The sequence below is a fragment of the Martinezella dioscoreae genome, assembly GCF_009176305.1.
Classification (GTDB): Bacteria; Pseudomonadota; Alphaproteobacteria; order Rhizobiales; family Rhizobiaceae; genus Rhizobium; species Rhizobium dioscoreae.
The window spans coordinates 55,962-505,131 of the sequence record NZ_BLAJ01000003.1; the positions used below are offsets into that span (position 1 = coordinate 55,962).

At 59.9% G+C, this 449,170-nt stretch carries 443 protein-coding genes, 3 tRNA genes, 1 pseudogene and 1 riboswitch (2 of these 448 only partly in view); of the genes and pseudogenes, 220 read left to right on the forward strand and 227 right to left on the reverse strand.

The annotated features are described in order from the left end of the window. A protein-coding gene (locus GDN47_RS12110) for an aq_1923 C-terminal domain (protein ID WP_145320494.1) crosses the window boundary here: on the forward strand, window positions 1-708 show its 3' portion. It extends 477 nt beyond the left edge of the window; the window shows 708 of its 1,185 coding nt (coding positions 478-1,185); its start codon lies beyond the left edge, outside the window; it ends in the stop codon at window positions 706-708. A 77-nt stretch (window positions 709-785) separates the two neighbouring features. Here GDN47_RS12110 and aspS read toward each other — a convergent pair whose 3' ends face one another. Continuing rightward, complete coding sequence (gene aspS, locus GDN47_RS12115; protein WP_113354703.1) at window positions 786-2,576, reverse strand: aspartate--tRNA ligase; 1,791 nt, start codon at window positions 2,574-2,576, stop codon at window positions 786-788. A 407-nt stretch (window positions 2,577-2,983) separates the two neighbouring features. Further along, the gene (locus tag GDN47_RS12120; protein WP_113329045.1) at window positions 2,984-3,340 is read right to left on the reverse strand and encodes an endonuclease domain-containing protein; all 357 of its coding nucleotides are present in this window, start codon (window positions 3,338-3,340) and stop codon (window positions 2,984-2,986) included. Between the two features lie 184 nt (window positions 3,341-3,524). Between GDN47_RS12120 and GDN47_RS12125 the strand changes: the two genes are divergently transcribed. From GDN47_RS12125 to GDN47_RS12140, 4 genes are all read left to right on the forward strand, one after another. Then, window positions 3,525-4,916, forward strand: coding sequence for a multicopper oxidase family protein (locus GDN47_RS12125; protein WP_113501532.1), 1,392 nt, complete (start codon window positions 3,525-3,527; stop codon window positions 4,914-4,916). A 170-nt stretch (window positions 4,917-5,086) separates the two neighbouring features. Next, the gene (gene rnd, locus GDN47_RS12130; protein ID WP_113329047.1) at window positions 5,087-6,232 is read left to right on the forward strand and encodes a ribonuclease D; all 1,146 of its coding nucleotides are present in this window, start codon (window positions 5,087-5,089) and stop codon (window positions 6,230-6,232) included. 191 nt (window positions 6,233-6,423) lie between these two features. After that, complete coding sequence (locus tag GDN47_RS12135; RefSeq protein ID WP_145631638.1) at window positions 6,424-7,476, forward strand: adenylate/guanylate cyclase domain-containing protein; 1,053 nt, start codon at window positions 6,424-6,426, stop codon at window positions 7,474-7,476. Between the two features lie 164 nt (window positions 7,477-7,640). Continuing rightward, on the forward strand, window positions 7,641-8,999 hold the full coding sequence (locus tag GDN47_RS12140; protein WP_152093466.1) for an esterase-like activity of phytase family protein: 1,359 nt from the start codon (window positions 7,641-7,643) through the stop codon (window positions 8,997-8,999). Window positions 9,000-9,050: 51 nt separating this feature from the next. Here the strand turns inward: GDN47_RS12140 and ppx are convergent, their stop codons facing one another. The 4 genes from ppx to GDN47_RS12160 form a co-directional block, all read right to left on the reverse strand. Beyond that, the gene (gene ppx / locus GDN47_RS12145) at window positions 9,051-10,571 is read right to left on the reverse strand and encodes an exopolyphosphatase (protein WP_113329049.1); all 1,521 of its coding nucleotides are present in this window, start codon (window positions 10,569-10,571) and stop codon (window positions 9,051-9,053) included. 11 nt (window positions 10,572-10,582) lie between these two features. Further along, window positions 10,583-12,784, reverse strand: a complete 2,202-nt coding sequence (locus GDN47_RS12150; protein ID WP_145320502.1) for an RNA degradosome polyphosphate kinase — start codon at window positions 12,782-12,784, stop codon at window positions 10,583-10,585. A gap of 75 nt (window positions 12,785-12,859) precedes the next feature. Beyond that, window positions 12,860-13,573 carry a DnaA regulatory inactivator HdaA gene (hdaA, locus tag GDN47_RS12155; protein WP_113329051.1) on the reverse strand — a complete coding sequence of 238 codons (714 nt, stop codon included), beginning with the start codon at window positions 13,571-13,573 and terminating at the stop codon, window positions 12,860-12,862. Window positions 13,574-13,575: 2 nt separating this feature from the next. Beyond that, a complete protein-coding gene (locus GDN47_RS12160) occupies window positions 13,576-14,706 on the reverse strand; it encodes an AI-2E family transporter (protein WP_113329052.1) in 1,131 nt (376 codons plus the stop codon). A gap of 222 nt (window positions 14,707-14,928) precedes the next feature. Between GDN47_RS12160 and purM the strand changes: the two genes are divergently transcribed. Beyond that, entirely contained in the window at window positions 14,929-16,002 is a 1,074-nt protein-coding gene (gene purM / locus GDN47_RS12165) for a phosphoribosylformylglycinamidine cyclo-ligase (protein WP_145631643.1), read from the forward strand. Continuing rightward, window positions 15,999-16,670 carry a phosphoribosylglycinamide formyltransferase gene (gene purN / locus GDN47_RS12170; RefSeq protein WP_113354697.1) on the forward strand — a complete coding sequence of 224 codons (672 nt, stop codon included), beginning with the start codon at window positions 15,999-16,001 and terminating at the stop codon, window positions 16,668-16,670. The genes purM and purN (GDN47_RS12170) overlap by 4 nt, the downstream gene beginning before the upstream one ends. 262 nt (window positions 16,671-16,932) lie before the next feature. Here purN (GDN47_RS12170) and GDN47_RS12175 read toward each other — a convergent pair whose 3' ends face one another. The 3 genes from GDN47_RS12175 to GDN47_RS12185 all read right to left on the reverse strand — a co-directional run bounded on the left by GDN47_RS12175 (window position 16,933) and on the right by GDN47_RS12185 (window position 20,963). Next, on the reverse strand, window positions 16,933-18,102 hold the full coding sequence (locus GDN47_RS12175; protein ID WP_145631645.1) for an alpha-D-ribose 1-methylphosphonate 5-triphosphate diphosphatase: 1,170 nt from the start codon (window positions 18,100-18,102) through the stop codon (window positions 16,933-16,935). A 147-nt stretch (window positions 18,103-18,249) separates the two neighbouring features. Continuing rightward, entirely contained in the window at window positions 18,250-18,843 is a 594-nt protein-coding gene (locus tag GDN47_RS12180; RefSeq protein ID WP_145631647.1) for an NUDIX domain-containing protein, read from the reverse strand. Further along, complete coding sequence (locus GDN47_RS12185; protein ID WP_233789900.1) at window positions 18,840-20,963, reverse strand: molybdopterin-containing oxidoreductase family protein; 2,124 nt, start codon at window positions 20,961-20,963, stop codon at window positions 18,840-18,842. The genes GDN47_RS12180 and GDN47_RS12185 overlap by 4 nt, the downstream gene beginning before the upstream one ends. A gap of 81 nt (window positions 20,964-21,044) precedes the next feature. On the opposite strand from GDN47_RS12185, the gene GDN47_RS12190 reads away from it, so the two are divergent. Continuing rightward, window positions 21,045-21,896, forward strand: coding sequence for a 23S rRNA (adenine(2030)-N(6))-methyltransferase RlmJ (locus tag GDN47_RS12190; protein ID WP_145631652.1), 852 nt, complete (start codon window positions 21,045-21,047; stop codon window positions 21,894-21,896). A gap of 33 nt (window positions 21,897-21,929) precedes the next feature. Continuing rightward, window positions 21,930-22,523 (forward strand): glutathione S-transferase, encoded by a 594-nt coding sequence (locus GDN47_RS12195; RefSeq protein WP_145631654.1) that lies wholly within the window; start codon window positions 21,930-21,932, stop codon window positions 22,521-22,523. Window positions 22,524-22,534: 11 nt separating this feature from the next. Here the strand turns inward: GDN47_RS12195 and GDN47_RS12200 are convergent, their stop codons facing one another. After that, entirely contained in the window at window positions 22,535-23,437 is a 903-nt protein-coding gene (locus GDN47_RS12200; RefSeq protein WP_113329060.1) for a LysR family transcriptional regulator, read from the reverse strand. A 123-nt stretch (window positions 23,438-23,560) separates the two neighbouring features. Between GDN47_RS12200 and GDN47_RS12205 the strand changes: the two genes are divergently transcribed. Continuing rightward, on the forward strand, window positions 23,561-24,403 hold the full coding sequence (locus GDN47_RS12205) for an oxidoreductase (protein WP_113329061.1): 843 nt from the start codon (window positions 23,561-23,563) through the stop codon (window positions 24,401-24,403). Window positions 24,404-24,476: 73 nt separating this feature from the next. On the opposite strand, the gene GDN47_RS12210 is transcribed toward GDN47_RS12205, so the two are convergent. Next, window positions 24,477-25,109 carry an outer membrane protein gene (locus GDN47_RS12210; RefSeq protein WP_113329062.1) on the reverse strand — a complete coding sequence of 211 codons (633 nt, stop codon included), beginning with the start codon at window positions 25,107-25,109 and terminating at the stop codon, window positions 24,477-24,479. Between the two features lie 364 nt (window positions 25,110-25,473). On the opposite strand from GDN47_RS12210, the gene GDN47_RS12215 reads away from it, so the two are divergent. The 5 genes from GDN47_RS12215 (at window position 25,474) to GDN47_RS12235 (ending at window position 29,918) form a co-directional block, all read left to right on the forward strand. Continuing rightward, window positions 25,474-26,241, forward strand: coding sequence for an SDR family oxidoreductase (locus tag GDN47_RS12215; protein WP_113329063.1), 768 nt, complete (start codon window positions 25,474-25,476; stop codon window positions 26,239-26,241). After that, entirely contained in the window at window positions 26,238-28,277 is a 2,040-nt protein-coding gene (gene uvrC, locus GDN47_RS12220) for an excinuclease ABC subunit UvrC (protein ID WP_152093467.1), read from the forward strand. Before GDN47_RS12215 ends, uvrC begins: the two co-directional genes overlap by 4 nt. Before the next feature lie 206 nt (window positions 28,278-28,483). Continuing rightward, on the forward strand, window positions 28,484-29,071 hold the full coding sequence (pgsA, locus tag GDN47_RS12225) for a CDP-diacylglycerol--glycerol-3-phosphate 3-phosphatidyltransferase (RefSeq protein WP_069616214.1): 588 nt from the start codon (window positions 28,484-28,486) through the stop codon (window positions 29,069-29,071). Beyond that, window positions 29,071-29,325: a molybdopterin converting factor subunit 1 gene (moaD, locus tag GDN47_RS12230; protein WP_069616328.1), complete on the forward strand. Its 255-nt coding sequence runs from the start codon at window positions 29,071-29,073 to the stop codon at window positions 29,323-29,325. The genes pgsA and moaD overlap by 1 nt, the downstream gene beginning before the upstream one ends. A 125-nt stretch (window positions 29,326-29,450) precedes the next feature. After that, complete coding sequence (locus GDN47_RS12235) at window positions 29,451-29,918, forward strand: molybdenum cofactor biosynthesis protein MoaE (RefSeq protein WP_113329138.1); 468 nt, start codon at window positions 29,451-29,453, stop codon at window positions 29,916-29,918. 3 nt (window positions 29,919-29,921) lie between these two features. On the opposite strand, the gene GDN47_RS12240 is transcribed toward GDN47_RS12235, so the two are convergent. Next, on the reverse strand, window positions 29,922-30,818 hold the full coding sequence (locus tag GDN47_RS12240) for a branched-chain amino acid ABC transporter permease (RefSeq protein WP_113329065.1): 897 nt from the start codon (window positions 30,816-30,818) through the stop codon (window positions 29,922-29,924). A 67-nt stretch (window positions 30,819-30,885) separates the two neighbouring features. Between GDN47_RS12240 and GDN47_RS12245 the strand changes: the two genes are divergently transcribed. After that, entirely contained in the window at window positions 30,886-31,434 is a 549-nt protein-coding gene (locus GDN47_RS12245) for a CGNR zinc finger domain-containing protein (protein WP_113329066.1), read from the forward strand. Next, window positions 31,431-31,952, forward strand: coding sequence for a hypothetical protein (locus GDN47_RS12250; RefSeq protein WP_113329067.1), 522 nt, complete (start codon window positions 31,431-31,433; stop codon window positions 31,950-31,952). The genes GDN47_RS12245 and GDN47_RS12250 overlap by 4 nt, the downstream gene beginning before the upstream one ends. 358 nt (window positions 31,953-32,310) lie before the next feature. Here GDN47_RS12250 and ndk read toward each other — a convergent pair whose 3' ends face one another. Continuing rightward, complete coding sequence (gene ndk / locus GDN47_RS12255; protein ID WP_152093468.1) at window positions 32,311-32,733, reverse strand: nucleoside-diphosphate kinase; 423 nt, start codon at window positions 32,731-32,733, stop codon at window positions 32,311-32,313. Window positions 32,734-32,925: 192 nt separating this feature from the next. Between ndk and GDN47_RS12260 the strand changes: the two genes are divergently transcribed. From GDN47_RS12260 to GDN47_RS12290, 7 genes are all read left to right on the forward strand, one after another. Further along, window positions 32,926-33,435, forward strand: coding sequence for a DinB family protein (locus tag GDN47_RS12260; RefSeq protein WP_152093469.1), 510 nt, complete (start codon window positions 32,926-32,928; stop codon window positions 33,433-33,435). A gap of 157 nt (window positions 33,436-33,592) precedes the next feature. Continuing rightward, window positions 33,593-34,093 carry a hypothetical protein gene (locus tag GDN47_RS12265; RefSeq protein ID WP_113351709.1) on the forward strand — a complete coding sequence of 167 codons (501 nt, stop codon included), beginning with the start codon at window positions 33,593-33,595 and terminating at the stop codon, window positions 34,091-34,093. 49 nt (window positions 34,094-34,142) lie between these two features. After that, window positions 34,143-36,032: an ABC-F family ATP-binding cassette domain-containing protein gene (locus GDN47_RS12270; RefSeq protein WP_152093470.1), complete on the forward strand. Its 1,890-nt coding sequence runs from the start codon at window positions 34,143-34,145 to the stop codon at window positions 36,030-36,032. A gap of 103 nt (window positions 36,033-36,135) precedes the next feature. Further along, on the forward strand, window positions 36,136-37,029 hold the full coding sequence (locus GDN47_RS12275; RefSeq protein ID WP_152093471.1) for a polysaccharide deacetylase family protein: 894 nt from the start codon (window positions 36,136-36,138) through the stop codon (window positions 37,027-37,029). Window positions 37,030-37,145: 116 nt separating this feature from the next. Next, window positions 37,146-39,206: a prolyl oligopeptidase family serine peptidase gene (locus GDN47_RS12280; RefSeq protein WP_152093472.1), complete on the forward strand. Its 2,061-nt coding sequence runs from the start codon at window positions 37,146-37,148 to the stop codon at window positions 39,204-39,206. A 143-nt stretch (window positions 39,207-39,349) separates the two neighbouring features. Then, a complete protein-coding gene (locus tag GDN47_RS12285) occupies window positions 39,350-40,459 on the forward strand; it encodes a TRAP transporter substrate-binding protein (RefSeq protein WP_069616205.1) in 1,110 nt (369 codons plus the stop codon). A 190-nt stretch (window positions 40,460-40,649) separates the two neighbouring features. Then, window positions 40,650-40,982 (forward strand): hypothetical protein, encoded by a 333-nt coding sequence (locus tag GDN47_RS12290; RefSeq protein WP_152093864.1) that lies wholly within the window; start codon window positions 40,650-40,652, stop codon window positions 40,980-40,982. Between the two features lie 92 nt (window positions 40,983-41,074). Here GDN47_RS12290 and GDN47_RS12295 read toward each other — a convergent pair whose 3' ends face one another. Continuing rightward, window positions 41,075-42,841 (reverse strand): TRAP transporter large permease, encoded by a 1,767-nt coding sequence (locus GDN47_RS12295; RefSeq protein WP_113329074.1) that lies wholly within the window; start codon window positions 42,839-42,841, stop codon window positions 41,075-41,077. Continuing rightward, window positions 42,841-43,416, reverse strand: a complete 576-nt coding sequence (locus tag GDN47_RS12300) for a TRAP transporter small permease subunit (protein WP_113329140.1) — start codon at window positions 43,414-43,416, stop codon at window positions 42,841-42,843. The genes GDN47_RS12295 and GDN47_RS12300 overlap by 1 nt, the downstream gene beginning before the upstream one ends. 227 nt (window positions 43,417-43,643) lie before the next feature. Here GDN47_RS12300 and GDN47_RS12305 point away from each other — a divergent pair, with 227 nt between their 5' ends. Then, the gene (locus GDN47_RS12305; protein WP_113329075.1) at window positions 43,644-44,567 is read left to right on the forward strand and encodes a Gfo/Idh/MocA family protein; all 924 of its coding nucleotides are present in this window, start codon (window positions 43,644-43,646) and stop codon (window positions 44,565-44,567) included. 75 nt (window positions 44,568-44,642) lie between these two features. Continuing rightward, window positions 44,643-45,188 (forward strand): GrpB family protein, encoded by a 546-nt coding sequence (locus tag GDN47_RS12310; RefSeq protein WP_152093473.1) that lies wholly within the window; start codon window positions 44,643-44,645, stop codon window positions 45,186-45,188. Between the two features lie 21 nt (window positions 45,189-45,209). On the opposite strand, the gene GDN47_RS12315 is transcribed toward GDN47_RS12310, so the two are convergent. Beyond that, on the reverse strand, window positions 45,210-45,659 hold the full coding sequence (locus GDN47_RS12315) for a DNA polymerase III subunit chi (RefSeq protein WP_095434413.1): 450 nt from the start codon (window positions 45,657-45,659) through the stop codon (window positions 45,210-45,212). 133 nt (window positions 45,660-45,792) lie between these two features. Continuing rightward, window positions 45,793-47,289, reverse strand: a complete 1,497-nt coding sequence (locus GDN47_RS12320) for a leucyl aminopeptidase (protein WP_152093474.1) — start codon at window positions 47,287-47,289, stop codon at window positions 45,793-45,795. Window positions 47,290-47,491: 202 nt separating this feature from the next. Between GDN47_RS12320 and GDN47_RS12325 the strand changes: the two genes are divergently transcribed. The 7 genes from GDN47_RS12325 to rsmA all read left to right on the forward strand — a co-directional run bounded on the left by GDN47_RS12325 (window position 47,492) and on the right by rsmA (window position 56,145). Continuing rightward, entirely contained in the window at window positions 47,492-48,274 is a 783-nt protein-coding gene (locus tag GDN47_RS12325; protein ID WP_113351703.1) for a phosphatase PAP2 family protein, read from the forward strand. Window positions 48,275-48,376: 102 nt separating this feature from the next. Continuing rightward, window positions 48,377-49,555 carry an LPS export ABC transporter permease LptF gene (lptF, locus tag GDN47_RS12330; RefSeq protein WP_113329079.1) on the forward strand — a complete coding sequence of 393 codons (1,179 nt, stop codon included), beginning with the start codon at window positions 48,377-48,379 and terminating at the stop codon, window positions 49,553-49,555. Then, window positions 49,552-50,637: an LPS export ABC transporter permease LptG gene (lptG, locus tag GDN47_RS12335; protein ID WP_113329080.1), complete on the forward strand. Its 1,086-nt coding sequence runs from the start codon at window positions 49,552-49,554 to the stop codon at window positions 50,635-50,637. Before lptF ends, lptG begins: the two co-directional genes overlap by 4 nt. Then, window positions 50,638-53,031, forward strand: coding sequence for an LPS-assembly protein LptD (locus tag GDN47_RS12340; RefSeq protein WP_113329081.1), 2,394 nt, complete (start codon window positions 50,638-50,640; stop codon window positions 53,029-53,031). A gap of 310 nt (window positions 53,032-53,341) precedes the next feature. Then, window positions 53,342-54,286 (forward strand): SurA N-terminal domain-containing protein, encoded by a 945-nt coding sequence (locus GDN47_RS12345; RefSeq protein WP_069616195.1) that lies wholly within the window; start codon window positions 53,342-53,344, stop codon window positions 54,284-54,286. 6 nt (window positions 54,287-54,292) lie between these two features. Beyond that, window positions 54,293-55,318, forward strand: coding sequence for a 4-hydroxythreonine-4-phosphate dehydrogenase PdxA (gene pdxA, locus GDN47_RS12350; protein ID WP_113329141.1), 1,026 nt, complete (start codon window positions 54,293-54,295; stop codon window positions 55,316-55,318). Next, window positions 55,318-56,145: a 16S rRNA (adenine(1518)-N(6)/adenine(1519)-N(6))-dimethyltransferase RsmA gene (gene rsmA / locus GDN47_RS12355; protein WP_152093475.1), complete on the forward strand. Its 828-nt coding sequence runs from the start codon at window positions 55,318-55,320 to the stop codon at window positions 56,143-56,145. The genes pdxA and rsmA overlap by 1 nt, the downstream gene beginning before the upstream one ends. 6 nt (window positions 56,146-56,151) lie before the next feature. Here the strand turns inward: rsmA and gmk are convergent, their stop codons facing one another. The 7 genes from gmk to fabD form a co-directional block, all read right to left on the reverse strand. Next, window positions 56,152-56,814 carry a guanylate kinase gene (gmk, locus tag GDN47_RS12360; protein WP_069616193.1) on the reverse strand — a complete coding sequence of 221 codons (663 nt, stop codon included), beginning with the start codon at window positions 56,812-56,814 and terminating at the stop codon, window positions 56,152-56,154. Window positions 56,815-56,817: 3 nt separating this feature from the next. Beyond that, window positions 56,818-57,705, reverse strand: a complete 888-nt coding sequence (locus GDN47_RS12365) for a YicC/YloC family endoribonuclease (protein WP_113329083.1) — start codon at window positions 57,703-57,705, stop codon at window positions 56,818-56,820. Window positions 57,706-57,815: 110 nt separating this feature from the next. Continuing rightward, a complete protein-coding gene (gene mltG, locus GDN47_RS12370; RefSeq protein WP_113329084.1) occupies window positions 57,816-59,030 on the reverse strand; it encodes an endolytic transglycosylase MltG in 1,215 nt (404 codons plus the stop codon). 213 nt (window positions 59,031-59,243) lie between these two features. Further along, window positions 59,244-60,506, reverse strand: coding sequence for a beta-ketoacyl-ACP synthase II (gene fabF, locus GDN47_RS12375; protein WP_152093476.1), 1,263 nt, complete (start codon window positions 60,504-60,506; stop codon window positions 59,244-59,246). A 114-nt stretch (window positions 60,507-60,620) separates the two neighbouring features. Then, complete coding sequence (locus GDN47_RS12380) at window positions 60,621-60,857, reverse strand: acyl carrier protein (RefSeq protein ID WP_004122114.1); 237 nt, start codon at window positions 60,855-60,857, stop codon at window positions 60,621-60,623. A 286-nt stretch (window positions 60,858-61,143) separates the two neighbouring features. After that, complete coding sequence (fabG, locus tag GDN47_RS12385) at window positions 61,144-61,881, reverse strand: 3-oxoacyl-[acyl-carrier-protein] reductase (protein WP_092710547.1); 738 nt, start codon at window positions 61,879-61,881, stop codon at window positions 61,144-61,146. 25 nt (window positions 61,882-61,906) lie between these two features. After that, window positions 61,907-62,851, reverse strand: coding sequence for an ACP S-malonyltransferase (fabD, locus tag GDN47_RS12390; RefSeq protein WP_113329086.1), 945 nt, complete (start codon window positions 62,849-62,851; stop codon window positions 61,907-61,909). Window positions 62,852-63,045: 194 nt separating this feature from the next. On the opposite strand from fabD, the gene GDN47_RS12395 reads away from it, so the two are divergent. After that, window positions 63,046-64,089, forward strand: coding sequence for an aldo/keto reductase (locus tag GDN47_RS12395; protein ID WP_113329087.1), 1,044 nt, complete (start codon window positions 63,046-63,048; stop codon window positions 64,087-64,089). Window positions 64,090-64,137: 48 nt separating this feature from the next. Here the strand turns inward: GDN47_RS12395 and GDN47_RS12400 are convergent, their stop codons facing one another. Both GDN47_RS12400 and GDN47_RS12405 read right to left on the reverse strand, forming a co-directional pair. After that, window positions 64,138-65,343, reverse strand: a complete 1,206-nt coding sequence (locus GDN47_RS12400) for a hypothetical protein (protein WP_152093477.1) — start codon at window positions 65,341-65,343, stop codon at window positions 64,138-64,140. Between the two features lie 132 nt (window positions 65,344-65,475). Next, window positions 65,476-66,222 (reverse strand): histidine phosphatase family protein, encoded by a 747-nt coding sequence (locus tag GDN47_RS12405; protein WP_152093478.1) that lies wholly within the window; start codon window positions 66,220-66,222, stop codon window positions 65,476-65,478. 392 nt (window positions 66,223-66,614) lie between these two features. On the opposite strand from GDN47_RS12405, the gene rpsF reads away from it, so the two are divergent. From rpsF to rplI, 4 genes are all read left to right on the forward strand, one after another. Further along, window positions 66,615-67,061: a 30S ribosomal protein S6 gene (rpsF, locus tag GDN47_RS12410; RefSeq protein ID WP_112797117.1), complete on the forward strand. Its 447-nt coding sequence runs from the start codon at window positions 66,615-66,617 to the stop codon at window positions 67,059-67,061. A gap of 13 nt (window positions 67,062-67,074) precedes the next feature. Next, the gene (rpsR, locus tag GDN47_RS12415) at window positions 67,075-67,323 is read left to right on the forward strand and encodes a 30S ribosomal protein S18 (RefSeq protein ID WP_004122103.1); all 249 of its coding nucleotides are present in this window, start codon (window positions 67,075-67,077) and stop codon (window positions 67,321-67,323) included. A gap of 165 nt (window positions 67,324-67,488) precedes the next feature. After that, window positions 67,489-68,466 carry a DUF2232 domain-containing protein gene (locus tag GDN47_RS12420; RefSeq protein WP_152093479.1) on the forward strand — a complete coding sequence of 326 codons (978 nt, stop codon included), beginning with the start codon at window positions 67,489-67,491 and terminating at the stop codon, window positions 68,464-68,466. Between the two features lie 19 nt (window positions 68,467-68,485). Further along, window positions 68,486-69,064: a 50S ribosomal protein L9 gene (gene rplI / locus GDN47_RS12425; RefSeq protein ID WP_152093480.1), complete on the forward strand. Its 579-nt coding sequence runs from the start codon at window positions 68,486-68,488 to the stop codon at window positions 69,062-69,064. A gap of 97 nt (window positions 69,065-69,161) precedes the next feature. On the opposite strand, the gene GDN47_RS12430 is transcribed toward rplI, so the two are convergent. From GDN47_RS12430 to GDN47_RS12440, 3 genes are read right to left on the reverse strand one after another with little or no spacing between them, the layout of a single operon-like run. After that, window positions 69,162-70,229 carry an HlyD family secretion protein gene (locus GDN47_RS12430; protein ID WP_113329090.1) on the reverse strand — a complete coding sequence of 356 codons (1,068 nt, stop codon included), beginning with the start codon at window positions 70,227-70,229 and terminating at the stop codon, window positions 69,162-69,164. A gap of 17 nt (window positions 70,230-70,246) precedes the next feature. Beyond that, a complete protein-coding gene (locus GDN47_RS12435; RefSeq protein WP_113329091.1) occupies window positions 70,247-71,893 on the reverse strand; it encodes an MFS transporter in 1,647 nt (548 codons plus the stop codon). Window positions 71,894-71,901: 8 nt separating this feature from the next. Then, window positions 71,902-72,345 carry a MarR family winged helix-turn-helix transcriptional regulator gene (locus GDN47_RS12440; protein WP_069616181.1) on the reverse strand — a complete coding sequence of 148 codons (444 nt, stop codon included), beginning with the start codon at window positions 72,343-72,345 and terminating at the stop codon, window positions 71,902-71,904. Between the two features lie 329 nt (window positions 72,346-72,674). On the opposite strand from GDN47_RS12440, the gene GDN47_RS12445 reads away from it, so the two are divergent. Beyond that, window positions 72,675-74,171, forward strand: coding sequence for a replicative DNA helicase (locus tag GDN47_RS12445; protein ID WP_069616180.1), 1,497 nt, complete (start codon window positions 72,675-72,677; stop codon window positions 74,169-74,171). 60 nt (window positions 74,172-74,231) lie between these two features. Here the strand turns inward: GDN47_RS12445 and GDN47_RS12450 are convergent, their stop codons facing one another. The 4 genes from GDN47_RS12450 to GDN47_RS12465 form a co-directional block, all read right to left on the reverse strand. Then, on the reverse strand, window positions 74,232-74,534 hold the full coding sequence (locus GDN47_RS12450; protein ID WP_113351690.1) for an AzlD family protein: 303 nt from the start codon (window positions 74,532-74,534) through the stop codon (window positions 74,232-74,234). Further along, a complete protein-coding gene (locus GDN47_RS12455) occupies window positions 74,531-75,235 on the reverse strand; it encodes an AzlC family ABC transporter permease (protein ID WP_145631683.1) in 705 nt (234 codons plus the stop codon). Before GDN47_RS12455 ends, GDN47_RS12450 begins: the two co-directional genes overlap by 4 nt. Before the next feature lie 137 nt (window positions 75,236-75,372). Beyond that, window positions 75,373-76,133 (reverse strand): IS5 family transposase gene (locus GDN47_RS12460; protein WP_152093481.1). Its coding sequence is split into 2 segments (ribosomal slippage): window positions 75,373-75,806 and window positions 75,806-76,133, totalling 762 coding nucleotides; the frame shifts between segments, so codons are not numbered across the junction. Between the two features lie 78 nt (window positions 76,134-76,211). Further along, window positions 76,212-77,033 carry an AraC family transcriptional regulator gene (locus tag GDN47_RS12465; protein WP_113352017.1) on the reverse strand — a complete coding sequence of 274 codons (822 nt, stop codon included), beginning with the start codon at window positions 77,031-77,033 and terminating at the stop codon, window positions 76,212-76,214. Between the two features lie 226 nt (window positions 77,034-77,259). Here GDN47_RS12465 and GDN47_RS12470 point away from each other — a divergent pair, with 226 nt between their 5' ends. Then, complete coding sequence (locus GDN47_RS12470; RefSeq protein ID WP_069616177.1) at window positions 77,260-77,760, forward strand: GFA family protein; 501 nt, start codon at window positions 77,260-77,262, stop codon at window positions 77,758-77,760. A 314-nt stretch (window positions 77,761-78,074) separates the two neighbouring features. Continuing rightward, window positions 78,075-79,238 (forward strand): alanine racemase, encoded by a 1,164-nt coding sequence (gene alr, locus GDN47_RS12475; protein ID WP_113390083.1) that lies wholly within the window; start codon window positions 78,075-78,077, stop codon window positions 79,236-79,238. A gap of 21 nt (window positions 79,239-79,259) precedes the next feature. Here alr and GDN47_RS12480 read toward each other — a convergent pair whose 3' ends face one another. Then, entirely contained in the window at window positions 79,260-79,895 is a 636-nt protein-coding gene (locus tag GDN47_RS12480; protein WP_145320577.1) for a LysE family translocator, read from the reverse strand. Between the two features lie 151 nt (window positions 79,896-80,046). Here GDN47_RS12480 and radA point away from each other — a divergent pair, with 151 nt between their 5' ends. The 12 genes from radA to rarD all read left to right on the forward strand — a co-directional run bounded on the left by radA (window position 80,047) and on the right by rarD (window position 92,027). Next, window positions 80,047-81,450, forward strand: coding sequence for a DNA repair protein RadA (radA, locus tag GDN47_RS12485; RefSeq protein ID WP_113351685.1), 1,404 nt, complete (start codon window positions 80,047-80,049; stop codon window positions 81,448-81,450). Between the two features lie 92 nt (window positions 81,451-81,542). After that, a complete protein-coding gene (locus GDN47_RS12490; RefSeq protein ID WP_069616173.1) occupies window positions 81,543-82,163 on the forward strand; it encodes a CvpA family protein in 621 nt (206 codons plus the stop codon). Between the two features lie 164 nt (window positions 82,164-82,327). After that, window positions 82,328-83,812, forward strand: a complete 1,485-nt coding sequence (purF, locus tag GDN47_RS12495) for an amidophosphoribosyltransferase (protein WP_113351684.1) — start codon at window positions 82,328-82,330, stop codon at window positions 83,810-83,812. A 69-nt stretch (window positions 83,813-83,881) separates the two neighbouring features. Continuing rightward, the gene (locus GDN47_RS12500) at window positions 83,882-84,622 is read left to right on the forward strand and encodes an SDR family NAD(P)-dependent oxidoreductase (protein WP_113351683.1); all 741 of its coding nucleotides are present in this window, start codon (window positions 83,882-83,884) and stop codon (window positions 84,620-84,622) included. A gap of 221 nt (window positions 84,623-84,843) precedes the next feature. Further along, complete coding sequence (gene cysS / locus GDN47_RS12505; RefSeq protein ID WP_152093482.1) at window positions 84,844-86,235, forward strand: cysteine--tRNA ligase; 1,392 nt, start codon at window positions 84,844-84,846, stop codon at window positions 86,233-86,235. Between the two features lie 212 nt (window positions 86,236-86,447). Further along, window positions 86,448-86,816: an endonuclease domain-containing protein gene (locus GDN47_RS12510; RefSeq protein WP_152093483.1), complete on the forward strand. Its 369-nt coding sequence runs from the start codon at window positions 86,448-86,450 to the stop codon at window positions 86,814-86,816. Continuing rightward, complete coding sequence (locus tag GDN47_RS12515) at window positions 86,813-87,295, forward strand: GFA family protein (RefSeq protein ID WP_113329102.1); 483 nt, start codon at window positions 86,813-86,815, stop codon at window positions 87,293-87,295. The genes GDN47_RS12510 and GDN47_RS12515 overlap by 4 nt, the downstream gene beginning before the upstream one ends. Continuing rightward, window positions 87,292-87,759 (forward strand): GFA family protein, encoded by a 468-nt coding sequence (locus GDN47_RS12520; RefSeq protein ID WP_113329103.1) that lies wholly within the window; start codon window positions 87,292-87,294, stop codon window positions 87,757-87,759. Before GDN47_RS12515 ends, GDN47_RS12520 begins: the two co-directional genes overlap by 4 nt. Before the next feature lie 16 nt (window positions 87,760-87,775). After that, window positions 87,776-88,252: a GFA family protein gene (locus GDN47_RS12525; RefSeq protein ID WP_069616166.1), complete on the forward strand. Its 477-nt coding sequence runs from the start codon at window positions 87,776-87,778 to the stop codon at window positions 88,250-88,252. Next, entirely contained in the window at window positions 88,249-89,208 is a 960-nt protein-coding gene (pip, locus tag GDN47_RS12530) for a prolyl aminopeptidase (RefSeq protein WP_152093484.1), read from the forward strand. The genes GDN47_RS12525 and pip overlap by 4 nt, the downstream gene beginning before the upstream one ends. A gap of 182 nt (window positions 89,209-89,390) precedes the next feature. Then, a complete protein-coding gene (cimA, locus tag GDN47_RS12535; RefSeq protein ID WP_152093485.1) occupies window positions 89,391-91,007 on the forward strand; it encodes a citramalate synthase in 1,617 nt (538 codons plus the stop codon). A gap of 108 nt (window positions 91,008-91,115) precedes the next feature. Continuing rightward, window positions 91,116-92,027, forward strand: a complete 912-nt coding sequence (gene rarD / locus GDN47_RS12540; protein ID WP_113329106.1) for an EamA family transporter RarD — start codon at window positions 91,116-91,118, stop codon at window positions 92,025-92,027. Window positions 92,028-92,153: 126 nt separating this feature from the next. Here the strand turns inward: rarD and GDN47_RS12545 are convergent, their stop codons facing one another. Further along, entirely contained in the window at window positions 92,154-92,777 is a 624-nt protein-coding gene (locus tag GDN47_RS12545; RefSeq protein WP_113329107.1) for an LOG family protein, read from the reverse strand. Window positions 92,778-92,932: 155 nt separating this feature from the next. Between GDN47_RS12545 and GDN47_RS12550 the strand changes: the two genes are divergently transcribed. The 6 genes from GDN47_RS12550 (at window position 92,933) to GDN47_RS31985 (ending at window position 100,260) form a co-directional block, all read left to right on the forward strand. Beyond that, complete coding sequence (locus GDN47_RS12550; RefSeq protein ID WP_113329144.1) at window positions 92,933-94,984, forward strand: LysM peptidoglycan-binding domain-containing protein; 2,052 nt, start codon at window positions 92,933-92,935, stop codon at window positions 94,982-94,984. 203 nt (window positions 94,985-95,187) lie between these two features. Continuing rightward, entirely contained in the window at window positions 95,188-97,074 is a 1,887-nt protein-coding gene (locus GDN47_RS12555; RefSeq protein WP_113351674.1) for an ABCB family ABC transporter ATP-binding protein/permease, read from the forward strand. A gap of 133 nt (window positions 97,075-97,207) precedes the next feature. Continuing rightward, entirely contained in the window at window positions 97,208-97,906 is a 699-nt protein-coding gene (locus GDN47_RS12560; protein WP_152093486.1) for an acid phosphatase, read from the forward strand. 306 nt (window positions 97,907-98,212) lie between these two features. Beyond that, a complete protein-coding gene (locus GDN47_RS12565) occupies window positions 98,213-98,911 on the forward strand; it encodes a phosphatidylserine decarboxylase (RefSeq protein ID WP_113329110.1) in 699 nt (232 codons plus the stop codon). A 20-nt stretch (window positions 98,912-98,931) separates the two neighbouring features. After that, complete coding sequence (gene pssA, locus GDN47_RS12570; RefSeq protein ID WP_015339321.1) at window positions 98,932-99,792, forward strand: CDP-diacylglycerol--serine O-phosphatidyltransferase; 861 nt, start codon at window positions 98,932-98,934, stop codon at window positions 99,790-99,792. 327 nt (window positions 99,793-100,119) lie between these two features. Next, complete coding sequence (locus GDN47_RS31985; protein WP_015339320.1) at window positions 100,120-100,260, forward strand: hypothetical protein; 141 nt, start codon at window positions 100,120-100,122, stop codon at window positions 100,258-100,260. Between the two features lie 76 nt (window positions 100,261-100,336). Here GDN47_RS31985 and GDN47_RS12575 read toward each other — a convergent pair whose 3' ends face one another. Together GDN47_RS12575 and GDN47_RS12580 are read right to left on the reverse strand one after the other, a co-directional pair. Continuing rightward, window positions 100,337-101,101, reverse strand: coding sequence for an SOS response-associated peptidase (locus GDN47_RS12575; RefSeq protein ID WP_152093487.1), 765 nt, complete (start codon window positions 101,099-101,101; stop codon window positions 100,337-100,339). A gap of 43 nt (window positions 101,102-101,144) precedes the next feature. Continuing rightward, a complete protein-coding gene (locus tag GDN47_RS12580; RefSeq protein WP_069616157.1) occupies window positions 101,145-101,465 on the reverse strand; it encodes a YnfA family protein in 321 nt (106 codons plus the stop codon). Window positions 101,466-101,627: 162 nt separating this feature from the next. Here GDN47_RS12580 and GDN47_RS12585 point away from each other — a divergent pair, with 162 nt between their 5' ends. The 7 genes from GDN47_RS12585 (at window position 101,628) to GDN47_RS12615 (ending at window position 105,873) form a co-directional block, all read left to right on the forward strand. Beyond that, complete coding sequence (locus GDN47_RS12585) at window positions 101,628-102,047, forward strand: NUDIX hydrolase (protein WP_069616156.1); 420 nt, start codon at window positions 101,628-101,630, stop codon at window positions 102,045-102,047. 94 nt (window positions 102,048-102,141) lie between these two features. Continuing rightward, window positions 102,142-102,576, forward strand: a complete 435-nt coding sequence (locus GDN47_RS12590; RefSeq protein WP_113329145.1) for a TIGR02301 family protein — start codon at window positions 102,142-102,144, stop codon at window positions 102,574-102,576. Between the two features lie 104 nt (window positions 102,577-102,680). Beyond that, window positions 102,681-102,938, forward strand: coding sequence for a hypothetical protein (locus GDN47_RS12595; protein WP_068385602.1), 258 nt, complete (start codon window positions 102,681-102,683; stop codon window positions 102,936-102,938). Between the two features lie 16 nt (window positions 102,939-102,954). Further along, window positions 102,955-103,713, forward strand: a complete 759-nt coding sequence (locus tag GDN47_RS12600; protein ID WP_113329112.1) for a hypothetical protein — start codon at window positions 102,955-102,957, stop codon at window positions 103,711-103,713. 176 nt (window positions 103,714-103,889) lie between these two features. Next, entirely contained in the window at window positions 103,890-104,729 is an 840-nt protein-coding gene (ygfZ, locus tag GDN47_RS12605) for a CAF17-like 4Fe-4S cluster assembly/insertion protein YgfZ (protein WP_152093488.1), read from the forward strand. After that, a complete protein-coding gene (locus GDN47_RS12610; RefSeq protein WP_145631699.1) occupies window positions 104,726-105,343 on the forward strand; it encodes a YfbR-like 5'-deoxynucleotidase in 618 nt (205 codons plus the stop codon). The genes ygfZ and GDN47_RS12610 overlap by 4 nt, the downstream gene beginning before the upstream one ends. After that, window positions 105,340-105,873: a tyrosine phosphatase family protein gene (locus GDN47_RS12615; RefSeq protein WP_145631700.1), complete on the forward strand. Its 534-nt coding sequence runs from the start codon at window positions 105,340-105,342 to the stop codon at window positions 105,871-105,873. The genes GDN47_RS12610 and GDN47_RS12615 overlap by 4 nt, the downstream gene beginning before the upstream one ends. 57 nt (window positions 105,874-105,930) lie before the next feature. Here GDN47_RS12615 and GDN47_RS12620 read toward each other — a convergent pair whose 3' ends face one another. The 3 genes from GDN47_RS12620 to GDN47_RS12630 form a co-directional block, all read right to left on the reverse strand. After that, window positions 105,931-106,563 carry an EF-hand domain-containing protein gene (locus GDN47_RS12620; protein WP_233789902.1) on the reverse strand — a complete coding sequence of 211 codons (633 nt, stop codon included), beginning with the start codon at window positions 106,561-106,563 and terminating at the stop codon, window positions 105,931-105,933. Window positions 106,564-106,834: 271 nt separating this feature from the next. Continuing rightward, a complete protein-coding gene (locus tag GDN47_RS12625; RefSeq protein WP_113329117.1) occupies window positions 106,835-107,347 on the reverse strand; it encodes a superoxide dismutase family protein in 513 nt (170 codons plus the stop codon). Window positions 107,348-107,495: 148 nt separating this feature from the next. Beyond that, window positions 107,496-107,834 (reverse strand): hypothetical protein, encoded by a 339-nt coding sequence (locus tag GDN47_RS12630; protein WP_113329118.1) that lies wholly within the window; start codon window positions 107,832-107,834, stop codon window positions 107,496-107,498. Between the two features lie 294 nt (window positions 107,835-108,128). Between GDN47_RS12630 and GDN47_RS12635 the strand changes: the two genes are divergently transcribed. From GDN47_RS12635 to GDN47_RS12645, 3 genes are all read left to right on the forward strand, one after another. Continuing rightward, window positions 108,129-110,888 (forward strand): DUF2339 domain-containing protein, encoded by a 2,760-nt coding sequence (locus GDN47_RS12635; RefSeq protein WP_152093865.1) that lies wholly within the window; start codon window positions 108,129-108,131, stop codon window positions 110,886-110,888. A gap of 70 nt (window positions 110,889-110,958) precedes the next feature. Continuing rightward, window positions 110,959-111,612: an HD domain-containing protein gene (locus tag GDN47_RS12640; protein ID WP_371865499.1), complete on the forward strand. Its 654-nt coding sequence runs from the start codon at window positions 110,959-110,961 to the stop codon at window positions 111,610-111,612. Between the two features lie 9 nt (window positions 111,613-111,621). Further along, complete coding sequence (locus GDN47_RS12645) at window positions 111,622-112,470, forward strand: MOSC domain-containing protein (RefSeq protein ID WP_152093490.1); 849 nt, start codon at window positions 111,622-111,624, stop codon at window positions 112,468-112,470. Between the two features lie 30 nt (window positions 112,471-112,500). Here the strand turns inward: GDN47_RS12645 and recO are convergent, their stop codons facing one another. The 11 genes from recO to rpoZ form a co-directional block, all read right to left on the reverse strand. After that, window positions 112,501-113,280 (reverse strand): DNA repair protein RecO, encoded by a 780-nt coding sequence (gene recO, locus GDN47_RS12650; RefSeq protein ID WP_152093491.1) that lies wholly within the window; start codon window positions 113,278-113,280, stop codon window positions 112,501-112,503. A gap of 58 nt (window positions 113,281-113,338) precedes the next feature. After that, window positions 113,339-113,821: a response regulator gene (locus tag GDN47_RS12655; RefSeq protein ID WP_229002074.1), complete on the reverse strand. Its 483-nt coding sequence runs from the start codon at window positions 113,819-113,821 to the stop codon at window positions 113,339-113,341. A 219-nt stretch (window positions 113,822-114,040) separates the two neighbouring features. Continuing rightward, window positions 114,041-114,796, reverse strand: a complete 756-nt coding sequence (locus GDN47_RS12660; protein WP_113329121.1) for a Crp/Fnr family transcriptional regulator — start codon at window positions 114,794-114,796, stop codon at window positions 114,041-114,043. 84 nt (window positions 114,797-114,880) lie between these two features. After that, complete coding sequence (gene era / locus GDN47_RS12665; RefSeq protein ID WP_113329122.1) at window positions 114,881-115,825, reverse strand: GTPase Era; 945 nt, start codon at window positions 115,823-115,825, stop codon at window positions 114,881-114,883. A 19-nt stretch (window positions 115,826-115,844) separates the two neighbouring features. Beyond that, window positions 115,845-116,564, reverse strand: a complete 720-nt coding sequence (gene rnc, locus GDN47_RS12670; RefSeq protein WP_113351662.1) for a ribonuclease III — start codon at window positions 116,562-116,564, stop codon at window positions 115,845-115,847. Then, complete coding sequence (gene lepB, locus GDN47_RS12675; protein WP_113329124.1) at window positions 116,561-117,307, reverse strand: signal peptidase I; 747 nt, start codon at window positions 117,305-117,307, stop codon at window positions 116,561-116,563. The genes rnc and lepB overlap by 4 nt, the downstream gene beginning before the upstream one ends. A gap of 114 nt (window positions 117,308-117,421) precedes the next feature. After that, complete coding sequence (acpS, locus tag GDN47_RS12680) at window positions 117,422-117,826, reverse strand: holo-ACP synthase (RefSeq protein ID WP_015339297.1); 405 nt, start codon at window positions 117,824-117,826, stop codon at window positions 117,422-117,424. Between the two features lie 39 nt (window positions 117,827-117,865). After that, window positions 117,866-118,453, reverse strand: a complete 588-nt coding sequence (locus GDN47_RS12685) for a DUF2062 domain-containing protein (RefSeq protein WP_069616144.1) — start codon at window positions 118,451-118,453, stop codon at window positions 117,866-117,868. Between the two features lie 221 nt (window positions 118,454-118,674). After that, on the reverse strand, window positions 118,675-118,824 hold the full coding sequence (locus GDN47_RS12690; RefSeq protein ID WP_015339295.1) for a DUF3563 family protein: 150 nt from the start codon (window positions 118,822-118,824) through the stop codon (window positions 118,675-118,677). 192 nt (window positions 118,825-119,016) lie between these two features. Then, window positions 119,017-121,239 (reverse strand): RelA/SpoT family protein, encoded by a 2,223-nt coding sequence (locus tag GDN47_RS12695; RefSeq protein WP_152093492.1) that lies wholly within the window; start codon window positions 121,237-121,239, stop codon window positions 119,017-119,019. A gap of 100 nt (window positions 121,240-121,339) precedes the next feature. Continuing rightward, window positions 121,340-121,738 carry a DNA-directed RNA polymerase subunit omega gene (rpoZ, locus tag GDN47_RS12700; RefSeq protein ID WP_069616142.1) on the reverse strand — a complete coding sequence of 133 codons (399 nt, stop codon included), beginning with the start codon at window positions 121,736-121,738 and terminating at the stop codon, window positions 121,340-121,342. A gap of 311 nt (window positions 121,739-122,049) precedes the next feature. Here rpoZ and GDN47_RS12705 point away from each other — a divergent pair, with 311 nt between their 5' ends. Then, window positions 122,050-122,634, forward strand: a complete 585-nt coding sequence (locus tag GDN47_RS12705; RefSeq protein WP_069616141.1) for a LabA-like NYN domain-containing protein — start codon at window positions 122,050-122,052, stop codon at window positions 122,632-122,634. Window positions 122,635-122,933: 299 nt separating this feature from the next. Here the strand turns inward: GDN47_RS12705 and smpB are convergent, their stop codons facing one another. Together smpB and dapA are read right to left on the reverse strand one after the other, a co-directional pair. After that, entirely contained in the window at window positions 122,934-123,413 is a 480-nt protein-coding gene (smpB, locus tag GDN47_RS12710) for an SsrA-binding protein SmpB (RefSeq protein ID WP_069616140.1), read from the reverse strand. Between the two features lie 128 nt (window positions 123,414-123,541). After that, window positions 123,542-124,426, reverse strand: coding sequence for a 4-hydroxy-tetrahydrodipicolinate synthase (gene dapA / locus GDN47_RS12715; RefSeq protein WP_113333821.1), 885 nt, complete (start codon window positions 124,424-124,426; stop codon window positions 123,542-123,544). 217 nt (window positions 124,427-124,643) lie between these two features. Between dapA and GDN47_RS12720 the strand changes: the two genes are divergently transcribed. Next, window positions 124,644-126,695 carry a lytic transglycosylase domain-containing protein gene (locus tag GDN47_RS12720; protein ID WP_113333820.1) on the forward strand — a complete coding sequence of 684 codons (2,052 nt, stop codon included), beginning with the start codon at window positions 124,644-124,646 and terminating at the stop codon, window positions 126,693-126,695. A gap of 126 nt (window positions 126,696-126,821) precedes the next feature. Next, window positions 126,822-127,715 (forward strand): alpha/beta fold hydrolase, encoded by an 894-nt coding sequence (locus tag GDN47_RS12725; RefSeq protein WP_152093493.1) that lies wholly within the window; start codon window positions 126,822-126,824, stop codon window positions 127,713-127,715. Between the two features lie 125 nt (window positions 127,716-127,840). On the opposite strand, the gene GDN47_RS12730 is transcribed toward GDN47_RS12725, so the two are convergent. From GDN47_RS12730 to GDN47_RS12745, 4 genes are all read right to left on the reverse strand, one after another. After that, on the reverse strand, window positions 127,841-128,908 hold the full coding sequence (locus tag GDN47_RS12730; RefSeq protein ID WP_112723018.1) for a porin: 1,068 nt from the start codon (window positions 128,906-128,908) through the stop codon (window positions 127,841-127,843). Between the two features lie 447 nt (window positions 128,909-129,355). Next, complete coding sequence (locus GDN47_RS12735; protein WP_113333818.1) at window positions 129,356-130,417, reverse strand: porin; 1,062 nt, start codon at window positions 130,415-130,417, stop codon at window positions 129,356-129,358. Window positions 130,418-130,958: 541 nt separating this feature from the next. Beyond that, the gene (locus GDN47_RS12740) at window positions 130,959-131,243 is read right to left on the reverse strand and encodes an Atu4866 domain-containing protein (protein WP_233788696.1); all 285 of its coding nucleotides are present in this window, start codon (window positions 131,241-131,243) and stop codon (window positions 130,959-130,961) included. A gap of 35 nt (window positions 131,244-131,278) precedes the next feature. Next, a complete protein-coding gene (locus GDN47_RS12745) occupies window positions 131,279-132,007 on the reverse strand; it encodes an SDR family oxidoreductase (protein WP_152093494.1) in 729 nt (242 codons plus the stop codon). A gap of 118 nt (window positions 132,008-132,125) precedes the next feature. On the opposite strand from GDN47_RS12745, the gene GDN47_RS12750 reads away from it, so the two are divergent. Both GDN47_RS12750 and GDN47_RS12755 read left to right on the forward strand, forming a co-directional pair. Continuing rightward, on the forward strand, window positions 132,126-133,040 hold the full coding sequence (locus tag GDN47_RS12750) for a LysR family transcriptional regulator (protein WP_145631713.1): 915 nt from the start codon (window positions 132,126-132,128) through the stop codon (window positions 133,038-133,040). A 1,164-nt stretch (window positions 133,041-134,204) separates the two neighbouring features. Beyond that, window positions 134,205-136,076, forward strand: a complete 1,872-nt coding sequence (locus tag GDN47_RS12755) for an AAA family ATPase (protein WP_173002489.1) — start codon at window positions 134,205-134,207, stop codon at window positions 136,074-136,076. Window positions 136,077-136,083: 7 nt separating this feature from the next. On the opposite strand, the gene GDN47_RS12760 is transcribed toward GDN47_RS12755, so the two are convergent. From GDN47_RS12760 to GDN47_RS12805, 10 genes are all read right to left on the reverse strand, one after another. Next, a complete protein-coding gene (locus GDN47_RS12760; protein ID WP_233789907.1) occupies window positions 136,084-136,314 on the reverse strand; it encodes a helix-turn-helix transcriptional regulator in 231 nt (76 codons plus the stop codon). A 276-nt stretch (window positions 136,315-136,590) separates the two neighbouring features. Continuing rightward, window positions 136,591-137,082 carry a hypothetical protein gene (locus tag GDN47_RS12765; protein ID WP_152093497.1) on the reverse strand — a complete coding sequence of 164 codons (492 nt, stop codon included), beginning with the start codon at window positions 137,080-137,082 and terminating at the stop codon, window positions 136,591-136,593. Then, window positions 137,073-137,537 carry a very short patch repair endonuclease gene (locus GDN47_RS12770; protein ID WP_267904821.1) on the reverse strand — a complete coding sequence of 155 codons (465 nt, stop codon included), beginning with the start codon at window positions 137,535-137,537 and terminating at the stop codon, window positions 137,073-137,075. Before GDN47_RS12770 ends, GDN47_RS12765 begins: the two co-directional genes overlap by 10 nt. Continuing rightward, window positions 137,534-138,094, reverse strand: a complete 561-nt coding sequence (locus GDN47_RS12775) for a hypothetical protein (protein WP_233789908.1) — start codon at window positions 138,092-138,094, stop codon at window positions 137,534-137,536. Before GDN47_RS12775 ends, GDN47_RS12770 begins: the two co-directional genes overlap by 4 nt. Next, the gene (locus GDN47_RS12780; protein WP_152093499.1) at window positions 138,091-139,599 is read right to left on the reverse strand and encodes a DNA cytosine methyltransferase; all 1,509 of its coding nucleotides are present in this window, start codon (window positions 139,597-139,599) and stop codon (window positions 138,091-138,093) included. Before GDN47_RS12780 ends, GDN47_RS12775 begins: the two co-directional genes overlap by 4 nt. A gap of 82 nt (window positions 139,600-139,681) precedes the next feature. Next, window positions 139,682-141,421, reverse strand: a complete 1,740-nt coding sequence (locus tag GDN47_RS12785; RefSeq protein ID WP_152093500.1) for a nuclease-related domain-containing DEAD/DEAH box helicase — start codon at window positions 141,419-141,421, stop codon at window positions 139,682-139,684. Then, window positions 141,409-143,304, reverse strand: coding sequence for an MrfA Zn-binding domain-containing protein (gene drmB / locus GDN47_RS12790; RefSeq protein ID WP_152093501.1), 1,896 nt, complete (start codon window positions 143,302-143,304; stop codon window positions 141,409-141,411). Before drmB ends, GDN47_RS12785 begins: the two co-directional genes overlap by 13 nt. A 1-nt stretch (window position 143,305) precedes the next feature. Further along, window positions 143,306-146,503 (reverse strand): helicase-related protein, encoded by a 3,198-nt coding sequence (locus GDN47_RS12795; protein WP_152093502.1) that lies wholly within the window; start codon window positions 146,501-146,503, stop codon window positions 143,306-143,308. Continuing rightward, the gene (locus GDN47_RS12800; RefSeq protein ID WP_210386766.1) at window positions 146,503-148,512 is read right to left on the reverse strand and encodes a UvrD-helicase domain-containing protein; all 2,010 of its coding nucleotides are present in this window, start codon (window positions 148,510-148,512) and stop codon (window positions 146,503-146,505) included. Before GDN47_RS12800 ends, GDN47_RS12795 begins: the two co-directional genes overlap by 1 nt. Before the next feature lie 632 nt (window positions 148,513-149,144). Continuing rightward, window positions 149,145-149,609 carry a hypothetical protein gene (locus tag GDN47_RS12805; RefSeq protein ID WP_152093504.1) on the reverse strand — a complete coding sequence of 155 codons (465 nt, stop codon included), beginning with the start codon at window positions 149,607-149,609 and terminating at the stop codon, window positions 149,145-149,147. Between GDN47_RS12805 and GDN47_RS12810 the strand changes: the two genes are divergently transcribed. Then, window positions 149,608-149,997 (forward strand): hypothetical protein, encoded by a 390-nt coding sequence (locus tag GDN47_RS12810; protein WP_152093505.1) that lies wholly within the window; start codon window positions 149,608-149,610, stop codon window positions 149,995-149,997. The genes GDN47_RS12805 and GDN47_RS12810 overlap by 2 nt on opposite strands. Window positions 149,998-150,338: 341 nt before the next feature. Here the strand turns inward: GDN47_RS12810 and GDN47_RS12815 are convergent, their stop codons facing one another. Further along, window positions 150,339-150,545 (reverse strand): hypothetical protein, encoded by a 207-nt coding sequence (locus tag GDN47_RS12815; protein ID WP_152093506.1) that lies wholly within the window; start codon window positions 150,543-150,545, stop codon window positions 150,339-150,341. Between the two features lie 442 nt (window positions 150,546-150,987). Between GDN47_RS12815 and GDN47_RS12820 the strand changes: the two genes are divergently transcribed. Next, window positions 150,988-151,188, forward strand: coding sequence for a hypothetical protein (locus tag GDN47_RS12820; RefSeq protein ID WP_152093507.1), 201 nt, complete (start codon window positions 150,988-150,990; stop codon window positions 151,186-151,188). Between the two features lie 71 nt (window positions 151,189-151,259). Here GDN47_RS12820 and GDN47_RS12825 read toward each other — a convergent pair whose 3' ends face one another. From GDN47_RS12825 to GDN47_RS31990, 4 genes are all read right to left on the reverse strand, one after another. Beyond that, window positions 151,260-152,096 (reverse strand): hypothetical protein, encoded by an 837-nt coding sequence (locus GDN47_RS12825; RefSeq protein ID WP_152093508.1) that lies wholly within the window; start codon window positions 152,094-152,096, stop codon window positions 151,260-151,262. A 5-nt stretch (window positions 152,097-152,101) separates the two neighbouring features. After that, window positions 152,102-152,818, reverse strand: a complete 717-nt coding sequence (locus GDN47_RS32325) for a hypothetical protein (RefSeq protein ID WP_233789910.1) — start codon at window positions 152,816-152,818, stop codon at window positions 152,102-152,104. Continuing rightward, a complete protein-coding gene (locus tag GDN47_RS12835) occupies window positions 152,818-153,618 on the reverse strand; it encodes a TIGR04255 family protein (RefSeq protein ID WP_152093509.1) in 801 nt (266 codons plus the stop codon). Before GDN47_RS12835 ends, GDN47_RS32325 begins: the two co-directional genes overlap by 1 nt. A 106-nt stretch (window positions 153,619-153,724) precedes the next feature. Beyond that, window positions 153,725-153,901 carry a hypothetical protein gene (locus GDN47_RS31990; RefSeq protein ID WP_173002490.1) on the reverse strand — a complete coding sequence of 59 codons (177 nt, stop codon included), beginning with the start codon at window positions 153,899-153,901 and terminating at the stop codon, window positions 153,725-153,727. Between the two features lie 1,927 nt (window positions 153,902-155,828). On the opposite strand from GDN47_RS31990, the gene GDN47_RS12840 reads away from it, so the two are divergent. After that, on the forward strand, window positions 155,829-156,119 hold the full coding sequence (locus tag GDN47_RS12840; protein WP_152093510.1) for a hypothetical protein: 291 nt from the start codon (window positions 155,829-155,831) through the stop codon (window positions 156,117-156,119). 213 nt (window positions 156,120-156,332) lie between these two features. After that, window positions 156,333-157,460, forward strand: a pseudogene (locus GDN47_RS32725) (recombinase family protein); the annotation flags it as partial. A gap of 528 nt (window positions 157,461-157,988) precedes the next feature. Here the strand turns inward: GDN47_RS32725 and GDN47_RS12855 are convergent. The 3 genes from GDN47_RS12855 to GDN47_RS12865 all read right to left on the reverse strand — a co-directional run bounded on the left by GDN47_RS12855 (window position 157,989) and on the right by GDN47_RS12865 (window position 160,680). Continuing rightward, window positions 157,989-158,078 (reverse strand) — tRNA-Ser (locus GDN47_RS12855). A 129-nt stretch (window positions 158,079-158,207) separates the two neighbouring features. Then, window positions 158,208-159,425, reverse strand: coding sequence for an NAD(P)/FAD-dependent oxidoreductase (locus GDN47_RS12860; RefSeq protein ID WP_113354064.1), 1,218 nt, complete (start codon window positions 159,423-159,425; stop codon window positions 158,208-158,210). 136 nt (window positions 159,426-159,561) lie between these two features. Beyond that, window positions 159,562-160,680 carry a Gfo/Idh/MocA family protein gene (locus tag GDN47_RS12865; protein WP_152093511.1) on the reverse strand — a complete coding sequence of 373 codons (1,119 nt, stop codon included), beginning with the start codon at window positions 160,678-160,680 and terminating at the stop codon, window positions 159,562-159,564. 233 nt (window positions 160,681-160,913) lie between these two features. On the opposite strand from GDN47_RS12865, the gene GDN47_RS12870 reads away from it, so the two are divergent. The 5 genes from GDN47_RS12870 (at window position 160,914) to iolB (ending at window position 167,729) form a co-directional block, all read left to right on the forward strand. Beyond that, window positions 160,914-161,786 (forward strand): MurR/RpiR family transcriptional regulator, encoded by an 873-nt coding sequence (locus GDN47_RS12870; protein WP_152093512.1) that lies wholly within the window; start codon window positions 160,914-160,916, stop codon window positions 161,784-161,786. Window positions 161,787-161,965: 179 nt separating this feature from the next. After that, a complete protein-coding gene (locus GDN47_RS12875; protein WP_113333812.1) occupies window positions 161,966-163,900 on the forward strand; it encodes a bifunctional 5-dehydro-2-deoxygluconokinase/5-dehydro-2-deoxyphosphogluconate aldolase in 1,935 nt (644 codons plus the stop codon). Window positions 163,901-163,925: 25 nt separating this feature from the next. Continuing rightward, window positions 163,926-165,776, forward strand: coding sequence for a 3D-(3,5/4)-trihydroxycyclohexane-1,2-dione acylhydrolase (decyclizing) (gene iolD / locus GDN47_RS12880; RefSeq protein WP_152093513.1), 1,851 nt, complete (start codon window positions 163,926-163,928; stop codon window positions 165,774-165,776). A 63-nt stretch (window positions 165,777-165,839) separates the two neighbouring features. Beyond that, window positions 165,840-166,757: a myo-inosose-2 dehydratase gene (gene iolE / locus GDN47_RS12885; RefSeq protein ID WP_113390069.1), complete on the forward strand. Its 918-nt coding sequence runs from the start codon at window positions 165,840-165,842 to the stop codon at window positions 166,755-166,757. A gap of 174 nt (window positions 166,758-166,931) precedes the next feature. Then, entirely contained in the window at window positions 166,932-167,729 is a 798-nt protein-coding gene (iolB, locus tag GDN47_RS12895) for a 5-deoxy-glucuronate isomerase (protein ID WP_152093515.1), read from the forward strand. 275 nt (window positions 167,730-168,004) lie between these two features. Here iolB and tnpA read toward each other — a convergent pair whose 3' ends face one another. The 3 genes from tnpA to GDN47_RS12910 form a co-directional block, all read right to left on the reverse strand. Beyond that, window positions 168,005-168,439 (reverse strand): IS200/IS605 family transposase, encoded by a 435-nt coding sequence (gene tnpA / locus GDN47_RS12900; protein WP_152093868.1) that lies wholly within the window; start codon window positions 168,437-168,439, stop codon window positions 168,005-168,007. A 152-nt stretch (window positions 168,440-168,591) separates the two neighbouring features. Continuing rightward, window positions 168,592-169,959 (reverse strand): MATE family efflux transporter, encoded by a 1,368-nt coding sequence (locus GDN47_RS12905; protein ID WP_113390317.1) that lies wholly within the window; start codon window positions 169,957-169,959, stop codon window positions 168,592-168,594. Between the two features lie 64 nt (window positions 169,960-170,023). Continuing rightward, a complete protein-coding gene (locus GDN47_RS12910; RefSeq protein WP_113354057.1) occupies window positions 170,024-170,458 on the reverse strand; it encodes a glyoxalase superfamily protein in 435 nt (144 codons plus the stop codon). Window positions 170,459-170,768: 310 nt separating this feature from the next. Between GDN47_RS12910 and GDN47_RS12915 the strand changes: the two genes are divergently transcribed. Further along, window positions 170,769-171,167, forward strand: coding sequence for a PilZ domain-containing protein (locus GDN47_RS12915; protein ID WP_173002491.1), 399 nt, complete (start codon window positions 170,769-170,771; stop codon window positions 171,165-171,167). 16 nt (window positions 171,168-171,183) lie between these two features. Here the strand turns inward: GDN47_RS12915 and GDN47_RS12920 are convergent, their stop codons facing one another. Then, entirely contained in the window at window positions 171,184-172,092 is a 909-nt protein-coding gene (locus tag GDN47_RS12920) for an AraC family transcriptional regulator (protein ID WP_152093516.1), read from the reverse strand. Window positions 172,093-172,189: 97 nt separating this feature from the next. Between GDN47_RS12920 and GDN47_RS12925 the strand changes: the two genes are divergently transcribed. After that, complete coding sequence (locus GDN47_RS12925) at window positions 172,190-172,942, forward strand: SDR family oxidoreductase (protein ID WP_145320640.1); 753 nt, start codon at window positions 172,190-172,192, stop codon at window positions 172,940-172,942. A gap of 121 nt (window positions 172,943-173,063) precedes the next feature. Here GDN47_RS12925 and purN (GDN47_RS12930) read toward each other — a convergent pair whose 3' ends face one another. Next, complete coding sequence (gene purN, locus GDN47_RS12930; protein ID WP_113330839.1) at window positions 173,064-173,663, reverse strand: phosphoribosylglycinamide formyltransferase; 600 nt, start codon at window positions 173,661-173,663, stop codon at window positions 173,064-173,066. A 179-nt stretch (window positions 173,664-173,842) separates the two neighbouring features. On the opposite strand from purN (GDN47_RS12930), the gene GDN47_RS12935 reads away from it, so the two are divergent. Next, entirely contained in the window at window positions 173,843-174,955 is a 1,113-nt protein-coding gene (locus GDN47_RS12935) for a pyridoxal phosphate-dependent aminotransferase (RefSeq protein ID WP_113330838.1), read from the forward strand. A gap of 130 nt (window positions 174,956-175,085) precedes the next feature. Here GDN47_RS12935 and GDN47_RS12940 read toward each other — a convergent pair whose 3' ends face one another. Further along, a complete protein-coding gene (locus tag GDN47_RS12940) occupies window positions 175,086-175,349 on the reverse strand; it encodes a sel1 repeat family protein (RefSeq protein ID WP_015339268.1) in 264 nt (87 codons plus the stop codon). 462 nt (window positions 175,350-175,811) lie between these two features. Here GDN47_RS12940 and GDN47_RS12945 point away from each other — a divergent pair, with 462 nt between their 5' ends. The 3 genes from GDN47_RS12945 (at window position 175,812) to GDN47_RS12950 (ending at window position 178,151) form a co-directional block, all read left to right on the forward strand. Continuing rightward, window positions 175,812-176,150 (forward strand): DUF2147 domain-containing protein, encoded by a 339-nt coding sequence (locus tag GDN47_RS12945; RefSeq protein ID WP_113330837.1) that lies wholly within the window; start codon window positions 175,812-175,814, stop codon window positions 176,148-176,150. Between the two features lie 202 nt (window positions 176,151-176,352). After that, window positions 176,353-176,529, forward strand: a complete 177-nt coding sequence (locus GDN47_RS31995) for a hypothetical protein (RefSeq protein ID WP_173002492.1) — start codon at window positions 176,353-176,355, stop codon at window positions 176,527-176,529. A gap of 119 nt (window positions 176,530-176,648) precedes the next feature. Continuing rightward, window positions 176,649-178,151, forward strand: coding sequence for an AMP nucleosidase (locus GDN47_RS12950; protein WP_152093517.1), 1,503 nt, complete (start codon window positions 176,649-176,651; stop codon window positions 178,149-178,151). A gap of 17 nt (window positions 178,152-178,168) precedes the next feature. Here GDN47_RS12950 and GDN47_RS12955 read toward each other — a convergent pair whose 3' ends face one another. Then, window positions 178,169-178,399 (reverse strand): hypothetical protein, encoded by a 231-nt coding sequence (locus GDN47_RS12955; RefSeq protein ID WP_152093518.1) that lies wholly within the window; start codon window positions 178,397-178,399, stop codon window positions 178,169-178,171. Between the two features lie 156 nt (window positions 178,400-178,555). Between GDN47_RS12955 and GDN47_RS12960 the strand changes: the two genes are divergently transcribed. Genes GDN47_RS12960 through GDN47_RS12975 form a run of 4 tightly spaced genes read left to right on the forward strand, consistent with a single transcriptional unit; the run spans window position 178,556 to window position 180,939 of the window. After that, window positions 178,556-178,915 (forward strand): YciI family protein, encoded by a 360-nt coding sequence (locus tag GDN47_RS12960; RefSeq protein ID WP_113354050.1) that lies wholly within the window; start codon window positions 178,556-178,558, stop codon window positions 178,913-178,915. 10 nt (window positions 178,916-178,925) lie between these two features. Next, window positions 178,926-179,288, forward strand: coding sequence for a YciI family protein (locus GDN47_RS12965; RefSeq protein ID WP_113330852.1), 363 nt, complete (start codon window positions 178,926-178,928; stop codon window positions 179,286-179,288). 17 nt (window positions 179,289-179,305) lie between these two features. Next, window positions 179,306-179,683, forward strand: a complete 378-nt coding sequence (locus tag GDN47_RS12970; protein WP_113330833.1) for a YciI family protein — start codon at window positions 179,306-179,308, stop codon at window positions 179,681-179,683. A gap of 11 nt (window positions 179,684-179,694) precedes the next feature. Continuing rightward, window positions 179,695-180,939, forward strand: a complete 1,245-nt coding sequence (locus GDN47_RS12975; protein ID WP_173002504.1) for an RNA polymerase sigma factor — start codon at window positions 179,695-179,697, stop codon at window positions 180,937-180,939. Between the two features lie 16 nt (window positions 180,940-180,955). On the opposite strand, the gene GDN47_RS12980 is transcribed toward GDN47_RS12975, so the two are convergent. Beyond that, the gene (locus GDN47_RS12980) at window positions 180,956-181,924 is read right to left on the reverse strand and encodes a lysylphosphatidylglycerol synthase domain-containing protein (protein ID WP_113330831.1); all 969 of its coding nucleotides are present in this window, start codon (window positions 181,922-181,924) and stop codon (window positions 180,956-180,958) included. A gap of 95 nt (window positions 181,925-182,019) precedes the next feature. Between GDN47_RS12980 and GDN47_RS12985 the strand changes: the two genes are divergently transcribed. Both GDN47_RS12985 and GDN47_RS12990 read left to right on the forward strand, forming a co-directional pair. Then, window positions 182,020-183,039: a glycosyltransferase family 2 protein gene (locus tag GDN47_RS12985; protein ID WP_173002505.1), complete on the forward strand. Its 1,020-nt coding sequence runs from the start codon at window positions 182,020-182,022 to the stop codon at window positions 183,037-183,039. 50 nt (window positions 183,040-183,089) lie between these two features. Further along, window positions 183,090-183,710, forward strand: coding sequence for an NUDIX hydrolase (locus GDN47_RS12990; RefSeq protein ID WP_233789912.1), 621 nt, complete (start codon window positions 183,090-183,092; stop codon window positions 183,708-183,710). On the opposite strand, the gene GDN47_RS12995 is transcribed toward GDN47_RS12990, so the two are convergent. Then, window positions 183,711-185,078, reverse strand: a complete 1,368-nt coding sequence (locus GDN47_RS12995; protein ID WP_152093520.1) for an aspartate aminotransferase family protein — start codon at window positions 185,076-185,078, stop codon at window positions 183,711-183,713. 285 nt (window positions 185,079-185,363) lie between these two features. Between GDN47_RS12995 and GDN47_RS13000 the strand changes: the two genes are divergently transcribed. Beyond that, window positions 185,364-186,704, forward strand: a complete 1,341-nt coding sequence (locus GDN47_RS13000) for a glutamine synthetase family protein (protein WP_113330827.1) — start codon at window positions 185,364-185,366, stop codon at window positions 186,702-186,704. A gap of 5 nt (window positions 186,705-186,709) precedes the next feature. Here the strand turns inward: GDN47_RS13000 and GDN47_RS13005 are convergent, their stop codons facing one another. After that, window positions 186,710-187,657 (reverse strand): diacylglycerol/lipid kinase family protein, encoded by a 948-nt coding sequence (locus tag GDN47_RS13005; RefSeq protein ID WP_152093521.1) that lies wholly within the window; start codon window positions 187,655-187,657, stop codon window positions 186,710-186,712. A 320-nt stretch (window positions 187,658-187,977) separates the two neighbouring features. On the opposite strand from GDN47_RS13005, the gene GDN47_RS13010 reads away from it, so the two are divergent. After that, window positions 187,978-189,195, forward strand: a complete 1,218-nt coding sequence (locus GDN47_RS13010; protein WP_152093522.1) for an MFS transporter — start codon at window positions 187,978-187,980, stop codon at window positions 189,193-189,195. On the opposite strand, the gene GDN47_RS13015 is transcribed toward GDN47_RS13010, so the two are convergent. After that, the gene (locus GDN47_RS13015; protein WP_069616108.1) at window positions 189,160-189,564 is read right to left on the reverse strand and encodes a winged helix-turn-helix transcriptional regulator; all 405 of its coding nucleotides are present in this window, start codon (window positions 189,562-189,564) and stop codon (window positions 189,160-189,162) included. The two genes, GDN47_RS13010 and GDN47_RS13015, sit on opposite strands and share 36 nt — an antisense overlap. Before the next feature lie 105 nt (window positions 189,565-189,669). Between GDN47_RS13015 and GDN47_RS13020 the strand changes: the two genes are divergently transcribed. Beyond that, window positions 189,670-190,683 carry a zinc-binding alcohol dehydrogenase family protein gene (locus GDN47_RS13020; RefSeq protein WP_113330824.1) on the forward strand — a complete coding sequence of 338 codons (1,014 nt, stop codon included), beginning with the start codon at window positions 189,670-189,672 and terminating at the stop codon, window positions 190,681-190,683. A gap of 354 nt (window positions 190,684-191,037) precedes the next feature. Continuing rightward, the gene (gene mgtE, locus GDN47_RS13025) at window positions 191,038-192,411 is read left to right on the forward strand and encodes a magnesium transporter (RefSeq protein ID WP_113330823.1); all 1,374 of its coding nucleotides are present in this window, start codon (window positions 191,038-191,040) and stop codon (window positions 192,409-192,411) included. 65 nt (window positions 192,412-192,476) lie between these two features. Here mgtE and GDN47_RS13030 read toward each other — a convergent pair whose 3' ends face one another. After that, window positions 192,477-192,950, reverse strand: a complete 474-nt coding sequence (locus tag GDN47_RS13030; protein WP_112724385.1) for an Lrp/AsnC family transcriptional regulator — start codon at window positions 192,948-192,950, stop codon at window positions 192,477-192,479. Between the two features lie 144 nt (window positions 192,951-193,094). Between GDN47_RS13030 and GDN47_RS13035 the strand changes: the two genes are divergently transcribed. The 3 genes from GDN47_RS13035 to GDN47_RS13045 all read left to right on the forward strand — a co-directional run bounded on the left by GDN47_RS13035 (window position 193,095) and on the right by GDN47_RS13045 (window position 194,659). Continuing rightward, window positions 193,095-193,997: a DMT family transporter gene (locus GDN47_RS13035; protein WP_152093523.1), complete on the forward strand. Its 903-nt coding sequence runs from the start codon at window positions 193,095-193,097 to the stop codon at window positions 193,995-193,997. Window positions 193,998-194,099: 102 nt separating this feature from the next. Continuing rightward, window positions 194,100-194,297, forward strand: a complete 198-nt coding sequence (locus tag GDN47_RS13040; RefSeq protein ID WP_069616104.1) for a type II toxin-antitoxin system VapB family antitoxin — start codon at window positions 194,100-194,102, stop codon at window positions 194,295-194,297. Continuing rightward, window positions 194,294-194,659: a type II toxin-antitoxin system VapC family toxin gene (locus GDN47_RS13045; protein ID WP_113354039.1), complete on the forward strand. Its 366-nt coding sequence runs from the start codon at window positions 194,294-194,296 to the stop codon at window positions 194,657-194,659. The genes GDN47_RS13040 and GDN47_RS13045 overlap by 4 nt, the downstream gene beginning before the upstream one ends. A 1-nt stretch (window position 194,660) precedes the next feature. Here the strand turns inward: GDN47_RS13045 and GDN47_RS13050 are convergent, their stop codons facing one another. Both GDN47_RS13050 and GDN47_RS13055 read right to left on the reverse strand, forming a co-directional pair. Further along, window positions 194,661-195,188 carry a GNAT family N-acetyltransferase gene (locus GDN47_RS13050; protein WP_152093524.1) on the reverse strand — a complete coding sequence of 176 codons (528 nt, stop codon included), beginning with the start codon at window positions 195,186-195,188 and terminating at the stop codon, window positions 194,661-194,663. 6 nt (window positions 195,189-195,194) lie between these two features. Then, window positions 195,195-196,859 (reverse strand): electron transfer flavoprotein-ubiquinone oxidoreductase, encoded by a 1,665-nt coding sequence (locus GDN47_RS13055; protein ID WP_152093525.1) that lies wholly within the window; start codon window positions 196,857-196,859, stop codon window positions 195,195-195,197. Between the two features lie 292 nt (window positions 196,860-197,151). Here GDN47_RS13055 and GDN47_RS13060 point away from each other — a divergent pair, with 292 nt between their 5' ends. From GDN47_RS13060 to GDN47_RS32000, 7 genes are all read left to right on the forward strand, one after another. Beyond that, window positions 197,152-197,940, forward strand: coding sequence for an SDR family oxidoreductase (locus tag GDN47_RS13060; RefSeq protein ID WP_145320665.1), 789 nt, complete (start codon window positions 197,152-197,154; stop codon window positions 197,938-197,940). Window positions 197,941-198,367: 427 nt separating this feature from the next. Continuing rightward, window positions 198,368-199,600, forward strand: a complete 1,233-nt coding sequence (locus GDN47_RS13065) for an efflux RND transporter periplasmic adaptor subunit (protein WP_152093526.1) — start codon at window positions 198,368-198,370, stop codon at window positions 199,598-199,600. Next, the gene (locus GDN47_RS13070; RefSeq protein ID WP_069616100.1) at window positions 199,597-202,716 is read left to right on the forward strand and encodes an efflux RND transporter permease subunit; all 3,120 of its coding nucleotides are present in this window, start codon (window positions 199,597-199,599) and stop codon (window positions 202,714-202,716) included. Before GDN47_RS13065 ends, GDN47_RS13070 begins: the two co-directional genes overlap by 4 nt. Before the next feature lie 228 nt (window positions 202,717-202,944). Further along, window positions 202,945-204,234 carry an Hsp70 family protein gene (locus tag GDN47_RS13075; protein WP_152093527.1) on the forward strand — a complete coding sequence of 430 codons (1,290 nt, stop codon included), beginning with the start codon at window positions 202,945-202,947 and terminating at the stop codon, window positions 204,232-204,234. Between the two features lie 55 nt (window positions 204,235-204,289). Next, the gene (locus GDN47_RS13080; protein ID WP_152093528.1) at window positions 204,290-205,183 is read left to right on the forward strand and encodes a uracil-DNA glycosylase; all 894 of its coding nucleotides are present in this window, start codon (window positions 204,290-204,292) and stop codon (window positions 205,181-205,183) included. Window positions 205,184-205,321: 138 nt separating this feature from the next. Continuing rightward, on the forward strand, window positions 205,322-205,513 hold the full coding sequence (locus GDN47_RS13085) for a hypothetical protein (protein ID WP_092710297.1): 192 nt from the start codon (window positions 205,322-205,324) through the stop codon (window positions 205,511-205,513). Window positions 205,514-205,572: 59 nt separating this feature from the next. Then, window positions 205,573-205,737 carry a hypothetical protein gene (locus GDN47_RS32000; protein ID WP_168192546.1) on the forward strand — a complete coding sequence of 55 codons (165 nt, stop codon included), beginning with the start codon at window positions 205,573-205,575 and terminating at the stop codon, window positions 205,735-205,737. 68 nt (window positions 205,738-205,805) lie between these two features. Here the strand turns inward: GDN47_RS32000 and GDN47_RS13090 are convergent, their stop codons facing one another. Next, entirely contained in the window at window positions 205,806-206,657 is an 852-nt protein-coding gene (locus GDN47_RS13090) for a hypothetical protein (RefSeq protein WP_113354032.1), read from the reverse strand. Between the two features lie 469 nt (window positions 206,658-207,126). Between GDN47_RS13090 and pepN the strand changes: the two genes are divergently transcribed. Beyond that, window positions 207,127-209,775 carry an aminopeptidase N gene (pepN, locus tag GDN47_RS13095; protein WP_152093529.1) on the forward strand — a complete coding sequence of 883 codons (2,649 nt, stop codon included), beginning with the start codon at window positions 207,127-207,129 and terminating at the stop codon, window positions 209,773-209,775. A 229-nt stretch (window positions 209,776-210,004) separates the two neighbouring features. Beyond that, entirely contained in the window at window positions 210,005-212,320 is a 2,316-nt protein-coding gene (locus GDN47_RS13100) for a PAS domain-containing sensor histidine kinase (RefSeq protein ID WP_113330813.1), read from the forward strand. Here the strand turns inward: GDN47_RS13100 and GDN47_RS13105 are convergent, their stop codons facing one another. From GDN47_RS13105 to GDN47_RS13165, 13 genes are all read right to left on the reverse strand, one after another. Next, a complete protein-coding gene (locus tag GDN47_RS13105) occupies window positions 212,321-215,278 on the reverse strand; it encodes a bifunctional [glutamine synthetase] adenylyltransferase/[glutamine synthetase]-adenylyl-L-tyrosine phosphorylase (RefSeq protein ID WP_152093530.1) in 2,958 nt (985 codons plus the stop codon). 153 nt (window positions 215,279-215,431) lie between these two features. Next, window positions 215,432-216,847: a sensor histidine kinase gene (locus GDN47_RS13110; RefSeq protein WP_113330811.1), complete on the reverse strand. Its 1,416-nt coding sequence runs from the start codon at window positions 216,845-216,847 to the stop codon at window positions 215,432-215,434. After that, window positions 216,844-217,602 (reverse strand): response regulator transcription factor, encoded by a 759-nt coding sequence (locus GDN47_RS13115; protein ID WP_069616091.1) that lies wholly within the window; start codon window positions 217,600-217,602, stop codon window positions 216,844-216,846. The genes GDN47_RS13110 and GDN47_RS13115 overlap by 4 nt, the downstream gene beginning before the upstream one ends. Window positions 217,603-217,705: 103 nt before the next feature. After that, entirely contained in the window at window positions 217,706-219,262 is a 1,557-nt protein-coding gene (locus GDN47_RS13120; RefSeq protein ID WP_113330810.1) for a Do family serine endopeptidase, read from the reverse strand. Between the two features lie 167 nt (window positions 219,263-219,429). Then, on the reverse strand, window positions 219,430-219,885 hold the full coding sequence (locus tag GDN47_RS13125) for a cytochrome c-type biogenesis protein (protein WP_152093531.1): 456 nt from the start codon (window positions 219,883-219,885) through the stop codon (window positions 219,430-219,432). Between the two features lie 212 nt (window positions 219,886-220,097). Then, a complete protein-coding gene (locus tag GDN47_RS13130; RefSeq protein WP_152093532.1) occupies window positions 220,098-222,086 on the reverse strand; it encodes a heme lyase CcmF/NrfE family subunit in 1,989 nt (662 codons plus the stop codon). Next, the gene (gene ccmE / locus GDN47_RS13135; RefSeq protein ID WP_095434308.1) at window positions 222,083-222,532 is read right to left on the reverse strand and encodes a cytochrome c maturation protein CcmE; all 450 of its coding nucleotides are present in this window, start codon (window positions 222,530-222,532) and stop codon (window positions 222,083-222,085) included. The genes GDN47_RS13130 and ccmE overlap by 4 nt, the downstream gene beginning before the upstream one ends. Continuing rightward, the gene (gene ccmI / locus GDN47_RS13140; RefSeq protein WP_152093533.1) at window positions 222,529-223,671 is read right to left on the reverse strand and encodes a c-type cytochrome biogenesis protein CcmI; all 1,143 of its coding nucleotides are present in this window, start codon (window positions 223,669-223,671) and stop codon (window positions 222,529-222,531) included. The genes ccmE and ccmI overlap by 4 nt, the downstream gene beginning before the upstream one ends. 95 nt (window positions 223,672-223,766) lie before the next feature. After that, the gene (locus tag GDN47_RS13145) at window positions 223,767-224,198 is read right to left on the reverse strand and encodes an RT0821/Lpp0805 family surface protein (protein ID WP_113330804.1); all 432 of its coding nucleotides are present in this window, start codon (window positions 224,196-224,198) and stop codon (window positions 223,767-223,769) included. A gap of 91 nt (window positions 224,199-224,289) precedes the next feature. Next, window positions 224,290-225,684, reverse strand: coding sequence for an ATP-binding protein (locus tag GDN47_RS13150; RefSeq protein ID WP_113330803.1), 1,395 nt, complete (start codon window positions 225,682-225,684; stop codon window positions 224,290-224,292). Beyond that, window positions 225,674-226,345 carry a response regulator transcription factor gene (locus tag GDN47_RS13155; RefSeq protein ID WP_113330802.1) on the reverse strand — a complete coding sequence of 224 codons (672 nt, stop codon included), beginning with the start codon at window positions 226,343-226,345 and terminating at the stop codon, window positions 225,674-225,676. The genes GDN47_RS13150 and GDN47_RS13155 overlap by 11 nt, the downstream gene beginning before the upstream one ends. A gap of 123 nt (window positions 226,346-226,468) precedes the next feature. Further along, window positions 226,469-226,723 (reverse strand): hypothetical protein, encoded by a 255-nt coding sequence (locus tag GDN47_RS13160; protein ID WP_075852053.1) that lies wholly within the window; start codon window positions 226,721-226,723, stop codon window positions 226,469-226,471. A 566-nt stretch (window positions 226,724-227,289) separates the two neighbouring features. Next, window positions 227,290-227,598, reverse strand: a complete 309-nt coding sequence (locus GDN47_RS13165) for a Dabb family protein (RefSeq protein WP_113330801.1) — start codon at window positions 227,596-227,598, stop codon at window positions 227,290-227,292. Window positions 227,599-227,750: 152 nt separating this feature from the next. Here GDN47_RS13165 and GDN47_RS13170 point away from each other — a divergent pair, with 152 nt between their 5' ends. Continuing rightward, a complete protein-coding gene (locus GDN47_RS13170) occupies window positions 227,751-228,080 on the forward strand; it encodes an MmcQ/YjbR family DNA-binding protein (RefSeq protein ID WP_113330800.1) in 330 nt (109 codons plus the stop codon). Here GDN47_RS13170 and GDN47_RS13175 read toward each other — a convergent pair. After that, window positions 228,058-228,546: a YcgN family cysteine cluster protein gene (locus tag GDN47_RS13175; RefSeq protein ID WP_113330850.1), complete on the reverse strand. Its 489-nt coding sequence runs from the start codon at window positions 228,544-228,546 to the stop codon at window positions 228,058-228,060. The two genes, GDN47_RS13170 and GDN47_RS13175, sit on opposite strands and share 23 nt — an antisense overlap. Window positions 228,547-228,712: 166 nt before the next feature. Between GDN47_RS13175 and GDN47_RS13180 the strand changes: the two genes are divergently transcribed. The 3 genes from GDN47_RS13180 (at window position 228,713) to GDN47_RS13190 (ending at window position 232,276) form a co-directional block, all read left to right on the forward strand. Further along, complete coding sequence (locus GDN47_RS13180; protein WP_113330799.1) at window positions 228,713-230,932, forward strand: transglycosylase domain-containing protein; 2,220 nt, start codon at window positions 228,713-228,715, stop codon at window positions 230,930-230,932. A gap of 215 nt (window positions 230,933-231,147) precedes the next feature. Further along, a complete protein-coding gene (locus tag GDN47_RS13185; protein ID WP_113330798.1) occupies window positions 231,148-231,735 on the forward strand; it encodes a DUF1214 domain-containing protein in 588 nt (195 codons plus the stop codon). Further along, window positions 231,728-232,276: a DUF1254 domain-containing protein gene (locus tag GDN47_RS13190; RefSeq protein ID WP_152093534.1), complete on the forward strand. Its 549-nt coding sequence runs from the start codon at window positions 231,728-231,730 to the stop codon at window positions 232,274-232,276. Before GDN47_RS13185 ends, GDN47_RS13190 begins: the two co-directional genes overlap by 8 nt. A 180-nt stretch (window positions 232,277-232,456) precedes the next feature. On the opposite strand, the gene GDN47_RS32005 is transcribed toward GDN47_RS13190, so the two are convergent. Beyond that, on the reverse strand, window positions 232,457-232,624 hold the full coding sequence (locus tag GDN47_RS32005; RefSeq protein WP_173002493.1) for a hypothetical protein: 168 nt from the start codon (window positions 232,622-232,624) through the stop codon (window positions 232,457-232,459). Window positions 232,625-233,129: 505 nt separating this feature from the next. Between GDN47_RS32005 and GDN47_RS13195 the strand changes: the two genes are divergently transcribed. Together GDN47_RS13195 and GDN47_RS13200 are read left to right on the forward strand one after the other, a co-directional pair. Then, window positions 233,130-233,336 (forward strand): hypothetical protein, encoded by a 207-nt coding sequence (locus tag GDN47_RS13195; protein ID WP_113330796.1) that lies wholly within the window; start codon window positions 233,130-233,132, stop codon window positions 233,334-233,336. Window positions 233,337-233,778: 442 nt separating this feature from the next. Beyond that, window positions 233,779-234,783 carry a DUF2336 domain-containing protein gene (locus GDN47_RS13200; protein ID WP_173002494.1) on the forward strand — a complete coding sequence of 335 codons (1,005 nt, stop codon included), beginning with the start codon at window positions 233,779-233,781 and terminating at the stop codon, window positions 234,781-234,783. A gap of 7 nt (window positions 234,784-234,790) precedes the next feature. Here GDN47_RS13200 and GDN47_RS13205 read toward each other — a convergent pair whose 3' ends face one another. The 3 genes from GDN47_RS13205 to GDN47_RS13215 form a co-directional block, all read right to left on the reverse strand. Next, window positions 234,791-235,150, reverse strand: a complete 360-nt coding sequence (locus GDN47_RS13205) for a DUF1491 family protein (protein ID WP_113330848.1) — start codon at window positions 235,148-235,150, stop codon at window positions 234,791-234,793. Window positions 235,151-235,247: 97 nt separating this feature from the next. Continuing rightward, a complete protein-coding gene (locus tag GDN47_RS13210) occupies window positions 235,248-236,261 on the reverse strand; it encodes a peptidoglycan-binding domain-containing protein (RefSeq protein WP_152093535.1) in 1,014 nt (337 codons plus the stop codon). Next, entirely contained in the window at window positions 236,233-237,786 is a 1,554-nt protein-coding gene (locus GDN47_RS13215) for a sensor histidine kinase (RefSeq protein WP_152093536.1), read from the reverse strand. Before GDN47_RS13215 ends, GDN47_RS13210 begins: the two co-directional genes overlap by 29 nt. Before the next feature lie 453 nt (window positions 237,787-238,239). Here GDN47_RS13215 and GDN47_RS13220 point away from each other — a divergent pair, with 453 nt between their 5' ends. Continuing rightward, the gene (locus GDN47_RS13220; RefSeq protein ID WP_113330793.1) at window positions 238,240-238,704 is read left to right on the forward strand and encodes a DUF5330 domain-containing protein; all 465 of its coding nucleotides are present in this window, start codon (window positions 238,240-238,242) and stop codon (window positions 238,702-238,704) included. A gap of 129 nt (window positions 238,705-238,833) precedes the next feature. After that, window positions 238,834-239,256 carry a SufE family protein gene (locus GDN47_RS13225; RefSeq protein WP_113330792.1) on the forward strand — a complete coding sequence of 141 codons (423 nt, stop codon included), beginning with the start codon at window positions 238,834-238,836 and terminating at the stop codon, window positions 239,254-239,256. Window positions 239,257-239,328: 72 nt separating this feature from the next. On the opposite strand, the gene GDN47_RS13230 is transcribed toward GDN47_RS13225, so the two are convergent. The 8 genes from GDN47_RS13230 to GDN47_RS13265 all read right to left on the reverse strand — a co-directional run bounded on the left by GDN47_RS13230 (window position 239,329) and on the right by GDN47_RS13265 (window position 246,254). Then, window positions 239,329-239,757 carry a Ros/MucR family transcriptional regulator gene (locus tag GDN47_RS13230; protein ID WP_069616071.1) on the reverse strand — a complete coding sequence of 143 codons (429 nt, stop codon included), beginning with the start codon at window positions 239,755-239,757 and terminating at the stop codon, window positions 239,329-239,331. Window positions 239,758-240,288: 531 nt separating this feature from the next. After that, window positions 240,289-240,654: a monovalent cation/H(+) antiporter subunit G gene (mnhG, locus tag GDN47_RS13235; RefSeq protein ID WP_113330791.1), complete on the reverse strand. Its 366-nt coding sequence runs from the start codon at window positions 240,652-240,654 to the stop codon at window positions 240,289-240,291. Next, complete coding sequence (locus GDN47_RS13240; RefSeq protein WP_113330790.1) at window positions 240,654-241,031, reverse strand: cation:proton antiporter; 378 nt, start codon at window positions 241,029-241,031, stop codon at window positions 240,654-240,656. Before GDN47_RS13240 ends, mnhG begins: the two co-directional genes overlap by 1 nt. Then, complete coding sequence (locus GDN47_RS13245) at window positions 241,028-241,501, reverse strand: Na+/H+ antiporter subunit E (RefSeq protein ID WP_113330789.1); 474 nt, start codon at window positions 241,499-241,501, stop codon at window positions 241,028-241,030. Before GDN47_RS13245 ends, GDN47_RS13240 begins: the two co-directional genes overlap by 4 nt. Continuing rightward, window positions 241,498-243,060 (reverse strand): Na+/H+ antiporter subunit D, encoded by a 1,563-nt coding sequence (locus tag GDN47_RS13250; protein ID WP_152093537.1) that lies wholly within the window; start codon window positions 243,058-243,060, stop codon window positions 241,498-241,500. Before GDN47_RS13250 ends, GDN47_RS13245 begins: the two co-directional genes overlap by 4 nt. 4 nt (window positions 243,061-243,064) lie before the next feature. Continuing rightward, complete coding sequence (locus GDN47_RS13255; protein ID WP_069616066.1) at window positions 243,065-243,442, reverse strand: Na+/H+ antiporter subunit C; 378 nt, start codon at window positions 243,440-243,442, stop codon at window positions 243,065-243,067. Then, window positions 243,442-243,861, reverse strand: coding sequence for a Na+/H+ antiporter subunit B (locus GDN47_RS13260; protein WP_069616065.1), 420 nt, complete (start codon window positions 243,859-243,861; stop codon window positions 243,442-243,444). Before GDN47_RS13260 ends, GDN47_RS13255 begins: the two co-directional genes overlap by 1 nt. Then, the gene (locus GDN47_RS13265; protein ID WP_152093538.1) at window positions 243,858-246,254 is read right to left on the reverse strand and encodes a putative monovalent cation/H+ antiporter subunit A; all 2,397 of its coding nucleotides are present in this window, start codon (window positions 246,252-246,254) and stop codon (window positions 243,858-243,860) included. The genes GDN47_RS13260 and GDN47_RS13265 overlap by 4 nt, the downstream gene beginning before the upstream one ends. 359 nt (window positions 246,255-246,613) lie before the next feature. Here GDN47_RS13265 and GDN47_RS13270 point away from each other — a divergent pair, with 359 nt between their 5' ends. Beyond that, window positions 246,614-247,129: a hypothetical protein gene (locus GDN47_RS13270; protein ID WP_113330786.1), complete on the forward strand. Its 516-nt coding sequence runs from the start codon at window positions 246,614-246,616 to the stop codon at window positions 247,127-247,129. Here GDN47_RS13270 and trhA read toward each other — a convergent pair. Next, window positions 247,104-247,772: a PAQR family membrane homeostasis protein TrhA gene (gene trhA / locus GDN47_RS13275; protein ID WP_069616062.1), complete on the reverse strand. Its 669-nt coding sequence runs from the start codon at window positions 247,770-247,772 to the stop codon at window positions 247,104-247,106. The two genes, GDN47_RS13270 and trhA, sit on opposite strands and share 26 nt — an antisense overlap. Before the next feature lie 326 nt (window positions 247,773-248,098). Here trhA and GDN47_RS13280 point away from each other — a divergent pair, with 326 nt between their 5' ends. Together GDN47_RS13280 and GDN47_RS13285 are read left to right on the forward strand one after the other, a co-directional pair. Further along, on the forward strand, window positions 248,099-248,965 hold the full coding sequence (locus GDN47_RS13280; RefSeq protein ID WP_113330785.1) for a VOC family protein: 867 nt from the start codon (window positions 248,099-248,101) through the stop codon (window positions 248,963-248,965). A 103-nt stretch (window positions 248,966-249,068) separates the two neighbouring features. Next, entirely contained in the window at window positions 249,069-250,241 is a 1,173-nt protein-coding gene (locus GDN47_RS13285; protein ID WP_113330784.1) for an AI-2E family transporter, read from the forward strand. 11 nt (window positions 250,242-250,252) lie between these two features. Here the strand turns inward: GDN47_RS13285 and GDN47_RS13290 are convergent, their stop codons facing one another. After that, complete coding sequence (locus GDN47_RS13290) at window positions 250,253-251,044, reverse strand: polysaccharide deacetylase family protein (RefSeq protein ID WP_113330783.1); 792 nt, start codon at window positions 251,042-251,044, stop codon at window positions 250,253-250,255. Between the two features lie 260 nt (window positions 251,045-251,304). Between GDN47_RS13290 and GDN47_RS13295 the strand changes: the two genes are divergently transcribed. Together GDN47_RS13295 and GDN47_RS13300 are read left to right on the forward strand one after the other, a co-directional pair. After that, complete coding sequence (locus GDN47_RS13295) at window positions 251,305-252,216, forward strand: DnaJ C-terminal domain-containing protein (protein WP_069616058.1); 912 nt, start codon at window positions 251,305-251,307, stop codon at window positions 252,214-252,216. A gap of 3 nt (window positions 252,217-252,219) precedes the next feature. Next, on the forward strand, window positions 252,220-252,552 hold the full coding sequence (locus tag GDN47_RS13300) for a chaperone modulator CbpM (protein WP_113330782.1): 333 nt from the start codon (window positions 252,220-252,222) through the stop codon (window positions 252,550-252,552). Between the two features lie 79 nt (window positions 252,553-252,631). On the opposite strand, the gene GDN47_RS13305 is transcribed toward GDN47_RS13300, so the two are convergent. Together GDN47_RS13305 and GDN47_RS32010 are read right to left on the reverse strand one after the other, a co-directional pair. Next, a complete protein-coding gene (locus GDN47_RS13305) occupies window positions 252,632-253,021 on the reverse strand; it encodes a DUF930 domain-containing protein (protein WP_069616056.1) in 390 nt (129 codons plus the stop codon). Continuing rightward, a complete protein-coding gene (locus GDN47_RS32010) occupies window positions 252,984-253,322 on the reverse strand; it encodes a hypothetical protein (RefSeq protein ID WP_145651002.1) in 339 nt (112 codons plus the stop codon). Before GDN47_RS32010 ends, GDN47_RS13305 begins: the two co-directional genes overlap by 38 nt. On the opposite strand from GDN47_RS32010, the gene GDN47_RS13310 reads away from it, so the two are divergent. Beyond that, a complete protein-coding gene (locus GDN47_RS13310) occupies window positions 253,309-255,402 on the forward strand; it encodes a S9 family peptidase (RefSeq protein WP_152093539.1) in 2,094 nt (697 codons plus the stop codon). The genes GDN47_RS32010 and GDN47_RS13310 overlap by 14 nt on opposite strands. A gap of 21 nt (window positions 255,403-255,423) precedes the next feature. Beyond that, a complete protein-coding gene (locus GDN47_RS13315; protein ID WP_152093540.1) occupies window positions 255,424-255,945 on the forward strand; it encodes a DUF1697 domain-containing protein in 522 nt (173 codons plus the stop codon). Here the strand turns inward: GDN47_RS13315 and GDN47_RS13320 are convergent. Both GDN47_RS13320 and GDN47_RS13325 read right to left on the reverse strand, forming a co-directional pair. Then, entirely contained in the window at window positions 255,942-256,253 is a 312-nt protein-coding gene (locus GDN47_RS13320) for a type II toxin-antitoxin system RelE/ParE family toxin (protein ID WP_113330778.1), read from the reverse strand. The genes GDN47_RS13315 and GDN47_RS13320 overlap by 4 nt on opposite strands. A gap of 2 nt (window positions 256,254-256,255) precedes the next feature. After that, complete coding sequence (locus GDN47_RS13325) at window positions 256,256-256,516, reverse strand: type II toxin-antitoxin system ParD family antitoxin (protein ID WP_095434277.1); 261 nt, start codon at window positions 256,514-256,516, stop codon at window positions 256,256-256,258. 95 nt (window positions 256,517-256,611) lie between these two features. Here GDN47_RS13325 and GDN47_RS13330 point away from each other — a divergent pair, with 95 nt between their 5' ends. After that, window positions 256,612-258,117, forward strand: coding sequence for a protein adenylyltransferase SelO (locus GDN47_RS13330; protein WP_152093541.1), 1,506 nt, complete (start codon window positions 256,612-256,614; stop codon window positions 258,115-258,117). 70 nt (window positions 258,118-258,187) lie between these two features. Further along, complete coding sequence (locus tag GDN47_RS13335) at window positions 258,188-258,721, forward strand: hypothetical protein (protein ID WP_233789914.1); 534 nt, start codon at window positions 258,188-258,190, stop codon at window positions 258,719-258,721. Between the two features lie 83 nt (window positions 258,722-258,804). Here GDN47_RS13335 and bla read toward each other — a convergent pair whose 3' ends face one another. The 3 genes from bla to dmeR form a co-directional block, all read right to left on the reverse strand. Continuing rightward, entirely contained in the window at window positions 258,805-259,806 is a 1,002-nt protein-coding gene (gene bla, locus GDN47_RS13340) for a class A beta-lactamase (protein ID WP_152093542.1), read from the reverse strand. An 85-nt stretch (window positions 259,807-259,891) separates the two neighbouring features. Continuing rightward, window positions 259,892-260,893: a CDF family Co(II)/Ni(II) efflux transporter DmeF gene (dmeF, locus tag GDN47_RS13345; RefSeq protein ID WP_113330774.1), complete on the reverse strand. Its 1,002-nt coding sequence runs from the start codon at window positions 260,891-260,893 to the stop codon at window positions 259,892-259,894. A 31-nt stretch (window positions 260,894-260,924) separates the two neighbouring features. Beyond that, window positions 260,925-261,197: a Ni(II)/Co(II)-sensing transcriptional repressor DmeR gene (gene dmeR, locus GDN47_RS13350; protein ID WP_113330773.1), complete on the reverse strand. Its 273-nt coding sequence runs from the start codon at window positions 261,195-261,197 to the stop codon at window positions 260,925-260,927. A 192-nt stretch (window positions 261,198-261,389) separates the two neighbouring features. Here dmeR and GDN47_RS13355 point away from each other — a divergent pair, with 192 nt between their 5' ends. Together GDN47_RS13355 and GDN47_RS13360 are read left to right on the forward strand one after the other, a co-directional pair. Continuing rightward, window positions 261,390-261,803 (forward strand): MerR family transcriptional regulator, encoded by a 414-nt coding sequence (locus GDN47_RS13355; RefSeq protein ID WP_015339186.1) that lies wholly within the window; start codon window positions 261,390-261,392, stop codon window positions 261,801-261,803. 198 nt (window positions 261,804-262,001) lie between these two features. After that, window positions 262,002-262,490 (forward strand): GNAT family N-acetyltransferase, encoded by a 489-nt coding sequence (locus GDN47_RS13360; protein WP_069616046.1) that lies wholly within the window; start codon window positions 262,002-262,004, stop codon window positions 262,488-262,490. A gap of 98 nt (window positions 262,491-262,588) precedes the next feature. Here GDN47_RS13360 and GDN47_RS13365 read toward each other — a convergent pair whose 3' ends face one another. After that, window positions 262,589-263,158, reverse strand: a complete 570-nt coding sequence (locus tag GDN47_RS13365) for a cysteine peptidase family C39 domain-containing protein (RefSeq protein WP_233789954.1) — start codon at window positions 263,156-263,158, stop codon at window positions 262,589-262,591. Between the two features lie 156 nt (window positions 263,159-263,314). On the opposite strand from GDN47_RS13365, the gene GDN47_RS13370 reads away from it, so the two are divergent. Next, window positions 263,315-264,094, forward strand: a complete 780-nt coding sequence (locus GDN47_RS13370; protein ID WP_113330769.1) for a class I SAM-dependent methyltransferase — start codon at window positions 263,315-263,317, stop codon at window positions 264,092-264,094. 9 nt (window positions 264,095-264,103) lie between these two features. Here GDN47_RS13370 and GDN47_RS13375 read toward each other — a convergent pair whose 3' ends face one another. From GDN47_RS13375 to GDN47_RS13385, 3 genes are all read right to left on the reverse strand, one after another. Next, entirely contained in the window at window positions 264,104-265,018 is a 915-nt protein-coding gene (locus tag GDN47_RS13375; RefSeq protein ID WP_113330768.1) for a cytochrome c, read from the reverse strand. Between the two features lie 86 nt (window positions 265,019-265,104). Next, window positions 265,105-265,548, reverse strand: a complete 444-nt coding sequence (locus tag GDN47_RS13380) for a c-type cytochrome (protein WP_113330767.1) — start codon at window positions 265,546-265,548, stop codon at window positions 265,105-265,107. 164 nt (window positions 265,549-265,712) lie between these two features. After that, window positions 265,713-266,348, reverse strand: coding sequence for a LysE family translocator (locus GDN47_RS13385; protein WP_113330766.1), 636 nt, complete (start codon window positions 266,346-266,348; stop codon window positions 265,713-265,715). A gap of 128 nt (window positions 266,349-266,476) precedes the next feature. Between GDN47_RS13385 and GDN47_RS13390 the strand changes: the two genes are divergently transcribed. Next, window positions 266,477-267,178 (forward strand): helix-turn-helix transcriptional regulator, encoded by a 702-nt coding sequence (locus tag GDN47_RS13390; protein ID WP_113330765.1) that lies wholly within the window; start codon window positions 266,477-266,479, stop codon window positions 267,176-267,178. Between the two features lie 34 nt (window positions 267,179-267,212). Here GDN47_RS13390 and GDN47_RS13395 read toward each other — a convergent pair whose 3' ends face one another. After that, entirely contained in the window at window positions 267,213-267,995 is a 783-nt protein-coding gene (locus GDN47_RS13395; protein ID WP_152093544.1) for an SDR family NAD(P)-dependent oxidoreductase, read from the reverse strand. Between the two features lie 161 nt (window positions 267,996-268,156). On the opposite strand from GDN47_RS13395, the gene GDN47_RS13400 reads away from it, so the two are divergent. Next, on the forward strand, window positions 268,157-269,053 hold the full coding sequence (locus GDN47_RS13400) for an AraC family transcriptional regulator (RefSeq protein WP_152093545.1): 897 nt from the start codon (window positions 268,157-268,159) through the stop codon (window positions 269,051-269,053). A gap of 30 nt (window positions 269,054-269,083) precedes the next feature. On the opposite strand, the gene GDN47_RS13405 is transcribed toward GDN47_RS13400, so the two are convergent. The 3 genes from GDN47_RS13405 to GDN47_RS13415 all read right to left on the reverse strand — a co-directional run bounded on the left by GDN47_RS13405 (window position 269,084) and on the right by GDN47_RS13415 (window position 271,249). Further along, window positions 269,084-269,590 carry an anthrone oxygenase family protein gene (locus tag GDN47_RS13405; protein WP_152093546.1) on the reverse strand — a complete coding sequence of 169 codons (507 nt, stop codon included), beginning with the start codon at window positions 269,588-269,590 and terminating at the stop codon, window positions 269,084-269,086. An 82-nt stretch (window positions 269,591-269,672) separates the two neighbouring features. Then, window positions 269,673-270,521 (reverse strand): metallophosphoesterase, encoded by an 849-nt coding sequence (locus tag GDN47_RS13410; protein WP_152093547.1) that lies wholly within the window; start codon window positions 270,519-270,521, stop codon window positions 269,673-269,675. A gap of 125 nt (window positions 270,522-270,646) precedes the next feature. Next, window positions 270,647-271,249 carry a superoxide dismutase gene (locus GDN47_RS13415; protein ID WP_015339177.1) on the reverse strand — a complete coding sequence of 201 codons (603 nt, stop codon included), beginning with the start codon at window positions 271,247-271,249 and terminating at the stop codon, window positions 270,647-270,649. A gap of 265 nt (window positions 271,250-271,514) precedes the next feature. Between GDN47_RS13415 and GDN47_RS13420 the strand changes: the two genes are divergently transcribed. Continuing rightward, entirely contained in the window at window positions 271,515-272,171 is a 657-nt protein-coding gene (locus GDN47_RS13420) for an aspartate/glutamate racemase family protein (protein ID WP_233789916.1), read from the forward strand. Between the two features lie 4 nt (window positions 272,172-272,175). On the opposite strand, the gene GDN47_RS13425 is transcribed toward GDN47_RS13420, so the two are convergent. Then, window positions 272,176-272,520: a nuclear transport factor 2 family protein gene (locus GDN47_RS13425; RefSeq protein WP_113390341.1), complete on the reverse strand. Its 345-nt coding sequence runs from the start codon at window positions 272,518-272,520 to the stop codon at window positions 272,176-272,178. Between the two features lie 179 nt (window positions 272,521-272,699). On the opposite strand from GDN47_RS13425, the gene GDN47_RS13430 reads away from it, so the two are divergent. From GDN47_RS13430 to GDN47_RS13445, 4 genes are all read left to right on the forward strand, one after another. After that, window positions 272,700-273,515, forward strand: a complete 816-nt coding sequence (locus tag GDN47_RS13430; RefSeq protein WP_152093871.1) for a helix-turn-helix domain-containing protein — start codon at window positions 272,700-272,702, stop codon at window positions 273,513-273,515. A 106-nt stretch (window positions 273,516-273,621) separates the two neighbouring features. After that, window positions 273,622-274,308: a YbhB/YbcL family Raf kinase inhibitor-like protein gene (locus GDN47_RS13435; RefSeq protein ID WP_152093548.1), complete on the forward strand. Its 687-nt coding sequence runs from the start codon at window positions 273,622-273,624 to the stop codon at window positions 274,306-274,308. Beyond that, the gene (locus tag GDN47_RS13440) at window positions 274,305-275,534 is read left to right on the forward strand and encodes an MFS transporter (RefSeq protein WP_152093549.1); all 1,230 of its coding nucleotides are present in this window, start codon (window positions 274,305-274,307) and stop codon (window positions 275,532-275,534) included. Before GDN47_RS13435 ends, GDN47_RS13440 begins: the two co-directional genes overlap by 4 nt. Window positions 275,535-275,667: 133 nt before the next feature. Beyond that, window positions 275,668-276,207: a GNAT family N-acetyltransferase gene (locus GDN47_RS13445; RefSeq protein ID WP_113353992.1), complete on the forward strand. Its 540-nt coding sequence runs from the start codon at window positions 275,668-275,670 to the stop codon at window positions 276,205-276,207. Window positions 276,208-276,221: 14 nt separating this feature from the next. Here GDN47_RS13445 and GDN47_RS13450 read toward each other — a convergent pair whose 3' ends face one another. Next, window positions 276,222-276,833 carry a TetR/AcrR family transcriptional regulator gene (locus tag GDN47_RS13450; protein WP_113353991.1) on the reverse strand — a complete coding sequence of 204 codons (612 nt, stop codon included), beginning with the start codon at window positions 276,831-276,833 and terminating at the stop codon, window positions 276,222-276,224. 116 nt (window positions 276,834-276,949) lie between these two features. Here GDN47_RS13450 and GDN47_RS13455 point away from each other — a divergent pair, with 116 nt between their 5' ends. Beyond that, window positions 276,950-277,633 carry a glutathione S-transferase N-terminal domain-containing protein gene (locus tag GDN47_RS13455; RefSeq protein WP_113353990.1) on the forward strand — a complete coding sequence of 228 codons (684 nt, stop codon included), beginning with the start codon at window positions 276,950-276,952 and terminating at the stop codon, window positions 277,631-277,633. Window positions 277,634-277,676: 43 nt separating this feature from the next. Here GDN47_RS13455 and GDN47_RS13460 read toward each other — a convergent pair whose 3' ends face one another. Then, entirely contained in the window at window positions 277,677-278,564 is an 888-nt protein-coding gene (locus GDN47_RS13460) for a branched-chain amino acid aminotransferase (RefSeq protein ID WP_113330753.1), read from the reverse strand. Between the two features lie 305 nt (window positions 278,565-278,869). On the opposite strand from GDN47_RS13460, the gene GDN47_RS13465 reads away from it, so the two are divergent. The 3 genes from GDN47_RS13465 to zwf all read left to right on the forward strand — a co-directional run bounded on the left by GDN47_RS13465 (window position 278,870) and on the right by zwf (window position 282,430). Next, on the forward strand, window positions 278,870-279,910 hold the full coding sequence (locus GDN47_RS13465; protein WP_152093550.1) for a zinc-dependent alcohol dehydrogenase family protein: 1,041 nt from the start codon (window positions 278,870-278,872) through the stop codon (window positions 279,908-279,910). 56 nt (window positions 279,911-279,966) lie between these two features. Next, window positions 279,967-280,737 (forward strand): trans-aconitate 2-methyltransferase, encoded by a 771-nt coding sequence (gene tam, locus GDN47_RS13470; protein WP_152093551.1) that lies wholly within the window; start codon window positions 279,967-279,969, stop codon window positions 280,735-280,737. A 172-nt stretch (window positions 280,738-280,909) separates the two neighbouring features. Further along, entirely contained in the window at window positions 280,910-282,430 is a 1,521-nt protein-coding gene (gene zwf, locus GDN47_RS13475; RefSeq protein WP_152093552.1) for a glucose-6-phosphate dehydrogenase, read from the forward strand. A gap of 31 nt (window positions 282,431-282,461) precedes the next feature. Here the strand turns inward: zwf and GDN47_RS13480 are convergent, their stop codons facing one another. Together GDN47_RS13480 and GDN47_RS13485 are read right to left on the reverse strand one after the other, a co-directional pair. After that, on the reverse strand, window positions 282,462-283,817 hold the full coding sequence (locus tag GDN47_RS13480; protein ID WP_152093553.1) for a metallophosphoesterase family protein: 1,356 nt from the start codon (window positions 283,815-283,817) through the stop codon (window positions 282,462-282,464). A gap of 161 nt (window positions 283,818-283,978) precedes the next feature. Then, window positions 283,979-284,374, reverse strand: a complete 396-nt coding sequence (locus GDN47_RS13485; protein ID WP_015339165.1) for a hypothetical protein — start codon at window positions 284,372-284,374, stop codon at window positions 283,979-283,981. 385 nt (window positions 284,375-284,759) lie between these two features. Here GDN47_RS13485 and GDN47_RS13490 point away from each other — a divergent pair, with 385 nt between their 5' ends. After that, complete coding sequence (locus GDN47_RS13490; protein ID WP_152093554.1) at window positions 284,760-286,274, forward strand: helicase HerA-like C-terminal domain-containing protein; 1,515 nt, start codon at window positions 284,760-284,762, stop codon at window positions 286,272-286,274. 160 nt (window positions 286,275-286,434) lie between these two features. Here the strand turns inward: GDN47_RS13490 and GDN47_RS13495 are convergent, their stop codons facing one another. Both GDN47_RS13495 and GDN47_RS13500 read right to left on the reverse strand, forming a co-directional pair. After that, complete coding sequence (locus GDN47_RS13495; protein WP_113331877.1) at window positions 286,435-287,211, reverse strand: VOC family protein; 777 nt, start codon at window positions 287,209-287,211, stop codon at window positions 286,435-286,437. A 219-nt stretch (window positions 287,212-287,430) separates the two neighbouring features. After that, window positions 287,431-288,156, reverse strand: coding sequence for a DUF899 domain-containing protein (locus tag GDN47_RS13500; protein WP_152093555.1), 726 nt, complete (start codon window positions 288,154-288,156; stop codon window positions 287,431-287,433). Between the two features lie 71 nt (window positions 288,157-288,227). Between GDN47_RS13500 and GDN47_RS13505 the strand changes: the two genes are divergently transcribed. Continuing rightward, complete coding sequence (locus GDN47_RS13505) at window positions 288,228-288,674, forward strand: MarR family winged helix-turn-helix transcriptional regulator (protein WP_113353983.1); 447 nt, start codon at window positions 288,228-288,230, stop codon at window positions 288,672-288,674. Here GDN47_RS13505 and GDN47_RS13510 read toward each other — a convergent pair. The 5 genes from GDN47_RS13510 to GDN47_RS13530 form a co-directional block, all read right to left on the reverse strand. Next, the gene (locus tag GDN47_RS13510; RefSeq protein WP_113331880.1) at window positions 288,661-289,431 is read right to left on the reverse strand and encodes an RES family NAD+ phosphorylase; all 771 of its coding nucleotides are present in this window, start codon (window positions 289,429-289,431) and stop codon (window positions 288,661-288,663) included. The genes GDN47_RS13505 and GDN47_RS13510 overlap by 14 nt on opposite strands. Next, the gene (locus GDN47_RS13515) at window positions 289,391-289,774 is read right to left on the reverse strand and encodes an MbcA/ParS/Xre antitoxin family protein (RefSeq protein WP_113353982.1); all 384 of its coding nucleotides are present in this window, start codon (window positions 289,772-289,774) and stop codon (window positions 289,391-289,393) included. Before GDN47_RS13515 ends, GDN47_RS13510 begins: the two co-directional genes overlap by 41 nt. A gap of 132 nt (window positions 289,775-289,906) precedes the next feature. Beyond that, complete coding sequence (locus GDN47_RS13520; protein WP_069613858.1) at window positions 289,907-290,329, reverse strand: organic hydroperoxide resistance protein; 423 nt, start codon at window positions 290,327-290,329, stop codon at window positions 289,907-289,909. 273 nt (window positions 290,330-290,602) lie between these two features. Next, window positions 290,603-291,334 (reverse strand): L,D-transpeptidase family protein, encoded by a 732-nt coding sequence (locus GDN47_RS13525; RefSeq protein WP_113331882.1) that lies wholly within the window; start codon window positions 291,332-291,334, stop codon window positions 290,603-290,605. A gap of 161 nt (window positions 291,335-291,495) precedes the next feature. After that, window positions 291,496-292,299, reverse strand: coding sequence for a L,D-transpeptidase (locus tag GDN47_RS13530; protein ID WP_152093556.1), 804 nt, complete (start codon window positions 292,297-292,299; stop codon window positions 291,496-291,498). Window positions 292,300-292,470: 171 nt separating this feature from the next. Between GDN47_RS13530 and GDN47_RS13535 the strand changes: the two genes are divergently transcribed. Next, window positions 292,471-293,820, forward strand: a complete 1,350-nt coding sequence (locus GDN47_RS13535; RefSeq protein WP_152093557.1) for a methylmalonyl-CoA mutase family protein — start codon at window positions 292,471-292,473, stop codon at window positions 293,818-293,820. 253 nt (window positions 293,821-294,073) lie between these two features. Next, a complete protein-coding gene (gene scpA, locus GDN47_RS13540; RefSeq protein WP_152093558.1) occupies window positions 294,074-296,206 on the forward strand; it encodes a methylmalonyl-CoA mutase in 2,133 nt (710 codons plus the stop codon). A gap of 57 nt (window positions 296,207-296,263) precedes the next feature. On the opposite strand, the gene GDN47_RS13545 is transcribed toward scpA, so the two are convergent. From GDN47_RS13545 to GDN47_RS13560, 4 genes are all read right to left on the reverse strand, one after another. Then, window positions 296,264-297,244, reverse strand: coding sequence for an alpha/beta hydrolase family protein (locus GDN47_RS13545; protein ID WP_145632965.1), 981 nt, complete (start codon window positions 297,242-297,244; stop codon window positions 296,264-296,266). Window positions 297,245-297,339: 95 nt separating this feature from the next. Continuing rightward, window positions 297,340-298,977 carry a cisplatin damage response ATP-dependent DNA ligase gene (locus GDN47_RS13550; RefSeq protein ID WP_152093559.1) on the reverse strand — a complete coding sequence of 546 codons (1,638 nt, stop codon included), beginning with the start codon at window positions 298,975-298,977 and terminating at the stop codon, window positions 297,340-297,342. Further along, window positions 298,977-299,987 carry a ligase-associated DNA damage response exonuclease gene (locus GDN47_RS13555; RefSeq protein WP_152093560.1) on the reverse strand — a complete coding sequence of 337 codons (1,011 nt, stop codon included), beginning with the start codon at window positions 299,985-299,987 and terminating at the stop codon, window positions 298,977-298,979. The genes GDN47_RS13550 and GDN47_RS13555 overlap by 1 nt, the downstream gene beginning before the upstream one ends. A 29-nt stretch (window positions 299,988-300,016) precedes the next feature. Further along, the gene (locus tag GDN47_RS13560) at window positions 300,017-300,787 is read right to left on the reverse strand and encodes a carbon-nitrogen hydrolase family protein (protein ID WP_152093561.1); all 771 of its coding nucleotides are present in this window, start codon (window positions 300,785-300,787) and stop codon (window positions 300,017-300,019) included. Between the two features lie 207 nt (window positions 300,788-300,994). Between GDN47_RS13560 and GDN47_RS13565 the strand changes: the two genes are divergently transcribed. After that, window positions 300,995-302,365 carry a TIGR03808 family TAT-translocated repetitive protein gene (locus GDN47_RS13565; protein ID WP_152093562.1) on the forward strand — a complete coding sequence of 457 codons (1,371 nt, stop codon included), beginning with the start codon at window positions 300,995-300,997 and terminating at the stop codon, window positions 302,363-302,365. Here the strand turns inward: GDN47_RS13565 and GDN47_RS13570 are convergent. Genes GDN47_RS13570 through GDN47_RS13590 form a run of 5 tightly spaced genes read right to left on the reverse strand, consistent with a single transcriptional unit; the run spans window position 302,362 to window position 308,012 of the window. After that, on the reverse strand, window positions 302,362-303,150 hold the full coding sequence (locus GDN47_RS13570) for a crotonase/enoyl-CoA hydratase family protein (protein ID WP_152093563.1): 789 nt from the start codon (window positions 303,148-303,150) through the stop codon (window positions 302,362-302,364). The genes GDN47_RS13565 and GDN47_RS13570 overlap by 4 nt on opposite strands. Then, complete coding sequence (locus tag GDN47_RS13575) at window positions 303,147-304,016, reverse strand: hydroxymethylglutaryl-CoA lyase (RefSeq protein WP_113331891.1); 870 nt, start codon at window positions 304,014-304,016, stop codon at window positions 303,147-303,149. Before GDN47_RS13575 ends, GDN47_RS13570 begins: the two co-directional genes overlap by 4 nt. Next, complete coding sequence (locus GDN47_RS13580; protein ID WP_113331892.1) at window positions 304,013-306,001, reverse strand: acetyl/propionyl/methylcrotonyl-CoA carboxylase subunit alpha; 1,989 nt, start codon at window positions 305,999-306,001, stop codon at window positions 304,013-304,015. The genes GDN47_RS13575 and GDN47_RS13580 overlap by 4 nt, the downstream gene beginning before the upstream one ends. A gap of 9 nt (window positions 306,002-306,010) precedes the next feature. Further along, a complete protein-coding gene (locus tag GDN47_RS13585) occupies window positions 306,011-306,394 on the reverse strand; it encodes a RidA family protein (RefSeq protein ID WP_113331893.1) in 384 nt (127 codons plus the stop codon). A gap of 10 nt (window positions 306,395-306,404) precedes the next feature. After that, entirely contained in the window at window positions 306,405-308,012 is a 1,608-nt protein-coding gene (locus tag GDN47_RS13590; protein WP_113331894.1) for a carboxyl transferase domain-containing protein, read from the reverse strand. Window positions 308,013-308,072: 60 nt separating this feature from the next. On the opposite strand from GDN47_RS13590, the gene GDN47_RS13595 reads away from it, so the two are divergent. Both GDN47_RS13595 and GDN47_RS13600 read left to right on the forward strand, forming a co-directional pair. Beyond that, window positions 308,073-308,327 carry a type II toxin-antitoxin system HicA family toxin gene (locus GDN47_RS13595; RefSeq protein WP_152093564.1) on the forward strand — a complete coding sequence of 85 codons (255 nt, stop codon included), beginning with the start codon at window positions 308,073-308,075 and terminating at the stop codon, window positions 308,325-308,327. A 26-nt stretch (window positions 308,328-308,353) separates the two neighbouring features. Continuing rightward, complete coding sequence (locus tag GDN47_RS13600) at window positions 308,354-308,683, forward strand: type II toxin-antitoxin system HicB family antitoxin (RefSeq protein WP_233789921.1); 330 nt, start codon at window positions 308,354-308,356, stop codon at window positions 308,681-308,683. A gap of 39 nt (window positions 308,684-308,722) precedes the next feature. Here GDN47_RS13600 and GDN47_RS13605 read toward each other — a convergent pair whose 3' ends face one another. Next, a complete protein-coding gene (locus GDN47_RS13605) occupies window positions 308,723-309,886 on the reverse strand; it encodes an isovaleryl-CoA dehydrogenase (RefSeq protein ID WP_069613842.1) in 1,164 nt (387 codons plus the stop codon). 85 nt (window positions 309,887-309,971) lie between these two features. Next, window positions 309,972-313,445, reverse strand: coding sequence for an indolepyruvate ferredoxin oxidoreductase family protein (locus GDN47_RS13610; RefSeq protein WP_152093565.1), 3,474 nt, complete (start codon window positions 313,443-313,445; stop codon window positions 309,972-309,974). 304 nt (window positions 313,446-313,749) lie between these two features. Between GDN47_RS13610 and GDN47_RS13615 the strand changes: the two genes are divergently transcribed. Then, the gene (locus tag GDN47_RS13615; RefSeq protein WP_152093566.1) at window positions 313,750-314,409 is read left to right on the forward strand and encodes a glutathione S-transferase family protein; all 660 of its coding nucleotides are present in this window, start codon (window positions 313,750-313,752) and stop codon (window positions 314,407-314,409) included. Window positions 314,410-314,411: 2 nt separating this feature from the next. Here GDN47_RS13615 and GDN47_RS13620 read toward each other — a convergent pair whose 3' ends face one another. Further along, entirely contained in the window at window positions 314,412-315,308 is an 897-nt protein-coding gene (locus GDN47_RS13620) for a LysR substrate-binding domain-containing protein (RefSeq protein WP_152093567.1), read from the reverse strand. A 150-nt stretch (window positions 315,309-315,458) separates the two neighbouring features. Here GDN47_RS13620 and GDN47_RS13625 point away from each other — a divergent pair, with 150 nt between their 5' ends. Beyond that, entirely contained in the window at window positions 315,459-315,644 is a 186-nt protein-coding gene (locus GDN47_RS13625) for a hypothetical protein (RefSeq protein WP_113353964.1), read from the forward strand. 28 nt (window positions 315,645-315,672) lie between these two features. Further along, complete coding sequence (locus tag GDN47_RS13630; protein WP_113331900.1) at window positions 315,673-316,029, forward strand: MmcQ/YjbR family DNA-binding protein; 357 nt, start codon at window positions 315,673-315,675, stop codon at window positions 316,027-316,029. Window positions 316,030-316,033: 4 nt separating this feature from the next. Here GDN47_RS13630 and GDN47_RS13635 read toward each other — a convergent pair whose 3' ends face one another. Together GDN47_RS13635 and GDN47_RS13640 are read right to left on the reverse strand one after the other, a co-directional pair. Then, complete coding sequence (locus GDN47_RS13635) at window positions 316,034-316,654, reverse strand: glutathione S-transferase family protein (RefSeq protein WP_113331901.1); 621 nt, start codon at window positions 316,652-316,654, stop codon at window positions 316,034-316,036. A 153-nt stretch (window positions 316,655-316,807) separates the two neighbouring features. After that, window positions 316,808-317,164: an ADP-ribose pyrophosphatase gene (locus GDN47_RS13640; RefSeq protein ID WP_015339137.1), complete on the reverse strand. Its 357-nt coding sequence runs from the start codon at window positions 317,162-317,164 to the stop codon at window positions 316,808-316,810. Between the two features lie 126 nt (window positions 317,165-317,290). On the opposite strand from GDN47_RS13640, the gene GDN47_RS13645 reads away from it, so the two are divergent. After that, a complete protein-coding gene (locus GDN47_RS13645; protein ID WP_113331902.1) occupies window positions 317,291-318,046 on the forward strand; it encodes a DeoR/GlpR family DNA-binding transcription regulator in 756 nt (251 codons plus the stop codon). A gap of 80 nt (window positions 318,047-318,126) precedes the next feature. Further along, a complete protein-coding gene (locus GDN47_RS13650; RefSeq protein WP_113331903.1) occupies window positions 318,127-318,615 on the forward strand; it encodes a DUF2127 domain-containing protein in 489 nt (162 codons plus the stop codon). Window positions 318,616-318,628: 13 nt separating this feature from the next. Here the strand turns inward: GDN47_RS13650 and GDN47_RS13655 are convergent, their stop codons facing one another. Continuing rightward, window positions 318,629-319,636, reverse strand: coding sequence for an asparaginase (locus tag GDN47_RS13655; protein ID WP_113331904.1), 1,008 nt, complete (start codon window positions 319,634-319,636; stop codon window positions 318,629-318,631). A 102-nt stretch (window positions 319,637-319,738) separates the two neighbouring features. Further along, complete coding sequence (locus GDN47_RS13660) at window positions 319,739-320,365, reverse strand: helix-turn-helix transcriptional regulator (protein ID WP_113331905.1); 627 nt, start codon at window positions 320,363-320,365, stop codon at window positions 319,739-319,741. 101 nt (window positions 320,366-320,466) lie between these two features. On the opposite strand from GDN47_RS13660, the gene GDN47_RS13665 reads away from it, so the two are divergent. After that, complete coding sequence (locus tag GDN47_RS13665; RefSeq protein ID WP_113331906.1) at window positions 320,467-321,891, forward strand: MFS transporter; 1,425 nt, start codon at window positions 320,467-320,469, stop codon at window positions 321,889-321,891. Here the strand turns inward: GDN47_RS13665 and GDN47_RS13670 are convergent. From GDN47_RS13670 to GDN47_RS13685, 4 genes are all read right to left on the reverse strand, one after another. Continuing rightward, entirely contained in the window at window positions 321,872-322,870 is a 999-nt protein-coding gene (locus tag GDN47_RS13670) for an NAD(P)H-quinone oxidoreductase (RefSeq protein ID WP_113331907.1), read from the reverse strand. The two genes, GDN47_RS13665 and GDN47_RS13670, sit on opposite strands and share 20 nt — an antisense overlap. A 79-nt stretch (window positions 322,871-322,949) precedes the next feature. Beyond that, window positions 322,950-324,755, reverse strand: coding sequence for a GGDEF domain-containing protein (locus GDN47_RS13675; RefSeq protein ID WP_152093568.1), 1,806 nt, complete (start codon window positions 324,753-324,755; stop codon window positions 322,950-322,952). A 204-nt stretch (window positions 324,756-324,959) separates the two neighbouring features. Further along, entirely contained in the window at window positions 324,960-325,217 is a 258-nt protein-coding gene (locus tag GDN47_RS13680) for a ribbon-helix-helix domain-containing protein (protein WP_069613829.1), read from the reverse strand. 227 nt (window positions 325,218-325,444) lie between these two features. Beyond that, on the reverse strand, window positions 325,445-325,993 hold the full coding sequence (locus tag GDN47_RS13685; protein ID WP_113348275.1) for an HdeD family acid-resistance protein: 549 nt from the start codon (window positions 325,991-325,993) through the stop codon (window positions 325,445-325,447). Window positions 325,994-326,147: 154 nt separating this feature from the next. Here GDN47_RS13685 and betI point away from each other — a divergent pair, with 154 nt between their 5' ends. The 7 genes from betI to GDN47_RS13720 all read left to right on the forward strand — a co-directional run bounded on the left by betI (window position 326,148) and on the right by GDN47_RS13720 (window position 332,882). Further along, window positions 326,148-326,735 carry a transcriptional regulator BetI gene (betI, locus tag GDN47_RS13690; protein ID WP_069613827.1) on the forward strand — a complete coding sequence of 196 codons (588 nt, stop codon included), beginning with the start codon at window positions 326,148-326,150 and terminating at the stop codon, window positions 326,733-326,735. Between the two features lie 5 nt (window positions 326,736-326,740). Further along, window positions 326,741-327,382 (forward strand): glutathione S-transferase family protein, encoded by a 642-nt coding sequence (locus GDN47_RS13695; protein ID WP_152093569.1) that lies wholly within the window; start codon window positions 326,741-326,743, stop codon window positions 327,380-327,382. Next, on the forward strand, window positions 327,382-328,845 hold the full coding sequence (gene betB, locus GDN47_RS13700) for a betaine-aldehyde dehydrogenase (protein WP_152093570.1): 1,464 nt from the start codon (window positions 327,382-327,384) through the stop codon (window positions 328,843-328,845). The genes GDN47_RS13695 and betB overlap by 1 nt, the downstream gene beginning before the upstream one ends. Before the next feature lie 219 nt (window positions 328,846-329,064). Continuing rightward, window positions 329,065-330,714, forward strand: coding sequence for a choline dehydrogenase (betA, locus tag GDN47_RS13705; protein ID WP_152093571.1), 1,650 nt, complete (start codon window positions 329,065-329,067; stop codon window positions 330,712-330,714). An 85-nt stretch (window positions 330,715-330,799) separates the two neighbouring features. Continuing rightward, window positions 330,800-331,069 carry a type II toxin-antitoxin system Phd/YefM family antitoxin gene (locus GDN47_RS13710; RefSeq protein WP_113353951.1) on the forward strand — a complete coding sequence of 90 codons (270 nt, stop codon included), beginning with the start codon at window positions 330,800-330,802 and terminating at the stop codon, window positions 331,067-331,069. Further along, the gene (locus GDN47_RS13715; RefSeq protein ID WP_152093572.1) at window positions 331,056-331,487 is read left to right on the forward strand and encodes a plasmid maintenance toxin (PemK-like); all 432 of its coding nucleotides are present in this window, start codon (window positions 331,056-331,058) and stop codon (window positions 331,485-331,487) included. Before GDN47_RS13710 ends, GDN47_RS13715 begins: the two co-directional genes overlap by 14 nt. Before the next feature lie 33 nt (window positions 331,488-331,520). Further along, on the forward strand, window positions 331,521-332,882 hold the full coding sequence (locus GDN47_RS13720) for a chloride channel protein (RefSeq protein WP_145320826.1): 1,362 nt from the start codon (window positions 331,521-331,523) through the stop codon (window positions 332,880-332,882). Window positions 332,883-332,945: 63 nt separating this feature from the next. On the opposite strand, the gene GDN47_RS13725 is transcribed toward GDN47_RS13720, so the two are convergent. Then, window positions 332,946-333,392, reverse strand: a complete 447-nt coding sequence (locus GDN47_RS13725) for an RrF2 family transcriptional regulator (protein ID WP_152093573.1) — start codon at window positions 333,390-333,392, stop codon at window positions 332,946-332,948. A gap of 488 nt (window positions 333,393-333,880) precedes the next feature. Between GDN47_RS13725 and GDN47_RS13730 the strand changes: the two genes are divergently transcribed. From GDN47_RS13730 to GDN47_RS13745, 4 genes are all read left to right on the forward strand, one after another. Next, window positions 333,881-334,621, forward strand: a complete 741-nt coding sequence (locus tag GDN47_RS13730) for a phosphoadenylyl-sulfate reductase (protein WP_152093574.1) — start codon at window positions 333,881-333,883, stop codon at window positions 334,619-334,621. Window positions 334,622-334,747: 126 nt separating this feature from the next. Beyond that, the gene (cysD, locus tag GDN47_RS13735; RefSeq protein ID WP_152093575.1) at window positions 334,748-335,701 is read left to right on the forward strand and encodes a sulfate adenylyltransferase subunit CysD; all 954 of its coding nucleotides are present in this window, start codon (window positions 334,748-334,750) and stop codon (window positions 335,699-335,701) included. Between the two features lies 1 nt (window position 335,702). Beyond that, a complete protein-coding gene (cysN, locus tag GDN47_RS13740; protein ID WP_152093576.1) occupies window positions 335,703-337,205 on the forward strand; it encodes a sulfate adenylyltransferase subunit CysN in 1,503 nt (500 codons plus the stop codon). Window positions 337,206-337,367: 162 nt separating this feature from the next. Then, window positions 337,368-338,144 carry an alpha/beta fold hydrolase gene (locus tag GDN47_RS13745; protein ID WP_113331919.1) on the forward strand — a complete coding sequence of 259 codons (777 nt, stop codon included), beginning with the start codon at window positions 337,368-337,370 and terminating at the stop codon, window positions 338,142-338,144. A gap of 94 nt (window positions 338,145-338,238) precedes the next feature. Here the strand turns inward: GDN47_RS13745 and GDN47_RS13750 are convergent, their stop codons facing one another. Next, window positions 338,239-338,538, reverse strand: a complete 300-nt coding sequence (locus GDN47_RS13750) for an ArsR/SmtB family transcription factor (protein WP_113331920.1) — start codon at window positions 338,536-338,538, stop codon at window positions 338,239-338,241. 55 nt (window positions 338,539-338,593) lie between these two features. On the opposite strand from GDN47_RS13750, the gene GDN47_RS13755 reads away from it, so the two are divergent. Continuing rightward, window positions 338,594-339,538 carry a threonine/serine dehydratase gene (locus GDN47_RS13755; protein ID WP_152093577.1) on the forward strand — a complete coding sequence of 315 codons (945 nt, stop codon included), beginning with the start codon at window positions 338,594-338,596 and terminating at the stop codon, window positions 339,536-339,538. A gap of 54 nt (window positions 339,539-339,592) precedes the next feature. On the opposite strand, the gene hisC is transcribed toward GDN47_RS13755, so the two are convergent. Together hisC and GDN47_RS13765 are read right to left on the reverse strand one after the other, a co-directional pair. Then, the gene (hisC, locus tag GDN47_RS13760; protein WP_113331922.1) at window positions 339,593-340,651 is read right to left on the reverse strand and encodes a histidinol-phosphate transaminase; all 1,059 of its coding nucleotides are present in this window, start codon (window positions 340,649-340,651) and stop codon (window positions 339,593-339,595) included. A gap of 172 nt (window positions 340,652-340,823) precedes the next feature. Then, window positions 340,824-341,747, reverse strand: coding sequence for a LysR family transcriptional regulator (locus GDN47_RS13765; RefSeq protein WP_113331923.1), 924 nt, complete (start codon window positions 341,745-341,747; stop codon window positions 340,824-340,826). Between the two features lie 179 nt (window positions 341,748-341,926). On the opposite strand from GDN47_RS13765, the gene GDN47_RS13770 reads away from it, so the two are divergent. From GDN47_RS13770 to GDN47_RS13785, 4 genes are all read left to right on the forward strand, one after another. Further along, the gene (locus GDN47_RS13770) at window positions 341,927-343,489 is read left to right on the forward strand and encodes an MFS transporter (RefSeq protein WP_145320834.1); all 1,563 of its coding nucleotides are present in this window, start codon (window positions 341,927-341,929) and stop codon (window positions 343,487-343,489) included. A gap of 240 nt (window positions 343,490-343,729) precedes the next feature. Further along, window positions 343,730-344,077, forward strand: coding sequence for a hypothetical protein (locus tag GDN47_RS13775; RefSeq protein WP_113353945.1), 348 nt, complete (start codon window positions 343,730-343,732; stop codon window positions 344,075-344,077). Window positions 344,078-344,508: 431 nt separating this feature from the next. Continuing rightward, window positions 344,509-345,570 carry a porin gene (locus tag GDN47_RS13780; RefSeq protein ID WP_113331924.1) on the forward strand — a complete coding sequence of 354 codons (1,062 nt, stop codon included), beginning with the start codon at window positions 344,509-344,511 and terminating at the stop codon, window positions 345,568-345,570. Window positions 345,571-345,908: 338 nt separating this feature from the next. Beyond that, window positions 345,909-346,991 (forward strand): 3-deoxy-7-phosphoheptulonate synthase, encoded by a 1,083-nt coding sequence (locus tag GDN47_RS13785; RefSeq protein ID WP_173002495.1) that lies wholly within the window; start codon window positions 345,909-345,911, stop codon window positions 346,989-346,991. Between the two features lie 31 nt (window positions 346,992-347,022). Here the strand turns inward: GDN47_RS13785 and GDN47_RS13790 are convergent, their stop codons facing one another. The 6 genes from GDN47_RS13790 to GDN47_RS13815 form a co-directional block, all read right to left on the reverse strand. After that, complete coding sequence (locus GDN47_RS13790; RefSeq protein ID WP_152093578.1) at window positions 347,023-347,439, reverse strand: DUF6314 family protein; 417 nt, start codon at window positions 347,437-347,439, stop codon at window positions 347,023-347,025. Beyond that, window positions 347,436-347,963 (reverse strand): peptide-methionine (S)-S-oxide reductase MsrA, encoded by a 528-nt coding sequence (gene msrA, locus GDN47_RS13795; protein ID WP_113331928.1) that lies wholly within the window; start codon window positions 347,961-347,963, stop codon window positions 347,436-347,438. Before msrA ends, GDN47_RS13790 begins: the two co-directional genes overlap by 4 nt. Further along, window positions 347,960-348,409, reverse strand: a complete 450-nt coding sequence (gene msrB, locus GDN47_RS13800) for a peptide-methionine (R)-S-oxide reductase MsrB (RefSeq protein ID WP_069613810.1) — start codon at window positions 348,407-348,409, stop codon at window positions 347,960-347,962. The genes msrA and msrB overlap by 4 nt, the downstream gene beginning before the upstream one ends. A 177-nt stretch (window positions 348,410-348,586) precedes the next feature. After that, window positions 348,587-349,084 (reverse strand): free L-methionine (R)-S-oxide reductase MsrC, encoded by a 498-nt coding sequence (gene msrC / locus GDN47_RS13805; RefSeq protein ID WP_152093579.1) that lies wholly within the window; start codon window positions 349,082-349,084, stop codon window positions 348,587-348,589. Window positions 349,085-349,121: 37 nt separating this feature from the next. Further along, window positions 349,122-349,826 (reverse strand): pentapeptide repeat-containing protein, encoded by a 705-nt coding sequence (locus tag GDN47_RS13810; RefSeq protein WP_371865512.1) that lies wholly within the window; start codon window positions 349,824-349,826, stop codon window positions 349,122-349,124. 440 nt (window positions 349,827-350,266) lie between these two features. Further along, window positions 350,267-350,343 (reverse strand) — tRNA-Pro (locus GDN47_RS13815). A gap of 303 nt (window positions 350,344-350,646) precedes the next feature. Here GDN47_RS13815 and GDN47_RS13820 point away from each other — a divergent pair. From GDN47_RS13820 to GDN47_RS13835, 3 genes are all read left to right on the forward strand, one after another. Continuing rightward, window positions 350,647-351,072: a hypothetical protein gene (locus GDN47_RS13820; protein WP_152093580.1), complete on the forward strand. Its 426-nt coding sequence runs from the start codon at window positions 350,647-350,649 to the stop codon at window positions 351,070-351,072. A gap of 178 nt (window positions 351,073-351,250) precedes the next feature. Continuing rightward, window positions 351,251-351,631: a hypothetical protein gene (locus GDN47_RS13825; RefSeq protein WP_152093581.1), complete on the forward strand. Its 381-nt coding sequence runs from the start codon at window positions 351,251-351,253 to the stop codon at window positions 351,629-351,631. Between the two features lie 94 nt (window positions 351,632-351,725). Further along, on the forward strand, window positions 351,726-352,913 hold the full coding sequence (locus GDN47_RS13835) for an IS481 family transposase (RefSeq protein ID WP_443096539.1): 1,188 nt from the start codon (window positions 351,726-351,728) through the stop codon (window positions 352,911-352,913). Between the two features lie 38 nt (window positions 352,914-352,951). On the opposite strand, the gene GDN47_RS13840 is transcribed toward GDN47_RS13835, so the two are convergent. After that, window positions 352,952-353,026, reverse strand: a tRNA-Gln gene (locus tag GDN47_RS13840). 157 nt (window positions 353,027-353,183) lie between these two features. Between GDN47_RS13840 and GDN47_RS13845 the strand changes: the two genes are divergently transcribed. Together GDN47_RS13845 and GDN47_RS13850 are read left to right on the forward strand one after the other, a co-directional pair. Beyond that, window positions 353,184-353,486, forward strand: coding sequence for a cupin domain-containing protein (locus GDN47_RS13845; RefSeq protein ID WP_113331934.1), 303 nt, complete (start codon window positions 353,184-353,186; stop codon window positions 353,484-353,486). After that, complete coding sequence (locus GDN47_RS13850) at window positions 353,483-354,391, forward strand: MBL fold metallo-hydrolase (RefSeq protein WP_152093583.1); 909 nt, start codon at window positions 353,483-353,485, stop codon at window positions 354,389-354,391. Before GDN47_RS13845 ends, GDN47_RS13850 begins: the two co-directional genes overlap by 4 nt. Window positions 354,392-354,397: 6 nt before the next feature. Here GDN47_RS13850 and GDN47_RS13855 read toward each other — a convergent pair whose 3' ends face one another. Next, on the reverse strand, window positions 354,398-355,330 hold the full coding sequence (locus GDN47_RS13855; RefSeq protein WP_145633056.1) for a DUF1499 domain-containing protein: 933 nt from the start codon (window positions 355,328-355,330) through the stop codon (window positions 354,398-354,400). Window positions 355,331-355,571: 241 nt separating this feature from the next. Between GDN47_RS13855 and GDN47_RS13860 the strand changes: the two genes are divergently transcribed. Continuing rightward, the gene (locus GDN47_RS13860; protein WP_113331985.1) at window positions 355,572-355,988 is read left to right on the forward strand and encodes a hypothetical protein; all 417 of its coding nucleotides are present in this window, start codon (window positions 355,572-355,574) and stop codon (window positions 355,986-355,988) included. A 91-nt stretch (window positions 355,989-356,079) separates the two neighbouring features. Further along, window positions 356,080-356,361: a hypothetical protein gene (locus GDN47_RS13865; RefSeq protein ID WP_113353938.1), complete on the forward strand. Its 282-nt coding sequence runs from the start codon at window positions 356,080-356,082 to the stop codon at window positions 356,359-356,361. A 24-nt stretch (window positions 356,362-356,385) separates the two neighbouring features. On the opposite strand, the gene ppdK is transcribed toward GDN47_RS13865, so the two are convergent. The 7 genes from ppdK to GDN47_RS13900 all read right to left on the reverse strand — a co-directional run bounded on the left by ppdK (window position 356,386) and on the right by GDN47_RS13900 (window position 366,474). After that, entirely contained in the window at window positions 356,386-359,052 is a 2,667-nt protein-coding gene (gene ppdK, locus GDN47_RS13870; RefSeq protein ID WP_152093584.1) for a pyruvate, phosphate dikinase, read from the reverse strand. Between the two features lie 168 nt (window positions 359,053-359,220). Beyond that, window positions 359,221-360,546 (reverse strand): hemolysin family protein, encoded by a 1,326-nt coding sequence (locus tag GDN47_RS13875; RefSeq protein WP_113331939.1) that lies wholly within the window; start codon window positions 360,544-360,546, stop codon window positions 359,221-359,223. Between the two features lie 125 nt (window positions 360,547-360,671). After that, window positions 360,672-364,133, reverse strand: a complete 3,462-nt coding sequence (smc, locus tag GDN47_RS13880) for a chromosome segregation protein SMC (protein ID WP_152093585.1) — start codon at window positions 364,131-364,133, stop codon at window positions 360,672-360,674. A 408-nt stretch (window positions 364,134-364,541) separates the two neighbouring features. Beyond that, complete coding sequence (locus GDN47_RS13885; protein WP_069613791.1) at window positions 364,542-365,231, reverse strand: DsbA family protein; 690 nt, start codon at window positions 365,229-365,231, stop codon at window positions 364,542-364,544. A gap of 183 nt (window positions 365,232-365,414) precedes the next feature. Beyond that, window positions 365,415-365,687 carry a type II toxin-antitoxin system RelE family toxin gene (locus GDN47_RS13890; RefSeq protein WP_112724546.1) on the reverse strand — a complete coding sequence of 91 codons (273 nt, stop codon included), beginning with the start codon at window positions 365,685-365,687 and terminating at the stop codon, window positions 365,415-365,417. Beyond that, window positions 365,671-365,895, reverse strand: a complete 225-nt coding sequence (gene relB / locus GDN47_RS13895; RefSeq protein WP_069613789.1) for a type II toxin-antitoxin system RelB family antitoxin — start codon at window positions 365,893-365,895, stop codon at window positions 365,671-365,673. The genes GDN47_RS13890 and relB overlap by 17 nt, the downstream gene beginning before the upstream one ends. 84 nt (window positions 365,896-365,979) lie before the next feature. Beyond that, complete coding sequence (locus GDN47_RS13900) at window positions 365,980-366,474, reverse strand: DUF721 domain-containing protein (protein ID WP_095434185.1); 495 nt, start codon at window positions 366,472-366,474, stop codon at window positions 365,980-365,982. Window positions 366,475-366,569: 95 nt separating this feature from the next. On the opposite strand from GDN47_RS13900, the gene mutY reads away from it, so the two are divergent. From mutY to GDN47_RS13915, 3 genes are read left to right on the forward strand one after another with little or no spacing between them, the layout of a single operon-like run. Next, window positions 366,570-367,685: an A/G-specific adenine glycosylase gene (gene mutY, locus GDN47_RS13905; protein ID WP_152093586.1), complete on the forward strand. Its 1,116-nt coding sequence runs from the start codon at window positions 366,570-366,572 to the stop codon at window positions 367,683-367,685. Then, entirely contained in the window at window positions 367,682-368,296 is a 615-nt protein-coding gene (locus GDN47_RS13910; RefSeq protein ID WP_152093587.1) for an HAD family hydrolase, read from the forward strand. The genes mutY and GDN47_RS13910 overlap by 4 nt, the downstream gene beginning before the upstream one ends. A 4-nt stretch (window positions 368,297-368,300) precedes the next feature. Then, entirely contained in the window at window positions 368,301-368,666 is a 366-nt protein-coding gene (locus tag GDN47_RS13915) for a nuclear transport factor 2 family protein (RefSeq protein ID WP_113331945.1), read from the forward strand. Window positions 368,667-368,797: 131 nt separating this feature from the next. Here GDN47_RS13915 and GDN47_RS13920 read toward each other — a convergent pair whose 3' ends face one another. From GDN47_RS13920 to GDN47_RS13930, 3 genes are all read right to left on the reverse strand, one after another. Further along, window positions 368,798-369,928, reverse strand: coding sequence for a site-specific DNA-methyltransferase (locus GDN47_RS13920; protein WP_152093588.1), 1,131 nt, complete (start codon window positions 369,926-369,928; stop codon window positions 368,798-368,800). 157 nt (window positions 369,929-370,085) lie between these two features. Then, window positions 370,086-370,433 carry an antibiotic biosynthesis monooxygenase family protein gene (locus tag GDN47_RS13925; RefSeq protein WP_113353929.1) on the reverse strand — a complete coding sequence of 116 codons (348 nt, stop codon included), beginning with the start codon at window positions 370,431-370,433 and terminating at the stop codon, window positions 370,086-370,088. Beyond that, window positions 370,430-370,759, reverse strand: coding sequence for an NIPSNAP family protein (locus tag GDN47_RS13930; RefSeq protein ID WP_113331947.1), 330 nt, complete (start codon window positions 370,757-370,759; stop codon window positions 370,430-370,432). The genes GDN47_RS13925 and GDN47_RS13930 overlap by 4 nt, the downstream gene beginning before the upstream one ends. 72 nt (window positions 370,760-370,831) lie before the next feature. Between GDN47_RS13930 and GDN47_RS13935 the strand changes: the two genes are divergently transcribed. Continuing rightward, window positions 370,832-371,572: an ArsR/SmtB family transcription factor gene (locus tag GDN47_RS13935; RefSeq protein WP_113390357.1), complete on the forward strand. Its 741-nt coding sequence runs from the start codon at window positions 370,832-370,834 to the stop codon at window positions 371,570-371,572. On the opposite strand, the gene GDN47_RS13940 is transcribed toward GDN47_RS13935, so the two are convergent. The 3 genes from GDN47_RS13940 to GDN47_RS13950 form a co-directional block, all read right to left on the reverse strand. After that, entirely contained in the window at window positions 371,569-371,994 is a 426-nt protein-coding gene (locus GDN47_RS13940; protein ID WP_152093589.1) for a DUF1284 domain-containing protein, read from the reverse strand. The genes GDN47_RS13935 and GDN47_RS13940 overlap by 4 nt on opposite strands. After that, complete coding sequence (locus tag GDN47_RS13945) at window positions 371,991-372,581, reverse strand: biotin transporter BioY (protein ID WP_152093590.1); 591 nt, start codon at window positions 372,579-372,581, stop codon at window positions 371,991-371,993. Before GDN47_RS13945 ends, GDN47_RS13940 begins: the two co-directional genes overlap by 4 nt. A gap of 264 nt (window positions 372,582-372,845) precedes the next feature. Then, entirely contained in the window at window positions 372,846-373,514 is a 669-nt protein-coding gene (locus GDN47_RS13950; protein WP_152093591.1) for a GntR family transcriptional regulator, read from the reverse strand. 243 nt (window positions 373,515-373,757) lie between these two features. On the opposite strand from GDN47_RS13950, the gene GDN47_RS13955 reads away from it, so the two are divergent. After that, window positions 373,758-374,450: an HAD family hydrolase gene (locus GDN47_RS13955; protein ID WP_113331986.1), complete on the forward strand. Its 693-nt coding sequence runs from the start codon at window positions 373,758-373,760 to the stop codon at window positions 374,448-374,450. Window positions 374,451-374,546: 96 nt separating this feature from the next. Here GDN47_RS13955 and GDN47_RS13960 read toward each other — a convergent pair whose 3' ends face one another. Beyond that, complete coding sequence (locus GDN47_RS13960) at window positions 374,547-375,167, reverse strand: hypothetical protein (RefSeq protein ID WP_152093592.1); 621 nt, start codon at window positions 375,165-375,167, stop codon at window positions 374,547-374,549. Between the two features lie 313 nt (window positions 375,168-375,480). Between GDN47_RS13960 and thrC the strand changes: the two genes are divergently transcribed. From thrC to GDN47_RS13980, 4 genes are read left to right on the forward strand one after another with little or no spacing between them, the layout of a single operon-like run. Next, window positions 375,481-376,878, forward strand: coding sequence for a threonine synthase (thrC, locus tag GDN47_RS13965; protein ID WP_152093593.1), 1,398 nt, complete (start codon window positions 375,481-375,483; stop codon window positions 376,876-376,878). Between the two features lie 20 nt (window positions 376,879-376,898). After that, window positions 376,899-378,197 carry a M16 family metallopeptidase gene (locus GDN47_RS13970; protein ID WP_113353923.1) on the forward strand — a complete coding sequence of 433 codons (1,299 nt, stop codon included), beginning with the start codon at window positions 376,899-376,901 and terminating at the stop codon, window positions 378,195-378,197. 50 nt (window positions 378,198-378,247) lie between these two features. Continuing rightward, window positions 378,248-378,862: a GNAT family N-acetyltransferase gene (locus tag GDN47_RS13975; RefSeq protein WP_113331954.1), complete on the forward strand. Its 615-nt coding sequence runs from the start codon at window positions 378,248-378,250 to the stop codon at window positions 378,860-378,862. Continuing rightward, a complete protein-coding gene (locus GDN47_RS13980) occupies window positions 378,859-381,771 on the forward strand; it encodes an EAL domain-containing protein (protein ID WP_371865500.1) in 2,913 nt (970 codons plus the stop codon). Before GDN47_RS13975 ends, GDN47_RS13980 begins: the two co-directional genes overlap by 4 nt. A gap of 24 nt (window positions 381,772-381,795) precedes the next feature. Here GDN47_RS13980 and GDN47_RS13985 read toward each other — a convergent pair whose 3' ends face one another. The 3 genes from GDN47_RS13985 to GDN47_RS13995 all read right to left on the reverse strand — a co-directional run bounded on the left by GDN47_RS13985 (window position 381,796) and on the right by GDN47_RS13995 (window position 383,882). Next, window positions 381,796-382,851: a zinc-binding metallopeptidase family protein gene (locus tag GDN47_RS13985; RefSeq protein WP_152093594.1), complete on the reverse strand. Its 1,056-nt coding sequence runs from the start codon at window positions 382,849-382,851 to the stop codon at window positions 381,796-381,798. A gap of 138 nt (window positions 382,852-382,989) precedes the next feature. Beyond that, window positions 382,990-383,181, reverse strand: a complete 192-nt coding sequence (locus GDN47_RS13990; RefSeq protein ID WP_152093595.1) for a CsbD family protein — start codon at window positions 383,179-383,181, stop codon at window positions 382,990-382,992. A 95-nt stretch (window positions 383,182-383,276) separates the two neighbouring features. Continuing rightward, window positions 383,277-383,882, reverse strand: coding sequence for a YqgE/AlgH family protein (locus GDN47_RS13995; protein ID WP_069613770.1), 606 nt, complete (start codon window positions 383,880-383,882; stop codon window positions 383,277-383,279). 140 nt (window positions 383,883-384,022) lie between these two features. Here GDN47_RS13995 and GDN47_RS14000 point away from each other — a divergent pair, with 140 nt between their 5' ends. Both GDN47_RS14000 and GDN47_RS14005 read left to right on the forward strand, forming a co-directional pair. Continuing rightward, on the forward strand, window positions 384,023-384,850 hold the full coding sequence (locus GDN47_RS14000; protein ID WP_113331956.1) for a protein-disulfide reductase DsbD domain-containing protein: 828 nt from the start codon (window positions 384,023-384,025) through the stop codon (window positions 384,848-384,850). An 83-nt stretch (window positions 384,851-384,933) separates the two neighbouring features. Beyond that, the gene (locus tag GDN47_RS14005; protein WP_113390363.1) at window positions 384,934-385,419 is read left to right on the forward strand and encodes a peroxiredoxin; all 486 of its coding nucleotides are present in this window, start codon (window positions 384,934-384,936) and stop codon (window positions 385,417-385,419) included. Window positions 385,420-385,504: 85 nt separating this feature from the next. Here the strand turns inward: GDN47_RS14005 and GDN47_RS14010 are convergent, their stop codons facing one another. Continuing rightward, on the reverse strand, window positions 385,505-385,873 hold the full coding sequence (locus tag GDN47_RS14010; protein WP_152093596.1) for a VOC family protein: 369 nt from the start codon (window positions 385,871-385,873) through the stop codon (window positions 385,505-385,507). A gap of 94 nt (window positions 385,874-385,967) precedes the next feature. On the opposite strand from GDN47_RS14010, the gene GDN47_RS14015 reads away from it, so the two are divergent. From GDN47_RS14015 to GDN47_RS14030, 4 genes are read left to right on the forward strand one after another with little or no spacing between them, the layout of a single operon-like run. Then, window positions 385,968-386,216: a hypothetical protein gene (locus tag GDN47_RS14015; protein WP_152093597.1), complete on the forward strand. Its 249-nt coding sequence runs from the start codon at window positions 385,968-385,970 to the stop codon at window positions 386,214-386,216. Then, window positions 386,213-386,995 carry a metal ABC transporter ATP-binding protein gene (locus tag GDN47_RS14020; protein WP_152093598.1) on the forward strand — a complete coding sequence of 261 codons (783 nt, stop codon included), beginning with the start codon at window positions 386,213-386,215 and terminating at the stop codon, window positions 386,993-386,995. The genes GDN47_RS14015 and GDN47_RS14020 overlap by 4 nt, the downstream gene beginning before the upstream one ends. Further along, the gene (locus GDN47_RS14025) at window positions 386,992-387,864 is read left to right on the forward strand and encodes a metal ABC transporter permease (protein ID WP_152093599.1); all 873 of its coding nucleotides are present in this window, start codon (window positions 386,992-386,994) and stop codon (window positions 387,862-387,864) included. Before GDN47_RS14020 ends, GDN47_RS14025 begins: the two co-directional genes overlap by 4 nt. Window positions 387,865-387,883: 19 nt before the next feature. After that, the gene (locus GDN47_RS14030) at window positions 387,884-388,786 is read left to right on the forward strand and encodes a metal ABC transporter solute-binding protein, Zn/Mn family (RefSeq protein WP_113331962.1); all 903 of its coding nucleotides are present in this window, start codon (window positions 387,884-387,886) and stop codon (window positions 388,784-388,786) included. 56 nt (window positions 388,787-388,842) lie between these two features. Here GDN47_RS14030 and GDN47_RS14035 read toward each other — a convergent pair whose 3' ends face one another. Both GDN47_RS14035 and GDN47_RS14040 read right to left on the reverse strand, forming a co-directional pair. Then, entirely contained in the window at window positions 388,843-389,151 is a 309-nt protein-coding gene (locus tag GDN47_RS14035; RefSeq protein ID WP_113331963.1) for a Dabb family protein, read from the reverse strand. 120 nt (window positions 389,152-389,271) lie between these two features. Next, window positions 389,272-390,171, reverse strand: a complete 900-nt coding sequence (locus tag GDN47_RS14040) for a LysR family transcriptional regulator ArgP (protein ID WP_152093600.1) — start codon at window positions 390,169-390,171, stop codon at window positions 389,272-389,274. A 100-nt stretch (window positions 390,172-390,271) separates the two neighbouring features. Here GDN47_RS14040 and GDN47_RS14045 point away from each other — a divergent pair, with 100 nt between their 5' ends. Then, window positions 390,272-390,880 (forward strand): LysE/ArgO family amino acid transporter, encoded by a 609-nt coding sequence (locus GDN47_RS14045; protein WP_152093601.1) that lies wholly within the window; start codon window positions 390,272-390,274, stop codon window positions 390,878-390,880. A gap of 111 nt (window positions 390,881-390,991) precedes the next feature. After that, window positions 390,992-391,882, forward strand: coding sequence for a dihydrodipicolinate synthase family protein (locus tag GDN47_RS14050; protein WP_113353912.1), 891 nt, complete (start codon window positions 390,992-390,994; stop codon window positions 391,880-391,882). Window positions 391,883-391,927: 45 nt separating this feature from the next. Here GDN47_RS14050 and rnhA read toward each other — a convergent pair whose 3' ends face one another. From rnhA to GDN47_RS14075, 5 genes are all read right to left on the reverse strand, one after another. Further along, the gene (rnhA, locus tag GDN47_RS14055; protein ID WP_113353911.1) at window positions 391,928-392,368 is read right to left on the reverse strand and encodes a ribonuclease HI; all 441 of its coding nucleotides are present in this window, start codon (window positions 392,366-392,368) and stop codon (window positions 391,928-391,930) included. Then, window positions 392,365-393,330, reverse strand: a complete 966-nt coding sequence (locus GDN47_RS14060) for a homoserine kinase (protein ID WP_113353910.1) — start codon at window positions 393,328-393,330, stop codon at window positions 392,365-392,367. Before GDN47_RS14060 ends, rnhA begins: the two co-directional genes overlap by 4 nt. A 24-nt stretch (window positions 393,331-393,354) precedes the next feature. Next, window positions 393,355-394,371, reverse strand: a complete 1,017-nt coding sequence (ispH, locus tag GDN47_RS14065) for a 4-hydroxy-3-methylbut-2-enyl diphosphate reductase (RefSeq protein ID WP_152093602.1) — start codon at window positions 394,369-394,371, stop codon at window positions 393,355-393,357. Window positions 394,372-394,542: 171 nt separating this feature from the next. After that, window positions 394,543-395,304: an SURF1 family protein gene (locus tag GDN47_RS14070; protein ID WP_173002496.1), complete on the reverse strand. Its 762-nt coding sequence runs from the start codon at window positions 395,302-395,304 to the stop codon at window positions 394,543-394,545. Beyond that, the gene (locus GDN47_RS14075; protein ID WP_069613871.1) at window positions 395,297-395,716 is read right to left on the reverse strand and encodes a DUF983 domain-containing protein; all 420 of its coding nucleotides are present in this window, start codon (window positions 395,714-395,716) and stop codon (window positions 395,297-395,299) included. Before GDN47_RS14075 ends, GDN47_RS14070 begins: the two co-directional genes overlap by 8 nt. A gap of 148 nt (window positions 395,717-395,864) precedes the next feature. On the opposite strand from GDN47_RS14075, the gene GDN47_RS14080 reads away from it, so the two are divergent. Next, the gene (locus GDN47_RS14080; RefSeq protein ID WP_152093603.1) at window positions 395,865-396,515 is read left to right on the forward strand and encodes a chloramphenicol phosphotransferase CPT family protein; all 651 of its coding nucleotides are present in this window, start codon (window positions 395,865-395,867) and stop codon (window positions 396,513-396,515) included. A gap of 61 nt (window positions 396,516-396,576) precedes the next feature. Here GDN47_RS14080 and GDN47_RS14085 read toward each other — a convergent pair whose 3' ends face one another. The 6 genes from GDN47_RS14085 to coxB all read right to left on the reverse strand — a co-directional run bounded on the left by GDN47_RS14085 (window position 396,577) and on the right by coxB (window position 401,893). Next, window positions 396,577-397,455, reverse strand: coding sequence for a cytochrome c oxidase subunit 3 (locus GDN47_RS14085; RefSeq protein ID WP_113331971.1), 879 nt, complete (start codon window positions 397,453-397,455; stop codon window positions 396,577-396,579). 63 nt (window positions 397,456-397,518) lie between these two features. Continuing rightward, on the reverse strand, window positions 397,519-398,130 hold the full coding sequence (locus GDN47_RS14090; protein WP_113331972.1) for a cytochrome c oxidase assembly protein: 612 nt from the start codon (window positions 398,128-398,130) through the stop codon (window positions 397,519-397,521). 9 nt (window positions 398,131-398,139) lie between these two features. After that, on the reverse strand, window positions 398,140-398,277 hold the full coding sequence (locus GDN47_RS14095; protein ID WP_085999192.1) for a cytochrome c oxidase system small membrane protein: 138 nt from the start codon (window positions 398,275-398,277) through the stop codon (window positions 398,140-398,142). Next, window positions 398,277-399,236, reverse strand: a complete 960-nt coding sequence (locus GDN47_RS14100; protein ID WP_113353907.1) for a heme o synthase — start codon at window positions 399,234-399,236, stop codon at window positions 398,277-398,279. The genes GDN47_RS14095 and GDN47_RS14100 overlap by 1 nt, the downstream gene beginning before the upstream one ends. 58 nt (window positions 399,237-399,294) lie before the next feature. Further along, the gene (ctaD, locus tag GDN47_RS14105) at window positions 399,295-400,989 is read right to left on the reverse strand and encodes a cytochrome c oxidase subunit I (protein ID WP_113353906.1); all 1,695 of its coding nucleotides are present in this window, start codon (window positions 400,987-400,989) and stop codon (window positions 399,295-399,297) included. A 13-nt stretch (window positions 400,990-401,002) separates the two neighbouring features. Further along, complete coding sequence (coxB, locus tag GDN47_RS14110; RefSeq protein ID WP_113331975.1) at window positions 401,003-401,893, reverse strand: cytochrome c oxidase subunit II; 891 nt, start codon at window positions 401,891-401,893, stop codon at window positions 401,003-401,005. A 337-nt stretch (window positions 401,894-402,230) separates the two neighbouring features. Between coxB and GDN47_RS14115 the strand changes: the two genes are divergently transcribed. Both GDN47_RS14115 and tldD read left to right on the forward strand, forming a co-directional pair. Continuing rightward, entirely contained in the window at window positions 402,231-402,854 is a 624-nt protein-coding gene (locus tag GDN47_RS14115) for an invasion associated locus B family protein (RefSeq protein ID WP_095436197.1), read from the forward strand. Between the two features lie 63 nt (window positions 402,855-402,917). Further along, the gene (gene tldD, locus GDN47_RS14120; protein ID WP_145320917.1) at window positions 402,918-404,333 is read left to right on the forward strand and encodes a metalloprotease TldD; all 1,416 of its coding nucleotides are present in this window, start codon (window positions 402,918-402,920) and stop codon (window positions 404,331-404,333) included. A 13-nt stretch (window positions 404,334-404,346) separates the two neighbouring features. On the opposite strand, the gene GDN47_RS14125 is transcribed toward tldD, so the two are convergent. Together GDN47_RS14125 and GDN47_RS14130 are read right to left on the reverse strand one after the other, a co-directional pair. Next, a complete protein-coding gene (locus tag GDN47_RS14125) occupies window positions 404,347-404,652 on the reverse strand; it encodes a nucleoside triphosphate pyrophosphohydrolase family protein (RefSeq protein WP_113331988.1) in 306 nt (101 codons plus the stop codon). 108 nt (window positions 404,653-404,760) lie between these two features. After that, window positions 404,761-406,077 (reverse strand): D-alanyl-D-alanine carboxypeptidase family protein, encoded by a 1,317-nt coding sequence (locus GDN47_RS14130; protein WP_152093604.1) that lies wholly within the window; start codon window positions 406,075-406,077, stop codon window positions 404,761-404,763. Between the two features lie 227 nt (window positions 406,078-406,304). Here GDN47_RS14130 and GDN47_RS14135 point away from each other — a divergent pair, with 227 nt between their 5' ends. Then, window positions 406,305-407,357, forward strand: coding sequence for a polysaccharide deacetylase family protein (locus GDN47_RS14135; protein ID WP_152093605.1), 1,053 nt, complete (start codon window positions 406,305-406,307; stop codon window positions 407,355-407,357). Between the two features lie 3 nt (window positions 407,358-407,360). On the opposite strand, the gene pdxH is transcribed toward GDN47_RS14135, so the two are convergent. Beyond that, entirely contained in the window at window positions 407,361-407,981 is a 621-nt protein-coding gene (gene pdxH / locus GDN47_RS14140) for a pyridoxamine 5'-phosphate oxidase (protein WP_112605952.1), read from the reverse strand. Window positions 407,982-408,045: 64 nt separating this feature from the next. On the opposite strand from pdxH, the gene GDN47_RS14145 reads away from it, so the two are divergent. The 4 genes from GDN47_RS14145 (at window position 408,046) to GDN47_RS14160 (ending at window position 411,534) form a co-directional block, all read left to right on the forward strand. Continuing rightward, window positions 408,046-408,504: an RT0821/Lpp0805 family surface protein gene (locus GDN47_RS14145; RefSeq protein ID WP_069613743.1), complete on the forward strand. Its 459-nt coding sequence runs from the start codon at window positions 408,046-408,048 to the stop codon at window positions 408,502-408,504. A 311-nt stretch (window positions 408,505-408,815) separates the two neighbouring features. Further along, entirely contained in the window at window positions 408,816-409,979 is a 1,164-nt protein-coding gene (locus tag GDN47_RS14150) for a DnaJ domain-containing protein (protein ID WP_152093606.1), read from the forward strand. A gap of 122 nt (window positions 409,980-410,101) precedes the next feature. Then, window positions 410,102-410,920, forward strand: a complete 819-nt coding sequence (gene fabI, locus GDN47_RS14155; protein ID WP_069613741.1) for an enoyl-ACP reductase FabI — start codon at window positions 410,102-410,104, stop codon at window positions 410,918-410,920. Window positions 410,921-410,937: 17 nt separating this feature from the next. Continuing rightward, window positions 410,938-411,534, forward strand: coding sequence for a histidine phosphatase family protein (locus GDN47_RS14160; RefSeq protein WP_152093607.1), 597 nt, complete (start codon window positions 410,938-410,940; stop codon window positions 411,532-411,534). Window positions 411,535-411,749: 215 nt separating this feature from the next. Here GDN47_RS14160 and GDN47_RS14165 read toward each other — a convergent pair whose 3' ends face one another. After that, window positions 411,750-412,010 (reverse strand): DUF1344 domain-containing protein, encoded by a 261-nt coding sequence (locus GDN47_RS14165; protein ID WP_015339036.1) that lies wholly within the window; start codon window positions 412,008-412,010, stop codon window positions 411,750-411,752. A gap of 308 nt (window positions 412,011-412,318) precedes the next feature. On the opposite strand from GDN47_RS14165, the gene aroC reads away from it, so the two are divergent. After that, entirely contained in the window at window positions 412,319-413,416 is a 1,098-nt protein-coding gene (aroC, locus tag GDN47_RS14170) for a chorismate synthase (RefSeq protein ID WP_152093608.1), read from the forward strand. Between the two features lie 10 nt (window positions 413,417-413,426). After that, a complete protein-coding gene (gene ribB / locus GDN47_RS14175; protein WP_152093609.1) occupies window positions 413,427-414,530 on the forward strand; it encodes a 3,4-dihydroxy-2-butanone-4-phosphate synthase in 1,104 nt (367 codons plus the stop codon). 110 nt (window positions 414,531-414,640) lie between these two features. Here ribB and GDN47_RS14180 read toward each other — a convergent pair whose 3' ends face one another. The 3 genes from GDN47_RS14180 to GDN47_RS14190 all read right to left on the reverse strand — a co-directional run bounded on the left by GDN47_RS14180 (window position 414,641) and on the right by GDN47_RS14190 (window position 417,586). Then, window positions 414,641-415,186 (reverse strand): GNAT family N-acetyltransferase, encoded by a 546-nt coding sequence (locus GDN47_RS14180; RefSeq protein ID WP_152093610.1) that lies wholly within the window; start codon window positions 415,184-415,186, stop codon window positions 414,641-414,643. Between the two features lie 42 nt (window positions 415,187-415,228). Continuing rightward, window positions 415,229-416,320: a dipeptidase gene (locus GDN47_RS14185; protein WP_152093611.1), complete on the reverse strand. Its 1,092-nt coding sequence runs from the start codon at window positions 416,318-416,320 to the stop codon at window positions 415,229-415,231. A gap of 75 nt (window positions 416,321-416,395) precedes the next feature. Beyond that, window positions 416,396-417,586 (reverse strand): winged helix-turn-helix domain-containing protein, encoded by a 1,191-nt coding sequence (locus GDN47_RS14190; protein ID WP_152093612.1) that lies wholly within the window; start codon window positions 417,584-417,586, stop codon window positions 416,396-416,398. A 107-nt stretch (window positions 417,587-417,693) separates the two neighbouring features. Between GDN47_RS14190 and GDN47_RS14195 the strand changes: the two genes are divergently transcribed. The 3 genes from GDN47_RS14195 to GDN47_RS14205 are packed head-to-tail and all read left to right on the forward strand — an operon-like array spanning window position 417,694 to window position 419,559. Continuing rightward, window positions 417,694-418,371 (forward strand): energy-coupling factor ABC transporter ATP-binding protein, encoded by a 678-nt coding sequence (locus GDN47_RS14195; protein WP_152093613.1) that lies wholly within the window; start codon window positions 417,694-417,696, stop codon window positions 418,369-418,371. Beyond that, a complete protein-coding gene (locus GDN47_RS14200) occupies window positions 418,371-418,973 on the forward strand; it encodes an energy-coupling factor transporter transmembrane component T family protein (protein WP_152093614.1) in 603 nt (200 codons plus the stop codon). The genes GDN47_RS14195 and GDN47_RS14200 overlap by 1 nt, the downstream gene beginning before the upstream one ends. Window positions 418,974-419,001: 28 nt before the next feature. Then, complete coding sequence (locus GDN47_RS14205) at window positions 419,002-419,559, forward strand: biotin transporter BioY (protein ID WP_069613734.1); 558 nt, start codon at window positions 419,002-419,004, stop codon at window positions 419,557-419,559. Window positions 419,560-419,566: 7 nt separating this feature from the next. On the opposite strand, the gene GDN47_RS14210 is transcribed toward GDN47_RS14205, so the two are convergent. Then, window positions 419,567-419,968, reverse strand: coding sequence for an acyl-CoA thioesterase (locus GDN47_RS14210; RefSeq protein ID WP_113353896.1), 402 nt, complete (start codon window positions 419,966-419,968; stop codon window positions 419,567-419,569). A 167-nt stretch (window positions 419,969-420,135) separates the two neighbouring features. Here GDN47_RS14210 and GDN47_RS14215 point away from each other — a divergent pair, with 167 nt between their 5' ends. Together GDN47_RS14215 and GDN47_RS14220 are read left to right on the forward strand one after the other, a co-directional pair. Then, window positions 420,136-421,077: a histone deacetylase family protein gene (locus tag GDN47_RS14215; RefSeq protein ID WP_113353895.1), complete on the forward strand. Its 942-nt coding sequence runs from the start codon at window positions 420,136-420,138 to the stop codon at window positions 421,075-421,077. Window positions 421,078-421,079: 2 nt separating this feature from the next. Beyond that, complete coding sequence (locus tag GDN47_RS14220) at window positions 421,080-421,331, forward strand: exodeoxyribonuclease VII small subunit (RefSeq protein ID WP_113353894.1); 252 nt, start codon at window positions 421,080-421,082, stop codon at window positions 421,329-421,331. A gap of 75 nt (window positions 421,332-421,406) precedes the next feature. Here GDN47_RS14220 and GDN47_RS14225 read toward each other — a convergent pair whose 3' ends face one another. Continuing rightward, on the reverse strand, window positions 421,407-421,940 hold the full coding sequence (locus GDN47_RS14225; RefSeq protein WP_113353893.1) for a hypothetical protein: 534 nt from the start codon (window positions 421,938-421,940) through the stop codon (window positions 421,407-421,409). 150 nt (window positions 421,941-422,090) lie between these two features. Here GDN47_RS14225 and GDN47_RS14230 point away from each other — a divergent pair, with 150 nt between their 5' ends. Together GDN47_RS14230 and dxs are read left to right on the forward strand one after the other, a co-directional pair. Then, a complete protein-coding gene (locus GDN47_RS14230; protein WP_113333633.1) occupies window positions 422,091-423,014 on the forward strand; it encodes a pirin family protein in 924 nt (307 codons plus the stop codon). Between the two features lie 125 nt (window positions 423,015-423,139). Continuing rightward, the gene (gene dxs, locus GDN47_RS14235) at window positions 423,140-425,056 is read left to right on the forward strand and encodes a 1-deoxy-D-xylulose-5-phosphate synthase (protein ID WP_113353892.1); all 1,917 of its coding nucleotides are present in this window, start codon (window positions 423,140-423,142) and stop codon (window positions 425,054-425,056) included. 72 nt (window positions 425,057-425,128) lie between these two features. Here the strand turns inward: dxs and GDN47_RS14240 are convergent, their stop codons facing one another. Together GDN47_RS14240 and GDN47_RS14245 are read right to left on the reverse strand one after the other, a co-directional pair. Continuing rightward, window positions 425,129-427,111, reverse strand: a complete 1,983-nt coding sequence (locus GDN47_RS14240; protein WP_152093615.1) for a methyl-accepting chemotaxis protein — start codon at window positions 427,109-427,111, stop codon at window positions 425,129-425,131. 224 nt (window positions 427,112-427,335) lie between these two features. Then, complete coding sequence (locus GDN47_RS14245) at window positions 427,336-428,343, reverse strand: DUF4424 domain-containing protein (protein ID WP_152093616.1); 1,008 nt, start codon at window positions 428,341-428,343, stop codon at window positions 427,336-427,338. Between the two features lie 112 nt (window positions 428,344-428,455). On the opposite strand from GDN47_RS14245, the gene GDN47_RS14250 reads away from it, so the two are divergent. Beyond that, entirely contained in the window at window positions 428,456-429,196 is a 741-nt protein-coding gene (locus GDN47_RS14250; RefSeq protein WP_152093617.1) for a TlyA family RNA methyltransferase, read from the forward strand. Continuing rightward, window positions 429,193-430,443, forward strand: a complete 1,251-nt coding sequence (locus GDN47_RS14255) for a class I SAM-dependent RNA methyltransferase (RefSeq protein WP_152093618.1) — start codon at window positions 429,193-429,195, stop codon at window positions 430,441-430,443. The genes GDN47_RS14250 and GDN47_RS14255 overlap by 4 nt, the downstream gene beginning before the upstream one ends. 392 nt (window positions 430,444-430,835) lie before the next feature. On the opposite strand, the gene GDN47_RS14260 is transcribed toward GDN47_RS14255, so the two are convergent. Then, entirely contained in the window at window positions 430,836-431,588 is a 753-nt protein-coding gene (locus GDN47_RS14260) for a crotonase/enoyl-CoA hydratase family protein (RefSeq protein ID WP_113330487.1), read from the reverse strand. A gap of 9 nt (window positions 431,589-431,597) precedes the next feature. Then, window positions 431,598-433,376: an acyl-CoA dehydrogenase family protein gene (locus GDN47_RS14265; RefSeq protein ID WP_113330489.1), complete on the reverse strand. Its 1,779-nt coding sequence runs from the start codon at window positions 433,374-433,376 to the stop codon at window positions 431,598-431,600. Between the two features lie 289 nt (window positions 433,377-433,665). Here GDN47_RS14265 and GDN47_RS14270 point away from each other — a divergent pair, with 289 nt between their 5' ends. Next, window positions 433,666-434,667 carry a transporter gene (locus GDN47_RS14270; protein WP_113330486.1) on the forward strand — a complete coding sequence of 334 codons (1,002 nt, stop codon included), beginning with the start codon at window positions 433,666-433,668 and terminating at the stop codon, window positions 434,665-434,667. A gap of 69 nt (window positions 434,668-434,736) precedes the next feature. Here GDN47_RS14270 and GDN47_RS14275 read toward each other — a convergent pair whose 3' ends face one another. Continuing rightward, the gene (locus GDN47_RS14275; protein WP_113330485.1) at window positions 434,737-435,204 is read right to left on the reverse strand and encodes a BA14K family protein; all 468 of its coding nucleotides are present in this window, start codon (window positions 435,202-435,204) and stop codon (window positions 434,737-434,739) included. A gap of 306 nt (window positions 435,205-435,510) precedes the next feature. Between GDN47_RS14275 and GDN47_RS14280 the strand changes: the two genes are divergently transcribed. After that, window positions 435,511-436,461, forward strand: a complete 951-nt coding sequence (locus GDN47_RS14280; protein ID WP_233789924.1) for a glycoside hydrolase family 25 protein — start codon at window positions 435,511-435,513, stop codon at window positions 436,459-436,461. 94 nt (window positions 436,462-436,555) lie between these two features. Here the strand turns inward: GDN47_RS14280 and GDN47_RS14285 are convergent, their stop codons facing one another. Together GDN47_RS14285 and GDN47_RS14290 are read right to left on the reverse strand one after the other, a co-directional pair. Continuing rightward, a complete protein-coding gene (locus tag GDN47_RS14285; protein ID WP_152093619.1) occupies window positions 436,556-437,644 on the reverse strand; it encodes an FAD-binding oxidoreductase in 1,089 nt (362 codons plus the stop codon). A 2-nt stretch (window positions 437,645-437,646) separates the two neighbouring features. Further along, window positions 437,647-438,891: an aromatic ring-hydroxylating oxygenase subunit alpha gene (locus GDN47_RS14290; RefSeq protein WP_152093620.1), complete on the reverse strand. Its 1,245-nt coding sequence runs from the start codon at window positions 438,889-438,891 to the stop codon at window positions 437,647-437,649. Between the two features lie 96 nt (window positions 438,892-438,987). Beyond that, window positions 438,988-439,191, reverse strand: a riboswitch (cobalamin riboswitch). Window positions 439,192-439,540: 349 nt separating this feature from the next. On the opposite strand from GDN47_RS14290, the gene GDN47_RS14295 reads away from it, so the two are divergent. Genes GDN47_RS14295 through GDN47_RS14305 form a run of 3 tightly spaced genes read left to right on the forward strand, consistent with a single transcriptional unit; the run spans window position 439,541 to window position 442,648 of the window. Further along, window positions 439,541-440,158, forward strand: a complete 618-nt coding sequence (locus tag GDN47_RS14295; protein ID WP_069613716.1) for a DUF6656 family protein — start codon at window positions 439,541-439,543, stop codon at window positions 440,156-440,158. A gap of 59 nt (window positions 440,159-440,217) precedes the next feature. Continuing rightward, entirely contained in the window at window positions 440,218-441,192 is a 975-nt protein-coding gene (locus GDN47_RS14300; protein ID WP_152093621.1) for an L-threonylcarbamoyladenylate synthase, read from the forward strand. Between the two features lie 25 nt (window positions 441,193-441,217). Beyond that, the gene (locus GDN47_RS14305) at window positions 441,218-442,648 is read left to right on the forward strand and encodes an FAD-binding oxidoreductase (protein WP_152093622.1); all 1,431 of its coding nucleotides are present in this window, start codon (window positions 441,218-441,220) and stop codon (window positions 442,646-442,648) included. A gap of 3 nt (window positions 442,649-442,651) precedes the next feature. Here GDN47_RS14305 and phnF read toward each other — a convergent pair whose 3' ends face one another. Continuing rightward, window positions 442,652-443,386 (reverse strand): phosphonate metabolism transcriptional regulator PhnF, encoded by a 735-nt coding sequence (gene phnF / locus GDN47_RS14310; protein WP_113390221.1) that lies wholly within the window; start codon window positions 443,384-443,386, stop codon window positions 442,652-442,654. A gap of 72 nt (window positions 443,387-443,458) precedes the next feature. Here phnF and GDN47_RS14315 point away from each other — a divergent pair, with 72 nt between their 5' ends. Continuing rightward, on the forward strand, window positions 443,459-444,010 hold the full coding sequence (locus GDN47_RS14315; protein ID WP_152093623.1) for an MOSC domain-containing protein: 552 nt from the start codon (window positions 443,459-443,461) through the stop codon (window positions 444,008-444,010). 297 nt (window positions 444,011-444,307) lie between these two features. On the opposite strand, the gene GDN47_RS14325 is transcribed toward GDN47_RS14315, so the two are convergent. Beyond that, entirely contained in the window at window positions 444,308-447,001 is a 2,694-nt protein-coding gene (locus GDN47_RS14325; RefSeq protein WP_371865513.1) for a DNA translocase FtsK, read from the reverse strand. A 510-nt stretch (window positions 447,002-447,511) separates the two neighbouring features. Continuing rightward, on the reverse strand, window positions 447,512-449,170 hold the 3' portion of the coding sequence (locus tag GDN47_RS14330; RefSeq protein WP_152093626.1) for a DUF1217 domain-containing protein. 858 nt of this gene lie beyond the right edge of the window; the window shows 1,659 of its 2,517 coding nt (coding positions 859-2,517); its start codon lies off the right edge, out of view — the gene reads right to left on this strand; its stop codon occupies window positions 447,512-447,514.

The window sequence follows — 449,170 nt, forward strand, 5'->3', positions numbered from 1 at the left end:
GATTCCGTCGCAACGAAACGTCCAGACGGAAAAGGCGTCGATTCCAGTTTCACAATTGATGGAATTGTTGCCGATCTCTCCCTAGCTCAAATGCCGGTAAGCCCTGAAGCAATTCGATATTTTGGGCTGCAAAATCTGCGCGCGACATTTTCCATGAAAAGCAGCTGGGAGCTTTCGACCGGCAAGTATGATCTGACGGACTACACGATTGATCTGGAGAATATGGGGAAACTGAATGTACAGCTCAGTTTCTCGGGCATCACCCCGGGGCTCTACAGCACCACGGATGCACTTTACTCCTCCTTGACCGGCGCCGAGGACGATGAGAATACCAAGAACGCTAAATATTTGCTGCTTCTCGCGTTCGTTCAGCAGTTGACGTTGAATAGCGCGCAGATTCGCTTTGACGATGCGTCAATCACCAACCGCGCATTCGACTACGTGAGTAAATGGGACCATGTGACGCGCGCGCAATCTGCGAACCGCTTCGCTAAAGAAATGCAGGAGTTAACAGCTGCGCTTGATATTCCCGACCTCCAGCGGATGCTTTCAAGAGCGATTATTGAATACTTCAACAATCCAAGAAGCCTGATGTTTAGCGCCACCCCTGCCCAACCCATTCCGATGTCAGCCGTCCTCGAAGCAGCGAGGAACGCAAAAGAGTCGATCCCGAAGATGATCGACCTGAAAATCACATCAAACGATTAGGTTGGTCGTCTAATCAAGCGCAAAAAACCCGGCATTTCGGTCGCCGGGTTTTGCATTTTGACAAGCTCTTGAAGGACTTAGTCCTTCTTGACTGGCGGCACTGGGCGGATCGCCAATTCGCGCAGCTGCGTCGGCGTTGCGGCCGAAGGAGCGCCCATCAGCAGATCCTGTGCCTGCTGGTTCATCGGGAAGAGCGAGATCTCGCGTAGGTTCTTGGCACCGACCAGCAGCATGACGATACGGTCGATGCCGAAGGCAGCACCACCGTGCGGAGGCGCACCGTACTGGAAGGCACGATAAAGGCCGCCGAAGCGCTCTTCGACGTCCGTCTGGCTAAGGCCGACCTTTTCGAAGGCGGCGACCATGGTTTCCGGCGACTGGTTACGGATCGAGCCCGACGCGATTTCGAAGCCGTTGCAGACGGCGTCGTACTGGAACGCCTTGATCGTCAGGGGATCCTGGTTCTGCAGCGCCTCGAGACCGCCCTGCGGCATCGAGAACGGGTTGTGAGCGAAATCGATCTTCTTTTCTTCCTCGCTCCATTCGAAGAACGGGAAGTCGACGATCCAGCACAGCTCGAAGCGATCGCGATCGATCAGGTTCAGTTCGTCGGCGGCACGGTTACGGGCTTCACCGGCAAACTTATAGAACTTGGCGGGATCGCCGGCGACGAAGAAGCAGGCATCGCCATCATCGAGGCCGAGCTGGGTACGGATCGCATCCGTGCGCTCTTCGCCGATGTTCTTGGCGAGCGGGCCGGCACCTTCGAGCTTCTCGCCTTCCTTGCGCCAGAAGATGTAGCCGAGGCCCGGCTGGCCCTGGCTCTGCGCCCAGGCGTTCATGCGATCGCAGAATGCACGCGAACCACCGGTCTTGGCCGGGATTGCCCAGACTTCGACCTTCGGGTTGGAAGCGATCATATTGGCGAAGACCTTGAAGCCGGAGCCGGCAAAATGCTCGGTAACGGCTTCCATGACGATCGGGTTGCGCAGGTCCGGCTTGTCGGAGCCATACTTGCGGATGGCGACGTCATAGGGGATGCGCGGCCATTCCTTGGTGACCGGCTTGCCGTCTGCAAACTCTTCGAAGACCTGGGTCATCAGCGGACCCATCGTGTTCCAGACGTCTTCCTGCGTTACGAAGCTCATTTCGAGATCGAGCTGATAGAATTCGCCAGGCAGACGGTCGGCACGCGGGTCTTCATCGCGGAAGCACGGCGCGATCTGGAAGTAGCGGTCGAAGCCGGCAACCATCAGAAGCTGCTTGTACTGCTGCGGCGCCTGCGGCAGCGCGTAGAAGGTGCCGGGGTGGATACGGCTCGGCACCAGGAAGTCGCGCGCGCCTTCCGGCGACGATGCCGTCAGGATCGGGGTCGTATATTCGGTAAAGCCGGCATCGCCCATGTGGCGGCGCATGGAGGAGATGATCTGCGTGCGCTTGACGATGTTCTTGTGCAGCGTTTCGCGGCGAAGATCGAGGAAGCGATACTTCAGGCGAACGTCTTCCGGATAATCCGGTTCACCGAAAACGGGCAGCGGCAGCTCCTTGGCGGCGGAGAGGACTTCGATCTCCTGGGCGTAAAGCTCGATCTCGCCGGTCGGCATGTTCTTGTTGACGGTGTCTTCCGTACGGGCCTTAACGAGGCCGTCGATGCGGATGACCCACTCGCCACGAACGGTTTCGGCGAGCTTGAATGCCGGAGAATCTGGGTCAGCAACGACCTGGGTGATGCCGTAGTGATCGCGCAGATCGATGAACAGCACGCCGCCATGATCTCGGACGCGATGAACCCAGCCGGCAATACGGACGGTCGAACCGACGTCGGACTTGCGCAGGGCGGCGCATGTGTGGCTGCGATAGCGATGCATAATATATATCCTGGACTTGGCGGGCGGCGGCGAAAGGACACACAGACCCCTCGCCCGCCGACGAGAAAATCGGGCGGAAAAGCGCATGGTGCGCCCGATTTGTCAAGGCTCGAACGCATGGCTTATCTCGCCCCCGGCGGGCGAGAAAGCAAAAACTTAGACTTAGATGAGGGCTCGCCCCTCTTCTAAGTCTTAGTTTTTGCAAGAGAGGGGGTAGGTAGGGGTGCACCCAATCTTTGAATTATACGAGCGAGAAGAGGACCCCCGCTCTTGCAATTTCAATGACTTAGAAATTGCGCTGCGCTTTGGAAAGCGTCGCAGCTCCCAGTTCGCAATTCCTAAACCATTGAAATTGCTTTCTCGCCCGCCAAGGGCGAGATAGACCTGCACCAGCTTCATCCTCCTGTTCATTCTCCGCTATTTTTCAGCTCTGCCAGAATCGTCAGGCAGACTCCCTCAAGATTTGTTGTGACCTCATGGTTCCAGACTCGCATTATACGAAAGCCCTGCTTCGAGAAATGTGCGTCTCTCGCTAGATCCCCGATGCTTTCGGCGTGTTGGGCACCGTCGACCTCGACAATGAGCCGCGCCTCGAAACATACGAAATCGAGAATGTAACCATCGATCGGAACCTGTCGCTTAAATTTGAATCCCTCAAGCTGGCTTCGACGCAAGGCCTGCCAAAGCATGTTTTCAGCCTTGGTGGCATCACTGCGCATTGTTTTCGCGAATTGGCGCAGTCGAGCCGGTACGTCGCGGCGCATGCGCCCTCCTGTTTTGGCGATTGCGTCCAGGAAAGCATACGGCTCTATCGAGATCCAGCATGACGATAAACATATCGACAGCCGCAAGTAGCTGCTGCGGCAGTTTGGCTACCTCGATGCTATTGCTGAACATCACGGTCAACTTTAAACAGACATCCATATATCTTCGCCCCCGGAGCCCGACATGCCGATCCTTACCCGCCGCAATCTTTTGAAAGCTTCAGCCGTTGCGGGCGCTTACGGCGTCGGTATCGGGATCGCCGGGAAGTTTGCGGGCAAGGCGGCCGCCGCCGAGCCACTCACGCTGAAGACGGCCAAGATCGAGGCAAACCTTACCGACGGCGGCAAAACCAAGAACGTGCTCACCTATGGGGACGCCGGCATGCCGCCGGTCGTGCGCATGAAGAAGGGTGAAGCTTTCGCCGCCCGGCTCGTCAATGGCATAGACGACCCGACAACCATTCACTGGCACGGCATTCGTCTGCCCAACAATATGGACGGCGTGCCCTTCCTCACCCAGCCCTACATCTATACCGGTGATCATTTCGATTACGCCTTTACGCCGCCGGACGCCGGCACCTTCTGGTATCATCCACATTGCAATACGCTGGAGCAGATGGGCCACGGCATGACGGGCGTCATCGTGGTCGAGAACCCCAAGGATCCCGCCTTCGATTCGGAAGTAGTGCTCAATCTGCGCGATTGGCGGATCGGCAGCGACGGCCAGTTCATCGCGCAATTCAAGCCGCGGGATGCGGCCAAGTCCGGCACCTACGGCACGGTGCGAACTGCCAATTGGCAGCAGGAGCCGCAATATGACGCGCCTTCCGGCGGGCTGGTGCGGCTGCGCATTGCCATCACCGACGTTACGCGCATCTATTCCTTCCGCATGGACGGCGCCGAGGCGACTGTGATCGCGATCGATGGCAATCCCGTGCCGCAGCGCTTTCCGCTCGATCTTTTGCAGCTCGGACCGGGACAGCGGCTGGAGCTTGCGGTGCGCATGCCCGACAGCGAAGGCGCGGTCGTCAAGCTCGAGGACATCAAAGGGACCAATCCGAAGGTGCTGGCGACGCTACGCGCCGTGGGCGCATCATTGAAGCGAGACATGCGCGATCTGGCGCCGCTTGAAGACAATCCCGTGCAGAAAGTAGATCTCGGTTCCGCCACCCATATTCCGCTGATCCTGAGCTCGACGGCGGAGAATACCGCCGACAACAGCATTTGCGGCTCGCTCGGCTACAGTTTCTGGGCGATCAACAAGGTGCCGTGGCCGGGCGATACGCCCGATCCGACCGCGCCGCTTGCCGAACTCAAGCTCGGCAAGAGCTATATCATAGACATGGAAAACGTCACGCCGCACAGCCATCCGATCCACCTGCACGGAATGAGCTTTACCGTCATCTCCTCTTCGACGCGGCAGGTGCAGCCCTTCGTCTCCGATACCTATCTGATCCAGCCGGATGAAAAGGTGCAGCTTGCCTTCGTCGCCGACAATCCCGGCGACTGGCTGCTGCATTGCCATATCATCGAACACCAGAAGACGGGCATGACGAGTTACGTGCGGGTGGCCTAGCCGGTTGCAAGCCTCTTCAATTTCCAGTGGCCTTGGTCAAAGCCATCTCTGTTTCCGGCAATTTCAGCGAAAAGCGAAATGCGGCAAGGGCTTTGTCCGCGAAAGTATTGACATATCCGGCTGAAAGGAGAAGGAAGTTAAGAAAGTATTTTACCATTGAATGTGTTGATATGATCGAAACTACCGCCCAATTGGAGGCGGCCTGCCAAGAGCTGGCCAAGTCGGAATTCATCACCATCGATACGGAATTCCTGCGAGAAACGACCTTCTGGCCGGAGCTGTGTTTGATACAGATGGCAAGCCCCACCACCGAAGTGCTGGTGGATCCGCTGGCCAAGGGGCTGGATCTGGCACCCTTCTTCGAACTGATGGCCAATCCATCGGTTTTGAAGGTGTTTCATGCTGCGCGCCAGGACATCGAAATCATTTTCCATCGCGGCAATCTCATTCCGCATCCGATCTTCGATACCCAAGTTGCGGCGATGGTCTGCGGCTTCGGCGATTCGGTTTCCTACGATCAGCTCGTCAGCCGCATCAAGAATGTCCATATCGACAAATCTTCGCGCTTTACCGACTGGAGCCGGCGCCCGCTCTCGGAAAAGCAGCTCGACTATGCACTCGCCGACGTGACGCATCTGCGCGACGTCTATCTCTCGCTCAAGGAGCAATTACAGCGCGAAGGGCGCGCCTCCTGGCTGCAGGAGGAGATGGCGATCCTCGAAGCGCGAGAGACCTACGACCTGCATCCGGACGATGCATGGCAGCGGTTGAAGATGCGGCTACGCAAGCCGCAGGAGCTGGCCGTCCTCAAGTTCGTGGCCGCCTGGCGCGAACGCGAGGCGCGCGCCCGCAACGTTCCGCGCGCCCGCGTGCTGAAGGATGACGCGATCTATGAGATTGCGCAGCAGCAGCCGAAGGATACCGAAGCGCTGGCGCGTCTGCGCACCATTCCGAAGGGGTGGGAGCGCTCTGCCGCCGGCACGGCGGTGCTTGAAGCGATCAACGCGGCGCTGGCGCTGCCGAAGGCAGAAATGCCGCATCCGCCGCGCCACCAGCAGGCTCCCGAGGGCACGGCAGCGGCTTCCGAACTGTTGAAGGTCCTTTTGAAGCTGATTGCGGAAAAGCATGGCGTTGCGCCGAAGGTCATCGCCAATAGCGACGATCTCGACAAGATCGCCGCTGAGGGCGAGAAGGCCGATGTTGCGGCTCTGACCGGCTGGCGGCGCGATCTTTTCGGCGAGACTGCCCTGCAGCTGATCCAGGGCCAAGTGGCCCTGCGCTTCGTCGGCAAGCGGATCGAGACCGTCGCCCTCTAGCAGCGACATTCTCCTTTCCCGACGCCTTGCGATTGCGTATGATTCGCGCATCGAGATACCGGCTGCCATCACGATTGCGCCGCAAATCTCGTGAAATGAACGTCTTGTGTAATCGTTCTATTCGATGACGTTCCAGTTTGCCGGCGCAATCCCGCGTCGATGACAGGCGTCGCTTCTCGGCGGAAAAGTGAATGGGCATCTTCCATTCGATGCGCAACTGGATCCTGACATCGCTATTCGTCGCTTCGACGGGCGTCATCTACGGCAAGCTATTCTTCCCACAGGCGCCGATGTACATCGGTGCAGTCTTTGCGCTGTTCTGCGGCATGCCGCTGCTGGTCTTCGAACGCCGCATGATCCTGCCGCGGCTGAACGACTGGATGCATCGGCTGCCGACGCCGGCTTTCATCCTTTCGGCCCTGGTCGTCGATTTCCTGCTGATGAGCGCCGGCTACGCCATGGCGGGCAGTATCATGAAGCTTCTGGGGCTGGTCGATGGCTCCTGGGAAGATCTTACGCTGCTGAAGATAGACGTCTATCTTTATGCTGTCGTCGTCACCGCCATTGTCATTTTCATCGGCCGCGTGCGGGAATTGCTTGGGCGCGACGTCTTCTCCAGCCTGTTGACCGGCCGCTACCGCAATCCGGTGCAGGAGGAGCGCGTCTTTCTGTTCATCGATCTCGTCGGCTCGACTGCTTTTGCCGAGGAACATGGCGACCTGAAAACGCAGGAATTCCTCGGTGCGGTATTCGGTTCCATGGCCGAGCCGGTACGGCGGCATAAGGGCGCGATCGACGACTATATCGGCGATGCCGCCATCATCACCTGGCCGCTCCAACGGGGCGTCAAGAATGCCAATTGCGTGCGCTGCGTATTCAATATCCTCGACGATATCGAAAAAAACGCCGAAACATGGCTGAAATCCTATGGCAGGGTACCGCGTTTGCGGGCCGCTCTCCACGGCGGCAGCATCGTGACGGCGGAAATCGGCGTCGACCACCACAAGATCGCCTATTTCGGCGACACGGTGAACACGACCGCAAGGCTGGAGTCTCTCTGCAAAACGCTGGAGCGTCAGGTGCTGATTTCAAGCGACCTTGCCAGAAGGATGGAGCTTCCCGAAGGGGTCATCAAGGAAGAGCTCGGTGAACATGCCGTTCGCGGCCGCGATCAGCACCTTGGCGTCATCGCCCTTCACGCGCAGGACCAGCAGGCGCTGAAGACCATTCGCAATATATCGTGAGCAATACACATCGCTAGCTGCAGTCCGATATTGATGCACGCCAGGGCTTCACAGCCTATGGGTTGTCCACAGTCACCAAATCTTCACCTGAGCGTTAATTCACCGACATGGCTCCCCTGTTAAGCGGGATTGTTTTCACCACTTCTCGCCAACAAGGTGACATAATGACCCGAATCCTTTCCGCTTCCACGGCACTTTTCATTCTGCTTGCCGCCTCGGCGCAAGCAGACGAGCAGCAATTCAAGGCAAAGCTCGTCGGCCAGGCGATCCTGCCGGCCAACACCATCACTGCCGCCCCAGCCGATGCGGCAGATTTCTTGAAAACGTCAGGCAAATTCACCACGCCGGATCGCAAGCGCACCGACGCTCTCGGCACCGTGCCGGGCAAGGATGGCGCCCGCGTCACCGACCTGAAGCTGCCCTTCGCCGGCCAGCCGATTCAGGGCTTCTCCGGCATCAAGACCATGCCCGACGGCACCTTCTGGACGCTCTCCGACAATGGCTTCGGCTCCAAGCAGAACTCTTCCGACGCGATGCTTTTCCTGCATCAGCTGAAATTCGACTGGGACGGGGGCAAGGTCGAGGTCGTCAAGAATCTGTTCCTGTCCGACCCGAACAAGAAGGCCCCCTTCCCGATCGTTATGGAAGGCGCCGACAAGCGTTACCTGACAGGCGCCGACTTCGACATCGAATCGATCCAACCTGTTGCCGATGGCTTCTGGATCGGCGATGAATTCGGCCCTTACCTGCTGAAATTCGACACGAACGGCCAGCTGACCGACGTCTTCGCAACGACGCTCGACGGCAAGCCGGTCCTGTCTCCTGACAATCCGCTGATCCAGCTGCCCGGCAACCCCACGCAGAAGATGCCGGCCTTCAACCTGAAGCGCTCCGGCGGCTTCGAGGGCCTCGCCATGTCGAAGGACGGCTCCAAGCTCTACGGTCTGCTGGAAGGCCCGATCTACAAGGATGACGGCCAGATGGAGAGCGTCGACGGCAAGACGGCCATCCGTGTCATCGAATTCGATGTTGCGTCGAAGAGCTGGACCGGCCGCAGCTGGCTCTATCCCTTCGCGGACAAGGGTGTGTCGATCGGCGATTTCAACATGCTCGACGAGACGACGGCCCTGGTCATCGAACGCGACAACGGCGCCGGCACGAAGGACAAGGCCTGCGCCGATCCCAAGCAGCCGAAGCCGGATTGCTTCGAGGCTCCGGTCGAGCTGAAGCGCGTCTATAAGATCGAGTTCAGCGACGCCAATGTCGGCAAGTCCGTTCGCAAGATCGGCTATATCGATCTGCTGCGCATCGAAGATCCCGATCACAAGCGTCGCCAGGGCGGCGGCGAAGGCTTTTACGACATGCCCTTCGTCACGATCGAGAATGTCGATCGCGTCGATGCCACACATATCGTCATCGGCAATGACAATAATCTGCCCTTCTCGGCAGGCCGTGCCGTCGATAAGGCTGACGACAACGAGTTCAGCCTTCTTGAAGTGGGCGATTTCCTGAACGCGAAATAAGTCGCGGCGAAACGGCCTCTCCCTGGTTTGCGGGGAGAGGCTTCAAAAAACCTATTCGAAGCGGAAGGCCAAGCGGCGGTTCGTAAGCTTGCCGAGCTGCTGCAGGCGCCCATCCAGTCGCTCGCCCGCAAAATCGTGATACTCGGCGGGGACGACGAATTCGAGGTCTAGATCCGGATTTGTCGAACGGCGGAACGACAGGTTGCGGACAATACCGGGCATTGACGCCGAGAAGAGATAGACGACACGCAACAGGCCGCCGAGCAGCTTGGCCCGCTCGATGTAGAGCGGCGTCGCGATCGTTGCCAGCGGCTCGGTCGCTCCATCGTCGTTCAAACCCTCGAAGCGATAGTAGTTGGCAAGTGCGATGAAGGCGCGGCCGGCATGGGTGATGCCGACGAAGGAGGTGTGGGCGATGATGTTCAGCGCCTGCAGGCCGCGATAATCGGGATGGGCGCGCCAGCTGATGTCGGCAAGCAGGCAGGCTGCCTGGCGATAGCGGCTCTCTTCTTCGGTCTCGGTGATACCGAAAAAGGGCATCATCCGCCCCGTCCAATCGGCAAGCTCGCGGGCATGTTCCGGCGAACGCGCACGCAGGATGGCAAGCTCGCCGGCTGCGGTGAGCAACGGATCGCTGTTGCGCTCCGCCTCCGTCAGCAGCGAATAGAGATAACCTTCACGAACGCCCTGAGCGGAGAAGGAGATGACGGACGGCTTCATAGCGGTCAGTACTTCGCGCATGGCGACCGCGCCGAAAGGCAGCAGCGAACGACGATGCTTGGAAACCGCCTGCAGAGCGGGGTCCTTCGAATCCTTCGATTCGACGATCTGATCCAGAAAGCGGATCATCTCATCGAGCGGCACTTCATAGCCCTGCATCATGTGCAGCGGATATTTGCGGATTTCCATGTGCAGCTTGGCCACGCTTCGCCATGTGCCGCCAACTGCGTAGAATGTCCGGCCCTCGCCCTTGCTCAGGAGCTTCGCGGTCTTGACATGCTTGCGCGCGAAGCTGCGCGCCTTCTCAATCGAGCCGCCAGCATATTCGGAGAGGCGCAGGCCGCCAAGCGGCAGCGTGATGCCCTTGCCGATCTCCCGGTCCTTGATGTCGATCAGCTCCAGCGAGCCGCCACCAAGATCTCCGGCAATGCCATCGGGATGGTAAAAACCGCTGATAATGCCAAGCGCGGAAAAGCGTGCCTCTTCTTCGCCAGACAGCACGCGCACCTTGCGCTGGAGGATGGCTTCTGCCTGATGGATGAACTGCGGACCATTGCTGGCCTCACGCGCTGCGGCTGTCGCCAGCACGTAGATGGTGGATGCGCGCGCCTGATCGGAGAGCGCCTTGAAGCGATGCAGCGCGGCAAGCGCCCGCGCCACGCTTTCCTCGTCCATCTTCCCCGTCAGCGCTATGCCCTTGCCGAGGCCGCACAGCACTTTTTCGTTGAAGAGGATGGTTGGCGACCGCGAATGGCCTTCATAAACGACAAGGCGGACCGAGTTCGACCCGATATCGACAACGGAGACAGGGGCGATGCCCGGAAGACGCCCCTGGGCTTCTGATTCAACCATGCAGGTCCAATTTATTTGTTGCGGCCCGACAGCAGCCCAGCGATGAGTTTCGGTGCGCTGGATTTCAAGGCTTCACCACGGCCGGACAGGCTGGGATTGGTCATGAAATACTGCTGTGCATTGAATGGCTCTTTTCCCTGACGCACTTCCATGCGCCGTGAAGTCCCGTCCGGCAATATCTCGTAGCTTTGCTGATTGTCAATGATATTGCCCAGCATGATCTGTGAAAGCACCTGTTCATGCACGGTCTTGTTGGTGAGCGGCACGAGCGTTTCGACACGGCGGTCGAGGTTTCTCGGCATCATGTCGGCCGAGCCGATATAGACCAGCGCCTTGTCCGACGGCAGGCCGTGACCGTCGCCGAAGCAGAAGATGCGGCTGTGCTCAAGGAAGCGGCCGACGATGGATTTGACGCGGATCCTTTCCGAAAGCCCGGGAATCTGCGGACGCAGGCAGCAAATGCCGCGCACGACAAGCTCGATATCGACGCCGGCGTTGCTGGCGCGATACAGAGCGTCGATGATTTCGGGATCGACGAGCGAATTCATCTTCATCCAGATCGCCGCCGGACGGCCGTTCCTAGCATGTTCGATCTCGCCTTCGATATGCTGAAGGATGCGCGGACGCAGCGTATAGGGCGAAACGGCGATCTTCATGCCCTGTTCCGGCTCACCGTAACCGGTAATGAAGTTGAAGATGTTCGCCATGTCATGGGCGATCGTCGGATCACAGGTGAAGTAGGAAAGATCGGTGTAAATCTTGGCGGTAACCGGATGATAGTTGCCGGTGCCGAGATGGCAATAGGTCCGCAACTTGCCATCTTCGCGGCGCACGACCATGGACATCTTCGAATGCGTCTTAAGCTCGATGAAGCCGAAGACGACCTGCACGCCGGCGCGCTCCAGATCGCGCGCCCAGCGGATGTTGGCTTCTTCGTCAAATCGAGCCTTCAGTTCCACCAACGCGGTAACTGATTTGCCGAGATCGGCTGCATCGATCAGCGCACGGACGATGGGGCTGTCATTTGACGTGCGGTAAAGCGTCTGTTTTATCGCCAGAACATCAGGATCCCTAGCAGCCTGGAGAAGGAACTGGACCACCACGTCGAAGGATTCATAGGGGTGGTGGACGACCATGTCCTTTTCACGGATCGCGGCGAAGCAATCGCCGGCATGTTCGCGGACGCGCTCAGGAAATCGGGCATTGTAGGGCTCGAAACGCAGATCGTCGCGCGGCGCCTTGCAGATTTCGGAAAGCGTGTTGAGCGCGAGAAGGCCGGGCAGAACCGCGATGCGGTTTCCCGGAACGTTCAGCGACTCCACCACGAACTGGCGAAGCTCGAGCGGCATTTCGGAGTCCGTCTCGATGCGGATCACGGAACCGCGGCGGCGACGCTTCAGCGCGGTTTCGAAGAAGCGCACCAGATCTTCGGCCTCTTCCTCGACTTCGATATCGCTGTCTCGAATAATGCGGAAGGTACCGGAGCCCTGCACTTCGTAACCCGGATAAAGCCGGTGGATGAAGATGTTCACCACATCTTCGAGCGTGATGTAGCGGATGACGTTGCTGGCGTCAGGCAGGCGCACGAAACGATCGAGCGCCGGCGGCAGGCGCAACAGCGCCGTCATCGGCTCGCGGCCATTCATGCTCTTCAGCTGCAGCGCGATCGAGAAGCCGAGGTTCGGAATGAACGGGAACGGATGGGCCGGATCGATGGAGAGCGGCGTCAGGACCGGGAAGATCGCCTGTTCGAATTCGGTATGGAGCCACTGTCGGTCGGCATCGGAAAGGGCGGCCGGGCGTACGATCAGAATATCTTCCTTGGCGAGATATTGCTGCAGGACGGCGAGCGAAGCCTGCTGCTCCATCTGCAGATTGTCGATCTCGCGCAGGATATCATCGAGCTGTTCGGCCGGCGTCTTGCCATCTGGGGTGCGCACGAGAATCTTCTGGCGGACCTGGCCCTCAAGACCGGCAACGCGCACCATGAAGAACTCATCGAGGTTCGCGGCGGAAATCGAAAGGAAGCGGACGCGTTCCAGCAGCGGATGGGCGGTGTTCAGCGTCTCTTCAAGGACGCGGCGGTTGAACTGCAGCCAGGAGAACTCGCGGTTGATGAAGCGCTCGGGGCTGGTCAGCAATTCGCTGACCGCAGGTGCGGTCTCTGGATTTTCCTGGTTGGCGTCCTGATGTTCCGTGAGTGCCGAGTCCATGTTCCACCTACCCTCTTTCCAATCCTGTGCCACGTATATCAGTTTGACGACGGAACTGTGACAGTCGATGTCAGCTCAATCCGGCTGACCGGAGCCACCCAGTTCGTTCAAGACCTCGGCTGCCAACAGGCGCGTGATCCTTGTTCCTCGCGCCAATGCCAGCCGGTCCAGCCTGTCGACGATCAGCTGCGCTGCGTTCAGGGAACGCTCCATGCGATTGACGATATAGAGGACGAGTTTGTCATCGATATAAAGCTGGCGATCGGCGAATAGCTTGACGATCACCTGCGACAGCAATTCCTCGTCCGGCTCACCGATCTCGACCACCGTCGCCGCCTTCAGGCGCGAGCGCAGGTCGGGCAGCGTCACCGGCCACGACATCGGCCAGAGCCGGCTCGTCATCAGAAGACTGGTGCCGTTTTCGCGCACACTGTTGATGACATGAAAAAGCTCGGTATCGTCAAAACCGAGGCGATCCACGTCTTCGAAAATGACGGGGCCGTTCGCCGCTGCAACTGCCGCAGCGGAGCCGGCCACCGGGTGAATGTGGACTGCCCCACATCGCTCTGCCCAGATGCTGGCAAGATGCGATTTGCCCGACCCGACAGGACCGGCCAGGATCACCACCGGCGACGGCCAGTGCGGCCAGGAATCGACGATCTTCACCGCCGCGCTCAAGGGATCGGCGACGAGCAGATCGTCGCGCCCGTTTGCGGGATCATGCGTAAAGGCCAAGGGCAGCTGCTCGGCGGCCTTGCGCCTTAGATCAGCGTTCTTTGCGTCGGTCATGTCTAGCTATTCTCGGTCTTGCCGGCCTTGGCTCTGCGCGCCTTGCCCGCTTCCGAGCGTCCATAATAGAGATCGCTCTGAAGGTAGCGCGAAAGGGCGAAGCGGACAAGAACGCCGCAGGCGGCAGCGGCCGGGACCGCTATCAGCAGCCCGACAAAGCCGAAAAGCGCACCAAAGGCAAAAAGGGCGAACATCAGCCAGACCGGATGGAGGCCCACGCTTTCGCCGACAAGCTTCGGCTGCAGCACATTGCCTTCCAGAAACTGGCCGGTGAAGAAGACGACGAGCGTCAGGCCGACCCAGAGATAATCCGGCCAGAACTGAACCAGTGCGACGCCGACGGCCAGAACGAGGCCGACCATCGAGCCGACATAGGGAATGAAGCTGATCATGCCGGCGAAGAGGCCGATCAGCAGACCGAAATTCAGGCCAACCAGCGAGAGACCGACGCCGTAATAGACGCCGAGAATAATGCAGAGCGAACCCTGCCCTCGAATGAAGCCGGCGATTGCCTGGTCGATCTCGCGAGCGATCTGGCGAACGGTGGCGACATGATCGCGCGGGATCCAGTCGTCCACCTTGGCGACCATCCGATCCCAGTCGAGCAGCATATAGAAGGCGACGACGGGTGTGACGACCATCAGCGAGATGATGTTGACCAGCGCCTTGCCAGAGCTCCAGAGCTGCGCGAACAGGCCGCCGACGAAGCTCAAACCTTCGGACATGATGCTGGAGAAATTGTCCTTGATCGCGCCGAGCTGGTTGCGGATCCAATCCGGCAGCACCATCGTCTGCGCCTTGGCGATCAGCTGCTGGATCTGCTGCACATAGGTCGGAATGTGCTGAATGAAATCGTTGAACTGATTGACGATGATCGGGATGAAGATCGTCAGCGCCAGCGCGAAGATCAGTATGAAGGAGACCAGGATTACCACCGTCGCCATCAGGCGGCTGAGGCCGATCCGCTCCAGCCGGTCGGCGACCGGATCGAGAAAATAGGCTACCGCCATGCCAGCGATAAACGGCAGCAGGATCGTGCTGAAGATATAGATAAAGGCGATGAAGACGACGAGCACGATCACCCAGAAGGTGACTTGACGCTTGAGGCTCGCCCCGCTGACCTTTTGCTCCATCGTCTTCCCCGTTGTTTCGCGCCCGTTTGCCGTGTGCTTAGGACATAGGATGATGCCGCAATTATGGTCAAGCCTGCGGCCGGAAATCTGCCTTGAGCAATGGGAAGCGGGGAAAATCGAAGGGTTTGCGGCGCTTGCGCCTTGCATAAAGGCCCCTATCATGCAATGGCGAGCCGATCAAAGCCCTGTCATAATGGACGGGCGGCCATCGGAGGCGGAAGCATGAGCCAGTCTGGAAAAAACGGTCTGACCTATAGCGACGCGGGCGTCGATATCGATGCCGGCAACCTGCTGGTCGAAAAGATCAAGCCTGCCGTCCGTTCGACGCGCCGGCCGGGTGCCGATGGTGAAATCGGCGGCTTCGGCGGCCTGTTCGATCTCAAGGCCGCCGGCTTTATCGATCCGGTGCTGGTGGCTGCCAATGACGGCGTCGGAACCAAGCTGAAAATCGCGATCGATGCCAACTATCACGACACTGTCGGCATCGATCTCGTTGCCATGTGCGTGAACGATCTGGTCGTCCAGGGCGCTGAGCCGCTCTTTTTCCTAGATTACTTTGCCACCGGCAAGCTCGACCCGGATCAAGGTGCGGCGATCGTGGGCGGCATCGCGGCCGGCTGCCGTGATGCAGGCTGTGCGCTGATCGGCGGCGAGACCGCGGAAATGCCAGGCATGTATTCCCATGGCGATTACGATCTGGCGGGCTTTGCCGTCGGTGCGGCCGAGCGCGGCCAGCTGCTGCCCTCGGGCGACATTGCCGAAGGCGACATCATTCTCGGCCTCGCTTCGTCAGGCGTTCATTCCAACGGCTTCTCGCTGGTGCGCAAGATCGTCGAGCTTTCCGGTCTTGGCTGGGATGCACCGGCTCCCTTCGCCGAAGGCAAGGCGCTGGGCGAAGCGCTGCTGACACCGACGCGCATCTATGTGAAGCCGCTGCTCAACGCCATCCGCGAAACCCACGCCCTGAAGGCACTTGCACACATCACCGGCGGCGGCTTTCCGGAGAATATTCCGCGCGTACTGCCGAAGCATCTGGCTGCTGAAATCGATCTTGCCGCGGTGAAGGTGCCGCCGGTCTTCTCCTGGCTTGCCAAGACGGGCGGCGTCGAAGCGAAGGAAATGCTGCGCACCTTCAACTGCGGCATCGGCATGATCGTGGTCGTTGCTGCCGAGAACGTTGAGCCCGTGAAGGCCGTGCTTGAGGCAGAAGGCGAAGCCGTCGTTACGCTCGGCCGCATGGTCGCTCGCGAAGAAGGCGCTCCCGGCACCGTCTACAAGGGCACGCTCGCTCTATGACCACGCCGCGCAAACGCGTCGTCGTCTTCATCTCGGGCGGCGGCTCCAACATGCTGGCTCTTCTGAAGGCCACGAAGGCAGCGGACTACCCGGCAGAGATCGTCGGTGTCATCTCCGACAAGGCGGATGCCGGTGGTCTCGCGAAGGCTGCGGCGGAAGGCATTGCGACCTTCGCTTTCGTCCGCAAGGAATTTCCCAGCAAGGAAGCCCATGAAGAGGCGATCCTTTCGCAGCTGGAAGCCCTCTCGCCCGATATCATCTGCCTTGCCGGCTATATGCGGCTGCTCTCCGGCCGCTTCATCCAGGCCTACAAGGGCCGGATCATCAACATCCATCCCTCTCTGCTGCCGCTTTTCCCAGGCCTGCATACGCATCAGCGCGCCATTGACGCGGGCATGCGCATTGCCGGCTGCACCGTGCATTTCGTCACCGAAGGCATGGACGAAGGTCCTGTCGTCGGCCAGGCTGCCGTGCCCGTCTTAACCGACGATACCGCCGGCAGCCTTGCCGCCCGCGTGCTCACGGTCGAGCATCAGCTCTATCCGCAATCGCTGCGGCTGCTGGCGGAAGGCAAGGTCAGGATGGAAGATGGCAAGGCCGTGAGCTTTGGCAAGGCGACTGCTGTCGATGAGCGGCAGATTTTGTCACTGCTTGGAGACGCGGAATAATTACGCAACTCTGGCTTCGAACAGCCCCTCATCCGCCCTTCGGGCACCTTCTCCCCAAGGGGAGAAGGTGGAAGTGCTTCGGATGCTGCCTTTTCAATAACGAAGCTAATCTCGTCCGGGACTGTGTAACTCCATTAGAAGGTGGAAACGTCACCCTCTTAGCGAGATACTTTTGTCGAGCTGGTGCGTCTAGCAAAAACCCCTTCTCCCCTCGGAGAGAAGGTGCCCAAAGGGCGGATGAGGGGGATGCCAGATGCCTCCCTCAAGCCGCCATTGCCATCAGCGGATGCAGCGTGCCGTCGCTATAGACGATGCGGCCGCCGCGGAAGGTGGCGCGGATGCGGTGAACCGAGCCGGGCTCGACGGCGACCAGATCGGCAAGCTGGCCGACAGCGATTTCGCCGCGATCCGTCAGGCCGGCGGAACGGGCGGCGTTGGCGGTTGCCGTCGCAACGGCCGCCGGCAGACCGCCAGCGACAACATCAGCAATCTTGAAAATAGCCGGCACGAAGGCGGCCGGGTGATAATCGGCCGCGATGATGCCGAGTAGACCGGATCGCGCCGCATCCAGCGCGCTGAGATTGCCGGACATGGACTGGCCGCGCAGCGCGTTTGGTGCGCCCATTAGTGTCCAGAGACCGCGGCGGCAGGCTTCCTCCGCCGCCGGTCCGGTCACCGGAAATTCGCTGATCGTCACGCCGAGATCGTGCATCGCCGCCACCTTCTCGGGGCTGTCGTCATCATGCGAGGCGAGCGACAGCTTGTGCTTCAGCGCAAGGTCGACCACTTCATGGAGCTTGCGCTCGATCTCAGGATCCTCGCGCTGCGCAATGCGCTTTGCCACGACCTCCTCGGCCGCCTCACGCGACATGGACCGGCGCTCGGACATGCTGCGGATGTAGCTTTCGATGTCGTTGTACTGCCCCTGCCCCGGTGTATGGTCGGTGAGCGAAACCATATCGACGGAGCCCTCTTCCAGGAGCCGCTCCAGGGTCGGAGCCGCGCCGAGATTGGTGATTTCGTAGCGTGCGTGGACACGATGGTCGATCAGAAGCTCGTCCCGCAGGCTGCCGATGCCACGGATCACTGCCGAAGTGGTTTCGAGCGAACGGACGTGGCCGTAGACGCTTTCGGTCGCAAAGGAGAGCGCCGCGAAAGCGGTGGTGACGCCAGCGGCCGCCAGCTTCTTGTCCAGCTCGTGAATGCCGAAATCGATCGGCATCATCGCATTTGGCCGCGGCGCGATTTCGCGCTCCACCATGTCGCAATGCAGATCGACGAAGCCTGGCATCAGCAAGCGGCCGCCGCCATCAAACGTCGGCTGCTCCACCGGCTCCGAGCGGATTTCGGCAATCACGCCGTCTTCGATGCGCACGGCGCCTCTCTCGACGACTTCATTGGGAAGAACGAGCGTGAAATTGCTGAGCCACATCGGCTTTCTCCTGAAACAGCGTCCATGATCGAAGGAGGCTCGGAAACATTCGAATGTTTCCGGCCAGCACGCCCCGGTAAGCTCGATTCGTGACATTGTGATGAATGGCGAGCAGAGTTTTTACAAAGCTCCCGCTCACCCGTTAGTCTATCTCAAGCTGGCGACATTCAAAGCCGCCCATTGCAGTAGCATGATCGTCTTGGCGTCATAGATATCGCCCTTCTCGATCATCGCCATTGCATCGGACAGGCGAACTTCCAGCCCCTCGATATCCTCATGCTCCTCCGCAAGGCCGCCACCATCGGCTACACGGTCGGACGTATCGATCACCGCGGCGAAGAAATGGATAACCTCGGTCGAGGAACCGGGCGACGTCATCGATTTGAAGAGGAAGCGGACGTCGCGCACGCGAAAGCCGGTCTCTTCCATGGCTTCGCGGCGGATCGCGGCCTCCGGATCGTCACCATCGAGCAGGCCGGCGGGCACCTCGATCATCCGGTCGGGAAGACCGACAAGATGGGACGGAAGACGGTATTGCCGGACGAGTATCACCGTTTCGCGCTTTGGATCATAAAGCAGGATGCAGGCCGCCGGCGTGCGGTGATAGACCTCGCGCTTCAGGCGATGCTTTTCGCCCTGCGAATCCGTGTAGTCGACCTCAAATGTGCTCAGCCGCGTCCATTGATCCGCCAGCGTCCTTTCGCTGACGATTTCGGCTTTCGCCTTTTCGAATTCACTCATGCCATATCCTTGCGGAGCCATACCTTGTTGTCGTGGACAGCCGCGCCGCCATATGGCGCGACCGGATCGGCGCCGGTGAGCACATTGATGCCCTCACCATCGACGTGAGCCTTGTTCGGCCAGAGGCCCTCGGCGATCAGCACGCCCGGCTTCACTTCCGCTGTCACGCGCGCATGCAGGCGGATATTGCCGCGTGTATTGCCGATGCGAACCAGCTCGCCATGAACAATATCAAGCCGTTCGGCATCGGCCGGGTTGACCATCACCTCGGGACGCCCTTCCTTCTGGCGCGACGTCTTCGTTTCCGCGAAACTGGAATTCAGGAAGTTGCGCGATGGCGAGGTCGCGAGCCGGAACGGATGCTCGGGATCGGCCACCTCGATCACATCGACCTGATCCGGAAACTCCGGCAGCTCGACATGCGGCCCGAGCAATCCGACCGATGCTGGCGGACGGTTCGGCGCCGGCTGGTTGGTCCAATCGGGGCGAAAGCGGAACTTGCCGTCGGGATGGGCAAAACCCTTGATAAAATGGGCCTCCTCGAAATCCGGCTGGCGATCGAACCATTTGTGTTCGAGGAAATAATCATAGTCCGGCAGACCGCTTCTGGACAGAACCCGGTCGATCATCTCGCGAGCGGAGAAGCCGAAGCCGGGGCAATCCGCAACGCCGAGGCGTTTGGCGAGCTCCTCGATTACAAAGAGATTGCTGCGCACGGTTGGCGGCGGCTCGACAAGCTTCGGCCCGAGAAGGATGTGGTTCTGGCCACCGGCGCGATAGATGTCGTCATGCTCGACGAACATGGTGGCGGGGATGACGATATCGGCCATGTCAGCCGTATCGGTCATGAACTGCTCGTGCACAGCGACGAAGAGATCGGAACGGGCGAAGCCGCGTTTCACCAGCCGCTGCTCTGGCGCGATATTCACCGGATTGGTGTTCTGGATCAGCATGGCGGTCACGGGACCGCGATGACGCAGCGCCACGGCATCACCGGTCAAGGCGCGGCCGATCTGCGACTGGTCGATCATGCGGATATCCATATCCTTCATGGCGCGGCCGGTCAGCTCGCTCGCATCCATGCGGAAGATATCGCTGTTCGAATGGAAGGCGCCGCCGCCCTCATATTGCCAAGAGCCGAGCACCGTCGCGATCGACGCTGCCGCGTGCATGGCGATCGCGCCATTGCGCTGACGGGTAAAGCCGTAGCCGAGCCGGAAATAGGTCTTCTTCGTCGTCCCCACGAGTTTGGCGAAGGCTTCGATCTCATCGACCGAGAGGCCGGTTATGGCCGCGGCCCATGCCGGGGTTTTCGATTTCAGGTGTTCTTCCAGGCCGGCGGGATCGTCGGCATATTTGGCCATGTAATCGCGGTCGGCATAGCCGTCACGGAAGGCGATGTGCATGACGGCGCAGGCAAGCGCCGCATCCGTGCCCGGCTTGACGATCAGAGCCATGTCGGCCTGCTTCATCGTCGGATTGTCATAGATATCGACGACGACGATCTTGGCGCCGCGTTCCTTGCGGGATTTCACCGCATGGGTCATGACGTTGACTTGGGTGGCAACCGCATTGGTGCCCCAGATGACGACGCAATCAGTACGGCCCATCTCGCGCGGATCGGGGCCACGCAACACGCCCGTCGCCATGGTGAAGCCGGTCCAGGCCGGATTGGTGCAGATCGATGAGAAGAAACCGGAATAGCGCTTGGCATGGCGCAGCCGCTCGATGGAATCGCGCTGCACCCAGCCCATCGTACCGGCATAGAAATAGGGCCAGATCGCCTCGCTGCCGTCCTTCGCTTCAGCCTTGATGAAGGCTTCGGCGATTTCGTCCAGCGCATCGTCCCAGGAGAGCTCCTGCCAGCGCCCCTCACCCTTGGCGCCGGCACGGCGGAGCGGTTTCATCAGACGATCGGGGTGATAAAGCCGTTCGGCATAGCGGGCGACCTTGGCGCAGATGACGCCGGCGGTATAGGAATGATCGTTGGCGCCGCGAACCCGGCCGATTCTGCCGTCTTCAGTCAGATCGACCTCCAGCGCGCAGGTGGAGGGACAGTCATGCGGACAGGCTGTGTGCCCGATGCGCGATTTGGCTTGGATAGGGGTCGCAATGTTCATGAGGTTTGTATATTTCAAGCGGAGACCGGCCACTAGAGACAATCCGGCCCATCTCAACAATTCATGCGGACTTCACCGACAATGAACTATCGGCACATCTACCACGCGGGCAATTTTGCCGATGTCTTGAAACACGCAATCCTCGCCCGCCTCGTCCGCTACATGCAGAACAAGGACAAGGCCTTTCGCGTTCTCGATACCCATGCCGGCATCGGGCTTTACGATCTCTCCTCCGAAGAAGCGCAGAAGACCGGCGAATGGCGAGATGGTATCGGCAAGGTGCTGGAGGCGGAATTGGTGCCGCAAGTGGCGGACCTGCTGGAGCCCTATCTTGCCACCATCCGCGAGCTGAACCCCGAGGGCGGCGTCAGGCTCTATCCCGGCTCGCCGAAGCTTGCCCGCATGCTGTTTCGCCCGCAAGACCGGCTTTCGGCGATGGAACTGCATCCGGATGATTTCCAGCGGCTACACCGCCTCTTCGAAGGCGATCACCATGCCCGCGTTACCGAGCTGGACGGCTGGCTGGCGCTCGGCGCTCATCTGCCGCCAAAGGAGAAGCGCGGCATCGTGCTCGTCGACCCGCCTTTCGAAGAGGAAGGCGAATATGAGCGGCTGATCGAAGGCTTGGCCAAAGCCTGGCGCCGCTTTCCCGGCGGCACCTATTGCCTTTGGTATCCGATCAAGAAGGATGCGCCGATCAAGCCGTTTCACGAGGCACTGCAGGCGCTCGAAATTCCGAAGATGCTCTGCGCGGAGTTGATCGTCAAAAGCGATCGCAGTTTCACCGGGCTCACAGGCTCCGGTCTCATCATCGTCAATCCGCCTTTCACGCTGAAGGACGAGTTGCATGCGCTGCTGCCGGCCCTGAAGGATATTCTGGCGCAGGACCGCTTCGCCTCGCAGCGGGCCTTCTGGCTGCGTGGCGAACATTGAGACTATTCACATCCATATCCCGCAGGTGATTTCATGAGACTTCTTTGCTCGTCCACCTCCCCCTTTTCCAGCAAGGTGCGCATGGCGGCACGCCATCTCGGCATCAAGCTGGAAGAAATTCATGTCGACACAAATGCCGGGCCGACTCTGCTGATCGACAACAATCCGCTCGGCAAGATCCCGACATTGCTGACCGGCGACGGCGAGGCGATTTTCGACAGCCGCGCCATCATGCATTATTTCGATCGTCACGAGGGCGGGCTCTATCCATCGAAGAAGGGCAAGCGCACCGAAATCGAAGTTCTGGAGGCGCTGATCGACGGCACCAACGAGTGCCTGCTGTCGATCGTCTACGAGCGCCGCCTTCGCGAGCCCGAGAAGCAGCATCAGCCCTGGATCGACCGGCAGTGGACGAAGGTCAGCCGCGCCCTCACCCATCTCGACGCCGAGCCGCCGAAGATCGGCAAGAAGCTGCATGCGGGTCATTTCGCGCTTGCCTCCCTTGTCGGCTATCTGCAGCTCCGCTTCGAAGGGCAGTGGGAAGCGGACCATGCGGGATTGATAGACTGGGCGCGCAAATTCGAGAAGCATTTCCCCGATTTTCCAGCGATGAAGCCGCAGGTCTAACGCTGTTCGGCTCAGCTCTGGCGAGCAGTCTCGGCCTTTACAAAATCGATAAAGGCGCGCAAAGCCGTCGGCAGCTGCCGGCGGCTCGGATAATAGAGGAAGAAGCCGGGATAATAGGGGCACCAGTCCTCCAGCACGCGGATCAGCCGGCCATCCCGCAAAGCCGGCAGCGCGTGATCCTCGAACAAGAAGGCTAGACCGGAACCATTGATAGCGGCATCCAGCATGATGTCGAGATCGCAAAGCGTCAGCGGCCCCTGCACATCGATCTCCAGCTCGATGCCTCCTCGCTCGAACTCCCAGCGATAATAGGTGCCGCTCGCAAAACGGTAGCGGATACAGGGGTGGTCCTTCAGATCATGAGGTGTGACCGGTTTAGGGAAACGCTGAAAATATTCCGGCGAGCCGACGATCGCCGTGCGCTGACGAGGGCCAATAGGAATAGCGATCATGTCGGCCGCGATGCTTTCTCCGAACCGTATGCCGGCATCGAAACCGGCGGAAACCGTGTCCACGAGCGCATCGTCCACGACGATTTCCATTTCGATGGCCGGATAAGCCCTCAAGAACCGTGACACGATTGGCAGCAGCACCATCCTGGCGGCGGGGCGCGGGGCGTTGATGCGCAGCTTGCCGTAGGGCTGGCCGCGGAATTTATCGAGATCTTCGAGAGCATCGTCGATATCGAGGAAAGCGGGGCGGATGCGATCGAACAGGCGCTCTCCGGCCTCCGTCAACCCGACACCGCGCGTGGTGCGATTAACCAGCCGCACATCCAACCTCTCCTCGATCGCGCGCAACGAATGGCTGAGCGCTGAAGGCGTCACGCCGAGCTCCACCGCCGCCTTGCGAAAACTGCGGTGTTGGGCAATCGCCAGGAAGATAGCCAGATCGGTCGAACGGATACGCCGCATTGATGAGAATTTCTCAGCACTTTATGGAAGAGAAAGTAGATTATCTCAACGATGCCATCAAGCTACCTTTCTCCTGCAAGCGAATTCCACCCCTGGAATTGCCAACCCACGAAGGAGAAAATCATGCGTGTTTGGTTCATCACGGGCGCATCCCGCGGCTTTGGCGCCCTCATCGCCCAAGAAGCCCTCGCCGCCGGCGACGCCGTTGTCGCTACGGCCCGCAATCCCGCCGGTCTGGCAGAGAAGTTCGGCAACCATCCGAGCCTCCTGCCCGTCGCCCTCGACGTCTCGAACGAAGCGCAGGCTCATGAGGCCGCCGCGGCCGCCGTCAAGCGCTTCGGAAAGATCGATATCCTTGTCAACAATGCCGGTTACGGGCTGCTCGGCGCCGTGGAAGAAGCAACGGCCGAGGAGATCGAGAAGCTCTATGCCACCAACGTCTTTGGCCTGCTGAAGGTGACGCGCGCCATCCTGCCGCATATGCGCCGGCAGCGCTCGGGCCATGTCATCAACATGTCCTCGGTCGGAGGCTATCAGAGCCATGCCGGCTGGGGCGTCTACTGCTCGACAAAGTTCGCGGTCGAAGGCCTATCGGAGGCAATGGCGGCGGAACTCAAGCCGCTTGGCATCAAGGTCACGGTTGTCGAACCCGGCTTCTTCCGCACCGACTTCCTTGATGAGAGCTCGCTTGCCGTCAGCCCGAGCTCGATTGCCGACTACAGGGACACGCCGGCCGGCGTCATGCGCGATTTCGCCGCCGGTCACAATCACGCCCAGCCCGGCGATCCCAACCGCCTTGCAAAATCGATGATCACGCTTGCCCATTCGGCGAACCCACCGCTGCGCATGCCCTTCGGCTCGGATACAATTGGCGCGATCGAGGCCAAGAACGAGTATGTCGCCAAGGAACTGGCCGACTGGCGCGAACTGGCCGTCTCGACTGACTTCCCGACGGATGCCGCCTAAATATTCAGAGGCATAACGCAAAAAAGCCGGGGCAAAACCCCGGCTTTTTCTTCAGGCTTAAGCCTTTGGGTAATCAGAACTTGACGCCGATACCGACCTTGACGCTCTGTTCGTCGTAGCCGCGAGAGAACCGACCGGAGTCGAGGTCGAAGTTCTTCTTGCCGTAGTCCGTGTAACGGTACTCGAGGCGAGCCGTGATGTTGTTGGTGATGAAGGTTTCAGCACCTGCACCGACCGTGTAACCAACAGCCGTCTTGCTGTCAGACGAGGTGTCGTCGGAGAGCTTGTTCTGGCCGAGTGCCAGACCGGCCGTGCCGTACAGCATGAACGGGTTGAAGTCGTAACCGAGGCGACCGCGAACCGAGCCGTTGACACCGTTCTTGGCGGTCAGGCCGTTGCGGGTGCTGTCGGCGCCGGAGTAGCCGAGGTCAGCTTCGATACCATATACGATCTGGCCCTGCTGCCAGTTGTAGCCGGTGAAGGCCTGGCCGCCCCAGGCGTAAGCGTCGCCGTTGCGGTTGAAGTGACCGGCGTTCCAGTCGCCAGCGCCACCGATGTAGAAGCCGGACCAGTTGTTGACGGCCGGAGCTGCTTCCTGGGCGACGGGCGGCTGCGGAATCTGCTCAACAGCGTCAGCAGCCTGAGCTGCGGTGTAGCCGCCGAGAGCGAAAGCGGAGACCATGAGGGTCGTGATAAGAGTACGCATACTTTTCTCCTTTCAGTCCCGTGTGCCCCGCTTACTGTCCTTGACTTCGAAGCGCCACGAGCGATTAAAACATATCCCTCCCGGATCGAGGTTGAAATTGGAATGCAAATGAGGAATTGGAAGAGCCAAAATATGATATCATTGTGGCACAGACGTGGCTGAATTTCGATGTTGCTTCATCGCAACAGAGGAATTGTTAACCCTAATCATCGGTTAAACTATGTATACTTATTTTAAACTAAATATATCTCAAGTTTTACATAAGAAACCCCAAAGCGCATCATTCGCTCATGCATCTTTTCATATGGTGTATCGACGCCCTATATGAGCATCGATTGGGTAACGACGAGCAAAAGGCGATCTCTTGAGCCAGGAAAAACTACGTACGGCGCTGATAACCGGCGCTTCCAAAAGAATAGGCCTGGCAATTGCCGAGGATTTGTCGGCTAATGGCTTCGCCGTAGCGTTGCATGCCAATCAGTCCCTCGCCGAAGCCGAGGAAATTGCGGCGAAATTGCGGCAAATGGGCCGGAGAGCCATTGCGATCAAGGCGGATCTGCAGAATTTGGGCGAGACTTCAACCCTTGTCGAAAGGGTTGCGGATACCCTCGGCCCGCTCGATCTTCTGGTGAATAATGCCTCAGCCTTCCTCGGCGATTCCGCCGATCATTTTGACGAAGAAGCCTTCGAGGCACATTTCGCAATCCATGTGCGGGCGCCGTCGATTCTGGCTGCCGATTTCGTCCGGCAGCTTCCCGAACCGCATCCGGGCCTGATCGTCAACATGGTCGATCAGCGGGTCTGGGCACTCAATCCGCGCTTCTATTCCTATACACTGTCGAAAGCCGCCCTCTGGACGGCGACTCAGACGATGGCGCAGAGCTTTGCGCCGCGTATCCGCGTCAACGCGATCGGCCCAGGCCCGACGGTGCGCAGCGTGCGGCAGACCGAAGAGGACTTTCAAGCGCAGATCGACGGCCTCATATTAAAGGCGGCGCCCGGGCTCGAAGAATTCGGCCGGACCATCCGCTTTCTTTTTGACACGCCCTCGATCACGGGCCAAATGATAGCGCTCGATGGCGGCCAGCACCTTGCCTGGGAAACGCCAGACGTGTCGGAGAGTGCAGAATGAATGGAAGAAAGCTGCCTGACGGCGGCGTTCTCTATGACGAATCAGAGGATATCGAAGACGACATCGAGGTGGAAGGCGATGCCGCAGCCTCCCCTATTGCGCCTGTCGACTGGAACGAAGGCGGAAAGAACGAGACGGGACTGCGCGGCGCCGAGCTGATCGCCGAATTCGTCAAGCGGCTGCCCAACAATCCCGGCGTCTACCGCATGTTCAACGAGGCCGGCGACGTGCTTTACGTCGGCAAGGCCAGGAACCTGAAGAAGCGCGTTTCCAACTATGCCTTGGGCAAGGTGCACTCCAACCGCATCGCCCGCATGGTGCGCGAAACCGCCAATATGGAATTCGTGACCACGCGGACGGAGACGGAAGCGCTGCTGCTGGAAGCGAATCTCATCAAGCGCTTGCGTCCGCGCTTTAACGTTCTGCTGCGCGACGACAAATCCTTTCCCTATATTCTGATTACGGGCGATCATCGCGCGCCGGCGATCTTCAAGCATCGCGGCGCCCGCGCCCGCAAGGGCGACTATTTCGGCCCCTTCGCTTCGGCGGGCGCCGTCGGGCGCACCATCAATTCACTGCAGCGCGCCTTCCTGATCCGGACCTGCACCGATAGCGTCTTCGAGACGCGCACGCGGCCCTGTCTGCTCTATCAGATCAAGCGCTGTTCCGGCCCCTGCACGCATGAGATCAGCGATGCAGGCTATGCTGAACTGGTACAGGAGGCGAAGGACTTCCTTTCCGGCAAGAGCCAGAACGTCAAGGCGCATATGGCCGAGGCGATGAATGCTGCCGCCGAAGATCTGGATTTCGAACGCGCCGCCATTTTCCGCGACCGTCTGGCGGCGCTCTCGCATGTGCAGAGCCATCAGGGCATCAACCCGGCCGGCGTCGAGGAAGCCGATGTCTTCGCCATCCACCACGAGGGCGGCATTTCCTGCATCCAGGTCTTCTTCTTCCGAACCGGACAGAACTGGGGCAACCGTGCCTATTTCCCGAAGGCCGATCCATCGCTCTCGGGTGCTGAAGTGCTGAACGCTTTCCTCGCGCAATTCTATGACGACAAGCCTGTACCGCGGCAGATCCTGCTGTCGGAGACCATCGAGGAAATGGAGCTCCTGGCGGCTGCTCTCAGTGAGAAGGCCGGTCATAAGGTTACGATCCTCGTGCCGCAACGCGGCGAGAAGCGCGATCTGGTCGAACATGTCATTGCCAACGCGCGTGAGGCGCATGGCCGCAAGCTGGCGGAAACCGCCTCGCAATCGCGGCTGCTCGAAGGCTTCAAGGAAACGTTCAAGCTTCCCTACACGCCACAACGCATCGAGATTTACGACAACTCTCACATCATGGGCACGAATGCGGTCGGCGGCATGGTCGTGGCCGGGCCGGAAGGCTTCGTCAAAAACCAGTACCGCAAGTTCAACATCAAATCGACCGACATCACGCCGGGCGACGACTTCGGCATGATGCGCGAAGTCATGACCCGCCGTTTCTCTCGTCTCCTGAAGGAGGAAGGCAAGCCCGACCGCAGCGGCGAGACCGACGCCAGCGTCGATGCCGCCGATCGCGCCTTCCCCGCCTGGCCCGATGTCATCCTCATCGACGGCGGCCAAGGGCAAATGACGGCCGTGCGCGCCATTCTCGATGAGCTCGGGATCACCGACAGTGTCATCGCCATCGGCGTCGCCAAGGGCGTCGACCGCGAAGCCGGGCGTGAGCGTTTCTTCGCCCCTTCGCGCGAAAGCTTCTCGCTCCCGCCGCGCGATCCCGTGCTCTATTTCATCCAGCGCATGCGCGACGAGGCGCACCGCTTCGCAATCGGCTCGCATCGCGCCCGGCGCAAGAAGGAGATGGTGAAGAACCCGCTCGACGAGATCGGTGGCATCGGCCCTTCGCGCAAGCGCGCGCTTCTCCAGCATTTCGGCACCGCGAAGGCCGTGTCACGCGCCGCACTTTCCGACCTGATGGCAGTCGAGGGCATTTCCGAAGCGGTGGCGCGTCAGGTCTATAACCATTTCCACGAGGACGCCGCGAAATAGGGAAAGCTCGTCGCAAATTCCACGCAATAGCGGTGAAAAAACAGAAACAATATTGACGATAAACTGACCAACCCATCATCTAAGGTGTGACCACCAAAAAGTGCGGAGCGGTTTTTGGGATCACACTCCATCAGACGACTTCAGCGGGATGGGATCAACAGTGCCCAATCCGGTTCGGTCGAGACAACAGAAACGAAACGATTTCCATGGCTTCGCGCGCTTACAGCATCCCCAATCTGCTCACCTACGGCCGCATTATCTGCGTACCCCTGATCGTTCTTTGCTTCTTCATCGAGGGTAAGCTGGAGGGCTCCGATTTTGCGCGCTGGGTCGCGCTCTGGATCTTCATCATCGCCTCGATCACCGATTTCCTCGACGGCTATCTCGCGCGTATCTGGAACCAGACCTCGAATATCGGCCGGATGCTCGATCCGATCGCCGACAAACTGCTGGTCTCCGCGATCCTGCTTCTGGTTGCGGCCGACGGCACCATTGCCGGCTGGTCGCTCTGGGCCGCCATCATCATCCTTTGCCGCGAAATCCTGGTTTCGGGTCTGCGCGAATATCTGGCGGCGCTGAAAGTCAGCGTTCCCGTGACGCGCATCGCAAAATGGAAGACGACCGCCCAGCTCGTCGCCATCGCCTTCCTTCTGGCTGGGCCGGCAGGCGACAAGGTGCTACCCTACACGACAGAGATGGGCATCGTCCTGCTCTGGGTCGCAGCGCTTTTGACCATCTATACCGGCTATGACTATTTCCGGGCCGGGCTAAAGCATGTCGTGGATGAGGAATGATGACGAAACTCGTCTATTTCGCCTGGGTGCGTGAGCGGATCGGTAAGGCCGAGGAAGAGATTTCCCTGCCCGCCGATGTCGTCACCGTCGGCGATCTCCTGAGTCATTTGAAAGGCTTGGGCGAGGAATACGAGGCGGCACTTCAATTCCCCCAGGCGATCCGCGTCGCTATCAACATGGAACATGCGGAGCACGATGAGCCGATCGCCGGAGCGCGGGAGATCGGGCTCTTCCCGCCGATGACCGGGGGGTGAGGAGCGGTCGGGCGAAGCCCGAGTAATCGATCCAGTGAATCGATTGCAGCGACGAACGCCCTGAGCCTTAGCGAAGGGTCGGGAGGCACCTCAGCATGTTTGCGAAGCCGATCAAGGAAATTGCGATGATTTCACCATTCGTCAAAGTCCAGCGCGAGGATTTCGATCTCCAGGCGGAGATCGATCGGCTAGCCGCCGGGCGGCGCGATATCGGCGCTGTCGTGACCTTCTCGGGCCTCTGCCGTGACGAAGGGGGCGCGCTCGGTGCCCTCGAACTCGAACATTATCCCGGCATGGCGGAAGCGGAGATCACCCGCATCGCCAGACTAGCCATCGAGCGTTTCGAGCTTCTCGGCCTGACCGCCATCCATCGCTTTGGCAAGATCGCGCCCGGCGAGAACATCGTGCTCGTCATTGCCGCGGCACCGCATCGGCAGGCCGCCTTCGACGGCGCCAATTTCGTCATGGATTTTCTGAAGACCTCTGCTCCCTTCTGGAAGAAGGAGCACGGCAAGGATGGTACCGAAGGCGGCTGGGTTTCGGCCAAGGATGCCGACGATGCCGCGCGGGCAAAGTGGGCCGGCAACACGTAAGCTTCAAGGCACCACTCTTTCGCGCCGGCTCATAACCAGCAGCAGGACGAGCAGCGAGAAGATGACGAAGTCGCGCCACAGGAACGGACCGTAGGCACCCCACATCGTCTCCGTCAAGCCAAGGAGCGCTGCCCCGCCCGCTGACTTCAGCGGATCGGAATAGCCGCCGACGGCCGCGATCATCAGCACCTTAAGCCCGAACATCAGCCCCGCCCCGAAATCCATCGTTCCATAGTAGGAAGTAGCCAGCAGGCCGCAGATGGTTGCGACGAAGGCTGACGCGACATAGGCAAGCAGGAAGACGCGGTTGGCACTGGCGCCGCAGAGCTCGGCAGCAAGGGAATCGTCCGTCACCGCCCGCCAGATACGCCCCCAGCCGGTGCATTTCAGCACATAGGCACCCGCGAGGATGACAAGGATCATCAGGGCCGTATTGAGCAGCTGGATTTCCGTCAGCGTCACGCGGAAATCGCCGCTATCCCAGAAGACGACAGCATCGTTCAGGAAGGGTGGCAGCCAGATGCCACGCGTATTCGAGGCAAGCCGCGCCGTTTCCATCAGGATGATCATCATGCCGAGTGCCGCGACGATGACCGTATTCGGTGACTTGCGCGACAGCGGCAGCATGATTGCACGGCCGACGAGGAAGCTGGTGCCGATCGTGTAGCCGACGGCGACGACGGCACCGAAGGCAAAGGCGGCCGGCAGAACCAGATACATCTTGGTGTAGCCGACATCGGTAAAGAGCACGAGCATCTGGCCGGCAAAGGCGAACAGCGCGCCATAGGTGATATCGGCCCGCTTCATGACCCCGAAGGCAATGGAATAGCCGAAGGCCAGCGTCGCATACAGTGCAGCGAGCGGAACGGCATTCGCCAGTTGCTGCAGAAGATAAGCCATTCCATCTCTCCGAAAAACGAGTAAATAGTAACTGGCAAAATGAATTTTACCAGTTATAATTTTCGCCATGAGTTTTTCCTGGACCCCACATCGCTTCTCCGGTGGCGCGCTCGCGCTCGATGTCGCCAACAGCGTAATCCTGCGCCATGACGACGGGCGTCGGATCGACCGCTTCGAGGCAGTGGGACAGATGGATAGCTTCCCGAAGGCAGCTGCGAATTTCTGCGCGGAGCGGGCGCTCTTCGGCGATATCCTGCCGGTAAAGCGGGAAAACCGCGCCGATTTCATTGCCCTCCGCGAGTTGATCGACCGCTATTTCCGGGCACGCATTCTTGGCGAGGCTGCCGATCCGCTGCTTGCGGATCTGCTTGCGGCATTGGCGCAAGTTCTGAAACGAGCCTCATCCGGTGGGCTCGATGCCGCGACGGTGCATTCGACGCTGCGCCTCATCGCCATGCCCGATCCCGAACGAATGAAAATATGCCGCAACTGCGGCTGGCTCTTCATCGACCGTAGCAAGAACAAAAGCCGCGCCTGGTGCGACATGGCGGTTTGCGGCAACCGAGCCAAGGCTAGCCGGCACTACCGGCGCAAGAAGGAGGAGACTGCGCCATGAGATTGCGAAGGATCATGCTGACAATGATGAGCGCCGGGATCATCGCCGGCCTGGCGCTGGCCAGTTGCCAGAGGAAAGACGACGAAGGCCCGACCCAGCTCACCGGCCGCCTTTTCGTCTTCAACTATCGCGTGGCGAGCGCAAGCTACATGATCACGCTCAAGAAGATCGCCCCGATCCCGGAGGGAACAAAGGCGATCGCGGAATTCGAAAATCCCGCGGGCGGCAACCCACTCGTCGTCACCCAGAAGATCTATACATTCTGGGACAAGATCACGCTGGAAAGCCCGGACCTGCACTGCGTGCGCAAGGACCGCCCCTATGCCGTCTCGATCAAGCTGGTGGATGCCAGCGACAAGACGATCCAGACGATCAAGACCGAAGTCAAATCCGATCTCGACCAGACCGTGCTGCCGACGAAACCGCTGGTCGTCGGCCCGGTCTATACCGCCAATCCGGATGTCTTCAAGGGCGATGGCAGCGCCGATTACGGGAAGGATATGGCCTGCCCGGCTTGAGAGGCAGCAGCGGGATAGTCTCCTCTTCCCACTCGCGGTAGGACAATCACATATGGGGTGATCAGCGCCGGAAATCCCTTCTCCCCTCTGGGAGAAGGTGGCCCGAAGGGTCGGATGAGGGGGTTACGATTTGAATTCATGAATTTTGGTGGTCTTGGCGGGCACCCCCTCATCCGCCTTGCGGCACCTTCTCCCCAAGGGGAGAAGGAGGACGGCGGCGATTTCAGTTCATATGCGATACCCCCTGCCCCCCACGGGGAGAGGGAGTCTAATTTGCCTGCATGAAAAAAGCCGGGATCGAAATCCCGGCTTTCATAAGTCATTTCAAATCGTTCAGCGCTTTCGCTGAAAGGCCGATTCAGCCGACGATTTCAGTTTCGGAGAACCAGTAGGCGATTTCGACGGCAGCCGTTTCCGGAGCGTCCGAGCCGTGAACGGAGTTTTCGCCGATCGACAGAGCGAAGGTCTTGCGGATCGTGCCTTCGGCAGCGTTGGCCGGGTTGGTCGCGCCCATGATTTCGCGGTTCTTCAGGATGGCGTTTTCGCCTTCCAGAACCTGAACGACGGTCGGGCCGGAGGTCATGCCTTCGACGAGTTCGCCGAAGAACGGACGTTCCTTGTGAACGGCGTAGAAGCCTTCAGCTTCGCGCTTGCTCATCCAGACGCGCTTGGAGGCGATGACGCACAGGCCGTTGTCTTCAAAAACCTTGGTGATGGCGCCGGTCAGGTTGCGCTTCGTCGCATCCGGCTTGATCATCGAGAAAGTACGTTCAATCGCCATGGGTCCATTCCTTGTAATCAGAGAAAAGTGGGCGGTCTTTACCTGCCCCAAGGCCCGAAAACAAGGGGGATCGGCCAATTTCACGCCGCTGTCACAGTCCGAGCAGCTGATTCGCGATCTGCTGGGTGGCGAAGCGGCTGTCCGCCACCAAACTTCGCGATAAAATCACCACCACTATAAGAGGAGACCCATATGCTCAAACATTTCAAGATGCTTGCCGACTATAATCGCTGGGCCAATGTCCAGGTCTACAATGCCGCAGCAAACCTCAGCGACGCCGAATTTCACGAAGACCGCGGCGCCTTCTTCGGCTCGCTCCACGGAACGCTCAATCATCTGTTGATAGCGGACCGGCTGTGGATGCACCGTTTCAACGGCACTGGCGGCGTACCTGCGTCACTCGATACCGTCCTACATGACACCCTTGAAGGCCTTTACAGCTTACGGGAGGCGGAAGATCGAAATATCATTACTTGGTTGGAAACGCTCGATGCCGATGCACTTGCCTCCGACATCACCTATACCTCGATCCTGCGCCCGGGCGCCATCACCGTTCCCCTCCATGCGGCGGTATCCCATATGTTCAACCATCACACCCATCACCGCGGCCAGTGCCACACTATCCTCACATCCATGGGCAAGCCGTCACTGGTGCTGGACCTCCTGCATTTTCTGCGCAGCGAAGGACAGCACTGGATGTAGCCAAGGGGAGAACCGTCGTTTCCCATCTTCGCCCAGACGTTGATCACATGCCTCATTTTGTTGCGCTGCGGCGAGGATCGGCCGTCTTGTTCATGTTCCCTTAACCTGCCGACCTGCAGATTGATAAGATATATCAGCTCACGGTCCAAAGGCAGGCATGAAGAACTCGCAGACAAGCGTTTCGGCATATTCCATCGATGACGATGAAACGGAAACCGAGCTTGAGGTTATCGGCCGCTTCATGACGCGGCTGAAGGTGAAAAACCTGCCGCGCAACTATCAGCTCTTCTATGAAGCGCTCTATGGCCAGGACCGCTGTCTTGCCGAAGAGATCGAGGCGCTTGGCCCCCTTCCCCCGCAAAGCGGGCTCGACGAGATTGGCCTGAAGCATCGCCTTGTCAGCCATTGCGGGCTGGTGGCGCGCAAATCCGAGAGCGACGCGGCCGAGATGCTGCGCGAAGTCGCCGATCAGCTCGCCAAGGGGCTGATGAAAAAGCAGCATTTTGCCCGCGAGATCGACACGACTCCGCATGCCAATGCTGCACTCGACAGCCTCAATGCCTCGCTCAGCAATCTCATGCTCTATGAAACGGAGCTGACCGAGCGGCTGCGTAACTGCGCCAATCTCTCGAAATCCTCGCAGAAGGCCGGCGCCTAAGCGCCGTCCCGCTCTTGCCTTCAGCGTCGAGTTCGGCCAAAACCGCGCCATGATTTCGATTTCAGACCTTTCCGCCCGCATTGCCGGCCGCCTTCTCATCGACCATGCCAGCGTGACGCTTCCGGCGGGCACGAAGGCTGGCCTCGTCGGCAAGAACGGTGCTGGCAAATCCACGCTGTTCAGGATCATCACCGGCGATCTCGCTGCCGAGAGCGGCTCGGTCTCGATCCCCCGCAATGCCCGCATCGGCCAGGTGGCGCAGGAGGCACCCGGCACCGAGGAGCCTTTGATCGATATCGTCCTGGCAGCCGACAAGGAACGCTCCGCATTGCTTGCGGAAGCCGAGACAGCGACCGATCCGCACCGCATCGCCGATATCCAGACGCGTCTGGCCGATATCGATGCGCATTCGGCCGAAGCACGTGCCGCCAGTATCCTTGCCGGCCTCGGCTTCGACCACGAAGCGCAGAAACGCCCCGCCTCCTCCTTCTCCGGTGGCTGGCGCATGCGCGTGGCTCTCGCGGCCGTCTTGTTTTCCGAGCCGGATCTGTTGCTGCTCGACGAACCGACGAACTATCTCGACCTTGAAGGCACGCTCTGGCTGGAGGACTACATCCGCCGCTATCCGCACACGGTCATCATCATTTCGCACGACCGCGATCTGCTGAACACGGCGGTCAATTCCATCGTGCATCTCGACCAGAAGAAGCTCACCTTCTATCGCGGCTCCTACGATCAGTTCGAGCGGCAGAAGGCTGAGGCCGACGAGTTGCAGATGAAGGCGAAGGCGAAGAACGATGCAGCCCGCAAGCACCTGCAGAGCTTCATCGACCGCTTCAAGGCCAAGGCCTCGAAGGCGCGGCAGGCACAGTCGCGCATCAAGGCGCTGGAGCGGATGGGAACGGTCGCCGCCGTCATCGAAGACCATGTGATGGGCTTCAGTTTTCCGGAACCTGAAAAGCAGCCCGCCTCGCCGATCATCGCAATCAGCGGCGGCGCCGTCGGCTATGAGCCGGGCAAGCCGATCCTGAAACGGCTGAACCTGCGCATCGATGCCGACGACCGCATCGCGCTGCTCGGCTCCAACGGCAACGGCAAATCGACCTTCGCGAAGTTCATTTCGGGCCGGCTCGGCGCGGAAAGCGGCGAAGTCAGGCTCGCACCGAACCTGAAGATCGGCTTCTTCGCTCAACACCAGCTCGACGACCTCATCCCCAACCAGACGGCCGTCGAGCATGTCCGCCGCCGCATGCCCGAAACGCCGGAAGCGAAGGTGCGCGCCCGCGTCGCGCAGATGGGGCTTGCGACGGAGAAGATGGACACGCAGGTCAAGGATCTCTCCGGCGGCGAGAAGGCACGGCTTCTCATGGGCCTTGCCGCCTTCGACGCACCGAACCTGCTAATCCTCGACGAACCGACGAACCATCTCGATATCGACAGCCGCAACGCGCTGATCCAGGCGCTGAACGATTATTCCGGCGCCGTCATCCTGATCTCGCACGACCGTCACCTGATCGAAGCCACCGTCGATCGGCTGTGGCTGGTGCGCGACGGCACCGTCTCGACCTTCGACGGCGATCTTGAAGAATATCGCAGCCTCGTCGTCGCCAGCCCGAAAGCCAAGGACGACAAGGCCAAGCCGAGCATCGGTGACGATTCCGTTTCCAAAGCCGACCAGCGCAAGCTCAATGCCGATCGGCGCGCCTCGCTGGCGCCGCTCAAGAAGAAGATCAATGAAATCGAATCCTTGACCGGCAAGCTTGAGAAACTGATTCAGGCTCTTGACGCAGAACTTGCGGACCCCGCCCTCTATGAGAAGGCACCGGCCAAGGCTGCGGAAAAGGCAAAACAGCGTGCCGATGCGGCAGAAAAGCTCGCGGCGGCCGAGGAGCAGTGGCTGGAACTTTCATCGGAATATGAGAGCGGCATGGCCAGCTGAAGCTGACCGCTTGTTAAGGAATTCGCGGCCGCTCCTAACCGATCATTAACCATAACTGCAGAATATGCGCTCAACTTCATAGACATAGTGTTGAGCGATTCTGATGAACTACCGTGTGTTGCTGGCTGGCCTCGCCGTGTCCCTGGCTCTCGGAGGATGTGCCACGAAACCAGGCAATGAAGCGTCGCTCAAGAGCAGCTATGCCGCCGAAGAGCCGCGTCACAAGCCGCTGAAGGCCAACGATCCCATCGAGATGGAGCCGAAGAAATGGCTCGTCGCCGATCTCGAAACAAGGGGAGACCTGGCGGGCATGAACGGCCCGCACAATCTCGCCGGCCGGACGCTGGAGGTCTCGTCGCTCAAGGATATCAGGCTCGCCGACAAGGAGGTCATCCTGACCTTCGATGACGGCCCGGCTCCCGGCAAGACGGAACGCATTCTCGCCACGCTCGACAAATTCGGCGTCAAGGCCGCCTTCATGATGGTCGGCGAAATGGCGCAGGCACACCCGGCGACGGCACGCGAGGTGCTTGCGCATGGCGATGCGATCGGCAGCCACACCTTCCGCCATCCCGATCTCGACAAGATGACTTTCGACGCGGCGATGACCGAGATCGCCCGCGGCAAGGATGCCGTCACCAAGGCGATCGGCACGGACGTTCCCTTCTTCCGCTTCCCCTATCTTGCCGACTCCAAACGCCTGCGCACGGCGATTGCCGCTCGCGACATGATCGTCATGGATGTCGATATCGACAGCAAGGATTACTTCACTTCGACCCCAGCCTCAGTGGTCGATCGCACCATGAAGCAGCTCCATCAGCGCGGCCGCGGCATCGTTCTGATGCACGACATCCACCAGCGCACGGTTAGGATGCTGCCCGTTCTCCTCAGCCGACTGGAGAATGAGGGCTACAAGGTCGTCACGCTGAAATACAAGCGCGAACCGGCCCCGGCGAGCAATATGGTCGCACAGGCCGACACAAAGATGGTCCGCTAAGGCGGGTCGACACCGAAAAATCTATGACCGATACGGGCGCGGAAGCATAGTTGCTTCAGCGCCCGTATTTTGGTTTGCTGAGGGCGACCACCAACAACAATGGAATGGCGAGCCCCATGCACCTTCACCTTGAACGCGACGACGACCCACAAACTCTGCAGTTCGTCGCAGAGAAGGATACCGAATCCGAGCGGCTGCTGATGACGCCGGAATTCGAGGCGGATCGCAACGCGATCAAGGAGATGATCGAACGCGAGGATCGGCTGATCGCCACGACCCGGCGCGGCAGCTGGCTGTTCGATTTTCATCGCAGCGCCGATCATCCGCTCGGTTGCTGGTATCGGCTGCCGGCCGATCTTACCCCTCTGCCCGACGCTCCCTGGGAACCAATCTTCGATCTCGACGCCTTCTGCGCCAAGGAGGGCAGAAAATGGCTCTGGCGCGGTGCGCTCACCTGCCCCTGGGAGCCGATGCGCGTGCTGCTTTGCCTTTCCGATGGCGGCTCCGATCCCATTCGGATGCTCGAATTCGATTGCGAGACGAAGAGCATCGTCGAAGGCGGCTTCGACACGCCGGCCGTGCGCAGTCACGCGACCTGGCTCAGCCGCGACGAAATCGCCTATTTCGGCTCCATCGACCGCGAATCCTCGACGCGTTCAGGCTGGCCGCGTCTCGGCCGCCGCCTGAGGCGTGGCCAGGTGCCGTCCGATGCACCCGTACTCTATGCCGCCGATGACAGCGACATCTATGGCTCCTGTTCGGTCTTCGATCCGCAACTCGCCGGTCTGGCGACGGGAGATGCGGCTAGGCCGATCCGTATTTTCAGCGCGGGTCACGAAATCGGCAGCGCCAGCCATTTCATCGAGGATGGGGACGGTTCGCTGCGGCGGATCGACCTGCCGAAGGATGCCGAGTTCGGGTTCAACCACTCCCATCTGATCTGGCTTGCCAAGACAGACGAACGGATCCCGGCCGGCAGCCTGGCCCTGCAACCCCTTCCTCGGGAGCCCGGCAAGACCGGTATCGATGCAAGACGCATCCTGTTTTCGCCCAATGACCGACAATCGGTTTCGCAATTCCTTTTGATGCGCGAATGGTGCGTCTTCATCGTCTCGGACAATATGCAACCGCATCTCTTCGTTCTCGACCTGACGAGCGCCGATGCCGAAATCCGCGAAATCGCACTGCCTGATGATGTTCAGACGGTGTCGGTCGCCCCGCTCTATTCCGATCTGCATCTCGGTGACGACACGCTGCAGGTCTATGGCGCGGGCTTTCTGCAGCCGCCCTCCTCCTACCGGCTGGATCTTGGCGATCGCAAGGCCCCGCTTGAACTCAAGCACATTGCCAGTTCGCCGACCTATTTCGACAGCGAAGGCATGACGTCCCTCCTGCTGGAAGCTACCTCCGAGGACGGGACGAAGGTGCCCTATCATATCGTACTGCCGAAGGCCTGGACCAAGGGCGAACTGCCGGTGCTGCAATATGGCTACGGCGGCTTCGACGTCCCGCTCGGCCCATATTATTCCGGGGTCATCGGCCGCTGGCTGGAACAGGGTAACGCCTTTGTGACGGCCTATATTCGCGGCGGAGGCGAATTCGGGCCGAACTGGCATCGCGTCGCAAAAGGCCAGGGTCGCCACAGGGCATTCGCGGACTTTGCCGCCGTCGCCCGCGACCTCGTCGCCCGCGGCTATACCAAGCCATCGCGCATAGCCGGCAATGGCGGCAGCAATGGAGGTTTGCTGACTGGCGTCATGGCGACACGCTATCCGCAGGATTTCGGCGCGATCTGGTGCCAGGTGCCTGTCCTGGATATGACCCGCTTCCATGTCTTCCCGGCCGGAAAAGCCTGGATCGACGAATATGGCGATCCCGACAATCCGGCTGATCGCGATTACCTGGTGAGCTATTCGCCGCTGCACAATGTCAAGCCTACCTCCGAGATCACGTATCCGTCGATCTACATCGAAAGCTCGAGCAATGACGACCGGGTTCATCCTTCGCATGCCCGGCGCTTCGCCGCCCAGCTGGAAGCGCTCGGCCATCATCCGCTGTTCCACGAATTCGGCTCGGGTGGCCATGGCGGCGACGGCGCATCAATCGAGCTCGCGACGCGCACGGCTCTGGGTTACAGTTTTTTGCGGGAGACGATCGTGAAGGGCAAAAGCCTTTAGATCACGCTTACGGCTCGCAGCAAAAATCAATGGTTGCACCAGCTTCCGATACGCTTGAAACGCGCCGAGCGGCATGATTAGCTGCGGCCGTGATTACGAAGAGCGGGCGAGTCCGCCCCGCTCGTATCCGGGGGGAGTAATAGATGGATCGTCGTTCATTTCTGCGGAAAGCCGGCGTCGCCGGCGCCGGGTCGGTGGCAGCGGCTGCAACACTTGCAGCACCGGCCATTGCGCAGAGCAATCCGAAAATCAACTGGCGCCTCACATCGTCGTTTCCGAAGTCGCTCGATACGATCTATGGCGGCGGTGAAGTGCTATCGAAATATGTTTCCGAGGCTACCGACGGCAATTTCAACATCCAGGTATTTGCAGCCGGCGAAATCGTGCCTGGCCTGCAGGCTGCAGACGCAACTTCGGCCGGAACCGTCGAAGCCTGTCATTCGGTCGCCTATTATTATTGGGGCAAGGATCCGGTCTGGGCCTTGGGAGCTGCCGTTCCCTTCGCGCTCAACGCCCGCGGCATGAATGCCTGGCAATATCACGGCGGCGGCATCGATCTCTTCAATGAATTCCTGGCGACGCAGGGGCTGATCGGCTTCCCCGCCGGCAATACCGGCGTGCAGATGGGCGGCTGGTTCCGCAAGGAAATCAACACCGTTGCCGATCTCAAGGGTCTGAAGATGCGTATCGGCGGCTTTGCCGGCAAGGTGGTCGAACGCCTCGGCGTCGTGCCGCAGCAGCTCGCCGGCGGCGACATCTATCCGGCGCTCGAGAAAGGCACGATCGATGCGGCCGAATGGGTCGGCCCCTATGACGACGAGAAGCTCGGCTTCTACAAGGTGGCACCCTATTACTACTATCCCGGCTGGTGGGAAGGTGGCCCGACGGTGCATGTCATGTTCAACAAGGCCGCCTATGAAGGCCTGCCGAAGGCTTATCAATCGCTGCTGCGCACGGCCGCGCAGGCGACCGACGCCAACATGCTGCAGAAATACGACTACCTGAACCCCGCCGCCATCAAGCGGGTCGTGGCCGAAGGGGCGAAGCTCAGGCCTTTCAGCACCGAAATCTTGAATGCCTGCTTCGACAAGGCCAACGAGGTCTATGCCGAAATGGAAGCCAACAACCCGACCTTCAAAAAGATCTGGGAATCGATCAAGGGCTTCCGCGGCCAGCATTATCTCTACACTCAGGTCGCCGAATACAGCTACGACGTCTACATGATGACGCTGCAGCGCTCAGGGAAGATTTGAGTGGTGCAATTGACGGCATAGGCTTTTTCCGGGCGGAGTCTGTCCAAAGCTCCGCCCGAAGAGGGTGACGACTTAGAGCAGAAGCCTGCCGATTCTTATACGAAACAAAAATCTGTGGTTGATTGATATTTCATATGAATTCCTTCCTGCGTTGTTGCTAGCTATTACTGTCTCAACGCTGGGGAATATTATGAACCGAAAACAATTTGCAGTAATTGTCTTATTGCCACTCGCCGCTTGCGCCAAACGTCCCGATGCCATCGTGCCTACAGAAATTCCGATGGCGGCCTATTCCAACCTTGATTGCGTAGGCCTCACGCGAGAGCTCAATACAGAGCAAGGAAAACTGACGGCCCTTTCGAAAGACCAGAATAATGCCGCCAATGGCGACGCCTTTGGCGTCTTCCTAGTCGGCGTACCCATGTCCAGCGTGACCGGCGGCGATAAAGAGGGCCTTATCTCCGTTACTAAGGGTAAGGTTCTATCTATTCAAAACACGATGAAGGCTAAAGGCTGCAAATGACCGATAGTCTAGAGCGGACCGGGTAATATCCCACGCCGGTACTTTGGCACAGACAAATACCTTCTCCCCAGAGGGAGAAAGTATTTTTGCCTTTAGTTAAACGATGGCGGCTGGCTGAGATCGTTGGCCGGCGGGTTTGACGTGCCGCCACCCTTATCCGCCGGCTTGCTATCAAGCGGATTGCCGCCTGGAAGCTGCAGGCCCGGCAGGCCGAGGCCGCCGCCATTATCCTGGCCGGGTGCGCCGAAGCCGGGGACCTCGATCTTGATCGTGTTGGGATCGACGCCGGTGCCGGCTCCCTTGTAGTGCATGACCATCTGCGGGAACATGATCGTCAACGCCACCATCAGGACCTGGATGCCGACGAAGGGCACGGATCCCCAGTAGATCTGCCCGGTCGTGACGGGCGCGATCTGCTTGCCGGTCACCCTGTCGAGATAGGGCACGCGCGCGGCCACCGAGCGGAGATAGAACAGCGCGAAGCCGAAGGGCGGATGCATGAAGCTCGTCTGCATGTTGACGCCGAGCAGCACGCCAAACCAGATGAGATCGATGCCGAGCTTTTCGGCAGCAGGTGCCAACAACGGTACGATGATGAAGGCAAGCTCGAAGAAATCGAGAAAGAAGGCCAGCACGAAGACAAGGATGTTGACGGCAATCAGGAAGCCGACCTCCCCGCCGGGCAGCGATACCAGCAGATGCTCGACCCAGACATGGCCATTGACGCCATAGAAGGTCAGCGAAAAGACGCGCGAGCCGATGAGGATGAACAGCACGAAGGCCGAAAGCCGGGTGGTCGAGGTCAGTGCCGAACGGATGACCTCCATGTTCAGCCGGCCTTTCGCAGCGGCCATTATGAGCGCGCCCACTGCCCCCATTGCGCCGCCTTCCGTCGGCGTCGCGATGCCGAGAAAGATCGTGCCAAGCACGAGGAAGATCAGCGCCAGCGGTGGAATGAGGACGATGATGACCTGCTGGGCCAGCCGCGACATCACGTTGAGCTTCATCCCCTTATCGAGCACGGCGATCGCGTAGATGAAGGCGACGCCAACCGTTGCACCGAGAATATCGGCGTTTTCGCCATAGGCGGGCGTCAGGTAAACGTGTGCGGCATAGGCCACGCCTGCGCATATCAACAATGCGATCAGCAGGGACGTGACGCCGGAGCCAAGCGAGCGAGCCTCCTTCGGCAATGCCGGCATGGAGTTCGGCTTCACGATCGACATGATCAATACATAGAGCATGTAGAGACCGGTCAGCACCAGGCCGGGAATCAGGGCGCCGGCATACATGTCACCGACCGAACGGCCGAGCTGGTCGGCAAGCACGATCAGGACGAGCGACGGCGGAATGATCTGCGCCAGCGTGCCGGAAGCGGCGATGACGCCGGAGGCGACCCGCCGGTCATAGCCATAGCGCAACATGATCGGTAGCGAGATCAGACCCATGGCAATGACCGAAGCGGCAACGACACCGGTGGTGGCCGCCAGCAGCGCTCCGACGAAAATCACCGCATAGGCAAGCCCCCCGCGGATCGGCCCGAACAGCTGGCCGATCGTGTCGAGCAGGTCTTCGGCCATGCCGGATCGCTCCAGCACGATGCCCATGAAGGTGAAGAACGGGATCGCCAGCAGCGTGTCGTTCGACATCACCCCCCAGAATCGATCCGGCAACGCGTTGAGAAGCGGCCATGAGAGATTGATGGTCCCGCCCGAATAGGGTGCGAGCTCGACACCGATCCAGAAGAACAGAAGTCCGTTCGCAGCAAGCGCGAAGGCGACGGGATAGCCCAGAAGCAGGAAAATGATCAGCGAGGCGAACATGATCGGCGCCATGTTCACGGCAATGAATTCGATCATCAGCGCGCCTCCCCGGCCGGGGTTTCGACATCGAGCGGCGCATGCGTCGGCACATAGGGAGTCGGATCATCCATATCGCCGCGCATGACGGCGATCTTCTTGATGATTTCGGAGATCCCCTGCAGCGCCAGCAGAAAGAAGCCCGCCAGCAACAAGGCCTTGCCCGGCCAGATGATCAGGCCGCCGGCACTCGAGGAAACTTCCCCTGATAGGAAGGAGATGCGGACATAGGGCACGAGATCGTAGACCATCAGCAGCACGAAAGGCATCAGGAACAGGCAGTGGCCGATGAGATCGATCCAGTGCTGCACGCGGCGCGGCAGGGAGCCGTAGATGATATCGATGCGGATATGCTCGTTCTGGCGCAGCGTATAGGCGGCGGCGAGCATGAAGGCGGCGCCGAACAGATACCATTGCGCTTCCAGCCAGGCATTGGACGATGTGTTGAAGACCTTGCGGACAACGGCATTTCCGGCGCTGACCAAGACAGCGACCAGAATAAGCCATGAGACTGATTTTCCGACGATCTCAGTCACATAGTCGACGATTCGGCTGAAGCCGAGCAATGTTTTCATGATTTCCCCCCGCAGCGATTCTTCCCGGATCTTTTGGCTGCGCAGAGGAAGAGTGCCGATTTCAGGCTGTGAATCAAGAGCCGGCACTCGTTTTCCAAGCATGATGACGCCTGGGTACAATGATCCAAGATTGGACCTGACGGCTGCATTTGCGATTTGCCGCCCTTGCCCGCATGCGGCATTCTGATAAAGATCGCATCAATAATCATACTAATCGAGAGACACCCATGTCCCCCATCAACCTCGCTATCGTCGGTGTCGGCAAGATCGTCCGCGACCAGCATCTTCCATCCATTGCGAACAATGCGGATTTCAAACTGATCGCCACGGCAAGCCGTCACGGCACGGTCGAAGGCATTCCCGCCTTCACGACCATCGAAGCCATGCTCGATGCTGTGCCGGAGATCGACGCCGTTTCACTTTGCATGCCGCCGCAATACCGCTATGAAGCCGCCTACAAGGCGCTGTCGGCCGGCAAGCATGTTTTCCTGGAGAAGCCGCCGGGCGCCACGCTCAGCGAAGTGGCCGATCTTGAAAACCTTGCAAAGAACAAGGGCGTGTCGCTCTTTGCGAGCTGGCATTCGCGCTATGCTCCGGCCGTGGAGGCTGCAAAGACCTTCCTCGCCAGCACCACGATCCGCAGCGCCCATGTGATCTGGAAGGAAGACGTCCGGCATTGGCATCCGAATCAGGAATGGATCTGGCAGGCGGGTGGCCTTGGCGTCTTCGATCCCGGCATCAACGCGCTGTCGATCGTCACTCATATCCTGCCGCCGCTCTTCCTGACCGGCGCGACGCTGGAATTTCCGGAAAACCGGGATTCGCCGATTGCCGCCGACCTGCACTTCAAGAGCGGTCAGGGCCTGCCGGTTCATGCCGAATTCGACTGGCGTCAGACCGGCAAGCAGAGCTGGGATATCGTTGCCGAAACGGATGCGGGACAGATGGTTCTCGCCGAAGGCGGCTCCAAGCTTTCGGTCAACGGCGAGCTGAAGTTCTCCGCACCGGAAGCCGAATACCCTTCGCTCTATCGCCGCTTTGCCGAGATCGTCAAAGCTGGCGTCTCCGATGTCGACGTTTCGCCGCTGCGCCATGTCGCCGATGCCTTCATGCTCGGCAAGCGCAAATTCGTCGAAGCATTTTACGATTGATGAGGCTTTCCCGGTGAAGACAATGCCGCCCGCGGCGTGCTAGCGTGGCGCATCGTCTTCACTGGAGAGATGCCTATGGCATCGGAGCATGAACAATCTTTTGGCCTCGGCGTCGGCAACAAGTCCGTCAAGCTCGCCGACCCGAACCAGAGCTGGCACGAAGCCTATTTGCTGGAGGAGGCTGCCATTCGCAAGGCTCTCGGCGACATCGCCGTTGATGTCCAGCATTTCGGCAGCACGTCGATCCCAACGATAAAAGCCAAGCCGATCATCGATATCGCCGTCGGCGTACGGCGCTTCGAGGATGGGCTTGCCTGTGTCGAGCCGATGGCCTCCATCGGCTACGTCTATGCCGGCAGCAATATCGTGCCGGACGACCATATTTTCGGTCGAGACATAAAAGGGGATACCCGCACGCATCTCGTGCATGTAGTCGAATATAATGGCCCGACCTGGCGCAACTTCCTCATCTTTCGCGACCGGTTGCGCAGAGAACCGGATCTGGCGCATGCCTACGAAGCGCTGAAGATCGAGCTTGCGGCAAAATATGCCAATGATCGCGCATCCTATACGGCAGCGAAGAAGGATTTCATTCAGAAGATCCTGTCGGAAGGCGCGTAGCTCTTCACGAGCGGAAAAAGGTCAGGCCTTCTTCTCCCACCGGCCGTCCTGCGTCTGCTGCCAATAGGTAAGGTTATGCCCCTCGCCTTTCAGGCGTTTCCATTGGGCCCGCGCGCTTTCCAACTGTTCCTGATCGTAGCCGTCGAACATCAGCACGACGCGCTGATAGGCTCCGACATCCGTCACCTCAGCGCCGTCGATGAAGAAACGTACGGTGGCATCATTTATATTATCAGGCGAAATCGTCAGCAGCACGGGCTGGCGACTTGCCATCTCATCTTCATCGGTGCCATGCGGCAGAAAGCTGTCCTCCCGATAGGTCCAGAGATGGCTATCAAGGAGATCGCGCCTGGCCGGCTCGCGCATCTGCACAGCGACCTGCCAGCCGCGTTCGACACTCTTGTCGATCAGCGGCGGCAGGGCGTCTTCAAGCTTCGATTCCGTCAGATGATAGAAGAGAACGTCGGTCATGACGCCTCTTCTAAAGCAATTCCAGGAAAAGTGCGAAGCGGTTTTCCGTTCGTAATTGCGTCGGAAAAAAGGATAGAGCGTTTTCGCGATTCGAAGAAAAGCGGAAAGGCTCTATCTCACAAAATCCGGCTAGTCACGATTCGTAATTGGAACGGACCAGCTGATCGAGCAGGCGCACGCCGAAGCCCGAACCCCAGGACTGATTGATCTCGTCCTGAACCGAGCCCATCGCCGTGCCGGCGATATCGAGATGCGCCCAGGGCGTGTCGCCGACAAAGCGCTTGAGGAACTGGGCAGCGGTGATCGAACCTGCGTGGCGCCCACCGGTATTCTTCATATCGGCGAACTTGCTATCGATCATCTTGTCATAGTCCTTGCCGAGCGGCATGCGCCACAGACGCTCATCGGTCACAAGGCCTGCCGTCGTCAGCTCACCCGCCAGCTTGTCGTCGTTGCAGAACAGACCGGCCTGCAGATTGCCGAGCGCGACAAGGATCGCACCGGTCAAGGTCGCCAGGTTGATCATGAACTGCGGCTTGAAACGGTCGTTCGTGTACCAGAGCGCATCGCAGAGAACGAGCCGCCCCTCGGCATCCGTGTTGATGATCTCGATCGTCTGGCCGGACATGGAGGTAACGATATCGCCCGGGCGCTGTGCATTGCCATCGGGCATGTTTTCCACAAGACCGATGACGCCGATGGCGTTGACCTTGGCTTCGCGTGCAGCAAGCGTATGCATGAGGCCGGTAACGGCCGCAGCCCCTCCCATGTCCCCCTTCATCTCCTCCATGCCGGCAGCCGGCTTGATGGAGATACCGCCGGTGTCGAAGACGACGCCCTTGCCGATGAAGGCAACCGGCTTGTCTTTCGCCTTGCCGCCCTTCCATTGCATGACCACCAGCCGCGGCGGCCGGGCCGACCCTTGCGCGACGCCCAGCAGGGCCGCCATGCCGAGCCGGCGCATCTCACGCTCCGTCAGGATTTCGATCTCGACACCAAGCTTCTCCAATTCCTTGGCCTTGGCCGCAAACTCGACGGGACCGAGAACATTCGGCGGCTCGTTGACGAGATCACGCGCGAGAATCACGCCGCCGGCTACGGCTTCGGAGGTCGCATAGAGCTTCTTGGCCGCAGCCGCTTCCTGGGTAACGATCGTCACCTTCACCGCCTTGCGGGAGGCCCCCTTCTCGTCCTCATCGCCCTTCTTCGTCTTGTAGGTATCGAAGCTGTAGGCACGCAGAAGCATGCCCAGGGCAAAATCGGCCGCTTCCTTTGGCCCGACTTCGACGCTGGGTGCATCGAGGAAAATCGCGACCTTCTCCGTGTTGCGGATTTTTGCAGCGGCGGTGCCGCCAAGCTTCAGCCAGTCGTGCGCGGTCAGGTCCTTGGCCTTGCCGGCACCGATGACGATGATCCGGTCGACGGGCGAGGCTTCGGGCGCGATGATATCCAGACTGCTCAACGCTTTGCTCTTGAAGCCGAATACCGGCGCCGCCTTGGCGAAAACATTCGCCGGATCGGCGCTTTCGGCACCAGCCGGCAGCTCACTGTCCGTTCCTTTCAGGAGAATAGCCAGACCGCCGCTGAGACGAGCTGACTTGGCGAAGGAAATCTCGAATTTCACAGACATTTCTGCTCCGATAATATGCGTCGTAGTGAGAGAACTTTGCACAACCATCATTCAAGGTCTGGCTAAGGAATACAAGCGTTTGGCGTTGCATTCCTTATATATGGCGGTTGGCGGCTTCAAATCCCTGTCATTTAGCGAGGCTAGACTATACGCGATGGTGTTTTAGCCGCCTCGGCGGCGCAATTCTTGTCGGAAAGCCGCCTTGATCATAGATTTCAACAGCCTCAATCGCGAAGATCGCTTTCCAGAGATTCTACGGCCGCGCACGGCAGGTGATGCCTTCATCGCTCTCTTCTGTCTCTGGTGGGCTTTGCTGGGACTGTTTTCACTTTTCCCACAGATCGATCTCGGCGTCGCGACCATGTTCTTCCAACCGCAGCAATGCCTCGGAAGCACCAAGCCCGATCAGATCTGCGGCATTTTCCCTTATAGCGGCGATCAGCACATGCGCCTGCTGAGGGAAATATTCTTTCAGCTACCCTACGTCGTCGCCTTCGTGCTGCTCTGGATGCTTCTCAGATGCTGGCAGGATCACGGCGCAACCTTCAACGCGCTGAGAGCCCGCAATCTCAAGGTTGCGCTCGGCTCCCTGCTCCTGGGGCCGGTGCTGATCGTCAATCTGTGGCTGAAAGCCTTCTCCGGGCGCCCGCGCCCACGACAGACCGATCTCTTCGGCGGCACGCTCGACTTCGTGCATGCCGGATCCTTCGCCGGCAAATGTGTCAGCAACTGTTCCTTCATCTCGGGCGAAGCGGCAGCGGCAGGCTGGCTGTTCTGTCTGATCCTCATCATTCCGCAGCCGTTCCGATCGGCGGCCGCCCTGCCGATCGCGGCAGTTTCGCTGCTGATTCCGGCACTTAGAATAGCCTTTGGCGGACACTATCTTTCCGATGCCGTCCTCGGCTGGCTTTCCTCGCTTGTCATATTCGCCGCGCTGCTCGCTTTATCCGAAACGACACACGACAGAAGAATCTCGGAAAATTAACGAATTTTTTTCGAGTTGGTTGTCGCCAAAAAAACGTAAACAGCGTAGAGGAGGGTGAATCTCTGTCGGCTCGTTCGGCAGCTGTTGCGTTTAAGGGCCGGCATGAAGTTATTCGAGACATATATCGTACGGCGTGTCGGTATGATGTTCCTGGTAGCGCTGCTGCCAGTGCTCGCCATTATTTGGACCACCCAGGTCCTGCAACGCATCAATCTCGTGACCGATAGCGGCCAGTCGATGGGCTCGTTTGCGAAGCTCGCGACACTCATTCTGCCGACGATCATCCCGATCGTTCTGCCTTTCGCATTGGTCATCGGCATCACGCAGACCTTGACGGCGATGAACAGCGATTCCGAGCTGACCGTCATGGAAGCTGCCGGCGCGAAGCGCAGCATCATCATCCGCCCGATCATGATTCTCGCCATTGCGATTAGCGTCTTCTCCTTTTTCGTGGACAATGTCGTCGAGCCGAGAGCGCGTGTCGCCGCCCGCCAGATGGTGGCCGAAGCCTATGCTGATCTTCTGTCCACCGTGATCGAAGAGAAGAACTTCCGGCGCATCGAGGATGGGCTCTATGTGCAGATCTCGCAGCGCCTTTCGGGACGAATCCTGAAGGGGCTGTTCGTCGTCGATTCCCGCGACCCAGCCTTTGACCTCATCTATTATGCCAAGGAAGGCGCCGTCGATCCGAGCGGTACGTCGCTGCTGATGAAGGATGGCGAGGTGCACCGCAAAACGCCCGATGGCAGCGTCTCGGTCATCAAGTTCGATTCCTACTCCTTCGACTTGTCGGATATGACGCAAAGCCGCGGCCAGGCAAATGCGCGTGCCAGCGACCGCAGCCTCGGCTTCCTGTTCAATCCGGATACGAACGATCCGGACTACAAGCAAAGACCTGGCGATTACCGCGCGGAATTGCATCGCCGCCTCAACGACTGGGCGCTGCCGGCAATCTTTGCGCTGATATCGCTTGTTATTGCCGGTGATGCGCGATCACATCGCGAGGCGCGGCTACATCCGATGGTATCGGCGCTGACTCTATCCTTCGCGTTGCGCTGGGCGGATTTCTACGCTGCCAACCAGATCGACCATTCAGCCAAATTCATCGGCGTTCTCTACGCAATCAATATCATCGCGGCGCTTATCGCGATCATCCTCTTGCTGCGGAACCGGAAGATGACGATGCCCGTCTCGATCCGCAACCGCCTCAGCAACTGGCGGCAAAGAGTTCAGGACCGCATGCCGACCGCACCAGGCAGCTCGAACGGGGGCGGTGCATGATTTTCGGCACGCTCGGGCGCTACTTCTTCACGCGTTACATCGTGACGACGTTCTGGTTCTTCCTCGGCGTCCTCTCGATCGTTTATCTCGTCGATTTCAGCGAGACCGCTGGGCGGCTTGCCGGCCTGCCCGGATATACCGTCTCCATCGGCTTGCTGATGACGGCGGTCAGACTGCCATTCATCCTGCAGCAGACGGTGCCGTTCATCGCGCTCTTCGTGGGCATGACGGTACTGATCGCCCTCAATCGCCGCCGCGAGCTGGTTATCGCACGCGCTGCCGGCATTTCCGTCTGGCAGTTCATGACGCCCTTTCTGATGGGGGCTTTCTGCGTCGGGCTTCTGACCATGCTTGCCCTCAATCCAGTAGCAGCATGGGGCCAGCGACATGCCGAAGCGATCGAAGCCGATCTGCGCGGCGACCCGTCCTATCGCAATACACTTTCGATTCCGTGGCTGCGCCAGTCCAACGGAAAAGACGACACGATCATTGGTGCAAAGGCCATTCTGAATAACGGAACGACCCTGACGGGCGTCGTGTTTATCCACTTCGATTCACAGGGAAATATCGTCCTGCGACAGGATGCGGACTCGGCAAAGTTGGAAGATGGTTACTGGCTTCTTAACAATGTTGTCGAACGGCGGCCGGGCGAAATTCCGGATCACAAAAATTCGATACAGGTCCGTACGAATCTGAAACAGGATTTCGTCTCGCAACGTTTGGCGCAACCGGAAACCATTGCTTTTTATGATCTTTCTAATCGAATAAAGGTCGCACGCTCCTTCGGCATCTCGACCAACGCACTTGAGACACAGTTTCATTCGCTGCTGTCACAGCCATTCCTTCTCGTGGCAATGACTCTGATTGCGGCAACCGTGTCCCTAAAATTCAGTAGATTCAATCAATCGCGCTCTGTGATTCTGGGTGGAATCCTCTCCGGCTTCGTGCTTTATGTTGTCACCGTGCTTGTAAAGGCATTCGGGAGCAGCGGAGTGGTTCCACCCTACGTGGCGGCATGGATACCCGTGATCGTCGCATTGGCATTCGGGGCAACGATCCTGCTTCATCAGGAGGACGGCTAAGTGGCGGCAGGCAACCGCAAGAGTATCAGAAAGTATGTGGCTGCCCTCGTTACGGGCACGGCCGCGTGTGCATATATTTTGAGTCCGGTCGTCGCTTACGCCCAGGCCAATAATAATAATGCCAACACCAACAATGGCGGCGCCGGCGCTGCGACCTCCCCTATCAAGGTGAAGGTGCCGGAAGGCTCTAAGCTAGTCCTTTCGTCCAACGAATTGGTCTATAACAAGGATACGCAGATCGTCACGGCGACGGGTGCGGTCCAGATCAACTATGGCGGCTATAGAATGGTCGCCCAGAAGGTTGAATATAATCAGAAATCCGGGCGGATGACGGCTCTCGGCAATGTCGAGCTGATCACCCCGGACGGCAATCGCATGTACGGTGACAAAATGGACGTCACCGACAGCTTCTCCGACGGTTTCGTCAACGCTCTGCGCATCGAAATGCCCGACAACACCCGGATGGTCGCCGAAAAGGGCGAGCGGGTCGGCGGCAATCAGCTGATTCTCACAAAAGGCGTCTATACCGCTTGCATGGCCTGTTCCGAGCAAGGCCGCGCGCCACTGTGGCAGGTCAAGGCACAGCGTGTCGTCCAGAACGGCGTGACACACACGATTCGTCTCGAGCACGCCCGTTTCGAGTTGTTCGGACAGCCGATCGCCTATGTTCCGTGGGTCACGGTTCCCGACAATACGGTCAAGCGCAAGTCCGGCTTCCTGTTCCCGTCGGTGACTGTTTCCCAGCGTCTCGGCGTCGGTGTAACGGTTCCTTATTATTACGTCATCTCGCCGAGCATGGATGCGACGGTCACCGCAACGGGCTACAGCAATCAGGGTCTGCTGCTCCAAGGTGAATTCCGCCAGCGCTTCGAGAACGGCACTCACACCCTGCGTGTTGCCGGCATCAGCCAGATGAATCCGGACGCCTTCACGGCCGGTACGACCGATGCCGAGCACAAAACGCGCGGCATGATCAGCTCCAAGGCAGATTTCAGGATCAATCCTCGCTGGACTTTCGGCTGGGATGTCATGGCGCAGAGCGATAATAACTTCTCGCGCACCTATGGCCTGGATGGTCTCAACCAGAGCACCCATACGAACCAAGCCTATCTGACCGGCATCGGAAAGCGCAATTTCTTCGATATGCGCGCCTTCTACTATAACGTGCAGGACACAGACGATAACGCTACGGCGCAGAAGCAGCAGGCATATGTCTATCCGAGCGTCGATTATCACTATGTCGATCCGAACTCGGTTTACGGAGGCGAGCTGTCGGCAACGATGAATTTCACGCATCTGTCGCGTGATAAGACGTCTGTGCTCGATAATGTCGCAAATCTCGGCGACGCCAGTCTGAATGACCGCTACCTCGGTCTTTCCGGAGATTATACGCGTCTGAGCACCGAACTGCAGTGGCAGCGTACCTTCACCACGGATCAGGGTCTGGTTTTGACGCCGCTGGCAGCACTTCGCGGCGACGTCTACGGCCTGGACATGAACGGGCCGGCGGCCAACACCTACTCCGGCAATTATGACAACAGCGACTATGCCGCGCGCGGCATGGCGACCCTGGGTCTCGAAGCCAAGTATCCGTTCCTCATTACGACAAGCAATAGCACCCACGTGTTCGAGCCGATCGCACAGATCTATGTGCGCCCGGACGAGCAACTTGCCGGACGGCTGCCGAATGAAGACGCGCAGAGCTTTGTCTTCGATGCGACCAACCTGTTTGATCGTGACAAGTTCTCGGGCTTCGACCGCATTGAAGGCGGCACGCGTGCCAATGTCGGGTGGCGCTACACCGCCAGCTTCGACAGCGGTTACAAACTGCAGCATATTTTCGGACAGTCCTATCAGCTCGCGGGACGCAACTCCTTTGCGACCGACGATCTGGTCGGTGCAGGTTCGGATTCGGGGCTTGAAACCACCCGTTCTGACTATGTCACCATGTTCGGCTTGACGACACCGCAGGGCATTTCACTGTCGCAGTCCTACCGCTTCGACGAGAAGGATTTTGCCTTCCGTCGCGGGGATACGGCAGTCGGCTTCTCGAACGATGTGTTCCAGACATCCTTGATCTACACGCATATTGCGGCCCAGCCGCAATATGGTTTCACCAGCAATCAGGACGAAATCCAGTCGCGCGCGCAGATCAAGTTCAAGGAATACTGGTCCGTCTTCGGCACGGTCAGCTATGATCTCAACAGCAATGAGATCACTCGCCAGGGCGTCGGTCTTTCCTATGAGGACGAATGCACGATCTTCACCGTGTCATTCCTCGACAAGAAGGATTCGACAGCCAGCTCGGCCACCAATTGGTCGATCGGCGCTCGCCTGACCTTCCGTACGCTTGGCGACGTCAACCTCGGCAGCGTTCAGGACGCAACATTCTGATCTGAATCGAAACTGCAGAGAGCCGGCTTTATCGCCGGCTCTTTTGCATGGATGCGGTTGGCCGCTGCCTACCGCGCAATTCCTTAAATCTGGATCGATTTAAGGAATTGCGCGGCAGATTTAAAATACTACAGCGACCTTTGCGCGTCACATATGACGCGCGGCGCTGTCGTGTCATTGTTTCGCCGCAAGGATTTTGCAATTCATCGCGCTTGATGTAGACATGTGGCGCGAAGTTGCCGTATTGCGCCGACAGACGCACCAAAACGGCGCCATGCTGGCAGGAAATACCTTTGGGAAGGGGTAATTGATGTTTTCTGGAAAGACACCGATGCGCGCTCTGTTGTTCGGAGCCGCGGCCTTGGTTATGGCGAGCTTCGCCGTGCCGAGCAGCGATGTTGCTTTCGCAGCAAGCGAAGTGAAAGTCCTCGTCAATAGCCAGGTAATCACATCCGGCGACATAGCCAGGCGCGTCGCCTTCCTCAAATTGCAGCGCCAGAAAGGCGATCTGAACAAGCTTGCCAAAGAGCAGCTTGTTGACGAAACGTTGAAGCGCGCGGAGATCTCCCGCCTGCGCATGTCCGTTTCGACGACGGACGTCGATGCCGCCTTCGGCCGTTTCGCCTCCAGCAACAAGATGACACCGGCACAGCTTAGCCAGATTCTCGAAAAGGCCGGCGTGGGCGTCGATCACTTCAAATCCTATATCGCCGTTTCCATGAGCTGGCCGCGGGTCGTCAATGCACGCTTCGGCGCAAGAAGCCGCATGTCGAACGATGATCTCGTGACGCGCATGACGGAAAACAAGACGAAGCCGGTCACGACGGAATATTTCCTGAAGCAGATCGTCTTCGTCGTTCCGGCTGCGAAGCGGAACGCCATTTTGAACCAGCGCAAAGCGGAAGCCGAAGCATCGCGGTCGAAGTTCCCGGGCTGCGACCAGGCAAAGGTCTTCGCCGCGACCATGCGTGACGTCTCCGTCCAGGACCTTGGCCGCGTCCTTGCACCAGAAGTTCCGGAAATGTGGAAGCCGCTCCTGGAGAAGGCATCCGGCAACACGACCACGCCGATCGTAACCGATCGCGGCGTCGAATATGTCGCCATTTGCTCGCAACGTCAGGTGAATGATGACGTCGCCGCCGCTGCCGTGTTCCGTGCCGAGGATATCGGTAAGGACAAGGCAACGGGTGTGAGCGCCAATGACAAGAAGTATATGGATGAGCTGCGCTCCAAGGCGCAGATCGTCTATCGCTGATTGACGATGTCACCGCGCTCTTCCCTCCCCCTCGCGCTCACGCAGGGGGATCCGGCTGGCATAGGTCCCGACATCACCCTCGCCGCCTGGCTTCGCCGCGGCGAGCTGGATCTGCCGCCCTTCCTGTTTCTTGGCGATGCCGCCGTGCTTGAGGCGCGAGCTTCTCAGCTCGGCCTGACCGTACCGCTTGCGACTGCCGATCCGGCGAATGCCTGCAATATCTTTCCCGATGCGCTGCCGATCCTGCCGATCGACGCTGGCATGGATATCATCGCCGGCGAGCCGCATGTGGCGACCGCAAAAGGTACGATTGCCGCCATCGAAACGGCCGTTTCCCTCAGCATGAGCGGCCGGACATCCGCAGTCGTCACCAATCCGATCGCCAAATCGGTGCTCTATGACGCCGGTTTCGGCTTTCCCGGCCATACGGAATTCCTGGCGGATCTTGCAACGCGCGCCACTGGAAAGCCGGTCATGCCGGTCATGTTGCTTGCCGGTCCCAGGCTTCGCGCGATCCCAGTCACCATCCATATTCCGCTGAAGGAGGTGCCTGAAACGTTGACCTCCGATCTGATCGCCGAAACCTGCCGGATTACCGATCACGACCTCCGCGTCCGTTTCGGCATCTCCAAGCCGCGCCTTGCCGTTGCCGGTCTCAATCCGCATGCGGGAGAGAATGGCGCGCTCGGCAAGGAAGACGACGAAATCGTACGGCCTGCGATCGACAGGCTCCGCTCCGAGGGCATCGACGCATTCGGGCCCCTGCCCGCCGACACCATGTTCCATGACGACGCCCGTCGACGTTACGATGTAGCCATCTGCATGTATCACGATCAGGCATTGATCCCGGCCAAAGCGCTCGGCTTCGACGATTCCGTCAATGTCACGCTCGGCTTACCTTTTGTCCGCACGTCTCCGGATCACGGCACGGCTTTCGGCATCGCCGGTAAAGGTATTGCCAAGGAAGACAGCCTTGTCGCTGCGCTGAAGCTGGCCAGCGAAATCAGCAGCACGACCGGAAACAACCCCTGATGGCCGCTCTCGATGGCTTGCCGCCCCTTCGCGATGTAATCCAACGCCACGGCCTCGATGCGCGCAAGGCGCTTGGCCAGAACTTCCTTCTCGACCTCAATCTGACCCAGAAGGTCGCGCGCACAGCCGGATCACTTGAGGGCGTCACCGTTTTCGAGGTCGGGCCTGGGCCGGGCGGACTGACGCGCGCCATCCTGGCGCTCGGTGCGGCCAAGGTCATCGCCGTCGAGCGCGATGCGCGCTGTCTGCCGGCGTTGGCCGAAATTGCCGATCACTATCCGGGCCGACTAGAGGTGATCGAAGGCGATGCGCTGAAGACGGATTTTTCCTCCCTTGCCCCGCAAGGGCCGGTGAAGATCATCGCCAACCTGCCCTATAATGTCGGGACGCAGCTTTTGGTGAACTGGCTTCTGCCGGCGCAATGGCCACCCTTCTGGCAATCCCTGACCCTGATGTTCCAGAAGGAAGTCGGCCAGCGGATCGTGGCGCAGGAAGATGACGATCATTATGGCCGGCTCGGCGTGCTCTGCGGCTGGCGGACAGAGGCCCGCATGGCTTTCGACGTGCCGCCACAGGCCTTCACGCCGCCGCCCAAGGTGACCTCGACCGTGGTGCATCTGACGCCGAGGGAAAACCCTATTCCTTGCGCCGTCGACAAGCTGGAGAAGGTAACCCAGGCCGCCTTCGGCCAGCGCCGCAAGATGCTGCGACAGAGCCTCAAGCCGCTTGGCGGCGAAGCCCTGCTGCTAAAGGCCGATATCGACCCGCAGCGCCGCGCCGAAACGCTTTCGGTAGAAGAATTCTGTCGGCTGGCGAATTGCCTGTAACCAGCTTTATAGCTTCGGCGTCTCTTCCAGCAGATCGCGGACGAAATCGAACATGCCATGCCGACGGTCGCGGCGCAGGCGCTCGGCCTTGACGATCGACTGAACCGCGTCGAAAGCAATGTTCAGATCGTCATTGACGATGACATAGTCGTATTCGCGCCAGTGAGCGATCTCGGCCCGGGAATTGGCAAGACGCATGGCGATGACCTCTTCGGAATCCTCCGCGCGGCGATGCAGGCGCGACTGCAGCTCCGTCATGGTCGGCGGCAGCACGAAGATGGAGACGACGTCAGCGGGCATCTTCTCCTGCAACTGCTGGGCGCCTTGCCAGTCGATATCGAAGAGCATGTCGCGGCCTTCCGACATCGCCGTCTCGACGGGCTCGCGCGGCGTGCCATAGAAATTGCCGTGTACCTCCGCCCATTCGAGCAGGGAGTCGGAATCGCGAAGGCGCTCGAACTCGCGCTGCGAGACGAAATGGTAGTGCACGCCCTCGATTTCGCTCGGCCTGCGCTGCCGCGTCGTGACGCTGACGGAGAGGCTCACCTGCTTGTCCTTGTCGAGCAGTGTGCGCGCGATCGTCGACTTGCCGGCTCCTGAGGGAGAGGAGATGGCAAGCATCAACCCCCGGCGGGCGATCGGAATGGATGTGGATGTCGCCGGCTTCATGGCCTACTCCAAATTCTGGACCTGTTCGCGGAACTGGTCGATGACTACCTTCAGCTCGATGCCGGCGGCAGTCACGGCCGCTGCATTCGATTTCGAACAGATGGTATTCGATTCCCGGTTAAATTCCTGTGCAAGAAAATCGAGTTTGCGGCCGACAGGGCCGCCCTTGGAGATCAGATCGCGTGCCGCGGCCATGTGGGCCTTCAGGCGATCGATCTCCTCCCGCAAATCGGCCTTGGTGGCGAGAAGGGCAGCTTCGGCGTGGAGCCGGTCACGGTCAAGGCCCGACGAGCCGTCCAGAAGTATCGAAACCTGCGTCGCCAGTCTCGCGGCAATTTCCTGCGGGGAACGGGACGGATCACGCTCGACCGTTGATGTCAGCGCCTCGATCGTCGCGACATGACCGAGCAGAACCTTGCCGAGTGCATCGCCTTCCTGCCGGCGCATGTCGCGGAGATCGGCGAGTGCCGCCTCGAGGCCGGCCATGATATCTGCGTCGCGCGCGGCGACGGCGTCCTCGTCTTCCTCGGCTTCCTTGAATTCCACCAGGCCGCGCACAGCCATCAGGCTTTCCAGGCGCAGCGGAGCGGGATCCACGATGCCGGCCAGCTGATCGCGTAGTGCCAGGACCGCCGTCAGCGCATCCTGGTTCACGACGACCTCGATACGGCTTTCTTCCACCGAGAGCGACAGGCTGACCTGAAGATTGCCGCGCGAGAGCCGATCCGCGATCGACTTGCGGACATCAGTTTCGAGGCGCTCCAGGCCCGGCGGCAAGCGCAGGCGGATATCCAAGCCCTTGCCGTTCACGGAGCGTAGTTCCCATGCCCAGCGGCCACGACCACTCGTTCCCTCACGCCGGGCAAAGCCGGTCATGGACTGCAACGCCATGCAAGCCTCCGATAGTTCCTATCCCCAATCCATCGAAAATCTTCGGATTACGGGCCAATGTAAAGTGAATCCACGCCGGGCACTCTATGCAGACCACGGCGCGGCGAGGATTAGTTGGTCTTCTTCTTCTGCTGCGTGCCCGAACCGGGGGCTACGGCAGCATCGTCGGGCTGACCATCAACGGCAATGGCGCTGGGATCTTCGCCCTTCTCGGCAACCAGCTTGCGCCAGCGCCTGACATTGGCATTGTGCTCGTCCAGCGTTGCGGCGAAGACATGTCCACCGGTGCCATCCGCCACGAAATAGAGGTCCTGCGTCTTCCAGGGGTTGGCGACGGCCTCCAGAGCATCCTTGCCCGGATTTGCGATCGGCGTCGGCGGCAAGCCCTTGATGAGGTAGGTATTATAAGGCGTGTCCTTCTTCAGGTCGGACTGGTAGATGGGGCGATCGGACGGCTTTCCTTCACCACCGAAGAGGCCATAGATGACCGTCGGGTCGGACTGCAGGCGCATACCCTTGCCCAACCGGTTCAGGAAGACGGAAGCGACATGGGCGCGTTCGTCCGCCACACCGGTTTCCTTCTCCACCATGGAAGCCAGCGTGATGAAATCCTGCTTGCTCGCCAGCTGGACGCTGGAATCGCGCTTCTCCCAAATCTGATCGACCAGTTTGGCCTGTGCCGCCGCCATCTGCTGAACGATTTCGGTGCGCTTGGTACCGCGTGTGAACTTATAGGTGTCCGGTCTCAGACTGCCTTCCGGCGGCAGGGCCGACGGCAGATCGCCCTCCAGCACAACATCGGCCTGCAGCTTGTTGAACATCTGCCGCACCGTAAGCCCTTCCGGCAAAGTAACCGAATAGAGGATCGACTTGCCGGACTTCAGCAGCTCCATGATGTCCTTCATGGAAGCGCCGGCCTTGATCTCGTATTCGCCGGCGCGAAGCGTTTCACCATCATGCAGATAGGTGGCCGTCAACCAGCGGAAGATGCGCTGATCGGTGATGATGTTATTGGATTCCAGGCGGTTGGCGATCTCGCTGAGGCCAGCACCATTGCGCACGATGAAATTGGTGTTGGTCGTCAGAGGACCGGGACCCTGATAGATCGAAAACGCGTAATACGCGCCGCCGATGGCGGCAACGGCGACGAAAACCGCAAGCGTCATCAGGAAGTTCAGGAAGATGACCATCTGGCTGCGGGCCTTGCGCGAACGCTTCGGCGGATCCGGAACACGCTCCGGACGCAGGGCTTCATTCGCCGATTTCGGGATAATCGGTCCTTTCTGCCCGTTCGGAGTTCCGTTGCTCTGGTTCGTATCGCTCACCGGCAATCCCTTCCTTTTTGTGATTGCCTGCTCTTTGGCCAAGCAATGCGGCAAAAAGCAGGTTCAGAAGATAAGGCGGAGCTCGAGGCTCCGACTTCGACCGATCAGGCGTTCCCGCACCACATTCCCGAGAAAGACGAAGGCGCAGCAACAATCAAGGATGCGGGCGAGATTGCCGCAAGGCACCCTCACCCCAACAGTTACGCGTTGTTATTAAGCCTCATAACGGCGCAGGACAAGCGACGCATTCGTGCCGCCGAAGCCGAAGGAGTTCGACAGCGCGACGTTGATTTCGCGCTTGCGAGCCTTATGTGGAACGAGATCGATGGCGGTCTCGCGTTCCGGATTGTCCAGGTTGAGCGTCGGCGGGGCGATATTGTCGCGAATGGCGAGCGTGGCAAAGATCGCTTCGATGGCACCGGCAGCGCCAAGAAGATGACCGGTTGCCGACTTGGTGGACGACATGGAAATCTTCGACGCGGCATTGCCGACCAGCCGTTCGACAGCGCCGAGTTCGATCGTATCGGCCATCGTCGATGTGCCATGGGCATTGATGTAGTCGATATCGGCAGGCGTCAGGCCGGCACGCTTCAGCGCTGATGTCATGCAGCGGAAAGCGCCTTCGCCGTCCTCGGACGGAGCAGTGATATGATGGGCGTCGCCCGAGAGGCCGTAGCCGACGACTTCTGCGTAGATCTTGGCGCCGCGCGCCTTGGCGTGTTCCAGTTCTTCGAGAACGACGATGCCGGCGCCCTCGCCCATGACGAAGCCGTCACGGTCGCGGTCATAGGGGCGCGAGGCCTTTTGCGGCGTATCGTTGAAGTCTGTCGACAGCGCCTTGCAGGCAGCAAAGCCTGCAAGCGAAATGCGGCAGACCGGAGCTTCGGCACCGCCTGCTACCATCACATCGGCATCGCCGAGCATGATAAGACGGGCGGCATCGCCGATCGCGTGCGCGCCGGTCGAGCATGCGGTAACGACCGCATGGTTCGGTCCGCGCAGCTTGTGGCGGATCGAGACCTGACCGGAGACGAGATTGATGAGACGACCGGGGATGAAGAAAGGCGAAATACGGCGCGGACCTTTGTCACGCAGCGTATAGCCGGCTTCGACGATGCCCTCGAGTCCGCCGATGCCCGAGCCGATCATGACGCCGGTGGCGATCTGATCCTCATCCGTTTCCGGGTGCCAGCCAGCGTCGGCCAGCGCCATATCGGCAGCGGCCATGCCATAGATGATGAAGGGATCGACCTTGCGCTGTTCCTTCGGCTCCATCCAATCGTCAGCATTGAACGTGCCGTCGGTACCGTCGCCGACAGGAATGCGGCAGGCAATCTTTGCCGCGAGGTCATCGACCTCGAATTCAGTTACGAGGCGGGCGCCGTTGTGCCCAGCGAGCAACCGCGTCCAGGACACCTCAGTGCCACAGCCCAAAGGTGATACCATGCCGGTACCCGTGATAACGACACGTCTCATCGCCCGCAGACCCCCGTCTTTTTATGATGATATGCGTATAAGCTTGCTTCGTCCGGCGGCGCCGGACGAAATAGGGCGGACTCTTCAGCCCGCCCCGTCAAAAAGCGCAAAAGATTAGGCCTGAGCCTTCTCAATGAACTTTACCGCGTCGCCGACCGTCAGGATCGAGTCAGCAGCGTCGTCCGGAATTTCAACGCCGAATTCTTCTTCGAAGGCCATGACCAGTTCGACGGTGTCGAGCGAGTCCGCACCCAGATCGTCGATGAAGCTTGCGCTTTCAACAACCTTGTCGGCGTCAACGCCAAGATGATCAACAACAATTTTCTTTACGCGTTCTGCGATATCGCTCATGTCGGTTTCCTCGACCTTATATCCTGATGAGAATGCCTTGTGACATCCCTACCCTAATTCAAACCTGCAGCATCTGTTCCGACGCCGCTGGCAAACCCGTTCAACCCGGCATTGAGATCCGGTCCAGCGCCTTGAATGTGGCCCAGTCCGCCTGAATTTTCCGGACGACTGTTCACAGTCATGGCCCGCTTAACACGGTTTAAGTCCGTCGCAAAGCCAGAAAATAGCCGGCTCCGGGTTGCTCAACATGCTATTGGCGGGAAAGTTCCCCCCAACAGCAATTCCTTTAGATCATCGCCATGCCGCCGTTGACATGGATCGTCTGCCCCGTGACATAGCTCGCCTCCGAGGAAGCGAGATAAGCAACGGCAGAAGCGACTTCCTGACCCGTGCCCATACGCTTCATGGGGATCGCCCCCATGATGGCTTCTTTCTGCTTGTCGTTCAGCTTGCCCGTCATCGCGCTTTCGATGAAGCCGGGGGCAACGCAGTTGACCGTGACGTTTCGCGTTGCGATTTCCTGCGCCAGCGACTTGGTGAAGCCGATCATGCCCGCCTTGGAGGCGCAGTAGTTGGCCTGGCCCGGATTACCCGTCACGCCGACGACGGAGGTGATGTTGATGATGCGGCCGTAGCGGCGGCGCATCATCGGATGGGTCAACTCCCGCGTCAGGCGGAAGACGGCGGTCAGATTGACTTCCAGCACGGCGTCCCAGTCCTCGTCGCTCATGCGCACGAAGAGGCCGTCCTTGGTGATGCCGGCATTGTTGACCAGGATATCGACGCCGCCGAGCTCCTCTTCCGCCTTGGCGCCGAGTGCCTTGACTTCGTCGCGGTCCGACAGGTTGGCCGGGAAGATCTTGACGCGATCGCCGAGCTCGGAGGCCAGCGCCTCCAGCTTTTCGACGCGCGTGCCGTGCAGGCCGACGATGGCGCCCTGCTTGTGCAGGAGCCGGGCAATTTCTTCACCGATGCCGCCGGATGCGCCGGTTACCAGGGCCTTGCGGCCGGTCAAATCAAGCATATGTGTCCCTCGTTCCTTGAATATATCAGCCGAGCAATGCGGCAAGCGCCGTATCTATATCTGCAGCATTGTTGACGGCGATGCCGTTGACCGACTTGTCGATGCGGCGGGCAAGACCCGTCAGCACCTTGCCGGCGCCAATTTCATACAATGTTGTCACATTGTTGGCGGCAAACCATTCCACCGTCTCACGCCAGCGCACCTGGCCGGTAACCTGCTCGACCAGCAACCGCGCAATCTCATCAGCATCGGTAACCGGAGCCGCCTTCACATTAGCGATAACAGGCACGACCGGGTTGGCCTTGGCGACGCCGGCGAGCGCCTCGCGCATGGCGTCGGCAGCCGGAGCCATCAACGCAGAATGGAACGGTGCGGAGACGGGCAAGAGGATGGCGCGCTTAGCGCCCTTGGCGGTCGCAAGTTCCGCTGCCTTTTCGACCGGGGCTTTCTCGCCGGAGATAACGATCTGGCCGCCACCATTGTCATTGGCGATCTGGCAGGCGCCGAGTGCAGAAGCCTCCTCGCAAACGGCGACTACATCGGCATGTTCAAGGCCGATGATCGCGGCCATGGCGCCGACGCCGACGGGAACTGCCGCCTGCATGGCGTTGCCGCGGATGCGCAGCAGCCGCGCCGTATCGGCAAGCGAGAAGGTGCCGGCGGCACAGAGCGCGGAGTATTCGCCGAGCGAGTGACCGGCAACATAAGAGACCTTGCTCTTCAGATCGAGGCCGCGAGCCTGCAGCACGCGGATGACTGCGAGCGAGACGGCCATCAGCGCAGGCTGCGCATTGGCCGTCAGCGTCAGCTTGTCTTCCGGGCCGTTGAAGATGACGTCGGAAAGCTTTTCACCGAGCGCTTCATCGACTTCCTCGAAGACGGCGCGCGCCTCGGCGAAATTGTCGGCAAGATCCTTGCCCATGCCGACGGCTTGGCTGCCCTGGCCGGGAAATGTGAAAGCAACAGTCATTATAAAGCGTCCTTTTGGGGGTCGTTTTGCTTCCCAATGACATTGTTTGCAGCGGAGTCAATAGTGCAAGCCCCGCAGCCACAGGCTTTTGCACCCGCGAAGCGCAATGATTTTTTTCTTGCGCTCGCTCAGATCGGGCCTAAATTTGCGCGACCTCATTCATTTTGACCTTCTCCCATCCCCAAGGTTTTCCCATGAAATATAAGAGATTAGGCCGTACCGATATTTCCGTTTCGCAGATTTGCCTGGGCACGATGACCTGGGGCACGCAGAACAGTGAAGCCGAAGCCCATGAACAGATGGACTATGCTGTCCAGAAGGGCATCAATTTCTTCGATACCGCTGAAATGTATCCGACGACGCCTGTGGGGCCGGAGACTCAGGGCCGCACCGAGGAATATATCGGCACCTGGTTCGAGAAGACCGGCAAGCGTAGAGATGTCGTGCTCGCCACCAAAGTCGCCGGGCCGGGCCGCGAATATCTGCGCGGCGGACAGGGTCCGGATGCCGCCAATATCAACGCAGCTGTCGACGCCAGCCTGAAGCGGCTGAAGACCGATTATATCGACCTCTATCAGGTTCACTGGCCGAACCGCGGCCATTTCCATTTCCGTCAGAACTGGCGTTATAATCCCTTCAACCAGGATCGCGAGAAAGTCGTCGCCGAGATCACCGAAATCCTGGAGACGATGGGCGAGCTGGTGAAGGCCGGCAAGATCCGCGCCGTCGGCCTCTCGAACGAGACGACCTGGGGTATCCAGAAATATCTGACGATTGCCGAGCAGAAGGGCCTGCCGCGCGTCGCCACCACGCAGAACGAATACAATCTCCTCTACCGCCATTTCGACCTCGATCTGGCTGAACTGTCGCATCACGAAGATGTCGGCCTGCTCGCCTATTCGCCGCTCGCTGGCGGCATCCTCACCGGCAAGTATGTCGGCGGTGCCCGTCCGGCCGGCTCGCGCGGCTCGATCAATCTTGATATCGGGGGCCGCCTGCAGCCGCTGCAGGAGCCGCCGGTTAAGGCCTATCTCGAGATCGCCGCCAAATACGGTATTGACCCGTCGAAACTGGCGCTGGCCTACTGCCTCACCAAGCCCTTCATGACGTCCGTCATCATCGGCGCGACGACGATGGCGCAGCTTGAGACCGACGTGGCCGCCGCTTATGTGACGCTACCCGAGGAGGCACTGGCCGAGATCGAGCAGGTGCACCGGAAATATCCGATGCCTATGTGAGAAGCCTGTCGATAGGATTCAAAAGGATAAACGGGCAAGTTTGCCCGTTTATTCGGCCGTTACAGCGGAAGCACTGCAGCAGATTTCGCGAACGTAGTCGTTGCCATGAGTGATGATGGCATTGAGAGGGATTTTTTTACTCCCTATCAGGTGTCGATATACCAGCGGAGCGATATTTTTGTCGTAGACGTCCTTAATGGTAAGGGCATACCGCCCCTGCGCGGTCAAATGCACCGCCATAGGAGGGTTTGCCCCCTTGGCCAACTGTATGGCTGTCGTCAACGAGGGATCGACGAATATTTGGATATATTGTTTGCCAAAGCGATTTTCCTCGAATTCGCGCACCCACACCGACGTCTGAAGCATATAGCCGGACTTTTTGCCGATCGACACACGATACCAATCGCCGATGCTCTTTTTGATCGTCAATTCGCTCCCATTCGGGAAAGTCGCAATCGTCTTGGCGCTCATGTTCCGGCTGGTCTTGAGCAGGGCCGCTCCTGCGTCGTCTTGAACAATGCCGTTTCTCGGGATTGGAACTTGCAGAAGCGGCGACTCCTCGTTCAGTGGCTGAGTTGCCTTACGCGCTTCAGCACTCGCTGCCGGAGCATTGTTAGACGACGACTTTGCTGCGAACTCCTGAATCTCCTGGTATGACACGGTCGTCACTCGAAACTGTGTCATTTCGCTCGATGACAGATAACGAATATCGTTGCTGTCATATTTGAGCGTGAGCTGCAGCAAGCCCGGGTCAATGCCCATTTCGTTCATATAGGCAATCACGTCAGCTGTCTGCCGTTGGACGGCTGCTACGGCAGTCTCGACATCCATTCCTTTTGTATCGCTGACCGAAGACTTGTGAACGCCGATCGAGCCCGGTTCGGCAAACCGGCCCACTCCGCCAAGAAAGGACAAGGAACAAGCCGAGGAGCATTCGGCGCTTCTTACAGCGAGAGTGCTGAGCCCCAGAGATCTTATCAGCCGGCCCAGTTCCAATGCCTTGGATACATTGCCGCCGCCGCTGTCGAAGCCGACGTAGATAGCGTGGCTGGAAACAGCCTTATCGCGGAATAAGCTCAAATCATCGTCGGCTTCGAAACTGCCAATTACCGCAATGTAGGTAATTCCATCATCCGCAGTTCGAACGTCGTAGCTCAGCCGCGCCGCGGCATTTTGCGCAAGAAGCGCGAAACCCAGAGCAAAACCCAGCAAAGCAAAGCTTTTCTTCACAGCCCACCCCCAAATTGCAGCCAAGCCATGAATTCCATAGCTCCAGGCGCTTCACAAGCCATGATTGCAGCCCACATTCGAAAGATTCGGCCTTACCGATGAAATGAAAGCAGGCTCATATGGCAGCGGGAAAAAGCCATGCTTACGGCAAGCGGCCTATTGCTTTGTCTTCGGCGCAATCGCCAATTCGGAACCATAAGCCGCCTTCAATTCCTCCTGCCCCTTCACACGGTCCACGGACTTATGAAGCAGGATCGAGCGATAGCCTTCCGAACTCCGCCCCTCGATCAAGGTGACATCGGCGTTTCCTGGATTGTCCGAGCGCTCGAACCAATCGACAGGCTGATGCAGGAAATTCATCTCGAAGGCCCGGTTGGTCACGCCATGGCCGACGATGATGACATTGTTCTTTCCGTTTTCGGCGTCGCGCATGACGGTCTGCAGGAACAGACGGACACGCTGGGCGACATCGGCACGGCTCTCGCCGTCCGGCGGCCGTGCGTAGAACTTGCCGTTATTGTTGCGCAGCCTTGCCCATTTCTCGAACTCATCGGGGAATTTCCGCTTCTGTTCGGCATGATCGTATATTTCGGTGAAGAGGCCGAAGTCCTGCTCACGCAGGAGATAATCCTCTCTGATATCTCCGATGAGTTCGGCGGGCAGAACCTCCAACAGGGCATCCTTGCTCTGCCGCGTCCTCAGGAAGGGCGAATACCAGACGCTCAGCTTGCGCAGTTCGGCTGATGGCAGCCCTTTCAGATAGGCTGATACCGCCTCACCCGCCTCCAATATCTGTCGATAGCCCCATTCCGTCAGGGGCACATTATGGTCGCCGAATTGCCGATAGGCCTGGTCATCGATATTGCCAAGGGATTCGCCGTGCCGAACGAGAAAGATGCGCATGAATCGTCCCTGTTGCTGCAATTCGCATTCCATCATATGGGAGAGCGCGGCGGGTGCAACGCTGCGGCGGATGGGAGCTCGCGATTTGGCCCAAGCATCGACGGCGCTCACGGGCAAAACGGCATAATTTCGCCCCTACCCTTGCCTTTCGAAGAAAAATCCGTATAAGCCGCCCTGTTCGCAACCCGGTCTTCTGGCTGGTGGCTGAACGGAGGGCCGGTTTTCCAATAAGGGGAATCGTTCGGAACGGAAGCGTTCCAGCCTCCCGTGTCTCCGCTCTCGACCGTCTCGGAAACGCTTTTCTTGCTTGGGTTTACCCTCTCAGGAGCAGTCGTTGAGGCTTAGCCGCCGAATATCGGGTTCAGACCAACGCAAGAAAGGCAAAGCTATCCATGGCTCTTTACGAACATGTATTCCTTGCCCGGCAGGATATTTCCGCTCAGCAGGTCGACGCCCTCGTAGAACAGTACAAGGGTGTCATCGAAGCTAACGGCGGTAAAGTCGGGCGTATCGAAAACTGGGGCCTCAAGTCCCTCACCTACCGCATCAAGAAGAACCGCAAGGCTCACTACGCCCTGATGGATATCGATGCTCCGGCCGCTGCGATCCAGGAAATGGAACGCCAGATGCGCATCAGCGAAGATGTCCTGCGTTACATGACGATCGCTGTTGAAAAGCACGAAGACGGCCCGTCTGCCATGATGCAGAAGCGCGACCGTGACGACCGTCCGCGCCGCGATGGCGACCGTCCGGAGCGCAGCTTCGGCGATCGCGGTCCGCGCCCGGATCGTGGTGACCGCGAAGACCGTCCGCGCCGTCCGCGCGAAGACCGTGCATAAGGAGTTCTGAGAGATGTCTGAAGTTTCTTCCGCACCGGTCCGCCGTCCGTTCCATCGCCGCCGCAAGACCTGCCCGTTCTCGGGCGCCAATGCGCCGCGCATCGACTACAAGGACGTTCGTCTCCTGCAGCGCTACATTTCAGAGCGTGGCAAGATCGTTCCGTCCCGCATCACGGCCGTTTCCCAGAAGAAGCAGCGCGAACTCGCCCAGGCGATCAAGCGCGCCCGTTTCCTCGGCCTGCTGCCCTACGTCGTCGCCTAATAGCGCGCCTGACGCAGAATGAATTTGAGGGAAGGCAGCGATGCCTTCCCTTCTCCCTTTCGCGATGGGCGCGGATCGGAACCTTGAAACCCCATGTTGGGGACGGCTTTCAGCCTGCGTGGCGAGGGCATCCTCTAACTGCTCGATACGAAGCAGGACAGCGACGTGAAGAAGTTGAACGCAAAAGAGCTTGGCATCGGCGCACTCGCCGGTCTGACCGCCGCTTTACTATTGTATGGCGCGATGGCGCCGACATTTTTTGCGATTTTGCTGCCTGTTCTATCTCTTCTTGCGATCCTGATTGCCGGCCTTGGTTGGGGCAACGCCGCAGTTATCACCGCCGTCGTGGCCGCCGGTGTTTTCGGTACTGTTTTTCAGTCGATTAGTTTCGGGATCTCGGCAATCCTGGTGACGCTAATCCCCGCATGGATTAGTCACCTCGCCAACCTAGCACGTCCGGCGTCGGAAATTGGCGGCCCAGATCACTTGATCGCCTGGTATCCGCTCTCCGATATAATGCTATATCTCTGCAGCTTGACTGCAGCGACTATCGTCATAACGCTCACAATCAATGGCTACAATGCCGGTGACGTTGGCAAGGCGTTCGACACCTATATTGCCGCAGTGACTCAACAGTCTCCCGATCTTCAGCTTGACCCGATTGCAATCGCAAAGATGAAGTCGGCGATGTTCTACATGGTCCCGATCCTTTCGGGCATGATGTGGACATTGATGGAGTTCGCGGCATACTACATTGCGACCCGCGTCGTCTCGGCTTCTAGCCGCAATCTACGCCCCCGCGAAGATATCCCCTCGTCGCTACGCATGAATCGCAATGCGATCTTTATCTTTCTCGTGGCGATCGTCGCCGTCTTCTTTGGCGGTGTGATCGGTCTCATCGCCGCTCCTATACTTGGCGCCTTTGGAGCGGGCTTCATAGCTTCTGGTTTTGCGTCGCTGCATTATCGGACTCGCGGCAAGGACTGGCGCATACCCGCGTTGATCCTCTGCTACCTAGCGACTGTTTTCACACTGCCGCTCTTCATCATCCTTGTTCTCGGCCTCTACGATACGCGCAAGGCGATATCGCTGACCCCGAACAAGAATGTCGATACATCCAAACCAACTGACACGAAAATCTGACATCGAAAGGAACAAGAAAATGGAAGTCATTCTTCTCGAGCGTATCTCCAAGCTCGGCCAGATGGGCGAAGTGGTAAAGGTTCGCGACGGCTTTGCCCGTAACTACCTGCTGCCGCTCGGCAAGGCGCTGCGCGCCAACGCCGCCAACAAGGCCCGCTTCGAATCCGAGCGCGCAACGCTCGAAGCCCGCAACCTCGAGCGCAAGAGCGAAGCCCAGAAGGTTGCCGACGTTCTCGCCGGCAAATCCTTCATCGTCGTTCGCTCGGCCGGCGAAACCGGTCAGCTCTACGGCTCGGTCGCTGCTCGTGACGTCGTCGAAATCCTCGCTGCCGAAGGCTTCACCGTCGGCCGCAGCCAGGTTCACATGAACACGCCGATCAAGGCCATCGGCCTGCACAACGTCACGATCGGCCTTCACGCCGAAGTCGAAATCACGATCGAACTCAACGTTGCACGCTCCGCTGAAGAAGCCGAGCGTCAGGCCAAGGGCGAAACCCTCACCTCCGCCGACGCCATCTACGGCGTTGACGAAGACGCCCTGCGTCCGGAAGACTTCTTCGATCCGGAAGCTGACCGCGACGGCGACGAAGAAGCTTGATCTTCAAGCCTTTTTCGTAATTTCTAATGCAAGAAAGCCTGGGTCCTCCGACCCAGGCTTTCCTGTTTTCTGACAGAAGATGGAGCGAACGCCCAGGTCAGTCGTTATCCTTGATTTCCGGCAATGGAGCCGAATCCTTGTCGATCGAAACGACGACGGACATGCCGGGCGCCAACTGGTCCGCCAGAGGCTGCCCATCCTCGATTTTGATCCTGACACCGAGACGCTGGGCGACCTTGGTGAAATTGCCCGTGGCATTATCGGGTTTGATGACCGCAAATTCCGAGCCAGCGGCCGGGGAGAAGCGCTGGATGCGGCCCTTGATCTCGCGATGTCCTAGCGCATCCACGGAGATGGTGGCGGGCTGATCGAGCTTCATGCCATCAAGCTGGGTTTCCTTGAAATTGGCGATGACCCAGACGTCCTTCGGAACGAGGTTCATCAGCTGCGTGCCGGGCGTCACATATTGGCCAAGACGCACGCCGATCTCGCCGACGCGGCCGTCCTGCGGCGCCCTGATGGTCGTATTGTCGAGATCGATATCGGCAAGCTGCACGGCCGCTTCCGCGCCGCTGACACCGGCTTCCAGCGAAGCGCGGTTGACGATGATCGTCGTCAGGTTCTGCTGGGAGACATCGAGAGCGGCCTTTGCCTGATTGACCGATGCCTGCGCCTGCTGCAGCGTCGCCTGCGCCTGCTCGGAATCGCTTGTCGTCGAGACGCCTCTGGAGACGAGTGTCGTGACGCGATCGAAGGCAAGCTGGGCACGCTTCAGCGCTGCATTGGCGCTGTCGATCTGCGCCTGGCTGGAGACGATGCCGGCCTTGGCGGCCTGCTCCTGCTGCTGCGAATTGGCGAGTGCGGCCTTCTGTCCGTCCAGCGTCGCGTGGGCCTGCGCCACCTTCTGCTTGTAGATGCGGTTATCGATCTGGGCGAGCACATCGCCCTCCTTGACGAGCTTGTAGTCCTTGATCGGCACGTCGGTGATATAGCCGCTGACCTGCGGGCTGATGGTCGTGACATAGCCTTTGACATAGGCGTCGTCCGTGGTTTCGACCGCGGTCTTGAACGGCGGTAGATGCCAGGCGTAGAGCACCAGCATGACGCCGCCGATACCGGCGAGCACGGCGATGACTTCGATGGGGGAGCGAACGAGCCTCGACATGGAGCTATTTCATATCCTCATGGGTTGGATGTCGCGACCTCTACCCGATCGCCAGCGAAGCGAGCCCTGACGACGCGGAAGAGAACATGGATTGAGAGGCCGGCAAGTGACAGGAAGGCGATTACGGCGGCAGTGAAGAAGGCATCTCCGTAGGCAAGCATATTGGCTTCGCGGCTGACCTGCGCGCCGAGCAGCGCCAGCCCCTCCCCCTTCAGCAGCGCGCTATCCCCAATCACCTTGCCATAGGAGGATGAAAGCTGGCTGACGCGTGTGGCCACATGCGGATCCGTCAGCAGCACGCGCTCGGTCAGGACGGCCGAATGGAACTTCTCGCGAATGGTGATCAGCGTGCCGTAGAAGGCCGAGCCGACGAGGCCGCCGATGCTTTGCGTGAAGGTGAAGACGACGAAGAAGGTCACCAGATAGGGCGGGCCTTTGGATATAGCCTCCTTGAAGCCTGCCGACATGGATGGCGGCAAGAAGAGCGCCGCGCCGGCCGCCACCAGGGCCTGGCTGAGATACATCTGCTCGGGACGGGTCAGGTTCGTCACCTGCGAATCCATCAGCGAGCCCACCCCCATCAGAATAAGCGCGATGAACTGGATCTGCCACGTATAGCCATAGCTCATGAACACGGTGCAGATGAGGCCGCCGATGATCGAGAAGGCGAGGATGATCCAATAGAGCAAGGCAAGCTGGTCATAGAGCAGGCCGACCGCATTCTGATAGAAGGTCATGATGACGGAGGTCTGCTCGGCGGCAATGATGCGGAAGACCAGGAGGATCGCCGTCAGATGCAGAATTTCCGGCCGAAGGAGCCAGCGAACGTCGATCAAAGGCGTCGACCGTCTCAGTTCGACGACGATGGCAACGGTCAGGGATGCGACGGCAATAGCCAGAACGACGCCGAGCCATGGCACCTCCAGCCACCAGTAGAGGCGCCCGACCGATAGGGCGACGGCAAGACAGCCGAAACCGATCGCGACAAGAAGATAGCTGAAGATATCGCCCAGCACGATAACCTTGACGCGCGGCGGCGGCGTCAGCGGCAGCAGATAGATGATCGGCATGACGAGGAGCGCCAATGCCATTTCAAGCGTATAGAGGCCGCGCCATTCGCCATAATCGAGTAGCGAGGGCGACACGAGACGGGTGATGGGAGCGGCAAGCAGCGTGTTCATCATCGCCAGGCTGACGCCGATCGTCATCTTCTTCGCCGGCTCGAAGGCCTCCAGCATATAAAGAAAGCCAAGCGTCGACAGAGGCGCGCCGGCAATCCCGCTTAGGAAGCGGACGACGATCGCAGAATGCAGGTCGGAAACGAAAAGATTGAGCAGCGAGGCGAGCACGAAGCCGAGAATGCTGACCTCGGCGAAATTGCGCACGCCATATTGAAGGCGGATCTTCACCAGCGCGATGGCGAGGCTGACATTGGGCGCCATATAGGCAGCAGAAAGCCATGCCGACTCTGTGGTGGTCGCCGCGATGGTTCCCTGAATTTGCGTAAGGTTGGCGAAGGCGAGATTGAGACCGAGGCCCTGCGTCAGGAAGAACATGACGGACGCCGCAATATAGAGCGGCACTTTCCAGCCCGGCATAGGCGGTGGAGCGGGTGGGACGGCGTTGGCTTCCGCATTGGCGACCGGGCCCGGATCCCCGCTCATGCACTACCTCATGATTTGCCAATATTCTGAAGATTGGCAGTCATGGCACGGATAACTTTCAGCGCCATGCCGACATCCTCGTCCGAAATCCCCTCCAAGATATCCGCACGCACACTGGTGGCAAGAGCCTCAACCTCGGCGGCAACGACTTTTCCTGATTCCGTCATGAAGATCTGCTTGGCGCGGCGATCGGATACGGCGGCGCGGCGCTCAATGAAATTCTGCGCCTCCATGGCATCGAGGATGCGCACGAGCGTCGGCGTTTCCAGCTCCAGCTCGTCGGCAAGCTCCCTCTGGTTTATTCCGTCCCGGCGGGAGAGCTTGCGAAAAACCCTCGCGCGGGAAAGGGTCATGCCGTGCTCTCGAACGAGAGCGTCGAAAGCCGCCCTCAGCTTGCGATTGAACGCGGAGAGATCGTCGAAGAGTTCTTGTCTTGATGGCGCACCTGGCATTATTGCAACTTTATACTATTAGCATCCTACCCTAATTTAAGGGGAATACCCGGATTTTCCCAGTTTTTCAAGCAGGATAGCCGCAACAGTTGATGCGCGCAGCGAAAGACCGGCTAAAATGTTCCCCACAGATAGTTTGCATAAGTGATTCGTGTGTCGATCTTTGCGTTGCAAAGTGGCCACAAGGGATTTTTTACGTGGCGGAAACTTGTCCCTGTGGACGAGTGGAACAACGTTGATAGGTCGGTATGGCCATCCGTTTGCACGGTTGACCATGACATCGGAACATCGCAAACCAGACGACACCCTAAAGCATGAAGAGATGGAAAATGAACGAAGCTGCGCGCAAGCTTGCCGCCATTGCTCCCGCCGACCAGCATTATCGCGAAGCGCCCAATAACATTGAGGCGGAACAGGCTCTGCTCGGTGCCATCCTCGTCAACAACGATGCCTATTATCGCGTCTCCGATTTCCTGAAGCCGATCCATCTCTACGAGCCGCTGCACCGGAAGATCTTCGAAGTCGCCGGCGATATCATCCGCATGGGCAAGACCGCCAATCCTGTGACCATCAAGAGCTTCGTGCCGGCTGACGAGAAGGTCGGCGACATGACGGTCGCGCAATATCTCGCGCGCCTCGCCGTCGAGGCCGTGTCGATCATCAACGCTGAAGATTACGGCCGCGCCATCTATGACCTGGCGCTGCGCCGTGCGCTGATCACCATCGGCGAGGACATGGTCAACATCGCCTATGACGCGCCGCTCGACATGCCGCCGCAGACGCAGATCGAGGATACGGAGCGCCGGCTGTTCGAGCTTGCCGAGAATGGCCGCTACGACGGCGGCTTCCAGTCATTCAACGACGCCGTGGCACTGGCGATCGACATGGCGGCCGTTGCCAAGGAGCGTGACGGCGGCCTCTCCGGCATCTCCACGGGCATCCACTCGCTTGATAGCAAGATGGGCGGCCTGCAGCGCTCCGACTTGATCATCCTTGCCGGCCGTCCCGGCATGGGCAAAACCTCGCTTGCCACCAACATCGCCTATAATATCGCCGCCGCCTACGAGGGCGAAGTCCAGCCCGACGGCTCGATGAAGGCAAAGAACGGCGGCGTTGTCGGCTTCTACTCGCTGGAAATGTCATCGGAGCAGCTCGCCACCCGTATCATCTCCGAGCAGACGGAAGTCTCCTCCTCGAAGATCCGCCGCGGCGACATCAACGATGCCGATTTCGAAAAGCTGGTGGCCTGCTCGATGATGATGCAGAAGGTGCCGCTTTATATCGACCAGACCGGTGGTATTTCCATCGCCCAACTCGCCGCCCGCGCCCGCCGCCTCAAACGCCAGCGCGGCCTCGACGTTCTGGTCGTCGACTACGTGCAGCTCATGACCGGTTCGAAGAAGTCGGGCGAAAACCGCGTTCAGGAAATCACCGAGATCACCACTGGCCTGAAGGCGCTCGGCAAGGAGCTCAACGTTCCGATCGTCGCACTCTCCCAGCTCTCGCGCGCGGTCGAAAGCCGCGACGATAAGCGCCCCCAGCTTTCGGACCTTCGCGAATCCGGCTCGATCGAGCAGGACGCCGACGTGGTGCTCTTCGTGTTCCGCGAGGAATATTATGTGAAGAACCAAGAGCCCCGCGACCCGAACGACCCGAAATATGCGGAATGGGAAGCGCTGTTCGACCGCGTGAAGGGCACGGCCGATGTCATCATCGCCAAGCAGCGTCACGGACCGACGGGCACGGTGAAGCTCGCCTTCCAATCGGAATTCACCCGATTTGCCGACCTCGCCGACCCGTCTTTCACGCAGTACGAAGAACATTGACGCTTGCCGCGTCAATGTTCCGCTGGGATGAGAACCGCTTCGCACTTTGCCGGAAAGGCTTCAGAGTCCCGCAGCCCTCAGCAAAGCCACCGTCGCAACGCCGACGATAACGCTTGCCAGCAACGGCAAGCGGCGAGAGACGATTGCGGTGACCATGCAGGCCAGCGTCTCCGCCCAGCCGGTGGCAAAAGCTGTGGGGGCAATGACAGCCATCAGCACGGCCGGTGGAATGGCTTTGATTGCGGTTTGCCGACGCTCGTCAAGCTTCACGTAGCGAATCAAGACGAGACCGCCAACACGGGTGAAGATCGTTGCGGCAGCCATGGCGAGGATGGCGAGCAGAGTGTTGAAATCGAGCGTCATGCCGCTTGCTCCCGCGCTCTGCCCTTCCAGAAAGCCATTGCCAGTCCCGCCAGCGCGCCGGCTGCAATATGCCAGACACCGGGCACGAACTGGTGGACAGCAACGGCTGCAATTCCGCTTGCGGCAAGCACCGCGCCGGTTTCCGGTCCTTTCCAGAAGCCCATGACCAGCACGATGAAGACGGCCGGAAAGGCGAAGTCGAGACCGATGACGGCGGGATCGCCGAGAAAAGCGCCAAGCAGAGCACCCGCAAGCGACGAGCCGACCCAGGCCAAGTAAAATGGCGTGACGATGCCCGCATACCAAGCGGGCGTGAGCCGCATCGTGCCGGCGCGGAACTCCGCCATGGCCCAAATCTCGTCGGCGAGAAACAGCATGGCGAGATAGCGTTTGATGCCGGTGAAAGATTGCATCTTCGTGCCGATCGAAGCACTCATCAGCAAGTGCCTGACATTGACGAGCAGGGCCGCGATGCCAGCACCCATCCAGCTTGCGGGATGTGTCCAGATATCCATCGCCACGAATTGCGAGCCGCCAGCAAAGACGAGCGCGCTCATCAGTGTGGTCTCCAGCGGCGAAAGCCCCTTGGTCGCCGAAACCGCGCCGAACACGAGGCCGATCGGCAGGACGGCAACGATCAGCGGAAGAATGGCACGCATCCCGGCTTTGAATTCGCCGGCCGGCCGGCTTTGCTGCAACATTGGCAACCTCCACTTCAACAATGACGGAGGGGTAGCCGACGGCAGCCGGCGCTGTATTGAACGAAAGTGATCAGACGCATTCCGGACAGAAAGCCGTTTCGCAATTGGAAATGCGCTAGGCAGTAGTGACGATTTAACTATCGCAGCCAAATGATTATGGCAGCGATGATGACGAAGCCTCTGAAATTGGCGAGCAACTTGTCGTATCGGGTGGCAACGCGGCGGAACTGCTTGAGCTTTGCAAAGAAGCGTTCGATGAGGTTGCGCTCTTTATAGAGCCGCCAGTCGCAGCGGTGCGGGCGGCGGCGCTCCGGCCGCGGCGGAATGACGGGGGTGGCACCAGCGTCCAGAATGGTGTCGTGGAAGTGTTCGGCATCATAGGCTCTGTCTGCGATGACGTGGCCGGGGTTGAGGCCATGGAGCAATTCCCTGCCATAAATCACATCGCCACGGTGTCCCGGTGCAAGGACGAAGCGCACCGGTAGCCCCAAAGCATCGACGACGGCGTGGATCTTGGTGCCTAGCCCGCCGCGTGAGCGGCCAAGGCCCTGGGCGTCCGCTCCCCCCTTTTTCGCCGGGCGCCAGCGGCTTGAGGCTGGGCACGGATGGAGGTGGAATCGATCGAGACCCAGTCAAGGTCCGCTTCTCGCGCTAACGCCTCGAACAAACTTTCGAGGACACCCATCTCGATCCAGCGGTAATAGCGCCGCTTGACGGTCTGGTAGTCGCCATAGCGTTCGGGCAAATCACGCCAACGTCCACCAGAGCGGGCCATCCAGACCAGCGCCTCGACGAACCGTCTGTTGTTGGAGCGTGGACCCCGACGCCCCTTGCGCCCGCCTGGCACAAACGGCTCGATCCGAGACCACTGTTCCCCACTGAGCCTATCGATATCCATGACCGACCTCCAAAAGTCAGCCTTGAATCTGATTTGCTCCTAATTGGGAATCCCAAACCCTTAATTCGTCACTACAGCCTAGCCGACGCGGAACTGGCCCGGGGTGACGCCGGTGCGCGATTTGAAGTGGCGCGTGAAATGCGCCTGATCGGCAAAACCACATTCCATGGCAACATCGGCGGGCATGCGGCCCTCCCTGAGCAATCGGCGGGCAACGATGACACGCCGGTCAGTCAGAAAGGCATGGGGCGTAATATGATACTCCCTGCGGAAGGCGCGAATCAGGTGCGCGCGGCTCAGGCCTGCGATCTTGGCCAACTCCTCCAATCCGATATCGCTGTCGAAATTCTCAGTGAGATAATCGCGGGCGCGCACGACGGCGCTACGCTCCTTGGTGTCGACGGGAAGGACGATCGTGCTACCATAGCGCGCAAAGAGGGCCGCCAGCACCGAGAACATGCCTTCATCGGATTCCAGCGCACCGGCGCCGCTCTCGAGTGTGCGATGCGCCTTGTGGAAGGCGCTTGCAAGCTGCGGATCGCGCAACAACGAACTGGCGAAAGATGGCGTCGCATTGAAGGCTTTGCCCGTGACGTCTTCCAGAATATCGACGAAGAGCTTCGTGTCCGGGTAGATCATGCGGTAGCGATAGCCTTCGCCGCCCGGAGCGCCGTCATGCACTACTCCAGGATTGATCATATAGAGATCGCCCGGTCCGGCTTCCTCCCGACTGCCGAGCAGCGTGGTGATCTGGCTGCCTCTTTCAATCGTCCCGATGCTGAAGGTGTCGTGCGCATGCGGCGCATATTCATGCGTCACGAAGCTTGCGCTCAGGCATTCCATGTCACGAAAGCGACCGTCTCGCCAGAAGCGGGTCGATTCCACCTTGGCAAGCGGCATGGCGTCAGCCGCCTCTTTCTGCGAAACGTTCTGCATCCCCGAAGATTAGCGCGCCGGCTCCCGCGCGTCTTGAACAAAAGTGATCGCATGTGGGAAAGGCTGGCATCCACCCGTCCGCGCTTTTTTTGAGAAGGTGTGGTCGGATCCGTCGTTCCGCTGGACGATCCCAAGATGAAAACCTAAAAAGCATTTAGGCCCAAACTCGCCTTTTGGAGGAGAAGGAAAATTGAAACGCATTGAGATGACGGTAAGCGGCGGCTGCCAGTGCGGTGCCGTGCGCTATCACGCAACTGCCATGCATGATAATTCGCATCTCTGCCATTGCCGCATGTGCCAGAAAGCCTCCGGCAACATCTTTGCCGCGCTTGTCGCCGCGCCTGATGATGCGCTCACCTGGACGCGCGGCAAGCCGAGCATCTGGAAGAGTTCTGAGCTTGTCGAGCGCGGCTTCTGCGCCAATTGCGGCACGCCATTGTTCTTCCATCACCTCGAAAACGGCCGCACCAACCTGATGATCGGTTCGCTTGATAATCCGCATGCCTTCCCGCCGCATGCCAATACCTGCACCGAGAATATGGTGACATGGTTCGATACGATCACGGGCATAGAAAATACCGGCGTGACTGAAAATAACGGCGCCGATTGGGCTGCGGCGATCAAGACGAGCAACAACCAGCATCCTGATCGCGATACCGCCTCATGGGCGGTGAGAAGGCGTGACGACTGAGCCTATTCCGGCGATCGCCAGCGGGGCACGATGCCGCTGTTCCGAAATAGCCATCATCCCGGAAACTAAAGCCTACGACAGCCTGCCTTCAAGATGATGCGCACAGCGTGCCTGAAGGCCTGCCCTTCAGCTCATTCGTGCCGCAAGCAGCCTGTTGGTTTCCGACCTTTAGCCGGAAGCTGTCGTCAGAAATGTGGCGGCAGTTTCTGCCTAATTCCGCATACATGCATCGCAGCACTTTTTCTTTTCATCGACGGCCAGTATCCTGACCCAAGCCAAATCACTTCCGGCCACTTCCTTGTTTAGGGCGCCCCATGACAGATAATTTCAATGACGACGATGCTTTCGCTTCCGCCGGCCTGCGGCTGACGGTGGATCTCGGCGCGCTCGTCGAAAACTGGCGCGACCTCGCGCACCGCTCGGGGAAGGCGCGCACGTCAGCCGTTGTCAAGGCCGATGCCTACGGGCTCGGGATCGAGGATGTCGGCGAAACGCTTTACGCTGCCGGGGCGCGCGATTTCTTTGTCGCCACCGCCGATGAAGGCGCGACCTTGCGGCTCTACGCGCCCGAGGCGCGCATCTTCGTGCTCAGCGGCATCTGGCCGGGCATGGAGCGCCGGTTCTTCGAAAACGACCTCGTACCCGTCATTGCTTCGGAAGAACAGCTGACCTTCTGGATGTCGGTTCTGTCTGATTATGGCGATTATCCCTGCGCACTGCAGGTCGATACCGGCTTCAACAGGCTCGGCCTGCCGATGGATGATGCGATCGCGCTTGCCGATGACGTCTCGCGTCCGGCAAGCTTTGCGCCGGTTCTCGTCATGAGCCACCTCGCCTGCGGCGACGATCCTTCCAACGCGATGAACGGGCAGCAGCTCGAGGCTTTCCGCAAAGTCAGTGCCGCCTTCGAAGGCATCGAGGCGAGCCTTGCCAATTCGGCCGGCATCTTTCTTGGGGCCGACTATCATTTCGATCTCACCCGCCCCGGCATCGCCACCTATGGCGGCGAGGCAGTGCCGGGCATGGCCAATCCGATGCGCCCGGTAGCGACGGCGGAGGCTCGGATTATCCAGACCCGCTCGGTCAAGGCGGGCGAAACGGTGGGATATGGCCGCGCGCTTCAATTGACCCGCGACAGCCGACTGGCGATCGTCTCGGCAGGTTACGCCGACGGCTATATGCGCAGCCAGTCGAGTGCCGGCGTGCCATTGCGCCAGACCGGTATTGCGGGCGGTCACGGCTTCATAGCCGGCCATAAGGTGCCCGTTGCCGGCCGCATCACCATGGACCTCACCATCTTCGATGTCACCGACCTGCCGGAAAACCTGGTCAGAGCTGGTGACTACATTGAACTTTTCGGCAGCAACATCTCGGTCGACGAGGCCGCAAGGGCGGCAGGCACGATCGGCTACGAGATGCTGACCAGCATGGGGCTGCGGCACGAACGCCGGTATATCTCGGAAGAGACCGAGGAATAGCCCGGCTACGTCTCAGGATAGTTAGCGCGCACTGATCGCCAACCGAACGCCAAGCGCCACGAACAACGTGCCGAGACCGCGATCGAGCCAGAGGCCGAGACTGCGATTGCGCCGGAGAGCCTCGCTCAGGCGGCCGCCGAGCAGGATCAGCGGCGGTTCAATGAAGGCGGCGACGACAATGATCAGGCTTCCATGCAGCAAGAGCTGCGCCCAGACCGGGCCGGCGCCTTCGACGACGAATTGCGGCAGGAAGGCCAGGAAGAAGATGGCGACCTTCGGATTGAGCAGCGAGACCAGAATACCTTGGCGATAGATACGGCTAAAGGGCAAGGATTTGCCGGCTTCCTTGATCCATGCGCTCTCGCCCTTCGAGCGCAGCGCCTGGATGCCGAGCCAGATCAGATAGGCCGCACCGACCCATTTGACGGTCGAGAAGGCCAGCGCGGAGGCGGCAAGGATCGCCGACAGGCCGGCGGCCGCCATCAGTACATGCAGGCATGCGCCGCTCCAGATGCCGAACAGCGCTGCAAAGCCGGAGCGCATGCCGCTTCTGATCGTGTGACCGAGAATGAAGGCGATATCCGGCCCCGGCGACAGATTAAGGAGAATCGCAGCAGTCAGAAAGCCCATCCAGTGCGCAAGCGAATAGTCAAACATCGGTCATCATCCATAAAACCCGGCATAAAGGCTGACACGATCGCCGTTGATACGGAAATCATTAGTTTTGATAGGCCGGGAAAGACATTATCTGACTGCCCAAGCGATTCGTCGCGAAAAGCGAAGCATTTGAACTTGAGAATAGCATCCTATGGCTAAGGCCCGCACACAATTCATCTGCCAGAACTGCGGCACGGTCCACAATCGCTGGGCCGGCAAGTGCGACAGTTGCGGCGCGTGGAATACCATCGTCGAGGAAGATCCGATGGGCGGAATCGGCGGCGGACCAACGAAGACGCCGCGAAAGGGCAAGCCGGTCACGCTGACCACGCTTTCGGGTGAAATCGAGGAAGCGCCGCGCATCCATACCGGCATATCCGAACTCGACCGCGCCACCGGCGGCGGTTTTGTGCGTGGCTCGGCCGTTCTCGTCGGCGGCGATCCTGGCATCGGCAAGTCGACGCTGCTGATGCAGGCGGCAGCGGCCCTCGCCCGGCAAGGACACAAGATCGTCTACGTCTCCGGCGAAGAGGCCGTGGCGCAGGTGCGCCTGCGCGCCCAACGGCTGAAGGCGGCCGATACCGAAGTGCTGCTCGCCGCCGAAACCAATGTCGAGGATATCCTGGCAACGCTGGCGGAAGGCAAGCGGCCGGATCTTGTCATCATTGATTCCATCCAGACGCTGTGGAGCGAGCTTGCCGAATCCGCACCCGGCACGGTAACGCAGGTGCGTACTGGCGTGCAGGCGATGATCCGCTTCGCCAAGCAGACGGGAACTGCCATGGTGCTGGTCGGCCATGTCACCAAGGACGGCCAGATCGCCGGGCCGCGCGTCGTCGAGCATATGGTCGATGCCGTTCTCTACTTCGAAGGCGATCGGGGCCATCATTACCGTATCCTGCGCACGGTGAAGAACCGCTTCGGTCCGACCGACGAGATCGGCGTATTCGAAATGTCCGACGCCGGGCTTCGCGATGTGCCCAACCCATCCGAACTTTTCCTTGGTGAACGCAACGAAAAGTCGCCAGGCGCGGCCGTCTTTGCCGGCATCGAAGGCACGCGTCCGGTGCTGGTGGAGGTGCAGGCGCTCGTCGCGCCGACATCGCTCGGCACGCCGCGCCGCGCCATCGTCGGCTGGGATTCGGCGCGCCTTTCCATGATTCTCGCCGTTCTGGAAGCGCATTGCGGCGTCAGGCTCGGTCAGCACGATGTTTACCTCAATATTGCCGGCGGCTACCGCATTTCCGAGCCGGCTGCGGACCTTGCGGTCGCTTCTGCACTGGTTTCCTCCCTGGCCGGTCTTGCTCTGCCCGCCGATTGCGTCTATTTCGGCGAAGTCAGCCTGTCGGGCGCCGTCCGGCCGGTTGCGCACACCGCCCAGCGCCTCAAGGAAGCCGAGAAGCTGGGATTTTCCGCGGCCGTTCTGCCTGCCGCTTCCGCCGATCTGCCAAAGGGCAATGGCGGACGCTGGAGCGAGATCGACAGCCTACCGGATCTGGTGGCGCGCATTGCCGGATCGAAAGGTGCGCTCAAGCGCGCGGAAGACGAAGACTGAGCCTTACTTCAGCCGTTCTTGGCGAAGAAGAGGCTCATGAATTGAGGCCGATGCCGACCATGAGGTCCGGCAAGTCTTGAAGTGGATTATAGATGCCCATTACGATTTTCGACGGTATTGTTATCGGCGTTCTTCTCTTCTCCGCCATTCTGGCCATGGTTCGCGGCTTCTCACGCGAAATTCTCTCGATCGTCAGCTGGGGCGGCTCCGCAGTCGCCGCATACTATCTCTATCCGCTGCTCGTTCCCTATGCTCTGCAATACAAGGCCGACACCAAGATCGCCACGATTGCGTCAGCCGCCGTCATCTTCCTGCTGGCGCTCATCATCATTTCCTTCATCACCATCCGGATTGCCGATTTCATCATCGACAGCCGCATCGGCGCGCTCGACCGCACGCTCGGCTTCCTCTTCGGCGCGGCACGCGGCCTGCTGCTGATGGTCGTCGTCGTTGCCTTCTGGAACTGGCTGGTGGCACCGGCCGCACGTCCGGACTGGGTCAATAACGCCAAGTCGAAGCCTTTCCTCGATTCGATGGTGGAGAAGCTGACTGCGGCGCTGCCCCAAGACATTCAGGCAAGGCTGCCGGCCGAAATCCTCAACAAGATCGCGCCAAACCAGCAGCAACAGCAGCAGCAGGGAAGCGGCGACAACGCCACGCCGAACGATACCGCGCCGTCGGATGACGCACCGGCGCCGCAGACAAACAATTGACGGTGCGTTTACAGGCTTGACCTGCCGCCCGAGAATCGCCATTTGAGCGGCGTGACAATAGAAGATCCGGCCCGATATTTTTTCCGGCCGGATTTTAAGTTATTTTAACGGTCACTCGTGACGCCGCCCCGATCCGCCCACGTTGAGAGCAAAGGCCCGCAGCCATGAACCATTCCGTTTCCTTCGAGGACGATATCGACGGCGACACGCTGCATGAAGAATGCGGCGTCTTCGGCATCCTGGGGCACCCGGATGCGGCAACACTGACGGCGCTCGGCCTGCACGCCTTGCAGCATCGCGGCCAGGAAGCGGCCGGCATCGTCTCCTTCGATGGTCAGCGCTTCCACTCGGAGCGGCGGATGGGTCTGGTCGGAGACCACTACACTGACCCGGCCACCCTCGCCCGCCTCCCCGGTGACCGCTCGATCGGTCATGTACGCTACTCCACCACCGGCGAGACCATCCTTCGCAATGTCCAGCCGCTGTTTGCCGAGCTGGAAGTCGGCGGCATCGCCATTGCCCATAACGGTAATTTCACCAATGGCCTGACCATGCGCCGTCAGCTGATTGCCGATGGTGCCATCTGTCAGTCGACCTCGGATACCGAAGTCGTGCTGCATCTCATCGCCCGCTCCAAGCATCCCTCCTCCTCAGATCGTTTCATCGATGCTATCAGGCAGATGGAAGGCGGCTATTCGATGCTCGCCATGACGCGCACCAAGCTGATCGCCGCCCGCGATCCGATTGGCATCCGGCCGCTGGTCATGGGCGAACTCGACGGCAAGCCCATCTTCTGCTCGGAGACCTGTGCTCTCGACATCATCGGCGCAAAATATGTCCGCGACGTTGAAAACGGCGAGGTCATCATCTGCGAGATCCAGCCTGATGGTTCGATCACCATCGACGCCCGCAAGCCGGAAGTTTCACAACCCGAGCGTCTCTGCCTGTTCGAATATGTCTATTTCGCCCGTCCCGATTCCGTCGTCGGCGGCCGCAACGTTTATGTCGCCCGCAAGAACATGGGCATCAACCTTGCCAAGGAAGCGCCTGTCGCGGCCGACGTGGTCGTGCCGGTGCCGGATGGAGGCACACCGGCCGCCATCGGCTATGCGCAGGCAAGCGGCATTCCCTTCGAGCTCGGCATCATCCGCAACCATTATGTCGGCCGCACCTTCATCGAGCCGACGCAGCAGATCCGCGCCTTCGGCGTCAAGCTCAAGCATTCCGCCAATCGCGAAATCATCGCCGGCAAGCGCGTGGTGCTCGTCGACGATTCCATCGTGCGCGGCACGACATCGGTGAAGATCGTGCAGATGATCCGCGATGCCGGCGCCAGCGAGGTGCATATCCGCGTCGCCAGCCCGATGATCTTCCATCCGGATTTCTACGGCATCGACACACCGGACGCCGACAAGCTGTTGGCAAACCAGTACACGAGCCTGAAGGCCATGTGCGAGTATATCGGCGCGGATTCGCTGGAGTTCCTGTCCATCGATGGCCTTTACCAGGCTGTCGGCGGCGAGCCGCGCAACAATGCGCAGCCGCAGTTCACCGACCATTACTTTACCGGTGACTATCCGACGCGTCTGCTCGACAAGGAAAGCACCAGCAACGTGCGCAAGCTCTCCGTCCTCGCGAGCAACGGCTGACAAGCCCAAGTAACGGCTGACAGGGGCGCCCTGCCCCTTTCTCTTTCCACGCATTCGGATCAAGGCAGCATGAGCGTCAATCTCAAGGACAAGATCGCCCTCGTCACCGGGGCATCGCGCGGTATCGGCTATTTCACGGCACTGGAGCTGGCCAAGGCCGGCGCGCATGTGATCGCCTGCGCCCGCACGGTCGGGGGCCTTGAGGAGCTTGACGATGCCATCAAGGCTGCCGGCGGCTCGGCGACCCTTGTGCCCTTCGATCTTGCCGACATGAATGCCATCGATGCGCTCGGCGCCTCCATCTACGAGCGCTGGGGCAAGCTCGACATCCTCATCGCCAATGCCGGCGTGCTTGGCGTGATCTCGCCGATCGGCCATGTCGAAGCCAAGGTGTTCGAAAAGGTGATGACGATCAATGTCACCGCCACTTGGCGGCTGATCCGCTCCGTCGAGCCGCTGCTGATGCGCGCCGAGGCGGGCCGCGCCGTTATCCTCTCTTCGGCCGCCGCCCATCGCTGCCGGCCATTCTGGGGTCCCTACTCCGCCTCCAAGGCCGCCGTCGAGGCGCTGGCCCGCACCTGGGCCGGGGAAACGCAGAGCACGCCGCTGCGCATCACCAGCGTCGATCCGGGCGCTACCCGCACCGCCATGCGCGCCCAGGCCATGCCCGGCGAAGATCCGGATACGCTGCCGCATCCGCGAGAGGTCGCTCAGGCGATCCTGCCTCTGGTCGGCCCCGACGTCACCGAAACCGGCAAGCTTTTCGTCGTGCGCGAGAACAGGCTCGTCGACTATCGAATGCCGGAATAAAAACGTCTCAGCCTTTACGTGAGACACCTTATCCCTACTTGACCAAATTCATCCGGCGCGCGATAAAGCCGCCCATGAAAACGGTTATCTGCATTATCTGCCGGAAGATTATTCGCTAGCGTTTCGCTGGCCTGGCCGTTTTCGTCTCCCAAAATCCAAGATGACAAACGTCCGGCCGGCCGGTGACGGTATTTTTTCGGATTATGCCTTGGGAGAGTGACATGGCCGCCGAGCCGCAATTGAAGTTCTACAACACGCTGACGCGCGAAAAGGCCGATTTTCAGCCGATCGACCGCAACAACGTCGGCATGTATGTCTGCGGCCCGACGGTCTATGACTTCGCCCATATCGGCAATGCCCGCCCGGCGATCGTTTTCGACGTACTGTTCCGACTGCTGCGGCATGTCTATGGCGAGAGCCGTGTCACCTACGTCCGCAACATCACCGACGTCGACGACAAGATCAACGCGCGCGCACTGCGCGACCATCCCGGCCTGCCGCTGAACGATGCGATCCGCCTGGTGACGGAGAAGACCGAACGGCAGTACCGCGAAGACACGACGGCGCTCGGCTGCCTGGAGCCATCGGTGCAACCGCGTGCGACCGACAATATCGCACAGATGATCGCGATCATCGAAACGCTGATCACCAAGGGCCATGCCTATCGGGCCGCCGGCGAAGTGCTGTTCGATACCAAGTCGATGGCCGATTATGGACAGCTTTCGAAGCGCAATCTCGACGAGCAGCAGGCCGGCGCCCGCGTCGCCGTCGACGAGCACAAGAAGAGCCCCGGCGATTTCGTTCTGTGGAAACTTTCGGACGAGAACGAACCCGGCTGGGAAAGCCCCTGGGGCCGCGGTCGTCCGGGCTGGCATATCGAATGCTCGGCCATGAGCGGACGCTATCTCGGTGATGTCTTTGACATTCACGGCGGCGGCCTGGACCTGATCTTCCCGCACCATGAAAACGAAATTGCCCAATCGCGTTGCGCGCATGGCACGCATGCCATGGCCAATGTCTGGATGCATAACGGCTTCGTGCAGGTCGAAGGCCGCAAGATGTCGAAATCGGAGGGCAACTTCGTCACCATCTACGAGCTGCTGCAGACGGAAAAGCTCGGCGGCCGGACCTGGCCGGGCGAGGTGCTGAGGCTTGCCATGCTGATGACGCATTATCGCGAGCCGATCGATTTCTCTGTGAAGCGTCTGGAAGAGGCCGAACGGCTAATTGCAAAATGGCCGGCTGTCGACCTGAGCGGGGCGGCTCCAGATGAAGCCGTGCTTGCCCCGCTCGGCGACGATCTGAACACCGTTGCTGCCATTCAGGCGCTCCATGCCCTAGCACAGGCCGCCAATGCCGACGCCAGCCTCCTGCCGGTGTTCGCGGCCAGCGCCGATCTTCTCGGCCTGCTGCCGAAGAAGGCGGAGATGGACGAAGCTGTGGTCGCGGAGATCGATACCAAGGTACGTCAGCGACTGGAGTTGTTGAAGGCAAAGAACTTCGCCGAAGCCGACAAGCTTCGCGAGGAGCTGACGGCCATGGGTATCCAGCTCAAGGATGGTAAGGATCCAACGACGGGCGAGCGTATCACGACTTGGGAGATCAAGCGGTGAGTCTGGTTACCCCCCTCTGTCACTTCGTGACATCTCCCCCACAAGGGGGGAGATTGGGGGAGTTTGCCGACCGCTCTAGTTCCAAGCTGCCTTCTATTTCCGCAGCAATACGTTTCCGCCTGCGCGGGAAAGAAGATGGAGGGCTAACAGCTCGCCGCGAACAATCTCCCCCCTTGTGGGGGAGATGTCACGAAGTGACAGAGGGGGGTACTTTGCCGCATACTCCAGTCCCGCCGAAAGCCCGAAGCAATGCACGCCGCATGCGCAAGGTCATGACGGATACGGAACTGCGTCTATGGAACGAATTGCGTGCCCATCGCCTCATGGGCCTCGGCTTCCGCCGCCAGTTGCCCATCGCTGGATATATTGTCGATTTCGCATGCCCTGCCGAAAGGCTGATTGTCGAAGTCGACGGCTCCCAGCACGGCAATGATCGTGATCAGACCTATGACCAGATTCGCACCCGCCGCCTCGAAGCCGATGGCTGGACTATCCTGCGCTTCTGGAATGACGATGTCCTGAAGGATATCGATAACATCTGCATGCATATCCTGATCGTCAGCGGAAAGGATAAGTTATGACCGTCTCGACCTACACCGGCGGCTGTCAGTGCGGCGCGGTTCGCTTCCGGGTGCGGGGCGGACTGAAGGATGCGTCGATCTGTCATTGCCGCATGTGTCAGAAGGCTTTCGGCGCCTACTACGCGCCGCTGGTCTCGACGCGTGGTGCCGAGCTCGCATGGACACGTGGCGAGCGGAAGCTGTTCCAATCGTCCAATTATGTGAAGCGCGGCTTCTGCGGGGATTGCGGAACGCCGCTGACCTATGAAGCGCCCGATGGCATTGCAATCGCGGCTGGTGCTTTCGATAACCCCTCGCAGCTGCCGCCTGTCGTCCAATATGGCACGGAAGCCAAGATCGGCTTCGTCGATCGGCTGCATCTGCTGCCCGGACACTCGACGGAGGAGGATGCCGCGCAGGCGCCCTTCGTATTGAACATCATATCCAACCAGCATCCCGATCACGATACGGCAACGTGGCCACCGGAGAGCAGCAAATGACAATGGCAGCGGGATATAGCGGCGGATGCCAATGTGGCGCGGTTCGTTATCGCACCGCCGGCGCGCTCGGCTATCCGCATCTTTGTCATTGCCGCATGTGCCAGAAAGCATCCGGCAATTATGCCCTGCCGCTGGGAAACGCCAAACGGGCCGATTTCGAGCTGACACGCGGCGAACCCTCATGGTTTCATTCGTCCGATCTCGTGCGCCGCGGCTTTTGCGGCACCTGCGGCACGCCCCTGTTCTATGATGTGCCCGGCACGGATTCCATCAATGTGACGCTTGGTTCACTGGATGAGCCAACGCTGGTCCAACCCGTCGCGCAATCGAACCGCGCGGCAAAGATGCCCTGGTTCCATGCACTCGATGCGCTGCCGATGGAACCGGACGAGGATAGCTCGGACCGTGCGATATCGATCAAGCTGTCCAATCATCAGCATCCTGATCACGATACCTCAAGCTGACCAGAGGAGAAGAGCCATGAGTGAAGCTACCAGAAGCGGAGGATGCCAATGCGGCGCGGTACGGTTTCGCATCCGCGGCCAGCTCGGCCGCCCCTCAATCTGCCATTGCCGCATGTGCCAGAAGCAGTTCGGCAATTTCTTCTCCGCGCTTGTTACCGCCCCTGAAGACGGCGTGGAATGGACGCGCGGCGAACCGAGCTATTTCCAGTCTTCCGTCAATATCGACCGCGGCTTCTGCAAGAACTGCGGCACGCCGTTGACCTACCGTCATCCGGGCGGCCTTGAAATCGCCATCGGCGCCTTCGACGAGCGCGACGATCTCGCCCCGCAGATCCAGGTCAACCATGCCTATCGACTGCCTTGGGTAGAGACGATTTTCGAAAAGCCCATTCATCAGGATCCAGATTTCTATTCGCGGCAGGAGCAGATCATTTCCTTCCAGCATCCCGATCATGACACTGATGTCTGGCCGGCCGAGGGGCTGAAAATATGACCGAAGTCCTGCGCACATTCTATCCGGAGATCGAACCTTACGCCTCCGGCCATCTCGATGTCGGCGACGGTCATGTGATCTATTGGGAACGGGTGGGAACGCCCGGTGCCAAGCCCGCCGTCTTCCTGCATGGCGGACCCGGCGGCGGCATTTCGCCCAGCCATCGCCGCGTGTTCGATCCGGCGCTTTACGACGTGACCCTATTCGACCAGCGCGGCTGCGGGCGCTCGACGCCGCATGCCGGCCTTGAAGCCAATACGACCTGGCATCTGGTCGACGATATCGAGCGGCTGCGCAAAATGGCCGGCGTCGAGAAATGGCTTGTTTTCGGCGGCTCCTGGGGCTCGACGCTGGCGCTCGCCTACTCCGAAACACATCCGGATCGGGTTTCCGAACTGGTCGTGCGCGGCATCTATACGCTGACGAGAGCCGAACTCGACTGGTATTATCAGTTCGGCGTCTCCGAAATGTTCCCTGACAAATGGGAGCGCTTCATCGCCCCTATCCCACCGGAAGAGCGCCATGAGATGATGGCCGCCTACCATCGGCTGCTGACGCATCCCGATAAGGCTGCCCGCCTGGAAGCCGCGAAGGCATGGTCGATCTGGGAAGGCGAGACGATCACGCTCCTGCCGGAGCCGGCCGTCAGCGCCCAGTTCGAAGATGCGGAATATGCGCATGCCTTTGCCCGCATCGAGAATCATTTCTTCGTCAATGCCGGCTGGCTCGAGGAAGGCCAGCTGCTGCGCGACGCCTACAAGTTAAAAGACATTCCCGGCGTCATCGTCCATGGGCGCTACGACATGCCCTGTCCGGCGCGATATGCCTGGGCGCTGCACAAGGCTTGGCCGAAAGCGGAATTTCACCTGGTCGAGGGTGCCGGCCATGCTTCGTCGGAGCCTGGCATTCTCGATCAGCTAATCCGCGCGACGGACAGGTTTGCCGGGAAAGTGTAATGCCGAATAAGGCCACTCACCCTAGCCCTCTCCCCGCATGCGGGGAGAGGGAACAAGCTCACAAGCCCCTTCGCCCCGTGTAAACGGGGAGAAGGTGGACTCGAACGGTTTCGCAAAGCGAAACCGAGAGAGGACGGGTGAGGGGCATCCCACTATCAAACCGGTTCGCCGGAGGAAACAGTATGACACGCGAAAAAATCTATCTCTTCGACACGACGCTCCGCGATGGCCAGCAGACGCCTGGCATCGATTTTTCCGTCGAGGATAAGATTGCCATTGCGACCATGCTGGATGAGTTCGGCCTGGATTATGTCGAAGGCGGTTACCCCGGCGCCAACCCGACCGATACGGCCTTCTTCAACGAGAAGCGCACGACATCGGCCTCCTTCGTCGCCTTCGGCATGACGAAGCGCGCCGGCATCTCCGCCTCCAACGATCCGGGCCTTGCAAGCCTGCTGCAGGCAAAGGCCGACGCCATCTGCTTTGTCGCCAAGAGTTGGGACTATCACGTCAAGGTGGCGCTCGGCTGCACCAACGAGGAAAATCTCGAAAGTATCGCCGAAAGCGTCAAGGCTGCCGTCGGCGCCGGCAAGGAAGCCCTGGTCGATTGCGAGCACTTCTTCGACGGCTACAAGGCCAATCCGACCTATGCGCTTGCTTGCGCCAAGACGGCCTATGATGCCGGAGCGCGCTGGGTCGTGCTCTGTGACACCAACGGCGGCGCGCAGCCGCCGGAGATTCGCGCCATCGTCGAGGCCGTCATCGCCTGCGGCGTTCCCGGGCACTGTCTCGGCATCCATGCCCATAACGACACCGGCCAGGCGGTCGCCAATTCGCTCGCGGCGGTCGAGGCCGGCGTGCGGCAGATCCAGGGCACGCTGAACGGCATCGGCGAGCGTTGCGGCAATGCCAACCTGATCACACTGATCGCGACCCTGGCGCTGAAAAGAGCTTATAGCGAACGCTTCGAAACGACGATCGACGCCGAGCGGCTGGTGGGCTTGACCGGCCTTTCGCATGCCTTCGACGAGCTTCTGAACCGCTCACCCGACCATCAGGCGCCCTATGTCGGTGCCTCCGCCTTTGCCACCAAGGCTGGTATCCACGCCTCGGCGCTGCTGAAGGACCCGCGCACCTACGAACATGTGCCGCCGGAAAGCGTCGGCAACTTCCGCAAGGTCATGGTCTCCGACCAGGGCGGCAAGTCGAACTTCATCAATGCGCTGAAGCGGCGCGGCATCGAGGTCGGCAAGGACGATCCGAAGCTCGACCAGCTGATCCACATCGTCAAGGAACGCGAAGCGACAGGCTATGCTTACGAAGGCGCGGATGCGAGCTTCGAACTTTTGGCGCGCCGCACGCTCGGTACCATCCCGGAATTCTTTGCGATCGATGGTTTCCGCGTCATGGTGGAACGCCGCTTCGATTCCCACGGCCGGGTGAAAATCGTCTCGGAAGCCGTCGTCAAGATCATCATCGATGGCGAAACCATCATGTCGGTTGCCGAGGGAGACGGCCCGGTCAACGCACTCGACCTGGCGCTGCGCAAGAATTTCGGCGAATACCAGCACGAGATAGACGATCTGGAACTGGCCGACTTCAAGGTGCGTATCCTCAATGGCGGCACGGAGGCCATCACCCGAGTCCTAATCGAATCCACGGATAGTGACGGCGTACGCTGGTGGACAGTCGGCGTCTCCGAAAACATCATCGACGCGTCGTTCCAGGCTCTGATGGATTCCGTCATCTACAAGCTGATGAAAAACCGGCATATGGCAGGCAAGATTGCGGCGGAGTAATCCGCCGCCCATCAAAAAGCTTGACGATGCCGTCAATGAAATGAATTAGCCATGCCGCATGCATTGGAGTAATCCCGTCTCAAATGACAGAGAATGACGGGAAAATTCATGGCCACTGACGCGGTCAAACCTGAAATCAAGAACAACGACGCTATCCGCGGCTTCGGCTTTGCGATGACGGCCTATCTCTTCTGGGGCGTTCTGCCACTCTATATGAAGGCGCTGGCGCATATCCCGGCTTTCGAGGTCATCGCCCATCGCATCGTCTGGTCAGTTCCCGTCGCCGGCATCGTGCTGCTGGCGCTCGGTCGCCTGGGCGACGTGAAGGCGGCGTTTCGCAACCCGCGGACAATCGCCATGGCATCGCTGACGGCAGCGCTTGTCACCATCAACTGGGGAACCTATGTCTGGGCCATCGGCGCCGGCCATTCGCTCGATGCGGCCCTCGGTTACTTCATCAATCCGCTGTTCAGCATCGCGCTCGGCGCCATCCTACTCAAGGAAAAGCTGACGCCGACGCAGATCGTCGCGATCTGCCTTGCAGCCGCCGCCGTCATCATTTTGACGGTGAAAGCCGGCACCCTGCCCTGGGTCGCGTTGTCGCTGACCTTCTCCTGGGGCTTCTATGCCTTTTTCCGCAAAACCCTGCCTGTTGGAGCCAACCAGGGCTTTTTCATCGAGGTGCTACTGCTCTGCATCCCGGCAGCATTTTACATCCTCTATCTGGAAGCGCGCGGCGAAGGCCACTTTTACCAGACCGGCCTTTCGGATACCGGGCTCCTGCTCGGCTGCGGGCTCGTGACGGCGCTGCCGTTGATGATCTTCGCCAATGGTGCGAAGCTTTTGAGGATGTCGACCATCGGCATCATGCAATACATCGTTCCCACAATGGTCTTCCTGATCGCCGTTTTCCTGTTCAAGGAACCCTTCGGCACGACGCAGCTCGTTGCATTCTCGCTGATATGGGCCGGTCTCGTGCTCTACAGCTGGTCGATGCTGCGTCAGAGCAGAGGAGCATAACCAGGCGATATGGTTAGCAAATCGCTATTTGTGGCGGTTTGGCTTTCAAGAAAGCCGTGAACCGCCTCGTCCCTTGTCATCACGCAGCCCTAAGCGAAAACCGCTGCTCGTTTGCCGGAACAGCTTTTAGAGCTTGGAAATCACGGCCTCTTCTCCGCCGCGGTCGCCGCGCGTCTCTGCGGCATGCTTGCGGATCGCCGGAATGATATCGGCCACCTTGTCGATCACAAGCGGCTGGACACGATGGGCGGTATGGATGAAGCCCTCGTCCCGCATATGACGGACGATTTCCATCATCGAATCCCAAAAGCCGTTGATATTGGCAAAAACCATCGGCTTTTCGTGACGGCCCAGCTGGCCCCAGGTCATGATCTCGACGATCTCCTCCAGGGTGCCTATACCGCCCGGCAAGGCCACGAAAGCGTCGGCGCGCTCGAACATGCCATGTTTGCGCGTATGCATGTCCGGCGTTATGATGAGTTCGTCGAGCTGACCGAGCGAGTGGCGCGTCGCTTCCATATCGACCAGAAATTCCGGAATGATGCCGGTGACCTGACCGCCGTGCGACAGCACGCCGCTTGCGACAGCGCCCATGATGCCCTTCGTTCCGCCGCCATAGATCAGGCGCAGGCCGTTTTCGGCAATGCTTTTGCCGAGTTCGCGGCCAGCGGCCATGTAGGAAGGATCGCGTCCCGGCTGTGAGCCACAATAGACGCAAATGGTTCGAATTGGCGCGGAATCGTCGGTCATGGATGCAAAGAACTATGCTGCAGGTGCGCAGTCAAGATTTTTCAAAGGAAAACTTGTGCCGGGACATGCGAAAATGGCTGAGAAAGCTTGTAAAAGCAGGCGAAATCGCTAGCAATTTCAGGAGTTGCGATGACTTCGCCGCGTGGAGATGAATGATGATGAAGAACCGTGCCGGTTGGCTGGCTCTGTTGGTGTTGGCAATTGCGACCTTGTTGATGGTCTTCTTCGTGATGCCGCGCATCAACGGTGACAAGACCCCGATCGGCAACGTGGTCAATCAAGCCAGCAACGCGGTGAAAAATACGATCGACCAAAACGCGCAGAAGGCGGGCGAGGCCGCCGAGAACGCAACCAAGGCCACGCAGAATGCCGTGTCGACCGCCGTCAATACGGCAGACCTCGCGAAAAAGCTGACCGACCTGACGGGCGCGGCAACTGCTTCGCTGGCCGATTTGAAGGCGCTCTTCAAGGATGGCAATGCACCGGCCCAGGATGCCTTCACGGCTGCGAAGACAAAGGCGATTACTGCCCTGCAATCGATCGTCGGCTTCGCGCTTCCCGAAGGGATCGACGCAACGACAACGGGACTCGTTAAGAAAGCGCAGGACAGTGCAGGTAAGGCGCTCACCATCATCCAGTCTCTTCCCGAGAATGCTGCCGAAGCCAGTGCGGCGATCGACAAGGCTCTTGCAACGCTGACAGGGCAACAGGCGCCCGGGACCAACTCGGCTGCCAATCCTCGCGTACCATCATTCGATGTATTGCGCGTCGAACCGGATGGCTCCACTGTTATCGCAGGCTCAGCCGAGCCGAATGCCAAGCTGGAGATCGTCGACGGCGAAAAGGTCGTCACGACGACCAATGTCGGCCCGAGCGGCGACTTTGCCGCCGTACTCGACAATCCGCTGCCGCCTGGAGACCACGAATTGGTGCTGCGCGCCACCGGCAAGGACGGCAAGGCTGTCAGTTCCGAGGAAATCGCAACCGTCTCCGTGCCGAAGGACAATTCCACCCAGGTCCTCGCGATGGTGTCGAAGCCAGGCGCAGCAAGTCGCATCATCACTGCGCCTTCCGCCAAGCAGGGCCGCGTGACCGCCGGCGAACAGGACGCGTCCGCAGCCGGCACTCAGGCCAAAACGACCACGACAGATGCCAAGCCGCAACAGGATGGTACGGCGGTCGCATCCGCCAATCCTGCGGCAGGCACGGCAACACCGCCAGCAGCGAAGGTAGAGGCGAATCCAGACGTCATGGTCAATGCGGTGGAGATCGAAAACGATCATATCTTCGTTGCCGGCACCACGAAGCCGAATGCCAAGGTCCGCGCCTATGCCGACGACAAGCTCATCGGCGAGAACGTCGCGGGTGCGGACGGTCACTTTGTCGTGGACGGACCCATGCCTCTTGCCGTCGGTGATCACAAGATCCGCGTCGACGTACTCGATGGCGCCGGCAAAGTCGTCGTGCGGACCAGCGTCAACTTCACGCGCCCCGAGGGCAATCAGGTGACGGTCGCGGCGCAGACACCCGCCGCCGCAAATGGTCAAGGGCAGACGGCCACGGCAAACATGGTGCCGCTCGACGAGGGCGAGCTTGCCAAGCTCAAGGAAGGCGCGGGCAAGGCTTTTGCGCTGCTCAAGGGCCTCTTTACCGACGGCAAGCAGCCTAATACGGAGCAGCTCGCAGCCGCCCGCTCCGGCACGGAAATCGCGCTCAAGTCGCTGTCTGAATTCCGGCCGACCATCAACGCCAGTGCTGCGTTGAAGAAGGCTGCTGCCGACGCTTCGAGCGCGGCCTCCAAGGCGCTTGCCACCTTGCTGGCTTTGCCGAAAGATCCGAAATCGGTCGGCGCGGCGCTGCCTGGGCTCGAACAGATGATCGCTGTTATCACGCAGCCTGCTCAGACGGCACCGGCGCAGCCGAACACAGAGGTCTCATCCAACGACAGTGGCCCGAAGACGCTCGAACAGGCACCGCTGTCGCAGGACACCAATGCCGTCATCATCCGTCGCGGCGATACGCTGTGGCAGATATCGCGCCGCATCTACGGTGCGGGCGTGCGCTACACGACGATCTATCTGGCCAACGAGGACAAGATCAACAATCCGGACCGCATCCTGCCGGGTCAGGTCTTCGGTCTGCCGAAGGATGCATTGCCGAATGCCGAGGAGCTTCACCGCAAGCGGCTTTCGGGCGAGCACCTCTAGCGCAACGACCGCCCATCGTGAACATTGGCAGCGGCCAGGCTCATCCACGCCTGGCCGCTGCTTTTATACCGCATGAAAATAGTATAAGCGTCGCCCGACCCCATAGCCTTCCCACAACGGCCATGTCTTGGCCATGAAGGCTTGCCAGTCGGCTGTGCAAACGCTGCCACATCCGGCTGCCCAATCATTCGCCGGAGACGGACATGGCAGGCCAGAAGAAAACCATATCGGCGGATTCCAGCAATCCATTGAACACGATCGTCAATCTCTGGCCCTATATGTGGCCGAGCGGGCGCATGGATCTGAAAATGCGGGTGGTCTGGGCAACCGTCTTCCTGCTGGTCTCGAAATTTTTCCTGCTGCTGGTCCCCTACTTCTTCAAATGGTCCGTCGATGCGCTGAACGGCAAGCTCGACATGCAAGGCATTCTGCCTGCTTTCCTGGTCGGCGCCATCGCTTTGATCATCGCCACGAACGCGACGCGTCTGATCCAGCTCGGCCTCAACCAGCTGCGCGATGCCCTGTTTGCGAGCGTCGGCCAATATGCGGTGCGCCAGCTCGCCTACAGAACCTTCGTGCACATGCACGAGCTCTCGCTGCGTTTCCATCTGGAGCGCAAGACCGGAGGCCTCTCGCGCATCATCGAGCGCGGCACCAAGGGCATCGAAACGATCGTCCGCTTCACGATCCTCAACACGTTTCCGACCTTCATCGAATTCCTGCTAACCGCCATCATCTTCTGGCGCGGCTATGGCTTTTCCTATCTCGCGGTCACGGCCGTCACGGTCTGGCTCTACATCTGGTTCACGGTTAAGGCGAGCGACTGGCGCATCTCCATCCGCCGGACAATGAACAACAGCGACACCGACGCCAACACCAAGGCGATCGATTCGTTGCTGAACTTCGAGACGGTCAAATATTTCGGCAACGAGGAGATGGAAGCCAAACGCTTCGATCAATCGATGGAGCGATATGAAAAGGCAGCCACCAGCGTCTGGACGTCGCTCGGCTGGCTTAACTTCGGCCAAGGCTTGATCTTCGGCCTTGGCACGACGGTGATGATGGTCATGTCGGGCTGGTCCGTCTTGAACGGCCATCACACGGTCGGCGACTTCGTGTTCATCAACGCCATGCTGCTGCAGCTCTCCGTACCGCTCAACTTCATCGGCTTCGTCTATCGCGAAATACGTCAGGGCCTGACCGATATCGAGGAGATGTTCGACCTGCTCGAGGTCAAGCCCGAGGTGGTCGATGCGCCTGACGCCAAGGAGCTCGTCATCGGTAATGGCGCAATCGCATTCAAGGACGTGCATTTCGCCTATGATCCGGCGCGGCCGATCCTGAAGGGCATCTCCTTTGAGGTGCCGGCTGGCAAGACGGTTGCCGTGGTCGGGCCTTCGGGCGCCGGTAAATCGACGCTGTCGCGCTTGCTCTATCGTTTCTACGACGTGCAGGACGGCACGATCACCATCGACGGCCAGGATCTGCGAACCGTCACGCAGAAAAGCCTGCGCAAGGTCATCGGCATGGTGCCGCAGGATACCGTGCTCTTCAACGATACCATCGCCTACAACATCCGCTATGGCCGTCCGAGCGCCAGCGAAGGGGAAGTTACCGCGGCCGCGGAGATCGCGCAGATCGGCGAGTTCATCCGCAATCTGCCGGAAGGCTTCGAGACCAAGGTCGGCGAGCGTGGCCTCAAATTGTCTGGCGGCGAGAAGCAGCGTGTGGCGATCGCGCGCACCATTCTCAAGGCGCCGCCGGTCCTGATCCTCGACGAGGCGACCTCGGCACTCGACACGACGACCGAGCGCGAAATACAGGCTGCCCTCGATGTCGTTTCGAAGAACCGTACAACTTTGGTCATCGCGCATCGCCTGTCGACCGTCATCGGAGCAGATGAGATCATCGTGCTGAAAAGCGGCGTGATCGCCGAGCGCGGCACGCATGCCGAGCTTCTGGCGCGGAACGGGCTTTATGCGTCCATGTGGAGCCGCCAGCGCGAGGCAACGCAGGCGGAGGAGCATCTGAAACAGGTACGCGAAAACGACGATCTCGGCGTTGTCGACCGACTGGCGCCGGCAAGCTGAGAAAACCCGTAGAAGCATGGAATTCCGCCGCCCATGACAGCATCGGGTGCGCAGCGGTTATGCACCGAGTGTTGTCACGAGACTGAGATGACAGCTTGCTAGGTACGAGGGTCTTTTCAACGGAGCCCCTCAAATGCGTAGTTTTGCCAAAGCTTTCAGCCTGTTGCTCATCGTCGGCCTCGCCTCGCCGGTTTTCGCCGAAGATGCCAAGCCTTTCACCGATGCCAAGGAGATCAACCTCCTCGATCTGCTGCCGCCTCCGCCCGCCAATGATTCCACACAGATGAAGGCTGAGCTCGGCGAAATCCTGACGATCCAGGTGACCCGCACGCCGGAAATGGCGGCTCGCGCCGTGGCCGATGCCGAAGAGAACGTCTGGCGCTTCTCCGACGTCATCGACAATCCGAAATTCACCAAGGAAAACCTGCCGAAGTTTTCGGCCTTCTTCGATCGCGTCGTCGAGACCGAAGGCGCCGTCGTCGATCCCGCCAAGGATGTCTGGAAGCGTCCGCGTCCGCATCTCTACAGCGACCTCGTCAAGCCGATCGTGCCGCTCTCCAAGTCCGGCTCCTATCCGTCCGGCCACACCACGGTCGGCACGCTGATGGGCATTGTGCTTGCCAACATGGTGCCGGAAAAGCGCGCCGCCATCATGGCTCGCGCCTGGGAATACGGCCATAACCGTATCGTCGGCGGCATCCACTATGCTTCCGATATCGAAGCCGGCCGCATTGCAGGCACCGTCATCGCCGAAACCATCATGATGCATGAGGACTACAAGACCGAGTATGAGGGCGCCAAGGCTGAACTGCGCGCCGCTCTCGGCCTCTGATTTCCGATCGGCCGACGCGGGACACAGGAGGCCGCCGCCATCGGCGGCCTTTTCATTGCGTCCCGCACGGGTTTCCACAGGCTGCACTTTTCAAGTCACGGGAACGTTGGCATCTTGCTCGACGCGGATTGCGTTGAGGACGAGCGCGCGAAAGCATTGCCCATGACAGAGTTTGCCTGTAGTCACGCTCGACTGGTATTCAGAGCAAGACCGCTTATCTTGTTCTCATTCTTTTGACTGGCATGATCTTGCCGAAGAACCGGAGCCCGGTTCCTGGTGAGCATGCCCTAACGGAGTAGGCCATAGATGAGCTTGATGAACAGCGTACGCAACGTCATCGTTCCCATACACAAGGAGGGCTATCCCTTCGTTGCAGGCTTCTTCGTCGCGTCGCTGGTGCTCGGTTGGATCTTCAAGCCGCTCTTCTGGATCGGCCTGATCCTGACGCTGTGGTGCGCCTATTTCTTCCGCGATCCCGAACGTATGACGCCTCAGGACGATGATCTGGCGATATCGCCTGCCGACGGCAAAGTTTCGAGCGTGCAGATGGTGACGCCGCCGGCCGAGCTCAATCTCGGCAGCCAGCCGATGCTGCGTATCTCGATCTTCATGAATGTCTTCGATTGCCATGTGAACCGTTCGCCGATGCGCGGTCGCATCACCAACGTCGCCTATCGCCAGGGCAGCTTCCTCAATGCCGAACTCGACAAGGCCAGCGAACAGAATGAACGCAACGGCCTCGTGATCGAAACGAAGCATGGCGAAATCGGCGTCGTGCAGATTGCCGGCCTCGTTGCCCGCCGCATTCTTTGCTTCGTCCATCCGAACGAGCCGCTGGATGCCGGCGAACGCATCGGCCTCATCCGCTTCGGCTCGCGCCTCGATGTCTTCCTGCCGGAAGGCGCTGCGCCGCGCGTTGCCGTCGGTCAGCGGGCGATCGCCGGCGAAACCGTCATTGCCGAATTCGGCTCGGCCAAGGGCGCAACCCTTAGCCGCCGCAGCTGAAGTGTAGGAACACGAGCGAGATGAAGACGCCTTTTCCGCCTTTCGAGCCGCACGGGCCCAATGACGAAGCGCGTGGACCGCGTCTCCGGGAAATTCCGTTGCGACTGATCGTGCCGAACATGATCACCGTGCTGGCGATCTGCTCGGGCCTGACAGGCATTCGCCTCGCTTTCGAAAACCGTTACGAGCTCGCCGTCGTGGCGGTGCTGGTCGCCGCCTTCCTCGACGGCATCGACGGGCGCGTCGCGCGGCTGATGAAGGCCACCTCGAAATTCGGCGCGCAGATGGATTCGCTCGCCGACATCGTCAATTTCGGCGTTGCGCCGGCCCTTGTCGTCTACGTGTTCCTGCTCGACCAAGCCCGCTCGCTCGGCTGGATCGCGGCGCTGATCTATACGATCGCCGCCGGACTGCGGCTCGCCCGCTTCAATGTCATGGCTGAACGCGAGCATAAAGCCTCGTGGCAATCCGAATATTTTGTCGGCGTACCGGCGCCTGCCGGCGCCATGCTGGTGCTGCTGCCTGTTTATCTCGGCTTTCTCGGCCTTACGCCGGACCGCACCTTCGCCTTATGGGGCGCAGCCTACACGGTTCTCATCGGCTTCCTGCTGGTCAGCCGTCTGCCCGTATGGTCCGGCAAATCGGAAGGCAACGGCGTAAGGCGCGATCTGGTGCTGCCGATCATGCTCGGCCTCGTCGTCTATGTCGCGCTGCTGATGAGCTATACGTGGCATGTCATGGTCGTGACCGTCGTCATCTATTTGCTGTCCCTACCCTTCGGCGCACGCTCCTGGGCAAAGAAATACGGCACCTACACCATCAATGGCCCCGCCGATCCCAATGTCGACGATTCCAACGACGACATCGGCCGACATATCTAGCGCCGGCATATCAAACCGCTGCACAACAGTCCTCTGGCGGCATCGCCGGGCTGCAACCGCTAGTCTGTAAGTCTCCCTTATCAATCAGAGACATGACGGTCGCTCATCGGCGCAACGGAAGGCCAGCTCGGCGCGACATTTCCGCAGATTCAAACATTGCGGCAGTGCGGATTCTACACGAGGTTTCGGCGCTAATCTCTCGAAATATGGTCGTTGTTTACAAAAGCTGATTGGAAAACGCCTTCGATTTGTCATGATTTACGACAAAAAGCACTACTCGACTGTGAATCGAAAAATGCTCCGTGGGAGCATGGTGAGGAGTGAAACATGACGCAGAAAAAGGACCAGCCGGCACAACCGCAGGCAAAGATCGATCCCAGCAAGCATTATCGTCCGCTGGGGCTGAAAGCCGTTCTTGCAGCCCATCTGATGCTGAAGACAAAGCCTCTCAAGAAGAAGATCGCCTGAGAATATAGTTCTGCCCACCGCCGACCAATGCCGGCAGGCAGCATTTCCGCTCACTGGCCGCTAAAATGGCGGCCGCTCAGAGAAGGCTTAGTTGGCCATCGTCCGGATCCGTTTTCTTCGGCGGTTTCCTGACCGGATCGAGCACCACAGGTGTCTGCACATCCGGCCCCATATTGGCAACTTTGTTGACGCGATCCGAAACCGGGATCGCCTCGAAAAAATCTTCCTGGACCGGCTTCATCAGACCAAGCACCTCGCGAGGCTCCTGCGTCTTGCAATCGAGCCAGCGGGCGAAATCCTCCGGCTTGATGACGACGGGCATGCGGTCATGGATGGATCGAATGGCGCTGTTTGCCGCCGTCGTCAGGATCGCACCCGTATCAACTTCCGAACCGTCGGCCGACGACCAGGTTTCCATCAGCCCGGCAAAAGCGATGACGCCGCCGCTACGGGGGCGGATCCAGTAGGCTTGCGGCTTCTCGCCGCTTTCCTTCGGCGGCCGATTCCATTCGTAGAAGCCGGATGCCGGGATGAGGATGCGGCGATGGCGCATGGCCGCGCGGAAGGAGGCCTTGGCTATTGCCGTTTCCGCCCGCGCATTGATCAGAAGCGGGAAATCCTTGGGGTCCTTCACCCAGTCGGGCATAAAGCCCCAGCGCACGAGCAAGGCGCGACGATCCGGCAGATTGCTTCCCGGTCGCTGCCGATCGCCCGATATCACGACAAGGATCGGCTGCGTCGGCGCGATATTGTAGCGCGCGGGAAAAGCCTCGTTCAGCAGGACGCCGAGCGCTTCCCCCACGTGATCTGCCGTCGATGTCAAAGCGAAACGTCCGCACATCAGGCCTGTGTTGCACCCGAAAAGCGGCTGGTCAAGCCTAACGTCAGCCGCGCGGACCGAGCAGAATGACCGCCGCCCCGACGAGGCAGATGACGGCGCCCGAAATATCCCATCGGTCCGGTAGCCGCCCTTCGGCGAACCAGAGCCAGAGAATGGAGGCAACAATATAGACGCCGCCATAGGCAGCAAAAGTGCGGCCGGCCGCCTCGCTCGGCACCAGCGCCAGCAGCCATGCAAAGAGCACTAGCGAGACAAGGCCGGGTGCAAGCCACCAGACGGGCTTCGACAGACGCAGCCACGCCCAGAAGGCAAAGCAGCCCGCAATTTCGGCAAGAGCCGCCAAAGCATATAGCCCGTAAATCATTCCCGATCGTCCCCGTATTCGGCGCATTCAGAATCGCGGCTTCCGCCGGCAGCGAGTTAAGGGGCTTTCCCATGGGACAGCAAGCGCCGTTTCCTGTAGAAATGGGCCGCAGATGGCTCCTTGCCATCGCGCATCGATCTTCATCCGAATGCAAAGTGATCCATGACTTCCAACCCTCGCCCTGCCTCCTCCGCCATTCTCGAACGCAACGGTCGCTTCCTGCTTGTCTTGCGCAGCAATCCGCCGTCCGCCGATATGTATGCCTTTCCGGGAGGGCGGGCCGAAGACGGAGAGACACCGGCCGACGCGGCGCTGCGCGAGTTCAAGGAGGAGACAGGCATATCTGCGCGCAATCCCCGCCTGTTCGAGACTTACGACCTGCGCTCCCACGCGGCGGACGGAACGCTGACGAGCCACTTCCTGCTCTCGGTCTTTCTTGTGGATGCCGATGAGGATGCGGTCGCCGAAGCAGCCGACGATGCGGCCGCCATTGGCTGGTACACGCTGGAGGAGGTGCGCACCCTGCCCGTTCCCGCCAGTGTGCTCGAATGCGTGGAACGACTTGCTGCAGAAAACGCATAGCTCGGCGCCGAAATTAACGATGCTGAGCAATATCGGCGTGGAAACCGCCCCTCGCGCCTTGTTCCCGTCATGCTTGTCCGGTCAACATGGTTACATGATTCATAACAGCCTTGGCCGACCGCTTCTGATCTGCATCGCGCTTGCCGCAGCCCTTCCCGCTGCCGCACAGCCAGCAGCAAGCGCGCCACCGGCACAGGCTGCCGATAATGCGAATGCCGAGCAGCCTGCGCCATATGACGAGCAGCTTTCCCGGCTCTCCGAAATTCTCGGTTCGATCGACTATCTGCGCAATCTATGTAGCCCGACGCAGGAAGACGGATGGCGCGGCGACATGCAGCACTTGCTCGACACGGAGACCAAGAGCGAGCCGAAACGAAAGGAAAGGCTCACTGCCGCTTTCAACCGTGGATATCGGTCCTTTGCATCGGTTTACACGAATTGCACGCCGCAAGCCCGCGTCGCGGAAGAGCGATACCGTAACGAAGGTGCAACACTGGCGACAGAAATCACCGCACGCTTTGGAAATTGACGATTTATTAACCTCTTTTCATAGCGAGCCGTGTCGTTTTGGGAAAAGGCTGATAGAGTTATTAAGCAAGTGGTAAGGACATGAACGTCTCGAGGAAAGAAACAATGGAAACCAGCCTGAACGAAATCGACGACATGATCGTTCATGAAAAGATGCAGGCAGCGCTGGAATACCAGAATGAAGCTTGGGCCGACGGCATGGCAGATGGCATCGAGCCCGAAATCATCGCCGACGCCGCCATCGCCCACGCGATTCGCGAGACGATCCGGAATCAAGGGGAACAGGGCGCCGAAGCCTTGCTCGAATCGCTGCGTGAACGCATGCTCGCTGGCGAGTTCTCTCCGAACCGTACCCTGCAATAACACTCAGAGATTGCTAATGCGTATCTTTCCAGGCAATGCGGTCACCTGTTCCATTGCCTCGTTCGCTGCCGTAACCCTGCTTTTGGGCAGCACCGCCTTGCCGCTACCGGCCAATGCCTTTTCCCAGCTCAACCCGCCGGCTTCCCAGGCGAAAGACGCAGCACAGTCCACTCCCAAAGAGAACGAGAAGCCGATCGAGCAGGCGCTGGAAGCGCCTGCCAATAACGCGCTGCCAATGCCCGATCCGCTGATCAACAAGCAGGCAAGCCAGAGCAGCGGCGATGCTTCGAGCACAAACAAGTCAGTCGAATTCCTCTACGATATCGACAGGGCGCCGGAGCCGGTAAAGAAGCTGCGTGCGGCGATCGTCGAGGCTGCCGCTTCCGGTGATCTCGAGCGCCTGCGCCCGCTGATGAATGTCGGCGGCGGGCTCAAGCAGACGCAGGTCACCGCCGACGACCCCGGCGAAGATCCGATCAAGACCCTGCATGATCTTTCAGGCGATCCCGACGGCATCGAGATCCTGTCCATCCTCCTCGACATCATGTCGACCGGCTTTGCCCATGTCGGCCAGGGAACCCCTGATGAGGTCTATGTCTGGCCCTATTTCGCCGAGAAGGACATCAAGACACTCTCCACGCCGGAGAAGGTCGATCTGATGCGTATCGTGACGGCCGGCGACTATGCCGACATGCAGGAATTCGGCGGCTATAATTTTTATCGCGTCGGCATCACGCCGGACGGCCGCTGGAAATTCTTCACCTCGGGCGAATGATGCGGCCGGGGAACTTGCGGTTCCCCGTCGAAGGCCCTACCTCTGCGTGATGAAGCATGTCGCGCAAAAGTGCGCAGCGGTTTTGCGACAACGACATGCGCAAGAACAAAGACCTGAAGCGCAGGAAGCGACCTGAAAGATCGCGACGTGCTTTAGGCCAAATCAGCGGAACCATCATGCCAGCCGTATTCCTCAGAGAGCGCTCCTTCATCCGCATTGCCGGCGCGGAGGCGGAGACGTTCCTGCACAATCTCATCACCACCGATCTCGTCTCGCTCGGCACCGACGAGGCGCGCCCAGGCGGGCTGCTGACGCCGCAGGGCAAGATCCTGTTCGACTTCATGATCTGGCGGGACGGCCCTGGCTTTCTGCTCGAAACGGACACGGCGCAGCGGGAGAGCCTGCTCAAGCGGCTCACCATGTATCGCCTGCGAGCCAAGGTCGATTTCGTCACGGAGGAGATGCAGGGCGTCACCGTCGCATGGGGAGATGTCACAGCTGGCGGTCCCAAGGACAGCCGCTTCGCGAGGGCGGGAATTGTGCTGACCCGGACGCCCGGCGAGCACGGCGGCGATCCCGAGACACTTTATGACGCCCTGCGTATCGACAACGGCATCGCCGTTTCCGGCCGCGATTTCGCATTGCAGGACGCGTTCCCGCATGACGTGCTGATGGATCTGAATGGCGGACTGGGCTTCCGCAAGGGCTGCTATATCGGCCAGGAAGTGGTTTCCCGCATGCACCATCGCGGAACGGCGCGCAGGCGTGTCGTCATCGTCAACGGCAGCGCCGAATTGCCGCCCTCCGGCACGGAATTGACTGTTGGCGGCAAGCCGATCGGAACGCTCGGCTCGACCGCCGGCAATATGGGCCTAGCCATCGTCCGCATAGACCGGGCTGGCGAAGCCATTGCCGAAGAGGTTCCGATAAAGGCTGGTGAGGTTGACGTCATCGTGTCACTTCCGATCTGGTCCGGCCTCTCCTTCCCCACCCGCGCCGACGAGGCGTCGGCATGACATCGGCGACGACCGCGCGCGCCTGGCAGCGCATGTTATCCGGGCGCAGGCTCGACCTTCTCGATCCCTCGCCGCTCGACGTCGAGATCAGCGACATTGCGCATGGGCTTGCCCGTGTCGCGCGTTGGAATGGACAGACCTCCGGCGACCATGCCTTTTCGGTGGCGCAACACAGCCTTGTCGTCGAGGCGATCTTTCGCCATCTCAATCCGGCAACGCCCGACGAATTGCTTGCCGCCTTGCTGCATGACGCACCGGAATATGTGATCGGCGACATGATCTCGCCGTTCAAGTCCGTCGTCGGCGGCGATTACAAGGTCGTGGAGAAGCGGCTCGAGGCGGCAATCTACCGGCGCTTCGCCCTGCCCCCGCATTGCGCGCCAAAGCTCAAGGAAAAGATCAAGAAGGCCGATACGATCTCGGCCTATTTCGAGGCGACGCTGCTTGCCGGCTTCACGCCCGATGAAGCCCGCAAATTCTTCGGCCAGCCGCGCGACATCACGCGCGAGATGCTGCCGATCGACCCCATGCCGGCAATCGAGGCACAACGGCTGTTCCTCAAGCGCTTCGAGGTGATCGAGGCGGAGCGTGCCGCCATGAGGGTCGGCGCGTGACAGCAATCATCGTATCGCCGCTTGCGCGCATCGCCGAAATGGCCGTTCGCCATGGCGCGCGCGAAATGATCAGCCTGATGGCCAAGGAGCAGAATTTTCACCGTCCCGCCGTCATCAAGGCGGATCGGCATCTGCTGCTCAATATGAACGACATCAGCTTTGCCGGAACCGGCGATCTCGTCGCCCCGCAGGAGACGCATGTTCGCGCCATCATCGATTTCGCTACCGGTTGGGATCGAGGCGCACCTTTGCTCATCCATTGCTGGATGGGTATTTCACGCTCGCCGGCGGCGGCACTGATTGCAGCTTTGGCCGTTCACCCGGAGGAGAACGACCTTGTGCTGGTCCGCCGCCTGCGCGCGAGCTCGCCATTCGTCACGCCGAATGCCCGGCTCGTTGCCATCGGCGACGACATGCTTGGACGCCGGGGGCGGCTGGTTGCTGCAGTCAAAGAGATCGGCCGTGGCGCAGATACTGACGGCAACGCACCTTTCATGCTGCCCTTGGCCGACTCGAGCACCGGCGCTTAAAAAGCGGAGACCGCGTTTCGCAATCTCCGCTCGCCTCACAGCAATGAACCACGGCGATCACGCGGCGACGACATCCGTTTGATCCGGGTCGTACTGACCATAAGTATTCTGGTAAAGCGACGACGGATCCTGCATGTCGTTCAACAAGACATCCAGCGCCTGATCCTTGGCAAGTGTCGCGTCATCCGTTGAACTGCTGCCGCTCGTATCGGGCTCCAGCGACAGCATATCGGCGGCTGAGACATCCGACGATTTCAGGGCATCGAGACCCTCGGCGAATTGATCCTTGGTCAGGGAGCCGGCGTTTTGCGTATCCAGGCTATTGAACAGGTTTTCAGCATCGCTCTCGCTCATATCCTTCGGACGGCCAGCGACGAACTCGTCCTGCGAGACTTTGCCGTCCTTGTCGGTGTCCAGGCTGGCAAACAGCTGGTCCATGGGCGATTCGCCGGAAGAGCCGTCGGCCGACGCGGAACCGCTTGACTGGCTGTTCTGCTGCATCTGTAACAGCATCGAGGCCAGATTGCCGGAAAAGACATCCGTCGCGCTGGGATCGCTGCTGCTGTTGCTGTCCTCATCGTTGAGCATGCTCGCCGACAGAAGGCCGGACTGCGCCGCCTCCTCCAGCTCCTGAGCATCCACGACGCCGTCCTGATTCTTATCCAGGGGACTGTACGAGGCAGCCGTCATGCTGCTTCCAATTGAAGAAACCCCGCTCATCCAAATCTCCTACGGCAAATGCCATCGCGTGTTTGATAGACCCCGGCACGCTTAATCATCTGCAGATAGGATAGGTCTGTTTGCCCTGCCGGTTGAAGATTGGTGTTAATTCACCATTAACCATAATTGACAGACACCGAATCATATCGCCGGTGGGCGCCTACGCAGCGGAAACAACCGCTGCTTGGCATCCGCCGCTTCAGCGGCGCGAATCATCTTCGCTTGCTTACGGACCCGCTTCCTATTGGATGACGGCACATGCCAGGCGCTTGCCGGCGCCGCCGACGGGCTGACTGCGGTAATCATCCGAATCGGCATGGATCATCAGCGTGCGGCCGCGGATGCCGTTTTTCCCGTTCAGCGATACCATGCCATTGAAGACCTGGGCACGCAGTTTGCCATCCTGATCGACATACTGGTTGGGCATATCGCCGGCATGCGGACCGTTGGCGGCCAGAAAGCCGTGTTCCGCCTTGGTTGGGTTGAAATGACCACCAGCGGACTCGAAGCCGTGCGCATGGTCGCAACGGCTATTTTCATGGATGTGGAAGGCGACCCAGCGATTGGCCGGCATGCCGGACACTTCCATCTCGATCAGCACGCCCTTTTTGCCCTCGGTCAAGGTCGCCCGACCGGCTTGTTTACCGTCGAGGCCGACGAAATCAGCAGTGGCGGTGTTTTGATTTTGGGTTTGCGCTGCCGCGGGCGCGGCTGCGGCAAGGGCAAGAATTGCAACGATCGTCATCCGCTTCATGGAACACCCTCCCTGTTCTGCGTGGCAATTGCCCAACGCGTGGCAGGCACGAGGGTTCCGGCGAATGGAAAAAAATGACCCTAATCAAAATGATAAGGCGACTTGCCGGCATTACGGCAGGTCGCCTTGCATCGGACGAAAGTGCTTGTCAGGCCGCTATGCTGTCGACGTCATACTGGCCGTATGTGCTGTTATATGCATCCATCGGCGACAGCAGATCCAGGTCGAAATCGACATTGGATTCCGGTGACTTGGCCGTGGAAGCGATATCGGCGCTCGGCAATTGCATGAGCTTGGCAATGAAGCCGCTCAGTGCACCATTCGAACCATTGGCAGTAGCGTCGGTATTACTGGCCTCGAGAATGCCGGGGCGCTCGTCCACCGCGCGTTCCTCTTGGCTCAAAAGACCATCGCCGTTCGAATCGAGGCGCGAAAGCGTGCCACGATATGGGTAGGAGCTGTTGGATACGGAAGAAACATGGGACATACAAACCTCCTAAGGTAGGAGCCGCCTCATGCGACGTCGTTTGTACGCAATACATTCAGAGTTAGACTATGAGCCGTTATTAAGCTGCTTCGCGCTGCCGGTAAAGACAAATTGTTAATGAGTATTAACCATAGTTCCCAAGCGGTAAATCTGAATTTCCTAATGTTCCCTTTGCGATCCGTTATAAGGTAGTCCGGCATAATCCACTGGAATCATAGGGGAATCTTACTATCTAATCTTACCCGGCGAGCGGTTTCGTATATGCTACGGCGGATCGCCCATGGAGAAGACATGATGGAATTGTTACCGCTCGTCATCCTGGTCGTCGGTATCCTGGTACTGCGAGGCCACAACCTAAGGATAAGACAGCTGGAAGCGCGCGTTCAGGAGCTGCAAAATGCTCTCGCGGGCAAGGTGCTGACAGCGGAAACGGGCGAATCGATTCCTGCGACGGATTCGATGGCTCTTGCTGCTGGACAGCCTGTCGAAGAAGAGCCGAAAGCGGTGATCGAAGACACCTCCGCGCCCGATACCGAGCAACCGGCCCTCGCCGCAAACAATGTCGCGGATGTGGTCGAGGAAAAGACCGCCCCTCTTGCCACCCATACATCCGTGCAGACGAAGGAAAGCCTGGAGAGCACGATCGGTGCACGCTGGGCCGTCTGGGTCGGCGGCATCGCGCTGGCGCTCGGCGGCGTCTTCATGGTCAAATATTCGATCGAGAGCGGTCTTCTCAGCCCCAGCGTCCGGCTTGTTCTTGCGGCGCTCTTCGGTCTCGTCCTGATTGCCGCCGGTGAAGTGATCCGCCGCCGCGCCGCACCGGTTCTGAACAATGCCTTCCAGAATGCGATGATCCCTGGCGTCTTGACGGCGGCTGGCGTCGTTGCCCTGTTCGGCGCGACCTATGCCGCGCATGCCATTTACGAATTCATCGGCCCCACGACCGCCTTCATTCTTCTCGCACTAATCTCGCTCGCCACGCTCGGACTATCGCTATTGCATGGGCAGGCGCTTGCCGGCCTTGGTCTGCTGGCATCAATGGCAACCCCTGCCCTGATCGCATCGACTGCGCCACGCCCTTGGACACTCTTCAGCTATCTCGTTCTGACCTGGCTTGCGACCCTATTGGCATCCCGCCTGCGCCGCTGGCTGATCGCGCCATCCCTAGCAAATGGGTTGCTGAGCCTCTGGCCTCTGCTCTACATCACCTTCAGCCCCGCCGTCGATCTGACGCCGGTTACGCTTGCTATGCTTGCGATGATCGGCGGCACCATCTTCCTCTGGCCGGGGCGCTATCCGATCTCCGAGGCAGCAAAGGAAGACAGCGCAACGGCGCCCGCCGATGATGTGCCTCAGCAATTGAGTGCCGGCATGGGATGGGCGGCGTTTCTCGCCCGTCCGCCGCTCGGCACGACGCTGACGGCAGCGATTGGCGCGCTTACGGTATCGCTCTGCATCGTCAGCTACAGCCTTCGATATGGATATCCCATTGTCGACGCCACATTCATGTTTGCGGCGATCGTTGCGGCGGTAGCGGCCTTCGGTGCCGGTCGCCTGCATGCAGCCTGGGCAACGATCCTGTCGGCGCTTGTCGCCGTCATCGGCGCGTCCGGCATTCTGGCCAATTGGATCGCCGGAATAGAGTCCACGGGCGCGGATGGAACCGCCAGCCTGCAAAGCACGGTGCTCTATGAAATGCTCGGCCTCGGCGCCCTCTTTGTACTGATCGGCGCCTTTTTCCTCAGGCGCTTCGCCCAGGCGGAGAAACCCTATGCCGCACTTTGGAGCCTCGTCATGGTCGTTACGCCGCTGGCGATCGCGACGATCAGCTTCGCCAACTTCGGCAATTGGACGCTCGACTGGCTGCATGGGCTTTACGGCATCGGACTGGCGCTGGTTCTCGTCGGGCTTGCGGAATGGCAGGATCGCCGTGACGGAGAAGCGTTGAAGCTGCCGACGAATATCCTGGCGGCCGGCTCTTTTGCCGCCGCAGTCTTCGCCCTGCATACGCTTGCGCATCATGCCACCGCGACGATCCTGCTGCCGATTCTCGGCATCGTCTATCTGCTGGCGGGACGTCTGCGCAACTGGCCCGTTCTGCCATGGACCATGGTTGCTGCGCTGGTCATCGCCATGGGGCGCATCGCCTGGCAGCCGACGATCGTCGATCCCTCGGAACTCGGCACGACGCCGGTCTTCAATATGCTGCTTGCCGGCTACGGCATTCCGGCCGCCCTTGCCGTCCTAGCTGCCTTTATCACACGTCTTTCGCCGAGCCAGCGCCTGCGCAATGCCTTACAGGCGCTCGCCTGCTTCCTCGTGCTGCTGACGATCGCTATCCTCGTGCGCCATGCCATGAATGGCGGCGTCCTGAACGATGCGGTTCCGACGCTCGGCGAACAGTCGATCTACACGCTGCTGGCGATCGGTGCCTCGGCGACGCTGATGGCGCTCGATCTCAGCGCCGCAAGCCCTGTCTTCCGCTATGGCGGCATGGCGCTCGGCGTCATTTCGGTCTTCATGATCCTGACCCTGCATCTGCTGGGGCTGAACCCGTTCATGACGGGTGAGAGCACAGGTGGCATCCCGCTCTTCAATCTGCTGCTGCTCGCCTATCTCCTGCCAGCCATCGCTTATGCCGGCCTGGCGCTCTTTGCCCGCAATCGTCGTCCCCTGCCTTATGTCGGCATGCTCGCGGTCGCGGCGGCCGTCATGGCCTTCGCATGGGCGACCCTGTCGGTGCGGCGCTTCTGGCAGGGCGAGTACATTCCCTTCTGGAACGGTTTCATCCAGGGCGAGCTCTATTCCTATTCCGTCGTCTGGCTGCTGATCGGCATCGCGCTTCTCGGGCTCGGGACCCGCCTCGAGGCCCGGAGCCTGCGCATCGCCTCGGCGGTGCTGGTCTTCATCGCCGTCGTGAAGGCCTTCCTGATCGACATGGCGAACCTTGAAGGCTTCCTCCGGGCGCTATCCTTCATCGGCCTCGGCGCTGTCTTGATCGGTATCGGCCTGTTCTACCAGAGAATCCTGACACGCAAGAAAGCGACGGAGTGATTGCGGCGAATCCATTCGCCCGGTAGGAGGAAAGAACCTGCCGACTGATCATCCCGGAGCAAGTGCGACCATGAATACCGACAAGATGGCACGGGCTTTCGCCCCGTTCGAAGCACTGGCTGCGGATCTCATCCCCCACGCCGCGGATGGCGATGACGGTTCGCACGATATTGCCCATATCCTGCGCGTCTTCCGCAATGCCATGGCCATCCAGGCCGAAGAAGGCGGCAATGCCCGTATTCTCGCCGCGGCCGTGCTGCTGCACGATTGCGTTGCAGTCGAAAAAAATTCGCCGCATCGCGCGCAAGCCTCGCGGCTCGCAGCCGAGAAAGCTTCGGGCATTTTGCGGCAGCTCGGCTGGGCGGACGACGATATTGCGGCTGCCGCGCATGCGATCACCACGCATAGTTTCTCCGCCAACCTGCAGCCGGAAACGCTCGAAGCGAAGATCCTGCAGGATGCCGACCGGCTGGATGCCATCGGCATGATCGGTGCGGCACGTTGCTTCTACATTGCAGGCCGTCTCGGTTCCGGCCTTTACGACCCGTTCGATCCGCTTGCGACAGAGCGGCCGCTTGACGACAAGCGCTTCGCCATTGACCATTTCGAGACAAAGCTGTTCAAACTTGCGGATGGATTCCAGACCGAGACGGGGGCCAGGTTTGCCGAAGCGCGGCATGACCGGCTGAAGACCGTGCTGGCAATGTTCATCGACGAAATCTGAGGGCCACCCATGCGCGTCAGCGATCTTTTCATCTATCCCCTCAAGAGCGCCCGCGGCATCGCCATTCCGTCGGCAGCCATCGATGCCTTCGGTCTCGCGGACGACCGCCGCGCCATGCTGGTCGATCCCTCGGGCAACTTCATCACCCAGCGCGAATTGCAGGCACTGGCCCGGATCGATATCCAGCCTGCGCCTTCCTATCTGCGTCTGAAGATGGAGGGCAAGGCTGACATCATCGTGCCGCCGCCACACCCCGACAACCGCATGGATATCATCGTCTGGAAATCAGCCGTCAACGCCTCCGTCGCGGATGAAGAAACCAACAAGGCCCTGTCGGCCTGGCTGGATCGCGAGGTCAGGATGGTGTTCTTCGACAGGCTCGCGAAGCGCATCGCCAACCCGGAATGGGCCGGCGAGGATACGCCTGTTACGTTTTCCGATGGCTACCAGATTCTGGTCACCACCACCGGCTCGCTGAAGGCGCTCAACGCCAATCTTGCCGCGCACGGCGAAGGCGCAGTCGGCATGGAGCGCTTCCGCCCCAACATCGTCATCGATATCGACGAGGAATGGCCGGAGGATCGCTGGGCCGCCATCGAAATCGGCGGCATCCGTCTCGATCTCGTCAAGCCCTGCTCGCGCTGCATCATGACGACGCAGGATCAGCAGACCGGTTCGCGCGACGTGCCGAATCCGATGCCCGCCATGGGCCGTATCCGCATGTCCGCCGACCGGCGCGTGCCCGGCCCGCTCTTCGGCTGGAATGCCGTGCCGCGTGGCGAAGGCGCTGTGAAGATCGGCGATACGGTGACGGTGCTCGAGGAACGGCCCGAAGGCTGGGCACTCAAGCGGCGCTAAAACTGACCCTCTGTGCAGGCCTTTTACTGCTCAGCCTTTGACGACAAGGCCCGGGGATACCATGCCCTCGTTCAGCGAAGCGACGGCAACCGCCTTCAGTGCGGCTTGCATAAAGCCGTCGCGCGCCGCGGCGATCTCTATGCCGCGCGGTTCGTAGACGTGTCGATGCAGAAAGAAGCCAGTGAGACGGAAAGCGGCGGAAAGGCTTTCCCTATCTGCGGCGATCATGGCCCCTGTCGCCAGAAACGGCGGCAATGCCAACATCTTGTCCGCCCAGGGCATGCCGGCTGCCCGGCAGACGGCACGCCCGGACTTCGGCGAAACGAAAGCCAGATCCTCACGCACGCCAGTTGCCGCGCATTCCGTCAAATCGAGGCCGAAACCAAGATCATTCAAGACGGCAAGCTCGAAGCGCACGAAGAGTTCGCCGGCGTCGGCGGGATTCTGCAGGTTTTCAAGGATGACATCGAGGGCATCGTAGAGGTGCGGGTGCGGATCGCGCTCCGGCAGCAGCCGCAGCAAAGCGGCCATCGCCTGCACGCCATAGACAGCGGTCGCTGTCTCCATCAGCCGCGCAGCCCTCAGTGTCACCGGCTCCATGCGAAATTCGCCGAGATGCTCATGCAGTCTTGCCCGCCAGGTGACTTCGACGAGATTGCCGGCCTGCAGCACCGGCTGCATGGCGCGCGAGCGGCCGGATCGTACCAATCCCATATGGCGACCGCGGGTACGCGTCATCACCTCGGCGACGACGCTGGTCTCGCCGAGACGTTTGACGCCCAGAATGATCGCATGGTCCTGCCATTGCATCGGCCGGTTGCCCCGAAAGATTTCTGCGATTCGAGTTTAGGACAAATGACTGCCGCTGTCACATGGCGAGCGGGGAACTGCCGGCCAGCGTCTCGACGAAGAGGCGCATGGATTGCTCGTCGAAAGGCTTGTTCAAAAGCGGCACATGCCGCAGATCTGCCGGAAAATCGAGCGTATCGGAATAGCCGCTGACGAAGCCGAAGGAAATGCCGCGCTCCATCAGCAATCGGGCAAAGCCGAAACTGGTCGACTCCCCAAGGTTCACGTCGAGCATTGCAAAATCATAATGTTCCGAATGAATGGCGTTGACCGCCTGCTCCAGATTCGAAGCAATCTCAATTTGTTGAATTCCGACGAGGTGAAGAATTTCCTCCGCCTCCATGGCAATGATAAGATTATCTTCTAGTATAAGGACGCGCTGAAACGTCATATCAGCGCCATCCTTGCACGTACGCGCCAATTGGCGCACCCCGTAAAAAGTCCCGCATCTATCCCTCCGGCGCCAATCATCGGCCCGTCTTGAATGGATGGCTTTGCCCATCCGTTTTGGCTCAGTCTCTTGTGACATGACTTCGCCTCCAATCCGCTTCGCACTTTTTGCACTGCGGGACTATGGGCTCGTCACCATGCTCCAATCGCTTTTGCCGCCGCGGTTAGTAAAAGGTGAAACTGGTCGAAAAGTGACGATAACAATAATCTATGCTGATACAGTTGTCGTCAGCATTTAAAAAAGACATGTCGTTTGTGCAAAAGGCTGCCCTCAAATGAAGGGGCGCCTGACCGAATCAAGGCCGTCCCAACCAGCGAGCTCAGCAAGGCCTTCGCTGTCCAAAACCTCACAGCCTCGCTCGTTCCAGAGCAGCAGCTTCCGCGCCGCCAACTTTTTCAATGTCTTGTTGGTATGAACCACCGAAAGACCAAGCGTGTCGGCGACGTGCTGCTGCCGGATGGGGATGGTCTTGCTGCCATTGAACAAGCGGAGTGCGCGGGCACGCTGATGCAGATACGCGATCAGATAGGCTGCACGCTCCAGCGCGGAGCGGCGACCTATGCTTAGAAGATGTTCATCCAGTATCCGCTCCTCTCGCGATGCGATCCAGGTCAGATCATAGGCCAGCGAAGGATGGGAATTGTAGAGCGCCATCAATTCCGTGCGCTCGAAGACGCAAAGCGATATCGGCGAAAGCGCCTCCGTCGAGTGCTGCATCTCGCCCATGATCGAACCTTGCAATCCGATGAGGTCGCCGGGCATCACATAGTTCAGAATCTGGCGGCGCCCATCCTCCAGCGTCTTGTAGCGGAAGCCCCAGCCGGAGAGGATGGTGAAAAGGTGGGCGCTATGCGCGCCTTCAAGAAAGATCGTGGCACCGGCGTCGACGAGAAGTTCGCCCTTCTTGAAACCGCTGATGAAATTCAGCTCGTCGCGCTCGAATTCTCGGAAATGCGGCAGGGATCTTAGTGGACATTGCTGGCAGGGCGTGCGTTGTCCATGCACAGTCGCAGCTGCCTTCGTCATGAAATGCTCCCCTCAGTTGCAGCGGCAAAGCGACATGCCCGATAAACCGCTGCAATATAAAGCGCTCAGGGAAGCAAAGTTCCATCAATGCGGGAAATCGAGCCCCATCTCCCGGAAACGCTCGGGATCGTCTCCCCAGTTTTCGCGGACCTTGATGAAGAGGAAGAGGTGCACGGGCTGTTCCAGAATTTCGGAGAGTTCCTTGCGCGACGCGGTCGAGATCGCCTTGATCGTCTCGCCGCCCTTGCCGAGCGCGATCTTCTTCTGGCTCTCCCGCTCGACATAGATCACCTGTTCGATGCGCACCGAGCCATCCTTGCGCTCCTCCCATTTCTCGGTCTCGACATGCGAGGAATAGGGAAGCTCCTGGTGCAGGCGCAGGAACAGCTTTTCCCGGGTAATTTCGGCGGCGAGCTGGCGCATCGGCAGGTCCGAAATCTGATCCTCGGGATAGTACCAGGGGCCTTCCGGCAAGGTCTTTGCTAGATAATCCATCACGTCGTCGCAGCCGGAGCCGTTCTCCGCCGAGATCATGAAGGTCTGCTCGAAGGCGATCTTCTCGTTGGCGGCGGCGGCAAGTGCCAGCAGATCCTCGCGGCGGACGCGGTCGATCTTGTTCAAAACCAGGATCTTCGGCTGGGAAACGTCCTTCAAGCCTTCCAGAATGGCCTCGGCATCGCCGCGCAAGCCGCGCTCGCTGTCGATCAACAGCATGATGAGGTCGGCATCCTTGGCTCCGCCCCAGGCAGACGTCACCATGGCGCGATCCAGCCGGCGGCGCGGCTTGAAGATGCCCGGCGTGTCCATGAAGACGATCTGCGCATTGTTGTGAATGGCAATGCCGCGCACGATGGCGCGCGTCGTCTGCACCTTGTGGCTGACGATCGAAACCTTGGCGCCCACAAGCCGGTTGACCAGCGTCGACTTGCCGGCATTGGTGGGGCCGATAAGGGCGACGAAGCCCGAATGCGTCGGACCGATATGTTCAGCCGCGCCGTCTTCGGCTGAGGTGTCCTGCTGATTGCTCATTTTCACTATTCCCCGGCAGTCACTTCTCAGTCAACTGAGGCTGCCATACACCTTCGCGCTCCAGGATCCGTGTCGCCGCCATCTGTTCGGCCGCACGTTTGGAGCGCTCTATTCCCGTTTCGGGCGCTGTACCCTTGACTTCCACGGTCACCGTGAAGCGCGGATCATGATCCGGTCCGCTGCGATCATCAACCCTATAGACCGGAGTGACGCCAAATTTCGCATGCGCCCATTCCTGCAATTCCGTCTTTGCATCGCGCCTTGCGCCTTCCGGCCGAATAGCCCGGCGCTCCCAGAAACGCAGGATGAACGCGCGGGCGACTTCAAGGCCGCCATCCAGATAAAGCGCGGCAATCAGGCTTTCGACGACATCGGCGCGCACGTTGAGCATGCGCTTGCCCGTGAGCTTCTTCACGTCGGCGCCGGTGCGGATGTAAAGATGCAACTCCATCTCATCGGCAACTTCGGCGCAGGTCTCTGCACTCACCAGCTGGTTGAGACGTACCGAAAGCTCGCCTTCCGTCGCCGCGCCGAAGGTCTTGAAAAGCAATTCTGCAATGCACAGGCCGAGAACACGGTCGCCGAGAAATTCCAGCCGTTCATAGTTGCCCGTCTTGTGCGTCCGCGCGCTGGCATGGGTCAGCGCGCGATCGAGACGCTCCTTTTCGGCGAATTCATGGCCTATAACGACCTCAAGCTTGGCACGATCCGCCTGGGAGAGCGTCTGCGCCTTCGTCATTCGACAACCTTGAAAATACGGTCCCAACGCATGTTGGTCGGCCATTTCCAGACTTCGCGGAACGAGGTGTCGTGGCCCAGCGAGAAGAAGATGATGCTGGCGCGGCCGATCAGGTTCTCGGCAGGGACATAGCCGACATCGAAACGGCTATCGTCGGAATTGTCGCGATTGTCGCCCATCATGAAGTAATGGCCCGGCGGAACGACATATTCCTGGGTGTTGTCGCCACGCGAATTCGGCGAAAGATCCAGCGTGTCATAGACCTTGCCGGTATCAGGCAGGCGCTCGCTGTAGACGGCGATGTGGTCGCCCGGCTCCTGGCTGTAATCCGACGAGAAAGTGCCGTGCGGCTCGCGCGGAACGGCCTGACCGTTGATGTAGAGGATATCGTTCTTCACCTGTATGCGGTCGCCCGGCAGACCGATCACGCGCTTGATGTAGTCGACATCCGGATTCGGCGGGAAACGGAAAACCACGACGTCGCCACGCTTCGGCTCGCTGGCCAGGATGCGGCCGCTGAACAGATCCGGCGAGAACGGCATCGAATACTTGGAATAGCCGTAGGCAAACTTGTTGACGAAGATGTAATCGCCGACAAGAAGCGTCGGCATCATTGAGCCTGACGGGATGGTGAATGGCTGAAAGAGAAACGTGCGGATGATCATGGCCAGGACGAGCGCCTGTACGATGACCTTGATGTTCTCCCACAGGGCGTTCTGCTGTTTTACGGCTTTCTCGGACACGCAGTCTTATTCCTTTTTCGCACCCCACCGGCGCACTTGCATTCAGGCACTGTCTACTCGCTTCACATCATCGCGGCAATGGCGCGGTTGCCAAAAGCGACATACAGTCGTGATTCAGGCATCCATCGGCAGCGCTTCGATGATCACAAAAGCCTGAGCAAGAGGAAAATCATCCGTTATAGTCAAATGAATGGCGGCGCGATGATTTGGTGGCAGCATGGCCGCCACTCTTTCGGCGGCACCGCCGGTCAATTGCATCGTCGGCTTACCGCTTGGCAGATTGACGACCCCCATGTCGCGCCAGAAAACACCCTGCGCCAACCCCGTGCCCAAAGCCTTGGAGCAGGCTTCCTTGGCAGCAAAACGCTTGGCATAGGAGGCCGCCTTGTTCTTGCGGCGCTCGGACTTGGCGCGCTCAATATCGGTAAAGCAGCGCTCGGTGAACCGGGCGCCGAAACGTTCGATCGTCTTCTCGACCCGGCGGATGTCGATAAGGTCGCTGCCTATGCCGATAATCATGGGAAGGCCCTCCTGGCGGCCCGGACACGGTCAGGCACGTCAGACGCTCGATGCGTTTTCGGCGAGCGCGAGCCGCTCGCGCGCACGTTCCATCAGACGCTCCTTGCGGCGCGTCTTGAAGGTCTTCACACCATAATAGGTAAGCGCATAGACGATCACACCCGTCACGATGGCGGGCGGAATGCCGCCGATCAGCATCGGCTTCAAAACCGGGTCCCAGATTTGCGTGAGATCGCCCTTGTGCCACAGCGCCGGCAGATCGATGCTGCCGCCCTGGCCGCCACTGTCACGCGCCAGGATCAGATGACCGATTTCCCAGGTCAAAGCCCAGATGAAGGGGTAGGTAATCGGATTGCCGGCAGCCAGACAGCCGAGCGCGGAGGCAATGACATTGCCACCGACGAGATAGGCTATGATGATCGCCATGACGAAATGCACACCGATGAACGGCGTCCAGGACACGACAATGCCCGCCGCAAAGCCGGCCGCAACCGAATGCGGCGAGGCGGCGAGGCGAACGAGGCGCTTACCGAAATATTGGAACGAACGGACGAAACCCTTGCGGGGCCAAAGGTGTTCCCGCAGTTTTTCCTTGAATGTCAGTGGTTTTCGGCGACGAAACAGCATGCGGCTTATCTAGTGCAATGGAGGCCGTCGTGACAAGAGCGGCCGAACGTATCATGCACTGATTAAGAACCGAAAGTGCGGCTCTTTTTGGGAACATCCTCTGCGCGGCGCGCAGAAAATGGACGTTCTCTTCATTTGCAGGAAGCAATCCCGCAAGATCGGGATGCTCCAAGGGCGCAACAACGACGCGCCCCTTCTGGTCTTTCAAGTATTAACAGCGATTAACGCGTGCGGAACAGACCGCGGTCGACCTGACGCTGACGATACTCAAGGTCAAAACGGTCATGCGAACCATTCAGGTAAGCCATTTCGCGTTCTTCAACACTCGGAACACGCAGGGCACGGGCGATTTTCTTGATCGGGCTAAACATTGTCTTCTCTCATCTCAGTTTCGTTTCTTCGACGATCAGAAGATAGGCCTGACAAAGGTTAATTACCACCGCTCTAAAATATACACAGCCATGCGTTCAATGCATATCTATCCAAAAAGACGCTCGAATTTGGTCATAAAATGATCACAAAATATGCAGCCTGCCTCGGATCGACAGCAATCCCGGCGGATCTCATTCGTAGAGGCGCTTTACTGTCGCGATGCAGTCGAGTTCCTTGAGCTGCACCAGAAGCTGGTTGAGCTGGCGCAGATCCCAGACTTCGACGTCGAGGGCCATTTCGGTGAAATCGGCTGCAACCCGAACGGTGTTGAGCACCCGGATATTGACGTCCACATCCGCCACGGTTTGCGCCACCTTCGCCAGGGTGCCCGGCTCATTGAGGGCATTGATCAGGATGCGGGCCGCAAAGCGGGACTTGTTGGCCTCGTCCAGATCCCAGCGCACATCGATCCAGCGCTCCGGCTCGTCATCGAACCGCTGCAGGACAGGCGACTGGATCGGATATATGGTGATGCCCTTACCTTTTTCCATGATGCCGACGATGCGGTCGCCGGGGACGGCGCCGGTTGGCGCGAAATGCACCTCAACATTCGAGGAGATGCCGCGGATCGGCGGCGCATCGAGATCGGCGCCGTCGGAAACCTCGGCCTTGTTCTTGCCGGGTATCTTGAAGATCATGCCGGAGGCGCTGCGAACGTTGAACCAGCCATCGTCGCCGGCAGGCTTCACGGTCACGCGTTCGTCCTGATGATCGGGATAGACGGCGCGCAAGACATCAAGCGAAGACATCTCCCCTCGCCCGACGGCGGCGATCGCGTCCTCGACGTCCTTCTGGCCGAGGCGGTGCAGGGCCGGCTTCAGGGCATCGCGCGAGAAGACCTTGCCGGCGCGCTCGAAGGTGCGCTCCAGAATGCGATGGCCAAGGCCGGCATATTGCTTGCGGATGGCAAGGCGGGTTGCGCGGCGAATGGCGGCGCGCGCCTTGCCGGTGACCACGATCTCTTCCCAGGCGGCCGGCGGCACCTGCACGCCCGAGCGGATGATCTCGACCTCATCGCCATTGTTCAGCCGAGTGACGAGCGGCATGATGCGGCCGTTGATCTTGGCGCCGACCGTGGTGTCACCGATATTGGTGTGGACGGCATAGGCAAAGTCGATCGGCGTCGCGCCGCGCGGCAGGGCGATCAGCTTGCCCTTGGGCGTGAAACAGAAGACCTGGTCCTGGAACAGTTCGAGCTTCGTGTGCTCTAGGAACTCTTCAGGGCTATCGCCCTCGGCCAACGCCTCGATCGTATGGCGCAGCCAGGAATAGGCGTTGCTTTCCCTCGACAGGAGCTCGCTATCGCCATTGGTGTTGGCGCCATCCTTATAAAGCGTGTGGGCGGCAATGCCGAATTCGGCGATCTCATGCATGCGCTTGGTGCGGATCTGCAGTTCGATGCGCTGGCTCGAAGGGCCGACGATCGTCGTGTGCAGCGAGCGGTAATCATTCTGCTTAGGCGTCGAGATATAATCCTTGAAGCGGCCGGGAACGACGCGCCAGCGGGTATGGACGATGCCGAGCGCCCGATAGCAGGAGGGAATATCGTCGACCAGAAGGCGGAAGCCGTAGACGTCGGAGAGCTGCTCGAAGGAGAGCGACTTCGACTGCATCTTGCGAAAGACCGAATAGGGCTTTTTCAGCCGGCCCTTGACCATGGCGTTGGCAAGGCCATTGGCGACGAGCAGATCGCGCAGCTCGGTCTCGATCTTCTTGACCAGGCCCTCGTTACGGCGCGACAGTTCCTCAAGGCGCTTGGTGACGGTATCATGCGCTTCGGGATTGATATGGCGGAAGGAAAGCTCCTCCAGCTCCTCGCGCATGTCCTGCATACCCATGCGGCCGGCAAGCGGCGCATAGATTTCCATCGTCTCCTCGGAAATGCGCGCGCGCTTTTCCGGCGACATGTGATCGAGCGTGCGCATATTGTGCAGGCGGTCGGCAAGCTTCACCAGAAGCACGCGCACATCGTCGGAAATGGCGAGCAGCAGTTTGCGCAGATTTTCGGCCTGCTTGGCCTTCTTGGTGACGAGATCCAGCTTCTTGATCTTCGTCAGACCCTCGACCAAGCGACCGATGTCTTCGCCGAACATCTCATCGATTTCGGCGCGCGTCGCCGTCGTATCCTCGATCGTGTCGTGGAGAAGAGCGACCGCGATGGTCGATTCATCCAGGCGCATATCCGTCAGGATCGCAGCAACTTCGAGAGGATGGGAAATATAGGGGTCGCCGCTGGCACGTTTCTGCTGGCCATGCTTCTGCATCGCATAAACATAGGCTTTGTTGAGGAGAGCTTCGTTGGCATCGGGCTTGTATTTCTGCACGCGCTCAACAAGCTCGTATTGCCGCATCATTCCAAAGCTACTCCAGCAAAAACAAAAGCGCGCCAGTCATATGACCGGCGCACGCATTTTCCCATCATATCGCTCCTGCCCGGAGCATCAAGATCGACGATCAGTAATCGTCGCTTTTTTCCGGCGGAACCAGACCTTCGATACCGGCCAGAAGCTCTTCTTCCGACATCTGATCGAACGTAACAGTTTCCGGCAGATCTTCCTCCTCGTCGCTGGAGGCGGAAGCGCCGGCGGCGAGCAGGCTTGCGGGATCGGGCTCAGGCTCATCCACTTCGACATGCTTCTGCAGCGAATGGATGAGATCTTCCTTGAGATCGTCCGGCGACAGCGTCTCGTCGGCGATTTCGCGCAGAGCAACAACAGGATTCTTGTCGTTGTCGCGATCGATGGTGATCGACGAGCCCTGCGAAATCAGGCGGGCGCGATGGCTGGCGAGCAGCACGAGCTCGAACCGGTTCTCTACTTTATCAATGCAATCTTCTACTGTGACACGGGCCATTGCCTGTCCTTTGCGGTCGTGATGTCGTCATCATGTCTCGGAGTAGCACGCCGATACAAGCAAACGATGGCAAATTCAAGTTTTTCCTGTTTCAGCGCCTTTGCACCCTTCCGGAAAGTGCTAAAATTCCCCCAGACAAACAACGATTTCTACCCTGGATTGCTTGGAATATCGCATTGCGTGCCCTAAATCTGGGTTATATGAATAATTCATAAAGTAATACGAATTATTCTGCAACGCCCTACAAGGCATTGTTTTAGCTTGTGTTTGAATGAAGTGATTACGTTTTTATAACAGTGGATATGTAAGAGATGTTTGACCCACGCGAAAAAATTGCACTCTTTATAGACGGCGCCAATCTCTACGCTGCATCCAAGAGCCTCGGCTTCGATATCGACTACCGGAAGCTCCTGAAAGCATTTCAGAAACGCGGCTATCTGCTGCGCGCTTATTATTACACCGCCCTCATCGAAGATCAGGAATATTCCTCCATCCGGCCGCTGATCGATTGGCTCGATTACAACGGCTACAAGGTGATTACCAAGCCGGCCAAGGAATTCACCGATTCCATGGGACGCCGAAAGATCAAGGGCAATATGGACATCGAGCTGGCGATTGACGCCATGGAGCAGTCCGAAACCGTCGATCATCTGGTGATCTTTTCCGGCGACGGCGATTTCACGACCCTCGTTGAAGCTCTCCAGCGTCGCGGACGCAAGGTATCGGTCATCTCGACCATGGCGACCCAGCCGCCGATGATCGCCGACGATCTGCGCCGCCAGGCCGATCATTTCATCGATCTCGTATCGCTGAAGGCCGAAATCGGCCGCGAGGCTTCCGAGCGTCCACAACGTCCCGCCGAACCGACACCGGCCGCTTCGGATGACGAAGAATAATTGGGACTGGCTGCATCTGACAGGTTCGCTGGCCGCCGGAGAGTAGTTGCGCGCAGCGGAAGCGTTTGTTGTTGCCGGGCAGTTGGCCCTTCGCTAGGGCATCATGATGCCTGCCGAAGGGGCGTTCGTCGCTGCAATCGACTGACGCGCAGCTGTGGTTGCGCAGGGATGGTTGTGGACGCCGGGAAGCGTTTCGTATTTGCCGCGACAGCCGGCCCTTCGCTAGGGCTCAGGGCGTTCGTCGCTGCAAACGATTCGCTGGATCGATTGCTCGGGCTTTGCCCGACCGCTCCTCACCCTCACCCATTGTCCTTGAGCAGGCGGCTCTTCTGCCTGTTCCAATCGCGCTCCTTCTCGGATTCGCGCTTGTCATGCAGCTTCTTGCCCTTGGCGAGGGCCAGTTCCAACTTGGCGCGGCCGCTGTCGTTGAAGTAGATTTTCAGCGGCACGAGCGTCATGCCTTCGCGATTGATGGCCGAGCGCAGCCGGCCGATTTCGCGGCTGGAAAGCAGCAGCTTGCGGCGGCGGCGCGGCTCGTGATTGAAGCGGTTCGCCTGCAGGTATTCCGGCAGATAGGAGTTGATCAGCCAGATCTCGCCATCCTCGTCCGAAGCGTAGGACTCTGCAATATTCGCCTTGCCTTCGCGCAGCGACTTGACCTCGGTGCCCTTCAGCACGAGCCCTGCTTCGTAAGTGTCGATGATCTCGTAGTTGAAGCGTGCCTTGCGGTTCTCCGCCACAATCTTCTTCACCACACGCTGGCTGCCTTTGGGTGCCATGATTCTTCTTCTTTTCTTGCGTCATTCCGGCAGCGGCCGAACGCGCGCCTGTCCCCTAAATAAGCGAGACCGCCCTCCTTGTGAAGAGAGCGGCCCGGCAGAGTTTCGGCAGCGCGCCTGTGACGCCGTTAGTTCAGGAGGCCGGCATGGCGCATGGCCGCGTCGATCGCTGCCTCAGTGCCCGGCTCCAGGGTCGACAGGAGCGGCGAGCGCACGTTGCGGCTCATGCGGCCAAGACGCGAAAGACCGTACTTGGCGCCGCAGAGACCGGGTTCAAGGAAGATCGCCTTGTGCAGAGGCATCAGGCGATCCTGATATTCGAGCGCCTTGGCATAGTCACCGCCAAGTGTGGCCGCCTGGAATTCGGCGCAAAGGCGCGGCGCGACATTGGCGGTGACCGAGATGCAGCCGACGCCGCCATGGGCATTGAAGCCGAGCGCCGTCGCATCCTCACCGGAAAGCTGGCGGAAATCGCGGCCGCAGCTGATGCGCTGTTCGGAGACGCGTTCGATCTTGCCGGTCGCATCCTTTACACCGACGATATTGGCGTAGGCCTTGGCGAGCGCGCCCATCGTCTCCGGCGTCATATCGACCACCGAGCGGCCGGGAATGTTGTAGATATAGATCGGCAACTTCACCGCTTCCGCGATCGCAGCGAAATGCGCGTAGAGGCCCTTCTGCGTCGGTTTGTTGTAATAGGGTGTCACGACCAGCACCGCATCGGCGCCGACCTTTTCGGCATGTTGCGCCAGCTCGATCGCCTCGCGCGTGTTGTTCGAGCCAGCGCCCGCCATCACCGGGACGCGCTTGTTGGCGATCTCGATGCAGAGCTCGACGACGCGCTTGTGTTCATCATGCGAGAGGGTGGGCGATTCACCCGTCGTTCCAACGGGCACCAGTCCCTTGCTGCCCTCTTTTATCTGCCAATCCACATGCGAGGCGAAGGATGCCTCGTCCACCTTGCCGGCGTCAGTAAAGGGCGTAACGAGAGCGGGAATGGATCCCTGGAACATGCAAGTCTCCTAGCGGCGCGGCATTCATGCTTCAGCCGCAATCCATGGTTATGAATCCGCGCACCATAAAGCGCCGGCTTGACGGCGACAAGCACGCTTTGAATGGTTAAGGGCAGTTTCCGATATCATAATTGATTGAAATTCGGACCACCGGTAAGGTTTCGTTAATATTGCATTTGGCAAATGGAAGGGGCCTGTTTGTTTTGTGAGTAGCCGGATGAAGAGACCTGTCATGATCTGGACCGCCGTGGGCTTGGCGGTCGCCTGGGGCGCGGTTGCCTCGCAACTTCCCGGCCAGCAGATACCGACGAGCGCCAACGCCTATGTCGCCATGGCGCCGGACCCCATGAGCACGGCCGCGATCCCGCGTGGCGGCACCATCGCGCCGGTGAGCGGAGACCTGAAGGCAGGCCTCGACGCCCTTTCCAACAAGAACCCGATGCAGGCGCTTGCCATCCGCAATGGCATGGGTGAAGGCACGCTCGATCGCCATATCCTGACCTGGGCAATTGCGACTTCGGGCCAACCAGGCATTCCCTCCGGCGAGATTGCCGCCGCCGCCCGCGAGCTTCAAGGCTGGCCGGGCCTCGGCAGCCTGCGCGCCAATTCCGAGCGGGCGCTCTACATAGAAAATCCGGCAACGGATCAAGTCCTTGCCGCCTTCGGCAGCTCGCAGCCGGAGACCGTGGAGGGCAGCATCATCCTCTCGCGTGCTCTTATGGCACGCGGCGCGTCGGCACAGGCCGGAAAGCTGATCCGCAAGATCTGGCGCGATGAGCCATTGGACAAGCCTCTCGAGGACAAGATCCTTGCGGAATTCCCCAGCCTGCTTTCGCCTGCCGATCACAAGGCGCGCATGGATTATCTGCTTTACCGCGACCGGACCGCGCAGGCCAAACGCTTCGGCGATCTCGGCAAAGCGCAATCGCTCTATAAGGCGTGGGCGGCGGTCAATGATCGCTCGCCGAAGGCCGATGCGCTGATCGCAGCCATCGACGCGCAATGGCGCAAGGACCCCGCCTATCTCTTCATGCGGATCGAAAACCTGCGTCGTCAGAACAAATATGACGATGCCGCCAATCTTCTGGCGCAAATGCCCAAAGACCGCAGCGTGCTTGTCAGCCCCGGCGCATGGTGGGCCGAGCAGCGCATCGTCAGCCGCGGCCTGGTGGATCAGGGTGAGTTCAAGGCCGCCTACCGCGTCGTCGATGCCAGCGTCGCAGAAAGCCCGCAGGATGTCGGCGAGGCCGAGTTCCATGCCGGCTGGTACGCTCTGCGCGGCCTGCAGGACGGTGCAAACGCGTCAGCCCATTTCCGCAAGATCCTGCAGGTCTCGAACGGCCCGATCTCGCAATCGCGCGGCTGGTATTGGCTCGGCCGTGCCGCCGAAGCGGGCGGACCGGGCAAGGCTGCCGATTTCTACGCGAAGGCCGCCTCCTATCCGAGCACCTTCTACGGCCAGCTTGCCGCCGAGAAGCTTGGCCGCCGCACCCTCAACGTCACCTATCCCTCGCCCTCGGCTACGGATCGCCAGCGCTTCCAGGGGCGTGAGGCGGTACAGGCGATTTCGCGGCTTGAGGCCGCAGGGCACGGATGGCGTGCCGATGCGCTCTATCGTGCGCTCGCGAAACAGCTGGATAGTCCCGGCGAAGTCGCCATGCTGGCTGCCCGCGCGGAGCGTTCCGGCAATCACCAGCTTTCGCTCCAGATCGGCAAGATCGCCTATGGGCGCGGCATCGACGTCGCTGCACTCGCCTTCCCGATCGGCGTCATTCCGGACAATGCGAATATTTCCGGCTCCGGCAAAGCGCTAGCCTATGCCATTGCCCGGCAGGAGAGCGCCTTCAATCCGGCCGCCGTTTCCTCTGCCAATGCCCGAGGCCTGCTGCAGCTGCTGCCGAAGACGGCAAAGGCGGTTGCCGGCCGGCACGGAATGGCCTTTTCGGCCGACAAGCTGACGCAGGATGCGGGCTACAATGCCACGCTTGGCGCTCATTACCTCGGCGAGCAGATCGACACCTTCGGCGGCTCCTACATTCTGACCTTCATCGCTTACAATGCAGGGCCGAACAAGGTGCCGGAATGGATCAGCCGCTATGGCGACCCGCGCGGCAAATCGCTCGACGATGTGATCGACTGGATCGAGCGCATCCCCTTCCCCGAGACCCGCAACTACGTGCAGCGCGTGATGGAAAACTATCAGGTCTACAAGGCCCGGCTGGGACAGAAGACCGACATCGTACACGATCTGGTTGACGGCCGCGGCTAAGCCCCATCACTATCGCAAAGCCGCCTCCCGGCCTTGCGCGATATGCTTCAGCCAGCAACCGCAGTTGTGAAGGCTACGGAAATGACGTTACATCCCTCGTAATAGCCAGAGCACGAGGAATGACGCATGCGCAGCGACGACGAAAGCGGTTTTCTTGTCAGAACGATCGCAGCGGAAGATGGCCTGAAGCTCCATGTGCGGGACTATGCCGGTCACGAGACGACCACGAAGGCCAGAACACCCGTCTTCTGTCTGCCCGGCCTGACGCGAAACTCGCGGGACTTTCATCAACTGGCGCTGCTTCTGTCACAGGACCCGATAGCCCCGCGCAGGGTGATCACGCTCGATGCCCGCGGGCGCGGGGCATCCGAATGGGATGAGGACAAATCCCACTACAATCTCATCGTGGAAGGGCAAGATGTCCTCGCGGTTTGCGCTGCGCTCGGGATTCATCAGGCCATCTTCATTGGCACCTCGCGCGGAGGCCTGGTCCTTCATATGCTAGCGGCCAGTCGGCCCGATATCCTCAAGGCGGTGATTCTCAACGATATCGGTCCAGTCCTCGAGAAGATCGGATTGGCGGATATCCGCGATTATCTCAACCGGGACAAGAAACCCGCCAATTGGGACGAGGTGATCGAGATCCTTCGGGAGAACCATGGCAGCGCCTTTGGCGCGCTTGACGAGGAGGATTGGCAGGACATGGCACGGGCGATCTATGCCTTTCGTGACGGCAAGCCGATTGCCGATTACGATCCCGCCATCGCAGCGCAGATGCAGGCACTCGACCTGAAGGCGCCGATTCCAGACCTCTGGCCGCAATTCCAAGCGTTTCAAGATATTCCGCTGATGGTGATTCGCGGGGAGAATTCGAAGCTTCTGACACAGACCACAACGGACGAGATGGCAAGCCGTCATCCGGGAACGGTCATCAAGATCGCGAGAGGACAAGGACATGCCCCGATTTTACATTTGGGCGATGTTCCGGATGCGATCCGGCATTTCATCTCGGGGTTTTAACAACAGGCACCCGCGCACTATTCGACGTCTGGCCAAAGCAAAAGGCCCGGTTGGGAGACCGGGCCTTTCCTCTTCCGATCGGAGGTCTGACCAGAAGATTTATCAAACTTGTTCGGCGAACCGAATTAGAAGGTGCGCTGGAAGCGGAGGATACCAGCCCAGGTATCCTTGTTGACGGCGTCGTAGTTGACGTAGGTCACTTCCGGCTCGATCAGCAGGTCCTTGACGGGGTTGAACTTGACGTTCGTCGTCGCAGCGAAAGTCTTCAGATCGTCGTAGGCGAGCTGCAGGTTCCACTTCAGCTTGTCGTTGATCGGAACGCCAACGCCGCCCCAGACAGCCCAGTCACCCCAACCGAGACCAGCACCGCCGGCGCCGGCATACTTGTTGAGCTTGTCGCCATCAGTGTTCCAGCCGCCCATAACGAAAGCGGTGAGAACGCCGAAGTCGGCATCGACGCGAGCCTTAACCGCGCCTTCTTCAACGATGGAGTCATAGCCGCCAACGACGCGGAACTGCCAGGCGCCGGCCTTGTAGCCAACACCGGCAACGACGTCCGGAGCGTAGTGGTCGGAGCTGTCTTCGCCGTTTGCACCGGTCGCGCCCGTGCCGGAATTGGAATCTTCCAGCGAGATCACAGCCGTGAAGCCGTTGCCGGCGTCATACTTGTAGGTGATCTGGTTCAGTTCGTCGGTGTTATTGATGCCGTATTCGATCACGTCGTCGTTGATGACGTCGCCGGCATAGCCGAGGAAGGTCGAGTAGACCGAATCGGCCTTACCGACGAGGAAACCACCCAGGCTGATATTAGCCCAAAGCAGCTTGGTCGTGGTGGCGTTGCCGTCATTCCAGTCCCAACGAACAACGGTATTGGTCTTCAGCGGGCCGTATTCGGTGTCGGTGGCAGTGTCGAGAGAGAGTTCGGCGCGGGTATGCCAGTAGGTACCACGGGCACCTGCGTCCTGGCCAGCCTTGTAGGCGTTGTACCAGCCGCCTTCGGTACGGACGCGGCCGCCGATCTTGAGGCAGGTTTCCGTGCCCGGGATGAAGAAGTAGCCAGCGCCATAGGCATCGCAGATGCGGACGTATTCCAGCGGCTCCGGCTCAGCAGCGACGATCGCGTCAGCAGCATGAGCACCGGATACTGCTGCCAGCGCAGCAGCGGAGCCGAGAAGAAGGCTCTTGATGTTCATAGTAACTCCAGTTCCAATATCGATTAGGTATGACAATTCACGCCGAGAAAATCGACGCGCCCTACCCCACCTGGTTTTAAAGTTGACCCCTGATCTGGGAGAACCAAGACGCTAAGTCTCGCTTCCGATTTGGAACCTACAGATCGTTTTTTTCAGAGCAATATCAGAGATAAACTATGAACAATTGTGACGGTGGTTTCAAACGCGTGCGTTGCACAAAAATCACGTCGCAAAACTGTCATACTGCCGACACGTTAGCAGCCGGAAACTACTTCAGATTACTTGAAAGAGATGCGCAACCACGAGTCGATCGCGCCGAAAAAGAGCATAGAGCGCTCTCAAGACTGAATTCTAATTGTCGATATTCTCAAATAAAGAAAGCCCAGCTATTCGCCGGGCTTTCCATCATCGTAGTGAACAATCTTAAATGACCGAGGTCAGATCAGATTAGAAGGTGCGCTCGAAGCGGAGGATACCAGCCCACTGGTCCTGATTGATGGAGTCCCAGTTGGTGTAGGAGACTTCCGGCTCGATGAGCAGGTTCTTGACCGGGTTCCACTTGACGTTCGTGGTAGCGGCAAAGATCTTCGAGTCGGTGTAGGCGAGCTGGAGGTTCCACTTCAGCTTTTCGTTGATCGGAACGCCAACGCCGCCCCAGACAGCCCAGTCACCCCAGCCGATACCGGCAGCATCGCCAGCGCCGTTCGAACCAGCGTACTTGTTGAGCTTGTCGCCATCGGTGTTCCAGCCGCCCATCAAGAAGGCCGAGAATGCGCCGAAGTCGGCGTCAACACGAGCCTTAACGGCGCCTTCTTCGACGATCGAGTCGTAACCGCCGACGACCTTGAAGCCCCATGCGCCAGCCTTGTAGCCAACACCTGCGACAACGTCAGGAGCGTAGTGGTCGGAGCTGTCTTCGCCGTTGGAACCGGTCGCGCCCGTGCCGGAATTGGAATCTTCCAGCGAGATCACAGCCGTGAAGCCGTTGCCGGCGTCGTAGTTGTAGGTGATCTGGTTCAGTTCGTACGGGCCGTCATAGACCACGTCGTCGTTGATGACGTCGCCGGCATAACCGGTGAAGACGTTGAACTGCGAGTCCGTCTTACCAACCGTGAAGCCGCCGAGGCTGATGTAAGCCCACAGCAGGTTGGTCTTGGTGGCGTTGCCGTCGTTCCAGTCCCAACGGATGATGGTTTCCGTCTTCAGCGGACCGTATTCGGTGTCGGTCGCGGTGTTGACGTTCAACTCAGCGCGGGTATGCCAGAGAGTACCCAGACGAGAGTTCGGGTTGTAGGCGTCGTACCACTGACCTTCGGTACGAACCTTACCGCCGATCTTGAGGCAGGTTTCCGTGCCCGGGATGAAGAAGTAACCAGCACCGAATGCATCGCAGATACGGACGTATTCGAGCGGCTCCGGCTCAGCAGCGACGATAGCGTCAGCCGCATGAGCACCGGAAACTGCTACGAGTGCAGCAGCGGAGCCGAGAAGAAGGCTCTTGATGTTCATATTGACCTCCAGTCAAAGTTTTATCTCGAGAATGAAAACTACCCGAAGGTATTCCCTGTCCCATCCTCGTGTTTCAAGAAGTGGACGATCAATCGCCCTCGCTTCCGAGAGTGAAAATACAAGACGTGCACTGTCACGCAATCGACATTTTCGCGGAACAGGGGATTTGCGTAAGCCTTCCGCAAGTCCTGTTGCCGAAAGGACACAAGTCAGCAACACGGCGGCCGCAATTATTTATACTTCATTAAGAAACTCCTTAATCTACCGGCACTTACGCGCGCAGTGAAAATGGTCCCCGCTGATTGGAAAAAGGCATTCGAATGGCCTTTCCATGGCTAACCGGCGGATTTTGCTAGGTTTGGTAAGCTCTATATGACGCTTGCCTCGCCGACCCACCCGGGATCGACAGCCACTGGCGGGTCTGGCCCTCGTCCCAAAACGACGCAAGGACAGAGTGATTCCTTGAAATGGCCGATTCGACTGCGACGTGTAGGCATTGAGCAAGGCCAAGCCGCCAATGACCAGATATCGCCCTACATCGTCATTTCCTTCGATAGAGGATCATTCCGGCGTGATGAAGCACACCATCGATGAAATCGCCATCGGCGGTGAAACCGGTATCGTCCCAATAGTCGATATGATCGCCCGTCACCACGTAGCGCCCCTGATAGGCACGCTCACGGCTTCCCCGCGCTTCGATATATCGGCCATTTGGCAGGAGTTCATGACGGATATGATTGTCGGCCGTCGTCCACATGCCGACGTAAGCATGTATCGGTGTCTTCATTTCGATTCGATCCTCGGAAAGGGCAGGCAGCGGGAACACGACGCCGGACAGGGTGAGAGCAAAGAGAGCGCGAATCAATGTGCCGCCCGCGTCGGGCGAACGACGATCTCATTGACATCGACATCATCGGGCTGCTCGACGGCGAAGCGTACCGCGCGACCGATGGCATCGGGCGTTAGCGCGACGGCCCGATAGGACTTCATCGCTTCGGCGGCCACCGGGTCGGTGATCGTCTCGGCCAGCTCGCTCTCGACGACGCCCGGATGGATGCAGGTGACCCGGATATCGCGGCATTCCTGGCGCAGCCCGTCGGAGATTGCCCGAACGGCATATTTGGTCGCGCAATAGACGGCGGCGGTCGGAGAGACCGCCAGCGCGCCGATCGAAGCGATATTGATGATGTGGCCGGTGCCGCGTGCCGCCATTTCCGGCAGCACCGCCGCAATGCCGTGAAGCACGCCCTTGATATTGACGTCGACCATTCTGTCCCATTCCTCGACTTTCATCGAAGCCATCAAGGAAAGCGGCATGATGCCGGCATTGTTGACGATCACATCGACGCGTCCCCAGGCCAGGCGTGCCGCCTCAGCAAAGGCAGCTACGTCAGCCCTGTCGGTGACGTCGAGCCGGCGGGTCATGACCGTGCCGCCCATTTCTCGAATCTCGGCCGCCAATGTTTCCAATCTATCGATGCGCCTGGCGCCCAACATGACCCTTGCGCCGGCGGAAGCGAGTTCGCGGGCGATGCCCGCACCGATGCCGCTGGAGGCACCCGTGATGAGAATGACTTTATCGATAGGCATACGATCACTCCTTGCTATGCGAACGGTTCTCTCCTGGAACCGCTACAGGGAGGATACAGAGCCTCATTGTCGTGATAAGCCATCCATTCAGTGACAGCTTGGAAAGTAATAATTACCAATGTGGCCTGATCTCAATGCTCTCTCCGTCTTCATTCTCGTCGCTCAAGAGCGCAATTTTCGCGCCGCTGCCGATAGGCTCGGCGTCACCCGGTCGGCGGTCAGCCAGACGATCCGGCGATTGGAAGAGAACATGGGCATCGCGCTGCTGCAGCGCACAACCCGCAGCGTCAGCCTGACAGAGGCTGGCGAACGGCTTTATGCGGACATAGAGCCGGCGGTATCGGACATACGCACCGCGATGGAAAAGACGGACGCATTGCGGACGCGGCCCCGCGGTCAATTACGGCTCGCCGTTTCATCGATCGCGGAGCGATTTCTCTCCGGCGATTTTCTAGCGGGCTTTGCGGCCGCCAATCCCGAGATCCAGCTCGACATCACCGTCACGGACGAGGAATTCGACATCGTCTCGGAAGGCTATGACGCCGGCGTCCGGCTTGGTGAAGTCATCGATCAGGATATGATTGCCATACCCGTCGCCGGCAACGAGCGGCAACTGGCCGTCTGTTCGCCCGCTTATCGCGATCGATTCGGCATCCCCTTGCATCCGAAAGAACTCTCCCTGCATCGATGCATAGGCTGGCGCCCTGCGCCAAAGGCTGTCCCTTACCGCTGGGAGTTTGCGGAAGAGGGCAAGGAATTCCGGGTGGAGGTCGCACCCGAGGTGACGACGAATGACATGGGCGTGATGATCAAGCTGGCTGTCGCCGGAGCGGGAATCACATTCGGGATGGAGGAAAGCTTTCATGACTTCATCGGCAGAAACGAACTGGTGCCGATCCTGGAGGAATATTGCCCCTATTTCCCTGGTTTCTATCTCTACTATCCCAATCGACGAAACATGGCTCCGAAGCTTCGAGCGCTGATAGCGTATCTGAAGCGCTATGAGGGCTTTGCGGGCCGAAATTCCCGATAGAAACTTGCTTTAGGATTTGGCAGCGCCAAGATCGTGGGCCGTCGTCTGTAGGGTAAGATAAACGGGAAAATGGCGGGTTAAGGGGGATATAAATGCGAACCTGGAAAATGTGTGGAATATCAGCATCCTACGCAGCACGTTAAAACGAGCAGGCACCGTCGAGTCGCTATCCGCACAGATTGCATCAATGCACGAGAACGGTATTGCCCAATGCCATATTGCTGCCCAGCTTGGTATTGGCCGGAGCTCAGTCTCGCGTGCCGTAGCGCGGATTAAGAGCAGTCGGCCTCTTAGCCAGACCGATGCCAATATGACAACCGGGGTAACATCAAGATCTTGACCCCATTGCGCTCATCCGGAGCAAACGAAGCACCTGCCCAAAACTAAGTTACTACCAGCTCGCTCCATCTGGTCGGCACAGGACGGCAAGGTCGCGGGCCTGACCATAGCGTTTGTCCTAAATGAGACCAACGCGGCCACTCGTCCTCCACGAGAGTCTCCATCACCTTCTTAGCGACCGACGTCACACTGTTCGATCCGAAAACCGTAATCGGTTATGCACTCGACGGCACAGGACCTCACGTTAGGCCGCTTCAACGCCACATCCTTTTGCTTGCGCGCAGCCGGCCGCAGCCCAGTCATTCAGATTCATTGTTGACAACACCATCAGGCATGAACATTCTGCTTACAACATGAGCACCGCGCTCATGAGTCTCTAATCGATGGAGCACGAAGCTATGGTACTTCTGCGATACGGCGAACCTGAAAAAAACTCTTCGCTGCGGTCCATATCCGCCCGCGCGCGCGCATTGCGATCCCTCTCATTGGACCTTCAGTCGGTCGCAGTATCGAAGACGCTACCTTTCCTTGACGACAAGGTGGTCCCTATCGTGGAGGATTGGTATGTGGACAAGCTGACGTTACCAACACTCGTCGGTCGCATTCACTATCCGGGGCGATCGGATCCGAAGGCTTGGGGTGAATTTCGATTCACCGCTCCAATCGAATTGTTGTCGCTCGCTGGCGGATGCGCGCTCGCCACCAGTCGGTGGTACCGCCTTGGGTCACCGCTCCCGATTGCCGCCGACACCCTTGCTACCTGGAGCTACTCAGATGTGTCCTAAGCGCCGTCCGAGCCACTTTTCCCGTAGCCAAAGAGTTGTGATGGCATCTCTGAACGAGGGGGCCGCGTTCTTCATGGCCTATTCATGCCTCGCAAGAACGTTGCGATCCCAGTTTCACCTGATGAATGGCGGTCCGTCTACGGTGATCTTGCTCGTCCCCGAACTAAAGTCTCTTACCGTTCATACGAAGGCTGCAACGCTCCTTCTCAACGGACGCGATCTGAAAGGCCGGACATTTTTCGAAGAGAGCCCTGTCGTTCATGGGATCGAGTCCCAAAAGAATAAAGACAGTCGCTGGCTCGTTGAGCAACTTGCGAACTGTCCGACCATCCTGATCCTTGCCCGGAGCCTCGATTTGGTGCCGGCTGAGCTGGCGGCGATAGCGGACGCCGCGCTCAATCTTGAGCGGCCGGATGCGCGGCTGATACATGCCACACGTGCGCTCTTGAAACGCAGGCCAATCGACGACCACACGGCTAACGCCTTGGCCGGTTGCGACTTCCATGTCCTCGCACGCGCTTTATTGAAAAACCAGTTAAAGATTGACGATGTCGTCGCGTTGAGAATGCGGGTTGCTGGTGGTGCAGTCGGCGGCCATTCTCTTGATGACCTCCCCGGCTACGCATCGTTAAAGCCGTGGGCGCGGTCATTGATCGATGACCTGGCAAGAGCGCGCTCCGGCGAGATCGGATGGCAAGACGTGGATCGAGGTGTTCTGATCCACGGCCCGCCAGGAACCGGAAAGACCTTCTTTGCATCAGCGCTTGCGCGCTCGTGCGGCCTGCCGCTGGTGACCGCGTCAGTATCGAAATGGCAGTCGGCCGGTCATCTCGGGAATCTTCTTGCCGCAATGAACGCGACCTTCGAAAGCGCACGCTCCCAACAGCCGGCAATACTGTTCCTGGACGAGCTCGACTCCGTGGGCGACCGGACGAAGTTCAATGGTGAGCATGCAATCTATTCGACACAGGTGGTCAACCATCTACTTGAATGCATTGACGGCGCCGAGGGACGCGACAAGGTCATCGTCATTGCGGCGACGAACTATCCAGAGGCGATAGATCCGGCGCTTCTCCGGAGCGGGCGCATTGAACGCCATGTGCGGCTCGATCTGCCTGACGCGGACGAGCGCGCGGATATACTACGATTTCACATGGGATACTCCTCCGGTTCGGAGGAGCTGAGCTTACTGGCGACCGGCCTTGATGGATGGACGCCCGCAGATCTTGAGAAATTGGCTCGAGACGCGAAGCGATGTGCCCGAACAAGGCAGAGAGAAGCTCAAGTCCAGGACATTGCGGATGTCCTTCCTCCACTGCAGATCCTTTCAGACGAAACCGTTACGAGGACGTCGCTACATGAGGCAGGTCACGCCGTCATCGCGCTGCTGCTCTGGTCGGACATGAGGGTGGCGTTGCGCATACGAAAAAGCTACCGTCCGTCTGCGTCGTTCACGGACCTCGGCCAAGCTCAGTTCTTCCACCGACAGGCAGAGGTGCACACACGCGAATCCTTGGAAAACTCAATTTGCAGGGCGCTCGCAGGGGCGGCGGCAGAGCATCTCCTTCTGGGAGCGCATTCCGATGGTGTGGGAGGCAAAGCAGGAAGTGACATCGAGTACGCCACCCGGTTGGCGACCCAGATTGTCGCTTCCTACGGAATGGGCGAAAGCTTGTTGTTCGCGCTGGAGGACGAAACGACCGCCGGTAGCGCAGCTTGGCGTCTCCCAAGTTCCATGCGATTTGAGATCAACGGAATTCTGCGAAACCAGTTCGAGCGAGCGAAAGCGCTGCTCTCGGATCATGTCTCGGTCTTGAGGTCGCTCACAGACAGCCTCCTCGAGAAAGAAAAACTAAATGGGGAAGAAGTGGCGGAGATTTTCTTCGGATGCGGGATGACTTTCGAGCGCTGAAAGCGTATCAACGATCTGAGCGCGACATGGCAACGGCAGGCCCATGGCCGGCGGCGCCGTCAATAAAGACGACGCCCTGATTTTCGAGCGCGACCCGAACCTTCTCAATGGCCTCAACCAGGATGTTGGTTTCGCCCTTCTCGATTCGCGCAACGATCTGGCGGCTTACGCCAGCCAGAGCCGCCAGCTCGTCCTGGCTAAGTCCTGCCAAGGCGCGGGCTGCCCTAAGGGCGGTCATGATTTCCTGTGTCGAATCCATGGGCGGAGCAGGCGATAATTAGCGGGAATTGTCAACAATTAGAGCGAAGGATTCGCATAGCTTGTGAGGCTTCATGTACACGCGGACGGTGGCGTCAGCTATGTCTGCACGCGCAATATTCTCGTCAGAGAAATGGCACCTGAGCGAAGCCAAGCCGCCGCTGGATCGAAAAACGTAAAGCGATCAGAGCTGCCGGCATCGAAGGCTGCCGACGCAGTAGGAACGCTCGTCGATAGCACTTGCCTGCGCGAGCCTTCAGTACTTCCGGGCTTGCATGAGGTTCTTGGCGGACAGTCCAATGTACCAAGCATTCATCCGCTTGTCCCAGCTTCGAACCGCCAGAAAAGTTTTCCAGTCAAATTCAAAGATTGACTGGAGCTCCCATTCCGGACTGAGCTTCACCACCAACATATACTCAAAGAGCTGTCGGTCCGGGTTCACCGAGTCCGGGTAGACCGTCCCTGTCTTCTTCGCGTCCAGTACCCCCTTTATCGAGTAACGATCGCCCCGGCGCGACAGCGCGTCAACATTTGCCGTATTCACCGCAGCTTCGCTTAGGTTCGGCAACCCGGAATTCGAATTGAAAAATGCTATTGCTAATTTTTCTGCGACTTGGCCGACGTTTAAAGCCAGTCCGCGGCGTTTCATCTCTGCGTGAAGTTTTGCCCGAAGATTCAGGAGATCCATATCGTCATAGCCAGACAGATCCGGCAACACGCTGCACGCGCCTGCTTTAGCTAGTCCCATGTCCCCTCGATCTCCATGCTTTCAGTTTCCTCGTCCAAAAAGCGCTCGCACATGTCCAACACTTCACTAAGCGGCCTCTTTCTTCGCCCCTTTAAAGAACATTCCCAGACGACAAGCGTTCTCCATCCCTGCAGAGCCAACTCTTGGTACACGCGCTGATCTCGAAGAACGTTATTCTCGATTTTCTTTGACCAAAACTCGGTTCGGGTTGCGGGCATTCGAAAACGGGGACAGGAATGCCCATGCCAGAAACATCCGTGGACTAGAAGTACGGCTCGGGACTTAGAGAAAAGCAAATCCGGTCTGCCAGGAAGTCCTACGGCATGAAGTCGATATCGCCGACCTCGACTATGTAGACCACGCCTAATCAGCATCTCTGGCCCGGTGTTCGCTGAGCGTATTCTGCTCATGTTGTAGCTACGCACTTCTGGGCTGTGGACGTCAGTTGATTTCAACGCTCTGTACCGATGCCTAATGGCTGAACTACTGCAGAACGGACTGCCACGTTGGCTGGAATCGCAGGAAATAGGGCCGAGAGAGCGTCGAAACCAAGTTCTCCAAATCGGAATACCGCCACATTGTGCTGCAAAGCCCCGTCCGAGAGCATCGCCGCCAACCCCGCCTGAAGTAAGCGGTGCGAACGGCGGCCAACGAACGTCAAGAGTATAGGGTTGGAACCGTTATTGCTCCTTATCGAGCGTATGAGAGCAAAGTCTCTGCTATCCAAGTCGCTGAACTCGGGCGCCTCAAATTGTCGCCCGCCCAGTCTCCAGTTCTTACCCCCCTTGTTAATCCGACGTATTTCGCGGTTGATCACCGGTCCAAAGGTTGTGATGCAATCGAAATCACCGCCTCGCGCAGCGATTAAAACTGGATCCAACAGAAGCTGCGTGGCGGGCGTCGTCAAAGCGATCGCGCGCTGCCGGCTGGCGGTTGCTTTTCGGTGAGCAGCAAACAACCCCATATCTGAATCGGTCAATGACCGCACGATGATGATCTCTTGATCACTCAAGTTGCAATCCTCGACCGAGCCGGTTGCGCATCAACATCCAGATCGGATGCCACTCCCATGAGTTGCCGCTTAAGCGTCGAAGCGACATGCCAAGCCAAAAGTGGCGGTACAGCGTTTCCGATTTGTCTGAACGCAGGGTTCATTGTCCCGGCAAAGCGGAAACCATCTGGGAAGGATTGAAGCCTAGCAGCTTCACGGACCGATATGGGTCGAGCTTGATTGCTGTCGTAGTGTATATGGCTGTACCCGTCTTTTCCAAGGTGGGCGAGAAGCGTGCGCGCCGGCTGATTTGCCTCCATCTTCCTCCACTTGTTAGGAAACTTGCTGGCGTCATAAGGCGGGACAATCTTCGCACGAAGTGATTGCCATTCCTCCGATCCTTCAGGAATGTCGGCGCCAGCGTCCCGAAGGGCGGCTAACTGCTTCTCGAACAGCGTGAGGGCATATCGATGCGCTTCCGGGTACTGATCACCCGGTTGAAGACCGGCAAAGATCTTATAATCGCGAGGTAGATACCGAATTACGTGGTCGTACACCGCGGCTTTCCCCTCGTATTCAGGCCACTTACGCATGACTTGGACATAGCTCGAGTAAAAATTCGCATTGTATGGAACGGCTACATCGAAACCCTTCCGCCCGCGCTTCAAGACGCCCTCCCTTAGCAAGGTCATGGCATTGATTTGCGGTAGGTCCCCAATAGCGTCTTTGGTAGTGACAGCCTTATCGAGCGTGGGCGTTGGTGCAGGCGCTTCAACGTAATGGTGACGCCCGCCGCTCCCAGCTTTGGTCGACAGCAGTTTTAGCGCCACCGCTCTTGAACCGACGTATCCTTGTGGCAATTCGATCCAATTCGTGGGCGTTGGCAGCCTGACTTCGCTTGCAACGTCGCGATGCACGGCGATCAGAACCATTCGCTCACGCATTTGCGGAACGCCGTAAAATGCGGCGTTGAACAGCGAATAGCTGCAAACATAGCCCTTCGCTTCAAGAACCTCCGCAATTTCCTCAGCTAGATTGTGCCCACCATGATTGAGCATATCAGGAACATTTTCCATGACGACAGCGAGCGGGGCGAAGGCCTCGACATACCTTAGGTATTCGATATACAGGCGTGCACGGCTGTCATGCCGAAAAGCCTCCGGGTGTTCCGCAACTTCCCGAAGTTTCGACCGGCCGACCCTCGCGAAAGCTTGGCAAGGCGGACCGCCAATAAGGACATCCACCGCGAGCGAGACGTCACCCATGCTCAGGTCTTCAGCAAGCTTCAACGGTGGCGTCAAGGTGATGTCTCGCGCCAGAGCGTGGCGCCACTCTCCGCTGTGAAAGTTTTCCCCGTGCGACTGCGCGGCGCTGGCGTCGAATTCAACTGCGGCGACTACATCATAGCCGCCGCGCTTAAACCCTAAAGAAAAACCACCACACCCGGCGAACAGATCAAGGACCCGCGGAGCTTTTCCACCAGCCCGGATCCTCTGAAGCTTTTGCCTTACAGCTCGGGCATTCATGATCAATTCTTCTGTGGGGGCACCAGACAGGAAAGTGCCTTAGTGAAAACGTAAAGTTCGGAATAAGCGCCGATTTTAAGTCTCAAGAAATTCTCCCCTTCAGGCGCATGCCGAACGACTCGGCTTGGCGTTCATAAGCGCGACTCGCAGACGCAGGCAGTAAAATGTATAACAGACACCTCGCTCTGGACAGACCGGCATAGTGCAGCATCGACCAATGTTGCTGTCCTGTTTCCTCCATATCCACTGCAATTACAGTTTGCCGCTCGAGGCCCTTAAATGCATGCATTGTGGTGAAGAGGATTTCGCCAGTTCTAAACTGGCTTGCGCTGAGCGGGTCAAAGAGCCTGCGTCCGGCTATTTCCGACCTACCTGCTAGTAATGAGTTCTGCAGTTTCCTTGTTGATAGAACTGCAATGTCCTCAGGACGCACATCGGCGTCAATTAGGTCGCGTATAACTTTCTCGAGCATCCCAATGGCGCTCTCTGAGTCCGAGTAATATCTGATCTCAGCTTCAGGACCGTCTGGCGCGCCGGCAACAGCTAGATCAACGCCGGAGACAATCGACGCCTGTATGGCAACCTGACGCGTATTCCTGCAATTTTCAAACAAGTCGTCGAATGCGGGCGCCCCCTCGGAAAGACGCCCTTCGACTTGCGCCGCGACGTCTCCCCCATAAATATTCTGGTTTGGGTCAAGGAAAAAATGCCATTTGCCGCGACGCAGACCGTCCTTCAGGAGAAGATCAAGTACATCGAGGTGCTGAGGGGTAAGGATATCCTGGGCTTCGTCTACAACGAGCACATCCCAGCTACTAAAGCTCTTTTCACAAAGCGCCTCCGCAGCGATGTCCGGAAACTGAAAAGCGAAAAAGTCATCGCTTCCGTCATCCTCATTTTTCAACCGGTTCAGCAGCCCAGCGCTTGCGATAATCTCGTAATACAAGGCATGTACATGCTTGGCATCGAGTGAGCCTTCGGGCAAATCGATCGCGGCCCCAGACCTCACATGAGCGGCCAAAAGCTGATTAAAGCATAGATATAAAACTCGGTGGCCCTGGGATGCCAATTGACGACATCGATCTATGGCGATCACGGTTTTACCGGTGCCGGCACGGCCTCTCACCACTGTGCGCGGGTTTGCTGCCATGCGCCTAGAAGCACGAATCTGTTCGTTGGTTAGATGGACTAACCTAGACTCTACGCCGGTTAGATAGCTGCCGATACTTAATGCGGTTTCAAGATCGGGACGTAGGATTTGTCGCGCTTCTCGCAACTCCGCCACTGTCAAGCCCCGATAGCTCCGTCCATGTTTGCGCTGAAGGTCAGCAGACCAATATTTCTCGAGAGAGCGGATGTAGGAGGAGAGAGGTTCGCGAAAGTGACGCCGGTCGATTAGCACGTCTTGGAGAATTTCCGCCCCTGATGCGGTAAAGGTCGTATAGGGCATGACAACCCCGTATCCGAACAAAACCTGACGGAAAGCTGAGTTTGCTGAGCGCAGCCGATCACGAACTGCTCCCAGCGCCCCCATCGCTTGCGACCAAGGACTTTCCCGTTTCGAGTAACTGTTGAAATCTCCGCCGAAGCTCCAAACCCCGTCGGTGCATTCGACAGTCCCGCCCTTTACTTCGAGAGCGAAGACGCCCGAGGTCGAAAGAATTACGATATCGGCCTCACCCCATATCTTGGTGCCATGGGTCGGCAGGCCAAGAGAATGTAGGATGATCCACTCCTCAGGCAGTTCACGGCCAAGTCGTTCATAGACATGCCGTTCGCTGTTGGGGCAATCTTTCGGCACATCAGGGATCAGGACAGCCACGATACGTCCTCTGATACGCGCCCAAAGAATCCTTCGAAGGTGCTGTCAATATCTCCAACGAGAACCGCTCGATCCAGTTCTCTATTGAACTTCTCACACGCTGTTTCGGGGAGCAGCAGGCAACAATGGCACGCAGCCCCGCTCACCCGATCTCCGGACTGCCGGGGATCAGTCTCGAGACACACTGGGTCACTGCCGCACCATCCGGCGCTACGGAGGGTCCGGAAAATGATCGGCTCGAGCAACTCGGGCGCGGCAAGCCGCACCAAACCACCCAAGCTACCCTCGGAATCGGGAGATCCTGTATAGACGAGCACTCCATTCATGGCGGGAGCATCGGCAGTAGCCTCGGATATGTAAAGCCGCTCGCGAAGCGCTGACGCAGAGTAGCCGCACTCAATGCTTATCTGCCGGATAAAGGCATGGGAGAACGAGTGCACGAGAAGAAGCCTCGGCGTGACCGTGTATTCGCGGGTGTAACCCCGTTCCCGCGCTACATGGCTGCTTCGCTCCTCAAGCACTTGAGCCCTATCACGCAAGGCCGCATTATTGCCGATCCACTCATCTATCGCCTCCGTCCGAAAACGAAGGAAGATGCCTTCACCTCGAATTTCAGCGCCCGGCAGCCAATTCCTCGGTGTCTTGGACAGTGGAGAAACGAACCCATCAGATATCGCTTGAGCGACCCGTTCTGCGCTGACTGGGTATGGTTCTATACGAGAGAAACCTGCCAGCGCGCGAACTTCCCGCAGCCGAGACGCCGCGCCGACGACGTCAAACCAGCCGCGCAACGACTGAGGAGGTTCAAGGGAGTGGTTCCTGAACTGCGGAACTACCCCCCCAATTACTGGGTCCTCCCGGTCCTCAGACAGCGCGTCGTATTCTTCCGCACGTGCAAGATGTTCCGTGAGCGAGGTACTCCGGTTTTCGATTCCACGTAGCTGCCGGTAGGCTGCCAAAAGAGAATCCACTGAGACTCCGTGCTGGAGAGCGACGCCGTTCAACACAGCCGGGAGCGTGCTTTCAGGGACACCCTCCAAAAAATGGCGGATTTCTTGAACTATCAGGCTAACCGCTTCAGAAGCCGGCGGGATCGACAAGCTGGAACAAACCACACCAAAATGCACGTTTGAAGCGCCCCTCTGAAGGGTTCGCACTGATTGATCGCAGCCTTCCTCGCGGTCGTAGAGCCAGGGGCGAAACCCTGTGCAGTTAAAAGCCGACAACGCGTCTGGATTGAATGCTTCGCCGAGTGAACTCTGCGTCGCCTTACCATCAATATTGCAAGAATTGCAGGTTACGTGCAGGTCAGCAAGTGACGCCGACCGTCCGTAAGAGCCCAGGTAGAGACTTGGCGTATCACAGACACCATCAGGCCGATCTTTGTGTGCCCACCATTCCCAAGGGAAATCACTGATATGTCCGTGGCGGCAGGCTGTCACAAAGCGCACAGGCGTCGTGTAAACGGTTGCTTGATGAGCCAAACATACCAGCCTACCTCCATCTGCAGCGAGTTCGAATGGAGAACCTTGCTTGCCAATGCGGTGGCATCGAGGACATTCATGCCATTCCGGAAACCGCATGGCAGGCGCTGCACTGCGCGCCCGCACTTGGTTTGTCCCAGGAATGTCCTCTTTCACCGGCCCCATTCGAAAGTGTGAGACGCCGAGCATAGACTGGAGCCTTGGCTCACCAATGCTGAGCGAAGGAAGACCGGTGGCCCGTTCCCAATCTTCGAGTCCCATTGGCATAAAGGACCCCTTCTCAAGATCGACGATCGCGCCTATCCCAAACGTCGATGTGAGTTGAGATCTTCTAACCGCGCCGAGCGGTTCGATCGCATCGCTACCGGCAGAGATTGAGGTTCGCGTTCCTCGAGCCATATCAGGACTTTCTTATTGATCGTAACGCGAACGCGGTCGAAGGTTCGACCTCTCGCATAGAATTAGGGGTTGGCCACGCCAAACGACCTGGACGTCCACCCTCTTCGGCCGAGGCCATAAGGTGCGGACGTGTGGCACCAAACGGCGCTTTGATTTCCCAGTACAATAGATCTTGGCGTGACAGGCGTGCATCCCGGCTGCGCTGTGCCCATTCGCGAGCAATCGCGTCGAGATCTTCAGAGGTTTCGTCTCCCTCCACATGACCAGAGGACGATCGCGCTCTTTCTCGAAGCTCCTTCAAAATTTCTTGAACTATTTGCGCCGAAGGATCGAAGTGCTTCGCATCAGGATCGAAATGCATTCCTGCCGCAAGGTGACGTACGGCGCTCGCGAAAACAGCATGTAAGGCCTTGTCGCGAGCACGCGGCGCCCACGGCGTGACACTTGTTGCCTCTACACTTCGGTAAAGTGCGCCATGATAGGTCGGGAAGTGTTCAAAATGGGAGACGTCCCGTGGCCGGCCAAAATTGTAGAGTGTTAGAACCAATCCATCTAAGCCTCGACCGACACGGCTGCTTGCCTGAATATATTCGGCCGTAGATTTTGGCTGTCCATTTACGAGCATCAGCCCGAGACGAGGTACGTCGACGCCAACCGAAATCATGTTGGATGCCAAGACAGCGTCGCGAGGTTGCGGGCCAAAAGGATCTGCTGCCCCCTGAGTCAACCCGACGCCCAGTTGACCGAGGTATTCTGGCAATCCCCTAGATGGGACACGACTACTAAGTTCAATCGGGTCCGCCTCTAACACACGGCGCGCCCCTCCCACTCGACTGGCAAGGAATGTCATCTGCCTAGGAATGTCGTCTTGGAGCAACGCATGCGCCCCTCCTAGCTCCCGCAAGCTGTTGAAATAAAGCACAGCCGTCCAGTAAGGATCGAGCCTGGCGGGGTCTGCGCCCTCCTGCCGCAAAGACTCGGCGCCCTGCAACAGCGCGGCGGCTACGGCTTGAAGCGCGAACTTTGGGCTTCGACCGGCCGAGCTAAGGCCGACATACAGACGATCTGCTCCATCGTCATCTCGATACGCGAAAAAGGAATCGGAGGCGTTGAATCCCGACGGAGGAAACTGGAGGACGTCCCGATCAAACAGGGCCCGCACTTGTCGGGATGCCTGTCCAATCGTCGCAGTCGACCCGATTACCTTTGGCTTTACGCCGTCGCAGGTGCAAAGCAGATCCACGACGGCCTCATACAAACCAGCCATCGAACCGAGCGGCCCAGAAATTAGGTGTAGCTCGTCTTGGATGATCAGGCTTGGTGGGGCATTCTCGTCCAGGCCGAAAATGGTTCTCAGATCTCGCCGTCTAGGAAGCTGCGCAAACTTGTCAATCGTGCCGATCAGCAGACTCGTCGGAGCGCTGTAGATGAAATCATCTACCGTGACGATCGGAAGAGCATCACCCTTTGTCTGGCAAGAAGCGTTACTGCACCGAATGTCGATGCCCGAGGAGTCCGGCCGCATCGTGTAATTCGAAGGCCTCAACTCGCTACCGCATACGGGGCAGTTGAGTAATTGACAGGGCGTTGATCTCGGCTTTTGACCGTCGTGTTCTGCCTGCAGCGCATCACGTGCGTCCGATATACGATTGGGCGTCGCGTCACCACCAACATAAAGACCCAATGATATCGCAGCGTCTCCCATGTCTTGCCGCTCCTTTCGGATACTATCGCAAGCGCAAATGAGCGACGCGGCACGTTGAAACTGCTGAACCGTTAGCAGTCGGAGCGTGTATCGCATCAAGACATCGACACCGCCGCGGTGGCGTCTGGTGTCCGTAGTCAGACGTCGTAGGAAGATCTGGAATGCCGTAAGGCCGAGGTAAGCCTCTGTCTTACCGCCACCTGTGGGAAACCAAAGTAGATCAACAGTGGTTCGATCGTCATGTTGAGGCTCAACGAGAGACGGAATGACGAGCAAAATGTACGCAAGCTGAAATGGCCTCCAGATCAAAGGGCCTTTCCGATCGGCTTTTGCGTCGAAGCGTGCTTGGCGATCCATAGCCAGATTGGCCAGCGCAAATGCCTGCCAAGCCGCGTCCTGTTCTGAAAGGATTCGGACACCTTGTTCTATCCGACTTGCTGCGGTCCTACACCGCTCCAGGTTGGCGTCTGCAGCCGGCCTGAGTGATGTATCGACGGCATCTACCGCGTCTTCGAGTTCGTCCTTAATCCACCGGCGATATGCATCGGCAAACCGCTTTAAGGCTTCTGTGATTTCGCTCCTAGCGCTCGTTTCGGCTAACCACTCAGCGCGAAACGCGGAAGGGTATGCGCGATGAAATTCGATCAGTTCCGGGTGTCCGGATGGATCCATGCCTTTTACCGTTGCCGATGGCATCCATGAAGTTTTCACCGCAGTCAGGCGTCCTGCGACTGGCGGCGCCCAAGTGGCTGCAATGCCGTGCCCTACCGCGTACTCGAGTACGTCCTTGTAAAGCAATGCCGAAGACAGAGCGTCAGCATCAGAACCATGAGGTGGAAGCGCGGGGCGAGGCTGGATTGCCCCTTCGCCGGTTGGAGTAACTGCTTTCACCTCAAGCCCGGACTGGAACAGGCATCGCTCGTCCCGAAGGCCTTTATCGTGTTCACTAGACCTGTTGATCAAAGTCACAGTCAGTACCTGAAGTGGGCCGTTGATTCTTCTGCGTACATGAAGTTCCAGGCCGGGGTCGACTATGCTTGTTCCCTCGGAGGAGATGAACTCGTTTGTCCGCCAAATAGCAGGTTCTGTGCCAGATATCTCAACGCGATAGCCCAGCTTCAGCCGCCGCCAGTGTCGAACTGGCCGGCCGCCTTCCACAGGTTCCTGCTCAATAGGGACGTACCGGGATGTATTGAGGGTAGAAACGATGATGCGCGCGTCCACGCTTGCAGCGAAGGTCAATCCGAGTGAACAGGGCCGAACAGCCCTGTACCCAGGGACTCCGACGTCAATTTCACCGTCGTCCGAACCGGTTGCTCCATCGTCCTGGTCGTCTTCGCGTTCATCTAAATGCTGACCTTCCGGCCAAAGGATGCCGGTTAGATAGGTATCGGCTGGCGGAGGACGGATTACTTCGTCCTCATGCAGCGGGCCGACCAGCAGGCCTGCTACTCGGTCCAAAAGTTGAGCGCGGACGGAACGGTGGTTGGTCATCAACGTCTGCCTTTAAAGGTTTTGAAGTCCCCGGTTCCAAAGAGACTTATGCCTAGCCAAAGTCGGCTGCTTCGCTCAGGCTCTTCCAAGACCCGATCCCCCAGATCCGAAATAGTCCCAACCCCGGCAATTCGCAGGTTCATAATCCTGGATGGCAAGCCATATCCTTTGTCATGAAGTATATGCAGCAGATCATACGTTAACTGCTGCGAGGTGCGACCAACCCGCAATCCCGGACGTGTCACGTCTTGAAGGTGAATGTCCCAGAGGGCCTTCCCGTCTTCCCAAATTTTACAGAGCATCACCTTGTGACCCTCAAGAACTCGAGCATTTTTCAGAAGAAAATCTTGTATGGATTCGATCCCTTGCACTCCTTCATGCAAAAGGGGATCCACGAAGCTGTAGGGATCTATGTCTCCTCGAAGACCGATCTCCAGGTTTACCCAACCATTCCGCCAGAAGCATAGCCGCTGTCGCCCATTGCCGAAATCTTTATTGGTAGGGCTTCGATACAAGGTTTCGCCGGCTAGCCGGTTTAGTTTCGTGCCTGCCCTTGATAGTGCAACAAAACCGACATTCGCTTCCTCCTCCAACGAACCTTTTTCATCCAGGTCTTCGTTTGGCGCCGCGTTTAAAATGGTCACGACGTCGAATTCCATCCCCTTAGATTGATGGATCGTCGTGATGAGCACGCCTTCGTCAAATACACCTTGGTCGTCTGGAAACGCATCGGGCCATCCCAGACGGTTTCGGAGCGCGGAAAGCGCTACAGAAGCTGCATCTTCTGGCTCGCCGGATGCAAGCGCTAAGCGCTCCCAAGCGAGCTGTTCCGCTGGCAACCGTAATGCCAGCCTCGTGTCGCTCTCCCAAAGGTTATGCAGGTGAGCGTAGATACGCGAGAATTGCGTTCTCGTGACATCCGGAGATCTCACTTTTCGTAGAAGCGCACCAATCCATGCCGGCGGTAATGAAGCAAAGTTGCCGGCGTGCAGACGAACCGGCGACGATGGTCCTTCGACCTTTGTCCCCAGTACTTTCTGCATCACCCGCATGGCATCGCCGTTCGTTCGCGTCAGTATCGCATGAGTTCCAATGTCGTCTTTGCGGAAGCGCTCCGCATCGTCGAACGCTTGCGACGGTGGGAGCTGAGAAATCGCATCGCGCACACGGAGCAGCTTTTCCTCATCGGGTCGGTTGCTCAGCAAAACCGATCTTATTTCGGAAGAAAGCTCTGCGATCTCGGGCTTCGATCGAAAATTCCGTTGCAGCGTTCGGTGGTCTAATTCAGAGCCGTATGACTCCCTGACGCTGCGCCAGTATTCAGACGCACTAGCGTCGGCATCGGCTCGGCTGGCGCCAAAGCCGTAAATAGCCTGGGCGGGATCTCCCAAGATGGTGAATCCACAACCGCCCGATCCTTTTGGCGCCAGCAGCCCCAGCAAACAAAGAACCAATTCTCCCCGAATACCTGGCATATCTTGGAATTCATCGACGATGACATGACGACGTTCACCGATGAAATTGCGTACTTCGTCTCGACGAGGCCCTTTGATCAGCTCAACGAGCTCAGCAATATTTTGATCATAGCTGCGCGACAGCATTATTGAAGGAACGGCTCCCATGAGCCTCAGAATGCGAAACGTCCATGAGTCAAAAGTGCGGATCGAAACATGCCGTAGATGCTCAAGCGTGTTGGCGTTTGTCTCGGATATGAGCGAGAGCCGCCGGGTTAAGGTCCGAACTGCACTTCTGGAGAAGCTCAGGACGAATATTTGGCCTGGCGAGAGAGAAGAATTGACAAGATGACTTAAACGACGAGCGGCAAGTTCGGTTTTACCGGTGCCGGGGCCTGCCTCGACAAGGATTCGAGCAGTCGCCTCGGCCCGGATTATGTAATCTCGATTGCGCTTATCTTCTGATTGCTCAGGCTCCTGCCGGAATTCCGTCGAAGTCCGACCGGCTGTCGCGTCTGCGGCCAAAGGTATATTTGAATGTGCTGTCGATTTCATGATTCCCGCCCATTCCATTGATAGTGAAATTCGATGGAGATTCAAGATCTGGTTGCATTCCAAGTTAGAAATCAGCCGTTTGCCCCGTCGCGCGTTGCACTTTTTCAACGGTGGTATTCGCGAGCGTCCCCGGTCCGATGACGCTAGCTGAAGATCGGGCAGCGGAAGGAGCTTATCGGTGCGCCCCCATCAACCCTGCCTTCCTGAAACGCTGTCCGCAGCTCACTCCACACAGTATTCGGCCACACCCATTTCTCCGCGTGAGGTCGCCATCTGACATCTTCATCCGCGTAGATGAGATCATTTTTAAGGGACGAAAAACCTCCGCGGTTTGGCGACCGCGCCGATAGGCGACGTGCAGGAGATCGTTGAGGATGCAGTCGGCGGCAGCCCGGTCGAAGCGGCTGCGGTTCAGCGAGTGGCACAGGGCCGTCTTCAGTCGCTCGAAGTGGGCGGCGTCGCTCTGTCCTTTCTAGCCGATGGCCTTCTTCGGTTCGGCCGTTGTGATGGATTCGGTGGTCATGCTGTCTCTCCTTCATCCGTGCAACCGTTGTCTGATCTTCCGACGCGTTTTTGACGTCGGCATATCCTCAGTGTCATCCGACCTGAGACCGTCGACGATCTGCGTCCCGTCAGACGCCCCGCCAGATCAGCTCGAGCCGGAGGCCCTCGATCGAAGTCCGGTAGGATTCGACGATGGTCTTAGCGCGGGCAAGCTGCTCCTGCAGGACGCGTTCGATCCTCTTGAGCAGCGGGCCGTCGACCCGTCGGGCGCTGGCGAACAGCCGCTCGTCGACGCCAGCCGGCCACGAGGCGAGCATGCCGTTCATGCCGAGATGACAGTCGAGGATGATCGCGATGCCCGTCGCCCCGTCGAGGTCAGACGCGACGCCGTCGCCGTGATAACCGACGAAGACCTGCTCCGCGGCCATCCTGCCCATATGGACGGCGATGTTGTCGAGGTAGAACTGCTTTCCGTTGTTGGCGAGTTCTCTGCTTTCGAGCACGGCGCCGCCCAGGATCTGACGCTCCAGCGAGGACGACGCCCTGCTCTCGATGGAGACGCGCCAGACCCGTGGCGACCGTGACGACGGCATGGCCGAGTTTGTGCGTCGCGAGTGCCCAGCGGAACTTCTCCGAGAGCTGAACGCGGCACGGAAGACTTCCCATGGTGTCCGCGACGGTGACCTTCCTCCGATCGCGGCGGGCCAGCCGGACGATCCGGGAGATGTCCGCCCCGGTCAGGCTGGAGCTGTCCTTGGCGAACCGCGAAAAGCCTTCGTCGGAGAGGTCGCCGCGAAGATCGTGGCAAAGGATTCCGACACGTGCATGGGCGTCCTGGAGCGGCAGTTGGACATGGTTTTCCAGCCTGCCGGGCCGAAGTATTGCCGGATCGGTGACCGCCCGGTTGTTGCAGGCGCCGGCGACCACCACGCCTTTCCTGTCGACCATCCCGTCGAGGCATTTCAAGGAAGGAGTCGATGACCTGCCGGACGTAGCTCCTGTTATGGCCGCAGTCGCTCTCGTGGTCGGCGAATCCATCGATCTCGTAGATGAACAGGATCGCGGGCGCTGTCTTCTGAGCGTGCTCGAACGCCTTAAACATCGCCCGCTGCATGTCGCCCAGATGGCCTTTCGCCCGCCGACGTCGCTCCACCGGATGCGGCCGTCCTTCCAGTCGTTCAGGTCCTGCTTCAACTGCAGCCCCACTCGCGGGCCTCGCCGTAGCCGCTCATGGACTCAAGGCGAAGCTCCACATCTTCGACGTCTCTCCGCGCAGGCGGCTGTTTCCTGACGCCGCGTGGCGGATCGGGGCGCACTACGAGCTAAGCCAGTATGCGGCCGACGCAGCGCCCCGGACGCACGACGGCCCTCTGCATGTCCTCGTCGAGGAGCAGAAAGATTTCCGCCGGATGGTCAGTCGGGCGACCGCCGTAGATCGAATGGAAGATACCTTTCATCTGGCCGATGGTGGGCGGCTTCATGTTAACGATGACGTCGGCGGCGAGCCGGGCGGGCACAGTGACAGACACCTCGTCCGTAAGAGGAGGACGACTTGTTCTCGTCGAGCCCCCCCCGCGATCTCCTTCGCCGAGTTCAGCGGCCTCTTCGGGGCGAAGTCAACGATGGCGGCCGGCCGTCGGCGAAGACTGGGCATGTCCTTGCTTTGGCCGGGGCAAGCGCGCCGTCTTGCGCATGAGTTCGAAGAAGCAGTGGAGGCAACATCCGCACCCTCTACCAGTTCGAAGACCTCTTGGACGAAGATGAGATCGCCCTGCGCGAGCGGCTGCTTCCCGGTCTCGAGAACGGGTTCCACGTCGTTTGGCGCCGGGTGGTGGAAGTCTGCTCGGACTGCGCAGAGATCGGCCCTCGTCTCCAGCAGGAGCGTCGCGACGTCGGGGAGGCCCGCCTTACGTTACAGAAATGAAGTCCGTCCTGAAGGAAGCGGGCGATCATCGGCGACACGAGATCGACATGGACGAGGCGAAGAGGCTTTCGCGTGGGAACGGCCGGTATCTGGCCGCGTCGCAGGCACTGGAGGCCCTCGAGAGCTTGAAGGCGAACTTCCGGTCGAGGATCGATCACGCGCGGCGGAACCCGCGGTTCAGGCGCGACATCTACGTCGACCTCCACTTTCTGCTGCGGGTTGAGCATAGGATGGAGGACGAGCAGTAGCGGAAGGACGTCATCCGGAAAATCGCGGAGCTGTCGGCGTCCGCCGATGTCTGCGAAGCCGGGTCGGGAAGCTAGCCTTTCGATAGGAAGTCCAAGTCGACGGCCCAGCTTTCCTGGTACTCGCGCCCCGACATTTCGTCCAGCGTCTGGACGACGAAGAAGTCTTCCTCGCGGCCGAAGTCTTCATCCGGCCATGCGAACTTGGGATGGTCGGCCACTTTCTTCAGTTCGTCGAGGACGGCCCTTCGGCCGACCGCCTTGATCTTCTCTGGATCCACAACCACGTGGAACGCGACGAGAGCGCCCTTGGTGTCGAAATTGGGTGCGGCCCGGAGCCGGAACTGACTGATGGCGCGGTAGACCTGCCCGGCCTCCGAGTTCACGTCGTGCTTCTCCTTAGCGCGGTTGCGGAGATGCCTCAGCGGGCCGTTGCTGATCAACGTCGGGAAGGCAAACCGCCCGAAGCGGCGCTCCAAGGATTCGCTAAAGATGGAGCGCGTGAAGTCGGTCTTGAATCCGTCGTGTCGATCAAGCTGCAGGAGGGCCTTCTTGTGAAGGCTGGCGGAGCGCCCGAGGTCGACGACGTGCATGTCGTCGACCGGAAGCTCGAGTCCTGCAGCGGCAGGAGTCATGCCTTTGTCGACCTCCGCCTTAAGACCAGGCGTCGCGACCACGATCGGGCAGACGGTGACGAACTCCTTGCCGGGGCCGACGTTGACGATGTCGCACGTCTGCGAGATTACCACCCAGCCTTCGACCGCATGAAGGTCCTGGTCGAGGTCCTCCTTGCTCCAGTCCGTGATAACCGGAAAGACGCGGCAGTCGAGCGCAAAGTCTCCCTGCCGCCACTTCTCGAGGTCCTCCAGCTCCTTGCTGGTGAAGGCATCAGCCTCCTGTCCGTCCGCCATGCCGTCTACTTGACCTTCAGCTTAACCTTCTTGACGACCTTATTGGGAAGGAAACCGGTGACAGCGTCAACCTCGTCCGGCATGTCCGCGCCGATGCGATCGGTCCAGTGGTCCTGGCGGCCGGACAAGACAGGTTCGACGGGCGACCAACGCGCGGTAGGACGTCCCGCCCCCCTGCCGGTAAGGCGTCTTACGACGGCGAACTCGCCGGACGTCAGCATGTCGCGCACGGTGCGGCCGGCGTACGAGGTGGCGATCAGCCCGGCGTTCTCTTCCTGCGATCCGCGGTCGAAGAACTTCACCGTCTCGTGCAGCCCGGAAATCCGCTTCGCGTTATCGGCCCTGACCGCCGCTCCTTGCGTCCAGTTGTAGACGGTTTGTCGAGTGCAGCCCAGAAACTCGCCGATCTCGTTCCACCCGAAGCCGGTCATCCGCTTGATCTCCGCCAGCATCAGAGGCACGTCGTCAGGGGCGGCAAGCACGGTGGGACTGGCGCTTGCGGCAGTGCCGCGGCGCAGCAGGCCACCGTTGACCATCGGCGTGCCGTGTGTAGGCATCGAACGCAATCCGCCGCTGGTGGACGTCGCCTGTTGCGAAACGACTCCGCATGCGCGACGCAGGGCCTCGAGGCTCTTGTCGTCGACGAGGATCAGACCATAGCCATTGAAGCCGCTAGAGGAACCGTTGCTCCTGAAGCCAAAAGACTTTCTTGCGATGTTCATCAGGCGTCCTTCCCAAAATGCTCCAGAAACTTGTCGTTTACGCACCAGCGGAAGAAGTCGTAGGCGCGGTTGGCGAGAGAAGTTGTAATGCTGGAGATTTCCTCAACCCTGTATTCCAGAAGATTTGATTCGTAGCTAGAGAATGAATCGACGTCGAGAAACCACGACGGAACGTCCTTCGCAGGCATCATCTCCGGATCATGCGATCCGTCGGCGGGAAGTTGTCCCCAACGGGCCAGAACGCCGCCTTCCGTCGTCTCCGCCTCCAGTTCCGAGACCATGTGACGGACCCCTTTCAGCGCCCCGGTGATCTCGTTCATGTGCGGATGCAGCAGTTCCTCGATGCGGAGGCCGTCGACGAGTTCAACCTGATCGACATACCGGATGCCGATGCGGTTGACGTGGCTCGGAGAGATCGTCTCTCCAAGATCCTGCAACAGCGTCCGGAAGCGCTCCGCGAAGTCGTGGCCAGATCCGTATCTCTCTGTCTCCAACGTTAGGAACGTGGGGGTGAGCGACACGCGCCAGACGTTCGACGGATCGATGAAACGCCAGACGGGGTTCGGCGTGACCTGGACGCCGCCGGGGCCGAAGACGAAATGCGGGGTGGCTTCCTGCCGTACCGTCGGATACCGCCGGCGGATCGCCTGCTGGAACCCCGAGACGAACTGGGGATCCGGCGTGACGGTGACGTCCGGAAACCTGACCTGGGCAAGCACCTTCACGAGCGGAGCGTTCTTCAGCGGAACATGATCGACGTGTTTTCCATGCAGGGGATCGAAGTTTTTATTGTGAGTCATGATTTGCCCCTTCCAACTTCATCCACGTTATAGCGATGTAAAGTTACGCGTAAAGTGGGATAATGCACTGCAGGTTTCAACGTTCCGTTAATCGAGCCGCTCAAGCTTAGGCGACCACACCCGTCGTCAAGCTCTGTCGGGCGGCCCAGCGCGCTTTTTTTGCGTCGCCGTTAATCCGGAGCATCGAAAGCTGCAAGCGATCCGCTTCGCGCGGCAGGGCGACCAAGCGCTCCGCTGGGACGACGATGCGTTCGCGCCAGATCATGCTGTAGACCGGGAGCATCACCCGGTCACCAGCCCCTCAACTTCGCAGCCGACCGTAAGCATCCTGCCGACGCCGTCGTTGCCGACCACTGACGGCGGGGGTGGATTGTAGTGCAACGTGCCCTTCACGAGCAGAAGGTCGTTCACGTTGATTGGCTCATATTACATCTGGATCAGCACTTCGCATTGGCTGGGCTGTGGCGGTTCGGGCAGTTGGGCGGCCGACAGCCCTTCGGCCGGCGGTCCGAACTTTTCTATCTTTATTGCGCGCACGTGAGGTTTTTTCTCTGCTTGTCCGAAAGCCGTTGCGGCGGCTGGTCGCGGCGACGACCTCCGGGCGACGGTGTCGGAGAGCAGGACAGGCGACGGCGGCCGGTTCGTACAATCATTCCTAGCGAGGAGCGAACAGTATCTTCGTCTCGCGATCGTGCTCGGGGGGTCCGCCCAGAGACGCCGGGTCGTTCAGCTACTTTGGGCAATCAACCTCCGGATGGACCCCGCTTCTTAAGCGCTTCGCGCGGCCGGCCCTGCTTAATGATTATCCGAGGGCGTTCCGTGTCGCGGTCGGTAGCCGGCAAAACGCACCCCGCGTTGGTACTTCCGACATTGGCTAGCTCGCGCCCCGAGGTCTTCGGACGGTCGCGATCGACGTCATTTTCTTTGCTAGGCATTTGGTACCTCAGGTTAATCAGACCACCAGCGCGACCGTACATCTCGCGATGCAACGTCCACGACGCGCGACTGGCGCTCCCTGTAAACTCCCGAAACCCGAAAGAATTAATGTCGAGCCTTTCAGAGCAGACCATCCAGGTTAACATCGACGATGAACGCTGGGGGAATGTCATGGTAGTGTACGTGGCAAAATCTTGCGGCGTCCAGTCCCGCCTTTAGAGCGACAGCCGACGTCTCGCCCTCGCAGCGTGCGGTCCAGGTACCAGACGCTTCGTCTCTGCGAAATCCGGCCCTTTCGATCAGTCGACGGAGCTTATGACGTTCCATCGGGGTACACGGCGGAACCGCAAAAACAGAGCAGCTATAGAGAGGCTCCTCGTTGCCGTCAGCGATCATATCATCAACACTGGCCTCGCGCCCCTCCCGGAACGCTTGGTTTTGTGCTTTCTGACTATATCTAAGCCGCCAGTGAAAAACGATGAGCGTCATATGGCTACGTTCCCTGCGATGCTCGATCGCCTTCGGCATTTGTCGGTTGACAACAATGAGCAGCCCACCTGCCGGCGTCCGCAACTGATCCGATCTCCACGCAGAAGCGACCGACCAATCCTTTCCGCGGAATTGTCTCGGAATGCCATTCGAGGTGTTCATGCTCGCATTATACGGAAGGTCGCGCGATACCCCGAGGAAGGATTCCCGTTCGACCGTATTTGACACTACAGGGCGTTCTACGAGCCCCTCCATATCTGATATCCGACGTAAGATTTTTCGGCGCCTCGCGGCGCTGGATGCCACAAAGCTCAAAGGACTCGCGCATGCCGGCTCGGTGGCTTCTTCCATACCTATACGTCTTGCGGATTATCTGAAAAATTTCACCATGTCCGCAAAGTGGTCATTTCGCTCACTACATGATCAAAATGTAGAGTGCGCCGATCGATGTCAAGCAGAATTGCGATTCCGCGTCCGCGACGCGTCGGCAGCCCCGATCTTCATGTCGTTGGCCCGATGTTGCTTTGTAACGAGAAAGACTGCGACCGATCAGTCAGAGTGGCCTTGGAAGGATTCGAACGGTTTTTCTAATTGTTGACAACCTAGCCTACTTTTCAGGTATGGATTTCCTGAAACGGAGTCAGACGAAGAATATTCATGTCGTCAGACTCGACATAACGTGGCGACTGTGTCATACCGGCATTACACATCGTTACAGCGCATAGAGACCGGTGAAGCAAACTCGACGCATTGCCGGGAGTGTTCAGTTTTGCCTGGAGATGCATATGACCGGTATCCCTGATGAGGACTCCACCCTCGACCACAGTCGCAAACTTCCGGCAGTAACCCGGCAAAATCAGCAGGCGTCTCTACAAGAGGACGGAACTGGTCGGCCACCAGAAGTGCCTGCGGAGGTCAGCCATGCCTCGCACCTGTCGACGACGATCATAAACCAACGGCCAAACATGGCGAAGTGGCAGGTATTAAACTCCGTCGCGTTACCTCCGCGCGTTACCGAACGGGAGGTCTTTGCCCTGGCCACCATATTGAACCGCAGCTCTTGGTCAAAGTTCTAGGGAGCAACGTCGATGACCAACATCCGCCGGAGATCCGGGCCGAAACAAGTAAGCGTAAATAAGCCGAAACCGAAGAGAGGCAAGAAAGAACAATTGTCCAAGTCGGTACACGTTGAGACGCAGCCGGCCTTGGAAATGCTCTTCAACGATGTCCTGAACCGGCAGGCGAAGAAAGAAAGCGCCGCAGATCGTCGGAGACGACAATCAGCCTCCATGGACGAAACGTCCCAAACGCTTTCAGGTCCGACGCGTGCCGCTCTATACATTCGCGTTTCTGGCGACAAGAGCGTGAAAAGTGATCTTTCGATGCCTGATCAAGAAGCCCAGCTTCGAAAGTTTTGCGACCAGCAGCAATGGGAGATTGTTGCTGTATACTACGAGCCAGGTAGGTCTGCGAAATCCACCGCACGAAAAGAATTCAGAAGAATGATCAGAGACGCCTCTGCTGAAGGCGATCCACCATTCGACAAGATATTGATCCACAGCACGTCCAGGTTCGCTAGATCATCCAGGGATTACTTGATCTTCGAAGCTCTTCTTCATCATCGACGTATCGAGATTTTGGCGATTTCGCAGACCTTCTCGAAGGATGCAGGCGGAATGGTCTCCTTACGCATGACCAATCTGATGGATGAGTTTCACTCGATACGATCGTCGGTAGATTCAACGCGTGCACGCGTCCGAATGGTTGACAAAGGATACTGGCCGGGTGGGGTTCCCCCGCACGGTTACAAATGCGTTCCCTGTCCCGAGAACCGGCAGCGATCCCGTCTTGCCGTTCACGACGAGGAGAGGCTAACGGTCGAGAAAGTTTATTCAATGGCCGTCTACGGAGACGGGAGTGGCCCGCCGATGGGGGTCAAATCAATAGTAGTCTGGCTGAATGAGCACGGGTATCGAACCAGATCGGGATCGCGATGGAGTGTTCAAGGAATTCATAGGATGCTGACCCATTCGATCTACTACGGCCAGTACTTCTGGGGAGTGAACCAAACCGAGCACCAATTTCAGGAAAAATATGAGCCACGTTATCTGCAGGTAGCCCCCATCGTCTCCCGCGGAGATTTTGATAAGGTCCAGCAAATGCTTACGTTCCGGAATCCCCGAAAGTCAGGCGCCAAGCTGGTGAGCAGCCCGCTCTTGCTGTCAGGGATAGCAAGATGCGCCTGCGGCGCGTCTATGACATTAGGCACGGGAACAGGTAAGAAGGGCCGTATCTATCGCTACTACAGATGCAGCAGCGATGCACGGGGTACGAATGTTCGCGCCTCCGCCTCACCAGAGGAGAGGAAATGTAGTCGCCCGCGGGTAGCCGAAGATGACCTAGACTCCGTTGTCCTTGAACAAGTCCGCGATCAGGTGCTCTGCCATGATCGATTGTTTGAGTTGCTGACTCGATTACGGGACCGCGAAATGCTGGCGAGAGAAAAGGAAAATATCCTGGTACCTCAGCTCCGGACGCGTATAGCCGCAGCCGAAAAGGCGCTGACTGGGCTGTTCGCAATTGCTAAACAAGTGCCGTCAATTAGTGAGCAACGCCCTTATCAAGACGATGTTGCCGCAGTGTCGGTCGAGCTCAGAACCGCGAATCAGATGCTCTCAGACTTGCTTCGACGCACCTATGACCACGCCGGGGGCATTACGCCGGAAAGCGTCGATCTATTCCGTAACGACATGCTAGAACTGCTTTTCGGTGAGAACAGAGCGGTCGCAAAAATCTATTTGAGCACGATCGTAGCTGTTGTGATCGTCGGAGAGCGCACCATCGATATCCAAGGTCACATATCCGATCTGGCCTCAGGTGTCGACCACGCCAAACAATGCAGCCTTGGATCATCTGCGTCAGGGGTTCGTACATATGAACGCAGATGGCGGAGAAGATGGGATTCGAACCCACGATACCATTTCTGGTATACTCCCTTAGCAGGGGAGCGCCTTCGACCACTCGGCCACCTCTCCGGTGCGGCCCTGATAGGGCCATTCATTTATCGACGCAAGCGCTTTTTCGCGCTTGTGTACGTTCTTTCCATGATTCAGCAACAGGCGATTGCCGGCCGAACCATGCTCCGGCCGGCTCGAAAATTCACATCAAGCCAGCAGCTGCTTCAAATCCGCGGCCGGGTCGGCAAGGATCTCCCGGGATGGATTGGCGCCGGTTTCCAGCAGCTTTTTGCCGGTCACATAGGCCTTTGCGTCGTTTATCGCGTCGACGGCTATGAAACGACCCTGCTTGAAATACCAGACGGAAGCAGCACCCTCGCGCGCGCCGGGACGCAGAAGCGTCTCGTCGTAACCCAGATTGAAACCGGCGATCTGCAGTTTGACGTCATATTGATCCGACCAGAACCACGGCTTCGGGTCATAGGCCTTTTCGTTGCCGGCTATGATTCCCGCCGCGGCTTCTGCCTGGTCGACGGCATTCTGCACGGATTCGAGCCTGATACGGCCCCCCTCCCATGGCAACTCCACGCAATCACCCATGGCGAAGATTGCGGGATCGGAGGTGCGGGCAAACGAATCGACGACGATGCCGTTGCCGACCTCAAGGCCGGCCTCCTTGGCAAGCCTATCATTGGGAGCAACGCCGATGCCAACGACAACGAAATCGACATCGATGGTAGATCCATCGGACAATTCGGCGGCGGCGACATGGCCGTTGCGACCGATGAGCTGCTTCAGCCCGGTCTTCTCCCGAATGACCACGTCGTGCTTCTGATGGATGGCCCGGAAAATATCGGCCGTTTCCTTGGCCGCCACCCGCTGCAATATCCGGTCGCCCATCTCGATGAGCGTGACCTCAAGGCCGCGATGGCGCGCGACAGCGGCTGCCTCAAGCCCGATATAGCCGCCGCCGATGATAAGCACCCGGCGTCCGGGGCGCATCTCGCCGGCAAGAAGATCGGCATCGCGCTTGTCGCGGGCGAGATAGACGCCTTCGAGCGCGCCGCCGACGGAGGGCGGCAGGCGGCGGGGCGTCGAGCCCGTCGCAAGCGCCAGCGTCTCATAATCCAGCCTGGAGCCGTCCTGCATGACGATCTGCTTTGCGGCACGATCGATCTGCTCGACCCAGGTGGACACACGAATCTCGACATTATTGTCGGCATACCAATGTTCAGGCCGGAACAGCAGGCGATCAAAAGTCATTTCGCCGAGCAGATACTTCTTGGTCAGTGGCGGTCGCTGATAGGGAAGATTCTCTTCAGCACCGACGATGGTGATCGGCCGCGAATCACCCAACCCGCGCAATTTGGCAGCGAGCGCGAAACCCGCCTGCCCGGCCCCGATAATGACCAATCTGCCCGTCACGATCCGTACTCCATTGTTATTATGGCGAGCCCCAGTATGGACGCGCTCGTAGGATTCAGGGGTAACGCCTGCATCCGCAAGCGTCAATCACGACTGACCCTGCGCCCCGGATCGGGAGAAAGTTAGGCCGACAGGCTCAGCCTGATATTTCGACCCAGCGGCGCTCGTGGAAGGATTGCGCCATGGCGTGCACCGATTTCTCGATTCGCAGCCCATCCTTGAAAGCCACGACTGACGCAGCTTCGCCCCCTATGGCTCGGATCAGCTCGCGGCATTCGATGATCTTCAGATCGTTGAAGCCAAGGCCGTGGCCGGGCGCCGGGATGAAGCGGTCATAGGGTTTGTGCGCGGGTGCGGCCAGCACCTTGCGGAAGCCCTGTTCGCTGTCCCTGCCCTCGGCTTGGTAGAGCTCGAATTCGTTCATGCGCTCCTGGTCATAGGAGATCGAGCCTTTGGAGCCGAAGATCTGCAACGCGATCCGTCCCTTGCGGCCCCAAGCGGAGCGGTTGGCCATGAGAACCACGGAAATGCCGCCGCCAAGCCGCATCAGCACATTGGCGAGATCGTGATTTTCGACCGCGCGGCTGCCACCATCCTTCAACGGCCGTTCGGCATAGGGCTTCACCATGTCGGTAATGACGGCTTCCACATGGCCGAACAGGAACCAGAGCAGCGAAAGCGGATGCACGGCGAAATCATCGAGAGCGCCATAACCGGAGGCAAGTTCGCTCTTCCAATAGAATAGGCCGTTCGGATCGGCCATGAAGTCCTCGTCCATCTCGACGCGGACGTGATTGACCGCTCCGATCGCGCCTTCCGCAATCAGCGCCTTGATGTGCCGCATCACCGGGTTCTGGATATAATTGTAGCCGAGAATGGCAACCTTGCCCGAGGCCTTGGCCGCAGCCAGCATGCGTTCGGCATCGCCATAGGATGGCGCCATCGGCTTTTCACACCAGACATGTTTGCCGGCTTCAAGGGCTGCGATCGCCATTTCCGGGTGGAACTGGTTGGGGGTCGTGACCGAGACGACGTCGACTTCCGGATCTGCGATGAGCTCGCGCCAGTCGGCCGTTGCCTTTTCGAAGCCGAATTCGTCGCCGCGCGCCTTTGCCAGATCGGCATTGGCTTCGGCAAGATGCACCAGGCGCGGCCGCGCGACATCGCCGAATACTGTTTTGACCGCATTCCATGCCAGTGCATGGCATTTGCCCATATAACCGGTGCCGATCAATCCAACGCCCAACGGCTTCATTTACCCTTCCTCCTCAAATCCGCTCCCGAAGTTGCGCGATTTTTGGAATATTTAGACCGTTTTGACAAGCACACTCATGGCATCGGCATCTCTTCTGCAGGCAAGAATTCATATTTACACATTTAAAATCATGAACTTAAAATTATTCGTGCCGAACGATTCAAAATCCGGTATCGTTGGAAATATGGAACGTTTGTTTCATTACGGGCATTGGGGGAGCTGAAGGACGGTGCATGGACAACAATATCGAGACGCAGACCAAGGTACCACGCGACTTCGAAAGCCTGCGCAGCACCATTATAGAGCGCAAGAATGCCATGCCGAAGCGGTTGGCCCAGGTTGCCGCCTTTGCGCTCGGCAATCCCGATGAGATCGCCTTCGGCACGACGGCCAGCATCGCCGCTGCCGCCGAAGTTCAGCCTTCCACATTGGTGCGCCTTGCTCATCACCTCGGCTATGAGGGCTTTTCCGATCTTCAGAGCATCTTTCGTGAACGGCTGCGCGACCGGACGCTGAGCTATGAGGAGCGGCTGGTAACGCTCGAACGCTCCGGCATCGAGAACGAAGAGGCCAGCATTCTCTCGGGCTTCCTCTCTGCGGCGAGCCAATCCGTCAACAAGCTCGCCGCAACCATCGAGACCGACACCTTCGCCAAGGCCGTCGACGTGCTCGCAGCGGCCGAGACGATCTATCTCATCGCCAAGCGCCGCTCCTATCCGCTGACGGCACATATGACCTATGCCTTCTCCAAGCTGAACATTCGTCACCAGATCGTCGCCTCGCCGAACGGCATCGACGGCGAGATCACCCGCTTCGCAACGGAGAAGGACGCCGCCATCGCCGCGAGCTTTTCGCCCTATGCCGCCGATAGCCTGGCGCAGGCACAGGATCTCGCCTCGCGCAACGTCCCGGTCATCGCCATTACCGATTCGGCCTTTTCGCCGCTTACCGCTTGCGCCGACTACTGGTTTGAAGTGGCTGAAGCCGATTTTGCGGGTTTCCGCTCGCTATCGGCATCGATGGCGCTGATCATGGCCTTTCCTGTCGCCATCGCCGAGCGCCGTCGAAAAGCTGCGACAAAAGCCGATAAAACGAAAATGGAATAAACATTCCGAATTGACAAAATCTCGGAACCAATGTTTCACTACAACCAAGATCACGGCCGCGGGAGATGGCTGCCAGATCCATAGCAACCGGGACGAAACGAACACCGGCACTTTCAATAACGCATGATCTCGGCGCAGGCTGAAAAGCAAAAGAGGTCATGCTCCGACGGGAGGACATCATGGCACACGACAATTCTGGCGCTGGGCCGGACGCAAAACTCGATGTGATCACCATCGGCCGCTCCTCCGTCGACCTTTATGGTCAGCAGATCGGCTCGAAGCTCGAAGACATCGCCTCTTTCGCCAAATCGGTCGGCGGCTGCCCGGCCAATATCGCCATCGGCACGGCGCGGCTCGGCCTGAAATCCGGCCTTATCACCCGTGTCGGCGACGAGCAGATGGGCCGCTTCATCCGCGAGCAGACCGCCCGCGAAGGTGTGGCCGTCGACGGGATCGCAACAGACAAGGAACGGCTGACGGCGCTGGTATTGCTCGCGGTCGAGGCCGAAGGCGTCTCGCCGATGATCTTCTATCGGTCAGATTGCGCCGACATGGCGCTGAACGAAGACGATATCGACGAAGGCTTCATCAAGTCCTCGGGCGCTGTTCTGGTCTCCGGCACGCATTTCTCCAAGCCCAACACCGAAGCGGCCCAACGCAAGGCGATCCGCATCGCCAAGGCGAACGGCCGCAAGGTGATCTTCGATATCGATTACCGGCCGAACCTCTGGGGCCTCGCCGGCCATGCCGAAGGCTTCGAGCGCTATGTGAAGTCGGATCGCGTGTCCTCCAAAATGAAGGAGACCTTGCCGGATTGCGACCTGATCGTCGGCACGGAAGAAGAGATCATGATCGCCTCCGGCGCCGACGACGTGCTCGGCGCCTTGAGGGAAATTCGCCGTCTCTCGTCCGCCGTCATCGTGCTGAAACGCGGCGCCATGGGCTGCATCGTCTATGAAGGCCCGATTTCGGACGATCTCGAAGCCGGCATCGTCGGCCAGGGTTTCCCGATCGAGGTCTTCAACGTTCTCGGCGCAGGCGATGCCTTCATGTCCGGCTTCCTGCGCGGCTATCTGCGCGGCGAGCCCTTGAAGACCTGTGCCACTTGGGCGAATGCCTGCGGCGCCTTCGCCGTCTCGCGCCTGCTCTGCTCGCCGGAGTATCCGACCTGGACGGAGCTCGATTTCTTCCTGAAGACGGGCAGCAAGCATAGGGCGCTGCGCAAGGACGAGGCAATCAACCACATTCATTGGGCGACGACCCGCCGCGCCGATGAAATCCCGCTGCTGATGGCGCTTGCGATCGACCATCGCTCGCAGCTCGTCAGCGTCTGCGATGAACTGGGCATCGGCCATGACAAGATCGTCGCCTTCAAGCGGCTGGCCGTCGAGGCGGCGGCTCGGGTGGCCGACGGCCGCCCCGGCTACGGCATGCTGATCGATGAGCGCTTCGGGCGCGACGCCTTCTTCGATGCGGCAACCAAGAATTTCTCCTGGATCGGCCGCCCTGTCGAACTGCCGGGATCGAAGCCGCTGAAATTCGAATTCAGCCAGGACATCGGCTCCCAGCTCGTCGAATGGCCGCTCAATCATTGCATCAAATGCCTATGCTTCTACCATCCGGACGATCCGCAAGAATTGAAGGCGGAGCAGCAGGAGAAGCTGCGGACCCTGTTCGAGGCCGCGCGCAAGGTAGGACGCGAACTGCTGGTGGAAATCATCGCCAGCAAGAACGGACCACTGACCGACGATACGATTCCGAGGGCAATGGAAGAGCTCTATGCACTCGGCATCAAGCCGGACTGGTGGAAGCTGGAGCCGCAGGAATCGACGGCTGCCTGGAAAAAAATCGATGCCGTGATCGCCAAAAATGATCCATGGTGCCGTGGTATCGTCCTGCTCGGCCTGGAGGCGCCGGCGGAAGAACTGATCCGCAGCTTCGAGGCGACGCTGGCGGCTCCCTCGGTCAAGGGCTTCGCCGTTGGGCGGACCATCTTCTCCGATGCGGCCCGTGCGTGGCTCTCGGGTGGCATGAACGACGAGGAAGCGATTGCCGACATGGCCGGCCGTTTCCGGCAACTGACGGACGCGTGGCTCAAGACTCGCGGCCTGTGAGAATCTAGCATTTGGGAGGCGCCCGATGGGCAAGACGATCCGATTGACGATGGCACAGGCCGTCGCACATTTCCTCAAGAAGCAGATGACCATCATTGACGGACAGAAGCAGCCGATCTTCGGCGGCGTCTGGGCAATCTTCGGTCACGGCAATGTCGCGGGCATCGGCGAGGCGCTCTATCAGGTGCGCGAGGAACTGCCGACCTTCCGCGCCCACAATGAGCAGGGCATGGCCCATGCCGCCATCGCCTATGCCAAGGCGAGCTTTCGTCAGCGTTTCATGGCCTGCACGACCTCCATCGGTCCCGGCGCGCTGAATATGGTGACGGCCGCCGGCGTTGCGCATGTCAATCGTATTCCGGTTCTCTTCCTGCCGGGCGACGTCTTTGCCAACCGCGCGCCCGATCCAGTGCTGCAGCAGATCGAGGATTTTGGTGACGGCACCGTTTCGGCCAACGACGCCCTCCGCCCTGTCTCGCGCTATTTCGACCGCATCACTCGCCCGGAGCAGATCATGACGGCGCTGAAGCGCGCCATGCAGGTGCTGACCGATCCCCTTGATTGCGGCCCGGTGACGCTTTCGCTCTGCCAGGACGTGCAGGCCGAAGCCTATGATTATCCCGAAAGCTTCTTCGAAGAGCATGTCTGGACGCAGCGCCGGCCGCAGCCGGATGCCGAGGAACTTGCCAATGCCATCTCGCTGATCCGCCGCTCGGAAAAGCCCGTCATCCTCGCCGGTGGCGGTGTTCTCTATTCGCAGGCGACCAAGGAACTGGTGGCTTTCGCGGAAGCGCATGACATTCCCGTCGTCGTCACGCAGGCCGGCAAATCGGCGATCGACGAGACACATCCGCTCGCACTCGGCTCTGTCGGCGTGACAGGCACCTCTGCCGCCAATGCCATCGCCGAAGAAACCGATCTGGTGATTGCCGTCGGCACGCGCTGCCAGGATTTCACCACCGGCTCCTGGGCGCTGTTCAAGAACGAGAAGCTGGCCATGATCGGCCTGAACATCGCGGCCTATGATGCGCTGAAGCACAACAGTCACCCATTGGTGACGGATGCGCGCGAAGGGCTGAAGGCGCTTTCCGCGGGCCTGACCGGCTGGCGCGCACCGGCATCGCTTGCCGAAAAGGCGACGAAAGAAAAGCAGATCTGGATGGAAGCCGCCGCAAAGGCCATGGCGACCACCAATGCCGCCCTGCCCTCCGACGCCCAGGTCATCGGCGCCGTCACCCGCACGCTCGGTGGCGAAAACAGCATTCTGGTCTGCGCAGCTGGCGGCCTCCCCGGCGAGCTGCACAAGCTCTGGCCGGCGACCGCACCCGGCAGCTATCACATGGAATATGGCTTCTCCTGCATGGGCTATGAGATTGCCGGTGGCCTTGGCGTCAAGATGGCGCGGCCGGAGAAGGATGTCGTCGTCATGGTCGGCGACGGCTCCTATATGATGCTGAATTCCGAACTGGCGACCTCCGTCATGCTCGGCCTGAAGATTACCGTCGTGCTGCTCGACAACCGTGGCTATGGCTGCATCAATCGCCTGCAGATGGCGACCGGCGGCGCGAACTTCAACAATCTCTTGAAGGATGCGCGCTTCGAGGTGATGCCGGAGATCGACTTCCGGGCGCATGCGGCCAGCATGGGCGCGATAGCCGTGAAGGTCTCGTCCATCACCGAGCTGGAACAGGCCATCGAGGCATCGAAGAAGAACGACCGCAGCTCGGTCATCGTCATCGACACCGACCCGCTGATCACCACGAATGAAGGCGGCCACTGGTGGGATGTCGCCGTTCCCGAAGTCAGCCCGCGTGCCGAAGTCAACAAGGCTCGCGCCGCCTACGAACAAGCCCGCGCCGCCCAGCGCATCGGCTGATTATTTCCGTCATTTTTCTGGAGGAGCTTCGGCTCCTCCAATAGCTTTTCAAGGAGACCATTGATGAAGGCCAAACTCGGCATGTCGCCCATCGCCTGGTGGAACGACGATCTTCCGGAGCTCAGCGACGACGTATCTTTGGAAGAATGCCTACGCCAGTCGCGCGGCGCCGGCTTCACCGGCATGGAACAGGGCCGGCGCTTCCCCAGCAACCCCGATGAGATGCTGCCGATCCTGCGCGCCGCCGACGTGACGCTCTGCGGCGGCTGGTTCTCGGGCACGCTCGTCAATGAGGAGCTTGCCGCCAACAAGGATCGTATCGCGCCGATGATCGAGCTGTTCAAGGCCGTCAATGCGCCCTGCATCGTCTACGGCGAAGTCGGCCGCTCGATCCAGGGCGATCGTTCCAAGCCGCTCGCCACCAAGCCGCGCCTTTCGGATGACGAGATGAAGGCCTATGCCCGCCGCGTCACCGAATTCGGCGAATGGTGCGCCGAGCAAGGCATGCCGCTTTCCTATCATCATCATATGGCAGCCGTGGTCGAAACCGAGCCGGAACTCGACGCCTTCATGCGCAATTCCGGCGAAGGCATTCCGCTGCTGCTCGATGCCGGTCACCTGGCCTTTGCCGGCGGCGACGTGCTGCGCGCCATCGACAACCACCACGCCCGCATCAACCACGTTCACGTCAAGGATATCCGCAAGTCCATCGTCGACGGGCTGGATCGCAGCCGGCAGTCCTTCCTCGATGCCGTCGCGCTCGGCGCGTTCACGGTGCCGGGAGACGGCTCGCTCGATTTCGGCGCCATCGTCCAGCGCTTCGCCGATTACGGCTATGAAGGCTGGTTCGTGGTCGAAGCCGAACAGGACCCGCGCAAGGCGCCGCCACAGAAAATGGCCGAGATCGGCCATGCCGAGCTGATGCGCGTCATGACGGCCGCAGGCTACACGGTGGAAACCGAAGGCTTTCCCAAGGGATAGCTGGAGCGCTTCCGCTTTTCTTCGAATCGCGAAAACGCTCTAGCTCTTTGTTTTCACGCAATTCCGGACGGAAAACCGCTAAGCACTTTTCCTGGAATTGCTCGAGAGATGAGCGCCCCTCGCCCCATCGAAGGATGGGAAGGGGCGTTCTCCCAAGCAATGGAGGAAGAACCCATGCCCAATCTCAAGGTCAAACCTGACGGCTCCCATGGCCGCGTCACCCATGTCACGCCCGAAAGCGCCGGCTGGACCTATGTCGGCTTCGATCTCCACCGCCTGAAGCCGGGCGAAACCGCTTCGGCCGAGACCGGTGATCGCGAAATCTGCCTCGTCTGGGTTAGCGGCAAGGGCAGCGCCAAGGCGGGTACGAAGGATTTCGGCTCGCTCGGCGGGCGCATGAGCCCCTTCGAAGGCGCACCGCATGCGCTCTATATCCCAGCAGGCTCGAGCTGGTCGGTGACCGCCGAGACCGATCTGGAGCTCGCCGTCTGTTCGGCACCGGGCGGCGGCTCCTATGAGGCCCGTGCCATTCCGCCAGGCACCCATCCCGCGCTCACGCGCGGCAAGGGAACCAACGTCCGCTACGTCAACAATATCATGCCGGAAGATGATGGGGCGGCACATTCGCTGCTGGTCGTGGAAGTGATCACGCCCGGCGGACACACCTCCTCCTATCCTCCGCACAAGCACGATCAGGACGATCTCCCGAACGAAAGCTTCCTTGAGGAGACCTATTACCACCGCCTCAACCCGCCGCAGGGTTTTGGCTTCCAGCGGGTCTATACCGACGACCGGTCGCTCGATGAGGTGATGGTGCTGGAGGATGGCGATGTGACGCTGGTGCCAAAGGGATATCACCCTTGCGCTGCCTGCCACGGCTATGATCTCTATTACCTGAACGTCATGGCCGGGCCGAAGCGCATCTGGAAATTCCATAATGCCGTGGAACACGAATGGCTGCTGAAGTCCTGAGCTGGTGGCGCTGTTCTCAACCATCCGCCCTCGTGCTTCGAGACGGCCCTTCGGGCCTCCTCAGCATGAGGGCTGACCTTTGCACCCAGCCGCTACGGGCTCATTTCTTCATTGCCTCTGCATTGCGATAGCGACGAGCCTGCTCCATCCTCACCCTGAGGAGCGAAGCCTCGAAGGGCGAGGATGGCCACAAGCTCCCGGAAAGTCATGACCTCCACCAGAGGTGGAGGTTTGAAACGCTGCGCTTGAACCGCTAGAAGCGGTATTGTTAGCGCTTAGTAGCTACGATTGAAGAGGTCGGCAAAGTCGGAAGCTTTGTCGGCCTTTTCCTGATGACGGATATATTGTCTGACGACCTGCTCATTGTAGCCCGTCGTCGATACGAAATAGCCGCGCGCCCAAAAGTGATAACCCTTGTAGCGGCGCTTGCGCGCATACTTGTTGGCAACATAAAGGGCTGTCTTGCCCTTCAAAAAGCCGACAATATGCGCAACCGAATATTTCGGCGGGATCGAGATCAACATATGCACATGATCGGGCATCAAATGACCCTCTTCGATCTGGCAGCCTTTCTGCTGTGCCAGCCGACGTAAGAGGTCTCCCAACTCACGCCGTACGTCCCCGTACAGCCTTTTCGTTCGGTATTTGCTGCCAAAAACAATGTGATACTTGCAGTCCCACGTCGCGTGCGAGAGCGTCTGCTCATCCATAAAACCTCCTTGTTCGAAGTCTGGGCCACCCCAGCGGTTCAAGCAGGAGGTCTCTCAACTACCGTGTAGAACTCGTCCAGTCCTCCACCGTAGGTGGAGGCTTATTATCGATATAACAAAGGGCCGCGCCCGAAAGCGCGGCCTTTTTCATGTCATGCGGGCAACAAGCCGTAGCGCCATTTCCGATCCCTGGCATTGCGCGACAGCACCAGCCAGGTCAGCAGAATCATCCCCATTTCTGCAAAGATCGGCGTCATCCATATCCCGCGTTCGCCGAAGACAAGCGGCAGGAGGAATGTCAGCGGCAGGGTGAAGAGGTAAGACCGTGACAGGCCAAAGATCGCGCCGCGTTTCGCATCGCCGATCGACTGGAAATAGGACGACAGGATGATCGCCTGGCCGAAGAGGAAATAGGCGCCGATCGTCCAGGGCAGGATGCGGCCGACCTCCGCGACGATCAGGGGATCGGCGACGAAGACCGAGCCCAGATGCCCCGCCAGCAGCTCGACGACGAATTCGACGGCGGCGCAATAGACCAGAGCCGAAATCAGGGCGATGACAACGCTATGACCGACGCGCGCCGGAAGCGCTGCGCCATGGTTGTGGCCCGATATGGTCTGGAGAGCGATGCTCAAGCCCAGTAGCGGCAGATAGGCGAAGGTCATGACACGGGTCACGATGCCATAGGCGCCGACGGTTGCGACATAATCGCCCTGATGCCAGATCGACACATTGAAGAGGATGGCGGCCGAGCTTAGCGAAATGCCGATGAAGCCGAGGCTCATCGGCGCGCCGAAGGCAAAGATGCCGCGCCACTCGCGAACATGCAGCGCCATATCGACCCAGAGCCCGTTCGGCCGACGCAGGCGATAGATGACGACGAGCGCCAGGCAGATGAATTGCGCCAGGATCGAGCCGCCGGCGGAGCCGACCACGCCCCAATGAAGGACGGCCATCAGCAGCCAGTTTGCCACGATATTCAGCAGCGTCGAGGCAAGCGTCACCAGCGTCATGAAACCGAGCTTTCCTTCGCAGCGCAGCCCATCGAGATGCACCGACAGGAAGAAGCTGATCGGCGCGAAGGCGATCATGGTGCCCATGAAGGCCTCGGCGTTGCGGGCGACATCGACATTTCCCGCCGCAGCCACGGCAATGAACTGCCGACCAGCGAGCCAGTAGACGAGGTTGATTACGACCACGATGGCAAGTGCCAGCGTGTGGGCGCCGGTGAATACCGACTTCGCGCCCTTGCGATCACCGGCGCCGAGGCGGCGGGCGAGAATGCTCGCCATGCCGTTCGAAACCAGCGTCTGCAGCGCGATCAGCAGCATGAGCGCGGGAAAGATGAGGCTGACGGCGGACAGCGCGTCGCCGCCGACATAGACGCCAAGAAAATAGGCGTCGACGACGGCGAAAAGGCCGCTGACCGTGGTGATGACGATGATCGGCGCGGCCGTCCTGGCAAAGACGCCAGGCAGCCAGCCGGTGAGGAACATGTTGTTTTCGTTCGTGTGCGCCATGGTGGTGTCCGGACGGAATCGCTCGCAGGCGGCGAGGATAATGGTCTAGTGATGAAGGATGAAATCAGATGTCGAGAACGAGGTGCGGCAGGCCGTTCGATGTCCTGCGCGGCGAAATGCCGTCGGCATCGACCTGGGCGTTGATGCGCTGACGGAACGCCGAGAAGCTCTCGAACTCCACCACATCGACCGGTTCGTCGAAATGGATCGTTATCCTGTAGAGCCCGCCTGACTTCGCCGACATCGCCAGAACCTTGCCCGTGAAGGGCTTGTTCAGATAGCGCCCACGCACGGCGGAACCGACATCGAAAGGCGCGTCCGGCCCATCGTTGGGTTTTGCGGCAAGCGCCGACAGCGTGTTCCAGTCGCGCAGCCCGTGTTGCTTGGCGATGAGTTCCAGTGCCGTCGAGTGGCTCATGTCGTCGCCGCGTTCGGCCATCGCCTGACGCAGACGCCGGGCCTGAGCCTTCAATTCATCTATGGACGGATACGTCGTCATAGGATCAGCCTTTGCTAAGGCACGCAATTACGACCGTGAAACGGGGCTCGCATTACCGTCAGTCAGCATGCCCTGAATGGCCGTGACCTAAAACAGCGAGGACTTCACCTTGGATTTTCATCCGCGAGCGGCAGGCGCCTCGAACCGAGCTTTCGTATGATCGAAGCCGCTCCCGCTGTCAAGATGCGCCCAAATCGGCACAAAAGACGAACCCGTTAAAATTCTACCAATGCAATTGACGCTTCCGCAAAATCTCCGTGCAAGGTTCGTAGTGTAACCGAGATGAATTCGGTCTGTTCTTCAACAGGGAATGACAATGCTTCGCGCAACCCATCTGGCGAAAGTCAAATCCGAAGTCTACGAACGCAGCTGGGAACGGTTCTACGTCCAGAGGCCGGCGCGCCTCGTAGCGGTTCGTCCCTGTCTGACGGGTATTTCCGTACGCAGCGCCGAAATTACCGACATTTCGCGCGGCGGCGCCAGCTTCACCGTCGCCACGACCGTCGGCCTGCCGACCCATTACTATCTGAACATCCTCGGTCTTGCCTACCGCATCGCCTGCGCTGAAACGAGCCGCAACGGCAACCGCGTCCATGTGCGCTTCATCAACCTGATCGAACCGGAAACGCTGCGTCGCGTCGTGCGCGCCGATTTCATGATCGGCAATGTCGAAGCGCTGGCTGCGCGCGGCAAGAGGCGGCCGGTATAAATTCGGCTTCACATCCTCAATCGCTTCGCACGTCCCCGCGGGCATATCGTGCAGGCGGCATACCTGTGTATCGAGCAAAGGCGACGCTGAAAGTGCTTGCCGATCCGTAGCCAACGCGTTCAGCTACCTGATCCATCCCCAATTCGCGGCTGCGCAATAGCTGCTTTGCAAGAGCCATGCGCCAAGCCAACAGATATTCCATTGGCGGCAGGCCGACGACGCGGCTGAAACGCGCAAAGAAAGCCGATCGGGACAGGGCCGCTTCGGTCGCAAGATCCGCGACAGTCCAAGGATGGGCAGGACGCGCATGCATCGCGTGAAGTGCTGCGGATAGGCGTTCATCGGCAAGGCCGCGACTCAAGCTCGACGTGACGGTTGGTTCCGTGCCGGATCGCAATGCCTCGATCAACAACACCTCCAGCAGCCGTTCCAGCACGAGTTCGCGTGCCGGCCGGCGCTCGCGCGTTTCCTCACCGACCAATTGCATCAGCGTCGCGAGCCGAGGCTCGTCACGAACGATAACTACATCAGGCAAGAGGGAAACGAGCAAGGCCGCATCCGGCGCACCGAAGCTGCAATGCCCTATGCGCATGCGCATATCCGCCGGCCCTTCGAGGCGTCCGACACGGAAATGGCCGCCACTCAGCTGCGTTGGAACCATGGCGGACAGACCGGCCGGTGCGTCGACACTCTCGTTGATGAGGTCGCGCATGGCCGGCACGAGCACGAAATCGCCGGCTCGGAGGATGAAAGGCTGATGTCCTCCAAACGTTACACGGCAACGCCCCTCAAGGATTGCGCAGTAGAATGGCTCGCCTGTGGCCTCGCGATGAATTCGCCAGGCGCCGGCGCATTCCACCAGCTTCGAAAAGCGTGCGGCCGGCTGCAGCAGTGTGACGATTTCGGCAAGGGGATCGACGGTCATAATCAGGACTAACGCTAAAGAAAGGGAGACTATAGCGTATATAAAGTCTCTCGCGCGGTCACTACCATGGAATCATTCCTTTTGTTTGGAGAGGCTCATGTCCACGATATTGATTACTGGTTGCTCGTCTGGCTTCGGCCTGGAGACTGCGAAACTGTTTTTTGAACGAGGGTGGGATGTCATCGCAACAATGCGCACGCCCAAACCCGAGCTGCTACCGGTTTCCGGACGCTTGCGTATTCTCGCGCTCGACGTCACCAATCCGGCAAGCATCGCGGACGCCGTGAAGGCTGCCGGTCCGATAGACGTATTGGTCAACAATGCCGGTTTCGGCGCGCCCTCACCAATCGAGCTGACTGCGCCGGAGACGGTGCAGTCGCTGTTCCAGACAAATACGATCGGCACATTGGCGATGATTCAGGCCGTATTACCCCAGATGCGTCAACGTCGGGCCGGAGTCATCGTCAACGTCACCTCCACGGTGACGGTCAAGACTCTGCCTGTGATTGGGATCTACCGGGCGAGCAAGGCAGCGGTGAACGCGTTCACCGAGTCCTTATCGGTGGAGATGGAGCCATTTGGCGTGCGGGTGCATATTGTCCTGCCAGGCCGGTCGCCGGAAACTCGCTTTGGGGAGAATGCGCGTCCACATTTGCGTGGTCTGGACGATCCGGATTATGCGCCCTTGATCCAGCAATTCATAAAGAATGTACAGGACGACACCAGCCCTGTGACCTATGCTCCCGACGTAGCGAAGGCAGTGTGGCGGGCAGCCACCGATCCATCCGCCCCGCTGCGAATTCCGGGCGGTGCGGATGCTGAACTCTGGATGGCTGAGGCAGGTTTGTAACCGGAATCGGTGGCAGCCAAAAAGCTGCTGCCGTCCCGACTCGGCCGTGCATTAGAGGGAACACGCAGCCATCGGCCCCGGGAGCGCGGACCGGCAGCTGCGTTCGGCTCTTTGCGCCGTTCTATAACGGCAGGCGTAGTTCGCCCTTTGATATGCGGCGTATGAGATCAGTGAAAAGGTTGCATTCCGCAGCCATGACCCGTAGTTCCAGCGAAACTACGCTATCGTCGGGATGGATTTGAACAATCGTTGTGGCCACAGTTCTTCCGTGATCGTACTCTCCGTCTACGAGGTGGATCGTTGCACCTGTTTCTGTCTCCCGATTGTCGAGCACGGCTTGGTGGACTCTTCGCCCATACATTCCCAATCCGCCGTATTTGGGCAGCAGCCCCGGATGAACATTCAATATTCGCCCCTCAAAAGCGGCTAGCGTAAGCGGGCCAAGTCTCTTGAGATAGCCAGATAAGACAACGAGTTCAGCACCATAGGCGATTAGCGTGTCGCGAAGCTGTTTGTCCGCATCAGCTTCCCTATCCTTCGTCGGAATATGGCACGAGGGAATGCCGTTAGCCTCAGCATAGGCGAGCGCTGGGGACGAAGCCCTATTGCTAACCAGTACGACAGCGGTGGCGTTCATTGTGTTCGCTCGAATGGCCTCGTTGATCGTCCGAAATGAGGTTCCATTGTTGGATGCAAGAAACGCTATTGCGAGCTTATCCATCAGGGGCCTCGTTAATCGATGCTCTCGCGATGACCGAGACTCCCTTTAATGGCAACTGACGATGATTTTCAATGAGTGTCACGGCGCAATCCGAAAGCCACGTCTTTCCGCCCTTGCAACCACCCGCCAAGCGCCTATTCTGCCGCACCCAGCAACCGAATTCAGGAAACAAAGCCAGCATGTCCGCCTTCTCGCGCTTCACGCCGCTGATCAGCGCCCTTCCCTCCACGGTTCCTTTCGTCGGCCCCGAGGCGCTGGAGCGTCAGCGCGGGCTGACGGTCAAAGCCCGTATCGGCGCCAATGAGAACGGCTTCGGGCCGGCGCCCTCCGTCATTGCGGCCATGCGCGAAAACGCCGGCGATATCTGGATGTATAACGATCCGGAAAATTTCGAGCTGAAGCAGGCGCTGGCGGCCCATCTCGGCGTCCAGCCGGCCAATATCGCTGTCGGCGAAGGCATCGACAGTCTGCTCGGCCTGATCGCGCGCATGGTCATCGAGCCCGGTACACCCGTCGTCACCTCGCTCGGGGGCTATCCCACCTTCAATTTCCACGTCGCGGGGTTCGGCGGCCGCCTCGTCACCGTGCCCTATGTCGATGATCGCGAAGACCTCGATGGGCTGTTCGAAGCAGTGAAGCGCGAAAACGCGCCGCTCGTCTATTTCGCCAATCCCGACAATCCGATGGGCAGTTGGTGGGATGCCGACAAGATCGTTGCCTTTGCCCGTGAATTGCCTGACAATTGCCTGCTGATCCTCGACGAAGCCTATAGCGAAACCGGGCCTGCCAGCTCGCTCCCGGCTATCTCAACTCTGATTGATCTGCCGAATGTCTTGCGCACCCGCACCTTTTCCAAGGCCTATGGGCTTGCCGGTGCCCGCGTCGGCTATGTCATCGGCGCGCCCGAGACGGTGCTGACCTTCGACAAGATCCGCAACCATTTCGGCATGAACAGGCTTGCGACCGTGGCCGCGCTCGCCGCACTGAAGGATCAGACCTATCTTGCCGAAGTGGTCGGCAAGATCCGAGCCGCACGCGAAGAGATCGGTACGATCGCCCGCGACAATGGCTTGCTGCCGCTCGCCTCAGCCACCAACTTCGTCGCTATCGATTGCGGCCGCGACGGCACCTATGCCCGCGCGATCGTCGACGGGCTGATCCAGCACGGCGTCTTCATCCGCATGCCGGGTGTCGCGCCCCTCAACCGCTGCATCCGCGTCAGCGTCGGCCCGAAGCAGGATCTCGATCTCCTGGCCGAGGCGTTGCCGAAGGTCCTGAAGGCGATCGGTTAAGCTCAAAACGACGAAACCGCGCCTGCCTTGTCCCGGCCGGTCGCGGTTTTCATCATTTCGGCTGGCGTCTCCGTCAGCCGCCGACATCCCCTCTTGAGAGGTCAGGAAGTCTTACTGCATGCGGCACGCCTCAGTGTGTCGTCATCCATTCGCGGGCGGCGCGCAGCGCGGCTGCGAGCTGCATCTTGGTCAAGGTCGCGGCAACGTCGGCGCGAAGCTCGGCGGCACGCTCGCTGCCACGGATGGCGGCGATATTCAACCATTTGTGGGCGGCAACGAGGTCTGCATTGCAGCCCCTGCCGGTCGCGTAGTTCACGCCCAGTTCGCAAAGGGCATCGGCGCTGTTACCACCCATCATGGCATTTCCAGACATCGGCGTTTCGAAGCGTGCCATTGCTATTATCCCTGTTTGACTTCTGTTCGTATCTGCCCTGTTTTCCGTCCGAACCTTGCCGTCGTTCGCGGCTTTCCGGTTCTTCCGGCCGGCGGGTTTGCCCCGCTCGTTTGATGGCTTCACTATCGCAGACGGCTTTCAAAAAACGCCTAAAATGCATGATTAATTCGATGCAAACAAAGTGCAAATGCTTGGTAAACTTGGGATTTTGTTAAACATCGCTTCCCTTGCAAATTAAGGATTTTCGCGTGAGTTTAACCTTTCGTTAGGATTTTGATTTAAACCCTTCGTTCACCACAAAAAGAGCGCAGTTGAATTCGATGTCGTGTTTCGACGACGCGTGGATACCCGGCAAAACGGAGATTTGAGCTCCGAAAGCCATATTTACCTTTACGTTCGCGTTAGATAATCTCGCCACGTTTCCGGCCATGGAGCCGGATGGCGCCCGGGAGGAATAAGAACATGATCCGTGCCACCATTCTTGCTGCCGCGATGCTGTTGAGCGCGAGCGCGGCCTTTGCCGAAGAGCCGATCGTCGGCAACTGGAAGACCGTCGCTGGCGATACCGCCGCCATCGCGCCCTGCGGCGACAGCTACTGCGTGACGCTGAAGACCGGCAAATATGCCGGCAAACAGATCGGCAAGATGCAGGGCAAGGGCAACAGCTATACGGGCGAACTGACCGACCCCTCCGAAGACAAGACCTATAGCGGCTCCGGCACGGTCAACGGCAACAAGATCAAGATGCAAGGCTGCGTGCTGAAAGTATTCTGCAAGTCGCAGACCTGGACAAAGCTTTAAGACGGCTCCTGCTTATTTCAGAAAGCGCCGTTGCGCCCGCCCGCCCCGGTTGGCAGGCGGCTTTTATTTGCCTGCGGAAGATTCATTCGACCATTCGAATCCGGTAATATTTATGAACGCTGGATGAACCGGTATCTCAGCACCTGTTCAGCATGACCATGGCAAAACGGTGTCCAGTATAGGGCACGGGTAGGCCAAGGACATGGACTCGATCATCATCGCGCGGCGCTTCGTTGTTATCATGCTGTTTGCCGCCATCTTTGCATTCAGCTTCTCGGTTGCGGTCGAGCATGGCGGCCGCAGCGGTGCGCAGTCGCATTTTGGGGCAAGCTTCACCTGCGTGCAAACCGGCACTCCTTACTGCACGACGGTGCAATAAAGAACGCCTGCGCGCGATCCTCGCGCAGGCCCTTGGCCGGCTCTAAAAATAGCTGCGAGAATCCGAGCCGCCTGTTGCAAGGTCGTTTGCTTGTAACCAACGACACTCTATAATGGCGCATGAGCAACAGAATCTCTCCCTTTTCACCCCTCGACATCTCCTCTCCCAGCCCGTTCCAGCCGCGGACCTTCGATGATCCGGGCAAGGCCGTGGAAGCGCTGACGGAGCTTTACGATCGCAACACCGCGTTCCTGATCCACAATTTCACCAAGCTTGCCAAGGGCGCGCCGATCACCGCGCGCTATCGCGCTTTCTATCCGCAGGTCAGCATCGAAACGACGAGCTTCGGCCATGTCGACTCGCGTCTCTCCTACGGCCACGTGACGGCGCCCGGCGTCTATACGACGACGATCACCCGCCCGCAGCTCTTCAAGCATTATCTCAAGGAACAGCTGACGCTGCTGATGCGCAGCCACAATGTTCCGGTCGTTGTATCGGAATCGACGACGCCCATCCCGATTCATTTCGCCTTCGGTGAAGGCGCTCATGTGGAAGCAACCGCGAGCATTTTCGAAGACATTCCGCTACGCGATCTCTTCGATACGCCGGACCTGAGCACCACGGACGATGAAATCGCCAACGGCGAATATATCCCGCCGCCGGGAGAGCCCTCGCCGCTTGCGCCATTTACCGCGCAGCGCATCGACTATTCGCTGGCTCGCCTCGTTCACTACACTGCGACGAGTGCGGCGCATTTCCAGAATTTCGTGCTGTTCACGAACTACCAGTTCTATATCGACGAATTCTGCAAATGGGCGCGGGAGCTTATGGCAAGCGGCGGCGACGGCTATACCGAGTTCGTCGAACCGGGCAACATCATCACCAAGGCTGGCTCCAGCCAGCCGGAAGGCGATGTGACCGCGCCGCGGCTGCCGCAGATGCCGGCCTACCATCTGAAGAAGAAGGGCCATGCCGGGATCACCATGATCAATATCGGCGTCGGTCCTTCCAACGCCAAGACGATCACCGACCACGTGGCCGTCCTGCGCCCGCATGCCTGGCTGATGCTCGGCCATTGCGCCGGCCTGCGCAACAGCCAGCGGCTCGGCGACTACGTGCTCGCCCATGCCTATATGCGCGAGGACCACGTTCTCGATGACGACCTGCCGGTCTGGGTGCCGATCCCGGCTCTCGCCGAAGTGCAGGTGGCGCTGGAAGCAGCCGTTGCCGAAATCACCGGCTATGAAGGCTTCGAGCTGAAGCGGATCATGCGCACGGGCACGGTCGGCACCATCGACAACCGCAACTGGGAGCTGCGCGATCAGGCAGGCCCGGTGAAGCGGCTGTCGCAGGCCCGCGCAGTCGCGCTCGATATGGAATCGGCGACGATCGCCGCCAACGGTTTCCGCTTCCGCGTTCCCTACGGCACGCTGCTCTGCGTTTCCGACAAGCCGTTGCATGGCGAATTGAAGCTGCCGGGCATGGCAACCGCCTTCTACCGCACGCAGGTCAATCAGCATTTGCAGATCGGCATCCGCGCCATCCAGAAGCTGGCCGCCATGCCGCCGGAGGCGCTGCATTCACGCAAGCTGCGCAGCTTCTTCGAAACGGCGTTCCAATAAGCAATAGGGTTTCCCTCCTATCGCCCATCCGCGGGCAACGAATATACATTGGCAGCGGCCGCGACTTGCGGCCGTTCGTCGTTCGGGTGTGCACCCCAGCTCAGGCACAGGATCACCAGGGCAAAGCCCGCTAAGCCGATCCAGGTGCGGAACACGACCCTGCCGACATCGGCTGCGTCGAGCAGCTCCTCTTCCGACAGCGTCTTCTTCTGCCAGTAATGCACGATTGCGGCTTCCAGACTGTACATTTCCGTCTCTCCTTATGGTGTTGACGGAACTGGTCGACCGGGTTCGGGCTTTTTCGACAACCTCAAAAAATTTTGTCATGCTGTGGAAGAGGATGTCGATTTGCTTGGCAGCCGCTCGTCTATGGCTGTCAGCAAATTGAGAGAGGAGACGCTGCGATGAAATATCTCTGCCAGGTCTGGTTCGATGGCACGAGGCTCGACCTCATGACCAAGGAGGAAAAGCAAAAGCTCGATGCCGATTCGCTCGGCTATGATCGCGATCTGATGGCGAGCGGCAATATGATCCAGGCTGAAGCGCTACAGTCGCCAAAGTCTGCGGTAACGGTGCGGGTCCGCAATGGGGAGACGGCGGTGACGGACGGCCCTTTCATCGAAACCAAGGAGCATCTTGGCGGCTTCATCCTGATTGAGGCGAAGGATCTGAACGATGCGATCCGGATTGCGGCGGGCATTCCGCTCGCCAAGCTGGGCGCGATCGAGGTGCGGCCGATCCATAACTTCGGCCCGGATGCTTGAGGAGGTTCAGATGAAATTTCTTTGCCAGGTATGGTTCGAGAGCGCGGAAATCGCCAAGCTTTCCGAGGAGGAAGGGCGCAAGCTGACCCAGGATTCGGTCGATAGCGACAACCGGCTGCGCGAGAGCGGGCACCTCATCGTCGCAAATGCACTGCGCGAACCGGAAACTGCGAAAACCGTTCGCGTGCGCAGGGGCGAAACCGCCGTGACGGACGGCCCTTTCACTGAAATGAAAGAACATCTCGGCGGCTTCGTTCTGATCGAGGCCCGGGACATGGAGGAAGCGACGGCGATCGCCGCCACCTTCCCGGTTGCGCGCTACGGCATGATCGAGGTTCGCGCCGCCTTCGACATCCGCTTTCCGAACGAATAGCAGCGAGAGGAGAAGACATGCGGTTTCTATGCCTGATCTACACGACGGTCGATGTCGACGGACGATTGACGCCAAACGAGATGAACCATCTGATCGCCGAGCACTTCATCTTTGATGAGGGCTTGCGGCGGGACGGCACCATGATCGTTTCCGATGCGCTGGCGCTTCGAGACAAATCGATCGTCATCCGTCCGGACGGTGACACATTTTCGGTAACGGACGGGCCGTTCGCGGAGACGAAGGAGCATCTGGCCGGCTTCTACCTCATCGAAGCTCCCGATCTTGAGGAAGCAGTCGGGATCGCCAAGCGCATTCCCTCGGCGCGTTACGGCGCCGTCGAAATCCGCCCTGTGCGCATCTTGACCCTGCGGGGGGACTTGGCGGAGACATCCTGACATCCATGTCGCTGAACCGAACCATCGAAAGCATCTACCGCAGCCACTCGCGCCGCGTGCTGGCAACGCTGATCCGTCTGCTCGGTGATTTCGACCGCGCCGAGGAAGCGCTCCACGATGCTTTCGCGGCGGCGGCGCAGCAGTGGACTGACGAGACGATCCCGGCCAATCCCTATGCTTGGCTCGTTTCCGCCGGACGCTTTCGCGCCATCGACCATATCAGGCGGCGGGCGCGTTTTGACACCGCCCGCTCCGATATTGCCGAGAGCCTTTATCCGGAGGGAGAGGCGATGGAGATCGCCGAACATGAAGAGATCGAGGACGACATGCTGCGGCTGATCTTCACCTGCTGCCACCCGCTTATTCCTGCCGAGGCGCGGATGGCGATGGCGTTGCGGGAGGTATGCGGGCTGACCACGGAAGAGATCGCCCATGCCTTTCTGATTCCGGCCCCGACAGTCGCCCAGCGCATCGTCCGCGCCAAGAACCGCATACGCACCGCCAACATTCCCTACGAGGTGCCTGATAAGACCGAACTGCCGGAGCGGCTGGCGCAGGTGCTGCATGTCATCTACCTCGTTTTCAACGAGGGCTACTCGGCCTCCTCCGGCTCTGCGATCGTGCGCGCCGATCTGGCCGCGGAGGCCATACGGCTCGGCAGGCTTTTGCTGCAGCTATTGCCGGATTCGGAAGTCGAGGGGCTACTGGCAATCATGCTGCTGCAGGATTCGCGGCGGCATGCGCGTACCGATACCTCCGGCGATCTCGTTCTGCTCGTCGATCAGGATCGTGCGCTGTGGGATCATGGCCAGATACGCGAGGGCCTGCAGCTGTCGGCGCGGGCCATGTCAGCGGAGAGCGTCGGCAGCTATGCCCTGCAGGCCGCGATCGCGGCGGAACATGCACGCGCCGTAACCGCCGACGACACCGACTGGCGGCAGTTGGTGACGCTTTACGACCTGCTGCTGATCGCAAGCCCATCCCCTGTGATCGAGCTCAATCGGGCGGTGGCCATCTCCATGCGCGACGGGCCTGCGACGGCATTGTCCATCGTCGACGGGCTGTTGCGGGAGGAGCGTATGGCACGGTATCATCTCACCCATGCGGCGAAGGCGGATTTCCTGCGCCAGCTTGGCCGGACGGACGAGGCGCGGCAATCCTACCAAACGGCGCTATCGCTCTGTCAGCAGGCGCCGGAGCAGGCCTTCCTGCGCAGGCGATTGGCCGAGCTTGACGATAAGACGACCCGGCATTAAGGCGCGTCGCGATCTTTCAGGGCGCAGTTGCGCGCTTGCGTGAGACCAGCAATCCGATCGCGGTTCCTGTTAGCGCCGATACCACGATCAGAAGGTGAGCATTGATGCTGGCCTGCGCGAGATTTTCGATTGCCTCTTTTGCACTCGAAGCACCAAAGGCCATGGCACCGGCGGTAATGCCGGCCGGATAGGTGCCCACGCCTCCGGGTGCATGCACGGGCAGGACTGAGGATAGTTCGCCGCCGAGTGCGCCACCGAAGCTTGCCGAAAGTGGCGTGACGTTCATGAGGCCGAGCGCCCAAGCGAGCACCACGACCTTGACGAGCCAGTTGACGATGGTCGTCAGCCAGGCGCGCGCAAAGGCGCTGGCATCAACCGGCAGACCGCGTTCCAGCTCATGCACAAGCCCTTGCGCCTTCTTCGGCAGGATGCGGGCGGCAAGGCGGATTAGCGGTCGCCGGGAAGCGAAACCCGCGACCGGCAGCAGCAGGAAAGCCGCCCATACGATCCAGGCCAGGACATGATAGGGCGAAGCAAGTGCAAGGCCGACGCCGGCTGCGGCCAGCAGCGCATGCAGGTCGAGCAGCCGCATGACGAACAGCGCCGAGGTGCCGCGGGCCAGCGGAATGCCGAATTCGGAGCGCATCAGCACCGGGAAGCTGGTTTCCCCCGTTCGGAACGGCATCATGATATTCAGCAGATTATGAACCTGCGTCACGCGAAACAGCGCCGCAAAATGGCCCGAGGTTTCCTTCGGGAAATAATCGTAGATGCGCCATGTGCGCAGGAAATAGGTGCTTGTCAGAAGTGCTAGCGCCAGAAGGATCGGCAGCGCGCCGACCTTGCTCCATTGCGCAAGGATCGAGCTCCAGCCCCAAAACCATTCGATGAAGGCGGCGTAGGCAAGGACGACCGCGAGCGTCAAGAGCGTCATTCGGTTGCGAATAAACCAATTCTGTCGGCTGGCAACCGTCGGAGTCTTCATGTAGTTAGGGCACCCAAATGCGAGCGGAAGGCTGAACCGGACTTTTCGCTCGTTCCGTCCGGCAGGTACTGCCGGTCTTTTAGGAGAAAGAAGTGTTGCAGACAACGGCAGAGTCGACCCTCCCCCAGGCCGATCCGGCAAGCCCTCTCGAGCTTTCGCTGGTCGTGCCCGTCTTCAACGAGGAAGAAAGCGTCGGACCGCTGATCGAGCGCATCTGTTCCGCCATGGCGGGCTTTGCCAAATCCTGGGAACTGATCCTGGTCGATGACGGCAGCACGGACGCGACGCTCGTCAATGCCCGCCGATCGCTTTCGCAGGAAGGCTTGACGCTGCGCATTGTCGAGCTTCAGCGCAATTTCGGCCAGACGGCCGCCATGCAGGCCGGCATCGATGCAGCGAACGGCCGCCTGATCGCCACCATGGACGGCGACCTGCAGAACGATCCGAAGGACATTCCTTCGATGGTCGAGGAACTGGAGCGGCGGCAACTCGACCTGCTCGTCGGCTGGCGCAAGAATCGTCAGGACGGCCTGCTGCTGCGCAAGATCCCCTCCTGGTGCGCCAACTACCTGATCGGCCGCATCACCGGCGTCAAGCTGCACGATTATGGCTGCAGCCTGAAGATCTATCGCTCCTCCATCATCAAGCAGGTGAAGCTGATGGGCGAAATGCATCGCTTCATCCCCGCCTGGGTCGCCGGCGTCGTGCCGAGCTCACGGATCGGCGAAGTCCCGGTCACTCACCATGCCCGCCAGCACGGCACGTCGAAATACGGGATCTCCCGCACCTTCCGCGTCATCCTCGATCTGCTGTCCGTAATGTTTTTCATGCGCTACAAGGCGCGGCCAGGGCATTTCTTCGGCTCGCTCGGCCTCGGCCTCGGTGCGCTTGCCGGCTTGATCCTGCTCTGGCTCTTCATCGACAAGTTCATCTTCGGCGATGATATCGGCAGCCGCCCGCTGCTGATGGTCGGTGTCGTGCTGCTCCTGTCGTCGGTGCAGATGATCACGACAGGCATCCTCGCCGAAATGATCGCCCGCATCTATTATCGCGACGATCTCTCGCCGAACTATATCGTGCGCAAGATCTTCGATCGAGATCATCAAGATGCCTAGGCATCCTTTGCCTGAGTATGGGCCTATCTGAAACAGGGACTGAACCACGCGTGAGCCAGAAAGACGATATCGTAAGCTTGGTGTCGGACACGGTGGATCTTCCGCCCTGGCAGACGACGAGCTCGACGCATCTGTTTCATGATCGCTGGCTGAAGGTTCGCGCCGACAACTGCGTGACGGCGGAGGGCGTGGAAATTGCGCCCTACTACGTATTGGAATATCCCGATTGGGTCGAGATCATCGCGCTCGATGCCGAGGATCACATCTACCTCGTCCAGCAGTATCGTCACGGGCTCGGCGTCGCGGCGCTCGAGCTCCCCGGCGGAGCGGTGGATGCGACCGATGCAGGCCCGGTAGAGGCGGCCGCGCGCGAATTGCGGGAGGAAACAGGACTCTCGTCGACTGACTGGGATTATGTCGGCAAGCTCGCGCCCAATCCGGCGACGCATACCAACCTCGCGCATATCGTCATCGCCCGCAATGTCGAGCTTACCACCAGGCCGGCGGACGACCCGACCGAGCGCATTCGCCTGATCCGCATGCCGATCCGGCAGGCGATCGAACTGGCACTGGACGGCAAGATGATCCAAGTCATCCATGTTGCGGCACTGACCCTTGCCCTTCACAAGGCAGGCAAATGGGACGTGCCTGCGCCATCAAGCAAGCTCTAGTTACGACTTCACTTCTGCCCAGACGGCATCGAGCGCGCCGCGCGTGATGCGCACCATGGCATCCACTTCCTCGTGGCTGATGACGAGCGGCGGCGAGGCCAGCATGCGGTCGCCCGTGGCGCGCAGCACCAGGCCGTTCGCCAAAGCATGGTTGCGAACAGCGGAGCCGATTGCATCCGGCTTTTCAAAGCGGCGGCGTGTCGATTTCTCCGCCGCAAGCTGCAGGCCGCCCATGAGGCCAATGCTGACGGCTTCGCCCACCATGTCGTGATCGGCGAGGCTGCCCCAAGCCTTGGCGAAGTAAGGGCCGATATCGTCGCGCACACGCTCGATCAGCTTTTCTTCTTCGATGATCCGCAGATTTTCGAGGGCGGCGGCCGCGCAAACCGGGTGGCCGGAATAGGTGAAGCCATGATTGAATTCGCCGACTTCGTTGATCAGCACATCGGCGATACGGTCGCTGACCAGCACACCGCCGATCGGCAGGTAGCCTGACGACAGCCCCTTGGCGATGGGCACGAGATCCGGCTCGACGCCGAAATGCTGATGGCCGAACCATGCGCCGAGACGACCGAAGCCGCAGATCACTTCATCGCAGACGAGCAGGATGTTCCTTACCTTGCAGATGCGGGCAATCTCGGGCCAATAGGTCAAAGGCGGAATGATAACGCCGCCGGCACCCTGAACCGGCTCGGCGACGAAAGCCGCGACATTATCCTCACCCAACTCATCGATCTTGGCTTCAAGCTCGCGAGCCATCTTCAGGCCGAATTCCTCCGGCGAGAGATCGCCGCCCTCGGCATACCAATAGGGCTGGCCGATATGAACGACGCCTGGGATCGGCAAATCGCCCTGCTCGTGCATGTATTTCATGCCGCCCATGCTGGCGCCGGCGACCGTGGAGCCGTGATAGCCGTTCTTACGGGCAATGATGGTCTTCTTCGTCGGCTTGCCTACAGCCCCCCAATAGACCCTCGCCATGCGGAACCAGGTATCGTTAGCCTCGGAGCCGGAATTGGTGAAGAAGACATGGTTGAACTGCGGCCCGGCATGGGCGCAGACCTTTTCGGCAAGCAGCGTCGCGGGTGTCGTGGTGGTGCCGAAGAAGGTATTGTAATAGGGCAGCTCGTTCATCTGCCTGGCGACGGCATCGGCGATTTCGGTGCGGCCGTAGCCGATGTTCACGCACCAGAGACCGGCAAAGCCATCCAGGTACTTCCGTCCTTCCGCATCGAAAATATAGACGCCATCACCGCGCTGGATGACGCGCGCACCTTCGGCATTGAGCTTGCGCATATCCGCGAAGGGATGGAGGTGATGGGCGGCATCGAGGGCGGCGAGATTGGAGCGGCTTGGCGTGTCGGACATGGTTGAATGGAACCCCGTTCTAATTTCGGCTGGTCAGGCAAATCTACGGACGCTGAGATTATGTGCATGGCCCCTCACCCAACCCTCTCCCCGTCAAACGGGGAGAGGGGGTTATCCGCCCATGCCGCTACGTGCGAGGCTGAGCATCAGAGAGTCCCCTCTCCCCGCACATGCGGGGAGAGGGCTAGGGTGAGGGGCCGGGCACAAAGCGGCAACGCAGCCGGACTTGACTGAAAGCTATCTTGGTTTACGACCATGCCGTGAGCATGGGGGATTTACAAGAGCATGGCGGCCGACAACGCAACCGAAGGTAACGCGCGCATCGAAGTGCTGATTTCGGACATGAACGGCCGGCTGCGCGGCAAGCAGATCCCGATTTCAGCCGAAAAGAAGGTCTGGTCCGGTGCCGTACGCCTGCCGACCTCGACGCAATCGCTCGATATCTGGGGCGACGACAATGACGATATTACCGGTCTGTCGCTGACAATCGGAGATCCCGACGGGACCTGCGTTGCCGACCAGCGTACGCTCGCCGACATGCCTTGGGCGCCAGCGGGATCGAAGCAGGTGCTCGCCACCATGCATGAACTCGACGGCCGCCCGAGCTTTCAGGATCCACGCGCTATTCTTGCCGCCGTCGTTGATCGCTATAAGGCGCTCGGCCTGACGCCCGTCATCGCGACCGAACTGGAATTCTATCTGCTCGCCGGAGACTGGCGCGACAAAGGCATCCCATCGCCGCCGCCGGCCCTGATCTACCGCGGCGAACCGAACGGCTTTCAGCTTTACGACATGGATGCCGTCGATCTCCTTGATGGCTATCTTGAAACCTTGCGTGCCTATGCGCGGGCTCAAGAGTTGCCGGCGGACGCAACGACGGCGGAATTCGGCCCCGGCCAGTTCGAAGTGAACCTTCTGCATCGCCCGGATGCGCTGGCCGCTGCAGATGATTGCGTCATGCTGAAGCGCGTGGCCGAGCAGGCGGCGCGCAAGCACGGCCTGAAATCGACCTGCATGGCCAAGCCCTATACAGACCATGCCGGCTCGGGACTGCACGTACATGCGAGTATAATCGACGCTCAAGGACGCAATGTCCTCGATACAGCTGGCGGCGAGCCGAAGAGACTGAAGTCGATCTGCGCAGGGCTGCTGCAGACGCTGCAGGACGCGCAGCTGGTCTTTGCGCCCTATGCCAATTCCTACCGCCGCTTCCAACCAGGCTCCTTTGCCCCCGTCGATCTGACCTGGGGCTTCGGCCATCGCGGTACGGCCGTGCGCATTCCCGAAAAGGACGGGCCGGGTGCACGCATCGAGCACCGTGTCGCCGGTGCGGATGCCAATCCCTATCTCATGCTGGCGGCAATCCTAGGCGGCATGCTGCTCGGCGTACAGAACGACCTCGATCCCGGTGAGGAGACGACGCCAGCTTATGTGCCGGCCGGCGCGCCCAAGCTGACGCATGATTTTCTGACTGCGGTGGAGCGCTTCCGAACGTCAACCTTCATTGCCGATGTGTTCGGCGAGCAATATCAAAGGCTCTATGGCGATACCAAGCAGAAGGAGGCGATCCGCTATCTGCGCACCGTTTCCGATTTCGATTATCGCACCTATCTGCCGCGTCTCTGACGACGTCAGACGGCGAGGCTATCGACGGCACCCTCGCTCTGGACACGCGCGGCGGTCCCTTCACGGACCATCACCTTGAGCTCGCCCGGATGCACCTTGAGCGTCACATCACGCTCGAGGGGCAGCAACTCGCCATCCATGACGCAGTTGGCAAGCTGGCGCAGCTTCGGAAAGTGCAGATGCACTTCCGGCGCATGCATGACCATGACATCGGCGTTCTCGCGAACCCGGCCGCGCAGCATGTCGATGGCAAGACGGGCGACACCGAGCGGCCGCAGGGGCTTTGCCGTGTAAAAGCCCAGTTCGCCGCTGCGCAGGCTGTCGGCGTAAAGCAGTGCATTGGCGCCAAAGGGATTGTTCGAAACCGAGATCGCCGAGACATGCCGGCGCTCACGAATGCCGCCGGCCTCGAAGTCGACGTCGAATTCCGGGGGATTGGCAATGACGCCGAAGGCGGCGCGCGTGCTGGCCGACATCTTTCCGATGCGCGAGCGATAGGTGTAGCCATTGCGATAGCGCACCATGCGCGCATGCAGGCCCGCTGAAAACTGATGAATGAAAGCGCGGCCGTTGGCGCTGCCGATATCGACATTGTCGACCTCGCCTGTCGCAAGAACGTTCAACGTCTGCCAGATGTCGAGCGGCAGACGCAATGAGCGGGCAAAGAGGTTCATGGTGCCCGCCGGAATGACACCGAGGGCGACGCCGTTTTTCCAGGCGATGGCCGCGGCCGCCGAAATCGTGCCATCGCCGCCGCCGGCGACAATGCCGTCAATATCATCACGGCGCGCCGCGCGTTCCATCGCCGCCACGATGTTGCGTCCCTCCACGACCACGGCTTCGAAAGCATGACCGGCGTCGCGGAAGACCTGTTCCGCTTTCCTTTCATAGACAGCCATGTCGGTCGTGCGGAACGTTCCGCCATCGCGATTGAAAAAGCCGATCAACTTCATCGGGGGCTCTCGGTCTTCCCGCAAACTATATTTCTGAGGGGCTAAGGCCCCCTGCGCTTCTTCTCAGATGGTTTTGGATGGAATGATTTCAAGCATTGCGGCGGTTTCGCTCGGTCGCCGCAGCGCACTTATGCATGATCGGACATGCTGCACTGCGAAAAATGCACGCGACAGGAACATTGCTCTCATTGATAGTATCAACGAGGGTGTGTCTATACCCGCCTGTCCCTTATTCCATTTTGATGCACTGAGCGCCGAATGCCGGGATTTGCCGCCTGATTCGCGGCGCTTGACCTTCGTGTGCCGCCCAAGGAGTTTTCGTGAGCGATATTACCGCCGAGGTCCTCGATACCCAAACCACCCTCGAAGCACCGTCGCGCACCGCGATCGCGCTGGTGACTTTGGCGCTGGCCGTCGGCAGCTTCGGTATCGGCACGGGCGAATTCGTCATCATGGGACTCTTACCGAATGTAGCCGACACCTTCGGCGTTACCACTCCGGAAGCAGGTCATGTGATCAGCGCCTATGCGCTCGGCGTCGTCGTCGGTGCACCAATCATCGCCGTGCTCGCCGCAAAGATGGCGCGCCGCACGCTGCTCCTCCTGATGATGGCGATCTTTGCCGCCGGCAATATTTCCAGCGCCTTCGCACCCACTTTCGAAAGCTTCACGGTACTGCGCTTCATCACCGGCCTGCCGCATGGCGCCTATTTCGGCGTTGCCGCGCTCGTAGCTGCCTCGATGGTGCCGGTCCATCGCCGCGTGCGCGCCGTCGGCCAGGTGATGCTCGGCCTCACGATCGCGACACTGATCGGCACGCCGATCGCGACTTTCCTCGGACAGCTTCTGAATTGGCGCGCAGCCTTCATGATGGTTGGCGCTATCGGCCTAGCCACCATGCTGCTGATCGCCCTCTTCCTCCCCAAGGACAAGGTTGAGGAAGGCGCGAGCATTACGCGCGAGCTCGGCGCACTGAAGCGCATCCAGGTCTGGCTTTCGCTTGGAGTCGCCGCCGTCGGCTTCGGCGGCATGTTTTCGATCTTCAGCTACGTCGCGACGACCACGACCGATGTCGCCGGCCTCGGCTCCGCCATGGTGCCGGTCGTGCTGGCTCTCTTCGGCATCGGCATGAATGTCGGCAACATCGTCGGCTCGCGCCTTGGCGATATATCGATCAAAGGAACGATCGGCGGCATGATGATCTTCAACATCGTCATCATGACGCTCTTTTCGCTGACGGCAGCTAACCCGATCATGCTCTGCGTCTGCGTCTTCCTGATCGGCTGCGGCTTTGCCGCCTGCCCCGCCGTACAGACCCGCCTGATGGATGTAGCTGCCGACGCACAGACGCTGGCCGCCGCCTCCAATCATTCCGCCTTCAATATCGCGAATGCGCTCGGCGCCTGGCTTGGCGGGCTGGTGATCTCCTGGGGCTTTACGGCGGCTGCAACTGGCTATGTCGGCGCGGTGCTTTCCGTTGCAGGCCTCGCCGTCTTCGCCGTTTCAGTTGGCCTGGAGCGCCGCACCGGGCGTGCATGACATGCCAGGGGCGCCCAGCTGCTGGCGCCCATCGCGGCAAAATACATTCTCCTCGCCCCAAACGGCCATCGCCTTGATGATCGGCCCCAGGCTGGCGCCAAGCGGCGTCAGCGCATAATCGACGCGCGGCGGCACGACCGGAAAGACAGTGCGTGATAGCAGACCGGATTCTTCCAATTCCCGTAATTGCTTGGTCAACATGCGCTGCGTTACCGACGGCAGCTTGCGGCGGATTTCGTTGAAGCGCAGCGTTCCATCCATCAGGTGAAACAGGATCACGCCCTTCCATTTGCCGTCGAGCACGCTCAGCGTCGCCTCGACCGGGCATCCGGGGAAATTGCCGACAAGCTTGGAGCGGGGAACCGACATTTGACAGTATCCTTTTTGTATCTACGTACAGAAAATGTGCATTCTTGCGCCTTTTGAAGATAATGCGCATCTAGCCTCTGTGCAACCAACCCAGGAGCTTCTCCCATGCGCGCAGTCGCCTACAAGCAGCCACAACCCATCTCCGCAGAAACATCTCTGATCGACATCGAACTGCCGATGCCCGAGGCAGAGGGTCATGATCTGCTCGTCGAAGTGAAGGCCGTTTCCGTCAATCCGGTCGATGTCAAGGTCCGCGCCAGCGTCGCCCCGCCCGAGGGTGAATACAAGGTCGTCGGCTGGGATGCTGCCGGCATCGTCAAGGCGGTTGGCCCCGATGTCACCATGTTCAAGCCGGGAGACGAAGTCTTCTATGCGGGCGCCATCAATCGCGGCGGCTCCAATGCCGAATTCCATCTGGTCGACGAGCGCATCGTCGGCGCCAAGCCAAAGAGTCTCGATTTTCCGGCGGCCGCCGCGCTGCCGCTGACCTCGATCACGGCCTACGAGACACTCTTCGATCGGCTGAAGGTGCAGGATCCGGTTCCCGGCGCCGCCAATGCCATCCTTATCATCGGCGGAGCCGGCGGGGTTGGATCGATCGCCATCCAGATTGCACGCGCGCTGACCGATCTCACCATCATCGCTACGGCATCCCGGCCGGAAACACAGGCTTGGGTGAAGGAATTGGGCGCGCACCATGTCATCGACCACTCGAAACCACTTGCGCCGCAGATCGAAGCGCTCGGCATCGGTGCTCCGGCCTTCGTCTTCTCTACGACCAACACGTCTGATCATGTCGACTCGATCGTCGAAGCCATTGCGCCGCAAGGCCGCTTCGCCCTGATCGATGACCCGAAAACCCTTGATGTCGTGCCCTTCAAGCGCAAGGCGGTATCAACCCATTGGGAGCTGATGTTCACTCGTCCGCTCTTCAACACCGCCGACATGATCGAGCAGCACAAGCTGCTGACGAAGATCGCCGAACTGGTGGATTCCGGCAAGATTCGCTCGACCCTGACGGAGACCGCAGGCGCGATCAACGCCGCCAATCTCAAGAAGGCGCATGCCCTCGTCGAGACCGGCAAGATGAAGGGCAAGGTCGTTCTGGCGGGCTTCTGAGCAGCCAATATCCGCGACAGATCAGGCCGGGCGAATGTCGTCCGGCCGCTTTGTTTTAACGCATTTGCATCAGGTTTTGTTGCATCGCAAAAATTTGCAGCCGCCTAAACAAATTTTTATCGCAGGATCGAGCATTTAGGCGTGTCCGCCTCTTGACTTTTCATGCCTTCGGCGCGACTTCTCCGCACGTGGGGAACAGCGTTTTCCATACCGATTAACCGGAGCCATCTTTCGATGCCTAGCGACAGTAGTAGTCGATTGCCTTTGCCGTCAGTAGCATTCGTGCACTAACCGACTCCTGTCGGCTCGCCACGATCCGCTACGACGGCGGATCGACCGGAAAGGCGAGCTATAATGAACATCAACAGCTTTCCCGCGCGGGCCGGCAATGCCGCTCGTGCATTCATCAATAATAATCGCGCCGTCACCATTGCGGAACGCGTCGAGGCTCTGAACGCAACGGACGTAGCGGAGGCTGCCCGCATTCTCGCCAAAATGCCGGAAGAGCGCGCCGTGCGCATTCTCGACCGGCCGGAGCTGCGCAACGCACCCGCCATTCTCGAAGTCATGGGCAACGCAGATGCCGCGCGCCTGCTGCATGGCATGTCCAACGACCGCGTCGCCGACGTGCTGCTCGAAATGGATGTCGACGCGCGCGCCCGGCTGTTCGCGACCTTTGACGAGCATGCAAGGCAGGCGATCCAGGGCCTGATGGGCTATCCGCCGCGCACGGCCGGCGGCATCATGACGACGGAATTCGTCAGCGTTTTCGCGAGCTGGACGGTCGCCCAGACGCTCGATCACGTTCGCCAGGTCGAGCGCTCCCGCGAAACGGTCTATGCCATCTATGTGCTCGATGACGAGACGCATGTGCTGCTGCACGTCGTGACGCTGCGCCGCCTCATCACCGGCGAGCCCGATGCCTGTATCCTGACGGTGGCCCAGAAAGGCGTGCCGGTTACGGCACCGCCGCTAATGAAGCAGGAGGATGTCGCGCGCCTGATCCGCCGTCACGATCTTCTGGCGCTGCCTGTCGTCGACGACAAGGGCCATATGCTCGGCATCGTCACTGTCGATGACGTCATCGATACGATGATCGCCGATACGACCGAGGACGCCCAGAAGTTCGGTGGTATGGAGGCCCTCGGCCAGCCCTATATGAAGATCAGCTTTGCGGGCATGATCCGCAAGCGCGCCGGCTGGCTTGCCGCCCTCTTCCTCGGCGAGATGTTGACCGCAAGCGCTATGCAGCACTTCGAAGGCGAGCTGGAAAAGGCCGTCGTGCTGACGCTCTTTATCCCGCTCATTATGAGCTCGGGCGGCAATTCCGGCTCACAGGCGACCTCGCTGATCATCCGGGCGCTGGCGCTCGGCGAGCTCAAGCTTTCGGACTGGTGGCGCGTGGCGTTCCGCGAACTGCCGACAGGCATCGTGCTCGGCGCGATCCTCGGCCTCGTCGGCTTTGCCCGCATCGTGCTCTGGCAGAATATCGGCCTCTTCGATTACGGCCCGCATTGGCAGCTGGTCGCTTTCACCGTCTTCGCGGCCCTGATCGGCATCGTCACCTTCGGCTCGCTTGCCGGCTCTATGCTGCCCTTCGTCCTGCAGAAGCTACGCCTCGATCCAGCCAGCGCATCGGCACCCTTCGTCGCGACGCTCGTCGATGTTACCGGCCTGGTGATCTACTTCTCGGTTGCCCTGCTGATCCTCAGCGGAACGATGCTCTGAGGATAATCAAATTCTCATGGCAAAGGGGCCGGCGACGGCCCTTTTTCATTTTTACTCCGGCTATTTCATTCAGGCTGTGGCAGTTTCAGAGCACCGTTGGTCTTGATCGTGCGAATCGCGAAGTTCGAGCGCAGATCGACCACGCCTGGAAGGACAAGCAGCTTTTCCGACATCACCTTCTCATAGGCGGCCAAATCCTCCACCACGACCTCAGCCAGGAAATCGGCCGTACCCGAAATCAGATGGCAGGCGACGACTTCCGGAATGGCGAGCAATGCTGCCTGCTGCGTCTCGGAATTCTCCTTCGAATGATGGCCGACCTTGAGTTCCACGAAGACCGTGAGACCGAGGCCGGCCTCCTTGCGGTCAATATCCGCGCGATAGCCGCGCAAAAGCCCGGATTTTTCCAGATTGCGAATGCGCCTGAGGCAAGGAGACGGCGAGAGATTTACCCGCTCGGCGATCTCGACATTGGTGGCGCGCGCATCCTCCTGAAGGCAGTTGAGGATCGCGATATCGAATTTATCCAGTTTTGGCATATTCGAGAAACTCTAATTTGCAAATTGGCAGTTTATTGCTGATAGCACGATTTTGGAGCCATAACTAGCAAGGACATGCCTCGGCCTTCGGGACTATCTTTTCCTCATTCGAAAGATAACCGGATCGCTGGAAAGGATATGTCGATGACCGCTTTGTCTCTCTCCACCCGCAAGGCAACCCCCACCATGGTCGGCTATGCCGGCGCCATCGTTACCGTCTTGATCTGGGCAAACTGGATTCTCGCAACCCGCCACACGGCCGAAACGCAGATGGGCACCATCGATCTCGGCCTGATCCGTTACGGCGTGCCGGCCCTGGTGCTCGCACCCGTCTGGTGGAAGACGGGCCTGCTGCCGAAGGGCGTGCCACTGAAACTGCTCGCGCTGATGGTCTGCGGTTCCGGCGCCCTCTTCTTCCAGCTGACCACGCTTGCCATCCAGTTCACGCCCGCCTCGTCGGCCGGCATCCTGCTCGGCGGCTCCATGCCGCTCGCAACTGCCCTGATTGGTGTGCTGTTGTTCCGCGAGCGGCTTGATATCACCCGCTGGCTCGGCCTTGGCGGCATCGTCGCCGGCGTCGTGATCCTCCTGGCACGCAGCCTCTATGGCGTGCAGATCTCCTGGGAGGGCTTTATCCTGCTGCCGCTGTCTGCCGTGCTCTGGGCAAGCTACACGCATGCCTTCCGCCGCTCCGGCCTGAGTGCTCTGCAGTCGAGCGCCATCATCGCCGTCTGGTCGTTCCTGATCCATGTCGGCCTGGCCGCCGTCTTCGGCAGCTCACTTGCCTCGGTGCCGCTGCCGGAAATCGGTCTGCAGATCGTCAGCCAGGGCCTGCTGTCCGGCCTTGCCGCCACTCTCGCCTATGGCCTCGCCGTCCAGGCTCTCGGTGGCACCCAGGCCGCAGCCTTCACCGCCATCACCCCCGTCCTTGCCACGATCGGCGGCGGCTTTCTGCTCGGCGAGGAAATCGGAACAGCCGGGATTGCCGCAGCGATCGTCACGGGGCTTGGGGTGGCACTTTCGACCGGGGTGCTGGCCCGGAAATAAGTCTTTCAACTGCAAGACAATGGATCGAAGGCTGCCATGTGCAACCCTCGGCATTGAAAGCAGCATCATCTGATGCTAATTTTGATGACAACGGAGATATCAATGCGCACCACCGTAGCCATCGACGATAAGTTGCTTGCGGATGCACGCGAGGTTACCGGTCTCGCCGAGACCTCGGCAATCCTGCGTGAAGCATTGAAAGCCCTTGTGGAACGGGAAGCCGCCAAAACGCTGATACGTCTCGGCGGCACCGAACCGAATATCACGGCTCCCCCTCGTCGTCAGTTTGGCGTCGAATGATCCTGGTCGATACGTCGATCTGGATCGATCACTTTCATACGCTGGAGGCGCGGCTTCAATCTCTGCTGGAGCAAAAACAAGTCGTCGTTCATCCCTTTGTCGTCGGTGAGATCAGCCTTGGCAATCTGCGGCAATATGATCTCGTGATAGGAAGCCTCCGTAGACTGCCTGCAATTGCGAGAGCCTCGGATGAGGACGTTCTTTATTTCATCCGAAGCAACAAACTGCAGGGTACCGGAATCGGCTATATCGATGCTCATCTCGCGGCCGCGACGATACTGGCGCCTGGAACCTATCTCTGGACGCGCGACAAACGGCTGCAACGTGTGGCCGAAAACCTCGGCATTGCCGCGCTGCTATAAATCAGAAGCGCAGCGCCATGGCCACGCGTCTGGCCGGATCAGCGCCGTGGTCAAATTCATTCTCCAGGATCTGCGTGAGAGCGGCCGACCTTTCTCCATGATCGAGGATTTGAAATCCTAAGGAGGCGTAGAATGGCGCGTTGAAGGCCACATGCCGGTCCGTCGTCAAAGTGACGCCAGTGGCCCCTTGCGTTCTCGCCGCCGCAATCGCAGCTTCCATCAGCCGACGCCCAACACCTCGCTTCTGCCAACGTCTAACGACATCGATTTCGGCGATGTAAACCGAGCTATCTTTCATAACGCCGGCCAAAAAGCCGAACGGCCGATCTTCATCGTCGACGGCAACGAACAGCAAGCCTTCCGCAAGGGATTGCTCCAACACGTCGAGAGGCAGGGACGTCGGCTCGCAAGCAACCGCGCCGGCCTCATGCAGAGCCCAGAAAGCATCGATCTCGATGGCAGCGAGCAAATGCAGTTCGTCGGCCCTGGCCGAACGGATCGTCCAGGCGCCCTGTTCGATCTCCGTCATCGCATCTCACATATTCGGATAGACCGGCCCTTCGCCGCCCTGCGGCGGCACCCAGTTGATGTTCTGGTTCGGGTCCTTGATATCGCAGGTCTTGCAGTGGACGCAGTTCTGGGCGTTGATGACGAAGGTATCCTTGCCGTCCTTCTCCACCCATTCATAGACGCCGGCCGGACAGTAGCGCGTTGACGGACCGGCATAGACATCGTGTTCCGAATTCTTCTGCAGTGCCATGTCCTTGACCTGCAGATGCACCGGCTGATCTTCCTCATGATTGGTGTTCGACAGGAACACCGAGGAGAGGCGGTCGAAGGTGAGCACGCCGTCCGGCTTCGGATAGTCGATCTTCTGGTGCTGTGCGGCGGGCTCTAGGCTCTGCGCGTCCGTCTTGCCGTGCTTCAGCGTACCGAAGAAAGAGAAGCCGAACAGCTGGTTCGTCCACATGTCGAGGCCGCCGAGCGCCACGCCGATCGCCGTGCCGAACTTCGACCACAGCGGCTTGACGTTCCGGACGCGCTTCAGGTCCTTGCCGATATCCGAAGAGCGCCACTCGTTCTCGATCTCGACCACCTCGTCATTGCCGCGACCAGCCGCGATTGCCGCGGCGATCTTGTCGGCCGCCAGCATGCCCGACAGCACCGCATTGTGGCTGCCCTTGATGCGGGGAACGTTGACGAAACCTGCCGAGCAGCCGATCAGCGCACCGCCCGGGAAGGTCAGCTTCGGCACCGACTGATATCCGCCCTCGGTGATGGCGCGCGCGCCATAGGAGATGCGTTTACCACCCTCGAAAGTGCCGCGGATGGCCGGATGGGTCTTGAAGCGCTGGAATTCCTCGAAGGGATAGAGATAGGGGTTCTTGTAGTTCAGGTGCACGACGAAGCCGACCGCGACCAAATTGTCTTCCAGATGGTAGAGGAACGAGCCGCCGCCCGTCTTCATGCCAAGAGGCCAGCCGAAGGAGTGCTGCACCAGGCCCTTCTTATGGTTCTCGCGCTTGACCTCCCAGAGCTCCTTGATGCCGATGCCGAACTTCGGCACGTCGCTGTTCCGCGCGAGATCAAACTTGGCAATCAGCTGCTTTGCGAGCGAGCCGCGCACGCCCTCGCCGATCAGCACGTATTTGCCGAGCAACGCCATGCCGCGGGTATAGTTCGGGCCGGGTTCGCCGTTCTTCTCGATGCCCATGTCGCCGGTCGCGACGCCGATGACGGCTCCCTCTTCATTATAGAGCACTTCGGTCGCGGCAAAGCCGGGATAGATCTCGACGCCGAGAGCTTCGGCCTTCTCGGCAAGCCAGCGACAGACATTGCCGAGCGAGACGATATAGTTGCCGTGATTGTTCATCAGCGGCGGCATCAGGAAATTCGGCAGGCGGACGGAGCCGGCAGGCCCCAGAAACAGGAAGTGGTCGCTCGTGACTTTGGTCTTGAAGGGATGCCCCTCCTCGTCACGCCAGCCCGGCAGCAGGCGGTCGATGCCGATCGGATCGACGACGGCGCCCGACAGGATATGCGCGCCAACCTCGGCCCCCTTCTCGAGCACGACGACGGTCAGATCGGGATTGATCTGCTTCAGCCGGATCGCCGCCGACAGGCCCGCTGGACCTGCGCCGACAATCACAACGTCGAATTCCATGCTCTCGCGTTCCGGCAGCTCGTTCGCGTCAGTCATTCATCTTCTCCGCTTGGCCGGCGTCCGATCATCCCGGATCGCAGCCTTGTCCCCTTGGGCGTCTTCCCCGTTTCGGTTATCTCTTGTCAAAATGGGAGGGGATTGTCGAGCCGGGAAGCGACAGGCAATCCCCCAATTTGCCCAACACGTAAAACAAGTTAAATGACCCTTACGTTAACGTCAATATTCTGATGGTATTTGCCATCAGTTGTGAAGTGCACCTTCCATAGTCGCCCGATGGCCCTCTATAAATGCCAATCAGACAATCCAAATAGCATGAAGGGTGATCAAGATGGATCTTCGTATTGGCGGGAAGCGCGCACTGGTGCTCGCCTCATCGAAGGGGCTGGGCCATGGCATCGCCGTGGCGCTTGCCCGCGAGGGCGTGAATGTCCTGCTCTGCGGCCGCAGCGGAGACCGGCTGGATAGCAATTGCAAGGCCATCAATGCCGAGGGCAAGGGCCGGGCCGACTGGATCTGGGCCGACCTCAACGACGAGAACTTCGTTGAGGTCGTCACCAAGGCTGCGACCGAGAAGCTCGGCGGCATCGACATCCTCGTCAACAATAGCGGTGGCCCGACTCCCGGCACGACGGAAGATATGACCGCCGACCGGCTGGAGACCTATTTCATCTCCATGGTGTCGCGGATCATTACCCTCACCAATGCGCTCTTGCCTGAGATGAAGGCACAGGGATGGGGACGCATCCTCACCGTCGCCTCCTCCGGCGTCATCGAGCCCATTCCTAATCTTGCGCTCTCCAACACGCTGCGCCCGGCGCTTGCGGGTTGGAGCAAGACGCTGGCCAGCGAAGTAGCGGCATACGGCATCACCGTGAACATGCTTCTGCCAGGCAGCATCGCGACCGACCGGCTGGCGGAGCTCGATTCGGCCACGGCGAAACGCGGCGGCAGAAGCCTCGACGAGGTCAGCGCCGAGCGCCAACAGCGCATCCCCGCCGGCCGCTACGGCCGCGTCGAGGAATTCGCCGCCACCGCCGCCTTCCTTTGCAGCGAACCGGCGAGCTACGTGACGGGCACCATGGTCCGCTGCGATGGGGGAGCTGCTCGCTCCCTTTGAGATCGCCACCGCGGCGAACAGAGTGCAGGCCCTTGCAACAGGGCCTGACAACACAATTCCGTGAGCTGCAGCAACGCTTCTATGCACGCGGCAGCACATCTTTACACTATAAATACCGCCTAAAGCTGTTTTGCCGACCGATTATTACATAACGGCAATCAAAAAATAGCCATTTGACTGTTTGCTGCACCGCACAAACAGAAACAATTCCAAAGCTTTCCAAGCTTTAATTTTTCGTCGTCCGGAACTGTGGTAGATTCCACAGCATCAGCGTTCATGAATTCGCGTTAAAGGGACAGAATTACCGAACGTTAGCGGTAACGGCGATGTATGGATTGCGGCGAAGCTCGTCTTTGTTGTGCGACGCAATAAATACACTTCACCGTCCTCGCGCTTCCTGCAACAAGCCCCGACCGGTTCTTTAAATATGAAAAAACTTTGGCTTCCCCTCGGCCTTCTCGTCGTCGCAGCCCTTGCGGCGTGGAGCTACCGCGACCGTATTCCTTTCCTTTCCGCCTTTGTCGATCAAGCGTCCGCAGAAACCAAAGACGCCGGCAAGGCGGCGCAGGCCGGCGGCAAGCGTCAGGCCGGCCCAGTCGCGGTAAAGACCGTTGCCGCAGTCAAAACTACGCTCCCAATGGACGTTCCCGCGACCGGCTGGGTCGTGCCGATCGATTCAACGACGATCGCCGCACAGGAAGCCGGATTGATCACGCAGATCGCCGTAAAAGATGGCGCGACGGTCAAAGCCGGCGACCTGATCGCAAAACTCGATCCGCGTACGGCACAGGCTGCCGTCGACAAGGACAAGGCGAACATTACGAAAGACCAGGCAAACCTTGCCCAAGCGGAGACCGCGCTGACCCGTGCCAATAGCTTGCTCACGAGCAGCGCCGGCACTCAGGCGACTGCCGATGAAGCGCGTGCGACCCGCGACGGCGCCATTGCCACGCTCAGCGCGGACCAGGCACAGCTTGCCTCGGATCAAGTCCTGCTCGGAAATACCGACATACGGGCACCTTATGATGGCAGGCTTGGCGATGTTCAATTGAGCCTGGGGGCTTATGTCAGCGCCGGCACGCCGATCGTGACGATCAGCAAATATGATCCGGCATATATCAAGTTTACCATGCAGGAAAACAATCTGCGCGAACTGCAGGAACAGCTGGCCGCGGGTCCTGTTCACGTCACCACCGTTCCCCGTTCCGCACAGGGCAAGCCCCGCACCGGAACGATCACCTTTTACGACAACACGGTCGACCAGGCTTCCGGAACGATCGCCGTGAAGGCAACGTTCGAAAATGCCAACGGTGCCTTGTGGCCGGGACGCTCCGCGAATGTCATGGTTCACTTCGCCGACAACGAGCAGCTGATCGTCGTGCCGACCGTTGCCGTCAGCCCGGGGCCGGACGGCTATATCGCCTTTGTGGTGAAAGACAACAAGGTCAAGATTACGCCAGTGACGATTGCTCGCGCCAATGGCGGCCGCACAGCCGTCGCCACAGGCCTTTCGGTCGGCGATCATGTCGTTGTCGAAGGCCAGTCGCAACTGAACAACGGCACCGAAGTCAAGGAACAGTTCAGCGACAATCCAAACGAGAAGGTCGCTTCGGCCGATGATGGAAAAACCGAAACCATCGCAGTTGGAGCGCAACAATGATCCCGACCTTCTGTATCCAGCGTCCGGTCGCGACCACGCTCCTCGCTATCGGCGTGGTGCTTGCCGGTCTCGCCGGCTATCAGCTCATCCCCGTCGCGGCAGTGCCGCAGGTGGATTTCCCGACGATCAACGTCTCGGCCCAGCTGACGGGCGCCTCACCACAGACGATGGCGACATCGGTCGCCACGCCGCTGATCAAACAGTTCGAGACGATCCCCGGCATCAGCGAAATTTCTTCGACAAACTCGCTTGGCAATACCAGCATCGTGCTGCAGTTCAATCTCGACCGCAACATCGATGCCGCCGCTGGTGACGTGCAGGCGGCGATTTCGACCGCGCAAAGAAAACTTCCCAACAACCTGACCACCCCGCCAAGCTACCGGAAGACCAATCCGGCCGACGCGCCTGTCATGCTGATCGCCGTACAAAGCGACACATTGCAGCGCAGCAAGCTCGACGATATCGCCGAGAACATCATCTCTCCATCGATCTCGACACTGCCTGGCGTCGCTGAAGTGACCGTAAACGGCGCGCAGACCTACGCGGTGCGCATCGACGTCGATCCGAACAAGCTTCTGGATCGCGGCATCGGTATCGACACGGTCAATACAGCCGTCGTCAACGCCAACAACCAGGTCCCGGTCGGCACGTTGCAAGACTCGGCGCAGAGCATGACGATCAATGCGAATACGCAGCGCGTCAACGCCGACGAGTTTCGCACGCTTGTGATTGCCAATCCCAACGGCAAGCCAATTCACCTCGGCGACGTCGCCGACGTGCAGGACAGCGTGGAAAACCAGAATATCGGTAGCTGGTATGATGGCCAGCGAGCGATCATTCTGGCTATTCAACGCCAGCCCGATGCCAACACCGTCGACGTTGTCGATGCCGTGAACAAGACGCTGCCGAAGCTGCAGGCCGAAATGCCGGCTTCCGTCAAAATGACCGTTATGAACGACTCGGCCCAGCCAATCCGCGAGGCCATCTCGGACGTCAAGTTTACCTTGCTGCTGACCATCGGCCTGGTCGTTCTCGTCATCTACCTGTTCACGGGCCACGTGACGGCAACGATTATCCCCGGCCTCGCCGTGCCCCTTTCGCTGATATCAACTTTCGGCATGATGTATGTGCTCGGCTATAGCGTCGACAATATCTCGCTGCTCGGATTGACGATTGCAGTGGGCCTCGTGGTGGATGACGCCATCGTCATGCTGGAGAACATTCTGCGGCACATGGAAGAAGGCATGCCTGTGCGGCAGGCAGCCATCCAGGGCGCGGCCGAAGTCAGCTATACGATTATCTCCATGTCGGTCTCGCTGATCGCCGTGTTCATCCCTATCCTGCTGATGGGCGGCGTCGTTGGCCGTATCTTCAACGAATTCGGGATGGTCGTGGCAATCGCCATCATATCGTCCGCGGTGGTTTCGCTGACCGTCACGCCAATGCTCGGCTCGCGTCTCTCCAACGCCCACAGCCATCCTCCCTTGCCGGTGCGCATCTTCAATAAGGGCTTCAACTGGACCGAGGTCAATTACGGCAAGGGCGTGGAATGGTGCATTCGCCATCGCTACATCGTGCTCGGAAGCTTCCTTGCTTCGGTCGCGCTGTCGGCCTACCTTTTCCTGACGCTGCCGGCCAGCTTCTTCCCCCAGGAAGACATCGGCCGGCTGCAGATTTCAACCCGCGCCCGCCAGGATATTTCCTATCCGGCTATGCGTGACCTTCAGAACCAGGCCGCTGCGGCGATCAAGGCGAATCCTGCCGTCGAGCACGTGATGTCGGTTGTCGGCGCCAGCGCGCGCCAGACACTCAACAACGGTACGATCTACGCGCAGCTAAAAGATAAGAAGGATCGTCCGCCTCTCGACCAGACTTTGCGCGAAATACGCGCCGCCGTCGCCAAAATCCCAGGCATTCAGGTCTTCATCAACCCTCAGCAAAGCCTTCGCTTCGGCGGACGCCAGACCGCCAGCCAGTATCAGCTCGTCATTCAGGCGCTTAACGCCGATCTGACGAACCAGTGGGCCAACAAGATGCTGCAGGAGATGCGAAAGGATCCACGTTTCACGGACGTCACCACCGACGCGCAATATAATGCACTGCAGGCCAATATTGTGGTCGATACGGAGAAAGCCGCCGCCTACGGCATCAACAACAACCTGCTGCGCACCACGCTTGAGGAGGCCTTCAGCGACTACGCCGCTGCACAGATCCAGTCGACCGGCGACAGCTATGACGTGATCATCGAATATGATGCGAACCAGCCTTGGGACGACCAGAAGCTGTCGCGTATCCATGTGACGTCTTCGAGCGGCCAGCAGGTTCCATTGTCGGCCTTCGCGCGCATCGAGCGCAATACCGGTCCGGTGACCATCAACCAGACCGGTCAGCTCGTCTCGACCACGGTATCCTTCAACCTGCCGGCCGGCGAAGCGCTTGGCGACGCCACGGCACAGATCGAACAGATCAAGAAGGACATCAACATGCCGGCGGACATCTTCACGTCCTACGGCGGCACGGCGCAGATCTTCCAGCAGTCGCAGGGCAGCACGCCCTATTTGATCCTCGCTGCGGTGCTGACGATCTATGTGGTTCTCGGCGTTCTCTATGAGAGCTTCATCCATCCCCTGACCATTCTGTCCGGTCTGCCGGCCGCCGCTCTCGGCGCACTGCTTGCGCTGAAGATCTTCGGCTTCGACCTGTCGGTCATCGCGCTCATTGGCTTGCTGATGCTGATCGGTATCGTGAAGAAAAACGCGATCATGATGATCGACGTGGCGCTGGAAACGCTACGCTCGAGTACTGGCATGTCGCCGGCGGAAGCGATCCACGAAGCCTGCGTACGCCGTTTCCGCCCGATCATGATGACCACCTTCTGCGCCCTGCTCGGCGCCCTGCCGATCGCGGTCGGCAGCGGCGCAAGCTCCGAGCTGCGCCAGCCGCTCGGTATCGCTGTGGTCGGCGGCTTGGTGGTGTCGCAGCTTCTGACCCTGTTCATCACGCCTGTCATCTTCCTGGAGATGAACCGCCTGAGCGACTTCCTCGGTCGTTTCGGCCGGCGCAAGGACGACGACCCGCACCAGAAGGAACCGCCGTCGGCGATTGCCGCGGAATGACAAAAACGGGCGCCGAAAGGCGCCCATTCCTTTTCCAGCAAAGCGAAACGCATCGCCGGTGAAATACTGTCGGCGGATACCACGGCGGGCAAAAATAAAAGCACCTCTCCGTCTTGAACTTGACGTCCAGCCATGTCATGACGCGCCCTCTTTGCGACAGGGCGCGTCATGCGTCCCATCAGGGGCTTGGCCCCAATCCAGACAATTTCGACGGAAAGGAGTGCGGGCATGGCTCGGGCGCTTGGTTTCGACTTCGGCACCACGAACACGGTTCTGGCGATGGCCGAAGGACCCGCGACGCAATCGGTCGCCTTCAACAGCACGGCCGGCACCGCCGACAGCATGCGCACCGCGCTCTCCTTCATGAAGGATCCGGGGCTGGGTGCGGCCGCGCTCAAGGTCGAGGCAGGACATGCGGCCATCCGGCAGTTTATCGACAATCCCGGCGACTGCCGCTTCCTGCAGTCGATCAAGACTTTTGCGGCGAGCGCACTCTTCCAGGGTACGCTGATCTTCGCCAAGCGCCACAGCTTCGAGGATCTGATGGAGATCTTCGTGCGTCGCCTGCGCGCCTACGCCGGAGAGGGATGGCCGGAGAATGTTTCGCGCATCGTCACCGGCCGACCGGTGCATTTTGCCGGCGCCAACCCGAACCCTGCCCTTGCCACCGAGCGCTACAATGCCGCTCTTGCACGATTCGGCTTTCCGGAAATTCACTACGTCTACGAGCCGGTGGCGGCGGCCTTCTACTTCGCCCAACACCTGAAGAAGGATGCGACCGTGCTGGTGGCCGACTTCGGCGGCGGCACAACCGACTATTCGCTCATCCGCTTCGAGACCCATGCCGGAAAGCTGACGGCGACGCCGATCGGCCATTCCGGTGTCGGCATCGCCGGCGATCATTTCGATTTCCGGATGATCGACAACATCGTCTCGCCGGCCATCGGCAAGGGAAGCTACTTCAAGAGCTTCGACAAGCTGCTGGAAGTGCCGACCTCCTACTACGCCAATTTCGGCCGCTGGAACCAGCTCTCGATATTCAAGACCTCGCGCGAATATGCCGACCTGAAGACGCTGGTGCGCAGCAGCCTGGAGCCGGAGAAGCTGGAAACCTTCATCGAGCTGGTCGAGCATGACGAAGGCTATCCGCTCTATCAGGCCGTATCTGCGACGAAGATGGCGCTTTCGAGCGAGGAAGAGGCCGAATTCAACTTCCCGCCGCTCGGCAAGGCCGGCCGCAAGCATGTTCGCCGCGCTGACTTCGAAAGCTGGATCGCCGAAGATCTTGCCCGTATCGAAGGGGCATTGGACGATGTGCTGACAACCACCAACACATCACCGAATGCGATCGACAAGGTGTTCCTGACCGGCGGCACCTCCTTCGTGCCGGCCGTTCGGCGCATCTTCACGGAACGCTTCGGCCAGGAGCGCATCGAAACGGGCGGCGAACTGCTGTCCATCGCCCATGGTTTGGCCCTGATTGGCGAGCGCGACGATATCGCCCAGTGGACGGCGTGAGATAGCCGACCATCCTGCCCTTTCGTTCCCGCGCCGCTTTGGTTAGAGTTCGCCCATGATTTCCGCCAGCGACCTCACACCGGCCGAGCTTGCCGCCCTTCTGCACTTCCATGCGGATGCCGGCGTTGATTGGCTGCTGGAAGATGAGCCGGTGGATCGGTTTGCGGAATTCGAGGCGATGCGCGCCGCGCGGCAGGGCTCGCGCGCAACGCAGCCAAGGGCCGAAGCGCCAGCACCCGCACCCGCCACACGGTCACAGCCCGAGCGTCGCCCCGCCGCAAAGCCGGCGACGCCTGCCGCAGCATCACCACCGCGCGCAACGCCGGCCATTCCCGACGAGCAAGCCGTGGAACAGGCCCGATTCGCGGCCGAAAGTGCGCGTTCTCTTAGTGAGTTGAAGACGGCACTCGAAGCCTTCAATAGCTGCAACCTCAAGAACAGCGCCCGCTCGACGATCTTTGCGAGTGGCACGCCGGAGGGCCGGCTCATGGTGATCGGACCGATGCCGAGCGCCGACGATGATCGCGAGGGGGCACCGTTTGCCGGCCGCGCGGGACAGTTGCTCGACAGGATGCTCGCCGCCATCGGCCTGCAGCGCGATTCGATCCTGCTCACCAACGTCATTCCGTGGCGACCGCCGGGCAACCGCTCCCCTTCTCCCGCAGAAATCGAGATATGTCGTCCGTTCATAGAACGGCAGATTGCGCTTGCCGAGCCGAAGGCTGTGCTGCTGCTCGGTAATTTCACCGCCCGCCACTTCTTCGGCGGTGGCGAAACCATCCATGGATTGCGTGGACAATGGCGGGAAATCGGCATTCTCGGCCGAACCATCCCCGCTATCGCCAGCCTGCATCCCCAGGAACTGCTGACCGCGCCCATCAATAAACGTCTGGCCTGGAGCGATCTTCTGGCCTTCAAGAATTATGTCGCCGCTGAAATATTAGGCTAATTTCAACAGCTATTAATGGAGAATGACACAAGTTATGCATTTATTGCATGGCAGTCTTCTTTTGCTGTGCGTTGCAGAATCTATGCTGCACTGCAATATAAAGGTTGTCTTGGGAGGAATTCGAAAGGAACCAAGGCAATGACTGCACGTTTTCGCCCTATTCACTGCGGGTTTGATACCCTGCGCCGCGCCATCGAGCCCGTGCGCGCCATAAACGGCCATCGCAATCTCGGCATTGCTGCCAATGAGCAGATGACCGCACGAGGCACCGGCATCTCGGCTCGCATCAGCCGCCCGACGGCAATTTTCGCCGATTTCCGCGCCTGCTGACTTGCGGGCGCGAATTGCCGGGCGATCCAGCGTAACGTTCAAGTATCGGGATTTCCATCATGTCTTCAGGTTTGCGTTCATTCATCGCTCTGCTCGATTCCGTCGGCCATATCGGCTCTGCGGTGCGGGCCGCCGAGGAATTCGAGCGCGCACGCAATTTTCACAAGGACGAGTGCCGCAGCACAAGCGCTGCCCGGATCGTCGCGACCAGCATTCCGCTTTGATCAGGCAGAATTACTCTGCCTGATCAACGGCTCGGGCTGAACGGGCAGTTCCGAGAGAGCCCTGCCCTCTATGCGGACCGCGCCCAGGCGAAGGCCTCATCGACCGCCGCCAATTTTACGGCCTGCCATCCGCAATACTGATCGAGAAAATTGCGCGATATCCACATACGCGTCTTCTTGGGTTCATCATGCCAGCCGATGTCTCCGCGGTCGGCAGATTTACGCAGGATACGCTGCAAATGGGTACGCGATATCATAAAATGCGCGGCGAGAGCGCGGGCATCGACATGGCCGATATCGATTCGATCGCCGACTTCTCCACTGAGATCCAGCCTTGACACGATATGATCGACAACAAGACCGCCGGATTCCGTCCAGAGAAATAGGCCTACGCTTTCCGGCGGTTCGCGCCAGATGTCGGCGGCCAGACAATTGCGGGTCATGCGCGGCTGTGCCAGATCCATCAGCATCGGCGAAGCCACTAGCGCGGCTGCGCGGCTGCCATTGTCAAGGAGATCGAGCGCGGCCAGATTGGCGAGATACCAGCCGAACATCGCCGTATAGCTGATTTCGGTCGGCACGTAGCGGCGCGGACGGCGGGCAGGACCTGGAGCCAACTCCAGGAAGCGATAGGTCAGCAGTTCCTCGATGAAGCTCAGGACCGTGTTGCGGCTGGCGATGCGGTAATGCGTGATGAGGTTGCGCAGGGCAACAACGGTCAGCCCCGAGCCCGGAATCCCCGGATCATATTCAAGATGAAGCGCATAGGCGGCCTGGGTCAGAAGCCAGCGCTGATGTGAGGCGAGCATGCGCGCAACCCTCGGGCCGCTATCATAACGGTTACGCAATGTCTCAGAGAGAAAGCTCAAGGATGCTACGAACTTGGGATGACGAGCAAGTTGCTCGATGGGAAAACTCAATCGGGCCTCCTGGGGTGCCCTTCTTAAAAGCAACAGAAAGTGGATGTTTCATTTTTGTGAACAAAACTATCGGAATCGATCATAATTCCGACATCTAATAGCATGCTATAGTTATGCAAGCGCTTTTATATCGCAAGGGGTTAAACAAATAATTTACTTTAAATTATTGTTTCCCGACCGTAACGGCCTGCATCCAACAGCAATGCAGTCATGATGATCCACCGGAACGTTATGGTAGCAATTGCACTGTCGGTCTGCAAATGCAGGCGTAGAGCTACCACTTTTTATTCGAATAGCTGAATCGAGAGCCGCTCGGCGAGCGAATACTTATTGTGCCATAACAAAACATATCGGCATTGCGATATGACTTTAACTTTGGTTCAGATTTCGGTGTAATGATGCGGCACTTTCAGTCCGGAGGAGGGCTTCGGACTGTGCCCGCCACAGCATAGCCTGATCAGGATAGACCATGCGCACAGACACCGGCCAGATCGTCAATCTGGCAGACTATCGTCCCACCGACTTCGTTCTGGAACGCGTGGACCTCACCTTCGATCTGCATCCGACCGAGACCAAAGTGGAGGCACGGCTGATCTTCCATCGGCGCGAAGGTATCGATCCCAAGGCACCCCTGGTGCTCGATGGCGACGAGCTGTTGCTCTCCGGCCTGCTGCTCGATCAGGCGGAGCTGCCTGTCGCGCAATATGACGCCACGCCTGAAAGCCTCACGGTTCGCGATCTGCCGGAAAGCACGCCCTTCGAGCTGACGATCACGACCGTGATCAACCCGGAAGCCAACACGCAGCTGATGGGTCTCTATCGCACCGGCGGCATTTATTGCACGCAGTGCGAGGCCGAAGGCTTCCGCCGTATCACCTATTTCCCCGACCGGCCGGATGTTCTCGCCCCCTATACGGTCAACATCATCGCCGACAAGGCCGCCAATCCGCTGCTGCTGTCGAACGGCAATTTCCTCGGCGGCGCCGGCTATGGTGAAGGCAAGCATTTCGCCGCCTGGTTCGATCCGCACCCGAAGCCGAGCTATCTCTTCGCGCTCGTCGCTGGCGATCTTGGTGTCGTCGAAGACATGTTCATCACAATGTCCGGCCGTGAGGTCGCACTGAAGATCTATGTCGAGCACGGCAAGGAGCCGCGTGCGACCTACGCCATGGATGCGCTGAAGCGCTCGATGAAGTGGGACGAAGAACGGTTCGGCCGCGAATACGATCTCGACATCTTCATGATCGTCGCGGTATCGGACTTCAACATGGGGGCGATGGAGAATAAGGGCCTCAACGTCTTCAACGACAAATACGTTCTGGCCGATCCCGAGACGGCAACCGATGCCGATTACGCCAATATCGAAGCCATCATCGCCCACGAATATTTCCACAACTGGACGGGCAACCGCATCACCTGCCGAGACTGGTTCCAGCTCTGCCTCAAGGAAGGCTTGACCGTCTATCGCGATCACGAGTTTTCCGCCGATCAACGTTCGCGTCCCGTCAAGCGGATTGCCGAAGTCCGTCACCTGAAGTCGGAACAGTTTCCAGAGGACAGCGGGCCGCTTGCCCATCCGGTACGGCCGACGACATACCGTGAAATCAATAACTTCTATACGACGACCGTCTATGAGAAGGGCAGCGAAGTCACACGCATGATCGCGACGCTGCTCGGCCGCGATCTCTTCAAGAAGGGCATGGACCTCTATTTCGATCGGCATGACGGACAGGCTGTCACGATCGAAGATTTCGTCAGATGTTTCGAGGATGTCAGCGGTCGCGATCTCACACAGTTTTCGCTGTGGTATCACCAAGCCGGCACGCCGCTCGTCACGGCATCCGGCGCCTATGATGCCGATGCCAAGACGTTCACCCTGTCGCTCGAGCAGATGGTGCCGGCGACGCCGGGCCAGACCGTGAAGAAGCCGATGCACATTCCGCTACGCATGGGCTTGCTCGCCGAAGACGGCACGATCATCACGCCCGCGTCCGTTACCGGGGCAGAGCTCACCGACGATGTCCTGCATCTGACGAAGCAGGCGCAGACCGTGACATTCCACGGCATTCCCTCGCGGCCAGTTCTTTCGCTCAATCGCAGCTTCTCGACGCCGATCAACTTGCAATTCAGCCAGAGCACCCAGGACCTTGCACTGATTGCTCGCTACGAGACCGATCATTTCGCCCGCTGGCAGGCGCTGATCGATCTTGGCCTGCCGAACCTCTTGCAGGCGGCGCGCGATATACGCCAAGGCACCGATATCACTTGCGATTCTGCCTTCACCGAGGCGCTGCTCGCAGCCGCAGCCGACGAAAGCCTGGAGCCGGCATTCCGCGCTCAGGCACTCGCCCTGCCCAGCGAGGCCGATATCGCCCGCGAACTCGGCGGCAATAACGACCCCGATGCCATTCACGCCGCGCGCCAGACGATCATCAAGCGGGTCGCGGAAGCTGGAAAGCATGTCTTCACCGCCCTCTATGACAGCATGCAGACGTCCGGCCCCTTTACCCCGGATTCGGCAAGCGCCGGTCGCCGCGCCTTGCGCAATACGGCACTGAGCTATCTCTCGCAGCTGGACGAGACGCCAGCGAGAGCAAAGGCCGCCTATGACGCGGCGAACAACATGACCGATCTCAGTGCGGCACTGACCATTCTGGCGCAGCGCTTCCCGGATGCTGCCGAGACGGCGGCAGCGCTTGCGCATTTCCGCGACCGCTTCGCAGACAATGCGCTCGTCATCGACAAGTGGCTCGCCATTCAGGCCGCGATTCCTGGCGCCGGCGCGCTGGAGCGCATTCGGCTGCTCATGGGGACACCGCTGTTCAAGCGCACCAATCCGAACCGCGTGCGGGCGCTGATCGGCACCTTCGCCTTCGCGAACCCGACCGGCTTTGGTCGCGTAGATGGAGCCGGATACAATTTCCTGGCCGACGAGATCCTCGAAATCGATCAGCGCAATCCGCAGCTTGCGGCACGCATCCTGACTTCGATGCGCTCCTGGCGCCTGTTGGAGCCGGTGCGGGCCGACCATGCCCGCGCGGCGCTGATGCGGATCGAGCGCGCAGGCGGTCTTTCGACCGACGTGCGCGACATCGTCGAACGTATCCTCAAGGAGTGATTTCGATCGCCCGGTGCGCCGATTTCGAGGGCTGATTTGCATCCGCCTTTTCAGCTTCAACGAGTCCCGAAAGCATGCAACTTACCGCTGCGTGTGCAAAATATGCTGAAATCGCAGATGGTTAAGAAAGTTTTACCGCACCCTCTGGACAAGCCGAATCACGAATGATTCATTAGGGCAGATTCGGGCGAGCGGCGCAGCGAATCACACGAGGGACAAGGCTAAAGCGATGGTGGACGTGCGGCGGGCAACCGCGGCCGATGGACGGCTGCGTGTTAATTTCGACGGTCTGAAATCCTGGCATAGCGGCGTTACCGATCGAACCGGAGTGCGGATGGAGACGATTTCGCGTCGTTTTCCGCAGACGGAGCATATTCTCAAGCGCATCATTCCCGTCCTCATCGTTTCCTTCCTTATGGTCGTTGCCGCATCGCATTTCTTCGGCATGATCACGGAGCATAGCCGGATGGCGGCGGCCGCCCGCCGAACGACCTCTCTTTCCATCGCCGCCGCATCCGCCGCCTTTTCGAATGACGCCAGCCTGTTCCAGGCGGGAGACCGCAGCGGCGCAGAACGGAAACTGGCCTCCTATCTGCCGCAGGATCGACTGGACACCGGTGCTTTCGTCCTGTTGGTGCAGGCAAGCGGCCGGGTGTTCGGCTCATCGGCCGCCGGCTCAGGCTATATCGGAATGCTCGTCTCCGACTTCTTTCCCGAAGTGACGGCCATCCGCAGTTTTGGCGACCATGCCGGCGTAATCGAGACCATGATTGGCGGCGAGCCCTTCTACGCAGCCATTTCCCTGATCGGCGACAAGGGTGATTTCATTCTGTCGGCTGCATCGATGGATCAGATCGACAAGCTCTGGCGCGACGAGCTGACGCTGAACGTCACACTGTTTGCCGGCATATCCTCCATCCTGCTCGTCATCCTCTACGCCTATTATACGCAGGTGAAACGCGCCCGGGACGCCGACGAAATCTTCCTCGAATCCAACCTGCGGGTCGAGACCGCACTGTCGCGCGGGCGCTGCGGTCTTTGGGATTTCGATTTCACCAGCCGCCAATTCTTCTGGTCGCGGTCGATGTACGACATGCTCGGGCTGCCGGTCGCCGACAAGCCACTCGCCTTCACGGATGCGGCACGGCTGATGCATCCGGATGATAACAGCCTGCATATGCTTGCCCGCACAGTCACCCGCGGCAATGCCGGCCAGGTGGACCAGATCCTCCGTATCCGCCACGCCAAAGGGCATTATGTCTGGATGCGCGCCCGCGCCCAGGTAATCCGCACCAATTCCGGCCGCGTCCACATGATCGGCATCGCGATGGACGTGACCGAACAGCACCGGCTGGCGCAGCGCTATGCCGAAGCCGACCAGCGGCTGGCCGATGCCATCGAGTGCACCTCCGAAGCCTTCGTGCTGTGGGACAAAAACGATCGCTTGGTCATGTGCAACGCCCATTTCCAGCAGGCTTATGGCCTGCCGGACAATGTGCTCGTTCCCGGCACCGAACGCGCCGTCGTCAATGCCGCTGCCGCGCGACCGGTCATCGAGCGCCGCATTGTCGATCCCGGCCGCTCCAACCACTCGCAGACGACGGAAGTCCAGCTTGCCGACGAGCGCTGGCTGCAGATCAATGAGCGTCGCACCCGCGACGGTGGCCTTGTCTCCGTCGGTACCGACATCACACAGCTCAAGCGCAATCAGGAGCGCCTTCGCGACTCCGAGCGCCGGCTGATGGCGACGATCAACGATCTCTCCGCATCGCGGCAGATCCTGGAGAAGCAAAAGGCGGAGCTTTCGACCGCCAACGCCAATTATCTCGCCGAGAAGGAGCGCGCCGAAGCCGCCAACAGGGCCAAATCGGAATTCCTCGCCAACATGTCGCATGAACTGCGCACGCCGCTCAACGCCATTCTCGGCTTCTCGGAGATCTTGCAGGACCAGATGTTCGGTCCGCTCGGCTCGGCCCGCTACAACGAATATGCCAAGGACATTCACGACAGCGGCAAGCATCTGCTCAACGTCATCAACGACATTCTCGACATGTCGAAGATCGAAGCCGGGCACATGAAGCTCTCCTGCGAGCGGATCAATCTCGCACCGCTCATCGAGGAATGCCTGCGCTTCACCCGCATTCCGGCCGCACAGAAGAACATTCTCGTCGAGCAGGATATTTCCTCCGAGATCAAGCTCAATGCCGACCGGCGGGCGATGAAGCAGATCGTGCTAAACCTGCTCTCCAATGCCGTGAAATTCACCAATGACGGCGGCCGCATCGCGGTTCGCACACGCAGGGTCGACGATGCCGTCATGCTCGTCATCGCCGACACCGGTATCGGCATTCCGAAATCGGCGCTCAGCAAGATCGGCCAGCCCTTCGAACAGGTGCAGAGCCAATATGCCAAGAGCAAGGGAGGCTCCGGCCTGGGGCTTGCCATTTCCAGATCACTGACCGCGCTGCATCAAGGCCGCATGCGCATCCGCTCGCGCGAAGGTATCGGCACGGTGATCGCAATCCGCATCCCGGATCAGAGCTGATCAGCTTCCGACTGTTGTCTGGAATACTTTCCGAACGGCCTTCGACAGGCGCTTCAGCTCCGCTTCCAGCGTGCGGATATCCGGGCAATCGCCGGCGCGGCCAACCAGCTCGATCAGGCCGGAAGGCGTGTTTTTCGGATCGAACGGGCCATCGATGCAAAGGCGGATAAGCTGCGACACTTCCGTATAGAGCTGCAGAGCTTCCAGGCAGACGTCCAGATCGTTGCGATCCATCAGGCTGCCGCCGAGCAGTTTCAACGCTTCGGCGGTGCTGAGGCCGTTTGCATCGATGCCAACGCCGCGAACCGACGCGATCAGCCGCAGATATTGCGCGATGAATTCGATATCGATCAGGCCGCCGGGGATCAGTTTCAGATCCCAGATGCTTTCCGGCGGCTTTTCCTGTTCGATCAGGGCACGCATCTCGCGAACATCCTTAGCGATCCTGGCGACATCTCTCTTTGTCGAAAGAACCTCGCCTATGACGCGCTCCGCATCGTTCACCAGCTTCTCGTCGCCGCAGATCAGGCGCGACCGCGACAGCGCCATATGCTCCCACGTCCAGGCTTCCTCGCGCTGGTACTTCTCGAAGGAGTTGATGCGCGTGGCGACCGGCCCCTTGTTGCCGGAGGGACGCAAGCGCATGTCCACCTCATAGAGCACGCCCTCGGCCGTCGGTGCAGAGAGGGCCGCGATCAGGCGCTGCGTGATACGCGTGAAATATCGCGTGGCATCGAGCGACTTCGGACCATCGGATTCGCTGGCTGCGTCGTCGTAATCGTAAAGCAGGATGATATCGATATCGGAACCAGCCGAGAGCTCGAAACTGCCAAGTTTGCCCATTCCGACTATGGCAACTCGCCCGCCGGGATAGTCCCCATGCGCCGCCCGAATTTCCTTCATGACGGCGTCCAGTGCCGCCTCAACGATGAGATCGGCAAGATAAGTAAAGGCGCGTGCCGCCATGACCCCGCCGATTGCACCCGTCAACAGGCGAATGCCGATCAGGAAACGCTGTTCGGAGGCAAAGATGCGCAAGAGATCGAGCGTCTCTTCATAATGCCGTGCCGGGGCAAGAAAGCTCTGGAGGCGCTCTGCCAGATAGTCGCGCGTCGGCAATTCCGCCATCAGCGTTGGATCCAGCATGCCGTCAAAGACATGCGGCTTGGCCGCGATGATCTCGGCAAGTCGCGGCGCCGACGACATAATGTTGACGATGAGCGAGAGAAGCGCCGGATTGTTCCCGAGCAGCGAGAAGAGCTGTATGCCTGCCGGCAGGCCGGAAATGAAGCTGTCGAAGCGCAACAAAGCCTTGTCGGCACGCTTGCTTTCGCCAAAGACTCGCAGCAGCTCCGGCGTCAGTTCCGTCAACCGTTCTCGTGCCTCTACCGATTGCGTCGCGCGATATCGACCGTAGTGCCAGGTGCGGATGACGTTGGCGATGTCAGACGGGCGATCGAAGCCAAGACGGCGTAGAGTCTCCAGGGTATCGGGATCGTCGCCCTGGCCGGTAAAGACCAGATTGCCGGTTTCGCTCGATAGTTTGGTTTCCTGTTCGAACAGGCGCGCATAGCGGCGCTCGACGGCTTTCAACGTCGTCACCAGCGTTTCGGAAAAAGCCGACACGTCGGCAAAACCCATCATGTAGGCGATGCGGCGGAGTTCGGCATCGGTTTCCGGCAACAGATGCGTCTGCTCGTCGCGCACCATCTGGATGCGATGCTCGACGTCGCGCAGAAACCAATAGGCCGTCACCAGTTCGTCGCGCGTTTCCGCATCGATCCACTTCGCCTCGGTCAGCTCGAAAAGCGTCTCCTCCGTCGATCGGCTGCGCAGAGACGGCATGCGACCGCCAGCAATCAGCTGCTGCGTCTGCACGAAGAACTCAATCTCGCGAATGCCGCCGCGGCCAAGCTTGACGTTATGGCCTTTGACCGCGATGGCGCCGTGCCCTTTATGCGCGTGGATCTGCCGCTTGATGGAGTGGATGTCTGATATCGCGGCATAATCCAGATATTTGCGGAAGACGAAGGGCACGAGATCGCGGATGAAAGCCTGACCGGCAGCGATATCACCGCCGACGGGACGCGCCTTGATGAAGGCGGCGCGCTCCCAGTTCTGCCCCCTGCCCTCGTAATAGATCATCGCAGCGTCCACAGGGATCGCGAGCGGCGTGGAGCCGGGATCGGGACGCAGACGGAGATCGGTGCGGAAGACATAGCCATCTGCCGTGCGCTCCTGCAGGATGCGCACCAGCCGGCGCATCAGCCGCGGGAAGATGTCGATGGCATCATCGGGATCGGGCACGATGCCTGCCGTCTCGTCGAAAAAGACAACCAGATCGATGTCGGAGGAATAGTTCAGCTCTTCGGCGCCGAGCTTGCCCATCCCGAGGACGATCAACCCGGATTTCCAGCTCGGGGCGGCGGGATCGGGAACCACGATCTTGCCGGCCTCGTGCGACGACAGCAACAGGTGATCGATCGCCGCTGAGATGGAGGCCTCCGCAAGCCTGCTCAGCCAGCGTGTCGTCACCCTGCCGTCATAGATGCGCGCGAGATCGGCAAGGGCAACGAGGAAGGCCGCACGGCGTTTGGCAATGCGCAGACGGCTCATTACCTCAGATTCAGCAGGAGAGGCACCTTCCCCATCCGCGGGCAGCCAGGCGCGGCGAGCCTCTTCCACCAGCCCTTCGATTTGCGGCGACAGCGGCTTCTCGATCGCGGCGACGAGGAGCGACGGTTCGAGATTGGCGATTTCGCGCAAATGAGGGGACAGGGTCAGAGCGGCGACGATGAAATCCCGCAACGCACTCTCGCCCGCAACGAGATCGGCAACGACCGGCTCCGTTCCGGCGATCTGCTTGAGATCGGCAAGCGCAGACTTCGTCTCCGTCTGGTTTAACGGCCGCAACTGCCCGGCCGGAACATCCCGCAGCAAATCGCTTTGCGTCGTCATGCAGTTCTCCCCAACAGCAAGCGGATAGAGCATGATGCCGAAAAGTATGAGCGGTTTTCGGATAACATCATGCTCTACTTCTTTGACGCTAGAGCGGATTCAGATTTCAGGTCGTTTCGACCTAAAATCATCCGGCTCTAGTGCAGGATTAACCTATTGTTTCTGCATGGGGAAGATCATGGTGACCGTTAATCCCTTCGCGTCGGGACTGTCGGGGACCGTATCGGAAAGCTCAAGCCGACCGCCATGCAGCTCCATGACAGCCTCCACCAGTGCAAGGCCGAGGCCTGTTCCCGGCTTCGAGCGGCTTTCGTCCAGACGGAAGAAACGCTTGACCACATCGGCACGTTGATGGGCGGGAATGCCTGGCCCATGATCGGCGACCGCGAGCGTCACGGCGTCGTTGGTGCGCGCCAGCTTGAAGGTGATCGTCTGCTCGCCGTTGCAGCCCGTCGCATATTTGAGGGCATTGTCGATGAGATTGAAGAGTGCCTGACCGATCAGCTCGCGATTGCCCTGAATTTCGACATTCGGCTCGATATCGGCCGTCAGCGTCAGACCCGCCTCTTCTGCGACCGGCTCATAGAGTTCGGCGGTATCGGCGACGATGGAAGAGAGATCGACTTCAGTCATTTCCGCCGCTACCGACCCCGCCTCGACGCGGGAAATCATCAGAAGGGCATTGAAGGTGCGAATCAGCTGATCGGATTCGCCGATAATGCCCTCAAGGGCGACACGACGCCCCTCGCTGTCGGCACTGTCGAGCGCATCGGCGGCCTTGTTGCGCAGGCGCGTCAGCGGCGTCTTGAGGTCATGAGCGATATTGTCGGAGACCTGCCGCAGCCCTTCGTTCAGCTTCTCGATGCGCTCGAGCATCGCATTCAGCGAGGCGGACATGCGGTCGAACTCATCGCCGGAACCACCGACCGGCAGCCGCTGCGAGAGATCGCCCGCCATGATCTTGCGGCTGGCATCCGTCATCCGGTCGATGCGCTTCAATGCGTTGCGGCCGATGCCGAACCAGATGACCAGTGCGCCGAGGCCCATGATCGCCAGCGCCAGCATCAGCGCCTGGCGTACCAGCACGCGGAAGCGCTCGGGCTCGCCGAGGTCGCGGCCGATCAGGATGCGCAAGCCGTTGTCGAGAATGAAAATGTTGGCAATTGCCAGATGCCGGCGCTCCGGATCATTTGCGGCGTCGGTGTACCGTTCGTAGGAGAAGGGCAACTCCGTCCAGCCGGCCTGACCGAGCACACCGGGCTGTACGGAGGCGACGTTGCCGGCCAGGATATCGCCCGATGGCCCGGCAATGACATAGAGATTGGCACCCGGCTGACGGGCGCGGCGCTCCATAGTGCGCAGAAGCAGGTTCAGACCGCCGATGTCGTAGGCGCGCTTGACCTGACTGACCTCCTGCTGGACTGCATCGCGGATCTGCCCCGTCAGCAGCCGTTCGGACATGGCCGTGACGTAGAAGACGAGCGTCGCGGCGCAAAGCGAGAAAAGAAGGATGTAGAGGGCGGAAAGGCGGACTGCGGTGGACTTGAAGAGGACGCGGAAGCGGCTCATCCCTCGTCCTTGATCATGTAGCCGGCGCCGCGAATCGTCTTCAGCAGCGGCTGGCTGAAATCCTTCTCGATCTTGGAGCGCAGCCGTGAGACATGGACGTCGATGACGTTTGTCTGCGGATCAAAATGATAATCCCAGACATTTTCCAGCAGCATGGTGCGGGTCACGACCTGGCCGGCATTCTTCATCAGATATTCCAGCAGACGGAATTCGCGCGGCTGCAGCAGGATTTCCTTGCCGCCGCGGCGCACCTCATGCGAGAGGCGGTCCAGTTCCAGATCGCCGACGCGATAAAGAACATCCTGTTCCGGCGTCCCCTTGCGGCGGCCTAGCACTTCGACGCGGGCCAGAAGCTCGCTGAAGGCATAGGGCTTCGGCAGGTAATCGTCGCCGCCGGCGCGTAGGCCGGTGACGCGATCGTCGACCTGACCGAGCGCAGAAAGGATCAGAACCGGCGTGTGAACGCCCTTGCGACGCAATTCGCTTATGACGGAGAGGCCATCGCGGCGCGGCAGCATGCGGTCGATGATGGCGACATCGTAGGTGTTCTCAGTGGCCATGAAGAGACCGCTCTCGCCATCGCTCGCGTGATCGGCAATGATGCCGGCCTCGCGAAACGCCTTGGTGAGATAAGCCGCCGCTTCGAGATCGTCTTCGATGATCAGAATCTTCATATGGGCGACATTACCTGCCGAGGCTGCCTCGGCACAACCAGAATCGGAGGAATTCACGGCATGTTGGCCAGCGGTTGTCATCTTTCACCTGCCTTGGAGCCAGTCATCTTGACATGTTCTAAAAAGGAAGCCGCGCAAGCCGTGGCCTGCGCGGCTTCCTGATTCATTTCATTCGTTTAAAGGATCAACCGGCATTAATCGGCAGAGCGACGAAGCGGCTGCCATTGCCGGACTGAATCTGGAACAGGGCGCGCGTGCGGCCATCCTTCTTCGCCTGCTCGATGACCTTGGCGATATCGCCGGCGTTCGAGACCTGCTGGTTGTTGACCGAGGTAATCTTCTCGCCCTCCTTCACGCCCTTGTCGGCGGCATCGGAGTCGGGATCGACCGCGGTGATCGCAACACCCTTGCCATCGTCGGAAGGGCCGACGGTGAGGCCGAGGTCAGCCAGCGCCTTCTCGGAGGACGGCTGCTGCGGCTGCTGATCCGGCTGCGAGTCGTCATTGGAAGCCTGGTTCTGATCGGCAGGCAATGTGCCGAGTTCGACCGTGACCGACTGCGACTTGCCGCCGCGCCACAGCGAAACCTCAACCTTGGAGCCTGGCTGCATGGCGCCGATGCGACGAGCGAGATCGCGCGGGTCCTTGACCGGATCGCCATTGACCGCCGTGACGACGTCACCATTCTTGATGCCGGCCTTCTGGCCAGGCGAGCCATCCTGCGGGGAGACGACCAGAGCGCCGCTTGCTTCGGCAAGGCCGAGCGATTCGGCGATGTCCTTCGTGACGGGCTGGATCTGAACGCCGAGCCAGCCGCGTGAAACCGTGCCGGTCTTGATCAGGTCGGTCACGACATCCTTGGCGGTGGTCGCCGGGATTGCGAAGGCGATGCCGACGCTGCCGCCTGACTGCGAGAAGATCGCGGTATTGATGCCAACCACCTGGCCGTTGAGGTTGAAGGTCGGGCCACCCGAGTTGCCCTTGTTCACCGGCGCATCGATCTGGATGTAATCGTCATAGGGGCCGGAATGAATGTCACGGCCGCGAGCCGAGACGATACCGGCGGTGACCGTGCCGCCGAGGCCGAAGGGGTTGCCAACGGCAACGACCCAATCGCCGACGCGGACCTTGGAATCATCGGCCCAGCCGACATAGGTGAACTTCTTGCCCTTGGGATCGACCTTCAGGACTGCCAGGTCGGTGCGGCTATCCTTGCCGACGAGCTTGGCGTCGAGTTCGGTGCCGTCATTGAGGACGACGACGAAAGCGGCACCGTCGGAAACGACGTGATTGTTGGTGACGATGTACCCGTCTTCGGAGACGAAGAAGCCGGATCCTTGAGCGACCGGACGCAGGCGACCCTTGTCATCGGAATTCTTCTGCTGGTTCTGACCATGCTGCTGGCCGCGACCCTGCTGCTGCTCGAACTGGCGGAAGAACTTCTTCAGCGGGTGATCGTCCGGAAGATCATCGAAGCCGCGGCCGAGACCGAAGGAATCGTCGTCATCGGCAACCGGATTGACACGGGATTCGACGCGGACCGAAACGACGGCCGGCGATACGGCGTCGACCACATTGGCAAAGCTCGGAACCTGCGGCGCCTGAACGTTGACGGCATCGGCATAGGCACCGGTAACTACGGCCGGAACACCCGTTGCCAGGGCAGCAACAGCGAGGCCGGCGACGACGGAAGCCTTCATAGCGGTGCTGCGAGACAAAGTGTCCTTGATATTCCTGAACATATGCGAATTACCTTCTCTTTTCTCGTCAGATTTGCGCCGGCCAAACCGGCTGTGTTGCGCCATAATGAAGATATAGGGCACGGCACCTTACAACGAACTGTCCGCCCCATGAAAAATTCGTAATGTAAGGTATCGGTGCAACATTATGACGAAAGACGACAGTCGGGTCACTTTCCGAGGATATCTTTAAGCTGCGCCTCTTCATCGGCGCTCAAAGCGCTGCCGGTGGGCTCGCCGACGCGGTGGCGCGCGTAAAAGGCAAGGGCCAATCCGCCTGCTACGAAGAGCACGATCGGTGCTCCCCAGAGGATGTATGTCTTCTCGCTCAAGCGCGGCTTGAGCAGCACAAACTCGCCGTAGCGCGAGACGATGTAATCCAGCACCTGCTGATCGCTGTCGCCATCGGTCAGGCGCTTGCGCACCAGCAAGCGCAGGTCCCGCGCAAGATCGGCATTGGAATCATCGATGGATTGATTCTGGCAGACCATGCAGCGCAGCTCCGCCGAGATCGTGCGTGCCCGTGCCTCCAAGGCCGGATCGGAGAGGACTTCATCGGGATTGACGGCAAAGGCAGGGGCCGCAGCAAAGAGCAATGCCAACAACATAAGCAGGCGCGCGAACACCGCTACCTTCTTCCCGGCCCCGCTATTCTTAACACGCAATACCCCCTCATCCGCCCTTCGGGCACCTTCTCCCCGAGGGGAGAAGGGAAAACCGCTGCAGTCTTCCTCGACTGGCTTTTGTGCGATACCGGCACCACAGCGGCAATTTCCCCTTCTCCCCTCGGGGAGAAGGTGCCCCGTAGGGGCGGATGAGGGGGTATTAGTCAAACCTATCATTCTGCCGGCTCCATGGCCGGGCGAACTGGTTTCGCCTTACGGCTCGGTGCGCCGACGCGCAGGCGGCGGTCGCTGAGCGACACGAAGCCGCCGGCCGCCATGATGAGCGCGCCAAGCCAGATGCAAAGAATGAACGGCTTCCACCAGATGCGCACGACCATGCCGCCATCCTTGCCGGCATCGCCGACCGACACATAGAGCTGGTTGAGGCCGAGCGTGAGAATGCCCGATTCGGTGGTCGCCGTGCGGCTTGCGGTAAAGACGCGTTTGGCGGATGACATTTCGGCAAAGGCAACCCCACCGCGACTGACGGTGAAATGGGCACGATCCTCGGTGAAATTGGGGCCTACGCCCGGCTGCACTCCATCGAAGCGCAGGCTGTAGCCGCCAAGCTCGGCGGTCTCGCCCGGCTTCATGCTGGTGATGTGTTCTCCCTCGAAAGTCGTCACAGCGACGATGCCAAGTACGGTGATACCGAGGCCGGCATGGGCTAGCGCGGTGCCGAAGGCAGAGCGAGGCAGCCCGCTCAAGCGGCGCCAGGCGACACCAGCCGCCACCTTGCCGACGCCGGCGCGATACCAGAGATCGGCCAAGGCGCCGAAGGCCAGGAAGAAGCCGGCGGCAAGGCCGAGAGCGGCCAGTACGGGACCGCCATGCTCGATGTAAAACAGAACAAGGCCAGCCAGGAAGGCTAGGCCTGCCACGAGATAGAGCCTCTGCAGTGCGCCGAGCAGGTCACCGCGCTTCCAGGCGAGCAACGGCCCGAATGGCACAGCGATGAGGATCGGGGTCATCAACAGCCCGAACGTCATGTTGAAGAAGGGCGGGCCGACAGAGATCTTGTCGCCGGTCAGTGTTTCGAGCGCCAGCGGATAGAGCGTGCCGATCAATACCGTGCCGCAGGCGACCGTGAGGATCAGGTTGTTCAGCACAAGCGCCCCCTCGCGCGAGATCGGTGCGAACAATCCGCCGGCAGCAAGCTTCGGCGCACGCAGCGCGAAAAGCGATAAAGCCCCGCCGATGAAGATCAGGAGAATGCAGAGAATGAAGATACCGCGCGTCGGATCGCTGGCGAAGGAATGGACAGAGGTTAGCACGCCGGAACGCACGAGGAAGGTGCCGAGCAGTGACAGCGAAAACGTCAGGATCGCCAGCAGCACCGTCCAGATCTTCAGGGCGTCGCGCTTTTCCATGACCAGTGCCGAATGCAGCAGGGCCGTTCCGGCAAGCCAGGGCATGAAGGAGGCATTTTCCACCGGATCCCAGAACCACCAGCCGCCCCAGCCGAGCTCGTAATAGGCCCAGTAGGAGCCCATGGCGATGCCGAGCGTCAGGAAGCTCCAGGCGGCGAGCGTCCAAGGCCGGACCCAGCGTGCCCAAGCGGCATCGATGCGACCTTCCAGAAGCGCGGCGACAGCAAAGGAGAAGCAGACGGAGAAGCCGACATAGCCGAGATAGAGCAAGGGCGGATGGATCGCCAAACCGATATCCTGGAGGACGGGATTGAGATCCTTGCCCTCGGCCGGCGCCGGGTTGAGCCGAATGAAGGGATTGGAGGTGAGCAGAATGAAGACAAGGAAGGCCGAGGAGATCCACGACTGTACAGCCAGTACATTGGCGCGCAGTACATCCGGCAGATTGCGCCCGAAGAGCGCGACAAACGCACTGAACAGGGCCAGGATCAGCAGCCAGAGCATCATCGATCCCTCGTGATTGCCCCAGACGCCGGAGATCTTGAAGATCAGCGGCATCAGCGAATGGGAATTGGCCCAGACATTGAGGACGGAGAAATCGGAGGCGACATAGGCGTAGGTCAGCACGCCGAAGGAGAAGGCGACGAGCAGGAACATGACGATGGAGCCGACCGGGGCGATATCCATCATCGACACGTCCCCGCGCCGGGCACCGACGACAGGCAGGATGGAGACAATCAGCGCGGTCGCGAGCGCCAGCACCAGGGCATAGTGTCCGAGCTCGATGATCATTGGCTGGCCTCCTCGCCTTTCCAGACGCCATCAGCCTTCAGCTTGTCGGCGACCTGCTTTGGCATGTAACGTTCATCATGCTTGGCGAGCACGCTGTCGGCAACGAAAACGTCACTGCCCGGCTCGAACTTGCCTTCGGTGACGACGCCCTGCCCTTCGCGGAACAGGTCCGGCAGGATGCCATCATACTTGACCTTGATCGTATCGGTGCCGTCGGTGACCGAGAATTGAACCTGCGTTCCCTGACCGCGCACGATCGAGCCTTCACCGACGAGGCCGCCGAGGCGGATCAGCGTCCCGGCATTGACCGGTGTCTTGGCGAGATCCGCCGGCATATAGAAATAGGCGACCGACTGGCTGAAGGCGAACAGCACGAGCAACACGGCGGCGGCGATGAAACCCATGCCGCCGGCGATCACGGCCAGACGTTTCTGCTTGCGGGTCATTGCTGCGTCACCTCCGTCGGCAGTCCCAATTCCTTCGCCAGCGCCAGAAGCTGCTGGCCCTCTCCTCCATCGGCCGGAAAGGCCGCAAGACCGCGCTTCAATGCATCCGCCGCGCGCTCCCGATCATTCAGCACGGCGTAGGAGCGGATCAACCGCATCCAGCCCTCGAAATTCTTCGGATCTTGCTTGAGCTTGGCATCGAGGCTGTCGACCATGCCGCGGATCATCTGCTGGCGATCGCCGCTGCTCAGCGCATTGGCCGCAGCGACATCCTCCGCGGTCGGATTGCCGGGTGCATTGTCATTGGCGGATGCCATCGCCTGACCGCCATTCTTGATGATATGCTCATTGACCGCGGCAAGCCAGGGTGCGTCTGGCGGCGATTGTTTTGCCAGGGCCTCAAAGGCCGTTTTCGCATCGGCCGCCTTGCCCTCCTGCTCCAGTGCCAGAGCCAGGTAGAAAAGCGTGCGCGGATTGGTGGCATCGAGCGCCAGCGATTGCTGTAGCACCTCGCGCGCCTCCGCAGTCACAATGCCATTGGCCTTCACGACCAGCACCTCGCCCAGATCGCCAAGCCGAGCTGCGTTCGGTCCCAGCAGGCGGATGACATTGCGATAGGCAAGCTCGGCGTCGCCGATACGGTTGGTCTTGAAATAGATCGGTGCCAGGACCTCCCAGCCCTTGGCATCATCCGGGTTCTTGGCCAGATGCTGCTCGATCTTGACGATCGAGATGGCGAGATCGCTTCCCGGCTTCTCCAGCCGCGCTTCCAGCGGCTGCGACGGCAGGCCGGGATCGCCATTGACGAGATAGAGACAGAGACCAACGGCCGGAAGAAGGATGATGATGAAGGCCTGGGCAAGACGATAGCTGCCATGCGCGGGCGATTTCGCTGCCGTCTTCTCGTCCTTCGCGGCTGCGATGAGACGCCGTCCGATTTCGGCCCGGGCATAGTCGGCCTCCTGCGCGGAGATGAGGCCGCTGGCAAGGTCCCGGTCCAGTTCGCTGAGCTGATCGCGATAGACCTCGGCCTCTCCGGAACGACGGTCCTCCGCCTCCTTCGCACCACGCAGAAGGGGATAGAGGAGCACAGCGCCGACAACCGCCGTAAGAACGGCCACGAGAATCCAGAACAGCATAGACGCCCAATACTTTAACGGGGCGCTTATTCCAACCGGGAAAGGCCATCTGACGAAGATTTGAGGCGTTTGGCCGCGCCTTTCAGTGCAGACGCCTATTCAAGCGGCGTCCAGGTGCCGTCGTCATTGCGGCAGGCCGCGCCCCTTGCTGTCGTCGGCTTGCCGTCGACCGTGACAGTATGCGTATATTGCCGGCAATTCTGCGAGCCAACCTGGTAGGGCGCAGCGGGAACAACCTCGCCGCTTGCATTCCTGCCCTTCCATGCCACAGGTTGGCCGAGAGGCGAGGTTTCGAGGGCACGATATTCCGCTTCCAGCGCACGCTGTTTGTCGTTGTCGCTCAGCTTGATGCCGGTGCGCTCGACGATACCACCATCAAGAGCATTGATGAAGGTCGCTGAGGCCGGAGGCTTCGCAGACGAAAACAGGCTCTTGCTGCCACCGAGGCCGCCCGTGGTCGAGCAACCTGAAAGCGCAAGCGCGGCAAAAAGAGAGGGAATGACCAGAAAAAAGGTACGAAGCTTCATACAACCGAACCAGTATCAAAAAGCAAAACCATAGGTACTGCGCTGCGGCATCATCATGACCCACAACGCCTTTTTGGCATCATGCCGTTCCTCACGCAACATCCTTCGTCAGGCCCGGCAAAATTAGGCTCGCGCGAAGCCCGCCCCAGCTGCCCCGGGAGAGCTCGAAACGGCCTTGATATTCATTCGTAATCTCGCTGACGATCGACAGACCGAGACCGGTGCCGGGCTTGCTCTCGTCCAGTCTGCGCCCGCGTTTCATGGCTTCGCGGATCTGATCCGGCTCCAGCCCTGGGCCGTCGTCTTCAACCACCAGTTCCACCCAATGGCGCCGCGCCGGATCGATACCCTTGACTTCAGCGGGCGCTTCGTTTGCAACCAGACGCACCTTGTGTTCGGCAAAGCGAGCGGCATTTTCGAGGAGATTGCCGACCGTCTCCTCGAGATCCTGCTGCTCCATGGCGAGCGCCAGATTGGGCGAGACGGAGAGTTCGAACTCCTTGTCGGCGTTCAGCCGCCGCATGACGCGGACCAGCCGCTCCAGCGCCGGCTCGGCTTCGGTGCGCGCCAGCACGGATTCGCGCTGGGCGGCGATGCGGGCACGATTGAGATAGGATTGCACTTGCCCCTGCATGACCTCGGCCTGGTTCTTCACCAGATCGCCATGCGATCGCTCAAGGACACGGGATTCATTCAGAAGAACCGCAATCGGCGTTTTCAGTGAGTGCGCGAGATTACCCACCTGCATGCGGGCGCGCTCGACGATACGCCGGTTGCTGTCGATCAGCGCATTGATCTCATTGGCAAGCGGCAGGATCTCACGCGGAAAATCGCCTTGCAGGCGTTCGCTTTCACCGGCGCGGATGCGTTCCAGCGCGGCCCGCGCCTTATCGAGCGGCTTCAGACCGTAGAGAATGGCAAGCGCATTGACGATCAAGCTTCCGACGCCGAAGCCGACGAGCGCGAAATAGAGGCTGTGGGAGAAATTGCGCACGTCATCTTCAACCACGGCGACATTGCCGGTCACGCGAAACCGAGCCGCATGGTCCGTATCGAACTGGATTTCGGTTTCCGCCACCTGAACGCGATTTCCGAAGGCGTCGGTGACGATATAATAGCGCTCGTAATTCTTATCGAAAGGCGCTTCCAGCACGGATAGAACCGGCAGGTTTGACGCGCCGAGCGACGACGAAACCAAGGGGTTTGACGTATATGTGCCGAGCGGCTCGACTATCCAATACCAGCCGGTCTTCGGCTGTGAGAAACGGAGGTCTCCAAGCTGCGGACTGCCTGACAGCGCACCCTGATCACCGATCGTCACGGAGTTGATGACGTTATAGAGCTGCGCCCGCAACAGATCCTGAAAGCCGCGCTCGGCGTTCTTGCGGTAGATATCGGAGATGACAAGCCCGATCACCACCAGCGCCACCGCCGACCAAAGCGTGGTCAGCAGCAGGACGCGAGCGGTGAGCGACTTAATTCGCATTGGTCGCTGCTTGGATGCGGTAACCAAGGCCACGGACCGTTTCGATCAAATCGACGCCCATCTTCTTGCGAAGGCGTCCGACAAAAACTTCAATCGTATTGGAATCACGGTCGAAATCCTGATCGTACATATGCTCGACCAGTTCGGTGCGTGAGACGACCTCGCCCTTGTGATGCATGAGATAGGCAAGCAGCCGATATTCATGAGACGTAAGCTTGAGCGGCTTGCCGTCCACGGTCGCCTTCGAGCTCTTGGTGTCGAGCCGCACCGGGCCGCAAACGATTTCCGAAGAGGCGTGGCCTGCGGCGCGGCGGATGAGCGCGCGGATGCGGGCAAGCACTTCCTCGACGTGGAAAGGCTTGGCGACATAATCGTCCGCGCCCGCGTCTATGCCTGCCACCTTGTCGCTCCAGCGGTCGCGGGCGGTCAGAATCAGAACGGGCACGGTGCGTCCGGCGCCGCGCCATTTTTCAAGCACGGTGATGCCATCCATTTCAGGCAAGCCGATATCGAGGATGATCGCGTCATAAGGTTCGGTGTCGCCGAGGAAATGCCCCTCTTCGCCATCAAAGGCCGTATCGACCACATAGCCCGCCTCCTTCAAGGCCTCGGCAAGCTGGCGGTTCAAGTTGATATCGTCTTCGACTATGAGAATGCGCATCTCTGAATCCAATTTCCCCGGTTCGAGAAACAGTACTGTAAATCACGCTGCAGTGGAATCACGGAAACAATAAGATTTTGTGTGAGATTCAAGGCTTTAGGTTGGTACCCACATGCCCTGGCATCACATCGGCACCTTCATCGTCACCTTGCGCGGGCGCTGCCCGTTGCCCTGAACGAGAACGGTGATGATGCAGCTGTCGCCGGACGGCTGTGCGGAAAGAAGCTGGCCACCGGTCTTGGCGACGACTTCCTCGGCTGCCTCGCTGCAATCGCTGTTGGCGCGCGCGACCAGGGTCGACGTCGGCGCTGGCGCCGGCAGAACAGACGAGCCGGCCAGGACGAGGGCCGCTGCTGCTATGCTTGAAAATGAGGCCATGCTTCGGACTTCCCACAGGGATATGAACTTGGCCGATTATTTACCCAAACACGTCTGAATGGCAAATGAATGGGCTGTAATTTTCGGCCAGCCGGGCGCAGGGGTCGTCCAGAGGATTTTCTAAGCATTTGAAATTGTTGAATGTGGATCCGCTGCAGCGTGAGGACAGCAACCGTCTGTCGCTTCAGAACGCGGCATCGATACAATCTATCGGCGATATGAGTGGACCGATGCATGCCCGGCTTCGCGAGCACTACGCGCGGAGCCGCCAGCTCAGCCATTTTTAATCATTCTTGCTTATCATCGGTTCATGTCGGCGAGATGAACCGCGCCCTCCCGTGACCAATGCAACTGGCCTGGAGACGCCTTATCGGCATAAGGCGTGATGATTTCCTTGAGTCCTTTGAATCGCTTGCCGCGATTTCCTCTCAAATTGAGTCCGGAGCTTCAAAAGTTGATTCAAGAACCTCAAGCCGAGAATCCGGTCGCGGACAATCCGATTCCGCTTGCATGCTCAATCCATTGAAAGGACTGGCGGGAAATAGTTCTGCCCCCGCGCCCGACATTCAGAAAGGTTCACGGACGGCCGTCGCCGTCTCGTAATCTGCGGCAATGCGCATTTCGCGCAGCGGCCGAACGCGCTCGATGGAGCGCTGGTAATTCGGATGGGCCTTGTAAGCCGCCAATGCCGCCTCGTTGTCGAATTCGCCGTAGACCACAAGATCGACTTCGGTTCCGAGCTGATCGGTCTTGACGTTCGTGCCGATCTCCAAAAGCCGCGCATGCGGAATGGCCGTGAGGATCGAGAGGCCGGAACGGACCTCCTCAAGCTTGGCGCGATCGGGAACGGTAAAGAAGACGATATGACGGATCACGCGGCGGCTCCTTGTGCATATGCGAGGGCATCGCGCGATACCATGTGGACAGGCTCAATTCAATAAACTCACCATCTCGTCGTAGAACCGTTTGGTCGCACCCTTTTCAAGCCTCCATTTACTGCATGGAAGGAGATGATACTGTCGCGGCCATGACCGACGAGGAGCTTGCATCCCTCGCCCTCGGCTTGCCTGAAACGGCAGAGGGCTCGCATTTCGGCACCCGTGACTTTCGCGTGCGGGGCAAAATCTTCATGACACTTCGCGAACCGGATTTCTGCGTCGTCAAGCTGACGCCCGACCAGCAGCAGATGGCTTCGGCCATCATGCCAAGGCATGTCGCCGCTGTGCCCGGCAGCTGGGGCCAGAAAGGATGGACGCGACTTTTCCATCGCGATGCCGGAAACGAGGAGATTAAAAGGCTCTTGCGCCAGGCTTGGCGAAATGTGGCGTCGAAATCTATGGCTTTGCCGGAGGATTAGGCATCATGTCATCCTCGATGGTCAGTGGCCAGTCGACGACATAATCCTCGAAATCGTCAAGATCGACATCGTTCTCGCTGACGGTGCGCCCTTGGGCGGAAACACCGGCGATATGCACTGTTTCCGGATCACCCGAGATCAGCGGATGCCACCAGTAGAGATCCCGGCCCTCATTGACGAGGCGATAGGCGCAGGTGGGCGGGAGCCATTCCAGTTCCGGAACCTTCTCCGGCGTCAACTGTACGCAGTCGGGCACGAAATCCCAGCGGTTCGGGTAGCTGGTGCAACGACAGCTTTCGCCGTCCATCAGCTTGCAGCGGATCGAGGTGAAATAGACGTCGCCGCTATCCCACTCCTCGAGCTTGTTGAGACAACAGAGGCCACAGCCGTCGCAAAGGCTTTCCCATTCCGACGGGCTCATTTCCGCCAGGGTCTTGCTTTTCCAGAAGGGTATCTCGTCTGTCATCATCGTCGTCCTCGCCACCCGGCAAAGGGAATTCGGGCTGCGGCATGCATGTCTCTTGTTCTTTTCTCTAAATCAACCAATTATTCAATTAGCCGTTCTATGAGATAATGGGCTTTGCGTGTGCCACAAGGAGACACGCGGCAGTAATGTGGTCGGGAAGTAGAGCGTGGAAGACCCATCCAATCCAGAAAACGGGCCGAAGATGGAGCCCGAGACGCCTAAGGATAACGGGGCCGAGAAGCCGCGGCGTCGCAAGCGCTATTTCTTTTTGCGCCTTGATTCATGGATCGACTCCACGTTGTGGAATGCAGGCTTCGGTCTCGCCGAGGCATGGGAGGAGATCACCATCTTCTTCCGCCGCTTCCGCGTTCGCGGCTGGAAACGCGTCTTTTTCGAACTGCTCGGTGAAGGCCTGACGCTGGGGACGGCCAGCTCCGTCGTCATGCTGATGCTCGCCATGCCGGCCTTCGAGGCGACGCAGGGCGACTGGCGCAACCGCGGCAATTTCGCCGTCACCTTTCTCGACCGCTACGGCAACGTCATCGGCCATCGCGGCATCATTCACGAGAATTCCGTGCCGGTAGACCAGCTGCCGGACTATTTCGTCAAGGCGGTGCTGGCGACCGAGGACCGGCGCTTCTTCGACCATTTCGGCATCGACGTCATCGGCCTGTTCCGCGCGGTCACCGTCAATGCGCAGGCCGGCGGCGTCGTTCAGGGCGGCTCGACACTGACGCAGCAGCTTGCCAAGAACATCTTCCTCAGCAATGAGCGCTCCATCGAACGCAAGGTCAAGGAAGCCTTCCTGGCGATCTGGCTCGAGGCCAATCTCTCCAAGAAGGAGATCCTGAGCCTCTATCTCGACCGCACCTATATGGGCGGCGGCACCTTCGGCGCAGCGGCGGCGGCGCAATTCTATTTCGGCAAGAGCATCACTGACGTCAATCTGGCGGAAGCCGCGATGCTCGCCGGCCTCTTCAAGGCGCCGGCAAAATATGCGCCGCACGTCAACCTGCCGGCGGCGCGCGCCCGCGCCAACGACGTGCTGTCCAATCTCGTGCAAAGCGGGCTGATGACCGAGGGACAAGTGATCGCCGCGCGACGCAACCCGGCTTCGGTGGTCGACCGAGCTCAGATCGAATCCCCGGATTATTTCCTCGATTGGGCCTTCGATGAAGTGCAGAGGCTTGCTACGCGGTTCCCCGAGCGCTCGCTGATCGTGCGCACCACCATCGATATGGGGCTGCAGAAGGCGGCGGAGGATTCGGTTCAATCCAGCCTGATGGAGTTCGGCGAGCGCTATAAGGCCAAACAGGGCGCCTCCGTCGTCATCGAAAATGGCGGCGCTGTGCGCGCCATGGTCGGCGGCAGCGACTATGGCGAAAGCCAGTTCAACCGCGCGACCAAGGCGCTGCGCCAGCCCGGTTCGTCCTTCAAGATCTATACCTATTCGGTCGCGATGGAAAACGGCATGACGCCCACCTCCACCATCGTCGATGCGCCGATCAGCTGGGGCAACTGGAGCCCGCATAATTACGAAAACCGCTACGAAGGCAAGGTGACGCTCACCCAGGCGCTGACGCAATCGATCAACACTATCCCCGTGCGGCTCGCCAAGGAGAAATTCGGCATTCAGCCGATCCGTAACATGGCCAAGGCCATGGGCGTGGAAACGCCGATCCGCAACGACAAGACCATTCCGATCGGCACATCGGAAGTAACCGTCCTCGATCAGGCGACAGCCTATGCGGTGTTTCCGGCCAACGGCATGCAGTCGCGCCGCCACGGCATCGAGCAGATCACCGGCTATGACGGCAAGGTGCTCTACGATTTCGGCCGGGACGAGGCGCCAGCCAAGCGGGTTTTGAGCGAAAAAGCCACGTCATACATGAACCAGATGCTGACGCAGGTTCCCGTGATCGGCACCGGCCGCAAAGCAGCCCTCGACAACGGCATCGTGGTCGGCGGCAAGACCGGCACCACGCAGGCCTATCGTGACGCCTGGTTCATCGGCTTTACCGGCAACTACACCTGCGCTGTCTGGTTCGGGAATGACGACTATACCTCCACGAACAACATGACGGGCGGCACGCTGCCGGCCATGACCTTCAAGAAGATCATGGATTACGCCAATCAGGGCATCGTGCTGAAGCCGATCCCGGGCATCACCAACCCCTTCCCCGTGCAGAAGCCGCAAACAGTTGCGGCCAAGAAGCCCGCCGACCCCGCCAGTAGCGCCCTGCCGCCGCTGGTGCGCCCGCGCTCGCTTTCGGTAGACTCCACGAATATCCTGCGCGATATCGGCGAAAGGCTGAAGGCGGCGACACCGCTCGGCGCGCAGAAGGTGGCGACGGCGGAGCATCGCAGCATGACTGCGCCTGAGTGACCAACCCTCCCGGAAACTGTACTGCAACGCGAGGCAGGTGACGGCGGCAAACCTGCCGTCGAATTGAAGGATGGAAGCCGGCGTTTTGGATGCCCACTGCCGTTCCCGATCTTGCCTATTGTTCCCAAGACAGCCGTAAATAGTGGCTTGCCCTTCCCCCTACCGCCAGAATCAGGAATAAATCGACACTGATTTGTCACGAGGACGATCCTAGGGTGTTCCGAGTTCCCCTTCTTGTTGCGCTTTCGCTTGTCATCGCCTTTGGCGGCGGTATCGTGTTCACGCTTCTGGCGTTGGATGCCACCTCCGGCTTCGGCGCGATCAAGCTTGGCGCCTGGCAGGCGTTCCCCGAAACGCAGACGGCGGATGCGGACCCTTATGCGAAATCGCATCGAGCACGCGCGGGGCGTTTGCTGTACGGCACAGCCGAGGGGCTGGTGTTTACCGCCTCCGACGATGACAGCAAAGCGCGGCTGACCGCAAATTGCACCTACCGCATCAGCGGCCAGACGCCACCGGCAAGGCTTTGGACCCTCTTTATCGCCGGCAATGACGGCCGGCCGATCGAAGATGCTGCCGGTCGCCCTTCCACCATCAATTCCTGGGTGGTGCTGCGCAAGCCGGATTCGACCTTCAACATCACGGTTTCATCCAGTCCCCAGGCGGGCAACTGGCTCGCCCTGCCGCCATCTGGCAATTTCCGCCTGGTATGGACGCTCCTGGATTCGCCGGCGGCCAGCAATTCCGGCCTGATCGATCTCGGCATGCCGAAACTCGAGAAGATCGGATGCGGCAATGTTTAGATTCGTCTTCGCGATCCTCACCGGCCTATTCGGCGCGGTGCTGCTGCATATCATCATCATTCTGTCGCTGCCGCATTTCTCCGATCGGGACGCCTATACGCGTGTATCGGACGAGGGTGACGAAAATCATTTCTACATGCTCGACAACAAAGATGACGATGCGGGGCTTTCCAATATCGATCCCTACATCCGCACGGCCGTCTGCGCCTTCGACATCGAGGATACGCCCGTTCATCTGACCGCGAAGGGCAAGGTGCCGTTCTGGTCGCTTGCCATCTATGACGCGGCATCCAATGAAGTGTTCAGCATGAGCGACCGTACGTCGGTCGGCGGAACGCTAGATTTGCTGCTTGCATCGCCTGTCCAGCTAACTGGCATACGCAAGGCACTGCCACCCGCGCTTGCCCAATCGATCCTGGTGGAAGTGCCGCGGGCTCAAGGCTATGCGGTGCTGCGCACCATGGCGCCGCAAGCAAGTTTCGACGATGCGGCGCAAGAATTTCTCTCCGAGGCCGGCTGTGACGAATTCGACAATGGCTGAGATCTTTTGGAGCTGAGATCTTAGGAGCTAAAATCTTTGGCTGAAAACCCCGGCTCCAGAATTGTACTGCGGGAAGCTGACGGCTCGTGGCGAGTGGCGCCAGCAAGCGCTATTCGGCTGGATTGCAGCGACAACTGGCAGGCGCGAAAACTCGCCACGCACTCGCATATGTTGAAGCGCTTACTTTCCCTTTGCCCGCTTCGGGCCTGCCCCGGGGCGATGCGTTGGCGTATCAAGATGCTCGTAACGTACGCCGGTGAACAATAGTATCTTTGCCTCCACCGGTTCCTTCTGGGCGCGCGGCGGCAGGCGCAATCGCCAACCCGAAAGAGATATGATCTTTGCCATTCTCGTCTCCATTAACGTCTCGAGACGGATGAACCTGCGACTTGATTTCACCCTGCCCGCCACTGAAGCGGACTAACGCTCCCCTCCATTCCAGCCTTTGTTTTGGGCTTCAATGGAGGCATCCGCGCCTTCTCACGGCATTTCCCTTACACCGTGGCATGAGCACCGATTTTTCGGCTTCCATGCTGTCTTTACACTCGATCACATTCTGCCAATGGCTGCTTTCAAGCGGAATTCAGACATATCGCAGTTAACAGAATGCTAATTCTCATCGCTCGTCATGCTCTATTAACGCCGTGACGGCGGCTTTGGTTTCATCGGCTGTTGAAAAATTGCGGAACGCGCTTTTGCCACGAAAACGAGCAATATCATGCTCTTAACTCAACAGACGATCCGGCGGGCACATGGAAAGCGCGAATACCACGTTGCAGAAAAGCGTCACACAAATATTATTTGCGCTCACGAAAAATTAACGTAATGTAAGGTCGTAATTCGAGGGCAATCAATGTTTGCGGCGGGCAGTTCCGTCTTTTCACCGGAGGACGTCACCGTCTTGCGCGATGCGCTGGATGGGTGGTGCCTGGAAAAGCGGATCGATATTAGAAGCACGGAAGCCCAGTTCGCGGCCACGGCGGCAATCGGCCTTTTTCAATCCGGCTACAACACCTCGGAAAAGCTGCTCGCAGCCTTGCGCGAGCATAAGGGCATCTGAAGAATCCCACCTGCATCAAGAAGCCGGATCTCCGCTTTTGCAGCGAGTGACATCGCTTTTGACTATCTCCACAACAGAAGCACTCATAGGTTGAATTTGCCTGTAAGCACCTATGCCCAGAAAGGTTTTCCACAGGTCCGCTTTCGCCCCAAACTGCCGTCCATGCGGCCAAAAAGCCGCTGCACTCCTCGCGCAAGCTTAACGCGCAATTTTTATTCGGATTTTAATAAAGTTTTCACGAACCATTAACCCTGCCGGCCTTAGTCTTTGGCGAAAGCCAGATAAGGACGACCGTGTCCATACCCGTTTCGACAGTCATCATCGAGGACGCTCTCTTTATCGAAAGAGTCGTTCCGTTCGACTGGAGCGAAGCAAAGCGGAAGCCATGGTCGACCTTCGGGCTCCCTGCTTTTTTGTTCGGCGTATCAGTATGGGTGTTGGCGTGCGTGATCGGTTTAGAGACCTTGAAGAGCCTGCGACTGTCCGCAAGAAGGACGTGGTTCTGATGGCGACGATCACCAGCTTCGAAGGCATGGGCCATCCGTCCAAATCGGAACTTCGCCAATTTGCCGAGCTTTTCACCCCCGTTTTCCAGGCATCTTCGGACGAGGCAAAGCGGCAGGCGGTTGCCGCCCTCTCCCAATGTGAAACCGTGCCCCAGGCAGTTGCCCTGTTCATCGGCTGTCAGCCGATCGCCATTGCCGCTCCGTTCCTCACGAGTTCGCAGGCGATCGACGACGATACACTCATCACCATCGCTCGCACGCAAGGGGCCGCTCATGCCCGAGCAATCGTCCGCCGCTCATCCCTTTCCCCCAAAGTCATAGACGCACTTGTCGGTCTGCATCAGGCCGAGCCGGAACGCGGCATGACAGTACAGGAGCAGCCAGCTGATGTAATTTCATCGCAGGCCGAGGCGGAAACCGAACGGCAGTCACGCGAAGAAATCCTGCGCCAGCAGATCAAACAGGCTGCGCGCCATCTCAACCGCGATGACAGCGACCGGCTCGGTCTGCGCAGCCTTAGCGAGACGCAGGAAGCGCTGCTCGTCCGCTTTGCGCGCGAGCGCGATGCGGTGCAATTCGCAACGACGCTCGCCGATGCCCTTTCCTCCAGCTACTGGCTTGCTGAACGCATCCTGCTCGACACTTCGGGGCAACAGCTCGCCGTCACGCTCGTCAGCCTCGGCATGGGCATCGCCGATGCCGTCTACTCGCTGGAGCGCTTCTATCCGCATCTGGCCGAACGACATGGCAGCGTCAGCCGGGCATGGCTGGTGCTCGATGATATCGACTCGGAAGAGAGCCAGGCGCGCGTCGAGGCATGGCGTCGCGCTGACAGCTATACCTATCTGCCGCAGGAAAAGCCGGCGCTGCGTCCTGCAGCGCCGTTGTTCGGGGCAAAATCAGGTCCTCTCCGCGAATTGCGTGTGGCAAACCGTCGATAAGGACGGCTCAATCCAGCGAATTGGCGCGGAAACCGGCCAATGGGACGATATCGGTGATATCGTCCGTTTCCAGTTCGACGATCCATAAATCAGGATCGAATTTCAGCTCGCGATCAAGGGTTTCGCGGATTTCCTGCGGTTCCTTCCGCTCGATGCGGATCTCGAAGAGCCGCTTCCCGCTCTCCTCCTCATCGAACAGGCTCTGCGGTGCCGGCGCATAGAGGGTCTCCGATCCATCGCGGAAACGTTGGCGGATAAAGATCGCGCCAGCCTGCTCCTCGCCCTTGTGCTCGACAGCGGCAAAATCCCCACGCGCAAACAAGCGGCGGACAAGGGCGGAAACAAAGATGTCGCTGCGCAATCTCATGCCCGAGCTATAGCGATGCATGCTCGCCAAGGCAATTGAAGCCGCCTGCAGCGCATAGTCGCCACCAGGTTTGCGGCAGAGGCTTGTACCGCGGGCTTCAGAGCGCGCCGATATCCTGCAGCTTCTTGAGGACCGCCATATTCGGCTCGCCGGTTTCCGGCAGGCGATAGTGCTTCTGGAAGCGGCGGATCGCTGCCTTCGTCTGCTCTCCGGCTACGCCGTCGATGCTGACATTGCTATAGGCGATATTGCTCAGACCCTTCTGGATCTGCATGACCATATTGACCTTGTTAACCGCATCGCTTGGCGTTGCTTTCGCCGCTACCGCGCCGGTCTTCAAGTTCTTTTCGGCATTCTGTATGGCGGCAGCAACCGGGTCGATCGCATCCGCCGTGGCGGAAACGTTGACGGGGCGCTCGGCGGGGACGGCAGCCGTCGCATTCGCTCTGCCGCTAGCCGGCTGTGCAGCAGCGGCATTGCTGGCCTTGAGGGCGGCAAGAAGCTCCGGTGTCGGCGTACCGGTCTGCGGAAGACCAGACGCCTCCTGGAAGAAGAGGATGGCCGATGTCGTGCGCGATCCCGGCTTCCCATCGGCTGCGCCATCATAGAGGCCGTGACGGATGAGTTCAGCCTGTACATCGGCAATCAGTTTCGACGGCGCGCTGGATGACTGTGCTGTTGAGGGTGCCGTGGCGGAATTGGAAGCCGAATCCTGCCTTTCTATCCGAAAGGTGGTGACATTGCCGGCATCGGCCTGCTGCGCGTGCAGGAAGGATTTGCGGCCGGGGATCTGGTAGGGAGACGCGGGATCGCGGGTGCGCAATATGGGCGATGGATGCGCGCCCGTCTGATACCAGAGCGCGTTGGCGGTGACGAAGCCAAAAACCCCGAAGAAAAGCGCCACGCCGCCGGCAATGGCTGGATGACGGCCGACTGCACTGCCGATCAGAGCGGCGAGCGCGCCTGCACCGCGAAGGCCAAGGCCGCCCAGCGCGGTGCTGCCGCGCAGGCCCAGGCTGCCAAGGGCAACCGCACCACGGGAGGCCAGGCCGGGCTGCTTGCGCTTGCCCTTCCCTCTTCCCTTAGGCGATTTTCGCTTTTGCGGGGCCATTCATCAGTTCCTTGTTTCGCCCTTCATCTATCTCCACAGTATGTTTCAGGCGCGGCGGAAAATCGACAGGACGATTAACATCCACAGGCTGCTGCATCGTTACGGCACCGGAGCCGTCGAACGGAATGAGGATGGTGATGACCGTACCCTCGCCCGGCGCGCTCGCAATCGAGAAGTTTCCGCCATGCAGGCCGACGAGGCCCTTGACGAGCGACAGACCGAGGCCGGTGCCGGCGTAACGGCGGGTGTAGTCGTTCTGGATCTGCACGAAGGGCTGGCCGAGCGATGCCAGCCGTTCGCTGGCAATGCCGATGCCCGTATCGCCGACCGACAGCTTCAACATGCCATCGGCCAAAGCAGCATCGATGGTGATCGCGCCGCCCGCATCTGTAAATTTGATGGCATTGCCGACGAGGTTGATGAGGATCTGCTGGATCGCCCGCTGGTCGGCGACGATCTCGCCGAGGCCGCGCTGGATGCGGCTTGTCAGCGTCAGTCCCTTTTCCTTCGCCTGCAGCCCGAGCATTGCTTCGCATGTCGCAATGGTGTCCTCGATCGCGAAGGATTCGAGCAGCAATTCATAGCGGCCAGCCTCGATCTTGCTCATGTCGAGCATGGTATTGACGACCGACAGAAGATGGGCACCCGACTGGCGGATCAGGCCGACATATTCGCGCTGGCGGTCATTTTCCAGCTTGCCGAAATACTCGCCGCTCAGAATATCGGAAAAGCCGAGGATGGCGTTAAGCGGGGTACGCAGCTCATGGCTGACGGCAGCGAGGAAGCGCGACTTGGCATCATTGGCCGATTCCGCCTCGGCCGCCTTGCGCGCCGCATCCTCGCGGAGCTGCTGGTCCTGAGAAATATCGCGCAACTGGCTGACGATTGCCGTCAGGCGCCCCTCGCCATCGCGGCGCGCGGTCAGCTCCATGCGCACATGGACGAACTGGTCATCACCGCCGACAACCGCCGAGCGTTCCAGGCGCAAATCGGCGCTATGGGCATCCCTTCCCTGGCGCAGTACATCGATCGCCTGCAGGAAGACGATTCTGTCTGAGACGTGGATCTGCTCGACGAAGCCACGCCCGGCGGGGTCGCGCATCCAGCTCAGAAATTCCGCACGATCGCGACCACCGACTGTGGTCACATTGCCCTGGGGGTCGAGCAGCAGGACAAGGCCGAAGGCCGACTCCAGCATCAGATCGCGGTGCTCGACGACGACGGCCTCTGCCGGGTGCAGGGCAGGCCGCTGACGCGACAGCGCGATGCTGCCCACGGCCGAAAAGAGGAAGGCGGCGCATACCGTGGCCACACCGGCAGGCAGCGCCACGGCCGGGCTGGTAAGGAGGGAAAGACCGGCCGGAACGGCAAAGAGCGCGACGGAAGAAGCAAGCGCAAGCCGGCGCAGGATCGCCAATTCCTGCCCTCGGACTTCGCCATCCCCGCTCGTCCGGGAAAGCCAGTTTCGGCCTACCCGGTCCACGAGGGCTACAGCCCCAACAGAAATGTCACTCAATACGCGCACACTACAACCCGTCAAAACGGTCACTTATCGGACTGCACAATAGGCCCCGCCGACTTAAGGAAAGAATAAAGAAGGAACGCTGAGGATGGCCGAAAAGGGCTCAAAATCCCGTTTTGACGCAGAATGAAGGACCTTTGTTTTTTGTGGTTAACAGCGGGTAAGCAACGGATTTTATTCGTATTTCTGCCGCGCGTTAACTTTTGCGGCAAGGCTTGCATCCGCAAACCCCTGCATATCAGGCGGATAGGGCGAGACATGCTTAACAGCAATCGCTACAATTTGAACCAAATGCTGGTAAAAGCCGGAAAGCTAAAATTTGAATCAAAATTGCAGAAAATGCTGCCGAGTTTTGAAAAGCGCTGTTGTCCTCTGCCAGATAGGGTTCGAACCAGATCGGACGGGCAAGTCCGAATCGGCGATCGAGCCGAGCGACAGAGAGGATGGGGCTAGGCGATGTGGTTTCTGATTAGAGCAGGGTTCTGGTTTTCGCTGGTTCTCATGTTCCTGCCGATCTTTGCAAAGCCCGAGGGTGCGCCGCGGCCGGCAGGTGAAGCGACGCTGCAGGTTTCCGATGCGATTTCGGCTGCATCGGGCGTCGTTCAATATGTCGGCGCCATGTGCAACGAGAAGCCGGATGTCTGTGCCAAGGGCGGCGAAACGCTGACGGCGCTCGGCTATCAGGTCGGCGACGGCGCTCGCGTCGCCTACGACATGCTCGGCCGTCACTTCAAGGATCAAGCCGCAAATCCGCAGGCAGCTGCCGCAACGGCTCACACGGGCACCGATCAGGTTGCCGCCATGGCGCAGCCGATGCCGGCCAAGCGCATCACGGGTACAGAAACGGCCGACGCCGTCGTTACCGGCACGGTCAAGCTGCCGTCCTCCATTCCGCTGCCGATGCCGCGCCCACATATCTGACATTTCTTCCATTGGCCCCAACTTCAGCGCCGTCGACCCCCATGGTCGGTGGCGTTCTTTGTCGTCCTGGGTTCAAATCGGGCACCGTTTCGCCTATATCCAAGACAATGGACAATCTGGACTGCTGCAATGACACCGCTTGAGAAGATCATCGAAGACTTTTCCTTCCTGGACGAATGGGAGGATCGCTACCGCTTTGTGATCGAGCTCGGCAAGGCGCTGCCCGACCTGCCGAAGGAAAAGCGGACTCTGGAAAACAAGGTGCAGGGCTGTGCGAGCCAGGTCTGGCTCGTCACGCATGCATCTGGCGATCCGGACAATCCGATATTGACCTTTGAAGGTGATTCAGACGCGCATATCGTGCGGGGGCTGGTGGCGATCGTGCTAGCCACCTATTCCGGCAAGCCAGCTTCGGAAATCGCGGCTCTCGACGCACTCGATGTCTTCGGGAAGATCGGGCTGGTGGAACATCTGTCCTCGCAGCGCGCCAACGGATTGCGCTCGATGATCAAACGCATTCGCGAAGAGGCTCGTGTCAGGGCCGCGGCATAGGCCGCTCCTGCAGCCAACATGGGGATAACCCGGCCCAAAAGCCGGGTTATCTTTAAGGTCGTTATGGAACTCTCAGCGGCCGCGCTTGCGACGTTGGCCGAGGCCCATTTCCTTTGCCAGGCGCGAACGGGCTTCCGCATAGGCTGGTGCCACCATCGGATAATCGGCAGCGAGGTCCCACTTTTCGCGATATTCTTCCGGCGAAAGACCATGATGGGTCATGAGATGGCGCTTCAAAGACTTGAAGCTGCCGCCACATTCGAGGCAGGTGATCTGGTCATCCTGCACGGATTTGCGAACGGATACGGCCGGCTTCTGCTTTTCGACCACGGTTACGGCAGGTGCCGGAGCCGAGGTGCTGCTCAAGGCGGAATGTACGTCGGAAATCAAATTCGGAAGGTCGCTGACCGGTACGACATGGTTGCTGACATAGGCCGCAACAATGTCGGCAGTCAGTTCAACCAGTAACTCCTGCCCGTTGCCAAGGGCCGCATCTGTCATTGTGTTCTCCTGTTCATCGGCTTGCCTGCTGCGTCCGCGCCTCCGGAGAGCACGCAGGGCACAACGTTGCTATATATTTTGCGCTCGGCTACGGAAATCTGTCGATTTCGCTATGTCCCAGCGCCGAACAATCCGCACAAACGCATTGCTCGTATTCGTAGCAGTCACCAGCAAGAAAACGGTGGATAAAACCAAATTTCTTTCCGCATGAAATCCACCCCTAGACCTCACGTGAGAGAAAACCGCCCCTTGCCGCCTGACATCAGAATTAGCGACCGCGATAGCGATCTTTAATCACTTACCGGAAGAAAGTTTTGCTCAGCTTTTCATCAAAGAAAGATAAAAGCATCGAGAGCTTAAACCCGGTCGAGACTAACTCAACATCAGAACTCTACTTGAATCTGAATTAGCACTCTTTATCCAAATGTCCAGTTTTTAATCCCTACATTTCTTCGCAAAAAATTCATCTACTAAAAAACAGATAACTAATAACGCGAACAGCTATTCCTTTCTGAACAATTTCCACGTTTGTTAGCCCTTCTTTCTATACGCGCCTTTGGTGATCTGCTCCCTCGCCAGCAGTTCATCCCGCACGGAAGGCGGCGTCAGCCGATGTCCAGCCCTGTGTGCCGCCCTCGCGAGAAGATGCGCTGCGATCGGTGCCGTCAGCACGAAAAAGACGAAACCCGCCAATGCTCTTGCCAGGACAGATATGTCCTGCGAGTGGATACCGACCGCAAGTAGTAGTAGGCCGGAGCCAACCGTACCCGCCTTCGACGCCGCATGCATACGGCTGTAGAGATCGGGAAGACGCACGATGCCAATCGCTGCAATGAGCGAGAACAGCGCACCCGAAAGTAGAAGCACGGTTACTATGATAGCCCAAAGCAAATCCACTATCGCCCTTCCTTCTTCCGCCCGCGGTGCTTACGCCTCTTTTTGCCTTCGGCTGCGGTATTCTCATCCGGTCCTGCGCCAGCCTGTTGCACGGCATCCGATTGCCCCTGTGTCAGGATGAACCGTGCGAAGGCGACGGTCGCCAGAAAGCCGACGAGACCGAGCGAGATGGCAATATCGATATAGAGCGTGAAACCCGTCTTGATGGCGATGATGGCGATGAAGCCGATGGCGATCGCCACCAGCATGTCGAGCGCGAGAACCCGGTCCGGCAAGGTCGGGCCGGCCACCACACGATAGACGGTCAACAGGAAGGCAATGCTCAGAATGCCGAGCGCCACCATCGCGGCGGCCGAAACGACGGACGCGGCCATCATCGGAAGGCCTCCATGATCCGGCGCTCGAAGCCATCGGCGATGCTGCGCCTGATGGCCTCCGGATCGGAGCAATCGAGCGCATGGACGTAAAGCGTCTTGCGATCATCGGAGACGTCGACGGACAGAGTTCCCGGCGTCAGCGTGATAAGATTGGCAAGCAGCGTGATTTCGAAATCGCGATCGACCGTCAAGGAAAAGGCGAAGATACCGGGCTTCACGTCCATCCTGGGGCTCATGACGGCGACGGCGACCGCCCAGACCGACTTGGCGAGCTCCCGGATGAACAGCAACAGCAATGCCAAAATACGGCGGACACGGCCAAGATAAAGCACGCCGCCATAGGACGAGCGGACGATCGCCAGCGCAATTGCCGCAAGGGCGAATCCGAAGACCAGATTGATGAAGGAAGCGCTGCCGGTGATGGCGACCCAGACGATGGAGAGCAGCAGGTTGAAGACGAACAGGATCATTGCGCGCCTCCTGCCGTGGGGAAGACCGAGCGCAGATAGGCCGATGGTTGCTCAAGGCCGGCAGCGGCGGCCTGCGTTAGGTGCAGGAGCCATTCCGGAAACAGGCCGAAGCCGACGACAAGCAGAGAAAGAGCAAGGAGCGGCAGCGCCGCCTGCCATGCAATCGGCTCCGCTTCAATCCCATCTGCCGCCGCCGGGCGCCAATAGGCCAGGAGAAATACCCGCCCGAACACGATTGTCGTCAGGAAACCGGCCAAAAGGATTGTTGCGGCAAGCCACCATGCGCCCGTCGCGAGCGCCGCCTTCACGAGCACCACCTTCGGCCAGAAGCCGGAAAAGGGCGGCAAGCCGCTGATGGCGAAGAACAGCACCAGCGAGATGCCGGCAAACCAGCCGTTGCGGCGATAGAGGCCACCGAGGGCGCTCAAGGAAAAGCTGCCGCCGAGCCGAGCCGCCTGCCCTGCGAGCAGGTAAAGTGCCGTCATCAGCACCATCGAATGCAGTGCATAGAAGATCGCGCCGCTGAGGCCGTCGGCACTGCCGAGAGCGACACCCGCAAGCATGGTTCCGATACCGGAGATGACGATATAGCCGAGCATGCGCCTGACATCGTTTGCCGCCAGCGCTCCGACGACGCCGACAAGCATGGTGGCAATAGCAACGACCGCGACGAGCGGACCAAGCTCCACCCGCTCGACAGGCAGCAGCATGACCAGAACCCGGATCATCGCATAGACGCCGACCTTGGTCAGCAAGCCGGCAAAAATCGCCGAAACGGTGATGCGTGGTGTGTGATAGGAGGCTGGGAGCCAGAAATTGACCGGAAAGGCGGCAGCCTTCATGCCGAAGGCTAGCAGGAATAGGCCGGCCAGCGTCATCAGCGGTGCGTTGCTATCACCCGCCCTCGCCTTCAGCGCGATATCGGCCATGTTGAGCGTGCCGAAGACGGCGTAGAGATAGCCGACGGAGACGAGAAAGAGCGTGGTGGCGATTAGGTTGAGGACAGCATATTTCAGCGCACCGTCGATCTGCTCAGGCTCCGAGCCAAGTATCAGCAGGCCAAAAGACGAGATCAGCAGCACCTCGAACCAGACGTAGAGGTTGAAGACATCGCCCGTCAGGAAGGCGCCGCTAACGCCGGCGAGCAGCAGCATCAGGAATGGAAAGAAGCCATATCGCCGACCACTCACCGTGATTTCGCCAAGAGAATAGAAACCCGCTGCGAGCGCAACCACCGCCGCCGTCAAAGCCATGAGCGCGCCAAAAATATCGACGGTGAAGGCGATGCCGAAGGGCGGCAGCCATCGCCCCATGACCATGGTCACGGCGCCGTCGCCGACGACCCGATAAAGCAAGGCAGCATCGATCAGCACCAATAGCACAAGGCCGGGAATGGCGATCGCGGCATGCCATTCGGTACGATTGCGCAGCATCAGAAGAAGCGCGCCGAGCCCGATACACAAGACGACCGGCAAAATGACGAGCCAATGTCCCATCGGTATCGGCGCTGCGACCAGCGCCTGGGAAAGATCAACTGCGGTATCCGTGGGTCCAGCCATGGCGTCAGTACCCCAGGGGCGGCAGCGGCCGCTCCTCCGGTTCAGCGAGCCGCATCTCGCCCGTATTGTCGGTCTTCAAGGCCTGATAGGCCCGATAGGTCAGGACAAGCAGAAAAGCGAGGAACGAGAAGGAGATGACAATCGCTGTCAGGATTAAGGCCTGCGGCAGCGGATTGGCGGCGGCAAGATCGAGCGTGGCCGCGCCTTTCTGAATGATCGGCGGCACTTCGGGCGTGACCCGGCCGGCCGTGAACAGCAGAAGGTTGACGGCGTTGCCGAGGATCGCGATGCCGAGCATGATGCGGATCGAGTATCGCGAAAGCATCAGATAGATCGCAGCGGTGAAGAAGATGCCGACGACGACGGCGAAGACGGCTTCCATCAATCCACCTCCCGCTCTTCGAGCGCGAGCGCGATCGAGGTGATGGCGCCGACGACGACCAGATAGACGCCGGTGTCGAAGAGCATGACGGTGGAAAGCGGCACCTCGACACCGAAGAGATGCGGATAGATCCACAGCCCCGTCATGAACGGCACGCCGGCAAAGACGGACACCAAGCCGGCAAGGGTCGAGGCAAGCAGGCCGAAACCGGCAATCGCCAGCGGATGAAAGATGATCGCGCGGCGGACGGCCGTCACGCCGCAGGCAATGCCATAGATCGCGAGCGCCGAAGCCGCGATCAGGCCGCCGATAAAGCCGCCGCCGGGCTCGTTATGACCGCGCAGCAGCACGAAGATGGAGAAGAGCAACATCAGGGCCGTCAAAAACGGCGCGGCGGTGCGGAAGATCAGCGTGTTCATGAGCGCTCGGCCTCCATCCCTTCCTCGAAACCGGGCTTCTCCTCAAGATCGGGATCGTTGGTTGCTAGCTTGCGCTCGCCGCCGGCGCGGATGCGGATCAGCGCCAGGATGGCAAGCCCGGTCATGGCGACGACTGCGATTTCGCCGAGCGTATCCGTGCCGCGGAAGTCGACGATGATAACGTTGACCACATTGTCGCCATGCGCGATCAGCTTCGAATATTGATTGAAGAAGGCGGTCAGCGTCAGATCGAACGGCGCTTCGGTCGCCTTCAGCAGCAGGAGCGTAAAACCGCTGCCGCAGGCAATGGCGAGCACGGCATGGGCGATCCTGGCGAGCGGCGGCCGGCGATCGGACGGCGAAAGCCGCAGCCGCGTCATGACAAGCGCCAGAATCACCACCGCAAGCGTCTCGACCATAAACTGCGTGAAGGAAAGATCCGGTGCGCCGAACAGCAGGAAAATGACGGCGACGGCAAAGCCCTGGATGCCAAGCGAAACGATCGCCGTCAGCCGGTCCCGCGCAAAGACGACCGCAACAACGCCGATGACGGCAATCAAAAAGATCGTTGCCTCATGCCACTGCAGGTTCGGCAATGCCGGCATCGCGGGCAGCTCGCCATGAGCAGCGAGAGGGATCAGCAACATTGCCGCCAGGCAAAGGAAAGTGACGGTGACGTAGATTTCCAGTCGGCCAGGCTGCAGCAGCCGCGAGACGACATGCGACAGCCGCACCAGACCGGAGATGAATCCATCGAAACCGCGATCCGGCCCCGGCCCGAGGGCACGCAGAACGACGGACATCAGGAAACGGGCGCGATCGAGCTGCCAGTAGACGATGACGCCGATCAGCACGGTCAGCAGAGAAAGCGCCAGAGGTAGACCAATATGCGGGATCAAGGAGACCGAAATCTCCAATCCCTTGCCGCCGACCGCGCTTGCCATCGGCGAAGAGACATACTCGTGCCAAAGGCCCGAGAACAAAGCCGAAGCGATGCCGAGTAAAGCAAGCGTGACCGGTCCGAGCCAGAGCAATGGGGGCGCCTCATGCGGCGGGCGAGGCGTCTCGGTCAGCGGGCCGACGAAGGGCTTCAGCGCCACGGCAAAGGCGATGGCAAACATCAGCGCATTGCCCGCCACGGCGATGAGGGTGAGGATGATGGCAGCCGGCGATGCCTGTGCCAGCGCGGCATAGATTTCCTCCTTCGCGAGGAACCCGAAAGCCGGAGGCAGCCCTCCCATCGATATGGCAGCGACCAAGGCAGCGACAAAGGTCAACGGCATGGCCGAGCGCAAGCCGCCCAGCCGGGTGATGTCGCGTGTTCCCGTTTCATGATCGACGATGCCGGCAACCATGAATAGGGCGCCCTTGAACAGGGAATGCGCCACCAGATAGAGGACGGCGGCTTCGACGGCATAATCGGTGCCAAAACCGGTGAGCATCACCAGCAGGCCGAGCGAGGAGACCGTCGTATAGGCGAGCTTCAGCTTCAAGTCGGTCTGGCGGATGGCAAGCAAAGTTCCGACGAGCAAGGTCGCCGCGCCGAAGACCGGCAGGATCGTCTGCCACGCCATCGTCCCGCCCATGATCGGATTGAGCCGCATCAGCAGATAGACGCCTGCCTTCACCATGGTCGCCGAATGCAGATAGGCCGAGACCGGAGTCGGCGCCTCCATGGCATTCGGCAGCCAGAAATGAAAGGGAAACTGCGCCGATTTGGTGAAGGCCCCACCAAGCACCAGGATCAGGGCCGCCAGATAGAGCGGGCTTGCGCGCAGGACATCGCCAGCCTTCAGGAGATCGGACATCGCGCCGATGCCTGTGATCTGCCAGATCAGCAACAGGCCCGCCAGGAACAGCAGCCCGCCGCCGCCGGTCACGACCAGCGCCTGCAGCGCCGCCCGTCGCGACGCTTCCCGATGATGATCGAAGCCAATCAGCAGGAAGGAAGTGATCGAGGTCAGTTCCCAGAAGACGAACAGCGTGAGGAAGCTGTCCGAGACGACGAGGCCGAGCATCGAGCCCATGAAGAGGAAGATGAAGGAGAAGAAGCGGCCGAGATCGACATGCCCCTTCAGATAGCCGCCAGCATAGACGACGATCAGCGTGCCGATGCCGGTGATGAGCAGCGCAAAGGTCAGCGACAGGCCATCAATCAGCCAGGAGAACCGGAGATCAAGGCTCGGCACCCAATCGAAACCGCCAGTTTGGATGCCGCCGGCTGCAACGACAGGAAGGAAGCTCGAAAAATGCAGAAAGGCAAGAGCGGGAAGCAGCGCCAGGAGCCACGCCGCATTGTGGCCCAAACGCCGAAAGACAACCGGCGCGGTCAGCGCACCGAGAAAGGGCAGGCATAGAGCCAGGAATGTCAGGCCCGCGGTGGCGGCGGCCATGCTCCCCCCTTACTGAACGTTCATGCAGAATCCGGCAAAGCCGGAGCGGTCTTGAAGGGATAGGCGAAAGGACACATCGCCTCAAGCCCTGACAAGGGAAAACCGGACGTAAACCACCGAAATCGATTTTTGCTGCCAGCAACCGTGGAGGTTGCAGGATTCAATGATCGTCCGGAAGCCTGCGATGCCGGTTTGAACGTCGCAGCATTGCAGAATTCCTTGCTATTCCTGCATGGCTCGCAATGAAGTTGTAATGAATTTGCGCTAATTTATCGGTATTTTCCGAACCGCTATGGAAATTGCGCTCAAAAAAGCGCTAATCTTGATCGGTTTGCAGATCCCGCCTCCCGGAAACCGCAATGCTCGCCCGCCTGATTGCCCTCCTGCTTCTTTTCCCCGCCCCGGCCTTTGCCGCGGACTGGTGGTCCTATGACAACGCAGGCTTTGGCTACGCGATCGAGCTGCCGTCGGAATTCCATCTTGCCGCCTCTTCCGAGGATACCGATCGGCTGTCGCTGTCGCCGGCAGATCGCTCCGCTTCGCTGCAGGTCTTCGGCACGATGGTTGCCAATGGCGATTTTGCATCGGAAGCGAATGGGCGCGTGGCGCTTGCCAGAGACCAAGGCTGGAAGATTTCCTATTCGAAATCGAATTCGCGCGGCATCAGCTTTTCCGGCACCAGGCAGGGGCGGATCGTCTACGTGCGTGGGGTCGCGCTCTGCAACGGTGCCGCGGCCTTCTTCCAGATGGATTACTCGAAGGCGGACATGCAGCGCTACGACGCCATCGTCATGCGCCTCGTGCGCAGCCTGCGCTCGACGAAGAAATGCACGCCGACGGCGGAGATCGTCAAAAGTTTTCCGGCGACAGGCTGAAGCAGGTCAGTACCGCCGAATAATGCACGGCGGCGGCAGCAACCACGAAGCCATGCCAGATCGCATTCTGGAAGCGCAGCTTTTCCCAGACGTGAAAGATCACGCCGAGCGAATAGATGACGCCGCCGATGATAATGAGCAGCATCGAGGCGAATGGGATATGCATGGAAACCGGCTTGGCGACGAGGATGCCGCTCCAGCCCATTGCAAGGTAAAGCAGGATCGCCAGCCGATCGAAGCGTCCTGGAAAAAGGACTTTCAGGACGATACCGAACGCCGCAAACACCCAGACGGCGATCAGCACGCCAAGCAGCAGCGGGTCCTCGGATCCGCGCTCCAGAAAGGGGGTGTAAGTAGCGGCGATCAGGACATAGATGAAAGAGTGGTCGAAGCGGCGCAGAAACCATTTCGTCCTGGATACGGGCCATAGATTATAGGTGAAGGACATTCCGAGCGTCAGCACCAGGCCGACGCCATAGATCCAGGCGGCGGCAATTTCGCCGTAGGAGCTCCAAACCGTCGCATAGAAGATCAGCACGGTGGCGCCGATCAGCGCAAGGACCACGCCGACACCATTGACGATGCCGTCTGCGATGATCTCATAGCGATCATAGGCCCAGCGGATGCCTCTGTATTCAGTCATATCATCCGGTTCCGTTTTCGTTGGAGACCGATCCTTGCACTAGAAACAGGAGGAGACAACTGCGCCAAACGCGCACATCGATCAATCTTCGTGAACGGCTTGCCATGGGCCTGCTTATCGCTTGTCAATGGAAAGCGAACGCTCAATCCGCAATTTATGGCCTTCTGTGAACAATCGAAATCCGCCATATGAATATGCAAGTACAGCGGACCAGAGGATCAAAAAGGCATATCAACCGGCGAAACCCTCCTGTCCGCTACCGGCGGCCCTTGCCGCCGACGCCGGTTGCCTTTTCGAGACCCCATCCCAAGGTTGGAACTGACACCATGACCGAAACTGCCCCCTCCTACGCCCTGACCCGTCCCGCCTATGTTGGCCAGTCGCACCTCGTCGTTACCGACGTGGCGCTGGTATCCCGCTTCTATCAGGACATGCTGGGTTTGAAGGTCATCGAGAAGACAGCGAGCGGCGAAGTCCTCGGTGTCGCCGGTCTTCCCCTTCTGACGCTGACAACCGATCGGGCTGCGGTGCACGCACCGAAGACGGCGGCCGGCCTGTTCCATACCGCGTTCCTGCTGCCGAGCCGTGTCGAGCTTGCGCGCTGGCTTCGTCATGCCGCCCATAAGAATGTGGTGCTGGAAGGCGCTTCGGATCATATCGTCAGCGAGGCCATCTACCTGTCCGACCCCGAAGGCAACGGCATCGAAATCTACGCCGACCGCCCGCATGAGGAATGGACCTTCCACGATGACGGCACGGTCGAAATGGCGACGCTCCGGCTTGATCTGCAGAAGCTCTACGAGAGCGCCCCGCAGGATCGCTGGGACGGCATGGCCGAAGGATCGGCAATCGGCCATATCCATCTGCAGGTCGGCGATGTTGCCGAAGCCAACGCCTTCTATCGCGACGTCCTCGGCATGAAGGTCATGGCGGCGCGCTATCCCGGCGCGACCTTCCTTGCGACCGGCGGCTATCACCATCATCTCGGCGCCAATACCTGGAACAGCCGTGGCGCCGGCATACGCAGCGAACATATGACCGGTCTTTCCGACTATACGTTGCGCTTCAACGACAAGGCAGCCCTGGACAAGGCCGTAGCCGCCCTGGAGCAGCACGAAATCGAGACGGAGAAGCGCGATGGCGGCATATCGCTGCGCGATCCGTGGGGTATCGGACTTAATCTCATCGCCTGACTTTTCCGATCCGGCCGCCATTCGACAAGCCCGTTGCGGAACCGCGGCGGGCTTTTCGCGTTGAAGTAGCGAGGCGATCCTGCCTTCGGGGAACTTTCTCGGGATGGAATTCGACAAAATCGCCGCCGGCCGATCGGATGCAACAACCGCGTCGCAGGATGTCGGCCCGGGTATCGATCGCAACGCATCCCGTGCACAAGGCGACGAAGCGGAAATTTTCGGTCTCTCCGACCAGCGAGGACGCGACAAGCTCAACATTGCCGCCTCCTGGGCAACGATCGGCATCTTCCTCATGTTGGCCTTCGCCGCCGTCTACACGATGTCACTGATCCTCATTCCGGTGACGCTTGCCGTCGTCGTGGGAATGATTCTCGGCTTGGCGGCCGAAAGGCTCAGCAAGCTCGGCATTCCCCGCGTTCTAAATGCCGTCATTCTTTCCTCCAGCGTTGCCCTGGTGATCTTCCTCATCATTAATGCGCTCGCCGAACCGATCGCCAAGCTCGCACAGCAGGCGCCTGACTTCTTCCAGCGCACATCCGACCGGCTGATGCCCTATCTCGACCGGTTTCAATGGCTGCACATTTCTTCCGAAACCTTTCAAGGCAGCCCGATGTCGATCAACACCCTGCTGGAGAACAGCGGCAACGTGCTGCATGTCGTGTCCACCAGCCTGACACCGGCCATCGTGCAGATCCTGATCTTCTTTGCAGCCCTGCTGCTATTCCTTGCCGGCAGGGTAAGCCTGCGCAAGACGATCATCATGACCTTTTCCAGCAGGGCATCTCGACTGAATGCCATCCGCATCATCAATGCCGTGGAGCGGGTGCTCGGCTTCTATTTTGCGACGGCTTCGCTGATTTATGCCGGGATCGGCCTCGCGATGACCCTGATCGCCTATGTCGGCGGAATGAGCGTGCCGGTGCTGTGGGGCGTTTTCGCCTTCTTATCCAGCTTCATCCCATTCCTCGGCGTCACGGCCATGACGATCGCGCTCGCGATCGCCGGCATCATCACGCATTCGGACATCATTTTCGGTCTCGCGCCGGCCGTCGCCTTCTTCGCCGTGCATCTGACCGTGGAAAACCTAGTCTTTCCGGCGATCATGGGCCGCCAATGGGAGCTCAATCCCTTCGTCGTCTTTCTGGCCATCATCTTCTGGACATGGATGTGGGGCGCGGTCGGCGCCATGCTGGCGCTGCCGCTGTCGCTGATCGTCATGACCGTCATTGACGAGCTTTTCATCGAGGAAAAAACGCAGCCGCAATTGCCGGGCTAGCACTCGACCGCTCAGTTGGTCGTGTCGTCGTCACCCTTTTCGGGGATATCCTGCAGACGAACGAAATCGACGCCCTTGGCCTTCAGCGCGAGGATGCTGGCCGCGACCCCCTCGCCTGCCGTATGCGTCGGCTGATTGATGTGGGAGATGATGACATCGCCGTCCTTGGCGGAGGCATATTGCTTTTCCACCATCTTGGCCGGCAGAAGCGAACCGCTGTCGCCATTCACCGAGTAACCGGCGATCCGATAGCCCATGCCACGGATCTGCATGATGGCGGCAGGCGTGTATTTCGCGGTCGCGCCGCGGAACCAGCGCGGTTGCGGAATGCCGGCTGCGATCATGGCGTCCGCACCACCCTTCACCTCCTGGGCGACCGCCTGCGGCGAGCCAGCGGCGGCGATACCATAAACCTTGGTCGGGACATCGACGGCGGGGATATGGTTTTGACCGTGATTTTCCAACTCGAAGAGATCCGGATGCGCGAGGAAGACCTTCAATGCATCCGGATTGGTGCGCAGCCAGCGCGCGGTGACGAAGATCGTCGCCGGAATGCGCTGATCGACGAGGGTGCTCAAAATGCGTGGGTCGGTCTTGCCCATGCAGGCATCGAAGGTGAGCGCGATGCGGGGAGCCCCCGTGCCGGCACGATCGACATGCAGATGCGGCTCCACAAGTTTGATCTTCGAAACCGGCGCCTTCGGCGGCAGCGGCGGCCAACCGGCAGGCGGCTGCTCGGGCTGCGCGGCAAAGGCGGCCGTCGCGGCAAGAAGGAGCGAGGAAGCGAGCAACAGGCGTTTCATCGGACGGCCACCGGTGGATCAGGCAAACAAAATTCGGCGGGCGCTTGATTACCAGCCCAGCCACACCGCTCGCCATTATCCGGCAAGACGCCGGAAATATGGCAAAGCGGCGGCGGCAGCGCCCATTTCACATCACAATGGCGACGGACATGAAAGCTGCCAAGTCCGGGCTTCAACCTGACCGCGTCTATGATACGATTGATATGAGCCTACCCTAGCACTATCTGCGTATCTTTCCGTGCTCCCGAAGAGAGACATGTATGAGTCGCGATCCCTATGAAATTTTGGGCGTAAAGCGGGACGCCCCCCAAAAAGACATTCAAAGCGCCTATCGCAAGCTTGCCAAGAAGCTTCACCCAGATCTCAACCCGGGTGACAAGCAGGCCGAGGACAAATTCAAGGAAGTCTCGGCGGCCTATGGCATTCTCGGCGATGAGGAGAAACGCGGGCGGTTCGACCGTGGCGAGATCGACAGCAGCGGTGCCGAGCAGGCGCCGCGCAACTACTATCGCGATTATGCAGCGCAGGAAGGCCAGCGCGGCCGCTATCAGAATGCGGGCGGCTTTGCCGATTTCGGCGATGCCGACGATATATTTTCCAGCTTCTTCTCGCGGCGCAGCCGAGGCCAATCGCAAATGCAGGGTCAAGACCGTCACTATACGATGGAGGTCGACTTTCTGGACGCCATCAATGGCGCCAAGAAGCAGATCAGCCTGCCCGAGGGGCCGGCGCTCGACGTCCAAATTCCACCGGGGACACGCGATGGGCAGACGCTACGCCTGAAGGGCAAGGGCGATCCCGGCTTCAACGGCGGGAAACCCGGGGACGCGCTGATCGCCGTGCATGTTCGGCCGCACCGCTTCTACACGCGCGATGGCGACGATATCCGATTGGAAGTGCCGATCTCGCTGGCCGAAGCTGTGCTCGGCGGCAAGATTCGTGTCCCGACACCGTCGGGAGCCGTCACCGTGACGCTGCCGCCGAACTCCAATACGGGCAAGGTGTTGCGCTTGAAGGGCAAGGGCGCACCCGTGCGCGGCAAGGACAATGGCGATGCCTATGTCTCGCTGAAGATCGTCCTGCCGGATACGCCGGACCCCGAGCTGACGCGCTTCGTTTCAGATTGGGAGGCAGGCAAGGCGCAAGATCCCAGAAAGACCATGGGAGGATAAGCGATGAACGAGAACGAGTTTCGACTTCACCTCCGGATCGAAACCACCGTGCTGGAAGTCTGGATATCTCAGGGCTGGGTCGTGCCCGAAGTCACCGATCAGGGCCGCAATTTCCACGAAGCCGACATTGCGCGCGGCCGGCTCATTCTCGATCTCAGTAAATCGATGGGCGTCAACGAGCCCGGCGTCGATGTCGTCATGGATCTGGTAGATCAGCTTCACAGCCTCAGAGCGACGCTGCGTGACCTGACGGATGCCGTGTGCCGGCAGCCGCCCGATGTGCAGGATCACATCCTGTCGGAGCTGACACGAGTGGAATCGCTGAGACGGCGATAAGGTTGAAAATTACCTCAGGATGGAGCGTGGCCGCCATGAAGCGATCTCCGGGGCGGCCCCTCGTGCTTCATCCGGGCGCTCAATCGTAAAGATAATGCTCCTGCCAAGCGTCGCGCGGCACCTTGTCACCGATCTGATAGCTCAGATCGCGGACATGAATATGCTGCGGCCCGGTCACACAAGTATAGGAGAGGTGATACCAGTCACCCTTACTGCGAAAGACCGCACCGGGGGCATTCATGGCATCCGGCTTCATATCCGGATCGCCGAATGTGTAGGCAATCACCTTGTCCGGTTTGAACCCCGTCTTGTCCGTACCGATCCGCTTCATGGCCTCTGCATCGCATGCCTGCTCCATTCGCTCCGACGGATCGAGCTTCTCCAACTGCTTCTTGATAGCCGCATCGACGGCGAAGGCGGAGGTGGCGACGCTAACCAATGGAATCAGGATGGCGAAGAGTTTCAGCATGAAGACCGGTCCCTTGCATTGTTTTGGATTTGAGTGCGTTCGCTCCATCAGAGAAGGCTTTGACCGCCTTCATGTCGACGCACTGTATGCCGACTTCGATAAAGAATGTGGTCTCATCAAGGCAGCGCCGCGATGCGGTCTCCCGCAGGCTGCCTGTTCGAGCAAAACTAATATCGGCTGCTTGCATGAAGCTGGAGGAGCGGACTTGCCGCTTGAACCTCACCTCGCTGCCCTCTATTTCTCTCTTCACTTCACATCCGACTTTCACTCCAGAGAAAGCGCCCCTCGTGTCAGTTTTCAAGAATCTTCCCACCCCGCCCGCCGCTGCGAAAAAACCGTTTACGGATACACGCCACGGCATTACCCGCACCGACGATTATGCGTGGCTGCGGGCCGACAACTGGCAGGCCATGTTCAAGGACTCGTCGATCCTGGCGCCGGAAATCCGGTCGCATCTGGAAGCCGAGAACACTTACATGAACGCCGCGATGGCGGACACGAAGGAGTTGCAGAAGGTCCTCTTCGGCGAGATGAAGGGCCGTATCAAGGAAGACGACAGCTCGATACCGATGAAGGATGGTCCCTATGCTTACGGCACACTTTTCGTTACCGGCGGCGAACAGCCCCATTTCTTCCGCGAGCCGCGCAACGGCGGGGAACGCAAGCTGCTGCTGAATGGCGACAAGGAGAATGAGGGGAAATCCTATTTCCGTCTTTCTGGCCTCGATCACTCCTCCGATCACAGCCATGGCATCTGGGGCTATGACGACAAAGGCTCGGAGTATTTCACCCTGAAGATCCGCAATTTCGAGACCGGCGAGGATCTTGCCGACGTGATCGAGAACACCGGCGGCGACGCCGTCTGGGCGCCTGACGGCAAGAGCTTCTTCTACACACTGCAGGACGAGAACCATCGCCCTTCGAAGATCTTCCATCACATCATCGGCACGCCGCAGTCCGACGACCGGCTCGTCTATGAGGAGGAGGATCCGGGCTTCTTTATGGGCGTCGGCGGCTCGCTGTTGGACGACTACATCTTCATCGACATTCACGATCACGAGACCAGCGAATATCGTATCATCCCGACCTCGGATCTCACCGCCGAGCCCAAGATCGTGGCCGAGCGCGAAACCGAGATCGAATATGAGATCAGCGAAGGTGGCGACGTTTTCTACATTCTCACCAATGACGGCGGCGCCAAGGATTTCAAGATCATGGAAGCGCCGGCGGAGAACCCAGGCAAGGAAAACTGGCGCGAGGTCGTGCCCCACAAGCCAGGCACCTTGATCCTCAGCCATCTCGCCTATGCCCGCCATCTCCTCTGGCTGGAGCGCAAGGACGGCCTGCCGCGCATCATCATCCGCGATCGTCGTACCGGCGAGGAGCATGCGATCGCCTTCGAAGAAGAGGCCTATGCGCTCGGCCTGCAAGGTGCGGCGGAATACGACACGGATGTCATCCGCTTCTCCTATTCCTCGATGACGACGCCGAGCCAGCTTTACGACTACAACATGGTGACGCGCGAGCGCACGCTGCTGAAGACACAGGAAGTTCCTTCCGGCCACAATCCGGAAGACTATGTGACGCGCCGCGTCTTCGCGCCGGCCTGGGACGGCGAGACGGTACCGGTGACGCTGCTTTATCGCAAGGACACGCCGCTGGACGGCTCCGCCCCCTGCCTGCTCTATGGCTACGGCGCCTATGGCGTCACCATCCCGGCCGGCTTCAACACCAATTGCCTGTCGCTTGCCGATCGCGGCTTCGTCTACGCCATTGCCCATATCCGCGGCGGCAAGGATAAGGGCTTCGCCTGGTACGAAGACGGCAAGATGGAAAAGAAGACCAATACCTTCAAGGACTTCATCGCAGCCGCCGACTATTTGAATCAGCAGAAGTTCACCTCTTACGCGAAGATCATTGCCGAGGGCGGATCGGCCGGCGGCATGCTGATGGGGGCCGTCGCCAACATGGCGCCGGAAAAATTCGCCGGCATCATCGCCGCCGTGCCCTTCGTCGACGTGCTCAACACTATGCTTGACGACACTCTGCCGCTGACGCCGCCGGAATGGCCGGAATGGGGCAATCCGATCGAGAGCAAGGAAGAGTACGAGCAGATCGCCGCCTACAGCCCCTATGACAATGTCGGCGAGAAGCCCTATCCGCCGATCCTCGCACTCGGTGGCCTCACCGACCCGCGCGTCACCTATTGGGAACCGGCCAAGTGGGTCGCCAAGCTGCGCGACAAGACGACGAGCGACGCGCCCATCCTGCTGAAGACTAACATGGATGCCGGCCATGGCGGCGCTTCCGGCCGCTTCCAGCGCCTGGAGGAAGTCGCGTTCGAATACGCCTTCGCCGTCAAAGTCGCCGAGAAGATGTAAGCCGGACGGCGAGAGGAAGCCATGACCGTTTTTGTTGCCCTGCTGCGTGCCGTCAATGTCGGTGGCACCGGCATGCTGTCCATGGCCGATCTCAAGGCACTGTGCGAAGAGATCGGCTTCAAGGATGTGCGCACTTACATCCAGAGCGGCAATGTGGTTTTCCGCGCCGAAGCGGATGAGGCAACGGTGCTGGCTCAACTTGAAAAGGCGCTGGCTACGAAGATGGGCAAGTCTCCCGGCGTAATCCTGCGCAGCCGCGAAGCTCTCGAAAGGGTCGCGGAACATTCGCCCTTTCCGCACGCCAAGCCGAACTATCTGCTGGTCACCTTCCTGCAGGAAGCGGCACCGGAGGATGCGCTGGAGAAACTCGTCGCACCCGGCGGCGAGGAAGTGCATATCGCCGGCAGGGAGATCTACGTGCATTATCCCGATGGCTCGGGACGCTCGAAGCTCAAGCTGCCGGCGCTGAAGGCGGGAACATCGAGAAATCTCAATACGGTGCGCAAGCTTGCGGAGATGGCGCGGGAGCTGGAGGAAGACTAGGGACGCGCCAACAGGGTCTCATAGTCTCTGCTTCCAAAGAAGACATTGGTGATCCAGACTGTATTTTCGACAATGGTGTAAAGGATGACGACGCTCTTTTCGAAAACCGCCATGCGAATGCCGGTACCTAGGTCGTCTCGAGCAACGCCTCCGAACGGTGCATCACCGATCTTTTCACAGCGCGCGTAGATACGACCAATATATCCCTCCGCTGTTCTGATATTCTGACTTAGCTCGAACACGTAAGCTGCGACGTCAAGCAGATTTTCCACGGCCTCCGGGCGGTACTCGACCGCATATCGCTCTATGTCTACCGACGCTTGTCAAAAAAAGCATCAAGGCGCTGTTTTACGTCGTGTCCGCTCAAGTTTGGCCGAGGGTCATCCAAAGATGCGGCAACCTTTTGTCTGATCGCTGCGATCCGCTGCTGATATTCCTCTTCTTCCCTTAGCCAGACTCGGACCGCCGCGCGTAACACCTCACTCGTAGAGGCATAGCTCCCCGCATCGACGCGCGCCTTGATCGCAGCTACCATTTCACTGGGGAGCGAAATGCTCAGTTTCTCGTTCATCGCAAAATCCTCTTATACGGTAGGATAAAGTAGGATGATTTCCTACCTGGAGCAAGCGCCTTGCGCTGCCTAACTGTCGCCCCTACCTTAGGAACATGAGCTCTCCTCTTCACGATGATACCGCCCTTCGGGCGCCGACGGTCGCCTTCGACAACAGCTACGCGCGCCTGCCGCCGCAGTTTTTCACGGATCAGGCGCCGACCCCGGTTGCCGCGCCACAGCTGATCAAGTTCAACGAGGTGCTGGCGCGAGAACTCGGGCTGGATGCCGAAGCGTTGAAACAAAATGCGGCTGCAATCTTTTCGGGCAACGAGCTGCTGTCGGGATCGCAGCCGATCGCCATGGCTTATGCCGGTCATCAGTTCGGCAATTTCGTGCCGCAGCTTGGCGATGGACGCGCGATCCTCCTCGGCGAGGTGAAGGATCGCAACGGCAGGCCCCGGGACATTCAGCTCAAGGGGTCGGGGCCTACGCCGTTTTCCCGCCGCGGCGACGGGCGCGCCGCACTCGGCCCGGTTCTGCGCGAATATATCGTCAGCGAGGCGATGCACGCGCTCGGCATTCCGACGACGCGGGCACTTGCGGCCGTGATCACCGGAGAACCTGTCTATCGCGAGGAGGTGCTGCCGGGTGCAGTGTTTACCCGCGTGGCGGCAAGCCATATTCGCGTCGGCACCTTCCAGTTCTTTGCGGCGCGGGGCGATACGGAAAGCGTGCGGACCCTGGCGGATTATGTCATTGCCCGGCACTATCCCGAGATCCGAGACCGCAAGAACCCTTATCTCGCACTGCTCGAAGCCGTGGCCGACCGGCAAGCTTCATTGATCGCGCGCTGGCTGCATGTCGGCTTCATCCACGGCGTGATGAACACCGACAATATGACCGTATCAGGCGAGACGATCGATTTCGGTCCCTGCGCCTTCATGGATGCCTATGATCCGGCGACTGTCTTCTCGTCCATCGACCGCAATGGCCGCTATGCCTATGCCAACCAGCCGGCGATCGGCCAATGGAATCTCGCGCGCCTCGGCGAGACTTTGATTCCGCTGATCGCCCCCTCCGTCGATGCGGCGATCGATTTGGCGAACACGGTCATCAAAGCCTATGGCGAACGCTTTCAGGCCTATTGGCTTGCCGGCATGCGCGCCAAGATCGGTCTTGCAAACGAGGAGGACGGCGATCTCGAGCTGATCCAGTCGCTTTTGGCGACGATGCAGCAGCAGGGCGCGGATTTCACCCTCGCCTTCCGCCGGCTTGCCGCACTCGCGGCAGACGGAGATGTGGCCGATTTCGCCGCTACGTTCAACGAGCCGCAATTAGCGGCATCTTGGCTCGAAAGCTGGCGCGAGCGGCTTGCTCGCGATCCGCAGACGCCGGCAGCGCGTGCGGCGGCGATGCGCAAGGTCAATCCCGCCTTCATTCCCCGCAATCACCGGATCGAGCAGGCCATCGAGGCTGCTGTGGAGGACGACGACTTTTCTCTATTCGAAGCATTGCTGAAGGTGCTCGCCACCCCATACGAGGATCAGCCAGGCTTTGCGCCCTATGCAGAACCACCATTGCCGACAGAACGGGTGCTTCAGACCTTTTGCGGCACCTGAGGACGCTTGAGCGCACAAGCCCCAGACAGGCTTGCAGAGTCATCGTCCCCACAACCTGTTGGGAGACATGATGATGAAAGTGCACAGCAGCACCCAAAACTATTTCAGTGCGCCGATCCGCAGCCAGCAGAGCGGCGACAGCGACGACAGCACGCCCTTCTCGCTGCCGGGCGACGGTGGCGGCGACCAGGACGATACGCAGGGGCCTTCCATTGCCTCCAGCGGCGTCCCCTCCTCCATTTCGTCCGGCCTCTGGCTCAGCCAGTTCGGTGATTCCTCGTCTTCGACATCGGCCTCCGCTGACGATCAGTCTGGCGCGAGTGCTTCCAGCAGCTCGGCATCGTCAAGCGGCCAATCCGATCAGGATATTCTCGACGAGTTTGCCAAATGGGCAAATATGACGCCGGCGCAAAAGATCCGCGCACAATATCTGGAAGCGCATGGCCTGACGGAAGATTCTTTCAAGTCCTTGCCGGCCGACCAACAGAAGGCGATCAACGACCAGATTGCCGATGAGATCAAACAGAAGCTCGGCGCCGGCAATGCTGATGGTGATAGCGATCAGGAAACGGACGGTGCGGCCTCGGCACTGGCGCTCGTCTGAGTCAATTGCCAAACCACTTGAAGACGATACGGAGCTGATTCACATCTCGCCCGTATCATCTTGTTTTTATTATCGATATCTCGCTATTGCCCTACCATATCGACGACGATCTTGCTGATCTCGGCAAACACTGCCTCCACATCCTTTGCAGGTGCGGTCGCCTCGGCAACAAATGTCGTGACCAGGATCGCACCCCGATCCGGCGGCCAGATAACAGCGATATCCGCATAGGAACCGTTATTGCCTGTACCGGTCTTATCGCCAACTTTCCACTCCTTCGGCAGACCGGCCCGCAGGCGATTGTTGCCCGTCGTGTTGGCGACCAGCCAGTTGACCAGCTGATCCCTCGATGTTTCCGACAGCGTATTGCCGAGGGTCAGAAGGCCGATCGAATCCAGCATCGCGTCCGGCGTCGTCGTATCGCGCGGGTCGTCCTTGACGGCCTGATTGACATCGGGCTCGTTGCGGTCGAGGCGGGTCTCGGTATCGCCCGTGGTGCGCAGCCATGAGGTCAACGCGGCAGGGCCGCCGAAGCTTTCGAGCAGAAGATTGCCGGCCGTATTATCGCTCAGCGTGATTGCGGCTGCGCAGAGCTCGGCAATGGTCATGCCATCGCCGTCGGCATGCTTTTCTGTTTCCGGCGAATAGGTGACGACCTTGTCCTTGCCATAGGTGACGCGCCGGTCGAGCTTTTCCGTGCCCTGATCGACGCGCGCCAGCACAAAGCCAACGGCAAGCGCCTTATAGGTGCTGCACAGGGGAAAATGCTCCTCCTCACGATGGCCGAGGGAAATATTGGTTTCGGTGTCAAGCACGGAGACGCCGAGACGACCACCGGTCTTCTGTTCCAGATCGGCCAGCTGCTTGTCGACATCGTCGGACAGTTGCGAATTGTCCTGCGCTGCGCTGTCGTCTTGCGGGCTCTGGCCGCCGGCGTCGGGCGTTGCCGGATTGTCCGTTGCGGGAGGCGTCTGCGCCGGCGTGCCGCTATCCTCAGCGAAAAGCCTATCGGGGCGGAGCGTCAGGACGGGAAGAAGCAGCGCCGAGCCAGCCATGAGGCGGCGGCGCGTGAGCAATGTGGGCATATGAGAGGCCTCCAGCGGAATCGGCAGGTCTTGGGCTATGCGAGGAATGTGGCAAGCCTCTGACCTGACCGATTGCTAACGGATTCTATGCCGCCTTGTCGACGGTAACTTCGACCGTCACGTGCGAGAGCTCGTGGATCTCGGCAAGCCGCGCCTTGTAGAAAGACGGATCGCGCAAGACGGGCGTTGCGACCGCGACGATGGCGGCATGATGCCCCGGGCCGACCTGCCATACGTGCAGATCCGTGATGCGATCCTCCTCCGTCTCGATCGCTTCGCGGATCTCCTCGGGCAGATCCTCGCCTTGCGGAATGAAATCGAGGAGAACGGCGCCGGAAGCGCGCAGCAGGCTCCATGCCCATTGCAGGATGACCAGGCCGCCGACGATGCCCATGACCGGATCGAGGAAGGTCCAGCCGAAACGGCTGCCGAGCAGCAGGGCAACAATGGCGAGAACCGAGGTCATCGCGTCGGCAATGACATGGACATAGACCGAGCGCAGATTGTTGTCCCTGCCACCTTTTTGGTCATGGTCGTGGTGGTGATGATCGTCGCCGTGCTCATGATGATGGTCATGATCGTGGGCATGGCCATGGCTGTGCCCGTGGCCGGCGTGGCCGTGGTGGTGATGGCTATGGTCGTCGCGCAGCAACCAGGCGCTGGCGAGATTGACGAGAAGACCAACTACCGCAATAGCAATTGCTTCGCGGAAATTGATTGCCACCGGATCGAGCAATCTCAGAATGCTCTCCCAGCCCATGATGAGCGCGATCAGCGCCAGCACGATGGCGCTGGCAAAGCCCGCGAGATCGCCGAACTTACCGGTGCCGAAGGTGAAGCGCGCATTGTGCGCATGCCGGCGCGCATAGAGATAGGCGAGCGCCGAGATCAGCATGGCGCTGACATGGGTCGACATATGCCAGCCGTCGGCGAGCAGTGCCATCGAGCCATAGATTGTGCCCGCGCCGATCTCGACCACCATCATGACGGCGGTCAGCGCGATGACGGCCCAGATGCGACGCTCGTTGCGCTGATGATCGGAGCCCAGAAAAACGTGGCTGTGGCCCATTTCGGAAGAAATACTCATGACATTAGTCTCTCTTTGAACGCTCGAATCGTCACCGCAGATAGGTCTTCAGCACGTCGGCAATCTCATCGACCGCCTGCCGGCGGCCCTCTTCACTTTCGGCATGCAGCACGTGCTCCTGCAGATGGTCTTCAAGAACCTCCCCGGTCAGCCCCGTCAGGGCACCGCGAATGGAGGCCAGCAGCTGCAAGATTTCCCCGCAGGGGCGCTCGGCCTCGAGCGCCCGCTCCACCGCTTCCATCTGTCCTTTGAGACGGCGGACGCGTGAGAGGAGCTTGGCTTGCTGACGAATGGTATGGGACATCGTGGCCTCGATTATAATATAGGGGGGTATACTATTTGTGACGATGAATGGGAAGCCATACTTAGTCGCGACGATCGGACGATGAGGTGACCAGCAGAGTATCCCATCCACCTGTACAGCTACCTAGCCTTGCAATTTCCATGAACGGGCCTCATATGTTGCTCTAGAGACTAGAGGTATTGGGGACTCTGAATGCTAACCATCGGCGATCTATCCAAGCGGACGGGCGTGAAAGTGCCGACAATCCGTTATTATGAGCAGATGGGCCTGATATCGGAGCCCGAGCGCAGCGAAGGCAATCAGCGGCGTTACTCCAAAGCCGATCTCGAGCGTCTCGCCTTTATCCGTCATGGCCGCGACCTCGGACTGACGATCGATGCCATCAAGGAGCTGATTTCGCTCAGCCAGCATCCGGACCGCCCCTGCGTCGGCGCCGACCGTATCGCCAAGGAACATCTGGATGACGTTCGCACCAAGATTGCGCGGCTGAAGAAGCTGGAGCACGAACTGGAGCGCATCGTCTCGCACTGCGATGGCCACAGCATCGAAGACTGCTATGTGATCCGTGCACTCTCCGACCACGGCCTGTGCGAACACGAGCATTGAGGCCCCATTGACAAACGCGCTGAACCGGATCATTGATGCGCCCATGATCACGCACGCGCTCCACAACTGCTCGTATTTTTGGCTGTACCTGTAACGGGCGGCCAAGACAGATCATATTGTCAACAAGCCGCCGTCAGGCGGCTTTGTTGTATCGGCAGCGTCCTGACGGCTCATTGAAAAACAAGGACGCAAAATGCCATGCTAGACGATAGCGACATCTCACTTCTCCGCCCGCCGGTTCTCACCATCCGCAACGCGCAGCCGCGTGACCTGCCTGAGCTCAATGACATGATCCGGCTGCTGGCCGCCCACCACGGCGATCCCTCCGGCACGACGCCGGAGCAGCTTGAGCGCGATCTCTTCGGCCCCGTGCCCTGGATCACGGCGCTTGTCGCCGAAGGCGAGCAAGGGCTGATCGGCTACGCCATCCTCGTGCCGCTCTACAAGGCGCAGGAAGGCCAGCGCGGCATGGACCTGCATCATCTCTTCGTGCGCGACGGCCATCGCGGCCATGGCGTTGGGCAGCATCTCGTCGACCGCGCCCGCGATATCGCCCGCAAGGCCGGCTGCAGCTACCTTTCGGTCGGCGCCGCAACAGGCAATTTCCAGGCCCACCGCTTCTACGAAAACATGGATTTCAAGCCGCGGCCGGTCACCGGCATGCGTTACCTGCAGGCTCTCGCCTGATGCCGGCCTTTAAGAGGATCGCCATCCGATATTGATTTTTAGAGTGTTTCTGGTTTTGCGCATTCCGGACGAAAAACCGATGCGTATTTGGAAATGCTTCAGTGATCGATGGCGATCCCGCGGCCTGCAAAGAACCTCTCGAACACCTCCAGCGGCATCTCCGCGTTCTCGCGCGTCGCATCGACGTGGCCGGAGGGATTGTGGAAGCGGATGCTATTTCCGTCGACGGCCGTCACCAGCACGAGATGGCCGCCCTTGGCCGGTGGCTCGGTCTCTGGCCAGCGAATCGAATGATGCACCGACGCGATGAAAAACTCCGACTGCATGAGGATATCGGCGATATCAGCAACGGAAATCCCGGTAACCACCCGGGCAGCCAGATTGAAGCGATCCCGCACGAAGGGAACGAACGGCGCGTAGATCAGCCCCTTGATCCTGCCATCCACCTCCTCGACATAGCCGCCATACTCCCTGCAACCCATGGCCAGATCCATGATCGGGATGATTTTGCCGGTGCGGGCCGCGAGCACCATTTTCAAGCATGCCATACCGCAAAGATTGCCGGCCCAGCGGGCATAATCCTCGACGGTGCTTGCGCCGGATGACGCCCAGAGCGGGTCCTTCAGCAAGGCCGATTGCGCGCCCTCGGCGACGACCGCCAACGTCATGTCAGGCGTTTCCCATTGGGTGAAATAAGGAACCTTCCGCGCCACCCTTGCGTCCACGACCACCCTCTCCCGTTGCCGAATCCCGTGGCTACAAGCTTGACCGGAAATGCGCTAGAAAAATGGCCGTCGACTTCGATCTGCAACTGGAGGTGCGCCTTGGAACAACGGTTCACATTTGACGGCGTCGCCAGCCTCTACAATACTTCCCGCCCGCTCTATCCCGATGCGCTTTTTGCCGATGTCATCGATTTTGCCGGGCTGGAAGCCAAGGATCAGGTCCTCGAAATCGGCTGCGGCACCGGACAGGCGACAGAGGGCTTTGCCCGCCACGGCCTCTCCATTCGCGCGCTTGATCCCGGCGCGGAACTGATTGCAGTTGCGCAGGAAAGATTGGCGGAATTTCCGCGAGTGCGATTCGAGCAAACCACCTTCGAAGCATGGCCGGGTAAGCCGGAGAGCTTCAGGCTGATATTCGCGGCACAATCCTTCCATTGGGTTTCGCCGGAACTGCGCTTCGCTGCGACGGCCGCCCTTCTCGCGCCGGAAGGAACACTCGCCGTCTTCGGCAATGTGCCGATGAAGCCGGAACCGCCACTATCCGACAAGTTCGTGGGGATCTACGCCCGCCATGTCCCGCAGCTTGCCGGCCCGCCCGTGGAGGCATGGTATCTGCCTGATGGCCCTTTTGCTCGGGAGCTGCCGCAGTCCGACCACTTCGAAGCTCCGGTGCACCACTCTTATTCCTGGAGCCGGTCGCACACGGCGCAGAGCTATACTGATCTTTTGCGCACGCTTTCAAGCTACCGGCTTTTGAGCGAGGATCGGAGAGAAGCGCTGCTTTTCGAACTTGCCGATGCCATCAACGCGCATGGCGGCGTATTCGAATTGCATTATGAAACCCATCTCTATCTCGCCAAGCGCTCGGGCGCGACCTGAACACCAGGCCTATTTCGCCGGCAGTGCCTTCAGGTAGGCCGCGATCGCCTCGCGGTCGGTTGCCGGCAGATGGGCGATGTTCTGCTGGACTTCGGCCATCGAGCCACCGGCGGAGTCGTAGTCCGGGGTGAAGCCGGTTTCAAGGTAGTTGGCGATGTCGCCGGCGCTCCAGCTGCCGATGGCCTTCGAGCCGGGCCTGATATCGGGGATCTGGCCCTTGCCTTCCGGATTGGGCGCACCCGCCAGCCATTGGCCGCTCACAAAGCCGCCGAGGCTATCGCGCGGCGTGTGGCATTCGCCGCAATGGCCTGGCCCTTCGACGAGATATTGCCCGCGCTTGACCTTCTCGTCGGCACTGGCGAGCACGATACGCGGCTGGTCGTTGAGATAGAGGAACTTCCAGCCGCCCAGCGCCAGCCGGATGTTGAAGGGAAAGGGCAGCTCATGCGGCGGAGCGACATTGTCGCTCTTCGGCAGCGTCTTCAGGAAGGCCCAGAGATCGTTGATGTCCTTGTCGCTCATGCGGGTATAGGAGCCGTAGGGAAAGGACGGGTAGAGGTGCTCGCCGTTTTTACCGACGCCGCGCTTCATGGCGTTGCCGAAATCGGCAAGCGTCCAGCTGCCGAGCCCGGCTTTCTCATCCGGCGAGATATTCGGCACATGGAAAGTACCGAAGGGGCTCGTCAGCGCGAGACCGCCTGAAAGCACCAGCTTGGCATCACCCTGCGCGCCCGGAGCCGCATGACAGCTCGTGCAGCCGCCTGCCCAGAAAACCATCTGACCGTTCTTGACGTCAGGATCACCGAGATTGGCCCAATGGCTCGCTGGCAAAGGCGATGGCGCGGTGATGACGTAAAATGCGCCGCCGCCGAGGATGATCACGCCGAAAAGGCAAAGCAACCATCGAATAAACCGCGCCATCACGCACCCCAAGCCTTAGCTCTAAAACCAAAAGGCTCCGCACCGGCAGAACCGGTGCGGATGCCAAGATCGATTTCTAGACCTACCGCTTAATCCTTCTTGATGCGATAGGCCTGATGACAGGCGCCACAGCTGGCGCCGAGGGTCTTCAGCGTCGCGCCAACGGCAGCCTTATCGGCAGGGAGTTGGGCGAGCGCTGTCTCGGCATCGGTCGAAAGCTTGGCGGCATGCGCCTTGAAGTCATCGAGATTGTCCCAGATCTTCGGATTGACCTCGGGATCGGTCTTGTCGCTCTGCGGGTTGAACTGATCCGGGAAGGCCTTGGCCGTTTCGGCGATCGTCGTCAGCGACGCCTTGACGATATCGGCGTCATAGGGCTTGTCCCCCTTGGCGATCGCGCCGAGAGCTCCGGTGGCGCCGCCGATCTTCTTCATCATCCCGATGCGGGAGTCATGCGTGCCGTCGGCTGCGACGACCGAACCTAGTGCGATGCCGGCCAAAGCCGTCGCCATCACAATCGCTTTCCACTTCATTTCGTTCTCCTACCTCTCGGGTGTTCAAGACCGCGCATGCGGCCCGGCGCATGATTACGGCGACATGTTTGCCGGTTTCCTTTCCGGCAATGAAGTCACAAAGTGGTGAGAGCTGAGTGAAATCAGTGTCATGCCATCGACATACACATTCGCGGCGGCAACCCTCACGCCAGTTTCAGGCCCTCCCAGACGGTAAATGCCGATACCGCGACCAAAAGCAGCCCTGCAGCGCGGCCCGCAAAGGCGGTTGCTCTGGGATTGGCGACCAGCAGCTCGCGGCTGCGCCCGGCAGTGATGGCAAGTCCGCCATAGACGGCAAATTGCGTTGCGATGGTCATGGCTCCCATGATGACGGCCTGTATCCACATCGGCCCGTAATCCGGCTTTAGGAATTGCGGATAGACGGCGAAGATGAAGAGATAGGCCTTGGGATTTATGAGGCAAGTCACCGCTCCCTGCCGGAAGGCTTTCCAGGCGGAGCGGCTGCCGACCGGCCCTTCATTGCCCACGGTGATGGAGCTGCGCATCAGCGTGTAGCCGATGAAGGCCATATAGGCGCCGCCAGCGATCAGCAGCGGATTGAAGAGAACGGGCACGAAATGCATCAGCAGGCCGATGCCGACGGCGCCGTTCAGCGAGTGCACCGCACCGCCGAGCATGATGCCGCCTGTCGCGGCAAGACCGCGATTGCTGCCGCCGGTCAGCGAATTGGCAAGCACGAACAGCATGTCCATGCCCGGCACGATGATGATCCCTAAGAGAAGGATGAAGAAGAGCCAGAGATTTTCTGCGTAACCCATGTCAGTTGCCTATCGCCCTCTCCAGAGAGACAGGAGAGGAAATGGTTGATTTTCAAGTCGATAGGCAGTCTTATAAAATGAACCAACTGACGGGGTGTTGTCAGTAGCCTTCTTCTTTGGGGCAAGAAATGCGCAAGGCATCGCGCCTGTTCGAGATCATCCAGATCCTGCGGCTGGCCAAGCGGCCGGTGACAGGGGCCGATATCGCCGCCCGGCTGGAGGTGACGGTCCGCTCGGTCTATCGCGATATCGCGGCACTTCAGGCGATGCGGGTGCCGATCGAGGGCGAGCGAGGCATCGGCTATATCCTGCGGCCCGGCTTCGACCTGCCGCCGCTGATGTTTTCGATCGAGGAAATGGAAGCGATCGTGCTGTCGCTGGCGCTTTTGGAGCGCACCGGTGATGCCGAGCTGAAGCAGGCGGCCAAGCGCGTCACCGCGAAAATTGCCGGCGCCGTGCCACCGCCGCTGCGCCAGACGCTCGATGCCAATGCGCTGCATGCCTGGGGCTTTGCCGCACCTTCCGCCTCGGCGATCGATCTCTCGCTGGTGCGCCGCGCCATTCGCGACGAGGAAAAGCTGGATCTTGCCTATCGCGACGAACTCGGCCGCGCCACGGAACGCATCATCCGGCCGATCGCCCTCATCTATTATTCGGAGACCGCCAACATCGTCGCCTGGTGCGAATTGCGCCAGGCCATCCGCAACTTCCGTAGCGATCGGATCGAAGGCTGCGAGGCGACGGGATTGTGGTTCAAGGGCGAAGGTGATGGTTTGAGGCAAATCTGGGTGAACGGCTGGCAGATAAACACCTCAACCGCTGCCGGCTGAGGTGCTGCAGATCCCACAGATCTAACATTGCGAATTAAAGGACCATGCCACCCGAGGCTTCGATGCGCTGCCCGTTGACCCAGCGATTGTCGTCCGACAGCAGCGAGGCGATCATCGGGCCGATATCGTCAGGCAGGCCTGCGCGGCCGAGTGCTGTCATGGAAGCGACCATCCTGTTGACCTCGGGATTGTCGCGGACCATGCCGCCGCTGAAATCGGTCTGGATCGCGCCCGGCGCCACCGTGTTGACCGTGATGCCGCGCGGGCCGAGCTCCTTGGCAAAATAGCGCGTCAGTACCTCGACCGCACCCTTCATCGCCGCATAGGCCGACGAGCCCGGATAGCTGACACGAGCAAGGCCGGAGGAAATATTGACGATACGGCCGCCGTCGTTGATGTGCGACAGCAGCTTCTGCGTCAGGAAGAAGACGCCCTTGAGATGGATGTTGTAGAGCTTGTCGAACTCGGCTTCCGTCGTTTCAGCGATGGAGGCATGATAGGACGTGCCGGCATTGTTGACGAGGAAATCGAAACGATCGCGCGCCCAGCCCTTCTGCAGCACGCGGCCAACTTCGGCAACGAAAGCGTCGAAGGATGCAACGTCGCCGGTGTCGAGCTGTAAGGCTACAGCCTTTTGACCGAGCGCTTCGATCTCGGCAATGGCGCTATCGGCTTCTGCCTTATTTGCGTTATAGGTCAGGATTGTATCGACACCGCGCTGGGCAAGATGAATGGCGCTATTGCGGCCGAGGCCGCGGCTGCCGCCGGTGATGATCGCAATCTTTGTCTTTGATTTATCGGTATTTTCGGTCGTCATTGCCGTTCTCCAGGGAATGTTTGGTGACCGGAATCTACGCCTGCGGAACCATTTCCCTGAATGCCGGAACTCGCGAATTTCTTGCCTATTCCTCCAACTGCCTTGTTCGCTGCTGCCCCGCTGCTATGATGCCGCAGTGGCACTTTCCCCGGAGACCACCAATGTCCTCAGCCCTTAAAGATGCGATCACACAATTTATCGAAGCCAATGACGGCGGCGACAATGGCGTCTTTCCCACGGGCATCGATGGCCTGCTGATCATGCGCTCGACCGAGCCGAAAATGCCGCATGCGATGATCTACCGACCGGCGCTCTGCGTCATTCTGCAGGGCGCGAAGCAATTGATGCTGAATGACAGAGTGATCTATTATGCCGAGATGCAGGCGCTCATCATCAGCATCGAGCTGCCTGCAGCCGGTAGAGTGGTCCAGGCGAGTGTCGAAAAACCCTATATGGCCATCTCCCTGGAATTCGATGTTGGCATGATGCGTGAGGTGATGGAACAGCTCGACAAGCCGCCGAAACCAGCAGGCGGCGCGCAGCTTGGCATCTTCGTCGAGAATCTCGGCAATGAGCTTGCCGATTGCCTGGTACGATTGACCCGACTGCTGTCGCACCCGAGCGCCATTCCAGTGCTCTATCCGGCGATCATGCGGGAAATCTGCTTTTGGCTGCTCACCGGCCCCAATGGCGGCGAGGTCTGCAAGCTGGTGCTGCCCGATGGCCAGACGCGGCGCATTGCGGACGCCATCCGCCTGTTGCGCGACAATTTCACGGAGCCGGTGCGCATCGAGCAGCTGGCCGCTGTCGCACGCATGAGCCCCTCTTCCTTCCACCAGCATTTCAAGACGCTGACCTCGATGACGCCGCTGCAATATCAGAAGCAGATGCGGCTGCTGGAAGCCCGCCGCCTGATGGTCGCCGGCCACGCCAATGTGGAGAGTGCTGCCTATCGCGTCGGCTACGAAAGTGCCTCGCAGTTCAGCCGCGAATATACCCGCATGTTCGGCACGCCGCCGAAAAGGGACGTGACCGAGATGCGGATGGCGGCGGAATAATAACAGGTCAACTCTCGGTTTTGCGCGCCGCTAAAGAGCAATCGCGGTCACCAACAGAATAAAAGCCAGTAATCCCAAGACCGCTCGCGCGGCATGCGACCATTCCCAGAGATCACGCAGCATGGTCCAGTCCGCCTCGGCATCAGCCTCGATCCGATGACCGCCGACTGGAACGTAGGAAAAGAAGCCTGTGCCCAACCCTTTCAGCTCGGCATCCTTGAGCCAGAAATTGTTTACGGGCTGTATCAGCAACCAAAAGACGGCATGCATGGCAGCCATGGCAGCAAAAGCCGCGGCAAACAGCCAGAACGCGATGATGTTGGCTGGCGTCAGGAACAGGAGAAGCAGAAGCAAAAGAGTGCCGATCGGCTCGGCAACGCCGCCGATCGTGAATCCGGGATAATAAATTCGCTGAACCGTCATATAGTCTTCTTTCGACAGTCGCATTTTACCCGGCAGCTCCAGCAGATGTGCCAGCGCCAGTGCCATGGCAACTGCCACGACCATGATTGTCAGAATTTGCAATACCGGAAACATCGGCTCCGCCTCACAGCAGCCTCAGTTCCTAAACTTTCAACGTTGCGGATCGTTCCCCCTGTCAAATCATCCAAGGGATTCATCAAGCGCCTGACAGCGCCAGCACCCGGCTATCCTCGCGTCCGAAGCCCATGACCTCCAGCCGATCATTGTAGACGGCGACGATCGCATAGGCGCTCGTATCTTCGGTATCGACCATGCCCTTAAAGTTGACGAAGTATGTGCCACCCGACACTCCGAAGTTGCCGGCGTGATTGTGGCCATTGAGGTAGGCGACGACATGCTCGTGCTCCGCCAGAAGCGCCAGCAAGCGGTCGCTGTTCAGGGCGTTATGGGCATTATCCGGGAAGATCGGATAGTGGTTCATGACTATGACCTTCTCGCCCGCCGCCTTTGCTTCCCTGAGCTTTGCAGCAAGCCAGTCATATTGTGTGTCGCCTATCGCTCCGTTCCATCGCTGGCCATTGAGCGCGCCGGTGCTCTCCAGCACCCGCATCATTTCCTTTGCCTCCTGCCGTCGAGGATCACCTTCCGGCGGGGCAAAGACGCTGATTTCATTGCCGTCGAGAGCAATGAAGCGATAGCCGGAATGGCCGAAATCATAATAGGCGGACGGCATGCCCACGCGTGCCGGCACCGTGCTGAGATGTTCCGATGCCACGGCGAAATCGTGATTGCCGAGGAGAAAGTGCTTGCGATGACGCAAGGCTTCGTAGACGGGCAGAATGGCGTCGAAGCTCTTCCATTCACGATCGATGATGTCACCGAGCGTGACGACGAAGGCGAGATCGTGCCGATTGAACTCCTCAATTGCATCCCGAAGCTTGTCGAGGCTCTTCGCCGGATAGCGATTGAGGGTGAGATTGGGCGCGAGATCGGCATATTGCGGATCGGCGATGACACCGAAGCGGAAAAGCGGCGCTGATGGCATTCAGCCTCCTGTGGCGATCTCCTGAGCCGTCATGCGGCACACAGATATATCAACAAGGCTGCTCATAAGAAAACACCCGACGCCAGGAAGACGCCGGGTGCGAAAGCCAGCCTATGCGGCGAACCTTACTTCGTAGCGGCTTCGTAGCGCTCCAGGACGTAGTCCCAGTTGATCAGGCTGTCGATGAAGGCTTCGAGGTACTTCGGACGCAGGTTGCGGTAATCGATGTAGTAGGAGTGTTCCCAGACGTCGACGCCGAGGATCGGGTCGGCGCCGTGGACGAGCGGATTTTCGCCGTTCGGGGTCTTGGAGATTTCGAGCTTGCCGTTCTTGACGGAAACCCATGCCCAGCCCGAGCCGAACTGAGTGGCGCCGGCAGCCGCAAAATCGGCCTTGAACTTGTCGTAGCCGCCGAGATCGGAGGCAAAAGCCGCTTCGAGCTTGCCCGGCAGTTTGTTGCCGCCGCCGCCCTTCTTCATCCACTTCCAGAAATGGATGTGGTTGTAGTGCTGGGCTGCATTGTTGAAGAGGCCTGCATTGGTGCCGAAGGACTTCTTCACGATTTCCTCGAGCGACAGATCGGCAAGACCTGCTTCCGCGGCGAGCTTGTTGCCGTTGTCGACATAAGCCTTGTGGTGCTTGTCGTGGTGATACTCAAGGGTTTCACGCGACATGAAGGGCGAAAGGGCGTCGTAATCATATGGAAGTTCAGGCAATTCGAAAGCCATGGTCATATCTCCTCTTGGCAAAAAATTGCGTCGGCAGGTGAACCGGAACATAGGAGCGGTCGCCTGGAAGGGCAACCGGCGACATGCCAAAAAAGTTGCACTCGGGAGTAAAAATTGCCCTATTTTTGAATTAGATATAGCATAGACTTAGAAATGAACCTTGCTGTATATGATGATGCCCGAATACGGGGCGAACTGCTGCACCGAAATGTCGACAAGGCAGGTTGCCGAGGCTAGGTTTGCGGATCTCATTCGGTGATGAGGAATGTCGGTGACGATCGCCTGTTTGCACACAGCCGAAAGCAACATCGCCGTCTATGAAACGGCGGCGAAGGCACTTGGATTGCCTGAGGGGATGCTGCGTCATCACATCCGCGCGGATCTTCTACTTGCCGCCGAAAAAGTGGGGCGCCTGACGGATGAGATCTCTGCCGAAACGGCGGCCCTCCTCTGGCATCTGGCAGAGGATGCCGATGCCGTCGTGCTCAATTGCTCGACACTCGGTCCGGCAGCATTGAAGGTCGCTGCCGGTGCCGAGGCACCGATCATCCGGGCTGATGCGATGCTGGCCGAGCAAGCGGTCAAGGCAGGCGGCAAGGTTATCGTGTTGTGCACCGTCGAAACGACCATCGCCCCGACGACCGCACTTTTCGAAACAGCGGCTAAGGCGACGGGTGCTGAAATCGAGGTTCGGCTGGTGCCGGGTGCATGGGCGCACTTCCGCGAGGGGGATCTCCGGGCCTATCTCACCTCGATTGCCGAGGCGGTGAAAGCGGTCAGCGGCGAAGGCGCTGTCACGATCGCTTTCGCTCAAGCCTCGATGACCGATGCTGTTTATCTTCTTCCGGCAAACTGCCCGAAACCTATGACCGGTCCGGCGGCCGCACTTGCCGCGGCAATGGCGAAGACCACGGATAGCTGAAGCGTTACAGGTTGCGCCCGAAATAGACGTTGACCTCAGCAATGCGGTCGCCGGCAAAGCGGATGAGCTCCACATTGCGAAAGCTGGCACCATCCATCTTCTCGGCGCGATAGCCGACGATCACGTCGTCACCATCCGCGACCAGATGTTCGATATGAATGTCGCGGAACACCTTCTCCTTCGGCCAGCAGTGCTCGAAATAGCGTTTTCGGTCGATGTGATCGTCGCGCGGGCTGGAAAAGGTGAAATCCTGGGTCAGCATCGGGTCGACGATATCGGGATGCTGAGCGACATAGGCTGCAAACAGCCGTTTGACCGTATCGCAACGGGCATTTTCGAGAGAGTTCATAATCTGCTTCCTCCTTTGCATCAGCGCAGCTTTTGATCCGCCAACCATTAACTGATTGCGTAACGCAATCAGTTTTATAATATCAGTCGGGCGAACCGACAAGGCGCTTTGCAGACTTGGCATTGCCGCCTGTGTGGTCCAAACTCTGCCGCACTCCCAATCAGCAGAAAGCCATCGCAGTGCCCGAGGCTCATCACTCCATGTTGGAAAAGCTGCGCCGCCTGGCGGCAAAGGACAATCGTCCGGCGGGCGAACCGACCGGCATCGGCAGCTATTCCACACTTTTCACCTTCGTCACGCGCGAACGCGAGCGCATTGCCGGCTCGGCCTTTTCACAGGTTTCAATCGTCGCCATCCTCGAAGGTTCCAAGGAAATCGTCAGCATGGGACGACAGCGACATTTTGCGGCCGGTACGGTGCTCGTGCTGCCGGCAGGCTGGAGCGGCGATGTCGTCAACGACCCCGATCCGCAGACAGGCTTCTATCGGGCAATCTTCATCACCTTCCCCGAGGAATTGACACGCCGTGCAGCAAAAGCCTTTCCGCCTGCGCAGCCCGTATCGCAGATAGACTTGCCGCTCGATCCGCTGCTGGCTGCCGCGATCAACCATGCCGGCGAAGGCATCGCCGGCGGCAATATGCCGATCCCGCTGATCGAGCACAGGCTTCTCGAAATCCTTATGGTGCTCGGCATGCGCGGTGCCCTGCCCGGTTCGCCGGAGACCACAGCCGAGGCGGTGCGGGCGCTGGTGCGCTGGCAGCCGGATCGAGCCTGGACAGCCGATCTCATCGCCGCCGAGCTCGGCACCAGCAACGCCACGCTGCGCCGCCGCCTGTCGCGCGAGGGCGCCTCCCTGCGAGAGGTGCTGGTAAGCGAGCGCGTGGCGCTGGCCACGACCCTTCTCGCCGAGGACGGGCTATCGCTGCGGGAAGCCGCGCTTGCGACAGGCTATCGCTCGCCCCGACGCTTTGCCGATCGACTTCGCAGCGCGTGAGCGTTTGCGACAGCATTTTGAGCGTTTGCGTGCGCCGACGCTCGGCACGAATTTGTTAGACCCTGCCCTCGAAGCTCACAGGAGCGAACCGCGAAAGGGCAACATCATGAAAACCATGCTCAACCTTCTGAACGCCACCGTCATCGCAGCAGTTGTCGCCACCCCGGCCCTATCGGCCGATCTCAAGGTGGCGTTTCCAAAGAGCAATGACCGGACGCTGCTGCCGGAAAACGCCTCCTGCATTTCGACATCTTCAGACAAGTCGGCACCCGGCCCCAACAAGAGCCTTGCCGTTTCCTGGTCGAAAGGGCCGAAGGGCACGCGATCCTATGCGTTGACGATGGTCGACCCTGACGTGCCCACCGATTTCTCGCTGTTCAACAAGGCGGACAAGACCATCCCGAAGGATTTCAAGCGGATGGAATTCGTTCACTGGGTGCTGGCCGATATTCCTGCGTCGCGCACCAGCCTTGCCGAAGGCGCGGACGGAAACGGTCCTTCAGCCAATGGCCTGCCGCTCGAACGCACGGCCTATGGACGCCGCGGCCAGAATGGTGCCGGCGGCGGCAATTTGAAGGATGGGCCGCATGGCGGTTATATGGGCGCCTGCCCACCCTGGAATGACGCGCGCATTCACAGCTATCACGTCACCGTCTATGCGCTCGATGTCGACCGACTGAACCTGCCGGATCTCTTCACCCGCGCCGATCTGCTTGCCGCCGCGAAAGGCCATATCCTCGCATCGGGCAGCAAGGAACTGTTTTACACATTGAATGCAAAGGCCGAGAAATGACCGAGACGAGATGGGATGCAGCAGCACCGGCCGAGCCGGAAACCACCCATTGGATGCGGAACCTGATCATCTGCCTCGTCGGCTCGTTCACGACGATCGTGGCGATGACGCTGCTGCTCCCCTTCCTGCCGCTCTATGTCGAGGAACTCGGCGTGAGCGACAAAGCCGCGATCGTGCAATGGTCCGGTATCGCCTATGGCGCCACCTTCTTTGCCGCCGCCTTCGTCGCGCCGCTCTGGGGACGGCTGGGCGATATATACGGCCGCAAGCTGATGCTGATCCGCGCCAGCCTCGGCATGACAGTCGCCATCTCGCTGATGGGCATGGCCGGCAATGTCTGGCAGCTGGTGGCGCTGCGCCTCTTCACCGGTCTTGCCGGCGGCTATGCCTCGGGTTCGATGGTGCTGGTGGCAGCGCAAACGCCGAAGCATCGCTCGGCATGGGCGCTGGGCACGCTATCTGCCGGCATCATGGCCGGCAATCTCGTCGGACCGCTGATTGGAGGCGCGCTGCCGCCTGTTATCGGCATTCGCGGCACCTTCCTGCTGGCCGGCGGCGTGATCTTCCTGACCTTCCTGGCGACGACCTTCCTGATCAAGGAGGAGAAGTCCACGGCACGGAAGAAGGCTGCGAAGGCCAGCGGCAGCTGGGCCTCCATTCCGGACAAACGCCCCGTCGTCGCCATGCTGTCGCTCGGCCTCTTGCTGATGCTCGCCAATATGTCGATCGAGCCGATCATCACAGTCTATGTCGCGCAGTTCGTCACAGACGTCAAAGTGACGATGGTCTCCGGCGTCGTCATGGCGGCCGCTGCGTTCGGCAGCATCCTGTCGTCCTCCTGGCTCGGCAAGCTCGCCGACCGCATCGGCTACTGGAGCGTCATCATGGCGGCGCTTGCTGTTGCGGCGCTGCTGCTGATACCGCAGGCTTTCGTGAGCTCGGCCTGGCAGTTGATCGGCCTGCGTTTCCTGATGGGCGTGGCGCTCGGCGGCCTTCTGCCCTGCATCACCGCCGTTATCCGGCATAATGTTCCCGATGCGGCGACGGGCAGCATTCTCGGGCTCTCCATCTCCTCGCAATATGTCGGCCAGGTGGCAGGCCCAGTCCTGGGCGGCTTCGTCGGCGGCCATATCGGCATGCGCGCCGTGTTCCTCGGAACCTGCGTGCTGCTGGCGATCGGCGCTGCCTATTGCTGGTGGGTCAGCCCGAAGAAGGAAGCGGAATAACTCAGCCGCTACCTGCAAACACGGGCATTGAAGATCAGAATTGCCGCGTGATCGTCGCGATCCCGCCCGAGCCAGATTGAGCTCAAATGTGCTTTTGCTATTCTCCCGTGATTGACAGTTGTGGAGATCCGCCATGGCGCTTCCAAGCTTCGAAACCGAGAGACTGATCCTTCTGCCTCGCGTCATGGCCGATCTTGACGATTGCATCGCCATGGATCGCGACCCAGAGGTAACGCGCTTCATTCCCGGCCCGTGGCACGATGCCGTGGCACATCGAACCTTCGTGAAAGGTCGGATCGAGGCGAGTTTCGGTGATGGTCTCGGATATTGGTCAATCCGCGCCAAAGAAAGGCCTAAGCAATTCCTCGGCTGGATATTGCTGATACCCGCCGACGCCGTCGGGCCTGATATCGAGATCGGATGGCGGCTGAACAGGCGTGCCTGGGGCAAGGGTTATGCGACGGAGGCGGCAAGGCCGGTTCTCGCCCATGCCTTCCAGACACTCGAACTCGATCGCGTGATTGCCGATATCGCCCCTGGAAATGCGGCGTCCGTCCGCGTTGCGCAAAAGCTCGGTCTGTCGCAGCCGCGCCAGACCACCTATCACGATGAGCCCTTTGCTTCGTACAGCGTGACGAGAGCCACCTTCGAGGCTGAGCTTACGAGGCAGTGACCCCATGCCTCGCGTCAAGGCCGACCGCAGATAAAATCGACCCCAGAACGCGCTATCGCCTCCAGCGTTTCGCGCTTATCGCCTGCACGCGCTCGAACGGCAAGCGAATGCATGACAGCGGATGCCAGCTTTGCGAGAGTTGCAGCATCCGCTTCAGCCGGAAGCTCGCCCCGCTCAACCGCAAGCTCCATGCGTTCCTTGATCGCATCGTCGAATTCATTCAAGCTGCGGCGCAATACCTCCCGTACTCGATCATGCTGAATAGCCTCCGCCGTGGCCGTGCTGATCAGGAAGCAGCCACGCGCCGCGGTCTCGCCATGCAGGTATATTTTCAGAGCCTCGGCATAGATGCGCGCGAGATTCTCCCGCAGCGTGAGGGCCGGGTTGAGCGCCTCAGACAATATATCGAGACTGTCCTCGCGATAACCTTCCAAGGTGTCAAGATAGAGGTCCTCCTTGTCCCCGAATGCTCCGTAGAGGCTCGGCCGATTGAGTTTCGTCGCAGCGCTCAAATTATCCAATGAGGCCGCCGAGAATCCTCTGTCCCAGAAAACCTCCCGTGCCTGCCCAATGACAGCTTTCGCGTCAAAAGCGCGTGGACGGCCCTGCTTCTTCTCGCTCTTCATATTTTATACTACTTCGCACAAAAATCTTGACCGGATGCATTTTATGCGAAATGGTACAAATATTCAATGGATGCCGACGCCATACCTCGCGCCTGCATCGAAAAGGAGAGAGACCCATGAAACTCTACATGCACGCCGCCGCTTGCTCTTTGTCGCCGCACATCGTTTGTCGGGAGTTGGGGCTGGATGTTGAACTGGTCGAAGTTGATCGAAAGACTCATCGGACGAGTTCGGGCGAGGACTACTTTGCCATCAACGGGAATGGCTACGTGCCGGCATTGATGCTCGATGATGGGAGAGTGCTGACCGAAGGTCCTGCCATTGTGCAATTCCTCGCGGAGTGTTCACCGGAGGGATCGCGCCTCCTGCCGGAGGCCGGAACCTATGCCAGAAGCCAGGTTCAATCCTATCTGAATTTCATCACTGCCGAACTTCACAAGCCAATGGCGATGCTCTTCAACGCCGCTTATGAAGGTGCTCATGCCGGCATTCATGAACTGGTATGCAAGCGACTTGATTGGCTAAACAGCCAGCTCGTCGGCCCCTATCTGACCGGTGACGATTTCACGGTCGCCGACGCCTATCTCTTCGTCTGCTTGAACTGGTCGCCGTGGATCAAGATCGACATCGCACGGAGGCCAGCGTTACAGGAATTCATGGCTCGCGTCAGCGCAAGACCGAGCGTCCGCCACGCGCTCCACGCCGAAGACCTTGAGGCTTTCGAGACTGATGGCGTTTTCTTCGCGCCGCGATCCTACCTTGCTTCGGCAGGTCGTGTAGGAACACCCGTGCGGCCATGAACGGCCGCACTCTTCTGCATGCCCTTCTCCTTGCCAGAAGGGTTTATTCCTCGCTGGCGCTACGGCCGTGTGCCCAATCCATATAGAGTTCCAGCGCCTTGCGGGCGACCGGCCCCTCCTGAAATTCGCGGTCGTCCAGGCGGTTGACGCTGACGACCTTGGAATAGTTGCCGGTCGTGAAGATCTCATCGGCCGTCATGAACTGTTCGACGGACAGAGTTTCCTCGCGCACATCGAAGCCCTCCTGGCGTAGCAGGCTGATGACGCGGGCGCGGGTGATGCCAGCAAGGAAGGTGCGGTTGGCAACCGGCGTATAGACGATACCATCCTTGACCATGAAGACGTTGGACGATGCCGTTTCGACGACATTGCCGTTCATGTCGCGCACCAGCGCATTGTTGAAGCCGCGACCCCTCGCCTCCAGGATCATGCGGCCGCTATTCGGATAGAGCGAGCCGGCCTTGGCGTCGGTCATCGCCGTTTCCGGCGACGGACGGCGGAAGGGCGAGACAGTCAGCGTGATGCCGCCGGTGCCGCCGAGCGGCGCCTCGAACAGGCAGAGGGCGAAGCGCGTCGATTCCGCATCGACGGCGACGACGCTGCCCGGCGAGCCGTGCTCACCCCAATACATGGGCTTGATGTAGATCGGCGTCTTGCCGTCGAATCTTTTGATGCCTTCCCAGGCGAGCGCTTCGATCTCCTGCGAGGTCTTGACCGGCTTCAGCCCCATGGCTACGGCCGAGCGATTGATGCGCTGGCAATGGAGATCGAGATCGGGCGCGATGCCATCGAACCAGCGGGCGCCATCGAACACGGTCGAGCCGAGCCACATGGCGTGCGAGGTCGGCCCGATCAGCGGCGGATTGCCGGAAAGCCATTCTCCTTCGACATAGGTCCAGGTGGCGGTGCGGGGTGACGTATCGACGGACATGGGGGGTTCCTCTCCTAAAACAGTTCAGCTCACGGGATCTCTGAACCGCTCTACCTTTTTGTTTTCTCGCAATTCCGGGCGCAAAACGGCTTCGTACTTTTGCTGGATGCTCCGGGTGGCGGAGAGCAAATAACCGTGCAACCCAAGGGTCAAGCAGAAACTGCGCGGCAAAATCCATTTGCAACAAAGCGCTTGATATCGCATTCATAACGCAATTTTCATGCGTCGAAACAACAACTTGACGAATGGGTCCATCAGCAAAAGTGATGAACCATAGGGATCGTCAGGAGAGAGGGAGAACTCCCATGAAAGCGATGTATTACGAGGCCTTCGAGGCAACACCCGAAATCCGCACCCTGCCCGACCCGACACCCGGTGAAGATGGCGTGGTCATCGCCGTCGGCGCAACCGGCCTTTGCCGCAGCGACTGGCATGGCTGGATGGGTCATGATCCAGATATCAAGCTGCCGCACGTGCCGGGCCACGAGCTCGCCGGCAAGGTCGTGGCAACCGGGCGCGGCGTCGTCCGTTTCAAGGTCGACGATCGCGTCACCGTTCCTTTTGTCTCCGGCTGTGGCCACTGCGCCGAGTGTCACTCCGGAAACCAGCAGGTCTGCCCCAGCCAATTCCAGCCAGGCTTCACCCATTGGGGTTCCTTTGCCGAATATGTCGCAATCGACTATGCCGACACCAATCTCGTGCACCTGCCAGAATCTGTCGATGATGCGACGGCGGCAAGCCTCGGCTGCCGTTTCGCCACCTCCTTCCGTGCCGTTGCCGATCAGGCCAAGACGCGCCCCGGCGAATGGATCGCTGTCCATGGCTGCGGCGGCGTCGGGCTGTCGGCGATCATGATCGCCAGCGCGCTCGGCGCCAATGCCATCGCCGTCGACATTTCCGACGAAAAGCTCGCCTTTGCCCGCGAATGCGGCGCGGTCGCGACGATCAATGCGGCTGAGGTCGCGGATGTGGCGGAGGCGGTGCGCGAGATCACCAAGGGTGGCGCCCATGTCTCGATCGATGCGCTCGGCCATCCCACGACCTGCTTCAATTCCATCAAGAACCTGCGCCGGCGCGGCCGGCATGTGCAGGTCGGCCTCATGCTCGGCGATTATGCGACGCCGCAGATCCCGATGGCGCAGGTCATCGGCCATGAACTCGAGATCTACGGCAGCCACGGCATGCAGGCCTGGCGCTACGATGCCATGCTCGACATGCTCGCCGCCGGCAAGATCGCGCCGCAGAAGCTCATTGGCCGCAGGATCAGCCTGGAAGACGCCGTTCCGGCGCTGATGACGCTTGATAAGGCCGAGGGCAAGGGCATCAGCGTCATTACACGGTTCTGATACATCCCGGTGCTATGCGCATCGGGAAAACGGCAATCCAGGAAGAGGGTATGCCCATGGCATGGTCTGCTGGCCAATATGTGAAATTCGAGGATGAACGCACGCGTCCGGCGCGCGACCTCTTGGCGCAGGTGCCGCTGCAGCATGTCGAGCGAGCGATCGATCTCGGTTGCGGCCCTGGCAATTCGACCGAGCTGATCGCCGAACGATATGGCATTGCCGATGTCTCCGGCCTCGATAGCGACGACAATATGCTGGAGGCCGCTCGCAAGCGCATGCCCGGCACGCACTTTGAAAAGGCCGATCTCGCCACATGGCGGCCGGAAGAACCCGTCGACCTGCTTTTTGCCAATGCCGTGTTTCAGTGGTTGCCCAATCATCTCGACATCCTCGACCACCTGATGGACGGGCTGAAGCCTGGCGGCGTTCTTGCCGTGCAAATGCCCGACAATCTCACCGAACAGAGCCATCTGATGATGGAGGAAACGGCCAAGAATGGTCCTTGGAGCGAGGCCTTTGCGAAGAAGAGCGTACGCCGCAATCCCCTGCCCGCGCCCTCGGTCTATTACAACAGGCTAATCGGCAAATCGGCCCGGGTCGATATCTGGCACACCAACTACAATCACGTGCTGGAAAACGCGGCAGCCATTGTCGAATGGGTGAAGGGCACGGGCTTGCGCCCCTATCTCGACCATGCCGGCGCCGAGCATCGCGATGCCTTTGCCGCCGAATATCTGAAGCATATCGAGCAGGCCTATCCGCCGCTTGTCGATGGCAAGGTGCTGTTGCGCTTTCCGCGGCTCTTCCTGGTCGCGGTGAAGAAATAGGATATTTATCAGCCGCGAAATGCCGACTGACGGCGGTGCGTCGATCCCATCGACAACCGGCATCGGCCCGCGCTAGAACACCCACAGCCAAAGCTGAAACAGCAATAGCTCCGAGGAGATAGTCGATGTCGTCCAGAAGCCCCGAATATGGCCGCCAGAAGGAGATGCGCGCATGACCACCCCCGACGTCGCACCGGCTCCGCCGCTGACATTCGTGATCTTCGGTGCTGCCGGCGACCTTACGCGGCGCCTGCTGATCCCAACGCTGATCAACATGACCCGCAGCGGGCTTGTCGGCGAAGACCTGCATATTCTCGGCATCGGCATCGAGACCGGCGGCGTCGACATGCTGCTGGATCGGCTGGAATCATTTCTGAAGACCTCCGGCGATATGGACGATCCGGAGCGGCAGGCCGCATGGCAGAGCCTGCGCAAGCGCATTAGCTACATCTCTGGCGATTTCACCCAGAACGGCGTCTACAAGGAGATTTCGGATTATCTCTCGCATGCGCCGACCGCCAATGCAGCCTTCTATTTCGCCGTGCCGCCGCGCTTCTTCGGCGATATCGCCGAGAAACTCTCCGAAAACGGGCTGATGAACGAGGCGACCGGCGCCTTCCGCCGCATCGCGATCGAAAAGCCCTTCGGCCACGATCTTGCTTCGGCACAGGCTTTGAATGCGCGGCTGCTGAACCATGTGTCCGAAAGCCAGATCTATCGCATCGACCATTTCCTCGGTAAGGAAACGGTGCAGAACATCATGACGACGCGCTTCGCCAACATGATGATCGAGGCGCTGTGGAACAACAACTATATCGACCACGTGCAGATCACGGCGGCAGAGCTTGTGGATGTCGGCACGCGCGGTAAATTCTACGATGCGACCGGCGCGCTTCGCGACATGGTGCCGAACCATCTTTTCCAGCTGCTGGCGATGGTGGCGATGGAACCGCCGAACAGCTTCGATGCCGAATCCATCCGTAATGAGAAGGGCAAGGTGCTGAAGGCCCTGCGTGTTTACTCGCGGGAGGAGGCAATCAAGAATGGCGTGCGCGGCGCCTATACGGCCGGCCCGATTGCCGGCAGGGATCTGCCGGCCTTTACCCAAACACCCGATGTCGCCCCCGACAGCAACACTGAAACCTTCGTGGCGCTAAAGCTCTTCGTTGATACATGGCGCTGGGCCGGCGTGCCCTTCTACCTGCGCACGGGCAAGGCGATGAAGGCGCGCGATACGGAAGTGGTCATCACCTTCCGGCCGGTGCCCTTTGCCCAGTTCCCGCGCCACGAATCCCGCCCCGAGCTGCCGCCGAACAGGCTCATCATCCAGGTGCAGCCCGACGAAGGCCTCGACATGGAAATTTCGATCAAGTCACCGGGGCTGGTGCTGAAAACCGCGCCGGTTTCGCTCGATTTCCGCTATGCCGACAGTTTCGATATCGGCAAGCAGACCGGCTATGAAAGTCTGTTCTACGAACTCTTCGTCGGTGACCAGACGCTCTTCCAGCGCGCCGACGGCATCGAAGCCGGCTGGGCGGCCGTTCAGCCCTTCCTCGACCTCTGGGCAGAGGGCGGCAAACCCGATCCTTACGCCCCCGGCAGCACCGGCCCGGCCTGCGCCGACGAACTTATCGAACGCGACGGCCGCAAATGGCATGAGATCGATGGGACGCCGAAGGGCAGGAAGGTTTAGTATTGCCGGCTGGTCTGTGCGGCGAAGGCGCTCATGCCGACGCCGCAATCTGGACGGCCAGATCCTCGCCCATGAAGGGACGGTCCGCGGCGCCGCCCTGGCCATGGCCCATAGCCCATCGTTCAGGCCATGTGGTGCGCTCGAGACCGGTTGCCGACGCGCCCTTGAGCGAGCTCCACCCGTGGTCGGTCGGCATGCGAAAGAGCATGCCACCAGGCCCCATGCCTGCGTGCAGGGCAATATCTATATCGAATGTTCGGCCCGGAGCGAGATCAGGCCCGAACCAGTAATGCGGACTGCGGCCGGGATCGCGGCCAAGAATCAAAGTCAATGTCTGCCGGGAACCACGCAAGCCCAGCCACACGGGGGCGATCTCCTGGTTTTCGAAGGCGGAAAATAGCGTTTGTGCCGGTGCATGCATCTCGTCCGCCAAGCGTCCGGAGATCCGGAGGTGAACGATATAATTGTCGCCCTGGAGACCGCCAAAGTCGGCTTCGTTCAATCCGAGCGATAGATGTCGCAACGTCTTGGCCGATTTAAAAGGCCACTGCAGCCGCTCGCGAACGATGCCGTCGGTGTCGAGCACCTGATAGCGGAATCCGTCCGCGTCCAATGCGGCCTGAACACAATGGAGATACTCCACGCCTTCCGGCATCCGGTGCGCCGTCCCTGCTCCCGCCGTGCAAAGCTGCAGGACGCCGCGATGAACTTGAACGTCGAAAACCAGCATATGGCTGCAGACATAAGCCAGAACATCGGCGTCCACGAGAATATCCCAGAACGGCTTCGCATATTCGTGACCGATCTCCCGCTGGTATGTACCGGAATAGCCGTTGACGGGGAAAACAGGGTGATGACCCAGCACGATCTTATGCCTGGCATCGGAATGCGCCTTCAGCGTCGCTTCCAGCCATTCCGTCTCGACGTGCCCTTCGCCGCCCAACCCCGTCCACAACGTATGTACGAACACCAGCAGCAGATCATCGCGACGAACCCAGTAAGATAATCCCTCCTGCCCCGCTGGCCCGTTTTCGGGCAGCTGAAGGACTTCGCGGAAAATCCGCTCGCTCATCTCGTCATAGGTCGTGTGGTTGCCTGTCGTATGCCAAAGCGGCGTTTTGCTGCGATCGAGCCATACCATCTCACGATCAAGCCAATGCCGCCATTGCGCCCGCAATGCATCCGGATCGGCGGTTAGCCCGATGATCTCGTCACCCGGAAACAGAATGAATTCCGGGGGCGGATCGAGCCTGCGCAGGATCTGATTGACGCTGGCGAAAGTGCTTTCATGAAGGGCGCCAGGGATACCAGAACAGGCATCACCATAGAGGACGAACTGGTGACCGGACCTGCTTGGCATAAGGGCCGGGATAGGGCTGTCTGGCACGAAGCTGCCTCCTCAAAAACGACGGCCCTCGCCCAAGGGCGAAGGCCGAGATCGAAGTAATCAATGCTTAAACTGCGGAACGTACCCATGAAGTCAACGGATGAAACCGATGGCTATCCGCCAGTCGGCTCTCTCGTCATCAGGAGAACGCTTCTTCAGCCTCAAATGAACTGGTGCAGGCCCGGGACGGAATTGACGACCTGGTCGACCACCTCGTCGCCGGCATGCTGGCGAGCGGTTGCAATCGTTTCCTTGGCGAGCGAGCCGATTTCACCCATGCTGAGACCGCTGCTCATCAGCTGCTGGCCGAGTGCCATCAGGCCGCCGCCACCGCCGACTGCACTAAGCAAGCCGCCGAGCAGGCCGCCGCCACCCGTTTCCTCGCCGTTATATTGTGCAACGAGATCGGAGGCGCCCGGGATGGATTCGATCATCTTGGTGACGGGGCCATCCGGAGCTTCGCGCTGCAGGAAGCCGAGAATCATGCCGACGGCCTTTTCCGCGAGGTCGGGAGCGATGCCGGCTTTGGTCGCGATCTGATCAATAACTTCGTTCACTGTGGCCTCCTGCCTTTATAACGTTAACGTCAACGTAACTGAATGCAGCAACCGGCACAAGACGCCCCGGCGGCTATCATTCTACCAGAAGCGGAACCTCGACGCGAATGGTTGTCCCTCTTCACGCGAGTTCTTATAACAGTGTCAGGACAAATCGATGAATGGCCCTTGCAGCTTTCAAAAGCTGCTGTGCCGCCGCCCTAGAACCGGATGATTTCGGATCCAATCGATCCGAAATCATCCGGTTCTAGAATCATATAGGTAGAGCATGATGTCGTCTGAAAATCTGTGACATTTTTCGGCAGCATGCTCTGGAGCATTTCCGCTTTCCGGACGCAAAACCGCTTCGCACTTTTGCTGGAAGTGCTTTAAGGGAGACGACACCATGCCGCAGCAGGATGGACAGATTTTCGTCGGCGCGAGCCGCAATCCGGATGACAGCATCAACAAGGACGAGTTCCTGACGCTGAGATTCGGCAACCGTCATGGCCTCGTCACAGGTGCCACCGGCACCGGCAAGACGGTGACGCTGCAGGTTCTGGCGGAAGGATTTTCCAGGGCCGGCGTGCCCGTCTTCTGTGCCGACATCAAGGGCGATCTTTCAGGTATCGCCGTTAAGGGCGAGCCGAAGGACTTCCTGCTGAAGCGCGCCGAGGAAATCGGCCTGTCGCCCTATGAGTTCGACCAGTTCCCGGTGATTTTCTGGGACCTCTATGGGGAAAAGGGCCATCGGGTGCGCACCACCATCGCCGAGATGGGGCCGCTGCTGCTGGCACGCTTGATGGATGCGTCCGAGGCGCAGGAAGGCGTGCTCAACATTGCCTTCAAGGTCGCCGATGAAAATGGCCTGGCGCTGCTCGACCTCAAGGACCTGCAGGCGCTGCTGAACTATATGGGCGAAAACGCCAGCGAGCTCTCCACGAAATACGGCCTGATCTCGAAATCGTCGGTCGGCTCGATCCAGCGCGCCATGCTTGTGCTGGAACAGCAGGGCGCGGAAAACTTCTTCGGTGAGCCGGCGCTGAAAATCTCCGACATCATGCGTGTCAGCAACGACGGTTACGGGCAGGTCTCGGTGCTTGCGGCCGATAAGCTGATGATGAACCCGCGCCTCTATGCCACCTTCCTGCTGTGGCTGCTCTCCGAGCTATTCGAGGAACTGCCCGAAGTCGGCGATCCGGACAAGCCGAAGCTGGTCTTCTTCTTCGATGAGGCGCACCTGCTTTTCAACGACGCGCCGAAGGTGCTGATCGAACGCGTGGAGCAAGTGGTGCGACTGATCCGCTCAAAGGGCGTCGGCGTCTATTTCGTGACGCAGAACCCGCTCGACGTGCCGGAAACGGTGCTGGCACAGCTTGGCAATCGCGTGCAGCATGCGCTTCGCGCCTATACACCACGCGAACAGAAGGCCGTGCAGACGGCGGCCTCGACCTTCCGGCCCAATCCGGCTTTCGATTGCGCCACCGTCATCACGACGCTCGGCACTGGCGAGGCGCTGGTATCAATGCTCGAGGGCAAGGGTGCGCCCTCCATCGTCGAACGCACGCTGATCCGCCCGCCATCGGGCCGTATCGGCCCCGTCACGGATGGCGAGCGTCAAGCCATCATCAACGGCAGTCCGGTTGCAGGCGTCTATGACCAGACGATCGACCGCGAATCCGCTTACGAGATCCTGACGGAGCGTGCGCGCAAGGCGGCTGCGCCGCAGAGCGAGAGTGCCGGCGATGGCTGGACCTTGCCCGGCTTTGGCGGCGACAGCAGCAAGCCGGCAAGCCGCGGCCGTTCGGGCTATCAGCGCGAGACGATTCTGGAGGCGACGATGAAAAGCATGGCGCGCACGGTGGCAACGCAGGTCGGACGAGCGCTGGTGCGCGGCATTCTTGGCAGCCTGAAGCGATAGAAGATTACCCTCCCCTTGAGGGGGAGGGTCGGAGCGAAGCTCTGGGGTGGGGTGATCCGCGGAGACCTTTCCGGTTCCGACTATCACCCCCACCCGCCGCTTTGCGGCGACCTCCCCCATCAAAGGGAGGTGTTACTTCCCTCAAGGGAGAAGGTGAAGATCAGCGCACCGGTGCGACCAGCGAGAAGAATGCGCCTTGCGGATCGGTTGCCTGGACGATCCAGCTGCCGCCGGGCACTTCCATCGGGCCGTTGGCGATCCTGCCGCCGCCCTCCGTGATGCGGGCGATCGCGGCGTCGATCGCCGGAACGTTGATGTAGAAATTCCAGGCCGCCATCGGCATTTCCGCCGGCTTGGTCATGATGCCGCCGAAGTCGCGATCGCCGATCTTGAAGATCTTGTATTTACCCATCGGCCCCATGTCGAAATCGGAGCTCAGTTCCCAGCCGAACATCTCGCTATAGAAATCGAAGGCCTTCGGGCCGTCGTTGGAATAGAGTTCGTGCCAGCCGAAATAGCCCGGTGTCGCAGGCGCAGGCGGCTCCCAATCCTGGCCCGGCAGCGGGGTGAACAGGCAGAATGCAGCGCCATAGGGATCGGAGACGACGGAGAACCGGCCGACGCCTGGAATATCCGTGGGCTCGCGATAGGTCTTGCCGCCCTTGGCGACAACGGTCTTGGTGGCTTCATCGACATTGGGAACGCCGATATAGCCGGTCCAGCAGGGCGGCGTGCCCATGGCCTTCGCCTCGTCAGGCAGGATCATCAAACCGGCAACAGGGCCTGCACCGGCGCTGAACAGCGTATAGTCCATGCCGACATCAGGCATGCCGGCATCCGCCGCATCCCAGCCGACGACCTTGGTATAGAAGGCTTCCGCCGCCTTCATGTCTGTCGTCATCAGCTCGTACCAGACAAAATATCCCTTCTCAGCCATAACATCGCTCCCTATTGTGATTGTTGCGGTCATCCGTCTCATCCTGAGCCTGATGTCGGCGCAAGCACATCATGGCCGATGAAAGTGACGGCCGAACGATGGTCAATCGGTCGATCCGTCGTTCCCCGGCGAGCAGGCTCCAGGTCTTAACTAGGCGCAAGGCGTAATAATTCGACCCCTTGTGCCGCATGGCATGAATTTGGCGGTCTCGTCACGCCCTCAATGGCAGCAGGAGTCCGCCTTTGCCACCTCCTGATATTCGTCATGGCGGCGCACGAAATCCATGGTGTGGCCTTCATTTCGGCCCTTCGGCGCATTGTCGAGGATCATCAGCGTGCCGATCATTTCCTCGCCGCCGCGGGCATAGCTGGAATAGGTGTGGAAGATATTGCCCGCTTCATCCTTGTAGAAGGCGCTGAGTCCAGGCAACTCGTCGTTGCCGTTGGCGGCGTCCATATCGTTGAAATTATAGAACACCTTTTCGCCGGCGAGCTGCTCTTTGGTGAAAGAGACGTGATAGTCGAAATTGAAATCGTTGGAGAAGGACGACACCCAGGGGAATTTCCAGCCCATGCGCTTCTTATAGGCCTCTATCTTTTCGATCGGCGCGCGCGACACTGCGACCAGCGTGACATCGTGATGATTGAGATGCGGAAGCGTTCCATCGAAATGATCGGCGAGGAAGGAGCAACCGGTGCATCCGGCATCCCAATCCGGGCCGAGCATGAAATGATAGATGATCAGCTGGCTGCGGCCGTCGAAGAGATAGGCAAGCGTCCTCTTGCCGGCCGGCGTGTCGAAAACATAATCCTTATCGACCTTTACCCAGGGCAAGGCTAGGCGTTCCGCATTGACGCGATCGCGAAGATGCGTAGCTTCCTTTTCCTTGGCAAGCAGTTGACGGCGGGCCTCGAGCCACACTTCTCTGGAAACGACCTGGTTCATTGTCCGCGCCCTCCTCCGGCGTTTTCATTTCCAAATCTTGACAAATATATTGATATCAATATTAATGAATCATGTCAAACGCAGTCCAAATCCCCTTTGAAACCACGCTGTTAGTCCGCGATACCTGCCTGTGCCTGCATGTTCAACGCGCGGCGCGCGCGCTGGCCCGCCGTTTTGACGAGGCACTGCGGCCATTCGGACTCACCAACGGCCAGTTCTCCCTGATGATGTCTCTGAACAGGCCGGCGCCGGCATCCATGGGATCGGTCACGGCACTCCTGGCAATAGACCAAACGACGCTGACGGCGGCCCTAAAGCCACTGGAACGGCGGGGATGGGTGAGCATCGTGCCCAATCCAAAAGACCGCCGCGCCCGCCTGCTCAGCCTCACGCCATCGGGAAAGGCGGCGCTCGCCGCCGCCGTGCCGATCTGGAAGACGACACATGCCGCCCTCGAAGAGCGGCTGCCCGACGGCAATGGCGACCGCCTGCGTAGCGATCTCGCTATTCTGCTCTGAATTGCGGTTCAGACAATCGCGGATCGCCCTCGAAATCCTGCCTTTCGAAGCCGATGCGGCGCCGTGGGAATTCGCACAGCGCCTGCACGCCGACGCGAGACAGCCGGATGCGCCAGGTCTGGCGTTCGACGGGTTCGCGGGCGGAGAAGGCCCTGGCCGTGAGCAGCGCGATGTTCATGCCTCCGCGGGGATCCCGGACGGAACGATAGAGGATCGCCTCGATACCGCCGGCTCGCGCCGCCTCGGCAAGCGATTGGCAGGCTTCGTAGTTGACCGGATCTGTCCACAATTGCCGATCGCGATCCAAGGGAGGCACTGTCAGATCGATCCCAGCCTTCGTTGCAATCGCAGCAGAAAAGGCTGTATATTCTGCGGCATTGGCAGGCAACGGCGTGTCAGGGGAATCACGGAAGAAGAGCAGCCGATAGAAGCTCATTTCAGCCAGCGCCGTCTCCACCTGCTCCGAGGCGTAGAAAACGCCGAGCGTGCGGCCGGCGCGTCTGAAACGGGAACCGTGGGGATAGATCGCTCCGTAACGGAAGGGTGTGGCGAGCAGATAATCCAGCCCTGCGCATTCCGGCGGCAGCGCCGGCTTGGTTTCCTCGAGCACGCTTTCGAGAAGCGCTTGCTCCTCCAGCGTATCGACAAGCTTCAGCGTCGAGACCTGATGCTGCGATTCCACCAGCCGCCAATATTGGCCGGAGATGACCTTTGCCTCAGACGAGAGCGCGGCGGGCGTCCAGATAGGCAAGGACATCGGTCAAACCGGAAATCGAGATGATCTTGTCGATCGGCGCTGCGCCAAAGGCGATATTGCCGTTACGCAGCCATTGCCGCGCCACAGCCTCGTCGCCGCCGACGATGGCATCGAGCGAACGGAAGAGACGAACGAAAAGCACGGCAAGTTCGAAAGGCTTGCTATCGCGCTCCAGCAGATGATCCTGCCGCTTCATGCGCGATACCGTCGCCTCCGACACGCCGATGATGGCCGCAAGGATGCGGGCGTTCAATCCCAGCCTCTCGGCGGCATTGACGACGGCCTTGGTGATGACCAGCGCTTCACCGGGCATCGGCTGGCCTATTACCTGGGCTTTTATCATGGCTACTTCCTTTCCTAAGAAAAGATATAGCATTTTTCTTGCAAAAGAAAAGGAGCGACAGATAAAACTGCCGCTCCTTTTCAATATATTCCCACATATCCGGTCCTCAATCGACCGGCGGCGCGTTTCCCGTCAGACAACAGCAACCGGCACTTCGGTCGAGGTGCGCATGGCATGGCTGTAGGGGCATACGATATGGGCGGCAGCGGCGAGCTTTTCAGCCTCGGCCTTGTCCATGCCGGGAATGTGGACAGCCAACGAAACTTCGATGCCGAAACCGGTGCCATCCGCGCGAGGACCAATCCCGACAGTCGCCGTGACCTTGGCGTCTTCCGGAATCTTGACCTTCTGCTGGCCGGCGACAAATTTCAAAGCGCCCAGGAAGCAGGCGGAATAGCCGGCTGCAAAGAGCTGCTCCGGATTGGTGCCGGTAGCGCCATCGCCACCGAGCTCCTTCGGTACGGTCAGCGTGACGTCGAGGACGCCATTTTCGGAAACTGCATGGCCGGCGCGGCCACCGGTGGCGGAAGCTTTGGTCGTATAAAGAATAGGCATGTCATGTCTCCTTCGGTTGGATGGATTTTATATACATCACGATTTAATCGCGCGCAACATATATTTCGCAATGGTTTTGAGAAAGTGAATTGCGATAAGGCCGTCAATACGAGGATAGTGACGACTGCGATATGGCGGAGAGCCAATCAGCGCGACCAGCGCCGGCAGTCGAAAATCAATCTGACAATCGTTTGAGATCGGCTTCCGGGTACTTCCGGTCAGGACCGCAAACAAAAAGGGCGCCAGCGGCGCCCCTTTTTCAATGATGCGGTATCAGGCCGTGACCAGGATCGGCGCCCGCTCGGGAACGCGATCATAGAGATCGATGACATCCTGATTCAACAGACGGACGCAGCCGGAGGAAACGGCCTTGCCGATGGAGCGCCAGTCGGGGTTGCCGTGCAGGCGATAAAGCGAATCCTGCTTATCCTCGAAGATATAGAGAGCACGTGCTCCCAGCGGGTTCTTCAGACCCGGGTCCATGCCACCATTGGCGATGGAATATTTCACGAGTTCCGGCTGGCGGGCGACCATTTCATCCGGCGGATTCCAGCGCGGCCATTTCTTGCGCCACTGGATGACGCCCCGGCCCTGCCAGGCAAATCCTTCGCGGCCGACGCCGATGCCATAGCGCATCGCCGTTCCGCCCTGCTCGGTCACATAGAGCATGCGCTGGGTTGTATTGACGACCACGCTGCCGGGTGCCTCGCCTGTTGGGTCGATCACCCGTTGACGATAGAAGCGGGGATCGATCTGCTGGTAGGGAACCGCCGGAATGATGAAGCCGCCATCCTCGACGGAGGCATAGATTACGGCCGGATCAGGCTGCTCGCCATCATAGCTGGAGAACCAGGTTCGGAACGGCCGCGGGGAGCCGGTATATTGAACCGGGCTGACGACGGGGCCGTTATCGATGGTGGAGGCGCAGCTGGCAAGCGTCGAAACGGCGCCGAGACCCGCCAGAGCGAGGAAGTTACGTCGCGATAGGGATGAAGGAAGGCTCATGTCGACAGCATAGTTCCTTTTGTGGAGGAAGCGAAAACCCGCAACAACAGGCTGATTCGGCTCCCCGAGAGGTTCGCAGAGACGGACGCAAAACTAAAGAGCGCAAACCACCCCGACTATCGCACTTATGCAACATCACGAAAATTTGTGGTAAAATACCGCTACAGAACGACGATTTCCGCCTTATCGGGCACCCGGCTGTAAAGATCTATCACGTCCTGGTTGAGCATGCGAACACAGCCGGAAGATGCAGCCTTGCCGATCGACTGCCAATCCGGGGTGCCGTGAACTCGATAAAGAGTATCCCGGCCATTCTGATAGATATAGAGCGCACGCGCGCCGAGCGGATTGGTCGGCCCCGGATTCATGCCGCCGCGCTCGGCCGATAGCGGCCTCATCTGCGGGTCGCGCGCGACCATTTCTGCGGGCGGGGTCCAGCGCGGCCATTTCTGCTTCCATTGGATCAGGCCCCTGCCGTGCCAGGCATATCCTGCCGCGCCGAGGCCGACGCCGTAGCGCATCGCCTTGCCGCCCGGTTCGATGAAATAGAGGAAGTGGTCGCGCGTATCGACAACGATGGTGCCGGGGCGTTCCCTGGTCTGGTAATCCACCTCCTGGCGCAGGAAGCGCGGATCGATGCGCTTGTAGGGGATGGCCGGCAACGTGAAGTCGTCTTCGCTGCGCTGCGCATACATGGCCTGGTGCACTGGATTGAAGGTCGGCAGGCCATAGGTCTGGTGGAATTGGGTGCGGAAGAGATCGCGCGATTGCGGCACGGGCTGCACCGGCAGGCGCCTTACCCTGTTCGGCTCGATCCCCTCCGGACGATAGAAGACGGGCGTCGTCTCCTGCACGAAGCGATCCGGATCGGTGGCGCCCGTATCGGGAATGATGCTGCAGGCGGACAATGTCGTCAGTGCGGCAGCGGCAAACAGATGACGGGAAACGGGCAGCAGGTCGGCCATTATCGGAAACCAGTTGGGACACATCGGATCGACCGCATAATGACTGCCGCGGCTGGAGCGAGGCTGGCGTCGATCGCCAGACGGTTCCAACGAAGATATTACACCGATCGGCCAAACTCCTGTTTTCCCTTGCGACATCATAGGCTAGACCAATGCAGTACGGAGGAGCGCATGAATATCGACAGTCTCGACCCGGGCATCTTCGGCCAGACCGACCACAAGATTTGGCTGAAGCTGGTGGAACGGGCGCTGAAAGGCAAGAATTTCCAGGAAGCACTGGTCTCGCGAACCGATGACGGCATCGCGATAGAGCCGCTTTACCAGCGACGGCGCGACGGCAAGCCGCTATTTCGTCAGCGGGCCGAGTTGCCATGGACGGTGATGCAGCGCATGGACGATCCGGACACCGAGCGGGCAATAGTGCAGCTCGGCGACGATCTTGCCAATGGTGCAAGCGGTATCAGCCTCGTTTCCAGCAGTTCCGCTTCGGCCTTCGGCATCGGGATGGATGCTCAGTCGCCAATCTTTTCCGAAGTGCTGGCAGCAGCATCCGCCAAGACTACAACCCTGCGCCTCGATGGCTTTTCTTCCGGCGTTGCGAAAATGGCGGCAGCCTCGATTGTGGATGGTGGTGCCCAGAGATTGCACCTTGGACTCGACGCTTTCTTGACAGCCGTGCATTTCGCCAATTTTACCAGTGACATCAAATACTTCAAAGAGTTGAAGTCGGTTGGTTCGATCGTCAATGCGGACGGCCGTGCCGTGCATAATGCCGGCGGGACCGAGGCGCAGGAACTGGCGGTGATGGCGGCAAGCCTCGTCGGCCATTTACGACTGCTTGAAGAGGCCGGACTGTCGCCGGAAGCAGCGCTTGCGGCAACCAGCCTCTGCCTTTCGGCCGATCAGAACCAGTTCGTCACAACCGCGAAGATGCGCGCCGCGCGGCTGATCTTCACCCGGATCGCCGAGGCCTGCGGCATTACCGACCCACGACCGGCACATCTCTTTGCTGAGACCAGCTATCGCATGCTGACCCGCCTCGATCCGGAGACGAACATCCTGCGCAACACGATCGCGGTCTTTTCAGCCGGCGTTGGCGGCGCCGACGAGATCGGTGTTCTGCCGCACAGCCTGACGCACGGCATTCCTGATCCGCTGGCGCGGCGCCTAGCGCGCAACACGCAGACGATTCTGATCGCCGAAAGCCACCTCGATCATGTCGCCGATCCAGCTGCCGGGGCCGGCGGCATCGAGGCGCTGACCGACGCGCTTTGCGAACGGGCTTGGAAGATTTTCACCCGGATCGAAGGCGAGGGAGGATTGGCGAAGGTCATTTCCAGCGGCGAACTGGCGGCGATGATCGCAGAGGCGCGGGAGAGCCGTGCCGCGAGGCCGATCGTGGGGACGACGCTGTTTGCCATGAAGACCGAGCGGCCGGTGACGGTTTTGGGGCCTTTGGGTCCGATTGTTGGCGGGATGGGGTTGGCGCCGATACGATTGGATGAGGGGACGGAGGCATGAGGATGGACATCGGGTTCGAGACAAGTGCAATACCCCCCTCTGTCGCTTTCGCGACATCTCCCCCACAAGGGGGGAGATTGGAAACTCGCGGAACCCTTCCACCTCGAACAAACCCCTCATCTGCGGCAGCGAAAGTTGTCACGACCGACTGGGTTAAATTCTGGCTTGGGACGATCTCCCCCCTTGTGGGGGAGATGTCACGAAGTGACAGAGGGGGGGTTGCGCCCTCCCCATTCACGGAGGCATCGGCTCCATGACCAATATCCCCGACTTCGCCACCATCCCCTGGGCCAAGCCGCAGGCAACGACGCCAACAATCGGCGCCCCAACCTGGGAAACTCCCGAAGGCATCAGCGTCAAGCGCAGCTATGGCGAAAGCGACCTCGCCCGCCTGAATTTTTTGGATACCTATCCCGGTGCTGCGCCGTTCGTGCGTGGCCCCTACCCCACAATGTATGTCCAGCAGCCCTGGACCATCCGCCAATATGCCGGCTTCTCCACTGCCGAGGAGTCCAATGCCTTCTATCGCCGCAATCTTGCCGCCGGCCAGAAGGGCCTCTCCGTCGCCTTCGATCTTGCCACTCACCGCGGCTATGACAGCGATCATCCGCGAGTGGCCGGCGATGTCGGCATGGCGGGGGTGGCGATCGATTCCATCCTCGATATGCGCCAGCTCTTCGACGGCATTCCGCTTGACGAGATGAGCGTATCGATGACCATGAACGGCGCTGTGCTGCCGGTCATGGCGCTCTATATCGTCGCGGCGGAGGAACAGGGCGTTTCCGAGGATAAGCTGTCGGGCACGATCCAGAACGACATTCTCAAGGAGTTCATGGTTCGCAACACCTACATTTATCCGCCGCAGCCCTCGATGCGCATCGTCTCGGACATTTTCAGCTATACCAGCCAGCGGATGCCGAAGTTCAACTCCATCTCGATCTCCGGCTACCACATGCAGGAGGCCGGCGCGACGGCGGATCTGGAGCTCGCCTACACGATCGCCGACGGCATCGAATATGCACGGGCAGGCGTGGCAGCCGGGCTCGATATAGACAGCTTCGCCCCTCGCCTCTCCTTCTTCTGGGCCGTCAGCATGAACTTTTTCATGGAGGTTGCCAAGATGCGCGCGGGACGGCTGATCTGGGCCGCGCTGATGCAGAAGAATTTCGCACCGAAAGACCAGAAATCCCTGGCACTCAGGACCCACAGCCAGACCTCCGGCTGGTCGCTGACGGCGCAGGATCCGATGAACAACATCATCCGCACCATGGTCGAGGCGATGGCGGCAACGCAGGGACATACCCAGTCGCTGCACACCAATTCCTTCGACGAAGCGCTGGCGCTGCCGACCGACCATTCCGCCCGCATTGCGCGCAACACGCAAATCCTGCTGCAGAAGGAATCCGGCACGACAGGGATCATCGACCCCTGGGGCGGCTCGGCCTATGTCGAACGGCTGACCTACGATCTTGCGGCCCGCGCCCTTGCCCATATCGAGGAAGTCGAGGCGCTCGGCGGCATGGCGAAGGCGATCGAGAAAGGCATTCCGAAGCTTCGCATCGAGGAAGCCGCCGCACGCACGCAAGCGCGCATCGACAGCGGCCATCAGACACTCGTCGGCATCAACTTTTCCAGGCCAGAGAAGGATATCGAAGTCGACGTGTTGAAGGTGGACAATTCCGAAGTGCGGGCACGTCAGCTATCCAAGCTGCAGCAATTGAAGGGCACACGGGAGACGGCCGCCGTCGAGACTGCCCTCGACGCCCTGACGGATGCGGCGCGCACCGGCAGCGGCAATCTGCTCGACTTCGCCGTTAAGGCAGCAAGGGCAAGAGCGACCGTCGGCGAAATTTCGCTGGCGCTGGAAAAGGCATATGGCCGGCATGTGGCCGAGATCAGGACCATTTCCGGCGTCTATCGTCGGGAAGTCGGCGATGCCGATCCTGCTTTCAACAAGGCTGTGGTCAAGGTTGAAGCCTTCCGCAGAGCGCGCGGTGAAAAGCCCCGCATCCTCATCGCCAAAATGGGCCAGGACGGACACGATCGCGGCCAGAAGGTCATCGCCACGGCTTTTGCCGATCTGGGCTTCGATGTCGTCGTCGGCGCCATGTTCCAGACTCCGGAAGAAGTGGCCGATGTCGCCGTTCGCGAAGGCGTCGACATCCTCGGCGCATCGTCACTTGCCGCCGGCCATCTGACGCTGGTGCCGGAATTGAAGGCCGCGCTCGCGCGCCGCCATGCCGGCAATGTGCTGATCGCCGTCGGCGGCGTCATCCCGCCACAGGATTTCGCGGCGCTGGAAGCGGCCGGTGCGGACGCAATCTTCCCGCCCGGCACGGTGATTGCGGAAGCGGCAACGGCGCTGATCGAGAAGCTGATGGCGTAAGCATCGACTCGCAGAGCGGTTCGGATTATCTCCCGTGCCGCTCTTGCGGGCGCTGGTTCAGACAGCCACGCTCTTGAAGAACTCGATACTTTGAGCGATTTCGCCCGGCAAAGCCGAATTGTGGCTGCCCGGCACCGTCGCCATTTCGATCTTCACGCCGGCGGCCGTTGCCCGTTTGGAGAGCAGCGACAGGCGCGAGTCGAAATGTGCCTCTTCGGTTCCGTGGAACAGTTTTATCGGGCTTTTGAAGCTGTGCGCGTAGCAGAGCGGCGAGCGCATCTGGTATTCACGCGGGTTCCTGGTGTTGAAGCGGATGTCCTGCGGGTAACGGCTGAAGAAGGCGTAAGCGTCGGGGTTGCCGGATATCGGCGCGACCGCACGGAAGCGCTTCGTCGACATGGCGGCAAGCATAGCGAGGGTACCGCCGATGCTGTGGCCAGCCAGGAACATGCGATGCGGATCGACACCCGGCAGATGCCGCAGCCGGTTGGACGCGGCCAGCACATCGGCAACTTCGTCGTAAAAGCCGGAAAAATTGCCCTTCTGGCCGTTTTCGCCGCGCATGGAAGGGATCATGACGACGTAGCCGGCCTCGACATAGGGCTTCATCAGCTGCCAATGTCCCTGGCCGATGGCGTTGCCGCCATGCAGGAACAATACGGCCGGCTTCGGTTTCTCCGAACGCGTGTAGCGGGAAACCCAGGCGACAAGCTCCAGCTCCTCGCCGACGCCGCTGCGATAGAAAAGCCGTTCGGCGGTCGATGGCGTCACCAGCGGTTCGTAGATATCGGGAGCAGGTCCCTTGCTCACGAGATCAGTGCGAAACAGATGGCGCTCCTTGGCATAGTCGCCCGAAAGCAGCGGCGGCGCATCCTCGGCCTTCTCGTCGCTCCGTGTGGCGACACTCTTGTTCTCGGCAGGCTTGTTTGCAGTCGTACTGTCATCGGCAGCTCTGACGATGTTGGGCGCAAAGAGCGTGAAGGCAATACCGGCTAGAAGGCTGCGGCGATTGGGACGAAATGCGTGGTCGTCGGACATGGTCGTGGGCTCTGTCGAAATATCCCGGCGCAGATCAAATCTGCACGGGTTGGAAGGCTAGGCCAACTCACTTTGTGGTGAGGAATCGCCCTCGCCTATTCATCGACAACCGGAGCCTTGGCGTCAATCATCGCGATCAAAGTTTCCAGCCTGTCGGCCTCGTAGGGCGGTTTGTCGGGCCGCAGTCGGGCAATGCGTGGAAAGCGCATGGCGACACCCGATTTATGGCGGGTCGAGCGGTTGATGCCCTCGAAAGCGACCTCGAGCACGAAGCCAAAATCGCGATCGGCGCGCACCGCTCGCACTGGGCCGAAACGGTCGACCGTATTGTTGCGCACGAACTTGTCGAGCACCTCAAGCTCCGCATCGGTAAAGCCGAAATAGGCCTTGCCGACAGGCACGAGCTGCTCACCCTCCGGCGTCGTCGCCCAGACGCCGAAGGTGAAATCGGAATAGTAGCTGGAGCGCTTGCCGTGGCCGCGCTGGGCATACATCAGCACGGCATCGACATTATAGGGATCGCGCTTCCACTTGAACCAGGGGCCTTTGGCGCGGCCTGCGAGATAGGCGCTGTCCCTGCGCTTGATCATCACGCCTTCGATCACCGGATCGGGCGGCGAGGAGCGCAGGCGGTCGAGCTCCTCCCAGGACGAGAAATCGACGAGCGGCGACAGATCAAAGCGGTCGTGGGGCGCGGCATCGATGATCTCCGTCAGCCGCTCCCGCCGATCGAGGAAACCGCGGGCGCGCACGTCCTCCGCGCCGTCAAAAAGAAGATCATAGGCGCGGATGAAGGCCGGAAACTCGTCCAGCATCTTTGCCGTCACGGTCTTGCGGTTGAGGCGCTGCTGCAGATCGGAGAAGCTGCGTGTCGGGCTGTTGGAGCGAACAGTGCCGCCAACCAGCAGCTCACCGTCCATGACGCCCTCGAAATTCATGGCGTCCACAACGTCGGGAAAGGCACCGGATATGTCATCGCCGGAGCGCGAATAGAGCTTGCTCGTCTCCCCAGAGCGCGAAAGCTGGACGCGGATGCCATCCCACTTCCATTCGGCCGCGAAATCGCGGGGGTCGAGCCCGTCGAGATCGCCTGTTTCAACAGGATTGGCCAGCATAACGGAATGGAAGATCGCCGGCGTCGCCAATATCGGCCGCTCGCCCTTTCCTTCCAGCCATCGAAACAGGCTTTCATAGGGCGGCTGCAGACCGTGCCACAGCGTCTCGATCTCGGTCACGTCCTTGCCGGCGAGCTCGGCTAGCGCCTGCTTGGCAAGGCGGGCCGAAACGCCGATGCGCAGAGCGCCGGTCGCAAGCTTCAAGAAGGCAAAGCGGCCCGACGTATCCAGCCGGTCCAACAGGTCGCGGACGAAGCTGCGCACTTCGGTCCGCCCGAGCGCATTCATGCGCCTGATAACCTCGCCGAGCTTCGGCTGCTCGCCGGCGGGACGCTCGATATCGCTCTCCTTGTCCCAGACCAGCGAGATCGTTTCGGCAAGATCGCCGACATAATCGTAGGAATAGCGGAACAGCACCTCGTCCATACGCTCGAGAACGAGCTCGCGTAGCATGGCGGGCTTGACGTTGCGCACCTCGAGCGTGCCGGCAATGGCGGCCAGACCATAGCCGCGGTCCGGATCGGGCGTATCGCGGAAATAATCGGTCAGCAGCTTCAGCTTGCCGTTGCGGCTCGGCGTCAGCACCAGGCGGTCGAGGAGGTCGGCAAAGGCTTTCATCAATCGCCCTCGTCTTCATAGCCGATGAGATGCAGCGGCTTGGCGGCGATGCCCTGCAGCTCGCACCAGCGCACCAGCGCCTCTTCGCGGCCGTGGGTGACCCAAACCTCGCTCGGCTTCAAATCGGAGATCGTCTCGGTCAGTTCGGGCCAGTCGCAATGATCCGATATGACCAGCGGCAGCTCGACGCCAAGCTGCTTGGCACGCTGGCGCACCATCATCCAGCCGGAGGCGAAAGCCGGCAGTGGATCGTTAAATCGTCTCGCCCAGCGATCCTGAAACGCGGAGGTCGGACCGACGACGACGGCGCCCTGAAAGATCGACTGATCGCGGCTTTCGATGGTGGCTGGCTTGAGTTCACCAAGCGCGATGCCCTGGCTGACATAGTAGTCGCACAGGGTTTCGAGCGCGCCATGGATATAGATCGGTTTGTCATAGCCGGCATCGCGCAGCAGGCGGACGACGCGCTGCGCCTTGCCGAGCGCATAGGCGCCGATCAGATGCGTTCGTTCCGGAAACTGCCGAAGCGAAGCCAGGAGCTTGCGCGTCTCAGCCATGGGATCGGGATGATGGAAGACCGGCAGCCCGAAGGTTGCCTCGGTGATGAAGACATCACAGGGGACCGGCACATAGGCTTCACAGGTCGGATCGGGCCGGCGCTTGTAATCGCCTGAGACCACGATGCGCAGTCCATCCTTCTCCACTGCGATCTGAGCCGAACCCAGGACGTGGCCGGCAGGATGGAACTGCACCTTGACGCCATTGATCGTCACTTCCTCGCCGAAGGCAACCGCCTGCTCCGATCCTGCAAAGCCATCACCATAGCGGATGCGCATGATATCGAGGGTCTGGCGCGTGGCGAGCACATTGGCATGGCCGGAACGAGCGTGGTCCGAATGACCATGCGTGACGAGCGCTCGCTCGACCGGCTGCACGGGATCGATATAGAAGCCGCCGATCGGGCAGAACAAGCCCGCAGGCGCCGGATAAAGCAGTTGATCGGGTCTCATGACTTGTGAGGATAGCGCGATTTGCACAATTAGGTAGCGATATCAGCTGCTTTTCGCGCGAATCCGCGCTCGGGTTGCCGATCCGGCAGATCGAAGACGAGGACATCCTCGCTATGCGGCTTGGCCTTTGCCACGACGGCGCCGTTCGGATCGACGATTGCGCTGGTGCCATAGCTCACCCAGCCATCCTCGTTGCTGCCGACCACATCGGACGCCATGACCCAGCAGCCCGTATGCCTGGCGCATATCTGCAGGCTCGAAATGCCCGGCCTATGCCATTTCTCCGCCTTGTGGGGCCGAAGCATCAGGTTGACGGGATTGCAGATGAGGCCCGCTCCCTTTCGGGCCAAACGAGCTGCGGTATAGGGACATCGGAGATCGGCGCAGATATTGATACCAAAGCGCCAATGGCCCTCCTGCCAGATCGGAAAATCCTTTCCCGGCGTGCAGCCGCTTTCGAGCGGGTGAGCCTTGGCATAGACGCCGGCTATCCGGCCGGACTTGACGACCATGGCGCTGTTGTAGAGCGCATCGCCCCTCTTCTCGAAGAGGCCAATAATCGCTGTCGTCCTGCTCGAGGCGAAGCGAGCGACAAGCGCGTCCAAACCGGGATCGTCGAGGGAAAGCGCGCGGCGTCTGGCGATGGCTTCGTTGTAGCTGTGTCCCTGCAGATAGCATTCTGGAAAGAGGGCGAGATCGATGCCCTGCCTTTCCGCCCAGGCGAGATCGCGCGCCAAAGCCTGGGCCGCCTGCTCGACGGCATCGAAAAGTGCCAGACGTTGAAAGGCCGCGATCCGCATGCGGCAGGGGTAACATGCGCGGCGAGTCGGCCCTAGCACAAATGGATCAGGTGCGGGTCATCGCCTCTACCGGACTGGTAAATGAAATAGAAAGAGGTTGAGGCTCTTGGCCGATCGAAAGCGTTTGAAGAACAGCTTCTGTATCAAAACGGCACAGATGGGCCTGGCACGATTTCTGCTTCGTAAGTGACGTTCCAGGAGTTCATAATGATGCAACGCCGCGCCCTTATCGCTTCCCTCGCCGCCTCGGCAGCGGCTGGCGTGCTTGCACGGCGCGGTTTCGCGGCACCACTTGCCAAGATGGCCGGTGCCGAGCTGCGCGGTCCAATCGACGCCATTGCGCTGAAGACGACACCGGGCGCCAGCGATTTCAAGAGCGGCAAGCTGCAGGCGATGATCGACAATGCGGCGCGAAGCAACATGCCGCTTTTCCTACCACCGGGCACCTACAACATCTCAAACCTGACACTCCCCAATAATACGCGCATCACAGGCGTTCCTGGCGCCTCACGGCTCATCTATAGCGGCGACGGCCATCTGATGAATGCAGATAAAGCCAGGCGTATCGAGCTTTCCGGCCTCGTGCTCGATGGCGGCAATCGCTGGCTTGCCGATTATGCGGGTGGCCTTCTGCAATTTACCGGCGTCGACGAAGTGCTGATCGACAATTGCGAAATAATCGGCAGCCGCAAGCACGGACTGCAGCTGGAGCGCTGTGGCGGTCGGATCGAGCGCAGCCACATCTCCGGAGCGGCCGAGACGGGGATCTATTCCGTGCAATCCACCGGCTTGGCGGTGACAGGCAATCGCGTCGAGGATTGCGGTAATGGCGGTATTCTGATCCATCGCTGGGACAAGGCCGAGGATGGCAGCAGCGTCATCAACAACCGCATTGCCCGCATCCGCGCCAATGGCGGCGGCACCGGCCAGAACGGCAATGGCATCAATGTCTTCCGCGCGGATGGCGTCACGGTTTCCGGCAATCAGATCGCCGATTGTGCCTTCACTGCCATCCGCGCCAATTCGGCCTCCAATGTGCAGATCTCGAACAATCAGTGCCTGCGCTCCGGCGAAACCGCCATCTACTGCGAATTCGAGTTTGTCGGCGCCACGATCAGCAACAATCTGGTCGATGGCGCCGCCAACGGCATTTCAGTCACCAATTTCGACAAGGGCGGAAGGCTCGCTTCGGTGACGGGCAATGTCATCCGCAATCTGTCGCTCACCGCACCCTATGCGCAGGATGGCGGTTTCGGCATCGGCATCTCGGCGGAAGCCGATACGCTTGTTGCCGACAATGTTATCGAGAATGCGCCGCTCTGGGGCCTGCGGCTCGGCTGGGGGCAATATCTCCGCAATGTCGTTGCGACCGGCAATATCGTCAGACATGCCGGCATCGGCTGCGTCGTCTCCGTCGCCGATGGTGCCGGCTCGGCGGTGATATCAGGCAATCTCTTCCAGGAAATGCAGCAAGCCGCGATCATGGGCTTTCGCTGGGACAAGCCGGCACCCGGCGATCTCATCAAGGGAAGCACGCAATTCCCGCAGCTGACCATCGAAAACAACAGGCTCGTTTAGGCCGATCGCCAGTTCGGCTGCCGTTTTTCGAAGAAGGCGGTAATGCCCTCCCTAGCCTCCTCGGTCTCCCAGGCATCTGCCAGCTGCTCGACGACGCGATCGATCATGCCATCGGTGATCGGCCTGCCGACGGAGCGCGCCAGGGCCTTAGCGCGGGCCGCTGCCTGCGGTGACGCTCCCAGGAAATGGCGGACTTCGGCTTCTACGGCCTCATCCAGTGCCTCCTCCGCCACGACCCGTGACAGGAGCCCGAAGGCATGCGCCTGCCAGGCATCGATGATTTTGCCGGAGAGAAACAACGGGCGCGCATTCGCTTGGCCGATGCGCGCGACGACATAGGGACTGATCGTGGCCGGAATGATGCCGAGGCGCACCTCCGTCAGGCCGAAACGGGCCGTCGATGCCGATATCACCATGTCGCAGACGCTGAGGATGCCGATACCGCCGCCGAAAGCATTGCCCTGGACGCGGGCGATCAGCGGCTTCGGCAATTCGTTCAACGCCTTGAACAGCATGGCAAGTCGCCGCGCCTCAGCCATACGCCCATCCCGCGTAGCATCGAACTGGGCACGCATCCAACCGAGATCGCCGCCGGCACAGAAACTGGCGCCCTCGCCGGTCAGCACGACGACCCGGACTGCGCTGTCGTGAGCAAGGTCGTCCGTTGCCGCTGTCAAGTCATCGATCATCTCCGCCGAAAGGGCATTGTGCTTTTCCGGGCGCGCCAGCGTCACATGGGCAACACCGCGCTCGTCGGTGGCGATGCGGATCGTCTTCGATATCATGAGGCACTCCTGAGGCTGCGGGCAAAGGCGGAGGCGCGGGCAAGCCTGTCCTCGTCGAGACCGGTCTCGAAGCCCCGCATCGATAGATAATCTTGAACAGAAACGGTATCGACATTGCCCTTGGCGCCGGGAGCGAAGGGACAACCGCCAAGGCCGCCGGCTGACGCATCGAATACCCGCAGGCCGCGCTCCAACGCGACGCCGATATTGTCGAGCGCACGGCCGGACGTGTCATGAAAATGGCCGGCAAGGACTGCCGCGGGGAGTTCTCCGAGCACTGCGCCAAGCATCCGGTCGACGGCCTCGGGCGTGCCTTTGCCGATCGTGTCGCCAAGGCTGATCTCATAGCAACCAAGCGCACGCAACTGCCACGCGACGCTGACAACATTTTGCGGCGGCACCGCGCCCTCATAAGGGCACTCGACGACGCAGCTGACATAGCCGCGCAACGGAACGCCGCGATCCCGACTGGCGGCCGCCACCGGCCGAAAGCGCTCGATGCTCTCGGCGATCGAGCAGTTGATGTTGCGCATGGAGAAGGTTTCCGAGGCGGACGCGAAGATCGCCACTTCATCGACGCCAGCCGCAAGGGCCGCCTCGAAGCCCTGCATGTTGGGCGCCAGCGCTGCGTAACGAACGCCTGGACGCCGCTCTATGCCGGCCATGACCGAAGCGGCATCCCCAAGCTGCGGCACCCATTTCGGGCTGACGAAGCTGGTGACTTCAATTCGCTCGAAACCACAATCCGAAAGCAGATTGACCAGCTCGATCTTGTGTTCGGTATCAACCTGCCGCTTCTCGTTCTGCAGCCCGTCACGCGGTGCCATCTCGACGATGGTGACGTGGTTGGAAGGCTTGTCGCTCATGCCGCATCCTCCGGACGGAGTGACAGAAGCACGGCGCTTTCGCTGGTCTGATCCCCCTCGCCGACATACAGATCTTCGACGATGCCGTCGCGTGCCGCCGTCAGCGTCAGCTCCATCTTCATGGCCTCCATGACGATCAGCGCCTGGCCCCTCGCCACCGCGTCACCCTCGCGCACACGTACGATCTTGACGAGGCCCGGCATCGGCGCGATGACGCGATCGCCACCGCCGGCCGCCTCTTCTCCACCGTCGAGCAGATCGAGTCGATGGAAATGATGCGTCTGTCCATCGAGGAATAAAGTCACGCCTGACGATATCTCGAAGATATCGACATGGGACTGCCGGCCGTCGATCTCGACGTGGCGGGAAAGGCCCTCGCCTGCGAGCAAGCGAACGAGAATGATGCGATCGTCAAAGGTGACGCCGAATAGCGACCGACTCTTTGCAGCCAAGCGGCAATTCTGATGACCACCGGCAAAATGCAGCGTGACGGGACGGCTTGCTTCACCCCAGAGCTGCCAAGGACCGAGCGACAGCCAAGGATCACTGCCAGTGGCTTCTGCGAACCCACCCACCTCGACAATGGCAGCAATGGCGAGGGCAGCATCGTCTGGCGGTTGCGCCGAGGTCAGCGCCTCCACGTCACGATCGATCAATCCCGTATCCGGATGGCCGGCGGCGAAATCCGGCTGGCGGCTCAACCGGATAAGGAAATCGAGGTTGGTGGTGGTTCCGGCAACCTGTGTCTGCTCGAGACCGTGCGTGAGCTTGGCAAGCGCCGCCGCCCGATCGGGCGCATGCACGGTCAGCTTGGCGATCAGCGGGTCGTAATGCGGGGTGATGCTGTCGCCCTCGCGCACGCCGGCATCGATGCGGACATCGCCTTCGAGAAAGCGCAGGCGGGAAAGCGTGCCGGTTGCCGGCAGGAAGCCGCGCGATGGGTCTTCGGCATAGATGCGGGCTTCGAAGGCCCAGCCGTTTATGGTGAGCTCAGCTTGCGTTTTCGGCAGCGGCTCGCCGCTCGCAACGCGCAATTGCCATTCGACAAGATCGACGCCGGCGATTGCCTCTGTGACGGGATGCTCGACCTGCAGGCGGGTGTTCATCTCCATGAAGAAGAAGCGATCCGGCGACAGGCCGTCGGAGACATCGGCGATGAACTCAACGGTGCCGGCGCCGCGATAATCGATGGCGCGGGCGGCGCGAACCGCAGCTTCGCCCATGGCGCTGCGCATCTCCTCCGTCATGCCGGGCGCCGGTGCCTCCTCAATCACCTTCTGGTGCCGGCGCTGCAGGGAGCAATCGCGCTCGAAGAGGTGCACGGCATTGCCCTGGCTGTCACCGAACACCTGAATCTCGATATGTCGCGGCTTGACGAGATATTTTTCGATGAGCACGGCATCGTCGCCGAAAGCGGATTTCGCCTCGCGCTTCGCCGCCTCCAGCGAAGCCTCGAAATCCTCCGGACGGTCGACGCGGCGCATGCCCTTGCCGCCGCCGCCGGCCCTCGCCTTGATAAGAACGGGAAAGCCGATGCCGTCGGCCTGCTCGGCAAGAAAGCCGGGCTCTTGCCTATCGCCATGATAGCCGGGAACAACGGGCACGCCGGCCCGCTCCATCAGCGCCTTGGCCGCATCCTTGAGCCCCATCGCTCGAATGGAGGCCGGCGACGGGCCGATGAAAACCAGGCCTGCAGCTTCGACGGCCTCGGCAAAAGCTGCATTTTCCGAGAGAAAGCCGTAGCCCGGATGGATGGCCTCCGCGCCGGTTCGCTTTGCGGCTGCGATAATCTTTTCCTTCGAAAGATAGCTTTCGCTCGCCGCCGCCGGCCCGATGTGAACGGCTTCATCGGCCAGCACCACATGCAGCGCATCCCGATCGGCGTCGGAATAGACGGCGACTGTGCGGATGCCCAGGCTCCTCGCCGTGCGGATGATGCGGCAGGCGATTTCGCCGCGATTGGCGATCAGTATCTTCGAAAACATCGGCAGACCCTATTGCGCGGCAATGACTTCGACTTCGAGCAGCCAGGCCGTATCGAAAATACCGGCGATCACGACAGTCATGGCCGGCGTGAGCGAGCCTAGATATTCGCTACGGATCTCGCGGTTCTCGATCGTATGATGTCGATCGGCGAGAAAGGTGGTGACCTTGACGATATCGTCCTTCGTCATGCCGGCCGCCTTCAGCTGCGCATCGATGTTGTGCCAGACCTGGCGAGCCTGCGCCTTAAAACCCTCCGGCAAGGCATCGTCGACGTCGGTCGGTATCTGTCCGCTGATAAAAAGCAATCGTTCGAAATTCTCGAGCTTTACGGCTTGAGCATAGCCGCCGCGGGGCTGCGGCGCATTCTTGGCATTGATGGCATCGCGTTTCATCTCCGTCTCCTCACATCCTGAACAGACCGAAGCGTGTGTCTTCGATCGGTGCGTTGAGTGCTGCTGAAAGCGACAGAGCCAGCACGTCGCGGCTCTTGCGCGGATCGATGATGCCATCGTCCCATAGGCGGGCCGAGGCGTAGAGCGGATGGCTCTGGGTTTCGAACATCTTGAGCGTCGGCGCCTTGAAGGCGGCCTCTTCTTCCGGCGTCCAAGGTTTGCCGGCACGCGCCAGCGCCTCGCCGCGTACGGTGGCGAGCACGCCTGCCGCCTGCTCTCCGCCCATGACGGATATGCGGCTGTTGGGCCAGGTCCAGAGAAAACGCGGCGAATAGGCCCGGCCGGCCATGCCATAATTGCCGGCGCCGAAGGAGCCGCCGATCAGCATGGTGATCTTCGGGACCTTGGTCGTCGCCACAGCCGTCACCAGCTTAGCGCCATTCTTCGCGATCCCTTCGGTCTCATATTTACGGCCGACCATGAAGCCGGTGATGTTCTGCAGGAAAACGAGCGGGATCTTGCGCTGCGAGCAAAGCTCGACGAAATGCGCGCCCTTCAGCGCCGACTCCGAGAAGAGAACACCGTTGTTGGCGATGATGCCGACTGGAATGCCATGGATATGGGCAAAGCCGCAGACAAGCGTCGTGCCGTAGCGCCCCTTGAACTCATCAAGGCGGGAGCCATCCACCATGCGGGCGATGACCTCCCGCACGTCATAGGGCGTGCGCAGATCCGAGGGGACGATGCCGAGAATATCCTCGGGATCGTAGAGCGGCGCCTCGGGCGTGCGACGCTCGACACTCTCGGGCTTGCGGCGATTGAGATTGGCGACCGCCTGCCGGGCGAGTGCGAGCGCATGGGCATCGTCCCGCGCCAGATGATCGGCAACACCGGAAAGGCGCGTATGGACATCGCCGCCGCCGAGGTCTTCGGCCGAGACCACCTCACCCGTCGCCGCCTTGACCAGCGGCGGACCGGCGAGAAAGATCGTTCCCTGTTTCTCGACGATGATGGTTTCGTCCGACATGGCAGGCACATAGGCGCCGCCCGCCGTGCAGGAGCCCATGACGACGGCGATCTGCGGAATGCCAGCCGCCGACATATTGGCCTGATTATAGAAGATGCGGCCGAAATGATCGCGATCCGGAAAGACCTCGTCCTGGTTCGGCAGATTGGCGCCACCGGAATCAACGAGATAGATGCAGGGGAGATTGTTTTCCGCCGCAATCTCCTGCGCGCGCAGATGCTTCTTCACCGTGATCGGATAATAAGTGCCACCTTTGACGGTGGCATCATTGCAGACGATCATGCAATCGCGGCCGGAAACGCGGCCGATGCCGACGATCAGGCCGGCGCCCGGCGCTTCGTTGCCATATAGTCCATGGGCTGCCGTCGTCCCGATCTCCAGAAACGGCGTGGCGGGATCGATCAGCCCGGCGACACGATCGCGCGGCAGCATCTTGCCGCGGCCGACATGGCGCTCACGCGCCTGCGCGCCGCCGCCTTCCGCCGCCTGCGACGCCGCAGCCTCAGCGACGCCGATCGCCTCCAGCATGGCGGCGCGATTGTCGCGGAAGCGATCCGTATGCGTCGATATCTCTGATTTCAGGACGGTCATTGACTTGGCCTATTTGCTACCATATTTTGATACCACTTGTTTGCCATTGCGGAACAATCCATGAATTCAAAGCAGCGGCAGACGCTGGAAGCCATTTTCAGCAACCCGGTGAAGGCCACGATCAAATGGCAAGACATTGAGGCCCTGCTGGTGGCAATTGGCTGCGAGATGTCGGAAGGAAGCGGCTCGCGCGCTCGTTTTACGCAAAGCGGCCGAACATTGTTCATCCATCGGCCACATCCGAAGCCTGATACGAAGCAATATGTGGTGCGCACGGTCAGGGAGTTTCTGACAGATTTGGGAATAAAGCCATGAGATCTTACAAGGGATATACCGGTTCGGTGGAATTCGATGAGGACGACATGGTTTTTCATGGCAGAATCGTCGGCATCAGAGACATCGTGACTTTTGAAGCGGAAACGGCGCAAGAACTGGTGCAGGCCTTCCGCGACAGCGTCGATGACTACCTCGCATTTTGCGCGGAAAGATCGCAGGAACCCGATCGACCATTTTCGGGGAATCTTTCCCTGCGCATGACTCCGCGCCTGCATGAGCAGGTCGTTCGCGCCGCAGGAAACAAGGCTCAGTCCGTCAATCAATGGATCACCGATACGTTGACGGAAGCCGCCTCTCGAGATGCAGAGTCGGCTTCCATGGTTGTGAAGGCATAGGCACGCGTCTTTAAATTCGTTGATGTCTCGATCTCGCAGTCAGGCCGTTTCGCCAAACAGCTCGCGGCCGATCAGCATGCGCCGGATTTCGGATGTGCCGGCACCGATCTCATAGAGCTTGGCGTCGCGCAGCAGCCGTCCAGCGGGATAATCATTGGTATAGCCGTTACCACCGAGCGCCTGGATGCATTCGAGCGCCAGCGCCGTCGCCTTTTCTGCGGAGTAGAGAATACAGCCGGCTGCATCCTTACGCGTCGTCTCGCCGCGATCGCAGGCGGCGGCCACGGCATAGACATAGGCGCGGCAGGCATTCATGGTGACATACATATCGGCCAGCTTGCCCTGCATCAGCTGGAACTCGCCGATCGACTGGCCGAACTGCTTGCGCTCATGCATGTAAGGCAGCACCACATCCATGCAGGCCGCCATGATGCCGACGGGGCCACCGGAAAGGACCACGCGCTCGTAATCGAGACCCGACATCAGTACGCGCACGCCGCCATCGATGTGACCGAGAACATTCTCCTCCGGAACCTCGCAATCGAGGAAGATCAGCTCCGAGGTGTTCGAGCCGCGCATACCGAGCTTGTCGAGCTTCTGGCCGACGGAGAAGCCGGGAAAGCCTTTTTCGACGAGGAAGGCGGTAATCCCGCGCGGGCCGGCATCCGGAGAGGTCTTGGCGTAGACGACGAGGACATCGGCATCCGGGCCATTGGTGATCCACATCTTGCTGCCGTTCAGCACATAGCGATGGCCGCGCTTTTCGGCATGCAGCTTCATGGAGACGACATCGGAGCCTGCACTCGGCTCCGACATGGCGAGAGCCCCCACATGCTCGCCGGATATCAGCTTCGGCAGGTAGCGCTCCTTCTGTGCCGCCGTGCCGTTGCGGTAGATCTGGTTGACGCAGAGGTTGGAATGAGCGCCGTAGCTCAGACCCACGGAAGCCGAAGCACGGCTGATCTCTTCCATGGCAACCGTGTGGGCGAGATAGCCGAGGCCGGCGCCGCCATAGGCTTCGTCAACCGTGATCCCGAGTACGCCGAGATCGCCCATCTCCCGCCACAGATGCATCGGGAAGCTGTTGTTGCGATCGATCTCGTCTGCAAAGGGTGCAATGCGATTGCTGGCAAAGCGGCGCACCTGCTCGCGCAGCGCATCGATGTCCTCGCCCAGCGCGAAGTTCAATCCCCCAGAAAACATCCGGCTTCTCCTCCCGACCTCCCGAACGTCCAATCTCTTTGAACGTATGTCTCGTTATGCCTGCTTCAAGTTTCCGCCGCCGGCGTCATGCCGCATCTGCGGGTACATGCTGCGCCTCCCGCGGCATCTCATAGGCTTTCAGTCTGTCCGCTATCCTCACCATGATCTTCCGGCGAGCCTCCTCCTTGACCGGGCCGAAGCCTCTTATCTCATCAAACAGCGAGAGAATGGCAAGGGCTTCTGTCTCGTTGTCGTGGCGCAGACTGGAAAGCACACGCCCGGCGATCTCTTCGTATTCGGCAATCAGGCGGCGTTCCATTTGCCGCTCCGCCATATAGCCGAAGGGATCGAAAGCGGTGCCTCGTAGCCGTTTCATTGGTGCAAGCATCCGCAACAGCGGCAGGATCCAGGCGCCGAACTCGCGCTTCCTTGGTCGGCCGTTCGGGTCCCTGCCGCCGAGGATGGGTGGGGCAAGATTGAGGGCCAGCTTGAAATCTCCCTCCATCTCCTCACGCAATTGTGCTTCGAAAGCCGGATCGGTGAGCAGCCGGGCAACCTCATATTCGTCCTTGTAGGCCAGGATCCGCGCATAAGTGACGGCGACGGCAAAGGGCACCTTGTCCGAAAGCCGCTCTTTCGTCGCCAGAGCATTGGCGTGGGCGACGAAAGCACCATAGCGCTCGGCAAGGGCCGCATCCTGATAGGCGGTCAGATGCGCCTTGCGATGCCTGATGAGATCATCGAGACTCATGTCAGCCAGCGTCTTGCCGGCATCGGGCGCGACCATCAGGGCATGCACGGCCTGCGGATCATGCGCGAGAAGCCGGCCCCAATGAAACGCGGAGAGGCTCGCCTTGACGGCGACGCCGTTGAGCTCGATCGCCTTTTCGATCGCCTCCAACGACAACGGCAGCAGACCGCGCTGCCAGGCAAAGCCGGTTAGCAGGATATTGGTCGAGATCGCATCGCCGGTGACCTCGGTCGCGACCTGACCGAAATCGAGGAAGACGGACTTATCGCTGACGGTCTTTGCAATCGTATGCTGGATCGAACCGGTCCTGAAGTCGAAATCGCGGTTGCGAACGAAATCGGCGACCGGCATGAGCCCGGTGTTGACGATGGCGGTCGTACGCGTCGTTGAGCAGAGCGTGACCGCATCCTTGGAGGCCCCAACCACTTCGTCCGCCGACAACAGCAAGTCCGCGCCGCCATTGACGATGCGCGAGGACGTGACGTCTGCCTGGTTGAGACCGATACGCAGATGGCTCATGACGGCGCCGCCCTTCTGGGCGAGGCCTGCCATGTCAAGGATCATCGGCACCTTGCCATCGAGATGCGCGGCCATGCCAAGGATGGCGCCGATGGTCAGGATGCCCGTGCCGCCGACGCCGGCTATCGCGATGTTCCAGGGACGATCGGCGATGGCAGGGATTTCCGGCATCGGCACGTCGATGTCGGCGTGGCCCAGTGCCTTCCGCTTGCGGCGCTTGCCGCCATGAACCGTGACGAAGGACGGACAAAAGCCTTTGACGCAGGAGAAATCCTTGTTGCAGCTCGATTGGTTGATCTGGCGCTTGCGGCCGAATTCCGTTTCCAGCGGCTCGACGGAGATGCAGTTCGACTGTACCGAGCAATCACCGCATCCCTCGCAGACAGCCTTGTTAATGAAGACGCGCTTGGCCGGATCTTCCATCAGGCCGCGGCTGCGGCGACGGCGCTTCTCGGCGGCGCAGGTCTGGACGTAGACGATCGCCGAACAACCTGCCGTCTCGCGCAGCGTCAGCATCACCTGATCGATGTGGTCGCGATGCAGGACTTTGACGCCGGGCGCCAGCTCCGAAGCGCGATAGGCATCGGGATTGTCCGACAGCAGATAGATCGGCTTGACGCCCTCGTCATGCAGCTGCTTGGTGACCAGCTGCGGCGTCAGGTAGCCATCGATCGGCTGCCCGCCTGTCATGGCGACGGCATCATTATAAAGCAGCTTGTAGGTGACGTTGACCTTGGAGGCGACGGACTGGCGGACGGCAAGAATGCCGGAGTGGAAATAGGTGCCGTCACCGAGATTGACGAACATATGCTTTTCGTCGGTGTAACGCGCAATCGCCGTCCACGGCACGCCTTCACCGCCCATCTGGGTGAAGGTCTCGGTGTTGCGGTCCATCCAGGTGGCCATGTAATGGCAGCCGATGCCGGCGATGGCGCGGCTGCCTTCGGGAACGCGGGTGGAGGTATTGTGCGGACAGCCCGAGCAGAAGAACGGCGTACGGTTCAGTGGCGCCACATGGCTGCGGCTGATCTGGCCGCGCTCGGCAAGATAGGCAAGCTTGGCGGCAATGCGATCATGCAGGCCCTGATCGAGATCGAGCTTGACGATGCGTCCGGCGATGGCTCTCGCAACCGCGCCGACGGTCAGCGCCGAAGACAGGCTGAGATAGGGTTTGTCATGCTCGTCGAACTTGCCGACGATGCGCGGGCGCACATCGGCGCGCCAGTTGAAGAGCTGCTGTTTGATCTGGTTTTCGATGATTTCGCGACGCTCCTCGACGACAAGAACTTCGTCCAGCCCTTCCGAGAAATGGCGCACGGCCTCCGGCTCCAACGGCCAGGGCATGCGCACCTTCAAGATACGCAGGCCGATATCGGCCATTTCCCGCGGGCCGATCTCCAGCTCGCGCAACGCCTGCAGCACATCCTCATAGGCCTTGCCGGAGGAGATGATGCCGAAGCGGGCATTGGGAACATCATGGGTGATTTCGTCGACGCGATTGGCTCGGGCGAAAGCGATGGCCGCATAGGCCTTGTAATTCTGCAGGCGATCGTCCTGCACCAGCGGCGGATCGGGCCAGCGCAGGTTGAGGCCGCCGGGAGGCAGCTCGAAATCCGTCGGCAAGACGAACTGCCGCTTTTCTCCTGATAGATCGACGGCCGCCGTCGTCTCGACGGTATCGGCAATGAATTTCATGCCGACCCAGCAGCCGGAATAACGCGACATGGCGATGCCGAGCAGGCCGTATTCGAGGAATTCGTGGATCGAAGAAGGATAGATGACCGGCATGACCGCCGACATGAATTCATGGTCGGTCTGGTGCGGAATGGTCGAGGATTTGGCGGAATGATCGTCGCCGGCAAAACAGAGGACCCCACCATGCCTGGAGGTACCGGCAGCATTGCCATGCTTCAGCACGTCACCGGAGCGGTCAACGCCGGGGCCTTTGCCGTACCAGATGCCGAGCACGCCGTCCTTGCGGGCGCCGGGAGAAAGGCCGACCTGCTGCGAGCCCCAGACCGCCGTGGCTGCAAGGTCTTCATTGATTCCGGGCTGGAAGGTGACGTCATGCGCGTCGAGGTAAGTCCGGGCCTTCAGAAGCTGCTGGTCGTAGCCGCCGAGGGGCGAGCCGCGATAGCCTGAAATGAACGTTGCCGTATTGAGTCCTGCGGCGCGATCACGCCGCATCTGCGTCATGGGCAGCCGCACCAGCGCCTGCAGGCCGGTCATGAAAACGCGGCCATCCTCAGCGGTATATTTGTCGTCTAGCGAAACGCCGGTAGCAAGCATCTGCTCTCCTCCCGAGATCGCAGTTACCGATTGCCCATGTACCTTTCACCGGATGCCTCCTACCGCATCCGACGAAAGCCATAACCGAACGGTAACATGCAGCGACGCTAATTTCTGAACGAAGGCTAGGCCTCGGCAGCATGATTTGCAAAGATTTAGACGGGCTGGCGGATATTTTCGTGCTTGCTCGGCGCTGGCCATCCGCCATCCATCACGAGCTTTCATCGCAGATATCAGCGGCAGGGTCTTTTACTCGCCCAAGCTGCCCAATAAGGTCGCGCCGACTCGAATCTGGGAGACCCATATGCTGACGATCTACGGTGTCTATCGCTCGCGCGCCTCGCGCAATTACTGGATGGCGGAGGAGCTCGGCATTGAGTTCAAATCCGTGCCTGTCATCCAGGCCAGCCGGCTTGCCAATCCGCTCGCTGCCGACGCGCCAATCAACACGATGTCGCCGGAGTTTCTGGCGGTCAATCCGATGGGCATGATCCCCTACATCAAGGATGGCGATCTCGCGATGCATGAGTCGCTCGCCATCAACCTCTATCTCGCGCGCAAATATGGCGGCCCGCTGGCCGGCAAGACGGTAGAGGAAGAAGGACTGATGTCTATGTGGACGATGTGGGCGGCGACGGAAGTCGAACCCTATAGCGTCGCGCTCGTGCGCATCTATGACAACGCGCAGGAAAATAGCGATGCAGGCAAGGCCGGGATCGCAGTCGCCTGCCGCTCGCTGAAGAAACCGCTCGACGTGCTCGAAAAGCACCTGCAAAACCAGGACTATCTCGTCGGCAATCGCTTTACCGCCGCCGACCTCAACCTGGCCGAAGTGCTGCGCTATGCCCAAACCGAGCAGGACTTGTTCGACGCTCGCCCGAGGATGAAGGCCTGGATCGAGCGCTGCCAGTCGCGCGATGCCTACAAGGCCATGCAGGCGACCCGCGGCAAGGAGCCGGTCTGACATTATTGGAAGAGACGCATGCTCTCTTCCATTTCCTCACGGATCCAGGCCTTGAAGGCGGTGACCTTCTTCGGCTCCCGCACGCCTTCGGCGGTGACGAAATAATGGCCGAAACCGGTTTTGGCGCGGATGCCGAAGGGATCGACGAGGCATTTCTGCTGGAGGGCATAGGCCGCCAGCGTCTGCCAGGCGAGCATCACCCCTTGCCCCGCTATGGCCGCATCCAGACAGAGCGATGCGTCGTTGAAGATGTGACGCTCTTCCATGCAATGGCCCGGGAGCCCGGCCTCGCGCAACCACACCTCCCAGCCGAACATCGCATGTCCGTCGATGACGGCGGGGACTTTCAGTATATCGACAGGCTCCTGAAGCGTCGCGGCAATCTGCGGCGTAACGACCGGGAACACCTCCTGGGCCAGCAGCAGCTCGGCCTTGACGCCGGGCCATTGCCCATTGCCGACCCGAATGCCAATATCGACATCAGACGTCGCCGGGTTGATCAGCCGTGTTGTGGCATCGATGCGCAGGCGGATATCCGGATGGCGGCCGGCGAAGCGGTCCAGCCGATAGACTAGCCAGCGGGCCGCAAAAACCGGTGCCACCGAAATGGTGAGGATATTCTCATCCTTGTGCTGCACAAGCGCAATTGCCGCCGAAAGCGCCTGAAATCCCTCGCCCAACCTTGCCAGCACCGCCAGTCCCGATGCCGTCACCGTCATCCCGTTAGGCGTCCGCTCGAACAGCGGCCGACCGAGTTGCGCCTCGGCCTTGATGACCTGCTGGCTGACCGCACCGACCGTCACGCCGAGTTCATCGGCCGCTGCCTGCAGCGAACCGAGGCGCCCGACCGCCTCCAGCGCGCGCAAGCCATTCAAATGAACGTTGTTGAGGTTTTTCATTATAGAATATCTATATCAGCATCCCCGCATTCTCAATTGCATCGAGCGCATATTCGCGCGATTATTGCACCATGAAATTGAAGACCGTCGCCGCTCGCTCGGCTGATGCCCTCACGGTTGCATCGATGCGAGCATCCAAGGAGGCATGCCATGTCGATCTTGAAGCTTTTCTTCAATCATCTTCTCGAAGAGGATCGCAAATCGGATAGCGATCCGTTGCAGCATCCCATGCTTGCGGCCATGTCGCTGGAAGAATTGGCCGATCTGCCGCTGATGCCGGAAAACCTGGGGCGGCCTATGGACAAGCGGACCATTCAGCCGGAAGAATGCGCATAAGAGAGTTAATCATGGCACTCACACGCGCATGACATCGAACCTAGGCATGGACGCCATAGCAGAACGATTGCAGCGGCTGGTGGCGCAAGCCAGGCTGCTCGAGGTCGAGCCTGGCCTTCATTATGGACTGCCGGCCTTCAAAGTCGGCGGCAAGGCGTTTGTGACCGTCAAGAACAACGAGACCATCGTGCTGTCGCTGCCGGTCGACCGCAAGGAACAGCTGATGGAAATGGCACCGAAGATCTATTTCCAGACGGATCACTACGTCGGCTGGCCATCCCTGCCGCTGCGCATCGCCGCGATCGGCGACGAGGAACTGGAGCTGCGCTTAGTCGAGGCGTGGCGATACCGCGCCCCGAAAAAACTTCTGGCAATGTTCGGCTGATCGATCAGCCCTGTTCGACGGCAAGGGCCTTCTGAACGGCCGGGCGCTCGAGCATACGCTGATAATGCGCGCTAACCTTGGGGAACTGCTTGATATCGACATTGTCTCCCGGCAGCCACTTCTCCATGGTGAAGAGATAGCCGTCTGCGACGGTATATTGCTCGCCCATCACCCAGGGACCCTTCAGCATCTTATCCTCGATCAAAGCGAAGCTTTCGGTCATGGTCTGCGGCACCTTGGCCTTCATCGTCTCGATGGCTGCCGCATCGTCGGTCCAGCGGTAGCCGCGTCCCTTGTGCGAATGGTTCACATGAACGGTGGAGACGATGTAACTGTTGAAGGACTGCATCTGCGCGAATTCGAAGGGGTCGTCGAGCGGTGCCAGCTTCGCGGCCGGTGCGATCTGGGCGAGATAGGCCATGATCGCGATATTCTCGGTGAGGACGCCGCGATCGGTCACCAGCGCCGGAACGCGACCTTTCGGATTGATGGCCAGATAATCCGGCTGGCGCTGATCGCCGTTGGCGAGGTTGAGGCGTCGGGGCTCGTAGGCAAGGCCGGATTCTTCCAGGGCGATGAGACTGGCGAGCGCGCAGCTTCCGGGCGCATAATAGAATGTCAGCATGTTCCGTTCCTCAATTGAATTCTGCAAGGAAGCTAAAACGAACCCGGCCGATACGGAAGTGGCTGATGCTGATGGGCGCCACAAAAGGTTTTGATCGATTAAGCCGATATCCCCATCCCCATTGGCTGGCTCAATGGGGATGGGCGGTTGATCTCAGGCGCAGCCTGGCACGTCTTCCAGCCTGTACCAGACGGGAATGCCGCGCTCGCGGGCAATGCGGACATCATTATCGGCGCCCTTGGAATCACCCGGCAACCTGAGAACACCCTCGCAAAGCTGCAGCAGGCGGCCGGCTGTCGGGTGGAAGATCTCTTCATAGAGATCGTCGCCGATGCTCTTGCCGCCGGCGGCATGCCAGACCGGCAGGGCGACCCATTCGCCGATCATGGGGAGATGACCTGCCTTGAACAGGGCATAGGACGGCTCCTCAAGGCGCTTGAGGTTTTCGGCCATCTTCTTCGGATCATCGCCGGTGCCGGAGCGATAGGGCCCCGCAATCAGGATCAACATGTCATGTCTCCATTCTGAGTACCTGCTTCCTGCAGGAATTTGCACGAATATGCGCATATTTTCTTGAATGTCGAATCGATTCTGATAAATTCATGACTATTCGTGATATATCGTGCAGAGATCAACATGCTGACCAGCCAGCGCAAAGCCCTCATCCTCGACAGATTGCGCCGGGACGGCCAAGTGATCGCCAAGGTTCTGGCCGACGAACTCGATCTGTCCGAAGACACGATCCGCCGGGATCTGCGAGAGATGGCAACGGAGAAGCTGCTGAAGCGCGTGCATGGCGGCGCATTGCCGCTGTCACCGGAGCTGCCCGATTTCACCGCGCGGCAGGCAGTCTCCTCCGACGAGAAACGCCGGCTTGGTGCCTATGCAGCCAAGATGATCCAACCGGGCCAGACCGTATTTCTGGACGGCGGCACCACCAATGCCGAGATCGCCCGGCAACTTCCGAAAGACCTTCCCGTCACCATCGTTACCCACAGCCCGACGATTGCTGGTGAGCTGGAGCATCATGCCCTGGTGGAGGTGATCCTGATCGGCGGCAAGCTCTACAAGCATTCGATGGTGGCGACGGGTGCTGCCGCCATGACGGCCATCGCATCGATAAGGGCCGACATCTTCTTTCTGGGCGTCACCGCCATTCATCCCGCCCGCGGCTTTTCGACCGGCGATTTCGAGGAAGCGGCCATCAAGCGGCATATCGCGCAGTGTTCGGCCGAAACCTATGTGCTGGCGACAGCCGAAAAGCTCGACGCCGCCTCTCCATACCAGATCCTTCCATTGACAGGCGTCTCCGGCGTGATCGTGTCCTCCGATCTTCCGGAGCAGAGCCTGACGCCCTATCGAGATATGGACGTGCCGATCTTCCTGGCCTGACCGACGGCCGGAGATCGGCATGCCTTGTCGCCGCCGCCGATCAAGCCTACCTGAATAGGCCCCAGAGGTTGTGATCGCCCATGAACGAACGACGCATTCATCAGCTCTTCGAAATCAGCGTCCTGTTGAAAGGCGCGCATGCCCTGATCGAATGCCTCGGCGGCCTTGTGCTCGCGCTCGTCAGCACCGAATCGATCCTTCGGCTGGCGAACCGGATCACCCAGCCCGAGCTGCTCAACGACCCGCATGATTTTATCGCGACCCATCTGCTCATATGGGCACAAGATTTTTCGGTCGGTACCAAGAATTTCTATGCCTATTACCTCTTGAGCCATGGGCTGGTGAAGGTGTTGCTGGTCATCGGCCTGCTCCGGGGCAAGATGTGGGCCTATCCAGCCTCGCTGGTGGCCTTGGGCCTTTTCATCGTCTACCAGCTTTATCGCTTCACCGACACGCACGGTATCGGGCTCATCATCCTCACCATTTTCGACCTCGTGGTCATGGTTCTCATCTGGCAGGAATACAAGGTCGTCCGGCACCATGTACCGGCTCAGAAAACGAGCGGCTGAGGCGAAGAGTTACCTATGCCGTCAGAGCAGCCGTCGGCCTGATATCGCCGACATGGATGCCGTTCCAGTTCTTGAAGGATCGGCCGGCCATAGCCATCAGGCCGGCATGAACAGCGCCGTCCTTCTCGAAGAAGCGGGCCAATGTTGCGGCCACCATGACCTCTGCCGCGCGAGTGGTGCCATCGTCGCATTTGAGCGCGATGGCGATGCTCTGTTCGGGGATTGCAGCGCAGAACACGCCCTCGGCGCCAGTCTTGGCGAAAATGCGGCCAGGAGCGATCTGCATCAGCCTGGTGCAGGCGCGGTCGGTGCCAGCAACGTAAAAGGGTTCGGCCATGCAGGCCTCGAACAGCCGGCGTGATGCCTTGGCACGCAGGGGCTCCAGGCCGACACCGGTCGCCATCTTGGCAAAGCCATGCGCCAGTCCCTTGAGCGGCACGGCATAGGTCGGGATCGAGCAGCCATCCGTGCCGCAATTGTCGTGCGCCAGAATAGCGCCGGTCAGGCTCTGCATCATCTCGCGGATCTGCTGCTGCAGCGGATGGTCATAGCCGATATAGCCCTTGGGATCGATGTCCTGATGGCAGCAGGCGCAAACGAAGCCGGCATGCTTACCGGAGCAATTGTTATGCAGCGCCGTCGGCGTCTCAATGGTGCGGGCCTGATGGATTGTTGTTTTCAGGTCGGAGGACCAGTGCGCGCCGCATTCGAGCGTACCGACATCGCGGCCGGCGCGAGCCAGCATGGCGGCAGCGAGTGCTGCATGCTCGTCCTCGCCATTGTGGGAGGAACAGGCGAGCGCCAATTCCTTGTTGCCGAAGCCATAGGCTTCTGCCGCGCCGCTTTCGACCAATGGCAACGCCTGCATCGCCTTGCAGGCGGAGCGCGGAAAGACGCCGCTTTCGATATCGCCGACCGAGAAGACCAACTTGCCATCGCCATCGACCGCAACGATGGAACCGCGATGACGGCTCTCAACCAGATTGCCACGGGTGACTTCGACGCAGACGGGATTGGACATGAGGGGACGCAGCCTTTGGTTTGCTAGACGGCCAGTGATAGCCGCTGCTCCCTGGATTGCCAATCGCCGATGCGGGTGGGCACAGCATCAAAAAGCGATTTCTCAGGCCGCGTCGCGGATCCTGTAGGCGCAACGCCGGGCGCCGAGCAGAATATGCTCCTCCCGTTCGACATCAGCGCCGAGCACCATGCGGAAAGTCTCCAGCTCCGATCGGCAGAAGCCGGCACAGGCAGATGCGGCGGCGCAGATGGGACAATGGTTCTCCACCAGCACCAACGAACCGTCATCGTCCTGCCAGTGATCGGCCATATAACCTTCCCGCGTGCGGATGGCAGCAAGGCTTGCGACCCGTGAGGGCAGATCGGCTGTCAAATCGATTTCGCTGCGATAGCGCCGAAGCGTCTCCGTTTCGCGTGCCGAGATGACAGCATCGACGGCCCCCTGCCCCAGCTGGCTGGCCATGGTGGCAAGCAGGGTGGCGGTCAGATCTGCATGGCCATCGGGAAACTGCCGATTGCCGGCCGCCGTCAGATGCCAGAACTGGCGCGGTCTGCCTCTGCCGGCGGAAGCTTCCGCTACAGGCTCGACCAACCCTTCCTCCGCCATCTTCGTCAGCTGCTGACGGGCTGCTTCCGACGATATGCCGAGCGCATCGCCGACAGCCGCTGCCAGCTGCGGCCCGTCGGTTTTCAACAGGATCAGAATTCGATTGGCAGGTGACTGACGCATTTTTCCAAGTTTTCTCTTGTTTTAATCCGACAAGGATGTAATTTTCCAAATTATAACTTGGAAAATAATCAACCGCTAGGGAAAATACCGAGGATTGCCCGATGTCCAGCATCGAAACCACAGCTCCCCTCAAATCAGCCTCCATCTTCACGCTGTTCTCGCCAAGACTTCTGCCTGCGACACTGATGCTGGGCGGAGGCGTCACGCTTTATGCCGTCGAATCCTACATCACCGCCACGATTGCGCCCTCGATCGTCCGCGATATCGGCGGCCTCGAATTGTTCTCGTGGATGACGACGCTTTTCGTCGCCGCAGGCGTGCTCGGCTCGATCACGGTTGCGACCCGGCCGAAAGGAATAGGCTTGCGTGCCGTCTATGTTGCAGCGGCGCTCACCTTCGGCGTCGGCAGCCTAGCTTGCGCCATCGCGCCGACCATGCCCGTGCTGCTGATCGGTCGCGCCGTTCAGGGATACGGCTCCGGCATGCTGTCCGGCCTCGCCTACGCCTTCATTCGCTTCATCTATCCTGAACCCCTGTGGCGCAGGGCCTCTACGCTCTACGCTGCCATCTGGGGTGTAGCGACCGTGCTCGGGCCGACGCTCGGCGGCCTCTTCGCCGCAGGGAGCGCCTGGCGAGAGGCCTTTCTCATCCTCGTCCCGGTGGCTGTCCTCATGGCGCTCTCGGGGCGCTGGCTGCTGCCCGATGTCGCGGACGATCGGATCGACACCAGAACGCCGCTGATCCAGATCATACTTCTGCTTACCGCAGTTCTATTCGTGAGCATTGCCGGCACGATCGAACATGGATCCTACAAGATGGTGCTGATCGCAGCTTCGATCGTGCTCGTCGCAACGATGGTGCTAATAGAGCGCAAGAGCGAAGTGCGCCTCCTGCCCTATGGCGCCGTCATGCTCAGCAACCCCATCGCGCGGCTCTATTTGACGATATTCACGATGATGCTGGTGCTGACGAGCGACATCTATATCCCCTACTTCCTGCAGACGCTCCATGGCGTAACGCCGCTGGTCTCAGGCTATCTCGTGGCGCTGGTAGCGCTCGGCTGGACCATCGCGGCCTTCTTCAGCAACTCTTTCTCGGGTCGGCCAGCGGCCATCGCCATCGTCAGTGGCTGCATTCTGGAAACGGCCGCAACCGCATCGCTGATCCCGTTCCTGGCAACGAATACGCCCTTCGACACCATCGTCAGGTTCGCGCCGGCCGTGATCGCCATGTTCCTGATGGGATTCGGCGTCGGTCTCGGCTGGGCGCATCTTGTAACCAGGATCATTGGCATCGCCCGCAGGACCGAACAAGACAAGGCCTCGGCGGCGATCTCGATGACACAGTCGCTGGGCGGCGCATTCGGTGCCGCGCTCGCCGGCGTCATCGTCAATGGAGCGGGCCTGACCCATCCGGGTGGCATTGCCGGCGGCCTCTCTGCCGCAACATGGCTCTATGCGCTGATGGCCATACCCGGCTTTATCGCCGTCGTCCTGTCACTGACGATCAAGCCAGCTGCAGCATGATCTTACCGATGTGATCGCTGGTTTCCATCAATCGATGTGCCTCGACCACATCGTCGAAAGAGAAGGTCCGATAGATAACGGGGGCAACCGTGCCCTCGTCCAGCAGCGGCCAGACTTGGGACAGCAGGTCGTCGCGGATGGCCCGCTTTTCCTCAGCCGTGCGCGGGCGCATGGTCGAACCGGTCACGGTCAGCCGCTTGACCATGATCGGCGCAAGGTTTGCCCTATCCGCCACCGCGCCGCCAAGGAAAGCAATGATGGAAAGGCAGCCATCGCGGGCAAGCGAAGCGAGGTTCTTTTCCAGATAGGCGGCGCCGATCATGTCGAGGATGATATCGACGCCATGTTCCGTCTCGGCCTTGATGACCTCGGCGAAATCCTCTTCTTTATAATTGATCGCCCGCTTGGCGCCGAGCTTCTCGCAAGCCTCGCATTTTTCTTTCGATCCGGCGGTCGCATAAACGGTCGCGCCGAAAGCGCGGGCAAGCTGGATCGCCGTCGTGCCGATGCCGCTGGAGCCGCCGTGGATCAGCACGCTTTCGCCTTCGGTGAGGCCCGCCATCTGGAAGAGATTGGCCCAGACCGTGAAGAACGTCTCAGGCAATGCCGCTGCGCGCACCGCATCATAGCCGTTCGGAAATCGGAGCGCCTGGCCGGCGGGCAGGACGCAATATTCGGCATAGCCACCGCCATTGGCGAGGCCGCAAACCTTGTTGCCGATCGAAAACTCCGTCACGCCGGGCGCGACATCGACCACTTCGCCCGATATTTCGAGACCGAGGATCGGACTTGCCTCCTTCGGTGGGGGATAGGTGCCCTGCCGTTGCGCCACATCCGGCCGATTGACGCCGGCGGCCTCGACGCGGACCAGGATCTCGCCCGGCTGCAAGACCGGCAGAGGCTTTCGGGCGATGGTCATGACCTCTGGTCCGCCAAAGGACGGCAAATCCACGAAACGCATTTCAGACGGCAAGGGCATGGCGCTATCTCCTCTCCCAGCAAAGCAGTGGAGATAGTTTAGCGCAAAGCGCTTGAAAAGGACCGAGTGCCGGAGGGCGTCAATTCGTCTCGGCCAAGCCGAGGAATGCCACGCCCATGGCGCTTTCCTTTGCCTTCGCCTTGATACCCGCAATGGAAGTGCTGACCCGGCTGATATTGTCGATCACCAGCCCCTCCGGCAGTTGCAGGATGCCGATCGAGCAGCGCATCAGCGGGAACTCTGTCTCGGCGCCACTGCGGTCGTGGCCGCGAATGCGGCCCGCGACACGATCCTCCACCGAATAGAGCTCGCGGACGTCGGCGTGGAAATCGGCAAGCAGCCGGTCCAGAACCTCGCGAAGCTCCTGCATATTCCAGCCGGTGACACCGATGAAGAAATCGTCGCCGCCGACATGACCGAGGAAATGGCGCTCCGCAAAGAAATAGCGGCGCATCAATGCAGCGAACAGCGAGATGGCATGGTCGCCGAGATGGAAGCCATAGGCATCGTTGAACGGCTTGAAATTATCGAAGTCGCAATAGCAGAAATGCCTGATTTCATCGCCATCGCGGCCGGCGTTCTGCATGAAATCATGGATCGCCCTGTTGCCGGGAAGGCCAGTCAGCGGGTTCTGGTCCTGGGCGATCTTCAGCTGCTTTTCGTTGATGACCTTGATGAGGGAGGCAGCGGAGACGATGCCGGCATAATGTGTGCCTTCGGTGACGATCAGGCAATCGCTGCTTTCCATGTTGGCGAAGATCGTCATCAGCGTGTCGGCATCGGAATCGAGCCCGACGATCGGCGCCATTTCGACGAAATGCGAGATCGACCGTTTATAGACCTTGTTCTTCAACAGGTCGCGGCCGAAAGGCTGATAGATATATTCCTTCAGCTGGTACTCGTGGATGATCCCGCGCGGCTCGTCATTGGCATTGACGACCGGGAAATAGGCCCGGCGCGGATTGCGGCGGAAGAGCTCGAAGACACTGTCGATGCTGTCGCTTTCGCGGATGGTCGGCAGCACTTCGATCTGCTTGCGGATGAGGATTTCATCAAGCGACTGGCTGTTGCGTGCCGTCTTGCCGAGATCCTGCAGATGCGGAAAGCTCTGCTTCAGCTCGTTGACCAGGACCGTCGGACGGGCAATGAACCAGCCCTGGACGAGGTCGACGCCGAATTCGCGGCAGGTCACGAACTCCGCCTCAGTCTCGATGCCCTCGGCGATCACGCGCGTCCCGAGAACATGGGCGATATTGACGAGGTTCCTCAGGATATGGCGCTTGCGGGCGCTGCGGTCGATATCGACGATGAAATGCCGGTCGATCTTGAGATAGTCGACCGGATAATCGGACAGCAACTTCATCTCGCCACGGCCGACGCCGAAATCATCGATCGCGAGCTTGAAGCCGGCATTGCGCATCTTGGCAACCAGCGCCGAAAACTCCGGCACGATGGTATTGTCGAAACGTTCGGAGAATTCGAAGCAGACGGAGGACGGCGCGATGCCGGCCTTTCTCATGTGCTGCAGCAGGCCGTCAACCAAGGCCGTGCCCTGCGCAATCAGCCGGACATCCAGATTGAGGAAAAGTGTCGTGGTGGCGATATTGGGTAGGATGGCAAACTTCGCCAGCGCGCGGCTCGTGACCATTTGCTCCAGCCCGAGAAGCTGACCGGTGCGCTCGGCCTCATCGAGAATGTCAACCGGGCTGTCAAAACCGATGCGTTCCTGGCCGCGCATCAGGGATTCATAGCCGAAAACGGCGCCCGTACCGGCCTCCACGATCGGCTGGAATGCATTTTCGATGACGAGTTTGGCGAGAGTGACGATCTGGTCGCTGGCATATCGGCGCAATACGCCCGGTTCGACTGCGGCAGTCAGGGACATGCCCATCTCCACTTGCGGATTCTAATCTAATTTATTTAAGTAAAACTTTGGATTTACCGCGTTTTCGACCCAAGATTGCACCATAAAGCGTCAACGAAACCTTTCCCCTATGTGAAAGTTTCATGAATGGTAAAGCAATATTAACCATTCGCCGGGAGGCAGACCCGGCACACGGCAGCCGAGGGCTGCCGTGACGAGTGGGGTTCAGTGCTGATTGCTCGAGTGCCGCTCTGCCTCGTAATCGGCAAACATATCGGCGACGCAACGGCCGCTTTTTGCCGTCTCGCCGCCATCGTTGGCGGCACGTGGCACCTCGCAAATGTCACCGCGCTTGCGCGCCGCATCCCACATGCGAAGAGCTTCCCGCACGACTTCGCTGCTCGAGGCATAGGTGCCGGTGTCGACCGCTGCCCGGATGCCGGCAGCCTGAAGCGGAGAGATGGAAACCGTTACCATTGGCATGATATTCCTCCCTTGACGTTATCTAGCGGAAATTTGTCTGGAACTATGTTCCGCGGCTTCGACCAGTTTCTTCGAGCATGTCCCTCGACATGCGGACTTCCAGATGAAGATACTGCCGTTACATCAACGCAACGCCGTTCTGCCTGATATGGCAGAGGCACGAAGAGTAACGCCGCTCACGCTTCTTGTCAAAAAGTAGCAGTGCGTTACCCCTTTTGGGAGATGCACTACCGCCTGAGCACGAGGCCGAAGACCACCAGCGTCCAGCCCTGGAAGATCAGATCGAAGGCCAGGAAAAGGCCGAGGATCCAAAGGCTGTTGACCGGCCAGCCGAGAGCGATGGCGATGCCTGCAACGGCAGTCGCAAGACCGCTGATGACGATCCAAACCCAGCCGCGCTCAGGTTTCAGCTTGCGGCCGACCCAGACGCGGAACGTGCCGGCTATGAGGAGCGCGATGGCAAGGAACAGCGTCAATGCCTCGGAAGCCAACAGCGGATTGGCGAAGGCAAGGATACCGGCAACCGTATAGAGCAGGCCGCTCAACACCCAGAACAGGATATGCTCCCAGCCCCTCACCTGAAAGGCATGGGCCAGATGCACGATGCCGCCGATCAGCATCAGCATGCCGACATAATAGACCGAAGCCACCGTGGCGATGAACAGATTGCCTAGGGCGATGCCACCACAGATCAGCAGCAATATGCCAAGTCCGACAAACCAACCCCATTTGTCGCGCATCGCGGATGGGGGAACTTCATCAAGAATATCAACCATGACTGCACCTCCTCCTATGAGGAAGTATGGCACAGAAATGCTCTGCGGAAAGAGGTTGCGGATTTTTCGTCAGGGAATACCGGCCACCTGATTTTTTTATTGATTGATCAGTCAATCAAAAATACACTCATCTTCAATCTTGAGGATTGACGCAATGCCGAAAGTCGGAATGGAGCCGGTGCGCCGCAAGGCGCTGGTGGATGCTGCGATGCGCGTGATCGGCGATCACGGCTCGCTAACCGTAACCATGTCCGAAATCGCCAAGCAGGCGGGCGTTTCGCCTGCCCTTGCGCATCATTACTTCGGCAGCAAGGAACAGCTGCTGATCGAAACCGTCCGCGTGCATCTACAGCGGCTGCGCGACAGCGTCGTGACGGCGCTCCGCGAGGCGAAAACGCCGCGCGAAAAGCTCTCCGCCGTCATCCGCGTCAGCTTCCAGGCCGATCAGTTCGCACCGGAAACGATCGCCGCCTGGCTCGCCTTCTATGCCGAGGCGCAACGCTCGGAAGAGACGCGGCGCTTTCTCGTCATCTACGCACGCCGCCTGCACTCAAATCTCGTTGCCAATCTCAAGGCTCTGTGCCCGGCCGGCGATGCCGGGCGGATCGCCGAGGGTGCGGCTGCCATGATCGACGGGCTCTATATCCGCCAGGGCCTCAGATCCGCGCCGATCAGCACTGAGGCGTCGATCGCGCTGACGGAAGATTATCTGACGACCCACCTCAACGCCTTGAAAGGCTGAAGACCATGCTGACCGTCTGGGGCCGCAAATCGTCATCCAATGTGCAGGCGCTGATGTGGTGCATCGGCGAACTCGGCCTTGCCTATGAGCGCATCGATGCTGGCTTCACATACTGCGTCAATGACACGCCCGAATTCCTGGCGATGAACCCGAACGGCACCGTTCCGGTGCTGCGCGACGGCGACGACGAGCCGCTTTGGGAAACGGGCGCTATCCTGCGCTATCTCGCGACGCAATATGGCGAGGATGCCTTCTGGCCGAAGAGTGCACGCCATCGCGCCCAGATCGATAAATGGGCCGAATGGGCGAAGATCAATATCGCCTTAAATTTCACCGGCCCGGTGTTCTGGCGCGCGGTGCGGACTGCCCCTGCCCTGCGTGATGAGAAGGCGATTGTTGCGGCTGTCGCAGCACTCGCTGCGAAGCTAGACATCGCCGAGTCGCAGTTCGGACGGCATCGCTTCCTTGCGGGCAATACTCTGACGCTGGCCGACATACAATTCGGGCATGTTCTCTATCGCTATTTCGACATCGACATCCAGCGCCCAGCCCATCCACGGCTGCAGCGCTACTATGAAAACCTCACCGAGCGACCTGCTTTCCAAGAGCATGTCATGGTGTCCTACGAAGAATTGAGGGTTCTATAATGCGCGCACAACCGAAAGCCTCGCATTTCATCGACGGGGAATATGTCGAGGACACCGACGGCACTCTTATCGAAAGCATCTATCCGGCGACCGGCGAAGTCATCGCCCGCCTGCACGCAGCGACGCCAACCATCGTCGAAAAGGCGATCGCTAGCGCCAAGCGTGCGCAGCCGGAATGGGCTGCTATGAGCCCGACAGCGCGCGGCCGCATCCTGAAGCGGGCAGCCGAGATCATGCGCGAACGTAACCGCGAGCTTTCCGAGCTGGAGACGCTGGATACGGGCAAGCCGATCCAGGAAACCATTGTCGCAGACCCAACATCAGGCGCCGACAGCTTCGAATTCTTCGGCGGCGTCGCGGCGGCCGGCCTCAATGGCTCCTATATCCCGCTCGGCGGTGACTTCGCCTATACCAAGCGCGTGCCGCTCGGCGTGTGCGTCGGCATCGGCGCGTGGAACTACCCGCAGCAGATCGCCTGCTGGAAGGGTGCGCCGGCGCTGGTCGCCGGCAACGCCATGGTGTTCAAGCCTTCGGAAAACACACCGCTCGGCGCGCTGAAGATCGCCGAAATCCTTATTGAGGCAGGCCTGCCGAAGGGGCTCTACAATGTCATCCAAGGCGACCGCGAAACCGGACCTCTGCTCATCAACCATCCCGACGTGGCGAAGGTCTCACTGACCGGCTCGGTACCGACGGGCCGCAAGGTGGCGGCTTCTGCCGCCGGCAACCTCAAGCATGTCACCATGGAACTCGGTGGCAAGTCGCCGCTGATCGTCTTCGACGATGCCGATATCGACAGCGCCATCGGCGGCGCGATGCTCGGCAATTTCTATTCGACGGGTCAGGTCTGCTCGAACGGCACGCGCGTCTTCGTCAACAGCAAGATCAAGTCCGAATTCCTGAAGCGCCTGAAGGCCCGCACCGAGGCCATGCTCATCGGCGACCCGATGGATGAGGCAACACAGATCGGCCCAATGGTCTCCTGGGCGCAGCGTGAGAAGGTGCTGTCTTACATCGAAAAAGGCAAGGCCGAAGGCGCGACGCTGCTGACCGGCGGCGGCATCCCGAACAATGTCTCCGGCGAAGGCTATTACATTCAGCCGACCGTGTTTTCTGACGTCACCGACGACATGACGATCGCGCGCGAGGAAATTTTCGGGCCAGTTATGTGCGTGCTCGATTTCGATGACGAGGCCGAGGTGATAGCCCGCGCCAATGCCACCGAATTCGGCCTTTCCGGCGGCGTCTTTACCGCCGACCTCACCCGTGCCCACCGCGTCGTCGATCAGCTCGAAGCCGGTACGCTCTGGATCAACACCTACAATCTCTGCCCGGTCGAAATTCCCTTCGGCGGCTCCAAGCAATCCGGCTTCGGCCGCGAGAATTCACTGGCGGCGCTGGAGCATTATTCGGAACTGAAGACCGTCTATGTCGGCATGGGGCCGGTACAGGCGCCTTATTGAACAAGCCCCTTCGCCCCGTGAAACGGGGAGAAGGTGGGTTGGCGGAATCGAACGGAGTGAGATTGCGACAAGCCGGATGAAGGGCCGCTTCAAGCATGCCGCATCTCATTGCCCCGCCCCTCACCCTAGCCCTCTCCCCGCTCATGCGGGGCGAGGGAACGACGGAGCCACCCATAGTCCTGCAGATCAAGAAGAACGTCCGCAAAGAGGGCAACAGTCATGCAAGCAGATTTCGTCATCGTTGGCTCAGGCTCAGCTGGCTCCGCCATGGCCTACCGCCTGTCGGAGGATGGCAAGCATTCGGTCATCGTTCTGGAATTCGGCGGCAGCGATTTCGGGCCTTTCATCCAGATGCCCGCAGCCCTTGCCTGGCCGATGAGCATGGACCGTTACAATTGGGGCTATCTTTCCGAGCCGGAACCGCAGCTCAACAACCGACGCATCACCGCACCGCGCGGCAAGGTGATCGGCGGGTCTTCCTCGATCAACGGCATGGTCTATGTGCGCGGTCATGCGGAAGACTTCAATCGCTGGGAGGAGCTCGGCGCTCAGGGCTGGGCCTATGCCGACGTGCTGCCCTACTTCAAGCGGATGGAGCATTCGCATGGCGGCGAGGAGGGATGGCGCGGCAAGGATGGCCCGTTGCATGTGCGCCGGGGCGATGCGCGCAACCCGCTGTTCCACGCCTTCATCGAGGCGGGCAAGCAGGCGGGCTTCGAGGCGACGGAGGATTATAACGGCAGCAAGCAGGAAGGCTTCGGCCTAATGGAGCAGACGACGTGGATGGGCCGGCGCTGGTCTGCGGCGACAGCCTATCTCAAGCCTGCGCTGAAGCGGCCGAACGTGACGCTCATCCGCTGCTTCGCCCGCAAGATCGTCATCGAAAATGGCCGTGCGACGGGTGTCGAAGTCGAGCGGGACGGCAAGATCGAGATCATTAAGGCAAACCGCGAGGTGATCGTCTCCGCCTCCTCGTTCAATTCTCCGAAGCTGCTGATGCTATCTGGCATCGGGCCTGGGCAGCATCTGCGCGACATGGGCATCGAGGTGAAGGCCGACCGGCCGGGCGTCGGCGCCAACCTGCAGGACCATATGGAATTCTATTTCCAGCAGACCAGTCTGAAGCCGGTGTCGCTCTATTCCTGGCTTCCCTGGTACATGCAGGGGATTGCCGGCGCGCAATGGCTGTTCTTCAAGAAGGGCCTCGGCACCTCCAACCAGTTCGAGGCCTGCGCCTTCCTGCGCTCCGCGCCCGGCGTCAAACAGCCCGACATTCAGTACCACTTCCTTCCCGTCGCCATCAGCTATGACGGCAAGGCGGCCGCCAAGAGCCATGGCTTCCAGGTGCATGTCGGCTACAACCTCTCGAAATCGCGCGGCAACGTCACGCTGCGCTCTTCCGACCCGAAGGCGGATCCCGTTATCCGCTTCAACTATATGAGCCATCCGGAAGACTGGGAGAAGTTCCGCCACTGCGTGCGCCTTACCCGCGAGATCTTCGGGCAGAAGGCCTTCGACGAATATCGTGGACCGGAAATCCAGCCCGGACCGAACGTTCAGACCGACGACGAGATCGACGCCTTCCTGCGCGAACATCTGGAAAGCGCCTATCATCCCTGCGGCACCTGCAAAATGGGCTCAAAGGACGATCCCATGGCGGTGGTCGATCCCGACACCCGCGTCATCGGCGTCGACGGCCTGCGTGTCGCCGACAGCTCGATCTTCCCGCATGTGACCTATGGAAACCTGAACGGCCCTTCGATCATGACAGGCGAAAAGGCGGCCGACCACATCCTTGGCAAGCCGAGGCTGGCGCGCTCGAACCAGGAGCCTTGGATCAATCCGCGGTGGGAGACCAGCGATCGGTGAGATTGCCGTCGGGGCGGTACCAATTTCATGGGATAACTTGCGGGATTTGCGGAAAGTCCGTATAATTTCGGCAAGGAGATTTTTCATGAAGACGGTAACTGCCGCCGAAGCTTCCAAGAATTTTGGCGCCTTTCAAGACGCAGCCATGCGCGATCCGGTTGTCATTACTAAGAACGGTCGCCCACGGACGGTGCTGCTTGCTTATGAAGATTATCAGCGCCTGCTGCGACGAGATAGGCAGGTCCAACTGACAGCTGAGCTTTCAGAGGCCGATATTGCCGCCGTCGAAGCAGCCGAGATGGAAACCGGTCACGAGCATCTTGATGATGAACTAAAGCCGCATGCTGCCCGCTGAAGTCAAGGTCGGTTTCGTCTTTCGCTATTCCTATCTCTGGCACAGGGAGCGACTTGAGGGACGCGAAGAAGGCGTGAAGGATCGCCCCTGCCTCGTGTTGGCACTTGTTGTCGATGATGCGGATGGAACTAAGCGGGTTCGTGTCCTTCCTGTCACGCATACGCTGCCGGACAACGCCTCCATGGCCATCGAACTTCCAACACCGGTAAAATTCCGGCTTGGTCTGGACGACATCCCTTCATGGATCATCCTTTCAGAAAGCAACTATTTTGCCTGGCCGGGACCGGATATTCGCCCGTCGGAAACGGAAAGCGGCTATCTCGGACCATTGCCACCCAGTCTTTTCAACGAGGTGAAACATCGTTTCGTGGCTTTGGCACGACAATCGGTGCATAGATCGGTTGCCAGAACAGAATAGTGCCCACCAATTCCCCGCCCTGAAGAGCGTCTCATGCCCCCTATCTATCGCAAGTCCAAGCTGCTCCGCCGTTCCCGCGTCATCTGGGGCTCGTTCAATCTCTGGCGACCGCGTTTGGTGTTCTGGACGGGCGCTCTGGCGATCGGTGTTATCAGCGTCGGCTTTGCCAAGCTCGCCGATGTGGCGCAGCGGGCTTTTACCGGTGTGACGCAATCGGGTGAGTGGATGTGGCTTCTGCCGCTGCTTTTGACGCCGCTCGGTTTCGTCCTGTCTGCGTATCTGGCTGCGACGCTGTTTCCCAATTCGCAAGGGAGCGGCATTCCGCAGGCGATTGCCGCGCGACACCTGCATCATGAAGAGGATCGAACAAAGCTGCTCTCGCTGAGGTTGGCTTTCGGCAAGATCGTGCTGACAATATTGGGATTGTTGAGCGGTGCCTCGATCGGCCGCGAGGGGCCGACGGTGCAGGTTGGCGCGTCCTTCATGCTGGCCGTTGCCCGCTTCGGCGGCATGGCGCAGGCCAAGGGGCTTATCCTTGCCGGCTCCGCCGCCGGCATCGCCGCCGCCTTCAACACGCCGCTTGCTGGTATCGTCTTTGCCATCGAGGAGATGAGCCGGACCTATGAATCCCGGGCCAACGGTCTGGTTCTGACCGCCGTCATTCTTTCCGGCCTTGCCGCACTCGGCCTCTCCGGCAGCTACAATTATTTCGGCACGGCCGACGCCGCGCCGACGATGTTTCGGGACTGGATCGTCATGCTGATCTGCGGTGTCGGCGGTGGTGCGCTCGGCGCCACCTTCAGCGGATTGGCGCTTTATGCCGGCATTCGCATCCGTCGCTGGGCACAACCACAGCCGCTGAAACGCATGCTGATCCTTGCCGGCCTCTGTGGCCTTGTCGTTGCCGCCGTCGGCGTGCTTTCCGGCGGTCAAACCTTCGGTACCGGTTACGAGCAAGCCCGCGGCGCGGTGGAAGGACACGCCCTGCCCCTGCTCTTCTTCGTCGAGAAGCTGCTGGCGAGCTTCCTGTCGATGATATCAGGCATTCCCGGCGGCATCTTCGCGCCATCACTTGCCGTCGGTGCCGGTTTCGGCAGCACGGTCGGCACACTGGTCGGTGGCGGCGTGGCGCTTGCGGCAATCCTCGGCATGGCCGGCTATTTCGCCGGTGTGGTGCAGGCGCCGATGACCGCCTTTGTCATCATCCTGGAAATGACGGGCGATCATCAAGCCGTCATCCCGATCATGGCTGTATCGATGATCGGCTATGTAACTTCACGGCTATTGTCGCGCGAACCCTTGTATCATGGGCTGTCCCGCGTCTTCATCGCAGCAGCAATCCGCGCCCGGCGTGCCATGGAAAAGGAAGGTGGCGAGGAACACGCCACCCACTGAATGCCGAAGCTCTGCCGATGCCGGAGAAAGGCACATGGTAGGCCTTTCCCGGCCTTGGCCTATCTAAGCCATCAGCCTGGCAACTTCCGCGTCCTCCGGCTGAGCGATGGCATCGGCGATGGTCGTCGAGAACAGCACCTTGCGGGTCGCATCCGCCACCCGGGCAAAGACGTGGCGGATCTCGCAGGTCTGCTCACCGTCGCAGTCGTCGCAGCGACGATAGGCTGTCAGTGATAGACACGGCAGCGGCGCCAGCGGTCCATCGATGACCCGCAGGATTTCGCCAAACGTGATCTCGTCCGCCGGCTTGCGCAGGAGATAACCACCCTGCTTGCCGCGACGGCTGATGACAATGCCCTGATGCTTCAGGTCGAGAAGGATCTGTTCGAGGAATTTCTTCGGGATCTTTTGCTGGGCAGCGATGTCGGAAATCATCATCGGCTCGCCCGCCTCGGATTGGGCCAAGGCAGAGAGTGCCCGCAGCGCATATTTTGCTTTCTGAGTAATCATTTCGAACCGCTTCACACACACATGCGATACGTCCGGTCGAGCGATTCGGCCGGTCCGCTCCAGAACTCCTCAGCCCTCGTCCCCGGGGCAATTTCGAAGCACTCACACCCTTGGCGCACGGCCAGGAAACGTTAGCAACCCAGACTTGTTATCATTCTTCGTCGCTATGCCCATAGTTTAGCGCAAAATCCGCCGCAGTGCATCATTTTGGGCATCACTTCCGATTTCCATTTGACAAGCTATGTGTAACTCTACTATTTCTATAGACATTAAAGCAAGCACTTAAACATGGTCAGCCATATCGAGTGCTTCCGAAGGACCGCTTCCGGCGGCAAAACGCCTTGGTTAACAGCCGAGGCGGTCGCTTTTCCTTATCGGCGCCGCTTCATGGAGATATTTACTCTCCATCTGCTCCTTTCGAAATCTATTTTTCTGTCCGCTACCCTGGCGAACTGCGATACTCCGGGCAACATCAGGACAGGATCCCCATGACTGCCATTACCCTTATTGAAGATGCCGCGACGCTCAACAGCCAGCTTGCATCGCTCGATCTTGCCGGCCGTCTGTCTCTCGTGGCCGGCCTCGGTGGCCGTGCCGTGTTCACGACGTCGCTCGGGATCGAGGATCAAGTGATCACGGCGGAGATCGGCAATCACCGCCTGCCGATCGAAGTGGCGACCCTGCAGACCGGCCGTCTCTTCCCGGAAACGCTCGTCCTGATCGACGAGACGGAAAGCCAATACGATATCAAGATCGTCCGCTACGAGCCGGAACAGGCCGATATCGACGCCTATGCGGAAAAATACGGTCTGAACGGTTTCTATGAGAGCGTCGAAGCCAGGCATGCCTGTTGCGGCGTGCGCAAGTTGAAGCCGCTTGCGCGAGCACTTTCAGGCGCCAGCATCTGGATTACCGGCCTGCGCCGCGGCCAGTCCGCCAACCGCGCCGATACGCCCTTCGCCGAATTCGACCCCGAGCGCAACCTGGTCAAGATCAACCCGCTCGCAGACTGGGATATCGACGCGATCCGCGCCTATGTCGCCGATAACAGCGTGCCGGTGAACCCGCTGCATGCGCGCGGCTACCCCTCAATCGGCTGCGAGCCCTGCACCCGCGCCATCAAGCCGGGCGAGCCCGAGCGGGCCGGCCGCTGGTGGTGGGAAAACGATGAGAAGCGCGAATGCGGCCTGCATGTCCACGAAGAAGGCGCTGCCGCAACAACACAATAATATGCCCGCCGGCTCCCGGCATCGATCCGAAGCGCGTTTCCTACGCCGCTGTTCAACCGGGAACCAACGCATCCATTCTTTCCGACCAAGTTTCGGTCGGGACATTTGAAAGTTCTGGAGTCATCAATGCCCGATAGCCGTCCGGATACGGAAATCTCCCATCCGCAAAGCGTCAAGCCGCCCCTCGATCCCCATCTGAAGGCGCTCGAAAACGAAGCGATTCATATCTTCCGTGAGGTTGCGGCCGAGTTCGAGCGTCCCGTCATGCTCTATTCGATCGGCAAGGATTCGTCGGTGCTGCTGCATCTGGCGCGCAAGGCCTTTTATCCCGGCCGCGTCCCCTTCCCGCTCCTGCATGTGAACACCGGCTGGAAATTCGCCGAGATGATCACCTTCCGCGACGAGATCGTGAAGAAGTACGATCTCGATCTCATCGAGCATATCAATCCGCGCGGCAAGGCTGAGAATATCACGCCCTTCACCTATGGCTCGGCCCGCTACACCGACATCATGAAAACGGAAGCGCTGCGCCACGCGCTCGATGCCGGCCAGTTCGACGCCGCTTTCGGCGGTGCTCGCCGCGACGAGGAAGCCTCGCGCGCCAAGGAGCGCATCTATTCCTTCCGCACGCCGGACCATCGCTGGGATCCGCGCAACCAGCGCCCGGAACTCTGGAACATCTATAACGGCCAGATCCGCAAGGGCGAAAGCGTTCGCGTCTTCCCGCTCTCCAACTGGACCGAAGTGGATATCTGGCGCTACATCCTGGCCGAGGAAATCCCGATCGTGCCGCTCTATTTCGCGGCCAAGCGCCCGATCGTCGAGCGCGACGGCATGATGATCATGGCAGCAGATCCAAGGCTCGAGCTGCTGCCGGGCGAAACCAAGCGCGAGGAAGTGATCCGCTTCCGCACCCTCGGCTGCTTCCCACTGACCGGGGCCATCCGTTCCACTGCGACGACACTGGAAGACATTATTGCAGAGCTGGAAATCGCCACGGTTTCCGAACGGCAGGGCCGCGCAATCGACCGCGACCAGTCCGGCTCCATGGAAAAGAAGAAGCGTGAAGGATATTTCTGAGATGACCGCAAACGCCAACGTCGTCACGATGCCCATTGTTGGGCCCGCTGTTGGGTCTGCCGCCGAACCGGCCAAGGCTCTCCGCGATTCGCGCCCGCTTCGCCTGATCACCTGCGGCAGCGTCGATGACGGTAAGTCCACGCTGATCGGCCGTCTCCTTTGGGATACCAAGGCAGTCAAGGAAGACCAGGCCGCCACGCTCCAGCGCGATTCCACCGGCAAGCAGAACGATCTCGGCCTACCCGATTTCGCATTGCTGCTCGACGGTCTGCAGGCCGAGCGCGAACAGGGCATCACCATCGATGTCGCCTATCGCTATTTCTCGACTGACAAGCGCTCCTTCATCGTCGCCGACACGCCCGGCCATGAGCAATACACCCGCAACATGGCAACCGGTGCCTCCACCGCCGACCTCGCCGTCCTGCTGGTCGATGCGCGCATGGGCATCCTCGAACAGACCCGCCGCCACGCCACGATCGCCTCGCTGCTCGGCATCAAGCAGTTCGTGCTCGCCGTCAACAAGATCGACCTGACGAATTACGACCGCGCCGGTTTCGAGAAGATTTCCAACGACTTCCGCGAGTTTGCCTTGTCGCTCGGCGTCAAGCAGATCACCGCCATCCCGATGTCAGCGCTGAAGGGTGAAAACGTCGTCTATTCCGGCCAAGCCGCCATGCCGTGGTATACCGGCCCGACGCTGGTCGAAACGCTGGAACTGGCGACTGTTCGCTCGGCGCAGACGGTCGGCTTCCGCCTTTCGGTGCAGCGCGTCTCCCGCCCCGGCGAAAGCTTCCGCGGCTATCAGGGCACGGTCGCCGGCGGTTCGGTGAAGCCGGGTGACAGCGTCATGATCCTGCCCTCGGGCATGGTCGCCAATGTCTCGAAGATCGTCACCTTCGATCTCGTGCGCAATGCGGCGGTTGCGGGCGATGCCATCACCCTCGTTCTTGACCGCCAGGTGGACGTATCGCGCGGCGACATGATCGTCGCCATCGACAGCCAGCCGCAGACGGGCCTTTCCTTCGATGCCCAGATCGTAGCACTACAGCCGGAAGGCATCGAACCCGGCAAGCGCTATTGGCTGAAGAGCGGCAGCCGCCGTCAGCGTGTGCAAGTGCAGCCGATCGCCCAGCTCGAGCTGAAGACCGGCGCCTGGGCTCCGGCGCAGGCGCTGTGGATGAACGCCATCGGCAAGGTTCGCCTGACCTTCGACGAGAGCGCCATCTTCGACCCCTACGAGCAGAACCGTTCGACCGGCTCCTTCATCCTGATCGATCCCGAAAGCAACAACACGGTCGCCGGCGGCATGATCACCGGCAAGCGCTCGGACGTTGGTGGCATCCACAAGGAAGGACAGCGTGTTCTCCTGTCGCTGCCGGCCGACCTCGCCGAGCAGATCATGGCAAGCGAACTCTTCGCGAGCCGCCGCGATGAAACGGACGTGCGCCGCGTCACCGCCGCACAAGCCGCTGAAATCTGGGCGAACGCGGCAAGCGACATTTGATCGCTCAACCTCCGGCTCACTGATCGGCGGCTCTGTCAAAAGATTTGCCGCCAGTCAGAAGCTGACTGACCCCTACGGGCGCTCGTGCCGGCAGCAAGGTTGCGCCCATGTCTGGATGAGACGCAACTCGATTATGCGAAACAACAATTATCGGGTCGTAGCGTGAAAACTTTCCAATCAGGAACGGCACAAGGCGCCATAAGATTTCATGACATACCGGGACCAGAGGATGAGCCGCCGTTGCTCTTCATCCACGGTCTCGGATGCGCATCTTCGTGCGACTATCCCACGGTTGCGGCAAATCCGGCCCTGTCAGGACGGAGATTATTGCTGATCGATTTGCCGGGGTCAGGTTTCAGCGACCACCCTGCCGATTTCGGATACGGCATTACCGATCACGCTCAAACGATCGTCGAATTTATCCGCGGCTCGAAGCTAGAGTCCGCCGATCTTTTCGGCCACAGCATGGGCGGCGCCGTCGCCATCAAGGTCGCTCATCTTCTGCGTGAGTGCGTGCGGCATCTTGTGTTGAGCGAACCCAATCTCGATTCGGGAGGCGGCTTCTTTAGCCGCAAGATTGCCGAGATGAGCGAGGCCGACTATCTGGCACATGGCCATGCTGACCTCATTCGGACCTGCATGACGGACGGAAACGACATCTGGGGTGCATCTCTATCGATATCATCGCCCTACGCCGTTCATCGTTCCGCATCTTCCCTGGTCCTGGGCGATTCTCCGACCTGGCGCGAACAATTATATCAATTGCCCATGCCAAGGACGGTGATCTTCGGCGAAAACTCGCTGCCCGATCCGGATTGGGAAGCTCTGCCAAGACACGGAATCGGTGTGGAAATGGTCGATCGGGCGGGGCACTCGATGGCTTGGGAAAACCCTCAAGGCTTGGCGGCTGCCATAAAACGAGGTTTGATCCTGCAATAGGTCTTCCCCCGATTTCTTGTCCATGAGCCGGTTCCAGCTCACTACGCCATTTTCGCTTGGAGACGCCCGTTAGGCCAGCAGCGCAGTGATGCGCCTAAAGGTCCGCAACGAGCGCAGCCAGCAGTGCCATACGATCTTCATCGCGCTTGTAAAAAATCCACTGTTTGATTCGCTTAGGCCGAACGAGACCGGCTTGCACCAGAATGCGCATGTGCTCGCTCAACGTTGCCTGTGAGATCTCCAGTTTCTCGGCGATGAGAAGCGCGCAGACGCCATCCTCGACCAGATCACCATCGATCTGTGGTGGGAAATGAGCCCGGGGCTCCCTCAGCCACCTGAGAATCCTGATGCGGCGTTCGTTCGCCAAAGCCTTGATGAGATCAACCTCTTGCATTTCGTCAGTTTGCTAAGTAACAAAATACTTGTCAACCTCTGCCTACGAGATGCCTATGCTTGCCGACACAACGATCACCCCCGAGCGCATCGCACAAACCGAAAAGCGCATCCGCCCGCATATCCGCCACACGCCGGTTCTGCGGGCGGATTTGGCGGACTTCGGCCTTGCTTCCGGCTCCGTCGATTTCAAGCTCGAGTTTCTGCAGCATTCCGGCACGTTCAAAGCACGTGGCGCCTTTTCGAGCCTGCTCGGCAGAGAGGTGCCGAAAGCCGGCGTCGTTGCCGCCTCCGGTGGCAATCACGGCGCGGCAGTCGCCTACGCCGCCATGCGGCTGGGCATTCCGGCGACGATCTTCGTGCCGAGCGTGACGTCGCCAGCCAAGGCCGAGCGTATCCGCGGCTACGGAGCCAACCTCGTAATCGGCGGCGAGCGCTATGCCGATGCACTGGCGGCCAGCCAGCAATGGGTCGAGGAACGCGGTGCGATGGCGATCCATGCCTTTGACCAGCCGGAGACCTTGCTGGGACAAGGAACCACCGGGCTTGAGATCGAGGCTGACATTCCCGATATCGACACGCTGCTGATCGCTGTCGGCGGCGGTGGACTGATCGGCGGCATTGCCGCATGGTTCCGGGGTCGCGTCCGAGTCGTCGCTGTCGAACCAGATGGGGCGCCGACACTCTGGAAGGCCTTCGAGGCCGGTAAACCTGTCGATGCGCCGGCAGGCAGCATTGCCGCCGATTCACTTGCGCCGAAGCGTGTCGGAGACATCATGTTTCCGATTGCACAAGCCTATGTGCAGCGCCCCGTGCTCGTATCCGACGACGAAATCCGGCTGGGGCAACAGGTTTTGTGGGATCGGCTGCGGATTGTCGCCGAACCAGGCGGCGCGACGGCCTTTGCCGCACTACTTGCCGGCAAATATGTCCCCGTCCCGGACGAGCGGGTGGCTGTGCTGCTTTGTGGCGCCAACACCACCGCGGTTCGGTTTGACTGAGGTAATCGGCCCTTCTGGCATTCTGCCTCAAAGTGACCGTCCGGGGCCGTTAGCTCACTGCAAAATGTCGCCGAGCTCCGTCACCAGCCGGTCGCACTCCTCATCCGTACCGATGCTGATGCGCAGGAAGTCGCCGATACGCTCGCCGGAAAACCGTCTTACCAGAATGTTCCTGCTTCGCAGCTCTGCCGCCAGTTCCGCACCTGGCCGGCTCGGATGTCGCGCGAACAGAAAATTGGTGGATGACGGCAGGACGTGAAAGCCCAGCTCCCCGAGCTCAACGGCCAGCCGTTCCCGGCTGGCGATGATCATGGCGCGATGGCGTTCGAACCAGTCGCGATCTTTCCAGGCCGCTACCGCACCTGCCTGCGCGAGCCGGTCGAGAGGAAAGGAATTGAAGCTGTCTTTGACCCTTTCCAAAGCGTCGATTAGCGGCCGTTGTCCGACGGCGAAACCGACACGCAAGCCGGCAAGCCCGCGCGACTTCGAGAGGGTCTGGATTACCACGAGGTTTGGATATGTGCGGACGAGTGGAACCGCGCTCTCGCCGCCGAAATCGACATAGGCTTCGTCGATAACAACGACCTGATCGGGATGATCCCGGAGAAGGGTTTCGATATCAGCCAGAGGCAGGCCGATCCCCGTGGGTGCATTGGGATTGGGCAGAATGATTGCGCCGCAGGGCTGGCGATAATCGTCAATGCGGACGCGCATTTCGGTATCGACCGGAATCTGCCGGAATTCGATCCCATAGAGGCGGCAATAGGTGGGGTAGAAGCTATAGGTAATATCGGGGAAAAGCAGCGGTTCCTCATGGTTCAGCAGCGCCTGGAACGTATGGGCCAAAACCTCGTCCGATCCATTGCCGACGAAGACCTCGTCCTTGTCGAGCCCGAAGCTTTCGGCAATTGCGATGCGCAGCTCCTGCGCCGTCGGATCCGGATAGAGCCGAAGCGTATCGGATGTAGCCTTAGAGATCGCCTCCAGGGCAAGCGGCGAAGGACCGTAAGGGCTCTCATTGGTATTGAGCTTGGTTATTCCGCCGGTCGTCGGCTGCTCGCCGGCGACATAGGGGGTCAAGGAATGAACAATCGGGCTCCAGAAGCGGCTCATTGGGGTTTCCAAATTTTGGCGGTTGGGAACTGCGGATTGCTGCGGCAGGTCTGCATATGAAGCCAACACCGTCGCAAAATCGAACTCCCGCGACAACTGTCTCTCAGACGATTCTAGAAATTATCATTATGACCAACAGGCGGTATTAGAGCCGGCCCCCAAAGCCTCTGTCCTAAGCAGCAGTCGTTGCCGGCAAGACATCGCAGCTTTTCGCGAACAGCCTCTCGCTCAGAAAATCGACGAAAACGCGGACCTTGGGCGACATATGGCGGTTGGATGGCCAGAGCAGATGGAAATGGCCGGGTTCATCGATGAAATCGTCGAGAACCGTTCTGAGCTTTCCTTCCGCAAGCGTGCTGCGCACGAGGAAATCCGGCATGCAGCCGATGCCAAGGCCGGCGACGGTCGCGCCGCGCACCGCTTCCATATTGTTGCAGGAGAAAGCCGTTCGCATTCGAAGATCCGCCTCGCTCTCGGGCATTTTCAATGGCCAATCCTGCAGCTTGCCGCTATTCGGGAAACGAAACCTGACGGCCAGATGCTCGTTGAGATCACGCGGGCAACCGGGAATGCCGAAGCGTTCGAGATAGCTGGGCGCGGCGCAGAGCAACATCTGAAACGGGCGCAAGGTGCGCGATATCAGCCGCGAATCCGGCAGATCGCCGCTGCGGATCGCGACATCGACCCCCTCCTCGATCATATCGACGATACGGTCGTTGAAATCGATGTCGAGCTCGACCTCGGGATATCGAGCAACGAATTCCGGCACGACGGGCAAGAGGAAGTGATAGCTGACGATGGGAACGCTGACGCGCAACCGCCCGCGCGGAACGGCGACCGCCTGCGCAAGCGAGGCTTGCGCATCGTCGAGATCGTCAAGCACGCGCCGGCAACGCTCGTGAAAGAGCCGCCCTTCCTCGGTCAATCGAATGCTGCGCGTGGAACGCTGCAGCAACCGGACGCCAAGCTGATGCTCCAGATTGCTGACCGCCTTGCCGACAGCGGAGGCCGAAAGGCCGAGCACGCGTCCGGCAGCGGCAAAGCTGCCGAGATCCGCGGTACGAACGAAGGCTGTCAATCCGCTTAAACGATCCATGGGCGCGCTCCATTCGAGAGTTTTATTCCGGTATATATGAAAAAATAGCGCAATTATCATGTGATTGCAGCGAATATATCTTGGTGCGGTCATTTGAAGCGCAGGCGCGGGCCTTTGGCCAACATCACTCCCAGGATTGCCTGCCGCTTCCTTCCTTGCTCAAACCCAACGGTAATCCGATGACCTCTCCCCAGACAAAGGTCGCAAGTCCGACCGAGAAATTCTTCGTCCTTGTCGCCGTCTGCTGTGCTGCAGCGGCGATGCCGCTAACATTCACCGGCCCAGCCGTCGCCCTGCCGGCCATCAGCCGCATGCTCGGCGGCAGCCCGATCGCGCTCAACTGGGTCACCAACGCCTTCATGCTGACCTTCGGCAGTTGCCTGATGGCCTCGGGCGCGCTGGCTGACAGCTTTGGCCGCCGGCGCATCTTTCTGACCGGCGTCGGTTGCTTCGCGCTGTTCTCAGCCGGATTGGCGCTGGCCAACAACATCGTCTGGTTCGATATACTGAGGGCACTGCAGGGCCTCGGCGCTGCGGCCGCCTTTTCCGGTGGCATGGCCTCGCTGGCTCAGGAGTTCGACGGGGCGGCAAGGATGCGTGCCTTCAGCATCGTCGGCTCCAGCTTCGGCGTAGGTCTCGCCTTCGGGCCGATCGCCTCCGGTCTGATGATCGATGCCTTCGGCTGGCCCTCCATCTTCATCCTCGTGGTTGCGCTGGCATTGCTCGCACTTGGCCTCGGCGCCTGTTTCCTGCGCGAATCCAAAGATCCCGATGCGGCGGGGCTAGATTGGCCGGGCGCCCTGAGCTTTACACTTGCCTTGACGCTCTTCACCTATGGCGTTCTGCGCGCGCCGGAAACCGGCTGGAGTGATCCGCTCGTCATCGCCCTGCTGGCCGGCGCCGCAGTGCTCTTTCTTGCCTTCGCTATCATCGAGCGCGTCGTGAAGCGACCCATGCTGGATCTCAGCCTGTTTCGCTATCCGCGTTTCGTCGGCGTGCAGCTTCTGGCGGCGGCACCCGCCTATGCCTTTGTCGTTTTGCTGATCCTGCTGCCCGTGCGTTTCGTCGGCATCGAAGGCATGAGCGAGATCGCCGCCGGGCGGATGATGGTCGCGCTTTCGGCGCCGCTGCTCATCCTGCCGATCGTCGCCGGGCTCCTCACCCGCTGGTTCAGCCCCGCAACGATCTGCGGCGCCGGTCTCATCATCTCGGCGACGGGCCTTTTCTGGCTTAGCCATTTTGCCGCCGGCTCGGCCCCATCCGCTCTCATCGGCCCGCTGCTGACGATCGGGGTCGGCATCAGCTTGCCCTGGGGCCTAATGGACGGGCTTGCCGTCAGCGTCGTCCCCAAGGAGCGAGCCGGAATGGCGACCGGCATCTTCAGCACCACCCGCGTCGCCGGCGAAGGGGTGGCGCTTGCCGTCGTCAGCGCCATCCTCTCCGCCTTCATTCAATCGAATCTCGGCGTATCCGCTGGCGAGCACGCCGCTATGGCTGCCCAGCAGCTCGTAACAGGCAATCTGACCGCCGCGGCATCGACTGTGCCGGCAATCGGGCATGACACGCTTATTCTGGGTTATGGCAACGCCTTCGGCGCGCTCCTCTGGCTTCTGACTGCCATCACTGTCCTGACGGCGATCGTCGTCTTTTCCTTCCTCGGCCGTTCATCATCAACCGTTGCCGCAGACGATGAAGAGCAATTGGACGAGGATGAAGATGCGCTTCGCGTATCGAAAGCTTAAGCAGCATTGATGACTGGCCGGAAAGGTAACGCGGCCAGTCCACTCACTGACGGCGGCACAGCAAGAAGGCGAATCGAAGGCCAAACACGGCCGAAAACCTTACCGCGCCGCAACAGAATATTTCGAAACCACATAAAATGTGCGCGCTAGATTCGTGCGCCAACGATCTTCGCAGCGGCGTCAGGCTGGCGTTTATATTCGCCGCTGCTATATCATATCCCCATGATATCAGACCGGTTTTTGAAGATTATTGCCTGGACCTATATTGCGGCGCTTATCGGCGTAACGCTTGCTCATCTCAATTGGCAGGCCACATTCGGCAATCCGTTTGACATCTTTCGCGCCCTTGCGCTCTGCGTAGCAGGCATGCTTGCCCGCCTCGCCTACCCGCAGTCTCCCTCCTTCACTTGTCTCCTGATGATCGGCAGCGTGCTGGCGCTTTCCCTTTCGCATCTGTTGGCAAGCGGCAATTACGGTTCGCCGCTCGACATCATCGTCGGCATGACCAGCGGGCTCTGGGGCATCATGATCGGCTCTATATTAAGCAAACTCATCGTCTCAGCCTCGAAGCGACCAGCCTCATACTAACCGACCGGAAGAGCTGGCGATGGCCTGAATAGACCCCTTGGCTGCCGCGAGAGGGCGATGACGTGGTGTAGCCACCAAATGGGCAACTGCATTTGGCCGAGCACGCCGCAATAAATATTATCAAATAATATTCGAATAATATAAGGAACCGTATTCTATCTTAAAATGACTATTGCGTAGCCAATATTATGCAGAACTTATCATTTTGTTTACGCCTGTTGCTTTCTTGCAACTCGAACTTAAATTTCACGAAAAAGTCATCCCGAGAAAAATATATCATATAACTTTGCAGGAATTCGTCTTTAATAGCGACCAGAAGCGGGTGGGGCCCGTTTCTCCCGAGTCGGGGTTTTTAAACAGGGATAGGGTTAAGGCACGTCGATTTTTCGGCGCGATTGCCTATGCCCAATCTATATTGGATTGGAGTTTTTATGAACATCAAGAGCCTTCTTCTCGGCTCCGCTGCTGCCCTGGCAGTAGTTTCTGGCGCTCAGGCAGCCGACGCTATCGTTGCTGCCGAGCCGGAACCGCTGGAATACGTTCGCATCTGCGACGCATATGGCGCTGGCTACTTCTTCATCCCGGGTACGGAAACCTGCCTCAAGATCGGCGGTTATGTCCGTACCGAAGGCAAGTGGTACGACGCCTACAACCCGAACAGCCACAATGGCACGCTCTGGCACACGCGCGCTCATCTGAGCCTCGACACTGCGACCGACACCGAATATGGCCCGCTGAAGACCAACACGGTCATCCGTTGGGACTGGCAGGATGGCGGCTCGACCACCACGAAGCTGCTGTTCGCAAACATCAGCCTCGGTGGCTTTCTGGTCGGTAAGGCTGACTCCCAGTACAACTCGTACATCGGTTACGCTGGCAATGTCATCAACGACGACGTGGTCAATGACGGCCCGTACGAACTCAACCAGTTGACCTACAACTATGACGCCGGCAACGGCTTCACGGCTGTGATCTCGGTTGAAGACTCGAACTCCGGTTCGGGCGCTACGGGCGCAAACGGCGAAAACAGCACCAACCACTACGCTCCGGATGTTGTTGCCGGTGCTGGTTACAAGGCTGGTAACTTCGGCTTTAAGATCGTCGGCGGTTATGACTCCATCGTCGAAGAAGGCGCCATCAAGGCTCGCGTCGATGCCGACTTCGGCGTCTTCAAGGCCTTCTTGATGGGCGGCTGGAACACCGATGGTGACAAGCTGAACAAGTATGCAAACGCCAACGGCGCTGGCTCTGCCAAGGGCATCGGCTGGGGCGACTGGGCTGTCTGGGGCGGCTTCACCGTTCCGATCAACGAAAAGCTGCAGGCGAACGCTCAGGTTGCCTACACCGACTCGAAGATTTTCGCAGCCACCGCGAACGTCCGTTGGAACCCGGTCAAGAACCTGCAGATCACGCCGGAAGTATCCTACACCAACTGGGACTCCATCAATCAGGACCAGTGGGCTGGCGTTCTCCGCTTCCAGCGTAGCTTCTAAGACCACTTTACTGAGATCTGATCTGACTTGACCCCTGATCGGATGGGGATCGGCCTTACTTCCAGCGAAGTCGGGCCGATCCTTCCGAGACAGGGGTAAGTCATTTTTTCTGAAGGCTGGCTCTGCAGCATGCCGTCTGAAATCTCAATCTTCCTCATCGACACCAGGCATTTTTTATCGTAGAGACAGCCCATGTCTTTCGCTCACGCATATTCCGCACGATTTTATTCGTACCGCTGCTCTCAGCGGAGACGGGCCTGTGCGTAGTTAGAAAAGACACGACAGCAAAGACCCGAACAGCCGCTAGTTCTACCTGGCGGCTTTTTTGTCGCCACGGTATGACCCCAAAAGGAACCGATACCGTGTTGAATTCCACTGACGACTTGCGCATTGTCGAGATCACGGCGCTGACGCCGCCCTCTCGAATTATCGATGAAATCCCCCGCGACGAGGCGGTGACAGCGACCGTCACCGGGGCGCGCAACGCCGTCCACAACATCCTGCGCGACGAAGACGACCGACTGATCGTTGTGATCGGCCCCTGCTCCATTCACGATCCGGCTGCTGCCCACGAGTATGCCGCCCTGCTCAGGGAACAACGGGACCGCTTCGCGGACGATCTCGAAATCATCATGCGCGTCTATTTCGAGAAGCCACGTACGACGGTTGGCTGGAAGGGTCTGATCAACGACCCGCATCTCGACGGCAGCTACCGCATCGAGGAAGGCCTGCGCATCGCCCGCAAGCTGCTGTTCGACGTCAACGAGATCGGTCTGCCGGCAGGCTGCGAATATCTCGATACGATCACGCCGCAATATATTTCCGATCTCGTGAGCTGGGGCGCGATCGGCGCGAGGACGACCGAAAGCCAGGTGCATCGGCAGCTCGCATCCGGCCTCTCCTGCCCTGTCGGCTTCAAGAACGGCACGAATGGCGACGTGCGCATCGCGCTCGACGCAATCGTCGCGGCATCGCAACCGCATCACTTCCCGGCCGTGACCAAGGAAGGCCTTGCCGCGATCGCCTCGACCCGCGGCAACGAGGATTGTCACATCATCCTGCGAGGCGGCAGAGAGCCCAATTATGACGCCGAGAGCGTGCAGTCGACGGCAGAACAGTCCCTCAAGGTCGGGCTCGAGCCGCGCATCATCATCGACGCCAGCCATGCCAACAGCAGCAAGAACCCGGAAAACCAACCGCTCGTCGTCACATCGGTCGCGGAGCAGGTCGCAGGCGGGGATCGGCGGATCAAAGGCATGATGATGGAGAGCAATCTCGTCGCCGGCCGCCAGGATCTCGTGCCGGGCAAGCCTTTGGTTTACGGCCAAAGCATCACGGATGGCTGCATCGACTGGCCGACCTCCGTGCGCACGCTGGAAGATTTGGCGAAGGCCGTCCGGGCACGGCGCCAGGCTCGCTAACGCGGCCTCCCATTCGGGAGACCGGTTCCGATCAAATGCGTCGGTAGTGCGCGAGGCTCAGGTAATTTTTTCTGGGCCCGCGCACATGCCACATCTCCGCCCAATCATCCGACGTGCGAAAGAACAGACGGCCTCGATAAAGATCGGGACCGCAGTGATGGGTGACACGCTGCGAGGCGCCCTCACCGATGCGAATGAATTCCGAAAGATTGGGGAAACGCACGACGAGATCGTCGTCGGCATCGTCAAGCCGATAGGTGCGGCTGCTTCTCAGCGTTGCATGGTCGCTTCGCGTATCGCCATGTTCCTCGAACTGGACAGGCGTAACGAACGCCTGCCCTTCGAATGTGACCAGGGAGCGATTGAAGCGATCGATGATCCGCCGCTTCACCTCCCATGAGCCAAGGAAGGAGTCCAGCCGGCCAGCGCCGGCCGATCCTTTCATCATGACGCCGCGCGCTGCGCTGCGTCGGCCTGCCGGCGCGGCAGTTTCCAGCCCGGCCGGATGAAGTGGCAGGTATAGCCGTTCGGATAGCGCTCCAGATAATCCTGGTGCTCCGGCTCTGCCTGCCAGAAATCGCCGACGGGGGCGACCTCAGTGACGACCTTGCCGGGCCAAAGGCCGGAAGCGTCGACATCGGCGATCGTATCCAACGCGACCTGCTTCTGCTCTTCGCTGGTGTAGAAGATCGCCGAGCGGTAGCTCAAACCGACATCGTTGCCCTGCCGGTTGCGCGTGGTCGGATCATGGATCTGGAAGAAGAATTCCAGCAGATCGCGATAGCTGATCTTCTGCGGATCGAAAATGATTTCGATCGCCTCGGCATGGGTGCCGTGGTTGCGGTAGGTGGCGTTGCGGACATCGCCGCCGCTATAGCCGACGCGCGTCGAGATGACGCCGTTGTAACGGCGGATGAGATCCTGCATGCCCCAGAAGCAACCGCCGGCGAGAACTGCACGTTCCGTTGTCATCTTACATCCTCCACTTGATCGATATAGGCACCATAGCCCTCTGCCTCCATGCGGTCACGCGGCACGAAGCGAAGCGAGGCGGAATTGATGCAATAGCGCAAGCCGCCGCGATCGATCGGACCATCCGGGAAAACATGGCCCAGATGGCTGTCGCCATTGGCCGAGCGCACTTCGACGCGCACCATGCCATGCGACATGTCGGTCAATTCGCTGACATTGGCGGGTTCGATCGGCTTGGTGAAGCTCGGCCAGCCGCAGCCGGAATCGAACTTGTCGGCCGAAGCAAAAAGCGGCTCGCCCGAGACGATATCGACATAGATGCCCGGCTGCTTGTTATAGAGATATTCACCGGAGCCGGGACGTTCCGTGCCGCTCTGCTGCGTCACGCGATACTGCTCAGGGGTAAGCTTGGCGATGGCCTCTGCCGTCTTGCTGTATTTGCCCATTGTTGTTCTCCTTGCCCCTCGGCACGCCCTCCGAGCTTGGCCTGGTCCTGGGGACACGGAGAGGGCCGGATGAAGCTCGAGCAGCGCTGAGGGAGTGTTTGCAGGGCCAATATAGGTATCACGCGATCGATTTGCCATATCGATCACGACTGCGTGACGCCCTGCCCTTCCTGCAGCTTAGCCATTCGCCTCGCTTGAGGCCGCATAAATCGCGGCGAGCGCCTCGATACCGGCTTGATCGTCACCATCGAAGCGGCCGGGCAGCGGGCTGTCGAGATCGATGACGCCGAAGACCTTCCCATCGCGAAAGAGCGGCACGACCAGCTCCGACCGCGAGGCCGCATCGCAGGCGATATGCCCGGGAAAGGCATGCACATCCTCGACGAGGACCGACTGCGCCCTTTCGACCGCTGTTCCGCAGACGCCGCGACCGACGGCAATGCGGACACAAGCGGGCTTGCCTTGAAACGGCCCCAACACAAGCTCGTCTTCCCTGTGAAGGAAATAAAAGCCCGCCCAATTAAGCTCCGGCAGCATCTGGAAGATCAGCGCCGAGGTATTGGCCGCATTGGCAATCCCATCGCGCTCACCATCAAGCAAGGCCTTCAGCTGATCCGCAAGCTCTCGATAGAATTCCGGCTTGCCGCCATGTTGGATCGATTTTTCTACAAACATGTGTCTGCTCTTTCGAAGTTCTGTCACGAAGAGACTGTCAGTCCTTCTCATCGGGCGGGCAAGGCCAGCTGGACGGCGCTTTCAACCAGGACGGCAATATGGTCGTATTATCCCCGCACGCTAGATTGATCTGCGCCTGCTGCAGACCGCTTGCCTTCGAAAGATCAAGACCCTCGATGCGCGTCAGATACATGAAGGCGCCGCTGAAGGAAGTCGACCCGTCCATCACCGCGCCATTCAACGTGGCGCGCGAGAGATTGGCGAAGGAGAAATTCGAGCCCGTCAGCACGGCCTTGTCGAAATCGGCACGGCCGAGCTCCGCCTTCTGAAAATCGGCGTTCTTCAGCTGCGCGCCGGCAAATTCGGCGCGCTGCAATTCGGCATTGGCAAAGGACGCGCCATTGGCGGAGGCACTGCTGAAATCGGAGCGATATGCCTCGATCTTTGCGAAATTGGCGCCATCGGCCTTGGCATTCTTCAGCCAGGCACGCACCAGAGTCGCTTTCTCGAGATTGGCCGAGGTCAGATTGGTGTCGCTGAGATCGGTGCTGTCGAAATGCGCGCCGGCCAGATTGGCACCGTGAAGGTCGCTGCTCTGCAGCATGATATTGGTCTTGCTGCAGCCGCTCCAGTCAAGCCCAGGTCCGGCGACATTGCCGCAATCGGCGGCACGCAGGGCATTGCTGCTGGAACCCAGAAGAAATGCGGCGCTCAACGCCAGCACACTGAAGCCGGTCGCGATTCCCAATCTCTTCCCAACGGCCTTACTGCGCAAAGCGCTGTTAGTCTGCCGTCGCCCCATGATCGTCTCCCCAGCCAATCTGGCCACCCCGTCAACAAGACTCATTCCGTTACTCCGCTCCAGCACCTGCCAGCCGAACTCTCGCCTGAGTCGGATGCACGTCCCTCTTCCTTGTATATGGTGCTTCGGGCGACAAAAAGAGCCGGTTTTGTAAAAGCGTACCCGAGGCGCGGTTTGGATGTGAGCTTATGAAAGGGGGAATAGGCGACAGGCACCAGAAGGATTGCGGCAAAGCCTCATACGCCCGTCCTCAAGGAGCGAGACGGCCTGATCGAAACGCCGCCATCAGGCATTGGCGAAACCCCGTCCGGCCTTGCAAGGCATGCAGACAGCACTCTTAAATGGGAGATTTTTTCGGGAACAAGATCAGTGTCTTAAGCTGGTCGGAGTGGAGTGATTCGAACACTCGACCCCCACGTCCCGAACGTGGTGCGCTACCAGACTGCGCTACACTCCGTGACCAGCGGCGCTTCTATAGACCAGCCATTTTTGATGCACAAGCACCAAATTCAAAAAAAGCATCTGATTTTTGACGAAAAAATTACAGCCGCATCTGCCTAGAAAACCGGCAGGAAACAGCGGCCGAAAATGCCGGCGTGCAAAAGACGCAACAGATCAAGTAAAATCCCGTTTGTACACGCGGATGGGAATTTTCTTTTGCCGGCTTTGGCGCTAAAGCCCTAAGCGGGACAGGTGGAAATGCCGTGGGACAGCGGCCTTTCCGCAACCTTATGCGTGACAGAAGCTCAAGGACGACACGATGAATATCCGCATGATGACCGCGGCTGGACTGTTGCTGGCGCTGGCCGGTTGCAGCACCACGACGACAACAACGACAGCAGCCCTGCCGCTGCTTGCGAAGAACCCCGTTCAGGATCGCTGGCAGGGCCAGTCTGCAGGCCGCTTCTTCGCGGCTTACGGCCCGCCGATCTCAGATCGCGATGAAGGCGGTAATCGCGTCTACACCTGGCGTGGCGGCTACAAGAACGTCACCATCGTCAACAAGGACGGCAAGAAAGCCGGCAAGCGCTCCCTCAGCTGCAAGGCCGACATCGTTACCAACCAGAGCTACGAAATCCGGTCGGTTAAAATCCTCGGCGACCAGCCCGGCGTCAGCGGCCCCTCCTACTGCGCCGAGCTTCTGGCTCCGCTGGAAAAGACTGCAAAAGCCGAACAAGCGGACTAAGGCCAAAAGCTTCATCCCGAAACAATATCAGCGGGCGGCCTGCGAGGGCTGCCCGTTTTTGTGTGCAAGTCACCCACCTAGGGATTTCTCCTCACCCTTCGTTATTTCACTATAGACATCTTAAAAGTTATATCGTTGATTGCAACTTCAGCGTTAATTTACTTTTGTTGGCGCTAATATGAAGTTGAAATCTCTTGCGGCATTGGCCGGAATATCTGCGCTCGCAAGCTGTGCAACCACCCCCGGATCGCCGATGGAAACTTACCTAAACCGCTATACGGGCGCGGAAACGATTGCCACGAACTGTCCTGCTTACGGTGGATACAGCTCGGTTGTACAAATGCGCGCCGATGCGGAAAAGAACCTTGCCCAGGCGAAAGCACTCGGCGCGACCGACGCGGACGTTAAGAAGGCTCGCGACCGGGTGAACGGAAATTTCGTAGGCGCATCGATCTTGGTTGGCGACATGCAGGCTTGCAGCGCATTCATGAACAAGCTTGCATGGGCAGGATCGACACCTGTTGAGCCCACGGTCGTCAAGCCGAAGAAGGTCAACTAATCACTGCTTTGTCGGATTGTCCTTCCCGAGAGAAGGGTGACAGTTCATACCGGAGACATGGGTTACACTTTTGGCCTTTGCGAGGAGAGCAAAGGTGCCTTGGCAGGAGTGCAACCGTATGGACGAGCGTCTCAAATTCGTTGCGCGGGTTCTGGATGGCGAGAAGATCGCGGCGCTGTGCCGCGAGTTCGGCATTTCCCGCAAGACCGGCCACAAGATCATCAGCCGCTATAATGCCTGCGGGCTGGAAGGACTGACGGATCGCTCGCGGCGTCCCTATCGGCACGCCAATCAGCTTCCTTTCCAAATCGAGAAGCTGATTGTGCGTGCCAAGCAGGAGAAGCCAAGCTGGGGGGCGCCGAAGATCAGAGAACGACTGGCGCGGCTTTACCCGGACGTGCAAACGCCGGCGATCTCGACCGTGCACGCGGTGCTCGATCGCAACGGGCTGGTCCAGCACCGCAAGCGACGACGCAACAGGGCACAGGGAACACCTCTCTCCCAACCTCGCCAACCCAACGACCTGTGGTGCGCCGATTACAAGGGCGAGTTCATGCTCGCCGACAAGCGCTACTGCTATCCATTGACGATCACCGATTTCGCCAGTCGCTATCTCCTGGCTTGCGAGGCGCTGCACACGACGAGGGAGGCCTACGCCTTCACCGTGTTCGAGAGCGTCTTCAAGGAGTTCGGCCTGCCCAAGGCGATCAGAACCGACAATGGCGTGCCCTTCGCCAGTCCCAACGGATTGTTCAATCTGTCGCGGTTGGCGGTCTGGTGGCTCAGGCTCGGCATCGACATCGAGCGCATCAAGCCAGGCAATCCGCAGCAGAACGGCCGCCACGAACGCATGCATCTCACACTCAAGCTGGAGACCACCAAGCCAGCCGGCGCCAATTTCCTGCAGCAGCAGGCCCGCTTTGACGATTTTGTCGAAGAATTCAACACAGAGCGGCCACACCAAGCCCTTGACATGGCTTGCCCGGCAGAGCGCTACCACACGTCACCACGACCCTATCGCGGCCTGCCAGAGCTCGACTATCCGTTCCACGACCAGACCGTTACCGTCACAACATGCGGTCGCATCTGCTATAAGCGAAAGAAGATCAATCTCAGCCTGGTCTTTGCCGGCCAGGCCATTGGAATCAAACAGGTCGAAGACCATATCTGGCTCGCAAGCTTCATAGATTACGATCTGGGATACTTCGATGACGAGACATGCAGGCTCGAACCGCTGCCGAACCCTTTCGGCGCAAAACTGTTACCTATGTCTCAGGAATAAATCGTAACCTATGTGTCCAGAACGGACCTAATGTCGTGTGGCTGGGGCGCCAGGATTCGAACCTGGGAATGCCGGTACCAAAAACCGGTGCCTTACCGCTTGGCGACGCCCCAACAGAGAAATAGCTATCATGCCAGCCAAATCGGCGTCTGATTAGCAAAGGTCGCATCGCGCTACAATGACTAAGTGATGTGCGGATGCATATTTCTGTGTGCTTTCCGCGCGGCTATGATAGGTCTTGCTGCACCGCATTTGAAGTGAAGAGGTCCGATGAGCCAGTTTCGCGCCCGCCCTCCGGCCATGCCCACCGTGCTTCTCGACGACGCTGTCTGCCGCATCACGCGCTGGGATTTCGAGCCGGGTGCCGATACCGGGCATCATGTCCATGGCCTTGGCTACGTCGTGGTGCCGATGACGGATTGCCAGTTTCTGCTGGAGGAGCCCGGCGGTATCAGGCGTGTCGATATCGCCAGAGGCGCTGCCTACCGGCGCGAGGCGGGCGTGGAGCATAATGTCGTCAATGCTGGCTCCGAGCCGATGTCATTCATCGAAATCGAATACAAGCAATCATGAGCACGCCTGACTTCGACCTCGCCTTCGAACCCGCCTATGGTCGCTCTGTCCCCGTTGCGCCGGGTATTGAACGCATGACGGTCAACAACCCAAGCGCCTTTACCTTTCATGGAACCAACAGCTACATCGTCGGCGGCTCTTCCGTGGCGGTCATCGATCCCGGCCCGGAGAATGACGCGCATTTCGCTGCGCTGATGGCGGCGCTGAAGGGGCGCGAGGTCACGCATATCTTTGTCAGCCATACTCATCGCGATCACTCTCCGCTGGCGAAGCGGCTGAAGGAGGCGACGGGGGCGCTGACTGTCGGCGAAGGGCCGCATCGGGCCGCGCGGCCGCTGCATCAGGGCGAGGTCAATCCCTTTGCCGAAAGCTCCGACATGGAGTTTCAGCCCGATATCGTGCTCGCCGATGGTCAAAATGTCTCTGGAGACGGTTGGACGATGACGGCGCTGCTGACGCCTGGCCATACGGCCAACCACGCTTGCTTCGCGCTCGAGGGCACGGGCATCGTCTTTTCCGCCGATCATGTCATGGCCTGGGCGACCTCGATCGTCGCGCCTCCTGACGGATCGATGGCGGACTACATGGCCTCGCTGGAGCGGCTTCTCGCCCGCGACGATCGGCTGTTCCTGCCCGGACATGGCGGGCCGGTGAAGGAGCCGGCCTCCTTCATGCGCGGCCTCAGAACCCACCGGCGCATGCGCGAGCGCGCCGTGCTGGAACGCATCAAGGCCGGCGACCGGCTGATCCCGGACATGGTGAAGGCCATCTATCGCGATACGGACCCGCGCCTGCATGGCGCAGCAGCACTTTCGGTGCTGGCGCATCTGGAAGACTTGGTGGAGAAGGCGCAGGTGGAAACCGATGGGCCGCCGGCGCTGTTGGGAACATATCGACCGGCTTGAGCCGTCTCAGCTTCCGGCAATACCGAGCAGTTCGGCATCCAGCGCCTTCAGGTAACCATCGGCCAGATCGGCGCTGACCCCGAGATCATCCTGGCCGTAGCGGGAGGCAACACGGATATCGACCAGCGTCGTTTCCGCCTCCTCGCGAATACGGATTAGTATGTCGCATGGCAGGCCAAAAATGCGGGTTCGCACCTCGCCCTGCAGAATGACGTCGGTATTCTGGCGGATGAGTTCCGCCACTCCGTCACGGAAGGGACGTGGCGTCGGCACAGGAACGATAGCGGGCACATCGCCGGCGGCGCTGTCATCCTGGGCTGGATTGACGGTCTGCGGGCGTCCACGCCGCTTCGGCCTCACATTGCCATTCGGATCGGCCACATCGGCGCCTTCGGCCTTGACGATGGTGATGTGATAATCATGCGCAACCTTGCGCACCGCCTCCAACACACGGTCGGCAGCGCCCTCGTAGCGGCGGCTGATCAAAGCGGGATAGGCATCGAACTGCGCCTCGCGTTCCTGCTGCGTCACCAGATGGCGCGGCGGCAGCCACAACTGCCGCGCATCCGGCGTCGCCAGCCATTCCGGCGGATCGTTGAGATCGGTCGAAATCTCGTAGATATGCGGCCGGGTCCAGTAGCGCTCGGCACCGAAACCGAAAATCGCCAGCGGCAGGGCGGCATAGACGAGCGCCTTGACGGCGGAGACACCACCGATGGCGGCACTCTGCCAGAGCTGAGCAAGACCGACCAGCGCGAGCAGCACCGCCAGGATGGCGCAGCCAGCAGAAATCAGGAGCAGCAGAACGAAGTAAGGCGTTTCCAGCGGCCCGAAGCGGTGGCCGATCAGCGTCACTCCGCAGAGAACCAATGCAAACGAAGCGATCAAACGCGCGGCGCGGGCGGCATGTGAAACAGGACGGTCGAAACGAATGGTCATCAAAGGCTCGTCGGCGCGTCGGATCGGAAGCCGGATGCACCGAATCCCAGAAAGCGACTTATGTTTAGATCAAGAAATGCCGAAAATAAATCGAATGTCACGGCATCGGTGTCCAATGTTTTGTCCAAGCTCAAACCAGTAACGCCTAGACCAAAAACGTGAGCACTTGCTTAAATTCCTAAAAAAGGCCATTCTTTAGCGTTTTATCGAGGCTGTGAAAGGACTTGATGAGATGGAACCGATGCTTTCTCAAGACGTCACTGCCAAATCAGTGCCGGGAGCGGCGATTGCCGGAACCGATACGATCGACCCGTTCCTACCGCTGGAGCTGCTTGAACTGGAGCTTTCGCTTGAGGGTTTTTCCGGTGGCGAACCTGGTTTCTGCGAAGCCGTGCGCAAGGCCGCTTCGGCAGTGCAGGGCGACTTCCTGTTTGATCTGCCGGCTGAAGGGCTGATACCCGATTGCCGCAGATTGGCGGTGCTGCGAATTCCCGAAGGGAATGCAACGATGCGCACCCTCTTTGCCGCTCTGGACGAAGACGGTGCGGAAATCCGCCTGCTGCAGCCGGATGAAGACACCGCGCACCTGCTGCGCTTCGCCGATGCCTTTGTCGATCTCTTGCAGCGGATGCCGACAAAGCCGAAGGAAGCGGCCTAAGCAACCTGGCTGCGGTGGTAATACGTCTTTCGCGCCACCACGCGCGACGCTATAGTCTGTGCCTGTAAATCCGCATTCAGGATAACATGTCATGCGTATCGCAGCTTCCGCACTATCTCTTCTCGCCATTATGCTTGCACTCTCCTCCTGCCAGACGGCCGAAGAAATCCGGGCGGCCGATGCGTCAAGATGCAGCGGCTATGGCTTTAAGCCAGGCACCCAGAACTTTGCCAATTGCCTGATGAATCAGGATCTTAGCCGGCGCGCGGATCAGCGGGCTTTCATGGAAAGCAATGACGACTTCTTCTGGGGTCCGACCATTGTCGTCGGCGGTCCGGGATATTACTACCATCGCGGCTACTGGCGCCACTGACCTGCATATTTCAGAATTAGAGAATCAGGCTCGCCCCTTGATCGCTGCTTGCGCCGCCGCAAGCCGCGCGATCGGCACGCGGAACGGCGAACAGGATACGTAATCCAATCCGATATCCTCGCAGAAATGGATAGACGCGGGATCGCCGCCATGCTCGCCGCAGATGCCGAGCTTCATGTCGTTGCGCGTGCGGCGGCCGCGCTCCGACGCGATGCGGATGAGTTCGCCGACCCCGTCGAAATCGAGCGATATGAAGGGGTCATGCTCGATGATGCCCTTGCGCTGATAGGTCGGGATGAAGGCGGCAGCGTCATCGCGTGACATGCCGAATGTCGTCTGCGTCAGGTCGTTCGTACCGAAGGAGAAAAATTCGGCAGCCTCCGCGATGATATGGGCACGCAAGGCCGCGCGCGGCAGCTCGATCATCGTGCCGACGAGATAGTCGATCTTCATTTTCGCTTCGGTCATCACGGCGCGCGCCACCTCATCGATGCGGGCCTTGACGTAATCGAGCTCCGAGCGCAGACCGACGAGCGGCACCATGATTTCGGGCACAACGGCAGCCCCCGTCTCGCGTGCAGCGAGGACCGCCGCCTCGAAGATGGCGCGGGCCTGCATTTCGACGATCTCCGGATAGGAAATCGCCAGGCGACAACCGCGATGGCCAAGCATGGGATTGAACTCGTGCAGCGCATCCACCCGCTGGCGCAGCGCGGCCGGCTCCATGCTCATGATGCCGGCAACCTCGGCAATCTCCTCATCCGTTTTCGGCAGGAATTCGTGCAGTGGCGGATCAAGCAGGCGGATCGTCACCGGCAGGCCATGCATGATGGTGAAAAGGCCGGTGAAATCGAGCCGCTGCATCGGCATGAGCTTGGCGAGGGCGGCGCGGCGCCCCGTTTCGTCCTCCGCAAGGATCATCTCGCGCATCACATGGATACGGTCGCCTTCGAAGAACATGTGCTCGGTGCGGCAAAGGCCGATGCCCTCGGCGCCGAAGGAGCGGGCCGCGCGCGCATCGGCAGGTGTGTCGGCGTTGGTGCGCACCGTCATGCGGCGCGAGCGGTCCGCCCAGGCCATGATGCGCCCGAAATCACCTGACAATTCCGGCTGTATCATCGGCACTTCGCCCTTCAGGACCTGGCCGGTAGAGCCGTCTATCGTGACGATATCGCCCCTCTTCAAGGTGACGCCAATGCCGATCAGCTTCTCATTACGCATGTCGATGCGCATGGTTCCGGCGCCGACGACGCAAGGAATGCCCATGCCTCGGGCAACGACGGCCGCGTGACTGGTCATGCCGCCGCGGGTGGTCAGGATCGCCTCGGCGGCATGCATGCCGTGAATATCTTCGGGGCTCGTCTCGATCCGTACGAGAATGGCTTTGCGGCCTTCTTCCTCGGCAATGATCACCTCTTCCGCGGTGAAGACGATTTCGCCCGTGGCAGCCCCCGGAGATGCGGGCAGGCCGGAGCCGATGACCTCGCGGTGGACGCGCGGGTCGATCGTCGGATGCAGAAGCTGGTCCAGCGACGTCGGATCGATGCGGGAAACAGCTTCGTCTTCGGCAATCAATCCCTCATCGACCATGTCGACGGCGATCTTCATCGCCGCCTTGGTGGTGCGCTTGGCATTGCGGGTCTGCAGCATCCAAAGCTTGCCGCGCTCGATGGTGAATTCCAGGTCCTGTACGTCGCGGTAATGTGCTTCCAGCTGCGCGCAAATGCTGCGGAACTCGGCAAAGGCTTCCGGCATCAGCTTTTCCATCGACGGCTTGTCATAGCCCGACGCGATCCGGGCGACTTCCGTGATGCTCTGGGGCGTGCGGATGCCGGCAACGACATCCTCACCCTGCGCATTGACGAGGAATTCGCCGTAAAGCTCCTTCTCGCCCGTCGACGGATTTCGCGTGAAGGCGACGCCTGTCGCGGACGAATTGCCGAGATTGCCGAACACCATCGCCTGGATATTGACGGCGGTACCCCAGGCCTCTGGAATATTATGCAGATTGCGATAGGTGACGGCGCGCGCGTTCATCCAGCTGGCAAAAACGGCACCGACAGCGCCCCAGAGCTGAACTTCCGGCTCCTGTGGGAAGGCCTCGCCCAATTCTTCCTCGATGACTGCCTTGTAGATCGAGACGACATGCTGCCATTCGACGGCGGTCAGATCGGTATCGAACTCATGACCGAACCGGGCCTTCTCATCCTCCAGGATCTCTTCGAAGACCTCATTGTCGAGACCCATGACGACATCGGCATACATCTGGATGAACCGGCGATAGCTGTCCCACGCAAAACGGGCATCGCCGGCATCGTGGCCGAGCGCCTGCACTGTAGCGTCATTGAGCCCGAGATTGAGAACCGTATCCATCATGCCCGGCATAGAGGCGCGACCGCCGGAGCGCACGGATACCAGCAGCGGTCGTTCCGTATCGCCGAACTTGCGCCCGGTGATGGCCTCCATCCGCTGAAACCCACGCATGACCTGCGGCTTCAGCTCTTCGGGAATCTTGCGGCCGTTCTTGTAATAGAAGGTGCAGACGTCGCTGACGATCGTCAGTCCCGGTGGAACCGGCAGGCCGAGATTGCACATTTCAGCAAGATTTGCGCCCTTGCCGCCGAGCCGTTCAAAATCGCCGGCGCCCCCCTCGGCCTTACCGTCGCCGAATGTGTAGACCCAATTCGTCATCGTCTCCGTCCAACTCCTCCGGTTGAACTTAATTCACTGCAGCACAAATGAAAATCGACAAATACGGCAAAATGTTGCGGTGCACAATAAATATGACCCGGAGGCTCCCGATTTCAATCGATTGATCGAAATCGGGAGCCTCCGGGTCCATCCAGTGCGACTTGACGGCTAGGGTTGCGGCTCGCGCCTGGCGAGAATCTTGTCGATGCGCATACCGTCGAGATCGACAATCTCGAAATGCCAGCCGCCGAAGGAGAAACTTTCGCCCACTTCGGGCAGATGGCCGAGTTGGTAGAGCGCAAAGCCCGCGAGAGTATGGAAATTGACCTCCTCGTCGCTGAAACGCAGTCCCAGCCGCGCGAAGGCATCATAGACAGGCATCATGCCTTCCATCAGCAGCGATCCATCGGCGCGCTCAACGACATCGGGCGTTTCGTTTTCCATGTCGGGCAGATCGCCGGCAATCGCTTCCAGCAGGTCCGTCTGCGTGACGATTCCCTCCAGGCTGCCATATTCGTCGATAACCATGGCGAGGCGGACGGGCGCGCGCTTGAAGTTTTCAAGCACCTTGAAGACAGCCGTCGATTCATGAACGATCAGGGGCTGGCGGATGACGGCCATCGGGTTCAGCGGCTCGCCGTTCAGAAGCTGGTCAAGCAGATCCTTCTTCAGGATCATGCCGATCGGCTCGTCGATCGATCCGCGACCCACAAGAAGCTGCTCGAAGCGGCTTTCACGAATGGTCTTCTGCATTTCCTCTGGCGGATCGTCGGCATCGATCCATTCGACCTCGAGCCGCGGCGTCATGATGTCGGAGACGTCGCGGTCGCCGATATTGAAGACGCGTTCGACCAGATCCTGCTGCGCCTGTTCCAACAGACCAGCCTCCTGGCTTTCGGCGATCAGGAGCTTGATCTCGGCCGGCGAATGCAGCGAGCCCTCGCCGGCACCGGGACGCAGGCCGAAAAGGCGGAGCACGAGATTGCCGAGGCCGTTCAGCACGGTAATGGCCGGACGCAGCAAGAAGAGGAACAGGCCGAGCGGACGCACGACACCAAGCGCAGTGCCTTCGCTGCGCTGCAACGCCAGGCTCTTCGGCGCAAGTTCGCCGAGGACGATATGAAGCGCCGTGATGATGATGAAGGAAATGGCGACGGCGATGGCATGCGACCCAGCCGCAGCCCATGTTCCGGGCAGAAAATCGAGCAGCGGCTCGAGCAGATGAGCAAGAGCGGGTTCGCCGACCCAACCGAGGGCAAGCGAGGAAATGGTGATGCCGAGCTGCGTGGCGGCGAGATTGGCATCGAGATTATCGACCGCCTTCTGCAGCGCCTTGGCGTTCATGCGTCCTTCGGCAACGAGCTCCGTCACGCGGCTGCGGCGGACGGACACCAGAGAAAACTCCGCCGCAACGAAAAAGCCGTTGGCGGCGACGAGCAGCAATACGGCAAGTATTCCGAGGATATCGAAAATACCGCCAGTCGAGTCAGACATACTTCCCTTCCGGGCGGATCAGCGCCCATGTTGTTGATTTAAAGACGACGCTAGCACGCTTTAGGGCTGTGCGGCAGACGACGGAGCAATTTCTTGTCGAAACGGGAACAGTTTTATCATCGCTTTCAAGCGATTTCGCGCAGCCGTTCGGCGGTCTGCAGGTCGACGGAGACGAGCTGCGAGACGCCCTGCTCCGCCATGGTGACGCCGAAGAGGCGATCCATGCGGGCCATGGTGATGGGATTGTGGGTGATGACCACGAAGCGAGTCTCAGTAGAGGCCGCCATCTCGTCCATGAGGTTACAGTAGCGCTCGACATTGTGGTCATCGAGCGGCGCATCCACTTCGTCCAGAACGCAGATCGGCGCGGGATTGGTGAGGAACACCGCAAAGATCAGCGCCATGGCCGTCAGTGCCTGCTCGCCGCCGGAAAGCAGCGTCATGGTCTGCGGCTTCTTGCCGGGCGGCCGAGCGAGAATTTCGAGGCCTGCCTCTAGTGGATCATCCGACTCGATGAGCTGCAGTTCGGCCGTGCCACCGCCGAAAAGATGGGTGAACAGCCGCTGGAACTGCGCATTGACGATGTCGAAGGCGACAATCAGGCGTTCGCGGCCCTCGCGGTTGAGGCTCTGGATCGCGCCGCGCAGCTTCCGGATGGCGTCGATGACGTCATCGCGTTCCTTGATCAGCGCCTGCAGCCGCTCTGTCAGCTCCTTGCTCTCTTCCTCGGCGCGCAGATTGACGGCACCGAGACGCTCGCGCTCAATCTTCAGCCGCTCCAGCTCGCGCTCGACTTCGCGGAGGTCAGGCACGTTTTGCGATACTGAAAGGCCGGTCAGGCGCATCGCCTCATGCGGCTCGACGTTCAGGGCTTGGCGGATGCGCAATTCGCTTTCCTGCCGACGCTCACGCGCCGACACCAGCCGCTCCTCGACGCGGCCGCGCTTTTCCCGGCTTTCGGCGAGCTCGGAGAGTGCCGTCGCCGCATGGCGATCGGCTTCGCGCTGGATGCCTTCAGCTTCGGCAAGACGGTCTGCGGCCTGCCGGCGGGCATCCTCGGCCTTCTGCAGCTCGTTCATCAAGGCGCGGCGCTTGTCATCGAACTCATCGGGTGCCAGATCGAGCTCAGCCGCCTCTTCGCGCGCTTCCTCTTCACGGTCGCGCAGCGTCTGAATGTGCTCCTCGGCGCTGGCGGCGCGCTGATGCCAGGTGTCGCGCTCCTGCTGGATCGCCAGGATACGACGTTGCCGCGCCTCGTTTTCGCGGTTCAAGCCCTCATGGCGGGCGCGTGCTTCGGCCAGCACGCCCCGATCCGTTGCGACTTCGGCCTGCTGGTCGCGCAACTTCAGATCGATGGCGTCGAGATTCGGCGCGTCTTCCAGCTCGATGCGGGCATTTTCATCCTGCATGACAACGTCTTCCAGCTGCTCCTGCAGCCGGCTGACGGCCTCAATGATGACGTCACGGCGGCGGATGAGATCGCCGGAAGCGCGCTCTGCGGCAGCGAGCGCTTCGCGCGCCTCGGCCAGATGACGGGCAGCAAGACGGCTTGCGTCACGGGCGGTCGTGAGATGACCTTCTTCTGCGCGGATCGCATCGGCGGCTGCTGACAGGCGCTCCTCGGCCTCGGCTAGCACATCGCGCGCAAGCTCCGCTTCGGCTTCCAACTCAGAAAGACGGTTCTTCTGGGCAAGCCGCAGGGCAGCCGCACTCGGCGCATCCGCTCCGGTCACGTGACCGTCCCAGCGAAACACGGCGCCATCCCTGGTCACCAGCCGCTGTCCCGGCTTCAGCTCGGGCATCAGCCGCAGCGCGTCTTCCACCGAGACAATGCCGATCTGGCGCAGACGCCGCGTCAATGCCGCCGGCGCGCCGACATGGGTAATCAACGGCGCGGCACCTTCCGGCAAGGCCGGGTCGTTCGCACCGCTGCCATTATCCGACCAATAGACGGGTGCCTCGGAGCTGAGCGAGGATTCCAGATCATCGCCAAGGGCTGCGCCAAGCGCCGTTTCGAAGCCACGGTCGACACGCAGCTCTTCGGCGACAGGGGAAAAGGCACCGGACGTATCGCCCGCCGCCAGCATCTTGGAAATGGTCCGCGCCTCGGTTTCCAGCGCATTCAGACGCGCCCGCGCCTGCTCAACGGGGCCACGCGACAGCGCCTCGGTTTCACGCGCCTTGGCAAGAACGGCTTCGACACGCTGGATCTCGCTTTCCGCATCCGCAACGACGTTTTCCGCCGCCTCGACAATGTCGCGCTTTTCACTCGGGTCGGGCAGATCGGCCATCTTTTCGTCGATGGCGGCAAGCTCGCGGTTCGCTTCATCGGCCTGTCGCTCGAGCCGCATCTTGCGATCGGCCAGATCGCGGATGGCGCGCTCCAGCTGATTGCGAGCGGCGGCAGCTTCAGCACGTTCTGCGGTCAGCGTCGTAAATATCCGCTCGCTGTCGGCGAGCTTGGTGGCCGCTTCCTCGAAGGCTAAGCGCGTTTCTTCGGCAAGCCTGCCGGAATCGGCAAGAATATCGGCGAGATCGGCTTCTTCCGCGTCGAGTTTTGCCAAAATAGCAGCGTTGTCGGCGACAAGCCGCTGCTCGCGGCTGATGTCCTCCGCCAGCTGTGCCAGCCGACGAATCAATTCATCCCGCCGGCGGAGGATGCGGTTGACATCTTCCTCCAGCTGGGAGCGGGCGATCTGCAGACGCTGCAAAGCGGCGGCGGCTTTCGCCTCTTCGTCGCGCAGTTCCGGCAGCTTGAAGCTGGCAATGCCCTGTGCCTTTGCCGCTTCCATCTGGATTTGCGCCTTTTCGGCGACGAGCACTGTTGCCTGGTTGAGCGCGCTGTCGGCTTCGGCTTCGGCTTCCTTGGCCTGCACCCAGTGGATATGCAGCAGCATGGCCTCGCGGGCGCGGATATCGGCCGAGAGCATCTTGAAGCGATTGGCCTGCCGCGCCTGCCGCTTCAGGCTCTCGATCTGGCTTTCGAGCTGCGAGGTCACATCGTCAAGCCGCTCGAGATTGCCTTCGGCGGCGCGCAGACGCAGCTCAGCTTCATGGCGGCGCGAGTGCAGGCCGGAAATGCCGGCTGCTTCTTCCAGCAGCTGGCGCCTCGCCTGCGGCTTCGCCTGGATCAGCTCGCCAATACGCCCCTGCCCGACCATGGAAGGCGAACGGGCACCGGTGGAAGCATCGGCAAACAGCAGCTGTACATCCTTGGCGCGCGCTTCCTTGCCGTTGATGCGATAGACCGAGCCCTGCTCGCGCTCGATGCGGCGCGTGACCTGGATCTCGTCGCTGTCGTTGAAGGCGGCAGGCGCGGTGCGATCGCTATTGTCGAGGTAGAGGCCGACTTCGGCGGTGTTGCGGGCCGGGCGATTGCCGGATCCGGAGAAGATCACGTCATCCATGCCGGAGGCGCGCATGTTCTTGTAGGAATTCTCGCCCATGACCCAGCGCAGCGCTTCGACAAGATTGGACTTGCCGCAGCCATTCGGGCCGACGACACCGGTCAGGCCACGCTCAATGACGAATTCCGCCGGTTCGACGAAGGATTTGAAGCCGACAAGTCTCAGCCTGTTGAATTTCATCGGCTGATCTCCACCCCCCCCTTGAAGGCAGGGCTATCGCATATGGAGGCGGACGAGCACCATAAGCTCCTTCTCCCCTTGGAGAGAAGGTGGCCCGAAGGGTCGGATGAGGGGGCTATCGATTTGAATTCATGGATTTTCGTGCGTTTGGCAGGCACCCCCTCATCCGCCTGTCGGCACCTTCTCCTCGCTGGGGAGAAGGGGGACAGCGGCGATCTCCACTCATATGCGATAATCCTGCCCTTGAAGGAGAGGCTGGGACCCAAGGTCCGGGGCGGGGTAATCATGCGCTCACCCAGGAAATCACCCCCACCCGCGCGTTCCACGCGACCTCCCCCCTCGAGAGGGAGGTAATGGAAAACAGGCGTGCGATCTCGGCCGCCCGCCTGTGATGTAAAAAGGCGCGGATCAGAGCAGGCTGTCGATAAGCTTCGACATGGCAGCAACAGACATGTCCCCTGCATAGCGCTTGCCATTGATCAGGAAGGTCGGCGTCGCATTGACGCCGAAATCCTTGGCTGCGCGTTCCCGTACGGAATTGACATCATCCAGAAGCTTCTGGTTCGTCAAGCATTTCGTGAAGCTATCCTCAGTAAAACCAGCGAGTTTCGACATCTGGAGCAATGCGGCACGGCCGTCGACATCTGGAGAAGCCCAGGCGATCTGCTGCTTGAAGAGCATTTCGACCATCGGCATGTACTGTTCCTGCGGGGCGCAGCGGGCCAGCATGAAGGCTGCGGCAGCGCGCGGATCGAAGGGGAATTCGCGGATGATGAAGCGAACCTTGCCGGTATCGACATATTTCTGCTTGATGGTGTCGAAAGTCGTGACGGCAAAATGCGCGCAGTGCGGGCAGGTCAGCGACATGTATTCCACGATCTTGACCGGCGCATCTTCCTTGCCGAGTGCGATCTCCGGCAGCGGGCCGGGCTTCAGCACTTCATTCATGTCGACATTGCCGTCCGACGGCGGCACTTCGTCTTCTGCAGTTGCGGCGGATGCGGTGCCTGCAACGGCAGAGAACGCCACGGAAAGGGCTGCAACGGCAGAACCGCCCAGCAGGTGGCGTTTGGTCAAGAGCATGTCGGACATCGGCATAGAGTCACCCGTCGTTGAAAGAGGTCTTCGAATGTTTCATGCGATATAACGGCAGCTTGCCGCTAACAAGGCACGGTTGGCCAACTTTCTTCAAAGAATTGTGACCGGGGAAAGACAAAAAGCTAAAATTGCTGCCGGAATCGCAACGAGACAATTAGCTGTATCGAATACAGCATGGTCGGATTATTTTCGATAGACTTCACGTCTGTTGCCGATTCGAACGATCAGTATCCGCACGGCTCTATCTTCTATGTGCGCGATAATACGATAATCCCCTACTCTGTATTTCCAGAAATCCCCGAGTTCCGAGCCCTTCAGCGCCTCTCCGATGGCACGCGGATCATCCAGCTTGGCAACACGGTCGTAAAGAAACTTCAAGATTCGTCGGGAAACCTCATGTCCGAGTTTGTCTAGTTCGCGCTCGGCGGCTCGTTGAAATTCAATCCGCCACGCCATAACGCGCCATCAGTTCGGCCAGCGAAACGGTGTCACTCTCACCACGGCGAAGCTCTTCGAGACGCTTTTCCGCCAAATAGATATCCTCAAGATCATCAAGATGCTCGAGAATTGCTTCGCGCGCATAGAAGCTCTTGCTGCGCCCCGTACGCTTGGCGAGCTCATCGAGCCTTGCTTCAATTTCCGGCGGAAGCCTCAGGGCCAGCATAACATTAAACTCCGTTTGCTATACAAATATAGCAACTCGGGAGCGGATATCCAACCGGATTTCGAAATTCAGCTCCGCTATCTTCTAGCGCCGTTTCCAAGCCATGGCCGTTCCTAAACGCTGAACGGCGGCCCTGATCTTCTCATCTTCAATGCCGTCCATCATGTCAGCCAGCTTGCGGGCCGCCTCGCCCTTCAGTGGCGGCGGCGTGCGCGAACGCTTGGACGCGACCGAAACCGGCTTCTGCACGATGCGGATCTGGTTGACGGCATAGAAACCGAAGAAGCTGTTAATGCGCTGGATGAGTTCACCCTGGGCATGGGTCAGGAAGAGCGCGCGGGCGCCCTCGCAGGCGATCGTCAGCACGCCAGGCTGATAGCGGTCGTCCATGCCGGGACCGGTTCGCTTTGCCCAGGCGATCTTCTCCGGCCGTGTGCAATCGGCAAAGTCCTCGCCGGCGATCTCGTCCCAGCAGCCGAGCAGCGTTGTATTGATACCTGCGCGCTTTGCCAGCACGGGATCGACAATGCCGTTGGTCAGCTCGGAAATCTGCTTTTCGCCTTTTCGGGGATAACTCATTTCAACTGGGTCTCTACACAGGCTTTATGCGTCCGGCACCTTGATCGCCCGACACAGCTTGGCCAAGTATAGAGCACTTCCCCTCGACGCGGCAAATCATGACGACGACTTTAGAATCCCCCACGGCCGCATCGCTGCTTGCCTGGTACGACCGCCATCATCGCGACCTGCCCTGGCGGGTTTCGCCGCCGATGGCAGCACGCGGCGTCAAGCCGGACCCCTATCGCGTCTGGCTGTCGGAAGTGATGCTGCAGCAGACGACCGTGCCGGCGGTCAAAGCCTATTTCGCGAAATTCCTGGAGCGCTGGCCGACTGTCAATGATCTCGCCGCCGCTGCGAATGAAGACGTCATGGCCGCCTGGGCGGGGCTCGGCTATTACGCGCGCGCCCGCAATCTGAAGAAATGCGCCGAAGCGGTTGCCGCAGACCATGCTGGCCGCTTTCCCGATACCGAGGAAGGGCTGCGAGCGCTTCCAGGCATCGGCGATTATACATCCGCCGCCGTCGCCGCCATCGCGTTCAATCGCCAGGCAGCCGTGATGGACGGTAATGTCGAGCGCGTCATTTCCCGCCTCTACGCGATTTCGGCGCCGCTGCCCGGCGCCAAGCCGCTGATGAAGCACAAGGTAGCCCTGCTGACACCTGCCGACCGACCGGGCGATTTTGCTCAGGCGATGATGGATCTCGGCGCGACGATCTGCACGCCGAAGCGTCCGGTCTGTTCGCTCTGTCCCTTCAACGGCGCTTGTCAGGCGCTGGCCGCGCATGATCCCGAACGTTTCCCGGTCAAGGCAGCCAAGAAGGAAAAGCCGGTACGCCAGGGCGCGGCCTTCGTCGCCGTCAATGACGACGGGGAAATCTTCCTGCGGCGGCGTGTGGAAAGTGGATTGCTCGGCGGCATGACCGAGGTTCCGACGACCGGCTGGACGGCGCGGATTGACGGCGAGACCGGCATCGAGGCCGCGCCCTTCCCTGCCGACTGGCAGCCGGCAGGCACGGTGACGCATGTCTTCACGCATTTCGAATTGAGATTGTCGATCTGGCGTGCCAAGTCGGTGACGCAGAATGACAACCATGACGGATGGTGGGCGCCGGTTACAAATCTTGAAGAGCAGGCACTCCCGACAGTCATGAAAAAAGCTATCGCTCAGGCTATTCCCAATGCGTTCGCAAAAATGCCTTTAGAGCAAAAATCAGGAATTCATTCATGACGACGGAAATACGGCACATCGTTTTCGATATTGGCAAGGTTCTCATCCACTATGATCCAAACCTTCCCTACAGCCGGATCATTCCGGACGATGCTGAGCGAGAATGGTTCTTCGCCAATGTCTGCACTCATGAATGGAACCTCGAGCAGGATCGCGGCCGCACCTGGAGCGATGCCGAAGCGTTGCTGATCGCCGATCACCCCGAACGGGAAGAGCAAATCCGCAGCTTCCGTAAATATTGGCATGAGATGGTTCCGCATGCCTATGACGACAGCGTCGCCATTCTGGAACAGTTTATCGCGGAAGGCCGCGATGTCACCATGCTGACCAATTTCGCCTCTGACACGTTCCGCGAGGCACAGGAGCGCTATCCCTTCCTCAAGAAGCCGCGCGGCGTGACGGTTTCGGGCGATATCGGCCTGATCAAGCCGGATGTCGCGATTTATGATACCCACGCCAAGAGCTTCGGTCTTGACCCGGCCTCGACGATCTTTATCGATGATTCCCAGGCGAACGTCGAAGGCGCGCGCGCTGCCGGCTGGCATGCTGTTCACTTCACCGGCGCCGAGAAGCTGCGCAGCGATCTCGCCGCCCATGGCATAAAGGTTTAAGCCGATGACCTTCGATCCCGCAGAACGCATTGAGCTGTTCCATGACGCGATCAACCGCCTCGACTATGAGGCGATCGAAAATTTCTTCGCCGAGGATGCGACCTATGTCTCCAACGGCGTCGGCAGCCTTGCCGGCCGCGCGGCGATCATGGAAGCCTTCCGCGGCTATTTCGACACCTATCCGGATCAGACCGCATCCAACTCGCTGGTGGAGACGCTGACCCCACTGTCCGGCCGTGCCGTCTGGTCTGTCCGCGCAACCAACAGCAAGACGGGCAAGCCGCTGATCCGCGAAGGCGAGGAAACGATTACCTTTAACGAGGACGGCCGCGTCGTGCGCGTGGATGTCACGGATTACCAGGACTTCTAAAATCTGAAACTAAAGACGCGCAGGGCCTTGCCGGATAGATCGCCCGGCAAGGCCCTGCGCATTTCACCTTCTTCCCTGACTGGAGGTACACGGCGGAAGAAGGCGGATAGGTTTGCGGGAAATGGCTGAGGCTACTCCACCTTCGCCAGATCACTGCGGATGATGGCTCTGAGTTCGTCGATCGGACGCAGGGAACGGCCGTCGTCGAAATGCCAGAACATCCACCCATTGCATGCATCAAGGCCCTGAACTTTCGCGCCAAGGCGATGAATGGAACCGGCCTCGCCGCCGGAATCAACCGTGCCATCAGCCCGCACGATGGCGCTATAGCGGCGCTTCGCATCGGTCAGCACTTGGCCAGGCTTGATGAGGCCGCTTTCGATGAGCGTATTGAAGGCGACGCGCACTTCGGCCTTCTTACCGGTCATGACGGTCAGCTCGGCCTTGCCGAGCGGCTCGACGGCTGCAATGCGGGCGCTGGCCGCATCGATATAATCCTGCTCGCGCTCGATGCCGACAAAGTGGCGGCCGAGGCGCTTGGCAACCGCGCCCGTCGTTCCCGATCCAAAGAAGGGATCGAGAATGATGTCGCCAGGCTTCGACGAGGCCATGATGACACGGGCCAGCAGCGCTTCCGGCTTCTGCGTCGGATGCACCTTCTTGCCGTCGTCGCCCTTCAGCCGCTCATTGCCGCTGCAGATCGGAAACAGCCAGTCGGAGCGCATCTGCACGTCGTCGTTGGCGGCCTTCATTGCGTCGTAGTTGAAGGTATAGCCCTTGGCCTTGGCATTCGGGCTTGCCCAGATCATCGTCTCATGCGCGTTCTGGAAGCGGCGACCCTTGAAATTCGGCATCGGGTTGGTCTTGCGCCAGACGATGTCGTTGAGGATCCAGAAGTTCAGATCCTGCAATGTCGCCCCGACACGGAAGATATTGTGATAGGAGCCGATGACCCAGATCGTGCCCGTTGGCTTCAGCACGCGGCGGCAGGCGAGCAGCCAGGCGCGGGTGAAGGCGTCGTAGGCTTCGAAAGAGGCGAACTGGTCCCACTCATCGTCGACAGCGTCGACCAGCGACTGGTCCGGACGATGCAGCGTGCCGCCAAGCTGGAGATTGTATGGTGGGTCGGCGAAGATGACGTCGACGGATTGATTGGGCAGTGCCTCAAGAGCGGCCACGCAATCGCCCTTGATGATCGTGTCGATCCAGGACCCCGGAGCGGCTGAAGTCCTGAGGTCGGCAAGCGGGAAAACTGACGCCATGTGATACTCGCTGTTACACTTACTCGGTGCTCTTAACTGAGTGTTATGGTTACCTAACTTGGTTACTAAAGGCTAAAGCGGCGTCATATTTTCTGCATTCCCAACGAAACCGCCGGGAATGCAGGCCTCATCGTAAGGCGCTATCGCGTTGAAAGCCCTAGATATCGTGGACTGCGTGACTGTCGTCGGGCGCTTCCGCGCGTTCCGTCATACCGTAATCGCGAAGCACCTGCGCGACACGCAAACGATAGTCGGCAAAGACTGTCTTGCGCCCCGCTTTCTGGGCGGCGCGATGCGCCTCGCGGTTTCGCCATTCGCGAACGGCGGCCTCGTCGCGCCAGAAGGACAGCGACAGGATCTTGCCCGGCTGGGTCAGGCTTTCGAAGCGTTCGATGGAGACGAAACCGTCGATCGCTTCCAGTTCCGAACGCAGCCTTGCGGCAATATCGAGATAGTGCTGGCGTTCGTCGGGATGGGGAATAACTTCGAAAATGACTGCGATCACGGCGATATCCTCGGAGCATGCGGCAGCGAGACATTCTTCAGGAAAATGCGGTCTTCCTGCAAGATGAAGCGCTCGCGGCGAGCAAAATCGAGATTGGCCTGCGCCAGCGGATCGGCGGCTAGGCTCTTGCGATAAGCCTCGTAGGCGGCGAGATTTTCGATGTTGTAGATGCCATAGGCTGTTGTCAGCGAGCCTTCATGCGGAGCGAAATAGCCGATCAGGTCCGCGCCATTGCGTGGGATGACCTGGCCCCAGGCTTTGCCATACTCTGCGAAGGCGTCCTGCTTGAACGGGTCGATCTGGTAGCGGATGAGACAGGTGATCATGGGTTTTCTCCTTTGCTGATGCCGCTGTTTTCGCACATTGCAGCACGGAGATGGTTCGGTTACGATCGAAGTATGAAAGAAGGTCCAGACATAGCACAGATCGGCTCGCTGATCGGCGATCCCGCGCGAGCGAACATTTTGACAGCGCTGATGGGCGGCCGGGCGTTGACGGCAACGGAACTGGCGGCGGCTGCCGGCGTGACGTTGCAGACCGCCAGCGCCCATCTTGCCAAACTTGAAGCGGGAGGCCTGCTGGCACAACGCAAGCAGGGCCGCCATCGCTATTTCACGCTGGCAGACGATCGCGTCGGCAAGCTGCTTGAGGGTATCATGGGTTTTGCAGCCAGCCGTGGCCATCTGCGCCATCGTCCCGGCCCGAAGGAGCCGGCCCTGCGCAAGGCACGCATCTGCTACGACCATCTAGCCGGCGATTACGGCGTGCGCATGCTCGACAGCCTGATCGAGGCCGGGTCGATCTCCGCGGTCGGCGAAGGTCTGAGCCTGACGGACGATGGCGAAAGGCATCTTGGAACGATCGGCATCGACGTCTCCGGATTGCGCTCGAGCCGCCGCCCGCTTTGCCGATCCTGCCTGGATTGGAGCGAGCGGCGCGCGCATCTTGCAGGCAGCCTCGGCAAGGCGCTGCTTTCGAATTTTCTCGACAAGGGTTGGGCGCGGCGAACCGAAAACAGCCGCTCGATCTTCTTCACGCCCGAGGGCGAGCGCCGCTTTTTGGCGCTCTTTCCACTTGAGTTGAGCGATGGCGCCCGGCAGCCAGAGGCCTCACAGCCAGAGCTGGATAACACGCCTTAAGCTGCCTTGATCAGGGCACCGCTGAAATTGCTTGCAGCAATGCGGCTGCAGAGGTCGCCCCATTCGCAGCCGATGCAGGCATGACGGATTTCACCGCCGGCGAAATTGCGGCGAAGCTTAGAAAGCAGGATGGCATCAGGCACCAGCACCGTGCCTATGCCGATCTCTTCGCCCAGCAAGGCCGCGACATCGGCAAGGGCAGTTGCATCCCGCTCGATGACCGAAGCCTTGAAGCAGTGTGGCTCCTCCCCGTTCAGGAGCGGAGCGCAGACGTCATCGGGGCCGGAGACCAGTTTGATCTTCTCCCCTTCCGACAGCCGCTCGGCGATGCGGCGATAATTGTCGGTGAAGGCTGAGGTATAGCCTTCACCGACGAAGGTCAGCATGCAGAGCAGATGATGGGCGCGAAGCCTGACGGTCAATTCAGACGCGCCTCGCCGCTATAGACCTGAATGGTCTTCAGCACTGCGGCTGCAAGCGCGGACTTGAGGACGGCGCCGAGGATGAAGGGCGCCACGCCAAGCAGCCAGCCTTTTTCCGCACCGTTCAGCGCTGCAAGCCATACGCCGCCGATCGCAAGGCAGAGAATGTTAGCCGAGAGATGCGCCAGAAAGCTGCGCACGACGCGGTTGCCGCTCCAACCTCGCTCGGCAAGCCAGCCGACGAGGGCTGCGATGATCGGGAAGGATGCGAGATAACCCGCCGTCGGACCCATGAAGGGCGCAATGCCGCCTACCCCGCCGGCGAGCACCGGAAAGCCGATGGCAGCTTCGCCCAGCCAGGCGAGAACCGTAACTGCGCCAAGACGCCAGCCATAAAGAGCACCGATCATGGTGATCGCGAATGTCTGCATGGTGATCGGCACCGGTATCATCGGCACCGAGATTCGCGATGCGAGTGCCAGGATCAGTGTTCCGGCGAGAACGAACACAGTCTTGGCAACAAGCGAACGCTGACCAAGGCGAAGCGGATCAAAAGCGACTTCATCGTGATGCTGCAACAGGGACATAGGCTCTCCTTTCAAAATTATAGATAATTTTTGAGTCTCATCTATTTTATGAGAGAGATTGCGAAATCAGGCAAGTGGCAAGCTCCGGATATTTTGAGTAAGCGCGAAATCCTTTTGAAAAATAAGTGTAATAAATCCGGAAAGCGCGGCGAACCGCAGCTGAAATGCTGATCGAGATGCAACAGCGGCAAAACGAAGAAACTCCGCGCGGAGTACAGTTCGCGAGGCACGCCCTACAAGGCATCTTAAAATTATCTATAATTTTTAGCCGACGATTGCAAAGGCGTCGCGTGTCGATCCGGTAGGTGTGCGCACCGGCGCGCGGCCGATCCATTGCACATGCTTCTGCAGAATAGCAGCCGCCTCGTCTGCCCGCCCTTGGCGCAGCGCCGCCAGAATGGCGCGGTGGTCATGATCCGTGCGTTTTTCCCAGCCGGATTGCCAGGCAGAAAAGAGAAAGCGGGCGCTCGCCGCATGCAAATCATCGATAGCGGCAAGAAGACGCGCCATGCCGCAAGGCGCCAGGATCAGGCGATGGAAACGGCGGTTTGCTTCCTCCCAGGCGTGGACATCACCGGCGGCATCGCCATCGCGTGTCGCCTGCTCGGCCTCGTCCAGAATGGCTGACGTCAGATGCGGGGCCGCATACTTGAGTGCAAGGCCTTCGAGGGCTGCGCGCATTTCCGCAACTTCGCGGACTTCCTTGAGATCGAAGGAGGCGACACGGACGCCACGGCGCGGCAGGCTGATCGCCAGTCCCTGCGCCTCGAGCCGCCGGAACGCCTCGCGCACGGGCACATGGCTGGTGCCGAACTCCTCGGCGATGTGATCCTGCCGCAGGCGGGCATCGGGCGCGATCTCGCCGCGGATGATGCGGTCGGCAAGCACCCGGCTGATGCGGCTGGCAATGGTGTCGTCGCGCTCCTTGGCCATGGCCGATCCTTAAAGGCGGGCCAATCCGATGTCGAGGGCCGATATCGAGCGACAAGAAATCGTCATCACCTCTTTTGCGCATTTCGACCTTTTCGCTCACTGCAGCGCAGCCATGCCCGCCAATTGGTTGAGCTTTGCCGACATATCGTGTAAAGCCCGGCGGTCATTTTTCAGAGCATGCCCCGAAACATCAATGGTTTCCTGTAGCGTGCCGAACTCAGCCACATCAAAGGCAGCAATTTCATGAGCAATGGCTTCGACCTCATCATCTTCGACTGCGACGGCGTTCTGGTCGATTCGGAAATCATCGCGGCACAAGTCGAATCCAAACTGCTGACCGATGCGGGCTATCCGATCAGCACCGAGGAAATGGGTGAACGCTTCGCCGGCATGACCTGGCGCAACATCCTGTTCGAAGTCGAGCGCGAGGCCAGTATTCCCCTCTCCGCTTCGCTGCTCGACAAATCGGAAAAGCTGCTCGACCTGGCGCTTGCCAGCGACGTTCAGCCTATCCCTGGCGTTCCGCTGGCGCTGTCACGCCTGCCGATACCGCGCTGCATCTGCTCGAATTCCAGCTTCGCCCGCATCGAGATGATGCTGACGAAGGTCGGCTACCTCAAACTGTTTGCTCCTAATATCTTTTCCGCCAAGGATCTCGGCGCCGACCGCGTCAAGCCCAAGCCGGACATTTTCCTGCATGGCGCCAAGCAGATGAATGTCAGCCCAGCCAATACGATCGTCGTCGAAGATTCGGTCCACGGCGTTCAGGCGGCACGTGCCGCCGGCATGCGCGTCATCGGCTTCACCGGCGCATCGCACACCTATCCTTCGCATGCCGACCGTCTGACCGATGCCGGCGCCGAAACCGTCGTCAGCCGCATGGCCGACTTGCCGGGCGTGGTCATGGCGCTCGCCGAATGGGACGGCGTGCTCTGAGGCAATAGGCAATAGGCAATAGGCAAGATGTTGCGGCCATAGTGCCGGCGGCAGCAAGGACAAGGTGATCTTTTCCTACTGCCTACTGCTCCAACCTTAGTGACGCTTCTTGCGCGCTGGCTTCTCGCCCTTTGCCGGCTTCTGCGGGCCTTGATCGAAGCCGATCTGGACGATGGTGAAGCCGCCCGAGCCACCAGCAACTTGAATATCGTCGTCGGTGAAGAGGAACTGCGCCGTGCTTTCGCCCGGCGGGATTTCCGCCGTATACATGATGGTCTTGCTATAGAGCGCGTTGTCATTGTCCATGACCGCAACATGGATCGGCAGGGTTACCTTGCCGGAGCTGCCCATGGGACCAGCAACCAGGCGCCCCTGCGCCACGACGTGAATGCCGAGGCTTGTTCCATCGGTGGTGCACTGGCGGGTCGCCTGCGCCAGCGAAGCCTGATAGACTAGCTGGTTCGGATCGTCCTTGGCGCCCTTGGCGTAGGTGCGATAGACCGAATCCTCGTCGCGGATGACCGCCTGCGGGCACTTGCCGGCAACATAGGTCTGGCCGCCCGTAGGTGCGGCAGTCGTGGCTCCGGTTTGCGGCGCTACCGTTACATCCGTTGCCGGCTGTTTTTCACTGTTGCCGCCGATGCCGAGAGTGCTGCAACCCATCAGGAATGCCAGAAGCGAAGCGGAGAAAAGACGACGCGAAACCTTGCCAAACACTATAATTCCACCCTCTCCATATATTTCATATAATCGGCCTGCAGCCTGTCAAACGGGCCTTTTATGACACTTGGCGATGGTCTATACCAGCGACGCAGCGAAAAATCGATTGGGTAGACACCGTTTTGGCTCACTTTTCGAGATCGACACATTGCCACAAACAGACGCCACATGGCGCCGATCCCACGCGCCTTGCGCAAACGCGAAAATCACGCGGCTGATCCGACGCAAAAAGACCGGCCGTCGTCTCTTCGTTCCTCTACCCTCTCAATCGATCACTCAGGCAATTTTGCGACCAAAGGAATTCTAGACCGTGGACTATATTTCAACGCGGGGAGAAGCCCCTGCCCTTGGCTTCTGCGACGCCCTCCTGGCCGGCCTTGCTCGTGACGGCGGGCTCTATGTTCCCCGTGAATGGCCGGTCCTGACGAAGAAGGAAATCCGCGCCTTTCGCGGCAAGAGCTATCAGGATGTCGCCTTCGCGGTGCTTTCGCCCTTCACCAATGGCGAGATCCCGGCAGATGTCTTCCGCGGCATGATCGACGATGCCTACGCCACGTTCCGGCATCCGGCAGTGGCGCCACTCGTCCAGACCGGGCCGAACAGCTTCGTCATGGAGCTTTTTCACGGCACGACACTCGCCTTCAAGGATGTCGCCATGCAGCTGCTGGCGCGGCTGATGGACTATGCGCTGGAGAAGCGCGGCCAGCGGGCGACCATCGTCGGCGCGACCTCGGGCGATACCGGCGGCGCGGCAATCGACGCCTTTGCCGGACGCGAGCGCACCGATATCTTCATTCTCTTCCCGCATGGAAAAGTCTCGCCGGTACAGCAGCGGCAGATGACCACGTCGACGGCAGCAAATGTGCATGCGCTGGCCATCAAGGGCAATTTCGACGATTGCCAGAACCTCGTCAAAGCCATGTTCAACGATGCGCCCTTCCGCGACAAGGTGAGGCTCTCCGGCGTCAATTCCATCAACTGGGCGCGAATCATGGCGCAGGTGGTCTACTATTTCACCACCGCTGTTGCTCTCGGCGGCCCTGACCGAAAGATTTCCTTCACGGTGCCGACGGGCAATTTCGGCGATATTTTCGCCGGCTACGTCGCAAAGCGCATGGGCCTGCCGATCGAAAAACTGGTCATCGCCACCAACGAGAACGATATTCTGGCGCGCATGCTGAAGTCAGGCCGCTATGAGATGCGCTCGGTAAAAGCCACCACCTCGCCGTCGATGGATATCCAGATCTCCTCCAATTTCGAGCGCCTGCTGTTCGAGGCCAACGGCCGGGATGCCTCCAAGGTGCGCGCCGCCATGGAAAGCCTGAAGCAGTCGAACGGATTTTCAGTCAGCGAAGAAGCCCTGAAGCTTATCAAGAAGGACTTCCGAGCCGGCCGCGCCAGCGAGAAGCAGGTGGCCGAAACGATCCGCAAAACCCTTGCCGACACAGGCTATCTGCTCGATCCGCATACGGCGATCGGCGTCTTCATTGCGGGCAAGAACGAGCGTCCCAGCAGCCCGATGGTAACGCTTGCGACGGCCCACCCGGCAAAATTCCCCGCCGCAGTAAAATCCGCATCCGGTATTGACCCGGCGCTTCCGACGTGGCTTGCTGGTCTGATGACCAGGGAGGAGCGTTTCGACATTCTCGATCCGGAACTTAAAGCCGTTGAAAGCTTTATCGGCAAGCATGCCCGGACCGGCGAATAACAGACGCGGAAAGACAGGCGATGACAGTGGAGTGCACCCGGCTAGCGTCCGGGCTGACAGTAGCGACCCAATCGATGCCACACCTCGAAAGCGTGGCACTCGGCGTTTGGATCAAGTCGGGTTCGCGTAACGAAACCGAGGCAGAACACGGTATCGCGCATCTGCTCGAACATATGGCGTTCAAGGGCACAGCGCGGCGCTCCGCCCGGCAGATCGCCGAGGAAATCGAGAATGTCGGCGGCGAAGTCAACGCCGCCACCTCGACGGAAACCACGTCTTATTATGCCCGCGTGCTGAAGGATCATGTGCCGCTCGCCGTCGATATCCTTGCCGATATCCTGACGGAATCCGCTTTCGACGAGGAAGAGCTGGCGCGCGAAAAGCAGGTCATCCTGCAGGAAATCAATGCCGCGAACGACACGCCCGACGATGTCGTCTTCGACAAGTTTTCCGAGGTCGCCTATCGCGGCCAGACGCTTGGGCGCGCCATTCTCGGCACACCGGAGACTGTCGTCTCCTTCTCACCGGAACAGATCCGCCATTATCTTGGCCGCAACTACACGACCGACCGCATGTTCGTCGTGGCGGCCGGCGCAGTCGACCATGAAAGCTTCGTGCGGCAGGTCGAGGAGCGCTTCTCCAGTCTTCCGACGAAACCGTCCGCTCCACCCGTTATCGAGCCGGCGCGTTATATCGGCGGCAACATTCGCGAAACCCGCGATCTGATGGATGCGCAGATCCTGCTCGGCTTCGAAGGCCGCGCCTATCATACCCGCGATTTCTACTGCTCGCAGATCCTCGCCAATATCCTCGGCGGCGGCATGTCCTCGCGGCTATTCCAGGAAGTGCGCGAATTCCGCGGCCTCTGTTATTCGGTCTATGCCTTTCATTGGGGCTTCTCCGACACGGGCATCTTCGGCATCCATGCGGCGACCGGCGGCGAGAACCTGCCGGAACTGCTGCCCGTCATTGTCGACGAGCTGCATAAATCCTCGCATGACATTCAGCAGCAGGAAATCGAGCGCGCCCGCGCCCAGATCCGCGCGCAGCTGCTGATGGGCCAGGAAAGCCCGGCTGCCCGCGCCGGCCAGGTCGCACGACAGATGATGCTTTATGGCCGCCCCATCCCGAACCAGGAGATGCTGGAGCGCCTGGAAGGCATCACGATCGACCGCCTGACGGATCTTGCCGGTCGCTTGTTCTTCGATACAGTACCGACGCTTTCTGCGATCGGGCCGCTGGAGCAGCTCGCGCCGATGGAGGACATCGTAACCTCGCTGTCGGCGCCGGTCCCTGCCTCCAGAAGCGCAAGCGGCTAAGGGCACGCCGCGGGCCTATGGGTGCAATTCTCGGGGGAGTGCTTGGCGGCATGCAAAAATCTGTCTTTCGGTTTCTCTCACGTCATACGGACGCGGTTGAACTCGAAAACGACAATTATTTGCTGCGTTTGCCACGCTACTCCGATTTCAATCAATGGCATAAGCTTCGGGCGGAAAGCCGGCGCTTTCTCGAACCCTGGGAGCCTACCTGGCGACACGACGAGCTGACCGAGGGCGCCTATCGGGCACGCATCATCCGCGGAAAGCAGGAATACAGCTCCGGCCAGGCCATACCGCTCTTCATTTTTCTCAGGGAAAACATGACGCTGGTTGGCGGCATCACGATCGGCTATATTCGCCGAGGTGCTGCGCAGAGCTGCATGATCGGATATTGGATGGGCGAGCGCTACTCCGGTCAGGGCCATATGTTCGCCGCACTTCAGTTGGTTATACCCTATATCTTTTCCGGACTTGAGTTGCACCGAATTGAAGCAGCCTGTATTCCGGATAACGAGCGTAGCATGCGGCTTTTAGAAAAAGCCGGTTTCCAGCGGGAAGGTCATTTGCGCGGTTATCTTAAAATCAACGGTCAGTGGCGCGACCATGTGATGTTTTCAAGGTTGGCATCCGACACCAACCCGAACCGAAGCTTCGACCAGCGATGATCGCCGGAATGATGCAGACGTGGCCAACGGCCCGCCGGCTATGCGCCGTGATCGCAACGCTCGCGGCCGCCATGCTGTTGTTGATCGCCGGGATGGCTGATGCAGCCGAGCCCGTGAAGATCTCGCGCGACGATACTGCTCTCGATCTCACAGCGACGACCGAAATCTACACCAATCAGGGTGAAGCCTTCCAGGTTTCGACAGCGGCCGGCGCCGACGGCATCCGCCGCCGCATCGAGGTTCGCTCCTCTTCGCCCAATCATCAGGGCGACTGGGCGGTTTTCGCGCTCGCCAACGTTTCCGAAGAGCAGCTTGAGCGCGTCATCGTCGCGCCGCATTTCCGTCTCGTGAATTCAAAGGTCTTCTGGCCCGATCTCGGCTCGCAGCGCATCGTCGCGATCACGCCGAGCGAAGGTTTTGCGCTCGATCGTCAGCCGAGCGACGAGGCTGACGTCTTCCGTATCACGTTGAACCCAGGCGCCGTCGTCACCTTCGTTGCCGAACTTTCGTCACCGAACCTGCCGCAGCTCTATCTCTGGGAACCGAACGCCTACAAGGATACGGTCAACGCTTTCACGCTCTATCGCGGCATCGTGCTCGGCATTGCCGGCCTGCTGGCGGTGTTCCTGACCATTCTTTTCGTCGTCAAGGGCACGTCGATGCTGCCGGCGACGGCGGCACTTGCCTGGGCGGTGCTCGGCTATATCTGCGTCGATTTCGGCTTCCTCGGCAAGCTCATCAGCATCACGTCAAGCGACCAGCGAATATGGCGCGCCTGTGCGGAAGTGGCGCTCGCGTCGAGCCTGGTGATCTTCCTCTTCACCTATCTCAATCTCAATCGCTGGCACGCCCATCTCGGTTATGTGACACTTGCCTGGGTGCTTGGCCTTGCCCTCCTCTTCGGCGTGGCGATCTACGATCCGTCGATTGCTGCGGGCATTGCGCGGCTGTCGCTGGCGCTGACGGCAACAGCCGGCCTGCTACTCATCATCTATCTCGGCTTCAGCCGTTATGACCGGGCCATCCTGCTCGTGCCGGCCTGGGCGCTGATCCTCGTCTGGCTGTTCGGCGCCTGGATGACGGTCATGGGCAAGCTCGACAATGACATCATCCAGCCGGCACTCGGCGGCGGCCTCGTTCTCATCGTCCTGCTGATCGGCTTCACCGTCATGCAGCACGCCTTTGCCGGCGGCGCCTTCCAGCAGGGCCTGTTCTCGGATCTGGAGCGGCAGTCCCTGGCGCTGACGGGCTCCGGCGATACCGTATGGGACTGGGACGTGGCGCGCGACCGCGTAGTGACGACGCCCGATATCTCGGTGAAGCTCGGCCTCTCGCCCGGAACCATGCATGGCGCGGCGCGCAACTGGCTGCCGCGGCTGCATCCCGACGACCGCGACCGCTTCCGAGCGACGCTCGACGTCCTTCTGGAGCATCGGCGCGGCCGATTGAACCATGAATTCCGCATCCGCGCGGAGGATGGACATTTCCACTGGCTGTCGATCCGCGCACGGCCGGTGCTGGGGTCGAACGGCGAGATCATTCGCTGCGTCGGCACGATCGTCGACATTACCGAACAGAAGAATTCAGTTGAACGATTGCTCCACGACGCCGTGCACGACAATCTGACCGGGCTCCCGAACCGTCAGGTCTTCCTCGATCGCCTGCAAGCCGTTCTGACGCTGGCTTCCGATGGAAATCAATTGCGGCCGACGGTCATGGTCATCGACATCGATCGCTATAAACTCGTCAACGATACGCTTGGCTTTGCCGCAGGCGACAATATCCTGATCGCATTGACCCGTCGCCTTCGCCGCCTGATGAAGCCGCAGGATACACTGGCGCGTCTTTCGGGCGACCAGTTCGGCCTCATCCTCGTTTCCGAACGCGATCCCGCCAAGGTCGCCGACTTCGCCGACGCGATCAGCAAGGCGATCATGGTGCCGATCAATTTCGCCAACCGCGAGATCATTTTGACGGCATCGGTCGGGTTGACCTCGTGGGTCGACCAGCAGGAAAATGCGGCCGGGATGCTGAGCGATGCGGAACTCGCCATGTATCGCGCCAAGCGCGCCGGCGGCAACCGCGTCGAACCTTTCCAACCTGCCTTCCGCAGCTTCGGCACCGACCGGCTGCAGCTCGAAACCGATCTGCGCCGCGCCGTCGAACGCAAGGAGCTTTCGCTCGTCTATCAGCCGATCGTTCGGCTTGAGGATGCAGAAATCGCAGGCTTCGAGGCGCTGATGCGCTGGGAGCATCCGAAGCGCGGTAACATTCCGCCATCGGAATTCATCCCGATCGCGGAGGCTTCCGACATCATCGGTCCGCTCGGCATGTTCGCACTGGAGCAGGCAACGAACGACCTCAAGGCATGGCAACGACAGACTGGTGACTTGCCGCTGTTCGTCTCCATCAACCTTTCCAGCGTACAGCTGCTCAACAACGAGCTTTACGACGATATCCGCGCCCTGCTCGCCAAGACCCATTGCGATCCAAGCCGCATCAAGCTGGAATTGACGGAATCGCAGGTGATGGAGAATCCGGAACAGGCGCGGCTCGTGCTCGACAAGCTGCGCGAAGCCGGCATCGGTTTGGCGCTCGATGATTTCGGCACCGGCTATTCCTCGCTCGCCTATCTCACCCGCTTCCCCTTCGATACGATCAAGCTCGACAAGGCGATGGTCCGCGACGATAGCGACAAGAAGGCGGTGCTGCTGCGTTCGGTCATTTCCATGGCGCGCGAACTCAATATGCGCGTCGTCGCCGAGGGCATCGAATCGGAAGAGGATGCGCTGGAGCTCGCCAAGATCGGCTGCAGCTACGGCCAGAGCTTCATCTTCGGTCCGCCGATGGGCTCGGATTCGGTGATCCGTCTGCTCAAGGAACGCTTTCCGCTGACGAAGCGCGCTTAGCATCGTCAATAATGGCAGCGCCGCTCAGACGCTGTCGATCAATTCCCTGATATAGCCGAGCTTCGCGACCACCGGCGGCGAGAGAATGAAGGGATAGGAATCCGGCTGCCCCATGCTGCGCTGGATGGAATTGATCGCTACACTCAAAGGGATCCAGGCGCTGACGAGCTGCTCGGCGCTTTCTGCCTTGTAAGGATTGAAATCCACCTCGGCCGCCATGTCGTGATAGCGATGGGGATCGATCGCCAAGCCGAAGGAACGCGCCGTTTCCAGCGTATCGACGATGTGCAGATAATGCGCAAAGCATTCGGCGAAATCCTCCCAGGGATGGGAGCTGGCATAGGCGCTGATGAAACTTTCCTGCCAGTTTGCAAGCGGGCCATGGTCGTAATGGGCCTGGAGTGCGGCGCCATAATCGGCGCGTTCGTCGCCGAAGACGGCGCGAAAGGCATCGAATTGTCCACGATCGCGGACAAGCTTGTTCCAGATGAAATGACCGGTCTCGTGGCGGAAGTGGCCAAGCAAGGTGCGATAGGGCTCATTCATGGAAGTACGCGCCTGTTCGCGCGTCACGTCATCGGCTTCAGCGGCCCGGATGGCGATCAGTCCCTCCTCGTGACCGGTCATCGCCGGGACCACGGTATTGCCCTGCACCTCATCCTCTAGGAAATCGAAGACGAGCCCACCTTCGGGGTCCTGCTGCCGATCGGGATGCGGCAGGTTCCACCGCAAGAGCGAATAAAACAAATGCCGCTGCGCCTGGCTGATGCGCCGCCAGCGATCTATACCCTGTTGCGTGCCGGTGTTCGGCACGAGACGATTGTGCCGACATGCAACACAATAGGGTTGCGGATCGTCCGCATCAATGAGCCAATTGCAGATATCGAGTTCGGCATTCGCGCAGAAGCGAACATGCCGCGTCTGTTCAGAGACGGGATGCCAGTTCGTCTCAGTTTCTGCTTCCAGGGCATATATCGCCAAGTAATCGGGGATGAAACCGAGCTGATGACCACATCGAATGCATTGCCTGTTATCGAAATGTACAGGCTGTCCGCAATGATCGCACGTGAAAAGCCGCATGCTCCCCCTCGGAAAACTTATTGGCAGGCAATAAAGAGCCTGCCACGTTTCCGTAACAGGCTCTTCCTCCCAACATCGCCGCTTCGACGTCAATTCAGACGGAGCAGCGACCATGGATTGACAAAAACAAGCAGCCGGTCACATCCGGTCCACCGCTCCCTTGACCTTATCCTTGGCTTTGCCAACGGCGGTTTGCACCTTACCCTTGGCTTCCTGTGCAACGCCCTTGGCGCGCATTTCCTTGTCATTCGTCGCCTTGCCGGCCATCTGCTTGGCCTTGCCGGCAATTTCATTCGCCTTACCGGACACCTTGTCGGTCGTGCTGCTCATGTCTGACGCCTCCTTGGCTGCGACAGCGGAATTGCCGTCGCTCTGTCAGGAAAACGTCACGCCCGCTATTTCGTTCCAAAACAACGCAAATCGGCTCAGCTATGACCGGCATGCGGTGACAGCATGACCGGATTGATACCCATGAGAGCCAGCGCACGATCATACTTGTTCTCGAGGCTGCGATCGAAGATCAATTCTTCGTTTGCAGGGCAGTTCAGCCAGCCATTGTTGCCAATCTCCGCCTCAAGCTGGCCAGCGCCCCAGCCGGCATAGCCGAGCAACATCGTCGCGCGCTTCGGACCGCTCCCCTTGGAAATCGCCCTGACGATGTCGAGCGTCGCCGTCAGGCTGATATCGTCACTGACCGGGATGCTGCTGTCGCTGATGTAATCGTCGGAATGCAGGACGAAACCTCGGCCGCTTTCGACTGGACCGCCGGTCTGGATCGGGAAATCGCGCGCCATCTGCGGAAGCACGATAGCATCGTCGTCCTTGATCATTTCGAGATGCAAGAGGACGTCGGTGAATGTCAGCTTCTGAGCCCGGTTGATGACGAAGCCCATGGCACCGGCATCGGAATGGGCACAGATATAAACAACCGTGCGATGAAAGTTCCGATCCTCCATGCCGGGCATGGCGATCAGGAACTGACCGTCGAGAAAACCTCTTTCGCGTCTATTCTTCAGCGTCGATAGGGACATCGTGCCTCCTGACCGCAGTTCGCAACTGCGCCGCCTCATACCAAGATGGGGCAATGTCATAAATCAATCAACTGAAAATGATCATTTACCTCTTCGGTCGTGCTGGCTCCCGGCGACCCAATCCGCTAAATCCTTGTTCCATGATCGAAATAAGTACCGTTGCCCGCCTGTCGGCGCTTCTCACCACTTTGTTTTTCAGCACCGCGGCGGCTCATGCCGCAACGAGTGAGTGGATAGACAATCAGGGCGGCAGAATGCGTCTGATCGCACTGGCACCGGACGCAGAAGGGCATATCCGCGCCGCCTTGCAGATCGAGCCGGAGCCGGGCTGGATCACCTATTGGCGCGAGCCGGGTCAGGGCGGAATTCCGCCGCAAATAACGCCGGCAGCCGGCAGCGGCGTAACACTGGAAAGGGCGGACTATCCCGCGCCGAAGCCGATCCGCGTCGGCCCCATCCAGGAAATCGGCTACGACGCGCCGGTCACGTTTCCGCTCGATCTGCGCGTCACCGGCAAGGCGCCGGCAAAGCTTGAGCTGACGGCCTTCATCGGCCTCTGCAAGGATATCTGCATCCCTTTCCAGGCCGAATATTCCCTGCCGTTGCCGGCAGATGTGCAGCCAACCTCGCATGAACTGGCTTTGCTCGATGCGGCAAAGGCCGTGCTACCGCAGCCTCCCTCCCCGGATTTCGCCGTCCGGAGCCATAAGTTCTCCAACGACGGCAAGGGCCTTTCCCTGCATCTGACACTGCCGGAAGCGAGCGGAAATGCACCTGAGATCTATGTCACGGGGCCATCCGGCTATGTGTTCTTTCAGCAAGCGAATGCGAAGCGGGAGGGAATTTCCTTCTCGGCCGATATGGTAATCGGCAAACTACCGAAGGATTATGATCCGAAGGGCCAAAGCTGGGGTATTCTGGTCGTCGATGGCGATCGGGCGATGGAAACCACCCTTGCGCTCGAATAGGCCGGATCTATAGTTCTCTGAACCGTCTTCAAACCATCGGCGGCCGTTCGAGCGCCCCGAAACAACGACCCAAGGAGAGAGCCATGACTATCGCCATCGGCGACACGCTGCCTGCCGCCACCTTCAAGGAAAAGACCGCCGACGGACCGGTCGAGATCAGCACCGAGCAGCTGTTTGCCGGCAAGCGCGTCGTCCTCTTCGCCGTTCCCGGCGCGTTTACGCCCACCTGCTCGCTCAATCACCTGCCGGGCTTCCTCGAAAACCGCGATGCCATTCTCGCCAAGGGCATCGATGACATCGCCGTCGTTTCCATCAACGACTGGCACGTCATGGGCGCCTGGGCGCAGTCGTCCGGTGGTCTCGGCAAGATCCACTTCCTCGCCGATTGGGACGGCGCCTTCACCAAGGCGCTCGGCCTAGACGTCGATCTCTCGGCCGGCGGCCTCGGCATTCGCTCCAAGCGCTATTCCATGCTGGTGGAAAACGGCGTGGTGAAGACGCTCAATATCGAGGAAAGCCCCGGTCAGGCCACGGTTTCGGGCGCCGCTGCCATGATGGAGCAGCTTTAGGATTTTGATGGATTTGGAAAGGCTGGGCGCCCTGAGCCCGGCCTTTTCCAACTAAAGGTAAGGCGCAAGCCCTTCCTCATTTCTTCTACCTGCTTGTTACCCGGATATAATAGCCATCCGGATCTGCGATACGGAAATCACGCAACCCCCATGGCTGCAAGGCAAGCTTGGATACCGGATGGCCGCCGGCTTTAGCGATACCATAGAAACTTTCCACATCCTCGACGCTTAGCACGATTTCGATGCCAAGACCTGGTCGTTCGCCATTGACCGCCCGAAGTGGATGATCAGGCCCAAGAGCCTCCCGCTTGTTGACGGAAATGATAGCCTCGCCATTCGAGAGCATCGTGTATTGCTCGCCTGTTTCGCCAACCACCTGGAAGTTCAGTACCCGTCGATAGAATTCTATCGACGCCGTCACATCGGCAACAAACAACTCAAGCCTTAGCTTCATAACATTGTCTCCTACCCGCCTCGTAAATTTTGTCGCTCGATCTGCGTGAAAATACAACTGTCGTGAGCCTCATGGCGATAAGGCGCGGACATCATTGCCGGTAAATATTCCAGCCTTGTTCACCTCAAATTCCTGGCAGTTCTCCGCCCGCCTCTTTTTCGCCGCGTTTCATCGGCTACAACACGTAATGTTATTACATAATGAAAGCCCTGAAATGCCTTTTGACCGTGATCCCTTCGCTTCGTCCCTCATGGGGCGCTCGGCTTTGATGCGCCTTGCCTATGTGGCGGTGGGCATTGCAGTGCTTTGGGCTGCTATCGGCTGGGCGGTGGCTTTGGCATGAATGATCTGATCCGCCTCAATAATCTCACCGTTACCTATGAACGTCACCCAGCCGTACACCATCTCTCTGGCGGCTTTGCTGCCGGCAGCCTGACGGCGATTGCCGGGCCGAACGGTGCCGGCAAGTCGACCTTGCTCAAGGCAATCGTCGGAGAGCTGCGGCCGGCGGAAGGGTCGATCGATCGTGGCAAGCTGACGCGCAACGATTTTGGCTATCTGCCCCAAGTGGCCGATATCGCCAGGCGCTTTCCGATTTCGGTTGCCGATACCGTCATGCTCGGTGCCTGGAAGAATGCCGGCGCCTTTGGGCGGTTCTCGCGGAAAGACGCCGAGCGGGCGCGCGAGGCGCTCGGCATCGTCGGGCTTTCGGGCTTCGAAAAAAGGCATATCGGCTCGCTTTCGGCCGGACAGTTCCAGCGCGTGCTGTTTGCGCGGCTGCTGCTGCAGGATGCTCGTGTCATCTTGCTGGACGAACCCTTCACGGCGATCGACCAGCGCACGACGCGCGATCTTCTCGACCTCGTGCTGCGATGGAACCGGGAGGGACGCACGGTCATCGCCGTACTGCACGATTTCGAGCAGGTGCGAAGCTATTTCCCCGAAACGCTGCTGATCGCCCGCAAACTCGTGGGATGGGGCAGGACGGAAGATGTCATGAGTCCAACGAACCTCATCAAAGCGCGCGCCATGGCCGAGCGCTGGGATGAGGAGGCCGCGACATGCCTCCCCGAAGAAGAGCACGACGAAGGCGGCCTCGTGAAGCGGGAGCCGGCCGAATGACCGTCTACGATATCTTCCTCGCACCCTTTGCGGACTATGGTTTCATGCGGCGCGCGCTGATTGCCTGCGTCTGCCTCGGCCTCGGCTCCGGCCCGATCGGCGTCTTCCTGATGCTCAGGCGCATGAGCCTGATGGGTGATGCCATGAGCCATGCCGTTCTGCCTGGCGCCGCTATCGGCTACCTCATTGCCGGCTCGCTGTCGCTGACCGCGATGGGGCTTGGCGGTCTGGTGGCCGGCCTTTCGGTGGCGCTGCTCTCCGGGCTCGTCAGCCGCGCAACCGTGCTGCAGGAGGATGCGAGCTTTGCCAGCTTCTATCTGACCTCGCTGGCGCTCGGCGTCCTCATCGTGTCACTACGCGGCTCCAACATCGATCTGCTGCATGTGCTCTTCGGCACCATTCTCGCAATCGATGCGCCGGCTCTCTACCAGATCGGTGCGATTACGACGGTGACGCTGCTGGCGCTCGCCGTCATCTACCGGCCGCTTGTCATGGAATGCTTCGATCCGGGTTTCCTGCGTGCTGTCGGCGGGCGCGGACCGCTCTATCATTTCCTGTTTCTGCTGCTGGTCGTGCTCAATCTCGTCGCGAGCTTTCAGGCGCTCGGTACGCTGATGGCCGTCGGGCTGATGATGCTGCCGGCCGCCGTGGCTCAGCTCTGGTCGCGCAGCCTACCCGCCATGATGATGATTGCGACGGGAACGGCGATAGTGACAGGCTATCTAGGCCTCATCGCATCATACCATCTCGAATTTGCATCAGGCCCGACCATCATCATCACCGCCAGCCTGATCTACGGCTTCTCCATTCTCTTCGCACCTTCGGGCCTTGCCCGGCGGCTCTTCCCCCGTCCCCATCTCCGGGGCTAATCTGAACAAGGAGACCCACATGAACAAACAGAGACTGCTTCTCTCAGCCGCCGCGGCAGCCTTCGTCGCCTTCGGCGTCGCTGCACCAGCCTCCGCCGAGACACTCAATGTCGTTGCGTCCTTCACCGTGCTTGCTGATGTCGTCAAGCAGGTCGGCGGCAATCATGTGAAGGTGTCGAGCCTGGTCGGCCCGAATGGCGACCCCCATGAATTCGAGCCCTCGCCAGCCGATGCCAAGACGTTGAATGCCGCCAAGGTCGTCTTCGTCAGCGGCGAAGGCCTGGAAGGCTGGATGGACCGGCTGATTACCGCGTCCGGCTACAAGGGAACGCCCGTTGTCACCTCCGAAGGCGTCAACACCCGCACCATGGTCGACGATGGCAAGACCGTCACCGATCCGCATGTCTGGAATAGCCCGGTCAATGTGAAGGTCTGGGTCGCCAATATCGAAAAGGCTCTTTCCGCCGCCGATCCGGCTGACGCCGCCGACTTCGAGGCCAATGCCGAGCGCTATACGAAGGTGCTGACGGAGCTTGACGCCTATGCGCACGGCAAGTTCGACAAGATCCCGGACGATCGCCGCAAGGTGCTGACCAGCCACGACGCCTTTGGCTATTTCGGCCGCGAATACAAGGTCAACTTCCTCTCGCCGCTCGGCGTTTCGACGGAGACGGAGGCGTCGGCCGCCGACGTCGCCAAGCTGATCGAGCAGATCAAGACCGAGCATGTGAAGACCTATTTCTTCGAGAATTCGAACGATCCGCGCCTCGTCAAGCAGGTCGCCAAGGCAACCGGCGCCGAGCCGGGCGGCGAGCTCTATGTCGAATCGCTTTCAAAGGCCAACGGGCCGGCTTCGACTTACGAAAAAATGTTCCGTTATAACGTTGACCAGCTCGCCGCTGCGATGGCGAAATCGAGCTGATCGACCGGATCCGGTCGCAGGCTTACCCCGTCTGCGGCCGGATCCTGGCGGCTATTTCAAAGATTGAAATCAAAAACCATTAGGCCGGCCAGACCGCCGTCGGTGGAGGAAACGATGCGTTCGCCGACAGCCACATGTTCGGGATGGATGAGATAGGCATCACGCGCCTCCACACTCTCGAAGGTGACGGCAAATCCATCGGCGAAGCCGCCATGCAAGCCTTCGGGCGATACGTTTGGCCCATATTTCACATCGACAATGCCCGGAATGACCTTCTGCAAGGCGACGACAGAGTCGAAGAGCGCGGTCTTCTCATCCTGTGTCAGGGCGGATTTGAGTCTAAGAAAAACGCAATGCAGGATCATAAAACAATCTCCCTGGAAGTCGGGGGCAGCATAGAGGGAAAGGACAGCCGGGCAAGGCACCAATTCGCGAACATTGCGTTCCGGCAGCGAGGCGAATGGCAAGGTGTTTAGAAGCATTGCTCATGCTGACAGATGAGCTTTGGCTGCCGCTGTGATCTCGCGCGTCAGCTCGGCAAGCCGGTCGGCTGCGAGACGATTCACTTGCCAATATAATGGAATGTCCAGCGGCGTGTCGGGGATCAGTTCCACCAAGCGCCCAGCCTCCAGATGCTCCCGCACAAGCTGAATGGGATTCATGCCCCATCCCATGCCTGCAAGGCTGGCATCGACGAAACCCTGCGTCGACGGCAGCCAATGGCTCGGATAGGCAAAATCCTCTCCGAATGTCTGACGTATCCATCGGCCTTGAAGCCTGTCCTTCTGGTTGAAGGTCAGGGCCGGCGCATTCCGGATCGCTTGCGGGGTAACGCCCTGTGCAAAATGCCGGGCAACGAAATCCGGGCTTGCCGTCGCATGGTAGCGGAGGGCGCCGAGGGACATGCGCCGGCATCCCTGGATCGGCTTCTCCAAGCCGGTGACGGCGGCGATGACCCGGCCGCGCTGCAGCCATTCGGCGGTATGATCCTGATCGTCGATGGCAATATTCAGCAGATAGGGGGAGCGTCTGGCAAAACCCGATATGGCTTCCACGAACCACGTCCCGAGACTGTCGGCATTCGTGGCAATGTGAAGCGTAACCCTTTGCTTGGGCTCCTCGGGATCGATAAGTGCCGGCAAACGTCCGAAAAGCTCGTCTTCGAGCATGCCGACATTCTCCATATGGCGGCAGAGCCATTCGCCCTTCTCCGTTGCTGTGCAGGGATTGCCCCTGACGATCAGGACGATGCCCAGGCGTTCTTCCAGCTGCTTCACCCGCTGCGAGACGGCCGAAGGTGTGACATTGAGAAGGGCCGCCGCCTTTTCGAAGCTGCCTGTCTGGACGACCATAGAGACGGCACGGAGAGCAGAATAATCGAGCATTGATTAGTTTTTCTTAATCAGGGTTAGCAACATTAACTAGCCTAAATCTTCTTATGCCGATACCGGAAATGCTCATTGGTTTTGGAGCATTTCGGCTAGGATGAATTTTTCGATCTATATGACGGGCCTGATGATGGGGCTCAGCCTGATTGTCGCGATCGGCGCGCAAAATGCCTTCGTCCTGCGTCAAGGCCTTCGCAACGAGCATGTATTCGCAGTCTGCCTTGCATGCGCGCTCTCCGATGCCGCGCTCATCATCCTCGGGGTGACGAGCTTCCGCCAGATCTCGGCGCTGTTGCCCTGGCTCGATCCTGTCATGCGCTATGCCGGGGCAGCCTTCCTCATCTGGTACGGAGCCAGGAGCCTCTACTCCGCCTTTCGTTCCTCCGCGGTGCTGGCCGCCGGAGAAGCGAAATCATCGAGCTTCCGGCAGACGCTTGCCATGTGCCTGGCGCTCACCTGGCTCAACCCGCACGTCTATCTCGATACCGTCGCGCTGCTCGGCACGATCTCGACCCGATTTCCGGGAAACGAGGCTTCATTTGCGGCGGGGGCCATGACCGGCTCTTTCCTGTTCTTCTTTTCGCTTGGCTTTGGCGCGCGATGGCTAAGGCCGATCTTCGCGAAGCCCGCCTCCTGGCGCGTTCTGGAAACGCTCATCGCGCTTACCATGTGGATGATCGCCACAAAGTTGCTGAGCGGAGTATGATTTTACAACATATTCCATCGACAGCTACACGGTACTCAGCATAGGACGATTTCAGGTTCTGTTTTTCGACCGCTACCGCTGCTCATGGCCTGACAGAGAAGGAAAACAATTGTGACGCTCTTTACAGGACTTTCGGCCTTTCCAATTACTCCGACCGACGCTTCCGGACGCGTGGATGTTGCAGCTCTCACCCACCTGCTTGAACGCATTCAACGGGCGGGCGCGGATTCCATCGGGTTGCTCGGCAGTACGGGCGGTTACGCCTTTCTGTCACGCGACGAGCGCCGGCGGGCAGTACAGGCGGCGATGACAAGTGTCGGCGGCAAGATCCCGGTCATCGTCGGTGTCGGAGCGCTGCGGACCGACGAAGCGCAGGCATTGGCGCGTGATGCCAAGTCGGCCGGCGCGGATGGGCTACTGCTGGCCCCGGTATCCTATACTCCACTCACGGAGGAAGAGGTCTACCAGCACTTCGCAGCCGTCGCGGAGGCCGGCGAGCTGCCGCTCTGCATCTACAACAATCCCGGCACAACGAAATTCACATTCAGCGATCGACTGATTGTACGGCTGGCAAAGGTGGCGAACATCGTGGCGGTGAAGATGCCTCTGCCGCAAGATGGCGATTTCAAGGGAGAGATAGCGCGCCTGCGCCAGGAAACGTCAAAGGGTTTCGCCATCGGCTATAGCGGCGATTGGGGGGCCGCAGCCGGGCTACTGGCCGGCGCCGACGCCTGGTACAGCGTGATCGCCGGCCTCCTGCCCGCCGAGGCGCTGGCGCTCACACGGGCCGCCCAGGCCGGCAACGTCGCCGAAGCCGAACGGCTCGATCAAAAATTCCAGCCGCTATGGAGCCTGTTCAAGGAGTTCGGCAGCTTCCGTGTCATGTATGCGATTGCGGAAGCACTCGATCTTTGCCGGATCGATCCACCGCGCCCAATCCTGCCCCTCTCCGCAACCGAAAAGCCAAGAGTGAGAAGCGCGCTCGATCATATCTTAGCGTGATCGAGTTCTATGTGACGCGGCTAGTCCGAGTTTATTGCCGACGAGCTACTTCCGCTTAAACGGCTCCATGCCCTTGCGGGCCAGCTCGTCGGCCCGCTCGTTCTCCGGGTGTCCTGCATGCCCCTTTACCCAGTGCAGCATCACCTTGTGTCTGTTATAGGCCTCGTCCAGCGCCTGCCAGAGCTCGGCATTCTTCACCGGCTTCTTGTCTGCGGTCTTCCAGCCGTTCTTCTTCCAGCCGAAGATCCACTTGGTGATGCCGTCCTTGACGTAGACGCTGTCAGTATAGAGATCGACCTCGCATGGGCTCTTCAGGGCGCCGAGTGCCGAGATCGCGGCCATCAGCTCCATGCGGTTGTTGGTCGTCTCTGCCTCGCCGCCGGAGAGTTCCTTTTCCACCTCGCCGTAACGAAGCACGGCGCCCCAGCCGCCGGGGCCGGGATTGCCGGAGCAGGCGCCGTCGGTAAAAATATCGACGTGCTTCATGCCTTCAGCCCATATTCGGCGGCCGCGGCAATCTGGCGGTGGAAGCGCAGCTTGCGCAGATATTCGATCGGATCTTTCTTGGTGACGAGAGCGCCGGCGGGGGTCGTCAGCCAGTCGTAGAGACGTGTCAGGAAGAAGCGCAACGCCGAGCCGCGGGCCAGCGTCGGCAGGGCGGCGATTTCAGCCTCGCTCAACGGCCGCACGCTCTGATATCCCTCAAGCAGCGCCATTCCCTTGGTGATGTTGTAGGCGTGATCTTTCTCGAAGCACCAGGCATTCAGGCAGATCGCGACATCGTAGGCGAGCTGATCGTTGCAGGCGAAATAGAAATCGATCAAGCCGGACAGGGTGTCGCCGAGGAAGAAGACATTGTCCGGGAAAAGATCGGCGTGGATGACGCCTTCGGACAGACCCTTCGGCCAATGCTTTCCAAGGAAATCGAGTTCGCCGCGGATCTCACCCTGCAGGCCGGCCTCGACTTCGTCGGCGCGGGCCTCTGATTTTTCCCAGAGCGCTTGCCAGCCCTCAAGCGACAGCGCGTTCGGGCGGCGGATCTCGAAACCCTCACCGGCAATATGCATAGCGGCCAGCGCTTTGCCGACTTCGCGGCAGTGATGTGCCTCGGGCTTGCGCAGCCACATGCCCTCGAGGAAGGAGATCAGGGCGGCAGGACGCCCGGAGAGATGACCGAGCAAGGCACCGTCACGGCGCGGCAGGGGTAGCGGGCAGGACAGGCCGCGGCTCGCCAGATGCTGCATCAGCCCCAGGAAGAACGGCAGATCGCCCTTGTCGACGCGCTTCTCATAAAGCGTCAGGATCAGCGGATCGCGGCTCGTATGCAGCAGGAAGTTCGAATTCTCGACGCCTTCGGCAATGCCCTTGTAGGAGAGCAATTCACCGACATCATATTCGGTCAGGAACCACTTCAAATCGTCTTCGGTAATATCGGTATAAACGGCCACGAAACAGTCCCGAACTTGAGCGCCTTAGGTCGGCTCTTCGCCGTTGACGAAAGCCATGTCTGCTGTCGTCAGCTCTATACTGCGAAGCTCGCGATTGACGAGGAAATTCTCGGTTTCCTTCACAGTTTCAGCGAGTTCCACCACAGCATTATAGCGGGCGCGGAAAGCTTCGATAATCTCGTTGACGATGACTTCTGGCGCAGATGCACCAGCCGAGAGGCCAACGGTCTTGATATCGCCGATATCGTCCCAATCGATCTCGGCGGCGCGCTGGACGAGAACGGATTTCTTCGCCCCTGCCCTCAGCGCCACTTCGACGAGGCGCTTGGAATTCGACGAATTCGGCGCACCGACGACGATGAAGAGATCGCAGCCCGGCGCCGCCTCCTTTACCACTTCCTGGCGGTTGGTTGTGGCATAGCAGATCGAGTCGGCAGCCGGTGCTGTCAGATTGGGGAAACGCTCCTGCAGCCGCGCGATGACGCCGGCGGTATCGTCAACAGAGAGCGTCGTCTGCGTGACGAAGCCGAGATTGTCGGGATCATCAGGCTGGTAGACGTCGGCATCCTCCACCGTCTCGATCAGCGACACGGCACCTTCCGGCAGCTGGCCCATAGTACCGATCACTTCCGGGTGGCCGGCATGGCCGATCAGGACGACGTGGCGGCCAAGGCGATTGTGGCGCATGGCCTGCTTGTGCACCTTGGAGACAAGCGGACAGGTGGCATCGAGATAGAAGAGATTGCGCGCATCGGCATCGGCCGGCACAGATTTCGGCACGCCATGCGCCGAGAAGACGACGGGCTGGGCGCGATGCTCGGCCGGGATTTCATCCAGCTCCTCGACGAAGATGGCGCCCTTGGCTTCCAGCCCCTCGACGACATAGCGGTTGTGAACGATCTCGTGGCGGACATAAACCGGCGCGCCATAGGCCTTCAGCGCCAGAACGACGATCTGGATGGCGCGGTCGACGCCGGCGCAAAAGCCGCGCGGCCCGCAAAGCCGGATGGTCAGGTCAGGTTTGGAAACAGCTATGTTCATATCTCTTCCGAAATGCGACAGAGGCTCGAGCCATAGATAGGGCTGCCCTGCCGCCTGCTCCATTCAGTCCGCATGATCCCAAAAACCGCTGCGCACTTTTTGGGATCATGCTCTAGCGGAATATTCCATCGAAATGAAGCTATTCTATTGCATGTCTCTATTGTGGGGCCTCTATTGTGAGGGCGCGTCCGGATGGCGTTTGCGCCACCAGGATATGGCGACGATCGCTGCCAGCGCCACCGCCAAGCCATACCAGGTCACCGCATATTGCAGGTGATTGTTCGGCAGATCGATGATGGTGACGCCGCCGATCGGCGCCCCTCCTGGATTGGGTGTCTTGTCGGCGTCGATGAAGAAGGGCAGCACCTTGTCCTTCGGCAGGCCGACGCTGGCAGCCATGGCATCCAGATCCTTCCAGAAGAAGATGTTCTTGCCGAGATCATTGTCCGGCATGCCGTCTGGCCGCTCGGCAAGTTTGGCGCGGGCAAGACCGGTGACAGTCTGTTCGCCCGTCAATTCACCCTGTTTGCGCTTTTCGGGGTCCTTCGCCTCTGTAGGAACGAAGCCTCGATTGACGAAGATAAAGCGACCGTCGCCCAGCTGCAGCGGCGTATAGATGTGGTAGCCGGGATCGCCGTCATAGGTGGCGAGGAAATGCCGCTCCTTGTCGTTGAGGTAATGGCCGGTGGCGGTTACGACGCGATATTCGATATCGCCGCCGGATGCCGCCATCGTCTCGATCGCCGACAAGGGCATAGCCGGTGCGTCCTTGCGGGCCGCGATGTCAGCCAGCAGGCCCTCTTTCCATTGTAGCCGCTCGACCTGCCATGTTCCAAGCCCGATGAGGATGACGAGCGCCGCGAGAAGAAGCAGTGCCTTGGCGATCTGCCACAAGGGATTGGCGCGACGCACGGGCACTGCGGACTCAGTCACGATGGACGCGCCCTTCGGCGGCGTTGTTGCGATATTGCAGGGCGATCAGGATGCCCTTGCACCAGCGTAAAGATAGAAGCGAAAGGATGATCGTAAGCGGCGCGAACAACACGATATAGACCCAGATCGGCGGCGCATAGTTGATCTGCATCCACAGGACCGAGCCGATAATGATAAAGCCGACGATCAGGATGACGAAGACCGCCGGGCCATCGCCCGCATCCGCGAAGGCGTAATCGAGATCGCAGGCCGCACAGCGCGGTTTCAGCGACAATAATCCATCGAAGAGCTTGCCTTGGCCGCAACGCGGGCAACATCCCTGTATGCCGACCTTAAAGGGATCGACGGGCGCAAAGAGGGCGCTGTCGCTGTGGGATGCCTCGTTTGGCGTCTTGTCTTGCTCTGAGCTCAAAGTTCTGTCTCGATCAGCCTAAAATAGCGGGCGATCACATGAACCTCGCCCCTATCATTATAACTAACTGCGAAGCATGCATCCGTCCAATCGAAAAGCTCTCAGCTCCTCCTCATCAGCCTCAAAACAAGCAAAGGGGATCGAATTCATGCCATTCAGCGAAAGCCGGCCGGCTGGCCAGATCGTCATTCTCAACGGTGCGCCGCGATCCGGAAAAAGCAGCATCGTCGAGGCGATACAGGCCGATTTTGAAGGCGTGTGGGTGAATCTCGGCGTCGACGCCTATGTGCGGCATATCACGCCTCCACGCTACCGTCCGGGCATCGGCTTGCGTCCCGGCGGCGAGCGGCCTGATCTCGAGCCGCTGGTTGCGCGCCTTTATGCCGCACTCTATGCCTCCATCGCCGCACATAGCCGCATGGGATTGAATGTCGTCGCCGAGTTCGGTCATCATGAAAGCTATTCGCAGCCGCTCGGCATTCTTGCTGATTGCGCCCGGCTGCTGACGGGGCTGCCCGTTCTGTTCGTCGGCGTGCGCTGCCCACTCGATGTCGTGATGGGGCGGCGGCTGGCCGAAGGGCCGGAAAGACAGGGCACTTACGTGAAGGTCGAGGCTGGCATGACTGTCCCTGCGCCAGTCATTGCCTGGCAGGAACAGGTACATCGGCCCGGAATCTATGATCTGGAGGTCGATACGTCGGTGAAAAGCCCCAAGGCATGCGCCGAGCAAATCAGACAATTGCTCGCTGAAGATCTGCCTCATCCGACGGCATTCGAGAGGATTGCCTCAAGGGATTGAGGCCAAAAAATAAAAGGCGGTCGTCCAGCGCCCGCCTTTTGTTTTCAGAGATCGATACCGATCAGCCCGCCGCGACCGGCGCGCCCCAGCTGCCCCAAACATAAATGCAGAAGAACAGGAAGAGCCAGACCACGTCGACGAAGTGCCAGTACCAGGCGGCCGCTTCGAAGCCGAAATGCTGCTTCGGCGTGAAATCGCCGCGGATGGCGCGGACCAGGCAGACGATCAGGAAGATCGTGCCGACCAACACGTGGAAACCGTGGAAGCCGGTCGCCATGAAGAAGGTCGCGCCGTAGATCGAGTTTCTGAACTCGAACGGCGCATGGGCATATTCATAGGCCTGGACGCAGGAGAACAACGCGCCGAGCAGGACGGTGAGCGTCAGGCCCTGGATCAGGCCCTTGCGATCACCATGCAGCAACGCGTGGTGAGCCCAGGTGACGGTCGTGCCCGACAGCAGCAGGATAATGGTGTTGTAGATCGGCAGGTGCCAGGGGTCGAGAACCTCAACGCCTTTCGGCGGGAACTGGCCGCCAAGGAAGGCCGTGCGCGACGCCTGGATCGCCTCGTTCGGGAACAGGCTGACATCGAAATAGGCCCAGAACCAGGCGACGAAGAACATCACTTCGGAAGCGATGAACATGATCATGCCGTAGCGCAGATGCAGCGACACGACGCGGGTATGCGCGCCCTCATGCGCCTCCTTGATCGTGTCGGCCCACCAGCCGTACATGACGTAGAGGATCACGGCGAGGCCGATGAAGAACAGCCAGGGCTGCGCGAAATTGATCCCGAACAGATGCACCGCGCCGCCATTCAGGTAGCGCATGAAGCAGACGCCGCCGAAGGTGATCACGAAGGCCCCAAGGGCCGCAATGATCGGCCACGGGCTGGGATCGATAATGTGATAATCGTGTTTTCTCTGATGCGCCTCGGCCATATCAGCAATCCCCGAATAACTTTTTCCCATATTGCTTCCGGTCAAACCGAGAAGCACTCTCCATCAAAGTTTCTTTTCCACCGGCTTCGTACTGCCGTCATTGGAAGCCACGGGCTTTACGCCTTCCCGTGGGTAATAGGTATAGGACAGTGTCAGCGCATTGATCGTCTTGGTTTCCACAGCCTTGGTGATCTCAGGATCGACATAGAAAACCACCGACATCTCGCGCTTTTCGCCGGGCGCGAGATCCGTCTCGTTGAAGCAGAAACACTGGACCTTGTTGAAATAGACCCCGGCTTCCAGCGGCGTGACATTGAAGATCGCCTGGCCGCGCTCCATCTTGTCCGACTTGTTTTCGATCTGGAACTTGACCTCGACCGTCTCGCCGATCTTCGGGTTCACCGACTTCTGCAGCGGCTTGAAATCCCACGGCAGGCCCGGCGCGACATTGGCGTCGAACGAAACCTGGATCTGCTTGTCGAGGATGACGTTCGAGACCTGCTCGACGCGCTGCGTCGTGCCGTTATAGCCCGTCACCTGGCAGAACATGCGATAGAGCGGCACGGCAGCGGCGCACATGGCGCTCATGCCGACGACGAAGCTCAGGCACATGGCAACGATCATGCCGTTGTTACGGCCGCCGCTTCTCGTGCTCTTTGTGACCTCCCCCTCCATGACGCCTCCTCAAACGTGTCCGGAACCGACCTTGATGATGGTGATTGCGTAAAACAGCACCACCAGACCGGCAAGCACCAGCCCGAGCGCGATATTGCGCCCTCGCCGCGATTTCTTCTGCGCCTCGGTCAGCTTGACGAGTTCGATCATAGCCAGCCTCCACCGCTGCCTGACATCAGAACGGTAACGAGCCGGTCGATCAGCAGCGCGGAAAAGATCGCGAAAAGATAGAAAATGGAGAAGCCGAAGAGCTTCTTTGCCGGCACCATCTTCACGTCGCCATCGGCCATGCGCCAGACGGCGATGGAACAGTGCACGAAGATCACGCCGAGGATCGCGGCAACAATACCATAGCCAAGGCTCGCAAAGCCCATGAAGGCCGGCACGACGCCGACGATCGCGGTCAACACCGCATAGACGACGATCTGATTCTTCGTTGTCTGGATACCCGAGACATTCGGCAGCATCGGCACGTCGACGGCCTCGTAATCACCCATCTTGAAGAGCGCCAGTGCCCAGAAATGGGCCGGCGTCCAAAGGAAAATGATGAGGAAGAGCACGATGCTCTCGACCGGCACGCTGCCGGTCACGCAGGCCCAGCCGATCACGGGCGGGAAAGCGCCGGCTGCACCGCCGATGACGATGTTTTGCGGCGTCGAGCGCTTCAGCCACATCGTGTAGACGACGGCATAGAAGAAAATGGTGAAGGCAAGAATGCCGGCGGAAAGCCAATTGATTGCAAGACCGAGGATCGTCACCGAGAAGCCTGACAGCACCAGGCCGAAGGCCAGGGCTTCCGACGGATTGATACGGCCTGAAGGTATCGGCCGGCTCTTGGTGCGGGTCATGACGGCGTCGATATCGGCGTCGTACCACATGTTCAAGGCACCAGATGCACCGGCACCGACCGCAATGCAGAGGATAGCAATGAAGCCGAGAACGGGGTTGATATGACCGGGGGCCAGCACCAGGCCGGTGAAGGCAGTAAAGACGACCAGCGACATCACGCGCGGCTTCAGAAGCTCGAAATAATCGCGCGCACCCGCTTCCGACAGGCCGGTTTCGCCTTGCTTTGCGAGCGCTTCGTGATTGTCGATGACCGTCATTCTCTCTTCCAATTATCCGTTGAGCCGGACGCCGCTGATCACGGCGTCCGGAAATGAGCTACTTGATGCGCGGCAGCTCTTCCCACTGATGGTGCGGCGGCGGCGACGACAGCTGCCATTCCAGCGTGGTCGCACCATCGCCCCAGGGATTATCGCCTGCGACGCGCTTCTTTACGAAGGCATCTATAACGCCCCAGAAGAAGAAGCAAAGGCCTACGGCTGCGACATAGGAGCCGATGGAGGATACGAAGTTCCAGCCGGCATAGGCATCCGGATAGTCGATATAGCGGCGCGGCATGCCCGCACGGCCCAGGAAGTGCTGCGGGAAGAACACCATGTTGACACCGATGAAGGTGATCCAGAAGTGCCAGTTGCCGATCCGCTCATTGTACATGTAGCCCGTCATCTTCGGGAACCAGTAGTACCAGGCGGCGAAGATGGCAAAGACGGCGCCGAGCGACAGAACGTAGTGGAAGTGAGCCACCACGTAATAGGTCGCATGCAGTTCGCGGTCGAGGCCGGCATTGGCGAGCTGGACGCCAGTGACGCCGCCGAGCGTGAACAGGAAGATGAAGCCGAGCGCCCAGATCATCGGCGTGCGGAACTGGATCGAACCGCCCCACATGGTCGCGATCCACGAGAAGACCTTCACGCCTGTCGGAACCGCGATGACCATCGTCGCGAAGACGAAGTAGCGCTGGGTGTCGAGCGAGAGGCCGGTCACGTACATGTGGTGGGCCCAGACGACGAAGCCGACGGCGCCGATCGCGACCATGGCGTAGGCCATGCCGAGATAGCCGAAGATCGGCTTGCGCGAGAAGGTCGAGATGATGTGGCTGATCATGCCGAAACCGGGCAGGATCAGGATGTAGACTTCCGGATGGCCAAAGAACCAGAAGAGGTGCTGATAGAGCAGCGGGTCGCCGCCGCCTTCCGGCGCGAAGAAGGTCGTGCCGAAGTTGCGGTCCGTCAGAACCATGGTGATGGCGCCAGCCAAAACCGGGAGCGACAGCAGCAGCAGGAAGGCGGTGATCAGAACCGACCAGGCAAACAGCGGCATCTTGTGCAGCGTCATGCCGGGAGCGCGCATGTTCAGGATCGTGGTGATGAAGTTGATCGCACCGAGGATCGATGAGGCACCGGCAATGTGCAGCGCGAAGATGACCAGATCGATCGCCGGGCCGGGATGGCCGACGGTGCCGGACAAGGGCACATACATCGTCCAGCCGCCGCCTGCGCCGTAGGCGCCTGCCGGGCCTTCGACGAACATCGAGAGAATGAGCAGCAGGAAGGCCGGAACGAGCAGCCAGAACGAAATGTTGTTCAGGCGCGGGAACGCCATATCGGGCGCGCCGATCATGATCGGCACCATCCAGTTGGCAAAGCCGCCGATCATCGCCGGCATGACCATGAAGAAGATCATGATCAGCGCGTGGGCGGTGACGAAGACGTTGTACATCTGCTTGCCGCCATCAATGGCGGCATCGCCCGAAAAGCCGTAGACCATCGACGCCAGACCGCTGAAGATCTGGATGCCGGGCTCCTGCAATTCCATACGAATGGCAACGGAGAGGAGGAAGCCGATCACGCCCGCGAAGATCGCGAAGATCAGATAGAGCGTGCCGATGTCCTTGTGATTCGTCGAAAACAGCCAACGTTCGGCGAAGGTCTGCTTGTGTGCGTGATGATCGTCATGCGCGTGAGCGTCGTGAAGCTCATTCGAGTGATCGTCGTGTGCCTTGGATCCAGCCATTGTTCCTACCCTCTTACTTCGCCGTGTTTTCCGCGACCTTGACGGTCGTCGGCTGATCGACGGCGGCCATCAGAGCCTTGTTCGCCTTGCCGACGTCGGTTGCAGCAGCGGCAAGCCACTGCTTGTACTGATCATCGGAGACGACGCGGATGGCGATCGGCATGAAAGAGTGATCCTTGCCGCAGAGCTCGGAACACTGTCCATAATACAGGCCTTCGCGGTCGGCATTGAACCAGGTTTCGTTCAGACGGCCCGGAATGGCATCGATCCTGATGCCGAAGGCGGGCATGGCGAAGGAATGGATGACGTCGGCCGGCGCGGCGGTGATAAGAAGGCGAACGTTCTTGCCGACAGGCACGACCATTTCATTGTCGACAGCAAGCAGCCGCGGATATTTCGACTTGTCGTCCTTGCCGGCGGCGGTGCGATCCTGCTCCTTCAGCATGAAGGAATCGAAGGCAACAGGCGTCGCGCCGCTGCCCTCATATTCATAATTCCACTGCCATTGCGTCGCTGTCGCCTTGACGGTGACATCCGTCTTCTCCGGGAAGGTCAGCTGATCGGTCAGTAGATTGAAGGAGGGAATGGCCAGGAAGAGAAGAATGAGGACCGGTCCGATGGTCCAGATGACTTCGATCAGCGTGTTGTGACTCGTCTTCGACGGAACCGGGTTCTTGGAGGCCCGGAACTTGACCATGACCACCACCAGGAGGGCCAGAACAAGCAGCGTGATCGGAATGATAAACCAAAGCGTGTATGCCTCAAACCAGCGGATTTGATGCATGTTGCCGGTTGCCGCCTGCTGCATACCGGTTTCCCAAGGTCTCGGCTGATCGGCGTAGCTACCTGTCGCAAAAAGCAGACAGATCATAGCTGCCAGAGCCGCGTAAGCTCTCTTAATCACGATGTCTCTCCCTCCAGCGTTTGATCCCAGATCTTCCTCAAACGCAGTATCCCTACAATCCATTGCGCTTCAAACCACAGTTTGGGGTACTCCGCAACAACTCAAGACATTTGTTAGTGCGGCATTTTTGCGCGAATATCCCCCCATGCTTGTCCCGGACATGGCAAGCATTTCATCATCATACGAAAAATTGCATCGCGGTCCATGGCGCCGCCGGGACAAAATGGAGTAGACGTCGTATTTCCGCCGTAGTCGGTTGGAATCCAGCAGCCGGGGCTTTTCATTTGCCGGCCTGGGCTTCAACAATAGCGGCACTGATTCGAATCTAGAGGTTTCCATGGGTTTTCGTTCCCTCGCCCGGCTTTTGCTTGTTACCGGCAGCGTCGCTGCCGCAGTTGCCGCACCCGCATGGGCGCAACAGGCACAGCAGACTCAGCCGCCGGCGCAGCAGACCCAGCAGTTGCAGCCGGACCAGCCGGGCCAACAGCAGCCGCATACGCAGCAGGTGCCAACGAGCCAGGTTCCGCAACCGCCGGGTACGGTTCGCTCCAGCCATGGCGCATGGTCCGTCGTCTGCGACAAGCCGGCAGGCGCGGCAACCGAGCAATGCGCGCTGATGCAGAACGTGATTGCGGAGGATCGTCCCGAAATCGGTTTGTCCGTCGTCGTGCTGAAGACGGCTGACCGCAAATCCAAGATCCTGCGCGTGCTGGCGCCGCTCGGCGTGCTGCTGCCCAACGGTCTCGGCCTCAATATCGATGGTAAGGATATCGGCCGCGCCTATTTCGTGCGCTGCTTCTCCGACGGCTGCTACGCCGAAGTCGTGCTGGAGGATCAATTGCTGAAGACGCTGCGCAGCGGCGCCACGGCAACTTTCATCGTCTTCCAGTCACCGGAAGAAGGGATCGGCATCCCTGTGGACTTGAAGGGCTTCGCGGACGGCTACGACGCCCTTCCCTGACCGGATGGGCTTGCTCTTGCGCGGTGCGAAGCCTACATCGGCTCTGAACGGAGCACCTGACCCATGAATACCGATCTCCTTACCCTTTTCGATGCCGATGAAGCCAAGCTGCGCGGCATCGTGGCCGAGGCGCTGTCCGGCGCCGACGACGGCGAACTCTTCGTCGAGCATGTCCAGGCGGAATCGCTGACCTTCGACAATGGCCGTATGAAGGGCGGCAGCTTCAACACCGAGCAGGGCTTCGGCCTTCGCGCCGTTGCCGGCGAAGCGGTGGGCTATGCCCATGCGGGCGACCTGTCCGAAGCCGCCCTGAAGCGCGCCGCCGATGCGGTACGTGCGGTGACATCGGGCTATGCCGGCTCCTATGCAGCCGCGCCACAGCGTACCAACAAGGTGCTCTATGGCGACGAGAACCCGATCGGCACGCCGAGCTTCGAGGAAAAGGCAAAGCTCCTGCAGCGGATCGACAGCTATCTGCGCGACAAGAACGACAAGGTGCGCCAGGTGACGGCATCCATCGCCGCAAGCTGGCAGGTGGTCGACATTTTGCGCGCCGATGGTCATCGCGTCCGCGATGTCAGGCCGATGACGCGCGTCAATATCTCTGTCATCGTGGGTGACGGCGACCGGCAGGAATCCGGCTCCTTCGGCACGGGCGGCCGCATCGGCTTCGGCGATTTCGTCACAGAAGACAATTGGCATTACGGCGCCGACGAGGCGCTTCGCCAGGCGCTCGTCAATCTCGAGGCAATCGAGGCACCCGCCGGCACGATGGATGTCGTGCTCGGCTCCGGCTGGCCGGGCGTCATGCTGCACGAAGCCGTCGGACACGGGCTGGAAGGCGATTTCAACCGCAAGAAGACATCGGCTTTCGCGGGGCTGCTCGGCCAGATGGTCGCCGCTCCCGGCGTTACCGTCGTCGATGACGGCACGATCGAGAACCGCCGTGGTTCGATCACCGTCGACGACGAAGGCACGCCTTCGGCCTACAACGTGCTAATCGAAAACGGCAAACTGGTCGGCTATATGCAGGACCGACAGAATGCCCGGCTGATGGGCATGAAGGCGACCGGCAACGGCCGCCGCCAGGGCTATGCCCATACGCCGATGCCGCGCATGACCAACACCTATATGCTTGGCGGCGACAAGACGCCGGACGAAATCATCGCTTCGGTGAAGAAGGGCATCTACGCCGTTTCCTTCGGCGGTGGTCAGGTGGATATCACCTCAGGCAAATTCGTCTTCGGCTGCACCGAAGCCTACCTCATCGAGGATGGCAAGGTCGGCGCTCCTATCAAGGGAGCCATGCTGATCGGCAACGGGCCGGATGCGATGAAGCGCGTTTCGATGATCGGCAACGACATGAAACTCGATACCGGCATCGGCAATTGCGGCAAAGCCGGCCAATGGGTTCCCGTCGGCGTCGGTCAGCCGCATCTGCGCATGGACCAGATCACGGTGGGCGGCACCAAGGCTTAACCGCCCCGGCCTGCTACGCCTGAGGGCGAAAGAGCCACTTGCGCTCGACGGCAGCCGGCAGATCGAGGCCGTTGCGATGCGCGAATAGAAGAATATGGCCGAGCACATCGGCCGTTTCATCGGCAAGCGCCGTCGCAAGATCCGCGTCGCTCATGCCCTTGCGCCGCCCGCGGCCGGTGACCTTGTTCCAGATCTGGACCAACTCGCCCATTTCTTCCTGGAGTTTCAACACGAACCAGTCGTCGTCGCGCTCCATGCCGTTGTCGGCGGCGTAGCGTGCCGAAGCCGTTTCGAATTGCTCCATCAGATCTTTCAGCATCGAAATCGTTCCCTTTATGTTCCATTCATCAATGAACGATTCCCGCAAAAAAGTCGAGCCGGCGGAGATTTGCTCCGCCGGCTCGCTTCTATCCAATCAAGATTATGTTCAGCCCTTGCTCGGCAGGAGCATGCAATCGAAGTCCTTGCGCTTCAAAGCGGAGCAAGCCGAACTCGCATCGTCGCGGCTTGCAAAGCCGGTGAAGCGGGCGCGATAGACCGTGCTGGCGCCCTTGCCGACGGCTTCGGTATAGGGCGAGGCATTGGCGAGCGCATTGCCGGCCTTGGACTTCGCTTCCGAGAGCAAATCCTTGGCAGCCTGAGCGGTTGGCGTCGCCGCGATCTGCACCTGCCAGCTTCCGGATACCATCGGCTTGCTGGCGGCTGCCGCCTGCTTGTTGTCGACGAGGATCTCGTCCATCGCAGCCGGGCGATCCATCGGCACGGTGACGTTCGAGGCGGCGGCGAATGCCATTGGGACAACCTCGGTACGCTTGCGCGCCGGCGCAGGTGTCGTCGTGGCAGTGGTTTGGGCATCGACATCGACGGCAACATCGTCCGATGCAGACGCCACTTCAACCTGCTTCTCCATCTTGCCGCCGACGCTCGCCATGAGACGCGATGTCGCGACGGAGGCTGCCTTGGGCACATAGCGGTCCAGCAGCGACGCCATCATCGCATCGCGGCCGCGCGCCGTGGCGCCGCCCATGACGACGCCGATCACGCGACGATTGCCCTGACGCACGGCGCTGACGAGGTTGAAGCCGGAGGCATTCGTATAGCCGGTCTTGATACCGTCCATGCCTTCATAGCGATACATCAGGTTGTTATGGCCGCGCACGTAATGGCCCCGATAGTTGAAGCTCGTCTGCGAGAAGAGCCGGTATTCCTGGGGATAGTTATTGATGAGCGCGACGGCGAGCGTCGACATATCTCGCGCCGTCGTCCACTGCTGCATATTCGGCAGGCCCGAGGCATTCAGGAAGGTGGTGCGGCGCATGCCGAGTTCGCGTGCCTTCTGCGTCATCATCCGCGCAAAACCGCTCTCGCTGCCGCCGAGCGCTTCCGCCATGGCGGTTGCGGCATCGTTGGCGGACTTGATGATCATGCCATCGACGGCTTCGCGGACAGTCACCGTACCACCGGGCTTGAGGCCCAGCTTGGTTGGCGGCTTGGCGGCAGCGAAGCGCGAAACCGGGATCCGGGTGTTCCAGCTCAGCTTGCCGCGATGGATCGCCTCGAAGGTCATGTAAAGGGTCATCATCTTGGTCAGCGATGCCGGATGGTTGAGGTCATCCGGATTGCTCGATGCCAGCACTTTGCCGGTCTTCGCATCCATGATGAAATAGGCGCTGCCGGCGAAGCTCGCTACAGGAGCGCTCAACAGCAAGACGGCCGCAGACAAAGCCATCAGAAGTCGTTTCATAATTGTCCCCAACCGAAAGAATGCCAACACACCGCATCAATCCCTGTATGATTTTGCGACAAAAAGCCTGATACCGGTGCGATATTGAGGCAACAGCCTCGATAGTTCTTCAATTTTGCCTTTCCTGGTAAAATAAGCATTAACGCATTGGAAATTATGACGAAGATTCAGTAAGGTTTAACGGGGATGCGCTACAGCGTTGACATTGGTCAACCGGGTCGAGCCGCATGGAACAGGGCATCAAGGTCCGCCTCAAGCGCACGATGATCTCAAGCGGGCTTGAGGCTGCCGCGCTTTTGAAGGGTGCGGGACTGATGCGCGATGTTGCCGGCCTCGGCACGATCTTCACCCTTCATCACGTCCGCCCTGCCCTCCCCCGCCGTTTTGCGCCCAATGCGCATCTGGAAGTCTCGCCCGACTTTCTCGATCAGGCGATCGCCCGGCTCAAGCAAGACGGTTACGAGTTCATTGCACTCGACGCTCTTCCATCCCGGGCAAAAGAGGCCGGCAAGCCACCCTTCGTCGCCGTCACGCTCGACGATGGCAATCGGGACAATCTTGACAACGCCCTGCCAATCTTCGCACGCCACGATGTGCCCTTCACCGTCTTCGTCGCCCAGGGGCTTTCGGAGCGGACGCATAGTTTATGGTGGGAGACGCTGGGCGAACTGCTTGGCCGGCTTGATCGCCTGACATTCGATTTCGGGTCAGGAGAAGAGTTTCTGCCACTCGGCAAGGATAGCCAAAAGCATGCCGCATTTGCCCGCTTCGCCGCCTTTGTTCATAGTCATGAAGAAAGCGAAGCCGTCGGCCGGATCGATGAGCTTGCCCGGCGCCATGGTCTGGAACCGGTCGATATCGTCCGTGCATCTATCATGGATCGGGATGAATTGCGGCAGCTCGCTCGCCATCCCCTTGCCTCGCTCGGCGCCCATACGGTGAGCCATCGGGCCTTGGCAAGGCTCCCCGAAGCGGAGGCTGTCGCGGAGATGGCGCTTTCGGCCGATTATGTCGCCGACATCACCGGAAAGCGGCCAACCACGATCGCCTACCCCTATGGCACGAACGAGGCAGTCTCGGCGCGCGAGGGACGGCTTGCGGCTGAACTCGGCTTCTCCGTCGGCGTCACGACCCGCCCCGGCACGATCACGGCAGCAAACGGCAACTCCCTGCTATTGCCGCGGCTATCGCTGAACGGCCATTACCAGAAGCCCCGCTATGCGTCGGCGCTTGCATCCGGCATCCCCATGCGGCTGATGGGGCGCCGAGAAACGGCATAGGATTTACGGATACATCCGCACCTTTTGCCAGGCACCCTCCGGTACATCACGGCGAAATTCGATGCGATCGTGCAGGCGGAACTGGCGGTCGTGCCAGAATTCGATCGACAGTGGCCGGATGCGGAAGCCGGACCAGTAAGGCGGGCGCGGAATATCGCCGATCGCGTAACGGGCGGTATATTCGGCAACGGCCTTTTCCAGCGCGAAGCGGCCTTCCAGTGGTCGCGACTGCTTTGAGGCCCAAGCGCCGATGCGGCTGCCGCGAGGCCTTGTCTTATAATATTCGTCGGCTTCCTTATCGCTCACCACTTCAACCAGGCCACGCAGGCGCACCTGGCGACGCAACGACTTCCAGTGGAAACACATGGCCGCTTTCTTCTGGGAAAGAATTTCTTGGCCTTTCTGGCTCTCGAAATTTGTATAGAATACGAATCCGTCGCTATCGAAACCTTTCAGAAGAACCATGCGGACATTTGGCAAACCATCCTTATCCACCGTTGCCAGTGCTACCGCATTCGGATCGTTCGGTTCGGTGGTCTCCGCCTCACGCAGCCAGGACGCAAAGAGACTGAAAGGTTCGTTCTGCTCGGTGAAGTCACCGCTTGTTAACTCGTTTTCCGACATATTAATTCAAAAGCTCCGCAATTCCTAATAACCGCCGGCCCCTCTGGCTGGCCAAGAAGTTCGGGTGGAAGTCATAGCAAAGTCGATCGTTCATACAAAGCGCAAGCTTGCAAAAGGCGTGACGATGGCTGTCGCCCTAGTCTCCCTTTTCACCCTTGGCGGCTGCGTCGGCGGCGGCATGGACTATCTGAGCTCGGCCAAAGTGGATCGCAGCGTATCAACGGGCACCGTGCCGACGGCCCCCGTAACGACGGACAGCATCTCCGACGAGACCACGGTGCGCAATGCCGTTACCTCGGCGGATCTCCACAAACTCAACGGCCAGCCCATACCCTGGGCAAACACCTCAACCGGCAGTGCCGGTGTCATCGACACGATTGTCGAAAGCAATGCGTCCGGCGTGGTCTGCCGCCAATTCCGCACCAGCCGGCATTCCTATCAGGGCGTTGCCAATTTCTCGGGCAGGACTTGCCTTGTCGGCCTTGGCGAATGGCAGTTGCTAAGCTTCCAGCAGGCGGGCTGAGCGCCTTTCTCCTTTTCGTCCCGCCCTCAAATCAGTTCACGCTGATAGGCATTCTATTATCATCGGCGATCCGGCTCCGACTGCAAATCCCAAGCATCGGCCGTTAGCGATCGGCTAACCATGCCTTGAAATGCAGGCCTTCAGGTTCCATCCGCCGTAACGCCTGATTAGCAACTTTTCCCGCAGGATCGGCTCATCGGCGCATCAGCCTTGCCTCCCATGACAGGAAGCAGGATGGCGAAGCGCTAACTGGTTCTTTGCTTGGGGTGCTGCGATGGGGCTCGGCACACCCATGAATGATGGCGGGAAAGATGCGCGATCCGTATAAGGTGCTGGGCGTTCGGAGAGATGCGGGGGCGGAGGAAATCAAATCCGCCTGGCGCAGTCTGGCGAAGACCGCCCATCCCGATCACAATCTGGGCGATCCGACCGCGTCGGAACGGTTTGCCGAAATCGGCCGGGCTTACGAGACGCTGAAGGATCCGCAAAAGCGCAGCCGCTACGACCAGATCGCACGTATGGCCGAGGCAAAGGGTCAGAGCCAGGAACAGACGATCATGCAGCAGCGGCAGGCGGCTCGCGAGGCTGCCGAGCGGGCCAAGGCCGCGCGCGCCAATGCCGACAAGATCATGGAAGAGCTCGCGCGGGCCAACGCCCGCAAAGCAGCAGCCTCCGCTGCATCCGGCCAACAGGGCAATGCCACCGAATCTCCGGAAGACATGGTCGAACGCATTTTCGGAGTGAAGACCGGCCAGGCGCAGCAGGCACAGGCCACGGCGGCAACAGGCGTAAAGCAGGCGGAAAAACCGCAGGAGCAACCCGATACCGCGGCGCCGGAAGAGCCGCAGGTGGAAGAGGAGCAGCTTGCCACGGTTTCGGCAGCTGCCGGCTCGCGCTCCGCCTTCGGCATCCTCGGCTCTCTGGTACGACGCATCACGGGCGGCAGTGCGCCCGAAAAGCCGCCGGAGAAAACCCCGGAGGTCGCCGCCGAAGCCACGGTAACGCTCGACGACATGCTGAAGAGCCGCTGGATTGCCGTTCCGCTGCCCGACAATCGTGAGGCGCGCTTCCAGGCGACGACTGATATCTCCAATGGCCAGGTGCTTCACCTCAAGGGCCAGGGACTGAAACTGCAGGGCATGCTGCGCGGCGATGTCGCCGTCACCGTTCACCTATCGACCGACGGACGCTTCACGCTCGACGGCAGCGATGTGCATACAATATTACCCATTACGATAGAGAATGCCGTTCTCGGTTGCGAAACCACTGTCGAAGGATTGAACGGACCGGTCAGGATCACGGTGCCGGCCTGGTCCGGTTCGGATCAGGTCGTGCGCATTTCCGGCGAGGGATTGCCCGACGGCAATGGCGGAAAAGGCGATCTCATCGTCGAATTGCGGCTGATGCTGTGGGAAAAACCCGACGATAAGGTCACGGATCTCATGCGCAGCATGCGCGAGGGGCTTTTCCTGTGAAATTTTGGTGACAACAGCACCCTTTGTTACGATCCCTAACAGTTGATGATCTTTACGATGCTTGAACAGGGGAACGGCCTATGCCATAGGCAGGGTCATTCGAAAGTTCAAGGGAGCAGAATATGGCTCAATCCACTGGCCTCATGGCAGGCAAACGCGGCGTCATCCTCGGCGTAGCAAACAACCGTTCGATAGCGTGGGGTATTGCCAAGGCCTGTTCGGATGCCGGAGCCGAAATCGCATTGACGTGGCAGGGCGATGCCCTGAAGAAGCGCGTCGAGCCGCTTGCTCAGGAACTCGGCGCATTTATGGCTGGCCATTGCGACGTAACCGAGCCGGCAACGATCGATGCCGTCATGGACACGCTTGAGGCGAAATGGGGCAAGATCGATTTCGTCGTGCATGCCATCGCGTTTTCCGACAAGGACGAGCTGACCGGCCGTTACCTCGATACCAGCCGCGACAACTTCACGAAGACGATGGATATCTCCGTCTATTCCTTCACGGCGGTTGCACAGCGCGCCGAGCGAATCATGAATGACGGCGGCTCGATGATCACCCTCACCTATTACGGTGCGGAAAAGGTCATGCCGCACTACAACGTCATGGGTGTCGCGAAGGCTGCTTTGGAAGCCAGCGTGCGCTACCTCGCAGTCGACCTCGGCAGCCGCGGTATTCGCGTCAACGCGATCTCGGCAGGCCCGATCAAGACGCTCGCTGCGTCCGGTATCGGCGACTTCCGCTACATCCTGAAGTGGAATGAGTACAACGCACCGCTGAAGCGGACTGTCACGATCGACGAAGTCGGCAATTCCGCCCTCTATCTGCTGTCCGATCTGTCGACGGCCGTGACCGGCGAAATCCATCACGTCGATTCGGGCTATCATACGGTCGGCATGAAGGCCGTGGACGCGCCCGACATTTCCGTCGCGAAGGACTGACCAACAGGAAGCTGACCGTGTCGCCCATCCTCTATGTGATACGTCACGGTCAGACCGACTGGAATGCCGAGCGTCGCCTGCAGGGGCAGAAAGACATCGATCTCAACGCCATCGGCCGCGAACAGGCGCGGCAGAACGGCATCGATCTCGCCGAAATCCTCGCATTCGAAAACCGGCCCTTCGATTTCGTCGCCAGCCCCTTGCGGCGCACGCGCGAAACCATGGAAATCGCCAGAGATGCCATGGGCCTGCCGCCCAAGGACTATGCGACCGACGACAGGCTCGTCGAACTGTCGTTCGGAGCCTGGGAGGGCTTTACCCTCAAGGAATTGAAGGCAACAGCGCCCGACCGGCTTGCCGAGCGCAAGGCGAATAAATGGGACTTCATCCCGCCTGGCGAAGATGCTGAAAGCTATGAAATCCTCTCCTGGCGCGTCGGCTCATGGCTGACATCCGTCGACCGCCCGACGGTCTGCGTCACGCATGGCGGCGTCATCCGTACGCTGTTCCGTCTGATCGGCGATGTCGAAAAGGAAGAGGCGGCGGAAATCCCGATCCATCAGGACCAGATCCTGAAGGTCGATCCGCAGATGAAGATCATCGGCTGGATGTAGACGGTTCCCGATTAAAGCATGTCGCGCAAAAGTGTGCAGCGGTTTTGCGACAATGACATACCCAAATCAAAGATCTAAAGCGCAAGAAGCGAATCCGAAAGATCGCGATGCGCTTCAGGCGCGGATGACTGGGTGATTTGGGAGCTAGCGAAGAAGAATAATCACCTTGAAAGCGGGAAAACCGTCCAAGACCGCCGGCTGCCCGGCAGCGCTATTTACTGGACGATATCGAGATCGTTGACGACGCGCTTGCCGTCGACTTCCGTATAGAAGACCACCACCTTCACACCGGCCTGCAGACCACTGAAATCGAAATCCTCCGGCACCTGATAGCTCTTGCCGTCATCCAGCGTGATGTTGAAGTTCTTCGCGTCGACCTTCTTGATGACGGCTTCGACATCGGCGCTTTCAGCAAAACCGGCGACAGGAGCAAGCAGGCTTGCCGTGGCCAAAAGCGTCGCTACAAAGAAGCGCATCGTCGTCACCCTTCAGGTAAATTGATTATGATTTCTTATGCGGTCTAGAAAACACGTCGAATATGGCGGAAGTTGCCCCCAATAATGACTTCGCCCGCCCAAATGGTGAATGCTTCGTCACAATCCACAATTCGGATTAATCTTTGTTTACCATGCCGGTGCTTGAGGAGGAAAAGGGCCGGTCGCCGTTTCCGAGGCAAGTGAAAGAAAGATTTTGTCTTGTCGGCATTTTGGCCTATGAGTGGGCCGAAATTGCAAGAGACAAGACGCGGCCTGTCGGTCAGGCTGCGCTAATCCGGTCGTTTTACATGTCGCATAATACATTCGGTCACCTCTTCCGCGTCACCACCTGGGGCGAAAGCCACGGTCCAGCGCTCGGCTGCGTCGTCGACGGCTGCCCTCCAGGCCTCCGTTTCAAGCTCCAGGACATTCAAACCTGGCTCGACAAGCGCAAGCCGGGCCAGTCGCGCTTCGTGACGCAGCGGCGCGAGGACGATCTCGTCAAGGTTCTGTCGGGCGTCATGACGGACGAGGACGGCGAGACGATGATCTCGACCGGCACACCGATCTCGATGCTGATCGAGAATACCGATCAGCGCTCGAAGGATTATGGCGAGATCGCTAGGCGTTACCGCCCCGGCCATGCAGACTACACCTATGACGTCAAATACGGCATTCGCGACTACCGCGGCGGCGGCCGCTCATCAGCCCGCGAAACCGCGGCGCGCGTCGCTGCCGGCGGCATCGCCCGTCTCGTGGTGCCCGGCGTGACGATCCGTGGCGCGCTGGTGCAGATCGGCAAGCACAAGATCAACCGTGCCAACTGGGATTGGGCGCAGGTGGATCAGAACCCGTTCTTTGCGCCTGATCCCGAAATCGTGCCTATTTGGGAAGACTATCTCGACGGTATCCGCAAGGCCGGCTCCTCGATCGGTGCCGTGGTGGAAGTGGTGGCGGAAGGCGTGCCGGCCGGTCTCGGCGCTCCGATCTATGGCAAGCTCGACCAGGATATCGCCTCGCTGCTGATGTCGATCAATGCCGTCAAGGGCGTCGAAATCGGTGAGGGGTTCGCCTCCGCTGAACTCACAGGCGAGGAAAATGCCGATGCCATGCGCATGGGCAATGACGGCAAGCGCATCTTCCTGTCCAATCATGCCGGCGGCATCCTGGGCGGCATTTCCACAGGCGAGCCCGTCGTCGCGCGCTTCGCCATCAAGCCGACCTCCTCGATCCTGACGGAACGCCAGTCGATCGATGCCGATGGCAACAATGTCGATGTGCGCACCAAGGGCCGCCACGATCCTTGCGTCGGCATTCGCGCCGTGCCGATCGGCGAGGCGATGGTCGCCTGCGCCGTTGCCGATCATTATCTGAGGGATCGCGGCCAGACGGGCCAGCAGAGGTAGGAACTTCGAGATGTCTTACGACCAGAAGCGTGTTGTCGATGCCATAAGGGCTTTCGAAGCCGGCGAGATCGTCGTCGTCATGGACGACAATGACCGCGAGAACGAAGGCGATCTGATCGTTGCCGCCGTTCACTGCACGCCGGACAAGATGGCTTTCATCGTCCGGCACACGTCCGGCATCGTCTGCACGCCGATGCCGCGCGAGGAGGCCAAGCGACTCAACCTCAACGCCATGGTCGCGGAGAATGATTCCGCCCATACGACGGCCTTCACCGTTTCCGTCGATTTCAAGCATGGCACCACAACAGGCATTTCCGCCGACGACCGGACGCTGACGGTCCGAAACCTCGCCAATCCGAATGTCGGGCCGACGGATTTCGTTCGTCCGGGCCATATCTTCCCGCTCGTTGCCCGCGAAGGCGGCGTGCTGATGCGTTCGGGCCATACGGAAGCGGCGGTCGATCTCTGCAAGCTTGCCGGCCTGCCGCCGATCGGCGTCATCTGCGAACTCGTCAATGACGATGGCACCGTCACTCGCGGTCAGCAGGTGGTGAGCTTCGCCGAGCAACACGGGCTGAAGCTTGTTTCGGTCGCCGACCTCATCGCCTATCGCCAGCGCAAGGAAACCCTCATCGAGCTCGGCACCAGCTTCGACATCGAAACATCGTTCGGCAAGGCGCGCGCCCATACCTATTCCCTGCCCTGGGACCCGATGCAGCATCTTGCCGTCGTTTTCGGCGATATTCGCGACGGCGTCGATATCCCGGTTCGACTGCATCCGGAGAACGTTGCCGAGGATATTTTCGGCAAGAACAGCCCGGTCGATTTCTACATGAAAAAGATTGCTGAAGAGGGCCGTGGCATCATCGTCTATCTGCGTGAGGGCTCTGTCGGCGTCGGCCATTTCGACAACGGCCGCAAATCGCGCCAGGCCGGCCGCGAGGCGCATGCCGAAGCGCAGACGCGGGATAGCGAGTGGCTGGAAATCGGCCTCGGCGCGCAGATCCTGAAGGATCTCGGCGTCAGCTCGATCAAGTTGCTCACCAGCCGCGAGCGGCACTATGTCGGCCTGGAAGGGTTCGGGATCAAGATCGCCAAGACGGAGATCTGCTGATCTTCGATCTACCCTTGAGTGGAACGGTCGGAACGAAGCTCCGAGGGGGCAGCGTAATGTCTCGTCGAACTCAGGGGCATTTCCTGCCCCTGACTACGCGGCGACCTCCCTCACGGGAGAGGTGCCGAAAACTCGCGATCGAGCAGCCCCATCATGATGTCATCGTGCCAGCTGCCGTTGACATAGGCCGTCTCCCGCTCCCTTCCCTCGACAACGAAGCCGCATTTTTCATAGGCGCGGATGGCACGCTGGTTGTAGGCGAGCACGCGTATTCCGATGCGGTGCAGCCCCATCTCGCCGAAAGCATGACGTAATAGAAGCATGATCGCTTCCGTGCCAAACCCTTTGCCAAGCAACGCCGGGTCATAAATCCCGATCGCCATCGTCGCACGCTTGTCCTGAGGATTGACGTTGTCCAATCTGATCACGCCGGCAAAGGCGCCCTTGATCTCGATAACCCATGCGTGGGGGTGATCGGCAATACCCTGAACCCATCTGACCGCGCTCTCCCGAGTGATGGGCTTGATGTCCTCCTTGTTGACGCCATACATTTCCGCGATCTCGGCATTGGTGCCCAAGAGGAGGCGCTCATCGGCGTCCTCGGCACATGGCGGGCGGAGCCTGACATTGCGGCCTTTTAGAATCAGCGACGACAATGAACTCTCCTTTTCGGGTGCTCTTCTGCCAGTTGGACTCTGTTAGTAATGTCGCCTCATGGGAGGTTGACAAAGCTCCTTGCCGATCAGCCATGTGGCATCGAATACGCCAAGCCAATTGTCATAGGCGAATTTTCGCAAGGTCAGCTCGTCGAAACCACTCTTGCGCATTGCGTCCACGAGGCACGGCAAGCCGCTTGCGTCCTTGATCTCGCGGGGCATGACGGCACCATCGAAATCCGATCCCAGAGCGACCCCATCCGCGCCGAGGCGGGCCACGAGATGGTCGATCTGGCGAATAACGGCGTCGAGCGGGGTGTCTTCGTCAAGATTGGCATCCGCGCGGATATCGTTGACGGCAAGATTCAACCCGACGACGCCACCTGTATCGCGGATGGCGTCCAATTGCCGGTCGGTGAGGTTTCGGGTCGACGGGCATATGGCATGAGCGCAGGCATGCGTGGCGACAAGCGGAGCGGTGCTCAATGCGGCCACGTCCCAAAATCCGCGCTCGTTCAGATGGGAAACATCGATCATGATCCCGAGTTCGTTGCACCTTCTGACCAGACCCTTTCCCAAATCCGTGAGGCCGGGTCCAGTATCTGGCGATCTCGGATAGGCGAACGGAACGCCGTAACCAAAGATATTCGGGCGGCTCCATACGATGCCCAGGGATCGAAGGCCGGCATCATAGAGGCTATCCAGATAGGCGAGATTGGGGCCGATGGCGTCGGCGCCTTCCATATGGAGTACGATGGCGAATGCGCCGTCATATTCAGCCGCCTTGATCTCCCCTACGCTCGTTGCCACACGGATTTTATCGCCCGAGCGTCCAATCAGCTTCCTTATCGCCGCAAGCTGCCCGTCGATTTGCCGGCGGGCATGGTCCTGATGCAAAGCTTCGGCATAGCGAACTTCGTAGCCATTTTGGGTGATCGTCAGATCATCTACCGGCTCATGCTCCGGCGCGGCGTACATCGCAAACAATCCGCCGGCTAAGCCTCCTTCGAGTGCTCGCGGAAGATCGAGATGCCCAGCCTCGGACCGGGCCAAAAAATCACGGCCGTCAGGCTTGTAATCCAGCATGAACTGGACCGCATCATTATGCCCATCGAAAATCCGAACGGTGTTCATGCGATCTCGATCCCAAAATGAGCGGCAGTCTCCCTGATGCCACTCAGCGCCGATTTCCTGAAAAAGAACTGTCGGTCATCCCCGCCAGCCGTCGAGAAGCACGACCTTCTCGACGCCGGTGAAACGGGCAACACGTTCCAGCTCCGCTTCCAGCTTCTCCAACCGGCCGGCGGATGCCTTGACGCCCGGTTCCAGCCACAGGCGCTTGACATCCAGTGTTCCCGCCTTGCGGTCGGCCTTCATGTCGATCCGTCCGATCAGCCGGTCGCCCTCCAGCAATGGGAAGACGTAATAGCCGTATTCGCGCTTCGGCTCGGGCACGAAAATCTCGATGCGGTAGAAGAAGCCGAAGAGACGTTCGGTCCGATTGCGATCGCGCAGAGTCGGATCGAAGGGGCTCAGCACGCGGATGCGCGCCGGTGCCTCGGCATGACTGTCGAGCGTGTCATGGAAATTGAGGAAGGCGAAGGACGAGCGCGGCTTGCCGCCGGCGGCGGGCTCGATCAGTACTTCGGTCAATTCGTCTCGATGAGTCTCGACCCAGCTCTTGGCTTCCTGTGGCGTGACCAGATCCCAGAAGGCGGCGATTTCGCCCGAGGTGGCAAAGCCGAGGCGCTGCAGCGCGCTTCGGCAAGCCCAGTCGACAAATTCGTCATGCTCCACTTCGGGCTCATGGAAATGGGCCGGAAGGACACGTTCGACGAGGTCGTAGACCTTTTGAAAATTAGTGCGGCCGGCGATGGCGAACTTGCCGGTGCGCCAGAAATATTCGAGCGCCGTCTTGTTTGGGTGCCAATTCCACCAGCCGCCGGAGACATGATCCTCCGCCTTGACCTCGCGGGCGGTGATCGCGCCGTTCTTCAGCACGCGCTCGTAGGTTTCCTCGAAAGCCGCCTCGAAGCCCTCCCCGCGCCATTTGCGCCAGCGTGCGATGATTGCCTCATCCTCGCGGCGGAAGCGGTGCTTCCAATAGACGAAGAAGGCGCTCGGCAGGATGGAGGCATCATGCGTCCAGTTCTCGAAGAGTGCACCGTCCTTCTCCAAGAGTTCGGTCAGATGTTCACGCCGATAGGTCTGGTTGCGCGAAAACAGGATCTGGTGATGGGCGCGCTCGACGGTGGCGATACTGTCCACCTGCACGAAGCCGATGTCGTGGATGAGCTGCAGCAGCCCCGCCTTGGTCAAGGCGCGGTTCGGCGGATTGGCAAGACCTTGCTTGGCAAGGAACACGCGGCGGGCGTCACGATTCGAGAGCAGATTCGTCATTACGGGATCATAGGCATAAATTCCCATGCTTTCAAAGAGGCGTCGATTTGATAATTCGATGCAATGCGCTATAGCTCCGCGATCACACTACCGAACAGGAAAGCCGCTTGGACATCCGCTTCGAAACCGCTGGCGTCGATTATGGCAAGCGCACTGCGCTGTTTCCTCTGAATCTCACGCTTCAGGAGCGCCGCATCGGGGTGATCGGCCTCAACGGTTCCGGCAAGACGACCTTCGCGCGGCTGATCAACGGGCTCGTCAAGCCGACAACGGGGCGCGTCGTGGTTGATGGGCTCGACACGGTCGGCGATGCTGCCAAGGTGCTCGGCAAGGTCGGTTATATCTTCCAGTCGCCGCAAAACCAGATCATCCTGCCCATTGTGCGCGACGACATCGCCTTCGGCCTCAAGGCGCGCGGATATGACAAGGCGCAGATCGATGCGGCGGTCGAGGGCATTCTTGGCCGCTTCGGCGTCGGTCATCTCGGCGCGCGGCGGGCACATGAGCTCTCCGGGGGCGAATTACAGATGGCTGCCCTTTGCTCGGTGCTGGTGACTGGCCCGGATATCCTCATTCTGGACGAGCCGACGAACCAACTCGACCTCAAGAACCGGGCGCTGGTGCAGAAGACCATGATGGGGCTGCCGGAAAGTGTCATCGTCATCAGCCACGATCTGCCACTGCTCGAGGGTTTCGAGCGGGTGCTTTTGTTCGATCAAGGCCGGCTCGTCGCCGACGCTCCGGCAGAGGAAGCGATCGCTCGCTACAGGGAGATGGCTGGCTGATGCAGACGCTGCATGTCGATGTCGATACCTGGCTGCACCGGCTTTCGCCGCGCGTAAAGCTGCTGGCTTTGACCGCATTCGGCGTGTTGCTGTTCCTAACGCACTCCATCATGCTGCTTGCCTGTGCAAATCTTGTCGGCGCCACCCTCTACCTTCGCAGCGGTTTGCCGGTCGGAGAGGCGATGAAGCGGCTTCGGCCGATCCTGATCTCGATCGCTGTCCTGGCGATCTTTGCGGCACTGGTCGGCCCGCTCCACGCCGCCATCGTCACGGCGCTGCGGCTGACGGCGCTCGCGCTGTTTGCCGCCACGGTGACGGCAACGACATCGATGGCCGCCTTCATCGACGAGATCACGGCACTTGCCATGCCGCTTGAAAAGCTCGGCCTGCTCAGAGCGGCCGATATCGGGCTTGCGATCGGCCTGGTGATCCGTTTCGTGCCTGAAATCCTCGATCGCTACCGCGCGATCCGTGAAGCGCATCAGGCGCGCGGGATCAAGGTTCGCCTGGCAACCACGCTCGCGCCGCTCATCATCCTGACGCTGCGCGATGCGGACAATATCGCGGCGGCGATTGACGCGCGGGGCATTCGGCGTCAATGAACATAGGTCTTTTTCGGAAGGAGCCGCCATGAACACCCGCGATCTCGTCCTCTCGGCGCTGTTTGCCGCCATCATCGTGGCGCTCGGCCTGTTGCCGCCGATCCCCATCGGCATCATTCCGGTTCCGATCACCGCCCAGTCGCTCGGCGTCATGCTCGCCGGCGTCGTCCTCGGCGCCAAGCGCGGGACGATCGCGGTGCTGCTGGTAGTGGTGCTTGTTTCGATCGGCCTGCCGGTCCTTTCCGGCGGCCGCGGCGGCCTTGCCGTCTTTGCCGGCCCGACAGCCGGCTTCTTCGTCGGCTGGATCTTCGCTGCCTTCATCACCGGCTATCTCTCCGAACGACTGGTCAAGCCGGAACAGAGCGGCCTGGTTCAAGGTGTCGGCTTCTTCATCGCTGCTGTTATCGGTGGGGTGGTGGTGCTGTACGCGTTCGGCATTGCCTGGCTCGCCATCAATATCGGTTTCAGCAAGGCGTTTATCGGGTCCCTGGGCTTCGTGCCGGGCGATGTCATCAAGGCCGTCGTCGCAGCCCTGGTCGGCCGCGCTGTCATGGTCGGCTATCCGCTTCTGCCGCAGCGGAGCTAAATCGAGACTAAGCCAGATATTTGTAGAGCCAGTCGCGCGTGTCTTCCGGCAGTGGCACCGGGTCATGCTCATCGCCACGCACCGCGAGCCAGAGGATTTCCACCTCCGCTGCCAATTCGTTGCCAGTTTCAACCGCGACAACGAAACCGATCGACTTGCCGCCAATCTTGTTGACGCTGATCGAGTAACGGGCAAGGTCGTCATAGTGCAGGGCGCGGTGCAGCGAGCACGATGCCTTCTTGGCGATATAGAGAGGCTCGTCGTCGACCAGCGGCCGCGTGCGCCAAAAGTTGGAGAGTGCGGTCTCGGCTTGCGAGATGTAGGAGGCGATAAACATCTGGCCGTGCCGGTCGACATCACGCGGCGGCACCCTTACCTCGATGACATCGGATCGTTCTACTCTCGCCATCACGCAACAACCCTGGCCGACGCCGTACTGACCTTAATGAAAGCTTAACACCGCGCCTCGATAAGTAAACGGCGCCACTTCAAAGTGGTTAAGATGGATTGTTGACATTGTAGTGACATTGTCCATGTCCTGTAATAGGCGTCACACCTCATTTATAGATTGGCCCCATGAGCACACGTCTTTACGAACATCCGATCTTTCTTGAACACATCGTTCCTCCTGGCCATCCGGAGCGACCGGACCGGCTTCGCTCGCTGAACATTGCGCTGGAGCATCCAAATTTCGAGAGGCTGGACCGGCGAAAGGCGCCGCCCGCGCATGAGGATGCGATCCTGCTTGCGCATCCCGAGGAGCATCTGGATTTCGTGCTGCGTTCGATGCCGGACAGAGGTGACGAGGGCGAGATCAACCAGATCGAGGCGGATACCTATGCCAGCCCGAAGACGCTGCAGGCGATCATGCATGGCGTCGGCGGCGCCATGGCGGCGGTCGACGACGTCTTCTCCGGTGCGGCCGACAATGTCTTCGTCGCGGCCCGGCCGCCCGGCCACCATGCCGAGAAGACCAAGGCCATGGGTTTCTGCTTCTTCAACAATGCCGCGATCGCCGCCCGCCATGCGCAAAAGGCCCATGGTGCCGAGCGCGTCGCCATCGTCGATTGGGACGTGCATCACGGCAATGGCACGCAGGATATCTTCTGGGACGATCCGTCCGTGCTCTTCTGTTCCACTCACCAGATGCCACTCTATCCCGGCACGGGCAAGAAGGACGAACGCGGCGCGCACAACACCATCGTCAATGCGCCGCTGTCCCCCAATACCGGCGGCGATCATTTTCGCGAAGCCTTCAAGTCCCGCGTGCTGCCGGCGCTCACCGACTTCCGCCCCGACCTCATCATCATCTCGGCGGGCTTCGATGCCCATCACCGCGATCCCCTGGCGCAGCTGAACCTGACGGGCGAGGATTTCGACTGGGCGACGGGGCGACTGCTCGAGGTTGCCGACCGCAGCGCCAAGAACCGGGTCGTCAGCCTGCTCGAAGGCGGCTATGATCTGGAAGGTCTCGCCGAGTCGGCGGGAATGCATATTCTACGCATGATGAAAGGTTGACGATGAGCGAGAACGCCAAGGCAGATGTATCAGGCTATTCCTTCGAGAAGGCCGTGGCGGAGCTGGAAAGCATCGTTGCCCGGCTCGAACGCGGCGATGTGGCGCTGGATGAATCTATCGCCATCTACGAGCGCGGCGAAGCGCTGAAGAAGCATTGCGAGGCGCTGCTTTCGGCTGCGGAAAACCGCATCGAGAAGATCAGGCTCGACCGCGCAGGCAAGCCGCATGGCACGGAAGCGCTGGATGGCGCGTGAGGCGGGCGGCTGCACGCGCCTACCGGAATCGCCATGAGTCTCGCGCAGGCGCTTTGATGCGGATGAACGATTTCGTCAAGGCGACATGAACTGTATGTAACCATCGTGGTTGAGCGAAAACCCGAAGCTGGTCCGCTTTCCGTTTATGGATACGTGATACTCTCTGCCTCTATCGCCAATTTTGAACGCATCCGGATATTTTGTTTTGATGACGTCTGCGAATTGGCGTTCGATCGTCTCATCGTCTGCCATCCCTGGATGACGGCGATACTTCGTATCACATAGTCCGTCTGGATTGATGATAACAATCAGCGATCGATCGTCCGTTGCCCCCTCGAAATATGTATACTTGCCAGAAATCAAACTCGAACCTTGCTTGGTTTGAAACGACTTAACCCCATAGCGGGCTGCAGCCGCCCGAGCCTGCGTATAGGGCGCGCTAGAAGCAAAGCAAATATCTCGAAACGCAGCAACCGCAGGTTCAATTGCCGTCGGATCGGCAGCTTTTTTAGCAAACTGCTGCTCAGGCCGGTCACCCGTCGTGGTGCATGCGGCCAGCATTCCTCCCAAGAGAAAGGCAAACAGTACTTTGCTTCCGCGCATGTCCATGCTTATTCGTCTCCAAAATTACCCCGCTGTTCACATAGCGCGCAATGTTAAACAACCCTTTGAAACAATCCTTATAAACGCCTGGACAGCGGAATTTGAGTTTCCCAACCTTTCTCGCTAGGTTGAGCCCCAACCGAAAGGAGAGCCTTCATGTCCTTCTTCCCAGGAAACGATCCGCAGGCGGGTGACGCCTTCGCCTGCGATGCGATCGAGAATCTGATTATCCCGCGCACCAGCGACCTCGGCGGCTTCTCCGTGCGGCGCGCGCTTCCGAGCAGCCGGCGCCGGCTGGTGGGACCGTTCATCTTCTTCGACCGCATGGGGCCAGCCATTTTGCGGCCGGGCCAAGCGCTCGATGTGCGCCCACATCCGCATATTGGCCTTTCCACCGTCACCTACCTCTTCGACGGCGAGATCCGCCATATGGACAGCCTCGGCACGGCCAAGGTGATCCGTCCCGGCGACATCAACCTGATGACGGCCGGGCGCGGCATCGTGCATTCCGAGCGCACGCCGGAGAACCTGCGCGACCATCCATTTTCCATGTCCGGCCTGCAGACATGGCTGGCGCTGCCCGACGACAAGGAGGAGATCGATCCCTCCTTCGCCCACACGGAAAAGGACGAGCTGCCTGTCATCGCCGATGGCGGCGTGAGCGGGCGCGTGGTGATCGGTAATTTCGAGGGCCTGGAATCGCCGGTGAAATCCTTCTCGGACACTCTCTATGTCGATCTTCAGCTGCAGCCGAACACGACGTTTCCTTTTGGGGCAGCGCATGAGGAACGGGCAGTCTATATTCTCTCCGGTTCGCTCGTCGTCGCCGGAGACCGTTTCGAGCAGGATCAGCTTCTCGTCTTCCGCCCCGGTGACGCGATAACGCTGGGGGCCGGCGAAAAAGGCTGTCATCTCATGCTTTTTGGCGGTGCAGCGCTTAATTCGAAGCGCTATATCTGGTGGAATTTCGTCTCGTCCTCGAAGGAGCGTATCGAAAAAGCCAAAGAAGAATGGCGCACGGGCCGCTTCGATATCGTGCCGGGCGACGAGGAAGAGTTCATTCCCCTGCCGGAGGGCTAACGGGTTCATAACATTCCCACATGTTTCTTGTTCGGGAGCACCTTGAATTCGGCGCCTTTTGTCGCAATCTGTTTTGACGTAAAGGCGGACAACCGCCCAAGAATAGCAAGAAAGAGGCATCAGCCTTGACACAAATGCCAGAGACGCCCCTGCTCGACCGGGTCCAATATCCCTCCGACCTGCGAAAGCTGGAGGACCGGGAACTGCCGCAGCTCGCCCGCGAAGTCCGCGACGAGATGATCGACGCGGTATCGCGCACCGGCGGACATCTCGGCGCCGGCCTCGGCGTCGTTGAATTGACCATTGCCATCCACAGCGTCTTCGATACGCCGAACGATCGTTTGATCTTCGATGTCGGGCATCAGTGTTATCCGCACAAGATCCTGACTGGGCGTCGCGACCGCATTCGCACGCTGCGCCAGGAAAACGGTCTTTCCGGCTTCACGCGCCGGGCCGAAAGCGAGTACGATCCTTTCGGCGCAGCGCATTCCTCGACTTCCATTTCCGCCGGCCTCGGCATGGCTGTTGCCGCCGAGCTCGAAAACAGCGACCGCCGGGTGATCGCCGTCATCGGCGACGGTGCCATGTCAGCCGGCATGGCTTATGAGGCGCTGAACAATGCCGGCGCGCTCGATGCCCGGCTGATCGTCATTCTCAACGACAATGACATGTCGATTGCCCCGCCGACGGGAGCGATGAGCGCCTATCTCGCCCGCCTCGCCTCCGGCCGCACCTATATGGGCTTCCGGGATTTTGGAAAGAAACTGACCGCTTATCTCGGCAAGAAGGTCGACCGCGCCATCACGCGGGCAGTCGAACACGCACGGGGCTATGTAACCGGCGGCACCATGTTCGAGGAGATGGGCTTCTACCATATCGGTCCGATCGACGGCCATTCCTTCGAACATCTGCTGCCCGTGCTGCGCAATGTGCGCGACAATGCACAGGGACCGGTGCTGATCCATGTCGTGACGCAGAAGGGCAAGGGCTATCCCCCAGCCGAAGCGGCTGCCGACAAATATCACGGCGTCAACAAGTTCGACGTCATCACCGGAGCTCAGACGAAGGTGAAGCCGAATGCGCCGAGCTACACAAGCGTCTTTGCGGACGCTTTGGTGCAGGAGGCGACCCTCGACGACAAAATCGTCGGTATCACCGCCGCCATGCCGAACGGCACCGGCCTCGACAAGCTGCAGGAGTTCTTCCCCAAACGCTGTTTCGATGTCGGCATCGCCGAGCAGCATGCCGTGACTTTCGCCGCTGGCCTCGCCGCCGAAGGTTATAAGCCCTTTGCCGCCCTTTACTCCACTTTCCTGCAGCGCGCCTATGACCAGGTGGTGCATGATGTGGCCATTCAAGGGCTGCCGGTCCGTTTCCCGATCGACCGCGCCGGCTTCGTCGGTGCCGATGGCCCGACGCATGCTGGCTCCTTCGACACCGCTTTCCTCGCGACTCTGCCGGGCTTCGTCGTCATGGCCGCGGCAGACGAGGCGGAGCTGAAGCACATGGTGCGCACCGCTGCCGCCTATGATCTGGGTCCGATCTCCTTCCGCTATCCGCGCGGTGAAGGCGTCGGCGTCGATCTGCCGGAACGCGGCCAGATCCTCGAAATCGGCAAGGGTCGCGTCATCAAGCAGGGCACGAAGGTCGCCCTACTCTCCTTCGGCACGCGTCTCGCCGATAGTCTTGCAGCCGCCGAGGATCTCGATGCCGCCGGTCTTTCGACGACAGTTGCGGACGCGCGCTTCGCCAAGCCGCTCGATCACGACCTCATCCGCCAGCTTGCCGCCCATCACGAGATGCTGATCACCATCGAGGAAGGTTCGGTCGGCGGCTTCGGCAGCCAGGTCATGCAGTTCCTTGCCAATGAGGGCCTGCTGGACAACGGCCTGAAAATCCGTTCGCTCGTCATGCCCGATATCTGGATGGAACAGGCAAAGCCCGAAGCCATGAATGCCCGGGCCGGTCTCGACCGTGCCGGCATCGTGCAAACGGTCTTCCGCACGCTCGGCCACGGCCGCATCGTCGAAGCTGCTGGATAGCTTTACCTCCCCTTGTGGGCTGGGCTATCGCATACGGGCGATAGCTCTGCCATCAAAGGGAGGGTTGCTTAATCAGAATTCTTCCCAATCGTCCTGGGGTGCGGCGGCGGAAGCCGTTGCCTTACCGGCAAAGGCCTTGGCGACCGTACGCCCGAGAGCGCGGGCCGGAGACATGGCCGGCTTCGAATGCGCCGTTGCCGCGACTGGCCGTGCCGGCGTTGCCGATATGGGCCGGGCGGGCATTACCCGAGCAGGTGCAGCCTGCACGGAATTGCCGAGACGGAATTGCTGCAGCAGCTCGTTGAGTGCAGCTGCTTCGCGGGCGAGCGCATGGCTTGCCGCCGTCTGCTCCTCGACCATCGCGGCATTCTTCTGGGTGCCCTGGTCCATATTGTTGACGGCCGTGTTGATCTCCTGCAGGCCGGTCGACTGCTCGCGGGTCGCCGTCACGATCGCGCCGACATGGCGGTTGATCTCTTGCACTTCGGATACGATCAATTCCAGCGCCTTGCCGGTCTCGCCGACCAGCGACACACCCGTATTGACCTGATCGCTCGATGTCGTGATGAGCGACTTGATTTCCTTGGCGGCATTAGCCGAACGCTGTGCAAGCTCGCGCACTTCCTGGGCGACGACGGCAAAGCCCTTGCCGGCATCTCCGGCACGTGCTGCCTCGACGCCGGCATTCAGCGCCAGAAGATTGGTCTGGAACGCGATGTCGTCGATGACGCTGATGATGTTGCTGATCTCGCCCGAGGATCTTTCAATCTGCTGCATGGCCGCGACGGCTTTGCGAACCACTTCGCCCGATCGCTCCGCACCGAGGCGGGCGCGTTCGACGAGATGGCCAACATCCTCGGCGCGCTTGGCAGAGTCACGAACGGTCGTCGTGACCTGTTCCAGTGCTGCGGCAGTCTCCTCGACAGCGGCAGCCTGCTGCTCGGTGCGATGCGCCAGATCATCGGCGGCCGCACGGATTTCGTCAGCACCTGCATTGATGGCGCGGGCATTGGAGCCGACAGACTGCAGGGCGGCCTCCAGCTTCTCGACTGCATTATTGAAATCAGCGCGAACGCTGTCGAATTGCGGTGCAAAGCTGTTGTGAAGGCGGGTTGCGACATTACCCGACGATAGAGCCGAGAGGCCGCCGGCGAGCGCTTCCATGGCGAAGCGGATTTCGCCTTCTTCACGCGCCTTCTGCTCGTCATTCATCAGGCGCTGACGTTCGGCATCGTCACGCATGCGCTCGGTCTCGCCGGCAAGACGCAGCTTCTCGATGCCGGCCTCCTTGAAGACGAGGACGGCATCCGCCATACGGCCGATTTCGTCGCCGCGGCCGACAGCCGGGACTTCGATATCGTGCTCGCCGTTTGCCAGACGGCCCATGGCCGCCGTCATGCCGACGATCGGGCGCACGATAATGCGCGAGAGCAGCCAGGCAAGCACAGCGGCGGCTAGCGAGGCGAAGATACTGCCAAGAATGAGGGTCAGGCGAAGATCGCCATTGGCATCATCCTGCATGGCTGCGAGGCTGCTTGCCTTGGAGCGGGCAGCCTGCTTGATCTTGGCGGCAGCTTCACGGAAGCCGTCAAGCTGACCCTTGGTTTCGTTCTGGCCGATCTTGACGATCTGATCGAGCGGCATCTCGGTTTCCTTGCGCGCCTTGGCCTGTGGCTCCGCGAGCTGATGGAAATAGAGATCAGCAGCTTTCTGCATGTTGTCGATCGCCTGCAGCAGATCCGGAGAATCGGCGGCCGCCTCCTTGGCGGCTGCGATGCTCTTCAGCATCCGCTCGCGATTGTTGAAGATATCGCCGTAGGTGCTTTCGCTGCGCAGAAGCAGAAAACCGCGCAGATTGACAGCCTGTTCCAGCATCGACTGCAGGGAGTCGTCGATCAGGCTGACGAGCTGCTGCGATTTTGCCTGCTCGTCGGCGGCTCCGGCCGAGACGTCCTGCTTTGCATAGACGAAAGCGGAAACACAAGCAAAAATGGCGATCAGGGCCGTAAATGTAATGGCAAGCTTGCCATTCAAAGAGAGTTTTTTCGCAAACATGAGCGAGCGCCTCCTGAGCGCCGGTCCTAGCGAGCATCGTCCGGCCGTCATTGGGAGGGAGTACGGCCGATGCTCGAAGAATTCAGGGAGGGCATGATTGGGACGCAGACGCGTGAAGCCTTCATGGCAGGCGGTGATCTGGAAGCGGATCACCGCAATCCTCGGCATGAGTAGAGGTTTCGGCTTTAAATTTATTTAATTTGCGCGGACTGCTCAGCTTAGCGCTAGTTCACCGCCGCCGCGGCCAGGATCAGGATTTCCAGATCGTGCTCCGGGTAAAAATCCTGCGCTGTCATCTGGAACGTCGTCGCGCCGATCTTCTTCACATTCGTACCGCAAAAGCTGATGTAGTTCTCGGGACTGCCCTTATCGACTGTCAGCTCGAAATGCTTGATCGGGCCGGACCAGTTGGCACCTGTCGTCAGCACATAGGAGATCCAGCTTTCGGTATAGCCGCGACCACCCTTGTCGGCCGCTGCGGCAAGCTTGACGGCCGTCTTCAGAAAGGCCTCATCGAGGCAATATTTGGCGCGATAGTTCTGCAGCTGCTGCTTCTGGTAATCTTCGTCGCCGGCAAAGGTGATGGCGACGGTTCCGCCGACGCTCGGCTTGTAGCGATGCTCCACGGCGATCCTGGCCTTGGCCGGAAACTTGGTGCGCCACCAATAGGTCGTGTGCAGCGTCCACATCGGCGTCGGATGATGTTTCATGCCCTGGCCGTCGGCGTCGTATTCATCATCGGCGATCAGTCCGCGGGCTGTCCAATCCTCGAGCACATCGACGGGCAATTTAGCGACAGCATCCGTCGCCGCCTTGCTGAGCGGCAGCAGCGGCACGCCGTGAGCCTTCAGTTCGTCGGTCATGTCGACTCCGGCAACCGATACGCGCTGCTGCAGGATCGGCGTGATGGCCTTGCCGCCCTGTGTGACGGTGAAGCCGAGGAAATTGTCGGAATCGACATTTCCGGCATCAACCATGCTGTCGATGTCGCCCTTGATATCGGGCATCGGAAAGGCGACGACGCTTTCGACGTCCTTATCGGACATGTTTTCAAAGACGTAATCGACACGGACCTGTTCTGGCGAAATGAACAACTTTTCCTGATCCATGCTGATATCGCCGGTGCGGACATAGGCGAGACCGCCCGTCTTCAGCTCGGCCATCGTGTCGTTCGCCATAGCCGGAGCCGCTGACATCGCCATCAGCGCAGCATAGCCACCAATCTTCCACATGATGCCCCTCGCCCATTGATCGCGGCGATTATGGCTGGCCGCTATCCGACGTCAACGCCGATTACAGCATAAAAGGCTTGCAACATAATGCATTGCCCGGCATGGACAGCCCATGTCCGAACCGCAACGCCTCGATCAGCTTCTTGTCATCCTTTCGCTCTTCGCCAGCCGCTCGCGCGCTCGCGATGCGATCCAACGCGGCACGGTCACCGTGAACGGCAAGATCGTGACGAAGCCGGGGGCACTTTTTTCCGAAAATGCCAAGATCAGCATCGACGATCCGGCGCAGGATTATGTTTCCCGCGCCGCGTTGAAGCTGGTGGCGGCACTCGACCATTTCGGCCTCGATCCGAAGGGACAACATTGTCTCGATGTCGGCGCATCGACAGGCGGCTTTACCGAAGTGCTGCTTCAGCGCGGCGCTACCCATGTCACGGCAATCGATGTCGGCCACGACCAGATGCATCCGCGCATAGCGGACGATCCACGCGTCACCAATATCGAGGGGCTCAACGCGCGCAACCTGACGGCAGAAGATATCGGCGAACCTTTCACCTTCGTCGTTTCCGATGTCTCCTTCATTTCGCTGAAGCTAGCTCTCGCGCCGGTGCTCGCGCTCGCCGAACCCGGCGCGCGGGCGGCGCTGCTGGTCAAGCCGCAATTCGAGGCGGGCCGCGATGCGATCGGCAAGGCCGGGCTTTTGAAGGACCCCTCCTCCGCTCCGGCTGTGGCCGCCGAACTCGAGCGCTGGTTCACCGAAGACATGGGTTGGCAAAGCCTCGGCCTCATCGCCTCGCCGATCGCTGGCGGCGACGGCAATCAGGAATTTCTTCTCGCAGGGATCAAGCCATGAGCACCGAAACCATTACCATTCAAAAGCTCGGCGCCCAGGGCGACGGCATCGCGCAGGGCACCGATGGCCCGATCTACGTGCCCTTCACCCTACCGGGCGAAAACGTCGCCATCGCGCGGGTGAAAAGCCAAGGCACGTTGATGTCGATTACGACGGCCTCACCGGATCGCCAGGAGCCGCACTGTCGGCATTTCGGCCCACATGGCGTCAACGGCGCCTGCGGCGGCTGCACCCTGCAACATTATGCCGATGCGCCCTATCGCGCCTTCAAGCGTCAGCTCGTGGTCGATGCCCTGCGCTCCAAGGGCCTCACGCCCGAAGTGGACGATATCGTCGCCGCGCATCCGGGCGAGCGCCGCAGGGTCGTCTTCGCCGCGCGCAAGACTGAAAAGGATATGCTGATCGGCTTCAATCAGGCCGAAAGCCACCACATCGTCGCCATAGAGGAATGTCCCATCGCCTCGGCCGGCATCATGGCCAGGCTGCCCGCCATCAAGACGATTGCAGCGGCAATCGCCATCAATGCCGAAGCCTTCCGCATCTCCGTATTGGAGACGCAGACGGGCCTCGACCTTGCCGTCGACGGCATCAAGTCTCTTTCGGACAAGCAGCGCCGTAGCACGATCGAAACGGTGCTGTCGCTTCGCGGCATCGCCCGCGTCTCGCTAAACGGCGAGATCCTAGTGGAGCCGGTAAAGCCGATGATCGATTTCGGCGGCGTTCAGGTTGCGCCGCCGCCCGGTGCCTTCACACAGGCGACCAAGCAGGCCGAGGACGCCATGGCGGAGCTGGTTGCAATCCACGTCGGCAAGGCCAAGCGTATCGCCGATCTCTTCGCCGGCAGCGGCACATTCTCGCTTCGCCTGGCGCGGATCGGGCGGGTGCATGCGGTCGAAGGTGAGGCCAAGCCGCTTGCCGCTTTGGATCATGCCGCCCGCAACACGCAGGGACTGAAGCCAGTCATCGTGGAACGCCGCGATCTTTTCCGCCGGCCCTTGATGGCGCAGGAATTGAAGGTCTACGATGCCGTTGTCTTCGACCCGCCGCGCGCCGGCGCGGAATTCCAGAGCAAGGAACTGGCGCGCTCCCAGGTCAAGAAGATCGTTGCCGTCTCCTGCAATCCGCTGACCCTCGCCCGCGATCTCGCTATCCTGGTCGAGGGCGGCTACCGCATTACGCGGGTGACGCCGATCGACCAGTTCCTGTGGACCTCGCATGTCGAAGTCGTTGCGGCGCTGGAGAAGTAGCTCTCTTCGCCAGAAGTTTGGTGGTCGGCCCTCGTGGTTCGAGGCTACGCCCTCTGGGCTTCGCACCTCACCATGAGGGCGGAGTCGCTCACGATCGAGATGCGCCAGAGATTAGCCTTCATGCTGAGGAGGCCCGAAGGGCCGTCTCGAAGCACGAGGGCGGGCAGGGCTATCGCATATGGAGGCGGATGAGCACCATAAACTCCTTCTCCCCTTGGGGAGAAGGTGGCCCGAAGGGTCGGATGAGGGGGTTATCGATTTGAATTCATGGATTTTTGTGGTCTTGGCGGGCACCCCCTCATCCGCCTGGCGGCACCTTCTCCCCGCTGGGGAGAAGGGGGACAGCGGCGATCTCCGCTCATATGCGATAGCCCTGCGAGGGCGGGTGAGCTTCACCGCTTCATGAAGGCTTCGAAAGCCGCGCGGGCCTCGGCGCTTTTCAGCTGGGCGGCGAAATGTTCGGCTTCATCCTGGATGCGGTCGAGGACGGCATCGGTTGGGCCTCGCATCAAGTCACGCGCAATCCGCAGAGCCTCGGGCGGCTTGGCGGCGAGTTTTGCAGCCAGCGACAGCGTTTCGGTCTCCACCGTTTCCGGTGACGCCATCTTCCAGATCAGGCCCGCCTCCTTCGCTTCGGAAGCGGAGAATCCTTCGCCGAGAGCAAGCAAGGCGAAAGCACGCTGATGTCCCATCACGCGCGGAGCAAGCAGGCTTGAAGCCGCTTCCGGAACCAGCGCAAGATCGACGAAGGGTGTCTTGAACAGGCTGCGATCCGAAGCAATTGTTAAATCGCAATGCAGATGGATCGTGGTGCCAATACCAATCGCCAGACCATCGACACCAGAGACGACGGGCTTCTTTGTGCTCGCCAGTGCAACGAGAAAATCAATGACTTCGCGCCCCATATTGCCGCTCATGGCGAAGGCAAGGAAATCCGCCAGATCGTTGCCGGCGGAAAAACAGCCTTCCGTGCCAAGAAAGACGTGGACGCGGATGTCCGGCGCAGCTTCCGCTGCCTTGAGCGCATCGGTCATGGCCTGATACATGGCGCGCGTGATGGCATTCTTCTTTTCCGGCCGGTTGAAGCGGATGATCTGGACCTGCGGCGCAGTCTCGGGGCGTTCGATCAGGATGTGGTCGGTCATGGCTTTTCCTCAGGCTAGTGCGGCGCGGGCGGCTTCGAGGCTGGATGCGCCGGCGATGACCCGATCAGAGAGAGCGGCGGTCTCGGCCAGAAGATTTTCGGCAGCGAACCGGCAGAGTGCGATGCGCTTGATGCCTTCGCCGTCGCCTGCATCGGCAAGGCCACCCTTGGCAAGATACGAGCCGGTCAGCACCAGGCCGAAAAGCCGCTGGTAAGGCGTGGCGCCCGCCAGAGCTTCGGCAACGGCGCCTTCTGCCTGTTTCGACAGGAGCCATTCGCTCGTCTTTTCGAGATCGGCAATGGCTGCCTGCAGCCGCGGCGCCGTTTCACCGAAGCCTTCGAGATTGGATTTCGCGACACTATCGGCAATCTCACGCAGTTCGGCAATGACGCCGCGCACATGATCGCCATTGCCGATTGTCAGCTTGCGCGTCACCAGATCGATCGCCTGGATGCCGTTGGTGCCCTCGTAGATCGGTGCGATGCGCACATCGCGCAGCAGGCGTGCTGCCCCCGTCTCCTCGATGAAGCCCATGCCGCCATGAACCTGTATGCCAAGCGATGCGGCATCGACGCCGGCATCGGTGGAAAAGGATTTGGCGATCGGCGTCAGCAATGCTGCACGCTCCTGCCAATATTTCGCCCTCTCGGGATCGCGATGCGACATGTCGATCGCCTGTGCACAGGCGTAGCAGATCGCGCGCCCCCCTTGAGTCAGGGCTTTCATCGTCAGCAGCATACGCGCGACATCGGGATGCTCGATGATGGGGCTCATGCCTGATACGGCCGTGCCCGGCGCGCGGCCCTGGGTGCGCTCCCGGCTATAGGCGATGGCCTTCTGGGTTGCCGCTTCCGCAATCGCCACGCCCTGAATGCCGACAGCCAATCTGGCATTGTTCATCATCGTGAACATGCAGGCGAGGCCCTTGTTCTCCTCGCCCACCAGCCAGCCGACGGCGCCCTTTTCCGCACCATATTTGCCATCGCCATAGATCATCGTGCAGGTCGGTGAACCATGGATGCCGAGCTTATGTTCCAGCGAATGCACGAAAAGATCGTTGCGGGCGCCGAGCGAACCATCCTCATTCACAAGGAATTTCGGCACGAGAAACAGCGAAATGCCGCGCGTGCCGGCCGGCGCATCCGGAAGGCGGGCGAGAACGAGATGGATGATGTTCTCGGTCGCTTCGTGATCGCCCCAGGTGATGAAAATCTTCTGGCCGAAGATGCGATAGGTGCCGTCATCGCGGCGTTCGGCGCGGGAGCGCAGAGCGCCGACATCGGAACCCGCATGCGGCTCCGTCAGGTTCATGGTCCCCGTCCACTCGCCCGAGACGAGCTTTGCCAGATATGTCTTCTTGAGGTCTTCGCTGCCGTGAGCCCGCAGCGCTTCGACCGCTCCCATGGTCAGCGTCGGCGCGAGGCCGAAGGCCATCGAGGCGGAATTCCACATTTCCAGCGTCGCGATGTTCAGCATGTGCGGCAGACCCTGCCCACCGAACTCCTCGGGCGCGGTCAGGCCATTCCAACCGCCAGCGATCCAGTCGCGGTAGAGCTTCTCCCAGCCATCGGGAAGAACCACCTTGCCATCCGCCAGCCTTGCGCCTTGCTTATCGCCATTCTCGGCAAGCGGCTCCACCTCTTCGCCGGCGAAACGCCCGGCTTCCGACAGGATGGCATCGACAAGATCGGTGCTGAGATCGCCGAGAACGCCCTCTTCCATGGCGCGCTCCATGCCAACGACATGTTTCAGGGTGAACGCGATTTCTTCGACAGGCGCCTTGTACATGATGATTTCCTCCGGATCGATGCTAGCGATGGCCCGCCTCATCCGGACCATCGGCCATTTGTGGTTATAGCTAGTTTATTTTTACGTAAACGTCAATTTTCTCAAATTGCAGGAAGCATCGATTTCCATCGTCTCGCGAACCCGAACGTGACATGCGTCTTACGCGTGCCGAGCGGCCGTGACATCGCCGCCTATATCCGCGATTATTCCGCCAAAGCAGCGACTTGCATAAACAATCGTCATGAACGAAGACTAAGGCAACTGTTCAGACAATGCGAATGATGCCCCCATGAACACGCTCACGTCAGCCAACACCATACCAGGCTTTATCTGGGCATACCGTCTCCGTCCCGGCGAAACCAAGCCGGAGCGCCTACCTGACGATACCGATCGTTCGAGGCTGTTCGGCGACGACGGCTTTCTCTGGCTGCATCTCAATCTCGTGGATGCCCGGGTGCCGGCCTTCCTCGAGGATGCGCCGGGGCTGAACGAAGCCGCCCGCATAGCGCTGACCACGCATGAGACACATGCAACGATTACGGTCGACGAACAGATGCTTTTCGGCACATTGGTCGACTTCCAGCGCGACTTTGCCCACAACACCCACGACATCGGCTGGCTGCATTTCGCACTGACCGATCGCCTGCTGATAACAACCCGGCTGCAGCCGCTGCGCAGCCTGGACAGGACCCGGGTGCTGATCGAAAAAAACGCCGCACGATTTTCCAATCCCGTTGATATTTTCGAGCTGATCGTCGTCGAGTTCCAACGAACCCTGATCTCCGTCGTCATCGAAATCAGCGAAGAGCTGAATGGCATTGAGGATTTCGTCCACGGCAATACGTCGCGCGACGAGCGTGCCAAGCTGCCGCCCATCCGCAGGACGATCGTGCGCCTGCATCGCCATCTGCGGACCGTTCTCTCGTTGATGCGCCACGCCGCTGCCTCCGACGACGAGGAAATGCCGCTCGGCTTCGAGGATGTCGCCGGCCGGCTGACGGGACGCCTCGAAGCGGTCGAGCACGACGTCTATGCACTGCAGGAACGGGCAAGGCTGCTGCACGAAGAGATCGATTCGAAGCTTGCCTCCGAGATCAATCGGCATCTCTACATCCTGTCGATCATGACCGCGTTTCTGCTGCCGCCGACGCTGGTGACCGGATTCTTCGGCATGAACACATCAGGGTTGCCGCTGGCAAGCGGTGCAAGTGGCACCGGATACGCGGTTGGCTTCATCATCGCCTCCATGCTGCTGGCATGGTGGCTACTCAAGCGGGTCAATATTCTCTGACGTCAAAGCATGAAAAAGCCGTCCGGCGAAAAACCGGACGGCTTGCATTTGTCGTTCTGAAATTGCCGCTTAGAAATACGGCGAATAGCACTGACGGCGCGGGCCGGAATTCGGCTGGAAGGTATTGTCGTAAGCGCGATAGGAGCGGTAGCGCGACTCGCACCAGGCGACATGGCGCGGGTTGATGCCCGCGGACGGAGCCGGAGCCGGCTCATAGTAACGCGGTTGGCTGGCGATCGCGCCGCCGATCAGCGCGCCTGCGCCGAAGGCAGCCAGCGGGAACCAATAGCCGTCATGATAGCGATAGCCATGACGATACCCTCGATAACCACGATAGCCGCCATACCAGCCGCGGCGGTAGTAGCCACCATGGCGCCACTGCACCTGTTCGACATTACCAGGCGCGGCCTGGGTGGGTGCGGACTGTTTTACGATCGGTGCGGCCGGCATCTGCATGGCAAAAGACGGTGTGAAGCTCGTCATGGCGACGGCAGCCGTTAAGGCGACTGTCGCGATTTTTGCACGGAAACCAAGCATTTTCATCTCCATTCCCTGGTTCGACTTGATACTCAAGCCTGTAGCGTTTCATGTCGGGAATGCTTCCCGAGCAAGGTTTCGCCGCCTGCTTCGTCGCATATCCGAATAGACGGCAAGAAACGCGGCAGCGCGTTATTTAGTTCCTCAAATCCCTACCGATTTAAGGAGTTACGAGGGGCTCCACGATGAACTTATAGTGATTGCTTTCTTAACCCAAGATTAACCAGCAATCCTTACTATTATTTCATGAAAGGATACCGAAAGAGTAACCTCCTCATTTACAGCTTGCTGACGATCCTGGCCCTGATGGGGCCGGTCTCAAAGCCTTCGGCCGGCGAAAGCCAGCCCTGGGGCGATCCGAAAAACGCCCTGATTGTCGATGCTTACGAGCTGAACACCATCGACTGGACCGCGTTTCTGCAGGACAAACGGATAGCCGGCTTCATCTCCAAGGCGTCCGACGGACTTCCTGAAAGCTTCAGTTGCACAGGCGACCATGGCGGCGATACGGTGGCCCATTGCAGGACGATGTGGCGCAAATACGCAGTTAGCCGCGAACTGTTTCAAACCCGCCGCATGCTGGCAAAGACGAATGGCCTGTTATGGGGCGCCTATCATCTGGGGCGCCCGGGCAATCCGATCGATCAAGCCAATCATTTTCTCGACTACGCCAATCCTCAGCCCGATGAACTGATGGTGCTCGATATCGACGGCATGGACACGACGCAGTTCATGTCGCTGGATGACGCGCAGATCTACGTCGCCCACATCAAGGTCAGAACCGGGCGCTACCCCATTCTCTACGTCAATCACAACACGGCGCGATACATAGCCGACCATCGCGGCACCTATCCGCTGCTGTCGCGGCTGCCCTTGTGGTATGCGCGCTACAAGCCTGATGTCAAAGGCACTTTTCCACTCGGCAACTGGGACAATTATGCCATCTGGCAGTTCGCTTCTTCAGACAATTGCTCGGAGAAAAGCTGCCCCTATCGCGTGCCGGGCACGCTCACCGATATCGACGTCAATGTCGTGCCGATGACGAAGATTCAGCTTGCCAAGATCTGGCCGCAAGGTGATCTCCTGCCGGCCAAACCCCTGCCCGCGCCGGACGTGACGATCGCGCTCGCACAGATGTGCAGCGGGCCGCGGCAGACGCTCGTTTCGCTCATGGCCGACGTCGACCCAGTCGTCACTGCCTCGACCCCGCAATCGAAGCCGGTCGAGATCAACGAGCTGAATTACCAGGATTTCTAGAGTATCTTCGCTTTTCCTCGAATCGCGAAAACGCTCTATCTTCTTGTTTGTTTACGCATTCCGGACGGAAAACCGCTGCGTACCTGGAAATGTTCTACGCCTCGATCTGCACATCCGTCTTCGGGCGCGAACAGCAGGCGAGGATGTAGCCCTCGTCGATTTCGTCATCGAGGATGCCGCCATTGTGGCTCATCTCGACTTCGCCGGAGAGCTTCATGACCCGGCATGTGCCGCAAAGACCGGATTCGCAGGCCGCGCCGATGCGCACGCCGGCGCCACGGGCCGCCTGAAGCACGGTCTGGCCCGCTGCGCAGACGACATCCTTGCCGGCCATGGTGAAACGGATCGTGGTTGCGGCCTCGCCCGATGCATCATCGGAAACCTCTGCGAGCGGTGTCGCCGCATTGGCCGGCTGGAAGCTTTCCTGATGGTAGCGCGACATGTCGAAGCCATGGGCTTCGAGCATGGAGCGCACGGCGTCCATGAAGACTTCCGGGCCGCAGCAGAAGATCGTCCGGTCCATGAAATCCGGCGCCAGCAGACCGATCTTCGCCTTGTCGATGCGGCCCTTCAAACCCGACCAGAGATCGGTGCGGCCGCAACCCTCGACGATGAAGCCGAGGTTGAGGTTCGGCATGAAGCGGGCGAGATATTCGAGCTCGGAACGGAAGATGATATCCGTCGGGCTGCGCGAACAGTTGACAAAGGTAATGTCAGACAGTGGTGCGATATCGGACATATACCGCGTCATCGCCATCATCGGCGTGATCCCGGAGCCGGCCGAGACGAAGAGATATTTCTCGCCGGGATGGCGGATATGGCTGAAATCGCCGAGCGGGCCGAAAGCCTTGATGCGCATGCCGGGCTTCAGGTTCTCGAACATCCAGCGCGTGCCGATGCTATCCTTCTGCGCTTTCACCGTCACGGCGACCGAGAAGGGCCGCGACGGCGTCGACGACAGCGTATAGGTGCGCATGACCGGCTCCGGAGCCGTCGGCAGCTCCAGCGTCACGAACTGTCCCGGCAGATAGCGGAACCAGTTGTCCTTGTCGGAGCGGAACGTGAAGGTCATCACGTCGGGCGCTTCGGGCGTTGCCGAAAGGCATTCGAGCACATGCTGCCTGTCATTCCAGGGCTGCATCTGGTCGAGGTGTCGATGCGGGTAGGAGACGGTCATGTTCATACTCAGGCAACCGCAGACAGCTTGGCCTGGTCGCCCTGCAGCCGGTTGATCATGAACGTCGTGTACCATTCGACGAACTGCATGACTCCCCCTTCATGGACCTCCGAATAGGGACCGGGCTCATAGGCCGGCGAGCGGATGCCGAAGGCGTTTTCCTCGACGATGCGACGGTCCTGGTCGTTGGTTTCGGTCCAGACGTGGGTCAGCTCTTCCAGATTGTAGTCGACACCTTCGACGGCATCCTTATGGACGAGCCACTTCGTGGTGACGGCGGTTTCCTCGGCGCTGATCGGCAGGACACGGAAGGAAATCGCGTGGTCGCCGAGCATGTGGTTCCACGTCGTCGGGTAGTGGAACAGCAGCATGGTGCCGATGCCGTTGATCGTCACGTCAGATGAAAGCGGCCGCCTGACGGCATTCTGGCCGGACATGGTGTAGCTCTCGGCCCCTTCGATCAGCGGCATGCGGGCGGCGCGGAACTGTCCATCCGGCGAGATCTTGAACTCGCTCGGCAGGCCGGCAGCTTCGCAGCGCTGCCAGTGTTCAGCGATAACGGGGTCATTCATCGCGCCCTGCACGCCGGTGACGGTCGGAGCTTCCGGGAAGGTGCGGCAAAGTTCGGGGTGATTAGCCGCGCAATGGTAGCATTCGCGGTTGTTTTCCCAGACGAGTTTCCAGTTGCCCTTTTCGATAATGGTGCTCTGGAAGGCGACCTTGGCTTCGCTGATGCGATGCGGCGCCATGTAGGGCTCGATCGTCGCACGAACCGGGGCGAAATCGGGAGCGTTCTGCGCGAGGCAGATGAAGATATAACCGCCGACGCTTTCGCAGTGAACCGGCTTCAGCGAATACTGGCTCTTATCGAAATCCTCCGCCATCTGGCGGGCAAAGAGCAGCGAGCCGTCAAGTTCGTAGGTCCACTGATGATAGGGGCAGACGAGCTTTGCCGAGGAGCCGCGCTCCGTCGTGCAGACGCGTGAGCCGCGATGGCGACAGCTATTGTGGAAAGCGCGGATGACCTGATCGCGGCCGCGGACGATGACGACGGGATAATCGCCGATCTGGACAGTGAAATAGTTGCCCGCACGCGGCACTTCGCAATCGTGGCCGATGAAGAGCCAATCGCGATAGTAGATCGTCTCCATGTCGAGCTTGAAGTAATCCTGATCGGTGTAGAAGGGTTGCTCCAGGCTGAAACCCGTCCGGTGGTTCTTCAGTTGCCGCAGAACTTTGCTGCCGATGTCCATTTGCCTATCCTTAGCAGTACCAGGAGGCGGGCAAAGGACATGCACGGCCGATTGGGAGCGGCCAAAAGCAATGTCCCGACCACCCGCCGCGGTCAGTAAACCTATGTGCCCAAGGCTGGTTTCCGGGCTCTGGAGCGGCCCTGTTTCCAGAGCCCCATGGCACCTTCCCAGGTCGATCGACCCAGTGGCTTTATCCGCCATGCCTCACTCCACCACCGTTGCGGGGGCAGCGCCGGATTTTGACCGGCTTCCCAATTCTCCGTCTCCCTAGCGGACGGCACCTTGAGATTGATGGCATCATAGCTCCCGGCTCCGCCAGCCGCTGCGCTGCAATGCGACATCGGCTCCGAAATTGACGACAGGCGAAACGGGGCGCCGGGACGGTTGCATATCATGAAGATATTGGAAGGTGATTCAATCATTTAGTCGCCCGCGCGAAAGCTGGCCTGAGCATCGCATTTGCATTCTGCTAATGACGCTTTATTCTGATTGCGACAAGCCCGCGAGCGGCCGCTAATCAGGAGAATAAGTGGGCGGCGGAGAGCGCCTGCAGAGTCGGTAGCGGTAGTCTTGGCTCAGGCGCGATCAAGCTCGGCTCAAGCTCCGTAATCCATCATGTTCCCCAAAGAGTTTTATAGCGAGATCCGGCATGGCCAAACTCAGATATTTCGACGCTGGGAAGCCCGCCGAGCCCGAACCGGCGCCACCGGTATCGACGACGGGCTACAGCGAATTCCTGCGCACCGGCCGCATCAACCGCAACAGACCACATTGGCTGGCGGAAGAGCGGGAATATCTTACCCATGAGCAGGTGGCTGTGCGCACGGCACAGAAGCTCAGGGATGCCGGCGAAAAGACCCATGACCGGCTCAACAGCTTCCACAAGTCCATCCGCTTTCCGAAGCTCATCTTTCACCACACGCTGAAGGACACGCCGCATCTCGGCTACTGCCACGTCACCGCGGCGCGGACGCAGTTCGCGCATTACGAGGACGTGAACTGGGCTTTCTATATTGCCAATTTCTTTGCCCGCATCGGCCAGGAAGAGAACTTCTTCGAAGACATCAGCCTCAAATATTCGCGGATGTATTTCGCCGTCGCCATCCACCCGGACAAGGACACGGAAGACAAGAAGCTGACGATCAATCGTGACGTCAGAGGCAATGGCGTCCTGTTCCACACCCACGATCCGCAGATCGCCATCCGCAATGTTCTCTTGCTCGGCGCCCGCAACGAGCAGCTTCGCGACATTATTCGCCAGCTTTGACGATTGATCCGAAAACTCGAAGAGCATAAGAAACGGCCTGAACTGCAAGCAGGCAGGCCATGGCACGACACATAGACATTCTCGAACATCCGCAAACGGCGATCGAAGTCGCGACAGCGACTCTCGCAGAGGGTCTGCCGATCGGGCTGCCGACGGAGACGGTCTATGGTCTTGCCGCCGATGCTACCAATCCAGCCGCCATTACCCGGATCTATGAGACGAAGGGCCGTCCGCGCTTCAATCCACTGATCTGCCATATGAGCGATCTCGCCATGGCCGAACGCTATGCGGTCTTCGATCCTACCTCCCGTAAATTGGCGGAAGCTTTCTGGCCCGGCCCGCTGACGCTGGTGCTACCGCTGAGACCCGACAGCGGCATCCATCCGCTGGCGACTGCCGGGCTCGACACGGTCGGCATCCGCGTGCCGCAAGGCTTTGCCGGCGATCTGATCCGCGCCTTCGGCCGTCCGCTTGCCGCGCCGAGCGCCAATACTTCGGGCAAGATCAGCGCCACAAGCGCCGATCATGTGAGTGAAGACCTCGGGGAGCGGATCACGCTCATCCTCGATGCCGGCGCCTCAGTCGTCGGCGTGGAATCGACCATCGTCAAGGTCGAGGATGGCGAGATGCGTCTGCTGCGGCCCGGCGGGCTGGCGGCAAGCGAGATCGAACGAGTGGCCGGCAAGGCGCTGAAGCGCAAGAAGAAGGCTTCAGCTGCCATCGAGGCGCCCGGCATGCTCGCTTCGCATTATGCACCGGGCGCTGCCGTGCGGCTCGACGCGACTGAGGTTTCCGCGAACGAAGCGCTGATCCGCTTTGGAACACCAGATATTCCCGGCATCGAAAAGGCTATTGCCGTACTGGATCTGAGCGCCAGCGGCGATCTTTCGGAAGCTGCCGCAAACCTTTTCGATTTCATGAAGCGCGCCGATGCCACCGGCGCGACAACGATTGCTTTCTCGCATATTCCCGACGAGGGCCTCGGCGAGGCCATCAACGACCGGCTGCGCCGCGCCGCCGCGCCCAGAGAATAAATCAGCCATCGGCAAAGGACACGCCATGAGCAGCTCCGTCCCCTCTTCCGACCTTCTCGATCGCTTCGCCGCCATCGTCGGCGAAAAGCATACCGTACGGGACCCAGCGGAACTTGCACCGCATCTGGTGGAAAATCGCGGACTCTATCACGGCGCCTCGCCCATGTTGCTGAAGCCCGGCTCGGTGGAAGAGGTTTCGGCCATCCTCAAGCTTGCCAGCGAAACCGGCACGGCGATCGTTCCCCAGACCGGCAATACCGGCCTTGTCGGCGGGCAGACGCCGCGCGAGGGTGGTTCCGACATCATCCTCTCGCTGGAACGCATGAACCGTATCCGCGATATCGATCCGGTCGGCAACACCATGATCGTCGACGGTGGCTGCATTCTCGCCGATGTTCACAAGGCTGCGGCCGAGCATGGCCGCATGTTTCCGCTTTCGCTTGGCTCCGAAGGCTCCTGCCGTATTGCCGGCAATCTTTCCACCAATGCCGGGGGTACGGCCGTTCTCGCCTATGGCAACATGCGCCAGCTCTGCCTTGGCCTTGAAGTCGTGCTGCCCACGGGCGAGATCTGGAACGGACTACGCCGTCTGAAGAAGGACAACACCGGCTACGACCTGCGCGATCTTTTTATCGGCGCGGAAGGCACGCTCGGCGTCATCACCGGCGCGGTGCTGAAGCTTTTCCCGCAGCCGCTTGGCCATCAGGTGGCCTTTGCCGGCCTGCAATCGGTCGATGACGCGCTGACTTTATTCAAGAATGCCTCCAGCCTCTGCGGCACGGCACTGACTGGTTTCGAGCTGATGCCGCGCATCGGCGTCGAGTTCACCACGCGGCATATTCCGGGCGTGCGCGACCCGCTCGACACAGCCCATCCCTGGTATGTCCTGATCGATATTTCCACCTCGGATTCGGCTGAGACCGCCGAGCGGATGATGACGGCGCTGCTCGAGCAAGGCTATGAGGCCGGACTGATCCAGGATGCGACCATTGCCAGCTCGGAAGCGCAGCAGAAGGCCATCTGGCATATGCGTGAGAGCATGTCGGACGCACAGAAGCCGGAAGGCGGCTCGATCAAGCACGATGTTTCCGTGCCGGTGGCGCAAATCCCGCAATTCATGGCGGAAGCCGAAAAGGCCGTTGTCGGTGCCATGCCGGGCGCGCGTGTCTGCGCCTTCGGCCATATGGGCGACGGCAATATTCACTACAACATCTCGCAGCCCGTCGGCGCCGACAAGGCGGAGTTCATCGGCCGGTGGCGCGAGATGAACAAGATCGTGCATGGTCTGGTGCTACAGCATGGCGGCTCGATCTCGGCCGAGCACGGCATCGGCCAGCTGAAGCGCGACGAGCTTGCTTCCATCCGCTCGGAGATCGAAATCGACCTGATGCGCCGGATCAAGACGGCTTTCGATCCGGCAGGCATCATGAATCCGGGCAAGGTCCTCAAGGTCTGAGGCTCAAACCGTCACGACGACCCGCTCCGAAGCAAAGCAGCCAATCTGGCAGGAAATCACATTGCCATCGGCATCGATGTCTTCGCCGGCATAGGCAAGCACTGGCGCGAGGCGCGATTGCTGCAGCAGACGGGCTTCCGCTTCAGTCGGCATGCGCGCGGTGATGTCGGTGGAGCGTCGCCAATAGTCGGCCACGCCATAATCCTTCAGCGCCGCCGTGAATGAGCCCATTACGGTGAATTTCTCTGCCAAACCGGGGAAGCGCTTGGCCGAGCAGCTGCGCATCACGACCGAGACGGGAAGCGCATCGGCATAGGCTACCAGGCACATTTCCAGCACCGCCTCGCCCGGCTGAAGATTGAGCCGCGTGGCGATATCGGCAATTGCCGGAACTTCCCTGGCCGAGACAACCTTGCGCGTGAGGTTCGCATCCGTCGCGGTCAGATCCTTGGTGAACCGTACCTTGTCGCCCAACTGGAAACGAACGGGCATATCGGCACGGACATAGGCGCCGCTGCCGCGCGCCACGCGCAACAAGCCCTCCCCTTCCAGCTCTGCGATCGCGCGCCGCATCGTCACCCGGGAGACACCGAATTGTTCGGACAAAGCGCGCTCGCCCGGCAGCCGGCTGCCGGGCGCATGCGTGCCCGTATCGATGGCATTTCTCAGCTTCGCGGCAACGGCCGCCCAGCCTCCCGCAGCCCTTACGCCTTTGTCCTGTCGATTTTTCTCTTCCATCACCAATCTGTCAGCTTGAAATTGGTATATACCAATTTATAAAGATCCAGATCGTTTATGGAAGGGTTCGGCATGGGCGACAAGCGGATATATGTCACGTCAGTCAGCAGCAGCGGCGTTCACGCGTTCAGCAAGCAGACCAAGGATTACATTCAGCTGCTAACGGGGCTCGGCGTCGAAGGCGATGCGCATATGGGGGTGACGGTGAAACACCGCTCTCGTGTTGCGGTCGATCCGACCCAGCCGAATCTGCGCCAGGTGCACCTCATTCAGGAAGAGTTGTTCGACGAGCTCACTGAAAAGGGTTTTTCCGTTTCGCCGGGTGACATGGGCGAGAATATTGCCACCCGAGGGATCGATCTGCTTTCTCTGCCGCAAGGCACGCGCCTGCATATCGGCGTTGAAGCGATCGTCGAGGTGACGGGCTTGCGCAATCCCTGCAAGCAGATCGACAATTTTCAGAAAGGCCTGCTGCATGCCGTGCTCGACAAGGATGCCGATGGCGGGTTGGTCCGCAAGGCGGGCATCATGGGCATTGTATCGAGGGGCGGCCGTGTGCAGCGCGATGACGAGATCCGCGTCGAGTTGCCGCCGCTGCCGCATGTGAAGCTTGAGCGGGTTTGACAACAAATCGAGCTGATGCTCCGCACAGCGAGAAGTCGGTTCTGAGTGCGCCGAGCCTATGATACCCCCCTCTGTCACTTCGTGACATCTCCCCCACAAGGGGGGAGATTGTTGGGAGTATGTCGCACCGCTTCGTCAGGTCATCGCGCTTCGGTTTCTGCGGGCGGGATATTCGTTTGCGGCGACAAAGTGCTACGGGCCGCCAATCTCCCCCCTTGTGGGGGAGATGTCACGAAGTGACAGAGGGGGGTGCGCACTCTCCGCAACAACCGCGGCAAGCGTCATCCCCCAACTATATCAATCGAAATCCTCATTGCCCGAATTGCCGCCACCATTGCGGTTGCCGGAGATGATCTCGCGTTTGCCGACATGGTTGGCGGGGCCGACGAGACCGTCTTTTTCCATGCGCTCGACCAGCGATGCCGCGCGGTTGTAGCCGATGCCCAGGCGGCGCTGGATGTAAGAGGTCGAGCACTTCTTGTCGCGCATGACCACCTTGATCGCCTGCTCGTAGAGATCGTCGCCGTCTTCCGAGGCAATCGCGCCCTTGTCGAAGACGGCTGTGTCTTCTTCCTCGTCTTCTTCGTCTTCGTCGGCGGTGACCGTGTCGAGATATTCCGGACGGCCCTGCAGCTTCAGATGTGCCACGACCTTCTCAACTTCCTCGTCGGAGACGAAGGGGCCGTGGACGCGGGAGATGCGGCCGCCGCCTGCCATGTGCAGCATGTCGCCCTGGCCGAGGAGCTGTTCCGCTCCCTGCTCGCCGAGAATGGTGCGGCTGTCGATCTTCGACGTCACCTGGAAGGAGATGCGGGTCGGGAAGTTCGCCTTGATCGTGCCGGTGATGACGTCGACCGAGGGACGCTGCGTCGCCATGATCAGGTGGATGCCAGCGGCACGCGCCATCTGCGCCAGACGCTGGATCGCACCTTCGATCTCCTTGCCGGCGACCATCATCAGATCGGCCATTTCGTCAACGATGACCACGATATAGGGCATCGGCGTCAGGTCCATTTCCTGTTGCTCTTCGATCGGGGCACCAGTGCCCTTGTCGAAGCCGGTCTGGACCATGACGTGGATCGTCTCGCCCTTTTCCTTGGCGGAGGCAACGCGGCTGTTGTAGCCGTCGATGTTGCGCACGCCGAGGCGCGACATCTTCTTGTAGCGATCCTCCATTTCGCGCACGGCCCATTTCAGCGCCATGACGGCTTTCTTGGGATCGGTCACGACCGGGGTCAGCAGGTGCGGAATGCCGTCATAGACGGAGAGTTCCAGCATCTTCGGATCGACCATAATCAGGCGGCACTGTTCCGGGGTCATGCGATAGAGCAGCGACAGGATCATGGTGTTGATGGCGACGGACTTGCCCGAGCCGGTGGTGCCGGCCACGAGCAGATGCGGCATCTTCGCGAGTTCTGCGATAACAGGCTCGCCGCCGATCGTCTTGCCGAGGCCGAGCGCCAGCTTGTAGCCGCTCTTCTCGAAATCGGGCGAATCGATCATCTCGCGGAAATAAACCGTCTCGCGGTTGACGTTCGGCAGTTCGATGCCAATGACGTTGCGGCCCGGAACGACAGCAACGCGAGCCGAGAGGGCCGACATCGAACGGGCGATATCGTCCGCAAGGTTGATGACGCGCGAGGATTTGACGCCGGGCGCCGGCTCGAATTCATAAAGGGTGACGACCGGGCCTGGACGAACATGGATGATCTCGCCCTTGACGCCGAAATCCTCCAGCACGCTTTCCAGCAGGCCGGCATTCTGCTCAAGCGTTTCCTGCGTCATGATCACACCGGAACGAGCAACAGGCTCCTGCAGCAATTCACGCGGCGGCAGCTCGTATTCTCCATCGGCGGTGCGGGCAATCGGGCGCCATTCGGGCGGCGTCAGGGAGACGGGACGGCGCGGCGAGATCGGCGAAGGCGGCGCGTCGATCAAACGCTGAGCAGCGGCCTCGACGGCGGGAATGGTGGATATAGCCTTGGCAACCGGTTCAGCAGCGGCCGGAGCGGCGACCTTCGCCGGCATCGGTGCCACGACCATGACCGGAGCGGGGCGTGTTTCGACGGCCGGAGCGCTTTCAGCACCATAAACGGCGGTGACGAAGGCAGGCGGAACGAATGTCTCGGCTGAGGCCTCAACGACAGGCTGCGGCTCCGGCTGCAGCGCTTCCTCAGAAGCCGCCACAACTTCGATGACCGGAGCCAAAATGGCAGCCTCCAGCGCTGCGAGCTCGTCCATGGCAGGGTTGCTCAGATCTGCCGCCGGCTGGCTGGAAATGGTTTCGACTGGTGCTGGGACCTCTACTGACGGAGGCTGCACGGCAACGGGCTGCGGCGCGATGGCCGCTGCCGGGCGGCGGCACTCGACGACGCGGAACTTTGCGATGATCGATTCGGCATCGACTTCCGGCCTGGACGGCGCGGGCTGCTTCGGCTCACCCCTGAGGGCAGAAACGAACTCGCCGTCGAACGGCATCGCGTCCCAGAAAGCGAAATCGGAAAGATGGGCAAGACGCGACTCGACCACAGGCGCGGCTACGGACTCGGGAACACTTGACTGTACAGGGGAAGCATCCAGCGCGATCGCGGGAGCTTTCGAGAATGCGGTAGCGATAACGGTCATCTCCAATGCGTCCGGCTCGGTTGCCGGGGAATTCTGAATTACTGTCGGAATATAGCCTTCCACCGCCAGCGGCATGTCTTCGAGCGGTGGCAGATGGAACTCGTCCTGCCGCACGGGCGGGACGACAATGGCTGCAGCAGGTGCCGCAGGTGCTTCGGCCACAACAGGCGGCTCCATCACCCGCATAGCGGCATGCGCGGAAGCCTGCGGCCGGATCTCGGGCTTCGGCTCGGCAGGCGGACGGCGGCTGATGATTTCGTTTTCGCGCGTGCGGGTAAAGCGCACGTTCGGCCCCATCAGGAAGGCATTCTGCCAACCTGGAGACGCGAGATCTTCCGCAGAGATCCCCTGCGGCAGAACCGGCATTTCCTGTTCGCTCGTAACCGCAGCGGCCTGCAACGCCTCTACAACGGGCGGTGGCGCAGCGGCGGTGCGCTTCCTCACCTCGTCGGCAAGGCGCTTTTCCTCGGCCCGGCGCTGCTCTTCGGCCTTGCGCTTGGCTTCGCGGGCATTGCGAATCTTCTCTTCCAGAAACGCGCGGCGAGCAGCAATCTGCTCGGCCCGGCGGGCCTCTTCGGCCGCCTGCTCCGGGTCGAGATCCCCCTCCGGCTGGACGCCTTGCGAGGCATTGGAAAGTGTCGTTCGGGAAAGACGCATGAGACCTGCAACCCAGTCATTGATATTGCCGTTGGCTTCTCAAATCGAATAGGGCAAGGATGGTTAATAAGTTCCTTCCTGCCGTTGTGGAAAGCTGCCATTCCACACCCGAAAAACACGTCCGAATATGCTCAGAAACCCTGCGAAAACAAGGGTATGGCAAGCCCCTGCCGCGCGGAAGCGCAACGGGGAGACAGGTTAGATTTTTTGCGGGACCTGTTATCGCGACGAGGACAGCTGCGCGATGGAAAGCAGCGTATCGGCGCTGATGCCGGAGCTCGACGACGAGCCCGTGAGAATCGATAGCGCCGGCGATGTCGAGGAGGTCGTATTGTTCTCCATGTCATACATCGCGGAGAATCGCTGTAGCAGCTGATTGACCTTATCCGGGTCCTGCAGATCGCTCACATTGACGAACTTGCTCAGCATGCTGGCCTGGGTATCGACATCCATATTGGAGATCGAGCTTGGCAGGTTGTAGGTGGTGGTGATGACCTCATAAAGCGCCGAATCGCCCATAATGTCATAGATCGAGTTGATATCGGACGCCTTGCGCTGGAAGTAGAGCGCTAGTCGCACGCCGGGATTGGTCTCGCCTTGCTGATCTTCCAACGTTTGATGCAGAAAGAGATCATTGGTCGCCGCAAGGGCGCCCTGGTTTTGCGCGGTGCCGAGCTTGCTGTCGGTCAGGTTGCCGTCGGTGCCGAAATTGAACGCCTCGACGATGCTCTTGAACTTGGCGCCATCGGTCGTGTTGATGAAGCTCTTCGAATCGGACGGATCGGAGGCGAAAGCCTTCTTCAGCGTCGCCGTATCGACCGTCTTCGGATCGATGCCACTGGCCGTCAGGATGAAATTCGTAAGCTTGCTGTCGGCCAGGAGATCCGTGACGCTGGTCACCTTGACGATATTGGTGGCGAAATAGGTGCCTGCGGTTTTGGCATCGCTGGTGGCTTTGGTCAGTTCCGCGCCCGACAGCCCCGCCGTAGTGCGGCTGGAATATTCCGAGATATAGCTGTTGATCTGCGTTTGCGACAAAGACTGCACCGGCGCCTTCAGATTGCCTTTACTGTCGAAATTGAAGGCCTTGGCAAGCGCGGTAAAACGAGAGTCCTTGAGCGAGTTGACATAGCTCTTCGGATCGTAGGGATCGCTTTCGAGAATCTTCGTCAGCTGAGACTTCGTGACTTCGTTCTCGCCGATGCCATAGGCACGCAGCGCCATCTGATAGAGTTCCGGCGCACTGTCGTTGGAGGTATCACTGTCGGACGTATTGCTCGCAAAGAAATCCTTGATGGTCTTCACGTCAGCGATGCGGTTCTTGTAGTTGTTGACCGCATCCGTGGTCAGGGTCGATTGCGACGACTGGTAATTGCTCATATAGGCCTTTGAGGCCGCGTCGATCTCAGACTGGGACTGCGCGATCTGGCCGGAAGCAAGTGTCCCGTCCGACTGGAAATTGAATTGGGAGACGACGTCGGTCAAACCGAAGATGGCGGCGGTCGTCGAATCGCCGAAGGCGTTCTTGAAGACGACGGCTGGCGTCGTCGGATCGATGCCATATGCCGTCTTGATGTAATCGAAAAGGCGCGTGTCCGATGTCAGCTGGTCGACCGACGTGATGGAGCCGATATGATTCTTGTAATAGAGATCGTTGTCGGTTGCGCCGGCGCTCGTCGTGAACGAGGGCACGGTGGAATTGTAGGCGCTCATCACATCGGCCTGCTGGCTGAGCGTCTGCGGCCCTCCGGGATAGTTCGTGGTGTAGCCTGCCGTGGTGGCGCTTATCTGGTCAGATGTCTGTGCTTGTGAACCGGATGCGACGGTGCCGTCGCTCTGGAAGTTGAATTCCGCCATGACGGCGGTCAGCCCGTTCGA

What these genes read in the sequence shown, in the direction of transcription:
- aspS (WP_113354703.1), bottom strand. Translation starts at nt 2,576, where the DNA reads ATGCATCGCTATCGCAGCCACACATGCGCCGCCCTGCGCAAGTCCGAC.
- GDN47_RS12120 (WP_113329045.1), bottom strand. Translation starts at nt 3,340, where the DNA reads ATGCGCCGCGACGTACCGGCTCGACTGCGCCAATTCGCGAAAACAATG.
- GDN47_RS12125 (WP_113501532.1), top strand. Translation starts at nt 3,525, where the DNA reads ATGCCGATCCTTACCCGCCGCAATCTTTTGAAAGCTTCAGCCGTTGCG.
- rnd (WP_113329047.1), top strand. Translation starts at nt 5,087, where the DNA reads ATGATCGAAACTACCGCCCAATTGGAGGCGGCCTGCCAAGAGCTGGCC.
- GDN47_RS12135 (WP_145631638.1), top strand. Translation starts at nt 6,424, where the DNA reads ATGGGCATCTTCCATTCGATGCGCAACTGGATCCTGACATCGCTATTC.
- GDN47_RS12140 (WP_152093466.1), top strand. Translation starts at nt 7,641, where the DNA reads ATGACCCGAATCCTTTCCGCTTCCACGGCACTTTTCATTCTGCTTGCC.
- ppx (WP_113329049.1), bottom strand. Translation starts at nt 10,571, where the DNA reads ATGGTTGAATCAGAAGCCCAGGGGCGTCTTCCGGGCATCGCCCCTGTC.
- GDN47_RS12150 (WP_145320502.1), bottom strand. Translation starts at nt 12,784, where the DNA reads ATGGACTCGGCACTCACGGAACATCAGGACGCCAACCAGGAAAATCCA.
- hdaA (WP_113329051.1), bottom strand. Translation starts at nt 13,573, where the DNA reads ATGACCGACGCAAAGAACGCTGATCTAAGGCGCAAGGCCGCCGAGCAG.
- GDN47_RS12160 (WP_113329052.1), bottom strand. Translation starts at nt 14,706, where the DNA reads ATGGAGCAAAAGGTCAGCGGGGCGAGCCTCAAGCGTCAAGTCACCTTC.
- purM (WP_145631643.1), top strand. Translation starts at nt 14,929, where the DNA reads ATGAGCCAGTCTGGAAAAAACGGTCTGACCTATAGCGACGCGGGCGTC.
- purN (WP_113354697.1), top strand. Translation starts at nt 15,999, where the DNA reads ATGACCACGCCGCGCAAACGCGTCGTCGTCTTCATCTCGGGCGGCGGC.
- GDN47_RS12175 (WP_145631645.1), bottom strand. Translation starts at nt 18,102, where the DNA reads ATGTGGCTCAGCAATTTCACGCTCGTTCTTCCCAATGAAGTCGTCGAG.
- GDN47_RS12180 (WP_145631647.1), bottom strand. Translation starts at nt 18,843, where the DNA reads ATGAGTGAATTCGAAAAGGCGAAAGCCGAAATCGTCAGCGAAAGGACG.
- GDN47_RS12185 (WP_233789900.1), bottom strand. Translation starts at nt 20,963, where the DNA reads ATGAACATTGCGACCCCTATCCAAGCCAAATCGCGCATCGGGCACACA.
- GDN47_RS12190 (WP_145631652.1), top strand. Translation starts at nt 21,045, where the DNA reads ATGAACTATCGGCACATCTACCACGCGGGCAATTTTGCCGATGTCTTG.
- GDN47_RS12195 (WP_145631654.1), top strand. Translation starts at nt 21,930, where the DNA reads ATGAGACTTCTTTGCTCGTCCACCTCCCCCTTTTCCAGCAAGGTGCGC.
- GDN47_RS12200 (WP_113329060.1), bottom strand. Translation starts at nt 23,437, where the DNA reads ATGCGGCGTATCCGTTCGACCGATCTGGCTATCTTCCTGGCGATTGCC.
- GDN47_RS12205 (WP_113329061.1), top strand. Translation starts at nt 23,561, where the DNA reads ATGCGTGTTTGGTTCATCACGGGCGCATCCCGCGGCTTTGGCGCCCTC.
- GDN47_RS12210 (WP_113329062.1), bottom strand. Translation starts at nt 25,109, where the DNA reads ATGCGTACTCTTATCACGACCCTCATGGTCTCCGCTTTCGCTCTCGGC.
- uvrC (WP_152093467.1), top strand. Translation starts at nt 26,238, where the DNA reads ATGAATGGAAGAAAGCTGCCTGACGGCGGCGTTCTCTATGACGAATCA.
- pgsA (WP_069616214.1), top strand. Translation starts at nt 28,484, where the DNA reads ATGGCTTCGCGCGCTTACAGCATCCCCAATCTGCTCACCTACGGCCGC.
- moaD (WP_069616328.1), top strand. Translation starts at nt 29,071, where the DNA reads ATGACGAAACTCGTCTATTTCGCCTGGGTGCGTGAGCGGATCGGTAAG.
- GDN47_RS12235 (WP_113329138.1), top strand. Translation starts at nt 29,451, where the DNA reads ATGATTTCACCATTCGTCAAAGTCCAGCGCGAGGATTTCGATCTCCAG.
- GDN47_RS12240 (WP_113329065.1), bottom strand. Translation starts at nt 30,818, where the DNA reads ATGGCTTATCTTCTGCAGCAACTGGCGAATGCCGTTCCGCTCGCTGCA.
- GDN47_RS12245 (WP_113329066.1), top strand. Translation starts at nt 30,886, where the DNA reads ATGAGTTTTTCCTGGACCCCACATCGCTTCTCCGGTGGCGCGCTCGCG.
- GDN47_RS12250 (WP_113329067.1), top strand. Translation starts at nt 31,431, where the DNA reads ATGAGATTGCGAAGGATCATGCTGACAATGATGAGCGCCGGGATCATC.
- ndk (WP_152093468.1), bottom strand. Translation starts at nt 32,733, where the DNA reads ATGGCGATTGAACGTACTTTCTCGATGATCAAGCCGGATGCGACGAAG.
- GDN47_RS12260 (WP_152093469.1), top strand. Translation starts at nt 32,926, where the DNA reads ATGCTCAAACATTTCAAGATGCTTGCCGACTATAATCGCTGGGCCAAT.
- GDN47_RS12265 (WP_113351709.1), top strand. Translation starts at nt 33,593, where the DNA reads ATGAAGAACTCGCAGACAAGCGTTTCGGCATATTCCATCGATGACGAT.
- GDN47_RS12270 (WP_152093470.1), top strand. Translation starts at nt 34,143, where the DNA reads ATGATTTCGATTTCAGACCTTTCCGCCCGCATTGCCGGCCGCCTTCTC.
- GDN47_RS12275 (WP_152093471.1), top strand. Translation starts at nt 36,136, where the DNA reads ATGAACTACCGTGTGTTGCTGGCTGGCCTCGCCGTGTCCCTGGCTCTC.
- GDN47_RS12280 (WP_152093472.1), top strand. Translation starts at nt 37,146, where the DNA reads ATGCACCTTCACCTTGAACGCGACGACGACCCACAAACTCTGCAGTTC.
- GDN47_RS12285 (WP_069616205.1), top strand. Translation starts at nt 39,350, where the DNA reads ATGGATCGTCGTTCATTTCTGCGGAAAGCCGGCGTCGCCGGCGCCGGG.
- GDN47_RS12290 (WP_152093864.1), top strand. Translation starts at nt 40,650, where the DNA reads ATGAACCGAAAACAATTTGCAGTAATTGTCTTATTGCCACTCGCCGCT.
- GDN47_RS12295 (WP_113329074.1), bottom strand. Translation starts at nt 42,841, where the DNA reads ATGATCGAATTCATTGCCGTGAACATGGCGCCGATCATGTTCGCCTCG.
- GDN47_RS12300 (WP_113329140.1), bottom strand. Translation starts at nt 43,416, where the DNA reads ATGAAAACATTGCTCGGCTTCAGCCGAATCGTCGACTATGTGACTGAG.
- GDN47_RS12305 (WP_113329075.1), top strand. Translation starts at nt 43,644, where the DNA reads ATGTCCCCCATCAACCTCGCTATCGTCGGTGTCGGCAAGATCGTCCGC.
- GDN47_RS12310 (WP_152093473.1), top strand. Translation starts at nt 44,643, where the DNA reads ATGGCATCGGAGCATGAACAATCTTTTGGCCTCGGCGTCGGCAACAAG.
- GDN47_RS12315 (WP_095434413.1), bottom strand. Translation starts at nt 45,659, where the DNA reads ATGACCGACGTTCTCTTCTATCATCTGACGGAATCGAAGCTTGAAGAC.
- GDN47_RS12320 (WP_152093474.1), bottom strand. Translation starts at nt 47,289, where the DNA reads ATGTCTGTGAAATTCGAGATTTCCTTCGCCAAGTCAGCTCGTCTCAGC.
- lptF (WP_113329079.1), top strand. Translation starts at nt 48,377, where the DNA reads ATGAAGTTATTCGAGACATATATCGTACGGCGTGTCGGTATGATGTTC.
- lptG (WP_113329080.1), top strand. Translation starts at nt 49,552, where the DNA reads ATGATTTTCGGCACGCTCGGGCGCTACTTCTTCACGCGTTACATCGTG.
- GDN47_RS12345 (WP_069616195.1), top strand. Translation starts at nt 53,342, where the DNA reads ATGTTTTCTGGAAAGACACCGATGCGCGCTCTGTTGTTCGGAGCCGCG.
- pdxA (WP_113329141.1), top strand. Translation starts at nt 54,293, where the DNA reads ATGTCACCGCGCTCTTCCCTCCCCCTCGCGCTCACGCAGGGGGATCCG.
- rsmA (WP_152093475.1), top strand. Translation starts at nt 55,318, where the DNA reads ATGGCCGCTCTCGATGGCTTGCCGCCCCTTCGCGATGTAATCCAACGC.
- gmk (WP_069616193.1), bottom strand. Translation starts at nt 56,814, where the DNA reads ATGAAGCCGGCGACATCCACATCCATTCCGATCGCCCGCCGGGGGTTG.
- GDN47_RS12365 (WP_113329083.1), bottom strand. Translation starts at nt 57,705, where the DNA reads ATGGCGTTGCAGTCCATGACCGGCTTTGCCCGGCGTGAGGGAACGAGT.
- fabF (WP_152093476.1), bottom strand. Translation starts at nt 60,506, where the DNA reads ATGAGACGTGTCGTTATCACGGGTACCGGCATGGTATCACCTTTGGGC.
- GDN47_RS12380 (WP_004122114.1), bottom strand. Translation starts at nt 60,857, where the DNA reads ATGAGCGATATCGCAGAACGCGTAAAGAAAATTGTTGTTGATCATCTT.
- fabG (WP_092710547.1), bottom strand. Translation starts at nt 61,881, where the DNA reads ATGCTTGATTTGACCGGCCGCAAGGCCCTGGTAACCGGCGCATCCGGC.
- fabD (WP_113329086.1), bottom strand. Translation starts at nt 62,851, where the DNA reads ATGACTGTTGCTTTCACATTTCCCGGCCAGGGCAGCCAAGCCGTCGGC.
- GDN47_RS12395 (WP_113329087.1), top strand. Translation starts at nt 63,046, where the DNA reads ATGAAATATAAGAGATTAGGCCGTACCGATATTTCCGTTTCGCAGATT.
- GDN47_RS12405 (WP_152093478.1), bottom strand. Translation starts at nt 66,222, where the DNA reads ATGCGCATCTTTCTCGTTCGGCACGGCGAATCCCTTGGCAATATCGAT.
- rpsF (WP_112797117.1), top strand. Translation starts at nt 66,615, where the DNA reads ATGGCTCTTTACGAACATGTATTCCTTGCCCGGCAGGATATTTCCGCT.
- rpsR (WP_004122103.1), top strand. Translation starts at nt 67,075, where the DNA reads ATGTCTGAAGTTTCTTCCGCACCGGTCCGCCGTCCGTTCCATCGCCGC.
- rplI (WP_152093480.1), top strand. Translation starts at nt 68,486, where the DNA reads ATGGAAGTCATTCTTCTCGAGCGTATCTCCAAGCTCGGCCAGATGGGC.
- GDN47_RS12430 (WP_113329090.1), bottom strand. Translation starts at nt 70,229, where the DNA reads ATGTCGAGGCTCGTTCGCTCCCCCATCGAAGTCATCGCCGTGCTCGCC.
- GDN47_RS12435 (WP_113329091.1), bottom strand. Translation starts at nt 71,893, where the DNA reads ATGAGCGGGGATCCGGGCCCGGTCGCCAATGCGGAAGCCAACGCCGTC.
- GDN47_RS12440 (WP_069616181.1), bottom strand. Translation starts at nt 72,345, where the DNA reads ATGCCAGGTGCGCCATCAAGACAAGAACTCTTCGACGATCTCTCCGCG.
- GDN47_RS12445 (WP_069616180.1), top strand. Translation starts at nt 72,675, where the DNA reads ATGAACGAAGCTGCGCGCAAGCTTGCCGCCATTGCTCCCGCCGACCAG.
- GDN47_RS12450 (WP_113351690.1), bottom strand. Translation starts at nt 74,534, where the DNA reads ATGACGCTCGATTTCAACACTCTGCTCGCCATCCTCGCCATGGCTGCC.
- GDN47_RS12455 (WP_145631683.1), bottom strand. Translation starts at nt 75,235, where the DNA reads ATGTTGCAGCAAAGCCGGCCGGCCGGCGAATTCAAAGCCGGGATGCGT.
- GDN47_RS12465 (WP_113352017.1), bottom strand. Translation starts at nt 77,033, where the DNA reads ATGCCGCTTGCCAAGGTGGAATCGACCCGCTTCTGGCGAGACGGTCGC.
- alr (WP_113390083.1), top strand. Translation starts at nt 78,075, where the DNA reads ATGACAGATAATTTCAATGACGACGATGCTTTCGCTTCCGCCGGCCTG.
- GDN47_RS12480 (WP_145320577.1), bottom strand. Translation starts at nt 79,895, where the DNA reads ATGTTTGACTATTCGCTTGCGCACTGGATGGGCTTTCTGACTGCTGCG.
- radA (WP_113351685.1), top strand. Translation starts at nt 80,047, where the DNA reads ATGGCTAAGGCCCGCACACAATTCATCTGCCAGAACTGCGGCACGGTC.
- GDN47_RS12490 (WP_069616173.1), top strand. Translation starts at nt 81,543, where the DNA reads ATGCCCATTACGATTTTCGACGGTATTGTTATCGGCGTTCTTCTCTTC.
- purF (WP_113351684.1), top strand. Translation starts at nt 82,328, where the DNA reads ATGAACCATTCCGTTTCCTTCGAGGACGATATCGACGGCGACACGCTG.
- GDN47_RS12500 (WP_113351683.1), top strand. Translation starts at nt 83,882, where the DNA reads ATGAGCGTCAATCTCAAGGACAAGATCGCCCTCGTCACCGGGGCATCG.
- cysS (WP_152093482.1), top strand. Translation starts at nt 84,844, where the DNA reads ATGGCCGCCGAGCCGCAATTGAAGTTCTACAACACGCTGACGCGCGAA.
- GDN47_RS12515 (WP_113329102.1), top strand. Translation starts at nt 86,813, where the DNA reads ATGACCGTCTCGACCTACACCGGCGGCTGTCAGTGCGGCGCGGTTCGC.
- GDN47_RS12520 (WP_113329103.1), top strand. Translation starts at nt 87,292, where the DNA reads ATGACAATGGCAGCGGGATATAGCGGCGGATGCCAATGTGGCGCGGTT.
- GDN47_RS12525 (WP_069616166.1), top strand. Translation starts at nt 87,776, where the DNA reads ATGAGTGAAGCTACCAGAAGCGGAGGATGCCAATGCGGCGCGGTACGG.
- pip (WP_152093484.1), top strand. Translation starts at nt 88,249, where the DNA reads ATGACCGAAGTCCTGCGCACATTCTATCCGGAGATCGAACCTTACGCC.
- cimA (WP_152093485.1), top strand. Translation starts at nt 89,391, where the DNA reads ATGACACGCGAAAAAATCTATCTCTTCGACACGACGCTCCGCGATGGC.
- rarD (WP_113329106.1), top strand. Translation starts at nt 91,116, where the DNA reads ATGGCCACTGACGCGGTCAAACCTGAAATCAAGAACAACGACGCTATC.
- GDN47_RS12545 (WP_113329107.1), bottom strand. Translation starts at nt 92,777, where the DNA reads ATGACCGACGATTCCGCGCCAATTCGAACCATTTGCGTCTATTGTGGC.
- GDN47_RS12550 (WP_113329144.1), top strand. Translation starts at nt 92,933, where the DNA reads ATGATGAAGAACCGTGCCGGTTGGCTGGCTCTGTTGGTGTTGGCAATT.
- GDN47_RS12555 (WP_113351674.1), top strand. Translation starts at nt 95,188, where the DNA reads ATGGCAGGCCAGAAGAAAACCATATCGGCGGATTCCAGCAATCCATTG.
- GDN47_RS12560 (WP_152093486.1), top strand. Translation starts at nt 97,208, where the DNA reads ATGCGTAGTTTTGCCAAAGCTTTCAGCCTGTTGCTCATCGTCGGCCTC.
- GDN47_RS12565 (WP_113329110.1), top strand. Translation starts at nt 98,213, where the DNA reads ATGAGCTTGATGAACAGCGTACGCAACGTCATCGTTCCCATACACAAG.
- pssA (WP_015339321.1), top strand. Translation starts at nt 98,932, where the DNA reads ATGAAGACGCCTTTTCCGCCTTTCGAGCCGCACGGGCCCAATGACGAA.
- GDN47_RS31985 (WP_015339320.1), top strand. Translation starts at nt 100,120, where the DNA reads ATGACGCAGAAAAAGGACCAGCCGGCACAACCGCAGGCAAAGATCGAT.
- GDN47_RS12575 (WP_152093487.1), bottom strand. Translation starts at nt 101,101, where the DNA reads ATGTGCGGACGTTTCGCTTTGACATCGACGGCAGATCACGTGGGGGAA.
- GDN47_RS12580 (WP_069616157.1), bottom strand. Translation starts at nt 101,465, where the DNA reads ATGATTTACGGGCTATATGCTTTGGCGGCTCTTGCCGAAATTGCGGGC.
- GDN47_RS12585 (WP_069616156.1), top strand. Translation starts at nt 101,628, where the DNA reads ATGACTTCCAACCCTCGCCCTGCCTCCTCCGCCATTCTCGAACGCAAC.
- GDN47_RS12590 (WP_113329145.1), top strand. Translation starts at nt 102,142, where the DNA reads ATGATTCATAACAGCCTTGGCCGACCGCTTCTGATCTGCATCGCGCTT.
- GDN47_RS12595 (WP_068385602.1), top strand. Translation starts at nt 102,681, where the DNA reads ATGGAAACCAGCCTGAACGAAATCGACGACATGATCGTTCATGAAAAG.
- GDN47_RS12600 (WP_113329112.1), top strand. Translation starts at nt 102,955, where the DNA reads ATGCGTATCTTTCCAGGCAATGCGGTCACCTGTTCCATTGCCTCGTTC.
- ygfZ (WP_152093488.1), top strand. Translation starts at nt 103,890, where the DNA reads ATGCCAGCCGTATTCCTCAGAGAGCGCTCCTTCATCCGCATTGCCGGC.
- GDN47_RS12610 (WP_145631699.1), top strand. Translation starts at nt 104,726, where the DNA reads ATGACATCGGCGACGACCGCGCGCGCCTGGCAGCGCATGTTATCCGGG.
- GDN47_RS12620 (WP_233789902.1), bottom strand. Translation starts at nt 106,563, where the DNA reads ATGACGGCTGCCTCGTACAGTCCCCTGGATAAGAATCAGGACGGCGTC.
- GDN47_RS12625 (WP_113329117.1), bottom strand. Translation starts at nt 107,347, where the DNA reads ATGAAGCGGATGACGATCGTTGCAATTCTTGCCCTTGCCGCAGCCGCG.
- GDN47_RS12630 (WP_113329118.1), bottom strand. Translation starts at nt 107,834, where the DNA reads ATGTCCCATGTTTCTTCCGTATCCAACAGCTCCTACCCATATCGTGGC.
- GDN47_RS12635 (WP_152093865.1), top strand. Translation starts at nt 108,129, where the DNA reads ATGGAATTGTTACCGCTCGTCATCCTGGTCGTCGGTATCCTGGTACTG.
- GDN47_RS12640 (WP_371865499.1), top strand. Translation starts at nt 110,959, where the DNA reads ATGAATACCGACAAGATGGCACGGGCTTTCGCCCCGTTCGAAGCACTG.
- GDN47_RS12645 (WP_152093490.1), top strand. Translation starts at nt 111,622, where the DNA reads ATGCGCGTCAGCGATCTTTTCATCTATCCCCTCAAGAGCGCCCGCGGC.
- recO (WP_152093491.1), bottom strand. Translation starts at nt 113,280, where the DNA reads ATGCAATGGCAGGACCATGCGATCATTCTGGGCGTCAAACGTCTCGGC.
- GDN47_RS12655 (WP_229002074.1), bottom strand. Translation starts at nt 113,821, where the DNA reads ATGGGCAAAGCCATCCATTCAAGACGGGCCGATGATTGGCGCCGGAGG.
- GDN47_RS12660 (WP_113329121.1), bottom strand. Translation starts at nt 114,796, where the DNA reads ATGACGAAGGCAGCTGCGACTGTGCATGGACAACGCACGCCCTGCCAG.
- era (WP_113329122.1), bottom strand. Translation starts at nt 115,825, where the DNA reads ATGAGCAATCAGCAGGACACCTCAGCCGAAGACGGCGCGGCTGAACAT.
- rnc (WP_113351662.1), bottom strand. Translation starts at nt 116,564, where the DNA reads ATGACGAAGGCGCAGACGCTCTCCCAGGCGGATCGTGCCAAGCTTGAG.
- acpS (WP_015339297.1), bottom strand. Translation starts at nt 117,826, where the DNA reads ATGATTATCGGCATAGGCAGCGACCTTATCGACATCCGCCGGGTCGAG.
- GDN47_RS12685 (WP_069616144.1), bottom strand. Translation starts at nt 118,453, where the DNA reads ATGCTGTTTCGTCGCCGAAAACCACTGACATTCAAGGAAAAACTGCGG.
- GDN47_RS12690 (WP_015339295.1), bottom strand. Translation starts at nt 118,824, where the DNA reads ATGTTTAGCCCGATCAAGAAAATCGCCCGTGCCCTGCGTGTTCCGAGT.
- GDN47_RS12695 (WP_152093492.1), bottom strand. Translation starts at nt 121,239, where the DNA reads ATGATGCGGCAATACGAGCTTGTTGAGCGCGTGCAGAAATACAAGCCC.
- rpoZ (WP_069616142.1), bottom strand. Translation starts at nt 121,738, where the DNA reads ATGGCCCGTGTCACAGTAGAAGATTGCATTGATAAAGTAGAGAACCGG.
- GDN47_RS12705 (WP_069616141.1), top strand. Translation starts at nt 122,050, where the DNA reads ATGTTTGACCCACGCGAAAAAATTGCACTCTTTATAGACGGCGCCAAT.
- smpB (WP_069616140.1), bottom strand. Translation starts at nt 123,413, where the DNA reads ATGGCACCCAAAGGCAGCCAGCGTGTGGTGAAGAAGATTGTGGCGGAG.
- dapA (WP_113333821.1), bottom strand. Translation starts at nt 124,426, where the DNA reads ATGTTCCAGGGATCCATTCCCGCTCTCGTTACGCCCTTTACTGACGCC.
- GDN47_RS12720 (WP_113333820.1), top strand. Translation starts at nt 124,644, where the DNA reads ATGAAGAGACCTGTCATGATCTGGACCGCCGTGGGCTTGGCGGTCGCC.
- GDN47_RS12725 (WP_152093493.1), top strand. Translation starts at nt 126,822, where the DNA reads ATGCGCAGCGACGACGAAAGCGGTTTTCTTGTCAGAACGATCGCAGCG.
- GDN47_RS12730 (WP_112723018.1), bottom strand. Translation starts at nt 128,908, where the DNA reads ATGAACATCAAGAGCCTTCTTCTCGGCTCCGCTGCTGCGCTGGCAGCA.
- GDN47_RS12735 (WP_113333818.1), bottom strand. Translation starts at nt 130,417, where the DNA reads ATGAACATCAAGAGCCTTCTTCTCGGCTCCGCTGCTGCACTCGTAGCA.
- GDN47_RS12745 (WP_152093494.1), bottom strand. Translation starts at nt 132,007, where the DNA reads ATGCCTATCGATAAAGTCATTCTCATCACGGGTGCCTCCAGCGGCATC.
- GDN47_RS12750 (WP_145631713.1), top strand. Translation starts at nt 132,126, where the DNA reads ATGTGGCCTGATCTCAATGCTCTCTCCGTCTTCATTCTCGTCGCTCAA.
- GDN47_RS12755 (WP_173002489.1), top strand. Translation starts at nt 134,205, where the DNA reads ATGGCATCTCTGAACGAGGGGGCCGCGTTCTTCATGGCCTATTCATGC.
- GDN47_RS12760 (WP_233789907.1), bottom strand. Translation starts at nt 136,314, where the DNA reads ATGACCGCCCTTAGGGCAGCCCGCGCCTTGGCAGGACTTAGCCAGGAC.
- GDN47_RS12765 (WP_152093497.1), bottom strand. Translation starts at nt 137,082, where the DNA reads ATGGGACTAGCTAAAGCAGGCGCGTGCAGCGTGTTGCCGGATCTGTCT.
- GDN47_RS12780 (WP_152093499.1), bottom strand. Translation starts at nt 139,599, where the DNA reads ATGAATGCCCGAGCTGTAAGGCAAAAGCTTCAGAGGATCCGGGCTGGT.
- drmB (WP_152093501.1), bottom strand. Translation starts at nt 143,304, where the DNA reads ATGGCTCGAGGAACGCGAACCTCAATCTCTGCCGGTAGCGATGCGATC.
- GDN47_RS12795 (WP_152093502.1), bottom strand. Translation starts at nt 146,503, where the DNA reads ATGACCAACCACCGTTCCGTCCGCGCTCAACTTTTGGACCGAGTAGCA.
- GDN47_RS12800 (WP_210386766.1), bottom strand. Translation starts at nt 148,512, where the DNA reads ATGAAATCGACAGCACATTCAAATATACCTTTGGCCGCAGACGCGACA.
- GDN47_RS12810 (WP_152093505.1), top strand. Translation starts at nt 149,608, where the DNA reads ATGGCCGAGTTTGTGCGTCGCGAGTGCCCAGCGGAACTTCTCCGAGAG.
- GDN47_RS12805 (WP_152093504.1), bottom strand. Translation starts at nt 149,609, where the DNA reads ATGCCGTCGTCACGGTCGCCACGGGTCTGGCGCGTCTCCATCGAGAGC.
- GDN47_RS12820 (WP_152093507.1), top strand. Translation starts at nt 150,988, where the DNA reads ATGGACGAGGCGAAGAGGCTTTCGCGTGGGAACGGCCGGTATCTGGCC.
- GDN47_RS12825 (WP_152093508.1), bottom strand. Translation starts at nt 152,096, where the DNA reads ATGGCGGACGGACAGGAGGCTGATGCCTTCACCAGCAAGGAGCTGGAG.
- GDN47_RS32325 (WP_233789910.1), bottom strand. Translation starts at nt 152,818, where the DNA reads ATGAACATCGCAAGAAAGTCTTTTGGCTTCAGGAGCAACGGTTCCTCT.
- GDN47_RS12835 (WP_152093509.1), bottom strand. Translation starts at nt 153,618, where the DNA reads ATGACTCACAATAAAAACTTCGATCCCCTGCATGGAAAACACGTCGAT.
- GDN47_RS31990 (WP_173002490.1), bottom strand. Translation starts at nt 153,901, where the DNA reads ATGCTCCCGGTCTACAGCATGATCTGGCGCGAACGCATCGTCGTCCCA.
- GDN47_RS12840 (WP_152093510.1), top strand. Translation starts at nt 155,829, where the DNA reads ATGACCGGTATCCCTGATGAGGACTCCACCCTCGACCACAGTCGCAAA.
- GDN47_RS12865 (WP_152093511.1), bottom strand. Translation starts at nt 160,680, where the DNA reads ATGAAGCCGTTGGGCGTTGGATTGATCGGCACCGGTTATATGGGCAAA.
- GDN47_RS12870 (WP_152093512.1), top strand. Translation starts at nt 160,914, where the DNA reads ATGGACAACAATATCGAGACGCAGACCAAGGTACCACGCGACTTCGAA.
- GDN47_RS12875 (WP_113333812.1), top strand. Translation starts at nt 161,966, where the DNA reads ATGGCACACGACAATTCTGGCGCTGGGCCGGACGCAAAACTCGATGTG.
- iolD (WP_152093513.1), top strand. Translation starts at nt 163,926, where the DNA reads ATGGGCAAGACGATCCGATTGACGATGGCACAGGCCGTCGCACATTTC.
- iolE (WP_113390069.1), top strand. Translation starts at nt 165,840, where the DNA reads ATGAAGGCCAAACTCGGCATGTCGCCCATCGCCTGGTGGAACGACGAT.
- iolB (WP_152093515.1), top strand. Translation starts at nt 166,932, where the DNA reads ATGCCCAATCTCAAGGTCAAACCTGACGGCTCCCATGGCCGCGTCACC.
- tnpA (WP_152093868.1), bottom strand. Translation starts at nt 168,439, where the DNA reads ATGGATGAGCAGACGCTCTCGCACGCGACGTGGGACTGCAAGTATCAC.
- GDN47_RS12905 (WP_113390317.1), bottom strand. Translation starts at nt 169,959, where the DNA reads ATGGCGCACACGAACGAAAACAACATGTTCCTCACCGGCTGGCTGCCT.
- GDN47_RS12910 (WP_113354057.1), bottom strand. Translation starts at nt 170,458, where the DNA reads ATGACGACGTATCCGTCCATAGATGAATTGAAGGCTCAGGCCCGGCGT.
- GDN47_RS12915 (WP_173002491.1), top strand. Translation starts at nt 170,769, where the DNA reads ATGACAATGCTTCGCGCAACCCATCTGGCGAAAGTCAAATCCGAAGTC.
- GDN47_RS12920 (WP_152093516.1), bottom strand. Translation starts at nt 172,092, where the DNA reads ATGACCGTCGATCCCCTTGCCGAAATCGTCACACTGCTGCAGCCGGCC.
- GDN47_RS12925 (WP_145320640.1), top strand. Translation starts at nt 172,190, where the DNA reads ATGTCCACGATATTGATTACTGGTTGCTCGTCTGGCTTCGGCCTGGAG.
- purN (WP_113330839.1), bottom strand. Translation starts at nt 173,663, where the DNA reads ATGGATAAGCTCGCAATAGCGTTTCTTGCATCCAACAATGGAACCTCA.
- GDN47_RS12935 (WP_113330838.1), top strand. Translation starts at nt 173,843, where the DNA reads ATGTCCGCCTTCTCGCGCTTCACGCCGCTGATCAGCGCCCTTCCCTCC.
- GDN47_RS12940 (WP_015339268.1), bottom strand. Translation starts at nt 175,349, where the DNA reads ATGGCACGCTTCGAAACGCCGATGTCTGGAAATGCCATGATGGGTGGT.
- GDN47_RS12945 (WP_113330837.1), top strand. Translation starts at nt 175,812, where the DNA reads ATGATCCGTGCCACCATTCTTGCTGCCGCGATGCTGTTGAGCGCGAGC.
- GDN47_RS31995 (WP_173002492.1), top strand. Translation starts at nt 176,353, where the DNA reads ATGGACTCGATCATCATCGCGCGGCGCTTCGTTGTTATCATGCTGTTT.
- GDN47_RS12950 (WP_152093517.1), top strand. Translation starts at nt 176,649, where the DNA reads ATGAGCAACAGAATCTCTCCCTTTTCACCCCTCGACATCTCCTCTCCC.
- GDN47_RS12955 (WP_152093518.1), bottom strand. Translation starts at nt 178,399, where the DNA reads ATGTACAGTCTGGAAGCCGCAATCGTGCATTACTGGCAGAAGAAGACG.
- GDN47_RS12960 (WP_113354050.1), top strand. Translation starts at nt 178,556, where the DNA reads ATGAAATATCTCTGCCAGGTCTGGTTCGATGGCACGAGGCTCGACCTC.
- GDN47_RS12965 (WP_113330852.1), top strand. Translation starts at nt 178,926, where the DNA reads ATGAAATTTCTTTGCCAGGTATGGTTCGAGAGCGCGGAAATCGCCAAG.
- GDN47_RS12970 (WP_113330833.1), top strand. Translation starts at nt 179,306, where the DNA reads ATGCGGTTTCTATGCCTGATCTACACGACGGTCGATGTCGACGGACGA.
- GDN47_RS12980 (WP_113330831.1), bottom strand. Translation starts at nt 181,924, where the DNA reads ATGAAGACTCCGACGGTTGCCAGCCGACAGAATTGGTTTATTCGCAAC.
- GDN47_RS12995 (WP_152093520.1), bottom strand. Translation starts at nt 185,078, where the DNA reads ATGTCCGACACGCCAAGCCGCTCCAATCTCGCCGCCCTCGATGCCGCC.
- GDN47_RS13000 (WP_113330827.1), top strand. Translation starts at nt 185,364, where the DNA reads ATGGCGGCCGACAACGCAACCGAAGGTAACGCGCGCATCGAAGTGCTG.
- GDN47_RS13005 (WP_152093521.1), bottom strand. Translation starts at nt 187,657, where the DNA reads ATGAAGTTGATCGGCTTTTTCAATCGCGATGGCGGAACGTTCCGCACG.
- GDN47_RS13015 (WP_069616108.1), bottom strand. Translation starts at nt 189,564, where the DNA reads ATGTCGGTTCCCCGCTCCAAGCTTGTCGGCAATTTCCCCGGATGCCCG.
- GDN47_RS13020 (WP_113330824.1), top strand. Translation starts at nt 189,670, where the DNA reads ATGCGCGCAGTCGCCTACAAGCAGCCACAACCCATCTCCGCAGAAACA.
- mgtE (WP_113330823.1), top strand. Translation starts at nt 191,038, where the DNA reads ATGAACATCAACAGCTTTCCCGCGCGGGCCGGCAATGCCGCTCGTGCA.
- GDN47_RS13030 (WP_112724385.1), bottom strand. Translation starts at nt 192,950, where the DNA reads ATGCCAAAACTGGATAAATTCGATATCGCGATCCTCAACTGCCTTCAG.
- GDN47_RS13035 (WP_152093523.1), top strand. Translation starts at nt 193,095, where the DNA reads ATGACCGCTTTGTCTCTCTCCACCCGCAAGGCAACCCCCACCATGGTC.
- GDN47_RS13040 (WP_069616104.1), top strand. Translation starts at nt 194,100, where the DNA reads ATGCGCACCACCGTAGCCATCGACGATAAGTTGCTTGCGGATGCACGC.
- GDN47_RS13045 (WP_113354039.1), top strand. Translation starts at nt 194,294, where the DNA reads ATGATCCTGGTCGATACGTCGATCTGGATCGATCACTTTCATACGCTG.
- GDN47_RS13050 (WP_152093524.1), bottom strand. Translation starts at nt 195,188, where the DNA reads ATGACGGAGATCGAACAGGGCGCCTGGACGATCCGTTCGGCCAGGGCC.
- GDN47_RS13055 (WP_152093525.1), bottom strand. Translation starts at nt 196,859, where the DNA reads ATGACTGACGCGAACGAGCTGCCGGAACGCGAGAGCATGGAATTCGAC.
- GDN47_RS13060 (WP_145320665.1), top strand. Translation starts at nt 197,152, where the DNA reads ATGGATCTTCGTATTGGCGGGAAGCGCGCACTGGTGCTCGCCTCATCG.
- GDN47_RS13065 (WP_152093526.1), top strand. Translation starts at nt 198,368, where the DNA reads ATGAAAAAACTTTGGCTTCCCCTCGGCCTTCTCGTCGTCGCAGCCCTT.
- GDN47_RS13070 (WP_069616100.1), top strand. Translation starts at nt 199,597, where the DNA reads ATGATCCCGACCTTCTGTATCCAGCGTCCGGTCGCGACCACGCTCCTC.
- GDN47_RS13075 (WP_152093527.1), top strand. Translation starts at nt 202,945, where the DNA reads ATGGCTCGGGCGCTTGGTTTCGACTTCGGCACCACGAACACGGTTCTG.
- GDN47_RS13080 (WP_152093528.1), top strand. Translation starts at nt 204,290, where the DNA reads ATGATTTCCGCCAGCGACCTCACACCGGCCGAGCTTGCCGCCCTTCTG.
- GDN47_RS13085 (WP_092710297.1), top strand. Translation starts at nt 205,322, where the DNA reads ATGACTGCACGTTTTCGCCCTATTCACTGCGGGTTTGATACCCTGCGC.
- GDN47_RS32000 (WP_168192546.1), top strand. Translation starts at nt 205,573, where the DNA reads ATGTCTTCAGGTTTGCGTTCATTCATCGCTCTGCTCGATTCCGTCGGC.
- pepN (WP_152093529.1), top strand. Translation starts at nt 207,127, where the DNA reads ATGCGCACAGACACCGGCCAGATCGTCAATCTGGCAGACTATCGTCCC.
- GDN47_RS13100 (WP_113330813.1), top strand. Translation starts at nt 210,005, where the DNA reads ATGGTGGACGTGCGGCGGGCAACCGCGGCCGATGGACGGCTGCGTGTT.
- GDN47_RS13105 (WP_152093530.1), bottom strand. Translation starts at nt 215,278, where the DNA reads ATGACGACGCAAAGCGATTTGCTGCGGGATGTTCCGGCCGGGCAGTTG.
- GDN47_RS13110 (WP_113330811.1), bottom strand. Translation starts at nt 216,847, where the DNA reads ATGAGCCGCTTCCGCGTCCTCTTCAAGTCCACCGCAGTCCGCCTTTCC.
- GDN47_RS13115 (WP_069616091.1), bottom strand. Translation starts at nt 217,602, where the DNA reads ATGACAACCGCTGGCCAACATGCCGTGAATTCCTCCGATTCTGGTTGT.
- GDN47_RS13120 (WP_113330810.1), bottom strand. Translation starts at nt 219,262, where the DNA reads ATGTTCAGGAATATCAAGGACACTTTGTCTCGCAGCACCGCTATGAAG.
- GDN47_RS13130 (WP_152093532.1), bottom strand. Translation starts at nt 222,086, where the DNA reads ATGATCATCGAGCTCGGACACTATGCCCTGGTGCTGGCGCTCGCGACC.
- ccmE (WP_095434308.1), bottom strand. Translation starts at nt 222,532, where the DNA reads ATGACCCGCAAGCAGAAACGTCTGGCCGTGATCGCCGGCGGCATGGGT.
- ccmI (WP_152093533.1), bottom strand. Translation starts at nt 223,671, where the DNA reads ATGCTGTTCTGGATTCTCGTGGCCGTTCTTACGGCGGTTGTCGGCGCT.
- GDN47_RS13145 (WP_113330804.1), bottom strand. Translation starts at nt 224,198, where the DNA reads ATGAAGCTTCGTACCTTTTTTCTGGTCATTCCCTCTCTTTTTGCCGCG.
- GDN47_RS13150 (WP_113330803.1), bottom strand. Translation starts at nt 225,684, where the DNA reads ATGCGAATTAAGTCGCTCACCGCTCGCGTCCTGCTGCTGACCACGCTT.
- GDN47_RS13155 (WP_113330802.1), bottom strand. Translation starts at nt 226,345, where the DNA reads ATGCGCATTCTCATAGTCGAAGACGATATCAACTTGAACCGCCAGCTT.
- GDN47_RS13160 (WP_075852053.1), bottom strand. Translation starts at nt 226,723, where the DNA reads ATGGCCTCATTTTCAAGCATAGCAGCAGCGGCCCTCGTCCTGGCCGGC.
- GDN47_RS13170 (WP_113330800.1), top strand. Translation starts at nt 227,751, where the DNA reads ATGACCGACGAGGAGCTTGCATCCCTCGCCCTCGGCTTGCCTGAAACG.
- GDN47_RS13175 (WP_113330850.1), bottom strand. Translation starts at nt 228,546, where the DNA reads ATGACAGACGAGATACCCTTCTGGAAAAGCAAGACCCTGGCGGAAATG.
- GDN47_RS13190 (WP_152093534.1), top strand. Translation starts at nt 231,728, where the DNA reads ATGTTTAGATTCGTCTTCGCGATCCTCACCGGCCTATTCGGCGCGGTG.
- GDN47_RS32005 (WP_173002493.1), bottom strand. Translation starts at nt 232,624, where the DNA reads ATGGCAAAGATCATATCTCTTTCGGGTTGGCGATTGCGCCTGCCGCCG.
- GDN47_RS13195 (WP_113330796.1), top strand. Translation starts at nt 233,130, where the DNA reads ATGTTTGCGGCGGGCAGTTCCGTCTTTTCACCGGAGGACGTCACCGTC.
- GDN47_RS13205 (WP_113330848.1), bottom strand. Translation starts at nt 235,150, where the DNA reads ATGAGATTGCGCAGCGACATCTTTGTTTCCGCCCTTGTCCGCCGCTTG.
- GDN47_RS13210 (WP_152093535.1), bottom strand. Translation starts at nt 236,261, where the DNA reads ATGGCCCCGCAAAAGCGAAAATCGCCTAAGGGAAGAGGGAAGGGCAAG.
- GDN47_RS13220 (WP_113330793.1), top strand. Translation starts at nt 238,240, where the DNA reads ATGTGGTTTCTGATTAGAGCAGGGTTCTGGTTTTCGCTGGTTCTCATG.
- GDN47_RS13225 (WP_113330792.1), top strand. Translation starts at nt 238,834, where the DNA reads ATGACACCGCTTGAGAAGATCATCGAAGACTTTTCCTTCCTGGACGAA.
- GDN47_RS13230 (WP_069616071.1), bottom strand. Translation starts at nt 239,757, where the DNA reads ATGACAGATGCGGCCCTTGGCAACGGGCAGGAGTTACTGGTTGAACTG.
- GDN47_RS13240 (WP_113330790.1), bottom strand. Translation starts at nt 241,031, where the DNA reads ATGATGGCCGCGTCCGTCGTTTCGGCCGCCGCGATGGTGGCGCTCGGC.
- GDN47_RS13245 (WP_113330789.1), bottom strand. Translation starts at nt 241,501, where the DNA reads ATGATCCTGTTCGTCTTCAACCTGCTGCTCTCCATCGTCTGGGTCGCC.
- GDN47_RS13250 (WP_152093537.1), bottom strand. Translation starts at nt 243,060, where the DNA reads ATGGCTGGACCCACGGATACCGCAGTTGATCTTTCCCAGGCGCTGGTC.
- GDN47_RS13255 (WP_069616066.1), bottom strand. Translation starts at nt 243,442, where the DNA reads ATGGAAGCCGTCTTCGCCGTCGTCGTCGGCATCTTCTTCACCGCTGCG.
- GDN47_RS13260 (WP_069616065.1), bottom strand. Translation starts at nt 243,861, where the DNA reads ATGAACACGCTGATCTTCCGCACCGCCGCGCCGTTTTTGACGGCCCTG.
- GDN47_RS13265 (WP_152093538.1), bottom strand. Translation starts at nt 246,254, where the DNA reads ATGGCCGCCGCCACCGCGGGCCTGACATTCCTGGCTCTATGCCTGCCC.
- GDN47_RS13270 (WP_113330786.1), top strand. Translation starts at nt 246,614, where the DNA reads ATGCTCGCCCGCCTGATTGCCCTCCTGCTTCTTTTCCCCGCCCCGGCC.
- trhA (WP_069616062.1), bottom strand. Translation starts at nt 247,772, where the DNA reads ATGACTGAATACAGAGGCATCCGCTGGGCCTATGATCGCTATGAGATC.
- GDN47_RS13280 (WP_113330785.1), top strand. Translation starts at nt 248,099, where the DNA reads ATGACCGAAACTGCCCCCTCCTACGCCCTGACCCGTCCCGCCTATGTT.
- GDN47_RS13285 (WP_113330784.1), top strand. Translation starts at nt 249,069, where the DNA reads ATGGAATTCGACAAAATCGCCGCCGGCCGATCGGATGCAACAACCGCG.
- GDN47_RS13290 (WP_113330783.1), bottom strand. Translation starts at nt 251,044, where the DNA reads ATGAAACGCCTGTTGCTCGCTTCCTCGCTCCTTCTTGCCGCGACGGCC.
- GDN47_RS13295 (WP_069616058.1), top strand. Translation starts at nt 251,305, where the DNA reads ATGAGTCGCGATCCCTATGAAATTTTGGGCGTAAAGCGGGACGCCCCC.
- GDN47_RS13300 (WP_113330782.1), top strand. Translation starts at nt 252,220, where the DNA reads ATGAACGAGAACGAGTTTCGACTTCACCTCCGGATCGAAACCACCGTG.
- GDN47_RS13305 (WP_069616056.1), bottom strand. Translation starts at nt 253,021, where the DNA reads ATGCTGAAACTCTTCGCCATCCTGATTCCATTGGTTAGCGTCGCCACC.
- GDN47_RS13315 (WP_152093540.1), top strand. Translation starts at nt 255,424, where the DNA reads ATGACCGTTTTTGTTGCCCTGCTGCGTGCCGTCAATGTCGGTGGCACC.
- GDN47_RS13325 (WP_095434277.1), bottom strand. Translation starts at nt 256,516, where the DNA reads ATGAACGAGAAACTGAGCATTTCGCTCCCCAGTGAAATGGTAGCTGCG.
- GDN47_RS13330 (WP_152093541.1), top strand. Translation starts at nt 256,612, where the DNA reads ATGAGCTCTCCTCTTCACGATGATACCGCCCTTCGGGCGCCGACGGTC.
- GDN47_RS13335 (WP_233789914.1), top strand. Translation starts at nt 258,188, where the DNA reads ATGATGAAAGTGCACAGCAGCACCCAAAACTATTTCAGTGCGCCGATC.
- bla (WP_152093542.1), bottom strand. Translation starts at nt 259,806, where the DNA reads ATGCCCACATTGCTCACGCGCCGCCGCCTCATGGCTGGCTCGGCGCTG.
- dmeF (WP_113330774.1), bottom strand. Translation starts at nt 260,893, where the DNA reads ATGAGTATTTCTTCCGAAATGGGCCACAGCCACGTTTTTCTGGGCTCC.
- dmeR (WP_113330773.1), bottom strand. Translation starts at nt 261,197, where the DNA reads ATGTCCCATACCATTCGTCAGCAAGCCAAGCTCCTCTCACGCGTCCGC.
- GDN47_RS13355 (WP_015339186.1), top strand. Translation starts at nt 261,390, where the DNA reads ATGCTAACCATCGGCGATCTATCCAAGCGGACGGGCGTGAAAGTGCCG.
- GDN47_RS13360 (WP_069616046.1), top strand. Translation starts at nt 262,002, where the DNA reads ATGCTAGACGATAGCGACATCTCACTTCTCCGCCCGCCGGTTCTCACC.
- GDN47_RS13365 (WP_233789954.1), bottom strand. Translation starts at nt 263,158, where the DNA reads ATGACGTTGGCGGTCGTCGCCGAGGGCGCGCAATCGGCCTTGCTGAAG.
- GDN47_RS13380 (WP_113330767.1), bottom strand. Translation starts at nt 265,548, where the DNA reads ATGAAGTGGAAAGCGATTGTGATGGCGACGGCTTTGGCCGGCATCGCA.
- GDN47_RS13385 (WP_113330766.1), bottom strand. Translation starts at nt 266,348, where the DNA reads ATGGGTTACGCAGAAAATCTCTGGCTCTTCTTCATCCTTCTCTTAGGG.
- GDN47_RS13390 (WP_113330765.1), top strand. Translation starts at nt 266,477, where the DNA reads ATGCGCAAGGCATCGCGCCTGTTCGAGATCATCCAGATCCTGCGGCTG.
- GDN47_RS13395 (WP_152093544.1), bottom strand. Translation starts at nt 267,995, where the DNA reads ATGACGACCGAAAATACCGATAAATCAAAGACAAAGATTGCGATCATC.
- GDN47_RS13400 (WP_152093545.1), top strand. Translation starts at nt 268,157, where the DNA reads ATGTCCTCAGCCCTTAAAGATGCGATCACACAATTTATCGAAGCCAAT.
- GDN47_RS13405 (WP_152093546.1), bottom strand. Translation starts at nt 269,590, where the DNA reads ATGTTTCCGGTATTGCAAATTCTGACAATCATGGTCGTGGCAGTTGCC.
- GDN47_RS13410 (WP_152093547.1), bottom strand. Translation starts at nt 270,521, where the DNA reads ATGCCATCAGCGCCGCTTTTCCGCTTCGGTGTCATCGCCGATCCGCAA.
- GDN47_RS13415 (WP_015339177.1), bottom strand. Translation starts at nt 271,249, where the DNA reads ATGGCTTTCGAATTGCCTGAACTTCCATATGATTACGACGCCCTTTCG.
- GDN47_RS13420 (WP_233789916.1), top strand. Translation starts at nt 271,515, where the DNA reads ATGTCGGTGACGATCGCCTGTTTGCACACAGCCGAAAGCAACATCGCC.
- GDN47_RS13425 (WP_113390341.1), bottom strand. Translation starts at nt 272,520, where the DNA reads ATGAACTCTCTCGAAAATGCCCGTTGCGATACGGTCAAACGGCTGTTT.
- GDN47_RS13435 (WP_152093548.1), top strand. Translation starts at nt 273,622, where the DNA reads ATGAAAACCATGCTCAACCTTCTGAACGCCACCGTCATCGCAGCAGTT.
- GDN47_RS13440 (WP_152093549.1), top strand. Translation starts at nt 274,305, where the DNA reads ATGACCGAGACGAGATGGGATGCAGCAGCACCGGCCGAGCCGGAAACC.
- GDN47_RS13445 (WP_113353992.1), top strand. Translation starts at nt 275,668, where the DNA reads ATGGCGCTTCCAAGCTTCGAAACCGAGAGACTGATCCTTCTGCCTCGC.
- GDN47_RS13450 (WP_113353991.1), bottom strand. Translation starts at nt 276,833, where the DNA reads ATGAAGAGCGAGAAGAAGCAGGGCCGTCCACGCGCTTTTGACGCGAAA.
- GDN47_RS13455 (WP_113353990.1), top strand. Translation starts at nt 276,950, where the DNA reads ATGAAACTCTACATGCACGCCGCCGCTTGCTCTTTGTCGCCGCACATC.
- GDN47_RS13460 (WP_113330753.1), bottom strand. Translation starts at nt 278,564, where the DNA reads ATGTCCGTCGATACGTCACCCCGCACCGCCACCTGGACCTATGTCGAA.
- GDN47_RS13465 (WP_152093550.1), top strand. Translation starts at nt 278,870, where the DNA reads ATGAAAGCGATGTATTACGAGGCCTTCGAGGCAACACCCGAAATCCGC.
- tam (WP_152093551.1), top strand. Translation starts at nt 279,967, where the DNA reads ATGGCATGGTCTGCTGGCCAATATGTGAAATTCGAGGATGAACGCACG.
- zwf (WP_152093552.1), top strand. Translation starts at nt 280,910, where the DNA reads ATGACCACCCCCGACGTCGCACCGGCTCCGCCGCTGACATTCGTGATC.
- GDN47_RS13490 (WP_152093554.1), top strand. Translation starts at nt 284,760, where the DNA reads ATGCCGCAGCAGGATGGACAGATTTTCGTCGGCGCGAGCCGCAATCCG.
- GDN47_RS13495 (WP_113331877.1), bottom strand. Translation starts at nt 287,211, where the DNA reads ATGGCTGAGAAGGGATATTTTGTCTGGTACGAGCTGATGACGACAGAC.
- GDN47_RS13500 (WP_152093555.1), bottom strand. Translation starts at nt 288,156, where the DNA reads ATGAACCAGGTCGTTTCCAGAGAAGTGTGGCTCGAGGCCCGCCGTCAA.
- GDN47_RS13505 (WP_113353983.1), top strand. Translation starts at nt 288,228, where the DNA reads ATGTCAAACGCAGTCCAAATCCCCTTTGAAACCACGCTGTTAGTCCGC.
- GDN47_RS13510 (WP_113331880.1), bottom strand. Translation starts at nt 289,431, where the DNA reads ATGTCCTTGCCTATCTGGACGCCCGCCGCGCTCTCGTCTGAGGCAAAG.
- GDN47_RS13515 (WP_113353982.1), bottom strand. Translation starts at nt 289,774, where the DNA reads ATGATAAAAGCCCAGGTAATAGGCCAGCCGATGCCCGGTGAAGCGCTG.
- GDN47_RS13520 (WP_069613858.1), bottom strand. Translation starts at nt 290,329, where the DNA reads ATGCCTATTCTTTATACGACCAAAGCTTCCGCCACCGGTGGCCGCGCC.
- GDN47_RS13525 (WP_113331882.1), bottom strand. Translation starts at nt 291,334, where the DNA reads ATGAGCCTTCCTTCATCCCTATCGCGACGTAACTTCCTCGCTCTGGCG.
- GDN47_RS13530 (WP_152093556.1), bottom strand. Translation starts at nt 292,299, where the DNA reads ATGGCCGACCTGCTGCCCGTTTCCCGTCATCTGTTTGCCGCTGCCGCA.
- GDN47_RS13535 (WP_152093557.1), top strand. Translation starts at nt 292,471, where the DNA reads ATGAATATCGACAGTCTCGACCCGGGCATCTTCGGCCAGACCGACCAC.
- scpA (WP_152093558.1), top strand. Translation starts at nt 294,074, where the DNA reads ATGACCAATATCCCCGACTTCGCCACCATCCCCTGGGCCAAGCCGCAG.
- GDN47_RS13545 (WP_145632965.1), bottom strand. Translation starts at nt 297,244, where the DNA reads ATGTCCGACGACCACGCATTTCGTCCCAATCGCCGCAGCCTTCTAGCC.
- GDN47_RS13550 (WP_152093559.1), bottom strand. Translation starts at nt 298,977, where the DNA reads ATGAAAGCCTTTGCCGACCTCCTCGACCGCCTGGTGCTGACGCCGAGC.
- GDN47_RS13555 (WP_152093560.1), bottom strand. Translation starts at nt 299,987, where the DNA reads ATGAGACCCGATCAACTGCTTTATCCGGCGCCTGCGGGCTTGTTCTGC.
- GDN47_RS13560 (WP_152093561.1), bottom strand. Translation starts at nt 300,787, where the DNA reads ATGCGGATCGCGGCCTTTCAACGTCTGGCACTTTTCGATGCCGTCGAG.
- GDN47_RS13565 (WP_152093562.1), top strand. Translation starts at nt 300,995, where the DNA reads ATGATGCAACGCCGCGCCCTTATCGCTTCCCTCGCCGCCTCGGCAGCG.
- GDN47_RS13570 (WP_152093563.1), bottom strand. Translation starts at nt 303,150, where the DNA reads ATGATATCGAAGACGATCCGCATCGCCACCGACGAGCGCGGTGTTGCC.
- GDN47_RS13575 (WP_113331891.1), bottom strand. Translation starts at nt 304,016, where the DNA reads ATGAGCGACAAGCCTTCCAACCACGTCACCATCGTCGAGATGGCACCG.
- GDN47_RS13580 (WP_113331892.1), bottom strand. Translation starts at nt 306,001, where the DNA reads ATGTTTTCGAAGATACTGATCGCCAATCGCGGCGAAATCGCCTGCCGC.
- GDN47_RS13585 (WP_113331893.1), bottom strand. Translation starts at nt 306,394, where the DNA reads ATGAAACGCGATGCCATCAATGCCAAGAATGCGCCGCAGCCCCGCGGC.
- GDN47_RS13590 (WP_113331894.1), bottom strand. Translation starts at nt 308,012, where the DNA reads ATGACCGTCCTGAAATCAGAGATATCGACGCATACGGATCGCTTCCGC.
- GDN47_RS13595 (WP_152093564.1), top strand. Translation starts at nt 308,073, where the DNA reads ATGAATTCAAAGCAGCGGCAGACGCTGGAAGCCATTTTCAGCAACCCG.
- GDN47_RS13605 (WP_069613842.1), bottom strand. Translation starts at nt 309,886, where the DNA reads ATGTTTTCTGGGGGATTGAACTTCGCGCTGGGCGAGGACATCGATGCG.
- GDN47_RS13610 (WP_152093565.1), bottom strand. Translation starts at nt 313,445, where the DNA reads ATGCTTGCTACCGGCGTTTCGCTAGACGACAAATATACCGCTGAGGAT.
- GDN47_RS13615 (WP_152093566.1), top strand. Translation starts at nt 313,750, where the DNA reads ATGCTGACGATCTACGGTGTCTATCGCTCGCGCGCCTCGCGCAATTAC.
- GDN47_RS13620 (WP_152093567.1), bottom strand. Translation starts at nt 315,308, where the DNA reads ATGAAAAACCTCAACAACGTTCATTTGAATGGCTTGCGCGCGCTGGAG.
- GDN47_RS13625 (WP_113353964.1), top strand. Translation starts at nt 315,459, where the DNA reads ATGTCGATCTTGAAGCTTTTCTTCAATCATCTTCTCGAAGAGGATCGC.
- GDN47_RS13630 (WP_113331900.1), top strand. Translation starts at nt 315,673, where the DNA reads ATGACATCGAACCTAGGCATGGACGCCATAGCAGAACGATTGCAGCGG.
- GDN47_RS13635 (WP_113331901.1), bottom strand. Translation starts at nt 316,654, where the DNA reads ATGCTGACATTCTATTATGCGCCCGGAAGCTGCGCGCTCGCCAGTCTC.
- GDN47_RS13640 (WP_015339137.1), bottom strand. Translation starts at nt 317,164, where the DNA reads ATGTTGATCCTGATTGCGGGGCCCTATCGCTCCGGCACCGGCGATGAT.
- GDN47_RS13645 (WP_113331902.1), top strand. Translation starts at nt 317,291, where the DNA reads ATGCTGACCAGCCAGCGCAAAGCCCTCATCCTCGACAGATTGCGCCGG.
- GDN47_RS13650 (WP_113331903.1), top strand. Translation starts at nt 318,127, where the DNA reads ATGAACGAACGACGCATTCATCAGCTCTTCGAAATCAGCGTCCTGTTG.
- GDN47_RS13655 (WP_113331904.1), bottom strand. Translation starts at nt 319,636, where the DNA reads ATGTCCAATCCCGTCTGCGTCGAAGTCACCCGTGGCAATCTGGTTGAG.
- GDN47_RS13660 (WP_113331905.1), bottom strand. Translation starts at nt 320,365, where the DNA reads ATGCGTCAGTCACCTGCCAATCGAATTCTGATCCTGTTGAAAACCGAC.
- GDN47_RS13665 (WP_113331906.1), top strand. Translation starts at nt 320,467, where the DNA reads ATGTCCAGCATCGAAACCACAGCTCCCCTCAAATCAGCCTCCATCTTC.
- GDN47_RS13670 (WP_113331907.1), bottom strand. Translation starts at nt 322,870, where the DNA reads ATGCCCTTGCCGTCTGAAATGCGTTTCGTGGATTTGCCGTCCTTTGGC.
- GDN47_RS13675 (WP_152093568.1), bottom strand. Translation starts at nt 324,755, where the DNA reads ATGTCCCTGACTGCCGCAGTCGAACCGGGCGTATTGCGCCGATATGCC.
- GDN47_RS13680 (WP_069613829.1), bottom strand. Translation starts at nt 325,217, where the DNA reads ATGCCAATGGTAACGGTTTCCATCTCTCCGCTTCAGGCTGCCGGCATC.
- GDN47_RS13685 (WP_113348275.1), bottom strand. Translation starts at nt 325,993, where the DNA reads ATGGTTGATATTCTTGATGAAGTTCCCCCATCCGCGATGCGCGACAAA.
- betI (WP_069613827.1), top strand. Translation starts at nt 326,148, where the DNA reads ATGCCGAAAGTCGGAATGGAGCCGGTGCGCCGCAAGGCGCTGGTGGAT.
- GDN47_RS13695 (WP_152093569.1), top strand. Translation starts at nt 326,741, where the DNA reads ATGCTGACCGTCTGGGGCCGCAAATCGTCATCCAATGTGCAGGCGCTG.
- betB (WP_152093570.1), top strand. Translation starts at nt 327,382, where the DNA reads ATGCGCGCACAACCGAAAGCCTCGCATTTCATCGACGGGGAATATGTC.
- betA (WP_152093571.1), top strand. Translation starts at nt 329,065, where the DNA reads ATGCAAGCAGATTTCGTCATCGTTGGCTCAGGCTCAGCTGGCTCCGCC.
- GDN47_RS13710 (WP_113353951.1), top strand. Translation starts at nt 330,800, where the DNA reads ATGAAGACGGTAACTGCCGCCGAAGCTTCCAAGAATTTTGGCGCCTTT.
- GDN47_RS13715 (WP_152093572.1), top strand. Translation starts at nt 331,056, where the DNA reads ATGCTGCCCGCTGAAGTCAAGGTCGGTTTCGTCTTTCGCTATTCCTAT.
- GDN47_RS13720 (WP_145320826.1), top strand. Translation starts at nt 331,521, where the DNA reads ATGCCCCCTATCTATCGCAAGTCCAAGCTGCTCCGCCGTTCCCGCGTC.
- GDN47_RS13725 (WP_152093573.1), bottom strand. Translation starts at nt 333,392, where the DNA reads ATGATTACTCAGAAAGCAAAATATGCGCTGCGGGCACTCTCTGCCTTG.
- GDN47_RS13730 (WP_152093574.1), top strand. Translation starts at nt 333,881, where the DNA reads ATGACTGCCATTACCCTTATTGAAGATGCCGCGACGCTCAACAGCCAG.
- cysD (WP_152093575.1), top strand. Translation starts at nt 334,748, where the DNA reads ATGCCCGATAGCCGTCCGGATACGGAAATCTCCCATCCGCAAAGCGTC.
- cysN (WP_152093576.1), top strand. Translation starts at nt 335,703, where the DNA reads ATGACCGCAAACGCCAACGTCGTCACGATGCCCATTGTTGGGCCCGCT.
- GDN47_RS13750 (WP_113331920.1), bottom strand. Translation starts at nt 338,538, where the DNA reads ATGCAAGAGGTTGATCTCATCAAGGCTTTGGCGAACGAACGCCGCATC.
- GDN47_RS13755 (WP_152093577.1), top strand. Translation starts at nt 338,594, where the DNA reads ATGCTTGCCGACACAACGATCACCCCCGAGCGCATCGCACAAACCGAA.
- hisC (WP_113331922.1), bottom strand. Translation starts at nt 340,651, where the DNA reads ATGAGCCGCTTCTGGAGCCCGATTGTTCATTCCTTGACCCCCTATGTC.
- GDN47_RS13765 (WP_113331923.1), bottom strand. Translation starts at nt 341,747, where the DNA reads ATGGATCGTTTAAGCGGATTGACAGCCTTCGTTCGTACCGCGGATCTC.
- GDN47_RS13770 (WP_145320834.1), top strand. Translation starts at nt 341,927, where the DNA reads ATGACCTCTCCCCAGACAAAGGTCGCAAGTCCGACCGAGAAATTCTTC.
- GDN47_RS13780 (WP_113331924.1), top strand. Translation starts at nt 344,509, where the DNA reads ATGAACATCAAGAGCCTTCTTCTCGGCTCCGCTGCTGCCCTGGCAGTA.
- GDN47_RS13785 (WP_173002495.1), top strand. Translation starts at nt 345,909, where the DNA reads ATGACCCCAAAAGGAACCGATACCGTGTTGAATTCCACTGACGACTTG.
- GDN47_RS13790 (WP_152093578.1), bottom strand. Translation starts at nt 347,439, where the DNA reads ATGATGAAAGGATCGGCCGGCGCTGGCCGGCTGGACTCCTTCCTTGGC.
- msrA (WP_113331928.1), bottom strand. Translation starts at nt 347,963, where the DNA reads ATGACAACGGAACGTGCAGTTCTCGCCGGCGGTTGCTTCTGGGGCATG.
- msrB (WP_069613810.1), bottom strand. Translation starts at nt 348,409, where the DNA reads ATGGGCAAATACAGCAAGACGGCAGAGGCCATCGCCAAGCTTACCCCT.
- msrC (WP_152093579.1), bottom strand. Translation starts at nt 349,084, where the DNA reads ATGTTTGTAGAAAAATCGATCCAACATGGCGGCAAGCCGGAATTCTAT.
- GDN47_RS13820 (WP_152093580.1), top strand. Translation starts at nt 350,647, where the DNA reads ATGAATATCCGCATGATGACCGCGGCTGGACTGTTGCTGGCGCTGGCC.
- GDN47_RS13825 (WP_152093581.1), top strand. Translation starts at nt 351,251, where the DNA reads ATGAAGTTGAAATCTCTTGCGGCATTGGCCGGAATATCTGCGCTCGCA.
- GDN47_RS13845 (WP_113331934.1), top strand. Translation starts at nt 353,184, where the DNA reads ATGAGCCAGTTTCGCGCCCGCCCTCCGGCCATGCCCACCGTGCTTCTC.
- GDN47_RS13850 (WP_152093583.1), top strand. Translation starts at nt 353,483, where the DNA reads ATGAGCACGCCTGACTTCGACCTCGCCTTCGAACCCGCCTATGGTCGC.
- GDN47_RS13855 (WP_145633056.1), bottom strand. Translation starts at nt 355,330, where the DNA reads ATGACCATTCGTTTCGACCGTCCTGTTTCACATGCCGCCCGCGCCGCG.
- GDN47_RS13860 (WP_113331985.1), top strand. Translation starts at nt 355,572, where the DNA reads ATGCTTTCTCAAGACGTCACTGCCAAATCAGTGCCGGGAGCGGCGATT.
- GDN47_RS13865 (WP_113353938.1), top strand. Translation starts at nt 356,080, where the DNA reads ATGCGTATCGCAGCTTCCGCACTATCTCTTCTCGCCATTATGCTTGCA.
- ppdK (WP_152093584.1), bottom strand. Translation starts at nt 359,052, where the DNA reads ATGACGAATTGGGTCTACACATTCGGCGACGGTAAGGCCGAGGGGGGC.
- GDN47_RS13875 (WP_113331939.1), bottom strand. Translation starts at nt 360,546, where the DNA reads ATGTCTGACTCGACTGGCGGTATTTTCGATATCCTCGGAATACTTGCC.
- smc (WP_152093585.1), bottom strand. Translation starts at nt 364,133, where the DNA reads ATGAAATTCAACAGGCTGAGACTTGTCGGCTTCAAATCCTTCGTCGAA.
- GDN47_RS13885 (WP_069613791.1), bottom strand. Translation starts at nt 365,231, where the DNA reads ATGCCGATGTCCGACATGCTCTTGACCAAACGCCACCTGCTGGGCGGT.
- GDN47_RS13890 (WP_112724546.1), bottom strand. Translation starts at nt 365,687, where the DNA reads ATGGCGTGGCGGATTGAATTTCAACGAGCCGCCGAGCGCGAACTAGAC.
- relB (WP_069613789.1), bottom strand. Translation starts at nt 365,895, where the DNA reads ATGCTGGCCCTGAGGCTTCCGCCGGAAATTGAAGCAAGGCTCGATGAG.
- GDN47_RS13900 (WP_095434185.1), bottom strand. Translation starts at nt 366,474, where the DNA reads ATGAGTTATCCCCGAAAAGGCGAAAAGCAGATTTCCGAGCTGACCAAC.
- GDN47_RS13910 (WP_152093587.1), top strand. Translation starts at nt 367,682, where the DNA reads ATGACGACGGAAATACGGCACATCGTTTTCGATATTGGCAAGGTTCTC.
- GDN47_RS13915 (WP_113331945.1), top strand. Translation starts at nt 368,301, where the DNA reads ATGACCTTCGATCCCGCAGAACGCATTGAGCTGTTCCATGACGCGATC.
- GDN47_RS13920 (WP_152093588.1), bottom strand. Translation starts at nt 369,928, where the DNA reads ATGGCGTCAGTTTTCCCGCTTGCCGACCTCAGGACTTCAGCCGCTCCG.
- GDN47_RS13930 (WP_113331947.1), bottom strand. Translation starts at nt 370,759, where the DNA reads ATGATCACCTGTCTCATCCGCTACCAGATCGACCCGTTCAAGCAGGAC.
- GDN47_RS13935 (WP_113390357.1), top strand. Translation starts at nt 370,832, where the DNA reads ATGAAAGAAGGTCCAGACATAGCACAGATCGGCTCGCTGATCGGCGAT.
- GDN47_RS13945 (WP_152093590.1), bottom strand. Translation starts at nt 372,581, where the DNA reads ATGTCCCTGTTGCAGCATCACGATGAAGTCGCTTTTGATCCGCTTCGC.
- GDN47_RS13950 (WP_152093591.1), bottom strand. Translation starts at nt 373,514, where the DNA reads ATGGCCAAGGAGCGCGACGACACCATTGCCAGCCGCATCAGCCGGGTG.
- GDN47_RS13955 (WP_113331986.1), top strand. Translation starts at nt 373,758, where the DNA reads ATGAGCAATGGCTTCGACCTCATCATCTTCGACTGCGACGGCGTTCTG.
- GDN47_RS13970 (WP_113353923.1), top strand. Translation starts at nt 376,899, where the DNA reads ATGACAGTGGAGTGCACCCGGCTAGCGTCCGGGCTGACAGTAGCGACC.
- GDN47_RS13975 (WP_113331954.1), top strand. Translation starts at nt 378,248, where the DNA reads ATGCAAAAATCTGTCTTTCGGTTTCTCTCACGTCATACGGACGCGGTT.
- GDN47_RS13980 (WP_371865500.1), top strand. Translation starts at nt 378,859, where the DNA reads ATGATCGCCGGAATGATGCAGACGTGGCCAACGGCCCGCCGGCTATGC.
- GDN47_RS13985 (WP_152093594.1), bottom strand. Translation starts at nt 382,851, where the DNA reads ATGCGGCTTTTCACGTGCGATCATTGCGGACAGCCTGTACATTTCGAT.
- GDN47_RS13990 (WP_152093595.1), bottom strand. Translation starts at nt 383,181, where the DNA reads ATGAGCAGCACGACCGACAAGGTGTCCGGTAAGGCGAATGAAATTGCC.
- GDN47_RS13995 (WP_069613770.1), bottom strand. Translation starts at nt 383,882, where the DNA reads ATGTCCCTATCGACGCTGAAGAATAGACGCGAAAGAGGTTTTCTCGAC.
- GDN47_RS14000 (WP_113331956.1), top strand. Translation starts at nt 384,023, where the DNA reads ATGATCGAAATAAGTACCGTTGCCCGCCTGTCGGCGCTTCTCACCACT.
- GDN47_RS14005 (WP_113390363.1), top strand. Translation starts at nt 384,934, where the DNA reads ATGACTATCGCCATCGGCGACACGCTGCCTGCCGCCACCTTCAAGGAA.
- GDN47_RS14010 (WP_152093596.1), bottom strand. Translation starts at nt 385,873, where the DNA reads ATGAAGCTAAGGCTTGAGTTGTTTGTTGCCGATGTGACGGCGTCGATA.
- GDN47_RS14020 (WP_152093598.1), top strand. Translation starts at nt 386,213, where the DNA reads ATGAATGATCTGATCCGCCTCAATAATCTCACCGTTACCTATGAACGT.
- GDN47_RS14025 (WP_152093599.1), top strand. Translation starts at nt 386,992, where the DNA reads ATGACCGTCTACGATATCTTCCTCGCACCCTTTGCGGACTATGGTTTC.
- GDN47_RS14030 (WP_113331962.1), top strand. Translation starts at nt 387,884, where the DNA reads ATGAACAAACAGAGACTGCTTCTCTCAGCCGCCGCGGCAGCCTTCGTC.
- GDN47_RS14035 (WP_113331963.1), bottom strand. Translation starts at nt 389,151, where the DNA reads ATGATCCTGCATTGCGTTTTTCTTAGACTCAAATCCGCCCTGACACAG.
- GDN47_RS14040 (WP_152093600.1), bottom strand. Translation starts at nt 390,171, where the DNA reads ATGCTCGATTATTCTGCTCTCCGTGCCGTCTCTATGGTCGTCCAGACA.
- GDN47_RS14045 (WP_152093601.1), top strand. Translation starts at nt 390,272, where the DNA reads ATGAATTTTTCGATCTATATGACGGGCCTGATGATGGGGCTCAGCCTG.
- rnhA (WP_113353911.1), bottom strand. Translation starts at nt 392,368, where the DNA reads ATGAAGCACGTCGATATTTTTACCGACGGCGCCTGCTCCGGCAATCCC.
- ispH (WP_152093602.1), bottom strand. Translation starts at nt 394,371, where the DNA reads ATGAACATAGCTGTTTCCAAACCTGACCTGACCATCCGGCTTTGCGGG.
- GDN47_RS14080 (WP_152093603.1), top strand. Translation starts at nt 395,865, where the DNA reads ATGCCATTCAGCGAAAGCCGGCCGGCTGGCCAGATCGTCATTCTCAAC.
- GDN47_RS14085 (WP_113331971.1), bottom strand. Translation starts at nt 397,455, where the DNA reads ATGGCCGAGGCGCATCAGAGAAAACACGATTATCACATTATCGATCCC.
- GDN47_RS14090 (WP_113331972.1), bottom strand. Translation starts at nt 398,130, where the DNA reads ATGGAGGGGGAGGTCACAAAGAGCACGAGAAGCGGCGGCCGTAACAAC.
- GDN47_RS14100 (WP_113353907.1), bottom strand. Translation starts at nt 399,236, where the DNA reads ATGACGGTCATCGACAATCACGAAGCGCTCGCAAAGCAAGGCGAAACC.
- ctaD (WP_113353906.1), bottom strand. Translation starts at nt 400,989, where the DNA reads ATGGCTGGATCCAAGGCACACGACGATCACTCGAATGAGCTTCACGAC.
- GDN47_RS14115 (WP_095436197.1), top strand. Translation starts at nt 402,231, where the DNA reads ATGGGTTTTCGTTCCCTCGCCCGGCTTTTGCTTGTTACCGGCAGCGTC.
- tldD (WP_145320917.1), top strand. Translation starts at nt 402,918, where the DNA reads ATGAATACCGATCTCCTTACCCTTTTCGATGCCGATGAAGCCAAGCTG.
- GDN47_RS14125 (WP_113331988.1), bottom strand. Translation starts at nt 404,652, where the DNA reads ATGCTGAAAGATCTGATGGAGCAATTCGAAACGGCTTCGGCACGCTAC.
- GDN47_RS14130 (WP_152093604.1), bottom strand. Translation starts at nt 406,077, where the DNA reads ATGAAACGACTTCTGATGGCTTTGTCTGCGGCCGTCTTGCTGTTGAGC.
- GDN47_RS14135 (WP_152093605.1), top strand. Translation starts at nt 406,305, where the DNA reads ATGGAACAGGGCATCAAGGTCCGCCTCAAGCGCACGATGATCTCAAGC.
- pdxH (WP_112605952.1), bottom strand. Translation starts at nt 407,981, where the DNA reads ATGTCGGAAAACGAGTTAACAAGCGGTGACTTCACCGAGCAGAACGAA.
- GDN47_RS14150 (WP_152093606.1), top strand. Translation starts at nt 408,816, where the DNA reads ATGCGCGATCCGTATAAGGTGCTGGGCGTTCGGAGAGATGCGGGGGCG.
- fabI (WP_069613741.1), top strand. Translation starts at nt 410,102, where the DNA reads ATGGCTCAATCCACTGGCCTCATGGCAGGCAAACGCGGCGTCATCCTC.
- GDN47_RS14165 (WP_015339036.1), bottom strand. Translation starts at nt 412,010, where the DNA reads ATGCGCTTCTTTGTAGCGACGCTTTTGGCCACGGCAAGCCTGCTTGCT.
- aroC (WP_152093608.1), top strand. Translation starts at nt 412,319, where the DNA reads ATGTCGCATAATACATTCGGTCACCTCTTCCGCGTCACCACCTGGGGC.
- ribB (WP_152093609.1), top strand. Translation starts at nt 413,427, where the DNA reads ATGTCTTACGACCAGAAGCGTGTTGTCGATGCCATAAGGGCTTTCGAA.
- GDN47_RS14185 (WP_152093611.1), bottom strand. Translation starts at nt 416,320, where the DNA reads ATGAACACCGTTCGGATTTTCGATGGGCATAATGATGCGGTCCAGTTC.
- GDN47_RS14190 (WP_152093612.1), bottom strand. Translation starts at nt 417,586, where the DNA reads ATGACGAATCTGCTCTCGAATCGTGACGCCCGCCGCGTGTTCCTTGCC.
- GDN47_RS14200 (WP_152093614.1), top strand. Translation starts at nt 418,371, where the DNA reads ATGCAGACGCTGCATGTCGATGTCGATACCTGGCTGCACCGGCTTTCG.
- GDN47_RS14205 (WP_069613734.1), top strand. Translation starts at nt 419,002, where the DNA reads ATGAACACCCGCGATCTCGTCCTCTCGGCGCTGTTTGCCGCCATCATC.
- GDN47_RS14210 (WP_113353896.1), bottom strand. Translation starts at nt 419,968, where the DNA reads ATGGCGAGAGTAGAACGATCCGATGTCATCGAGGTAAGGGTGCCGCCG.
- GDN47_RS14215 (WP_113353895.1), top strand. Translation starts at nt 420,136, where the DNA reads ATGAGCACACGTCTTTACGAACATCCGATCTTTCTTGAACACATCGTT.
- GDN47_RS14220 (WP_113353894.1), top strand. Translation starts at nt 421,080, where the DNA reads ATGAGCGAGAACGCCAAGGCAGATGTATCAGGCTATTCCTTCGAGAAG.
- GDN47_RS14225 (WP_113353893.1), bottom strand. Translation starts at nt 421,940, where the DNA reads ATGGACATGCGCGGAAGCAAAGTACTGTTTGCCTTTCTCTTGGGAGGA.
- GDN47_RS14230 (WP_113333633.1), top strand. Translation starts at nt 422,091, where the DNA reads ATGTCCTTCTTCCCAGGAAACGATCCGCAGGCGGGTGACGCCTTCGCC.
- GDN47_RS14240 (WP_152093615.1), bottom strand. Translation starts at nt 427,111, where the DNA reads ATGTTTGCGAAAAAACTCTCTTTGAATGGCAAGCTTGCCATTACATTT.
- GDN47_RS14245 (WP_152093616.1), bottom strand. Translation starts at nt 428,343, where the DNA reads ATGTGGAAGATTGGTGGCTATGCTGCGCTGATGGCGATGTCAGCGGCT.
- GDN47_RS14250 (WP_152093617.1), top strand. Translation starts at nt 428,456, where the DNA reads ATGTCCGAACCGCAACGCCTCGATCAGCTTCTTGTCATCCTTTCGCTC.
- GDN47_RS14255 (WP_152093618.1), top strand. Translation starts at nt 429,193, where the DNA reads ATGAGCACCGAAACCATTACCATTCAAAAGCTCGGCGCCCAGGGCGAC.
- GDN47_RS14260 (WP_113330487.1), bottom strand. Translation starts at nt 431,588, where the DNA reads ATGACCGACCACATCCTGATCGAACGCCCCGAGACTGCGCCGCAGGTC.
- GDN47_RS14265 (WP_113330489.1), bottom strand. Translation starts at nt 433,376, where the DNA reads ATGTACAAGGCGCCTGTCGAAGAAATCGCGTTCACCCTGAAACATGTC.
- GDN47_RS14270 (WP_113330486.1), top strand. Translation starts at nt 433,666, where the DNA reads ATGAACACGCTCACGTCAGCCAACACCATACCAGGCTTTATCTGGGCA.
- GDN47_RS14275 (WP_113330485.1), bottom strand. Translation starts at nt 435,204, where the DNA reads ATGCTTGGTTTCCGTGCAAAAATCGCGACAGTCGCCTTAACGGCTGCC.
- GDN47_RS14280 (WP_233789924.1), top strand. Translation starts at nt 435,511, where the DNA reads ATGGGGCCGGTCTCAAAGCCTTCGGCCGGCGAAAGCCAGCCCTGGGGC.
- GDN47_RS14285 (WP_152093619.1), bottom strand. Translation starts at nt 437,644, where the DNA reads ATGAACATGACCGTCTCCTACCCGCATCGACACCTCGACCAGATGCAG.
- GDN47_RS14290 (WP_152093620.1), bottom strand. Translation starts at nt 438,891, where the DNA reads ATGGACATCGGCAGCAAAGTTCTGCGGCAACTGAAGAACCACCGGACG.
- GDN47_RS14295 (WP_069613716.1), top strand. Translation starts at nt 439,541, where the DNA reads ATGGCCAAACTCAGATATTTCGACGCTGGGAAGCCCGCCGAGCCCGAA.
- GDN47_RS14300 (WP_152093621.1), top strand. Translation starts at nt 440,218, where the DNA reads ATGGCACGACACATAGACATTCTCGAACATCCGCAAACGGCGATCGAA.
- GDN47_RS14305 (WP_152093622.1), top strand. Translation starts at nt 441,218, where the DNA reads ATGAGCAGCTCCGTCCCCTCTTCCGACCTTCTCGATCGCTTCGCCGCC.
- phnF (WP_113390221.1), bottom strand. Translation starts at nt 443,386, where the DNA reads ATGGAAGAGAAAAATCGACAGGACAAAGGCGTAAGGGCTGCGGGAGGC.
- GDN47_RS14315 (WP_152093623.1), top strand. Translation starts at nt 443,459, where the DNA reads ATGGGCGACAAGCGGATATATGTCACGTCAGTCAGCAGCAGCGGCGTT.
- GDN47_RS14325 (WP_371865513.1), bottom strand. Translation starts at nt 447,001, where the DNA reads ATGCCGGTTCTGCCGCAGGGGATCTCTGCGGAAGATCTCGCGTCTCCA.